The 446,487-nt window shown below is 62.5% G+C and carries 458 protein-coding genes, 6 tRNA genes and 4 pseudogenes (2 of these 468 cut by a window edge); 245 read left to right on the forward strand and 223 right to left on the reverse strand.

Annotated features, from left to right (window positions below; translation table 11 throughout):
* A protein-coding gene (locus U9970_RS06640) for a L,D-transpeptidase (protein ID WP_322765866.1) crosses the window boundary here: on the forward strand, positions 1-446 show its 3' portion. Its footprint begins 43 nt before the window's first position; only the last 446 of its 489 coding nucleotides appear in the window; its start codon lies beyond the left edge, outside the window; it ends in the stop codon at positions 444-446.
* A 279-nt stretch (positions 447-725) separates the two neighbouring features.
* Here the strand turns inward: U9970_RS06640 and U9970_RS06645 are convergent, their stop codons facing one another.
* Genes U9970_RS06645 through rpoD form a run of 4 tightly spaced genes read right to left on the reverse strand, consistent with a single transcriptional unit; the run spans position 726 to position 5,451 of the window.
* A complete protein-coding gene (locus U9970_RS06645) occupies positions 726-2,744 on the reverse strand; it encodes a chloride channel protein (protein ID WP_322765867.1) in 2,019 nt (672 codons plus the stop codon).
* On the reverse strand, positions 2,719-3,669 hold the full coding sequence (gene hemC, locus U9970_RS06650; RefSeq protein ID WP_254941667.1) for a hydroxymethylbilane synthase: 951 nt from the start codon (positions 3,667-3,669) through the stop codon (positions 2,719-2,721). Before hemC ends, U9970_RS06645 begins: the two co-directional genes overlap by 26 nt.
* A gap of 25 nt (positions 3,670-3,694) precedes the next feature.
* Positions 3,695-4,093 (reverse strand): DUF1824 family protein, encoded by a 399-nt coding sequence (locus U9970_RS06655; protein ID WP_322765868.1) that lies wholly within the window; start codon positions 4,091-4,093, stop codon positions 3,695-3,697.
* Positions 4,090-5,451 carry an RNA polymerase sigma factor RpoD gene (gene rpoD, locus U9970_RS06660; protein WP_322765869.1) on the reverse strand — a complete coding sequence of 454 codons (1,362 nt, stop codon included), beginning with the start codon at positions 5,449-5,451 and terminating at the stop codon, positions 4,090-4,092. The genes U9970_RS06655 and rpoD overlap by 4 nt, the downstream gene beginning before the upstream one ends.
* Positions 5,452-5,876: 425 nt before the next feature.
* Between rpoD and priA the strand changes: the two genes are divergently transcribed.
* Entirely contained in the window at positions 5,877-8,108 is a 2,232-nt protein-coding gene (priA, locus tag U9970_RS06665; protein ID WP_322765870.1) for a replication restart helicase PriA, read from the forward strand.
* Positions 8,109-8,117: 9 nt separating this feature from the next.
* On the opposite strand, the gene U9970_RS06670 is transcribed toward priA, so the two are convergent.
* From U9970_RS06670 to U9970_RS06680, 3 genes are read right to left on the reverse strand one after another with little or no spacing between them, the layout of a single operon-like run.
* Entirely contained in the window at positions 8,118-9,236 is a 1,119-nt protein-coding gene (locus tag U9970_RS06670) for a DUF3153 domain-containing protein (protein WP_322765871.1), read from the reverse strand.
* Complete coding sequence (argB, locus tag U9970_RS06675; protein WP_322766052.1) at positions 9,229-10,107, reverse strand: acetylglutamate kinase; 879 nt, start codon at positions 10,105-10,107, stop codon at positions 9,229-9,231. Before argB ends, U9970_RS06670 begins: the two co-directional genes overlap by 8 nt.
* A 41-nt stretch (positions 10,108-10,148) precedes the next feature.
* A complete protein-coding gene (locus tag U9970_RS06680) occupies positions 10,149-10,697 on the reverse strand; it encodes a DUF2854 domain-containing protein (RefSeq protein WP_322766053.1) in 549 nt (182 codons plus the stop codon).
* Positions 10,698-10,719: 22 nt separating this feature from the next.
* On the opposite strand from U9970_RS06680, the gene U9970_RS06685 reads away from it, so the two are divergent.
* On the forward strand, positions 10,720-10,923 hold the full coding sequence (locus U9970_RS06685; RefSeq protein ID WP_254937023.1) for a hypothetical protein: 204 nt from the start codon (positions 10,720-10,722) through the stop codon (positions 10,921-10,923).
* Positions 10,924-10,946: 23 nt separating this feature from the next.
* Here U9970_RS06685 and U9970_RS06690 read toward each other — a convergent pair whose 3' ends face one another.
* On the reverse strand, positions 10,947-11,435 hold the full coding sequence (locus U9970_RS06690) for a single-stranded DNA-binding protein (RefSeq protein WP_322765872.1): 489 nt from the start codon (positions 11,433-11,435) through the stop codon (positions 10,947-10,949).
* A gap of 31 nt (positions 11,436-11,466) precedes the next feature.
* Here U9970_RS06690 and U9970_RS06695 point away from each other — a divergent pair, with 31 nt between their 5' ends.
* Positions 11,467-12,258, forward strand: a complete 792-nt coding sequence (locus tag U9970_RS06695; RefSeq protein WP_322765873.1) for a precorrin-6A/cobalt-precorrin-6A reductase — start codon at positions 11,467-11,469, stop codon at positions 12,256-12,258.
* Positions 12,259-12,261: 3 nt separating this feature from the next.
* Here the strand turns inward: U9970_RS06695 and U9970_RS06700 are convergent, their stop codons facing one another.
* The 4 genes from U9970_RS06700 to U9970_RS06715 all read right to left on the reverse strand — a co-directional run bounded on the left by U9970_RS06700 (position 12,262) and on the right by U9970_RS06715 (position 16,976).
* Complete coding sequence (locus tag U9970_RS06700; protein WP_322765874.1) at positions 12,262-13,260, reverse strand: adenosine kinase; 999 nt, start codon at positions 13,258-13,260, stop codon at positions 12,262-12,264.
* Positions 13,260-14,579, reverse strand: coding sequence for an adenylosuccinate synthase (locus tag U9970_RS06705; RefSeq protein ID WP_254937027.1), 1,320 nt, complete (start codon positions 14,577-14,579; stop codon positions 13,260-13,262). Before U9970_RS06705 ends, U9970_RS06700 begins: the two co-directional genes overlap by 1 nt.
* Positions 14,580-14,667: 88 nt before the next feature.
* Positions 14,668-15,102 carry a photosystem II protein Psb27 gene (gene psb27, locus U9970_RS06710; protein ID WP_322765875.1) on the reverse strand — a complete coding sequence of 145 codons (435 nt, stop codon included), beginning with the start codon at positions 15,100-15,102 and terminating at the stop codon, positions 14,668-14,670.
* 47 nt (positions 15,103-15,149) lie between these two features.
* Positions 15,150-16,976: a proline--tRNA ligase gene (locus U9970_RS06715; RefSeq protein ID WP_322765876.1), complete on the reverse strand. Its 1,827-nt coding sequence runs from the start codon at positions 16,974-16,976 to the stop codon at positions 15,150-15,152.
* Between the two features lie 140 nt (positions 16,977-17,116).
* Between U9970_RS06715 and U9970_RS06720 the strand changes: the two genes are divergently transcribed.
* Positions 17,117-17,605 (forward strand): hypothetical protein, encoded by a 489-nt coding sequence (locus tag U9970_RS06720; RefSeq protein ID WP_322765877.1) that lies wholly within the window; start codon positions 17,117-17,119, stop codon positions 17,603-17,605.
* Positions 17,606-17,969: 364 nt separating this feature from the next.
* On the opposite strand, the gene U9970_RS06725 is transcribed toward U9970_RS06720, so the two are convergent.
* A complete protein-coding gene (locus U9970_RS06725; protein WP_322765878.1) occupies positions 17,970-18,704 on the reverse strand; it encodes a class I SAM-dependent methyltransferase in 735 nt (244 codons plus the stop codon).
* Between the two features lie 82 nt (positions 18,705-18,786).
* Between U9970_RS06725 and U9970_RS06730 the strand changes: the two genes are divergently transcribed.
* The gene (locus tag U9970_RS06730) at positions 18,787-19,149 is read left to right on the forward strand and encodes a 2Fe-2S iron-sulfur cluster-binding protein (protein WP_322765879.1); all 363 of its coding nucleotides are present in this window, start codon (positions 18,787-18,789) and stop codon (positions 19,147-19,149) included.
* A 29-nt stretch (positions 19,150-19,178) separates the two neighbouring features.
* Entirely contained in the window at positions 19,179-19,523 is a 345-nt protein-coding gene (locus U9970_RS06735; protein ID WP_322765880.1) for a Spx/MgsR family RNA polymerase-binding regulatory protein, read from the forward strand.
* Here the strand turns inward: U9970_RS06735 and U9970_RS06740 are convergent.
* On the reverse strand, positions 19,489-21,030 hold the full coding sequence (locus U9970_RS06740) for a hypothetical protein (protein ID WP_407653090.1): 1,542 nt from the start codon (positions 21,028-21,030) through the stop codon (positions 19,489-19,491). The two genes, U9970_RS06735 and U9970_RS06740, sit on opposite strands and share 35 nt — an antisense overlap.
* Positions 21,031-21,107: 77 nt before the next feature.
* Here U9970_RS06740 and lepB point away from each other — a divergent pair, with 77 nt between their 5' ends.
* The gene (lepB, locus tag U9970_RS06745) at positions 21,108-21,875 is read left to right on the forward strand and encodes a signal peptidase I (RefSeq protein ID WP_407653091.1); all 768 of its coding nucleotides are present in this window, start codon (positions 21,108-21,110) and stop codon (positions 21,873-21,875) included.
* On the opposite strand, the gene U9970_RS06750 is transcribed toward lepB, so the two are convergent.
* Both U9970_RS06750 and U9970_RS06755 read right to left on the reverse strand, forming a co-directional pair.
* Positions 21,838-23,118 (reverse strand): amidohydrolase family protein, encoded by a 1,281-nt coding sequence (locus U9970_RS06750; protein WP_322765881.1) that lies wholly within the window; start codon positions 23,116-23,118, stop codon positions 21,838-21,840. The two genes, lepB and U9970_RS06750, sit on opposite strands and share 38 nt — an antisense overlap.
* Positions 23,119-23,121: 3 nt before the next feature.
* Entirely contained in the window at positions 23,122-24,456 is a 1,335-nt protein-coding gene (locus U9970_RS06755) for a histidine phosphatase family protein (RefSeq protein WP_322765882.1), read from the reverse strand.
* 83 nt (positions 24,457-24,539) lie between these two features.
* Between U9970_RS06755 and U9970_RS06760 the strand changes: the two genes are divergently transcribed.
* From U9970_RS06760 to U9970_RS06780, 5 genes and pseudogenes are all read left to right on the forward strand, one after another.
* A complete protein-coding gene (locus U9970_RS06760; RefSeq protein ID WP_322765883.1) occupies positions 24,540-25,955 on the forward strand; it encodes a CPBP family intramembrane glutamic endopeptidase in 1,416 nt (471 codons plus the stop codon).
* A gap of 66 nt (positions 25,956-26,021) precedes the next feature.
* Entirely contained in the window at positions 26,022-26,495 is a 474-nt protein-coding gene (locus U9970_RS06765; RefSeq protein ID WP_322765884.1) for a hypothetical protein, read from the forward strand.
* A 13-nt stretch (positions 26,496-26,508) separates the two neighbouring features.
* Complete coding sequence (locus U9970_RS06770) at positions 26,509-28,326, forward strand: peptidoglycan D,D-transpeptidase FtsI family protein (RefSeq protein WP_322765885.1); 1,818 nt, start codon at positions 26,509-26,511, stop codon at positions 28,324-28,326.
* A gap of 116 nt (positions 28,327-28,442) precedes the next feature.
* A pseudogene (locus U9970_RS06775) lies at positions 28,443-29,420 on the forward strand (transaldolase); the annotation flags it as partial.
* Between the two features lie 83 nt (positions 29,421-29,503).
* Complete coding sequence (locus U9970_RS06780) at positions 29,504-29,881, forward strand: Crp/Fnr family transcriptional regulator (protein ID WP_322765886.1); 378 nt, start codon at positions 29,504-29,506, stop codon at positions 29,879-29,881.
* 8 nt (positions 29,882-29,889) lie between these two features.
* Here the strand turns inward: U9970_RS06780 and U9970_RS06785 are convergent, their stop codons facing one another.
* The 5 genes from U9970_RS06785 to U9970_RS06805 form a co-directional block, all read right to left on the reverse strand.
* Positions 29,890-31,056: an NAD(P)/FAD-dependent oxidoreductase gene (locus U9970_RS06785; RefSeq protein ID WP_322765887.1), complete on the reverse strand. Its 1,167-nt coding sequence runs from the start codon at positions 31,054-31,056 to the stop codon at positions 29,890-29,892.
* Entirely contained in the window at positions 31,053-31,592 is a 540-nt protein-coding gene (gene frr / locus U9970_RS06790; protein WP_322765888.1) for a ribosome recycling factor, read from the reverse strand. The genes U9970_RS06785 and frr overlap by 4 nt, the downstream gene beginning before the upstream one ends.
* Positions 31,593-31,600: 8 nt before the next feature.
* Positions 31,601-32,308 (reverse strand): UMP kinase, encoded by a 708-nt coding sequence (gene pyrH / locus U9970_RS06795; protein ID WP_106502448.1) that lies wholly within the window; start codon positions 32,306-32,308, stop codon positions 31,601-31,603.
* Positions 32,309-32,373: 65 nt separating this feature from the next.
* Positions 32,374-33,057 (reverse strand): cob(I)yrinic acid a,c-diamide adenosyltransferase, encoded by a 684-nt coding sequence (gene cobO, locus U9970_RS06800; RefSeq protein WP_322765889.1) that lies wholly within the window; start codon positions 33,055-33,057, stop codon positions 32,374-32,376.
* On the reverse strand, positions 33,054-34,346 hold the full coding sequence (locus tag U9970_RS06805) for a site-specific integrase (RefSeq protein ID WP_322765890.1): 1,293 nt from the start codon (positions 34,344-34,346) through the stop codon (positions 33,054-33,056). The genes cobO and U9970_RS06805 overlap by 4 nt, the downstream gene beginning before the upstream one ends.
* 122 nt (positions 34,347-34,468) lie before the next feature.
* Between U9970_RS06805 and hemH the strand changes: the two genes are divergently transcribed.
* The 5 genes from hemH to U9970_RS06830 all read left to right on the forward strand — a co-directional run bounded on the left by hemH (position 34,469) and on the right by U9970_RS06830 (position 38,806).
* The gene (gene hemH, locus U9970_RS06810) at positions 34,469-35,644 is read left to right on the forward strand and encodes a ferrochelatase (protein WP_322765891.1); all 1,176 of its coding nucleotides are present in this window, start codon (positions 34,469-34,471) and stop codon (positions 35,642-35,644) included.
* Positions 35,645-35,654: 10 nt separating this feature from the next.
* Positions 35,655-36,278, forward strand: coding sequence for a M23 family metallopeptidase (locus U9970_RS06815; protein ID WP_322765892.1), 624 nt, complete (start codon positions 35,655-35,657; stop codon positions 36,276-36,278).
* A 142-nt stretch (positions 36,279-36,420) separates the two neighbouring features.
* Positions 36,421-38,193: a biosynthetic-type acetolactate synthase large subunit gene (gene ilvB, locus U9970_RS06820; protein WP_407653107.1), complete on the forward strand. Its 1,773-nt coding sequence runs from the start codon at positions 36,421-36,423 to the stop codon at positions 38,191-38,193.
* 32 nt (positions 38,194-38,225) lie between these two features.
* The gene (locus U9970_RS06825; RefSeq protein WP_322765893.1) at positions 38,226-38,579 is read left to right on the forward strand and encodes a hypothetical protein; all 354 of its coding nucleotides are present in this window, start codon (positions 38,226-38,228) and stop codon (positions 38,577-38,579) included.
* 20 nt (positions 38,580-38,599) lie between these two features.
* Positions 38,600-38,806: a GIVxVP protein gene (locus U9970_RS06830; protein ID WP_322765894.1), complete on the forward strand. Its 207-nt coding sequence runs from the start codon at positions 38,600-38,602 to the stop codon at positions 38,804-38,806.
* A gap of 47 nt (positions 38,807-38,853) precedes the next feature.
* Here the strand turns inward: U9970_RS06830 and U9970_RS06835 are convergent, their stop codons facing one another.
* A complete protein-coding gene (locus U9970_RS06835) occupies positions 38,854-39,294 on the reverse strand; it encodes a hypothetical protein (protein ID WP_322765895.1) in 441 nt (146 codons plus the stop codon).
* A gap of 148 nt (positions 39,295-39,442) precedes the next feature.
* Here U9970_RS06835 and ppsA point away from each other — a divergent pair.
* Positions 39,443-41,864 (forward strand): annotated as a pseudogene (gene ppsA / locus U9970_RS06840) (phosphoenolpyruvate synthase).
* Positions 41,865-41,869: 5 nt separating this feature from the next.
* Here ppsA and U9970_RS06845 read toward each other — a convergent pair.
* On the reverse strand, positions 41,870-42,967 hold the full coding sequence (locus U9970_RS06845; protein ID WP_322765896.1) for a metallophosphoesterase family protein: 1,098 nt from the start codon (positions 42,965-42,967) through the stop codon (positions 41,870-41,872).
* Between the two features lie 244 nt (positions 42,968-43,211).
* Here U9970_RS06845 and U9970_RS06850 point away from each other — a divergent pair, with 244 nt between their 5' ends.
* Positions 43,212-44,915, forward strand: a complete 1,704-nt coding sequence (locus U9970_RS06850) for an NAD(P)/FAD-dependent oxidoreductase (protein WP_322765897.1) — start codon at positions 43,212-43,214, stop codon at positions 44,913-44,915.
* On the opposite strand, the gene U9970_RS06855 is transcribed toward U9970_RS06850, so the two are convergent.
* The 4 genes from U9970_RS06855 to U9970_RS06870 all read right to left on the reverse strand — a co-directional run bounded on the left by U9970_RS06855 (position 44,854) and on the right by U9970_RS06870 (position 48,286).
* On the reverse strand, positions 44,854-45,216 hold the full coding sequence (locus tag U9970_RS06855) for an AbrB family transcriptional regulator (protein WP_255023863.1): 363 nt from the start codon (positions 45,214-45,216) through the stop codon (positions 44,854-44,856). The genes U9970_RS06850 and U9970_RS06855 overlap by 62 nt on opposite strands.
* A gap of 104 nt (positions 45,217-45,320) precedes the next feature.
* On the reverse strand, positions 45,321-46,136 hold the full coding sequence (gene pgeF / locus U9970_RS06860; RefSeq protein WP_322765898.1) for a peptidoglycan editing factor PgeF: 816 nt from the start codon (positions 46,134-46,136) through the stop codon (positions 45,321-45,323).
* Between the two features lie 9 nt (positions 46,137-46,145).
* Positions 46,146-47,030: a Tab2/Atab2 family RNA-binding protein gene (locus tag U9970_RS06865; protein WP_322765899.1), complete on the reverse strand. Its 885-nt coding sequence runs from the start codon at positions 47,028-47,030 to the stop codon at positions 46,146-46,148.
* A complete protein-coding gene (locus U9970_RS06870; protein WP_407653108.1) occupies positions 47,027-48,286 on the reverse strand; it encodes a S1 RNA-binding domain-containing protein in 1,260 nt (419 codons plus the stop codon). The genes U9970_RS06865 and U9970_RS06870 overlap by 4 nt, the downstream gene beginning before the upstream one ends.
* Before the next feature lie 49 nt (positions 48,287-48,335).
* Between U9970_RS06870 and U9970_RS06875 the strand changes: the two genes are divergently transcribed.
* The 6 genes from U9970_RS06875 to folE all read left to right on the forward strand — a co-directional run bounded on the left by U9970_RS06875 (position 48,336) and on the right by folE (position 53,551).
* Positions 48,336-49,139, forward strand: a complete 804-nt coding sequence (locus tag U9970_RS06875; protein ID WP_322765901.1) for a creatininase family protein — start codon at positions 48,336-48,338, stop codon at positions 49,137-49,139.
* A 44-nt stretch (positions 49,140-49,183) separates the two neighbouring features.
* Positions 49,184-49,903: an aldehyde oxygenase (deformylating) gene (locus tag U9970_RS06880; RefSeq protein WP_322765902.1), complete on the forward strand. Its 720-nt coding sequence runs from the start codon at positions 49,184-49,186 to the stop codon at positions 49,901-49,903.
* A gap of 62 nt (positions 49,904-49,965) precedes the next feature.
* The gene (locus tag U9970_RS06885) at positions 49,966-51,018 is read left to right on the forward strand and encodes a long-chain acyl-[acyl-carrier-protein] reductase (protein ID WP_322765903.1); all 1,053 of its coding nucleotides are present in this window, start codon (positions 49,966-49,968) and stop codon (positions 51,016-51,018) included.
* A gap of 30 nt (positions 51,019-51,048) precedes the next feature.
* A complete protein-coding gene (locus U9970_RS06890) occupies positions 51,049-52,038 on the forward strand; it encodes an acetyl-CoA carboxylase carboxyltransferase subunit alpha (RefSeq protein ID WP_322766057.1) in 990 nt (329 codons plus the stop codon).
* Between the two features lie 38 nt (positions 52,039-52,076).
* Positions 52,077-52,799, forward strand: coding sequence for an SDR family oxidoreductase (locus U9970_RS06895; RefSeq protein WP_322765904.1), 723 nt, complete (start codon positions 52,077-52,079; stop codon positions 52,797-52,799).
* 8 nt (positions 52,800-52,807) lie between these two features.
* A complete protein-coding gene (gene folE, locus U9970_RS06900; protein WP_322765905.1) occupies positions 52,808-53,551 on the forward strand; it encodes a GTP cyclohydrolase I in 744 nt (247 codons plus the stop codon).
* Positions 53,552-53,609: 58 nt separating this feature from the next.
* Here folE and U9970_RS06905 read toward each other — a convergent pair whose 3' ends face one another.
* Positions 53,610-54,092 carry a hypothetical protein gene (locus U9970_RS06905; RefSeq protein WP_322765906.1) on the reverse strand — a complete coding sequence of 161 codons (483 nt, stop codon included), beginning with the start codon at positions 54,090-54,092 and terminating at the stop codon, positions 53,610-53,612.
* Positions 54,093-54,151: 59 nt separating this feature from the next.
* Positions 54,152-54,844 carry a phosphoribosylanthranilate isomerase gene (locus U9970_RS06910; protein WP_322766058.1) on the reverse strand — a complete coding sequence of 231 codons (693 nt, stop codon included), beginning with the start codon at positions 54,842-54,844 and terminating at the stop codon, positions 54,152-54,154.
* Between the two features lie 55 nt (positions 54,845-54,899).
* Between U9970_RS06910 and U9970_RS06915 the strand changes: the two genes are divergently transcribed.
* Entirely contained in the window at positions 54,900-56,162 is a 1,263-nt protein-coding gene (locus U9970_RS06915; protein WP_322765907.1) for a site-2 protease family protein, read from the forward strand.
* Here U9970_RS06915 and U9970_RS06920 read toward each other — a convergent pair.
* Positions 56,069-56,887 carry a lipoyl protein ligase domain-containing protein gene (locus tag U9970_RS06920; protein WP_322765908.1) on the reverse strand — a complete coding sequence of 273 codons (819 nt, stop codon included), beginning with the start codon at positions 56,885-56,887 and terminating at the stop codon, positions 56,069-56,071. The two genes, U9970_RS06915 and U9970_RS06920, sit on opposite strands and share 94 nt — an antisense overlap.
* Here U9970_RS06920 and U9970_RS06925 point away from each other — a divergent pair.
* Entirely contained in the window at positions 56,887-57,672 is a 786-nt protein-coding gene (locus U9970_RS06925; protein WP_322765909.1) for a sulfite exporter TauE/SafE family protein, read from the forward strand. The genes U9970_RS06920 and U9970_RS06925 overlap by 1 nt on opposite strands.
* Here U9970_RS06925 and U9970_RS06930 read toward each other — a convergent pair.
* A complete protein-coding gene (locus U9970_RS06930; RefSeq protein WP_322765910.1) occupies positions 57,652-58,134 on the reverse strand; it encodes a CRR6 family NdhI maturation factor in 483 nt (160 codons plus the stop codon). The two genes, U9970_RS06925 and U9970_RS06930, sit on opposite strands and share 21 nt — an antisense overlap.
* A gap of 89 nt (positions 58,135-58,223) precedes the next feature.
* Between U9970_RS06930 and psaM the strand changes: the two genes are divergently transcribed.
* The 3 genes from psaM (at position 58,224) to U9970_RS06945 (ending at position 59,904) form a co-directional block, all read left to right on the forward strand.
* On the forward strand, positions 58,224-58,328 hold the full coding sequence (gene psaM / locus U9970_RS06935) for a photosystem I reaction center subunit XII (RefSeq protein ID WP_106502470.1): 105 nt from the start codon (positions 58,224-58,226) through the stop codon (positions 58,326-58,328).
* 103 nt (positions 58,329-58,431) lie between these two features.
* A complete protein-coding gene (locus U9970_RS06940; RefSeq protein ID WP_322765911.1) occupies positions 58,432-58,896 on the forward strand; it encodes a hypothetical protein in 465 nt (154 codons plus the stop codon).
* A gap of 27 nt (positions 58,897-58,923) precedes the next feature.
* The gene (locus U9970_RS06945) at positions 58,924-59,904 is read left to right on the forward strand and encodes a protochlorophyllide reductase (RefSeq protein WP_322765912.1); all 981 of its coding nucleotides are present in this window, start codon (positions 58,924-58,926) and stop codon (positions 59,902-59,904) included.
* Here the strand turns inward: U9970_RS06945 and U9970_RS06950 are convergent.
* Positions 59,901-60,371 (reverse strand): hypothetical protein, encoded by a 471-nt coding sequence (locus U9970_RS06950; RefSeq protein ID WP_407653092.1) that lies wholly within the window; start codon positions 60,369-60,371, stop codon positions 59,901-59,903. The two genes, U9970_RS06945 and U9970_RS06950, sit on opposite strands and share 4 nt — an antisense overlap.
* Before the next feature lie 182 nt (positions 60,372-60,553).
* On the opposite strand from U9970_RS06950, the gene U9970_RS06955 reads away from it, so the two are divergent.
* Positions 60,554-61,312 carry a BMC domain-containing protein gene (locus tag U9970_RS06955; RefSeq protein WP_322766060.1) on the forward strand — a complete coding sequence of 253 codons (759 nt, stop codon included), beginning with the start codon at positions 60,554-60,556 and terminating at the stop codon, positions 61,310-61,312.
* A 28-nt stretch (positions 61,313-61,340) separates the two neighbouring features.
* Here U9970_RS06955 and U9970_RS06960 read toward each other — a convergent pair whose 3' ends face one another.
* The gene (locus U9970_RS06960; protein ID WP_322765913.1) at positions 61,341-61,922 is read right to left on the reverse strand and encodes a non-canonical purine NTP pyrophosphatase; all 582 of its coding nucleotides are present in this window, start codon (positions 61,920-61,922) and stop codon (positions 61,341-61,343) included.
* A 153-nt stretch (positions 61,923-62,075) separates the two neighbouring features.
* On the opposite strand from U9970_RS06960, the gene U9970_RS06965 reads away from it, so the two are divergent.
* From U9970_RS06965 to U9970_RS07045, 17 genes are all read left to right on the forward strand, one after another.
* On the forward strand, positions 62,076-63,071 hold the full coding sequence (locus U9970_RS06965; protein WP_322765914.1) for a sodium-dependent bicarbonate transport family permease: 996 nt from the start codon (positions 62,076-62,078) through the stop codon (positions 63,069-63,071).
* A gap of 4 nt (positions 63,072-63,075) precedes the next feature.
* Positions 63,076-63,357, forward strand: a complete 282-nt coding sequence (locus U9970_RS06970) for a P-II family nitrogen regulator (RefSeq protein ID WP_322765915.1) — start codon at positions 63,076-63,078, stop codon at positions 63,355-63,357.
* Between the two features lie 230 nt (positions 63,358-63,587).
* Positions 63,588-63,899: a BMC domain-containing protein gene (locus U9970_RS06975; RefSeq protein WP_106502566.1), complete on the forward strand. Its 312-nt coding sequence runs from the start codon at positions 63,588-63,590 to the stop codon at positions 63,897-63,899.
* 64 nt (positions 63,900-63,963) lie between these two features.
* Positions 63,964-65,373 carry a form I ribulose bisphosphate carboxylase large subunit gene (locus U9970_RS06980; protein WP_106502475.1) on the forward strand — a complete coding sequence of 470 codons (1,410 nt, stop codon included), beginning with the start codon at positions 63,964-63,966 and terminating at the stop codon, positions 65,371-65,373.
* A gap of 153 nt (positions 65,374-65,526) precedes the next feature.
* Positions 65,527-65,868: a ribulose bisphosphate carboxylase small subunit gene (locus U9970_RS06985; RefSeq protein ID WP_322765916.1), complete on the forward strand. Its 342-nt coding sequence runs from the start codon at positions 65,527-65,529 to the stop codon at positions 65,866-65,868.
* A 117-nt stretch (positions 65,869-65,985) separates the two neighbouring features.
* Positions 65,986-68,364 (forward strand): carboxysome assembly protein CsoS2, encoded by a 2,379-nt coding sequence (gene csoS2 / locus U9970_RS06990; protein ID WP_322765917.1) that lies wholly within the window; start codon positions 65,986-65,988, stop codon positions 68,362-68,364.
* A gap of 7 nt (positions 68,365-68,371) precedes the next feature.
* Entirely contained in the window at positions 68,372-69,877 is a 1,506-nt protein-coding gene (locus tag U9970_RS06995) for a carboxysome shell carbonic anhydrase (protein ID WP_322765918.1), read from the forward strand.
* Between the two features lies 1 nt (position 69,878).
* Positions 69,879-70,160, forward strand: coding sequence for a carboxysome peptide A (locus U9970_RS07000; RefSeq protein WP_254962088.1), 282 nt, complete (start codon positions 69,879-69,881; stop codon positions 70,158-70,160).
* Positions 70,160-70,411 (forward strand): carboxysome peptide B, encoded by a 252-nt coding sequence (locus U9970_RS07005; RefSeq protein ID WP_322765919.1) that lies wholly within the window; start codon positions 70,160-70,162, stop codon positions 70,409-70,411. The genes U9970_RS07000 and U9970_RS07005 overlap by 1 nt, the downstream gene beginning before the upstream one ends.
* A gap of 63 nt (positions 70,412-70,474) precedes the next feature.
* Positions 70,475-71,104 (forward strand): BMC domain-containing protein, encoded by a 630-nt coding sequence (locus U9970_RS07010; RefSeq protein WP_322765920.1) that lies wholly within the window; start codon positions 70,475-70,477, stop codon positions 71,102-71,104.
* Positions 71,105-71,109: 5 nt separating this feature from the next.
* Positions 71,110-71,577 (forward strand): ferritin-like domain-containing protein, encoded by a 468-nt coding sequence (locus tag U9970_RS07015; RefSeq protein ID WP_322765921.1) that lies wholly within the window; start codon positions 71,110-71,112, stop codon positions 71,575-71,577.
* Between the two features lie 22 nt (positions 71,578-71,599).
* Entirely contained in the window at positions 71,600-73,459 is a 1,860-nt protein-coding gene (locus tag U9970_RS07020) for an NAD(P)H-quinone oxidoreductase subunit F (RefSeq protein WP_322765922.1), read from the forward strand.
* Positions 73,460-73,466: 7 nt separating this feature from the next.
* Positions 73,467-75,011, forward strand: a complete 1,545-nt coding sequence (locus U9970_RS07025) for an NADH-quinone oxidoreductase subunit M (RefSeq protein WP_322766061.1) — start codon at positions 73,467-73,469, stop codon at positions 75,009-75,011.
* Positions 75,011-76,150: a CO2 hydration protein gene (locus U9970_RS07030; protein ID WP_322765923.1), complete on the forward strand. Its 1,140-nt coding sequence runs from the start codon at positions 75,011-75,013 to the stop codon at positions 76,148-76,150. The genes U9970_RS07025 and U9970_RS07030 overlap by 1 nt, the downstream gene beginning before the upstream one ends.
* A gap of 33 nt (positions 76,151-76,183) precedes the next feature.
* A complete protein-coding gene (locus U9970_RS07035; RefSeq protein ID WP_322765924.1) occupies positions 76,184-76,441 on the forward strand; it encodes a 4a-hydroxytetrahydrobiopterin dehydratase in 258 nt (85 codons plus the stop codon).
* Complete coding sequence (cbbX, locus tag U9970_RS07040) at positions 76,438-77,364, forward strand: CbbX protein (RefSeq protein WP_254937085.1); 927 nt, start codon at positions 76,438-76,440, stop codon at positions 77,362-77,364. The genes U9970_RS07035 and cbbX overlap by 4 nt, the downstream gene beginning before the upstream one ends.
* A gap of 25 nt (positions 77,365-77,389) precedes the next feature.
* On the forward strand, positions 77,390-77,860 hold the full coding sequence (locus U9970_RS07045; protein WP_322765925.1) for a hypothetical protein: 471 nt from the start codon (positions 77,390-77,392) through the stop codon (positions 77,858-77,860).
* Between the two features lie 23 nt (positions 77,861-77,883).
* On the opposite strand, the gene dnaA is transcribed toward U9970_RS07045, so the two are convergent.
* Positions 77,884-79,275, reverse strand: coding sequence for a chromosomal replication initiator protein DnaA (gene dnaA, locus U9970_RS07050; RefSeq protein WP_322765926.1), 1,392 nt, complete (start codon positions 79,273-79,275; stop codon positions 77,884-77,886).
* A 96-nt stretch (positions 79,276-79,371) separates the two neighbouring features.
* Between dnaA and U9970_RS07055 the strand changes: the two genes are divergently transcribed.
* The 4 genes from U9970_RS07055 to U9970_RS07070 are packed head-to-tail and all read left to right on the forward strand — an operon-like array spanning position 79,372 to position 82,718.
* Positions 79,372-80,496, forward strand: coding sequence for a trypsin-like peptidase domain-containing protein (locus U9970_RS07055; RefSeq protein ID WP_322765927.1), 1,125 nt, complete (start codon positions 79,372-79,374; stop codon positions 80,494-80,496).
* Positions 80,493-81,098: a TIGR04282 family arsenosugar biosynthesis glycosyltransferase gene (locus U9970_RS07060; RefSeq protein WP_322765928.1), complete on the forward strand. Its 606-nt coding sequence runs from the start codon at positions 80,493-80,495 to the stop codon at positions 81,096-81,098. The genes U9970_RS07055 and U9970_RS07060 overlap by 4 nt, the downstream gene beginning before the upstream one ends.
* On the forward strand, positions 81,089-81,925 hold the full coding sequence (locus U9970_RS07065; RefSeq protein ID WP_322765929.1) for a TIGR04283 family arsenosugar biosynthesis glycosyltransferase: 837 nt from the start codon (positions 81,089-81,091) through the stop codon (positions 81,923-81,925). Before U9970_RS07060 ends, U9970_RS07065 begins: the two co-directional genes overlap by 10 nt.
* Positions 81,810-82,718, forward strand: coding sequence for a bestrophin family protein (locus U9970_RS07070; protein WP_322765930.1), 909 nt, complete (start codon positions 81,810-81,812; stop codon positions 82,716-82,718). The genes U9970_RS07065 and U9970_RS07070 overlap by 116 nt, the downstream gene beginning before the upstream one ends.
* On the opposite strand, the gene U9970_RS07075 is transcribed toward U9970_RS07070, so the two are convergent.
* Entirely contained in the window at positions 82,715-83,203 is a 489-nt protein-coding gene (locus U9970_RS07075) for a GNAT family N-acetyltransferase (protein ID WP_254937091.1), read from the reverse strand. The two genes, U9970_RS07070 and U9970_RS07075, sit on opposite strands and share 4 nt — an antisense overlap.
* An 8-nt stretch (positions 83,204-83,211) precedes the next feature.
* Between U9970_RS07075 and U9970_RS07080 the strand changes: the two genes are divergently transcribed.
* Positions 83,212-84,033: an alpha/beta fold hydrolase gene (locus U9970_RS07080; protein WP_322765931.1), complete on the forward strand. Its 822-nt coding sequence runs from the start codon at positions 83,212-83,214 to the stop codon at positions 84,031-84,033.
* A 1-nt stretch (position 84,034) separates the two neighbouring features.
* On the opposite strand, the gene U9970_RS07085 is transcribed toward U9970_RS07080, so the two are convergent.
* The gene (locus U9970_RS07085; RefSeq protein WP_322765932.1) at positions 84,035-85,834 is read right to left on the reverse strand and encodes an ABC transporter ATP-binding protein; all 1,800 of its coding nucleotides are present in this window, start codon (positions 85,832-85,834) and stop codon (positions 84,035-84,037) included.
* Positions 85,834-86,481: an ATP phosphoribosyltransferase gene (gene hisG, locus U9970_RS07090; RefSeq protein WP_322766062.1), complete on the reverse strand. Its 648-nt coding sequence runs from the start codon at positions 86,479-86,481 to the stop codon at positions 85,834-85,836. The genes U9970_RS07085 and hisG overlap by 1 nt, the downstream gene beginning before the upstream one ends.
* Before the next feature lie 52 nt (positions 86,482-86,533).
* Between hisG and gloB the strand changes: the two genes are divergently transcribed.
* On the forward strand, positions 86,534-87,277 hold the full coding sequence (gloB, locus tag U9970_RS07095) for a hydroxyacylglutathione hydrolase (RefSeq protein ID WP_322765933.1): 744 nt from the start codon (positions 86,534-86,536) through the stop codon (positions 87,275-87,277).
* On the opposite strand, the gene U9970_RS07100 is transcribed toward gloB, so the two are convergent.
* Positions 87,274-88,380 carry an ABC transporter ATP-binding protein gene (locus U9970_RS07100; RefSeq protein ID WP_322766063.1) on the reverse strand — a complete coding sequence of 369 codons (1,107 nt, stop codon included), beginning with the start codon at positions 88,378-88,380 and terminating at the stop codon, positions 87,274-87,276. The genes gloB and U9970_RS07100 overlap by 4 nt on opposite strands.
* A 74-nt stretch (positions 88,381-88,454) precedes the next feature.
* Between U9970_RS07100 and U9970_RS07105 the strand changes: the two genes are divergently transcribed.
* Positions 88,455-88,856: a RidA family protein gene (locus tag U9970_RS07105; protein ID WP_322765934.1), complete on the forward strand. Its 402-nt coding sequence runs from the start codon at positions 88,455-88,457 to the stop codon at positions 88,854-88,856.
* An 18-nt stretch (positions 88,857-88,874) separates the two neighbouring features.
* On the opposite strand, the gene U9970_RS07110 is transcribed toward U9970_RS07105, so the two are convergent.
* Positions 88,875-89,042: a hypothetical protein gene (locus tag U9970_RS07110; RefSeq protein ID WP_322765935.1), complete on the reverse strand. Its 168-nt coding sequence runs from the start codon at positions 89,040-89,042 to the stop codon at positions 88,875-88,877.
* 343 nt (positions 89,043-89,385) lie between these two features.
* On the opposite strand from U9970_RS07110, the gene U9970_RS07115 reads away from it, so the two are divergent.
* From U9970_RS07115 to U9970_RS07125, 3 genes are all read left to right on the forward strand, one after another.
* Entirely contained in the window at positions 89,386-89,532 is a 147-nt protein-coding gene (locus U9970_RS07115; protein ID WP_322765936.1) for a hypothetical protein, read from the forward strand.
* A 324-nt stretch (positions 89,533-89,856) separates the two neighbouring features.
* Positions 89,857-90,105: a DUF1651 domain-containing protein gene (locus tag U9970_RS07120; protein WP_322765937.1), complete on the forward strand. Its 249-nt coding sequence runs from the start codon at positions 89,857-89,859 to the stop codon at positions 90,103-90,105.
* A gap of 21 nt (positions 90,106-90,126) precedes the next feature.
* Positions 90,127-90,327, forward strand: a complete 201-nt coding sequence (locus U9970_RS07125) for a hypothetical protein (RefSeq protein ID WP_322765938.1) — start codon at positions 90,127-90,129, stop codon at positions 90,325-90,327.
* Positions 90,328-90,984: 657 nt separating this feature from the next.
* Here U9970_RS07125 and U9970_RS07130 read toward each other — a convergent pair.
* Together U9970_RS07130 and U9970_RS07135 are read right to left on the reverse strand one after the other, a co-directional pair.
* Positions 90,985-91,851, reverse strand: coding sequence for an ABC transporter permease (locus U9970_RS07130; RefSeq protein WP_322765939.1), 867 nt, complete (start codon positions 91,849-91,851; stop codon positions 90,985-90,987).
* Complete coding sequence (locus U9970_RS07135; RefSeq protein WP_407653093.1) at positions 91,851-92,870, reverse strand: ABC transporter ATP-binding protein; 1,020 nt, start codon at positions 92,868-92,870, stop codon at positions 91,851-91,853. The genes U9970_RS07130 and U9970_RS07135 overlap by 1 nt, the downstream gene beginning before the upstream one ends.
* Positions 92,871-93,994: 1,124 nt before the next feature.
* Between U9970_RS07135 and U9970_RS07140 the strand changes: the two genes are divergently transcribed.
* Together U9970_RS07140 and U9970_RS07145 are read left to right on the forward strand one after the other, a co-directional pair.
* Positions 93,995-94,363, forward strand: coding sequence for a thermonuclease family protein (locus U9970_RS07140; protein ID WP_322766064.1), 369 nt, complete (start codon positions 93,995-93,997; stop codon positions 94,361-94,363).
* 144 nt (positions 94,364-94,507) lie between these two features.
* On the forward strand, positions 94,508-94,777 hold the full coding sequence (locus U9970_RS07145) for a hypothetical protein (RefSeq protein WP_322765941.1): 270 nt from the start codon (positions 94,508-94,510) through the stop codon (positions 94,775-94,777).
* Between the two features lie 15 nt (positions 94,778-94,792).
* On the opposite strand, the gene U9970_RS07150 is transcribed toward U9970_RS07145, so the two are convergent.
* Both U9970_RS07150 and U9970_RS07155 read right to left on the reverse strand, forming a co-directional pair.
* Positions 94,793-95,014 carry a CsbD family protein gene (locus tag U9970_RS07150; RefSeq protein ID WP_322765942.1) on the reverse strand — a complete coding sequence of 74 codons (222 nt, stop codon included), beginning with the start codon at positions 95,012-95,014 and terminating at the stop codon, positions 94,793-94,795.
* 68 nt (positions 95,015-95,082) lie between these two features.
* A complete protein-coding gene (locus U9970_RS07155) occupies positions 95,083-95,328 on the reverse strand; it encodes a GlsB/YeaQ/YmgE family stress response membrane protein (protein ID WP_197162514.1) in 246 nt (81 codons plus the stop codon).
* Between the two features lie 147 nt (positions 95,329-95,475).
* On the opposite strand from U9970_RS07155, the gene U9970_RS07160 reads away from it, so the two are divergent.
* A complete protein-coding gene (locus tag U9970_RS07160; RefSeq protein ID WP_322765943.1) occupies positions 95,476-96,135 on the forward strand; it encodes a tyrosine-type recombinase/integrase in 660 nt (219 codons plus the stop codon).
* Positions 96,122-96,403, forward strand: a complete 282-nt coding sequence (locus U9970_RS07165) for a hypothetical protein (protein WP_322765944.1) — start codon at positions 96,122-96,124, stop codon at positions 96,401-96,403. The genes U9970_RS07160 and U9970_RS07165 overlap by 14 nt, the downstream gene beginning before the upstream one ends.
* Positions 96,404-96,416: 13 nt before the next feature.
* Here the strand turns inward: U9970_RS07165 and U9970_RS07170 are convergent, their stop codons facing one another.
* From U9970_RS07170 to U9970_RS07200, 7 genes are all read right to left on the reverse strand, one after another.
* Entirely contained in the window at positions 96,417-96,731 is a 315-nt protein-coding gene (locus U9970_RS07170; protein ID WP_322765945.1) for an HTH domain-containing protein, read from the reverse strand.
* A 193-nt stretch (positions 96,732-96,924) separates the two neighbouring features.
* Complete coding sequence (locus tag U9970_RS07175) at positions 96,925-97,182, reverse strand: hypothetical protein (protein ID WP_322765946.1); 258 nt, start codon at positions 97,180-97,182, stop codon at positions 96,925-96,927.
* Positions 97,179-98,543 carry a DUF4041 domain-containing protein gene (locus U9970_RS07180; RefSeq protein ID WP_322765947.1) on the reverse strand — a complete coding sequence of 455 codons (1,365 nt, stop codon included), beginning with the start codon at positions 98,541-98,543 and terminating at the stop codon, positions 97,179-97,181. Before U9970_RS07180 ends, U9970_RS07175 begins: the two co-directional genes overlap by 4 nt.
* A 97-nt stretch (positions 98,544-98,640) precedes the next feature.
* Positions 98,641-98,862, reverse strand: coding sequence for a hypothetical protein (locus U9970_RS07185; RefSeq protein ID WP_322765948.1), 222 nt, complete (start codon positions 98,860-98,862; stop codon positions 98,641-98,643).
* A gap of 63 nt (positions 98,863-98,925) precedes the next feature.
* Positions 98,926-99,582: an SPFH domain-containing protein gene (locus U9970_RS07190; protein WP_322765949.1), complete on the reverse strand. Its 657-nt coding sequence runs from the start codon at positions 99,580-99,582 to the stop codon at positions 98,926-98,928.
* 28 nt (positions 99,583-99,610) lie between these two features.
* Positions 99,611-99,979, reverse strand: coding sequence for a hypothetical protein (locus tag U9970_RS07195; RefSeq protein ID WP_322765950.1), 369 nt, complete (start codon positions 99,977-99,979; stop codon positions 99,611-99,613).
* Between the two features lie 30 nt (positions 99,980-100,009).
* On the reverse strand, positions 100,010-100,270 hold the full coding sequence (locus U9970_RS07200) for a hypothetical protein (protein ID WP_322765951.1): 261 nt from the start codon (positions 100,268-100,270) through the stop codon (positions 100,010-100,012).
* Positions 100,271-100,473: 203 nt separating this feature from the next.
* On the opposite strand from U9970_RS07200, the gene U9970_RS14275 reads away from it, so the two are divergent.
* The 6 genes from U9970_RS14275 (at position 100,474) to U9970_RS07225 (ending at position 103,518) form a co-directional block, all read left to right on the forward strand.
* Complete coding sequence (locus U9970_RS14275; protein ID WP_407653094.1) at positions 100,474-100,683, forward strand: DUF3955 domain-containing protein; 210 nt, start codon at positions 100,474-100,476, stop codon at positions 100,681-100,683.
* Positions 100,662-100,856, forward strand: a complete 195-nt coding sequence (locus U9970_RS07205; protein WP_322765952.1) for a hypothetical protein — start codon at positions 100,662-100,664, stop codon at positions 100,854-100,856. Before U9970_RS14275 ends, U9970_RS07205 begins: the two co-directional genes overlap by 22 nt.
* Positions 100,857-100,872: 16 nt before the next feature.
* Positions 100,873-101,571, forward strand: a complete 699-nt coding sequence (locus U9970_RS07210) for a response regulator transcription factor (protein WP_322765953.1) — start codon at positions 100,873-100,875, stop codon at positions 101,569-101,571.
* 445 nt (positions 101,572-102,016) lie between these two features.
* On the forward strand, positions 102,017-102,397 hold the full coding sequence (locus U9970_RS07215; protein WP_322765954.1) for a hypothetical protein: 381 nt from the start codon (positions 102,017-102,019) through the stop codon (positions 102,395-102,397).
* A gap of 290 nt (positions 102,398-102,687) precedes the next feature.
* A complete protein-coding gene (locus U9970_RS07220; protein WP_322765955.1) occupies positions 102,688-103,134 on the forward strand; it encodes a cupin domain-containing protein in 447 nt (148 codons plus the stop codon).
* 39 nt (positions 103,135-103,173) lie between these two features.
* Complete coding sequence (locus U9970_RS07225) at positions 103,174-103,518, forward strand: hypothetical protein (protein WP_131594551.1); 345 nt, start codon at positions 103,174-103,176, stop codon at positions 103,516-103,518.
* A gap of 183 nt (positions 103,519-103,701) precedes the next feature.
* Here the strand turns inward: U9970_RS07225 and U9970_RS07230 are convergent, their stop codons facing one another.
* Positions 103,702-104,151: a VOC family protein gene (locus tag U9970_RS07230; RefSeq protein ID WP_322765956.1), complete on the reverse strand. Its 450-nt coding sequence runs from the start codon at positions 104,149-104,151 to the stop codon at positions 103,702-103,704.
* 81 nt (positions 104,152-104,232) lie between these two features.
* Between U9970_RS07230 and U9970_RS07235 the strand changes: the two genes are divergently transcribed.
* Complete coding sequence (locus tag U9970_RS07235; protein ID WP_322765957.1) at positions 104,233-104,448, forward strand: hypothetical protein; 216 nt, start codon at positions 104,233-104,235, stop codon at positions 104,446-104,448.
* Between the two features lie 8 nt (positions 104,449-104,456).
* Here U9970_RS07235 and U9970_RS07240 read toward each other — a convergent pair whose 3' ends face one another.
* A complete protein-coding gene (locus U9970_RS07240) occupies positions 104,457-104,807 on the reverse strand; it encodes a hypothetical protein (protein ID WP_322765958.1) in 351 nt (116 codons plus the stop codon).
* A gap of 85 nt (positions 104,808-104,892) precedes the next feature.
* Between U9970_RS07240 and U9970_RS07245 the strand changes: the two genes are divergently transcribed.
* Both U9970_RS07245 and U9970_RS07250 read left to right on the forward strand, forming a co-directional pair.
* Positions 104,893-105,309 (forward strand): lysozyme inhibitor LprI family protein, encoded by a 417-nt coding sequence (locus U9970_RS07245; RefSeq protein WP_322765959.1) that lies wholly within the window; start codon positions 104,893-104,895, stop codon positions 105,307-105,309.
* Positions 105,306-105,518: a DUF3955 domain-containing protein gene (locus tag U9970_RS07250; RefSeq protein WP_322765960.1), complete on the forward strand. Its 213-nt coding sequence runs from the start codon at positions 105,306-105,308 to the stop codon at positions 105,516-105,518. The genes U9970_RS07245 and U9970_RS07250 overlap by 4 nt, the downstream gene beginning before the upstream one ends.
* A gap of 664 nt (positions 105,519-106,182) precedes the next feature.
* Here U9970_RS07250 and U9970_RS07255 read toward each other — a convergent pair.
* Together U9970_RS07255 and U9970_RS07260 are read right to left on the reverse strand one after the other, a co-directional pair.
* Positions 106,183-107,883 carry an alpha-keto acid decarboxylase family protein gene (locus tag U9970_RS07255; protein ID WP_322765961.1) on the reverse strand — a complete coding sequence of 567 codons (1,701 nt, stop codon included), beginning with the start codon at positions 107,881-107,883 and terminating at the stop codon, positions 106,183-106,185.
* A gap of 146 nt (positions 107,884-108,029) precedes the next feature.
* Positions 108,030-108,317 (reverse strand): galactose oxidase, encoded by a 288-nt coding sequence (locus U9970_RS07260; RefSeq protein ID WP_322765962.1) that lies wholly within the window; start codon positions 108,315-108,317, stop codon positions 108,030-108,032.
* Between the two features lie 670 nt (positions 108,318-108,987).
* Between U9970_RS07260 and U9970_RS07265 the strand changes: the two genes are divergently transcribed.
* Complete coding sequence (locus tag U9970_RS07265; protein ID WP_322763657.1) at positions 108,988-109,764, forward strand: hypothetical protein; 777 nt, start codon at positions 108,988-108,990, stop codon at positions 109,762-109,764.
* A 517-nt stretch (positions 109,765-110,281) separates the two neighbouring features.
* On the opposite strand, the gene U9970_RS07270 is transcribed toward U9970_RS07265, so the two are convergent.
* Positions 110,282-112,612 carry a DUF3987 domain-containing protein gene (locus U9970_RS07270; protein ID WP_322763658.1) on the reverse strand — a complete coding sequence of 777 codons (2,331 nt, stop codon included), beginning with the start codon at positions 112,610-112,612 and terminating at the stop codon, positions 110,282-110,284.
* Positions 112,613-113,402: 790 nt separating this feature from the next.
* The gene (locus tag U9970_RS07275; RefSeq protein WP_322763659.1) at positions 113,403-114,533 is read right to left on the reverse strand and encodes a hypothetical protein; all 1,131 of its coding nucleotides are present in this window, start codon (positions 114,531-114,533) and stop codon (positions 113,403-113,405) included.
* Between the two features lie 231 nt (positions 114,534-114,764).
* Between U9970_RS07275 and U9970_RS07280 the strand changes: the two genes are divergently transcribed.
* Positions 114,765-114,838, forward strand: a tRNA-Pro gene (locus U9970_RS07280).
* A gap of 3 nt (positions 114,839-114,841) precedes the next feature.
* On the opposite strand, the gene U9970_RS07285 is transcribed toward U9970_RS07280, so the two are convergent.
* Positions 114,842-115,075, reverse strand: a complete 234-nt coding sequence (locus tag U9970_RS07285) for a hypothetical protein (protein WP_322763660.1) — start codon at positions 115,073-115,075, stop codon at positions 114,842-114,844.
* Positions 115,076-115,358: 283 nt separating this feature from the next.
* On the opposite strand from U9970_RS07285, the gene U9970_RS07290 reads away from it, so the two are divergent.
* The 5 genes from U9970_RS07290 (at position 115,359) to U9970_RS07310 (ending at position 117,482) form a co-directional block, all read left to right on the forward strand.
* Positions 115,359-115,727 carry a ubiquitin family protein gene (locus U9970_RS07290; protein WP_322763661.1) on the forward strand — a complete coding sequence of 123 codons (369 nt, stop codon included), beginning with the start codon at positions 115,359-115,361 and terminating at the stop codon, positions 115,725-115,727.
* 359 nt (positions 115,728-116,086) lie between these two features.
* Positions 116,087-116,320, forward strand: a complete 234-nt coding sequence (locus tag U9970_RS07295) for a hypothetical protein (RefSeq protein WP_322763662.1) — start codon at positions 116,087-116,089, stop codon at positions 116,318-116,320.
* Positions 116,321-116,560: 240 nt separating this feature from the next.
* A complete protein-coding gene (locus U9970_RS07300) occupies positions 116,561-116,977 on the forward strand; it encodes a hypothetical protein (protein ID WP_322763663.1) in 417 nt (138 codons plus the stop codon).
* Positions 116,977-117,282: a hypothetical protein gene (locus U9970_RS07305; RefSeq protein WP_322763664.1), complete on the forward strand. Its 306-nt coding sequence runs from the start codon at positions 116,977-116,979 to the stop codon at positions 117,280-117,282. The genes U9970_RS07300 and U9970_RS07305 overlap by 1 nt, the downstream gene beginning before the upstream one ends.
* Positions 117,279-117,482, forward strand: coding sequence for a hypothetical protein (locus U9970_RS07310; protein WP_322763665.1), 204 nt, complete (start codon positions 117,279-117,281; stop codon positions 117,480-117,482). Before U9970_RS07305 ends, U9970_RS07310 begins: the two co-directional genes overlap by 4 nt.
* Before the next feature lie 21 nt (positions 117,483-117,503).
* Here the strand turns inward: U9970_RS07310 and U9970_RS07315 are convergent, their stop codons facing one another.
* From U9970_RS07315 to U9970_RS07325, 3 genes are all read right to left on the reverse strand, one after another.
* Positions 117,504-117,983 (reverse strand): phosphoribosyl-AMP cyclohydrolase, encoded by a 480-nt coding sequence (locus U9970_RS07315; RefSeq protein ID WP_322766065.1) that lies wholly within the window; start codon positions 117,981-117,983, stop codon positions 117,504-117,506.
* A 952-nt stretch (positions 117,984-118,935) separates the two neighbouring features.
* Complete coding sequence (locus tag U9970_RS07320) at positions 118,936-121,851, reverse strand: AAA family ATPase (RefSeq protein WP_322763666.1); 2,916 nt, start codon at positions 121,849-121,851, stop codon at positions 118,936-118,938.
* A 485-nt stretch (positions 121,852-122,336) separates the two neighbouring features.
* Positions 122,337-123,611 carry a site-specific integrase gene (locus U9970_RS07325; RefSeq protein ID WP_322763667.1) on the reverse strand — a complete coding sequence of 425 codons (1,275 nt, stop codon included), beginning with the start codon at positions 123,609-123,611 and terminating at the stop codon, positions 122,337-122,339.
* A gap of 308 nt (positions 123,612-123,919) precedes the next feature.
* Between U9970_RS07325 and U9970_RS07330 the strand changes: the two genes are divergently transcribed.
* Both U9970_RS07330 and U9970_RS07335 read left to right on the forward strand, forming a co-directional pair.
* A complete protein-coding gene (locus U9970_RS07330) occupies positions 123,920-124,582 on the forward strand; it encodes an alpha/beta family hydrolase (RefSeq protein WP_322763668.1) in 663 nt (220 codons plus the stop codon).
* A 748-nt stretch (positions 124,583-125,330) separates the two neighbouring features.
* On the forward strand, positions 125,331-126,101 hold the full coding sequence (locus U9970_RS07335; RefSeq protein WP_322763669.1) for a hypothetical protein: 771 nt from the start codon (positions 125,331-125,333) through the stop codon (positions 126,099-126,101).
* Between the two features lie 260 nt (positions 126,102-126,361).
* Here the strand turns inward: U9970_RS07335 and U9970_RS07340 are convergent, their stop codons facing one another.
* The 3 genes from U9970_RS07340 to U9970_RS07350 form a co-directional block, all read right to left on the reverse strand.
* The gene (locus tag U9970_RS07340) at positions 126,362-126,709 is read right to left on the reverse strand and encodes a hypothetical protein (protein ID WP_322763670.1); all 348 of its coding nucleotides are present in this window, start codon (positions 126,707-126,709) and stop codon (positions 126,362-126,364) included.
* On the reverse strand, positions 126,678-126,848 hold the full coding sequence (locus U9970_RS07345; protein WP_322763671.1) for a hypothetical protein: 171 nt from the start codon (positions 126,846-126,848) through the stop codon (positions 126,678-126,680). The genes U9970_RS07340 and U9970_RS07345 overlap by 32 nt, the downstream gene beginning before the upstream one ends.
* A 389-nt stretch (positions 126,849-127,237) precedes the next feature.
* The gene (locus U9970_RS07350; RefSeq protein WP_322765564.1) at positions 127,238-128,494 is read right to left on the reverse strand and encodes an IS256 family transposase; all 1,257 of its coding nucleotides are present in this window, start codon (positions 128,492-128,494) and stop codon (positions 127,238-127,240) included.
* 467 nt (positions 128,495-128,961) lie between these two features.
* Between U9970_RS07350 and U9970_RS07355 the strand changes: the two genes are divergently transcribed.
* Positions 128,962-129,099, forward strand: a complete 138-nt coding sequence (locus U9970_RS07355) for a hypothetical protein (protein ID WP_322763672.1) — start codon at positions 128,962-128,964, stop codon at positions 129,097-129,099.
* 141 nt (positions 129,100-129,240) lie between these two features.
* On the opposite strand, the gene U9970_RS07360 is transcribed toward U9970_RS07355, so the two are convergent.
* The 8 genes and pseudogenes from U9970_RS07360 to U9970_RS07395 all read right to left on the reverse strand — a co-directional run bounded on the left by U9970_RS07360 (position 129,241) and on the right by U9970_RS07395 (position 135,086).
* Positions 129,241-130,008, reverse strand: coding sequence for a DUF3050 domain-containing protein (locus U9970_RS07360; RefSeq protein ID WP_322763673.1), 768 nt, complete (start codon positions 130,006-130,008; stop codon positions 129,241-129,243).
* 13 nt (positions 130,009-130,021) lie between these two features.
* Positions 130,022-130,490, reverse strand: a pseudogene (locus tag U9970_RS07365) (nuclear transport factor 2 family protein).
* A 32-nt stretch (positions 130,491-130,522) separates the two neighbouring features.
* Entirely contained in the window at positions 130,523-130,804 is a 282-nt protein-coding gene (locus U9970_RS07370) for an MSMEG_0570 family nitrogen starvation response protein (RefSeq protein ID WP_322763674.1), read from the reverse strand.
* Between the two features lie 68 nt (positions 130,805-130,872).
* Positions 130,873-131,865: a sll0787 family AIR synthase-like protein gene (locus U9970_RS07375; protein WP_322763675.1), complete on the reverse strand. Its 993-nt coding sequence runs from the start codon at positions 131,863-131,865 to the stop codon at positions 130,873-130,875.
* Positions 131,862-132,497 carry an MSMEG_0567/Sll0786 family nitrogen starvation N-acetyltransferase gene (locus tag U9970_RS07380; RefSeq protein ID WP_322766067.1) on the reverse strand — a complete coding sequence of 212 codons (636 nt, stop codon included), beginning with the start codon at positions 132,495-132,497 and terminating at the stop codon, positions 131,862-131,864. Before U9970_RS07380 ends, U9970_RS07375 begins: the two co-directional genes overlap by 4 nt.
* Before the next feature lie 5 nt (positions 132,498-132,502).
* A complete protein-coding gene (locus U9970_RS07385) occupies positions 132,503-133,597 on the reverse strand; it encodes an MSMEG_0568 family radical SAM protein (RefSeq protein ID WP_322763676.1) in 1,095 nt (364 codons plus the stop codon).
* Entirely contained in the window at positions 133,590-134,582 is a 993-nt protein-coding gene (locus tag U9970_RS07390; protein ID WP_322763677.1) for a Nit6803 family nitrilase, read from the reverse strand. Before U9970_RS07390 ends, U9970_RS07385 begins: the two co-directional genes overlap by 8 nt.
* 21 nt (positions 134,583-134,603) lie before the next feature.
* Entirely contained in the window at positions 134,604-135,086 is a 483-nt protein-coding gene (locus tag U9970_RS07395) for an MSMEG_0572/Sll0783 family nitrogen starvation response protein (RefSeq protein WP_322763678.1), read from the reverse strand.
* A gap of 181 nt (positions 135,087-135,267) precedes the next feature.
* Here U9970_RS07395 and U9970_RS07400 point away from each other — a divergent pair, with 181 nt between their 5' ends.
* Positions 135,268-136,563: an MSMEG_0569 family flavin-dependent oxidoreductase gene (locus tag U9970_RS07400; protein ID WP_322763679.1), complete on the forward strand. Its 1,296-nt coding sequence runs from the start codon at positions 135,268-135,270 to the stop codon at positions 136,561-136,563.
* 271 nt (positions 136,564-136,834) lie between these two features.
* On the opposite strand, the gene U9970_RS07405 is transcribed toward U9970_RS07400, so the two are convergent.
* From U9970_RS07405 to U9970_RS07415, 3 genes are all read right to left on the reverse strand, one after another.
* Entirely contained in the window at positions 136,835-137,233 is a 399-nt protein-coding gene (locus U9970_RS07405) for a LexA family protein (protein ID WP_322763680.1), read from the reverse strand.
* Positions 137,234-137,295: 62 nt separating this feature from the next.
* Positions 137,296-137,535, reverse strand: a complete 240-nt coding sequence (locus tag U9970_RS07410) for a hypothetical protein (protein WP_322763681.1) — start codon at positions 137,533-137,535, stop codon at positions 137,296-137,298.
* Positions 137,536-137,620: 85 nt separating this feature from the next.
* On the reverse strand, positions 137,621-138,229 hold the full coding sequence (locus tag U9970_RS07415) for a sigma-70 family RNA polymerase sigma factor (RefSeq protein ID WP_322763682.1): 609 nt from the start codon (positions 138,227-138,229) through the stop codon (positions 137,621-137,623).
* A gap of 72 nt (positions 138,230-138,301) precedes the next feature.
* Between U9970_RS07415 and U9970_RS07420 the strand changes: the two genes are divergently transcribed.
* The 6 genes from U9970_RS07420 (at position 138,302) to U9970_RS07445 (ending at position 145,122) form a co-directional block, all read left to right on the forward strand.
* Entirely contained in the window at positions 138,302-138,592 is a 291-nt protein-coding gene (locus U9970_RS07420) for an HIT family protein (protein ID WP_322763683.1), read from the forward strand.
* 62 nt (positions 138,593-138,654) lie between these two features.
* Positions 138,655-140,520, forward strand: a complete 1,866-nt coding sequence (locus U9970_RS07425; protein WP_322763684.1) for a DUF2075 domain-containing protein — start codon at positions 138,655-138,657, stop codon at positions 140,518-140,520.
* Entirely contained in the window at positions 140,520-143,654 is a 3,135-nt protein-coding gene (locus U9970_RS07430; protein WP_322763685.1) for a DUF3427 domain-containing protein, read from the forward strand. The genes U9970_RS07425 and U9970_RS07430 overlap by 1 nt, the downstream gene beginning before the upstream one ends.
* Positions 143,655-143,874: 220 nt before the next feature.
* Entirely contained in the window at positions 143,875-144,336 is a 462-nt protein-coding gene (locus U9970_RS07435; RefSeq protein WP_322763686.1) for a hypothetical protein, read from the forward strand.
* A gap of 139 nt (positions 144,337-144,475) precedes the next feature.
* A complete protein-coding gene (locus tag U9970_RS07440) occupies positions 144,476-144,733 on the forward strand; it encodes a hypothetical protein (RefSeq protein ID WP_322763687.1) in 258 nt (85 codons plus the stop codon).
* 8 nt (positions 144,734-144,741) lie between these two features.
* Positions 144,742-145,122: a type II toxin-antitoxin system PemK/MazF family toxin gene (locus U9970_RS07445; protein WP_322763688.1), complete on the forward strand. Its 381-nt coding sequence runs from the start codon at positions 144,742-144,744 to the stop codon at positions 145,120-145,122.
* 31 nt (positions 145,123-145,153) lie between these two features.
* Here U9970_RS07445 and U9970_RS07450 read toward each other — a convergent pair whose 3' ends face one another.
* The 3 genes from U9970_RS07450 to U9970_RS07460 form a co-directional block, all read right to left on the reverse strand.
* On the reverse strand, positions 145,154-145,522 hold the full coding sequence (locus U9970_RS07450) for an AbrB family transcriptional regulator (RefSeq protein WP_322763689.1): 369 nt from the start codon (positions 145,520-145,522) through the stop codon (positions 145,154-145,156).
* Between the two features lie 138 nt (positions 145,523-145,660).
* Complete coding sequence (locus U9970_RS07455) at positions 145,661-146,227, reverse strand: thermonuclease family protein (protein WP_322763690.1); 567 nt, start codon at positions 146,225-146,227, stop codon at positions 145,661-145,663.
* A gap of 231 nt (positions 146,228-146,458) precedes the next feature.
* The gene (locus U9970_RS07460) at positions 146,459-147,028 is read right to left on the reverse strand and encodes a helix-turn-helix domain-containing protein (protein ID WP_322763691.1); all 570 of its coding nucleotides are present in this window, start codon (positions 147,026-147,028) and stop codon (positions 146,459-146,461) included.
* Positions 147,029-147,192: 164 nt separating this feature from the next.
* Here U9970_RS07460 and U9970_RS07465 point away from each other — a divergent pair, with 164 nt between their 5' ends.
* Entirely contained in the window at positions 147,193-147,429 is a 237-nt protein-coding gene (locus U9970_RS07465) for an AAA family ATPase (protein ID WP_322763692.1), read from the forward strand.
* A gap of 290 nt (positions 147,430-147,719) precedes the next feature.
* Here U9970_RS07465 and istB (U9970_RS07470) read toward each other — a convergent pair whose 3' ends face one another.
* The 5 genes from istB (U9970_RS07470) to istA (U9970_RS07490) all read right to left on the reverse strand — a co-directional run bounded on the left by istB (U9970_RS07470) (position 147,720) and on the right by istA (U9970_RS07490) (position 158,303).
* A complete protein-coding gene (gene istB, locus U9970_RS07470) occupies positions 147,720-148,514 on the reverse strand; it encodes an IS21-like element helper ATPase IstB (protein ID WP_322763693.1) in 795 nt (264 codons plus the stop codon).
* Complete coding sequence (istA, locus tag U9970_RS07475; RefSeq protein ID WP_322763694.1) at positions 148,402-149,793, reverse strand: IS21 family transposase; 1,392 nt, start codon at positions 149,791-149,793, stop codon at positions 148,402-148,404. Before istA (U9970_RS07475) ends, istB (U9970_RS07470) begins: the two co-directional genes overlap by 113 nt.
* A 514-nt stretch (positions 149,794-150,307) precedes the next feature.
* A complete protein-coding gene (locus U9970_RS07480; RefSeq protein ID WP_322763695.1) occupies positions 150,308-155,413 on the reverse strand; it encodes a multicopper oxidase domain-containing protein in 5,106 nt (1,701 codons plus the stop codon).
* Between the two features lie 816 nt (positions 155,414-156,229).
* On the reverse strand, positions 156,230-157,024 hold the full coding sequence (gene istB / locus U9970_RS07485) for an IS21-like element helper ATPase IstB (RefSeq protein ID WP_322763696.1): 795 nt from the start codon (positions 157,022-157,024) through the stop codon (positions 156,230-156,232).
* Complete coding sequence (gene istA, locus U9970_RS07490) at positions 156,912-158,303, reverse strand: IS21 family transposase (RefSeq protein WP_322763694.1); 1,392 nt, start codon at positions 158,301-158,303, stop codon at positions 156,912-156,914. Before istA (U9970_RS07490) ends, istB (U9970_RS07485) begins: the two co-directional genes overlap by 113 nt.
* 266 nt (positions 158,304-158,569) lie before the next feature.
* Here istA (U9970_RS07490) and U9970_RS07495 point away from each other — a divergent pair, with 266 nt between their 5' ends.
* Positions 158,570-159,637 (forward strand): DUF389 domain-containing protein, encoded by a 1,068-nt coding sequence (locus U9970_RS07495; RefSeq protein WP_322763697.1) that lies wholly within the window; start codon positions 158,570-158,572, stop codon positions 159,635-159,637.
* Between the two features lie 218 nt (positions 159,638-159,855).
* On the opposite strand, the gene U9970_RS07500 is transcribed toward U9970_RS07495, so the two are convergent.
* Positions 159,856-160,389: a hypothetical protein gene (locus U9970_RS07500; RefSeq protein ID WP_322763698.1), complete on the reverse strand. Its 534-nt coding sequence runs from the start codon at positions 160,387-160,389 to the stop codon at positions 159,856-159,858.
* A gap of 188 nt (positions 160,390-160,577) precedes the next feature.
* Here U9970_RS07500 and U9970_RS07505 point away from each other — a divergent pair, with 188 nt between their 5' ends.
* From U9970_RS07505 to U9970_RS07535, 7 genes are all read left to right on the forward strand, one after another.
* Complete coding sequence (locus U9970_RS07505; protein WP_322763699.1) at positions 160,578-161,849, forward strand: ABC transporter substrate-binding protein; 1,272 nt, start codon at positions 160,578-160,580, stop codon at positions 161,847-161,849.
* A complete protein-coding gene (locus U9970_RS07510) occupies positions 161,846-162,703 on the forward strand; it encodes a carbohydrate ABC transporter permease (RefSeq protein ID WP_322763700.1) in 858 nt (285 codons plus the stop codon). Before U9970_RS07505 ends, U9970_RS07510 begins: the two co-directional genes overlap by 4 nt.
* Positions 162,700-163,545 (forward strand): carbohydrate ABC transporter permease, encoded by an 846-nt coding sequence (locus tag U9970_RS07515; protein WP_322763701.1) that lies wholly within the window; start codon positions 162,700-162,702, stop codon positions 163,543-163,545. The genes U9970_RS07510 and U9970_RS07515 overlap by 4 nt, the downstream gene beginning before the upstream one ends.
* A complete protein-coding gene (locus U9970_RS07520) occupies positions 163,542-164,549 on the forward strand; it encodes an ABC transporter ATP-binding protein (RefSeq protein ID WP_322763702.1) in 1,008 nt (335 codons plus the stop codon). Before U9970_RS07515 ends, U9970_RS07520 begins: the two co-directional genes overlap by 4 nt.
* Positions 164,550-164,840: 291 nt before the next feature.
* Positions 164,841-166,979: an HAD family hydrolase gene (locus U9970_RS07525; RefSeq protein WP_322763703.1), complete on the forward strand. Its 2,139-nt coding sequence runs from the start codon at positions 164,841-164,843 to the stop codon at positions 166,977-166,979.
* A 23-nt stretch (positions 166,980-167,002) separates the two neighbouring features.
* The gene (locus U9970_RS07530) at positions 167,003-167,878 is read left to right on the forward strand and encodes an HAD family hydrolase (RefSeq protein WP_322763704.1); all 876 of its coding nucleotides are present in this window, start codon (positions 167,003-167,005) and stop codon (positions 167,876-167,878) included.
* A 218-nt stretch (positions 167,879-168,096) separates the two neighbouring features.
* Complete coding sequence (locus U9970_RS07535) at positions 168,097-170,049, forward strand: alpha-amylase family glycosyl hydrolase (RefSeq protein WP_322763705.1); 1,953 nt, start codon at positions 168,097-168,099, stop codon at positions 170,047-170,049.
* Positions 170,050-170,355: 306 nt separating this feature from the next.
* Here the strand turns inward: U9970_RS07535 and U9970_RS07540 are convergent, their stop codons facing one another.
* From U9970_RS07540 to U9970_RS07550, 3 genes and pseudogenes are all read right to left on the reverse strand, one after another.
* Positions 170,356-171,369 (reverse strand): carbohydrate kinase family protein, encoded by a 1,014-nt coding sequence (locus tag U9970_RS07540; protein WP_322766068.1) that lies wholly within the window; start codon positions 171,367-171,369, stop codon positions 170,356-170,358.
* A gap of 39 nt (positions 171,370-171,408) precedes the next feature.
* Positions 171,409-171,590 (reverse strand): annotated as a pseudogene (locus tag U9970_RS07545) (A/G-specific adenine glycosylase); the annotation flags it as partial.
* A 327-nt stretch (positions 171,591-171,917) separates the two neighbouring features.
* A complete protein-coding gene (locus U9970_RS07550; RefSeq protein ID WP_322763706.1) occupies positions 171,918-172,190 on the reverse strand; it encodes a galactose oxidase in 273 nt (90 codons plus the stop codon).
* Positions 172,191-172,302: 112 nt separating this feature from the next.
* Here U9970_RS07550 and U9970_RS07555 point away from each other — a divergent pair, with 112 nt between their 5' ends.
* Positions 172,303-172,497, forward strand: coding sequence for a hypothetical protein (locus tag U9970_RS07555; protein WP_322763707.1), 195 nt, complete (start codon positions 172,303-172,305; stop codon positions 172,495-172,497).
* A gap of 3 nt (positions 172,498-172,500) precedes the next feature.
* Here U9970_RS07555 and U9970_RS07560 read toward each other — a convergent pair whose 3' ends face one another.
* The gene (locus U9970_RS07560; protein ID WP_322763708.1) at positions 172,501-174,201 is read right to left on the reverse strand and encodes a potassium/proton antiporter; all 1,701 of its coding nucleotides are present in this window, start codon (positions 174,199-174,201) and stop codon (positions 172,501-172,503) included.
* A 39-nt stretch (positions 174,202-174,240) separates the two neighbouring features.
* Between U9970_RS07560 and U9970_RS07565 the strand changes: the two genes are divergently transcribed.
* The gene (locus U9970_RS07565; RefSeq protein WP_322763709.1) at positions 174,241-174,594 is read left to right on the forward strand and encodes a tyrosine-type recombinase/integrase; all 354 of its coding nucleotides are present in this window, start codon (positions 174,241-174,243) and stop codon (positions 174,592-174,594) included.
* A complete protein-coding gene (locus U9970_RS07570; protein ID WP_322763710.1) occupies positions 174,594-174,833 on the forward strand; it encodes a hypothetical protein in 240 nt (79 codons plus the stop codon). The genes U9970_RS07565 and U9970_RS07570 overlap by 1 nt, the downstream gene beginning before the upstream one ends.
* Before the next feature lie 128 nt (positions 174,834-174,961).
* On the opposite strand, the gene U9970_RS07575 is transcribed toward U9970_RS07570, so the two are convergent.
* Positions 174,962-176,530: an IS5 family transposase gene (locus U9970_RS07575; RefSeq protein ID WP_322763711.1), complete on the reverse strand. Its 1,569-nt coding sequence runs from the start codon at positions 176,528-176,530 to the stop codon at positions 174,962-174,964.
* A gap of 169 nt (positions 176,531-176,699) precedes the next feature.
* Here U9970_RS07575 and U9970_RS07580 point away from each other — a divergent pair, with 169 nt between their 5' ends.
* Positions 176,700-176,912 carry a hypothetical protein gene (locus U9970_RS07580; RefSeq protein WP_322763712.1) on the forward strand — a complete coding sequence of 71 codons (213 nt, stop codon included), beginning with the start codon at positions 176,700-176,702 and terminating at the stop codon, positions 176,910-176,912.
* Here the strand turns inward: U9970_RS07580 and U9970_RS07585 are convergent.
* From U9970_RS07585 to U9970_RS14280, 8 genes are all read right to left on the reverse strand, one after another.
* Positions 176,909-177,118 (reverse strand): hypothetical protein, encoded by a 210-nt coding sequence (locus U9970_RS07585; protein WP_322763713.1) that lies wholly within the window; start codon positions 177,116-177,118, stop codon positions 176,909-176,911. The genes U9970_RS07580 and U9970_RS07585 overlap by 4 nt on opposite strands.
* 67 nt (positions 177,119-177,185) lie before the next feature.
* Positions 177,186-177,440 carry a type II toxin-antitoxin system BrnA family antitoxin gene (gene brnA / locus U9970_RS07590; RefSeq protein ID WP_255017176.1) on the reverse strand — a complete coding sequence of 85 codons (255 nt, stop codon included), beginning with the start codon at positions 177,438-177,440 and terminating at the stop codon, positions 177,186-177,188.
* Positions 177,427-177,690: a BrnT family toxin gene (locus U9970_RS07595; RefSeq protein ID WP_254961981.1), complete on the reverse strand. Its 264-nt coding sequence runs from the start codon at positions 177,688-177,690 to the stop codon at positions 177,427-177,429. The genes brnA and U9970_RS07595 overlap by 14 nt, the downstream gene beginning before the upstream one ends.
* A 792-nt stretch (positions 177,691-178,482) precedes the next feature.
* Positions 178,483-179,277 (reverse strand): IS21-like element helper ATPase IstB, encoded by a 795-nt coding sequence (gene istB, locus U9970_RS07600; RefSeq protein WP_322763696.1) that lies wholly within the window; start codon positions 179,275-179,277, stop codon positions 178,483-178,485.
* Complete coding sequence (istA, locus tag U9970_RS07605; protein ID WP_322763694.1) at positions 179,165-180,556, reverse strand: IS21 family transposase; 1,392 nt, start codon at positions 180,554-180,556, stop codon at positions 179,165-179,167. Before istA (U9970_RS07605) ends, istB (U9970_RS07600) begins: the two co-directional genes overlap by 113 nt.
* Before the next feature lie 476 nt (positions 180,557-181,032).
* Positions 181,033-181,332: an NUDIX domain-containing protein gene (locus U9970_RS07610; RefSeq protein ID WP_322763714.1), complete on the reverse strand. Its 300-nt coding sequence runs from the start codon at positions 181,330-181,332 to the stop codon at positions 181,033-181,035.
* Positions 181,333-181,378: 46 nt separating this feature from the next.
* Positions 181,379-181,603, reverse strand: coding sequence for a hypothetical protein (locus tag U9970_RS07615; protein ID WP_322763715.1), 225 nt, complete (start codon positions 181,601-181,603; stop codon positions 181,379-181,381).
* Between the two features lie 74 nt (positions 181,604-181,677).
* Positions 181,678-181,776, reverse strand: coding sequence for a hypothetical protein (locus U9970_RS14280; protein WP_407653025.1), 99 nt, complete (start codon positions 181,774-181,776; stop codon positions 181,678-181,680).
* 108 nt (positions 181,777-181,884) lie between these two features.
* On the opposite strand from U9970_RS14280, the gene U9970_RS07620 reads away from it, so the two are divergent.
* Positions 181,885-182,577: a thermonuclease family protein gene (locus tag U9970_RS07620; RefSeq protein WP_322763716.1), complete on the forward strand. Its 693-nt coding sequence runs from the start codon at positions 181,885-181,887 to the stop codon at positions 182,575-182,577.
* A gap of 45 nt (positions 182,578-182,622) precedes the next feature.
* Positions 182,623-182,991 (forward strand): AbrB family transcriptional regulator, encoded by a 369-nt coding sequence (locus tag U9970_RS07625; protein WP_322763717.1) that lies wholly within the window; start codon positions 182,623-182,625, stop codon positions 182,989-182,991.
* Positions 182,992-183,021: 30 nt separating this feature from the next.
* On the opposite strand, the gene U9970_RS07630 is transcribed toward U9970_RS07625, so the two are convergent.
* From U9970_RS07630 to U9970_RS07650, 5 genes are all read right to left on the reverse strand, one after another.
* On the reverse strand, positions 183,022-183,483 hold the full coding sequence (locus tag U9970_RS07630; RefSeq protein ID WP_322763718.1) for a hypothetical protein: 462 nt from the start codon (positions 183,481-183,483) through the stop codon (positions 183,022-183,024).
* A gap of 208 nt (positions 183,484-183,691) precedes the next feature.
* The gene (locus U9970_RS07635) at positions 183,692-184,309 is read right to left on the reverse strand and encodes a DUF4236 domain-containing protein (protein ID WP_322763719.1); all 618 of its coding nucleotides are present in this window, start codon (positions 184,307-184,309) and stop codon (positions 183,692-183,694) included.
* Complete coding sequence (locus U9970_RS07640) at positions 184,258-184,581, reverse strand: hypothetical protein (RefSeq protein ID WP_322763720.1); 324 nt, start codon at positions 184,579-184,581, stop codon at positions 184,258-184,260. The genes U9970_RS07635 and U9970_RS07640 overlap by 52 nt, the downstream gene beginning before the upstream one ends.
* Positions 184,574-184,744: a hypothetical protein gene (locus U9970_RS07645; protein WP_322763721.1), complete on the reverse strand. Its 171-nt coding sequence runs from the start codon at positions 184,742-184,744 to the stop codon at positions 184,574-184,576. Before U9970_RS07645 ends, U9970_RS07640 begins: the two co-directional genes overlap by 8 nt.
* Complete coding sequence (locus U9970_RS07650) at positions 184,722-185,264, reverse strand: EamA family transporter (protein WP_322763722.1); 543 nt, start codon at positions 185,262-185,264, stop codon at positions 184,722-184,724. The genes U9970_RS07645 and U9970_RS07650 overlap by 23 nt, the downstream gene beginning before the upstream one ends.
* 392 nt (positions 185,265-185,656) lie before the next feature.
* Between U9970_RS07650 and U9970_RS07655 the strand changes: the two genes are divergently transcribed.
* Positions 185,657-185,914 (forward strand): hypothetical protein, encoded by a 258-nt coding sequence (locus U9970_RS07655; protein WP_322763723.1) that lies wholly within the window; start codon positions 185,657-185,659, stop codon positions 185,912-185,914.
* Between the two features lie 26 nt (positions 185,915-185,940).
* Here the strand turns inward: U9970_RS07655 and U9970_RS07660 are convergent, their stop codons facing one another.
* Positions 185,941-186,174: a hypothetical protein gene (locus tag U9970_RS07660; RefSeq protein ID WP_322763724.1), complete on the reverse strand. Its 234-nt coding sequence runs from the start codon at positions 186,172-186,174 to the stop codon at positions 185,941-185,943.
* Positions 186,175-186,404: 230 nt separating this feature from the next.
* Between U9970_RS07660 and U9970_RS07665 the strand changes: the two genes are divergently transcribed.
* Both U9970_RS07665 and U9970_RS07670 read left to right on the forward strand, forming a co-directional pair.
* Positions 186,405-186,542, forward strand: a complete 138-nt coding sequence (locus U9970_RS07665; RefSeq protein WP_322763725.1) for a hypothetical protein — start codon at positions 186,405-186,407, stop codon at positions 186,540-186,542.
* Between the two features lie 80 nt (positions 186,543-186,622).
* On the forward strand, positions 186,623-186,745 hold the full coding sequence (locus U9970_RS07670; protein WP_322763726.1) for a hypothetical protein: 123 nt from the start codon (positions 186,623-186,625) through the stop codon (positions 186,743-186,745).
* 6 nt (positions 186,746-186,751) lie between these two features.
* On the opposite strand, the gene U9970_RS07675 is transcribed toward U9970_RS07670, so the two are convergent.
* From U9970_RS07675 to U9970_RS07690, 4 genes are all read right to left on the reverse strand, one after another.
* Positions 186,752-186,952 (reverse strand): hypothetical protein, encoded by a 201-nt coding sequence (locus U9970_RS07675; RefSeq protein WP_322763727.1) that lies wholly within the window; start codon positions 186,950-186,952, stop codon positions 186,752-186,754.
* A gap of 133 nt (positions 186,953-187,085) precedes the next feature.
* Positions 187,086-187,355: a hypothetical protein gene (locus tag U9970_RS07680; RefSeq protein ID WP_322763728.1), complete on the reverse strand. Its 270-nt coding sequence runs from the start codon at positions 187,353-187,355 to the stop codon at positions 187,086-187,088.
* A 632-nt stretch (positions 187,356-187,987) separates the two neighbouring features.
* On the reverse strand, positions 187,988-188,284 hold the full coding sequence (locus U9970_RS07685) for an MTH1187 family thiamine-binding protein (protein WP_322763729.1): 297 nt from the start codon (positions 188,282-188,284) through the stop codon (positions 187,988-187,990).
* Positions 188,285-188,370: 86 nt separating this feature from the next.
* The gene (locus U9970_RS07690; RefSeq protein ID WP_322763730.1) at positions 188,371-189,813 is read right to left on the reverse strand and encodes a mechanosensitive ion channel family protein; all 1,443 of its coding nucleotides are present in this window, start codon (positions 189,811-189,813) and stop codon (positions 188,371-188,373) included.
* Positions 189,814-190,330: 517 nt separating this feature from the next.
* Here U9970_RS07690 and U9970_RS07695 point away from each other — a divergent pair.
* From U9970_RS07695 to U9970_RS07710, 4 genes are all read left to right on the forward strand, one after another.
* Entirely contained in the window at positions 190,331-191,950 is a 1,620-nt protein-coding gene (locus tag U9970_RS07695) for an SGNH/GDSL hydrolase family protein (protein WP_322763731.1), read from the forward strand.
* Positions 191,951-192,068: 118 nt separating this feature from the next.
* Positions 192,069-193,871, forward strand: coding sequence for an NAD(P)/FAD-dependent oxidoreductase (locus U9970_RS07700; RefSeq protein WP_322763732.1), 1,803 nt, complete (start codon positions 192,069-192,071; stop codon positions 193,869-193,871).
* A gap of 60 nt (positions 193,872-193,931) precedes the next feature.
* Entirely contained in the window at positions 193,932-194,411 is a 480-nt protein-coding gene (locus U9970_RS07705; protein ID WP_322763733.1) for a cupin domain-containing protein, read from the forward strand.
* A 459-nt stretch (positions 194,412-194,870) separates the two neighbouring features.
* Positions 194,871-195,233: an AbrB family transcriptional regulator gene (locus U9970_RS07710; protein ID WP_322763734.1), complete on the forward strand. Its 363-nt coding sequence runs from the start codon at positions 194,871-194,873 to the stop codon at positions 195,231-195,233.
* 137 nt (positions 195,234-195,370) lie between these two features.
* On the opposite strand, the gene U9970_RS07715 is transcribed toward U9970_RS07710, so the two are convergent.
* Positions 195,371-195,781, reverse strand: coding sequence for a Fur family transcriptional regulator (locus U9970_RS07715; RefSeq protein WP_322763735.1), 411 nt, complete (start codon positions 195,779-195,781; stop codon positions 195,371-195,373).
* A 115-nt stretch (positions 195,782-195,896) separates the two neighbouring features.
* Here U9970_RS07715 and U9970_RS07720 point away from each other — a divergent pair, with 115 nt between their 5' ends.
* Positions 195,897-196,931 carry a GTP-binding protein gene (locus U9970_RS07720; protein WP_322763736.1) on the forward strand — a complete coding sequence of 345 codons (1,035 nt, stop codon included), beginning with the start codon at positions 195,897-195,899 and terminating at the stop codon, positions 196,929-196,931.
* Between the two features lie 37 nt (positions 196,932-196,968).
* On the opposite strand, the gene U9970_RS07725 is transcribed toward U9970_RS07720, so the two are convergent.
* The 5 genes from U9970_RS07725 to U9970_RS07745 form a co-directional block, all read right to left on the reverse strand.
* Entirely contained in the window at positions 196,969-197,220 is a 252-nt protein-coding gene (locus U9970_RS07725; protein WP_322763737.1) for a hypothetical protein, read from the reverse strand.
* A gap of 17 nt (positions 197,221-197,237) precedes the next feature.
* Entirely contained in the window at positions 197,238-197,453 is a 216-nt protein-coding gene (locus U9970_RS07730) for a hypothetical protein (protein WP_322763738.1), read from the reverse strand.
* A gap of 198 nt (positions 197,454-197,651) precedes the next feature.
* The gene (locus U9970_RS07735; RefSeq protein WP_322763739.1) at positions 197,652-198,431 is read right to left on the reverse strand and encodes a response regulator; all 780 of its coding nucleotides are present in this window, start codon (positions 198,429-198,431) and stop codon (positions 197,652-197,654) included.
* A 175-nt stretch (positions 198,432-198,606) separates the two neighbouring features.
* Positions 198,607-198,876, reverse strand: coding sequence for a hypothetical protein (locus U9970_RS07740; RefSeq protein ID WP_322763740.1), 270 nt, complete (start codon positions 198,874-198,876; stop codon positions 198,607-198,609).
* 219 nt (positions 198,877-199,095) lie between these two features.
* A complete protein-coding gene (locus U9970_RS07745) occupies positions 199,096-199,260 on the reverse strand; it encodes a hypothetical protein (protein WP_322763741.1) in 165 nt (54 codons plus the stop codon).
* Between the two features lie 129 nt (positions 199,261-199,389).
* Between U9970_RS07745 and U9970_RS07750 the strand changes: the two genes are divergently transcribed.
* Positions 199,390-200,064, forward strand: a complete 675-nt coding sequence (locus tag U9970_RS07750) for a cupin domain-containing protein (protein ID WP_322763742.1) — start codon at positions 199,390-199,392, stop codon at positions 200,062-200,064.
* Here U9970_RS07750 and U9970_RS07755 read toward each other — a convergent pair.
* The gene (locus U9970_RS07755) at positions 200,021-200,239 is read right to left on the reverse strand and encodes a hypothetical protein (RefSeq protein ID WP_322763743.1); all 219 of its coding nucleotides are present in this window, start codon (positions 200,237-200,239) and stop codon (positions 200,021-200,023) included. The genes U9970_RS07750 and U9970_RS07755 overlap by 44 nt on opposite strands.
* An 810-nt stretch (positions 200,240-201,049) precedes the next feature.
* Between U9970_RS07755 and U9970_RS07765 the strand changes: the two genes are divergently transcribed.
* Positions 201,050-201,493 (forward strand): EamA family transporter, encoded by a 444-nt coding sequence (locus U9970_RS07765; RefSeq protein ID WP_322763745.1) that lies wholly within the window; start codon positions 201,050-201,052, stop codon positions 201,491-201,493.
* 127 nt (positions 201,494-201,620) lie between these two features.
* On the opposite strand, the gene U9970_RS07770 is transcribed toward U9970_RS07765, so the two are convergent.
* From U9970_RS07770 to U9970_RS07780, 3 genes are all read right to left on the reverse strand, one after another.
* Positions 201,621-201,932, reverse strand: coding sequence for a hypothetical protein (locus U9970_RS07770; RefSeq protein ID WP_322763746.1), 312 nt, complete (start codon positions 201,930-201,932; stop codon positions 201,621-201,623).
* A 57-nt stretch (positions 201,933-201,989) separates the two neighbouring features.
* Positions 201,990-202,292, reverse strand: a complete 303-nt coding sequence (locus tag U9970_RS07775; protein WP_322763747.1) for a hypothetical protein — start codon at positions 202,290-202,292, stop codon at positions 201,990-201,992.
* Between the two features lie 148 nt (positions 202,293-202,440).
* Positions 202,441-203,121: a Coq4 family protein gene (locus tag U9970_RS07780; protein WP_322763748.1), complete on the reverse strand. Its 681-nt coding sequence runs from the start codon at positions 203,119-203,121 to the stop codon at positions 202,441-202,443.
* Between the two features lie 161 nt (positions 203,122-203,282).
* Between U9970_RS07780 and U9970_RS07785 the strand changes: the two genes are divergently transcribed.
* Positions 203,283-204,797: a SulP family inorganic anion transporter gene (locus tag U9970_RS07785; RefSeq protein WP_322763749.1), complete on the forward strand. Its 1,515-nt coding sequence runs from the start codon at positions 203,283-203,285 to the stop codon at positions 204,795-204,797.
* 206 nt (positions 204,798-205,003) lie between these two features.
* On the opposite strand, the gene U9970_RS07790 is transcribed toward U9970_RS07785, so the two are convergent.
* The 9 genes from U9970_RS07790 to U9970_RS07830 form a co-directional block, all read right to left on the reverse strand.
* Positions 205,004-206,146: a sensor histidine kinase gene (locus U9970_RS07790; RefSeq protein WP_322763750.1), complete on the reverse strand. Its 1,143-nt coding sequence runs from the start codon at positions 206,144-206,146 to the stop codon at positions 205,004-205,006.
* Positions 206,139-206,831 (reverse strand): response regulator transcription factor, encoded by a 693-nt coding sequence (locus U9970_RS07795; protein ID WP_322763751.1) that lies wholly within the window; start codon positions 206,829-206,831, stop codon positions 206,139-206,141. The genes U9970_RS07790 and U9970_RS07795 overlap by 8 nt, the downstream gene beginning before the upstream one ends.
* A gap of 43 nt (positions 206,832-206,874) precedes the next feature.
* A complete protein-coding gene (locus tag U9970_RS07800) occupies positions 206,875-207,546 on the reverse strand; it encodes a response regulator transcription factor (protein ID WP_322763752.1) in 672 nt (223 codons plus the stop codon).
* 20 nt (positions 207,547-207,566) lie between these two features.
* Entirely contained in the window at positions 207,567-208,214 is a 648-nt protein-coding gene (locus tag U9970_RS07805; RefSeq protein ID WP_254999584.1) for a Crp/Fnr family transcriptional regulator, read from the reverse strand.
* A gap of 30 nt (positions 208,215-208,244) precedes the next feature.
* On the reverse strand, positions 208,245-208,712 hold the full coding sequence (locus U9970_RS07810; protein ID WP_322763753.1) for a hypothetical protein: 468 nt from the start codon (positions 208,710-208,712) through the stop codon (positions 208,245-208,247).
* A gap of 187 nt (positions 208,713-208,899) precedes the next feature.
* Complete coding sequence (locus U9970_RS07815) at positions 208,900-210,540, reverse strand: peptide chain release factor 3 (RefSeq protein ID WP_322763754.1); 1,641 nt, start codon at positions 210,538-210,540, stop codon at positions 208,900-208,902.
* A 172-nt stretch (positions 210,541-210,712) separates the two neighbouring features.
* Positions 210,713-211,780: a hypothetical protein gene (locus U9970_RS07820; protein ID WP_322763755.1), complete on the reverse strand. Its 1,068-nt coding sequence runs from the start codon at positions 211,778-211,780 to the stop codon at positions 210,713-210,715.
* Positions 211,781-211,798: 18 nt separating this feature from the next.
* Positions 211,799-212,842 carry a ligand-gated ion channel gene (locus tag U9970_RS07825; protein ID WP_322763756.1) on the reverse strand — a complete coding sequence of 348 codons (1,044 nt, stop codon included), beginning with the start codon at positions 212,840-212,842 and terminating at the stop codon, positions 211,799-211,801.
* 145 nt (positions 212,843-212,987) lie between these two features.
* On the reverse strand, positions 212,988-213,665 hold the full coding sequence (locus U9970_RS07830; protein WP_322763757.1) for a class I SAM-dependent methyltransferase: 678 nt from the start codon (positions 213,663-213,665) through the stop codon (positions 212,988-212,990).
* 87 nt (positions 213,666-213,752) lie between these two features.
* Between U9970_RS07830 and nrdJ the strand changes: the two genes are divergently transcribed.
* The 3 genes from nrdJ (at position 213,753) to U9970_RS07845 (ending at position 217,565) form a co-directional block, all read left to right on the forward strand.
* Positions 213,753-216,182, forward strand: coding sequence for a ribonucleoside-triphosphate reductase, adenosylcobalamin-dependent (gene nrdJ / locus U9970_RS07835; protein WP_407653109.1), 2,430 nt, complete (start codon positions 213,753-213,755; stop codon positions 216,180-216,182).
* Between the two features lie 47 nt (positions 216,183-216,229).
* Positions 216,230-216,314: transfer RNA gene (locus tag U9970_RS07840), tRNA-Ser, on the forward strand.
* A gap of 138 nt (positions 216,315-216,452) precedes the next feature.
* Positions 216,453-217,565 (forward strand): site-specific integrase, encoded by a 1,113-nt coding sequence (locus U9970_RS07845; protein WP_322763759.1) that lies wholly within the window; start codon positions 216,453-216,455, stop codon positions 217,563-217,565.
* A gap of 143 nt (positions 217,566-217,708) precedes the next feature.
* Here the strand turns inward: U9970_RS07845 and rmuC are convergent, their stop codons facing one another.
* Positions 217,709-219,148, reverse strand: coding sequence for a DNA recombination protein RmuC (gene rmuC / locus U9970_RS07850; RefSeq protein ID WP_322763760.1), 1,440 nt, complete (start codon positions 219,146-219,148; stop codon positions 217,709-217,711).
* Positions 219,149-219,362: 214 nt separating this feature from the next.
* Between rmuC and U9970_RS07855 the strand changes: the two genes are divergently transcribed.
* From U9970_RS07855 to U9970_RS07885, 7 genes are all read left to right on the forward strand, one after another.
* Entirely contained in the window at positions 219,363-219,611 is a 249-nt protein-coding gene (locus U9970_RS07855) for a DUF1651 domain-containing protein (protein ID WP_322763761.1), read from the forward strand.
* A gap of 343 nt (positions 219,612-219,954) precedes the next feature.
* The gene (locus U9970_RS07860; RefSeq protein WP_322763762.1) at positions 219,955-220,362 is read left to right on the forward strand and encodes a hypothetical protein; all 408 of its coding nucleotides are present in this window, start codon (positions 219,955-219,957) and stop codon (positions 220,360-220,362) included.
* 224 nt (positions 220,363-220,586) lie between these two features.
* Positions 220,587-220,790: a hypothetical protein gene (locus U9970_RS07865; protein WP_322763763.1), complete on the forward strand. Its 204-nt coding sequence runs from the start codon at positions 220,587-220,589 to the stop codon at positions 220,788-220,790.
* A 43-nt stretch (positions 220,791-220,833) separates the two neighbouring features.
* Complete coding sequence (locus tag U9970_RS07870; protein WP_322763764.1) at positions 220,834-222,609, forward strand: type I restriction-modification system subunit M; 1,776 nt, start codon at positions 220,834-220,836, stop codon at positions 222,607-222,609.
* Entirely contained in the window at positions 222,606-223,769 is a 1,164-nt protein-coding gene (locus U9970_RS07875; RefSeq protein WP_322763765.1) for a restriction endonuclease subunit S, read from the forward strand. Before U9970_RS07870 ends, U9970_RS07875 begins: the two co-directional genes overlap by 4 nt.
* 9 nt (positions 223,770-223,778) lie before the next feature.
* The gene (hsdR, locus tag U9970_RS07880) at positions 223,779-226,118 is read left to right on the forward strand and encodes an EcoAI/FtnUII family type I restriction enzme subunit R (protein WP_322763766.1); all 2,340 of its coding nucleotides are present in this window, start codon (positions 223,779-223,781) and stop codon (positions 226,116-226,118) included.
* 193 nt (positions 226,119-226,311) lie between these two features.
* The gene (locus tag U9970_RS07885; protein WP_322763767.1) at positions 226,312-227,340 is read left to right on the forward strand and encodes a mechanosensitive ion channel family protein; all 1,029 of its coding nucleotides are present in this window, start codon (positions 226,312-226,314) and stop codon (positions 227,338-227,340) included.
* 121 nt (positions 227,341-227,461) lie between these two features.
* On the opposite strand, the gene U9970_RS07890 is transcribed toward U9970_RS07885, so the two are convergent.
* Both U9970_RS07890 and U9970_RS07895 read right to left on the reverse strand, forming a co-directional pair.
* On the reverse strand, positions 227,462-227,950 hold the full coding sequence (locus U9970_RS07890) for a hypothetical protein (protein WP_322763768.1): 489 nt from the start codon (positions 227,948-227,950) through the stop codon (positions 227,462-227,464).
* Between the two features lie 20 nt (positions 227,951-227,970).
* Positions 227,971-228,288 (reverse strand): hypothetical protein, encoded by a 318-nt coding sequence (locus U9970_RS07895; protein WP_322763769.1) that lies wholly within the window; start codon positions 228,286-228,288, stop codon positions 227,971-227,973.
* Between the two features lie 633 nt (positions 228,289-228,921).
* Here U9970_RS07895 and U9970_RS07900 point away from each other — a divergent pair.
* Together U9970_RS07900 and U9970_RS07905 are read left to right on the forward strand one after the other, a co-directional pair.
* Complete coding sequence (locus U9970_RS07900; RefSeq protein ID WP_322766069.1) at positions 228,922-229,497, forward strand: tyrosine-type recombinase/integrase; 576 nt, start codon at positions 228,922-228,924, stop codon at positions 229,495-229,497.
* A 36-nt stretch (positions 229,498-229,533) separates the two neighbouring features.
* A complete protein-coding gene (locus U9970_RS07905; RefSeq protein WP_322763770.1) occupies positions 229,534-229,866 on the forward strand; it encodes a hypothetical protein in 333 nt (110 codons plus the stop codon).
* A gap of 465 nt (positions 229,867-230,331) precedes the next feature.
* Here U9970_RS07905 and U9970_RS07910 read toward each other — a convergent pair whose 3' ends face one another.
* The 9 genes from U9970_RS07910 to U9970_RS07950 all read right to left on the reverse strand — a co-directional run bounded on the left by U9970_RS07910 (position 230,332) and on the right by U9970_RS07950 (position 238,015).
* Complete coding sequence (locus U9970_RS07910; RefSeq protein WP_322763771.1) at positions 230,332-232,878, reverse strand: AAA family ATPase; 2,547 nt, start codon at positions 232,876-232,878, stop codon at positions 230,332-230,334.
* The gene (locus tag U9970_RS07915; protein ID WP_322763772.1) at positions 232,879-233,397 is read right to left on the reverse strand and encodes a hypothetical protein; all 519 of its coding nucleotides are present in this window, start codon (positions 233,395-233,397) and stop codon (positions 232,879-232,881) included.
* Positions 233,398-233,468: 71 nt separating this feature from the next.
* On the reverse strand, positions 233,469-233,666 hold the full coding sequence (locus U9970_RS07920; RefSeq protein WP_322763773.1) for a hypothetical protein: 198 nt from the start codon (positions 233,664-233,666) through the stop codon (positions 233,469-233,471).
* Positions 233,667-233,816: 150 nt separating this feature from the next.
* Complete coding sequence (locus U9970_RS07925; RefSeq protein ID WP_322763774.1) at positions 233,817-234,020, reverse strand: hypothetical protein; 204 nt, start codon at positions 234,018-234,020, stop codon at positions 233,817-233,819.
* 1,238 nt (positions 234,021-235,258) lie between these two features.
* Complete coding sequence (ppk2, locus tag U9970_RS07930) at positions 235,259-236,161, reverse strand: polyphosphate kinase 2 (protein WP_322763775.1); 903 nt, start codon at positions 236,159-236,161, stop codon at positions 235,259-235,261.
* A gap of 18 nt (positions 236,162-236,179) precedes the next feature.
* Complete coding sequence (locus U9970_RS07935; RefSeq protein ID WP_322763776.1) at positions 236,180-236,545, reverse strand: hypothetical protein; 366 nt, start codon at positions 236,543-236,545, stop codon at positions 236,180-236,182.
* A complete protein-coding gene (locus U9970_RS07940; protein ID WP_322763777.1) occupies positions 236,542-236,790 on the reverse strand; it encodes a hypothetical protein in 249 nt (82 codons plus the stop codon). The genes U9970_RS07935 and U9970_RS07940 overlap by 4 nt, the downstream gene beginning before the upstream one ends.
* Before the next feature lie 66 nt (positions 236,791-236,856).
* Positions 236,857-237,453: a DUF4335 domain-containing protein gene (locus U9970_RS07945; RefSeq protein WP_322763778.1), complete on the reverse strand. Its 597-nt coding sequence runs from the start codon at positions 237,451-237,453 to the stop codon at positions 236,857-236,859.
* A gap of 19 nt (positions 237,454-237,472) precedes the next feature.
* Complete coding sequence (locus U9970_RS07950) at positions 237,473-238,015, reverse strand: DUF3038 domain-containing protein (protein WP_322763779.1); 543 nt, start codon at positions 238,013-238,015, stop codon at positions 237,473-237,475.
* A 41-nt stretch (positions 238,016-238,056) separates the two neighbouring features.
* On the opposite strand from U9970_RS07950, the gene U9970_RS07955 reads away from it, so the two are divergent.
* On the forward strand, positions 238,057-238,581 hold the full coding sequence (locus U9970_RS07955) for an adenine phosphoribosyltransferase (protein WP_322763780.1): 525 nt from the start codon (positions 238,057-238,059) through the stop codon (positions 238,579-238,581).
* On the opposite strand, the gene U9970_RS07960 is transcribed toward U9970_RS07955, so the two are convergent.
* From U9970_RS07960 to U9970_RS07985, 6 genes are all read right to left on the reverse strand, one after another.
* Positions 238,572-238,781, reverse strand: a complete 210-nt coding sequence (locus U9970_RS07960) for a DUF2949 domain-containing protein (RefSeq protein ID WP_254936162.1) — start codon at positions 238,779-238,781, stop codon at positions 238,572-238,574. The genes U9970_RS07955 and U9970_RS07960 overlap by 10 nt on opposite strands.
* Positions 238,782-238,809: 28 nt before the next feature.
* Positions 238,810-239,982, reverse strand: a complete 1,173-nt coding sequence (locus U9970_RS07965) for an FAD-dependent monooxygenase (RefSeq protein ID WP_322763781.1) — start codon at positions 239,980-239,982, stop codon at positions 238,810-238,812.
* A gap of 103 nt (positions 239,983-240,085) precedes the next feature.
* On the reverse strand, positions 240,086-240,343 hold the full coding sequence (locus U9970_RS07970; protein ID WP_094559328.1) for a high light inducible protein: 258 nt from the start codon (positions 240,341-240,343) through the stop codon (positions 240,086-240,088).
* A gap of 82 nt (positions 240,344-240,425) precedes the next feature.
* Positions 240,426-241,073, reverse strand: coding sequence for a hypothetical protein (locus tag U9970_RS07975; RefSeq protein WP_322763782.1), 648 nt, complete (start codon positions 241,071-241,073; stop codon positions 240,426-240,428).
* Positions 241,073-241,927, reverse strand: a complete 855-nt coding sequence (dapB, locus tag U9970_RS07980) for a 4-hydroxy-tetrahydrodipicolinate reductase (protein WP_322763783.1) — start codon at positions 241,925-241,927, stop codon at positions 241,073-241,075. The genes U9970_RS07975 and dapB overlap by 1 nt, the downstream gene beginning before the upstream one ends.
* A gap of 27 nt (positions 241,928-241,954) precedes the next feature.
* The gene (locus U9970_RS07985; RefSeq protein WP_322763784.1) at positions 241,955-244,735 is read right to left on the reverse strand and encodes an HD domain-containing phosphohydrolase; all 2,781 of its coding nucleotides are present in this window, start codon (positions 244,733-244,735) and stop codon (positions 241,955-241,957) included.
* 80 nt (positions 244,736-244,815) lie between these two features.
* Here U9970_RS07985 and U9970_RS07990 point away from each other — a divergent pair, with 80 nt between their 5' ends.
* The gene (locus U9970_RS07990) at positions 244,816-248,832 is read left to right on the forward strand and encodes a magnesium chelatase subunit H (protein WP_322763785.1); all 4,017 of its coding nucleotides are present in this window, start codon (positions 244,816-244,818) and stop codon (positions 248,830-248,832) included.
* Here the strand turns inward: U9970_RS07990 and U9970_RS07995 are convergent, their stop codons facing one another.
* Positions 248,833-249,171, reverse strand: coding sequence for a HEPN domain-containing protein (locus U9970_RS07995; protein ID WP_322763786.1), 339 nt, complete (start codon positions 249,169-249,171; stop codon positions 248,833-248,835). It lies immediately after the preceding gene.
* Positions 249,171-249,602, reverse strand: a complete 432-nt coding sequence (locus U9970_RS08000; RefSeq protein ID WP_322763787.1) for a nucleotidyltransferase family protein — start codon at positions 249,600-249,602, stop codon at positions 249,171-249,173. Before U9970_RS08000 ends, U9970_RS07995 begins: the two co-directional genes overlap by 1 nt.
* Positions 249,603-249,659: 57 nt before the next feature.
* Between U9970_RS08000 and U9970_RS08005 the strand changes: the two genes are divergently transcribed.
* Both U9970_RS08005 and vapC read left to right on the forward strand, forming a co-directional pair.
* Complete coding sequence (locus U9970_RS08005; RefSeq protein ID WP_322763788.1) at positions 249,660-249,917, forward strand: antitoxin; 258 nt, start codon at positions 249,660-249,662, stop codon at positions 249,915-249,917.
* Complete coding sequence (gene vapC / locus U9970_RS08010; protein ID WP_322763789.1) at positions 249,914-250,315, forward strand: type II toxin-antitoxin system tRNA(fMet)-specific endonuclease VapC; 402 nt, start codon at positions 249,914-249,916, stop codon at positions 250,313-250,315. Before U9970_RS08005 ends, vapC begins: the two co-directional genes overlap by 4 nt.
* Positions 250,316-250,320: 5 nt before the next feature.
* On the opposite strand, the gene U9970_RS08015 is transcribed toward vapC, so the two are convergent.
* On the reverse strand, positions 250,321-250,749 hold the full coding sequence (locus U9970_RS08015; protein ID WP_322763790.1) for a PIN domain-containing protein: 429 nt from the start codon (positions 250,747-250,749) through the stop codon (positions 250,321-250,323).
* Positions 250,746-251,003, reverse strand: a complete 258-nt coding sequence (locus tag U9970_RS08020; RefSeq protein ID WP_322763791.1) for a DUF6364 family protein — start codon at positions 251,001-251,003, stop codon at positions 250,746-250,748. Before U9970_RS08020 ends, U9970_RS08015 begins: the two co-directional genes overlap by 4 nt.
* 94 nt (positions 251,004-251,097) lie before the next feature.
* Here U9970_RS08020 and U9970_RS08025 point away from each other — a divergent pair, with 94 nt between their 5' ends.
* Entirely contained in the window at positions 251,098-251,277 is a 180-nt protein-coding gene (locus U9970_RS08025; RefSeq protein WP_322763792.1) for an AbrB/MazE/SpoVT family DNA-binding domain-containing protein, read from the forward strand.
* 92 nt (positions 251,278-251,369) lie between these two features.
* Here the strand turns inward: U9970_RS08025 and U9970_RS08030 are convergent, their stop codons facing one another.
* Genes U9970_RS08030 through U9970_RS08040 form a run of 3 tightly spaced genes read right to left on the reverse strand, consistent with a single transcriptional unit; the run spans position 251,370 to position 264,715 of the window.
* Positions 251,370-252,059 carry a response regulator transcription factor gene (locus tag U9970_RS08030; RefSeq protein ID WP_322763793.1) on the reverse strand — a complete coding sequence of 230 codons (690 nt, stop codon included), beginning with the start codon at positions 252,057-252,059 and terminating at the stop codon, positions 251,370-251,372.
* A gap of 17 nt (positions 252,060-252,076) precedes the next feature.
* Positions 252,077-252,466 (reverse strand): hypothetical protein, encoded by a 390-nt coding sequence (locus U9970_RS08035; protein WP_322763794.1) that lies wholly within the window; start codon positions 252,464-252,466, stop codon positions 252,077-252,079.
* Positions 252,467-252,469: 3 nt separating this feature from the next.
* Entirely contained in the window at positions 252,470-264,715 is a 12,246-nt protein-coding gene (locus U9970_RS08040; protein ID WP_322763795.1) for a beta strand repeat-containing protein, read from the reverse strand.
* Positions 264,716-264,958: 243 nt separating this feature from the next.
* Here U9970_RS08040 and U9970_RS08045 point away from each other — a divergent pair, with 243 nt between their 5' ends.
* Entirely contained in the window at positions 264,959-265,807 is an 849-nt protein-coding gene (locus U9970_RS08045) for a GlcNAc-transferase family protein (RefSeq protein ID WP_322763796.1), read from the forward strand.
* On the opposite strand, the gene U9970_RS08050 is transcribed toward U9970_RS08045, so the two are convergent.
* The 4 genes from U9970_RS08050 to U9970_RS08065 form a co-directional block, all read right to left on the reverse strand.
* The gene (locus U9970_RS08050; protein ID WP_322763797.1) at positions 265,804-267,330 is read right to left on the reverse strand and encodes a hypothetical protein; all 1,527 of its coding nucleotides are present in this window, start codon (positions 267,328-267,330) and stop codon (positions 265,804-265,806) included. The genes U9970_RS08045 and U9970_RS08050 overlap by 4 nt on opposite strands.
* A gap of 86 nt (positions 267,331-267,416) precedes the next feature.
* Positions 267,417-268,799, reverse strand: a complete 1,383-nt coding sequence (locus tag U9970_RS08055) for an HlyD family type I secretion periplasmic adaptor subunit (RefSeq protein ID WP_322763798.1) — start codon at positions 268,797-268,799, stop codon at positions 267,417-267,419.
* Positions 268,800-268,836: 37 nt separating this feature from the next.
* A complete protein-coding gene (locus tag U9970_RS08060) occupies positions 268,837-270,969 on the reverse strand; it encodes an ATP-binding cassette domain-containing protein (RefSeq protein WP_322763799.1) in 2,133 nt (710 codons plus the stop codon).
* The gene (locus U9970_RS08065) at positions 270,966-272,714 is read right to left on the reverse strand and encodes an ABC transporter transmembrane domain-containing protein (protein WP_322763800.1); all 1,749 of its coding nucleotides are present in this window, start codon (positions 272,712-272,714) and stop codon (positions 270,966-270,968) included. The genes U9970_RS08060 and U9970_RS08065 overlap by 4 nt, the downstream gene beginning before the upstream one ends.
* 161 nt (positions 272,715-272,875) lie before the next feature.
* Between U9970_RS08065 and U9970_RS08070 the strand changes: the two genes are divergently transcribed.
* Complete coding sequence (locus U9970_RS08070) at positions 272,876-273,547, forward strand: hypothetical protein (protein WP_322763801.1); 672 nt, start codon at positions 272,876-272,878, stop codon at positions 273,545-273,547.
* Here the strand turns inward: U9970_RS08070 and folP are convergent.
* The 3 genes from folP to U9970_RS08085 all read right to left on the reverse strand — a co-directional run bounded on the left by folP (position 273,544) and on the right by U9970_RS08085 (position 275,355).
* Positions 273,544-274,329 carry a dihydropteroate synthase gene (gene folP / locus U9970_RS08075; protein ID WP_322766070.1) on the reverse strand — a complete coding sequence of 262 codons (786 nt, stop codon included), beginning with the start codon at positions 274,327-274,329 and terminating at the stop codon, positions 273,544-273,546. The two genes, U9970_RS08070 and folP, sit on opposite strands and share 4 nt — an antisense overlap.
* Positions 274,330-274,400: 71 nt before the next feature.
* Positions 274,401-275,129, reverse strand: a complete 729-nt coding sequence (gene tpiA, locus U9970_RS08080; RefSeq protein WP_106632960.1) for a triose-phosphate isomerase — start codon at positions 275,127-275,129, stop codon at positions 274,401-274,403.
* Positions 275,130-275,157: 28 nt separating this feature from the next.
* Complete coding sequence (locus U9970_RS08085) at positions 275,158-275,355, reverse strand: RNA-binding S4 domain-containing protein (RefSeq protein ID WP_322763802.1); 198 nt, start codon at positions 275,353-275,355, stop codon at positions 275,158-275,160.
* 35 nt (positions 275,356-275,390) lie between these two features.
* Between U9970_RS08085 and U9970_RS08090 the strand changes: the two genes are divergently transcribed.
* Genes U9970_RS08090 through U9970_RS08100 form a run of 3 tightly spaced genes read left to right on the forward strand, consistent with a single transcriptional unit; the run spans position 275,391 to position 277,686 of the window.
* Positions 275,391-277,130, forward strand: coding sequence for an ABC transporter ATP-binding protein (locus U9970_RS08090; RefSeq protein ID WP_322763803.1), 1,740 nt, complete (start codon positions 275,391-275,393; stop codon positions 277,128-277,130).
* Positions 277,130-277,429, forward strand: a complete 300-nt coding sequence (locus U9970_RS08095; protein ID WP_106632963.1) for a hypothetical protein — start codon at positions 277,130-277,132, stop codon at positions 277,427-277,429. Before U9970_RS08090 ends, U9970_RS08095 begins: the two co-directional genes overlap by 1 nt.
* Before the next feature lie 14 nt (positions 277,430-277,443).
* Positions 277,444-277,686 (forward strand): DUF6447 family protein, encoded by a 243-nt coding sequence (locus U9970_RS08100; RefSeq protein WP_241518353.1) that lies wholly within the window; start codon positions 277,444-277,446, stop codon positions 277,684-277,686.
* 33 nt (positions 277,687-277,719) lie between these two features.
* On the opposite strand, the gene U9970_RS08105 is transcribed toward U9970_RS08100, so the two are convergent.
* Genes U9970_RS08105 through carB form a run of 5 tightly spaced genes read right to left on the reverse strand, consistent with a single transcriptional unit; the run spans position 277,720 to position 284,559 of the window.
* Positions 277,720-278,733: an ABC transporter substrate-binding protein gene (locus U9970_RS08105; RefSeq protein ID WP_322763804.1), complete on the reverse strand. Its 1,014-nt coding sequence runs from the start codon at positions 278,731-278,733 to the stop codon at positions 277,720-277,722.
* Positions 278,714-279,577: an ABC transporter ATP-binding protein gene (locus U9970_RS08110; RefSeq protein WP_322763805.1), complete on the reverse strand. Its 864-nt coding sequence runs from the start codon at positions 279,575-279,577 to the stop codon at positions 278,714-278,716. The genes U9970_RS08105 and U9970_RS08110 overlap by 20 nt, the downstream gene beginning before the upstream one ends.
* The gene (locus U9970_RS08115) at positions 279,574-280,464 is read right to left on the reverse strand and encodes an ABC transporter permease (protein WP_322763806.1); all 891 of its coding nucleotides are present in this window, start codon (positions 280,462-280,464) and stop codon (positions 279,574-279,576) included. The genes U9970_RS08110 and U9970_RS08115 overlap by 4 nt, the downstream gene beginning before the upstream one ends.
* Positions 280,465-280,496: 32 nt before the next feature.
* Positions 280,497-281,195 (reverse strand): DUF3386 domain-containing protein, encoded by a 699-nt coding sequence (locus U9970_RS08120; protein ID WP_322763807.1) that lies wholly within the window; start codon positions 281,193-281,195, stop codon positions 280,497-280,499.
* Positions 281,196-281,220: 25 nt separating this feature from the next.
* Positions 281,221-284,559, reverse strand: a complete 3,339-nt coding sequence (carB, locus tag U9970_RS08125; RefSeq protein ID WP_322763808.1) for a carbamoyl-phosphate synthase large subunit — start codon at positions 284,557-284,559, stop codon at positions 281,221-281,223.
* 97 nt (positions 284,560-284,656) lie between these two features.
* Here carB and U9970_RS08130 point away from each other — a divergent pair, with 97 nt between their 5' ends.
* From U9970_RS08130 to U9970_RS08155, 6 genes are all read left to right on the forward strand, one after another.
* A complete protein-coding gene (locus tag U9970_RS08130; protein ID WP_322763809.1) occupies positions 284,657-285,292 on the forward strand; it encodes a DUF3318 domain-containing protein in 636 nt (211 codons plus the stop codon).
* Entirely contained in the window at positions 285,285-285,695 is a 411-nt protein-coding gene (gene rsfS, locus U9970_RS08135) for a ribosome silencing factor (protein WP_322763810.1), read from the forward strand. Before U9970_RS08130 ends, rsfS begins: the two co-directional genes overlap by 8 nt.
* A 5-nt stretch (positions 285,696-285,700) precedes the next feature.
* A complete protein-coding gene (locus tag U9970_RS08140) occupies positions 285,701-286,183 on the forward strand; it encodes a CGLD27 family protein (RefSeq protein ID WP_273329807.1) in 483 nt (160 codons plus the stop codon).
* An 18-nt stretch (positions 286,184-286,201) separates the two neighbouring features.
* On the forward strand, positions 286,202-287,173 hold the full coding sequence (locus U9970_RS08145) for an asparaginase (protein ID WP_254930077.1): 972 nt from the start codon (positions 286,202-286,204) through the stop codon (positions 287,171-287,173).
* Positions 287,174-287,216: 43 nt separating this feature from the next.
* Positions 287,217-287,293: transfer RNA gene (locus U9970_RS08150), tRNA-Met, on the forward strand.
* 84 nt (positions 287,294-287,377) lie between these two features.
* The gene (locus U9970_RS08155; protein WP_322763811.1) at positions 287,378-289,024 is read left to right on the forward strand and encodes a GMC family oxidoreductase; all 1,647 of its coding nucleotides are present in this window, start codon (positions 287,378-287,380) and stop codon (positions 289,022-289,024) included.
* A 153-nt stretch (positions 289,025-289,177) separates the two neighbouring features.
* On the opposite strand, the gene U9970_RS08160 is transcribed toward U9970_RS08155, so the two are convergent.
* From U9970_RS08160 to U9970_RS08170, 3 genes are all read right to left on the reverse strand, one after another.
* On the reverse strand, positions 289,178-289,414 hold the full coding sequence (locus U9970_RS08160) for a DUF2811 domain-containing protein (RefSeq protein ID WP_322763812.1): 237 nt from the start codon (positions 289,412-289,414) through the stop codon (positions 289,178-289,180).
* A gap of 57 nt (positions 289,415-289,471) precedes the next feature.
* Positions 289,472-289,624, reverse strand: coding sequence for a hypothetical protein (locus U9970_RS08165; RefSeq protein ID WP_322763813.1), 153 nt, complete (start codon positions 289,622-289,624; stop codon positions 289,472-289,474).
* Positions 289,625-289,829: 205 nt separating this feature from the next.
* Positions 289,830-290,933 carry a sirohydrochlorin chelatase gene (locus U9970_RS08170; protein ID WP_322763814.1) on the reverse strand — a complete coding sequence of 368 codons (1,104 nt, stop codon included), beginning with the start codon at positions 290,931-290,933 and terminating at the stop codon, positions 289,830-289,832.
* 77 nt (positions 290,934-291,010) lie between these two features.
* Here U9970_RS08170 and U9970_RS08175 point away from each other — a divergent pair, with 77 nt between their 5' ends.
* From U9970_RS08175 to U9970_RS08185, 3 genes are read left to right on the forward strand one after another with little or no spacing between them, the layout of a single operon-like run.
* Positions 291,011-291,673, forward strand: a complete 663-nt coding sequence (locus tag U9970_RS08175; protein WP_322763815.1) for a ParB-like protein — start codon at positions 291,011-291,013, stop codon at positions 291,671-291,673.
* Positions 291,674-291,723: 50 nt separating this feature from the next.
* Positions 291,724-292,170, forward strand: coding sequence for a universal stress protein (locus tag U9970_RS08180; protein WP_322763816.1), 447 nt, complete (start codon positions 291,724-291,726; stop codon positions 292,168-292,170).
* A gap of 42 nt (positions 292,171-292,212) precedes the next feature.
* On the forward strand, positions 292,213-292,878 hold the full coding sequence (locus U9970_RS08185) for a hypothetical protein (protein ID WP_322763817.1): 666 nt from the start codon (positions 292,213-292,215) through the stop codon (positions 292,876-292,878).
* Here U9970_RS08185 and U9970_RS08190 read toward each other — a convergent pair.
* On the reverse strand, positions 292,875-295,274 hold the full coding sequence (locus U9970_RS08190) for a glycogen/starch/alpha-glucan phosphorylase (protein ID WP_322763818.1): 2,400 nt from the start codon (positions 295,272-295,274) through the stop codon (positions 292,875-292,877). The genes U9970_RS08185 and U9970_RS08190 overlap by 4 nt on opposite strands.
* Before the next feature lie 177 nt (positions 295,275-295,451).
* Between U9970_RS08190 and U9970_RS08195 the strand changes: the two genes are divergently transcribed.
* Complete coding sequence (locus tag U9970_RS08195; RefSeq protein ID WP_322763819.1) at positions 295,452-297,620, forward strand: glutamine synthetase III family protein; 2,169 nt, start codon at positions 295,452-295,454, stop codon at positions 297,618-297,620.
* Between the two features lie 16 nt (positions 297,621-297,636).
* Here the strand turns inward: U9970_RS08195 and U9970_RS08200 are convergent, their stop codons facing one another.
* Positions 297,637-298,350 carry a hypothetical protein gene (locus U9970_RS08200; RefSeq protein ID WP_322763820.1) on the reverse strand — a complete coding sequence of 238 codons (714 nt, stop codon included), beginning with the start codon at positions 298,348-298,350 and terminating at the stop codon, positions 297,637-297,639.
* A gap of 280 nt (positions 298,351-298,630) precedes the next feature.
* On the opposite strand from U9970_RS08200, the gene U9970_RS08205 reads away from it, so the two are divergent.
* Positions 298,631-298,834, forward strand: a complete 204-nt coding sequence (locus U9970_RS08205; protein ID WP_322763821.1) for a hypothetical protein — start codon at positions 298,631-298,633, stop codon at positions 298,832-298,834.
* A gap of 8 nt (positions 298,835-298,842) precedes the next feature.
* Here the strand turns inward: U9970_RS08205 and U9970_RS08210 are convergent, their stop codons facing one another.
* On the reverse strand, positions 298,843-299,082 hold the full coding sequence (locus tag U9970_RS08210; protein ID WP_322763822.1) for a hypothetical protein: 240 nt from the start codon (positions 299,080-299,082) through the stop codon (positions 298,843-298,845).
* Positions 299,083-299,681: 599 nt separating this feature from the next.
* Here U9970_RS08210 and U9970_RS08215 point away from each other — a divergent pair.
* The 4 genes from U9970_RS08215 to U9970_RS08230 all read left to right on the forward strand — a co-directional run bounded on the left by U9970_RS08215 (position 299,682) and on the right by U9970_RS08230 (position 301,384).
* Entirely contained in the window at positions 299,682-299,954 is a 273-nt protein-coding gene (locus U9970_RS08215; RefSeq protein WP_322763823.1) for a PilZ domain-containing protein, read from the forward strand.
* Positions 299,955-300,032: 78 nt separating this feature from the next.
* Positions 300,033-300,425 (forward strand): molecular chaperone DnaJ, encoded by a 393-nt coding sequence (locus tag U9970_RS08220; protein WP_322763824.1) that lies wholly within the window; start codon positions 300,033-300,035, stop codon positions 300,423-300,425.
* 43 nt (positions 300,426-300,468) lie between these two features.
* Positions 300,469-300,828, forward strand: a complete 360-nt coding sequence (locus U9970_RS08225; RefSeq protein ID WP_322763825.1) for an esterase/lipase family protein — start codon at positions 300,469-300,471, stop codon at positions 300,826-300,828.
* Between the two features lie 106 nt (positions 300,829-300,934).
* Positions 300,935-301,384 (forward strand): glycosyl-4,4'-diaponeurosporenoate acyltransferase CrtO family protein, encoded by a 450-nt coding sequence (locus U9970_RS08230; protein ID WP_322763826.1) that lies wholly within the window; start codon positions 300,935-300,937, stop codon positions 301,382-301,384.
* On the opposite strand, the gene U9970_RS08235 is transcribed toward U9970_RS08230, so the two are convergent.
* Positions 301,385-303,565: a beta-glucosidase family protein gene (locus tag U9970_RS08235; RefSeq protein ID WP_322763827.1), complete on the reverse strand. Its 2,181-nt coding sequence runs from the start codon at positions 303,563-303,565 to the stop codon at positions 301,385-301,387.
* Between the two features lie 687 nt (positions 303,566-304,252).
* On the opposite strand from U9970_RS08235, the gene U9970_RS08240 reads away from it, so the two are divergent.
* Positions 304,253-306,385, forward strand: coding sequence for a heavy metal translocating P-type ATPase (locus U9970_RS08240; protein ID WP_322763828.1), 2,133 nt, complete (start codon positions 304,253-304,255; stop codon positions 306,383-306,385).
* Positions 306,386-306,941: 556 nt separating this feature from the next.
* Here U9970_RS08240 and U9970_RS08245 read toward each other — a convergent pair.
* Positions 306,942-307,013, reverse strand: a tRNA-Lys gene (locus tag U9970_RS08245).
* Positions 307,014-307,110: 97 nt separating this feature from the next.
* Between U9970_RS08245 and U9970_RS08250 the strand changes: the two genes are divergently transcribed.
* From U9970_RS08250 to U9970_RS08280, 7 genes are all read left to right on the forward strand, one after another.
* Positions 307,111-307,626 carry a gamma carbonic anhydrase family protein gene (locus U9970_RS08250; protein ID WP_322763829.1) on the forward strand — a complete coding sequence of 172 codons (516 nt, stop codon included), beginning with the start codon at positions 307,111-307,113 and terminating at the stop codon, positions 307,624-307,626.
* 73 nt (positions 307,627-307,699) lie between these two features.
* Complete coding sequence (locus U9970_RS08255) at positions 307,700-307,822, forward strand: photosystem II protein Y (protein ID WP_106632785.1); 123 nt, start codon at positions 307,700-307,702, stop codon at positions 307,820-307,822.
* A 4-nt stretch (positions 307,823-307,826) separates the two neighbouring features.
* Entirely contained in the window at positions 307,827-309,200 is a 1,374-nt protein-coding gene (gene trmFO / locus U9970_RS08260; protein WP_322763830.1) for an FADH(2)-oxidizing methylenetetrahydrofolate--tRNA-(uracil(54)-C(5))-methyltransferase TrmFO, read from the forward strand.
* A gap of 27 nt (positions 309,201-309,227) precedes the next feature.
* Positions 309,228-310,757 carry a carotenoid isomerase gene (gene crtH / locus U9970_RS08265; RefSeq protein WP_322763831.1) on the forward strand — a complete coding sequence of 510 codons (1,530 nt, stop codon included), beginning with the start codon at positions 309,228-309,230 and terminating at the stop codon, positions 310,755-310,757.
* A 222-nt stretch (positions 310,758-310,979) separates the two neighbouring features.
* Positions 310,980-313,382, forward strand: coding sequence for a bifunctional diguanylate cyclase/phosphodiesterase (locus tag U9970_RS08270; RefSeq protein WP_322763832.1), 2,403 nt, complete (start codon positions 310,980-310,982; stop codon positions 313,380-313,382).
* A gap of 28 nt (positions 313,383-313,410) precedes the next feature.
* Positions 313,411-313,695: a hypothetical protein gene (locus U9970_RS08275; protein WP_322763833.1), complete on the forward strand. Its 285-nt coding sequence runs from the start codon at positions 313,411-313,413 to the stop codon at positions 313,693-313,695.
* The gene (locus tag U9970_RS08280; protein ID WP_322763834.1) at positions 313,692-314,228 is read left to right on the forward strand and encodes a hypothetical protein; all 537 of its coding nucleotides are present in this window, start codon (positions 313,692-313,694) and stop codon (positions 314,226-314,228) included. The genes U9970_RS08275 and U9970_RS08280 overlap by 4 nt, the downstream gene beginning before the upstream one ends.
* On the opposite strand, the gene U9970_RS08285 is transcribed toward U9970_RS08280, so the two are convergent.
* Positions 314,212-314,973 carry a response regulator transcription factor gene (locus U9970_RS08285; RefSeq protein WP_322766071.1) on the reverse strand — a complete coding sequence of 254 codons (762 nt, stop codon included), beginning with the start codon at positions 314,971-314,973 and terminating at the stop codon, positions 314,212-314,214. The two genes, U9970_RS08280 and U9970_RS08285, sit on opposite strands and share 17 nt — an antisense overlap.
* Before the next feature lie 177 nt (positions 314,974-315,150).
* Between U9970_RS08285 and U9970_RS08290 the strand changes: the two genes are divergently transcribed.
* Entirely contained in the window at positions 315,151-315,417 is a 267-nt protein-coding gene (locus U9970_RS08290) for a DUF6761 family protein (protein WP_322763835.1), read from the forward strand.
* Between the two features lie 25 nt (positions 315,418-315,442).
* Here U9970_RS08290 and grxD read toward each other — a convergent pair whose 3' ends face one another.
* From grxD to U9970_RS08310, 4 genes are read right to left on the reverse strand one after another with little or no spacing between them, the layout of a single operon-like run.
* On the reverse strand, positions 315,443-315,766 hold the full coding sequence (gene grxD, locus U9970_RS08295) for a Grx4 family monothiol glutaredoxin (RefSeq protein ID WP_106632779.1): 324 nt from the start codon (positions 315,764-315,766) through the stop codon (positions 315,443-315,445).
* Positions 315,767-315,770: 4 nt separating this feature from the next.
* Positions 315,771-316,004 (reverse strand): BolA family protein, encoded by a 234-nt coding sequence (locus U9970_RS08300; RefSeq protein ID WP_322763836.1) that lies wholly within the window; start codon positions 316,002-316,004, stop codon positions 315,771-315,773.
* A 37-nt stretch (positions 316,005-316,041) separates the two neighbouring features.
* The gene (locus U9970_RS08305) at positions 316,042-316,584 is read right to left on the reverse strand and encodes a hypothetical protein (RefSeq protein ID WP_322763837.1); all 543 of its coding nucleotides are present in this window, start codon (positions 316,582-316,584) and stop codon (positions 316,042-316,044) included.
* A gap of 26 nt (positions 316,585-316,610) precedes the next feature.
* Positions 316,611-317,330 carry a lysophospholipid acyltransferase family protein gene (locus U9970_RS08310; protein ID WP_322763838.1) on the reverse strand — a complete coding sequence of 240 codons (720 nt, stop codon included), beginning with the start codon at positions 317,328-317,330 and terminating at the stop codon, positions 316,611-316,613.
* A 152-nt stretch (positions 317,331-317,482) separates the two neighbouring features.
* Between U9970_RS08310 and U9970_RS08315 the strand changes: the two genes are divergently transcribed.
* Positions 317,483-318,232, forward strand: a complete 750-nt coding sequence (locus tag U9970_RS08315) for a pyridoxine 5'-phosphate synthase (RefSeq protein WP_322763839.1) — start codon at positions 317,483-317,485, stop codon at positions 318,230-318,232.
* The gene (locus tag U9970_RS08320; protein WP_322763840.1) at positions 318,229-318,549 is read left to right on the forward strand and encodes an MgPME-cyclase complex family protein; all 321 of its coding nucleotides are present in this window, start codon (positions 318,229-318,231) and stop codon (positions 318,547-318,549) included. The genes U9970_RS08315 and U9970_RS08320 overlap by 4 nt, the downstream gene beginning before the upstream one ends.
* Here U9970_RS08320 and U9970_RS08325 read toward each other — a convergent pair.
* Positions 318,546-318,869 (reverse strand): hypothetical protein, encoded by a 324-nt coding sequence (locus tag U9970_RS08325; RefSeq protein WP_322763841.1) that lies wholly within the window; start codon positions 318,867-318,869, stop codon positions 318,546-318,548. The genes U9970_RS08320 and U9970_RS08325 overlap by 4 nt on opposite strands.
* A gap of 115 nt (positions 318,870-318,984) precedes the next feature.
* Here U9970_RS08325 and U9970_RS08330 point away from each other — a divergent pair, with 115 nt between their 5' ends.
* From U9970_RS08330 to U9970_RS08360, 7 genes are all read left to right on the forward strand, one after another.
* A complete protein-coding gene (locus U9970_RS08330; RefSeq protein ID WP_322763842.1) occupies positions 318,985-319,644 on the forward strand; it encodes a metallophosphoesterase in 660 nt (219 codons plus the stop codon).
* A gap of 23 nt (positions 319,645-319,667) precedes the next feature.
* The gene (locus U9970_RS08335; protein ID WP_322763843.1) at positions 319,668-322,934 is read left to right on the forward strand and encodes an exodeoxyribonuclease V subunit gamma; all 3,267 of its coding nucleotides are present in this window, start codon (positions 319,668-319,670) and stop codon (positions 322,932-322,934) included.
* A complete protein-coding gene (locus U9970_RS08340) occupies positions 322,931-326,689 on the forward strand; it encodes a UvrD-helicase domain-containing protein (protein ID WP_322763844.1) in 3,759 nt (1,252 codons plus the stop codon). Before U9970_RS08335 ends, U9970_RS08340 begins: the two co-directional genes overlap by 4 nt.
* On the forward strand, positions 326,686-328,263 hold the full coding sequence (locus U9970_RS08345) for an ATP-dependent DNA helicase (RefSeq protein ID WP_322763845.1): 1,578 nt from the start codon (positions 326,686-326,688) through the stop codon (positions 328,261-328,263). The genes U9970_RS08340 and U9970_RS08345 overlap by 4 nt, the downstream gene beginning before the upstream one ends.
* Positions 328,260-328,625, forward strand: a complete 366-nt coding sequence (locus U9970_RS08350) for a phosphomannose isomerase type II C-terminal cupin domain (RefSeq protein WP_322763846.1) — start codon at positions 328,260-328,262, stop codon at positions 328,623-328,625. Before U9970_RS08345 ends, U9970_RS08350 begins: the two co-directional genes overlap by 4 nt.
* A gap of 218 nt (positions 328,626-328,843) precedes the next feature.
* Entirely contained in the window at positions 328,844-330,712 is a 1,869-nt protein-coding gene (locus U9970_RS08355) for a DEAD/DEAH box helicase (protein WP_322763847.1), read from the forward strand.
* 28 nt (positions 330,713-330,740) lie between these two features.
* A complete protein-coding gene (locus U9970_RS08360; protein WP_322763848.1) occupies positions 330,741-331,031 on the forward strand; it encodes a hypothetical protein in 291 nt (96 codons plus the stop codon).
* A 35-nt stretch (positions 331,032-331,066) separates the two neighbouring features.
* On the opposite strand, the gene U9970_RS08365 is transcribed toward U9970_RS08360, so the two are convergent.
* Positions 331,067-331,270, reverse strand: a complete 204-nt coding sequence (locus U9970_RS08365; protein ID WP_322763849.1) for a hypothetical protein — start codon at positions 331,268-331,270, stop codon at positions 331,067-331,069.
* 250 nt (positions 331,271-331,520) lie between these two features.
* Between U9970_RS08365 and U9970_RS08370 the strand changes: the two genes are divergently transcribed.
* Complete coding sequence (locus U9970_RS08370; protein ID WP_322763850.1) at positions 331,521-331,886, forward strand: RNA recognition motif domain-containing protein; 366 nt, start codon at positions 331,521-331,523, stop codon at positions 331,884-331,886.
* Positions 331,887-332,002: 116 nt separating this feature from the next.
* A complete protein-coding gene (locus tag U9970_RS08375; RefSeq protein WP_322763851.1) occupies positions 332,003-332,926 on the forward strand; it encodes an LCP family protein in 924 nt (307 codons plus the stop codon).
* Positions 332,927-333,246: 320 nt separating this feature from the next.
* On the opposite strand, the gene U9970_RS08380 is transcribed toward U9970_RS08375, so the two are convergent.
* Positions 333,247-334,332 carry an NAD(P)/FAD-dependent oxidoreductase gene (locus U9970_RS08380; RefSeq protein WP_322763852.1) on the reverse strand — a complete coding sequence of 362 codons (1,086 nt, stop codon included), beginning with the start codon at positions 334,330-334,332 and terminating at the stop codon, positions 333,247-333,249.
* Positions 334,329-334,916 carry a photosystem II reaction center PsbP gene (gene psbP, locus U9970_RS08385; protein WP_322763853.1) on the reverse strand — a complete coding sequence of 196 codons (588 nt, stop codon included), beginning with the start codon at positions 334,914-334,916 and terminating at the stop codon, positions 334,329-334,331. The genes U9970_RS08380 and psbP overlap by 4 nt, the downstream gene beginning before the upstream one ends.
* 85 nt (positions 334,917-335,001) lie before the next feature.
* On the opposite strand from psbP, the gene U9970_RS08390 reads away from it, so the two are divergent.
* The 4 genes from U9970_RS08390 (at position 335,002) to U9970_RS08405 (ending at position 337,648) form a co-directional block, all read left to right on the forward strand.
* The gene (locus tag U9970_RS08390) at positions 335,002-335,697 is read left to right on the forward strand and encodes a pentapeptide repeat-containing protein (protein ID WP_322763854.1); all 696 of its coding nucleotides are present in this window, start codon (positions 335,002-335,004) and stop codon (positions 335,695-335,697) included.
* Between the two features lie 71 nt (positions 335,698-335,768).
* On the forward strand, positions 335,769-336,338 hold the full coding sequence (gene recR, locus U9970_RS08395; protein WP_322766072.1) for a recombination mediator RecR: 570 nt from the start codon (positions 335,769-335,771) through the stop codon (positions 336,336-336,338).
* A 19-nt stretch (positions 336,339-336,357) separates the two neighbouring features.
* Positions 336,358-337,305, forward strand: coding sequence for a lipoyl synthase (lipA, locus tag U9970_RS08400; RefSeq protein ID WP_322763855.1), 948 nt, complete (start codon positions 336,358-336,360; stop codon positions 337,303-337,305).
* Entirely contained in the window at positions 337,295-337,648 is a 354-nt protein-coding gene (locus tag U9970_RS08405; protein ID WP_322763856.1) for a PAS domain-containing protein, read from the forward strand. Before lipA ends, U9970_RS08405 begins: the two co-directional genes overlap by 11 nt.
* A 763-nt stretch (positions 337,649-338,411) precedes the next feature.
* Here the strand turns inward: U9970_RS08405 and U9970_RS08410 are convergent.
* Both U9970_RS08410 and U9970_RS08415 read right to left on the reverse strand, forming a co-directional pair.
* Positions 338,412-339,185: a DnaJ domain-containing protein gene (locus U9970_RS08410; RefSeq protein ID WP_322763857.1), complete on the reverse strand. Its 774-nt coding sequence runs from the start codon at positions 339,183-339,185 to the stop codon at positions 338,412-338,414.
* Positions 339,175-339,720, reverse strand: coding sequence for a hypothetical protein (locus U9970_RS08415; protein ID WP_322763858.1), 546 nt, complete (start codon positions 339,718-339,720; stop codon positions 339,175-339,177). Before U9970_RS08415 ends, U9970_RS08410 begins: the two co-directional genes overlap by 11 nt.
* 94 nt (positions 339,721-339,814) lie before the next feature.
* Here U9970_RS08415 and U9970_RS08420 point away from each other — a divergent pair, with 94 nt between their 5' ends.
* Both U9970_RS08420 and U9970_RS08425 read left to right on the forward strand, forming a co-directional pair.
* Complete coding sequence (locus U9970_RS08420; protein WP_322763859.1) at positions 339,815-340,108, forward strand: type II toxin-antitoxin system Phd/YefM family antitoxin; 294 nt, start codon at positions 339,815-339,817, stop codon at positions 340,106-340,108.
* Positions 340,109-340,113: 5 nt separating this feature from the next.
* A complete protein-coding gene (locus U9970_RS08425; protein WP_322763860.1) occupies positions 340,114-340,539 on the forward strand; it encodes a type II toxin-antitoxin system VapC family toxin in 426 nt (141 codons plus the stop codon).
* Positions 340,540-340,658: 119 nt separating this feature from the next.
* Here the strand turns inward: U9970_RS08425 and glsA are convergent, their stop codons facing one another.
* The 7 genes from glsA to lysA form a co-directional block, all read right to left on the reverse strand.
* Complete coding sequence (gene glsA, locus U9970_RS08430; RefSeq protein ID WP_322763861.1) at positions 340,659-342,368, reverse strand: glutaminase A; 1,710 nt, start codon at positions 342,366-342,368, stop codon at positions 340,659-340,661.
* 87 nt (positions 342,369-342,455) lie between these two features.
* Positions 342,456-343,436: a DUF952 domain-containing protein gene (locus U9970_RS08435; RefSeq protein ID WP_322763862.1), complete on the reverse strand. Its 981-nt coding sequence runs from the start codon at positions 343,434-343,436 to the stop codon at positions 342,456-342,458.
* Positions 343,429-344,364 (reverse strand): oxygen-dependent tRNA uridine(34) hydroxylase TrhO, encoded by a 936-nt coding sequence (gene trhO, locus U9970_RS08440; RefSeq protein ID WP_322763863.1) that lies wholly within the window; start codon positions 344,362-344,364, stop codon positions 343,429-343,431. Before trhO ends, U9970_RS08435 begins: the two co-directional genes overlap by 8 nt.
* Positions 344,361-345,248 carry a biotin synthase BioB gene (bioB, locus tag U9970_RS08445; protein WP_322766073.1) on the reverse strand — a complete coding sequence of 296 codons (888 nt, stop codon included), beginning with the start codon at positions 345,246-345,248 and terminating at the stop codon, positions 344,361-344,363. Before bioB ends, trhO begins: the two co-directional genes overlap by 4 nt.
* Before the next feature lie 67 nt (positions 345,249-345,315).
* Positions 345,316-346,089 (reverse strand): isoprenyl transferase, encoded by a 774-nt coding sequence (locus U9970_RS08450; RefSeq protein ID WP_322763864.1) that lies wholly within the window; start codon positions 346,087-346,089, stop codon positions 345,316-345,318.
* Positions 346,086-346,916 (reverse strand): diadenylate cyclase CdaA, encoded by an 831-nt coding sequence (gene cdaA / locus U9970_RS08455; protein WP_322763865.1) that lies wholly within the window; start codon positions 346,914-346,916, stop codon positions 346,086-346,088. The genes U9970_RS08450 and cdaA overlap by 4 nt, the downstream gene beginning before the upstream one ends.
* A gap of 20 nt (positions 346,917-346,936) precedes the next feature.
* Positions 346,937-348,325: a diaminopimelate decarboxylase gene (gene lysA / locus U9970_RS08460; RefSeq protein ID WP_322763866.1), complete on the reverse strand. Its 1,389-nt coding sequence runs from the start codon at positions 348,323-348,325 to the stop codon at positions 346,937-346,939.
* 27 nt (positions 348,326-348,352) lie between these two features.
* Here lysA and rimI point away from each other — a divergent pair, with 27 nt between their 5' ends.
* The 5 genes from rimI to U9970_RS08485 all read left to right on the forward strand — a co-directional run bounded on the left by rimI (position 348,353) and on the right by U9970_RS08485 (position 354,232).
* Positions 348,353-348,829 carry a ribosomal protein S18-alanine N-acetyltransferase gene (gene rimI / locus U9970_RS08465; protein WP_322763867.1) on the forward strand — a complete coding sequence of 159 codons (477 nt, stop codon included), beginning with the start codon at positions 348,353-348,355 and terminating at the stop codon, positions 348,827-348,829.
* Positions 348,830-349,008: 179 nt separating this feature from the next.
* Positions 349,009-351,549, forward strand: a complete 2,541-nt coding sequence (locus U9970_RS08470; protein WP_322763868.1) for an ATP-dependent Clp protease ATP-binding subunit — start codon at positions 349,009-349,011, stop codon at positions 351,547-351,549.
* A gap of 51 nt (positions 351,550-351,600) precedes the next feature.
* The gene (locus U9970_RS08475) at positions 351,601-352,707 is read left to right on the forward strand and encodes an iron-containing alcohol dehydrogenase family protein (protein WP_322763869.1); all 1,107 of its coding nucleotides are present in this window, start codon (positions 351,601-351,603) and stop codon (positions 352,705-352,707) included.
* A complete protein-coding gene (locus tag U9970_RS08480) occupies positions 352,704-353,597 on the forward strand; it encodes an alpha/beta fold hydrolase (protein ID WP_322763870.1) in 894 nt (297 codons plus the stop codon). Before U9970_RS08475 ends, U9970_RS08480 begins: the two co-directional genes overlap by 4 nt.
* Positions 353,594-354,232 (forward strand): LmeA family phospholipid-binding protein, encoded by a 639-nt coding sequence (locus U9970_RS08485; RefSeq protein WP_322763871.1) that lies wholly within the window; start codon positions 353,594-353,596, stop codon positions 354,230-354,232. Before U9970_RS08480 ends, U9970_RS08485 begins: the two co-directional genes overlap by 4 nt.
* Positions 354,233-354,239: 7 nt before the next feature.
* Here U9970_RS08485 and U9970_RS08490 read toward each other — a convergent pair whose 3' ends face one another.
* From U9970_RS08490 to U9970_RS08500, 3 genes are read right to left on the reverse strand one after another with little or no spacing between them, the layout of a single operon-like run.
* Positions 354,240-355,160 (reverse strand): phosphatidate cytidylyltransferase, encoded by a 921-nt coding sequence (locus tag U9970_RS08490; RefSeq protein WP_407653110.1) that lies wholly within the window; start codon positions 355,158-355,160, stop codon positions 354,240-354,242.
* Between the two features lie 10 nt (positions 355,161-355,170).
* Entirely contained in the window at positions 355,171-355,812 is a 642-nt protein-coding gene (gene cbiT / locus U9970_RS08495) for a precorrin-6Y C5,15-methyltransferase subunit CbiT (RefSeq protein WP_322763872.1), read from the reverse strand.
* A gap of 7 nt (positions 355,813-355,819) precedes the next feature.
* Entirely contained in the window at positions 355,820-357,172 is a 1,353-nt protein-coding gene (locus U9970_RS08500; protein ID WP_322763873.1) for an Orn/Lys/Arg family decarboxylase, read from the reverse strand.
* A 57-nt stretch (positions 357,173-357,229) separates the two neighbouring features.
* Here U9970_RS08500 and U9970_RS08505 point away from each other — a divergent pair, with 57 nt between their 5' ends.
* Positions 357,230-358,870: an ABC1 kinase family protein gene (locus U9970_RS08505; RefSeq protein WP_322766075.1), complete on the forward strand. Its 1,641-nt coding sequence runs from the start codon at positions 357,230-357,232 to the stop codon at positions 358,868-358,870.
* 38 nt (positions 358,871-358,908) lie between these two features.
* Here U9970_RS08505 and U9970_RS08510 read toward each other — a convergent pair whose 3' ends face one another.
* Positions 358,909-360,204: a hypothetical protein gene (locus U9970_RS08510; protein WP_322763874.1), complete on the reverse strand. Its 1,296-nt coding sequence runs from the start codon at positions 360,202-360,204 to the stop codon at positions 358,909-358,911.
* A 4-nt stretch (positions 360,205-360,208) separates the two neighbouring features.
* On the opposite strand from U9970_RS08510, the gene U9970_RS08515 reads away from it, so the two are divergent.
* Together U9970_RS08515 and U9970_RS08520 are read left to right on the forward strand one after the other, a co-directional pair.
* Positions 360,209-361,303 (forward strand): ABC transporter substrate-binding protein, encoded by a 1,095-nt coding sequence (locus tag U9970_RS08515; protein ID WP_322763875.1) that lies wholly within the window; start codon positions 360,209-360,211, stop codon positions 361,301-361,303.
* Positions 361,304-361,341: 38 nt separating this feature from the next.
* Positions 361,342-361,809: a hypothetical protein gene (locus tag U9970_RS08520; protein ID WP_106632733.1), complete on the forward strand. Its 468-nt coding sequence runs from the start codon at positions 361,342-361,344 to the stop codon at positions 361,807-361,809.
* Positions 361,810-361,855: 46 nt separating this feature from the next.
* Here U9970_RS08520 and U9970_RS08525 read toward each other — a convergent pair whose 3' ends face one another.
* Positions 361,856-362,872 carry an RpoD/SigA family RNA polymerase sigma factor gene (locus U9970_RS08525; protein ID WP_322763876.1) on the reverse strand — a complete coding sequence of 339 codons (1,017 nt, stop codon included), beginning with the start codon at positions 362,870-362,872 and terminating at the stop codon, positions 361,856-361,858.
* A gap of 70 nt (positions 362,873-362,942) precedes the next feature.
* Between U9970_RS08525 and U9970_RS08530 the strand changes: the two genes are divergently transcribed.
* Positions 362,943-363,674, forward strand: coding sequence for a pseudouridine synthase (locus tag U9970_RS08530; RefSeq protein ID WP_322763877.1), 732 nt, complete (start codon positions 362,943-362,945; stop codon positions 363,672-363,674).
* A 125-nt stretch (positions 363,675-363,799) separates the two neighbouring features.
* Complete coding sequence (locus tag U9970_RS08535; RefSeq protein ID WP_322763878.1) at positions 363,800-364,609, forward strand: helix-turn-helix domain-containing protein; 810 nt, start codon at positions 363,800-363,802, stop codon at positions 364,607-364,609.
* Here U9970_RS08535 and malQ read toward each other — a convergent pair.
* Positions 364,573-366,099, reverse strand: a complete 1,527-nt coding sequence (malQ, locus tag U9970_RS08540; protein WP_322763879.1) for a 4-alpha-glucanotransferase — start codon at positions 366,097-366,099, stop codon at positions 364,573-364,575. The two genes, U9970_RS08535 and malQ, sit on opposite strands and share 37 nt — an antisense overlap.
* The gene (locus U9970_RS08545) at positions 366,096-367,292 is read right to left on the reverse strand and encodes a Coenzyme F420 hydrogenase/dehydrogenase, beta subunit C-terminal domain (RefSeq protein WP_254941200.1); all 1,197 of its coding nucleotides are present in this window, start codon (positions 367,290-367,292) and stop codon (positions 366,096-366,098) included. The genes malQ and U9970_RS08545 overlap by 4 nt, the downstream gene beginning before the upstream one ends.
* Before the next feature lie 91 nt (positions 367,293-367,383).
* Here U9970_RS08545 and U9970_RS08550 point away from each other — a divergent pair, with 91 nt between their 5' ends.
* Complete coding sequence (locus tag U9970_RS08550; RefSeq protein WP_322763880.1) at positions 367,384-368,349, forward strand: LCP family protein; 966 nt, start codon at positions 367,384-367,386, stop codon at positions 368,347-368,349.
* Here the strand turns inward: U9970_RS08550 and U9970_RS08555 are convergent.
* Positions 368,335-368,838 (reverse strand): hypothetical protein, encoded by a 504-nt coding sequence (locus tag U9970_RS08555; protein ID WP_322763881.1) that lies wholly within the window; start codon positions 368,836-368,838, stop codon positions 368,335-368,337. The genes U9970_RS08550 and U9970_RS08555 overlap by 15 nt on opposite strands.
* Before the next feature lie 68 nt (positions 368,839-368,906).
* Between U9970_RS08555 and U9970_RS08560 the strand changes: the two genes are divergently transcribed.
* Together U9970_RS08560 and U9970_RS08565 are read left to right on the forward strand one after the other, a co-directional pair.
* Positions 368,907-369,914: a ribose-phosphate pyrophosphokinase gene (locus U9970_RS08560; RefSeq protein WP_322763882.1), complete on the forward strand. Its 1,008-nt coding sequence runs from the start codon at positions 368,907-368,909 to the stop codon at positions 369,912-369,914.
* 26 nt (positions 369,915-369,940) lie between these two features.
* Entirely contained in the window at positions 369,941-371,140 is a 1,200-nt protein-coding gene (locus U9970_RS08565) for a glycoside hydrolase family 10 protein (RefSeq protein ID WP_407653111.1), read from the forward strand.
* A gap of 4 nt (positions 371,141-371,144) precedes the next feature.
* Here U9970_RS08565 and pepN read toward each other — a convergent pair whose 3' ends face one another.
* The 3 genes from pepN to U9970_RS08580 are packed head-to-tail and all read right to left on the reverse strand — an operon-like array spanning position 371,145 to position 374,837.
* Positions 371,145-373,802 carry an aminopeptidase N gene (gene pepN, locus U9970_RS08570; RefSeq protein WP_322763883.1) on the reverse strand — a complete coding sequence of 886 codons (2,658 nt, stop codon included), beginning with the start codon at positions 373,800-373,802 and terminating at the stop codon, positions 371,145-371,147.
* Positions 373,803-373,807: 5 nt separating this feature from the next.
* On the reverse strand, positions 373,808-374,233 hold the full coding sequence (locus U9970_RS08575; protein ID WP_322763884.1) for a cAMP phosphodiesterase: 426 nt from the start codon (positions 374,231-374,233) through the stop codon (positions 373,808-373,810).
* A 43-nt stretch (positions 374,234-374,276) separates the two neighbouring features.
* On the reverse strand, positions 374,277-374,837 hold the full coding sequence (locus U9970_RS08580; protein WP_407653027.1) for a hypothetical protein: 561 nt from the start codon (positions 374,835-374,837) through the stop codon (positions 374,277-374,279).
* 89 nt (positions 374,838-374,926) lie between these two features.
* Here U9970_RS08580 and U9970_RS08585 point away from each other — a divergent pair, with 89 nt between their 5' ends.
* Positions 374,927-376,126: a histidine kinase gene (locus U9970_RS08585; RefSeq protein WP_407653028.1), complete on the forward strand. Its 1,200-nt coding sequence runs from the start codon at positions 374,927-374,929 to the stop codon at positions 376,124-376,126.
* A gap of 77 nt (positions 376,127-376,203) precedes the next feature.
* Positions 376,204-376,276: transfer RNA gene (locus tag U9970_RS08590), tRNA-Glu, on the forward strand.
* Between the two features lie 25 nt (positions 376,277-376,301).
* On the opposite strand, the gene U9970_RS08595 is transcribed toward U9970_RS08590, so the two are convergent.
* The gene (locus tag U9970_RS08595; protein WP_322766079.1) at positions 376,302-376,772 is read right to left on the reverse strand and encodes an SRPBCC family protein; all 471 of its coding nucleotides are present in this window, start codon (positions 376,770-376,772) and stop codon (positions 376,302-376,304) included.
* A 240-nt stretch (positions 376,773-377,012) separates the two neighbouring features.
* Between U9970_RS08595 and U9970_RS08600 the strand changes: the two genes are divergently transcribed.
* The 6 genes from U9970_RS08600 to U9970_RS08625 all read left to right on the forward strand — a co-directional run bounded on the left by U9970_RS08600 (position 377,013) and on the right by U9970_RS08625 (position 383,581).
* Positions 377,013-378,155, forward strand: a complete 1,143-nt coding sequence (locus tag U9970_RS08600; RefSeq protein ID WP_322763885.1) for an FAD-binding oxidoreductase — start codon at positions 377,013-377,015, stop codon at positions 378,153-378,155.
* A 142-nt stretch (positions 378,156-378,297) separates the two neighbouring features.
* The gene (gene zwf, locus U9970_RS08605; RefSeq protein ID WP_322763886.1) at positions 378,298-379,821 is read left to right on the forward strand and encodes a glucose-6-phosphate dehydrogenase; all 1,524 of its coding nucleotides are present in this window, start codon (positions 378,298-378,300) and stop codon (positions 379,819-379,821) included.
* A gap of 36 nt (positions 379,822-379,857) precedes the next feature.
* Complete coding sequence (locus U9970_RS08610) at positions 379,858-381,153, forward strand: glucose-6-phosphate dehydrogenase assembly protein OpcA (protein ID WP_322763887.1); 1,296 nt, start codon at positions 379,858-379,860, stop codon at positions 381,151-381,153.
* Positions 381,154-382,620, forward strand: coding sequence for a cobyrinate a,c-diamide synthase (locus tag U9970_RS08615; protein WP_322763888.1), 1,467 nt, complete (start codon positions 381,154-381,156; stop codon positions 382,618-382,620).
* The gene (locus tag U9970_RS08620) at positions 382,617-382,871 is read left to right on the forward strand and encodes an acylphosphatase (RefSeq protein WP_322763889.1); all 255 of its coding nucleotides are present in this window, start codon (positions 382,617-382,619) and stop codon (positions 382,869-382,871) included. Before U9970_RS08615 ends, U9970_RS08620 begins: the two co-directional genes overlap by 4 nt.
* Positions 382,872-382,894: 23 nt before the next feature.
* Positions 382,895-383,581, forward strand: coding sequence for a GAP family protein (locus tag U9970_RS08625; protein ID WP_322763890.1), 687 nt, complete (start codon positions 382,895-382,897; stop codon positions 383,579-383,581).
* Positions 383,582-383,594: 13 nt separating this feature from the next.
* Here the strand turns inward: U9970_RS08625 and U9970_RS08630 are convergent, their stop codons facing one another.
* From U9970_RS08630 to folD, 4 genes are all read right to left on the reverse strand, one after another.
* Positions 383,595-385,019 (reverse strand): ATP-dependent DNA helicase, encoded by a 1,425-nt coding sequence (locus U9970_RS08630; RefSeq protein WP_322763891.1) that lies wholly within the window; start codon positions 385,017-385,019, stop codon positions 383,595-383,597.
* Positions 385,012-385,497: a divergent PAP2 family protein gene (locus tag U9970_RS08635; RefSeq protein ID WP_322763892.1), complete on the reverse strand. Its 486-nt coding sequence runs from the start codon at positions 385,495-385,497 to the stop codon at positions 385,012-385,014. Before U9970_RS08635 ends, U9970_RS08630 begins: the two co-directional genes overlap by 8 nt.
* The gene (gene crtE / locus U9970_RS08640) at positions 385,494-386,396 is read right to left on the reverse strand and encodes a geranylgeranyl diphosphate synthase CrtE (protein WP_322763893.1); all 903 of its coding nucleotides are present in this window, start codon (positions 386,394-386,396) and stop codon (positions 385,494-385,496) included. The genes U9970_RS08635 and crtE overlap by 4 nt, the downstream gene beginning before the upstream one ends.
* Before the next feature lie 231 nt (positions 386,397-386,627).
* Complete coding sequence (folD, locus tag U9970_RS08645; protein WP_322766080.1) at positions 386,628-387,506, reverse strand: bifunctional methylenetetrahydrofolate dehydrogenase/methenyltetrahydrofolate cyclohydrolase FolD; 879 nt, start codon at positions 387,504-387,506, stop codon at positions 386,628-386,630.
* Positions 387,507-387,575: 69 nt separating this feature from the next.
* Between folD and U9970_RS08650 the strand changes: the two genes are divergently transcribed.
* Entirely contained in the window at positions 387,576-389,645 is a 2,070-nt protein-coding gene (locus U9970_RS08650) for an HDIG domain-containing metalloprotein (RefSeq protein WP_322763894.1), read from the forward strand.
* Here the strand turns inward: U9970_RS08650 and U9970_RS08655 are convergent.
* Positions 389,642-390,151, reverse strand: coding sequence for a hypothetical protein (locus U9970_RS08655; protein WP_322763895.1), 510 nt, complete (start codon positions 390,149-390,151; stop codon positions 389,642-389,644). The two genes, U9970_RS08650 and U9970_RS08655, sit on opposite strands and share 4 nt — an antisense overlap.
* A 141-nt stretch (positions 390,152-390,292) precedes the next feature.
* Between U9970_RS08655 and U9970_RS08660 the strand changes: the two genes are divergently transcribed.
* The 4 genes from U9970_RS08660 to U9970_RS08675 all read left to right on the forward strand — a co-directional run bounded on the left by U9970_RS08660 (position 390,293) and on the right by U9970_RS08675 (position 393,347).
* Complete coding sequence (locus U9970_RS08660) at positions 390,293-391,804, forward strand: peptide ligase PGM1-related protein (protein WP_322763896.1); 1,512 nt, start codon at positions 390,293-390,295, stop codon at positions 391,802-391,804.
* 175 nt (positions 391,805-391,979) lie between these two features.
* Positions 391,980-392,168: a hypothetical protein gene (locus U9970_RS08665; protein WP_322763897.1), complete on the forward strand. Its 189-nt coding sequence runs from the start codon at positions 391,980-391,982 to the stop codon at positions 392,166-392,168.
* An 8-nt stretch (positions 392,169-392,176) separates the two neighbouring features.
* Positions 392,177-392,704, forward strand: a complete 528-nt coding sequence (locus U9970_RS08670; protein WP_322763898.1) for a hypothetical protein — start codon at positions 392,177-392,179, stop codon at positions 392,702-392,704.
* Positions 392,705-392,906: 202 nt separating this feature from the next.
* Positions 392,907-393,347, forward strand: a complete 441-nt coding sequence (locus tag U9970_RS08675; protein ID WP_322763899.1) for a hypothetical protein — start codon at positions 392,907-392,909, stop codon at positions 393,345-393,347.
* A gap of 6 nt (positions 393,348-393,353) precedes the next feature.
* Here U9970_RS08675 and U9970_RS08680 read toward each other — a convergent pair whose 3' ends face one another.
* Entirely contained in the window at positions 393,354-394,202 is an 849-nt protein-coding gene (locus U9970_RS08680) for a carbohydrate ABC transporter permease (protein ID WP_322763900.1), read from the reverse strand.
* 160 nt (positions 394,203-394,362) lie between these two features.
* Complete coding sequence (locus U9970_RS08685) at positions 394,363-396,006, reverse strand: 2-isopropylmalate synthase (RefSeq protein WP_322763901.1); 1,644 nt, start codon at positions 396,004-396,006, stop codon at positions 394,363-394,365.
* An 86-nt stretch (positions 396,007-396,092) separates the two neighbouring features.
* Here U9970_RS08685 and U9970_RS08690 point away from each other — a divergent pair, with 86 nt between their 5' ends.
* On the forward strand, positions 396,093-397,667 hold the full coding sequence (locus tag U9970_RS08690) for a glycoside hydrolase family 57 protein (RefSeq protein WP_322763902.1): 1,575 nt from the start codon (positions 396,093-396,095) through the stop codon (positions 397,665-397,667).
* Positions 397,668-397,675: 8 nt separating this feature from the next.
* On the opposite strand, the gene crtL is transcribed toward U9970_RS08690, so the two are convergent.
* From crtL to gyrA, 4 genes are read right to left on the reverse strand one after another with little or no spacing between them, the layout of a single operon-like run.
* On the reverse strand, positions 397,676-398,953 hold the full coding sequence (gene crtL, locus U9970_RS08695; RefSeq protein ID WP_322763903.1) for a lycopene beta cyclase: 1,278 nt from the start codon (positions 398,951-398,953) through the stop codon (positions 397,676-397,678).
* On the reverse strand, positions 398,950-399,297 hold the full coding sequence (locus U9970_RS08700) for a CARDB domain-containing protein (protein ID WP_322763904.1): 348 nt from the start codon (positions 399,295-399,297) through the stop codon (positions 398,950-398,952). The genes crtL and U9970_RS08700 overlap by 4 nt, the downstream gene beginning before the upstream one ends.
* Positions 399,288-400,070 (reverse strand): hypothetical protein, encoded by a 783-nt coding sequence (locus U9970_RS08705; protein WP_322763905.1) that lies wholly within the window; start codon positions 400,068-400,070, stop codon positions 399,288-399,290. Before U9970_RS08705 ends, U9970_RS08700 begins: the two co-directional genes overlap by 10 nt.
* Before the next feature lie 12 nt (positions 400,071-400,082).
* Complete coding sequence (gene gyrA, locus U9970_RS08710; protein WP_322763906.1) at positions 400,083-402,740, reverse strand: DNA gyrase subunit A; 2,658 nt, start codon at positions 402,738-402,740, stop codon at positions 400,083-400,085.
* A gap of 47 nt (positions 402,741-402,787) precedes the next feature.
* Between gyrA and U9970_RS08715 the strand changes: the two genes are divergently transcribed.
* The 7 genes from U9970_RS08715 (at position 402,788) to rsmD (ending at position 408,523) form a co-directional block, all read left to right on the forward strand.
* Entirely contained in the window at positions 402,788-403,948 is a 1,161-nt protein-coding gene (locus tag U9970_RS08715) for a homocysteine biosynthesis protein (protein WP_322763907.1), read from the forward strand.
* 78 nt (positions 403,949-404,026) lie between these two features.
* Entirely contained in the window at positions 404,027-404,488 is a 462-nt protein-coding gene (locus U9970_RS08720) for a CAAD domain-containing protein (RefSeq protein ID WP_322763908.1), read from the forward strand.
* Positions 404,489-404,553: 65 nt separating this feature from the next.
* Positions 404,554-405,717, forward strand: coding sequence for a GuaB3 family IMP dehydrogenase-related protein (locus U9970_RS08725; RefSeq protein ID WP_106501487.1), 1,164 nt, complete (start codon positions 404,554-404,556; stop codon positions 405,715-405,717).
* A 211-nt stretch (positions 405,718-405,928) separates the two neighbouring features.
* Positions 405,929-406,252, forward strand: a complete 324-nt coding sequence (gene trxA / locus U9970_RS08730; RefSeq protein ID WP_106501486.1) for a thioredoxin — start codon at positions 405,929-405,931, stop codon at positions 406,250-406,252.
* 53 nt (positions 406,253-406,305) lie between these two features.
* Positions 406,306-407,340: an LOG family protein gene (locus U9970_RS08735; RefSeq protein WP_322763909.1), complete on the forward strand. Its 1,035-nt coding sequence runs from the start codon at positions 406,306-406,308 to the stop codon at positions 407,338-407,340.
* A complete protein-coding gene (gene hisH, locus U9970_RS08740; RefSeq protein ID WP_322763910.1) occupies positions 407,337-407,960 on the forward strand; it encodes an imidazole glycerol phosphate synthase subunit HisH in 624 nt (207 codons plus the stop codon). Before U9970_RS08735 ends, hisH begins: the two co-directional genes overlap by 4 nt.
* Positions 407,957-408,523: a 16S rRNA (guanine(966)-N(2))-methyltransferase RsmD gene (gene rsmD, locus U9970_RS08745; RefSeq protein ID WP_322763911.1), complete on the forward strand. Its 567-nt coding sequence runs from the start codon at positions 407,957-407,959 to the stop codon at positions 408,521-408,523. The genes hisH and rsmD overlap by 4 nt, the downstream gene beginning before the upstream one ends.
* 3 nt (positions 408,524-408,526) lie before the next feature.
* On the opposite strand, the gene petG is transcribed toward rsmD, so the two are convergent.
* On the reverse strand, positions 408,527-408,637 hold the full coding sequence (gene petG, locus U9970_RS08750) for a cytochrome b6-f complex subunit V (RefSeq protein WP_094559756.1): 111 nt from the start codon (positions 408,635-408,637) through the stop codon (positions 408,527-408,529).
* Between the two features lie 144 nt (positions 408,638-408,781).
* Between petG and U9970_RS08755 the strand changes: the two genes are divergently transcribed.
* The 16 genes from U9970_RS08755 (at position 408,782) to U9970_RS08830 (ending at position 422,154) form a co-directional block, all read left to right on the forward strand.
* Positions 408,782-409,099, forward strand: coding sequence for a cytochrome c (locus tag U9970_RS08755; protein ID WP_322766081.1), 318 nt, complete (start codon positions 408,782-408,784; stop codon positions 409,097-409,099).
* Positions 409,096-409,833 carry an RNA methyltransferase gene (locus tag U9970_RS08760; RefSeq protein WP_322763912.1) on the forward strand — a complete coding sequence of 246 codons (738 nt, stop codon included), beginning with the start codon at positions 409,096-409,098 and terminating at the stop codon, positions 409,831-409,833. Before U9970_RS08755 ends, U9970_RS08760 begins: the two co-directional genes overlap by 4 nt.
* A 105-nt stretch (positions 409,834-409,938) precedes the next feature.
* Complete coding sequence (locus U9970_RS08765) at positions 409,939-410,919, forward strand: serine hydrolase (protein WP_322766082.1); 981 nt, start codon at positions 409,939-409,941, stop codon at positions 410,917-410,919.
* Positions 410,916-412,355 (forward strand): DUF3370 domain-containing protein, encoded by a 1,440-nt coding sequence (locus tag U9970_RS08770; protein WP_322763913.1) that lies wholly within the window; start codon positions 410,916-410,918, stop codon positions 412,353-412,355. The genes U9970_RS08765 and U9970_RS08770 overlap by 4 nt, the downstream gene beginning before the upstream one ends.
* Entirely contained in the window at positions 412,352-413,440 is a 1,089-nt protein-coding gene (bchI, locus tag U9970_RS08775) for a magnesium chelatase ATPase subunit I (RefSeq protein ID WP_322763914.1), read from the forward strand. Before U9970_RS08770 ends, bchI begins: the two co-directional genes overlap by 4 nt.
* A 77-nt stretch (positions 413,441-413,517) precedes the next feature.
* The gene (locus tag U9970_RS08780; RefSeq protein ID WP_255016389.1) at positions 413,518-413,736 is read left to right on the forward strand and encodes a ribbon-helix-helix domain-containing protein; all 219 of its coding nucleotides are present in this window, start codon (positions 413,518-413,520) and stop codon (positions 413,734-413,736) included.
* Between the two features lies 1 nt (position 413,737).
* Positions 413,738-414,136, forward strand: a complete 399-nt coding sequence (locus tag U9970_RS08785) for a type II toxin-antitoxin system VapC family toxin (protein ID WP_322763915.1) — start codon at positions 413,738-413,740, stop codon at positions 414,134-414,136.
* Positions 414,137-414,139: 3 nt separating this feature from the next.
* Complete coding sequence (gene ruvC / locus U9970_RS08790; protein ID WP_322763916.1) at positions 414,140-414,613, forward strand: crossover junction endodeoxyribonuclease RuvC; 474 nt, start codon at positions 414,140-414,142, stop codon at positions 414,611-414,613.
* Positions 414,610-415,185: a 5-formyltetrahydrofolate cyclo-ligase gene (locus U9970_RS08795; RefSeq protein ID WP_322763917.1), complete on the forward strand. Its 576-nt coding sequence runs from the start codon at positions 414,610-414,612 to the stop codon at positions 415,183-415,185. Before ruvC ends, U9970_RS08795 begins: the two co-directional genes overlap by 4 nt.
* 268 nt (positions 415,186-415,453) lie before the next feature.
* Positions 415,454-415,909 carry a hypothetical protein gene (locus tag U9970_RS08800; RefSeq protein WP_322763918.1) on the forward strand — a complete coding sequence of 152 codons (456 nt, stop codon included), beginning with the start codon at positions 415,454-415,456 and terminating at the stop codon, positions 415,907-415,909.
* Positions 415,909-416,340, forward strand: a complete 432-nt coding sequence (locus U9970_RS08805; RefSeq protein WP_322763919.1) for a SufE family protein — start codon at positions 415,909-415,911, stop codon at positions 416,338-416,340. The genes U9970_RS08800 and U9970_RS08805 overlap by 1 nt, the downstream gene beginning before the upstream one ends.
* Positions 416,341-416,389: 49 nt before the next feature.
* Positions 416,390-417,703: a homoserine dehydrogenase gene (locus U9970_RS08810; RefSeq protein ID WP_322763920.1), complete on the forward strand. Its 1,314-nt coding sequence runs from the start codon at positions 416,390-416,392 to the stop codon at positions 417,701-417,703.
* A 261-nt stretch (positions 417,704-417,964) separates the two neighbouring features.
* Complete coding sequence (locus U9970_RS08815) at positions 417,965-418,189, forward strand: hypothetical protein (protein WP_322763921.1); 225 nt, start codon at positions 417,965-417,967, stop codon at positions 418,187-418,189.
* Positions 418,190-418,397: 208 nt separating this feature from the next.
* Complete coding sequence (locus tag U9970_RS08820; protein ID WP_407653112.1) at positions 418,398-419,837, forward strand: ABC transporter substrate-binding protein; 1,440 nt, start codon at positions 418,398-418,400, stop codon at positions 419,835-419,837.
* Positions 419,834-420,865, forward strand: a complete 1,032-nt coding sequence (locus tag U9970_RS08825; RefSeq protein ID WP_322763923.1) for an ABC transporter permease — start codon at positions 419,834-419,836, stop codon at positions 420,863-420,865. The genes U9970_RS08820 and U9970_RS08825 overlap by 4 nt, the downstream gene beginning before the upstream one ends.
* Before the next feature lie 122 nt (positions 420,866-420,987).
* Complete coding sequence (locus tag U9970_RS08830; RefSeq protein ID WP_322763924.1) at positions 420,988-422,154, forward strand: ATP-binding protein; 1,167 nt, start codon at positions 420,988-420,990, stop codon at positions 422,152-422,154.
* Between the two features lie 3 nt (positions 422,155-422,157).
* Here the strand turns inward: U9970_RS08830 and U9970_RS08835 are convergent, their stop codons facing one another.
* Positions 422,158-423,756 (reverse strand): alpha/beta hydrolase, encoded by a 1,599-nt coding sequence (locus U9970_RS08835; RefSeq protein WP_322763925.1) that lies wholly within the window; start codon positions 423,754-423,756, stop codon positions 422,158-422,160.
* Between the two features lie 82 nt (positions 423,757-423,838).
* Between U9970_RS08835 and U9970_RS08840 the strand changes: the two genes are divergently transcribed.
* Positions 423,839-425,098 (forward strand): MFS transporter, encoded by a 1,260-nt coding sequence (locus U9970_RS08840; RefSeq protein WP_322763926.1) that lies wholly within the window; start codon positions 423,839-423,841, stop codon positions 425,096-425,098.
* Here U9970_RS08840 and U9970_RS08845 read toward each other — a convergent pair.
* Positions 425,055-425,264 (reverse strand): hypothetical protein, encoded by a 210-nt coding sequence (locus U9970_RS08845; protein ID WP_322763927.1) that lies wholly within the window; start codon positions 425,262-425,264, stop codon positions 425,055-425,057. The two genes, U9970_RS08840 and U9970_RS08845, sit on opposite strands and share 44 nt — an antisense overlap.
* Positions 425,265-425,324: 60 nt before the next feature.
* Positions 425,325-426,416, reverse strand: coding sequence for a redox-regulated ATPase YchF (gene ychF / locus U9970_RS08850; protein ID WP_322763928.1), 1,092 nt, complete (start codon positions 426,414-426,416; stop codon positions 425,325-425,327).
* 43 nt (positions 426,417-426,459) lie between these two features.
* Here ychF and U9970_RS08855 point away from each other — a divergent pair, with 43 nt between their 5' ends.
* Positions 426,460-427,626 carry an efflux RND transporter periplasmic adaptor subunit gene (locus U9970_RS08855; protein ID WP_322763929.1) on the forward strand — a complete coding sequence of 389 codons (1,167 nt, stop codon included), beginning with the start codon at positions 426,460-426,462 and terminating at the stop codon, positions 427,624-427,626.
* Here U9970_RS08855 and wecB read toward each other — a convergent pair.
* Complete coding sequence (wecB, locus tag U9970_RS08860; RefSeq protein WP_322763930.1) at positions 427,623-428,735, reverse strand: non-hydrolyzing UDP-N-acetylglucosamine 2-epimerase; 1,113 nt, start codon at positions 428,733-428,735, stop codon at positions 427,623-427,625. The genes U9970_RS08855 and wecB overlap by 4 nt on opposite strands.
* A gap of 103 nt (positions 428,736-428,838) precedes the next feature.
* Here wecB and U9970_RS08865 point away from each other — a divergent pair, with 103 nt between their 5' ends.
* Positions 428,839-430,020 carry a type IV pilus twitching motility protein PilT gene (locus U9970_RS08865; RefSeq protein WP_322763931.1) on the forward strand — a complete coding sequence of 394 codons (1,182 nt, stop codon included), beginning with the start codon at positions 428,839-428,841 and terminating at the stop codon, positions 430,018-430,020.
* Positions 430,021-430,047: 27 nt separating this feature from the next.
* On the opposite strand, the gene U9970_RS08870 is transcribed toward U9970_RS08865, so the two are convergent.
* Together U9970_RS08870 and tsaD are read right to left on the reverse strand one after the other, a co-directional pair.
* Positions 430,048-430,251 (reverse strand): chlorophyll a/b-binding protein, encoded by a 204-nt coding sequence (locus tag U9970_RS08870; protein WP_322763932.1) that lies wholly within the window; start codon positions 430,249-430,251, stop codon positions 430,048-430,050.
* 41 nt (positions 430,252-430,292) lie between these two features.
* On the reverse strand, positions 430,293-431,360 hold the full coding sequence (tsaD, locus tag U9970_RS08875; RefSeq protein WP_322763933.1) for a tRNA (adenosine(37)-N6)-threonylcarbamoyltransferase complex transferase subunit TsaD: 1,068 nt from the start codon (positions 431,358-431,360) through the stop codon (positions 430,293-430,295).
* A 61-nt stretch (positions 431,361-431,421) separates the two neighbouring features.
* Here tsaD and U9970_RS08880 point away from each other — a divergent pair, with 61 nt between their 5' ends.
* Both U9970_RS08880 and psaJ read left to right on the forward strand, forming a co-directional pair.
* Positions 431,422-431,916 carry a Photosystem I reaction center subunit III gene (locus U9970_RS08880; protein WP_254941330.1) on the forward strand — a complete coding sequence of 165 codons (495 nt, stop codon included), beginning with the start codon at positions 431,422-431,424 and terminating at the stop codon, positions 431,914-431,916.
* Positions 431,917-431,980: 64 nt separating this feature from the next.
* On the forward strand, positions 431,981-432,097 hold the full coding sequence (gene psaJ, locus U9970_RS08885) for a photosystem I reaction center subunit IX (protein WP_254941322.1): 117 nt from the start codon (positions 431,981-431,983) through the stop codon (positions 432,095-432,097).
* 78 nt (positions 432,098-432,175) lie between these two features.
* On the opposite strand, the gene gmk is transcribed toward psaJ, so the two are convergent.
* Positions 432,176-432,730 carry a guanylate kinase gene (gene gmk, locus U9970_RS08890; protein ID WP_322763934.1) on the reverse strand — a complete coding sequence of 185 codons (555 nt, stop codon included), beginning with the start codon at positions 432,728-432,730 and terminating at the stop codon, positions 432,176-432,178.
* Between the two features lie 54 nt (positions 432,731-432,784).
* Here gmk and U9970_RS08895 point away from each other — a divergent pair, with 54 nt between their 5' ends.
* Together U9970_RS08895 and tatC are read left to right on the forward strand one after the other, a co-directional pair.
* Positions 432,785-434,449 (forward strand): Rqc2 family fibronectin-binding protein, encoded by a 1,665-nt coding sequence (locus U9970_RS08895; protein WP_322763935.1) that lies wholly within the window; start codon positions 432,785-432,787, stop codon positions 434,447-434,449.
* Positions 434,446-435,225 (forward strand): twin-arginine translocase subunit TatC, encoded by a 780-nt coding sequence (tatC, locus tag U9970_RS08900; protein WP_322763936.1) that lies wholly within the window; start codon positions 434,446-434,448, stop codon positions 435,223-435,225. The genes U9970_RS08895 and tatC overlap by 4 nt, the downstream gene beginning before the upstream one ends.
* On the opposite strand, the gene U9970_RS08905 is transcribed toward tatC, so the two are convergent.
* On the reverse strand, positions 435,222-435,584 hold the full coding sequence (locus tag U9970_RS08905; RefSeq protein WP_322763937.1) for a DUF3067 family protein: 363 nt from the start codon (positions 435,582-435,584) through the stop codon (positions 435,222-435,224). The genes tatC and U9970_RS08905 overlap by 4 nt on opposite strands.
* A 124-nt stretch (positions 435,585-435,708) precedes the next feature.
* Between U9970_RS08905 and petC the strand changes: the two genes are divergently transcribed.
* Genes petC through cobM form a run of 4 tightly spaced genes read left to right on the forward strand, consistent with a single transcriptional unit; the run spans position 435,709 to position 438,874 of the window.
* Positions 435,709-436,269, forward strand: coding sequence for a cytochrome b6-f complex iron-sulfur subunit (petC, locus tag U9970_RS08910; RefSeq protein WP_106501698.1), 561 nt, complete (start codon positions 435,709-435,711; stop codon positions 436,267-436,269).
* Positions 436,270-436,317: 48 nt separating this feature from the next.
* Positions 436,318-437,253 carry a cytochrome f gene (gene petA / locus U9970_RS08915; protein ID WP_322763938.1) on the forward strand — a complete coding sequence of 312 codons (936 nt, stop codon included), beginning with the start codon at positions 436,318-436,320 and terminating at the stop codon, positions 437,251-437,253.
* Positions 437,250-438,110: a prolipoprotein diacylglyceryl transferase gene (gene lgt, locus U9970_RS08920; RefSeq protein WP_322766083.1), complete on the forward strand. Its 861-nt coding sequence runs from the start codon at positions 437,250-437,252 to the stop codon at positions 438,108-438,110. The genes petA and lgt overlap by 4 nt, the downstream gene beginning before the upstream one ends.
* Positions 438,107-438,874 (forward strand): precorrin-4 C(11)-methyltransferase, encoded by a 768-nt coding sequence (cobM, locus tag U9970_RS08925; protein WP_322763939.1) that lies wholly within the window; start codon positions 438,107-438,109, stop codon positions 438,872-438,874. Before lgt ends, cobM begins: the two co-directional genes overlap by 4 nt.
* 8 nt (positions 438,875-438,882) lie before the next feature.
* Here cobM and U9970_RS08930 read toward each other — a convergent pair whose 3' ends face one another.
* Positions 438,883-440,301, reverse strand: coding sequence for an FAD-dependent oxidoreductase (locus U9970_RS08930; RefSeq protein WP_322763940.1), 1,419 nt, complete (start codon positions 440,299-440,301; stop codon positions 438,883-438,885).
* 69 nt (positions 440,302-440,370) lie between these two features.
* On the opposite strand from U9970_RS08930, the gene U9970_RS08935 reads away from it, so the two are divergent.
* Positions 440,371-440,442, forward strand: a tRNA-Val gene (locus tag U9970_RS08935).
* Between the two features lie 66 nt (positions 440,443-440,508).
* On the forward strand, positions 440,509-441,261 hold the full coding sequence (locus U9970_RS08940) for a helix-turn-helix domain-containing protein (protein WP_322763941.1): 753 nt from the start codon (positions 440,509-440,511) through the stop codon (positions 441,259-441,261).
* Here U9970_RS08940 and U9970_RS08945 read toward each other — a convergent pair.
* Positions 441,242-442,852, reverse strand: coding sequence for a Ppx/GppA phosphatase family protein (locus U9970_RS08945; protein WP_322763942.1), 1,611 nt, complete (start codon positions 442,850-442,852; stop codon positions 441,242-441,244). The two genes, U9970_RS08940 and U9970_RS08945, sit on opposite strands and share 20 nt — an antisense overlap.
* 90 nt (positions 442,853-442,942) lie before the next feature.
* Between U9970_RS08945 and U9970_RS08950 the strand changes: the two genes are divergently transcribed.
* Positions 442,943-443,848 carry a 4-hydroxybenzoate polyprenyltransferase gene (locus tag U9970_RS08950; protein ID WP_322763943.1) on the forward strand — a complete coding sequence of 302 codons (906 nt, stop codon included), beginning with the start codon at positions 442,943-442,945 and terminating at the stop codon, positions 443,846-443,848.
* Positions 443,845-444,774, forward strand: a complete 930-nt coding sequence (locus U9970_RS08955) for a S66 peptidase family protein (protein ID WP_322763944.1) — start codon at positions 443,845-443,847, stop codon at positions 444,772-444,774. The genes U9970_RS08950 and U9970_RS08955 overlap by 4 nt, the downstream gene beginning before the upstream one ends.
* Here U9970_RS08955 and ispD read toward each other — a convergent pair.
* Positions 444,737-445,417, reverse strand: coding sequence for a 2-C-methyl-D-erythritol 4-phosphate cytidylyltransferase (gene ispD, locus U9970_RS08960; RefSeq protein WP_322763945.1), 681 nt, complete (start codon positions 445,415-445,417; stop codon positions 444,737-444,739). The genes U9970_RS08955 and ispD overlap by 38 nt on opposite strands.
* A gap of 73 nt (positions 445,418-445,490) precedes the next feature.
* On the opposite strand from ispD, the gene U9970_RS08965 reads away from it, so the two are divergent.
* The gene (locus U9970_RS08965) at positions 445,491-446,327 is read left to right on the forward strand and encodes a lipopolysaccharide heptosyltransferase family protein (protein WP_322763946.1); all 837 of its coding nucleotides are present in this window, start codon (positions 445,491-445,493) and stop codon (positions 446,325-446,327) included.
* 72 nt (positions 446,328-446,399) lie between these two features.
* Positions 446,400-446,487, forward strand: the 5' portion of a protein-coding gene (gene fabG / locus U9970_RS08970) for a 3-oxoacyl-[acyl-carrier-protein] reductase (RefSeq protein ID WP_322763947.1). The gene runs 665 nt beyond the window's last position; only the first 88 of its 753 coding nucleotides appear in the window; its start codon is at positions 446,400-446,402; its stop codon lies off the right edge, out of view.

The following is a 446,487-nucleotide window of genomic DNA, read 5'->3' on the forward strand; positions in this document are numbered from 1 at the left end:
TGGCGATGGCCCCGGCCTGGACCCCCGTCCAGGCCCAGAGCAACAGCCGGGAAATTGTGCTGCAGCTAGACAAGCGCACTATCAGCCTGCGTGAAGGCGGCAAGGTGCTGGACAGTTGGCCAGTGGCGATTGGCGATCCCAGCACCCCCACACCAGTAGGGCGCTTCTTGGTGCAAAACAAGGTTGTTAATCCCAAATACCAGAGCACCAAAAGCGGCAAGATCAACGCCACCGTTGGACCAAATGGCCCCTTAGGCGATCGCTGGCTTGGATTCCAAAAAAGCGGACTCAACCAGTACGGCATCCATGGCACGCCTGATGCTTGGTCCTGGACGGTGACATCACGCGCGGCCGTGACCAACGGCTGCGTGCGCATGCTCCACGAGCATGTGCACTCCTTATTTGATCAGGTGGAAGTCGGTACGCCAGTAATCGTGCAGCGCTGAAGCCAGCCAGTTGTCGGAAAATATTCTGGAGATCAGCCCAGCTTCGGCCGCAAGCTGGGGTTATCGGCGTATTTTATAAGGCCAAAACAAGGCATGAGGCCTTTCGACTGCGTCTATGTCTGCGGTTCCCCACTCCAACCAATCCTGCGAACCCCAAGTGAGCACCACCTTGAAGTGGGCCAGTGACGGCGAGCTTTCGGCCCTTGATTTGGAGCGGATATTGGCCAGGCTAAGTGCGGTTGATCCAGCAGCCCAGGCGCTCTCTAGCCAGCTCCAGACTCAAGCTTGATCCCAATCTTCAGCGGGTGTGAGCTGGCGCGCTAGGGCCCGGGCCATGCCATCGCGGCTGGCTAAGCCACGTAAAGAAGCAACCGGCAAACCCGGATTGGGAAGTCCATGGGGTAGGGCTGCAGCCGCCGCCGCCGGCACATCAAAAACCGGCAATTGACGCAAGCCATTTGGCCTGAGCTGGTCTTCCAGCTGAGCTAGCTGGGCAGACATCGGCAGCCATACCAAGTCACCGCGGCGACAAGAGAGCAAGGTGGGCACCGGCAAAGATCCGTCGTCACTGAACTCCCGCTCGGCACTTAGGGCCCGCTGCAGATCAGCCAGGGTGACCAGCCCCACCACCCAAGCCCCATCCGCCACCACCAGACATTGGCCGTGGGCCTCCACCAGCTGAACCAAGGCCTTTTGGGCTGGCAGCTCGGCTGGCAGCACTAGGGGGGCCTCGGGCTCGAAAGCCTCAGTCACCTGCAGGGCGGCCAACTGGCGGCGGCGATGCTCCTCTTGGGAGTCAGGCCCAAGTAAGCCCGGATCAGCCAGGCCCTGCCAGCGCTCCACCAAGGCAGCACTGAGGCCGGCGGCGGCCATCAGCGGCAGCACAATTCGAATGTCGCGGGTGAGCTCAAACAGCAGCAGCAGGGCCGTCAGGGGAGCCCGGGCACTACCGGCCAGCACAGCTGCCATGCCCACCATGGCGTAGGCGGGAGGCTCAGCCACCGGCAGGTGCAGGCCACTATCACCAAGCAGCTGGCCGTAGCAGTTGCCGAGCACCGCTCCCAGGAATAGGGATGGGGCGAAGCCACCGCCAACAAAGCCGGTGGCATTACTGATACCAGTGGCCAAAAGCTTGACGCCCAGCAATACCAGCAAGGTGAGCAGGGGCACGCCACCCTCGCTGCCAAGCAGGGCCTCAATCGTGTCGTAGCCGACACCCAGCACCTGGGGAAAACCGAGAGCCATCACACCCACACAGGCACCCCCCAGGGCCGTGGGCAGGCCTGGGGGCAGCTGGCCCAGCCAGGACTGCAGCCGCTCGCTACGGCCTGCGGCCAGCAGGCTCACCAGGGCCCAGGACATCAAGCTGGCCACCAGGCCTAACCCCAGATAAAGGGGCAACTCCAGCGGTGAACGCACCTCGTAAGCAGGCAGCCGCAAAATCGGTGTGTCGCCGAGCAGCAATTGGGTGACCAGCGAGGAAGCCACAGCCGCCACCAGCACCGCACGCAAGCTGGGCCGCCCCTGAACGGCACTGAAGCTTCCTTCAAAAGCAAAAAACACGCCAGCAATGGGTGCCTTGAAGCCCGCCGCCAGACCTGCGGCCACTCCCGCGGCCACCAGGGCTTTCTGGCTCTGGGGCGAGAGCCCGCCGCGCAGGGCCACCCACAGTCCAATATTGCCGCCACTCTCAACGCTGGGCCCCTCTGGGCCGAGGGAGGCACCACTGCCCAGGCTGATGGATGCGCCCAGCAGGCGCTGAAAGGGCAAGCGGGGCCGAGCGCTAACGGCGCCATCGGCCATCGCCATCAGGCTGGGTAGGCCAGGGCCCAGGTCACCGCCATAGCGGCGCAAAAGGCCAACAGCCCAGCCCCCCAGGGTGGGCACCACCACCACCGGCCAGAGACTGATCCAATCGGGCAGGGAGGAACCCGGCAGGGGCAACGGCTCAGGAATGGCTGGTGGCGGTGGCAGGAAGCCAAGCCCGCCGAGACCTACCTGAAGCAGGGCCCGCAGCGGTGTGCCCGCATCAGGAGCCACCACCAGCGGCAATTCGGGTGCCAACTCCGGCGGCTGGCTACGACCAACTGTTAGGAGCCCCTCCACAAAAGGTCCAAACAGGCCGTTATTAATAAAGCCCAGCAATTCGTGGAAGGCCACCACTGCCAGACCCGTGAGCACCCCAATCAGGGCAGCCCAGGCCAGCAGATTCCATTGATAGGGAAGGGCGCGTGCCTCGGCTTCAACGGGGCTGGCGGCGACTGACGCTGGTTCAGGCTTCGGGCCGGACAGTTGCAAAAATCTCCTCCAGGATCTCGCCTGCGCCCTGGGCCTTCAAAGCATGGGCAAGGGCGATACCAATGGCCTCAGGGTCAGCCTGGGGACCGCAAGCCTCATCGCGAATCAGGCGCAGGCCGTCGATGCTTGCCACCATGCCCGTTAATACAAGCGTATCGCCATCGAAACGGCTGTTAACGCCGATGGGCACCTGACAGCCCCCCTCCAACTCACGCAAAAAGGCTCGCTCAGCCAGGCAGCGACGGGCGGTGGGCTGGTGCTCCAACACCTTGATCTGCTCGAGCACGGCGGCATCTCCCTCGCGGCACTCAATACCCAAGGCACCCTGGCCAACGGCGTGAAGGGAGATGGAGGGGTCGATCAGCTCATGGATGCGATCCCCCAAACCCAGCCGTCCCAAACCAGCGGCCGCCAGGATCAGGCAGTCGTACTCACCGGCATCAAGTTTCTCCAGTCGGGTGATTACGTTGCCGCGCACATCCTTGAAGCTGAGGTGCGGGAAGTGGTGGCGCAGCTGGGCTAGACGGCGCAGGGAACTGGTGCCCACCACGGCACCAGCGGGCAGGGTTGCCAGGCTCTTATCGCGGTGCTGTTCATGCACCACCAAAGCGTCGGCGGGATCTTCCCGCTCAGTGATGCAGCCAAGCATCAGCCCCTCGGGCAGGTTGGTTGGCAGATCCTTGAGGCTATGGACGGCGATATCAGCCTGTCCAACAAGCATCTGAGCCTCTAACTCCTTGGTAAACAGGCCCTTGTCGCCGATCTTGGCGAGGGCCACATCGAGGATCTTGTCCCCCTGGGTGGCCATCGCTTCGATCGTGATCTCCAGGCCGTTGTGGGCCTGGATCAGTTCATCGCGCACCCAATTGGTTTGCACCATGGCCAGCTGGCTGCGGCGGGAGGCGATGCGCAGGGGGTTGGCCATCAGGGGCAGATCACAGCCACTCAGATTAAGGGCCGAAGAAATCAAGGGGCAATGGGCCCCAGGTGTCTTCTGCGGCCGTATCTGCTGAACAGTGGCCGCTGATCAAAAGGCCCTCACCTAAACCGGTTTCAGCGCGCACCTGGAAGCGACCGCTGTTCTGGTTGGCCTTAAGGAAGACCGGACCCTCGATCGAATCGAGGGCTACACCGGCTGGATCTAGCTCCAATTGCGACCAGCCCAGAGCCGTTTCAACTTGACGCAGGCAGGTCACCGCTGATGCTGCAGAAGCGGCCATCACCCCCGCCGTAAACCAGTCGCAGCGAGCAAGCAGCGGCTCAAGCTCTAGCCGTAACGCCGAGCAGGCTGCTGGGTCAAGCGAAGGAGCAGTGCGCAGCCCCCGCAGGGATGCCAGGCCCTGACTCACTTGATGTACTCCTTGAGCACGCCGTTGCGGTTGGGGTGGCGCAGCTTGCGCAGGGCCTTGGCTTCAATTTGACGAATGCGCTCCCTGGTGACATCAAAGATCTGGCCGATCTCTTCAAGGGTCTTCATGCGGCCGTCGTCCAGGCCGTAGCGCAGACGCAGTACGTCCCGCTCCCTGGGGCTGAGGGTGGCCAGCACGCCCTCAAGGTCCTCGCGCAGCAGGTTCTTGGCCACGTCCTGCTCAGGGTTTTCGATATCGGCCTCGATGAAGTCACCGAGGCGGGAATCCTCCTCTTTGCCGATCGGCGTTTCCAGGGAGATGGGCAGCTGGGCGCTCTTGGCGATGAAGCGCAGCTTCTCGATGGTCATTTCCATCGATTCGGCGATCTCCTCCTCGGTGGGCTTGCGGCCAAATTCCTGGGAGAGGGTTTTGGTGGTTTTCTTGATCCGCGAGATCGTTTCGTAGAGGTGCACCGGCAGGCGGATGGTGCGGCTCTGGTCGGCGATGGCCCGGGTGATGGCCTGGCGGATCCACCAGGTGGCATAGGTGGAAAATTTATATCCCTTTTCGTGGTCGAATTTCTCGGCAGCCCGGATCAAGCCGAGGGAACCCTCCTGAATCAAGTCCTGGAAGCTCAGGCCCCGATTCATATATTTCTTAGCGATCGATACCACCAGGCGCAGGTTTGACTGCACCATCTTTTCCTTGGCACGGCGGCCAAGCATCAGCCGGCGGCGGAACTTGATGGAGGGCATCTCCACCAATGCCGCCCATTCCTTGTTGTCGGGCTGGCGGCCGTGATCGGCCTCAAACTGAGCGGCGATCTCCTCGAGCTGGAGCAGATCGGCGATCTTGCGGGCTAGCTCGATCTCCTCATCGGGCCGGAGCAGGCGGATGCGGCCGATCTCCTGGAGATAAACCCGAATCGAGTCCTCGGTGTAGACACCTTTAGGCCCCACCTTGATGCTGGCGAGGGCCTTGGCTGCCTTCTCGTCCTTCTCGGCCGAGCTGCCAGATGGGCCTAGATCGTCGGCATCGCCTTGCGCGGCGGTATCGACAGGAGCCTCAATCTTGGCCTTGGCCGCAGGGGATTTAGGCGCTGAGGATTTGCTTGCGGCCGCCTTTGCTTTTGGCGCAGCCTTTGCCTTGGCAGCAGCTGTCGCTTTAGAAGCAGCCGGGGCTTTGGTGGCAGCCTTGGCTTTGGGAGCAGCAGTTCCCTTGGCAGCAGCCGGGGCCTTGGCAGCAGCTTTTGCTTTTGGCGCAGCCTTCTTCGGCTTAACTTGCACCTCTTCACCGGCCGCCGTGGCCACCATCAAGATTTCCGGGGTTGCTTTCGGCTGGGCAGCAGCGGGGCTCATAGGTAACGAAAACGAAACAACAAAACAAATGGGCGGAAACGCATCACCTCAAATCGCATCTAGCTATCTCCTGCCAGCAACCGGCAAAAAATCGTTCCAGCCATTTCGGGATTAGCCGTAGGAGCTGGTGCAAGACCACGAAAGCGGGAAGGAAACCTCTGAAACGGTGGTAGTCGGCAGGGAAATGTCGAGCGACCCGGCAAAAAGCAAGGGGTCGGTGGCCGAGGCCTGGGAGGGGTGGCCGAGGCCTAGACAGGGCGGCCGAGGCCTAGACAGGGCTGACAGGGGTGGTCGCAGACCGGGAGGCCGAATGGTGGGAGGCTGGCTCCCGGGGTCTCACTTCAGGTCTTCCCGCTGGACGGAACTCTGTTTGGTTCCGACGGCAGTCTTTGAACTGCCCAACATTCACATCCTAAGAATGGGTTGTGACCTTTGCAAGCTTGTCGATCCCCTGGTTGCAGATCTGGCTCGAAGCCGGGCGGGAAGGCCAGGTATTCACCTACGCCAACTGCCCCGAAACCCCAGCAGGGATTGGGGATTTGGTGCGGGTGAAGCTGCAGGGACGTCCGCACACTGGGCTGGTGGTGGGCTGGCTTGATCAATTACCCGCCAGTCTCAGCAGCAAGCGAATACAACCAATCCAGGAGGTTTGGCAGCGGGCTGCCGTAGATCCTGATTGGCAAAACTTAATGTCAAGCGTGGCGGCGGAGTGCCACACAAGTCTGTTCAAAACTCTAAAAAGCGCCCTGCCCCCTGGCTGGCTTGGCCAGCGCAACCAGGGGCCCAGCAAGCCAAGCCGCCCAATCTGGCTGGTGGAGCGCTCGCAGGCAGCACTCCCGGGCCAGCCCCTCACCGAGCGCCAGCAGCAACTGCTTGAGCACCTTGATCGCCATAGCGGGCCAGTGCCCCTGCGGGATCTTTGTGGTGAGGCTGGCTTCAGCCGCGCCGTGCTCAAGGGGCTAGAGGTTCGGGGTCTGGTGCAGCGCCTTCAGGCTCCCCCAGAGGGAAGGGGAGCTGGTCTCGCACCGGCCCACTGGCCTGCCCTGACAGAAGCCCAGGCCGCTGCAGTAGGGGCCCTGGCCGGTGCCCCAGCGGGCGCAGAATTTTTGCTCTGGGGTGTAACAGGCGCTGGCAAAACTGAGGTGTATCTGCGGGCGGCCGCTCAGGCCCTGGAGGCGGGGCAGGCCACCCTCCTACTCACCCCCGAGATTGGCCTAATTCCCCAGTTGCTCGACCGGGCACGGGAACGCTTCGGCTACCGGGTGGTGGAGTTCCACAGCGGCCTTTCCGACGGTGCCCGGGTGGCGGTCTGGCGCCGCTGCCTGGAGCGAGAAGCGGTGGTGGTGGTGGGTACCCGCTCAGCAATCTTTCTGCCCATGCCCAGGCTGGGCCTGATCGTGCTCGATGAGGAACACGACAGCTCCTACAAGCAGGACAGCCCGATGCCCTGCTATCACGCCCGCGACGTAGCTCGCCTACGGGCCAAGCAAAGCGGAGCGCGGCTGGTGCTCGGCAGTGCCACCCCCTCGCTCGAGAGTTGGCTGAGCTGTCAATCCCCCCAACCAGCCACTCGCCTCCTACGACTACCGGAGCGGATTGGTTCGCGGCCCCTGCCTGCCGTACGGGTGATCGACATGCGCCACGAGCTCGCGGACGGCCACCGCAGCCTGATCAGCCGGGCCCTGATGGGGCGCTTAGAGCAGCTGCAGGAGAAGGGCGAACAGGCTGTTGTGCTGGTGCCCCGCCGGGGCTACCGAGCCTTCCTGAGCTGTCGCAGCTGCGGTGAAGCGGTGCTCTGCCCCAACTGCGACGTGGCCCTCACCGTGCACCGCTCCAAAGGGGGCCAGGAATGGCTGCGCTGCCACTGGTGCGACCACCGCGCCGAGCTGGGCAATCGCTGCGGCCACTGCGGCTCCACGGCCTTCAAACCCTTCGGCGCGGGCACCCAGCGGGTGATGGAGCAGCTGGCAACCGAGCTTGAAGGGTTGCGCCTGCTGCGCTTTGACCGTGACACCACCCGGGGCCGCGACGGCCACCGCCGCCTGCTCGATCGCTTCGCCCAGGGGGAAGCCGACGTATTGGTAGGCACCCAGATGCTGGCCAAGGGCATGGACCTACCCCGGGTCACGCTCGCGGCGGTATTGGCGGCAGATGGGCTTTTGCATCGCCCCGATCTGCGCTCCTCCGAGCAGTGCCTGCAATTGCTGTTGCAATTAGCGGGCCGGGCGGGCCGCGGCGAAAAACCGGGCGAGGTGCTGGTGCAGACCTACAGCCCCGACCATCCGGTGATTCGCCACCTGGTGGATGGGCGCTACGAGCTGTTTTTGGCCGAGGAGATCCAGATGCGGCGCCAGGGTGGCCTGGTGCCCTTCAGCCGGGCCTGCCTGCTGCGACTGAGCGGACCAAGTGCCAGCGGCACGGCAACCGCCGCCGCCGCCTTAGCAGAGAGAATCCGTAGCCAGGTGGAGGCAGCCGGATGGCTGTTGATTGGTCCCGCCCCGGCCCCGGTAGCCCGGGTAGCGGGCAAGAGTCGCTGGCAGCTGTTGCTGCATGGTCCCGCCGGCCAGCCCCTGCCCTTGCCAACTGAAAGCCTGCTGCGGGAGGGGCTGCCAGCGGGGGTGGGTCTGGCGATCGACCCCGACCCCCTCAGCCTTTGAGCACCGCTCTCAAGCCGGTAGTTCCGGCAGGCCGAAGCCCAGCAGACGCCGCAGCCGCTCCAGGGCCAGCACCAGCACTAGGGCAAGGGCAATCAGGGCGCCGCCAATGCCAAGACCACTCCAGCGCCAGCAGCTGAGCTGCAGGGTATTGCTGGCGCCAAAGCGCAGGGGCCAGTGCAGGGCAGCTCGTCCTGAAATCGCCGCAGCGGGCTCGGGACTGGCCAGGCGGACAGCCGCAGGGGTCACAGGGGCCAGGTCGATGGCGGCGCTGAAGCCCGGCAGAGCACTGAGCCCCCGCAGGTCCACTGCCAGCTCAAGGCTTTGGCGCACCCCCAGCAGCCAATTGCGCTCCCGCAGCTGGAAGTGGGGCGGCGGCAGGACCACACCGGCCAGATCCGCTGCCGCGCCCAGGTTCGCTGCCAGCAGGGCAAGGGCCTCGGGCGCTGCTAGCACCGGGCTCTCCAGGCGCTGGTGAAAGCCGTCAGCGCCAGCAGATGGCTCGGGCTGCTTGGCCGGGTGAAATCCCTGGCTCAGCAAGCTGCGGCCAAACTGACGGGCCCAAGGCTCAGGTTGGCTACCGGGGCTCGATAGACCATGGGCGATCTGCAGCCTGCCCGGCCCCTTAAAGGTCAACTCGCTGCGCACCTCGGTGCAGCCGCCGAGCAGCAGCGTCAGCAGCAACAGCAAAACGGCCAGCACAGCGAAGCCCACTGGCGCCCTGGTTGGCCCCACCGGTGGAGCTGGCGGCGGTGGCGGTTTGTTGGAGCGGCGGCCGCGGGCAAGCTGCTGCATCTGGCCGCCCATGGCCTCGGCCGAGCCCAGATCGGGCAGGGTGATCGACCATTCGCGGGGGCGCTCGAGGGCCGGTGCCTCCAGCACGGTGAGTAGGTCTATGGCCTGAGCCCGCAGGCTGGCATCACGGCAGCGCTTGATCAGCCGGCAACACAGGATCGCCCGGCCGTTGTCGCCCCGCCCCATCCAGGCGGTGGCGAGCAGCAGCTGAATCTCAGCGCCGGTGGCGGTGGTAGCAGGATGTTCACTGGTGAGGGGTTCCAGCAGGCGTACAACCTGGCCGTAATCGCCCCGCTCGAGGGCTGCACGGGCTGCAGCCAACTGGTCTTCAGCCATGGCTGACGCGCTGGCTGCCCACCACCATGGTGCCGATCCCCGAATCGGTGAATACCTCCAGCAACAGGGCGTGGGGCACCCTGCCATCGACGATGTGGGCCGCCGCCACTCCCTGGGCCAGGGCCCGGATGCAGCACTCGGTCTTCGGGGTCATGCCGCCTGCCACCACACCGTCATGGATTAGTTGGCGTGCGTCCGCCAGGGTCAGCTGACGAATTAGGGAGTCAGGATCGTGGCGATCCTTCAAAATCCCTGCCGTGTCGGTGAGCAGGATCAGCTTCTCGGCCTGTAAAGCCGCGGCCAGTTCACCGGCCACCGTATCGGCATTGATGTTATGGGCCTGGCCCTCAGCATCGGCGGCCACACTCGAAATCACCGGGATGTAGCCGGCATCAAGCAGGGGAAAAAGCACTGCCGGATCTACTGCCGCCACCTCTCCCACCAGCCCATTTACTCCGCCGGCGTAGGTGCGGGCCCGCACCAAGGAGCCATCGCTGCCGCAAAGTCCCACGGCCCGGCCACCCACCTGATTGAGGCCGTTAACAATATTTTTGTTGACCCGGCCTACCAGCACCATCTCCACCACGTCCATGGTTTCCGGAGTGGTGACCCGCAAACCATTACGGAATTCGGGCTCTATTTGGAGGCGATTCAGCCAGTCATTGATCTCCGGGCCGCCGCCATGAACCACCACCGGCTGCACCCCCACCGAGGCCAGCAGCACCACGTCGCGGTAGACCGCTTCGCGAAGCTCCGCTTGCACCATTGCCGCGCCGCCGTACTTGACCACCACCCGGCGGCCCGCGAAGCGCTGGATGTAAGGAAGGGCCTCACTTAGGACCGACACCCTCAGGGTGTCCTGGCTGCTGATCAAGGTTTCGCTTCTCGATGGGGCAGATGGATTAAGCGGTCTTAGCTAGCGCTGGGCTCGGGCACCAGAGCCAGACTGAATTCATCGCGGCGCTCGGGCTTGATGTCGGCACTCAAACCGGGGCCAAAGAAGCGGCCCAGCCGATCAGCGCGGGCCTGCCAGCGATCCAGGGGCACCCCTTCGCAGCGAAAGCGCAGGCGCAAGCCATAGCGGCCATCGCAGTCGAGCTCCTCAACGCTCAGCAGCTGGGGCGGAGCGTCCTCGTCCCAGAGCTTGAGCACCTCCAGAGAGCTTTCCAGATGGGCTTTCTGGCCATAACGCCAGCGATCTACATCGGCCAGCAGCTTGCGCAGGGGCTCGCTCTCCGGCAGGTCCCGCAATTGCTTGAAACGGGGGGCCGGCGTGAGTCGCTTAGGTGGAGGCAGCTCAGAGGATTTCAAGGCCAACCCCCCCAACAGGATCGGAATGCCGTAGAAGATGGTGGGCAGGCTGAGATTGGGGATATCGGTGGCGTAGGCGATCGTGCCGATGACCGTGAGCACAGCCCCCGCGATGGTCACGAGGCTGCCTGGTGAGAGAAGTGCTTGCATACCTCCATCTTCCTTGATGCCCATGGCGGATGCGACCACCAGCCGACCCAGCGAAACCGGCACCGCCGAACTGATCAGCAACCTCAAGAGCGACCGGCTTTGGTTATTGCGCCAGATTGATGCGGGTCGTTGGCCCCAATGGCGCCTTGATCTAGCCGCCCTGGAGCGGGAGCTGGGCCAGCTGCTCGATCAATTGAGCGACGCTGATTCCAGCGCCGACGCCTAGCCCTGGAAAGGGCCAACCCAGGATTAAAAAGGAATGTCGTCGTCGTCAGGCAGATCAGGCACCAGCGGGGAGGTATTCCAGGTGGGGGGCTGGGCACCTGCCGGCGCCGCTGGAGCAGCTGGAGCCGGGGGTGCCGCCGCTGGGGCACGGCGCTGGGGCGCAGGCGCAGTTGCGGCAGCTGGATTGACAGCCGGACTGCTAGTGGCGCCAGGGCCCATGCCGTGCAGCCGGGCCAGGGTGAATTCAGCGCGCTTTTCCTTGACGCCGTCCTGACGGGTAACGGTATTCATGCGCAGCCGGCCCTCGAGCATCAGCCGCTGGCCAACCTGCACCCGGTTCTGGAGCTCTTGGGCCAAATTGCCCCAGCCGACCACCTTCAATTGACCCGGGGGATCATCGGGACGCAGGCCATCTATCTGGACAGCCATCTCCGCCACCGGCGTCTGATTGTCCTGGGTGTAACGCACCTGGGGCGCTTCCAGCACCTCAACCTCGAGCAGACAGTGATTCACTCCCAGGCAACCATTGGTGGATCCCATCCTGATGCACCGACCTGAGATTCACCAGACCTCGCCCCGTCTGTGGCTGATCGGCGGCACCGGCGAAGGCCCCGTAGTGGCGGAGCGGCTGCTGCAGCGCGGCTGGCACCTAACGGTGAGCGTGGTTGGTGCAACAGCGGCCCTGGCCTATCGCCCCCATCCGGGCCTAACCCTGCGCGTTGGCGCCATCGATGGTGAGCAGGGGGTTTGGGCAGAACTGGCGGCCGCCGAATCGCTGGGTTGGGCCTATGCGGTGGTGGTGGATGCCAGCCATCCTTTCGCTTGTGTGGTGAGTCGCCAGCTGGCCGCCGTTTGCAAGCAGCGCCGCCAACGGCTGATACGGCTGCTGCGCCCCACCCTGCCCGGAGCGGCAACGATCCTCTCAAGCTTGGAGGATTTGCGCAGCCTCTCGCTGCAGGGCCACCGCCTCCTGCTGGCAATCGGTGCCCGCCAACTAAAAACGGCGCTGGCCTGCAGCCCCGGCGCCCAGCACTTCGCCCGGCTGCTGCCCAGCCCAAGGGCCCTCCAGCTGGCCATGGCAGCTGGCTTGGCGGCCGATCAGGTCGCCTGCCTCCGCCCAGGCTCGCAGCTGGAGGTGGAGCGGTCCCTGATTCGGCGCTGGCGCATCACCACGGTGTTGGCACGCCAATCGGGCGGTGTTACTGAACAGCTCTGGCAGCAACTCTGTGCCGGCACAGGCCCCCAGCTATTGCTGCTCGGCAGGCCGGCAGAGCCGGTCGGGGTAGAAGCCCTTAGCCAAAAGGAGCTCTTGGGGGCTCTGGCGCTGCCGCAGTGAGGCTCAGCCCAGGTGCTGGGCTACGAGCTGCTTTAGGGAGCCCTGGGGCCGGGGACCTAGCTGGGTCACAACCTGACCAGCGCAGAGGGAGCCCAGCCGTCCACAGGCTTCGACTGCCTGGCCCTGGGTGTAGGCGTGCAGGAAGCCAGCGGCGTACAGATCACCCGCCCCCGTGGTGTCCAGTAAGGGACCGAGCTGGAAGGGGGCGACGCTGTGGGTGCCGGCGCCATTGAGGACTACCGATCCCTGCTCGCTGCGGGTGAGGGCTGCCAGCTTGCAGCGGCCCCGCACCTGGTCGGCAGCCTCTTCAAAACTATCTGCCTTGTAGAGGGCCGTGATCTCCATTTCGTTGGCAAACAGGATGTCGACGTGGCCGTCCACCAGCTCCTGAAAGCTTTCGCGGTGACGCTCGACGCAAAAAGCATCCGACAGGCTCAAAGCCACCTCGCCCCCATGGGCGCGGGCCACCTCGGCCGCAGCGATGAAGGCCGCCTTGGCCTCGTCGCTGTCCCAGAGGTAACCCTCTAGGTAAAGCACCTTGGCTTGGCCAACCATCTCAAGATCGAGGTCGGCTGGATCCAGCCCCACCGAAGCCCCCAGGTAGGTGCACATGGTGCGCTGGGCATCTGGAGTCACCAGGATCAGGCAACGGGCCGTGGAGGGCCCCTCCGTGGCCGCAGGGGTGTCAAAGCGAGCTCCAACCGAACGGATGTCGTGGCTAAAGATCCCCCCCAGCTGATCGTTGCGCACCCGACCGATAAAGCCCGCCCGGCCGCCCAGTTGGGCAACCCCGGCCAGGGTGTTGGCAGCGGAGCCACCAGAGGTTTCAAGGCCCGGTCCAACGCTGGCGTAGAGGCGCTCGGCTTGGGCTTCGTCCACCAGGGCCATGGTGCCCTTGGTGAGTTCGAAGTTGGCGATCAGGTCATCGTCGGCTTGCACCAGCACGTCAACGATGGCGTTGCCAATGCCGACGACGTCGTAGCTCTTTTCCATGGGATCCATCAGGTGCTCAGCAGGGCCCGCTTGGGACCATGAATGGGGTCTTCCACAACGATCGTCTGATCGCGGTTAGCGCCAAGGGAAACGATGGCGATCGGCACCTCCATCAGATCGGCAAGAAAGCGCAGATAGCTCATCGCCGTTGGAGGTAACTCCTCGAGGCTGCGGCAATCGGCTGTAGAGGTTTGCCAACCCGGCAAGGTTTCAAAGATCGGCTGGCAGCGGGCGAAATCCTCCGAACTGCTGGGGAAATATTCGATCCGTTCGCCGTCGAGTTCGTAGGCAACACACACCTGAATCTCGTCGAGCTCATCGAGCACATCGAGCTTGGTGATGGCCAGGCAATCGAGGCCGTTCACCTCCACCGCATAGCGACCGATCACCCCGTCAAACCAACCGCAACGGCGGCGGCGGCCCGTGGTGGTGCCAAATTCACCGCCCCGATCACAGAGGTGATCGTTGAGGCTGCCCTGGAGCTCGGTGGGGAAGGGGCCCTCTCCTACCCGAGTGGTGTACGCCTTGGCTACACCGATCACCCGATCGATCAAGGTGGGTCCCACCCCAGCTCCGATGCAGGCGCCGCCACTCACCGGATTAGAGGAGGTCACATAGGGATAGGTGCCGTGATCGAGATCCAGCAAGGTGCCCTGGGCACCCTCAAACAGTATGTTTTGGCGGGCCCGCGCAGCGCTGTGGATGGTGCGGGTGCAATCGACCACATGGGGGGCTAGCCGCTTGCCGTAGCCGACGTATTCGGCCACAACCGTCTCGAAATCCAACGGCTCAAGGCCGTAGAGCTTCACCAAAATCTCGTTCTTTTCGGCAAGGGGGCCGGCAAGGCGGTCCCGCAACCGATCCGCATCCAGAATGTCCAGGATGCGGATGCCATTGCGCTCCGATTTATCTGCGTAGGTGGGACCGATGCCTCGGCCAGTGGTGCCGATGCGGCGATCGCCGCGGCGCTGCTCCATCGCCTGATCCAGCAGGCGGTGATAGGGCATGGTCACGTGGGCCGTAGAAGCGAGCTTCAGGCCACTGATATCGATGCTGTAGGTGGCGAGCATGTCGAGCTCGCCCAGCATCACCTTGGGATCGACCACCGTGCCGGAGCCGATCAGGCAAATCGTGTCCGGGTAAAGGATCCCGGAGGGGATCAGGTGCAGTTTCAGCACCTTGTCGTCCACGACGATGGTGTGGCCGGCGTTCACTCCGCCCTGATACCGCACCACAACGTCGGCTGAGCGGCTGAGAAGATCCGTGATCTTGCCCTTCCCCTCGTCACCCCACTGAGCACCGATGACGACAACGTTGGCCAAGGACACAGCGGCCCGAAGCCGCTTCTGAGCACAATCCGAGAGCTTCTCAGATCGTGGGGTCCTTCGTCAAAGATGGACGGCTCGGATCAGGGCCTTAGGCGCCGCGAGTCGCGTTGGTTTCAGCCTTCTTGAGTTCCTTGGCGATCCGCTCCTTAAGCGCCTCCGGCAGCGGGCGATTGGGATAATTGGTGTAGTGGCCAGCCATGGAGTTGATGGCCGTCTGCATGGTGGTGAATGAGCCCAAGCCGTTCACCGAGCTGCGGGGGCGGTAGCGGGCCACGTAGCCATTGCTCAGGCTGCGAGCTTCGATCTCGGCCTCGGCGCGAGCAGGATCATCGGCCCCTAAGGCGATGGTGCTCAGCAGGCTGTCGGCCACCGCCACCGTGTCCTCGACGTAGTTACCTGAAAGACCAGTATTTGCAGAGCTACAGGCAGTGAGTGCCAGGCTGAGGCAGAGCACCAGCGCTAGGGCCAAGCGTGAAAAAAGCTGCTTCAGCCGCTGGCGGAAGGAAGGAAGCGCAGCGGCCATGGGTGAAATGCGAATCTCCCGATCCTAGAAGCCGCCTCAGGGGCCCTTCAGCCAGGCAGGCCCATGCGCTGGCTTGCCAAGCTGGGCAGCAGGGTCTCAAGCAGCTCAATGGCCGGTAGATCGCGCTTACTGCTGCTGGAGCGCTCCACCAACTCCACCAGACCATCCGCCGCGCCGCGACCCACCACTACCCGCCAGGGAATACCAATCAGATCGGCATCCTTAAACTTCACTCCAGCCCGCTCACTGCGGTCATCCAGCAATACATCTACACCTGCTTCCTGGAGACGCAGATAGAGCTGCTCAGCCAAGCTGCTCTGCTCGGCCTCGGCCCAATTGGCCGCCACCACGATCACTTCGAAGGGCGCAATTGATACGGGCCAGCAGATGCCATTGCCATCGTGATGTTGCTCAACAGCCGCCTGGGCCAACCGGGACACACCGATGCCGTAACAGCCCATCCACAGGGCTTCTTCCGAGCCAGCCTCATTGGTGAAACGGGCCTCAAGGGCCTCTGAATATTTGCGGCCCAGCTGAAAGATGTGTCCCACCTCGATGCCCCGACTGGCCTGGAGCTGCTGGGAGGGGTCGTGTTGGCAGCGATCACCTGGTTGGGCGGCCCGCAGATCAAGGCTCTCAGGGCAGGGGCAGAGGGATCCCCAGGCCGCGCCTAACAGGTGGATATCGGTGCTGTTGGCACCACAAACAAAGGAGCTGAGCTCAGCAGCGGTGCTGTCAGCTAGTCGCAAGAAATGCTTGCTCCAGTGACCGGAATCGCTCAGCAGCCCATCGGCTAGGTGGGGACCCATAAAGCCAAAAGGCAAGGGCAGCAGCCCTTCGCTGGCCGCGGCCTCCTTAGTAATTGGGGAAATGTCCAATAGCGCCCCGTGCTCCGCCGAGCAGCGGGCCGTGACTGCATTGGCCAGCTTGACTTCGTTGAGCTGTTGATCGCCCCGCAGGCTCACCAGCAGGGGCTGGGCGCTTTCATCTTCAAAACGGGCCAACAACATCAACACCTTTACGGTTTGACAGGGCTCAATGCCATGGCCGGCGCAGAGATCTTCAATGCTGCTTTGGCCAGGGGTGGCCCAAGGTTCACCCGTGCCGCCAGCCCGCGGTCCACCCGGTAGGGGAATTGGGTCAGCAGCTAACGAAACAGCCCGCTCCTGGTTGGCGGCGTAGGCCCCATCGGAACTAGCCAGAATCAAATCCTCACCGGCCTCAGCCGTAACCATGAATTCTTGGCTTGCCGATCCACCAATCGCACCGCTGTCGGCTTCCACCGCGACGGCTCGCAAACCACAACGGGCAAAGATTCGTCTGTAGGCACCATCCATAGCGGCGTAGGTTTGCCGCAAGGACTCCTCATTGGCATGGAAGGAGTAGGCATCTTTCATAATGAATTCGCGACCACGCATCAAGCCGAAGCGGGGACGAATCTCATCGCGGAATTTGCTCTGTATCTGATACAAATTGACGGGCAACTGCCTGTAAGAACGCAACAGATCGGCGGCCAGATATGTGATCACTTCCTCATGGGTAGGCCCCAGCCCCAACTCACGCCCCTGACGATCCTCCAGGTGAAACATGATGCCCTCCCCTGCGGTGTAGCCGGCCCAACGGCCGCTGCGCTGCCACAACTCCGCCGGCTGAAGTTGGGGCAACAGGGTTTCGAGGGCTCCGGTGCCGTCCATCTCCTCACGCACCACCCGGGAAACCTTCTGGAGCACCCGCCACATCAAGGGCAGATAGGCGTAGATGCCCGAGGCCACTCGGCGGATGTAGCCGGCGCGCAGCAGCAACTTGTGAGAGGGAATCTCAGCCTCCGACGGATCGTCGCGGAGCGTCACCAGCATCAGGCGGGAGACGCGCATGGCAGGAGCTTTCGATGAGGGCGGAACCTATCACCGACACCCAGCCAGAGGAGCCGGTAAGGGGGTGACCACCGCTGCTGTTTGCCTTCAAAACCCCTGCTATGTTCTCGGACTGATCCCGTTAGTCCAAAAGCCGTCTCATGCCACCCCAACCCAGTTCTGCAAATGGATTGGGGGCAATTGGGCTACCTGGTGGGCTTGTAGCCGAGGCCGAACCTGCAGATCCGGGATCCGCCGAGATCGCTGAAGGCCTAATCGGTATTGATGAGGTCCAAAGGGCTCTTAACCGTTCTCGGGCATCTGTATACCGTTATACAAATACAGATCCCCGCAATCTCAATCCGCCTTTCAACGCCCGCAAGTTGAATCCGGAATACCGCAGCGATCAAAAGGATCCGCTGATGTTCCACCCCAACGAGGTGGCCCGCTTTGCCCGCGACGTGCTGCGGATCAAGGAGGTAACGGTTGAGGTACTCAACTCACCCTCCACTGCCACCCAACAATTGTTGGGTTCAATCCTTGAAGAGCTGCGCTCGATCCGATTGCGCCTGGACCATCTCGATGGCCGCCCCACGGACCTGAGTGCCCGCCGTGATCAACACGATCAAGGCTCCCGCCCTGCCGCCTAAACATCGGCATTGATAGTTGAACGAGTAAGTAAATAGTTGTTTGACCCCCAATTTCTGAGCCACAGTGCCAGAATTAAAAAAGTTCCTTTGAATTTCTGAGTGGACTCGGTGCCCTTATGCGCCCTTTCCCATCGCTATGGATTCAGTTCCCCGAGATTCCAAACCCTCTTCCATCGCCCATCTTGCTGAAGCGAGCGCGCCAGAGCGCGACCTTGATGAGCAGGGCGAGGATCCATTCAGTACGGGCCCCCAAGCCCTTTCAGGCCTGCTGGGAAGCCTGATCGCCCTGGCCACGGCGGTGGTGCCGCTAGCCATGGTTGTCGCTGGACGACCCTTCAGCTATTCGGCCCCGAGCTTCGAGGGCTCAGGGGCGGCGTTGCAGCAGAAAGCCCTCATAGCCGAGAGCCTGAAAGATCCTGGCCGGATCTCCAAAGCCAGCCGCGTTGACCAGAGCCGTTAGCCGCGCTTCACCAATCGGATGGAGGCCTTGGGTAAGAGGCGCCAAATCGTGATGATCAGCGTTGAGGCCACTAGCCCGTTGGAAACCCATCCAGGCTGCCTCCACCTGGCTTTGCAGGGCTGATCGCTCCGGCGCCATCAAATCAACCAGCACGAGTTGGCCACCAGGCTCAAGGCTGCGGGCAAGGGCCGTAAGGAATGCAAGCTTGCTGCCATCGTCTGGCAAGGACTGCAAAACCAGCACGGACAGGGCGCCAGCAAAACAGCCGTCGGCGTTGAGGTCCTCGACCGTGGTTTGACGCCAGCTGATCGACTCGACACCCAGCCGCTCTTGAGAAGCCGCGAGCATCTCAGCGGAGGGATCGATTGCGGTGAGCTGCCAGTCCGGGCGCTGGGCCCTTGCCTCCACCAGCTCTGCTCCGGTGCCGCAGCCCGCCACCAGCACAGCTGCACCAGAGCTGCCGGCCCGGGGCGAAGCAGCCAGCAGGGCAACCGCCAGTCGAGCCAGGCTGGCGTATCCCGGAATCAGCTGCTGGACTATCAGGTCATAACCAAGAGGCAGGTCATAACCAAGAGGCAGGTCATAACCAAGAGGCAGGTCATAACCAAGAGGCAGGTCGGAACTGAGGGGCGTTGACACAGCTCGTTCGCGAAGGTTCCGATGCTAGGCATCGGGACGGGCGTGACCTAAGTTGGGCGGCGCCCATTCCCCCAGCTCGACCGTGCCCACCATCCGTTTTGAACAGGAAGGCCAGACGGTCGGTTGCATCGAAGGTGCCAATCTCCGCAAGGCCGCCCTGGATGCGGGCATCAACCCATACAAAGGGCTCAACAACGTCAACAACTGCGGTGGCATCGGCCAGTGCGGCACCTGCGTTATGGAGGTGATCGAGGGCATGCAAAACCTTTCCCCCCGCAGCGATGTCGAAGAGGTTTACCTCTCTGATCGTCCAGCCAATTTCCGCCTCAGCTGCCGCACCAGCGTCAACGGCGACGTCACCTTGCGCACCAAGCCGACCAACGCCGTTGGCCAGGGTTCAAACAGCCTGGTGGGTGCCCTGAAGTCCCTAATCGGCATCAAATAAGCGGCCGGCACCCCAATCCGTAGCTCCGGATGAAGCTCTACAGCTATCCCCGCTGCAGTACCTGTCGTAAGGCAATCGCCTGGCTGACAGCCCGGCACCTAGCTGCCGAAACGCTGGACATCACCGAGCAGCCGCCCAGCATCGCCGAACTTGAGCAGGCCTTGGCCCAGCTTGGCAGGCAGCGCCTGTTCAATACCAGTGGGCAGAGCTATCGGGCCTTGGGAGCTGCTGCGGTGCAGGCCATGGACGACCAGGCCGCCCTGGCAGCGCTTGCCGCTGACGGCAAATTGATCAAGCGGCCTTTTCTGGTTGCAAACGACGGGCGCATCCTCACCGGCTTCAAGGAGCCGGAGTGGCTGGATCTTCTGGGCTAGCGGGGCCAGGGGCGGTCATCAACTGGTCGAGCTCTTGAATCAGGGCTTCGATTCCGGCCCTGTTGATCTGGCTGAGATAGGTGCCCTTGGCGCCGTCTATCAAGGTGCAAAGCAGCTCCTGGGAGCGCTCTAGGGCCGAGCCGCTCTCGAGGGCCGCGGCCAGCTCCTCCCAGAACCGGTCGATGAACCGCTGCAGTAAATCGAGTTGCACGTCATCGCGGCGGGAAAGCTGGTTGCCAGTGCTGCGGGAAAGCTCAAGAAGGCTGTCGACCATGCCGCTCGCTAGTTGGCGACTGATGCCGGTCTCGACCTGGAGCAGCGGCTGCAACTGGCGCAGCGGTGCCGGCACCACGGTGCGCTCGAGACTTTGACGCAGGCTGTATCCCAGCAAACCCTGCAGCTCCGGCGCGAGCTTCGGTGCCACCCGGCTCAGCAGCAGCGGCGCCCAGATCCTCACCAGCTCCACCAGCGCCCGCTCGTCGCTGCTGCTGGCCACGCTCTGATGGCTGCGCAGGGCTCGCAGCCGCTGGGGCCAGCGCCGCGAGCGAATCAAACCCTGGGTGCCATCGAGGATCTGCAGCGACAGCACTTCAAACAGCTCCACCGCCAGCAGCGCCACCACCCCCCGGCTCACCACGGCCCGCAGCGGCTCAAAATTGACCAAGCCGGAGGTTTGCAGGCGCTCCAGAACCGGTACTAGCCGCAGCCAGCGCCAGAAGGGCAGCAGCAGGGGCAGGTCGCTCCAACGGCGCAACAGGGCATCACCCCAGCTGAGGCCCGGCAGCCGGCGCCGCAGCAGGATCAGCCGCAACAAAATATCCAGAACAAAGACGCTCTGAAACAGCAGCAGGTCGATGCGCCAGAAGTGGTCTGTGGGTCGGCCGTTTTCATCGATCGAGCGCCAGTAGTTGGTGGCCACCAGCGGCAGCACCTGGTCGTTCCAGAAGAGCCGCTCCTGGCTCCAGCCGCTGGTTTGTATCCGCTCTGGACTCAGCAACAGGCTGGAGGCTTGTCGAGCGGAATCCCGGTCGGCTCGCTGCCGCAAGCGATTTTTGATCTTCTCCAGGGTTCCCGAGGCCTCAGAAGCCAGAAATGGATTGCTATCGATCAGCTGGGCCGTGAGTTGGGCCTGACGATTCAGCAGCAGCACCTGGCGGGGCTGGGGTGCCTGGCCGGCAGGTAGGGATAGCAGGGCTGCATCGAGTTGGCGAAATTGCTCTAGGTAGGCCTGGGTCTCCCGGTGGGGCTCAATGCCCTTGATCGGATCTACCAGGGGGGTGAGATCCGGGATGAAGCGGAGGGGCACCACCAGGGGGACCGAGGGGATCGGGTAGAGGTTGCGCTGCAGCCAGAAGGTGCGCAGCGGCACGTAGGTGATATCGAAGGCCACCCACAGCAGGTTGACGCTGGCCCACACCGCCACAAAGCGGTCCCACCCCAGCATCCAGCGGCCCACTGGCTCAGCCGATGCCGACTTGGTGCGATCTTGCCAGCGAGGGGACGCCATGGGCTTTGGCGGGGTGGTGGTTGTGCCTAATCTGCCCTGTCTGGTTCGGTGAACCTGAACAAAGGAGATCTGCTGTCTTGAGCCCTTCCAAAAGTCCAGAGAGTGGTCAGGTTGTCAATCAGGATGGCGGCAGTCCCAACCCCTCCCTGATCCAGCCCGAACAGGCGCCCCAAGAGAGCCCTTGGGCCTTCTGGCGCAGCGTGCTGATCACCCTGGCAGTGGCACTAGGTATTCGCCAGTTTCTGGTGGAAGCTCGCTATATCCCCTCGGGTTCGATGCTGCCAGGGCTGCAGCTTCAGGACCGCCTTCTGGTGGAAAAGCTGAGCTATCGCCAGCGCTCGCCGCGCCGCGGCGAGATCGTCGTATTCCATTCGCCCCACCGCTTTGACCCGGTGCTGGCGGCTGGATCAAGCTCCAATCCCCTGCGTTGCCTGCTAGTGAACCTGCCGCTCCTGGGCAGCCTGCCCGGGGTTGCCAATCCTGCCTGCGACGCCTACATCAAGCGGGTTGTAGCCCTGCCCGGTGAGCGGGTGGTGGTGGATCCAAGGGGTCATGTGTTCATCGATGGCCAGCGGCTGGCCGAGCCGTATGTCCAGGGCGATTGCCCCGTAGATAGCCAGGGCATGGGTCCCTGCCGAACCTTGAATGCCGTCGTTCCAGCTGGTCACGTGCTCACCCTGGGCGACAACCGATCCAACAGCTGGGATGGCCGCTTCTGGCCCGGGGGAGCGTTCCTGCCCGAAAGCGAAATAATCGGTCGGGCCTTTTGGCGTTTTTACCCCTTCAACCAAACCGGTGCCCTTGGCGTCACAAGCTCCAGTGATCTGCCGGCTGCAGGCCGGTAGCCCGCACGGCCCCGCATACCGACTGGCCCAATCGAGGCTGGTTGGCTGCCATCGACAAGGACTCACCCCGCTGCCAGCTCCAGGGTTGCTGGGGGTCGAACAGCAGCCAGCGGCGAGTCCCCTGGCTTAATTGCTCGGGGGGCAGCCCAAGCAACTCGGAGCCTCCCCAGCTCAGGGCCTGCCAGAGCAGTTCCACGCTCCAGCCACGGCGCTGCACCAGCTCTTGCCACAACAGCGGCAGCACAAGCCCATGGCGGGCGCCATGGCCGGCCACTCCAGCCCGCCGCTGATCGAGGGGAAGCAGCTGCTCTTCCGCATCAAGGGGCAGATGGTGCACGGCCACGGCCGTAAGCAGCCGCTGCTCTAGGCCAGCGAGCAAGCCCAGGCGATCAGCGGGAGTTCCCAAGCTGGGCTGCAGGCGCCAGCCCTCCTCGGTGGGGTGGAGATTGCCGCTATCAGCTAGCAGGTGCCACCAGCTGACGCTGGCCAGGGGCCGCCCTGGGGCCTGGGCCAGTAGCTCCACCCCAGCGGCCGTGGATAGGTTCATCAGCCGCATAGCCACTGCCGAACGAGCCTGAGCCAGGCTGAGCAGGCTTTGCAGCGGCAGGGTTTCGCTGAGCTCCGGATCAAGGGGCCAGCCCGCCCTCAGAGCATCAACCCCCTCGCGCACGAAGCCACCGCAGCTAAGGCCGGCATCGCGGGGGGCCACAAGCACGGGCCGGCTGCCCATCTCCGCCAGCAGCAGGCCCCGCTCCAGCAAAGCCAACGGTGGCTGCTGCTCAGAGCAGGCCAATCCAATAGCACCGGCAGCGATTTGATCGGCATGGGGGGCCAGCTCCTGATCGGCACCCTCCAAGCTGAAACTGCCCCAAAGCAGTAATTGCATCGGCTCAGCCCACCCCAGGCCAAGCCGCTCCGGTCGATCGCGCCAGGGAGTAGCCCAGGGGAGTAGGGCCACGGTGCCGTAGCCGCCAGCAGCAGCGGCGGCCGCCAAGCTGGCCAGATCTTCCGCTCGCCCGCCGCAAGGTTGCTCCAGCACGCTGTGGGGGTCAACCAGCACTGGGGCTAGCAGCCAGGAGCGGGCGTCTGTGGGGCTGAGGCCAAGGGCCTGGGCCCGCTGGCTGGCCCCTTCGCCCCAGAGGAGCAGCTCGCCACCCCTATCGATCAGGGCATCTGCGCTAGTGAGCGGCTGGCCAGGACCGGTGAGCAGCTGAACCTGGTGAAGCCAGAGGGGAAGCGTCAAAATTCAAAGAGCACCGGCGGCGGTGCGATCCAACACGCCTCCAAGATGGGGGGTGAGGTTCATGGCGGCCACCACAGGACGGCCAGCCGGACCCTCGGGGTAATCAATCACCGTGACACCGCCATTGCCCTGCTTAATGGCCCAGATGTCAGCGGGTTGCAGGCCCAGCAGCCCGCACAGGATGGTCTTGTTGACCGCGTCGTGGGCCACCACCAGGGCCGTTTCATCGGCGCGGAGGCTGGTAGCGATGCGAGCCCAGGTGGTTAAAGAGCGGTCCCACACCTCCTGGAGGGTCTCCCCCTCAGGCATCTGCACGGTGTGGGGTGCCCGCTTCCAATCGGCCAGCAGCTGGGGCCACCCTGCGGCGATCTCCTGCTCCAAGCATCCTTCCCAGAGGCCGTGGCCGATCTCCACTAGGCCGGTGCTGCTGGTGAGGGGCACACCAGGATGGCTAGAGAGGATTGCCTCAGCCGTCTGGCGCGGCCTGGCCATGCAGCTGGTGTAAGCGCGATCGATGCTCACCGGGGCGAGAAAGCTGCCAGCGGCCTCGGCCTGGGAGCGTCCGTTGGCATTGAGGGGAATGTCGATCTGGCCCTGAAAGCGACCCTCTCGGTTCCAGTCGGTTTCGCCGTGACGCACCAACAGCAGTCGGGCGCCTGCAGCTTTAGGGGGCAGGGGCTCACCAAGGTGGGCCACCCCATTGAGCGACTCCACCTGGACGCCGCCCTTGCTGACATTGAGTACAGAGATGGAACAGTTGTCGACCCGCAGCCGGCGGAAGCCGCTGAGGGGCAGCTCCAACAGGGCAAGCAATAGGCAACGCAAGATGGCGTTGTGGGCCACCACGAGCACGGTCTGGGGAGGGGCCTGATCGTCGGCTAGCGCGGCGGCATGGCGATCAAACAGCAAATGGCGGAACTGCTGGGCCTGGGCCATCAGCTCTGGCAAAGGCAGGTAAGCGCTGCCGTCGGGGCGCTGCAGCTCAAGAAACTCCGGGGCCTGGCGCCACTGCTGCTCCTGCTCGGGATAGCGCTCCCGCAACTCCTCTCGCAGCAGACCGCTCCAGGGGGCCAGATCAATTTCCAGCAGCCCTTCCGCCTGTTCGGCAACCAGGTCCTGGCCCTGCTCGGCCAGGAGCAGTCGGGCGGTTTCAGCGGCCCGCCGCAAGGGGGAGCAGTAGGCAGCGGCCCAGGTCAGATCCCGCAGGGCCGCCCCTGTGGCACAGGCCTGGCTCTGGCCAGTTGGCGTGAGGCTCGACAGGTCGTCGCGGCCCTGGATTCGATGCTCCACATTGAAGCTGCTCAGCCCATGGCGCACCAACACAATCCGAAGGGGCACGGGCTCGTCGCTGCTCAGATCCCATCGTATGGGAGGGGTGCGGGCCAGAATCCCCACATCGGTGCGCCCTGGAGGGCCTGCGTTTGAACGCCAGTCCCCCCCCGCAACCCCGCCAGAGCTCTCGATGGACCACTGGACTTGCCCTGCTGAGCCTGGTGCTCAGTGGCCTGCTTTGGATCACTGGCCTGGTTGACAGCCTGCAAAGGCCATCTGTAGGCAATTCCCTGCAGCTGCGCCAACTGGAGCTGACCGCCCTGGCAGCACCAGGATTGCCGGCTGGCCTGCGCCAAGCCCTCACCGGCGCCCAGCCCCTCGAGGCCCTGCGCCTTGATCTGCAGAAACAGTTGGATGGCAATCCCGTGCCGCCCGCACCGCGGCAAGAGCTGCAACTGGCCCTACTTGAGCTTGAGGCTGGCCAGGAGAGTGCAGCACGAGAGCGGCTGCAAGAGCTAAACCAGCAGGTGCCACCTGAGCAGCGCCTGCTGCTCAAGGCCCTGCTCGAACCAGCATCCACAGCCGCCACCAGCGCCCCAGAGCAAGCGGCCCAGGAGCAACTACTTAAGGGCTGGGGCCTGTCTCCCCTGAGCAGTCAACTGGTCTGCCAAGCCCTAAGCGATCCCCAAGCTGCTTGTGGAGATCGCGCCGCCCAGCAGGTAGCAGTGCTGCGCCTATTCGGAACCGCCGTACTGCCGGTGCTACTGCTGCTACTGGGCTCGGCCCTGCTGCTGCGGGAACTTTGGCTGCGCTGGCGCGGCAAGGCAGCTCCGCCCGCCCCCCTGGTAGGGCCGCCCCTCACCCTGGCGGAGGTGACCCTGCTGATCGCTGGCGGATTCGTGGTGCTGGGCGAGCTGGTGATGCCCCTAGTGCTGGCGCCGCTGCTGCAGGGGCTGCTCAAGCCGTTGGCCAGTCAGCCGGCCCTGCAACAGGGATTGCTGGTGTTGGGGCTATACAGCGGCCTGATGGCAGCGCCACTTGTCTTGTTGTGGAGCCAGCTGCGATCGCTTGGCCCCAAGCCCCAGGGGGGCTGGTTGCAGTGGCACTGGCGGCCGCTGGCCAGTGCGCTGCGCCGAGCTTTGCTGCAGGTGTTGCTGGTATTACCGCTGGTAGCCCTGGTGGGATGGCTGCTGGAGCGTTTGGTTGGCGATCCCGGCGGCAGCAATCCCCTGCTTGAGCTCGTGCTCAACAGCGCCAATCCCCTTGCCCTGCTCTGTTTCGCCATCACGGCCATGGTGCTGGCACCTTTATTTGAGGAAACCCTGTTCCGGGGGGTGCTGCTGCCGGTGCTGGCCCAGCGCTGGGGCGGGCTGGCTGCCGTGGTGGTGAGCGCCCTGCTTTTCGGTATCGCCCACCTCAGCTTGGGAGAACTACCACCTTTATTTGTGTTGGGGCTAGGGCTGGGCTGGCTCCGGCTGCAGAGCGGACGGCTCGGGCCCAGCGTGCTGATGCACAGCCTCTGGAATGGCCTCACCTTTGCCAATTTGTTGTTACTTGCTGGCTAAGCGCCAGCCAGCTATTGCTGGCAGGCGCCAAGGATGGTTCAATCGCGCAGTGCATTGCCCGTTCCCTTGGTTGCCTCCCTTTCGCCCCGGCAGGCTCCAGAGCGCAGCGTGACTGCAGGGGCAAATCCAAGTCGCAAGCTGCAGCAACGCACGCTGAAGCTGATCCAAGGTTCGCTCTCGGGGCGCAAACTGGAACGGCGCGCACCCTGGATCTCCAACCTGCACAGGGCCACCGATGGCACCCTGGCTGGTCTGGGAATCTGCATGCTTGCCCTCAGTGCCCTAACCCTGCACTGGCAAAACCAATGGGGTGTGAGCTATCAGCAGATGGAGTCGTCCCAGGTGCTGGAGCACAAGCTGCAGGAATCAGCCGCCCTGCTCGAACAGCACCACCTTGGCGCCGTGAAGCGACCCGGCTGGCTGGTACCCACCAGTAGCGAAAAACTCATCTACCTGCCGGCCCCGAGCGTGCCCTCAGGCGCATCCGGCTTGCCCCTGCTGAGCAGCCTGCCCCTGCGCCAGATCCGGGCGGGCTACTGATGGCAATAATTCAATGAACAGCAGCCGTCAGCGCGGTCCGGTTCGGGCTCCTCGCAGCTCCCAGCAACGGGTGATACCTATCCAACCGGTACCCGCTGGACGCCTGCTCGCTGTCTACGGCTTGCTCTGTGCCGGTTTAGTTGGCCTGGCGGGTCGGCTGGCCTGGCTCCAGGTGGTGGATGCCACCAACCTGCAGACCCGGGCCCATGCCATCCAGACCCAAACCACCAAGCCCATCGGCAAGCGGCGCACGATCGTCGATCGCAATGGCCGTCTTGTAGCTCTCGATGAGCAGCGCTTCACGCTCTGGGCCCATCCCCGTTATTTCAACTTCCCAGGGGACGACCCCCAGAAGATCCGTACGGCAGATGAGGTAGCCGGCAGGCTGGCGGCCGTAATCGCCCAGCCCAAGCCAGCCCTGCTGCAAACCATGGCAGGTCGGCCCAGCGGCGTGAAGCTGCGCACCGACCTCGACCCCGAAACTGCTGAACGGGTTCGGCAACTGGGCATAAGTGGGCTCGATCTAGAGGCCTATCCACACCGGATCTATCCCCAGGGCTCCCTTTTCGCCAACGTGGTGGGTTTTCTCAACCTGGAACGCGTTCCTCAGGCTGGCCTGGAGCAAAGCCGCGACAGTGATCTCAAGCGCCAGGAGACAGCCCTGCAGATGCGCCGCGGCGCTGATGGCACCCCTCTTCCCGCCGGCCTAACGGCAGGTTCCCTCTACGGCGACGACCTGCGCCTGCAACTCACCCTTGACGCCCGTTTGCAACAGGTAGCCCTTCAGGCCCTAGCAAAGCAGGTGAAGAAGTGGAACGCCAAGCGCGGCGCGGCAATGGTTATGGACGTGCGCAATGGCGAAATGCTGGCGCTGGTTTCCACACCCACCTACGACCCCAATAAGTTCTGGACCTTCAATCCGGGGCTGTTCCGCGAATGGTCGGTGCAGGACCTCTACGAACCTGGCTCCACCTTCAAGCCGATCAACTTGGCGGTGGCCCTGCAGGAAAAAGCCATTAAGGCCAATGGCCGCGTTGCCGACACAGGCCAGCTCAGCATCGGCGGCTGGCCGATCTTCAACCACGACAAACGGGCTAACGGCTTAATCGATTTCCCCACCGTTTTGCAGGTGTCGAGCAACGTCGGCATGGTGAAGGCCATGGCCCAGGTGAAGCGCGATCGCTTCTGGCACTGGCTGCGCACGATGGGGATCGACGAAACCCCCGACACCGACCTGCCTGGGGCGGTGGCCGGTGAGCTCAAGTCGCGCAAGGACTTCACCGGCCAAGCGATCGAACCTGCTGTCGCCGCCTTTGGCCAGGGGTTTTCCCTCACCCCGCTGAAGTTGCTGCAACTGCACGCCATGCTTGCCAACGGCGGCCGGCTGGTGAGTCCCCACATCACCCGCGGCCTGCGCTCCGGCGATGCCCTAGCCAGCGCACCCGGAGGCAGTGGTCTTCAGTTGCTTGATCCCGATGTCACCCGCACGGTGATGGCCTGGATGGAATCGGTGGTGGACAACAGCAGCGACCTGGGTATGAAGATTCCCGGTTACCGCATCGGCGGCAAGACCGGCACCGCCCAGAAGGCTGAACGTGGTGTCTACATCCCAGGTGCCTTGATCACCAGCTTTGTGGGCCACCTGCCCATCGACGATCCCCGCTACGTGGTGCTGGTGGTGGTGGATGAGCCCAAGGGGGGCAACACCTTCGGTTCCACGGTGGCAGCTCCAGTAGCGCGCCAGATCATCGATGCCCTGCTGGTGCTGGAGCGGATCCCCCCTTCCCACCCCAAGGAGCTGCAGAAAACAGTCGCTAAGCACCGCGCCTGAGCGCCTGTGGCCGTTCCCTCAAGGAAGGGCATCGCCGCTGGGATATCCCGAAAACGCTGGCTAGCGTGGGTGCAATCCGGGTAGATGCTCCGCCATCAGCCCCCCTCCTCCAGCCAATGGCCAACCTGCTCGACCAACTCGCCGCCATGACCGTGGTGGTCGCCGACACCGGTGACATCGACGCGATCAAGCAATTCACGCCCCGCGACGCCACCACCAACCCATCGCTGATCCTGGCGGCCGCCCAGATCCCCACCTACCAGAATCTGATCGATCTCTCCTTGCAGGAGTCGCGCCAGGCGATGGGTGCCGACGCCGGCGCCGATGCGGTGGTGCGCGAAGCCCTCGATGAGATCTGCATCACCTTCGGCAAGGAGATTCTCAAGATCGTGCCGGGACGAGTCTCCACTGAAGTTGATGCCCGCCTCAGTTACGACACCGAGGCAACGATCACCAAGGCTCGCAAACTCATAGGCCTATACAACCAAGCCGGCATCAGCAACGACCGGGTATTAATCAAGGTGGCCTCCACCTGGGAAGGTATTTGCGCAGCTGAACAACTGGAACGGGAAGGTATCCACTGCAACCTCACCCTTCTGTTTGGCTTCGCCCAAGCCGTCGCCTGCGCGGAGGCCGGCGTCACCCTGATTTCTCCCTTTGTGGGGCGGATCCTCGATTGGTACAAAAAGAGCAGCGGCCGCGATGGCTATCCCGGTCCAGAAGATCCCGGTGTGATCTCCGTAACCCAAATCTTCAACTACTTCAAGACCTACGGCTACAAGACGGAGGTAATGGGGGCCAGCTTCCGCAACATTGAAGAGATCATCGAGCTGGCCGGTTGCGACCTGCTGACGATTTCGCCAGCCCTGCTTGATCAGCTGCGCCACACCGATGGCGAGCTAGAGCGCAAGCTCAACGCCTTCGACCCCGCCCCCACCGACGCCCAGATCCACCTCGACGAAGATCATTTCCGTCAGATGCTGGCCGCCGATCCAATGGCCACCGAGAAACTCGATGAGGGCATCCGTGGTTTCTGCAAGGCGATCGAAACCCTGGAGGCCCAGCTAGCCCAGCGCCTTGGAGAGCTGGAAGGCGCTGCTGTCCTGGTGGGAACCGGCTTGAACCAGGCTTAACCGAGCTGGGCCACACTGACAACTAAGTACTTGATAGCGGCCTCGTGAACGCCCTCGACACCATGCGCGCCTTGGCCAGCAATGGTGAGGTGGTCCAGCTTGAGCCTGGAGAGCTGATTTTCAGCTCTGGCGAGGCTGGTGACTGCATGTTTGGCCTACTTGAAGGATCGGTCGAACTGAGCTGGAACGGCGACCAAGGCCACGAACAGATCAACGCCGGCGATGTTTTCGGGGCAGGGGCCCTGGTGACCAGTGATCACCGCCGCTACGGCAATGCCAAGGCCCTAACCGCCTGCAAGGTGCTGGTGATGAACCGGGAAAAATTCCTGTTTGCCGTGCAGGAATCGCCGATGTTTGCGATTGAGCTGCTGGGATCAATCGACCAGCGGCTGCGCCAACTCAAGGACTGCACCAAGATCTGAGCCGAGCTTCAATTGCGCTGAAACAGCAGTCGCCGGATCACACGCTGGGCGATATCGCCATAGCCCATCTCGCCGGAAAGGATCTGGGCTATGCGCTGGGGAGCCGTTGGCCGCTTTATGCCGAGTTGGTAGCCAACCCGCGGCACCCGGTAGAACACCTGGGCGATGCGCTTGCCCCAGGCCATCGAGGCGCCCCATTCAGCCCGCATGCGATTGGTGTAGCCCACCAGGGCTTGACTATCACCGGCCAGCCAGGGAATCAGCGCTTCGGCGGCCCGGCAGCCGCTGATCAGGGCAGGCCGTAGCCCCTCGGCCAGGAAGGGGTCGCAGAGGGAGGCGGCATCGCCCACCACCACCAAGCCGGCATTGGCACCCTGGCCATGCAAGGGGTGGTGGCCATCCCAGATGCGCAGGCGGCCAGGCTGGCGAACGCCGGCCTGCGGCGTCAGGCCGAGGCTGGGCAGCAGCTGGCTGAGCACCGCCTCGGCATTGGCGGGGTCTCGGCCAATGAAGGTGCCCACGCCAATGCTGTAGCCGCCCTTGCGAGGGAAGGTCCAGCAAAAACCGTGGCGCACCAGACCAAATTCAAAGCGGGCCGTGCTCGGGTCGCTCACCTCGCAATCCACCTCCACCGACACCGTTTCGGCGTAGCGGGGCTGGCTTGGACCAAGGCCATGACGGGCCGCCAAAAGGGAGCCTGAGCCATCGGCGATGACCACGGCCCGGGCCTGTAGCTGCAGCGGTTTCCCCTCCGGAGCGCGGGCCTGAAGCTGCCAGCAATCGCCTGCGCGCTGCAGGCTCTCCACGGCCACCCCAGTCAGGAAAGTGGCTCCAGAGGCCTGGGCCTGCTCCACCAAATAGGCATCGAGCACGGAGCGGCGCACGATCCAGAAAGGGGAATCACCGGGCAGAACCGCCGTAACCGGGTCGCCCAGGCACCAGGTGAAGCGCACCTGGTCAATCACCGAATCAACGGCAGGGCTTAGATCGAAGGGAAACAGCCCCTGCATCGAGGCCGCCATGCCACCACCGCAAGGCTTGGATCGGGGGAAGCTGGCTCGCTCCAGCAGTAGCACCTCTAAACCGCCAGCGGCTAGGTGGAAGGCAGCAGCAGAGCCGGCTGCACCAGCGCCGACCACCACCACATCAGCCACGCCAGCCGGCGAGCTGGTCACACCTTGAGGATGTCAGCTTCCTTAGTAACCAGAAGCTTCTCAAGCTCAGCGATGAATTTATCGGTGAGCTTCTGCACCTTCTCCTGCTCGTCACGGCTCTGATCTTCGGAGAGATCGCCGTCTTTTTCCTGCTTTTTAACCCTGTCGATGGCGTCACGGCGCACGTTGCGCAGGGCAACCTTGCCCTCCTCGGCATATTTGGCAGCCAGCTTGCAGAAATCCTTACGCCGCTCTTCGGTGAGGGGTGGGATGTTGATCCTGATCACCTTGCCGTCGTTGTTGCAGGTGAGACCGAGGTCACTCATGGAGATGGCCTTTTCGATCAGGCCCATCGAACCGCCATCAAAGGGCTGGATCTGAATCGTCTGGGAATCGGGGGTGGAGATGGTGGCGAGGGATTTCAGTGGCGTTTCGGAGCCGTAGTACTCCACGGAAATCTTGTCGAGCAGGGAGGGGTTAGCTCGACCGGTACGGATGGTGTTGAAGGTGCGTTGGGTCGATTCCAACGACTTGCGCATGCTGGCTTCCAAATCCATGGCTGGCGTCAGGGGTGAATACGGGTACCAATCGGGTCTCCGGCCACGGCGCGGCCGATATTGCCGGGGCCGAACAGGTCAAAAACCACGATTGGAATGGAGTTGTCCTTGCAGAGGGCAATGGCGGTGCCGTCCATCACCTCCAGCTCGGAGCTGAGCACCTCCAGGAAGGAGAGACTCTCGAAGCGCACCGCATCGGCGTGCTTATTGGGATCCTTGTTGTAGACACCATCCACTTTGGTGGCCTTGAACACCACATCGGCGCCGATTTCAGCAGCCCGTAGGGCAGCGGTGGTGTCGGTGGTGAAAAAAGGATTGCCGGTGCCGGCAGCAAAGATCACCACCCGGCCCTTTTCCATGTGGCGGATCGCCTTACGGCGGATATAAGGCTCGGCCACCTCCTGCATCGAGATGGCGCTCTGCACCCGGGTGGGCACACCGGCCCGCTCCAGGCCGTCCTGAAGGGTGATGGCATTCATCACCGTGGCCAGCATGCCGACGTAGTCGGCGGTGGCCCGATCCATGCCAGCGGCCGATCCCTTCAGGCCGCGGAAGATGTTGCCGCCGCCCACCACGATCGCCAGTTGGGTGCCACCGGCAACGCAGGCAGCCACATCGGAAGCAATCGACTGCACGATTTCAGGATCGATGCCATAGCCCTGCTCACCCATCAGCGCTTCGCCGCTGAGCTTGAGGAGAACGCGCTTGAAGCCCATTGATACCCCTGATCTGCCGGAGCGTAGCAACGGGCTTGCGAATTAACCTGCCGCCGCGGCCAGGCTCAGAACTCAATCCCCCGTTGAGCCTTCACCCCCTGCTCCCTGAAGGGGTGGCGCACCAGCTTCATTTCGGTCACCAGGTCGGCCCGCTCCAGCAGCTGCGGAGGCGCGCCCCGGCCCGTTAGGGCCACGTGGGTGAGCTCCGGCCGCAGGTCCAGTCCGGCAAGCACCTGTTCAATCCCCAGGTAACCCAGCTTGAGGGCCACGTTTACCTCGTCGAGCACCACCAGCTTGCGACTGGCATCGGCGAGGTAGACCAACGACTGCTCCCAGGCCTGCTGCACCAGCTGACGATCGCGTTCGCGGTCTTGGGTTTCCCAGGTGAAGCCTTCGCCCAGGGCGTGCCAGTGCAGCGCCTCGCCAAACAGCTCCAGGGCTTTTGCCTCCCCGGGCTGCCAGCCCCCCTTGATGAACTGCACCACCGCCACCTGGTCGCCATGGCCCAGGGTGCGCAGCGCCAGGCCAAGGGCCGCCGTGGTTTTGCCCTTGCCATCGCCGGTGAATACCAGCACCAGGCCCTTTTCCAAGTTGCGCTCACCCACCCGCTGCTGCTGCACCTCCTTGCGACGGGCCATGCGGCGGCGATAGCCGTCCTGATCAGCTTCTGGCGCCAGATCACCGCCGGGACCCAGCTCCGCCGCGGCCGCATCAAGGCTTGAGGCTTGATCGCTGGGGTGCTGATTCACGGAGTTAGCAAAGCGGTGCCGCCACTCTGGCGGTGACGGGCCAGGGCCGCATCCACCGCCTGCTGCTGGTCGCGCCGGGTGATCCAGTGGTGATAAGTGCGGGTATGAATAGCCACCGAGTGGCCCATCATCCGGGCCGCAACCGTGTCTGGCAGGCCGATATGAATGGTTCGCACCGCCCAGGCATGGCGCAGGTCGTAGGGGGTGATCGGCAACTCGTAGCGGCGAAACTGCTCAGCCACCCGGCGGCCCACCTGCTGCAGGGTCGTGTGGCGCAGGTCGGTTGCCACCGCTGGCAGGGGCGGCTGGGAGCCCCCCAGCTGCTCCAAGCCGAAATGCTCCACCCAATCGGGCTGGAACGGCCACACCTGATGTTCACCGGTTTTGGAGGTGGGCAGCACCCGAATCACCCGGTCACCACCAGGGGCAAGGGCCGAAAGATCGCAGAAGAACACCTCGTGATTGCGCAAGCCGTAGGTGGCCATCAAGCCGTAGGCCAAGCGCCAGGCCGGATTGGGGATCTGCTCGGCCCACAACAAAATCTGAGGATCACCCGGAAGCCGTCGGAACTGGGCCGCATGTAGGCCATAACCAGCAGCCCTCTCACTCCAGTTATCGGGCAGGTCGAGCTCAAAGTGGCGAGCCAGGGCGGCCAGGGCCGTACCGCACTGCTGGCGGCTGCGACTGCTGGCGGCGTAGCTCTCTAGCGCCATCTCGAGTAGGGGCAGGCACAAGGGCAGGTCGCGCTCGGCCGCAACGGCCGCCAGGCGCCGCAGGTAGGGCAGGTAGGCGCTGCTCCAGGTGGTGCGAGAACCGGCAGGGTTGCGCCGGCGGCGGGGATCGGCAAAAAACGCTGCTTCAAAAGCTGCCAGCCCCAGCAAATCCCCCGCGGCGGGCTGATTAGCTGCCGGCAACCATGCAGGTGAATGTGAAGGTGAAGGTGGCTGAGCTTGTTGAACCCCCCAGGCACTCCAAGCGAAGCGCCCTTGCTGCAGCTGACGCAACACCTCTTTAAGCCGCTCCCTAGCCAGCTCAAGACCAGCAGAATCGGCAGGCAGCCCGAGACTGATGCGCTGCACCGGGTGGCGGCCCGAGCCCCGGCGACAGGGAAGGGGCCCGCGCAGGCCCAACCTTTGGCCGCGCAGCTCTATGCGCAAGGAGACACCGGCCTGGGCTAGGGCCTGGTTTGCCTGGGCGAGGCCGATCTGCAAGTTGGACAAGGCTTCAGTGGCATCTGCTGAGCTGGCACCTGCCCCAGCCAGATCCAGCTCCACCGCTGCTTTTGCCATGGGCCCAGCACAGAGGCTGACGTTCCAGCACAGAACTTGACCTTATCGATCCTGCGCCTTGGTCGCTAGGGGAGGAGTGGCAGCGTTACGCTCACAGCCACTGAGCCGCGTGGAAAGAGGGCATGGCCAAAGTTGGCGTGCTGCTGCTGAACCTCGGTGGACCCGAGCGTATCCAGGACGTTGGGCCGTTTCTTTACAACCTGTTTTCCGATCCGGAAATCATTCGGTTGCCCAATCCAGCCCTTCAAAAACCGTTGGCCTGGTTGATTAGTACCCTGCGAGCTGGCAAGTCCCAGGAGGCGTACCGCTCCATCGGTGGTGGTTCACCACTGCGGCGTATTACCGAGCAACAGGCCCGCGAACTCCAGAGCGAACTGCGCACTCGCGGCATCGAAGCCACCAGCTACGTGGCGATGCGCTACTGGCATCCCTTCACCGAGTCGGCTGTGGCCGACATCAAGGCCGACGGGGTTGAGGAGGTGGTGGTACTGCCCCTTTACCCCCACTTCTCGATCAGCACCAGCGGTTCGAGTTTCCGCGAGCTGCAGCGGTTGCGCCAGGCCGACAGTGGCTTTTCGCGGCTGCCGATCCGCTGCATTCGCAGCTACTACGACGACCCCGGCTACGTGGGTGCCATGGCCGGCCTGATTGCCCGCGAAATCCAGGCTTGCCCCGAGCCCTCAAAAGCCCATGTGTTTTTTAGTGCCCACGGGGTGCCTAAGAGCTACGTGGAGGAGGCGGGCGATCCCTACCAAAAAGAGATCCAAGCCTGCGCCCAGCTGATCATGGAGCGACTTGGTCATGATCTGGGCTTCGCCAATCCCTTCACGCTGGCCTACCAGAGCCGGGTAGGTCCGGTGGAGTGGCTTAGGCCTTACACAGACGATGCCCTGCAGGATCTCGGCGCCGCTGGCATCAAGGATTTGGTGGTGGTGCCGATCAGTTTCGTCAGCGAGCACATTGAGACCCTTGAAGAGATCGATATCGAATACCGGGAGATAGCGACCGAGGCAGGCATCATCAATTTCCGGCGCGTACCAGCCCTAGACACCACCCCGGCCTTCATCAAAGGCTTGGCCGATCTCGTGCAGCAGGCCATGGCCGGGCCCGAGGTGAACCTCGACCAGGCCGCCGAATTGCCCAGCAAGGTGAAGCTCTATCCCCAGGACAAATGGGCCTGGGGCTGGAACAACAGCTCTGAAGTTTGGAATGGGCGCTTGGCGATGGTGGGATTTTCCGCTTTCTTGGTGGAACTACTCAGTGGCAAGGGACCCCTGCATGCGCTGGGCCTGCTCTGAACGCCGTCTAATGCAGGCCCGTCTAATGCAGGGCCTACTAATGCAGAGCGGACTGATCTCAGCGGCGGTCGCATTCAGCGGCAGCGCCTGCCTATTGCTGTCCAGCTCGGCGGGGCTGGCCCAGAGTCGCTGGCAGATGGGGGTTTTTCCCGTCACCAGCTTCCTGACCTACACCAGCCATTTCGGTACCCGCACCGGCCCCTGGGGTCGGGTGGAGCCCCATTACGGCCTGGACATCGCAGCGCCCATGGGATCGCCGATCCGCAACTGGTGGGCTGGCTCAGTGCAGGACGTGATCAACGACGGAGGCTGCGGCTTGGGGCTGGTGATTCGGTCGGGCGATTACGAGCACATCTACTGCCATCTGTCCGGGCGAGTTTCAGGCGGCACCTACAGCAGTGGTCAGGTGCTGCTGCGCCAGGGCCAGGGCGTACGCACGGGCCAACTGATCGGCCATGTGGGCATGAGCGGCCGCACTACTGGTCCCCACCTGCATTGGGGCATGCGCCATGGCGGGCGCTGGCTAGACCCTGCCCAGATCCTGCGAGCTATGGCAGCCGGCAGGCGCCAGCAAACCGGGCGGGCAATTGCCCCGAAAGCGCCGCCGGCAACTAGGGTTGCCGTAATCCGTTAACCGCCAATTTGATTGGCCTGCAGCAGCCGTGACGCTGACGCCCCTCGCCTCTGCGGCCCAGTCCGCTACCGCCACAATCAGTGGTGATGACAACGCCGCCGAAGCTTTTGCTCCTCAGCGAGTAAACGGCGGCTATGCCCTGATGGATGCCCTGCATCGCCATGGAGTGCGCCACATCTTTGGCTATCCCGGAGGCGCGATCCTGCCGATCTACGACGAGCTGCACAAGGCCGAGGCCCGGGGCTGGTTGAAGCACATCCTGGTGCGCCATGAGCAGGGCGGCACCCATGCGGCTGATGCCTACGCCCGAGCCACAGGCAAAGTTGGCGTCTGCTTTGGAACTTCGGGGCCCGGAGCCACCAACCTGGTCACCGGCATCGCCACGGCTCAAATGGATTCGGTGCCGATGGTGGTGATCACCGGGCAGGTGCCGCGGGCCTCGATTGGCACCGATGCCTTCCAGGAAACAGACATCTTCGGCATAACCCTGCCGATCGTGAAGCACTCCTGGGTGGTGCGCGATCCCCGCGATATCGGCCGAATCGTGGCCGAAGCCTTTTTGATCGCAGCCAGTGGCAGGCCCGGCCCGGTGCTGATCGACGTACCCAAGGACGTCGGCCTCGAGGAATTTGACTACTCGCCAGTGGCTCCGGGCTCGGCGATTCCAGCGGGATTCAAGTTGCCACCCAGCCCCGACCCCGTGGCCGTTGCCGCGGCCCTGGCCTTGATCCGCCAAGCCCGTCGCCCCCTGCTCTACGTCGGTGGCGGCGCCATCAGCAGCGGTGCCCATGACGCCGTGAAACAGCTGGCCGAACGCTTCCGCCTGCCGGTCACCACCACCTTGATGGGCAAGGGAGCCTTCGACGAGAAGCACCCCCAATCGGTGGGCATGCTCGGCATGCACGGCACCGCCTACGCCAATTTCGCAGTCACCGAGTGCGATCTGCTGATTGCCACCGGTGCCCGTTTCGACGACCGGGTCACCGGCCGGCTGGATGGCTTTGCGCCCCGGGCCCAGGTGATCCACATCGATATCGACGCGGCGGAGATGGGCAAAACCCGCCTACCAGATGTGGCCTTGGTGGCCGATGTCCAAGCCGCTCTAGCCGCCCTGCTGGCCGCCTCAGCCCAGGACAGCTCGGAGGGCCGCACCGAGGCCTGGTTGCAGCGCATCGACAGCTGGAAGCAGAACTATCCGCTGGTGGTGCCCGATCCGGAGGGAGATATCGCCCCCCAGGAAGTGATTGTCGCCCTGAGGGAGCTGGCACCAGATGCCTTCTACACCACAGATGTGGGCCAACACCAAATGTGGGCCGCCCAGTTTCTACACAATGGCCCCCGGCGCTGGATCAGCTCGGCGGGACTTGGCACGATGGGGTTTGGCATGCCCGCAGCCATGGGCGTGCAGACCGCCTTTCCGGATGAGCAGGTGATCTGTGTCGCCGGCGACGCGAGCATCCTGATGAACATTCAGGAACTGGGCACGCTCAGCCAATACAACCTGCCGGTGAAGGTGGTGGTGATCAACAACGGCTGGCAGGGCATGGTGCGCCAGTGGCAGGAGAGCTTCTACGGAGAGCGCTATTCGGCCTCGGAAATGACCAATGGCATGCCGAATTTCGCGGCCTTAGCGGAATCCTTCGGCGTTCGAGGCGTACGCATCGACGAACGGGCCACCCTGCGCCAGCAACTGCAGGAGGCCCTTGACCATCCCGGGCCTGCCTTCATCGATGTCAAGGTGCGCCGCAACGAGAACTGCTATCCGATGGTGCCCCCCGGCGCCAGCAATGCCCAGATGGTGGGGTTGCCATCCCATCCGGAGCTGGCTATCGACACCAGCCGCCATTGCCACTCCTGCGGCAGCACCACCGAAAGTGCCCACCTGTTCTGCCCCAGCTGCGGCGCCAAGCTTTGAGATGGCTCGCCGCATTGCTGGCGGTTTTACTGGTGTGGCCTGGAGCCGCCTTGGCAGCCGAGGTGCTGCAGGTGCGGGGGGCAACCCTGCTGCAGCTGGGCGACCAAAACCGTAGCTACACGGTGCAGCTGGCCTGTGTGGAGGTAGCTGAAGCTCAGCAGGCTGAGGCAGTGGCCTGGCTTCGCCAAGCCGTTCCTCGCCACACCCGCGTCAATTTGCGGCCGATGGGCCAAAACCAGGGTGTGCTTTTGGCAAAGGTTCAGCCGCTTGCTCCCGTGCGTGGCAGCACAAACCAAGCAGCAGATCTGGGCAGCGGTTTAATCGCGGCTGGTCTTGCCCAAGCCGAATCCCAAAGCAACCCCGACTGTGCCAACGTCGCAGCCTGAATGCGGCCACCTATCTGCCCATGAGTCTGAATCGCACCGCCAAGGGCATCGTGCTGGTGCCCTCCCTGTTGCTGGGAGGTGCCTTCCTGGCCGCGGGGGTATGGAGTGAGGGCCCCGCGGCGAGCAATAAAACCCTGGCCCTTAGCTTGGGCGGGTTGCTGATGGCGGCTGGGCTACTGGCCCAACTCCTACCGGAGAGCAAACCAGAGTCTTCCGACGCCGACTGATCTCCAGTCAAATGGCAAGTTTGATCTCCAGCCAAAGGGCAAATTATTTACTTCTTGGGCTGGGCCTTGGTGGCCTGGGCTGTGTACTGGGCGATCACTTCGTCCACAAATTTTTTGTCGGCGGCTGTGATCTTGGCGTAACAGCCCTGCTTAACCCGGCCCACAATCTGCACAATGCTGCCATTGACAATCTGAGAGGCCTCAAGCTTGCCGCTGCCAGCTATCTGACCGCCATGGACAGTGGTCACCACGTAAGTGATCGCCTTGGCATTGGAGATCACGGCGTTCTGCACGGCTAATTTCTGCTCCACCGCCAGCTCACAGACGTTGACGGCGGCGGCGAGAGCCAGATCGTTCATGGTCTCAAGGCTGACTGGCTTGGCCGCAGCGGCGGCAGCCCCAGGTGTCTGGGCGAAGGCAGGAGCTCCCAGCAGAGCTGTGGCACTTAGGGCGGAGGCAGCGATCCAGGCAAGGGAAAAGCGAGTCACAGAAACTTGCGAGCAACGAAAAAGCTTCAGCCCACTGTGCCACCCATTTCGAACCAGCGGCAGGGGATGTGGGGCCGGCATCGCTGGCTTCACAGTTAAGCCAACGCCCCAAGAAGGCGCCAGAGTCAGGGGTGGCTGCCAACTACCCATGCCAACTACCCATGCCAACAGCCGCGAACTGCTCGTAGTGCCGTTCGCGGCTGTTGGCATCGGGGCGATCGCCGAGGTGGGCGGCAAAAATGCCTCCCTCGGCGAAATGATCCGCGAGCTCGCCGGCCAGGGTGTGCGGGTGCCTGGAGGCTTCGCCACCACAGCCGCCGCTTACCGCCACCTGCTGCGCAGCAATGGCCTGAGCGAACCGCTGGGGGAGCTGCTCACCGGGCTGGATGCGGATGATCTCGGCGCCCTACAGGCCGCCGGCAAAGCCGCCCGCGACCTGCTGCTGAACGCCAACCTGCCAGCCGACCTAAGCGAAGCGATCCTGGCCGCCTACCGGGAGCTGGCAACACCAGATGGCGTTTTGCCAGCGGTGGCAGTGCGCTCCAGCGCCACCGCTGAAGACCTGCCCGATGCCAGCTTCGCCGGCCAGCAGGAGACCTTCCTCAATATCCAGGGCGAGGCGGCCCTGCTGCAGGCCTGCCGGCGTTGCTACGCGTCGCTGTTCACCGACCGGGCGATCTCCTACCGCCAGCTCAATGGCTTTGACCACCTGGAGGTGGCCCTTTCGATCGGTGTGCAGCGCATGGTGCGCTCCGACCTGGCCTGCGCTGGGGTGATGTTCAGCATCGACACCGAAACCGGTTTTCGCCCTGCACCACGTTCTCACCGCCGCCTACGGCCTCGGTGAGAACGTGGTGCAGGGCGCCGTTAACCCCGATGAGGTGCTGATTTTTAAGCCAACGCTTGAGCAGGGCTTTGCGCCGATCCTCAGCAAGCGACTGGGCAGCAAGGCGATCCGGATGGTGTACGGGGAAGCGGGGATCACCGTGATAAACGAGCCCGTACCGGAAGCCGAATGCAACCGCTTCGCCCTCAGCGATGACGAGTGCCTCACCCTGGCCCGCTGGGCCTGCCAAATCGAGCGTCACTACAGCGCTAAACGTGGTGCCCCCACGCCGATGGACATCGAGTGGGCCAAAGATGGCCTCACGGGCGAGCTGTTCATCCTCCAAGCCCGTCCTGAAACCGTGCAGTCGCGGCAGCAGCAGGCGGTGCTGCGCAGCTGGCACCTGGAGCCCCACCAAGCGGAAACCCTGGTGAGCGGCCGCGCCATCGGCGCCTCGGTGAGCAGCGGCGTAGCCCGGGTGATTAAAGATCCCGGCGAAATCAGCCGTTTTGAGGCTGGCGACCTACTGATCACCGAACGCACCGACCCCGACTGGGAACCAATCCTCAAACGAGCCAGCGGCGTGGTCACCGACCAGGGCGGCCGCACCTGCCATGCGGCGATCATTGCCCGCGAGATGGGCATCACGGCCATCGTTGGCACCGGCGATGGCACCCAGCGCATCCAGGACGGCGACGCCATCACGATCAGCTGCTGCGAAGGTGATGTGGGCAGGGTGTACCGGGGCACCTTGCCGTTCAGCATCACGGAGCAGGCCATTGGCGATCTGCCCGTCACCCGCACCCAGATCCTGATCAATGTGGGCAACCCGGAGGAGGCCTTCAACCTCGCGGCCATTCCCTGCGACGGGGTGGGCCTGGCCAGGCTGGAGTTCATCATCGCTAATCACATCAAGGTGCACCCGCTGGCCCTGCTCCAGCCTGAGCGGGTTGCTGACGCCCAGCAGCGGCAGCAGATAGCCCGGTTAACGGCCGGCCACACCAGCCCCGCCGAGTACTACGTGGATCTGCTCGCCCAGGGGATGGCCCGCATTGCCGCGGCCTTCTATCCCAGGCCGGTGATCCTGCGCTTCTCCGATTTCAAGAGCAATGAATATGCCCGCCTGGTCGGCGGCGCCGCCTTTGAACCCAACGAGGAGAACCCGATGCTCGGCTGGCGGGGGGCTTCGCGCTACTACGCCCCCGCCTTCCGCGCTGCTTTTGCCCTCGAATGCCAGGCCCTAAAACGGGTACGCGAGGGCATGGGCCTCACCAATGTGATCCCGATGGTGCCCTTCTGCCGCACTCCCGAGGAAGGGGACCGGGTGTTGGCAGAAATGGCCCGCTCTGGCCTGGTGCGGGGTGAAAACGGTCTGGAGGTGTATGTGATGTGCGAGCTACCCAGCAACGTGATCGCCGCAGAGGCGTTTGCCGAGCGCTTCGATGGCTTCTCAATCGGCTCCAACGACCTCACCCAGCTCACCCTGGGGCTGGATCGCGATTCAGCCTTGGTGGCTGAGTTGTTTGACGAGCGCCATCCGGCCGTGAAGGCCATGATTCGCCTGGCAATCCAAAGCGCCAAACGCTGCTGCCGCAAGATCGGCATCTGCGGCCAAGCCCCCAGCGACTACCCCGATTTCGCTCGCTTCCTGGTGGAGGAGGGCATTGATTCGATCAGCCTCAACCCCGACGCCGTGATCGCCACCCGCCTGGAGGTGGCCAGGATCGAGGCCAGCTTGGCCTGAGCCTCTCAGCCGATTCGCCGCAGCGGCGGTCCCTGGCTGGGTTGAATCTGGGCCGGTAGCTGCTGGCTGCTGATCGGCTCCAGGGTGGTCATGTTGTAGCTGGTGTAGGTGGTGCGTCCCGCGCCCTCACCCTTGGGCCAGAAGGCATCAATCACTGTGAGGGTCTGCACCGGAGCCGTGCTGTCCTGCAGCCGGCGGCGCGGACCGCTGCCCAGGGCGCCGAGGTTGAGCAGGTCCAGTTGACCCACCCGACCTGGGAAGAAGGCGTGATGGTGGCCGCTGATGTAGGCATGGGCGCCGGTGCGCTCCAGCAGCTGGCGCAGGGCCTCGCTCTGCTGCAAAACCTCGCCAGGCCGGTCCCGGCCCTGGCCAACGGCCAGCAACGGCAGATGGCCAAGCACCAGCCGCAACCGGGCCGATTGGGCCTCGGGGCTGCGCAGCTGGCGCTCGGCCCAGGCCACCTGTTCGGCGGGCACGCTGGCTGAGGAGGCATCCCACACCAGTAGGAAAAGGTCGTGCTGACGCACGCTGTAAGCGAAGGGAAAGCGGCTGGCATCCACAAACTTGAGCCCCAGGGCGTTCTGCTGGCCGCGCCAATAACGCTCGGCCTCCTGGCGATCGAGCTCAAATATGTACTGGCCCGCAGAGCGGGCGGAAGAGGCATCGTGGTTGCCCATTGTGATCGCCACCGGCAGGCCCGCCCGCCGCAGTGGCGCCAGCAGCTGGCGGTGGAAGGAAGCCCACATGGCACTGAGGTGAACCCGGCTGAGGCCCTGCTTCTGCCCGGCCACCATGTCGCCGCCGCAGAGCACCAGATCGGGTTGCCAGCTGGGAATCAGTTCAACGGCCCGCAGCACCTCCGGCAGGTAGCTGGTGGAGCCGTAGCTGCTGTTGAGATCGCTGATCGCCACCAGGCGCAGGTCGCCCCGGGGCGGCAGCAGCGGTTTGGCACCTCCCCTAGGGGCGGCAGCGGCATCAGGGCGCAGGCCTGATACCGCCAAGGCGGTCACTCCCAAGCCAGCCAAGCTGAGGAAGCCACGTCGGGAGACGAAGGCACCAGGCCAGGTCACCATCTTCGGGGTGCTGCGCTGGAACATGCCCATGGTTTAGCGCCCCGCTCAGACCGACAAGCGCCAGAGCAAGGTGCCGTGGGCCGTGGCTCGAAGCACACAAAGGGCCGCCAGGGCCATGCAAAGGGGGCAGTGGGTAATCGACAAAGAATCGATGCCGCATCGGCCTCCAGCCTGGCAGCCCAATCCAATTTCAGGCGCAGTGGAGCCAAGACTGCTGAAATAACGCCATGAAATAGCGCCCGGCTCCCGTCCAGGCGCCCCCCTGGAGTCGGTAGTGCTGCGCCTGAGCGAATTGAAGCTGCCCCTCGACCACAGCGAGGCCGACCTGGCGGCGGCAGTGCTGAGGCGCCTACGGCTCGCCCCCGATCAACTACTTGGGTTGCGGCTGGTTAAACGCAGCGTTGATGCCCGCAAGAGCGCGGCGATCACCCTCGTTTACAGCCTGGATCTGGATTTGGACCTTGATGCCCGGGCCGAGGCCCGGCTCCTGAAGCGCTTTGCCGGCGACCCCCACCTGCGGCCCAGCCCCGACACGACTTATCACCCCGTCGTAAGCGGAGCCAACGCAGGCAAGATGCGACCAGTGGTTGTGGGAGCTGGTCCCTGCGGCTATTTCGCGGCCCTGCTGCTGGCCCAGATGGGGTTTCGTCCCCTATTGCTGGAGCGGGGCAAGGCGATCAAGCAGCGCAGCGCCGACACCTTCGGCTTTTGGAAGGGGAGCGCTGACTTCAATCCCGAATCCAATGCCCAATTTGGCGAGGGTGGGGCTGGCACCTTCTCCGACGGCAAGCTTTACAGCCAGGTGAGCGAAGCCAAGCCCTACGTGCGCAAAGTGCTTGAAGAGCTAGTTGCCGCAGGCGCTAACTCTGACATCCTCACCCTGCACCACCCCCACATCGGCACCTACAAGCTGGCCACGGTGGTGCGGGGGTTGCGGCAGCGAATCGAGGCCCTAGGGGGCGAGGTGCGCTTCGAGTGCCGGGTAGATGGCCTGGAGCTAAATCCCGAGGACCGCTCCATCGAGGGCCTGCAGCTCGATAGTGGCGAACGAATTGCCGCTACCCAGGTGGTGCTGGCCCTTGGTCACAGCGCCCGGGACAGCTTTGAGATGTTGAAAACCGCCGGCGTGGCGATGCAGCCCAAGCCTTTCGCCGTTGGTCTACGCATCGAACATCCCCAGAGCCTGATTGACAGGGCCCGCTGGGGGCAGGCCGCCGGCCACCCCCGCCTGGGCCCAGCTGAATACAAGCTGGTGCATCACTGCAGTGAGACGGCCAACTTGGGCCGCAGTGTCTACAGCTTTTGCATGTGCCCGGGGGGATTGGTCGTGGGGGCCACCTCGGAGCCAGGTCGAGTAGTCACCAACGGCATGAGCCAGCACACCCGCAACGAACGCAATGCCAACAGCGGCATCGTGGTGGGTATCGAGCTAGCCGATCTGAAGCCCTACGGGGAAAGCGCCGACGATCCCCTCGCCGGCGTCGCTTTTCAGCGCCATTGGGAAGGTCGCGCCTTCGTTACAGGCGGCTCTAACTACCAAGCACCTGCCCAGCGGGTTAGCGATTTCCTCGCCAACCGCCCCAGTCAGGGCAGCGGCGGAGTGATTCCTTCGTACCAACCAGGAGTTTGCTACGGGAATTTGGCTGGCTGCCTACCGGACTTTGTGCTGACAGCTATCCGAGAGGCCCTGCCCGCCTTCGAGCGCCGCATTCCCGGCTTCCTAATGGACGATGCCCTGCTCACCGGTGTAGAGACACGCACCTCGTCGCCCGTGCGGCTACCCAGAGACGAAATAACCCTGGAGTGTGGCAACACCCCAGGGTTATACCCAGCCGGCGAGGGGGCTGGTTATGCCGGCGGGATCCTCTCGGCAGCAATTGATGGCATCAAAGTGGCCGAACAGGTAGCCCTGTCGCTCACTCTTCCTCGTCCTCAGCACCCAGCGGTACCAAGCGAATCTGCTTGCGACCCAACTTGATTTCGAACTCATCGCCAGGCTTGAGGTCAAGCATGCCGGTATAAGCCTTGCCAACCATCAGGTTGCCGTTGAACTGCACTTTGGTGTTAAAGCTGAGCTTGCGGCCGCCCTTACCGGTTTTGGCTGCACCGCCAAAATCGACTCCCTTGGCATTCAAGAGAGCCTCGTAGAAGGCTGTGAAGTTCAGCCGTTCTGAACCGTCTTTTTTGTGGGAGACATAGCCGCAGGCGCGAACCAAGTCAGACTTGCTCACATCCCCGAGTTCTTTGACCTTGGTGAGAAGGTCGGCACCAGTGAGCATCGATGATAATTATGCGACTTCTGCATTATTGCGCAGCAACAGGCCCGATTGCAAGCGAAGCAACCTGAATTTGATGCAAATCCAGCTCGAAACAGCTCCAAGATTTAAGCCTGAGAAACAATCCCGCTCCACTGCACCGCCTTCACCTGATCGCGCCGCCAGGAGTGAAAAAGCAGTGGTTCGCTGGCTGTACAAAGAGGGCAGCTGCCAATTTGCGCCGTTGGCACCCCAAGTCGCTCCAGTTGGAGCTGGGCTGCAAGGCGAATATCAAGGCGGTCTTTCATAGGGTCTGGGTCAGCCTGCAGAGCGCCGCACTGACGCAACTGCTCAAGCAGAGCAGGCAGCGAAGAAGCATCAGGGGCGGCGGCTAGAGACGCCGCAACCTGTTCCGACACCAGCCGCTGCACCTGGTAAGAGCCACCGCTGATCGCTGGTCCTAGTGCAACCAGCAGCTCGGCCGGCCGACTGCCTCCATCCACCAGCTGCTGCACGGCGCGCTCGAGGATGCCACCTGCCACACCGCGCCAACCAGCGTGGCAAGCCGCCACCCGGCCAGTAGCGGGATCAGCAATCAGCACCGGGGTGCAGTCAGCGCCACAAGCCCAGAGGCTTTGGCCGCCGGCATCACTAACAAGACCATCGGCCTCGGGAAAGGGATCGGCGCTGGCCTGGCTGGCTGGCAAAACCACCGCGCTGTGCACCTGGCGTAGACGGTGCACACTCACCCCAGCACTCACATAAGCCGCCAGCACCTCCGGCCCCCGTCCCTGCCATTGGCGTGTAAAAAAACCGTGCTCAAACGGCTGGAGCAGGTCGCACTGGAGGTAGTAGCCGCCGTAGGTACCTACCCAGGTCCAACCGGGTAGGGAATTGAAGTCCCGGTCGGGACGATCAAAGGGGGGATCAACCGCTTCGGCCATCGTGGGGCATCAAGCGTCGGGAAGATCGCGCAGCAACCAGAAGCCCTCAAAGCGCTGGTCCTGCTCGCTGGCCTGAACGGCAAGAAACTGAAGGCCACCGGCCTGCTCTCGGGCGGCCGCAAAAGCGGCAGTGGCTACCTCTGCCTCCTCAGCCGGCAAGTTGGTGAGTAGCCAGCGATCCTCAAGGCCAGCCTCAAGCACCAGCTGCGGGCCACTGATCTCAAGCCGCACGGGTTCGAGCCCAGCCAGCCAGCCGGCCAGGGCCAGGGCCCTGGTGGAGCTGAATAGGCGAATTCCCGGCACCGGCAGCTCGGCAGACACCGCCTCTGGCAGGGGTACGAGGCCCGCAAAGCCAAGCTCCCACTCCGAAGCAGCGGCCAGGACACCCAAGGGCAAGGTGGCCCAGGCCCAGCTGTCGCCCCGCGCCGCTTCCGGCAAGGGCACCGCAATCGGTCGCAAGGCCTTGGGGGGCGGGGCTAAGGGGCCGGCCATGTAGCCGGGCTCTTGGGGGTACACCAGGCGCTCCCGTTCCTGTAGCCAGCTCACCAGGGCGTAGGTGCGGCGGCTGGCCACCAGCTCCAAGCCCAGCCCCTCCGCCGCCCGCTGCACCATGGTGCGCATCGAGGCACGCCAGCAGCGCAGCCGCCTCGGCGGCCCAAAACCCTGGGCGGCAGCAGCAGCCAACGCCGCCTCCAGCGCCTCCCTCAGCCAGATCGAATTAACGCTGGTGGCAGGGCAGGCCTGGACCCAGCGGAAGGATTCGCTCGCTAGCTCCCCTGGTCCTGGCACCTCAGGGGTGGAACAGATCAGCAGCTCCCAGCGCTTTTTGCCATCTTCATCAAGGATGGGACGTGAGTAGTAGTCGAGCTCCCAATCTGGAGCGGCCTGCTTCATCCGGCCCCTTGTTCTTGCTGGCGCAGCACGGAGCGGGCCCGGTTGGCCCGCTCTGGAGCCTCAGCCATCACCTTGTCGCGATCGATCAGCAGCTCACCGGGCTGTCCCTCGAGAAGGGCGGTATTGAGGGCGATGCGGCCTCGGCCCGGATCCAGCTCGGTGATCAGGGCCTTGACCCGGTCTCCCTGGCCAAAAACCTCACGCAGGTCCCGCAGCTGACCACCACTAATTGCTGATTGGTGCAACAAACCGCTCACACCGCCTAGATCGACAAACAAGCCATAGGGCTTAATTGCCACCACCTGGCCTTCGACCAGCTGACCCACCTCCAGGTTTTGGAACAGGGCTGCAGTGGCAGCCTTCTTCTCCGACAACACCAGCTTGCGGGTCTCTGGATTGACCTCTAAGAAAGCGGCCCCAAGGGTCTTACCCACCAAAGCCTCATGGTTTTCTCCCTCCTGGAGCTGGGAGCGGGGGATGAAACCACGCAATCCCTCAAGTTCACAGGTGATACCACCGCGATTGAAGCCGTTCACTTTGACCTGAACCACCTTGCCCTCCTTCTCCAGGAGCCTCACCTTCTCCCAGCTCTGGCGGAGGGCCAAGGCACGGGCGCTGATGGTCACCATGCCATCGGCGTTTTGCTCGCCGGTGACGAGCACATCCACCTCAAGCCCCTTGGGGAAGGTCTCCTTGAGGTTGGTGATCACCCCCAGGCCGCACTCTTTCTTTGGCATGAAACCCGGCGCCTTGCCGCCGATGTCCACGTAAACGCCATCGCTTTCGACACCGATCACGGTGCCGCGCACCACCTCTCCAGTGGTGCCATGGGGCTCGTGGTCGTCGAGAGCCGCCAGAAAGGCTTCTTCGTCAAAGTCGAAGTCGTCGACGCTCCGGGCCGCGGGCTTGGTGCTGGGCTCTCCGGCAACAGCAGCCTTCGCAGCACGCTTCTGACTCGGGTCAGGGCCCAAAAGATCGGCCATGGTGAGGCCCTCCATGGAGCCCAGGTCAAACAACTCGTCGTCGTTTCGGACGGGAGCGGCGGCAGGTGCAGCAACCCGGTTAAGGGGAGCAGAGGCAAGCGCAGGCTCAGTCGAAGACGGCGGCGGGGCGGGCTCGTCCTTGCGGATCATCAACACCTGGGGCGGCTTACGCAGGGGCGCCTGCGGCTGGGGGCGTGCAGGGACTGGGCGCGCAGGACCAGGGGGGACGGGCCGGGATGAGGATGAGGGCGGTTGACTGCCGGTACCGGCCATCTCCACTAAGGGCTGAGAGCCCCACACTGTAGTGATCAGTTCAAAAAAAATGCCCCAGCAGCGCCACCTTGAGCAGCTGGCCTGGCCGCAGGTTCAGGAGCTCGCAGCCCAGCCTGGAAGCACGGTTGTCTGGCCCTGGGGCTCGGTCGAGCAACACGGCCCCCAGCTACCGCTCGGAACGGATGGCCTGTTTGCCGAACGAGTGCTGGACACAGTTTTGGCAGAGCTGGAGCCAAGCCTGCCGATCGTGCGGCTGCCGCTGCAGAGCATCGGCTTCTCCCCCGAGCACCGTGGTTTCAGTGGCACCATCAGCCTCCCCGCCCAGGTCCTGATCGAGCAACTGGTGGCTGTGGGCAAGGAACTGGCCAGCACAGGTTTTCAGCGCCTGGTGTTGTTTAACGGACATGGAGGCCAAATATCCCTGCTCCAGACCGCCGCGCGCCAGCTGCGGGCGGAGCGGCCCGAGCTGGCCGTGCTGCCCTGCTTTTTATGGAGTGGTCCCGAGGGGATCGCCGAGCTGATCCCCGAGCCGGAGCGCTCCGACGGGCTGCACGCGGGCCTCGCAGAAACCAGCCTGATGCTGCACCTTGCCCCCCAGCTGGTGGGCGAGCAGCGCCCCTGCGATGGCAAGCGAGGCGAGGCCATCCCCGCGGGCTGGAGCCTGGAAGGGGCCGCCCCGCTTGCCTGGCTCAGCCAGGAACTCAGCCTCACCGGAGTGGTTGGCGACGCCAGCGGTGCTTCTGCAGCCCTGGGAGCCCAACTTTTTGACCGGTTGGTGGCAGGTTGGCAACACCGCTTCGAAACCCTGCTGGCCAGCCCCTGGCCAGGTCTAGGGACGGTCAGGGTTCGGTAGGGAGTGGTTACAGTCTCCAGATCAGATTCAACAGCGCGGCTGCCATGACAACCCTTGCTCCTGCAAATGTTTCCGAGGCGTTTCCCGCAGACCAACTGCCCGACTTCAGCACTGATACCTACAAGGACGCCTACAGCCGGATCAACGCGATCGTGATTGAAGGCGAGCAGGAGGCTCACGACAATTACATCTCTATCGGTGGGTTGCTCCCCGACCAAGCTGAGGAGCTAGCCAGGCTGGCCCGCATGGAGCTGAAGCACATGAAAGGCTTTACAGCTTGCGCCAACAACCTCGGCGTCACTGCTGACATGCCATTTGCTAAGGAGTTCTTCTCGCCTTTGCACAACAACTTTCAGAAGGCTTTAGCTGAAGGCAAGGTCACAACCTGTCTTTTGATTCAAGCCATTTTGATTGAAGCATTTGCGATTTCGGCGTATCACATCTATATCCCTGTAGCCGACCCCTTCGCACGCAAGATCACCGAAGGCGTAGTCAAAGATGAATACACCCATCTTAATTATGGTCAGGAATGGCTCAAAGCCAACCTTGAAACCGTACGAGAAGAGCTGGAGCAGGCAAACCGGGAAAACCTGCCCTTGGTGCGCAAGATGCTCGAGCAAGTAGCCGGAGACGCGGCTGTTCTGCAAATGGACCAGGAGGATTTGATGGCCGATTTCCTCACCTCCTATCAGGAGGCTCTGCTCGAAGTGGGCTTCACCTCCAGGGAGATCGCCAAAATGGCAGCTGCTGCATTGATCGGCTGAAGCCAGCGTGCCAGGCGTGTCGTGGCAAGATGTAGCGTCCGCGACATCCTCTGGGGTTGCCCATGTTCGGCCTGATCGGTCACTCCACAAGTTTCGAGGCTGCCCGTGAAAAGGCTCGCACTCTTGGCTTTGAGGAGTTTGCCGAAGGTGACCTCGACGTTTGGTGTAGTGCCCCTCCCCAATTGGTGGAGCATCTTCAGGTCACCAGCGCTACAGGCAAGACCATAGAAGGGGCCTACATCGACTCCTGTTTCGTGCCAGAAATGCTGAGCCGGTTTAAAACCGCTCGCCGCAAGGTGCTCAGCGCCATGGAGCTTGCCCAAAAAAATGGGATCGATATCACCGCTTTGGGCGGCTTTACCTCGATCATTTTTGAAAATTTCAACCTGCTCAAGGAGCAGCAAATCCGCTCCACCACCTTGGAATGGGAGCGATTCACTACCGGAAACACCCACACCGCCTGGGTGATTTGTCGCCAAGTGGAAACCAATGCCCCCAAGCTCGGTATCGATCTGAGCCAAGCACGGGTCGCAGTCATCGGGGCTACCGGGGATATCGGCAGCGCTGTATGCCGTTGGCTTAGCCTGCGCACTGGGGTCAAGGAGCTTTTATTGGTCGCCCGCCAGCCCCAACCCTTGCTTGACCTCCAGCAGGAGCTGGGCGGCGGCCGGATCCTCAAGCTAGAAGAGGCCCTACTGGAAGCAGATGTGGTGGTTTGGGTGGCCAGCTTGCCCCAAACGCTGAGCATCGATGCTGCCAGCCTTAAGTCGCCCTGCCTGATGATCGACGGCGGCTACCCGAAAAACCTCGACACCAAGGCCAGTGGCGACGGCATCCATGTATTGAAGGGCGGCATCGTTGAGTTTTTCAGCGATATCACCTGGCAAATGATGGAAATGGCTGAAATGGACAACCCCAAACGTCAGATGTTTGCCTGTTTCGCCGAAGCCATCCTGCTGGAGTTCGAAGGTATCCACACCAACTTCAGCTGGGGGCGCAACAACATCAGCCTCGACAAGATGGATCTGATCGGTGCCGCTTCCCTGCGCCATGGCTTCCAGGCCTTGGGGCTATCCACCCAGATCGATCCCACCCCAGCCCTGACTACCGCCTGAATACCTTTCGTCCCCTTGCCCATCCCCGCCATGGCCCGCCGCGCCTTGCTGGAGTTCGAAAAACCCCTCGTTGAGCTCGAAGAGCAGATCGAGCAAATCCGCCAGCTGGCTCGCGACTCGGAGGTGGATGTTAGTCAGCAGCTGCTGCAGCTCGAGACCCTGGCCACCAGACGTCGCAAAGACATCTTCGACGCCCTGACGCCCTCCCAGAAGATCCAGGTGGCCCGCCACCCCCAGCGGCCCAGCACCCTGGACTACATCCAGGTAATTACTGATGAGTGGCTGGAGCTGCATGGCGACCGCCGTGGCAGTGACGACCGGGCCCTAGTGGGTGGGGTTGGCAGGATCGGTGAGCAGGGGGTGGTGCTGCTCGGACATCAAAAAGGCCGCGACACCAAGGAAAACGTCGCCCGCAACTTCGGCATGGCATCCCCAGGCGGCTATCGCAAGGCGATGCGCCTGATGGAGCATGCCGATCGCTTTCGCCTGCCGATCTTGAGTTTCATCGATACGCCGGGTGCCTACGCGGGGGTACTGGCCGAGGAGCAGGGTCAGGGTGAAGCGATCGCCGTCAATCTGCGTGAGATGTTCCGGCTGCGGGTGCCGATTCTTGCCACGGTGATCGGCGAAGGCGGATCTGGTGGCGCCCTAGGCATCGGCGTAGCCGACAGGCTGCTGATGTTCGAGCACAGCGTTTACACGGTGGCTAGCCCAGAAGCCTGCGCCTCGATCCTGTGGCGGGACGCAGGCAAGGCCTCCACTGCAGCTGAGGCTCTCAAGATCACAGGCCCCGATCTGCTGAAGCTCGGCATTGTTGACCTGGTGTTGCCCGAGCCTTCCGGCGGCAACCACTCCGCTCCTCTGCAGGCAGCTGAAACCCTGAAATCTGCCCTACTCGAGCAACTCAGCGAACTGCAGGGCCTAAGTGAATCCCAATTGATCGAGCAGCGCTACGCCAAATTTCGCCGCATGGGAAGGGTGCTCGACAGCGAGTCCCCAGCTGCCTCCCCCAGCTCTTAAGATTTGCTTTATGTCCCATTGCCTCCCTGAAACTGTCTTTGCCTGATTCAGCACCTGTTGCTCTGATCACCGGCGCCTCCCGAGGCATAGGTGCCGCAGCAGCCCACAAGTTTGCCGCTGCCGGCTACGACTTACTCTTGCTGGCCAGGAGCTCTGCCGACCTCGCGTCGCTCACAACGGCCCTAAAGCCCACTGGCAGGAGAGTCGAATCCATTGGCCTCGATCTGGCAGAGCCAGCGTCTATTGCTCCCGGATTGGCAGACCTCTGCAACCGAGGCCTCACCCCTACGGTTGTGATTAACAATGCCGGCGTTGCTTATACGGGCTCCCTGGCAGAGATGCCCCTAGAGCAATGGCAACGGTTGATGCAGCTGAATCTCAGTGCTGTATTTCAGGTCTGCCAGTCGCTGCTACCGCGACTCAGGCAGGCTGGCGGCGGACAGATCATCAATGTCAACAGCCATGCAGCCCACCAAGCCTTCCCCGACTGGGGCGCTTACTGCGTCAGCAAGGCCGCTCTCCTCGCCCTCAGCCGATGCCTGGCAGTCGAAGAACGCCCCTTTGGCATACGGGTGAGCACCCTCACCCTAGGTGCGGTGAATACGCCTCTCTGGGAGAGCGAAAACGTCCACAGCACGTTCGATCGCCGTGCCATGCTTGACGTTGAAAGGGCATCTGAAGCCCTGCTGTACTTGGCCCAACAGCCAGCCACCTCAGTGGTGGAAGATCTCACCCTCATGCCGGCCACCGGCGCGCTTTGAGCCCTCCTATGACTTCCACCCTGCCCTCCAGCATTCCTTCGCGCACCATTACGCCCGATTCAGCTCCCCTGCCCATAAGTTTGCGCATCCGTGAGCGTCTTGACGCGGCAGGAGTTGCTTACCTTGCAAACGACAACATCGCTGACCACCTGCGCGATGGTGAGCTTGAGCAATTGGAGATTGAGGTAGCGGGCAAGGTTCGCGAATTGCTGCGTAGTCTCGTCATTGATATAGATAAAGATCACAACACCGAGGAGACAGCGGAGCGTGTCGCCCGGATGTACCTACACGAAGTCTTTAAGGGGCGCTATTACGAGCAGCCCAAGATCGCCAGCTTTCCAAATGTCAAAAAGCTGGATGAAATTTATACGGTTGGTCCCATTACCGTTCGTTCAGCCTGCTCTCACCACTTGGTGCCCATTCTGGGGAATTGTTGGATTGGCATCAAGCCTGGCGATCGGGTAATTGGTCTATCCAAGTTTTCCAGGGTTGCTGACTGGGTATTCTCAAGGCCCCATATTCAGGAAGAAGCTGTAATGATCTTGGCCGATGAGATCGAGCGTCTCTGCGAGCCCCAGGGTCTAGCGATTTTGGTTAAAGCCCAGCACTACTGCATGAAGTGGCGTGGTGTGAAGGAGCCCCAAACCAGCATGGTCAATTCTGTGGTGCGGGGAGATTTCCGCATAGATCCAAGCCTCAAGGCTGAATTCTTCGAGCTGGTTAAGCAGCAGGAGTGCATGCTTTCCACCTAAAGCGAAAGCCTTGGTCGAAAGCCTTAGGTAGAAAGCCATCTTCCCCCGCAAGCCAACCTCAGGGTTGACTTCCAATTGGTCCAATGGCCGGCGAAACCTGCCGGCTAGAGCCCCCGCCTTGGGCTGGCACCGCTACCACCACCATTACCTGGGCTGATACGTCTTGAAGCTGCAAGACGTAGCTGGGCCCTGCTGCACCTTCAATCAGCAGCCACTGGTTGGCACCCGGGCTACGCCGGTACCAGTGAAACGCCGAGGCTGGTAATGCGGCCAGTACGTCGGCGACGGCAGTGGCCTGCAGTACTGCCCCCTGAACGGCTTCACCCTGCAGCACCAGCTGCTGCAAACCATTGATCTGCTGCTGAACAGCACTCTCCTGTTGCAGATCCGTATTGATCTGCTGGCGCAGGGCACGGATCTGAGACTGGGGATCGGCACTCACCCCTGGTACGCAGGAAAGCTGGCCATCCACCAGCTGGCAACCCACCAGGTCCTGGGCCTGGACCGGTGTCAGCAGGGCTAGTCCTAAACCCGAGCCCATGGTCAACGCCAGGGCCCAGTGGGACGGACGAAGAAGGGCAGATCTACGAAACAAACCCATCAAGAAAGGGCAAGACCCACTGATCTTGACTGGGAAGGGCCAGCGAGACCAGCAACCCGTACCGCAGCCACTAGTGCTGCAACCTGATCGAGATCCTTATTCCCTGGGCTTCGCTCCACGCCGCTAGAGGCATCGAGGCCTGTGGGGCCCAGCTGGGTCAGCAGTTCCGGCACCCGCTCGGCCCGAATGCCCCCGGCCAGCCACCAGGGAAGAACTGGCGTAAAACCTTGCAGCCACTCAATCGGGATGCGGTGGCCGGTACCACCCAACTGATCGGGCACCCAGGCATCGAGAAGCAGGGCATCCACCACCGGGGCGTAGTCAACGGCCCGCTGCAGATCCTCCGGCCTGCGAATCCTCAGGGCTTTCCAAATCTCACAGCCCAGGCGGGAGCGCAGCTGGCCGCAGAGCTGGGGTGTTTCGGAGCCGTGCAATTGCACCACAGCATGGCCCTGTCCCAGCTCTAGTTGGGGCCACTGCTGCTCGAGCGGATCGGCCACCACCAGCACCCCGCGGCAGCCAGGCGCCGCGGCCCGCATCGCCGCAAAAAGCGCCGGCCGCTGTTCAGCTTCAAGGAAACGAGGCGAGCCCGGCACCCCGATCACGCCGATCGCATCCACCCCCAGTTGAGCCACCGCTGCGGCCTGGGCCGGATCCCGTAAGCCACAGATCTTCAGCAGGGGGGGCGCCATGGCGAGGGCAAAGGCTGTCACCCCTTTCTAGGATCAGATACCAAGACAGAGGGCAGTGGGAGAAGGCTGGCAAATTTTCAAAATTCGGGGCATCCCCCTACGGATCCACCCCAGTTGGTTTGTGATCTTGGTGCTTGCTACCGCGGCCTTCCAACAGCACTACAGCCTCACCCTCAAGGATCCGATGAGCAGCGCGGTGCTCTGGAGCCTGGGCTTGGTTACGGCAATGTTGCTGTTCGTTTCGGTGCTCCTGCACGAATTGGGCCACTCCCTGGTGGCCCTGGCCCAGGGGGTGGAGGTGCGCAGCATCACCTTGTTCCTGCTTGGCGGAGTGGCCAGCGTGGAGCGCGAGTGCAGCACCGCCCGCGGCGCCCTGCTGGTGGCAGCTGCTGGGCCGGCCGTAAGCCTGGTACTGGGCGTGGGCCTGCTGGCAGCGACCCATCCAGCCGCCCATCTCTCGCCCCTGCTGGGCGCCATGGTTTCAGAACTGGGCACGCTCAACATGGTGCTGGCCCTGTTCAACCTGCTGCCCGGCCTACCGCTGGATGGGGGCCTGATTGTGAAGGCCCTGGTGTGGCAGGCCAGCGGTAGCCAGCGGCGCGGCGTGGAAGTGGCCAACAGCTGCGGGCGCTTCCTTTCCCTGCTGGCCATTGGCATGGGCACCGTGCTGCTGCTGCGCGGAGGGGGGCTCAGCGGCGCCTGGTTGATGCTGCTGGGCTGGTTTGGACTTGGGGCCTCGCGCAATCAGCGCCAAATGCTCGCCCTGCAGCAAACCCTCAACGAACTAAAAGTACGGGATGCGGCTGGGCGGCGATTTCGGGTGCTGGAGGCGGCAGGTCGGTTGCGGGAACTAAGCCAGATGCGCGTCTCCCAAGCCAGCGAGGTCGACCAGGGCGACTGGCTGCTGGTGTGCGATCGCGGCCGCTGGCAGGGCTTCATCGACGACAAGCCGCTGCAGCAACTGCCAGTGCAGCGTTGGGATACGGACAGCATCGGCGACCACATCCAGCCCCTCTCGAGCCTGCCCTCCATCCGGGAGTCGGCACCGCTGTGGCAAGCGGTGCAGCAACTCGAGGACAGCGGCCGCAACCGCCTGCTGGTGCTAAGCCCCGCCGGACTCCCCTGCGGCACCATCGAACGCCCCGAGCTCGGCGAGGCGGTGCTTGCCAAGTTGGGGCTGCGCCTGCCCGCTCCCATGCTTGAGGCGGCCCGTCGCCAAGGCACCTATCCACTCGGCCTGGCCCTAGCCCAGGTGGTGCGCTCAATGGTGGCCTCTGGTGAAGCAAGCGAAGAGGGGCCGGCCAACGCCAGCAAGTAACTGGCCTCCGTCGCTGCAATCCGTTCCCATTCCTCGCTGCTGAGGGGGATGGTCCTGTTACCGGCAGCCGCCGCAGGCAGCTCAGCTTGGGCCGATTGGATCAAACGCAGCTCCAGCTCAGCGCGGTCTACGGGCAGAACTGGCAAGTCGGGTGGTGGCCCGCCGAACACCAGCTTCCATAAATCGGCGGGGGGCTCCAAAAGAATCGAGCCGTGCTGCAGCAGGCAGCCGCGGCGCCAGAGCTGGGCGCTGCCAACCCGCTTGACGCCGCTGGCATGGCCTAGATCGGCGGCCGTACTGGTAGCAAAGCAGCTGCTGGGTTGCTGGCTGGCAGCCTGGCGGCCTGGCTGCAATGGCAGGCCCAACGCAGCAAAGCTATTGACCAGCCAGCCGCAAGCGCGGCCGTACGTCTGCAAACGCGACAGGGGGGGATCAGGCCACACCAGGGCGTAGGTGAGCTCTCCGGCGTGGAGCACGGCACGGCCGCCACTGGGTCGCCGCACCAAATCGATCACCCCGGCTGCTGCCAGCTCCTGCCAATGGGGTTCTATGCAGCGCTGGTGAAATCCCAGCGACAGGGTCGGGCGCTGCCAGGAGTAGAGCCGAAAGGCCGGTTCCCGTTGGTCCAGCAGCAGGCTATCTATCGCCATCTGCCTGGTTCCCGGATGGCAGCTGCTGGGCAACAGCCGCATGGCTGGCATGGGAGATGCTGGAGAGTGATCCATTGCACCAGGTTGCCCGGATGTTGTGGAGCCTGCTGCCCTATCTGCCCCTGGGCCTGCTTGCTGGTCTGCTGTCAGGAGTGCTGGGCATCGGCGGTGGGCTGGTGTTTTCACCCCTATTGCTGCTAGCCGGACTTGATCCGCACCAGGCCCTGGCCACCAGCACCCTGGCGATCGTGCCCACCACCCTCGGTGGAACCTGGGCCCACCTGCGCAACCGCAGCCTTCCCTGGCGCGGGGGCCTGGCGATTGTGCTTGGGGCAGGCCTTGGTGCAGGCCTGTTCAGCCGGGTTGGGCTGGTGCTGAATGGCTGGATGTTGCTCGCATTGCAGGCGTTGATGTACGGAGGGCTGGCCTTGAGCTTTAGCCCCCCGTCGGCGCAGTCCGCCATCGATACCCCCAGCTTAAAGCTGGGGGGTTTGGCAGCCACGGGCATGGTCGCAGGCATGGCCACCGGCTTGCTCGGACTCGGGGGTGGACTGGTGATGGTTCCCCTGATGGTGCAGCTGATGCAGGTGCCAATTCACCTGGCAATCCGCTTCAGCACCCTGGCGGTGCTCATCTCGGCCACAGTCGCCTCAACCACCTTCCTGCTAGATGGCCGTGCGCTGCTGCCGATCGGCATGCTCTTAGGGGGCACAGCAGCTGTTGCCGCCCGCTGGTCGGCCGCCCGACTGGATCGGGTCAGCGACGGTCAGCTGACGGGGCTGCTGCGGGCTTTAACCCTCCTACTTGCGCTGGACAGCGGCCGCAGGGCCCTGACACTGCTACTGAGCCGCCCCGGCTGAAAGGGGCGCCCAGAAGCTTACGTCTAGCTCATAGCCAAGCACCGCTGCCATCTGACCTAACCCCTGGCGGCAACTCAAGCCGTGCAGGCGCGCCCAGGCGTCAAGGCTGAAAAGCCTGTGGGTGATCCAAAGCTCCAGGGACTCGGGGGCAAAACGGATCCCCTCCGTGCGGCTGAATTGGTGGGGCAGCACCATCGCCACGTGGCGGGTGAGTTGGCCGCCGCCGCGCTCCAGCAACAGGGGCAGCCAGGGAGCTTCCGCATCGGCCCGCAGGGACCAAAGCCGCAACTCGGCGATTTCCGACAGCTCCCGGGGGTCGTCGTCGGCACGGGGCCAATTGAAGTGAAGCTCCAGGGAACCAGCCTGCTGGACAAGGGCGTCAGGGCTAAGGCTTAACCAGGGCTGGAGAGCTGCAAGATCCAACTGGCGGATCTGGCTCTCGGAAATCTCCACAGGGGCCATCAAGAGCTGTGACAGCAGGGCGGGACAAGCTGGACCGTAGCCACCTAAGGGCAAAGAATGGGGCGAATCAAGTTGCTTGCTGCCCTCCCATGGTTTCCACTCTCAGCCAGGCCGAAGTGCTGATTGCCCTGGTGGTGGCCGCCCATGCGGGCGTGCTGGCCGTACGCCTCTGCTTCAGCCTTTACAAAGCCTGAGAAGGTGGCGAATACTTGCCGGCAAGTATTACCCCTTGGCAAGAGGGGTCTCGCCAGCTAGAAGCGTCTAGGCCCCAGCGGGGTTTGATCACTCGTTGCCCCCATGCCGCCTCTCGCTCCAACCAGCTCTAAGGCCAGGCAAAAACCGCCCTTGCGGCGAGAGAGGCAGCCGCGTTCTGGCGCCCAGTCCAAGCCTGCCTCGCTTTCCAAACCGGCCTCTCAGCCCAATCCCCAGATAATTTCTGGCGGCGAAGCCGCCGCACTGCAGGCCCTCTCAAGTGAGCGGCAGGAAATGCTCTGCAGTGTGATCGGCCTGGCTCTCAAGATTGGCCTAGTTGTGGTCGCTGGCGTCAGCCTGGTGCGCCTTGCCTCCGCTTATCAGGAGCGGATGGAGCGCCAGGGTGAGCTCTCGGCGGTGCTGGACCTTGAACGGGCCAAACTCTCCAAAGCACGCGAACGCTTTGACCATCTCTTCATGGTGGAAGGGGAGCAGCGGCTAATCCGCGAGCAAAATCAGTGGATTGCCCCCAATCGCCTGCGGGTGGTTTGGCAGCAGGCCACCCCGTAGGTTGGGACCCCTGTCTCAACTCACTTGATGGCCGCAACAGCAGCCGCCGGAACGGTTTTGATCACCGGCACCACCTCAGGGGTGGGCCTCAATGCCGCCAGTGCCCTTGCCAAACGCGGCTGGCATGTGGTGACGGCCAACCGTGATCCCGTTAAAGCCGCTGCTGCCGCAGCCAGCCTGGGGATTCCTCCAGATCAGCTCAGTCATTTGCGTTTTGACCTCGGCGATCTCGACAGCGTTCGGGTGGGAGTTGAAACTTTGGTGGCGTCCCTGGGTCGCCCCTTAGATGCCCTAGTGATCAATGCGGCTGTCTACAAACCACGCCTTAAGCAGCCCGAGCGCTCCCCGCAGGGCTACGAAATATCGATGGCCACCAATCACCTGGGGCACTTTTTACTGATTCAGTTACTGCTGGGCAACCTGCAGCGCTCCAGCCACCCCTCGCGGCGGGTGGTGATTCTCGGCACCGTGACGGCCAACTCCAAGGAATTGGGCGGCAAGATTCCGATCCCAGCTCCAGCGGATCTAGGCGACTGTGCTGGCTTCAAGGCCGGATTCCAGGCCCCTATCGCAATGGCCAACGGCAAGGCCTTCAAACCTGGCAAGGCCTACAAAGACAGCAAGCTCTGCAACATGATCACGACCCAGGAGCTGCATCGTCGTCTGCACGCAAGCACCGGCATCGTGTTCAGCTCGCTATACCCAGGTTGCGTTGCCGACTCGCCCCTTTTCCGTAGTACGCCGCGGGCGTTTCAGACAATTTTTCCTTGGTTCCAGAAAAATATCACCGGCGGATATGTAAGCCAGGCATTGGCAGGAGAGCGGGTGGGCCAGGTGGTGGCCGATCCAGATTTTTCCGCCTCAGGTGTGCACTGGAGCTGGGGCAATCGCCAAACCAAAGGGGGCTTGCAATTCAGCCAGGAGCTCTCCGACAAGGCCAGCAACCCCGAAACGGCGCAGACCTTGTGGGAGGAATCAATGAAGCTGGTGGGGCTGACGCCGGTCTAGAAGCGGCGGCGGAAGGCATCGTCGCTGCGGCTGGATGCATCCTCAGCGAGGCTCAATTTCCAGACGTTGCGGCTGAGGCGGCGGGCCTTGAGGCCACCTCGCTCGACCGTTTCACTGGTGGGGCGGGCCCCAAGCAGCTGACTCACCTCGGAAGTGCTGAGCGGTGCCCCGGTCTGGACGGCCAACTGGGTGAGCTCGAGCCGTTGGCGCAAAGCAGCCAGATCGGCCTGGCCACCGTCTTCTGCCTCAGACCAAAGCCAGGGCAGGTCGTGGGCCGAACCGGCCATCTTCTGCATCAAGCCCATACCGATGAAAGCCAGTGCTTGCTCCGGCTTGACTCCCTGGGCCGCGGCCTGGGCCATCCATTCAGGCATCGCAGCACTGTTGACAGTGTCCCCGGCAGGCATGGGTTCGGCCTGGGCAGCCTGGCTGCGAGTGGAGCTGGAAGCGGTGCGGCGGGTGGCCATGGACGTCCCCTGAACGTTGCGCGGACGGTACCGGCTCAGCCGAAATGGGCAAGGGGCAGGGGGCTTCAGGGTTAAGATCCAGCCGCAGCAAAGCCGATGTGAGGGCTAGCTGTTCGAAGGATTTTCCCTTGCCATCCCGCCTTCCCTCCCGAGACGAACTGGCGCTGCGCCGGCGTCGGGAGATGGCGCTTGGCTCGAGCTCCAGTAGCGGCACCCAGATCACTGGCACCCAGGTGGGTAGAGACAGCTCGGGCGCCAGTTGTGTGATTACCACCGACAGCGAGGGCTCCCGGCTGGCACGCCAATCCAGCCATGTGCAGTCGATTGAGCTGCGCACATACGTATTTCTTGATTCGCTGCAGCCCCAGCTAGCTGCCTATATGGGGACTGTTAGCCAGGGCTTCCTGCCCATACCTGGTGACGCCTGCTTGTGGCTGGAGGTATCGCCTGGCATGGCTGTGCACCGGGTGACCGACATAGCCCTCAAGGCCAGCACGGTGCGGCTTGGCCAGATGATCGTGGAGCGAGCCTTCGGCTCCTTGGCGCTCTACCACCGCGACCAGAGCAACGTGCTCCACTCCGGCGACGTGGTGCTCGAGGCCATCGGCAGCCGGGTGGAGCTCCGCAGCCGTTGCGAGGTCAGCTGGACTGAGATCATCCGGGCCATCACCCCTGACCACGCCGTGTTGATCAACCGGCAGAACAGGCGCGGATCGATGATTCAAGCTGGCATGAGCATGTTCATCCTGGAAACCGAGCCCGCCGGTTACGTGCTGATCGCAGCCAATGAGGCAGAAAAGGCTTCCAACATCACTGTTGTGGACGTAAAAGCTGTTGGCGCCTTTGGCCGTTTAACCCTGGCGGGGCGGGAGGGTGATGTGGAGGAGGCCGCCGCCGCTGCGATGCGGGCTATCAGTCACATCAACAACAAGGCCAGCTGAGCCAGGGCCTTGATCTGGCAGTTGAGCATTAGTTGCTCAACTCCAGCAGGCGGAGCAATTCTGGGGCGAGCGCCCGAGCTGCCTTGCCGCGGCTGCCGAGCTTGGCCTTGAGGTGGGGGCCCATCTGGGCGTAGGAGCAGCCTGCCTCGCGCACATAAAAAAGGCTGTCGTAACCAGGGCCATGACCCTGGGGAGCGCGCAATATCTGGCCGCGGCAGATCCCCTCAGACTCCGCCCTGGTGGTGCCGGATGGATCGGCCAGGGCCATGGCGCTGCGGAAGCTGGCTCCCCGATAAAGGCTGTCGCCCAGTTCGTTCAACAGACGGTGAATCCGCTCGTGGTCGCTGGGGGCGTAGCGGGCCGAAAAAATACCCGGAGCTCCATCCAGTGCATCCACCTCAATGCCTGAGTCGTCGGCGAGGGCCCAGTGGCCGGTGAGGCGGGCAACAGCCTCGGCTTTGAGACGGGCGTTAGCGAGGTAGGTCGCCCCGGTTTCCTCAATCTCCAGACCGGACGGCTGGGGAAGCACATCCAGCTCAACCAGCTCAAGCATCGCGCCGATTTCGGCCACCTTGTGGGGGTTGCCACTGGCGACGACCAGGATCGGCATTCAGCAGGAATCGGGGCAAGTCATTGTCCCCCAATGAGGTGTCGATTTCGGCTCCAGCTTGCCAAGACCGAATCCCTGGCTGTCATTTCCTGCAGCAGACCTACGGTTGGTAGACGCCTTGGCCCCCGCCTGATTGGGTTCCAGGGGTAACCGATGGACCCAAGCCTGATTCTGCAGAACCTGGTCAGCCCGCCGGTGCTGTTTTTTTTCCTTGGCGTGACCGCCGTACTGGTGGGATCGGATTTGGAAATCCCAGCCCCAATCCCAAAGCTGTTCTCCCTCTATTTGTTGCTCGCCATCGGTTTCAAAGGTGGCTTGGAGCTGCAGCACAGCGGGCTCGGTGGCCAGGTGCTGCCCACAATCGCCGCCGCCATGGCGATGTCGCTACTGGTGCCGCTCTACAGCTATCTGGTACTGAAAACCAGGCTGGATGGCTTTAACGCCGCCGCCATCGCCGCCACCTACGGATCGATCAGTGCGGTGACCTTCATCACGGCCGAGAGCTTTCTGGAAACCCAGAACCTGCCCTTCGATGGCTTCATGGTGGCTGCCCTGGCCCTGATGGAATCGCCGGCCATCATTGTGGGTCTGCTGCTGGTCAAATTGGCAGCCCCTAGCCAGCAAGCAGCTGGACCGAAGATGGGCTGGAGCTCGGTGCTGCGAGAGTCATTTTTAAATAGCTCGGTATTTCTGCTGGTCGGGAGTCTGGCGATTGGCTTATTGGTCGCAGCATTCAGCCCAGCCAGCATCGAGAAAATGCTGCCATTCACCGACAAACTTTTTTATGGAGCCCTCAGCTTCTTCCTGTTGGACATGGGGATCGTGGCGTCCCAACGGATCCGAGATTTACGACAAGCGGGAGCCTTTCTGATCGGCTTTTCGGTGCTGATGCCACTTTTCAATGCCCTAGTGGGCACCCTGCTCGCCCGAGGCTTGGGCCTCGGACCTGGTAATGCCCTGCTGTTTGTGGTGCTGTGCGCTAGCGCCTCCTACATCGCGGTACCAGCAGCGATGCGGATGACAGTGCCGCAGGCCAATCCCAGTTTGTATATATCGACAGCTCTGGGAGTCACCTTTCCCTTCAACATCATTGTTGGCATCCCCCTCTACATGGCCATGATTAACGCCCTGCTTCCCGCTGCCGGATAAATCAATGAAACGCCTCGAACTGATCCTCAGCGAGCGGGAGTTGGATGCGGTGATCCAGGCAATGGAAACAGCGGGTGTGCCCGGTTATTCCGTCGTCAGACACGTCACCGGCAAGGGTCCGCATGGCTCCGTGTCCGAGGGCATGGAATTCAGCGGTCTAGGCGCAAATGCCCATGTGATCGTGTTCTGCGAAGCGGATTTGCTGAATGGATTGCGCGCAGCCCTGCACCCCCTTTTGACCTACTACGGCGGAGTGGCGTACGTAACAGACGCAGAGACCCTCTAGATGCTGGGCAAGCAAATTTTGTTCAAAACGAGATAAGCGGGGCCGAAACCCCTTGCCAGCACTACAACGGCAAGCATTACCTAACGTTTTGTGATGCACTGATCAGCCTGCCTTATCTAAAGGCGACGCAACAGTGATGGTCGGTTCCGGCCAAATGGCTTGACGGGGGGTTTGGCTGCCGACCATGGTTGCGAGCGAACATTCAACCCCACCTCCACCAGGAGCAGGTAATGGCAACTGAATCCATGGGCATCGCCCTAGGCATGATCGAAACTCGGGGGCTGGTGCCCGCGATCGAGGCGGCTGACGCCATGACCAAGGCCGCCGAAGTGCGCCTTATCGGTCGTGAATTCGTCGGTGGCGGCTACGTCACCGTGATGGTGCGCGGAGAAACCGGCGCCGTCAACGCAGCTGTGCGCGCCGGGGCCGATGCCTGCGAGCGCGTTGGCGACGGTCTTGTGGCCGCGCACATCATTGCTCGCCCACACCGCGAAGTGGAGCCTGCCTTGGGCAACGGCAACTACGCCGGTCAGAAGGACTGAGTTGACCAACGTCTGAGGCGTTAACCAACCCATTTCCCTTACCGACCCAACCGGAGAATCATTCATGGCTAAGAAGTACGAATCCGGGGTCAAGGAGTACCGCGACACGTATTGGACTCCTGATTACATCCCCCTCGACACCGATCTGCTGGCGTGCTTCAAATGCACCGGCCAGGAAGGCGTCCCCCGCGAAGAAGTTGCCGCTGCTGTGGCCGCTGAATCCTCAACCGGCACCTGGTCCGCCGTGTGGTCCGAGCTCCTCACCGACCTCGACTTCTACAAAGGCCGCTGCTACCGCATCGAAGACGTTCCTGGCGACAAGGAAGCCTTCTATGCCTTCATTGCCTATCCCCTCGACCTGTTCGAAGAAGGCTCCATCACCAACGTGTTGACCTCCTTGGTCGGCAACGTGTTCGGCTTCAAGGCCCTGCGCCACCTGCGTCTGGAAGACATCCGCTTCCCGATGGCGTTCATCAAAACCTGCATGGGTCCCCCGAACGGCATCGTGGTTGAGCGCGACCGTATGAACAAGTACGGCCGTCCTCTCCTGGGCTGCACCATTAAGCCGAAGCTCGGCCTGAGCGGTAAGAACTACGGCCGGGTTGTCTATGAGTGCCTACGCGGCGGTCTGGACTTCACCAAAGACGACGAAAACATCAACTCCCAACCTTTCCAGCGTTGGCAGAACCGTTTCGAGTTCGTTGCTGAAGCAACCAACTTGGCGCAACAGGAAACAGGCGAGAAGAAGGGGCACTACCTCAACTGCACCGCTGCAACTCCTGAAGAGATGTATGAGCGCGCCGAGTTCGCTAAAGAACTGGGCCAGCCCATCATCATGCACGACTACATCACTGGTGGCTTCACCGCTAACACCGGTCTTGCCAAGTGGTGCCGTAAGAACGGCATGCTGCTGCACATTCACCGTGCAATGCACGCTGTGATTGACCGCCATCCCAAGCACGGTATCCACTTCCGAGTGCTGGCCAAGTGCCTGCGTCTCTCCGGTGGTGACCAGCTGCACACCGGCACGGTGGTCGGCAAGCTGGAGGGCGACCGCCAGTCGACCCTCGGCTATATCGACCAACTGCGCGAATCCTTCGTCCCCGAAGATCGCAGCCGCGGCAACTTCTTCGACCAAGACTGGGGCTCCATGGGCGGCGTGTTCGCCGTGGCCTCCGGCGGTATCCACTGCTGGCACATGCCCGCACTGGTTGCCATTTTTGGCGACGACTCCGTGTTGCAGTTCGGTGGTGGTACCCACGGTCACCCCTGGGGTTCGGCTGCTGGTGCTGCTGCTAACCGCGTGGCTCTCGAAGCCTGCGTAAAAGCCCGTAACGCCGGTCGTGAAATCGAGCGCGAAGGCCGCGACATCCTTCTGGAAGCAGCGAAGCACAGCCCTGAGCTAGCTATCGCCCTGGAGACCTGGAAGGAAATCAAGTTCGAGTTCGACACCGTCGACAAGCTCGACACCTGAAATCTCCAGTCTGAGTTGGTGAGTGGGGCAAGCAATTTGCCTACTCACCTGCCAGAACGGAATATTCAGAACTTGAGATTAAATTAATCTCTGCGAACGAGATTAAGAGCCTTTTGTACAAGGTTCAAACATTCCATCCACATAAGGATCCCCATGCCTTTCAAGAGCACCGTGGGTGACTATCAAACAGTCGCCACCCTGGAGACATTCGGCTTCCTACCGCCGATGACCCAGGACGAGATTTACGATCAAATCGCTTACATCATTGCCCAGGGTTGGAGCCCGCTCGTTGAGCATGTCCATCCCAGCAACTCCATGGCGACCTACTGGTCCTATTGGAAGCTTCCCTTCTTTGGCGAGAAGGATCTGGGTGTGATCGTGAACGAGCTTGAGTCTTGTCACCGCGCCTACCCCGACCACCACGTTCGCTTGGTGGGCTACGACGCTTATACCCAAAGCCAGGGTTCCTGCTTCGTGGTATTCGAAGGACGCTGATCCCAGCCCTTCCGGGGCTCGCGCCATTGACCTGGGCCCCAACCCCTTTCCTCTGCTGGCTAGTTCGCGCTGCGGACTGGTCGGCACCTTTTCAGATATTCCATTCGACGGGCGGACATGGCCAGCACATCCAGCCGGGAAGCAGCTCTGGAGCGCCGCAGGGCTCTCACCAACGGCGGCAAAAAAGCCGCCAGCCGGTTCACCTCCGGTGCGAGCCGTGTGCGCTCGGTTGAAGACGCTCGCCCCACCCGCACAGCCGCAGCGCAAGAGTCCTCAGCATCGGTGGCCAAGGCCGCTCCAGTTGCTGCCCCGCCTGTGAACGCCCGGGCGGCTGCCTCCCACCGCAGCCTTGCTGCACCCACCGGCTCCAGCCGGACCACCCAGGCCCGTCCAATCGCAAATCCCAGTAGAGATTTGGTGCTTGCCCGACGGGAAGCCCTTTCCAAACGTGGCAAACGTGCCGATACCTCAAGCGACCGCACACGCACGGACCTGGCAAAAATTGAATCAAAAGTCCAAGCGCCAGTAGCGGAAGCAAAGTGCAAGTGTCAAGGCGAGACCGCTGCTGCACCGGCCCAATTGAGCCTCAGTAACCGCTCTAGCAATACAAGTGGAAGTGGTGGAGATCGCCGTGCCACAGCCAAGCGCCTCTCCCAACTAGATCCCAGCCGGGCCCTTGTGCTCGCCCGGAGAGAAGCTCTCTCCAAGCGTGGCAAATCAGCTAATGCCCCTAAGAGCACTACAGCTGCTTCGATATCCCGCCAAGGCAATCCTGATATGAGCGCCCGCGAACTTTCCCAGAAGGTGCGTGAACTGCGGGCCAAGGTTGGTAGCGCTGGTTCCAGCAGAGTCGCTGGCACCCGCCCCTCCGGCCCAAACCGCCACGGAGCCAAACAAGCAGCCGCCGCAGAAGCCCACTGGAAAGTGGGAGTGAGCGAAACCAGCTCTGGTCAGGTGGTTACCGGAACCCAGGCCAATCGCTCAGAGAAAACCACTGGTAACGAAGCCGCTACCTGCCGCGCCATTACGGGCACCGAATATCTAGGCGCCGAGGTGTTCCAGGCCTTCTGTCAGAGCGGTCCAGTGGCAAGTCAACCTGCCAAGGTGCGCGTCAGCGCCACTACCCATGGCAACCGGGTCACTGGTAATGAGGTTGGTCGCTCTGAAAAGGTGACCGGCGATGAGCCCGGAACCTGCAAAAACGTCACCGGCACCGAATACGTTTCCGCCAATCAGTCAGCAGCCTTCTGCGGCACCTCCAGCCCCAGCCCTAGCCCACGCAAGGTTGGACGCAGCCAGACCGAGGGAGGTCAGGCAGTTTCAGGTGTGATGGTTGGTCGCTCAAGCCTTGTCACTGGTGACGAACCCGGCTCGGGTAAGCAGCTCACCGGCTCCCAGTACATATCCGATCAAGGCCAGGTGACTGGACGGGCCCCTACCAAGGTTGCAAGCTTGCATACCCTTCGTGGCACGGGCATCACTGGCACCCATGTGGGCCGCAGCGAGCATGTCACCGGTGATGAGCCCGGCAGCTGCCGCATGGTTACTGGTGATGAATACGTCGGCAGCCAGCAATACGCGGATTTCTGCGCCAGCAAGCCCGAGCCAGAGTCTGCCAAGGTGGGCTTCAGCGTCACCAATCGGGCCCAGGTCGTCAGCGGTACCCACACGGGCCGCTCCTCCAATGTCACCGGTGATGAGCCCGGCACCTGCAAGGTCGTAACCGGCACGCCCTACGCCGGCCTTGAGCAGGCAGGGGACTTCTGCAACAGCAAGTCTGTCGCCGAAATCCGTCAGCGCACTCCGGTGCGGGGCTCTAATCGCATGAGTGGCATACAGCCAGGCATTGGCGGTGTCCTCACTGGTGCGGGACGCGGGGCCTGTGAAGCTGTTACTGGCACTCCCTATATCGGTGGCGATCAACTCGCCAAGGTCTGCGGTGCCGCCGCAGCCCAAGACTCCGACTTCCCCCAACCCCTGGCGGGCAGCCAGCCCTGGCAGCAATTCAGCATCCAATCCCCGGCTCGCTCAGCCCAGGTGGGGCGAGAACCAGCCGGGGCGGTAACCGGCACCAGCTACGAGCAGGGCAGCAGGATTACCGGCCCTTTTGACTTGGCCGGTGACATGGTCACCGGCACCGAGCAATTCCGCTTCGACCGTCGCGGCAGCAGCCAAATCGCTCGGGGGCCCATTGAGGTTCCCGTAAGCGTTGACGCCGATGCCCGTCCAACCTCCAGGGTTACCGGCGAAGGCATCTCTGCTGGCTTGAAGATCACTGGTGATGACTGGGATCGGGGTGAACGAGTCACCGGCACCGAGGGGGTTTCAGCCCGGCGCCGCAACCCCACCCGGCCAGGCTCGAAGACCTCGATGCCAGCCGCCCTCCAGCCGAAGCGCAACGAGGAGCGTCCCGAGCCAGTCAGCCGAGTCACCGGTTCTAGCGGCAACACCACAGCCGGCTCCCTGATCACCGTGTCTGGCGGTGCCCGCGGCTGAACCCCTGATGCCCCGACGCCCGCTCGCCACTGCCTATCGCCCGCTGGCTCCGACGGCTCCCCGCCGTCGGCCCGGCGCCGCTGCCGCGAGCGAGCTAGTGGCGACTGGCTTGCATCCGCTTAGCGATGCTCGGCTCAATGGGGTCCTGAGGGCCTACGAAGACCAGGTCAAAGGCGCATTTGATCGCATTGTGCCCTTGCTCAAGCGCCTTTCAGCCCTGCAGCACGAGGCTGATTTCATCGAGCAGGCCCAGTTGCTAGCAAGGGCAGAACTGGGCTTTGAGTTGCCACTGCCCATTCTCGAGAAGGCCTGGGTCAGCCAGCTCGACATGCGCACCTTGTTCGCCTGGTGTGTATTTGAAACCTACGAACAAACCAGCGACTCCTTCTTTCAGCACGACCCCCTGGGAGGCAAGCCTGGCAGTCCCGCTGCCGAAGCCTTCAATGAGTTTCTACTGGCCTGTGGATTTCATCTACTCGACGCAACCCCGTGCGCTGACGGGCGCCTGGCCCATGCCATGGCCTATGCCCTGAGAATTCCATTCAGTTCGGTGCGGCGGCGTTCCCATGCCGGTGCCCTGTTTGACGTCGAAAACACGGTCAACCGCTGGGTCAAAACTGAGCATCGTCGCTACCGGGAAGGTCAGCCCAATTCGGCGCACGATGACACCCGTTACCTCAAGGTGGTGCTTTATCACTTCAGCTCAAAAGATCCACTGCATGAGGGCTGTGCTGCCCACGGCAGTGATGACGCCTTGGCGGCCTCCTGTGGCCTTGCCCGGCTCAAGGATTTCCAGCAGGCCGTCGAAAACAGCTTCTGCTGTGGTGCCTCGGTAGATCTGTTGCTACTAGGCATCGACACAGACACCGACACGATTCGTGTGCATGTGCCGGGCATTGATGGCAGCACCAATCTGGAGAGCTGGCTGGATGCCAAAGCGGCCTATGAGGCCACCCGCCATCTCAATGCGGTTGAGGGCCGGGCCCGCATTCAATCGCTGGTGGAGCAGGCAGCGGCCAGCAGTCCCGACCCGGGCATGGTGAAGCTGATAGCCCGCCTGATCGAGAACAACATCTCCCAGATCGACTATGTGCGCCAGTACCACCGAGGCAGCTACGGAGATGCGGGCCATGCCGAGCGCTTTATCGGTGTGGGCATAGGCTTCAAGGAGATCCACCTGCGCAACCTCACCTACTTCGCCTACATGGACACGGTGGAGGAGGGAGCGCCCGATCTAGATGTAGGCATAAAGATTTTCAAGGGCTTGAACGTTTCTCAGGGCCTGCCTGTGCCAGTGGTATTGCGCTTTGACTACAACGGTCAGGTGCCCGGGGCGAGGCAGCGAGCGATCCGCAATTGCCAGCGGGTGCAAGCCGCCATGGAAAACCGCTACCCCGAGTTGTTTGAGCAGGGCCTATTGCATGCCCTGCTTACCGTGCGGGATCAAGACCGTCACACCCCAGCTGAAGCTGTAGGTTCCACCATCACATTCGCGAGCGGAGGAGGGCACTGACATGTTGATCTGCAAGGTGGTTAAACCACTGGTGTCTACCAATCGCATTCCAGGTTTTGAGTACAAGCACCTGCAGGTGGTGCTCGATGGCAGCACTCAGAAAGTGGCAGTTGATGCCGTGGGTTGCGTACCAGGCGACTGGGTGATCTGCGTCGGCAGCTCGGCCGCGCGCGAGGCCGCTGGAAGCAAGTCGTACCCGAGCGATCTAACGATCGTGGGAATCATTGACCACTGGGATCCTGATGCTGGCAAGGCTCAAGTTCCGCCAGGAGGGGCCAGCTAATGGAAATCATGCAGGTCACCGGCTCTCTGGTTTGCAGCCAGCGGGTTGCCGGATTAGATCACTCCAATCTGCGCATCTTGCGCACCGCCAAGGGCAAGCTGAGCGTTGCTGTCGACCCAGTCGGTGCATCCCCAGGCAACTGGGTATTCACCGCCAGTGGCTCTGCGGCCCGCTTCGCCTGCGGTGATCCCGAGGTGCAGACCGATCTGACGATCGGTGGAATCATTGATTTCTGGGAGCCCGACGGCTAGGTGGCCCGGGTAGCTCGCTGCCCGATCGACCTGTCATCACTCCAGCCCCCATACTCCTGAGCCATGGCCACCCCCACCCCTAAATCCACCACCAGCGGAGCTGCTGCTGCCAAATCCGCCCCCGCGGCTGCGGCAACCAGCTCCACACCGGTGGCTGCAGCGGCGGCGGCCAGCTCAACCCCGCCTGCAGCGGCCCCCAAGGCCCTGCCGGTGGCGGCTGCCCAGCCCCCTGCGGCGAAAGCCGTAGCCAAGCCAGCTGCCTCGACAGCGCGCCGTGCTTCCAGCACGACACGCCGCTCTAGCGCCAGCTCAACCGGCGCCCGTACCGGTGCCGGCAAGGGCGCCGGCACCACCCCCCCCACCACACCTTCCCGCAGCAACGCCATGGCTCCTTCCATTCAGGGCATCGCCCTCGGCATGATCGAAACCCGTGGCCTGGTGCCAGCGATTGAAGCCGCAGACGCCATGACCAAGGCCGCTGAAGTGACCCTGATCGCCCGTGAGTTCGTTGGCGGTGGCTACGTCACCGTGATGGTTCGCGGCGAAACAGGTGCGGTGAATGCAGCAGTGCGTGCCGGCGCTGATGCCTGTGAGCGCGTCGGTGACGGTCTGGTTGCTGCCCACATCATCGCCCGTCCCCACAGCGAAGTGGAGCCTGCCCTGATCGCAACTGCTACCACCCGTCGCCTCTGATGGCCATGGGCGCCGTTCATCCGCGCGTCCTGGGTTACCTTGGCCGCGCCCTGAGCTTGGAATTTTCCGCCGTTCAGCAGTACATGACCCAGGCCTCCCTAGTGGAGCTCTGGGGAGATGGTGATTCGGCTGCCCGGTTTCGACGCGAAACCGTGGAAGAAATGCAGCATGCAGAACGCCTCGTGCAGCGCATGCTTGCTCTCGGGGTAGCTCCTGCAGCATCCCAGTTGAGGCCCGTTGTCCATGCCGCCGACCTGGTCGGACTGCTCCGGCTCAATCTCGCCCTCGAAAACGACCTGATCCACCACTACGCCGAGGCGGTTCGCTTTTGCGTTTTGGTTGGTGATGGCGCTAACGAAGCCCTGTTCAGGAGTCTTTGGAACGACGAACAGCAGCACGGCGAAGATCTGGGGGCCTGGCTGCGCAGCCTTGGCTTCAGCCCCAATCCTTCGATGGAACGGGCCACCTTCTGAGCCGACCGACGCCCATTCCCCCTTGTTCGCCCCACCCCTGCCACTTTCGATCCAGCTGGCCTGGTTGATCCCCCTATACGGGTTCAGCGGCATGGTTCTGTCCCTGCCCTGGGCTGCTGGCTGGATCAAGCGTCACGGTCCTCGCCCTGCGGCCTATCTCAACCTGATCGTCACGCTGCTGGCGGTGGTGCATGGCACCTTGATCCTGCAGCAGGTATGGCTACTGGGTCCCCAGCACATCGAGCTTCCCTGGTTTCAGGCTGCCGATCTCGACCTGCGCATTGGCTTAGACCTATCCCTGACCAATCTGGCCGCCCTTGAGCTGGTAACCGGACTGAGCTTGGTGGGTCAGGTATTTGCCCTGGGTTACCTGGATAAGGAGTGGGCCCTGGCCAGGTTTTATGCCCTGGTGGGCTTCTTTGAAGGCGCCCTTGCTGGAGTTGTACTAAGCAGCAATCTATTCATGAGCTATTTCCTGCTGGAAATGCTCACTCTCTCCACCTATCTGCTGGTGGGGTTCTGGTACGCCCAACCGCTGGTCGTTACGGCGGCCAGAGACGCCTTTTTGACCAAGCGGGTTGGCGATGTATTGCTGCTGATGGGCGTAGTCGCCCTCTCAGCCTGGGCTGGATCGATGGAATTCGATGACCTTTACGTGTGGGCAGCCGAAGCCCATGCCAATGGTTCCCTAACCCCGCTTGCGGGCACCTTGCTCGGGCTGGGCCTGATCGCCGGCCCCATGGGAAAGTGCGCCCAGTTCCCGATGCACCTCTGGCTTGACGAGGCCATGGAGGGTCCAAACCCAGCCTCGATTTTGCGCAACTCCGTAGTTGTGACCGCTGGAGCCCTTGTGCTACTCAAAGTAATGCCGCTGCTGCGGTTTTCAACGCTGGCTGTTGATGTGTTGCTGGTGGTAGGCACAATCAGCGCCCTGGCTGGTGCCCTGGTGGCGATCGCCCAGGTGGATATCAAGCGGGCATTCTCCTACTCCACAACCTCCTATCTGGGCCTGGTTTTCATTGCAATCGCCCTGCAACAGCCGGCTGTTGCCCTGTTGCTGTTGTTTGCCCATGGCCTCGCCAAGGCCCTGTTGTTCATGAGTGTGGGCAGCGTTATTGCCACTACCAACTGCCAGGACCTCACCGAGCTGGGTGGCCTGGGCTCCCGCATGCCTGCCACCACCACCGCCTACCTGGTGGGGGGAGCCGGCCTGGTGGGCTTGCTGCCCCTTGGCTGCTTCTGGTGCTTCGGACTGCTGGTGGATGCGCTGGGCCGCACTGCACCATTTTTTGCCGCAGTTGTGCTGATCACCAATGCACTGACAGCCTTTAACCTCACCCGGGTTTACCGGCAGGTGTTTATGGGAGCGCCTCTGCCAAAAACCAAGCGGGCCCCTGAGGTCAACTGGCTGATGGCCCTACCGATGGTGAGCCTGACCGTGCTGGTAGCTCTCCTGCCAGCCTTGATGGCCAGGATAGATTCGGTACCGGGCTTGGCCTCCTTCCCCCTGCCTCTCGCCATTGCAGTGGTGGCAAGCGGCGTGGCTGGAGTAATCGGCGGCTGCCTGGTGCCCCTGCACAAGTTCTGGTCCCGATCCATGTTCAAGCCTCTGCGGTTGCTCCAGGATCTACTTGCCTACGACTTCTACACCGAGCGCATCTACAGGGTGACGATTGTGGCGGCGGTGGCAGGTCTGGCACGATTTAGTAACTGGATCGACCGGGCCTTGGTTAGTGGCTTTGTTAATGGCATCGGCAGGCTTTCCCTGGCGAGCGCCGAAGGGCTGAAGCTCTCGGTGAGCGGCCAGCTGCAGACCTATGTCCTAACGGTCCTATTGGCGATTGTGCTGCTGCTCACCTCGCTGCAGTGGTTGCACGGATGAGGAGCGCCTGATGCTGAGCCTGCTTCTACTGATCCCTTTGCTGGGTGCCCTTGCCCTGGCCCTATGGCCCGGCAACCCCTCGCCCGGACGCATGCGCACCGTGGCCCTGGTGGTGTTGGGCCTGCAATTGATCTGGAGCCTGCTGGTGCTGCTCCGCTTCGACACCGGCCTCAGTGGCATGCAGCTGCAGGAGTCATTTGTCTGGGTCGGCAGCATCGGCCTCGACTACCGGCTAGGGGTCGATGGCTTATCAATGCCGCTGGTGCTGATCAATTGTGCCCTCACCTTGGTTTCAGCGATCTGCACCCGGGACATCAACCAGCGGCCCCGCATCTACTTCGCCCTGTTGCTGGTTATCAGCGGCGCGGTCAACGGTGCTTTCTTAGCCGAAAACCTGCTGCTGTTTTTCCTGTTCTATGAGCTGGAGCTGATCCCACTCTGGTTTCTGATCAGCATCTGGGGCGGCGCCAACCGGGCCTATGCGGCCACGAAATTCCTGATTTTTACAGCGGTGTCGGGGATGCTGATCCTCGGAGCCTTCCTGGGCCTGGCCCTACTAACCGGCAGTGTGGATTTCAGCCTCACCCCGGTCACCAGTGAAAGGCTGGCGATGGGAGGACAGCTGGTGCTGCTCGGGGCACTGCTGGTGGGATTCGGCATCAAGGTGCCCCTATTCCCTTTTCACAACTGGCTACCCGATGCCCACACCCAGGCCTCTACACCAGTGTCAGTGCTGCTGGCAGGGGTGCTGCTGAAGCTGGGCACCTACGGCTTGCTGCGCTTCTGCATGGGTCTTTTCCCGGAAGCCTGGGCCCTACTGGCACCGGGATTGGCCATCTGGGCAGCAGTATCTGTGCTGTTTGGCTCCCTGGCAGCGATCGCCCAGCAGGACATGAAGCGGATGGTGGCCTACAGCTCCGTGGGTCACATGGGCTACATACTGCTTGCCGCTGCCGCTGCCACACCGGTCGCCCTGCTCGGCGCAGTGTTCCAAATGGTCAGCCACGGCCTGATATCAGCCCTGCTATTTCTGCTGGTGGGCATTGTGTATCGCAAGACAGGCACCCGGGATCTCTCGGTGCTGCATGGTCTGCTCAACCCGGAACGGGGTCTGCCATTCACAGGCACGCTGATGATTTTGGGGGTGATGGCCAGTGCCGGTATGCCTGGCATGGCCGGCTTCATCTCGGAGTTCATGGTGTTCCGCGGCAGCATCACCGCCTTCCCCCTGGCCACCTTGCTTTCAATGGTTGGTTCGGGCCTTACGGCGGTTTATTTGCTGCTGCTAGTTAACCGCGCCTTCTTCGGCCGCCTGGCGGTGACACCGGCTACCGATGCGGTGGCCGATGGTCGCCTCGATGTGCGCTTAGCCGCCGTGGCTCCCCGCGAAACCATCCCTGCCATGGGCCTGGCCTTTGCTGTAGTGGCCATCGGCCTGCTGCCCGCGGGCCTCGGCAAGTTGAGTGAGGCTGCCTCCACCTCCATGGCCCAACTGCCAGCGCTGGTGGCAGCCATGCAACTAGCAGCCCTGCATCCGTGGGGAGTGGGCTGATGCCAATCATCTCTGCCGAACTGGTCCACGCTGGGGGTAGGCCTGCTGCCCTAGAACTCGAACAGCAGCTACTCAGCGGCCAGACCCTGCTCAGTGAATCCGCAGACCACCTAATCGAGGTGGTGGATGTGCTCAAGAGCTATGGAGAGGTGCTGGATGCCTACAGCATCAACCTGATCTTCCAAGCCGAGCAGCAGTTTCTGCTGCCCTTTCCACTGTTCAAATACCTTGATGGTGACAAAAACCCAGCCAAGATCTGGCGCCATCTGATCCACGACCGGATCAACTTCGAATACGCCGAATACTGCATGAAGGCCATGCTCTGGCATGGCACCGGCGGACTTGATGCCTATCTCGATTCCGATGCGTTTGCGGCCAACTGCGCCGCGATCATTCGCCGTAAGACCAGAATTGATCCCCTTCTTGCCCTGCTCAACCCCCTGTTCAGGGGCTTCCTGCCCGAGCTGATTCGTACAGCTGCCACCACCCACGCTCTCGGTCAGTTTTGGCGGGTCATGAGCGATCTTTTTATCGATCTGGCCGAGGCTGAGGCAGATGGCAGGGTGGGGTCTATCGATGCTGTAGTCGAATTCATCAAGGACGGACTTGTTGCCGCCGCTGCCAACCCGATCACCTACGGAGTGGAGGTTGACGGCGAACACTTCTGGGTGCTGCCACCGGAGGCCGGTCTCACCTTCCTGGTAGATGTGGCCGTGCCCTACGTGGAGGCGGTCTTTCTGCGGGGCATGCCGTTCCTGGGCACGGTGAGCTTCAACGCCCAAGCCCAGCAGATCTCACCAGACCAAGCGCAGTTTGCCTACGGCGCCTTATTTGCCGACCCCCTCCCGAGCATGGGCGCCGGCATTCCACCCAGCTTACTGATGCAAGACATGTTCCGGCACCTACCGGAGCGTCTGCACCAGTGGTATCGCGAGCGCACTCGGGGGGAGGGGGATGTGCGGGTGAAAATCTGCATGAGCTTCCAAAAGTCGATGTTTTGTGTCACCAATGCAGCTATCCGTGGCACCTTCCCTCAGCCGCTCAACAGCAGCGAACCAGCAGCCCAGGCAGCAAACCGGGCCTATGCCGCAGCCTGGGCCTCCCGCTTGGCCACTGCCCGCACAGATTGCCTTGACTGAGCTGCCCAAAATGACCTGTTCTAGCCTCAATTAATGGACCAACCCTGGACCCCACGCCCCAAACCCGAGCAGGCCGAAAGGCTGGAGCGGCGCGTTGAATTTGGTGACTACGCCACCACCAGAGACTTTCTGGAGCGGCTCAATGCCCTCTGCGAGAGCGAGCAACGCTTCCCCGATATCAGCTTCGGGCGCACCTACGTGAACCTGACGCTGCGCGCTGAAACCGAAGACACCCCAATCGAAGCAGCGGACTGGGCCTTCACCGCAGCAATTGATGCTCTGGTCTGTTGACACTCCCAGCCCCCGGCAACGACACGGTGATCGATCTACAGGCGGCCTATGAAGGAGCCGGTATTCAGGCGATGCTCGATCAGCTCGACCTGGAGTTGATCGGTTTACGGCCGGTGAAGGCCCGCATCCGAGAGATTGCGGCCTTACTGGTGGTCGATAGGGCCAGGCAGCAGGTGGGGCTCGAGACCAAGCCGCCCAGCTTGCACATGTCATTTACGGGGCGACCGGGAACGGGTAAAACCACAGTTGCCGCTCGGATGAGCAAAATCCTGCACGGCCTCGGCTATGTGCGCAAAGGCCATGTGGTGACCGCTACCCGCGACGATCTGGTGGGGCAATACATCGGCCATACCGCGCCAAAAACCCGGGAAATGCTCAAGAAAGCAATGGGAGGCGTGCTGTTCATCGATGAGGCTTACTACCTCTATCGACCAGAGAATGAAAGGGATTACGGCGCCGAAGCCATCGAAATCCTGCTGCAGGTGATGGAGAGCAACCGCGACGACTTAGTAGTGATTTTTGCGGGCTACAAGGAGCGAATGGATATTTTTTATCAATCTAATCCAGGACTCTCATCCCGGGTGGCAAACCATATCGATTTCCCGGACTACAGCGCCGAGGAACTGCTTGCCATTGCCCAACTGGTGCTAGCCGCTGAAAACTACCGCTTCAGCGAGGAGGCCACCGCAGCCTTCGCCGACTACATCCACCGGCGCATGCAGCTGCCCTTCTTCGCTAACGCCCGCTCCATCCGTAACGCCATCGACAGAGCCCGGATGCGCCAGGCCAACCGCCTATTTAGCCGCCTCGGCAGCCCCCTAACCAAACTCGACCTGATGACGATCGAGGCTGAAGACATCACGGCCAGCCGCGTATTTGACGGTGAAGTAGAGGGATTGGACCCATCTCGGCCCCTCACCTAAAGTCAGGACTGATTTTGATCGCCCCATGTCCCTGACACACCTTGCCGCAGCCGGTTTCGCCCTAGGAGCGGCCCTTTGGGGCGGCAACGCCGTAGCCGCCCCCACCTGCACCTTTCTGCAACCGGTTGGGGGGAATGGCAGCTCACCGATCGTGTCCAAGTCGGTAGGACGGGGCAAGTTGATCGGCAAGACCAACTGGAACACCGATTTCTTCATCACCCAGCCCTATACCAGCTTCAAGTTTTTCTTCACTGCTAACTCCTCAGATGCCCAAGCCCAGTACCCAGTGGAGGGAAATATGAAATTCAGCGATGGCTCAAGTTTGCAGATGTTCAATACTCTGATGAATCCGCCGATGGGCACAGGTAAAATGTTTGGACCCTTTGCAAGCGTGCCTGGCAAGCAGGCAACCCAGATGAATTTCAAGGTAGGGGCAAGCAATGATCCCGCTGCCCTGGGATTCAGCTACAGGATTTCAGTGCAGGGCTGCCGCTGAATTCAATATAATTAGCTAAGGGTTTAACGACGCTTGCGGGAGTCAATCTGCAGCAGGTCTCTCACCTGCTGCACCTGGCGCGAAAGGGCGGGATCGCTATTGAGTTTGCGGTCTATTTGCTCAACGGCATACATAACCGTGGAGTGGTCCTTGCCGCCAAAAGCCTCACCGATGCGCGGCAGGCTCAAGTTGGTGCTCTGGCGCATCAAATACATGCCCACCTGGCGAGCCTGGCTGACGGCTCGTTTGCGGCTGGCGCTGCGCATCTCTTCGACGCCCACACCGAACACCTCGGCCACCTTCTCAATTACCTGGCCTGGCTTCACCTCCACATCGCCACCACCGGGATCGAGCATGGGGGCCACCGATTCCACCGTCATCGGCAGGCCGGTGATCGAAGCGAAAGCCACCGCCCGGGTTAGGGCCCCTTCCAGCTCGCGGATGTTGGAGGTGAAGCGGCCAGCGATGAACTGGATCAGGTCGCGGGGTAGAACCATCTGCTCCTGCTCGGCCTTCTTGTGCAGGATCGCCATGCGTGTTTCCAGGTCCGGAACCTGGATATCGGCGATCAGGCCCATCGAGAAGCGGGAGATCAGCCGCTCCTGCAGCCGGGGGATCTGGGAGGGGGGCCGATCGGAGGCAATCACGATCTGGCGGCCCGCCTCATGCAGGGCGTTGAAGGTATGGAAAAACTCCTCCTGGGTGTATTCCTTGCCCTCAATGAATTGAATGTCGTCCACCAGGATCAAGTCGGCGGCGCGGTAGCGGTCGCGGAAGGCCTGCATGCCGTCCTTGCGGATCGCCTGGATCAGGTCGTTGGTGAAGGTTTCGGTGCTCACATAAAACACCCGCGCATCGGGGTTGATCTCCAGCCGGTAGTGGCCGATCGCCTGCATCAAGTGGGTTTTGCCCAGCCCCACGCCACCGCAGAGGAACAGGGGATTGAACTCCCTTCCTGGTGCCTCAGCTACGGCGAGGGCCGCAGCGTGGGCCATGCGGCTGTTGGGGCCCACCACGAAGCGGTTGAACACGTAGCGGGGGTTGAGGCCTGGAGCCAATTTCCGGGGCGTTTCGCCCGTTGCCCGCGGCGCCACATCACGACTGGCAAGGGCCACCGGAGCCATGGCCGTCTCCCCTCCACTGGCGGCGGCGGCAATCACGTCATCACCGCTGGCTGCGGAAACCCGAACCTGAACCGGGCGGCCGGCGATCTCACTGGCAACCGCCTCGATCGTGCCCAGGTAGTTCTTGCGCAGCCAGCCACAGGCAAAACTGTTGGGGGCCTCCAGCTGCAGTTGGCCGGCCTCAAATCCCTGACAGCGAGCCGGTCGTATCCAGGTCTCAAAGGTGGGCTTGCTGAGGTTGGCCTGCAGGGCCTGCTGAACCTGGTGCCACAGCTCCTCTCCCTGCTGCACCGAACCCCGCCTTCTAGAAGGAGCCGAATCTACGCATGGTTGCGCGGCAGGGCCGTCTTTAATGAAGCGGATTAAGACATGGCCCAGTCCATCCCCATGCTCCGCCTCTCCCCCCGCAATCGAGCTGCGCTAATTGCCCCTGCGGCGCTGCTGCTGGTGGGCTGCAGCCAAGGGCTACCTGGGCTACCAGGCCGTCAGAGCACCCAGACACCGATCAGTGATGCGGCCCCCACGCCGCCGCTGCAGCAGGGCAACACCCTGATCGTTGATGCGGTGGCCAAGGTGGGGCCAGCCGTAGTGCGAATCGACACCGTCAAGCGGGTGGTGAACCCCCTGGGCGGCCTGTTTGGCCGCGGGCCCACGATTCAGCAGCAGCAGGGCCAGGGCTCGGGCTTCATTACCCGTTCTGACGGGGTGTTGCTCACCAATGCCCACGTGGTGGAAGGAGCCAGTGAAGTGACCGTGACCCTGCCCGATGGCCGCAGCTTCACCGGCAAGGTGCTCGGTAGCGATCCGCTCACCGATGTGGCGGTGGTGAAGGTGGTGGCCTCCAAGCTGCCGGTGGCTCCGCTGGGCGATTCCGCCAAAGTGCGACCCGGCGAATGGGCCATCGCCATTGGCAATCCGCTGGGCCTCGATAACACCGTCACAGCTGGAATCATCAGCGCTATCCAGCGCACCAATGCGGTGGGTGAGGGCCAGCGCGTGCCCTACATCCAGACCGACGCCGCCGTGAATCCCGGCAACAGTGGCGGCCCCCTAATCAATGACCGGGGTCAGGTGATCGGCATCAATACAGCGATCCGTCAGGCCCCAGGCGCCGGCCTGAGTTTTGCGATCCCAATCAACGTTGCTCGCCAGATCGCCGCCCAGATCCTCGAGAAGGGCTCCGCCAGCCACCCCTACATCGGCGTGCGCCTGCAGGCCCTCACGCCCCAGTTGGCTAAAGAGATCAACGCCAGCACCGATGAATGCCGGCTACCCGAGGTGAATGGGGTGGTGGTGGTGGAGGTGATGCCAGGCAGCCCAGCCGCCGAGGGTGGCCTCAAGCCATGCGACCTGATCGACCAGGTGGGCGGCAAGGCCGTAAAGAACCCCTCTGAGGTGCAGCTGGCAGTGGACCAGGGCCGGGTGGGTCAGCCCCTGGCCGTATCCCTGCGTCGCGGCGACGGGCGGCTGACCCTGCAGCTCAAGCCAGCGGAACTGCCTCGCCAGGGGTGAGCGCTACCTGCAACCGCCAGCTGATCGTGATGGCCCGCTGGCCGGCCCCGGGCCGTTGCAAGCGACGCCTGGCCTCCAGCCTCGGGGCGGCGGCGGCGGCACGGATCCAGGCCCGGCTCACCGACCACACCCTCGCGGTGGGCCGCCAGCTGGGCATTGAGCTGGTGCTGGCGGTCGATGGGCTCGCCCCCCGGGCCGCCCGGCGCCTGGGCGACCAGCTTGGGGTGGGTCGCATCGTGCTGCAGGGGGGAGGGGGGCTCGGGGTGCGCATGCAGCGCCAGTTCCAGCGGGCGGCCACCGAACGGGCCCGGCGGGTGGTGTTGATCGGCAGTGACCTGCCCCAGCTGGAGCGGGCCGATCTGGCCTCGGCCTTTGCGGCGTTGGATCACCAGCAAGCGGTGCTCGGCCCCGCCTGCGACGGGGGCTACTGGCTGATCGGTTTGCGCAGGCCCGAACCGACCCTGATGGAAGGGATCGCCTGGGGCAGCGAGCAGGTGCTGGAACAAACCCTCGCCGCCCTGGCGCGCCGGGGTTTGGAGCCGGCCCTGCTGCCCTGGCGCAGGGACCTGGATAGGGGGGAGGACCTAGGGGCATGGCGCTGAGCTCGGCTGGGATTTCGGTGGTTATCGCGGCCCGCAATGAGGCGGCGCGACTGCCGCTGCTGCTGGCCGATCTGGCGACGGCGCCCCAGCTGGTGAGTGAGGTGCTGGTGGTGGATGGGGCCAGTGGCGACGGCACACCTCGGCTGGCGGCCCTGGCGGGAGCACGGGTTCTGGCCTGCAGCCCGGGCCGGGGTAGGCAGCTGGCCCTAGGGATATCCCGCAGCAGTGGGGCCTGGCTGCTGCTGCTCCACGCCGATGCCCGCCTGGGGGCCGGCTGGCAGGCGGCCTTGGCCACCGCCCTGGGGCGCCCGCCGGCGGCCTGGTATTTCAACCTGGCGATCGACGCCCCCAGCCCGGCCCTGCGGCTGGTGGAGCTGGGGGTGGCGCTGCGCAGCCGCTGGCGCCAGCTTCCCTATGGCGACCAGGGGTTGCTGCTGCCCCGCAGCCTGCTGGCCCGCGCCGGGGGTGTGGCGCCCATCCCCCTGATGGAAGACCTGGAACTGGTGCAGCGCCTGCGCCAGCACACCCGTTTGCGTTCGCTGGGGGCAACGCTGCGGGTGGATGGGCGCCGCTGGCGGGCCCTGGGTATTTGGCAGGCCACCTTGGCCAATGCCCGCCTGCGGCGTGCCTGGCGGCGGGGCTACAGCGCCGACCAGCTGGCTGCGGCCTACTACGGCATCGAGCAGACTCGCCGCCATGGCTCCTGCTTCCTTGCCCCCTCGCCTGGCCCGGCGTCAGATCCCTCGCGTTCTGAGCCAGCTGGTGCTGCGCATGAAGCTGGATCTGCTGCTTGTCGCCCTCATGTGCGGCATCACCCTTGCCCTTGAACCGAAGGGGTTGATCAAGCAGATCGACATCATCGATGTGGGAGGGCTGGCGATCATGGGCACGGCCGTTTCCATCCTGCTGGCCTTCCGCAGTACCCAGGCGATCAGCCGGTGGTGGGAGGCCCGCACCCTCTGGGGAGCAGTAACCAATGTGAGCCGTCACTGGCGCGATTGTCTCCACACCCTGCTCTGCAGTGACAGTGTCTGGCGGGAAGAGGAAAACCGCCTGGTGGCCCTGCAGGTGTTGCAGGTTTGGCTGCTGAATTTCGAGCTGCGTGGCTATTGGCGCCAGGATGCCCGCGAAGCGGTTAACCGCCTCTGCGCAAGCCTTGGTTTGCCAGCGGAGACCACCCTGAATCATTCCTACCGGGCTCGGGCTGCTGCCATCGGCCGCCTGCGCCAGCGCCGGGCCATCAGCCCCTGGGGCCGGGATGTGCTGCTGCGCTGCGTCGAGTCCTTCACCGATGCGGTTGGAGGTTTGGAGAAGGTTCGAAATACACCACTGCCTCCGGTTTATGATGTCTTCATCAGGCTGATTAGTTGGCTCTTTGGTTATGCCATCTTCCTGGATTTCAGCTCCAATCAATCGGCGATTACGGGAATTCTGCTGTTCCTGGCCTTCTTGATAGCTGAACGCGTCGGTGCCTATGTGGAGGGACCATTTGATCGTGACGGCAGCAGTTTCAGCTTGCCGTTGGACCTGATCTGCGCTCGTATCAGCTCCGATCTGCTGGGCCCTGACCATCCCTTGGCCCGCCTGCCGCTCTCTCAGGATCCCAGTCTCTGGACCTAGGGCGAATACCAGAAAGCGCAACGGCGCTGCAGCGGCTCAAGCTCCCAGCCCTGGGCCACATAAAAGGCCACCACCTCTGGGTCGGCAAACAGGCTGACCCGATCCACCTCCATCGAGCGCAGCTGATCGAGGACGTAAACCATCAACTGCTTTCCCAGCCCAGCGCCCTGATAGAGGGGATGTACTGCCACATCCCAGACGGTGGCCTCAACGACGCCATCGCCGGTGCAGCGGGCGAAGCCCACCAGCTTGGGCATCCGGGCATCGTGGCGCCACAGACCCACCCGCAGCAGGCTGTGCTGCAGGGCTTTGCGCACGCGGCGCAGGGGACGGCGGCTCCAGCCCACGGCATCGCAAAGTCGCTCAAGCTCGAATAAGTCGATTTCCCGCTCGCGGCTGAGCACCAGGCTGAGCTGGGAATTGGGAGTGGGGCAGAGCCGGTGCTGGTCCCCGTAGAGGCTGGTGAGGAGCTCGGCCGAAGCCACAGGGGCAGGTGCTACGCAATGGAACGATCCTGCCCGATGGTCGTTCGAGCTGCGATCGCTGCGCCAGCCTGGGGGGCCCGGATTGCCAAGCGCTGGTGCACCAAGCCCCCTCCCCCCTGCTGGTGGCACTGCATGGCTGGCTGCTGGCTGGCAGGCTGTGGACGCCCCTGGCCACCGCTCTGGCACCACGCTGGCAGCTGTGGGCGCCGGATCTACCCGGCTTCGGCCAGCGGCCTAGGCCCCGGGGGCTGCAGCCAAACCTGGCCAGCTACGGCCGCTGGCTTGCCGCAGCGGCCCAGGAGCAGGCGGAAGGTAGACCAATAGTGCTACTGGGCCATTCGCTCGGGGGCAGCGTCGCCCTGCATGCGGCGCCCCTACTGGGCGAGCAACTGGTGGGGTTGATCCAGATTGCTGCCGGTGGTGGCGTGTATCAGCCGCGAGCCTTTGCCCAGGTGCGCCGCGGCGGCGCCCTGTTTTTGCGCTGGCGGCCTGGCTGGCTGGCGGAGCTGCCGGGTAGCGATCCGGTGCGCAGCCCCCTGCTCGCCGAGCGCCGGGCTGCCCAGGGCCTGCTGGCCTGCAGCACTGGCCGAGGCGCGGTGCGCCAGCTGCCCCAGCTCACCGCCCGCCTGCAGGCGCCAAGCCTGTGGATTGCCGGCGAACGCGACCAGGTGATGGCATCTCGCTACGTGCGCCATTTGGCTGGGTACGCCCCCCAGCACGAGTTCATTGAGCTGGCTGGAGCTGGCCACCTGCCGATGGGCCAGATGCCGGAGCAACTAGCAGCGCCGATTCAGCAGTGGCTGAGCCAGTTGCCAGGGTCTGAAGATTGATTCAGAGCGCCGCCAGGCCCAGCTCCTGCAGGTCGGCCAACTGGGCATAGACGCCGCCGGCCAAGCGCAACTCGCTGTGGCTGCCCTGCTCAATCAAGTGCCCCTTGCGCAACACCAAGATGCGATCTGCGGCCTCCACCGTGGCAAGGCGGTGGGCAATCACGATGGCGGTGCGCTGCTGCAGCAGGCGCGAAAGATCCCGCTGCAGGGTGGCCTCGGTGGAGGGATCCATGAAGGCCGTGGCCTCATCCATCACCAGGACTGAGGGATCTCGGATCGCCACCCGGGCTACCGATAGAAGCTGGCGTTCACCGGAAGAGAGGTTGCCGCCGCGCTCCCGCAACTCGGTGGCCAGCCCATCAGGCAGGCGCTGCAGCAGGGGCTCTAGGCCCAGCTCAGCGCAGATCTGATGCAGGGCTTCGCTGCTGATCGGGGCGTCGAGGCGCAGGTTGTCAGCCACATTGCCGCTGAACAGAAAGGTGTCCTGCAGAACCACCCCAAGCCGCTGGCGCAGGGTGGTGATCGGCAATTGGCGGATGTCAATGCCATCGAGCAGGATCCGGCCGCGCTGGGGCTCATAGAGCCGGCATAACAGCCGGATCACGGTGGTTTTGCCTGAGCCGGTAGGGCCCACCAGGGCCACGTGTTCACCGGGAGCAATGCGGAAGGAAAGATCGGTGAGGATCGGGTCGTCTTCTCGGTAGGCAAACGACACGTTGTCGAAGATCACTTCACCAGCACTGGCACGCTTGCTGCCGCTCTGAATGGCTGCAGCTGAACGTTCAGTAGCGGGTAGATCAGCGATCTCGATCGGTTGCTCAAGCAGCTCGCCGATGCGTTCAACAGCGGTGAGGCCGCCCTGGATCTGGGTGAAGCGCTCCGCCAGCTGGCGCAGGGGATCAAACAACCGCTGGGAATAAAGGATGAAGGTGGTGAGGGTGCCTAGACCCATGGAGCTACCAAGCACCAGCCAACCGCCCAGGGCAAGCACCACGGCCACGGCGCTCAGGGCCACCCATTCGATTAAGGCCGAGATAGCGCTGTCAAAGAAAATTGTGCCTTTGACGGCCTCGCGATAGGCGGCATTGACCTGGGCGAAACGGGCGCTGTTCGCGGACTCTCGCCGAAACATCTGCACCACCTCCAAACCCTGGAGGTTTTCCTGCAGATCGGCATTGAGCTGGCTTAGCTCCTCACGCACCCGGTAGTTTGCTTTACGGAAACGACTCTGCAACCAAATAATGCCAAGCACCACCGGCACCTGACTGACCAACAGCAGCAGGCCGAGCCGCCATTCAATTGAGAGCATGGTGATCGCGATCACCAGCAGGGTGACCAAATCGGCCAGCACACCTACGGCGCCGCTGCCAAATACCTCAGCTAGGGCATCGACATCACTGGTGAGCCGGGTAAGCAGCTTGCCAACGGGGGTGCGGTCGTGGAAGCGCAACGACAGCGCCATGGCGTGGGCAAACAGCTCATCGCGGATGCGGGCGGTGAGCCGCTGGCCAACGAGCTGAACGTTGAAGGTTTGGATGCCCTGCAAACCCAAACGCACCAATACCGCGCCAACCAGCAACAGCACCAGCAGGCGCATTGCCTCCGACACCGCCATGCCATCAAGCCAGCCCAGGGTGGGCTCGCGCCGCAGCACGGCGATCGCCTGGCCCACCAGCAGCGGCTGCACTGCAGCGGCAAATGCCACCGGGATCAGCAGCAGCAGGGTGAGACCGAGGCGGCGGCGATCACGGCCGAGGTAGGGAAGTAGGCGGGCTAGGCGTTGCCGGTCGAGGCTTGCCATCAGCGCCCTCTGGGGGTGGCAACCAGAGCGATGCGGTCGACGATTCCCTGTAGGGGACCGTCGTCTAGTCGCAGGGCTAAGGGGTGGCCCACCAGCCTGGCGGTGGAGTGGAAAAGGTCTTCAATGGCGATCAGGCCGTTTTCCTCCAAGGTGCGTCCGGTGGCTACCAGATCGACGATCGCCTCACTCATGCCGGTAATCGGTCCCAACTCCACCGATCCAGCCAGATGGATCAACTCCACCGGTAGGTCCAGGGCATCAAAGAAGGCCTGGGCGCAGCCGGTGAATTTGCTAGCAACGCGGCAGTGGGCGGGCAGGTCGGCGGCGCGGCGATAGCCACTACTTGCCTTGACCGCCACGCTCATGCGGCAACCACCGAAACCCAGATCGAGCAGCTGGGCCACCGGCAGCTGGTGTTCGCGGATCACGTCGTAGCCCACCACGCCGAGCTGGGCCTGGCCGTAGGCCACATAAACGGGCACATCGGCATTGCGCACCAGCAGGGCCCGGGCATGACCGCAGGCGCTGGGCACCATCAACTGGCGGTTGCCGGGCTCAAGTAGGCCAGCGAAATCAAGGCCAGCGGCCGCAAAGCGCGCCACCGAATCCTTCAGCAGGGCTCCTTTAGCGAGGGCGACGGTGATCATGCCGGGGCTGCAGCGGTGATCATGGAAAGGCGCCACAAACTGGACTTTAACGATGCAGCAACTCAGCGTCGGGCTGATTCCGGTACTGCGCGACAACTACATATTTCTGCTGCAACGCCAGGGACAGGCGGTGGTGGTCGATCCTGCGGTGGCAGAGCCAGTGATCGCTGCCCTCGAGCAGCAGGGGCTGGAGCTGGTGGCGATCCTGCACACCCACCACCACAGCGACCACATCGGCGGCACCCCCGGCCTGCTGGCCCGCTGGCCCAAGGCGGCGGTGCTGGCCAGCCGCGACGACCTGCAGCGAATTCCGCTGCAAACCAAGGGGGTGGGCGATGGCGACAGCTTTGAGTTGCTGGGTGAGCGGGTGCAGGTGATCGCCGTGCCGGGTCATACCCGCGCCCACATCGCCTACTACCTGCCCGCTTGCGGGCACCTGTTCTGCGGCGACACCCTGTTTGCTGGCGGTTGCGGGCGCTTGTTTGAGGGCAGCGCAGCCGAAATGCATGCATCGCTGCAGCGGCTGACCCAGCTACCTGCAGCCACCAAGGTGTGGTGCGCCCACGAATACACGCAAGCCAATTTGGGCTGGGCTGCCGCGGTGGTGGCAGCCAGCGATCCCTGCGCAGGCGCTATCGAGGCGCGGCTGGCGGCGGTTGGGGCGACGCGGGCCCGGGGGGAAGCCACCATTCCCAGCAGCGTGGAGCTGGAGCGGGCCACCAATTTGTTTGTGCGAGCCAGCGGCCCGGAGCAGTTCGCCGAGCTGCGACTTAGCAAGGACCACTGGCCCAGCTAGGGAGGGGGGAGAACCTGCAGGGCCTGCTGGGATGGGAACAGCACACCAAGGGCTCCGGGGCGCAGGGCTAGCCGGCAGCGTTGGCCCCGGCTGTATTCGGCCTCCAAAGGCAAGCGCAGCCGCAGTTTCAGATCACCGAGCTGGACTCGATAGAGCCATTCCCGGCCCAGGAATTCACGCCCCTGCACCCAGGCCTCGCCATCCGTATCTGGATGGAGGCCAATCGCTTCCGGACTGACCAGCACCTCCTCGCGATCGCCTGCAACTCCCCCTTGGGGCTGCAGGGAGGAGCCGGTTGTGGCGTGCAGGCTGCCTAGGGCTGTGATCACCTGATCACCACGCCGCTGGGCCGGCAGCAGGTTGCCTTGGAGCACAAAACGCCCCACAAAGGAGGTAGCGGGGTGCTGTACAAGGTGCCTGGGGCTGGCGCATTGGTGCAGCACCCCATCGCGCAACACCGCCACCCGATCACAGATGGCAAGTGCTTCTTCCGGATCGTGGGTAACGATCAGGCCGCTAGCACCACAGCGCGAAAGCACGGCGGGTAGCTCGCTGCGCAGCCGCAGGCGCACCTCCACATCGAGGTTCGAGAAGGGTTCATCGAGGAGCACGACGGAGGGGCCCGGCGCGAGGGCCCGAGCCAATGCGAGCCGCTGGCGCTGGCCGCCCGAAAGCTCGTGGGGATAGCGGCCCTCCAAGCCATTGAGCCCGAGAAGCTCCAGCAACCAACTAGCCCGGCTGCTGTCCTGACCGCGCCGCAGGCCAAAACAGGCATTGCGCCAAGCGTCGAGGTGGGGGAATAGGGCGTAGTCCTGGAAAACCATGCCAACGCCGCGACGCTCCGGTGGTAGCCAGCGGCCGGGACCGGCCACGGCCCGGCCATCGATCAGTACCGAGCCTCGCTCTGGGCGCTCAAAGCCGGCGATCAAGCGCAGCAGGGTGGTTTTGCCGCAACCGGAGGGCCCAAGCAAGCCCACCAATTCGCCCTGATGGAGGGCTAGATCAATGCCCTGCAGCGTCCATTCGCCTGCGGTGGCATTGGCGTAGCGGTGCCATAGGCCTTGCAGTTGCACGTGTTCGCGCAACGGCAACTCGGCAGGCATCAGCTCAGTAAGGGGGCTGGCGATCGGCGCAGGACCGGCTAGGGCCATAGGCTCAGCCACCATCCTGACCTGGCATGAGTCACCCGATGCAGCCCGAAGCCGTAATCACCGCCAGCGCCCCTGCGCCAGTAGGCCCTTACAACCAGGCAGTGAAGGCGGGGGGAGTGCTGTATTGCTCTGGTCAGATCGCCCTTGATCCTGCCACTGGCTTGATGGTGGGGGCTGGCGATGTGGAGGCCGAGACCCGCCAGGTGCTCAGCAACTTGCAGGCCGTTTTGGAAGCTGGAGGCAGCAGCCCAGGGCAGGTGCTACGCACTACGGTCTTCCTGGCAGACCTAGGAGATTTCGCTCGGGTTAATGCGATTTATGCGGAGCTCTTTAGCGATGGGGTATCGCCGGCGCGGGCCTGCGTCGAAGTAGCGGCTCTTCCCAAGGGGGCTCGGGTGGAAATCGACTGCATTGCCCTAGCTGCTTAGCAACTGATTGCAAAGGAATTAGCTGGGTGGATTCAAGGGGCAATCCATCAGCCCGGCTGCTTGCTCGTCTACGGCGCTGAGTCGCTCCAGGATTGAACGCAGGTCGAGGACGGATAGCTCCCCATCCTGGCCCCACTTCATCACCGAGCGATCGATATCAGTGGAGTCGCCGTTGCCGGAGCTCATCTCCATGACCGGGTCCCCGAATGTTGATTTCAACACTAGCCAGGCGCGGGGAGCAGGAATTCAAACAAGTCGCCCTGCACCAGCGCTGAGCTCGGGCAAGGCCCAGAGGCTTGAGGTCTACCCCTGACCGGAGCTCCGCAAACGGGCAGCAAAAGCGATGGCCAGTCTTCGGCGCGGAAGACGGCGTACGGGGAGGAGACCGGGGTGGAGGTTGAAGTGGAAACCATGACCCTGAGCAATTAATACACCTGTACTGTAGGTGAAAAAATGCTTTGTCAAGTGCTCATTGCCTGGCCTGTCCAGGCCGGGACCAGGATGATGGACACGCCTGTCTGCGATTTAGATGAAACTGCCAGAGGGTTGGCGGGTCTGGCTGCTGGTAATTGGGCTGAATGCCCTAGCCGGCTATCTCTGGTTTATCGATCGAGGCGTCGAGCCGCCAGCTGCTGGTGGCAACCTCCTGGACCTGATCCGATCCATAGGCCGCTGAACCCTTGCTTAATGGCGCCGACGCACCCCTAAGCTCTTTCCAGCGGGGCGTGGCGCAGCTTGGTAGCGCGGGTGCTTTGGGAGTCCCGGTTGCAGCAAGCTAAACACCAGTCCTAGCCCTGATTTGACACCCGCGACGCCACCAAAAAAGTGACGGCGAGTGACAGAAGCCAAAGCTGATGGCTTGGACGCCCTACGCCGATTGGATTTTCACCGGAGTGAGCATCACCAGCTTGTTGGTGGTGGTGTGGCTGGTGCTGCGGCCAAGAGCTTGACCTCTGATGGCCTTGCGAGCTAGTACTGAAGTACTTGCCGCAGGGGTGGCGTGAGCAAGCAGGCGTGGATCCAGGACCCCAAGACCGCCAGCACAATGCGGTTCCAATTCGATCCCAAGAGCTGGAGCGCACATCCGATGTACTTTGTCGATTTAGGCCGGCCGCTGCCTGGTGCGCCACCGCTGCTCAAGACCCGCAGTCATATGCGCCGTAACGACGCCAGGCAGCTTTGGCTAAGGCTGAAGGCCGAGGGGTGGAAGCAGGTAGACCCCCAGTGGGGCGCTGGCGTAGATGTCTGAGCAAAGCGAGTGACAGATGCCATGAGCAGCTATCGGATCTGCCGCGACGACGGCATTAGCGACGGCATAGCCGGTCAGGTGTTCGACAGCTATGACGCGGCCTATGCAGTGGTTGAGCGCTACTACGCCGATGTGTGTTGCTCAGACGAGCGTGAGTACTACCGGATCGTGGACGACGGTGAGGAGCCGGGGATGGCATCGAGCGTGGAAAACAATGTGTAAGCGTTAAGGCACCCCAGGCCACCTAACACTGAGGAGTCTGGAGCCCATGTGGCCTTGCCCTGTCATCACTTTCATATACATAGTTACGCAGGGGTATCATCTATAGTGGTAGTGGGCCAAACCCACTAGACCAACTTCAGTGGTAATTTGGCCACAGCCTTACCTGCTTTGGCAACGATTCCCAGTTGGTTCTGCCCGCACACTGTTGCATGCCGTCGCGCACCTGCTTGATAGGCAGGGCAACTAGTCAGAGCTTAGTCTTGCGATTTCGCAGCTAGGCAACCCTATGGGGAGAACAAGTACCTCTTTGGTGACATAGGTCGAGCAGTTCCAGTTCAAGCAGCTACTCGCCTAGGTCACAAGAAAATCGCCTTCGACAAATGTTTGGTTATTGCTCCGACTATCGTCGGCACAGAAGTAGATGTGAGTGCCGATCTGCCTAGGGAGTTTCTGGACAACACCAGGGCTCTAGGCAGACAAACGTATGAGATTAATCTCCCTACTGCGAAGCCAATTTTTCTAGGCAGCTGTCCAGGCCTTCACTAGATTATTAGCGAGCAATCGTGATCATTAACTTCAAGGAAGTGACCAAGTTTCTGCGTGCTACTGGCCAGCATCTTCGGATGCGACCCAGGCTTATTGCCACTGGATTGGGCTTCAGGTGAGCTTGCGATCCAGCAATGGTCGAATTAGGAGAAATAACCCTACTGCCAAACAAGCCAACACCATCAAGCAGCTGCCAGCGGTGATGTCACCGTAGGGGGCCTCCAACACAACGGCAGTGAGAGAGAACTGGCCGGAATATGCAGCGCGAATCGGTTCAATCGCGAAGGTAAGGGGATTCAGGGATGCAAGCCAGCCCAACCAACTCGGCATGAACGACAGGGGTGCCAACGCCGTGCTTGCAAAAAGCAGCGGCAAGTTGGCCACAAAGATCACAGCGATCAACTCAATGTGACCCGGCAGGGCAAAGGCCAAGCCCAGGCTCAAGGCCGTGACCGCAAACACCAACAGCAACAGGGTGATGAGCACCAACAGCATGCCCACCCCCCCGGGCCAGCCGTAGCCCAACAGGGCAGCGGTAGCCATGATCGCCAAGCTCTGGACCAGACTCAAGCTGGTGATGTAAAGCACGGAAGCCAGCACGATCGAACTGCGGGAGCGCAGGGGTGCCACGAGCAGCCTGTTGAGAAAGCCAAATTCCCGATCAAACATCACCGGTAGGCCGGCGTTGAGTGCCGCACTAAAGGCGGTGAAGACAATCACCCCAGCCCCAAGGAACCGCCCGTAGCTGATACCACCTGGCAGCAGGCCTGCGGGAGCCTTGGCAAACAAAGCCCCAAACAATACCAACCAGATCAGCGGTTGCAACACTCCAGCCACCAGGGTGGAGGGGCGGCGCTGCAACTGCAGGAACAGTCGCCTGGTGAGCGCCAGGGTTTCCTGGCTGATCTCGGCCAGGGCGGAGGGCTGCTCTGCAGCTTCCTGCGAGCGATTGGAGATGGTGGGATTGGAGATGGTCATCACATGCTTGCTTTGCGTTCGGCTTTGAGATCGCGGCTACCGGCCACGGCCAGCTCCGAATCCATCAGGGTGCGGCCAGTGGCCTGGAGATACACATCGTCCAGGCTAGGGCGGCTCTGGGCTAAGGCAAACACGGGCAAGTCGGCGGTGGCCAATTGCTGGCGCAGCTGCTCCACCACCTCATCGTGCTCAATCACTAAGTTGAGCGAATAGCCCTGGGCCTGGTTGACCACCACCTGCCGCACCCCTGGGCAGTCTTGGAGCAGGGCTTGCACCGTGGCCGCTTCGTTGGCATCACTGAATTCCCGCACCCGCAAGGTGAGCCGATCACCGCCCAAGGCCGCCTTGAGGGAGGAGGGGGCCCCTTCGGCAATCACGGTGCCCGATTCTATAATCGCCAGGTGATCGGCCAGGGCATCCACCTCTTCGAGATAGTGGGTACTGAGCAGGACCGTGGTGCCGCCATCACGGAGTTGGCGCAACACCTGCCAAATTCTGGCCCGACTCTCAATATCCAGGCCCACGGTGGGCTCGTCCAAGACCAACACCTGGGGACTGTGCAGCAAACCAGCTGCCAAATCGAGCCGGCGGCGCATCCCGCCCGAATAGCTGCCGCAGCGGCGATCGATCCAATCGCCCATGCCCATCAGATCGATCAATTCAGCCATTCGGCGATTGCGTTGGCGCCGTGGCAGGTGATAGAGGTCGCCCTGGAGCTGCAGCAATTCACGCCCCGTGAGGATCTTGTCGATCGCCACGTCCTGGGCCACGTAGCCCAGCAACCGGCGCACCCCCCGGGGATCGGCCAGGGCGTCGAGGCCCGCTACCCGCACCGTGCCGCTGTCGGGTGCGAGCAGGGTACAAAGAATGCGCAGGGCGGTGCTTTTGCCGGCGCCATTGGGGCCAAGCAGGCCATAAAGGCTGCCCGCCGGCACCTGCAAGGAGAGATTATTAAGAGCGGAAATTGAGAGACCCTTGGGCGCATTGTAACGCTTGTTCAGACGATGCAGATCAATCACCAAATACCTATAAAGAAAAACTCCTTATCAAAATTTTACATGAGGGCACCCAAGAAAATCAATGACCGCGCTTGAGGAAATTCTCGAAACCAGACTGGCCAGCGGTCATTGCTGATTTTATTTTCTAGAAATGTCACAAAAAATCATGACCAGATCTGCGAATTTGCGTCCTTAATGCATGGCATGCCACCCATTGCACTGGAGACGCAAAGACGGCCCAAAGCTTGAGGTAGGAGATGGAGATAATCCAGCAAGCTATTGCGCCTTCAAGGACAGAGTTGAATAATTGGCTAGTTGTGTGATGAAACAGTCTTTTGATAAACATGGGGATTCGGGCGTAAGTAAATAGTGATTCAAGACAATCGAGAAGCGGTTTTCGTAGCGACAGGAGCTCAGGTCAGCGACTGAGGGAAATGTGTTGGAATGGTTGGGTTCTCGGGCATAAACTACATAGGCAAGTGCAGCACAAGTTGTAAGCTTTAAGTCAACCATAAATATCCTCCAGACCACCGACTCCCTTGCATTTGCCACGCAATTTACACCTTGCATTGCTGAAATTGCACAAATACTTCGCTATTGGTACTTGAGCTGCGTATTTTGCACGGTGATCTCGCGCCCACTTATTGCGGTGGTCTGGTTTTTCTTGACAGCTCCCACCCCCATTGACTCGGTTTGCCTCGATTCGGCAGAAAGTGATCAGAGCCATGCGGTAGTGAACCTGCGAGCGGCAATAGACTGCAGCTCGTAATTGATGTGGATGAGCTAACAGATCGTTAATTCACTACGCTCACGGTTACAGTAACCTTTAATCCAGAAATCAAGCTTTTTTTGCAGCTACTCGGCCGCTTGAAGCACTGGAGCCTCGTCATTGAGGTCTAGCTCCAACAGCTGAGCTAGCCCATGGTGGCGGGGTGGATGCCAGCGGCTGCCATACCAACAAGAAAACAGGCGACTACCACTGCCACGGCGGCGGGAGCCCAAGCCCCAGCCCCAGTCCGAGCCGATCTGTTTACAGCGCACCGGCACCAGCACCAGCGCCAAGACGTAGCCAACCGAAGCCTGTAGCAGCTGCCGTTGCTGGCCCTGCAACGCTGGTATCAGTGGGTGATGGCGACACCATTCGGGTGACCACCGCCAAGGGGCAGAAGGTGACGATCCGCATGGCTTGCATTGACGCACCAGAGACCGCCCAGGGGGAGAGCGGCACACAAGCAACCCTGGTTTTGAAGCAACTGCTGGGTGCTGGCCCAGTCGAGATCAAGCCGCAGACGGTTGACCGCTATGGCCGCACTGTTGCTGAGGTCTACGCGGGTGGCCGCAACATCAACCTGGAAATGGTGCGATTGGGCATGGCCTACGCCTACCGGGACTACCTGAGCGGCTGCGATGCGAACGCTTACCTAGGCGCTGAGGCACAGGCTGAGCGGGGCCGGCAGGGTGTCTGGCGCTGGGGCAATGAGGCCAAGCCCTGGGACTTCAGGAAGGGGCAGTAGACCACCACGCAACCGCCCCTAGGCAGCACCGTTCAGCTCGCCCCAATGCCGTCAAGGAAGACCCGTCCCTTCTGGCTGAGCAGTGCCAGGTTCCGCCTGCCTTCTCGGGGGTCCTGTTCAACTGCCACCAGACCGAAGCCCGGCTTGCCCTTGCGGTTGATGGCCGAGAGCCGCTGCACAGTCCGGCTGTTCGTCGCTGTGCTGGTGCTCTCCCTGGGAGGCACGCTCCTCCTGGGAATCGACAGCTACCGCTTCCACACCGTGCCCGAACATCGACTGGTGCAGCGGATGACGATCATCGTCGTGCCGATGCTGCAATCGACAGTCGTGATCGCGATCGCCCCGCTGCTTCAGGCGTATCGGATGCTGGCAGGCCGTGGCCGCGCAGGGGCTGGGCGGTCAAGGCGCCGCTGAGCAAACGGCAAAAGGTCAGGCCTTGTTGCCCAGACCCTTGAAGGCGTCGCCGACGGCATCGGCAGCATCCGCCACCTTGTCCTTGAGGCCACCGGCGGCATCGATCACCTTGGCCTGAAGCTGCTTGGCCTCGCCTGCGGCCTTGAGTTGATCATCACCGGTGAGCTCACCGGCCGCAGCCTGCAGCTTGCCCTCGGCATCCTTGGCGGAGGCCTTGATCTTGTCTTCCAGGCTCATGGCGATGAGGTGAAGGAACTGGTGAGAACGTTAGGCCCAGCGAAGTGATGGATCCATGGAAGGAGGGATCAGGCCCGTTTGAGCACCCTGAGCACCACCAGCAGGATCACCGCACCGAGGGTGGCCACCACAATGCTGCCCAGCAGGCCGCCGCCCACTGCCCCACCGAGACCGCTGAAGAGAAGACCACCGAGCAGGGCGCCGATGATGCCCACCACCAGATCCCCGACGAGCCCGAAGCCTCCCCCTTTGACGAGAACCCCGGCAAGCCAGCCGGCAATCACGCCGACGAGGAGGAACCAGAGAACGTTCATGGTGGAACCTGCTCGGGAGAGGAGCGCCATCGGATCGTAACCCTCGTGGTTGCGACCGCCATGGTCTCGTAGAACTTCGTAGTCCTTGCTACCGCCGTCGCCGCTCACAGCGATGGCCTGCCTGTCCCTCAGGCGGTGCTCGATCGCATGGCCGGTCGCAGCATCCGCAACAGCAGCGGCACCAGCAGGAAGCGCAGACCCTTCACCCTGGAGGAGGCTGCAACGCTGATCCGCATCAGCCGCCACCAACAGGGCAGACCCCTCGACCGCTGGGCATTACCGCTGGGGCTGGCATTGGGGTGCAGGCTCGAAGAATTGGCCGGCATTAGGAAAGAAGACATCGCCCTGGTGGATGGCATCCCTGTGGTGAACATTCACCCCAGCGAAGAACGGCGACTGAAGAATGATTCCAGCTGCCGGGTCATACCCATCCCTCAGGCGCTGCAACTGGAATCCTTCCTGGACTGGGTGGAGGGCCAATCAGATGGGTTGCTATTCCCAGAACCCACACCACCAGCGGCAGACCCCAGGCTCAGCCACTACGCCTCAGTCCGATTGGGGAAGTTGATTCGGAAGCAGGCACTCATTACTGACCCCACAGCGGTGTTCCATTCGGCCCGGCATTTCACCGCTCAACAACTCGTCGATGCTGGCTGCGAACAGCGCATGATCGAGCAAGTACTGGGGCATGGGTCAAAGTCCATGACCGCCAGATACAGCAGAGCAGGCATTCCTATCCCTCAGATGCTGACCGCAATGGAACAACGCGATTGGAGCTGGTGGCCAGATCTGCATGCAGGTTGCTGATGGCCCGGCCAACTGGCTGACCATTGCTCCCAACGCCCGCCAGATGGCCTTGAAGGAAGGGATGATCGACCCGCAGTATGTCGAGGAGGGCCCTGACGGCAGCGTTCATGTTGCTTTGGATGAGCCGGTGCTGGAGCAGGAGATCAACGGCTTTACCTACGCCTGGCTGAACGAAGAGTGGGTGGTCCTGATCCCTGACGACGCCATGCCGCTACCGCTCACGCCTGAGCAGGCCGAATTGCTGCGCAGCCTTGAGCCAGGGAGCTGATCAGCAGCACCGCTCAGCTCGCCTCAATGCCGTCGAGGAACACCCGTCCCCTCTGGCTGAGCAGTGCCAGATACCGCCGGCCCTCACGAGGATCACGCTCCACTGCGACCAGACCGAAGCCCGGCTTGCCCTTGCGGTTGATGGCCGAGAGCCGCTGCACAGTCCGGCTGACAGCTGAGTTACTCAGCGCCAGGTGGGAGCACAGCTGCTCATAGGTCTGGGGCCCGCGCTCCATGAGCAGGGCGATGATCTGGGCATCAGCAATGCGGGCATCGCCTCCCTGGGTCTCCAGCAGGCGCAGGGCTGAGCAGAGTTTGCGGAAGTCCATTGGATTGGTCGTTGCTTCCCCCGACTCTGCGGTGCCACCCACCCCTGCAAAACCGTTGCTGTGACAGGGATTTCTGCCAGCGGAACAAACGTCCGCTAACAAGCCAGCAGGGCTCCAGGGCGTGGTCTCAACTCTGCTGCGACTCTGCTGCTGGGTGCCGTCAACTGGCACACGAGTGGGTTGCAGGTGGGGGTCAGGGATCGCTGCCGCCGCCATCCCCGTAGCTGCGCTGCACTTCCCTCCATCGTTCCCAGCCTTCTTCAGTCCAGCAGCGGCGCCATGCCTCCAGTTCAGTGGCGTCATCAAGCGTGGCACCGGGCTCGTAACCAATGCACTCCCTCACTCCGAGGTAGGCGCGCTTCATGTTTTCGGTATTGCAGCTTTGAACGGTGAACAGGGCTCCGACCAAAGCTGCAGCGACTAGCCAGCCCCGTTTCCTATCGGGGTTCATTGATTCCAGCTGGTTTCCAGGTGCTTCCGCTTGGCCTCGCTCATTCGGTATTCCTTGGCCTCTGCCAGCAGGGTCAGCCGCAATTCTGAGTCAATCCCTAGGTTGTTCCTCAGCTGATCCAGCTCTTGCCTGATCTCGTCGATGGACACCCGAAAGAACTCCTTGCGCTCGTTCTCCAAGTTCAGCCGGCGTTGGTTGAAGTGTTTGTGCAGTGCGTTCTCAAGGCTGGGCGCATCGCTGGTGCGAATCATGGCGTGAACATCGAAGGGGAATGGCACGGAGGCATCGCCCAGTTCTTTAACCCGATCCATCGGCTCCAGTCTTCTGGTCATGCCGATCTTGTAGATGTTTTCCCCGAAGCTGCCAACGTTGCTGATGATGTAAACGTGGCCGGTTTTGGTGAGCATCGCCTGGCTGATCGCTCGCTTCTTCTCCTCGATCTCAGCGATGCGCTGCTGTAGCTCCTCGATCTTGGAGTTGAGCTTGGCCTTGTCCTTTTCGCTGGCAATCAAGACCTCCTGCTCGGCCTTCTGAAGCAGCTCCTGGTACTTGGACTCCTCTTTGTCGGCCTGCTGCTGTGCCTTCTCAGCTTCTCTTGCAGCCTTCTCCTCGTCCCTCATCTGCTCACGGACCTTCGCCTGCTCCTCCTTCTCCCGTTGCTTGGCCTCCTCCCATTCGTAGACCAGCTGCAGCTCCTGAACACGCAGGTCCAAGTAGCGAGGGTTTAGCTCGCAGAAATCGTATTTCTGGGTGATTGCGTTGATCGCATCAAACGCAGACCGGATGCGCTTCTCCATGGCTTCGGCGTTCCGGTAGCTGACACGGGCAATGAAGGAGTCACTCTCACCGTTAAAAGCTCGCAGGATCAGCTTGATGGTCTTCTTCTGGGCTGCTCGCCCTTGGGTTGCTGAGCCGTTAAAGGACAGGGATTGGGTAGCAAAAGCGGCGGCTCTCCTGTTGTCACCAGTTCCGTCCTCACGGAGCATGGCTTTCTGCTTCTCCCTGATCCGCTGTAGTTCAGCCTCGTAGCTGGGCAGGTCTTCAAAGTCGTAGCGCGGCTCGTAATAGCCGATCTCAACAAGGAAGGCTGCATCGTTTGCCAGCGCCAGCTCCTCATGGATACGGGTAAGGCCACGCTTGGCAGATTCGATCTCAGCCTCGATGCGACCGTGCTGGACCATCAATTCGCTGAGCCGCTCCTTTGCCCGGTCAACCTCCTGATCGACGTCAACGATGGGCTTGTAGCGCTGCTCTAATAGCTCAAGCTCACGCTGGAGCTTGGCCTGGGCACGTTTCGAGGAACGGAGCTGGCTAATGCTCCAGACGATGGCAGCTATAGCCAGCAGAAGCAGCAGGACCATGGTTGGTGGTGGTGTTGATCTACAAGTAGGCCAGCCCTTGCCTTAGAGATTTCTGGGGCCTGAAATCCTTTACGAGGCTTGGCTCAGTGGAGAGGGGTCAGGCCTCTGGCAGCCAGCCTTTCTGGCGGTGCTGGCGCCACAGCTCCCGGGCGCGCGCCTGGCTGACCAGGCCATTGCGCCCCCAGGCGCCATGTCGCTTGCGGGTGTGCACCTCAACCTCCTCCGGCAGGCCAGGCCATGGCGCCGGCTTCGCGGAAGGAGGTGCCCCAAGCGCGAAGCTCAGACTGGGTAAACGCTTGCGCAGGGGTAGCGAGGGCAAGTGCAGCAAAAGCTGTGGCGAGGAGGGTTTTCATGGGGTGACTCGGTAGGTGGGTGGTAGAGATCAGCCGCGAGCGTTGAACTCAACGATCCTGCCGCTGCCACGGGTATGGGAGCCAAAGGTAAGGACAACTTTTTGCCCATAGCCTCCATAAGCTGTTTCATTGGTCCAACCGACAACAGTGCCGTTCTGGCTGATGTTCAGCCTTGCGTAGATGTCACCACAGGCGCGTTCTTTGCACCAGACCATGGCTCTCCAGGAATAGTCCTGATAGCTTTCTTTGCCAGGGCAATAGCCATCATCACCGCCACACCAACGGACAAAGATTCCAGGCTCTTGCTCCCACCAACCCTCAGCTTTGAAGTCTGCTTCAGCTTTGGCCGCAGCTTGCTTGCGTTCGGCGTCTTGCTTGGCAAGAGCTGCGTCTGCTTTTTTGCGGGCTTCTACAAGGTCAGCTGCAATGCGGGCCTGCTGCTCTTTGGCAAGACGCTCTGTCTCAATGCGCTTTGCCAATGGCTTAGTAAAAGCAGGGTTGGTAACGCGGTCGCTAAAAGCAGTGGGAGCAGGAAGCGCTAGCAGTCTTGTGCAGGCGTGAGTATCGCGAGCGTTGCAGGATTTGATGTCGTCTTCAACCATCTGGGTGCCAAGGCTGGCTCCGATAAAGCCGAAGGCTGATAAGGCAGCCATGGCGGTGAGAGGGAAGAGGAAACGTTTTTTCATGGTGGTGACTCGGTGGTGGGTGGGGGGATCAAAGACCTAAGGCGCTTTTGGCCTCGGTCTGTGTCTTGTGGCAATAAGCGACCATCACATAGTCCGTCCCCCACTTGGCAAGGCAGGCTGTTTTGATTGGGTCAACGGTTTGGACGGTCACAGGTGAAGCGTCTGCAAGGTTGCAGGCTTTAACTGCCCTGTCGTTAATAAGGGCTTGGGTGGAGGCGCTCATGCCTTGCTTTACAGCTTCATTTTTTACAAAGGTCATGGTTTTGCAGGCTCTGGCAAATTCACGATTCCGCACTTGAAGGGTTGCAACTTCGACCAAGGCAGGGATGTCAAAGGCTTGGGCAGGGGTTGCAGCGAGGGTGAGGGCTGCAGCGGCGAAGAAAGGGAAGAGTTTCATGGGGTGACTCGTTAGGTGGGTAGGTGGTGATCAACGACAACCACCGTTCTGGACGTACATCAGACGGGAGACCTGTTGCGCCATTGGATCGGTGGCGTAGCTGGTGCTGATGCCTTTCAGGCGCAAAGTCATTGCAGTGACAAGGCCGGCTTGTGACTCGTTGATGCGGCCTTTCATCACTGCGCATGTCGCGCCATAGAGGGCTCCGCCTGCATAGGCTTGTTCACGACCGCCAGCTTGAGCAGGAGCTGCAATGAGGGTGATTGCTGCGAGTGCGGTGAAGAGTTTCATGGTGGTTGTCGGGTGACTCGGGGGTGCTCCCCCTCCGATGCATTCACCATCGCTCAATGCAATGCACCCCTACATCACCCATCCGGGGGAATGTTGCGTCCCATCAAATGTTGTTTCTCGAAACCAAGAGATCCCCCAGATGGGGGATCAATCTCAATCGGATGTGATGTCTACTGATCGCAGCGATCTAAATATTCGTGAGAATGCGAAGTGACACCTACCAATGGGCGTCGGTGCTCCTGCTGGGTGGCGCTCTGGCATGCGCCGTCTCTTTTCAAGCCATCGGCTCACGGGTGGGGCCTGATGGAATCCTTCGGGAGCCGTTTGGCCTGATCCCAATTGGTTACGGCCTTGCCGCAGGGAGCATCGCCTCCTTGACGCTCTCCCTCATTTGGCGGCCCCGCAAGCCATGAACAGGGATCTGGCCTTACGCCGATTTGAGGTGATCCTGCGATCAGCCATCCCCAGCTCTGAAGAGCTTGAGGTTGTGCAGCTTCTGGCGCCAACGCGGCAGAGCGCCTGGCAGCAGGCCGCTCTCCTATATCCAGGGCTAGTCGCCGGCGTGATTGCCATCGACAACGACTGAGCGCACAATCGATGCGATGGACATCACTCCCCGCATCCCCCAGCTAGCGGATAGCCGCGAGCAGATGTTCAACCTCATGGCAGGCAGCAGCACGGTGGCCTGCTTTGGCAGCAGGGCTTTGCTATCGCTCTTTGTCTGCGCAGCACCTGAGCCCGCTTCGTTGGTGGGTGCGGTAACCACTGAAGCTGAGGCTCTCGGGCTGATTGCACGCCATCAGCCGGGCTACCTGTTCGTGACTGAGCACCTGGAAGCCGGCAGCGGTCTCGGACTGGTGAAGCAAGCCCATGGGCTCTGCCCGGACCTGCGCACGCTGCTGATCCTCCAGAGTGAATCCCCTGCGCTGCTTCGTCAGGCGCTGGAGCTCGGCTGCAATGGCGTGGTGGTGGAGAGCCAGCTGGCCCAGGGCACGATGGTGGATGCCATCCGTGCAGTGGCAGGCGGCGGGATCTACGCCGACAAGCTAGGGGTCGATGCGTTGCGCTCCACCAACCGTGGTGATGGCCCAGATCCCTTAGACGCGTTGTCAGAGCGAGAGCAGGAGGTGCTGCAGCTGGTCACTCGTGGTTACACCAACAAGGAGATGGCGGAGGCCCTGATCGTCTCCGCCGAAACAATCAAAACCCACATCACCAACATCCTTTGCAAGCTCCAGGCCAAGGACCGTACCCACGCGGCTGTGATTGGCGTGCGGCGTGGGTTGGTCAGCGGTGAGTGACTGGGCTTCAGAGGGTTAAAGACCTGGAGGTCTGACTTTGGGAGTCCCGGCTGCAGCAAGCTAGATCCCAGTCATAGCCTTGATTTGACACCCGCGACGCCACCAAAAAAGTGACGGCGAGTGACAGAAGCCAAGGGTTGCCCAAGGTTGTCCGGCTCACCCCTGCCCCCTGAGCCACGCCCTCAGAAGCTTGTGGCGGTCTTGGCCATCGAGTGGCTCAGCCGTCACTATCGACAGCCGCCCCGTCGGGTGCTGGGCGTGGGCTGCGTCCAACGCCATCGCCACCTAGACGCCAAAGCCTGCGCCGTGGGAGAAAAACACCGCAAATTGGAGCATCAGCAGGGCACCGGCTCACCCTGGTGGTCGCCGCGGAGCAGGCTCGCCCGCCGCCGCGTACGCATTCCACGCCCTACGTCATTTAATATGGGTCGCTCTACCCAGCTGCATGACTCCCCACTGGCTGAAGCTGCGCTGGCCGGTCACAGCACTAGCGCTCGGCGGGATGGCACTCGCCGGCTTGGTGCGCCTCAGCAAACATCCAATCCAGGTGAAGCTGGAGCACAGCTTTACGGAGCCGCTGCAACTCAGCGGCAAGATCAAGGGGGAGCTGAACATGCCAAGGGCGGTTCAGATTGAACCCACCCGCAGCCTGGCGGTGAAAGTGGTTGAGACAATTCCGATCAATCTGAGCGTGAGTAACAGAACGCCGGTGGAGGTGCAGGTACGCAATGCCCAGCCGATCCAGGTCAAGGTGGATGAGAGCAAACCGATCCAGGTGGAAAGAATGAATCCCCAGGCACCAGTGAAGGTAAAAGTTGGGTTCTGAGATGTGACGAGGGCCATCACTGTCGACATCCTTCCCTGCGGGTGCTGGGCGCCGACGCCGTCAAAGAACATCGCTTAAGAGTTTGCAGAAAAACTGCCTTGCTGGCCGCGTTTTCCCTCCTGAACGCTGACCTCGCATCTCAGCTGGGCAGTTGGCCCATTTTCGCAGAGACGACGGGGTTTTTCAGCAAACTCTTAAGCTCGAGGCCCCCGAGGCAGGCATTGTGCTGGTGATGCCTTTGTTCGGTGCTTTGCTATACATCGCTGAACGAGCGAATTCTTTATAAAGGAGTGAGTTTCGACAAGATCAACGTGCCCGGCCCGCTGAACCAAGAACCAGAAGTGTGCAATGTGCTGGGGGACTCCATCACCCTGCGCCTCACCACCGAGCAGACCGACGGAAAATACAGCGTGGCCGAATTCGCAACACCCGGTGGGGTGGGCCAGCCCCCTCACACCCACGCCTGGGATGAAACCTATCTTGTGCTGGAAGGGGAGCTCAACCTCAACATCAATTGTGAAACCACCGTTGTGGGAACGGGTGGTTGCTATCAGGTCAAGGCTGGTGTCGTTCACGCTCCCACACCCAATGGCGACTTCTGCCGCTACGTGATGGTTGGTCAGCCTGGCGGTGTCGAATCCGTGTTCAAGAGCCTGAAGGCCAACGAAAAGGATCTTCACGACATGGCCAAGGTGGTCGAGATCGTGACCAAGGAAGGCGTCACCATCGCTGGTTGATTCACCGCTTTCCCATTCATCCCCATCCCGAATCAACCAATGTCATCCCGCTTTTTTCATGTTCAGCACGAATTCCGTGCCGGAACCTCACAGAAATGGTTTGAGACCGTTCAAAAGGCCCTGGCCCCTGGTGGTGGCTGGGACGAAGCCGTAACCCGCAATCTTGAAGCTGGCTACTACAACCATTGTTTCAACCCCACTGGTCTTGAAGGACCTGCCTTCTGCATCTGGGAAGTGCGTGATGGCATCAGCGACGTTGAATTCCAGGCCTTCATCGATGGCCCCAACGGTCCCGATATGGGGACCGGCGCTTTGCTGAACATTTGCCGTGAGATCAACCTTGAACTGGCCGGGAACACCCCTTATCCCCGCAAGTTCGCCTGACGATTCGCTTAAGAGTTTGCAGAAAAACTGCCTTGCTGGCCGCGTTTTCCCTCCTGAACGCTGACCTCGCATCTCAGCTGGGCAGTTGGCCCATTTTCGCAGAGACGACGGGGTTTTTCAGCAAACTCTTAATGGTGCATGGCGGTAAGAGCTGGCACCGTGATGCTGCCTCTCGGCCCGTAGCTAACCCTTGGGGTTGTAGAACTCCAAGCCCTCGATGCCCTTGGCGTCATTTTCGGTCATGCGTGCACGCAATTCCAGCGTGGTGCGGTCCGGGTCGCGCACAAACACCGAGACATGCCCGTCGCCGAACGTCACCGGCCCCTGCGTAATGGTGATGTTGTTTTCCCGCAGTGTGGCAATGGTCTCCCGAATGTCTTTGACGCGCAGCGCCACGTGTGTCAGGCCAGGATGTTTTTCAGGCACGTCCATCAGCACGTTCTTCCCGCCGGTGGTGTCGACACCGTTGATGATCAGGTTGAGCTCGACTCCAGCAGGGTTCTTGAGGATGGTCACAGGCTCAAAATCGGACTCGACCTCGACCTTGAAGCCAAGCAGTGCGTAAAAGCGCAGCGCACACGCCTTATCGGTAATGCGTATGCCGATATGGTCGACCTGTTCGATGCTGATCATGGTTTGGCCGCGATGCTGCTCATTCAACCTTGATTTCGCCCACTCCGCGACTACAGCGAGACGCCCCGGCGGGTGCTGTTTGTGCTGGGTTCCGGGAAGAGCCCAGCGGTGGAGGTGTTTGAGGCTGCAGCGCAGCAGCGCTCCACCAGCATCGATCCCCAGCACCTGGTGGAGATGGCCGCCGGCAGGCGCCGCTCGCTGACGCTCTGCACCCCGATGCAGATGGTGCCTGAGATCGTGCGCTCGCTTGCCCACAGCAATGTGGCCGTGTACCAGGTGCAGCTGCTGGAGGAGTGAGCCCAGACTCACTCCATCGTGCGCACGGGGGTGGTGCACCAGCGGCTGCGGCCGATGCCGGCAGCACTCTGGAAGCGATCGTCGCGGAAGGCCGCTCGGCCGGTTCTGGGCTCAATGCGGGCCACCCGCCAGAGCTCCTGCTCGCAGTTGATCGTGACGGTGATGCGGGTGCCGTCGGTGGCGTTGATCCGCACGAAGCGCACACCGTCGTAGAGGCCCAGGGGCTGGCCGCCCGCTGCCTGAAGCAGCACCGCCAGGTTGCTGCCTGCCGGGGCTGCCAATGCGGCAGCCGGGTGGCTGACAAGGCAGCCGGCGATGGCCGTGAGCACCAGTGGGAGCCGGGAGAACAGGCTGGTCATGGGGAAGAGGCGCGGCGACTCTGAAAACCAGCTCCCAGCATGACAATCTGTCTGGTGGCAAATCCGTCTGGAGAAAAGGCCCACGATGCGCACCTGTCTCCACCTGCTGCTGGCTGCCTCCCTGGTGCCGCTGCTGCTGCCGCTGCCGGCACAAGCAGCGGAGGTCTGCACCCCTTCAGAAAGCACCGTGGCCGAAACCCGCTGCGTGATGGAAGCCCTCCAAGCCAAGGATCGGGAGCTGGAGAAGGCCTTGGTGCGGGTGGCCAGCGAGGCCAGGCAAGTGCCGAGCGAAACCTTCCAGACGCTCTGGCGCGCCAACCTCACCGGCTTCTACAAAACGAGTGCCGACCCAAACGAGCAGGCGCGTGCTTTCCGAGCCGAACGCCGCAAGGTGTGCGCCTACGCCAAGTCGGTGAGCTTCCAGGGGACGGGCTACGGCATCTTCACGACGCGCTGTGAGCTGGCGCTCACCCAGACCCTGCTGGAGCAGCTGCGGCCATGAAACGCCCGCTCATCCGGCTATCGCTGTTGCTGCTCACCGGCGCGGTGGCCTGCGCCGTGGCCTACCGACTGATCGGGGCGCGGGTAGAGGCCGATGGCACGCTCAGGGAGGCTTTCGCCCTGATTCCAATCGGCTATCTCCTGGGCGGAGCCGGTATTGGGACCGGAATCGCCGGCCTGTTGTGGAGGAAGCCAGCCAAGCGCCGGTAAGGATCAGTACCGAGCCACTTCCGAACGCTATATGGGCGGATCCTAGTTAAAAAATAGCCAGGCCCCTGTTGGTCTGCATAAGAACCCGAAGTCATTACCACTTTGACCCTAAACCCACTGCGTGGCAATCACTCTCGGGCAGATGGACCCTCAGGCCTGGTTCATATGCGGACCCTCATAAGAAACCGTGCCCCTCGCTCTGGCCGACTCGCTTGCCCAAATGATCTGTCTGGAGCCATGCAGATCCTGCATGGACCTTCCCGCCGCTTATTGATCCCTCTGGCAATGGCTCTGACTCCACCAGCAGCCAGTGCCCACAACCCGCCGCCGCCGCTCAGCCTCCTCCAACAGCCCCACTTCCCCACCTGCGCTGCAAGCTGCCCAACCCCCCTGGTTGGAACACCCCACCCTCTCCGGCCTGAGGGATCGCCTGCAGCTGGTCTACGACTGCTGGACCCTGCTGGAGCTCCCCGACGGCACCAGCCTGTCCGCGTCTGGAATCCCGGCTGGAGGTGCGCTCATCACAGGCGGTCTCTGCGTGAGATGGAAGCGGGAATCCGACTGCCATACAGGCTTCAGCGGGAATAATATTCGGTGCAAGTCATTCAACATTTCGAGCGGCTACTTGTTTGTTGTCTATCTTTGCGGCGTAGAGCTTGCACCACTAACGGAGCGGTTTCGGCGTCCTCGTCTGGTGCATCGTTTCGATCACCTCCGCTGCCAACGGCTGGCTTTCCTCAGCTGGAATCAGCACTTCCAGATAGGCGGCGCCATCATAGACGTTGATCGCCGCCAGGGCCTGCTCCAGCTCCGCCACCGTTGAGGCCCGGCCGCACCACCAGCCTCTGCAGCCCAGCGCAGCGGGGATCTCGGCATAACGCCAGGGGGGCAGATTGTTGTAGGCATGCCCCGTTTCGCTGATCAGGGCCTCCACCCCGTAGAGGCCGTTGTTGAGAACAATCACCACCGGCCGCACCTCCGTGAAGCCCATCACCCCGATCTCCTGCACCGTGAGCTGATGGGCGCCATCGCCGCTTACCAGCACCACCCGGCGATCAGGATCCGCCAGCGCGCATCCCAGCGCGGCAGGCGTGCCCCAGCCGATCGAACTCCAGAGGGTCTGGCTCTCCATCGCCACACCGGCCGGCAGCCGCATCGCATTGAGCTGCAGCAGACAGGTGCCGGTATCGGACACCAGCAGATCCGTGGGCCGCAGAAACCGCTGCAGGCGTGGATAGAAGCTCGCTGAACCGGTGGGCTGATCACCGGCACCGCTGAGGGGAAGCAGAGGCTGGGGCTGCACCGGGCGCCGATCCCCCCAGGATGAAGTCCGCTGCGACCCGGCCTGGAACCGCCTGGTCAGCCCGACGAGCACATCGCTGATGCTCACGCTGGTGAATACCTGATCGCCTGCCTGCACCCAGTCGGCTGACAACGCCACCGTGCGGCTGGCATCAAGACGTCCGCTCCACAGGCCGGTGTTGAGGTCCTCCATCACCAGCCCGCCCACATCGAGCAGCAGGTCGGCACCTTCCACCACGGCTTGCAGAGCTGCCGGAGTGGAGCGTGCGCCGTTGTACATCCCCAGGAAGGCGGGATGGTCTTCAGCGATCACAGCCTTGTCCATCGGCGTGGTGGCATAGGCCAACCCTGAGGCCTTAAGAAACGCCTCAAACGCCTCCACCAGCCCGTAGCGCCGCAGGGTGATCGTGGGCAGCACCACCGGCCGCTCTGCCGCTGCAATCCGCCCCATCAACAGATCGAGCACAGCATCCAGTTCCACCGCCACGCTGTCGTGCTGATTGATGGTGCCGATCGGAGCCCCCTGGATCGGTGTGCCGGTGATCGGCATCAGGGCCAGATCCATGGGGAAGGTGAGATAGGCCGGCCTGGATTCCTCCAGCGCCTTGTCAATCACCCGCTCCAGTTCGATCACGGCGTTCTCCGGCGTAAGCCGGGCGCTCACGCAGCTGGCAGCAGCGGAAATCGCCTCGAAACGGTCGTAGACACGGTCGCCCAGCGTGTGATGACAGATCAGCCCCTGGCGCACGATGCGCAGGCTGGGGGTACCCACCAGATGGAACACCGGCAGGCGCTCGGCCATGGCGCCCATCAGACCGTTAAGGGCACTGAGTTCGCCCACGCCATAGGTGGTGCATACGATCCCGGCCCCACGCCGACGGGCATAGCCATCCGCCGCATAGGCCGCATTCAACTCATTGGCCGATGGCACCCACTGCAGGCGTGGGTGCACTTCCACCGCATCATTGAGGGGGAAGGCGTAATCACCCGGCACGCCGAACACATGGCCGATGCCGAGATCGGCGAGGCGATCCAATGCGTAGGTCACCACAGAAGGAGACATCAGGCCGGCACGCTCACCACCTTTTGATTGTGGCAGTGGCGCCCTTGAGTGCTTGTGGGAATCCAGCGGGAGTACCTGTGACGCCATGAGCCACCTGAGCACCGGTCCCATCGGCAACGAGCTGCCACTCAGGCCACCTCCGTCGCTCAGCCCTGCTGCCGGGTCATGTCATCTGTCCAGCCTTGGCAGCGGCTGGTGAGGTGCTCGCCGTGGGCGATCAACCCCTGGTGCAGCTGGCAGGTGAGCACCGGGATGCAGTTCACCCCGGCGTGGTGCCTAAACCAGTGGCAGGTCGTGCAGACCATGCGGCTGCGGCTGGAGCGGAGCACCGCATGATCCAACCAAGGCCAGTCCTCGATCTCCCCCTTGCGAGAGGGCCCTAGGCGGGAGAGGGGGCCGCCGCGATGGTGACTCCAGCATTCGTACGCCTGCACTAAGGGATGGGCTGCTGGGCGGCAGGGTGATTTGCTTTAGCTGCCGCTGGTGTCGCTAAGCACTGCATTGAAAAAGGCTGCAGTCGCAGCATTTGCTCTAGCTAAGTCAGCCCATAATTTTGCCGGCTAATTGTGACTTACTTGCAATATGGGTCCTTCTTGAGTGATTGTTGTGAGAGATAATTCGGGCCGCACCGGTGGACCAGGTACAGGGCTGATGTTTTAGGACAACCACCAAAATCGGCTAATGTGGCTATAGCGACCCCTGCCAGCCACCCCTGTGCCAGGAGCGCCCCTGTTGCTTGTCAGGAGTCCCCAGTGGAAGTGAGCATCACAGAAGCATCGATAGCGCTTGGATTTCGGAGCCGCAGCACGATCTACAGGCTGCTCAAGAATGGATCATTGAGTGATTTCGAGCGCACCAGCCCATCCGGTGCACGCTGCCTTGAACTCAATGGACTAGCGGACACAGTTAGGAGATTGATTAGGAGGCAGGCCAATAGCGCCATCTCGATGCCCAGCACTGCAACTGCTCAGGACTGGTGGGGTGACGTTGCCTCTATCTGTAACCGCTACCTAGAACTTGATTGCTGGGGACCACCGCCATGGAGCCCTCTGCAGTGGTCTGTGCTGGTGGGGATAGCTCAAATGGCTGCTGATGAGTTTGAGAATGCAGGCTGAAGTTCTTGTCCGCTCCAGGGGCCAGGGGCACCTCGGCCTCCGCAGTGCCATACGCACTGCTGATGCCGCCTACCGGGAGGGCCAGGCGTACCTCAGCGATGCCGAATTTGACGAGCTGGTGGCAGAGCTGCAGCAACTCGACCCCACTGCGCCTGAGTTGCTTACTCCCGGCGGGGGCAGCAAGCTGCTGAGCCTGGACAAACAGGACCTGAGCGATTGGCTCGCGGGTCTTGGTGCTGCCGCTGCTGGCCTCTTCTCGGTGACACCCAAGCTCGACGGCTGCGCCATAGCGCTGGAGTACCGCCAGGGCCAGCTCACGGCAGCGTGGACACGCAGCGGTGCTGATGCCATGCACCTGCTGCCCCTGGTGGGCACCGTGCCGCCCAGGCTCAGCGCACCGATAAGTGTGCAGATCCGTGGTGAGATCTACGGCCTTGACGGGCGGCAGAGCACACCCGCCGCCGCCCTGCGCCGCAAGGTGCCCAGCGGTAACGGACTGGTGTTCGCTGCATTTGAGGTGATGCAGAGTGCGGCCAATCACTCCAGCCAACTGCTTGCGCTAGAGCGCTGGGGTCTGCCCATCCCCCCATACCTGCTTTGTGGCGCTGCACAGCTGGCACGCCACCACCATTCATGGCTGCAGTGTCGGCTGTGGAGCGAGTTGCCCACCGATGGGTTGGTGGCGCAGCTGGATGACGGCCAGCAGCGCAGAAAGCTCGGTGTCAATAGCGTTGCGCCCCGCTACGCCCTGGCGCTGAAGCGGTGAGTCGGCCGCCTTTTGTAGGGGTAGGGGACCATCCAGGCGATCACGAGAATGCCTTTCCATGAGCCAGATCCCCACTGGCACATTGGCTTTGCCCCCATCACGTCTCGAAGTGGGATGAGGCTGGTGGGATCGCCAACGCTCCAGGTATGAGGCCGAGGATGTGCTGAGGTGCAGTCTTCTTGCTGTGTCCAATCCTCTCCAGTGCGTCGGCCTGGGACTAGCTGCCGGTTTCCACCCTTTGTCCACCCACATCTCCCGCTTGGTGACCACCCAACATCCTTGTCACTCCAATGCATCTCAGCGAAACAGGTGGACCAATCGGTGTACAGCAGTGTGGTGCGCGTGCCAGCCCGATTGCTTGATCGCTCCAGGTCGATGGAAGAAGGAGAGCAGAAGGGGGGGGGGGTGTCTCTTTGACCACCTCTTTACCTAAGAATCCAGTCCCTCACAGGCATGTAAGGGGGGATTATGAGGTGGACAACCGGGTGGTCCGAGAGTGGACAAAGGGGGGACAGCCTCACCGCACCACCCTGAGTTCCTTGCCGCCATCGAGCAGCTGAACCAACCCGCGGCTTTGCAGCATCGTTGCAATCTGCTTCAGCTCCTCCAATGTCGGACGGCTGCGGGATGGCCACCCCTTTCGGAGACTCGAGAGAGTAACCCCTTTCCCTCCAGCCTTCCCTTGAAGTTTTCTCGCGATCTCCATCATCCGATCTGCCCTGTCCAGCATTGGGTTGGCTGCCCGTTCATGTAGTTCAACCGCCCGTGTCTTACCAGCCATCACCAAATTGGCAGCCAGCTGGAGTGATCGGCTGCTGACCACCGTGGCCTTGTTCACGAATTCGCGTTCCACTAAATCTTCCTGGCCAGTCGTCACTCGAATGAAGTGCACAGCTGCTGCCACTCTGAGCACCTGACCTGGCGCCTTTGCCCACAACGCCTCCACCTCTTCGCTGTTCGCCTGGAGCGATAGCTCCTCCAACTGATTGAACAGAGCCAGGAAAGTCGCCTCAGCTTCGCCCGACAGGACATAGAGAGGATTGCTATCTTCTAATGCCGCCAGGTACAATTCACCAAGCTGATCAGTCAGTCTTTCACTCTGCTCATCCGGCTGTATCAATTCACGTTTATGGCGAGGCAAGTGAACAAACAGTGGCCTGCTGTTGAAGCCATTGGCATTCCCTGCTTCCAATTGGTCTAGGAATACCTTCGGCTGGATCCCACCAATCACTGCAAGTTTCCCGTTACGCACGTCGCGTGATTTCTTGGCATCGGCGAACACGTCGTTTGAATATGCGCCGTCATAGCTCGATAGCCAGAACTCGACGTCGCCAACACTGGCACCGTCTTCCTTAGCCATCTGCTTCAGCCATCCGCTCAGCTCATCTCGAACTAAAAGCCCTGGCACTTCTTCACCGTGCTCTGCAAGATCTGCCCGAATCCCCTGAGTAGTTGGAGAAGTATAAATTAGGTTCCTCTTGCGGTACTGAGGCAGTTCATCTCCAGCCTCACTAGCAGTTTTTCGGCGCTCCTTTTCTCGATCATTCCAGCTGTCTATCAAAGCCATTGGCTTGGCCATCGGCTTGTTGATCAGCATGCTTAACAGGACCGATTTGGCGGTTCCGCTGGTGCCGATATGAAATAACCACACGATTATAATTTCCACCATCGACCACCCTCTGATGCGGACACAAGGTGGGAACATTGCGGCCACCCCAGCCATCACTGTCATCACGATTGCTTCATCACTGAACTTTAGGCCTTTCCGGAGTATCCGAAACATTGGCAACCAATTTGCTGGTACGTAATCCGCAAGATTGATTGCAGGTGGTGCTCCACGAAGAAGAAGATCTTCAAGAGCATTGAGGAGGTCCTGGCGGCGCTCGAGCTCAAGACGGCACTGGTCTGCGAACTTCGCCAAGCCAGTTTGGTTATATCCACCAGCCTGCTGATTGATCAGCTCCTGGATTTCTGTCGCACTTGCGCCCACCTCAACCATTGAGCGAATCTTGGTGTGGGCATCGTTCTGGTGAGCATTTAGTGCCTCTGTCGCAGTCTTTTCGCGTCCGGGACACAACCCGAGGCGGGCAAGCTCAACCCTATCAAGAAACTCTTTTAAAGGCTCATCCCAGTTTCTACGGTTGTAGGGTTTTATTATGTTTGCCCAGTCCTCTTTGCTGCATTTATCGGGACGTTCCAACTGGTCCTTCGGTAGCAACCAGAGGTCTGCGTGGTAGTGGTCTCCCTTCTTGCGCAGCTCATTGGATTTCGCAATATCCCGTTCTTCGATTCTGGCTTTGTGGATGAGTCCATCAGGATCGATGTGTCTCTCCAGCTCAATCCAAAGGTTGCAGACCTCCCAATAACGATTTTGCTTAGTTAATGGATCGAGGTAATCATAATTTGCCCACAGTAAGTTGCCTTCTTCCGCCAGGTCGCCGTCAAGGCATATTTTATTGCCATCCGCGTAATACTCTGCAAGCTGGAAGCGCTCGAATTGCTGCCATCCTTTGATCAAGATATTGGTGGCTTTGTCAACCCACTCATTTACGTCAGCTACCAACGATTCTGGTACTGCATCCTCCTCGGCTGGTCGCCAGGTCTGCACTTCTTGCAGTGGTTCCAGCTGATCCCAAAGCCACTCCGCTAGATGATCGATTGGTGGAAGCTCTTGATCTTTAGGGGTAGCATCTGGCTGGTCAAACCACTCCTGCAGCAGCTGTTCAGCGTGAGCCCGCTGTTCGATCCAATTTTCAATGCCCCCAAGTTGCTGGAGCATCTCAATGGCAGCATAAATCTCTTCAAGTGATCGAGAATCCTCATTGGGGCCTAAAATGGCTTGAGTCATGTGCGGCTTCCTCCTGGAAAGTTGTGTGTGTTTGACGGAAGCAGGGCCTGGGCCTGAAGAACTTCAGCCCCACTTCCGTGTGAGCATTTGTTAGCAGACAGAATCAATATCTCCCTAGCCCAGTGCATCTGTACCGCTGAGATCAGCAAGCGAGCTAGTCCTGAGGAACTGGCTTCCAGTTGGATTGCCTTAGCCGCCAAATTGGTCGCTATGTGCTTGGACACACCAAGCGAATACGGCGGATTTACAGCCAAATACCGCTCACGATCTCGCCTTTCAATTAGTACCCGCATGAAATCACCTCCACGCTAAGTGGAGCAAAATATTCATGTGAAATAGATTCACCCGAGGCGGAACAGGCTTGATGCTTTTGTTAAACAGTGAACTAGTCATATTGATTTCAAGGTCACTTCAGCACACCTGTCCATCCAGCCATTGCGAGCCGCACTGCAGCTGTTGACCACATGCGTGGACTAGTGCGATGTGGCCCAGCAGCGATGAAGTGTTCTCCAGCGCGGAGATACCCATCACGGCTGCGACGTAACAGCGTGTCGCGGCTAATGCCAAGCTCGGTGACGGCATCAGATGTTCGGAGCCATGGCCCAGCAGCGATGAATTGCTGAGGTAGCTTTTTGAAATTAGACAGGGACACAGTTGCATTCCCAAAGAACGGGGGATCTGCTCGCTGCGTATGCCTATTTTGTGTGCACGCTTGATCAAAGGATCAGGCATGTGGCATTGGCCCCGGCCATTACGGGTTTGCTGACTGCTAAGTCCATCAGCCATCTCATTATACAGATTCTTGCGTTTGCGTCAACTTGCGATAGCGCATGGCTGCTTCCATCGCACTGTCGATTGTTGCCTCGTCGGTCCACCTGCCGTAATGCCGAGAGTGAGTCTCGACAGAGTGGCCCATCAGAGCTGCAGCCACTCGTGCACTCAGCCCATACGCCTGGTGCGCACGTAAGGCATACCCGTGTCGGAATCCGTAGCAGGTGGCTCCTAACGCTGTTAGCTCTTCCCAGCCTTGATGGCGGCTTAGGTAGCGACGGGCGGCATCAGCCACTCCACCACCAAACGGAGGCAACCCCTCACCTGCTTCGAGCCGCTCACGCAGCTGCCAATCTGCTTCCCACTCGGGATGCAGGGCCCGCAGCTGACGCGGCCTGGTCGATCCCCCACCACTTCGTTTTACGTAGTCACACCACAGAGAACCTGTTGGCTCAAGCCGCAGGTGCAGAACCTCGACGGGACGCAATCCGTAAGCAGCCATCAGCTGCAAGGCGTACCGCCACCTCTGACCTGCCGAGTCTTGCGGCAATCCTCCGATCAAGCTGAGAATTTGTTCGTCACTCAGGGGAACACCGTCCACCCGGCTGGCAACTTTTTCGCCGACAAAGCTTTTCAGGATTTGAGGTGGAGTCCAACGGTCGGGAGGCAAAAGGTCTGCTTCAACAGCCCAGCGACACATTGCAGAGAGGTGCTGCAAAACCACTTGGCGCCGTCGCGACCCAGGGGGCCAGGCTTCTCCCGCAAATGTCAGCAGTGACTTGGCATCGACTGCCTTGGCAGCCACTACCTGCAATCGCTTGGCCGTCTTGCCGTAATCGACAAGCCAGGTGCTGGCCTTGATCTGACCGGTTCGATGAACTTTGTGCTTTCCGAAAGCTTCCCAAGCGGCAAGCAACTCTTGCCCCGCTGGACCGGCGGCAGGTGCGGGTGCGGGGGAGGAAAGCCCCTCGATCAGTTCCAGTGATTGCCGCAGAGTGCGGCCCATGGAGAGTTGCTGAGCGACACGCTCCACAGTCTCTTGAATTTGCCGCGCCTGTGCAGGAACCCACTGAACAGGAAGGACCGCCGTTCCTCTGCTGCCATCGGCATAGCGGACATCCAGCTTGGCCTTGCCGCGTTGCTCAACCAACCGGTAGGCAGGTCCAACAGTGCTGCGCAGCTGAGCCCTTAAGCCCTGTACCCAAATTGGTGAGTCGGATCGACGGGGCATGGCCCAACGGGGCGAGTGACAGACGAGTGATAGACGAGTGACGCTCAGCCCCAACATGCTGACATTCGCGCCTAACCGCTACAACCCCCAAACCCGTTGGCACAGCAAGAATCCAGTACTGGCCTGCAGTCCCCTACTATTACAAAGGAACGGGGCGTGGCGCAGCTTGGTAGCGCGGGTGCTTTGGGAGCACTAGGTCGCAGGTTCGAATCCTGTCGCCCCGATTTTCAAAAGCCAGTAACAGCAGCGGTTTTGGCCGTTGATGACGGCAAGGCTGATTCTGCCGTCAAGATTCTGACGGCAATCTGACGGCAATAGCCGAAATCCATTGGTATGACAGAAGTGCCGCAAGCACTGGGTTTTGTGCTGTTTTTTCGTCCAAGCTGCGGTGAATCTGGCCCCTGATCCATGACACTTGGCCGCTTCGCAATCCTGTTTGCCTTGGGCTTGGTGGCTGCCATTGCGTTCAAGCTCACATGGCTTTACTGGCTGCTAGCTGCCGCTCTGGTGTTGGTTCTGGTCAGGCTGCGGCTCAGCTGAGCCGATGAACCCAGAACAGCTTCAGAGCCTTGCTGTGCTGGCTCTGGCGATGGTGCCGGTGGCGGTGCTCTGGTGGGTCTGGATTCAGATGCTGGATTGACCCTGCAGAGCGATAGGGGTGCATCCAGCTGACTTCGCTGTCTTGCGGCTAGCTCTTGCTGGCAATCTTTGCCCTATCGTTCTAACGACTATCTGCTGAGCATCGTGAAGAAGTCCTTACGTCTGATTGGCATTAAAACCATATCCGCGTTGGCTCTTGTGGGTATTTTGCTGCAAGCATGCGGACAGCCAGAGGTAAAGACTGTTCCTAAAGTTGACCTCAGTTCAGCATGTAAAAAATATATTGGAGAGCTTATGGGGCGCCCAGTGTCTTCAATGAATGTTGACCGTGTAGACGACGATGGATCCCTTGTCGCAATAAGCTATATCAGGTCGGATGACCAGAAGCTCTTCAAGTACGAATGCAAGCTAGATGGCGAAAATATTGTGTGGAGGGGAGTGGATATTTTTGCGCCAGGCGAAGGACCCGGTAGATGGCGCGACGAAGACGCTAAGCCTGTTTCGGCCCTTTGACGATGACACTTAAGTTAAGTATTTTGGTGGGTTTGTCTCTGCTGGCAGGGATGCAAATACTGCCTTCCGAGGCATATCCCCAGTCAGAAATGAACTCATGTGTTGCCAATGGTATGAAAGGCGTTATCGATAAGCAACTCAGGTCGACGCTTTCTGATGTCAACAAATACTGCAACTGTGCACTTTCGAAGATAATTGACCAAGGGAAGCCTATCGCCACATCCATCGACTATTGCAATAGAGTGTACATATTGAATAGATAACCGGATTCGTCCTGTCGCGGCTTTTCGGTAAAAAGCCTTCGGGCACAACTCCGAAGGCTTGCTGTTTGCCGGTGGGTACTTCCTCTAACACTTTAAATGAACACGACATTACGCGTCGCCTTAACCGCCATCATCTCCACTGCTGCTGTCATGGCAGCACCATTCCTATCCTTTGGTGGTTCTCAGTTTTTTAACACCCTGGCATGGCAGATGAGTACGGTGCTTCCTTATGGAATGGTCGGTCCGGTGGCGTGGTTGTTTCTCGTTGCTGCGGTATCTCTTGCCATCACTTTCCTTGTTCTGGCTATTGTTCGCATCTGGAAGAAGTAGGTCATTTGCTTAGCAAGATCTAGTTTGTCCAAAGCCTTTAGAATGTGATGGTTAAAAAGGTTTTGGAATCATGCCAACACCGCATCTAACATTTGTAGCCGGCTCTGCTGTATTAGCGGCGCTACAAGCTGAGGCAACACTTGCAAGGCTTGCTGATGATGATCTGCCTCGGGTGCCGGAAACGGATTGCCTTGCATCCCCACAATCACGCCGCCCCTTACCCGTAACGGTGCACAACTAATGACTGACATTGATGCACGGATTGATGCCGACCATCGCAAAGCGGCCGCAGCTGAAAATGATGCTCGCGCCATTGTTTCCAGGATGGCCAAGATCGAAGATATGGACAGGTTTCTGGCTTATGGACGCCGGGAACACGGCCAGGTGCCGAATCCATACCGCGTCGGGAATCTGACCGCAATCGGACTGCTTGAACTCAACGATCCGGCGTTGGCTAGCTATTTGGCCGCTGCGGCCGGTAAGGGAACATCAGCACCCGATTACGCCCGTCAGGAAGCCGAGGCAGAACGTCAACAGCAGATCGAACGGATGAAGGCTGCCACCTCTGAATTGCAAGCCACCAACACTGCCCACAGGCAGCACCTGGACCGCGCCTTTGTCGTTGGTGTTTCACCCACAACCGGGAGGCGTTGGTAATGGCACACATCGCCAAAATGCACCCAACAGCAAACTGGCTACGGGTGCCGGACCACATCTACCGACAGGCACTGGACCGCAACATCGAACTAGGCAAGCCTGATACCGATCACTTCTGGTCCACAGAACTGCCTCGCTTGGTGGCTGATCCTGGATACCAAAAGCAGATCGAAGATCGTCGCATTGAATTGCAGCAAAAGTTGCAACAACTAGGTGACGACCTTCGGCAAATTGCTGGTGGCCTTATCGACCAGCAAAGCGAGTGCGATCTGGAACTTGCCCTACTGAATCAGGTTTTGCCATGAACGTGATCGAATACGCCTGCCAGATGCAGGACGCCAGATTGGCGGCGCTTAAGGCACAAGCTCAGGTGCCCACCGTTGAAGCGTTCAAAGCGGCAACCCGTTCGGCTATTCAGGCACTTGAACTGTTCACCCATTCCGAAAAGGTTGGCCTGATCGGTGAAATTGAAGACGCCTGGAAACGGCTTGAGCAAAAAGACTAATTGATTTTAGACAGTTCGCGATTAATTGCTAAAAGGAAGAGAAGAGTGGTGCAAGACAATCCGCACAGAGGCATCTGGTTCTTTGATAAAGCTCCAGGTTTTATCAACTCTGGTGACTTTCCCGGTGCTATCGGTTAGATCTACATTGCCCATTGTGATTGCCTGTGCCCCATTGAGCTGAATCACCTCATTCACCACCTCGCACTTGCGCCATGGCCTCAGTGCAAATCCTGTGTCGCTTGGGTAGGCGGGATTGTTGCCAACAAAATAGGCCAAGGCGCCTTCGCGGGTGGCGCGAAATGTCTGCTTGCCCGAGGCAAGTGTTGGCGCAAAAGCAACCGGTCCGTACTGATATGCATAAGCCTTATCAATGACAGCCTCTGCTTTTTTTGTAGCAGCACCTATGCCAGAATTAGCGTAGGTGCTGCTAATGCTAAGCAACGCATCGCACCAGCCATTCTGTGCTGCTATTACCTCTGCCTGGGTGAAATTTAGGTTCATCACCTTCACTGTAGGGCGTGCTAGGCCAGCGGATGGGGACAATATTGATGCAGGGATTGCTAGGCAAATTGCCCCACCCAGCGTGATAGCCCTGTGAAATGTGGTTGGAGTCTTGACAAAGGTTTTCACGATAAAAAATCTGATTTGCCATATAAAAGCATGGATGGGTCCGCTGCGGCCGCGGGTGAGCAGATTATTTAAAAAAGGTTACCTCTTGTTGTTTGGATTAGTTGTGGTGAGCTAGTAATGCGCCAAAGCTCTCGGTTGCTGCTGCGATAATGGTGTCATAAGTAAAGGTTGGTATTGGGAGATGCGCACCAGTAAGGCTGAACGCAAACGACGTCGTGAGGCCGCCCTAGCGCGCGTTGCAGATGGCTACGGCTTCACTGATGTTGTGACTTTCATGATGGCGCAATGGGGATGCTCGCGCTCAACCGCACAACGGGACTGTGGCTGGGCACATGGCCAACTTGCTGCGAGCCTTCAGGGAGCCGACATTAAGCACTTAGTGGCTCACCTTTGCACTAGCGCTCAACGGGTAGCTCTGAAGGCTGAACAGGCTGGTCAGTACGCCGCAGCAATCGGTGCGTTGAAGCTTCTGCATGAAATGGTGGTGGTGCCGCACACCAACCCCAAGGAACGAACTTTTCGGCGTGGGTTGCGGTGAGGCTGGCTTGGTTGTGTGTGCCAGTTGGCGCGGTCCTGCTGAGACGCTGAAGACTGGACAAAGGCGGTTGAATTACGAAACACCGGCTGGCCACGATTGTTGTACTACAGCCCCGAGGTAGCGGCGAATAGGTGCCGAGAACCCAGTGCGGGTGGTGGATGAGACGCAGCCGTCGCAGTGAACTGTCCTGAGCATCTGTCAAGCCAGCAATGCCGCTGATGGGCGTGGGTAAAGAAGAAAGGGGGATTTTTGACAATCCCCCCTTTGTCAAAAGTCCTAGTCGTGTCACCAGTTTGCAAAAACTTCTTTTCTGTACTGCTCGGCCTCCTCTGGGGTCATCAGAGGCACGCCTGGTTCCAGCTCGCTTGGTGAGTGCCAGTGCGCAAAAGCTTCATTGCATTGACGCTCCGCCTCCTCAGGTGTGAGGCGTGGCGCACCCGGTTCGGGCGCCAACACCCGGGGTCCCCATGCTGGATCATCCTCGTCGTCAAACGCATCGGCGCCACTACCCACTGTTTTCGCCTCAATTACCTCAACTACCTCTGAGCTGTTCTGGCGCAGTTGTTTTCGGTGTTGAGGCCGAATCTCAACTACCTCAACTGGAGTTTGAGTAGCGGGTGGGGGGGTAGCTGTAGTTGAGGTAGTTGAGGTAGTTGAGATTTCGCACTGAAGCTGAGATCCATTGCCTTGCAGGGTCTCAGAGGTAGTTGAGGTAGTTGAAGCTGATTTTGAGTACTGGTGATTTTTGTTGTCTTCGCTTAAGGCTGAAAACGTGTATTCGTTCCCTGCCCTCACCCGCTGGATCTTGGAGTCATCCGCCAGCCGCTTGAGTGCAGTGCGCACCCTGACTGCATCAGCACCGCTTCCTAGACCCCACTTCAAATCCAACGCTTCAACTGTTTCTCGGCATGTCAGCCATGCCCCCACACGTTCCTCCATGAGATCAAGTATTTGATCTTGCGTTGTGGTGCGGCTTGTTTCACGCTTCTTTTCGTCCTTGGCATCTTTCAGCTGTTGCTGCCATGTGCTGAACTCACTCACCCGATAGAAACCACCAGTGCCGGGATTGGGACTTAGGACTAGGTCACATCCTTCACCGCTTCGTGCTTCACGCACCAGGCGGCGCTGGTTGTTTTGTTTATCCGGCTTCCCGCTGTCATCTGGGCAGTAGTGCAAGGTGATAACCGTGTTTGCTGCACCCGCAATGGCACTGTGGCCACTGAGTGCCTCTACGCCGATGAGGTCGTTGGTTTTGTTCGCGTGGTGGATAAGCACCAACGATCCACCCGCCTCGAGGACACTCTGCTTGAGGTCATAAAGGCAGGCCCCCATCTCAGGATCGTTTTCGCTGCAACCAAGTGACCGCGTGATGCTTCGGAGTGAATCCAGTACAACCAGTGCACCTGGGTTGGCTTTGATGTCGGCAAGGAGCTTGTCTAGATCGGTTTCGTTCACCCGGAAATGGGGAGACCATTTCAAGCGTGCGTGGCTCCAGATCTTGAGGCTATCGAGCATGTCGGCCGTATCACCATCGGCCTGGTCATCGGTCACCAGCAGCACCGAGCAGGTTTGCTCTGGTGACCCAAAACCGATGAACTCGTCGCCGGTCAAGATTGCGGCAACTAGGGCAACGGCAAGTCGTGTTTTACCGACCTTGGGTCTGCCGCCGATGATTGACATGTCCCCATAGGGGATCAGGTTTTTGATCAACCAATGCACCTCAGGCCGCTCCATAGCCAGGCGTGCCGCAGCGTCGAGGCTTTGGTACTGATGGCCCTGCTGGCGATCCTTTTCCGTCAAGACAAGCTGTGCAATGTCCTTGCGGTTTATGAACTGTTTAATACCTAGATCGTCGGCGATTTTCAGTAAACGTGATTGGCGGGTGAGTGTGTTGCGTTGTCTGCGTGATAACACAGCAACGCATTTGTAGAAACACTGCATTTTGCGATCAAGCGTGAGGTTGCGTGACTTGGCCTTGCGTTGCGCCGTCTCTTGCGCTGCTCTATTCGTGGGATTGGGTTGCCGCTTCAGCTGATACCCGTTCTGTCTGGCTATCGCCCAGAAACTTCCAGCATTGCGGGTAATAGTGGAGTCGAGCACTTGAGCCGCCTGCCGTTCCCCGTGTTCCCATAGGTGCGCCATGAGGTTGATGGCTTCACCGTCAGGGTTCGGGTGGTTGACCTCAGCCAGCGCGGCCGAGCACCCGCACAAGGCGTTGCGGTACTCCTCGTAGGTCTGGGGGGTACGTGACGGCAGTACAGCCACTGCATCACGGATCTCCTGCATGTCGCGGGGGGCGTAACCAACGCTTTGGCGATGCTTAATCAGGCCAGGCTTTGGCGTTGGCTTCACCACCTCGGGGATCGCGGGTGTGGGGAGGCAGGCTTCGATTTCCTCGGCGGTGTAGGACACGTCGGCCTGGTGGATCAACTCAGCACGGTTGCTGGTTACTTCCCCGTTTTCCTTGTTGACATAGAAAAACCCAGGCACCCGCATCAACCGGCTGGGGTTTTTGCATGTCTTGTCGCCTCCGGCGAAGTTGATCAGGCGTTCTTGCAGCGCCCGCCATCCATCAGGCTGCATGGGTTCGTTGAGCACCCAATAGCAATGCACGGACTTCCCGCCGGTGGTGATCATCGCGGTGGGTTCGGGTAGGTCTAGTTCACGCCATGCCGACATCTGCCACTCGATTGGCTTGTCGTCGTGTTCGACGAAAACAGCACGGCATGAGTGCACGTCTTCGTCTTCGACGCCGCCCCTTTTGCCACTGGCTTTTTTGGCTTCACCCGTTATGAAGTAAACGGATGCGCCGGCGTTGTTGTCTGCTTCTAGAACGGCAGCATCGAAGCCGAGCAGGTCTCTCCCGTAGCGGCTGCGGTTGGCACCTTTGCCGGGTGTGATGGTCCGAAACCAGGTTTTCGCTGGATCCTTGCCAAGAAGGCTCAGGAAGCGTTCCGCCTCGTGGCGTACCTGCATTGGGTGCAGTGACATTTCCGTGTTTGCTGTCTCACCACCCGCGTGGGGGTCGGATTCATGGGGATCTGCCGGTGTGTTTTGAGACTGCGCATCGTCAACGCAGTCGGTGTTGTGTCCAGATTTGTGGGTGTCGCATGGCCAGACGGCATGAGACAAAGGCTGACCTACAATGGCTTCAGGATTGTTTGCCATCACTAGGTCGCCCTGGCAGGCGGCCTTTTTCATGTTCATGCGAAGGCCACCTCCATCGCGCGGTGGCCAAGTTGGTCTTGTTCGAGGTACGCAGCTCTAGTTGCTACGCATAAGGCGTCTTCACATGCCGCCAAGTGGTAGAGCACATGGCTGTTGGCATTGGTTGGGATTTTTCGGTGCCAGCATTCACCAGCAGCCAATAGTCCGTCACGGCGCAAACGGATCAAGGTCCGTTCACTGAGGCGAAGGTGATCAGCAGCCTCGCGCTGAGTCACCCACTTAGTAGTGGTCATTGGGGATAAAGCGATTTATGGCTTAGATCCCCGTTCCGGTCTTTCCTACTGAATCAAAGCCAGATTCAGCGGTCCCGGATTATTGCTGAGGTTTCCTTCTCTGGTTAGAGGCTGGATCTAATGATCCAACCAGAAGGCGCCTTGGCGACGGAGTGGTGTTACCACCAAAGAAAATGTAGCACCAGTTTTCTGGTTTTTGTCAACCTTGCACTGACAGGCTACGAACTACCCCGCGATGAGTGGCTCGTGGGCTTTGGCAAATGCATCGGCAGTGCTTGATCTTTCTGCCCATGGATAGTGCTGGCAGTGGGTCTGAATCGAATGTCCCATGCTTGTAGCCATGGATCCTGAATCAATGCCACGCCTAGTACCTCTGACGCTATAGCTGTGTCTGAAGCTGTAGGCGGTCAACCGTTTGTCTTCCTGGCTGAGCATCAACTCCTTCAATGACACCCATGCTGGTCGGCGCACAAAATACGTTTTCCAGCATTCACCGGCACCGTTTCCTGACTCCAGGGGCGGAAGCTTAATTAGACCGGCACGCCACCTCGCCATCAGGTTCCACTGCTGCACCTCGCCATCAGCACCCACTAACGGGAGTGGGTAGATGCGTCGCGCCTTGGTAGCACCGTTGCCACCTTTCTTTTCGTAGGTACACCACCAATACGCTTCACCGCTGATTTCTTCTGTTTTCACCTTCAGGTGCAGCAGTTCAATGGGTCGCAATCCCAGCTCAGCCAGCAACCGGGTGGCATCTGCCCACTGCATTGCTGCTTCACGGTCACGCTGTGGGCCGACTTCAGTTGGCAGCGACTCGATCAGGTCGATGATTTGCTGGTCATGGGCAAAGGCATCAGCTTTCCGCCGTATCGCTTCGGCCGGCTTCTCTGTACCAATCAGTGGCTTGAGGTTCTTGGGTGGCGCCCAGGCATCTGGCAGGTGGTGCTGATCCACGCAGTAGCTAAGGAAGCTGACCAGGCTGCGGACACGGATTTTGCGCATACGGCAACCAGTCCGAAATTCACTGACGCAAGCCAGTACCAAAGCTTGAGCCGTGATTGGAGCCTTTTTGGCAGTGAGCAACCCGATAGCCATCGTGATGACTGGCTCGTAGTCGTGCTCCCAGGTGGTGAGTTTGATTCCGCTGTCGGCGGTCATTTTCCAATGCTTGAAATCCTTGGCGTAGGCGGCCCAGTTGCGGTTCTTGCTGGGAGCTTTTGCCTGGGCCAGTTCAGCGGCTTCAACCAGGGTGTGTCCCTTCGCTGCATAGGCGTAAACGTTTCGGATGCGGACGTAGCAATCGCCCCATTGGCGCTCACACCACTCAAAGGGCAGCGTGATGCGGTTGCCTGGCTGGCGTGGCCGCATGGACAGTTCGACCTTGTTTCGGACCGACTTGGCGATTGTCAGCAGTGGCTTTTTACCTTCCACCGCGCTGAGTTCTGAAATCTGCCGTCTTGCCGTCAAAACCCACTGATTTTCCGAAATCGGTTGTGGCATAACGGTTTAGGCGACGGCAAAACGACGGCAAAACCAGCATATTTGGTCATGACAGGACCTGCAAGACCCTGTCAGAAGCCATTCATAGTCTAAAATCCTAGTGTCAGAAAAGCTTCTTTCAGTGCTTTGGGAGCACTAGGTCGCAGGTTCGAATCCTGTCGCCCCGATTGACTTTTTACCGATAGGCCGCTGACCCTGCGGTCAAATTGCGGTCAAACTGGCACCGCGGTCAATGACCGCCACATGTCAGTCGCCATCAGGCAAGCAGCGATTGTTGAGGGCCGAGCGGCGTCCGCGAGGATCAACCCATGAACCCTGCTGATACGGCTGCTCCTCGGTTGCTCGATGGTCCAGTCGACGCTCTTGGCACCGTTGTGCTGGCCCATGGGGCCGGTGCACCGATGGATAGCCCCTTCATGGCTGCTATCGCCAGCGGTCTGGCACAACACGGCTGGCGGGTGCTGCGCTTTGAATTTGCCTACATGGCACGGCAGCGCATCCTTGAGCGCCGCCAAGGGCCCGATCGAATGCCTGTCTTGCAGCAGGCCCTCCGCCAGCAGGTGCAGCTGGAGAGGCAGCTCAATCCAAACCTGCCCCTTTTTATTGGCGGCAAGTCGATGGGCGGCCGGGTAGCGAGCCTTCTGCTGGATGAGCTTGCAGCCAGCTACGGGGTGAAGGGTTGCCTTTGCCTTGGCTATCCCTTCCATCCACCAGGCAAACCGCTGCAGCTACGCACTGAGCACCTGGCCACCCTGCAGACGCCAGCACTGATCTTGCAGGGCGAACGCGACAGCTTTGGGCGCCGTGACGAGGTTGACTCCTACAGCCTCTCGCAACAGATACAGCTGCGCTGGATACCTAGTGGTGACCACAGCTTTAAGCCCACCCGCAGCTCTGGTCTGAGCGAGGCGGAGAACTGGACAACAGCTGTGGAATTCAGTGATCAGTTCCTGCGGCTGCTGCTGGGTTGATGGGGTGAGACGCCGTGAACTTACTGCGCTGAATTGAGCAATGTCATGGGGTCAGCCGTAGACACGTTGGCCTGCGACTGATGCCTAAGGCGTACTGATGGATGGGTGCGTGAGGTCTGGGTCGATGGGTCGCACCTCAACCCGTAGCGACCTCACACCCCCTTGTCAGCTGAACAACCTGCTGAGACAGAACAGCTGGCCCCTGCTCCTGTAAGTCCTTCTCAGCGGATTCTGATGTCGGTGCGAACCTCCATCAGCACGGAGGTTCTCCCACTAGCCCTTGAACCTTTGCTCGGCTGCTCCTAATTGAGCCCGATAGACCAGAAAACCACCCTATCTACGAATTTGAGCAGGCTGTGGTCGACCGTCTGTTTGAGGTTGCTGAGCCGGCCGACGTCGATCTTGTGGATGATGTGCGTCTGCTGAATCGCGACTAGGATTTACTCGGCGCTGCCAACCTTCAGGAAGACGTGGCCAAGGCCAATCGCCTGTGGGGCCTCAACCGGTGGCCACTGCAGACTTGGACTTGCGCCATTTGGGCCGCCCGCTTCTGCCCCATGAAGGAGAGGCCGACTGAACAGGTCGGCTCCAGCTGCGGCAGGACTTAGCTGGACTAAGCGGCGTCAGCCCCCGCCATCTCTAGCTGGTGCTGGGCGGCGCTGATGGCCGTCGTTTGCGCTTGCCCCTCCCGGGTGTATGATTAAGAATAGACAAAAAATGACACGCGCTGCTCCCTACTCAATTGCCCATGGCTAAAACATTTTCTTTAAAATCCGACGACCCTCTGAAGTTCCTGTCTCAGGAAGAGTTCGGTAGTCGGGCCAGCATGGATGACAGTGACGACGATACTGGTGATGACAGCTCCTCAGGTTCCAGTCGCGATGATGACGACGACGACGAAGATGATGACGACAGCTCCTCGGGCTCTAGTCGCGACGACAATGACGATTTCGTGCTGATTGACGGTGTTTTCGTAAAGCTGCGAGGAGACGGCAGTGTTGACGACAGCCAGCCAGGTGGGCTGCGGGACGATTTCGTGCAGATTGACGGTGTCTTCGTAAAGCTGCGAGGAGACGGCAGTGTTGACGATTCTCAGCCAAACGGCTTGATCCCGGCAAACGGAGGCTTCAAGTTGCGTGGCGATGGCAGCATTGACGACAGCCAGCCAGGTGAGCTGTGGATCGTGGGTACTCGTAAGGACGATCAAATCATTGGAACTGGCGTCACGCGTGAGTACCTGTATGGCCGCAAAGGATCTGACGACTTCATCCTGGGGAACCGCAAGGATCCTTACTACCAGGATGGTCGCAAGGATCGCACCTACGCGATTATGAAGGATTTCTCAGGAAAGGATGAGGTGATTCTGCATGGTTCGCGCTCTGATTACAAGTTCACACCGACTAAGGTGTCGGGGGTTAAAGGAACGGGCATCTTCTACAAAGATGATGACGGAACTGATCTGATAGGGCTGATTGCTGGAAAGGGAAATCTGAGCAACGGCTCCCTGGGCTTCCTCTAGGGCACTCCCTGCCGATCAGCGGCCATGCAGTGAGGCGGCCATGGACGTGCATATGCGTCCATGGTCTTTTCGTTTCTCTCAGCAATTGGGCGAGCCTCAATCGCGTTATCTTCCATTTTTTTCAGAGCCAGGTCTCCGCCTTCTGCTGCGTCATGCGCCGGCGCCGGGTTCAAATTGTGTTGGTCGTCATTGGGCGCTGTGGTTGCCATGGTGTGACCCCTAACTAGTCATGCTGAGCGGCGGAAGAGAAAACCCATGGTTCAGCGGCTCTTGACGCAGTACCCACCTGATGAATACCAACCCAGGGGGCATCCCTTGCCGCTCTTTTGAATCGCCTCGCGCTCGTTACTGGGGCTGCTGAGGCAGTAATTGCCAGATGAGTAAAACCCCAGCGGACAGCCGGCACCACTTTTCTCAATGGCGCCGCGGGTGTTACCACCAGAGCTCGGCACGCAGTAGCCGCCAGAGCTGTAATAACCCAGCGGGCAACTGCCCACTTTGGGCAGGGGTTGCACCGGTTGCTGGGCAAGGACAGTGCTGGCACTCAGCAGCATCCCGGCGGCGACCAACAGGGCCTTACGCATCGCTGGTGGGCTTTGCCAGTTCATCGAGCAGGCGGCTCACCAGGTCCCCACGGCTGCGCACTCCCCACTCCTTGCGCAAGTCATCCAGCCACACCACGGTGGATTGGCGCAGCTCAACGCTCATCCGCACATAGGGATCGTCACTGGAATCGCCTGGGGACATTTGCAGGTGGCTGGGAGTTCCAACGATCGGTCTGCTGCTGCTCTTGTGCAAGAGCAATGGGGGCAGACTTGAGCAACCAATAGCCGAGGGGCGACCGCGCGATGCCCACCAACACCCAGATGGAGCGCTGCATCTCCAGCGAGCGTGGTGCGCTGGTCTTCAGGTCACCGGAGGTGCAGCACCGCAAGCCAGGAAGGGTAGCGCCCCTCCGAGTGGTGTAACTCAGGCGGTCCTGTGACCCTTTCCGGAGGGTGAACAGATGCAGTCAAGGGGTGACTGCTTGGAAGCTGATTACTCAGCTCCGTTTATCCACTATGAACCCTGATCGCTGAATTGGAAACTCAGCGATCGATCTGTTCTGTGTAGATCGAGGAAGGATGTGTTGCGCTTCAGCTGGTGATTGCTGACGGCTGGGCAGTCGGATCAGCATCAGTGAGCTCCAGCGGCTCTTCTGGTTCCGGGATCTTGGCCATGGTCGCCTCGGAGAAGAACCGGCGGCGCTCCAGCTGCCATTCCTCCTGCTGCTCCAGCAGCTGGCTGCCCACCAGCCGCACGATCGCAGCGTCGTTGGGGAAGATGCCGACCACGTTGGTGCGGCGTTTGATCTCCTTATTGAGCCGCTCGAGCGGGTTGGTGCTCCACACCTTGCGCCAGTGCTCCTGGGGAAAGTGGAGGAAGGCCAGCACGTCGTCTCGGGCGGCGTCCATCACGGGCACAGCTGTCGGGAACTGCTTGCGGAGCATCTCGGTGACTCGCTGCCAGTGGGAGCGCACCTGATCGGGGGCCTGGATGACGAACACCGCTTTCATGGCAGCGGCCACCATGTCCTGGCCGGCTTTGGGCACATGGCTGAGCAGGTTGCGCAGAAAGTGCACCCGGCACCGCTGCCAGCTGCTGCCCTGGAACATGCGCTTGATCGCCGCCGTCAGCCCCAGGTGAGCATCGGAGATCACCAGTCGTGTGCCAGTCAAACCACGCTCTTTGAGCGAGCCCAGGAACTGGCGCCAGAAGCCCTCGGCCTCACTGTCGCCAACGGCGATGCCGAGGACCTCGCGGTAACCGAGGCCGTTGATGCCGATGGCGACGACAACGGCCCTGGAACAGACCTGCATGTTGCAGCCCAGGCGGCCGTGGAGGTAGGTGGCGTCGAGGTAGAGGTAGGGGAAGCGGGCATGGTCCAAAGGCCGGCCCAGAAAGGCCTTCACCTGCTCGTCGAGTCCAGCGCAGATGCGGCTCACCTCCGATTTGGAGATGCCGCTCGCCCCTCCCAGCGCCTCCACCAGTGAATCGACCTTTCGTGTGGAGATGCCGCCGGTGTAGGCCTCCATCACCACGGCGTAAAGAGCTTTGTCGACCCTGCGGCGCGGCTCGAGCCAGTCGGGGAAGAAGCTGCCCTGACGCAGTTTGGGGATAGCCAGGCTGAGATCGCCCACCTGGGTGGTGAGCAGCCGCTGGCGGTAGCCGTTGCGGTGGGTGGAGCGCTCGTCAGGGCAGCGCTCATGGCGCGTGGCACCAATGGCCGCGGAGACCTCGGCTTCCAGCAGTTCCTGGAAGCCCCGGCGCACGATCTCAGGGATCAGGGCGCCAGCGGTGGTGCCCTCCATGAGCTGAGCCAGCTCGGAGGCGCCACTATGGGTAAGGGTCATGGTCTGTGTTCGGTTCGGTGGTAGTGCTCCGAACAGGGTCACAGACCGGCCCACCCATTGCCACAGCACAGACGTGAGGGAGGCGAGCCGTCAGCCCCGGCTACGCCGGGGCTGACCCCCCCGAGTTACACCACTTGCTGGGACGCCGCTGGCTGTTAATCCGCAGCCCGCTCCGGTGCCAGCGGAACAAGGACAACCCCAGGTGGATTGCTCGATAGATGGCCTGCTGGGTGGCTCAGTTTTCGATGTCGCCTGAAAGCCGCTAAGCGCACCTCACGGTCGGGCACCGGCATGGCGCTGATCTCGAGCTGCTAGGCAGCGGCGCGGACTGAAATGCATTCCCGGTGCCTGCGCCGGTGCTTTTGATCGCCGTGGTTGTGCCATTGGTTGCGCGGCCCTGTCGCCTTCTGCGCTCGCGGAGCGGGCCGGTCCGATCAGGCTGGAGGGCAGCACTTTCAGCCAACGCCATGCTCCGCATCCACGGCGATCGCAACAGCCTGCTGGCAGCCCTTGCTGCCCACTGGGTCGACCAGCAACTGCAGATCCCACCGCCGCTCAAGCCGCAGGTGCGGCCGATCCGCCGAGGTGTTCCCGCCAGGCATTGATTAAGTAGATGGGATTTGCTCTTGGTGTAGATGAAGTCGGTCGGAGTCCGAAGGTAGTCGTGTGTCAGAGCGAATCGTCAGGTCTAAGGCCAACAAGTCACCAGTGCAGCCGCTGACTGGGGAATGAATTAGCGACTATTTTCACGTCATGGACATGTAAATGTGCTCGTCGATGGTGAGCTGTGGCTCGCTGGTCGATGACCCTAGGGTCCAAGTAATGTCATCCCAGAATGTTGCTCGTTCCTGTTCAACACGGGTCCTTAAAGCGGCGACTTCGTCGAGCTTCAAGGGTTGGTGTTTGCAAAGCTCAATTACTATGTCTTCGGCTAAGGGGCCATGGCTGTCGCCATCCAAGGCAATGTGACGCTCGAGGTACCAGAGCAGAATTGGTGCATGCAGGGAGGCCCCCACCAATTGATCACGTAGTTCTCTAAACAGACCGGATACGAGTTGTTCCCGTCCGTAGCAGAAGGCTGCTGCAAGCAGGTGAGCCTTGGAGGACCTGATAACCAGCTGGGTGGCAGCCATGAAGCGTTGTGATGGCTGTGGGATCGCCGGGTGTTTCAGTGCGGCCTCCAACCCATTACTGGTGACAAGTTGGAGTAAGGCTTTGATCGGAGCCGTATCGGCGCCAACCTCCTCCATAGCCAGAAGATAAATTTCAAAGTGACTCAGATAACACGGGCCACCTAGTTGAACCGGCAGACAGTCGCATTCCTCTTCCGCAATGAGCTGATTGATCAAGCTGGCCGCACGCGGATGCGGCGAGGGCAGCCATGGAGACCCCGAGGGAGCCAGCTGCTGCTGGAGAGCTTTCAGCAGCAACATGAAATCCCAAACGGCAAACACATGGTGCTGCATGAACAGACGCAGCTGTCCCATGGTCTGAATTGGCAGGGAGGCAGCCATTACAGAGGAAGCATCAGAGCCCAAGCTCTGTCAGACCAGGGAAGTTCTCAGGTCGCGGCCCATCTCCCCATGTGAATAGCCTGTCGCTTTCTTGAATGGGCACATCGTTAATACTTGCTTCGCGGCGTTGCATCAGTCCAGTTTCCGAGAACTCCCAGTTTTCGTTGCCGTGGGAGCGAAAAAAATCACCGGATTCATCGTGCCATTCATACTGGAAGCGCACCGCAATACGATTGTCGGTGTACGCCCACACCTCTTTGATTAGCCTGTAATCAAGTTCCTTAGCCCATTTACGCTTTAGAAACTGGAGAATCTGGTCGCGGCCTTGGATGAATTCCGCTGCGGTTTCGCCAGCGGCTGTCTTCTGTATAGGCCATGGCAACGGCCTGTGGATCACGGCCATTCCAGGCATTTTCAGCCATCCGAGCTTTCTGGATGGCGGTTTCAAGAGTGAATGGCGGGAAAGGAGGCTTGCTGGTCATGGTTGTGTACTGAAGGGGTTGTTTCGCTGTAATCAGGTATTAAGGGCGCTGATGCGAACATTCTCGCTAGCGCTGTAGTTGGCGATCTTTTTCTTCAGCTTCACTGCCTCCTCATCGGTGCGGGTGCAGGCAAAGCCATAACGCGCTCGCACACGCTCAGAGGCCTCTTGCAAGGCGGCAAGAGCCTTCTGCTCCAGCTCGGCGATGCTGAGGGTGTCGCCGGGTTTGAAAAAGTCATAGATCACCGTGGATGGGGAATAGAAACTGCTGGCGTCGCCATCAGGCCAGCACAGCTGAAGAACAACTTCGGGCATGAGAATGGTTTGTTTTTATTGGCTTTTGTGGGAGTGAAGACTGCGTTCTGCAGTGCGGGCAACGGCGGCTACGTGCTCATGGCCGCACTGAAGCCTGTGAGTGGTGTTGCGGCATTCCAAACCTGTTCGTTTTGTCCTTGGCTGATTAGCCATACGCCGGTGATCTCTTGGCTGAATTGGCCGATCTGGCAGTTGATCAGATTGCTGTAGGGCTGCAACATCCTCTGGAGATCAGAGAGCCTGTCTGATGGAACTGCCAACAGGAAGCCAAAGCTGGGAAAGCAGCTGAGCCACGCCAGCTCATCGACACCCGTGGGACGCTCCACGGCATCCCGAGCGATCTCGATACCCAGTCCACTGGCCTCGCAGAACATGGCCGCAGTGCCCACAAGGCCGCCCATGCTGATGTCCTTTGCGGCTCGGGTGATCCCGGCCTGGCTTAGCTGGGGGAGCAGGCTCAGTTGGGTCTGCAGGCGCTTGGGATCAGCGCTGGTGGCTGCATCCCAGAAGGGGTAGTGGCGATAGAAGCTGCCGTCGCCATCGATCAGCAACACCAGGGCATCGCCCGCCTGCGCAGAGCGTGCCGAGAGAACCGGTCCCTCAGCAACACCCAACACAGCAACGGACAGCGCCGTGTAGGGGCTGTGGCTGTTGGTATGGCCACCCACCATCGGAATCGAAAACTTGTCACAGGCGAAACGCATCCCCTCCAGAAGCGGGGCGGCCGCCTCTTCCCCCACGCTCCAGATGCTGTTGACCAGCGCCAGTGGCCGGCCACCCATGGCGGCAATATCGCTGAGATTTACCAGCACAGCACTCCAGCCCGCGAACCAGGGGTCTTCATCCACCAGGTCCGGGTGCATTCCTTCACAGGCCAGCAGCAGCCCACCGCGCTGGGCCGGCAGGAGGGCTGCATCGTCGCCAAGCAGGGCAGCAACACCAAGATCAGGAAAGGGTTGGTGGGCGAAGACAGCTGCCGCTGCCTGGATGTCGCGTTTCGACTGCAGACCACTTAGCGCCCTGAGCTGGTCTGCCAGAACGGGGTGCTCGACCGTGTTCATACCACCTGCATGCTGCAGGGACGCCGCTCTCCGGAAGGCAGGTAGTAGGGCAGATCAGCCTCCATCAGGTGATGACGGATGCCTTGAATCTCCAATTCAGCGATGGATGACCAGTGCAGCCTTTGGAAGAACCGCACGTTCTGGATCTGCACGGTGGCCAGAAAACGATCGCAACCCCAGCCATTAGCCGTTGTGACCGCTTTCCAGATCAACCCTTTGCCGATCTGGTTGTGGCGGCGGAAGGCGTGATGAACGCCGAGGCGACCTCCGTACCAGAGACGGGGGCTCTGCTCCACGATCCGCACAACGCCGACCACTTGGCCGCCATGGTTTTCCCCGTGGTGCACAGCTGCGATCGGGTAAGCGCGCTCGTCAAGCTCATCGAGATCGCTGGTTTCAAAAAGGTGCTGCTCTTCGCAGAAGATCGCACTGCGCAGTTGCCAGTAACCATCTATCAAGGAGGATCTATTCCTCAGCAGGTGAAACGAGAAGCGATCAGAGCTTGCCGTTGGGGAGAGTCGGAAATCATCGGCGTCGATACCGATGCCCCAACGCACCGAGGGAGTAAACGAGGCCGGAGCTGAACTGGGGCTTCGGCCGATGTCATGGCTACTGGGATCGATGAAGAACATGGAGGTCAACAATCGGTTTCAAACAACGAAAGAGCTGAACAAGCGCCGCACTTCGCACATCCGGCGGCCATGGCTTCAGAGCTGATATCCGACTCCCTGAGCCGGGTCGCAACTGCGGAGTAGATCTCCACCATGAAGTCGGTGGATGGAGCGGGGTGGTCCTCGAGGGGAGTCCCCGAGATCGGTACGAAAGGAACCACAAAGGGGTAAACCCCCAGCTCAATCAGCTTTTTGCTGCAGGTGATCAGGGACTCGGCACTATCGCCGAGTCCGGCCAACAGGTAGGTGGAGACCTGGCCGCGACCAAAAACCAGCACAGCCTGCTCGAAGGCCCGGTAGTAGTCGTCGAGGGTGATCTCGGATTTGCCAGGCAGAATCCGGCGCCGTACCTCTGGCTCGACCACCTCCAAATGCATGCCAAGGCTGTCGACACCGGCCTGCTTCATGCGCGAGTACCAGATCGGATCTTCAGGTGGTTCGCACTGCGCCTGGATGGGAATATCCACCAGCTTTTTCACAGCCATGGCGGTTTCCGCCATCATTCGCGCCCCCCGGTCATCGCTGTTCGGGGTGCCGGTTGTCATCACGAGCTGCTTGATGCCATCCAACCGAACGGCGGCTTCTGCGACCTCCGCGATCTGCTCTGGTGTCTTGCGGACAATCGTGCGGGAATCCTCAAGGGATTGCTCGATGGCGCAGAACTGGCAGGAGTCGGTTCGATCGCGGAAGCGAATGCAGGTCTGAAGCAGGGTGGTGGCCAATACATCTCGCCCGTGCAGGAGCGCGATGGATCGATAGGGGGTGCCGTCGGCCGTGGAGAGGCTGTAGAAGGAGGGTTCGCTTGTGACAGCGACGGAACTCAGCGCCTCACTTGCACGGCTGGCGAGTGCGATGCCGCCCTGTGGATCGGCCTCCAAGCTGTATGGGGATGCCTTAGATGCCGCGTTGTAAACGGGCACCATCACGGTGGCGCCATCGATAGTGATAGCCCGGTGATCGGATGGACCGGCGCCTCCACGCCGGCCTTTGTTGCCAGGGAGTGAAGGGTCGGCAACGCCATGCACCTGCAGCTCCGTGATCAAGCGACCCAGTTCAGACATCACTCATCTCCTGGTTGAAGGTCATCAACTCCGTGGCATCTAGCGGCTCAACAGCCATTCCCATGGCAGAAACCTGTGCAGCGGCTGTGTGATTAATGCGAAGGCTCAGCAGATCAGGGCGGCTGTAATGCCCCACGCTGTCCATCATTCGCTTGCGTTTGGTGATCAAGGCACGATCCAGCTCGGCGATGGCGAGCCCTTCGCCATCTGGCAGTGGACCAGCCAGATAGCGCCCCTCGGGGCTGATCACAGCGGTGTGGCAACCACCCTGAAACGCCTTGTGCAGAGAGGTATCGGGCGTGATGGTGCTGTAGTCGTCGGGGTCGAGCCAGGCTGTGGAGCAGATCACAAAGCAGCCGGCCTCCAGCGCGTGATGCCGCATGGTGACGGCCGTCTGTTCGCTGAAGATCGGACCCACCAGAGAGCCTGGGAACTGAGCGCAATGAATCTCCTCGCCCTGGGCCATCAGGGAGAAGCGCGCCAGCGGGTTGTAGTGCTCCCAGCAGGCGAGAGCACCCACCTTGCCGAGGCTGGTGGAAACCACCTTCAGACCAGCTCCATCCCCTTGCCCCCACACCATGCGCTCGTGGTAGGTGGGTGTGATCTTGCGGCGTTTGAGCACGATTTCGCCGTTGGCATCAATTAAGAGCTGGGTGTTGTAGAGACTGCCGCCATCGCGTTCGTTGATTCCCAGTAAGACGTGCATGCCGTATTGACGTGCTGCAGCAGCAATGGCATCCGTTGCTGGACCAGGGACAGTGACAGCCTGCTCATAAAGCGCCAGATGGGAGCGTCCCATCAGCACGGCAGGCTCGACGAACGAGAAGTAGGGGTAATAGGGGAGGAACGTCTCGGGGAAAACGATCAGTTCCACCCCTTCGCCTGCCGCTTCTTCCATGGCCGACAGCACCCGCTGAACTGAGCCTTTAAGGCTGAACAAAACCGGGCGGATCTGAGCTGCAGCAACCTTGATCGTGTTGACCATTTCGGCAGAAGGCGCAGTGAATCAGAGGGTCCAGGTGTCGAGAATGAAGGCATTCTCCTTGCGGTGCATCAACACGATGTCGAGAACATCGAGTGGGTTGACGGGCCGGATTCCAGGCATCAGAGCTCCTTCGCCATGGCCGTAGAGAGCCTGCAATGCAAACCGGCAGGCATACACCTTGCCGCCCTGATCCATGAACTTCTGCAGACGTGCATTGAAGTTGAGATGGCCATCGAAGGCTGCATCACCAAGCTTCGGGAAACCGCGCTGAACGCCAAGCGTGACACCAGGGCCGTAAAGGAGAATCGATGTTTCAAATCCCTTGTTAATCAGGCGACTTCCCTGGAGCAGGTTCACCAGGCCGATCGAGCCCTCGAAGGCCACCGTGTGAAAAGTGATCAGTGCTTTTTCGCCCGGTTCGGCTTTGACGTCGGGAAAGACCTTCTCCTCGTAATCAACCAAAAAATCGCCCGGCTCGTTTGCAGGACGGCTGACAGCAGGCATGAGTGAATGTGAGGACTGGTGCGGCCTGAGCATTGCCTTGTGAGGTGGGGCACAAATGTCGCCGATGCCACCAAACGTGCTTATTCGCTGAGACTCATGTTGCATTGAGCGGTTTCGTGCGCATCGATACAGACATCAACAGTGAATACGTTGAAGATAAAAAGTTGATGTTGCTGCCGCTTTGAACGGATACTCTCAGGCTCGGCATCACAGTGTTGTGGTTGTAGGTGGTGGCCAGGCAGGACTTTCTGTTGCTCATGCACTTCAGAAGCGAGGCGTCACACCAGTGGTGCTCGAAAAGAACAGGGTGGGTTACGCCTGGGATCAACAGCGCTGGGATTCTTTCTGCTTGGTAACCCCCAATTGGCAGTGCCGTCTGCCGGATTTTCCTTATGACGGCCCCGACCCTGACGGGTTCATGGTGAAGTCCGAGATCGTTGCCTATCTGCAGAGCTTCGCAGCGTTTGTCGGCGCTGATGTGCGTGAGGGTGTGAGTGTCGAACGGCTCGTGCACAACGGCACTGGCTACCGCTTATTTACAACTGAGGGAGAGATTCTTGCCGACCATGTTGTGGTGGCCACGGGTGGCTATCACGCTCCTCGCCGGCATCTGGAATCACCGCGTATACCTTCATCAACGCTGCAGCTTGATGCCCGTGAGTACCGGTGTTCCGCGTCCCTGCCAGAAGGTCCGGTTCTGGTCGTAGGTAGTGGCCAATCTGGCGCCCAGATTGCGGAGGATCTGTTCCTCGAAGGCCGTGAAGTTCATCTGAGCGTAGGGTCCGCGCCACGCTCACCCCGGCGCTATCGCGGCAAGGACACGGTGGATTGGCTGGATCGCATGGGCTACTACTCCATGCCGATCGGTCAGCATCCGGATCCGCGAGCCGTGCGCACTAAAACCAACCACTACCTCACGGGACGTGATGGGGGCAGGGAGATTGACCTGCGGACTCGCGCCTTGGAGGGGATGCATCTGCATGGAAGACTCCGCTCGATCACGGCCGATCAGATCCGTTTTGGCGATGACCTGGCGACCAACCTCGACCAGGCCGATGCGGTGTACTGCCGAATCCGAACCAGCATCGACAACTGGATAGCTAAGGAGGGCATCGAGGCCCCGGAAGAAGCTGCCTATTCGCCTTGCTGGCAGCCCGGACCGGGCGAGGATCCGGGTCTCGATCTGCGGTCCCAACCGCTGGCGGCTGTGATCTGGTGCACCGGCTACAGCAGCGATTTCCACTGGATCGACGTGCCTGTGTTTGACGGCTCTGGTCATCCGGCCCATGACCGCGGCATGACCCAGAGCCCGGGTCTCTATTTCCTTGGCTTGCCCTGGCTGCACACCTGGGGCTCGGCCCGCTTCTGCGGCGTGGCTGATGACGCCGAACACCTTGCCAGCATGATCACGCTGCGTCTGCAGCGGCGCGATGCAAGCCAAGAACGGTTGGAATGCACGGCGTTATTGGGGTCTTGATGCTGTCCTGCTGATTCACCACAACCAGGCTCAACCTCTATCTGCCTGCCTGAGAGACCCTGAGGCCATCTGATGCGCTGGCAGAACCTGTGAGGTTCATTCCTCTTTGCAGGATCGGCTGTGCAACGCGCGATCGACCATTGCATTTCACACAAGGATCTGACCGTCTCTTCACGGCGGTTGGGTCACCGGCTCAGGCGAATAGACCTCCATTGCACCTAGAGGGAGGAGCAGCTCAAGGTCCTGATATTTCCCGCATGCCGTCCCCCGATCAGATCTTGCGCAAGCGCGGCTTATTGAGGTGATGCACCGCATGCACCACCACGCCAAACAGCCCTGAGCGATCAAAGACCTCCAGGTCCAAAAGAATTTCTGCCTCTCCTGGCCGCACCGGCTCAAGTAACCACTGCTCCCCCTGCCTCAAGAGCGGCCGCATCAAGAAGCTGCCCTGGTGGGCTACGACGACAACATGGCCGGAGCAGGGTTCCACACTGCGGTCGATCACCATCAGGTCGCCGTCGTTGATCCCGTGCTGGCGCATGCCATTGCCGCTGGCCCGCATGTAGAAGGTGCAGACCGGGTTGGGAATCAGGGCGGCCTGGAGATCCAAACCCTCACCCAACGAGCCCGGGCAGAAGGGCACAGGCTCGCCAATGGGCAGGTCGGCCAAGATCAAACCAGCAGCGGCAGCAGTACAGCTGTTCTACTCCTGGTGAGGCGGGTTGGGCCGGCTCAGCTGCCTGCTTCTGGCCAGGGAACCAGCGTCATATCCCCCACCCTGTTCCAGGTTTTGCATTTGGGATCAGCCAGCCGATAGAGGGCGTTGCCGTCTAGCCCGTTCTTAGTGACGACCAGTACCGGAGCACCAGGCCAGCCGATCCGCCAAAGCTGCTCACCATCGGCCAACACGATCAGATCGCCAGTGGCGGGGTGCTTGAGGTCTGGGGCCATCGCTGCACCGTAGAAAGCCATTGGCGATCGGCTGCCGAGCCGCAGAGCAATCGGTAGGGGCGCGCACGGATCAGTTGCACCTGGCTCCGCGCCAGGCGGGTGGGCACTAGGCCACCAGCTGCTGGCGCAGCGCTTCAAGCGCTTTCTTCTGGGCCCGCTGCGCCGCTAGGCGCACCTCACGGTGCGACACGAACATGGCGCTGATTTGCAGCTGCTCCGCTGCAGCCCTCAGAGAGAGGCCCTCAAGGACGGCGAGCCGCAGGGCCGTGGCTTGCGGCGCAGGCAGCTGATCTACCAGCTGCTCCAGCGCCAGATCATCAGCGGGGCTGGCTGCTTCTTGCTCTGGGCTGGCTAGCTGATCGAGCAGGCACGACTCGCCAGCGGCATGGACATCAAGGCTGATGTGACCCAGGGGGCACTGACCCTGCTCATGCAGCCGGCGCGGAATGCGCACCAGCCGCACCCGATCGCGCAGGTGATGCTGCAAGGCCCCTGAGATGCAGCGGCGCAGATAGGGCTCTGCCGGCTCACCTGCTTTGCAGCGCAGCACTGAACGGAGCAGGGCTTCTCTAGCCACCTGGATCAGATCCTCCCGCTCAACCAAAGGGAAGAAGCGGCGGGCTACAGCTGAGGCAACGGCATCAGCCAAAGGCAGGTGCTGGAGCACCAGGGCATCACGGGCACGGAAAGCAGAGCGGGAAAGCGGGGCAGCCATCTGGGGACGGCAGAGAACCCCACCCCCAACGGCCAGCCGCAGGGATGTGACAAGGAAGCCCCAACGGGGCGCATGGCCCGATCCTTGACGCAGCGCGAGGACAGGACGAGGGATTTAGACGACACCGACCGCACCGACTTCCGCGGTGTGCAGGGCAGCTACGGCCACCGCGTAGCGGGCTGTGTGTTCTGCGCGCTGGAGGGCAGCGGCCGGGTGCTGCTGGAGAACGAGCTGGCGCTCTGCATCGCCGATGCCTATCCCGTGAGCGAGGGGCACAGCCTGGTGATCCCTCGTAGTCATGGGGCCGTCGGCCTAGAGCTGCACCAGCCGGAGTGGAACGCCGTGGTGGAGCTGATGAACTAGAGCCTTCCCCTCCCAAGAACGCCAGAATCTGCCCAAACCCCACAGGAGCACCTTTTGACGCCTTGATCATCTACCTCGCCACCCGGGAGGTGTTCCTCCAGCACGTGCGCGAGCAGCGCATCGAGGAGGAGGTGCGTGAGCGCTACATCGCCATCACCGGACACAAGGTGGCTGCTAACGAATTCCGCGCCTGGCAGAACTCACTCCAGTGCGTGGGCAACGTGCTGCAGTTCAAGGAGATCCCGCGCGAGCTGGGCGTAGCCATCGAGTTCAAAATCCACAACACTGCCAAGCGGATCGATCTGCTGCTTTCCGGCCGCAACGCCAACGGCGCACCGGCGGCTGTGATCGTGGAACTGAAGCAGTGGGAAACGGTGGAGCCCACCGAGCTGGACGGGGTGGTACGCACGTTCTTAGGCAAAGGGCCGCGCGAGACCACGCACCCCTCATATCAGGCGATGAGCTATAGGGCGCTGCTTCGGGGCTTCAACACGGCGGTGGTAGAGCACGGGATCGAGCTGCAGCCCTGCGCCTACCTGCACAACTGCCTCGACGGCAGAGGCCTCACCGATTCCCGCTACCGGCCCTATCTGGAGCAGGCGCCGGTGTTCCTGCGCCACGACAACGCCGCCATGGCGGCCTTCCTGCGCCGCTGCCTTGAAGTGGGCGACCAAGGCCGCACGATTGAGCGGATCCGTGACGGCAAGGCCAAGCCCAGCCAGCAGCTGGCGGATTCCGTGGAGCGGATGCTCAAGGGCAACAGTGATTTTGTGCTGATCGATGAGCAGAAGGTGGTGTATGAGCAGGCCATAGCCCTGGCGAGGCAACTGCGCGAAGGTCGGCACACGGTGCTGCTGGTGCAGGGCGGGCCGGGTACGGGCAAATCAGTGGTGGCGGTGAACCTGCTGGCCAGGATGCTGGGGATGGGCCTGAACTCCCGCTACGTGAGCAAGAACGCGGCCCCGCGGGCGGTGTACCGGGCCAAGCTCACCGGTTCAATGCGCCGCAACGAATACGACAACCTCTTCTGCGGTTCGGCCTGTTTTGTGGGCTGCCCGGAGGGCTTCTACGACGTGCTGATCGTGGATGAGAGCCACCGATTGATGACCAAGACCATCTACGACAAGGCAGGCGAAAACCAGGTCAAGGAGATCATCCACGCCAGCAAATTGGCGGTGTTCTTCCTCGATGAAGACCAGCGCGTCACCTTCGATGACATCGGCAGCACGGCCGAGATCGAGAAATGGAGCCAGTACCACGAGGCGCAGCTGAAGCGTGAGGTGTTGCCGTCGCAGTTCCGCTGTGCGGGCTCCGATGGCTACCTGGCCTGGCTGGATTCCACCCTCGGCATTCGCGAGACGGCCAACGAACGGCTCGACCCCGAAGCGTTCGATTTTCGCGTGTTCGACGATCCAGTAGCCCTGCACCAGGCGATCCGCGACCGCAACGGAGGCAACGGGGCGCGCATGGTGGCCGGCTACTGCTGGAACTGGGCGTCGAAGTATCACCCCAACGCCTGGGACATCGAACTGGAGCCCTGGGGCTACCGGGCCCGCTGGAACCTGAGCAAAGACGGCAGCGTCTGGATCATGAAGCAGGGCACGGTGGAGGAGGTGGGCTGCATCCACACCTGCCAGGGTCTGGAGCTGGAGACGGTGGGCGTGATCATCGGGCCCGACCTCGCCTACAGCGAGGGTTCGGTGGCGACGGTGCCATCCAGGCGAGCGCGCACGGACCAATCACTGAAGGGATACAAGGTGGGGCTGAAGCGGGATCCGCAGGCGATTCGGCTCAAGGCCGATGCGATCATCCGCAACACCTACCGCACGTTGATGAGCCGGGGGATGCGGGCCTGTTATGTGTTCGCCTGTGATCCGGCGTTGAATGACTATCTCAAGCAGACGGCTGGGCAGGTCGGAAGCCACTGATGAGGACAGGCCATTCCCTGACACCCGGCTTCTACGACCAGCTCCTCACCGAGGCCCTCGGCCAGGACCTGGCGGAGCTCCAGCCTGAGCTGCAAACGCTCGATCGCCTCGACCCCGAAGAAGCACCCCAGCGGCTCTCGCGTCACCTCGCTGCGCTATTGCGCAGCGCCCTGGCCAGCCTTCCAGGTGGGCATCCCACTACTTCCCAGTTGGAACTTGTGAATCAGCTGGTGGCCTTGCTGATCGCCGAGGTGCCAAGGGCCGTCGGCCCCGGTGATGCTGTCCACACCAGCGGTCAGAGCCTCAGCCGTATTCGGGCCGCGCCGTTGCTTTCTGGCCAGGCCGAGGCGCTGCGGCCGCTAATCCCCCTGGCTGACAGCACCCTGCTGGTGAACGCCGGCGGCGAACCGTCGGTGGGACAGGCGCTGATCCATGAAATCCCCTCCGCCCAGCAGGTGGACCTGCTCTGCGCCTTCATCAAGTGGAGCGGCCTACGTCTGTTGCAGGAGCCCTTGGCCGAACTGCTGCGTTCCGGCCGATCGTTGCGCGTGCTCACCACCGTCTACATGGGCGCCACCGACCGCCGCGCCCTCGATTGGCTCGTGGCCCACGGCGCCGAGGTGCGCGTCAGCTACGACACCCGCCGCACCCGCCTGCACGCCAAAGCCTGGCTGTTCCATCGCGCCTCTGGCTCCTCCACCGCCTACATCGGCTCTTCCAACCTCTCCACCGCCGCATTGCACGACGGCCTGGAGTGGAACGTGCGCCTCTCCGCCCAAGACAATGAGGGCATCCTGTCCAAGTTCCAGGCCACCTTTGAGAGCTACTGGGAGGAGGGCGAATTTGAGCCCTACCGTGCCAGCGAGATCGAGCAGCGCCGCTTTGATCGGGCCTCAGAGAACGAAACCAGCAGCGACGCCACCCCGCTCAGCTTCTTCGACATCCGCCCCTACGCCTACCAGCAGGAGATCCTCGACAAGCTGTCGGCCGAGCGCAGTCTCCATGGCCGCTGGCGCAACCTGGTGGTGGCCGCCACCGGCACCGGCAAAACCGTGGTCGCTGCCCTCGATTACGCCCGCCAGGCCGGTCCTGATCACCCGACCCTGCTTTTCGTAGCCCACCGGCGCGAGATCCTGCAGCAGAGCCTCGCCACCTTCCGCCAGGTGCTGCGTGATGGATCCTTCGGCGAGCTGCTGGTGGATGGCCAGCGTCCCAGCCAGTGGCGCCATGTGTTCGCCTCGGTGCAGTCGCTCGCGGGGATCGATCCGGCGAACCTGGCGCCAGACACGTTCGACGTGGTGATCGTCGATGAGTTCCACCACGCCGCCTCCGCCAGCTACGAGCGTTGGCTTCACCACCTGGCGCCCGTCCTGCTACTGGGCCTCACCGCCACCCCCGAGCGCACCGGCGGCGAGGACATCCTCCATTGGTTTGACGGCCGCATTGCCGCCGAGCTGCGCCTCTGGAGCGCGTTGGAGCAGGGCCTTCTGACACCCTTCCACTACTTCGGCCTCCACGACGGCACCGATCTCTCGCTGATCGAATGGCGCCGCAACGGCTACGCCACCGAGGCCCTCTCCAACCTCTACACCGCCGACGACGCCCGCCTGCGCCTGATCCTGCGCGAACTCGAGGACAAGGTCACCAATCTGGAGGCGATGCGTGCCTTGGGCTTCTGCGTGAGCGTGGAGCACGCCCGTTGGATGGCCCGCAAGTTCGTGGCGGCCGGCCTTCGCGCCGCCGCGTTGGATGCCTCCAGCCCCCGCGATGAGCGCGCCGAGCAGATCCGGCGCCTGCGATCCGGTGAGCTGCAGATCCTCTTCGCGGTGGATCTCTTCAACGAAGGCCTCGACATCCCCGAGATCGACACGGTGCTGTTCCTGCGACCCACCGAAAGCGCGATCGTGTTCCTGCAGCAGCTCGGCCGCGGTCTGCGCCTGCACCCGTCCAAGAGTTGCCTCACGGTGCTGGATTTCATCGGCCAAGCCCACCGGAGCTTCCGCTACGACCTGCGCTACCGCGCCCTGCTCGGCGGCACGCGCGACCAACTGGAACAGCAGATCAAGGAGGGTTTTCCCTTCCTGCCGGCCGGCTGCAGCCTCCAGCTCGATCGGGTTTCCAGCGAGCGGGTGCTTTCCAATTTGCGCGAATCGCTGCCCACGCGCCGGCCCCAGCTGCTCGCCGAGGCCCGCCTCCTCGGGCGCTGTTCGCTGGAGGGTTTGCTGGAGGGGCTGGGGATGGAGCTGGGGGAATTTTACCGGGTGGCGGGCTCCTGGGCTTTGCTGCAACTGGAGCTGGGGTGGTTGGTGGCGGGGGCGGCCTCGGGTGAGCCCAGCGACGATGAAAAGCGGCTGGGTCGAGGCATCGCCGGCGGCTTGCTGCATCTGGACGACCCAGAGCGACTGCGCTGGCTGGTGGATCAGCTGCGCAGGCCCATCGCCCCCGATCCGGCGGGCTTCGATCCCACCACCGAGCGCAGCTGGCGCATGCTGATGGCCCAGCTCTGGGGCAGTGGCCGCCAACACTTGCCCCTGGCCGATGCCCTGGTGCGGCTTTGGGCTGCCGCCGATCTCAGCGCCGAGCTGGTCGAGCTGTTTGAGCTGCTGCTGGAGCGCACCGACCACCTGGTGACCGCGCTCGACTGGGGCCGCACCGATCCGCCCCCCATCCCCCTCAAACTCCACGGTCGCTATTCCCGCGCCGAGGTGTTCGCCGCGTTTGGGTTGCTAAACGAAGCCCGCCCGTTCCCCGGGCGGGAGGGAGTCTTCGTCGATGAAGCCACCCAGTGCGACGTCTTCTTCATCACCCTCAAGAAGTCTGAGCGCCTCTTCTCCCCCACCACCCGCTACAACGACTACGCCATCTCCCCGTGGGAGTTCCACTGGGAGAGCCAGAGCCTCACCCGCGAAGACTCCGCCACGGGGCAGCGCTACATCCACCACGCCGAGCGGGGCAGCCGGGTGCTGCTGTTTGTGCGGGAGGAGAACAAGCGCGGCGGGGTGACGCAGCCGTTCCTATGTCTGGGCTTTGCCGACTACGTGAGCCACGAAGGAGAACGGCCGATGGCGATTCGCTGGCGGCTGCACAGGGCAATTCCGGCAGCGTTCGTTCCGGAGCTGGCGTTGGCGGTGTGAGGGGGGGAGAGCCCCGCGGCTCAACGTGCCCTAGATCCCCCTGATTCCCGCAGGCTTTTCATCTCATCGTGGGCAACGCCAATCGCAATCCAGTTGTGGCTTCCCAAGACCAGCACTCTCATTGGTTCTCTGATTTCCCGGGCGCGAAATACCGCTAATGGCTTGGCCTTAGTTGCCCGCGTCAGCCACTTCGCCCCATAAACCAAAATTTTCTAGAGCTATGGCTGACCTCTCCCAGATTCACCAGGCCCTGGTTGAGGACTACCGCGAGTCCTTTGTGATTGCAGCCGGCCAGCTGCTCGCCCAGCCCAGCTGGAACCTGGAGGCCACTGTGGTGCTGATGCACCTAAACAGCGGCGGAGTCACGATCGGGCCGGTACGCAGCCTTCCCCTATGGCTGGAACACCTCCCGCCTGAGCTCGATGTCTTCGTGCGATTACAGGAGCAGGGGGTGAGCTTTGAGGCGGCCTATGCCCAGTGCCTGGCCGAGCAGGGGCAGGAGTTTGTCGATGCTTGCGAAACCGCCAAACAGAACAAACCGCTGGTCACCCACGACAACCTGGCCGAGCTCACGGCTCTCTCCCAGAAAGGCTTTGCCCGGGAGCCCCGCGAGCTGCTGGCAATAGCCCAATGGTCCGACCATGTCAGCGGCTTTTTGGTCTCCTGCGAGCCTTACCGCTGAGTAGAAAGAGAAGGCCTCCAGCTATCAGGCGCACTCCTCTTCTGGGCTGCCTAACGGAATCAGCTTGATCTCGAATTCATCGCCGGGCTTGAGTTTGAGCCGTTACAAGGGATGGCGTTTAACGTTGGCTAGTTGCTCCATGCAGTCAGCGCGGGGCGCTGCCGCCATGACCCCTGCCGATTACGCCACTGAACAGCCCGAGGCTCCCTTCTCCGTGCGCCGCAGGCAGCGCGGGGGACGTCGCATCGTGCAGGTGAGCAGCTCGCTCAGCGCTATGGATGCTCTGCGGGCACGGATCCGTTCCCAGAGCAAAGCGGTGGCAGAGCACATCGCCACCGATGCGGAGGCCAGTGCCTTCATTGCCGACTGGGCCACGCCTGAACCCCTCAACCGCTGAAGACAGGCGTGGACTTGCGGGCTGGGCAGATCATCACCGTTGATTGGCGCAAAGATCCAAACGACCCTGGGCTGGGCCCTCAGCCTCCGGAGCCCAACAAGCTCCGGCCAGCTGTCGTCGTGCAGGACTGCGAGCTGTTTGACCCTGCCTATCCAACAGTGCTGGTGGTGCCGATGACTGGCGACCCCTCGCTGGCTATAGCCGATCTGACTGTCGTGCTCCAACCCAACAGCACCAACGGCTGCAGGAAGGTGAGCTATCTGCTGCCACAGAACCTGACCTGTGTGGCCAAGACTCGCATCACAGATGCCACCGAATGCTGCGTGACTACCACCGAGCTGCAGCAACTCCGCCAGCTGGTTGTATTGGTGATCGGGGGCTTCTCTTGAAGAGCGGCAAGGAGTTCAACCGAGGAGCAGCTCACTCCTCTTCTGTGCTGCCCAGGGGGACGAGCTTGATCTGCTTTTTGCCCAGCTTGATCTCGAACTCATCGCCCGGCTTGAGGTCGAGCATGGCGGTGTAAGCCTTGCCCACCATGAGATTGCCGTTGAACTGGATCTTGGTGGTGTAGCTCAGCTTGCGGCCACCCTTGCCAGTGCTCCGGCCGTCGCTATCTGTTCCAAGGTTCACTCCCTTGGCATTTAGCAGTGCCTCGTAGAACGCAGTGAAGTTGAGGCGCTCGCTGCCATCTTTTTTAGTGCTCAAGTAGCCGCACTCGCGCACCAGCTCAGATTTAGAGACATCTCCGAGTTCCTTGACTTTGGAGAGCAGTTCGGGGCCGGTAAGCATGAAAACATTTGGATTGCCTTCTCAACATACCAAACCCACATGCTGTGTCAATCCGCTACTTCTGCAGGCAATATTTTGCTTCTGCTGTCTTCCATAGCAACCAGTAATGGAGCTACGCGATATGGAAAAAGACGACTGTCAGCGGAGTGCTTCACAGGCTTTTCCATTTCCATCTCCGTCTAGATAGCTGTGCCATTGACGCAGTAGCTCCTGGGCTTTGGCATAGGAGCTGATCTCGCTGCAGCGGTAACGGCGGCCGCCTGGTGTTGTGCCATCAGGAATAACGGCTGAGCGGCGACCTCGCCGGAAGTCCCACGGCCGGGTGATGCCGCCTTGCACCTGCCAGATCCCATAGCGGCGCCGGCTGGCACGGTATTCCGCGTCCAGATACTCCTTGGCATCGCAGCCGCTCAGGTACTGCCGATACGCGAATGCCTGACCGTCTTCCACCAGCGCCAGGTTGATGTTGATGTCAGAGATCACCTCGGCAACTGAGCGGCCGTAGCGATCGGTGGTTTTGATCTTGAGGCTTACATCCCTGCTGATCGGTAGGCGCTGCTGCAAATACGTGCGGGCCTGCTGGCCGTATGGGCTTTGGGCCGTCTCTGGGGCATCAATGCAGGCCAGGCGCACGGTGAGGGCCTTGCCCGCCTGACGCACGCGGATGGTGTCGCCGTCGCCGATGGAGAGCACGGTGGCAGCCATGTTCTGAGCGCCCACTTCAGGCGGCCAGCCAGCTGAGAGCATCAGAACGATTCCGACCAGTGCGCCTCCTGATCTCATTCGGCCCTTTGCCGCTCAAGAAAACTGGCTGCCCAGGCTGCAGCTGCAATGCCATCTGGAACAGCGGCCAGGTAAAAATCGCTGCCAAGGATCCGGCTAACGGTTCGTCTCAGCTGATCCACCGAGCGTCTACAGGGCAATGGAAGCCTCATCTCAAGAGACCTCCATCCAGTCGCAGAGACTTGCTGCAATGTCCATGACCAGCGGATCGCGCCGACAAGCCAGCAGCATTGGCCTGCCCAATGAGCGCTTCACCTCCACCAACACCAATTCAGCATTACCGGCTCGATCCTCGAAAGATTGAGCCTCCTCAAGAGCAACAGCATCGAGCAATTCCAGCTCCAGCAGCTGCGGCCAGTGCGCCAATGGCTTCCTAGCCAGCTTCACCCACTCTGCCCAATGGCAATCGCTAAGAACACACCCCAGAGCGGGGGGACCACCAATGCGGAGTACTCCGCAGGCCAGGCGGTGACGGTTGACACCACGACGCAAGAGCTCCATCCAGTCCGTGTCGCCGTAGCGGCAACCGATCGGCTTGTTGTTCTGCTTCTCCAGACCAAGGTCGTGGGCAAGAATTCGGTAACGCCTGCTCACGCTGGGCTGGGACATCTGCAGCAGTTGTGCCGCCGCAGTTGTGCTGCCAGTGAGTTCCAGCAGGTCAATCATCACCAGATCCCGAAGGCAGGCAGGAATCCGGTAGCTGTTTTGATCAGAGCGGAGCATCAGCCTGTGGCGTCGTGCCACCCACCCTTCAGCGTGCATGCCCCTAGAGGGCTGATCCCCGTGCGAAAGACGCATCAGCGATCTGGGATTGCCCTGGTTCTTCGCAGCAGGAGACGGCCTGTTGGTTGTGCCCCATCCATGATGCGTACACCTGACGGATTGCTATGGCCGCCCTGCGCTGCCACCTGCTGATCGGACCGCCTGCCAGTGGCAAGACCACCATCGCTGCGCTGCTGGCTCCCCTGCTGAACGCCGAACTGTTCTCCACCGACAGGATTCGAGAGGAGCTCTACGGGGACGCAATGATCCAGGGGCACTGGAGCGAGGTGGAGGAGCGGCTGTCCCGCGTCAAGCCCCTTGGCCGATTGGCGTCAATCAAGTTGGCCGGTGAGGGGAACTGATCGCCCCCCGGTTGTCGCCGGCGACAACCGGGGGGCGATGACGCTGGAGGCGACACGAAAACTGAGCCACCCATCAGTCCGAGCCATTGCCAGCACTGGGTTCCTCTGATCGGCACCAGGCGACAATTACGTTGGCCGGTTGGTCACCGTGATCTCCGCTCAACCTCGCCATGGAGAGCACGAGCCGGCGGACGCCGCCAGACCCCGGCGGTGAGCTCAGCGCCGGGGTCTGGCGGCATCGGCACCAGGTTGTCGCCGGACGACAGTCTCCCGGGCTGTTCTCCGCTTCTCTATGGCTGCTTTGGCTGTTGGCCGCCGCTGCGCCGGCTTGCCTGCGCGCGGCGGTGGCTGTCGCCGCTGATCTCGATGATGTGGCAGTGGTGCACCAGCCGGTCCACCGCCGCCACGGTCATCGAGCTGCTGGGGAAGATCTCATCCCAGTCGGTGAACGGCTGATTAGCGGTGATCAGCAGCGAACGACGCTCATAGCGGTGGCAGATCAGCTCAAACAGCACGCTGCTCTCCTGCTCGTCCCGCCGCACATAGCCGATGTCATCGATCAGCAGCAGCGGGTAGCGATCCAGCCGCTCCAGCGCTGCTGGGAGGTTGTACTCGGCGCGGGCTTTCTGCAGCTCCTGCACCAGGCTCGTGGCCGGGTAGAAGCGGCAGGCCTGATCCAGACCGATCTGCGCCAGGGCGATGCCGACCGCCAGGTGGGTTTTGCCTACACCGCTGGGGCCGAACAGCAGCACGTTCTCGCCCCGCTGCAGCCATTCGCTCTGGCGGCTCAGGGCTTCCAGCTCCTGCCATTGGTCGGCCTCGATCCGGCCGCCATGGTCGTAGTCCGCCAGGGCCTTGCTCCAGGGCAGATGGGCCGCTCGCAGCAGCCGGTGCTGGCGGGCCTGCTGGCGTTGCTCCACCTCCTGCTCGCACAGGGCATAGAGGAACTGGCTGTGGCTCCAGCCTTCCGCCTCAGCCTGCGAGGCGATGCTCTGCCAATGGGAGCGGATCCATGCCAACCGCAGCTGCCGCAGCAGGATTGGCAGGGCGGCTTCCGCCGCCTGGGGCCGCGGGATGGAGAACAAGGAGGTCGTCATAGCTCTGCAGCGAGTGTTGGCAAATGCGTTGCGGTGGGTGGGGGCGATGGGGCGGCAGCCGGAAGCGTTGCTGCAGCGCCGCCAGCGACAGCCCCTGTCGTTGGTGGGCCTTCTCGAGCCAGGCCAGCACCGGCTCGTAGCCGGCCACTCGGCAGCCGACATACAGCGCCTCGACCATCAGCCGAGCGGCAGCGTCGCGATCACCGCTATCGCGCAGCTGCTGCCACAGCTGCCACCAGCGCTCATCGGGGAACAGCTCCCGCTGGTAACGGCAGTGCAGCAACGCCCGGGGTTTGCGCCTGAGCGCATCGATCAGATGCTCCAGATCAATGCTCCAGGCCCGCCCATGGCGCTCGATGCCGCCATGGAGCCGAGCCAATTCGCAGGCGACCTGCCTGCCCAGAAGCAGCTGCAGCCGGTCGTGGAAAATCCGCACCGTCAGCCGCTGGTCGATCAGCCGCGGCGGCACCGAATACACCACCCTGCGCACCTCGATCGTGCTGGTCCGCCGCACCGTGAGCTGCTCGATGTCGTAATCGGCAAAGCGAAACGGCGGCAAGGGCCGCAGCGCCGGTTTCTCCTGCTCCAGCCGGACCAGCCGCGGTCGGTTGTATTGCTCGATCACCCCAGAGAGGAAGTCCTGATACGCCACCAGCGATTCAAAATCGCTGCTGCCACGAAGCAGCAGCGCCTGTTCGATCCGCCGTTTGAGATGGCCATGGGGACTCTCCACACGGCCGTTCTCATGCGCCACCCCCAGGTTGTTGCGGCTGTAGGCCAGGCCGTAGTGACTGCAGAGGGCGTGATAGCGGCGGGTGATATCGGCTGAAAAACTGCCGTTGCGGTTGCGGCACGCCGCCGACAACCGGTCGGTGCGCAGTTCATCTGGCACCCCACCGCAGGATGCCAGGGCGTTCTGCAAACCCTCGGAGAGGGCGACGAAACTCTCGCCGCCCTGCACCACCTGCGCATAGCTCCAGCCGCTCCAGGCCAGGCGGTAGTGGAACAGCAGATGGGGGAACGCCTCGCCAGCAATCGTCACCTCCACCCCCTTGAGTTGGGTGAAGTCACAGAAGGCGATCTCGCCGGGCTCGTAGCTCAAAGGGAAGATCACCTCTGGATCCGGGCCATGCAACGACTTCCATTCCCGCACCCGCCTTTGCAAGGTCCGTTGCAGAGGAATCCAGTCGACATCGGGCTTCTGCCGCTGCAGGTGCTCCAGCAGAGTGATCGGTGTCAACGCTGGCGCACGTTGCAACAGCGGCACTAGCTCCTCCTCCCAGACACCCTCCAGCGGATCGGGCCGAGTGCGGCCACGGAGCTGGTTCGCGCTGGGCTGCAGCGGTTCCTCTCAATCCGGCGGGCGCTGCGCACTGAGATGCCAGCCGCTGCGGCAGCAGCCTCCTGGCTGCTGCCACCTCGTCGTTTCGTCATGTACAGGTTGCGTTGGTGACTGGTCAGTGGTGCCGGCATCCCCTGGTCCCTGCGCATCGGCACCAGGATCTCCAGCACTCACCCCACCGGCCAACGAGCTTGTCGCCGACCGGCCAACTTCATTGTCGGCGGACACAGGCCGTTGCTGCGCAAACCAAACAGGCGGTGCGTGTCTGGTTATTCGTTTTCTGAATGGCAGTTGCGCTCAGCGCCCAGCGCCCAGTGTTCAGTGTTCTTGTTTCTGTTAATGCATGTATTCGATGGGTTTCTTCCATGAAAAAGCCCCTCCGGTTCGTTGGGAACCGGGGGGGAAGGAGTGCTGTTAGGCGATGGCTTAAGCGGCTTGATTAGTTGAGGCCATATTGCTGCTGCTGTTCTTGGATTAGGGCTTCGAGGTCTTTGAAACCTTGAACATCGACCAGGGTGCCGACTGAATCGGTGATGGGGTTGCTGTAGCTCGGCTTGGCCTCAATGGTGTTTTGGGCTTGGAAGGCACTGCTATCCCAGTTGAGTGGGCCCTGGTCTGAGAGGCTTGCCATCGACAGTTGATCGGAACCGAGGAACTTGTCGTCGCCTTGGTGGAGGCTGCGGCCCCAATCGGCATCAAGGATGGCGAGATCTTCGATGTCGAGCTCACCATCAAAGTTGGCATCCACATCGCGGCTGTAGCCGCGGGCACCACCGACACCCCTGGCAGCACCGGCGTTGAGGAAGGCCAAGTCCTTCATCGTGACGGCACCGTCGTAGTTGAGATCCCCCTGGAAGGTGACGAGATTTTTTTGCTGGAAGAGGTCCATTTTGGAGGTATCCCAGCGGTAACCGCCCAAGGCATCGAGCTGGAAGCCCAGCTCTTTGGTATCGAGAACCGAACCAGCTTCGCCGGTGACCATGAAGGTGGTGCGGATTTCAGCAACCTCTCCGGTGCCGGCCCCAGTGCCTGGCGTGAGGGTATTGAGGGTTATCGCGTCATCGCCTAGGAACACACTGACCGCCTCGGCCACACCGGCTTGATCCAGGTTGGTGATGGTGAGATCACGGAAGGAGAATTCACCATCGTTTTGCCACTGGGTGGTGCGCTCGAGGGTGTCGCCGCTGCGGATCAGGTTGGTGAATCCCGTTTCACCGGGCTTGAGCACGGAGCGCTCGGTGCCGAGTCCAAAGGAGCTGTCGGTGGAGAGCTCTGCTTGGGCGGCGCGGGCCATCACGTGGAGCTCGTCGCTCAACAGGGCATCGTCACCACCGAGATCGCGGAGGGAGACAAGGTCTGAGAAGACCACCTGATCGATGTTGGCCGAAACCTCAAAGTTGAGGGACTTCTGCCAGGCCTCGCTATTGAGGAAGCCATAGCGATCAGCGACGCGGGCCCCTTGGATTTGATCGTTGATGTCATCGCGGAGTGTGAGGGCGATGACAGCAATGGGAGCTTTGGAGTCCACGCCCTTGCCCAGTCCCTCACCGAGGGCATTGAGGCCAGCACCTTCAAAGCGGACCTTGGTGCCATCAATGCGGACCTGACGCTGCACAGCGAGGTCTTCTGAGAAGAAGATCTGCTGGCCACTGATTTGGAAGACTTCAAAGAAGTCAGCGCCGAGATCAAGGGTGACATCGAGGGTGTCGATGGAGGCATCCCGGAGGGATTCTGCCGTGAGGGCTAAATAGAACTTGCTGCCCTGCTCTAGGGAAGTGCCAAAGGGACGCAGAACGAGGTCGTTGGAGAGATCGCTGATGAAATTCGGAAGCTTGTTCAGACTCAGTCCGAGATGCAAGGCCTTGCCCACAACATCGGCCGGAGCGTCAGTAATGGACGATTCCTCACAGGCCTCTGTGCATGCATCCGTATGAACATGGGCATCAGCTTCATGTGTATGCATATGGGGATCAGCTGCGTCAGCGGAAGCTGTTTCTTCGCAGCCCTCTGTATACCCTTTGGCGTGTACGTGGGCATCACCATGACCGTCATCACAGCAGTAATCACTTTCGCAGGTTGGAGCTACGATCTTATCTTGCGGGCGAATTCCGACAATGGTATTTTCAGTAGGCTGGCTGGCTTTTAGCGTCACTGAATGCGCCGAAATCAAATTTGTGACATCAATCACAGTAGCCGTATCGCTTTCGATAACGAAACCCTTCGTGATTGAGAGAGAAGTTGAGTCGAAGTCGCCGAAGACTTGAACCTTCTGGGTTGTGTTCGGATTGCACGAGGAACTGAGCTTAATCAGATACTCTTGAACATTGGCAATCTCTGCAATAACCTGGAAACTAGTGTCATTGATCAATTCATCGACAGAGACTTCTGACGCAGACCTGAAAACTACTGCTTCGGTAGCAGCATTGAATTCACCGAAGATACTGGAAAGAACATCACGGTAAGAAGCATTAACATTGTGATGATCACTCGGCTTGACCGAATAAATACGGTAGGTCTCTGTGAGTGCATCACCTTGGATAATCGCTAGATCACCACTAGTTGCCCATCCGTTTCCATCGATGAAGTCGCGGCCATTTACGGCGTTGGACTCTTGGTCGCCTTCAGCGTTGATATAGAAGATATCGTCCCAGTTGCCACCCTTAAGTGTGTCACTACCTTTACCACCGAAAAGAACTACACGAGACTTGCCCTGATAACTAAGCTCGTCATCACCATCGGTGGCTCCGGGAGCAAAGTGGAACATCCCGTCTTGAGCAAGCAGCATTTCAACGCTCCTGAGGATGTCAGTGCCGTCAACCAAGGACGACACTTGCAATTCACCACCAACTAGATCGAACGCAAGATCACTTGCCTTTGTCCCATAGATTGCCATGTCCATCCCAGCCCCACCGTCAATATAGTCATCACCTGTGCCGCCTACGAGCACATCGTTTCCATAATATCCATTAATGACATCATTACCTGCCCCTCCATGAATATAGGTATCTGCCCAGAAATTATTGTCGCCACTAGGCGTTATCACATCATCATCATTACCACCCCAAAGCATAGTGCCAAATGCAGCCATTATGTCAACTGACAGATTTGTTGGGGCAGTGGGAATACTCACGTCATGACCCAAATGGCCTTCATGACCAGTGGCTGAACCCGCAGCAGGATCGTGCAAAGATACTCCGCCTGCATCAACATGCCCTGCTGCAGTTGTATGTGGAATTGTTCCCACAGCAATATCAGCTGAGGTACTATAATTAATGCCAGTTATTGGATCAATTGAGTTTGTCGGGCCATCATTAATGCCTGGCACATGCGCAGGGTCATGCATCAAGGGGAAATAGTCGGGAGTAGAGTCGTATTCGTCTTTGACGATCGCGCCTTCCTGGAAAAAACCATCGTATAGCTGGGTCCAGAAGTTATACATCATCATCGAATCTTCATGATTCAGATTATGACAGTGGAAAACAAAGCCACCTTCAAATGTCCTGAAATTCATGGCAATCTCTGCCGTGGTATTAGGACCAAGAATCGTAGTATCACTCTTCCATTGTTTTTCTGGCCAGTAATTCGGGCTTGGCGCTTTTCCTTCAATTGTTAATACTTGATGGGATTCAAGGTGAATATGAATTGGGTGCCACCAACCACCAGATCCGTTGATCAGATTCCACTGCTCTGCATTCCCGAGCGTGATTGCATTGTCGACCCTGTTATACTCCCATCCTTGTTGATTGACAACCCACATACCACCTCTGCGCCCAAACTCAAATTGCCTAGTTCTTGCAATTTGATCCTGTGTTATAACATTATGTGCCCTGAGTTCATCTCCAACTTGAATGCTGTAGGTTGGCGTCGCTGCAGACGATTCGCCAACCACAATCTTCATAATGCGCTCAGAAAATCCAGTAGTGCCTAATTCGTTTAGTTTACCTACCGGTCCCCGGCCAGAGCGCTGCTCGGCAGTATTAACGAGGAAGAGCTCAGTTCCTGGTGCATATTGACTAAAGTCCATAACAACATCAGCACGCTGGGCCATTGAAAGAGTGAACTCATCCATCTCAATGGCTTCACCCATTAGCCAGGTGTCATTGCCTATGCGTAAATGATCCTGCTTAACTCCGTTTTTGTCCTGAATGCTGAGCTGATAGAAACGTCCTGTAGCTGCTCCCAGCATCCGAAGACGCGTTTGGGTTGGTTCGACAACCAAGAAAGGATAGGCAACACCATTAACTAGTTGAACATCGCCAAGGTAGCCATCAATGTTGTTACCTACAGGGCTCCCATCGTAGAAAAAAGTGCCATCGGCGTTAAACGTTCTATCTGAGATAGCAAGGGCAATATCATACTTGGAATTAGTTTGCATAAACTGATCTGCATCCCATTCAACAAGATTTCCGTTTTCATCTTTATTGGACCAGCCAGGCAGTTTCATGTCCCGGACAAGGCCCAGCTCATACTCATCAAAGGAATACCAGAACCCTGACATTCCAAGAATAACGTGAAGATCCGTAAGGTCCTCACCATGATCGTGATACCACATGGTTGAGGGCGACTCTGAAAAGTCTGGCTGTCCATCCTCACCGTTAGGAACAGTATTAGTGTAATAATAATCCCGGTACATGTCAGGATTAACTACGTAAGAAGAATATCCATCGGAGCGAGATGGGTTGTGACCACCATGTAGGTGAATCGATTCTCGCTCAGGAAAATTAGCTGGATTAATCCCATCGTAGCCGGGCAATTGGTTGTGATGTCTTACAACAATGGGGGCGCCGACTTTCGTCTTAAAAGTTGTGCCTGGATACGTACCATCGTATCCATAGATCGGTGTTTTTTGCTCTACTCCGTCTGCACGCTGATAGAGAACTTGCTCTCCACCTAGTTCATACTGAGAATACCAAGCTACAGGGTCATCATTGTCGAAGTATGGTGTCGTGCGATTGCCGCTTGAAATATTGTAGTCGAAGAACTCATTCGCGATGCCACCATAGAATTTCTGTGCGGGATCAACATCTTGATAGAGCGCCGGTGCTGCTGAAGGAAACAACGAGGGATCTAAAGCCCAAGGGCCTGCTCCATTGCCGACGTATTCAGGAAGCTTAAGCGAGGGTACAGTTACTGGCGTCGCCCACTTAATGATAGAAAATGGTGTAGATGCAGGCTGATACACTTCGGTCGCGATAACGACTACTTTGCTAGTATCTTGAATGGTGATATATTGGCCTTCGTGAACAAGAGTTCCGTAGGGTTTGTCACTGTAGAGATTAATCTTGATATGCTCCATTTCACCCGGCACGTAGTCTTCGAAAAGCTGCTGTCGAATTTCTGCTGTGCCGTCCGACCGGACTGTTGTCTGGCCCATCAGGGAGCCAGTGGCTAGATCAGCTCCAGAAATAGATCCGGGCGCAGTGGTGTCAACCCCGTAGTAGATGATTGACCCAGGCAGAACATCTGTTGTGGTGACTGTTGTGACCAAAAGGCCACCCTCAGAGATGGAGATAGCTGATGGCTGACTGCTGTAGGTGGCGACCACGATATGAATCTTCGTGTAAATCCATGATATTTGTGCTTGAAGCCTCCAGCCTCTTGTTCGAGAGCGAGCTGCGGAATTGTGCTACTTGAATGCGCTTTGTGTACAATCTTCTGTGGCAAACCTGTCAGAATGTTTTGGCATAAAGCCAATAAATGGCACAGGTCATAGTGCCGACAGGAAGTAATAACCCTGACTGATGGACACATCTCAGTCGAGACCGTCATCCGACCGTCTTCAGCAATGTGGGGCGAGGTAGCGGTGGCAGCTCAATCAGTGAGAACCAGGTCACGTGGACCCCAGAAACTGAACCAGCCCTTATGAGAGCTTCCCAACCGGCCAAAATTGGCCGGGAGAAGCCCCATGAAAGTCAAACGCCCCAACCCCCTAGCCGAAGGCTTCTCCGTAGGCGTACAGGTCGTCCGCTAGTGCGGACTGCTGAGCAGCTCTTTAACCAGGACCAGGCCTGTCCCGCGTCAAGCCCCTTGGCCGATTGGCGTCAATCAAGTTGGCCGGTGAGGGGAACTGATCGCCCCCCGGTTGTCGCCGGCGACAACCGGGGGGCGATGACGCTGGAGGCGACACGAAAACTGAGCCACCCATCAGTCCGAGCCATTGCCAGCACTGGGTTCCTCTGATCGGCACCAGGCGACAATTACGTTGGCCGGTTGGTCACCGTGATCTCCGCTCAACCTCGCCATGGAGAGCACGAGCCGGCGGACGCCGCCAGACCCCGGCGGTGAGCTCAGCGCCGGGGTCTGGCGGCATCGGCACCAGGTTGTCGCCGGACGACAGTCTCCCGGGCTGTTCTCCGCTTCTCTATGGCTGCTTTGGCTGTTGGCCGCCGCTGCGCCGGCTTGCCTGCGCGCGGCCGTGGCTGTCGCCGCTGATCTCGATGATGTGGCAGTGGTGCACCAGCCGGTCCACCGCCGCCACGGTCATCGAGCTGCTGGGGAAGATCTCATCCCAGTCGGTGAACGGCTGATTAGCGGTGATCAGCAGCGAACGACGCTCATAGCGGTGGCAGATCAGCTCAAACAGCACGCTGCTCTCCTGCTCGTCCCGCCGCACATAGCCGATGTCATCGATCAGCAGCAGCGGGTAGCGATCCAGCCGCTCCAGCGCTGCTGGGAGGTTGTACTCGGCGCGGGCTTTCTGCAGCTCCTGCACCAGGCTCGTGGCCGGGTAGAAGCGGCAGGCCTGATCCAGACCGATCTGCGCCAGGGCGATGCCGACCGCCAGGTGGGTTTTGCCTACACCGCTGGGGCCGAACAGCAGCACGTTCTCGCCCCGCTGCAGCCATTCGCTCTGGCGGCTCAGGGCTTCCAGCTCCTGCCATTGGTCGGCCTCGATCCGGCCGCCATGGTCGTAGTCCGCCAGGGCCTTGCTCCAGGGCAGATGGGCCGCTCGCAGCAGCCGGTGCTGGCGGGCCTGCTGGCGTTGCTCCACCTCCTGCTCGCACAGGGCATAGAGGAACTGGCTGTGGCTCCAGCCTTCCGCCTCAGCCTGCGAGGCGATGCTCTGCCAATGGGAGCGGATCCATGCCAACCGCAGCTGCCGCAGCAGGATTGGCAGGGCGGCTTCCGCCGCCTGGGGCCGCGGGATGGAGAACAAGGAGGTCGTCATAGCTCTGCAGCGAGTGTTGGCAAATGCGTTGCGGTGGGTGGGGGCGATGGGGCGGCAGCCGGAAGCGTTGCTGCAGCGCCGCCAGCGACAGCCCCTGTCGTTGGTGGGCCTTCTCGAGCCAGGCCAGCACCGGCTCGTAGCCGGCCACTCGGCAGCCGACATACAGCGCCTCGACCATCAGCCGAGCGGCAGCGTCGCGATCACCGCTATCGCGCAGCTGCTGCCACAGCTGCCACCAGCGCTCATCGGGGAACAGCTCCCGCTGGTAACGGCAGTGCAGCAACGCCCGGGGTTTGCGCCTGAGCGCATCGATCAGATGCTCCAGATCAATGCTCCAGGCCCGCCCATGGCGCTCGATGCCGCCATGGAGCCGAGCCAATTCGCAGGCGACCTGCCTGCCCAGAAGCAGCTGCAGCCGGTCGTGGAAAATCCGCACCGTCAGCCGCTGGTCGATCAGCCGCGGCGGCACCGAATACACCACCCTGCGCACCTCGATCGTGCTGGTCCGCCGCACCGTGAGCTGCTCGATGTCGTAATCGGCAAAGCGAAACGGCGGCAAGGGCCGCAGCGCCGGTTTCTCCTGCTCCAGCCGGACCAGCCGCGGTCGGTTGTATTGCTCGATCACCCCAGAGAGGAAGTCCTGATACGCCACCAGCGATTCAAAATCGCTGCTGCCACGAAGCAGCAGCGCCTGTTCGATCCGCCGTTTGAGATGGCCATGGGGACTCTCCACACGGCCGTTCTCATGCGCCACCCCCAGGTTGTTGCGGCTGTAGGCCAGGCCGTAGTGACTGCAGAGGGCGTGATAGCGGCGGGTGATATCGGCTGAAAAACTGCCGTTGCGGTTGCGGCACGCCGCCGACAACCGGTCGGTGCGCAGTTCATCTGGCACCCCACCGCAGGATGCCAGGGCGTTCTGCAAACCCTCGGAGAGGGCGACGAAACTCTCGCCGCCCTGCACCACCTGCGCATAGCTCCAGCCGCTCCAGGCCAGGCGGTAGTGGAACAGCAGATGGGGGAACGCCTCGCCAGCAATCGTCACCTCCACCCCCTTGAGTTGGGTGAAGTCACAGAAGGCGATCTCGCCGGGCTCGTAGCTCAAAGGGAAGATCACCTCTGGATCCGGGCCATGCAACGACTTCCATTCCCGCACCCGCCTTTGCAAGGTCCGTTGCAGAGGAATCCAGTCGACATCGGGCTTCTGCCGCTGCAGGTGCTCCAGCAGAGTGATCGGTGTCAACGCTGGCGCACGTTGCAACAGCGGCACTAGCTCCTCCTCCCAGACACCCTCCAGCGGATCGGGCCGAGTGCGGCCACGGAGCTGGTTCGCGCTGGGCTGCAGCGGTTCCTCTCAATCCGGCGGGCGCTGCGCACTGAGATGCCAGCCGCTGCGGCAGCAGCCTCCTGGCTGCTGCCACCTCGTCGTTTCGTCATGTACAGGTTGCGTTGGTGACTGGTCAGTGGTGCCGGCATCCCCTGGTCCCTGCGCATCGGCACCAGGATCTCCAGCACTCACCCCACCGGCCAACGAGCTTGTCGCCGACCGGCCAACTTCATTGTCGGCGGACACTCGACGCTCGCTGCGATCAGCCCTTCGTTGTACTGACCCTGGCGGCCGGGGCCATCGCCACCCTGGGCCTGCTGGCCAACAGCAGCGCCGTGGTGATTGGGGCGATGCTGATCGCTCCATGGATGCTGCCGCTGCGGGCGGCAGCTTTTGCGATCCTGCAAGGGCGCTTGCTACTTGTGGGTCGGGCCCTACTGACCTTGGTGATCGGCATCAGCATCACGGTGGTGTTGTCGCTACTTCTAGGCGCATCGGTGGGCCTGCCCATCCTCGGAGCGGAAGTGGCGGCTCGCACCCAACCGAATCTTCTGGACCTCGGCGTGGCATTGGTCGCTGGGGCGATCGCCGCCTACGCCTCAGTGAGCACCAAAGCCATCAGCTCCCTCGCTGGCACAGCTATCGCGGTGGCTCTTGTGCCACCGGTGTGTGCCTTCGGGCTATTGCTGGCCAATGCGCAATGGAGTGAGGCGCTTGGGGCTGCACTCCTGTTCGCTGCAAACCTTCTCGGAATCCTCAGCGGAGGACTGCTCACCTTGGCTGTCTGTCAGCCAGAGCTGCGGCTGAATCTCTGGCGCAGCCGCCTGGGCCTTGTGAGCTTGCTCCTCACCACGATGCTGCTGATCCCACTATCAGGCAGCTTTTTATCGCTGATGTCCCAGGCCAGGGAAGCAGCAGCCCTCGAGCAAATTCAGCATGCGATCACGATATCTCTCAAGAACCGCACCCTCACGCTTGGCAAGGATTCCGAGCTGATCAATGTGCGGATTGACTGGAGCCAGAATCCACCCCTGATTCGCGCCGCTGTGCGTGTCACCAATCCGCGGTTGCCAACGGCTCGGCAGGTGGCTGATGTGCAGGCTTACATCAATCAGCAGCAACCGATTCGTTATCGTCTGATCGTCCAGCGTGTCTCTGTCGATGTGATTGGCCCTGAGACCGAACCTAACCCCCCCGAGCTGGTACCTCAGGATCCAGCCTCTCCAGAGGAGATCAACAAGATCCTAAGCGATCCAGATCGTCAAGCCCCCGACTAGTTGCCAGCAGAGATCGCACTTGGTTTTCTTGAAAACACAATTAGCTCATGCGCAATCAGAGTAGGCCGCCATACAGCAGCTGCTTCAAATGCCTCCTGGGGGTTTGCACATGTGAGAAGAATGCCGCCTGAGGGTTTCGTACTCCCATTGGTGAAACGCCCGTGACAGAAGATCGGAAAAACACAAGTAAGGAGCAGGCAGCTGCTGAACTCCTTCCTTCAGTCGGGCCGGAGGCGCATGGCCAGAGGATCCGGCTCCACCAGCTTCAGGGTGGCCATGTCAGTGCGCACCGCCTTGGCCTCTACTGAGAGGTCATCGAGCAGGCTGATCCCAGCGCTCTGCAGCCAGGTAGTAACACCACTGGCGGCCTGCAACCGGCTGCGCTCCACCGGCGGGCTGATGCTGGTGGAGATAACACTGGAATGGCGATAGTTGCTATCTGAGCCAACCGTGCGGCACACCACATTGATCCTGGGGCTGTAGAGATCACCGGCCACGTTGAGGGAGTCGATTGACCCAAACCGCTGTTGAACCATGCAGGGGTCATGGCGAAAACGTTGTTCCACCTGTTGCATGAGCAGATTGAGCTGTTGCTGGTTGTGGAGCAGAGCGGCATAGACCACCGCTGCGATGGCTGCCACCAGCACGGCCGCAATCAAAAAGAAATGCCAGAAGGCCAGCACAAAACCCAGGGCCAGCAAAGCCAGCAGGCCACCGCAACCGATACCGCATCCATTGTTCTGCTGGGCCATGGCTGCCTATAACCCACCACCAGCTTGACCTGCTGGGCAATCATCACCAGAGAGCTGTCGCAGCCAAGCCCAGCGGCAGGGGCAGCGGCAGCGGTATGGACACCAACGAGGGCATTACGGTGATCGTCTTGACACGCCTTTGAAGCATGCAGAGTGCCGCCCTAGGAGGGTCAGAACCTGGGCGCGATTTGAGGCCGGCAGCCCGCCAAGCCTGGTTTGCTGTCGGCCTGGGACTGGGCCTCGCCTTGGCGCTGCTCTGGGGTGGGCTTGCTTGGGCAAGCCGGCCCACCACCGTGCGGCTGCTGATGCCCGCACCCTTTGCCGACGCCACCGCCGAGTTGGTGGAGAGCTTCAACCGGGAGCACCGGGGCCTGCGCATCGCCGTAACCCGGGGACCCTTCGAGACGGAATCCGTTTCCGACCTGGCGATCAGCAGTCTGTTGCTGGGTGACAGCCCCTACGACCTGCTGCTGATGGATGTGACCTGGACGGCGAAATACGCCGCCGCCGGCTGGTTGCTACCCCTCGACGACTGGTTGGGCCCCGAGCCCCTGGCACCCCTGGTCGCCGGAGCATGGGCGGGCAACATCATCGACGGCAAGCTCTGGCGCGTGCCGATGGTGGCCGACATGGGCCTGTTGTACTGGCGCACCGACCTGATGGCCGCCCCACCCCGCACCCCCACCGAGCTCGTTGCGATCTCCGAGCGCCTGCAGCGGCAAGGGAAGGTGCGCTGGGGGTATGTGTGGCAGGGGCGCCAATACGAGGGTCTGAGCTGCGTGTTCCTTGAGATGCTGCGCGGTTTCGGCGGCAACTGGGAGAGCAGCGGCGAGGGCCTGGGCACCCCGGCTGCCACCAAGGCGGCCAGCTGGCTGCGGCAGCTGATCGTCAAAGGGATCAGCCCCGCTGCAGTTGCCAACTTCGCCGAACCCGAAGCCCTGCAGAGCTTTGAAGCAGGGGAGGCGGCTTTCATGCGCAACTGGCCCTACGCCTGGCAGGAGCTGCAGGGGCCATCTAGCCGGGTGGCCGGCAAGGTGGGGGTGACCATGATGGTGGCCGAGGTCGGCGAGCCCCCAGCTGCCACCCAGGGCAGCTGGGGGCTTTCGGTTTTGGCTGGCAGCCGCCATCCTGCAGAAGCCGTTCAGGTGCTCCAGGCCCTCACTGGGGAAGCGAGCCAGCGTCTGTTGGTGCAGCGTTGGGGCTACAGCCCCACCCTCACCGCCCTCTTCGACGACCCGGCCCTTGTGGCGGAGAGGCCCCTGTTGCCGATCCTGCAGAACGCCCTGGAATCGGTGGCCCTGCGCCCGCTCAACCCTGGCTATGCCCAGCTCAGCGACATCCTGCAGCGCCAGCTCAGCAGCGTGATCACCGGAGAGCTGGAGCCAGCCCTTGCCATGGAGCGCGCCGGACGGGGCAGCCAATTGCTACTGGAGGCCAGTGGCCGGGGGCCAGGGCAATGAGCCTGCTGCTGATGGCCCCGGCCCTGCTGTTGCTGCTGGCGGTGTTCTTCTGGCCAATGCTGGACTACGCCTGGCTCAGCCTGCAGGCCCAGACGGTGTTCACCGGGCTCAAACCGGTGCCGGTTGGTCTGGCCAACTGGGAGCGGCTGCTCGGAGATGGGCGCTTCTGGCAGGACGCTGCCCAGACCCTGCGCTTCGCGGTGGTGTCTGTGGGCCTTGAGCTGCTCCTGGGTCTGGCGATCGCCCTGCTGCTGCATCAGAGCTGGCGGGGCCGGGGCCTGGTGCGCAGCCTCAGCCTGCTCCCCTGGGCCCTGCCCACCACGGTGATGGCCCTCGGCTGGCGCTGGATCCTCAACGACCCCAACGGCCCGATCAATGGGGTTATGCAGTCCCTAGGACTGCCCAGCCTGCCCTTTCTGGCCTCTACCCAGCTGGCCTGGCTGGGGGTGGTGCTTGCCGACACCTGGAAGACCACCCCTTTTGTGGCCCTGCTGCTTCTGGCCGGTTTGCAGATGATTCCCACCGATCTCTATGAGGCCTTCGCCCTCGAGGGCGGCCGGCCCTGGCAGGGGCTGCGCCGCATCACCCTGCCCCTGCTGCGGCCCTACGTTTTTATTGCGCTGATCTTCCGCCTGGCCCAGGCCCTCGGAGTGTTCGACCTGGTGGCTGTGCTGACAGGCGGTGGTCCGGCCAGCAGCACCGAGACTCTGGCGCTCTACGCCTATCTCAATGCCATGCGCTTCCTCGATTTTGGCTACAGCGCCACGGTGATGCTGGGCATGTTCGTGCTGCTGCTGGCCTCTGCTTTGCTGCTGGTGCTGGCGCAGCAGCGCTGGCAGGGGGCCAGACCATGAGCAGCAGCCCCCTGCGCCAGCGCCCTGCCTTGCTGCGCATCTCCATGGTGGCCCTGTTGCTGCTCTGGAGCTTGGCACCGATGCTCTGGCAGCTTTACACCTCGCTACGTACCCCGGAATCCCTGCTGGCCGGGCTTGCCGGTCTCGGGGGCGGCTGGACCCTTGCCAACTACAGCGCGGTGCTGCAGGCCGATCCTCCCTTTGGGGTCTACCTGCTGAACAGCACCGTTGTGGGCGCTCTTAGCACCCTGCTCACCCTGGCTCTGGCCATCCCCTGCGCCTACGCCCTCAGCCGCCGTAGCGACCTGCTCAAGCTGGTAATTGGAGGCGGCCTGCTGGCGGCGGCGGTATTCCCTTACGTGCTGCTTTTCCTAGCGTTGTTGCAGGTGGCGCGGCAGCTGGGTCTGGCCAACAACCTGCTGGCCCTGTGCCTGCCCTATGCGGGTCTTTCCCTGCCCCTGGCGGTGCTGCTGCTGCAGGCGGCCTTTGCCGATTTGCCCGTGGAACTGGAGGAGAACGCCCTGCTGGAGGGCTTCAGCCTCGGACAGAGGCTGCGCTGGATTCTGTTGCCGCTGATTGGCCCTGCGGTTGTGAGTACGGGACTGCTGGTGTTCCTTTTCAGCTGGAACGAGTTCCCGATTGCCCTCACCTGGCTTAGCCGCAGCGAGCTGCTCACCCTGGCGCCTGCGATGGCGCGGATTGCCGGCTCCTCTGTGTTTACGGTGCCCCATGGCGCCTTTGCCGCCGCCACCGTGCTGGGCGGTGTGCCGCTGCTCGCCCTGCTGCTGATCTTTCAACGCCAGATCGTGGCTGGCCTTACCCAGGGAGCGATCAAAGGATGATCAACACCATCGCCTCAGGGGCTGGGCCAACCGGTGATTTGAGGCTGGAGGCTCTGAACCGACGCATCGCTGGACGGCAGATCCTCGCTGGCATCGACCTGGCCGTGGCGCCTGGTGAGTGTCTGGCGCTGCTGGGTCCAAGCGGCTGTGGCAAGAGCACCATCCTGCGCCTGATCGCCGGCCTCGACCGCCCAGACGGCGGGCGCATCCTGCTGGCGGGACGGGATATCACGGCCCTGCCCCCCGGCCGGCGGCAGGTGGCGATGGTGTTCCAGAGCTATGCCCTCTACCCCCATCTGAGCGTCGAACGCAACCTCTTGCTGGGTATGGAGCTGCGCGGCGTGCCCCGGCAACAACGGCAGCAGGAGGCAGATCGGGTCCTCAGCATGTTGCAGCTCGAGAGTTTCCGAAGCCGCAGGCCTTCCGAACTCTCCGGTGGCCAGCGTCAGCGGGTAGCCCTGGCCCGGGCCCTGCTGCGCCGCCCCCAGGTGTTTCTGCTGGATGAACCGATGAGCAACCTCGATGCCCAGCTGCGGGAGGAGCTGCGGCCCCAGCTGCGGGCCATCCTCTGCGGTGGGGAGGCGCCGGTTATTTATGTGACCCACGACCAGCAGGAGGCGATGGGCATCGCCGACCGCATCGCCGTGCTCCAAAACGGCCGGCTGCAGCAGTGCGGCACCCCCCAGGAGCTCTATACCAACCCGGCCAATGTAGTGGTAGCCAGCTTTATCGGCCGCCCCCAGATCAACCTGCTGGACCGGGGCGATGGCAGCTTGCTCGGTATCAGGCCTGAGCACCTCCAGGCGGTCGAGGATGGGGGCGTGGCGGTGAGGGTTCTCAGCCGCGAATGGCATGGGGCCAGCCAGCAGCTGACCGTGGCCAGCCCCCATGGGGATCTGCGCTGGACCACCAGCGGTGCTGAGCCGATCCACGATCAGCTGCGGCTCGGCTGGCAGCTGCAGCACGAACTTCGCTTTGACCTGGCCACAGGGCTGCGCTGCTGATCCTGCACTGTTTAGTTAGTGCTGGTTGCCTAATTCATGAAGAAAGTTCTGCAACAGGACAAAAGCTTGATAGAGTCTGAATATGTAACGCAAGCCGAATGATTAGAAGAAAGATTGCATCCCAGCGCTACTGCGCGTGCCCCTCCGGCGATGCACTGCATGCATGCCAAGGCATGCAGCGCCCCTGAGCTTTGGTCTTTGTATCAGCGTGTTGGCGGCTTTAGGGAGCAACCTCGACGTCCATGCCAGCTAATTGCCAAGCTTGCTTGAGTTATTCTTCTCCACCAAACTATGGTAGCGACGGTTAGCCCCAAAGGTCTCTATATTCTGCTTATTAGTGTGCATGGGTTAATCCGAGGCCATAATCTCGAGCTCGGGCGAGACGCCGATACTGGAGGGCAGACAAAATATGTTGTGGAGCTTGCCAAATCTTTGGCCAGGCAGGTGGCAGTTGAGCGCATTGATTTAGTGACCCGGCTGATTGTTGATGAGGCTGTCAGTATCGATTACAAAGCTCCGGTTGAGCAGCTATCCGCGAATTCTCGGATAGTTCGCATCAAGGCCGGTCCAGAAGAATACATCCCGAAGGAGCAGCTCTGGCCCCATATGGATAGCTTTGCCGACAATCTGTGTATCTGGCTTAGTGAGCAGCCACGCCTACCAGATATAATCCATACCCACTATGCCGATGCCGGCTACGTTGGCGTACGTCTTGCAAATCACACTGGTCTGCCATTGGTGCATACGGGTCATTCCCTAGGTCACGACAAGTACAGTCGCCTCCTTGCGGTGGGAATGGGAATAGAGCAGATTGAAGAGCGATATCACATGCAGGCTCGAATCAGCGCCGAAGAAGATATACTGAGTTGCGCCGAGCTGGTCATAACAAGCACGCGCAATGAAATTGAAAGCCAATATGAGCTATATGATTATTACACACCCGAGAAGATGGCGGTGATTCCGCCTGGAATCAATCTCGAGCAGTTCCATCCAGTAATCCAGGGCCAGCCAGCTATATCACAAGCTTTTCAAAGCAAGCTCAGTCTGTTTTTGCGTGATCCGGCCAAGCCGATGATTCTGGCTCTTTCACGGCCCGATGAACGCAAGAACATCGTTTCGCTGCTCGAGGCTTTTGGCCAGAACAAGAGCTTGCAGAAGCTAGCCAATCTTGTGATTGTTGCCGGCAATCGTGATGATATTCGTGAGCTCAACGATGGAGTCCAATCGGTGCTGACCGAATTGCTTTGGGTGATTGATGTTTATGAACTGTACGGACTAGTAGCACTCCCCAAGCATCACTCTGCTGAGGATGTTCCTGATATTTATCGCTACGCAGCGGCGTCCAAGGGTGTTTTCGTTAATCCAGCTCTAACCGAGCCTTTCGGACTCACCCTGCTTGAGGCCGCCGCCAGTGGCCTGCCCCTTGTGGCCACCGAGAATGGTGGACCTGTGGACATAATCGGCAACTGCGGGAACGGCCTGCTAGTGGATCCGCTCGGTCGTGAGGCCATCGCTGATGCCTTGCTTTCCATTCTTCAGAATCCGGCACGTTGGCAGGAGTTCTCCAGCAATGGCCTGCGCAACATTTCCCGCTTTTACTCCTGGGATGCCCATGCCCAGTCTTACCTGGCTTTGCTGCAAACGCTGGTATCCAAGCGAAAACCACTAACGCAGGTTACTTCGACCCATCAATTCAGCACCTACCGGAACCGTGCTCTCTTCACCGCTATCGACAATACGCTTCTTGGTGATCCCGAAGCGCTCGAGCAGTTCGCTAATGTAGTTAGAAGCAATCGCCGCCAATTTCTCTTCGGTATCGCCACTGGTCGGAGATTGGATTCGGTGCTGACCATTCTCAAACGTAATAGCATTCCCACTCCCGATGTGCTGATCACCAGCCTGGGCACGGAAATTTATTACACCTCAGAATTAGTTGCAGATATCGCCTGGAGTCATCATATTGATCATTCCTGGACCCCCCTGGTCCTGCGTAGAGTGCTGGAATCGTTACCAGGGCTGTCGCCCCAACCGAAGAGCGGTCAGAGCCGCTTCAAGGTGTCTTATTTTTATGATGCCCAGATCGCTCCTCCTATGGACGAGATTCTCGGCTTGCTCAGGCAACAGGAACTCTCGGTTAATGCGACTTTGTCATTTGGCCAGTACCTCGACATTGTTCCGGCGCGAGCATCTAAAGGCCAGGCTCTGCGTTATGTCACCAACCAATACAATATCCCCCTTGATCGCACCCTGGTTACGGGAGGTTCCGGGGGAGATGCCGATATGCTACGTGGCAACACCCTTGGCGTAGTGGTATCCAACCGTCACCAGGAAGAGCTGTCCAATTTGAGTGAAAATGAGCAGGTTTACTTTGCCAATGGCGCTCATGCCTGGGGAATCCTTGAGGCAATCAACCACTACGGGTTCTTCTGAGTAGTAGTTAATCCTGTTTATTTATGACCCAACTCCTTATATGTACAGACCTTGATCGCACGCTTTTACCCAACGGTGATCTAAATGAGTCACCCCTCGCCCGCGAACGTTTTGCGGCGGTGGCATCCCATCCGAATGTCACGTTGGTCTATGTGTCGGGTCGAGATCTAGGCCTGGTTGAGCAGGCCATAAAGCACTTTTCCATTCCCATTCCCGATTGGGTAATCGGCGATGTGGGCAGCAGTCTTTATAGCTTCAATGATCTGGCAGAGAGAAGTGGTCAGGGAGATGTCATGAATCCAATTGGCTGGATCCATTCCAGCGCTTGGCAGGAAAAAATCGCCTTTGACTGGCCTGGTCTTGGTAGTAGTCAGATCGCTCAAGCCCTAAGCTCCCTCGATGGTCTTGTGATTCAGGAGCCTGCTCGCCAGAGTCGCTATAAGTTGAGTTACTACCTGCCATTGGGTTTTGATCTGATAGCGCTTCGGCTGGAGATCGAAGCCAGGCTCAAGGATTTGGGGGCTTGTTCAAGTTTGATCTATAGCGTTGATGAGGAGGCGCAGCTGGGCCTCCTCGATGTATTGCCCAAGCGGGCCACTAAGTTACATGCTGTGAAATTCCTAATGCAAAAACTGGGTGTTCCTGCAGCCAACACAGTGTTTGCGGGTGATAGTGGCAATGATCTTCCAGTTCTTGTCAGCTCAGTCCCCTCGGTGCTAGTCGCCAACGCCCATCCAGAGGTGATCAGAGAGGCCGAAACTAGTTCGCGGCTTCACAATACGGCAGAATACTTATATATTGCCAAGGGAGATTTTCTGGGCATGAATGGTAATTATAGCGCTGGGATTCTAGAAGGATTAGCTCATTATCATCCCGAAACAATAGATTGGATTGTCTGACCCTTGATTGGGATTCGTCTTTGATGGATGTTGTGGTTCTTGTGATATTTCCTTGCATGCCTTCAGCTGGTATTCTTTCCTATAGGCTCTCATTGGCTGGTGATTCTGTTTACAGTTCGGGGCATGCTTCTCGCTACTGAGCTTGGAGGCTATCATGCCAGCCGGGTTGGCTGCCAGTCTTTTCTATAAATACTCTTTGTCAAGCTTTCGATTTCCTGATGTACGAACAGATTTCTCATTCACTTTTGAACTCGATCCTGGATGATCTTAGGCCGGAAATCAGGCGCCAGAATCTCCGCCACTTCTATACCAGGCTTGGGGCTAATTTTTATGCCATTCACTCTTTGTTCAGCACGCTTTATGGCATGCGTGAAGATTTCCAGGCACAGATGGTCCGACTGGTTGAAACTATGGCCGAAGGCTATATCTACCGCTCAGAGGAGTCCGAGCGGTTGGATATGAAGCGTGAGCAGGATCATAATTGGTTTCTTTCGCAGAAGTGGGTAGGAATGGCGCTTTATACTAATGGTTTTGCTGACAACTTGGCAGACCTTGCCAATAAAATTGGTTATTTTCAGGAGCTAGGCATAAACATGGTACATATTATGCCGATTCTAAGTTGCCCAGTTGGCAAGAGTGACGGCGGTTACGCAATCAGCAATTTTCGAGAGATTGATAGTAGGGTCGGTGATTTAGCTGATTTTCAAAAAATATCGGAACAATTCAGGAAAAACGATATCCTATTGGTTCTTGATATCGTTCTCAACCATACGTCGGATGAGCATGAGTGGGCACTTAAGGCCAAGGCAGGTGATCCTCATTATCAAGGCTATTATCTCACCTTTGAAGACCGTTCGGTACCCGATGTATTCGAGCAGGGGATGCCGGAGGTATTTCCAGAAACCGATCCGGGAAATTTTACCTGGAATCAGGAGATGGGGCGCTGGGTGATGACGGTTTTCCATGACTATCAGTGGGATCTTGATTATAGCAACCCGGAAGTCTTCATTGAAATTCTGGCGATCGTGCTGTTCTGGGCCAATCAGGGTGTTGATATTATGCGCCTCGATGCCGTTGCATTCCTCTGGAAAAAGATGGGATCAACCTGTCAGAATGAGAGAAAAGCGCATCTCATCCTGCAGTTACTTAAGGACTGTTGCCAAGTAACAGCTCCCGGGGTTCTGTTTATTGCTGAGGCTATTGTTGCACCCAGTGAACTCGCTAAGTATTTTGGAGAAGATGCGATTGTTGCTAAGGAATGCGAAATTGCTTATAATTCAACGCTTATGGCCTTGCTTTGGGATGGAATTGCAACCAAGAATTCGAAATTGTTGCGGGAGGGTATTAAGAGCCTCCCATCCAAGCTGGAGCGTGCCACCTGGCTAACCTACGTGCGTTGCCATGATGATATTGGCTTTGGCTTTGATGATCGTGATATTGCGGCTGTAGGTTATGTGCCGAATCTGCATAGAAGGTTCCTTGTTGACTACTTTAGTGGCAAGTATGACCAGGGTCCGAGGGGGATGGTTTTCATGCGTAATGATTACACCGGAGATGCACGAATCTGCGGTTCTCTAGCTTCCTTGGCTGGACTTGAGTCTGCCTTGGAGAATTCTGATCAAGCCGCAATAGATGTCGCCATTGGCAGAATTCTGCTTCTTAACGGCGTGATTATGTCGTTTGGGGGGATACCTCTTCTCTACAACGGCGACGCTCTAGGCGTTCTCAATGACTATAGCTACAGCAGTGACCCTAGTAAGGCCAATGATAACCGCTGGGTGCATCGTTCAAAGATTGACTGGGAGAAGGCGACGCTCCGGCATCAGCGTAACACTGTGGAATACACCATTTTTACAGCAATGAAGAGGATGATCTCTATACGCAAAGAAATCTCGGCTTTTGCCGATTTTAATAACCGTGAGCTCTTGCACTCAGACAATGAGCATCTGCTCTGCTATCTGCGCTTCAACCCCATGAGGAGCTCTGAAAAGATCTTCGTGGTGGCAAATTTCGATGATCATCCCCAGCATCTGGATCTTGAGAATTATTGCCGATATGGCATCAATCCACGTGCTAAGTTTGTTGATCTCTATAGCGGCATGAAGCCGTCCCAGCACGAAGGTTCCATTGCCCTACAGGGTGGGCAATTTTATTGGCTGAGCGAGAACTGATGCATTCATCAACATCTAATCTGTACTCCAATTTTTAATTTTGTGCCTAGCTTGTCAAGCTTTGCTTGATCCTTAAAATGAATATCTGTCCTGGAAAGTTTTCCTTAAATGGCTGACCCAGCTTCTACCAGTTATCGCTCGTTGTCGTAAAAGTGCACTGCCTAAGGGAAGTCTCAGCAGGCATGATCCAACCGAACCTTTCCACCAACAAGCTGCGCCTGCCTGGTTCCCACAACCCCGAGGCGGGGCGCCAGCTCTCGCTGAGTGCACCAACCTGGGCAGTCATTTCTGAGCAACCCAAGCGCCTCAGGCTTGGCTAGCGAGGAAGTCCTCAACCGCATCGGCGCTGGATTGGGGATCAATGGCGCCTGCCCCCTGGCACACCAGGGCGCCGCAGGCACTGGCAAAGCGCAGCATCGGCTCCGGCTGGATCGCCGACGCGCCTTGAACTTGGTACTGCAACAACTTGTGCAACAGCCCCGCCATGAAGGCATCGCCAGCACCGGTGGTGTCGACCACCGGTACCCGGAAGGCCTGCAATTCGCCGTTACGGCCGGCGAAGCACCAGCGCAGCAGCGCCCCGCCGTCTGTGACCACGACATCCGGATGCTGCGCCAGGGCAGCGCACACCACCGCCGGGTCGTCACTGCCAAACAGCCAGCGAGCCTCCTCAGCAGCGCATTTGATCAGTGCGGCCTGCTGCAGCAGGGGGGCGATGGCGGCGATCTGGGCCGGCGTGGGTCCGCTGGCGGGATCAGCAGCCGGATCCCAAAAGGTGGGGCGCCAATTGACATCAAGTGCCAGGCCTATCCCGGCCGCCGCGGACTGATGGCAGGCGAACTGCAGGGCTGCTGCCGCGGCGGGCGACGCGAGCGGGATGGTGCCTACCAGCAACCAGCGCGCCTTCGCCAGCAGGGGCCCGAGTGCGGCAGGCAACGCGCTGGGATCGAGCGCCTGATCCGCAAAGCCGTAGCCCCGATCCCCCGCAAAGCCCCCGAACTGGCGATCGCCGGCAGCATCGCGGCGCACCAGCACGATCCGGCTGGGACGGGTCCTATCCCATTGGAGGGAACTGGTGTCGACCCCTCGCTCTGCAAACAACTTGGCAAACGCCTGGCCGATACCATCGCGGCCCAGTCGGCCCACAAAAGCGCTGGGGGTGCCCAGACGGGCCAGGGCACAGGCCACGTTGGCGGGGGCTCCACCGAGGTGGTCATCCCGGGGCGAATCGGTGGCCGGATCACCACCAAGGGGGCCGAGGCGATCCACCAGGGCCTCCCCAAGACACAGGACCTGGGGTGGCAAGGTGGAAGAGGGCAAGGGCCTGCTCGCTAGGCTCGTATCAAGATGAAGCAGTTTCAGCAGCGTCGCAATGATCCGGGCGTTGGCTGCGTGAAACTCACCCCAAGCTGCTCAGGCCGCACCCAACCGTCCTGCTGGGACTCCAGCGGCTGGGGCTCACCGCTCAGCTAGGTGCACAGGTGCACCACGAAGCGCAGGCCCTTGTGGCTGTAGGCGTCTTCGAGCATGTTTAACTCCTCGCTCTCCCGTATCAATCAGGATGCTTGGCTCCACCAGGGCTTCCCCATGGGGCGATCAACCGCGAGCCTGCGCCTGTCATCGTGGTGAATGCGTTGCTGCGGCACTGGCCAAGTGATGGACGCGACTACAAAGCAAGGCCCGTTCCAGTCGCCCTGACGGCAGCCTGGGCCCATCTCCATGGAGATCGATCCCGTCGTGGTGACACTTCAGGTTGATCCGATCAGCGCTGGTTTCGGTTGCCTAGAGAATACGGGAGCCCCAGTCTCTTGTCAGCATCGGAGGACCACTCACCGATACCCATCAGCCCACCAGCTCCCAGCATGTGCTCAGGCCATCTCCGGCGCCCAGCCCTGCTGCCGGGTCATGCCGTCGGTCCAGCCCTGGCAGCGGCTGGTGAGGTGCTCGCCATGGGCGATCAGCCCCTGGTGCAGCTGACAGGTGAGCACCGGGATGCAGTTCACCCCGGCGTGATGCCTAAACCAGTGGCAGGTCATGCAGACCTTGCGGCTGCGGGTCTTGAGCAGCACAGCCTCATCGAGGTAGGGCCACTCCTCGATCGGGATTTCAAGCTTGGCGGCCAGAGCCGCTGGCCGGGGCAACGGGACACCCATGAGTCATGGCTAATGCATACGCATGTACTAGCACGATTGAAGGCGCTTGGCTGTCGCGGCGCTTGGAGCTGGATACGGTTCAGTCAGAGGAGAGGTGCCGATGCTTCGCGAACTCGTTTTGGCAATCGGCATCCCCTTGATCCTGCTGCTGCTGGCGGTGCTGGCGATGGAGCAGTGGCGTGAGCAGCTGCCGCCCTGGCTTCAACGGTTGGCCGAGCGTCCGTCCTGGCTCTGGAACACCGGCATCGGGCTGATCATCGGCCTGTCGCTGCTGCGCTGGTTGCTGCAGCGCTGAGGCTCAGGCGGGCAGACCGGTGCAGCTCACCGTGATGTGCTCAGAATCAGCTCCAGCTTTGATGTGGAGGGGGCCGATGCTGCGTCCGCCACGCGACGTGCTCTGAGCCAACAGGGAGCTCAAGCTCTCGGCTGCCGCAGGACCCGCCAGTTCCAGCGGCAGGGGCAATCCATAAAAGCCGTAGAGCTGCTCGACTGTGGTGTCTGAATTGAAACTGAGCGGCAGATCGAGTGGAAGCTCAGGCGGCTCTGGGTCGGGCTCAAACAGCCTGTTGAGCAGTGGCTCCAGCTTGATCTGCATCGCCACGAAAACATGGTCACCCGGCATGAGCAGCGTTGTGCCGCGAGGCATGACCACCTCGCGGCCACGGAGGATCAGCGAGACGACGACGCCATCGGGCAGGGCCAGATCACGCAGCCTCTGACCGGCCACGTGGGTTCGCGCCTTGACGGTGTAATCGAGGATCTCGCCATCGACCTGGCGCAAGGCGTTGATCTCCACCGACAGGGCGGGGGTGGGATCAGCCGGCCGGCCGATCTGCAGCCAGCGGGCCACCAGCGGCAGCGACCAGCCCTGGGTGAGGGCTGAGAGCAGCACCACGAAGAACACCGCGTTGAAGATCTGACCGCTCTTGGGCACGCCGGCCAGCAGCGGGAAAGTGGCCAGGGTGATCGGCACCGCACCTTTGAGCCCCACCCAGGAAAGGAAGGTGATCTCACGGCGCCGGAACTGGAACGGCAGTGCGGAAGCCCACACGGCCAGGGGGCGGGCCACCAGGATCAGCACCAGGGCGATCAGCAGCCCTTCCCAGGCCACCGCTAGCAGGCGACTTGGAAAACTGAGCAGCCCCAGCATCACAAACAGCACAATCTGAGCCAACCAGGCGGTGGCGTCGTGGAAGGAAAAGATCCCGCGCCGGAACACGATCGAGCTGCTACCCAGCACGATCCCGGCGATGTAGACGGCCAGGAAGCCGCTGCCGCCCAGTACCGCCGCCAGCCCAAATGCCACCAGGCCAAAGGCGAGGGCCAGCAGGGGATAGAGACCCGGGTAGTCAAGGTTGATGCGGTTGATGGACCAGGTGGCCAGGCGCCCCGTCAGCAGCCCGGCGAGGGTGCCCACGCCGAACTGGCCCACAAACAGCAACAGCAGCGCCTGGGGCGAATCGGCGGTGCCGGTGATCACGCCGATCAGGCCGAGCGTGAGGAAGATCGCCATCGGATCGTTCGAGCCGCTCTCCACTTCGAGGGTGGAGGTCAGCCGCTCGGGCAGCTTGAGGCCGCTGCTGCGCAGCACCGAGAACACCGCTGCCGCATCGGTGGAGCCGACGATGCTGCCCACCAGCAGCCCCTGCAGCAGAGGCAGCTTGAGCACCCAGGCGGCCGCTAGGCCTGTGATCACCGAGGTGAGCAGAACACCGAAGGTAGAGAGGACCAGGGCTGGCTTCCACACCTTCTGCACCGAGGTGATCGACGTACGCAGGCCGCCGTCAAACAGGATCAGGGTGAGGGCAACGCTGCCGATGCTGTTGGCCAGGCTGTAGTTCTCAAAAGGAATCCGGCCCAGGCCTTCCGAGCCCGCCAGCATCCCCACTGAGAGGAACAGCACCAGCACGGGCACGCCAATCCGGGCTGAGAACTTGCTGGAGGCGATGCCCAGCAGCAGGAGCACGCCTGCCAGCAGCATCGCCAGATTGATCCACATGCGCTCCGCGCCGGCTCAGGCCGTCTGAGGTTGGCTCAGATGAGCGTCAACTGCACTCAGTCAGGCGCATCACTTCCTTGCGTGAACCCCCAACTGGTGTTGGGCGGCTCTCAGCATGACCGCAGCGCAGCCGATGCTTGGTTGTTTCCATCGCCGCTCACTGACGGCCACATGACGCGGCAAGCTATCTCCGACCGGATGCGTCGCTGGGGCCAGCAAGCCGGCGTGCACCTTTGCCCGCACAAGCTGCGCCACACGCACGCAACGCAAGCGATCCGGCGCGGCGTCGATTTGTTCACGCTGCAGTCGACGCTTGTTCACAGCAGCAGCGCAACCACCGGTGCCCATGTGGCCGCCAATCCAGCAGACTCAAGCTCTCTGAGACTTGGCTGATGGACAAGCCGAACCAAACATTTGTCATTGCTGCCCGCACAATTACTGTTGTTGGAGGTTGTGTTGCGATTGCTATTGGCGGCGCATGGCTTTATGAAAAGTATCAGGCCTACCAAATAGATAGGTGCGTCCAGAACAACATGGCAGCCGTCAATAAAAGATTTAAGTCGGATCCTCTGTTGCTTGAAAGTTTCAAGGCTGAGTGCAGGCGCGGCGATCCCCCACCTCAGGGCTTTTAATTAACCACCAAGCCGTCGAAACGCTTGTTACAGTAAGCGCCTATGCAATTAGGGACTCCTGAAAAAGAAAACTGCGCCTCCTCGAGTGCGGCCAAAGACCAAGGAGGACAGGCAGCTCGAAAACTCGGTCATGCAGTGACAGGAGATTTGACTGTCTCAAGCAGGCAAATGTTCCTGAGGACCACCCAGGAGGAGCCTGGCCATTGCCAGGAGTAAAACCAAGCAAAGATAGTGACAAAAAAGAGGCGGAGGAGCCTCAGGATCTTCTCAGCGCACATCACCAGAAACCCCATAGAGATCGAGGTTTCTGCACCCTTAGTCAGCCGAGCCATGATCAGCCGTAGTGAATACTTCCGCTTCCCTGATCCAAAGACGCCCTCCACCTCGTTTCTCCTCCGTTGGTCTGCACTGAGCTGTTGCTTATGAGCCGCATTGATCTCGGGATCCTTCGGCGGCCTGCCCAATCGCTTACCAGATAGGCGTATGTTGTTCCTGGTGCAGAAGTTTCGATTCTTGGTAGTGATATAGATGCGATCGGCCCAGATCCGCTCGGGATAGCAGCCATGTTCGTGCTTATATTTCTTGGCTTGTGGAATCAGGTCTTCACCTTCACTGTATGGATCCCAGCTGATCCTGTGCAGGAAGGCAAAGCCATTGCGCACGGAAACACTAATCTTGGCGCCAAACTCAACAGCAGCTCTTGCCTTGCCGCGAACAATGGGACGAACCTGTCGCTGAACTAGGTTGACGATGCGGTCGGGGATGCTGCGCGTCTTGGCGTACAGCAGGATGCTTTGTTGGCGGTGCAGCTCGCTGATCACGAGAAGCTTCTGCCACCAATGTGTCTTTAGGCCCGAAAGCCCTGCCCCAGCAACGATCAAGGCATCAATGGTATCAAGATTTCGCTGCAAATAGTCGAGCTGGCGGCGTATCGCAGCTTTAATCTTGCGACGGCGTGGCTTCTTCTGTTTGGCGACATTAAGGAAAACAGCACGTGCCTTACCGCGGTCGTATCGTGGCCGGTGTTTGCGAAAGTCCATGTGCTGGTCGCACAGATCATCAATAATTCGTTCAGTCGACTCCCTTGCTTCGTTCAGCAACTTCAGATCAGTCGGATAGGTGATGTCGGCTGGCGTGCAAGAGGCATCGATGGTGAGTGTTCCCCAGTTCTTGTCCTCTGGCCAATCTGCAGGCTTCACGAAGTCGTCCAGTGATTTCTGGTTGACAGCATCAGCGCCTGGGTCGTCAGAATCGTTGTCATCTGGGAGTGAGGACATAGCCTCGATCACCATGGCCTTACCTCGTTCGGCAATGAGTTCGTTGATCCGTTTGAGATCCTCCTCCGAGAATCGCTTTCGGAAATGAACCATCATCGATGGATCAAATGGCGACTTGCTGGAATAGCCCGCAAAGCCAAGAAAAAACTGCATGTAAGCATTTTCTCGGATCTGCTCGACGGTTTCCTCATCGCTCAGGCCAAGCCGCTGTTTGATGAATAGCGCGCCAAACGCCAATCTGACAGGCTTGGCAGGGGCGCCAGTTGTGGGATTGAACTGAGGGGCATATGTTTCTTCCAGCTCTTCCCATAGCACCAGCCTGGAGAAGAGCACCCAGCGATTGTCCGGGTCCAACGTGCCGCCAAAAGGCACATGGAATTCTTCGATTGAGAGCTGGCCGTTATGGTGTTTTCGGTACATCTGCAGCGTTCAGCAGTTGTAGCAATCGTCAATTGCTCTGTACGCGGCGAGTTTAACGGGTTTCGATCGCTGAAACAAGTTGCGCTGCAGTCGATCTGGCTTTTTCAGGAGTCCCCAATTAGGCGAATAGTCGGCTTGGCGAACTGGTGTCGACTACTAGGCTTGCCAAATGGACAACATCACCAAGGGATTTGTTATCGCGGCGTGTAGCGACGTGATCGCTGTCGGCGGCGTCTGGCTTGATGGCAGACACAGATACAGCAAAGCACTGCAGACCTGCATGGCGCTTACCTATCCCAGCAGCGAGCCACTTGTCCTCCCCGCAGACAAGCAAGCGCTATTCACTTACTGCTCGGAGAAGGTTCAGTTCGTGGGCAACTAGCCGCCTTGCTGGTCAAGCCATGCGGCGATCGCCTGGTCGACCACTTCGCTGGCGTCGAGGCTGGTGCCGCTTTCCTGCTGCCTATTTACATAGGCGCGTAGGCGGCTAGCCGTTTCTGGCTGCACATACCAGGCGCGCATCTTCCAACTGCTGCGCTGGTTGCTGCAGCGCTGAGGCTCAGGCCACCAGCTGCTGGTGCTGCACAAGAAACGCCTCAATCCATTCGTGATGGCGCCGCTGGCTGATCCGATCGGCCATAGGTGATGAGGCCCTTCAGTGGACGGCGGCTGTGCCCAGATTTGATTCAGTGCGGTGCTCCAGTCGCTCAGCGAGCCAGACTTTGATGATCGACTGTCGTGTCACACCAAGGCGAGTGGCCTCACGATCGAGCTGCTCGACCATCCAGAGGGGGAAATCAACATTGACGCGCTTCTGCTGCAGGCGGGGCCGAGTAGCGGCGTCGAGATCGAGTGCGCCGAGTACGGCGTCACCAGCATCGAAGCGACGATCGAATTCAGAACTGTTCATAGAGCTGGACCTCTTCCAGGCGGGAGCGACGGACAGAAATGAGACGGATGGCCTGGCTGCGATGGGTGATCACAGCTGACCAGTGCTTGCCATGGATCTGAGCAATGACGAGAAACCGCGGCTCATCTGTGGTGCGGGCTGGGATTTCCAGCAGGTCGGGATCGTTCCACAGAGCCTGGGCATCGACGAAGTCGATGCCGTGCTTCGCCTGGTTGGCCTTGCTCTTGAGCGGGTCGAACTCAAAGTCCATAGAGTTCAAAATCTATACCTTTTTGGCGCAGAAGACGTGCGTCGCTTCTGCTGCTTCCAATTCAGGTGGCCAGCTGCTGGTGCTGCTCTGCTGAGCGCACCTATCGGTGCTGCTCTGCTGAGCGCACCTATCGGTGCTGATTTGCCAAGCGCACCTATTGGTGCGACACCAAAAAAGTCTCGATCCAGTCATGGTGCCGCCGCTGGCAGATCCGATCGGCGATAGAAGCAGCCTCCTCCGGCACCTGGAACCGCTTGCGGAAGGCCTTGGTGAACCCCTCCAGAGCAGGGCGTGGAAGGCCCCGAACGGTGTCGAGGATCTGCTGGATTGTGCCTGGATCAAGCGGGTCAAGGCTTGGATCTTTCTCTTGCTGCGCAGGTGATTGGGGCTGCTGCCAGGGAGCCGCTTCTGCGGGCCTGGTTCTGGGGGAGGCGTTGGGGTGTCCCGCGTCAAGCCCCTTGGCCGATTGGCGTCAATCAAGTTGGCCGGTGAGGGGAACTGATCGCCCCCCGGTTGTCGCCGGCGACAACCGGGGGGCGATGACGCTGGAGGCGACACGAAAACTGAGCCACCCATCAGTCCGAGCCATTGCCAGCACTGGGTTCCTCTGATCGGCACCAGGCGACAATTACGTTGGCCGGTTGGTCACCGTGATCTCCGCTCAACCTCGCCATGGAGAGCACGAGCCGGCGGACGCCGCCAGACCCCGGCGGTGAGCTCAGCGCCGGGGTCTGGCGGCATCGGCACCAGGTTGTCGCCGGACGACAGTCTCCCGGGCTGTTCTCCGCTTCTCTATGGCTGCTTTGGCTGTTGGCCGCCGCTGCGCCGGCTTGCCTGCGCGCGGCCGTGGCTGTCGCCGCTGATCTCGATGATGTGGCAGTGGTGCACCAGCCGGTCCACCGCCGCCACGGTCATCGAGCTGCTGGGGAAGATCTCATCCCAGTCGGTGAACGGCTGATTAGCGGTGATCAGCAGCGAACGACGCTCATAGCGGTGGCAGATCAGCTCAAACAGCACGCTGCTCTCCTGCTCGTCCCGCCGCACATAGCCGATGTCATCGATCAGCAGCAGCGGGTAGCGATCCAGCCGCTCCAGCGCTGCTGGGAGGTTGTACTCGGCGCGGGCTTTCTGCAGCTCCTGCACCAGGCTCGTGGCCGGGTAGAAGCGGCAGGCCTGATCCAGACCGATCTGCGCCAGGGCGATGCCGACCGCCAGGTGGGTTTTGCCTACACCGCTGGGGCCGAACAGCAGCACGTTCTCGCCCCGCTGCAGCCATTCGCTCTGGCGGCTCAGGGCTTCCAGCTCCTGCCATTGGTCGGCCTCGATCCGGCCGCCATGGTCGTAGTCCGCCAGGGCCTTGCTCCAGGGCAGATGGGCCGCTCGCAGCAGCCGGTGCTGGCGGGCCTGCTGGCGTTGCTCCACCTCCTGCTCGCACAGGGCATAGAGGAACTGGCTGTGGCTCCAGCCTTCCGCCTCAGCCTGCGAGGCGATGCTCTGCCAATGGGAGCGGATCCATGCCAACCGCAGCTGCCGCAGCAGGATTGGCAGGGCGGCTTCCGCCGCCTGGGGCCGCGGGATGGAGAACAAGGAGGTCGTCATAGCTCTGCAGCGAGTGTTGGCAAATGCGTTGCGGTGGGTGGGGGCGATGGGGCGGCAGCCGGAAGCGTTGCTGCAGCGCCGCCAGCGACAGCCCCTGTCGTTGGTGGGCCTTCTCGAGCCAGGCCAGCACCGGCTCGTAGCCGGCCACTCGGCAGCCGACATACAGCGCCTCGACCATCAGCCGAGCGGCAGCGTCGCGATCACCGCTATCGCGCAGCTGCTGCCACAGCTGCCACCAGCGCTCATCGGGGAACAGCTCCCGCTGGTAACGGCAGTGCAGCAACGCCCGGGGTTTGCGCCTGAGCGCATCGATCAGATGCTCCAGATCAATGCTCCAGGCCCGCCCATGGCGCTCGATGCCGCCATGGAGCCGAGCCAATTCGCAGGCGACCTGCCTGCCCAGAAGCAGCTGCAGCCGGTCGTGGAAAATCCGCACCGTCAGCCGCTGGTCGATCAGCCGCGGCGGCACCGAATACACCACCCTGCGCACCTCGATCGTGCTGGTCCGCCGCACCGTGAGCTGCTCGATGTCGTAATCGGCAAAGCGAAACGGCGGCAAGGGCCGCAGCGCCGGTTTCTCCTGCTCCAGCCGGACCAGCCGCGGTCGGTTGTATTGCTCGATCACCCCAGAGAGGAAGTCCTGATACGCCACCAGCGATTCAAAATCGCTGCTGCCACGAAGCAGCAGCGCCTGTTCGATCCGCCGTTTGAGATGGCCATGGGGACTCTCCACACGGCCGTTCTCATGCGCCACCCCCAGGTTGTTGCGGCTGTAGGCCAGGCCGTAGTGACTGCAGAGGGCGTGATAGCGGCGGGTGATATCGGCTGAAAAACTGCCGTTGCGGTTGCGGCACGCCGCCGACAACCGGTCGGTGCGCAGTTCATCTGGCACCCCACCGCAGGATGCCAGGGCGTTCTGCAAACCCTCGGAGAGGGCGACGAAACTCTCGCCGCCCTGCACCACCTGCGCATAGCTCCAGCCGCTCCAGGCCAGGCGGTAGTGGAACAGCAGATGGGGGAACGCCTCGCCAGCAATCGTCACCTCCACCCCCTTGAGTTGGGTGAAGTCACAGAAGGCGATCTCGCCGGGCTCGTAGCTCAAAGGGAAGATCACCTCTGGATCCGGGCCATGCAACGACTTCCATTCCCGCACCCGCCTTTGCAAGGTCCGTTGCAGAGGAATCCAGTCGACATCGGGCTTCTGCCGCTGCAGGTGCTCCAGCAGAGTGATCGGTGTCAACGCTGGCGCACGTTGCAACAGCGGCACTAGCTCCTCCTCCCAGACACCCTCCAGCGGATCGGGCCGAGTGCGGCCACGGAGCTGGTTCGCGCTGGGCTGCAGCGGTTCCTCTCAATCCGGCGGGCGCTGCGCACTGAGATGCCAGCCGCTGCGGCAGCAGCCTCCTGGCTGCTGCCACCTCGTCGTTTCGTCATGTACAGGTTGCGTTGGTGACTGGTCAGTGGTGCCGGCATCCCCTGGTCCCTGCGCATCGGCACCAGGATCTCCAGCACTCACCCCACCGGCCAACGAGCTTGTCGCCGACCGGCCAACTTCATTGTCGGCGGACAGCCGGAGAAGACAGGTGTCGATCGCCTGATTTGCAACGAGCAAACGACCGCGCAGCTGCGCCCGACCCCTGGGACTAAACCACGGCTAAGCAGGCAAAAGCCCGGGGCAAAAGCTCCGGGCTTTGTTGTGTTTCAAGTCTGCTGGGTGAGCACGTGTTGCATTACCTCCAGCAATCAATCGGCCAGGGGACGATGGCTGCCGAGCTTGGTGCTCCAGATCGAGCCTGCCAGCATCTCCTCTGGGCTTACCAGGGCCATGTCCTGTCCCTCCAGCAGCTGCAATTGCTCCAGCGGCACCGATAGCTCTGCCTGAAACACATGAGCCGTGCGGCGGTGGATGTGATGCACCATCACCAGCTCCACCACCATGGGCTGCCAGCTGATCTCCTCCAGCAGCTCCCGCCGCAGCGCCTGCTCCGGCGTTTCGCCCGGATCGAGGTGCCCGCCAAACAGTCCCCAGCAGCCAGCGGCCATCCCGATGCAGCATCGCCAGGGCCACTTCAACGGCCATGGCGCGGCCTCAGTCCGCAGCAGTCCGGCGCCGCTGCTTGGCGTAGATCGCAGCACCGCCGGCCGCTAACACCAGGCCACCGCTGATGGCGAGAAACACCAGCGTCTGCAGAAGCAACAGAAAGATTCCGATGGCCGAACCGGCCACGATCTGCACCCTTGCCTTGATCAGCAGGGTGAGCAGCAGCAGGACGGTGGCCTTGAGGCTCAGCACCTTGGCCGTGCTGAACGGCAAGAAGGGGTTTAGGAGCACAGCTTGATCACGGGTCTACCCATGTTGGCGGGCGGAACCGGCAGCGGTGGCGCCATTTAGGCCCGCAGCGGCTTCTGCGGGATCCACTGCGGCGGACACGCCCGCCAACCCTCCTGTCGCTTCTGGGCCCAGAGCTTGATCGCCTCATCTCGCATCAGCTCCCTGCGGTGCTCGGCCTCGGTGAGGATCGCTGGATCAGCGCTGATGACGGCGAACAGATTGGCGCGAATCAGCTAGCTGCATCCAGGTCATGCAGGAACAGCATGAAAAGGCTGCCGGTGCAAACTCCGGCAATGGCTAGAAAGTTTCTGCTGGGCGTGGTGGCATTGGCGGCCATGGCCTGGCCAGCGGAGGTAGTCGCTCAGGGCGTCAAGACCACTGTGCTCTCCATCGGAGATGGCGACACGATCCGGGTACGCCAGGCCGGCAAGGCTCTCACCGTGCGGCTTGCCTGCATCGATGCACCTGAGACCGTCCAGACCCCCCACGGCCAGCAGGGTCGCAGCTACCTGCAGCAGCGCCTGCCCATCGGCCGCGAGGTCATCCTCAACATCAAAACCACCGATCGCTACGGCCGCTCAGTTGCCGAGGCTTTCAGCGGCGTGAATATAAACCTGGCGCTAGTGGAAGACGGCCAAGCCTTTGCCTACCGCCAGTACCTGCGCGGCTGTGATGCCAAGGCTTACCTAGCAGCAGAAGATCGCGCCAGTCGCGCCCGACTAGGGGTGTGGCAGGTGCCGGGCGGCATAACCAGGCCATGGGACTTCCGGCGAGGTCGCCGCTCAGCGGTCATCCCAGATGGCACCACCCCGGGGGGCCGCCGTTACCGGTGCAGTGAGATCAGCTCCTTTGCCAAAGCCCAGGAGCTGCTGCGCCAGGGGCACAGCTATCTCGATGGAAACGGGGACGGAGAAGCCTGCGGAAGCAAAGGTTTGCCTGCTGAACTAGTGGATTGACACAGCATCTGAGTTCGGTATTTTTGAACATCAGACAAAGATCAGATGCTTACCGGCCCCGAACTACTCGCCAAGGTCAAGGAACTAGGCGATGTCTCCAAGTCCGAGCTCGTTCGTGAGTGCGGCTATGTGAGCACCAAAAAAGATGGCACGGAGCGCCTCAACTTCACATCCTTCTATGAGGCCCTGCTCGGTGCCAAGGGTGTAAGCCTCGGCACCGATAGCGCCGGCCGGGGCACGGGCAAAGGTGGCCGCAAGCTGAGCTACACCACCAAGATCCAGTTCAACGGCAACCTGCTGGTGGGCAAGGCCTACACAGCCGTGCTCGACCTCAAGCCAGGCGATGAGTTCGAGATCAAGCTGGGCAAAAAGCAGATCAAGCTGATTCCTTTGGGCAGCACAGAAGAGGAGTGAGCCTGATAGCTGGAAGCCTTCTCCTTCTACTCAGCGGTAAGGCTCGCAGGACACCAAAAAGCCGCTGACATGGTCGGACCATTGGGCTAGTGCCAGCAGCTCGCGGGGCTCCCGGGCAAAGCCTTTCTGGGAGAGAGCCGTGAGCTCGGCCAGGTTGTCGTGGGTGACCAGGGGCTTGTTTTGTTTGGCAGTTTCGCAAGCATCGACAAACTCTTGCCCCTGCTCGGCCAGGCACTGGGCATAGGCATCCTCAAAGTTCACCCCTTGCTCCTGTAGCCGCACGAAGACATCGAGCTCAGGCGAGAGGTGTTCCAGCCATAGGGGAAGGCTGCGTACCGGCCCGATCGTGACCCCGCCGCTGTTTAGGTGCATCAGCACCACGGTGGCCTCCAGGTTCCAGCTGGGCTGGGCGAGCAGCTGGCCGGCTGCAATCACAAAGGACTCGCGGTAGTCCTCAACCAGGGCCTGGTGAATCTGGGAGAGGTCAGCCATAGCTCTGGGTTGCACGAAAAAGCTCGGTGACGAAGCCCGAGCTCTGAAGGATTTTGGTTGAGGGACGAGGTGGCTGACGCTGGCAACTAAGGCCAGATCATCAACGATCATCTGGCAGACGGTCTGGTGGGTTGTCATCCGTGATCTGGAGCCTGCCTGTGAGCGCCGAAACCGCAATCAGCCGACCAGGTGGCAAGGCAATAGGGCTTTATGTCTGCTTCAGCCAACCCCGGGCAGAAGCCAGACGGACCGCCTCTGCTGTGGCTTCCACGCAGCGATGGGCCCGGCGCTTTACGTCGTCCTGGCTCTGGGCGCGCAGCAGGTAGCCCTCCATCGCTTCCGGGGTTTCGATCACGGCCAGCAGCCCCGCGGTGCGCGCCCCGAGGGAGTCATCGGCCAGCAGTCGGCTCAGGCTGCCGTGCTCCCACAGCAGGGAGCCAGCGGATCCAGGTGCAAACAGCTCCTGCCGCAACACCTCCAACAACTGCTGCTTCAGGGCATCAAGCTGGCCGGACCGCAGCCGGCGGCTGTTGGGTAGCCCTTTCGCTCTCCCTGCAGGGATCACGGCTGGATGATCCGGCGCGTGCTCCACGCTCCAGCTAAGGCCCGTGCCCGGCACTCCCACAGTGGTGCGCGCACCACCACTTCTGGCCACGGGGATGTTGAACGAAGCGCCCCTCCCACCAACGGAGATGGAGCTCAATCCACCCTTGCTGAAATTGAAACGCAGTGGGCCCAAGCGGGCGGAGCGTCGAAAGCGGAAGCCCATGGCGATCACCGGCTCTTGACGCAATAGCCGCCTGATGAATACCAACCCAGCGGGCATCCCTTGCCGCTCTTCTGGATCGCTTCCCGCTCGTTACTGGGGCTGCTGAGGCAGTAGTTGCCTGAGGAATAAAAGCCCAGCGGACAGCCAGTACCACTTTTCTCAATGGCGCCGCGGCTGTTGCCCCCGGAGCTGGGCACGCAGTAGCCGCCAGAGCTGTAGTAGCCAAGCGGGCAGCCTCCAACCTTGGGCAGCGGTTGCACTGGCTGCTGGGCCAGCGCCGCGCTGGTATTCAGCAGGATCCCGACGGCAATCAACAGGGGCTTACGCATCGCTGGTGGGCTTTGCCAGTTCATCGAGCAGGCGGCTCACCACGTCACCACGGCTGCGGATTCCCCACTCCTTGCGCAAGTCATCCAGCCACACCACGGTGGATTGGCGCAGCTCAACGCCCATCCGTACATAGGGATCGTCACTGGAATCGCCTGGGGACATTTGCAGGTGGCTGGGAGTTCCAACGATCGGTCTGCTGCTGCTTTTGTGCAAGAGCAATGGGGGCAGACTTGAGCAACCAATAGCCGAGGGGCGAGCGCGCGATGCCCACCAACACCCAGATGGAGCGCTGCATCTCCAGCGAGCGTGGTGCGCTGGTCTTCTGCTCACCCAGCAGCAGTACCGCCAGCAGGGCAATCAGCACAACACTGAGCTTGTCGAGCGCCGCCACCCCAGCGACGGGCCCCAGCTGCAGGGCTCGGCTGTAGCAGAACCACGACACCCCTGTTGCCAGAGCGGAGAGGGCAAGAGCGCCCAGGCTGAGAGCGGGCAGCTGGCGCAGCTCCTGCCAATCGAGCCGGCCGCTTACCAGCAGCACCAAAGTCAGCACAATCGCCACGGCCAGGGTGCGGAACAGGGTGGCCATCCCCGCATCCACCCCCTGCACGCCCACCTTGACCAATAGAGCGGTTATGGCTGCGGAGAGCGCCGCCGCTACAGCCCACAGCTGCCAGTTCTGCACGGGGCTTCTTGCATTGGGAAGCTATGAGTGGAGGCTATTCGCGCTGGCATGCCTTCTGCTCACAAGCCCACTGAAAAGTGTTGGGGGCTAGGGGCGCCTTGCGCTTGCGGGGGGGGGCAGCGGCGCCAAGCACCCGGCCCTGTTGCAACCCCAGCGGTTCGACATCCGCTGGTCGTCGCGGTCGTTGGAGGTCGCTTTGCAGAGCTCTTCTAGACAAAGCCACTGCACAGCATGATGTCCGTTTGTTCACATACCAAGTCAGACCATGTAGCTGAGAGTTGCCGCTATCTACTAATGGCAAACAACGACATGCGTTACACCTTCCAGGGTTAGGGGAGTCCCCTTAGGGTTGAAGGATGAAGCAATTGCCTGGTAGGGCGAGACCAAAGTGGTTGGCAGTCGCCGGCCAGGTGCTGGCAGCGGCTTTGTTCGTAGCAGTGACAGTCAGCGTCCTGCCGGTGCTGTTAATGACAAGTCTGGTCACTGCCCTGATCTTGATTCCGGTGTTGCGTCAACTAAGGAAGGAGGCGGAACGAACCGGGTCTGTCGTGAATGTGCCGGCACGGGAGCAGATGGTCGACATCACACCCCTGCACGAGCGACTCCGGCAAGAGTTTCTGGCATTTCGCCAGCGTGGTTGGCGCCGATAGGGGTGAGCCGGGCGCAGTGGTGGCAATCAGTTCAGCATCCGTATCCAGACCCACCACAGCACTGCCACCGGCACCATCGCCAGAGCCAGCACAGCGAGGCCCTGAAGCTGTTCTGAGTTCATTTGCCCCACTTTGTCCGTCCGGGCAGCATTGGACAGCCACAAGCTGCTGGCGGCGTGGCTCAGGGGGTAGGGGTGATCCAGCGCCGCCAGCCACTCTGGCGATCCAACAGGCGGTGGGTTGTGCAAGCTGCGATCCATGGACGGCTTGAACCTTGCAGTCAGGTTGGCATCAGAAGCAAGGCAACGAAACCGCTTCAACAGTCAGGCAAGCGCCGAAGCCAAAAACACGGCCACCAGCAACGCCTGCGATGGTCCTGATTGATGTAGTGGATCAATCGCAATGGCTGGGGCGGCGAACAGGTGCTTCTACCTGTTGCTAATTACCAGGGCCCCTTCAAGCTGGAAGGGTCCTCCATCAGGTCTCCACCATGGCTGCACTCCGCGCCTTTGCCCGCTGGATCGGCGACAGTATTGGCCACGCCTTCGGCGACCCCCGCGAGGAACACGCGACCCTGCCCCCCAACGTGAGTGTTCAGCCCTACCGCGACCAGCCACACCACCGCTGATCGGCCCCGGCGCTGATACTTTCTGATGCCCTAGCTGGCTGCGTCAGAAGTAGCGCCGATAGGGGCGCCCGTCATTGGTTGTGCCCACTAGCGCTCTGCCCCAGCAGGAGAGCATCAGCCTGGAGTCGCTGAAGGCATTGGCCGGCGAGTCAATCGGCTACGAAGAGTTGGCTGCCACGGTCCTGGGGGAGCGCTTCCCCTGAGCGCCCTCATTGACTTCTCCTGCCGTCGCTTGGGCCAGGGAGCTGCTCACCATCTTCCACGATTCGGTAGTACTCACGGTCGTCTGAGCAGCACACATCGGCGTAGTAGCGCTCAAGCACCTCATAGGCCGCGTCATAGCTGTCGAACACCTGACCGGCTATGCCGTCGCTAATGCCATCGTCGCGGCAGATCCGGTAGCTGCTCATGGCATCTGTCACTCGTAGTGCTTAAACATCTACGCAAGAGCCCCACTTGGGGGCCACCGGCTTCCAGCCCTGGCGTCGTTACGGCCCATATGACTATGAGTTTTGAGCAGTGGTGGTGCGCCAGGCAGCGGCTCTACGGAGCAGGTTTGTTGGGTAGCCCGCCATTGCAGAAGTTGGCCGCAATGGCCGTGCGGTCGCCGCCCTTGATGCTGGGACTACTGCGCTCCAGCCACGCCAGCCCAGCATCGAAGCACTTGTTCCAGCGATAGGACTGACCGGCAATAGGGCCAAGCGATAGGGCGATCGAGACTGAGCTGGCCGTGGCGACCAATGCCAGGAACGGGAACAGGTGAGCATTGATCATTTCGCGCACGCTGAGCTTGCGTCCATCGTGATCAACCATGAGTGACCTTAAGCAGAGGTTATTCATTGTGCAGTCCCCAACCCGTCATTCGCCGTCATCCGAGTGGATGCGTTACAACTATCAAGTCAAGGCCATCAGCAAGGCTTGCATTGCTCCTACCAGGAACAGCAAGATCTACAGTTAGTTCTAAACATGATGATGCATAACGAAGAAAGAATTAGATCAATTTATCCCGTTTTTTAAGAATAAACAAGCCCAGCCTGCTGTCAATTGTTGACATACTGCTTTATAGCTTTTGCATTGGCGCATTTGCCAGCCCCGCCAATGCAGAAGATTCCCCAGTCGAAGAAATACCACCTCTTCAAAGGGCAAATTGGGAGAGCCAGGAAGGGCGACCCAGGATCATTCACAGAGTTTTCCAACCCCGAATTCTCTACAGAAGTGAGTATTCGCTATAGCTTTAAACTATGTCAACTGTGGCTTGTTAACGCCCTCTACGAAAGCCGCTATTGCTCTGATGATGGATATGACAAATGGGACAACTCCTCTTTCTCGAGTTGGGGGCACAGAGTGGGCTGAGGCTTGGTTTGTAATGCCCTATTTACTCTCACCGCTGATATAGGCGCCTTAGTAGTAGCGGCCGGGATATTCGCCAGGCTTGTCGCCTGGCATCAGAGCAGGGCCTGCACGCTGGCCACCTTGTCCTCCAGGGTCTGCTCCTTATCGGTGCGGGTATTGATCTTGACGGTGGTGTATATGCGAGGGCAGCCCATGGCGTGCACCGCCTGGTGGCAGGCCTCAATTGCCTGGAACACCGGCTGCCACTCCCCCTCGATCGCCGTGCCGTTGGGATGCAGCTGGATTTTGAGGCCGGCTTCTGTGAGCACCTTCTCGCAGGCGGCGATGTAGGGGGCTAGGTGCACGCCAACCCCGATCGGCACCACACACAAATCAACGATCACCTTCATGGTCACTCCCGGCAGATTGCACCCATCGTGGAGCCACTGGCCATTTAGGTGCTCACCGGCCTGGGGATGGGCTGCTCAGCCTTGGTTTATTCCCAGGGGGTAGGGCCCAAGGGGGCCGGGGTGCCAAAGGGCTCGGCAGGCCAGGGGGGCACCGTGCTGCTCCCATTGCCATTGCGCATGGCGTGATAGCATGGAGAGAGGATCTCGACGCCAGCGCCGGCGAATTGATCCTGGATGGCCCCCAGCAGATCTGAGAGGGTGCTGCGGTAGGTCTCCACATCGCGGACATAGGCGCTGAGCTCGTAGCTGATGTGGAAGTCGTTCAGTGAGGTTTGGAGCACGAACGGGGGGAGCTCTTGGCTGATGCCTGCGGTGGCGCTGGCGGCATCCAGCATTAGGCGGTGAACCTGGCGCCAGGGCACGTCGTAGCCAATGGTGACGGTGGTGGCGATGATCACCGGCTCCGCGATCTCCCGGCGGGCCAGGCTGTAGTTAATGATCGAGGACACCAAAACGGTGGCGTTGGGGATGCTGACCACCTCATTGCGGGGGGTGCGCAGGCGGGTCACCAGCAGGGCGGAGTCGTGGACGATGCCAACGGTGCCGTTGATGCTGACCCGGTCGCCCTCCTGATAGGCCCGGGTGTAGGTGAGCATCAGCCCGCCGATCAGGTTGGCTGCCACCGCACTCGAGCCCAGGGCCGCCAGCAGCCCCACGAATAGGCCCGCGCCCTGGAAGGCCTTGCTATCGGCCCCTGGGATGTAGGGGTAGGCCAGCACGACGCCGAGCAGCAGAATGCCGATCCCCACCAACCGGGCGGTGGGCCGGGCCCATTCCGGATAAAACCAGCTCAGGCGTAAGTCGCCCCGCTCCACAGCCCGGAACCAGGCTTTGCTGGCCCGCATTAGCAGTAAGGCGAGGCCCAGAATCACTGCCACCGAGAGCAGGTCGGGGATGGCCTTGGTAACGGCATATCCACCGCCCACCACCATGGTTTTGATCTGGTCCCGCAGGGTTTCCGAGAGGGCCTGGGTGGGAGGAAACAGCCCCAGGAAAAGCGGGATCGATAGGTAACTGACCAGCAGCAGCAAGGCTCCGTGCACGATCCGGCGAGCCGGATCGAGGAGGCTGCGCTCCTGATCGGCGGTGATCCACTGGTTACCCCCCACCTGCAGCCCCCGGATTCGGCCATTGGTGGGATCGTTGATCCAGCGCTCCAGGCGCCGGTTAAGGGCTATCTGGCCTCGCAGCCACAGGATGTAGAAACCCAGGGCGAGCAGGGCCAGCGCGCCCCCCCGCAACCAGTCGGAACGCCGGTGGGTTTGGCGGTAGCGCACGATCGCCACGCGGATCTGCTCCAGGTAGCGCTGGGCCAGCTGCTGGCGGCTGAGCTGAAAGCGGGCCGCGTTGCGGTCGTCCACTGAGAGGCGGGGCTCAAACTTGCCGTCCCGCATCACGCCGATGGTGGTGTATGGCGGGTCCTCTTGCAGGACGATCTGCTCGGGCTGGATCGAATAGTTGGCGGCCATCTAGTTCGATGTAAGCCGGTGGCGGGGCGTCAGCAGCTCGGCTCAGGGGGGCCGCTACCAGCGACTGCGTCGCCAGCAGAGCGACCAGCAGGGGCAAGAGGAAGCGCGCCCATCTGGGGCGTGGGCGAAGGCCGCAGGGCTCTAAATGACCCACGATGCCTCTACTAGAACGTCAACGGACCCTATCTTCCCCTTTCTGATTAAGTTCTGATTATTTGGGGACCCTCGCTAGCGAAGTTGCGCCATCGTCCTGGTTTCGCACCTGCCACCGGTTCAGTAAGAACGAATTGACGTGATAGCCTGCAAGAGGAGCGTAAGGCTCAATACAAATTCATTTCAGAAACCGCTGCGAATGAAGAAACGGCTATGAAAAGGGGGGATTTAACAGTACAGTCCCTAGATTGCATCGTAAAACTTATATTGATGTTATCCTGGAATAAGGCTGCTCAGTATTGACGGGCTCGTAGCACATATCGGTCCAAAACTCCCACCATCGAACCAAGCAGCTCAACCCTCCATGGCTACTCCTTCAAGCCAAAAAATTAAGGGCCTGTTTCAACAGCTCTATGACTTCGGCGACAGCCTGACGTCCTACGGCGATTTCGCCGCCTATCTCCAGAAGACGGTGTTGGCGGCCAGCGCACAACCGGCTTGGAGTGGCGTCAGTTGGAGCAATGCCAACTTCGGCAACCAGCTCGGCCTGAGGACAAAACTGGGCATCCCGACGCCTTCAACAACGCCTCCAGCTGGGCTTGATATCCCTTCGCCCTTCTACCAGGTCGTCAATCCCTTTGTCGCCACTCCTGGCCTTGGGACACTAGGGGCGCCATCTTTTGCCATCGGTGGGGCCACCAGCGGCACCACCAGCCTCTACGACATCCTCACCATCACAGGCCTAGATGGGAAGACAGTGGCTCTGTCCAGCCTGTTCCCCAAACTGGCGCAGACGGGCGTTCAAAATCAGATCAATGCCGCCCTTAAACAACGGATTCGGCCCGCCTCCAACGAACTGGCCCTGTTCCAGGGTGGCGCAAACGATCTGCTGATCGCCTACATCCAGGAAGACCCGGACATTGAAGGCGTCTTGGACCAGGTGATGCAGAACATGCGCCAGAATCTCAGTGTGCAGCTGAGGGCTGCCGGCAGTCGCCAGTTGATGAGTTTTGGCCTGGCGGACTTCCAAGGCGTAGTGGATGGCGTGCCCTACCAGATGCCATTCCTGAGCAACCTGCTCAAGCAGGCCAGTCAACCGGATGCACCCGCCTGGCTCCAACCCTGGAAGAGTTTTGTGGAGACGGGTGGACTGGAAGAGTTCCAGACCGAATACGCCACCATGCTGCAGGAACTTGGCAGAGAGTTCCCCTACTCCACAGTCATTTATTACACACCCGAGTTTGGGACGAACTGGGACACCTACGGCAAGCGCTTGGGCAACTTCGACAGCTATGGGATCAATAACACCGTGGACTATGCCCAGGCCACGAACCAAGATCTGCCGGCAGAAGCTACCAACGCCTATCTCTACTTCGACGACATTCACAACACCGAAAGCGGCCAGGAGATGACAGCCCAGGCAATGGCCCTCACGCTCGAGAGCAACCGCGAGGCCATTGCCGCTGCCACCCTCACCAACAAGCAACTGGGCACCTCAAGGCCAAACGTCCTGCTGGCAAAACGGGAGAACAGCGAGCTCATCGGCCGGGCCGGCAACGACCTCCTGCGTGGCAACACGGGCAACGATGCTCTCTGGGGCGACCGGGGCCAGGACCGCCTCAGCGGCGCCCAAGGCAACGACTGGCTGCAGGGCGGCCAGGGCTCAGATCGGCTCAGCGGTGGAAGGGGAGCAGACTTTTTCTCTTATCAGAACAACGATGCTTCCAGCCGCTGGCGAGACACGATCACCGATTTCAACGGCCGGCAGGGCGATCGGCTGGGGATCACCGCAGTGCTGGACGGCAAAGATCCCTTCGCCAATCCAGGCTGGGAGTACATCGGCTCCAGTCCCTTCAGCGATGCACCGGCTGAACTGCGCTTTGCCAATGGGCGTTTGCAGGGCGATGTGGATGGCGATGGCAAGGCCGACCTACGCATTCAGCTGCTGGGGGTAACCACCTTTAACCCCGACTGGATCAGCTGAGCCGGAAGCGGAGGGTATTCCTCGCAGCTGCGCAGCCTGAACTGTGAGGAACGGTTGCAACTAGGGAGTGATCCAGGCCGCCGGTTCAGGCTTGGCAGGCACTTGATCGCTGCTCACGATGGCGCCGGCCTCCTCTCCCACCGTCGCCGCCGAAGCGTGGCTGGGCTCGTTCGCTGAGGCCCTGGCCTCCGGCGACTCCCAGGCCGTGCTGGCCCTGTTCGGCCCGGAGTGCTTCTGGCGCGATCTGGTGGCCTTCACCTGGAACCTAAGCACCGAGGAGGGACCCGAGGCGATCGCGGCGATGCTGGCGGCCCGCCTGGAGGATGTGGCACCCCATGCTTTCCAGCTCAGGAGCGAAGCCAGCGAGACCGACGGGCGTATCGAGGCCTGGTTCGGCTTCCAGACGCGGGTGGGTCGCTGTAGCGGCCATGTGCGTCTGCAGGACGGTCGCGCCTGGACCCTGCTCACCGCCCTTGATGAACTGAAGGGCCACGAGGAGCGGCTGCGTGAGCGGCGACCGGTCGGCGCCGAGCATGGCGTCCATCCCGGGCGGCAGTCGTGGGCGGAGTTGCGCGAAGCGGAGCGGCAGGTCCTGGGCGTGACGGAGCAGCCGGATGTGGTGATCGTGGGCGGCGGCCAGGCGGGCCTCACCCTGGCGGCCCGCCTGCGCTATCTGGGGGTGCCCACCCTGGTGCTCGAGAAGCTGCCCCGGCCGGGCGACCACTGGCGCCGCCGCTACAAGAGCCTCTGCCTGCACGATCCGGTTCACTATTGCCATTTCCCCTACCTGCCCTTCCCCGAGGGCTGGCCCCTCTACACGCCCAAGGATCAGCTGGCTGACTGGATGGAGGCCTACACGAGCGTGATGGGCCTGAACGTTTGGGGTGGTTCGCCGGCCCGCAGCGCCCGCTTCGATCCGCAGCAGGGCCGCTGGCAGGTGTTCACCGAGCGCGATGGCCGGCCGGTGGAGCTGCGGCCCCGCCATCTGGTGATGGCCCTGGGGGTGTCGGGCTACCCAAGTGTTCCGCAGATTCCCGGTGCCGAGGCCTTCGCCGGCGATCAGCACCACTCCAGCGCCCATCCGGGTCCCGACGCCTACCGCGGCAAGCGTTGCGTGGTGGTGGGCTCCAACAACTCCGCCCACGACATCGCCGCCGGTCTTTGGGAGGCCGGAGCCGCCGAGGTGACGATGCTGCAGCGCAGCTCCACGCTGATCGCGCCGGTGCCGGCACTTGAGAAGCTCGCTTTCGCGGGCTCATATTCGGAGCAGGCGCTGCAGCGGGGCATCACCCCCGAGCAGTCGGACATGACGGTCGCTTCGATTCCCTACAAGCTGCTGCCCCAGTGGCAGAAGCCGATCTACGACGCGATGCGCGTCGAGTACGCCGACCTCTATGGGCGCCTGGAGAAAGCCGGTTTCCTGCTCGATTTCGGCGCCGACGACTCGGGCGTGTTCATGAAGTTCCTGCGGCGGGGCTCGGGCTACTACCTCGATGTAGGCGCCTCCGAGCTGGTAGCCGATGGCCGCATCCGCCTGCGCAGCGGTGTGCGGATTGAGCGGCTCACGCCCCATTCGGTGGTGCTCAGCGACGGCGGCGAGCTGGCGGCCGATCTGGTGGTGTATGCCACGGGCTACGGCTCAATGAACCGTTTCCTGGCGGATCTGATCTCCCCCGAAGTGGCCGACAAGCTGGGCAAGGTGTGGGGGATGGGCTCCGACACTCCCAAGGATCCCGGCCCGTGGGAGGGGGAGCTGCGCAACATGTGGAAACCGACCCAGGTGGAGAACCTCTGGATCCACGGCGGCAACCTGCACCAGTGCCGCCACTACTCCCTCTATCTGGCGCTGCAGCTCAAAGCGCGCCTCGCCGGCCTTGACACGCCGGTGTACGGCCTGGCTCCCAGCTTGCATCAGAGCTGAAGCGAGCCTGCCGGGTCCGGGCACAATGCGCCTGCCGGTCGTCGTCTGGAGCCAGGTTCGATGATTCACCCTGCCCGCCCGCTTGGCGTCCTCGCGGCGCTCCTGCCTGCTGTAGCAACGGTCGCCAGCGGCGCTCCGGCCCTTAGCCAGCAGGTTCCCGTTGTGGCTCCCCGTCACGAACAGCTAGCCCCGGTGCCGGGAGCTCCGACCGCCCAGGTAGGGGTGGCGGTGAGGCGCCTCGGCGGCCAGCCGCTCGATCACGACTTCCACGCCCTGCAGGGGCGGGAGCTGCGCCTGCGGGAACTAACCATTGCCCCAGGAGGCAGCATCACCTTGCACCGCCATGACCAGCGCCCCGGGGTTGCCTACATCCTCGAGGGCCAGATGACGGAATGGCGCGGTCCCGGGTTCACCCCCAGGGTGATCGGCCCCGGAGAGGCGGTCTTCGAAGCCACCGGCGTCAGTCACTGGTGGCGCAATGAGGGCACCAGCCCAGCCCGGGCTTTGGTGGTCGATATCGTTCCGGTCTCCGCACCCTGAGGCGGCAGGGCAGCCTTCACGGTCAAGCTGGTGCGGCTGGTGCCCCGGTTCAGAGCGGATCTCGCCATGCGGATGGCACCGGAACTCCGCTGATCATTGCCCAGCAGAACAATGAATGCGGTATCGGTTGCGGTGGCCTACTGGCATACCCAGGATCAATGGGGTGTGCGCGGCCGATTCAGAGGCCTCCTGCACCGCCTCCGGCGTTTCGATCACGGCCAACAGCGCCTATTTCAACCCACCATTGGCGAAATCGAAGCGAAAACCCATGTCTTAGTGGCTCTTGACGCAATAGCTGCCTGAGGGATAAAAACCCAGCGGACAACCGCCTTTTGCCATATCGCTTACCTTTATTTTTGGTTGCCACTGAAGCCATTGGAAGCAAGAGCATGGCTATTGATTTAGTGGATTGACACCGCATGTAGGTTTGGTATGTTCTGAACATCACGCAAATATCAGATGATTACCGGATCCGAACTGCTCGCCAAAGTCAAGGAAATGGGCGATGTCTCCAAGTCAGAGCTCGTGCGTGAGTGCGGCTATGTGAGCACCAAAAAAGACGGCGGCGAACGCCTCAACTTCACCGCGTTCTATGAGGCCCTGCTCGGTGCCAAGGGGGTAAGCCTCGGCAGCGATAGCGGCGGCCGGGGCAAAGGGGGGCGCAGCCTTAGCTATGTCGCAACTGTTCAGGGCAACGGCAATCTGCTGGTGGGCAAGGCCTACACCGCCGTGCTCGACCTAATTCCCGGCGATGAGTTCGAGATCAAGCTGGGCCGTAAGCAAATCAAACTTATTCCTTTGGGCAGCGCAGAGGAGGAGTGAGCAGATCGAGTTCCACCCAGACTCCACATCACTGGTAGCGGTGGCCTGATTGCGAACCGCTGAGCCAAACAGGTTGTTGAAGTGGGCGAGGTGGAGAGGAAATTCGTGGGCTCCCATTGTCTACGGCGACCACCCGATCACTCATTCCCTGCGATTTCATGTTGCTGGCAGCGCCTGCAGAGCCCATGGATTTCAAAGGTGTGGAACAGCGGCCTGAAACCCTGCAGCAAAACCGCACCCAGCCCCAGGCTGCCACTGCTAATCCGACAAAGGGGGAGAGCCTGGATAAGACCGCACTGCACACAGGTGAGATGGTGTTCATCTCGATCCACCGGCGCATAGACGGCCTCACCGCTGGGGAGCTTGCGGCAGCGCACTAATCCGGCTTGCTGCAGTTGTTTGAGAACCCTGTAAACAGTTGCCAGGCCGGTGCTGTGCCGCGTTGCTCTCAAGCGTTGGTGCAGTTCCTGGGCGCTGAGCTCGCCGTCCGCCTGCTGGAGCAGCTGGAGCAGGGGCTGCTGCCTGGGAAAAGAAGTCGCGGAAGCCATTGGGGTCGATCCGGGCGGCTGCCTTTGCTAGAACGACAACCATTCTCACTCTTGGACCCGACCCAGCTTGGCCATGGCCTTCTCCAGCCCCGTTCCCGCCGCCTAGCGTTTGCCAGTGACCGTGCTCACCGGTTACCTCGGGGCCGGCAAGACGACCCTGCTCAACCGGATCCTCACCCACGAGCACGGCCTCAAGGTGGCGGTGATCGTCAACGAGTTCGGCGAGGTGGGCATCGACAACCAGCTGGTGGTTGATACCGATGAGGAGATCTTCGAGATGAACAACGGCTGCATCTGCTGCACCGTGCGCGGCGATCTGATTCGGATCATCGGCAACCTGATGAAGCGGCGTGATCGCTTCGACCACCTAGTAATTGAAACCACCGGCCTGGCCGATCCGGCCCCGGTGATTCAAACGTTCATTGTCGATGAAGACCTGCGCGATGAACTGCGGCTGGATGCGGTGGTCACCCTGGTGGATCTCAAGCACGTTGAGCTGCATAGGGATACGGAGGAGGTGCAGGAGCAGCTGGCCTTCGTCGATGTGCTGGTGCTCAACAAGGCCGATCTGGTGAGCGACATCAACCCCGTGGCTCGCCTGCTCACCAGCCACAACGCCGATGTACCGATGCAGGAGCTGTTAGGCGTTCAGGCCTTCGAGCTGGAGCGTGCCCTAAGCCTCGATCCAGGCTTTTTGGTGGACGAGCACGCCCATGAGCATGACGATGCCGTGGGTTCTGTGGCGCTGGTGGAGGAGCGGCCCATGGACATGGAAAAGTTGGGCAGCTGGATCTCAGAGCTGGTGAGCAGCCGCGGTCCGGATCTGTTCCGCATGTCCCGTGTCAATCAGGTTGATGGTGAGTTTCTAGCCATCACCAGCACCGGTGGTGACTTGCTGCTGCTCGATTTCCGCGCCGGCTGTGAGGAGCTGCTGCGGGGCAACCATGACAGCAGCCTTGACGTGGTGGGTTTCAGCGGCAATGGCCAGTTCCTGATGGCCGCAGGTCAGGTCGGCGAGCTGCTGCTCTGGGAGCTGGGTGGCACCGGGGTGCGGCCGCTGGCCATGGATCCCATCCCCCTGGGCAGCGGCTGGATCGATGCAGCGGCCTGGCAGCCGGGTGGCTTACTGCGGGTCAGCTCATCAAGCTGAACTTTGACCAATACTGTCAGGCGCCGCCACTCGAGCCTTACTTACGATCAAGCTGGTCGAATCGCCGCTCGCTAATGATCTTGGCCAATTCCAGGAAATAGCCGGCGGTGCACCACTTGCCATGGTTGCGGTCGCGATTCACTACATCAGTCCTGACCTCAGCAGCCTCCGCCATTACTAGATCTAGCTCCCCTTGAGGCAACTCATAAAGCTCTTGTAGCTCAACCGAGCGGTCAAGCAGGTGACTTTTAAACCACTTTGGATTAAGTTCTTGAGGGGGGATGTCCAAATGAAATTAGTTCTTGCTTAGAATTCGCATTCTACAGCATTGTCCTCTTCCTGCCATTCATTCATAAAGTCCTCGAAGCTTGAGTGGAAGCCAGGGTTGTTTAGATAAATATCCACAAGATCATCCAAGGCGATGAATTCAGGAATAAACGCATCAGGCTTTTGCTTGTAGCCATGCAAGATTTCTTCCTTATTCACTTTACAAGAGTCCCAATTGTCCACCATAGGCGCCACTGGCAGGCCTTAGGTGGCGAAGCAAGCTCCATCGACCTTATCAATGACCTGCTGGACAAACCCGGAAATCGGCACCCTATACGGGCCTCGCTGATCACGTTAGTTCCAATCAAAAATATTCCCTTGCGTTGCCTGACCGGAGTGCTGCGCAGCATGGGCCAGTCCTGACTGGTTAATGAGGAGATCAGCAACACTCGCTCATACTATGAGAGCCATTTCTTCCTGGCTGGTGCGACGAAACATGTAACCTTTGCCTCGCGTTGTAAGAATAAGTTCTGGAATCTCTACATCCTCTTCCACTTTTGCGCGCAGTCGTGATATGTGAACGTCTACCACTCTACTGTCATTAGATTTCGTGGGTCTGTAGCCCCAAACCTGCTCAAGGATGTCCAACCGACTCACTGGCTCACCTGCACGGTTGATCAATAGCTCTAGCAGACTGAATTCCATTCCCGTAAGACGGATGCGCTCATCACCGCGATAGGCCTTACGGCGCGTTAGATCAACTCTGAAATTGCCTACAATGAGCCAATGACTGCTTGCAGGCTTGCGGTCAGCACCATTATTTGTTTGCTTGCCGCTGAGAAGGGATGGAGAGCTTCTTCTCAGCACACAGCGAATACGTAGCTCAAGCTCTTTAGGGCTAAATGGCTTGAGTATGTAGTCATCGGCGCCAAGCTTTAGTCCAGTGAGGCGGTCGCCTACATCACCCAAAGAAGTGAGCAAAATAATCGGCACTTCTGTTTGAGCCCGGATCCGCTCGGTCACAGCGAAGCCATCAAGCTCTGGCATCATCACATCAAGAACAAGTGCATCCGGCTCAAAGCTGCGGAAGAGTTCAAGAGCCTGCATGCCATTGACTGCCGCAGCCACCTCAAAGCCAGCTAGACGCAGCCGCGTTTCCAATATGCGCCGGATGTTCGCCTCGTCATCGGCAATCAGTATTCGGATGGGATTGGTACGACGTTCTGGGGTCAAAACACTCCGAGCGCCGCAAGATCGGCCAATACATAGGAGGAATCACCGTTGATCGCGGATTGCGAACAAGAATCGTCATAGAAGCAACTCTCCTATCCGCCGCCCCTTGCCCTTGCTCCTAACCGCGCAAAGCCTCAGCATTTAGTTGCTGCATCAGCCACAGGAGCAGACCTACTCAGACCACCAGCTGGAGGTGCCGGCTGCTGAACAGCTCTCCGGTGCAGTTCACCGGCAATAACGCAGAGCGGCCAGCCAGGTACCAAGCATCTACCAAGGCAGCGCTGGAGCGGGGGTAGAGCTCTCCAGCCAAGATCCAGAGCTCGTCATGCAGCACCTGCGTCTGGTCCGGTGTGCCTACGTACCAAGGCGACTCAGGGTCCTGCGACAGCTCCTCATGGAGCAGCAGGAGTCCCTCAAGTACGCAGTTAGCGAGCTCAGGCGTCATCGGCTTTGCTAGCCCCACCTTGCGGTGCGGCTACCCAAGAACGTCCATCCACGCACACCAAGGTGCGCCAGATCAAGTACTGACCCCAACGGGTTGCGCTCATTGCTCACGATCACAGCTGTAGTGCTCAGCAGTACCGGGCAACTGGGCTAATTCCTGGTATTTGGATCGAGTGCCTGCCACCACCAGCGCCCATCGGAACAACTGGGAACCCCGGCGTTATTGGTACGTGGTAATTGTGTCGGCGTTGCTGTTGGGGATATCTGCTCCATCCACAGCGCCTTTGAAAGCCAATGCTTCCAGAGCGGCGCCCTCACAGAAAAAATGCTGCGCGGCCCAACTGCTGGATTGGGCACCGGTCGCCATAAGCAGCAGCAGGCCCATGGCAATGGCAACAGGCTATCTAAGCAATTTCCTCTCTCTTACGGCACGCAGGCACGATCCACATTGGCAGTGACTTAGCTGCGTCGTCATCAGCCAACTGCACCGAAACCATGGGCCAGAATCAAGCCTATGGAGCTCCATGCAGACCTCAGTCAGCGGGCAGTGCTCGACACCAACGCTCTCGAATGGAACCACTCCCCGATGGCGGGGGTGGAGCGGCACCTGCTTGATCGCAATGGCGGCGAAATAGCCCGGGCAACCTCGATCGTGCGCTATGCCCCAGGCAGCCGCTTTGAGCGCCATTTTCATGGCGGCGGCGAGGAGATCCTGGTGCTGGAGGGCACCTTCTCAGATGAGCAGGGCGACTACCCAGCCGGCAGCTACCTGCGCAACCCCGCTGGCTCTAGCCATGCTCCATTCAGCGAGACGGGCTGCACCATTCTGGTGAAGCTGCACCAGATGCACCCTGCAGATCAGCAGCAGCTGGCAATCAATACCAATAAAGAAGCCTGGCTTCCTGGTTTAGTCAAAGGGTTGGAGGTGATGCCGCTACACGCCTTTGGCTCTGAACATCTAGCTCTGGTGCGTTGGGCGCCGGGCACGGTGTTTCACCCCCACAGCCATCCAGGTGGGGAGGAGATTCTGGTGCTCTCTGGCGTATTCCAGGACGAACATGGCACCTATCCGGCTGGCAGCTGGCTGCGCAATCCAACCGGCAGCGTGCACAGGCCATGGAGCGAAGCCGGTTGCACGATCTGGGTTAAGACCGGCCATCTGCCGGAGACGATGGCTCAGCAGTGCTAGGTGGTGGCAATCGACGCTCCACCTGTAAAAAAACAAACCAGGCAATCCCTGCGGTGATGCCACCAGTCCAGTCGTTGCGAAGCAGCTCAATGATCGACACCGTGCTTGAGCCGATACGCAGGCCCCGCAGCAGGAAACGGCCTAGCTGCTCAAGGCGGGAAGGACTGCTTGACATCATCTACGCAAGAGGATCATGACAATATTTACAGAATCATATTCAACGGCCTGACCTGGTTGGACCAGAAACGCTGCCATCAGCAAAGGCTGCCCGAACGAATTGGTTACAATCGTAGCTATTTGTTGAAGCAGCCCAACCGACCCGGACCTTCACATTCAGCCGCCTGGGCAGGCTTAATAAAACTGCCATCCAAGCGATCCAATCCAGTCATTTATATTCTACCTATAAAGGATCGACCGGCAAGAGATGCGGACCCCTAGATTATTTAAGAGCTTCGTGAGATGCCATCCAGGCCAGCACCCGTTCGGTGATGACACAGCTTGTCATTGATTCACAAAACATTCCGCCGAGGCTCACGGGTGCCATGCAACGAACCCGATTATCCCGCCAGGACTCCGCGCTCTCGCCACAACACATATCCTAAGCTTGCAGTGCTGCTGGGATTCGCTTGAAAAAAATCACTGGTCCACTGCGCAGAGCAATGATCTATGGAGCGGTCAGCTACGGAGGACTTGTTCTGATCAACAATTCAGAACTGCACCTACCAAACATGTGGATAGCCTATCTGCCAATGTTTGTCGGAGTCTATGTGTTGACCCAGTGGCTAGATCGAAAAATTAGTGGGTAAAAAAGCTAAGCAACTTGGCGAAGGGCTTATTTAGAAACAGAAAGGGTCTCTAATCTGCTGGAGCCACCATGGGTCGTAGCGGGTACGCTGAGGAATATTGCGGGCCTGGGTGCTCACAGTTTAATAGAGATACTTAGCTAGAATGAAAACTTAATGACCGATACGGACAGTAGATTCAAATGAGCCCGTTTTCAGCCATACCCCTTTGGTTTACATGGGCTTTATTTTCAGCAATTTTCGCTAGTGCGTCTGCAGTACTCGGAAAAATAGGACTTGAAAATGTTGAAGCCGACTTAGGCACCCTTATCCGCACAGGAGTCATATCAATATTCCTACCATTGCTAATAATTGCAACCGGAAAATGGAGCAATCCATTTGAACTATCTCAACAGACTTGGGTATTCATAACCCTTTCAGGCATAGCTAGTGGCCTGTCTTCATTCTGCTTTTTTAGAGCCTTGAAACAGGGAGATGCATCATTAGTAGTACCCGTTGATCGCCTGAGCCTGTTGCTAGTCGCTCTTATTGGCTTCGCCTTTCTTGGCGAACGCCCCTCGGCCATTGGCTGGACAGGACTATTACTCATCGGCGGAGGCGGATTGCTGTTATCGCTAGCCGAATAGGTTTTAAACTAGACAATACTTCCAGGCGTTGGGAATCATATTATTCGCGAACCTGCAACACCCCAATTTATCGCTACCCGATCCGCAAACTATACTGAAAATATCAAGCTCTATCGAAAATGCAATATTACTCCTGCGCGCTTCCCTCAACTTTCCCAAGGACGTTACCCCATACATCGCCCTTAACATCTCCCCAAACGCTTCCCTCTACATTGCCATTTACATTGCCTAATACGTGGCGACCAACATTTGCGCCAACATCGCGGCCAACATATCCTTCTACACTTCCTTCAACGTCTCCATATATATCGCCGCGGACACTGCCTTGAATGTTTCCCGCAACATCGCCCCAGACATTTGCATTGACTTGGAGAATCCGAAGCTTGCCGTCTACCAGCCCAAAGGTGACAAGCTTATTGATTTCCTCGATCTCAGACATTCTCTTAGATATTAAGTGAACAATGCAGCTTAGCCCATGCGGAGCATTGGCAAAACATTATTCACCGTGACTGCGATCCCATTGCAGCGTCAGCCCAGGTTGCTCTATGCAGGCTATTGCTAGCGGATGACCAACCAGTTCAGAAGAAATGCAGGCTGTTATCAAGCTGCGCAGTAGGGGATAGCGCTCCACCATCGCTGCGTATTCGGGTGAATTGCGATAGGAGTGCTCCAAAAGCCGGTAGTCCTGATCTGGCTGCATCGCACCTGCGGGAGCGCCGTACAAAATCGAAGCGGGCTCTGCCTGGTCCAAGTCCGTTTCAGGCTCGATGGGCCTCAGACCAAATTTTTCGGTTGTCATGGAAATACTGAGTAGGGGCGCTCGGGGTTGCTGCATAGCGCTCCGCTACAAACCTGGCGCAACGGCAAGCCAATGGAGCCTGCTGTCAGCGGGATCAAACAGAAGCAGCTGCCTCAGTGGTTTTGCTGGAGGGCCCTAAGCCCCATTTCTAGACAGCCAATCCATAGGCCTCGCCAGCAGCCGGATCGCTGATTCCCAGCTCCAGGCGCCAATCGCTGATGGGGCGCTCCCAGCCCTCCTCCCAGCGGGCCGCCGCCAGGCAGTGGGCCTGATGGCCGATCGCCATGCCGTGGGCCACCGCCTGGGCTAGCTCCTCATAGCGATGCAGCTGAAAGCGGAAGCTGGCTAGTTGGCCGGCGGTGGTGAGCAGCACGTAGGCGGGAAAGCCGATTTGGGCGGCGGTGATCGCCAGTACCCCACTCTCTCCGGCGGGCATGGTGCCAAAACCAGCCACCACATGGTGGATGTCGTGGGTGGTGGCCACCCGTTGGGTGAGCCATTGGGCCTCGCTAGCGATTGGGCGCGGCCGGAAAAATTCGGGGTCGTAGTTGAGCCTGCGAATCAGTTCGGCGTAGCTGCGGCCCAAGCTCCCCTCTGGTAGCTGGATCAGCCGCTCGATGTCGGGCTGCAGCGGCGGATAGCGCTGCTCGAGCATTTCTGCTCCACCAGCCACCTCCTTAAAGCGCCGTATCGAATCGACCATCTGGGGGCTGTCGATCATGTTGTCGACCAGATCCGCCACGGAGCTCAGATCACCACCGCTGCGGCCAATAGCCGCCAGCAGTTTGAGGTTGTTGGCTGCCCGCAGCAGCTCCCCGAACCGTGACATTAATCATTCTCCGCTGCCACCAGGATGGCCCAGCCCGCTGACGCTGATAGGTTTCTGCCATGGGCAATCCGCCATAGCTCCTTTTTGCAGCACATCCGATCCGGTTGTTGTGTCAGCGCCGGTCTTTTGCGCCGGCAATCCAACTATTGATTTGCAACTCCATGTTCAGACCCCACCGCGATGTCCTGGCTGGTCTTGTGGTGGCCTTCGCCATGATTCCAGAGGCCATTGCTTTCTCCGGCATCGCCGGCGTTGATCCACGCGTTGGCCTTTTTGGAGCCTTCATCCTGGCCGTCACTCTGGCAGTAGTGGGCGGGCGCAGCGCCATGATTACCTCCGCCACCGGCTCCACTGCCCTGTTGATGACGGGCCTGGTGCAGCAGGGCGAGGGGCTTGGCGCGGGCTTGGGCCTGCAATACCTGCTGGCCGCCGGGATCCTCACCGGCATCCTGCAGATCGCCTGGGGCTACCTGCGCCTGGCCCACCAGATGCGCTTTGTGCCCCAGCCCGTAATGGCCGGCTTTGTTAACGCCCTGGCAATCCTGATCTTCCTGGCCCAGTTGCCCCAACTTGGCTTGGATTTCTTCCACCCAGACAAGCAAGCGATCAGCGCCGCCCAGCTGCCGGCGGTGTACGGCCTGCTTGCCCTCACCCTGGCGATCATCTACTTGCTGCCACGGCTCAGCACCGTTGTGCCCTCAGCGCTGGTGGCAATCCTGCTCAGCACAGGGCTTTCGATTCACCTAGGGCTGGATGTGCCCACGGTGGCATCCCTGGGCATCCTGCCCAGCGGCCTGCCCCAGTTTGGCCTGCCCCAGGTGCCCTTCAACCTCAGCACCCTGGGGCTGATCCTGCCCACCGCCTTGGCGATCTCCTTGGTGGGTCTGATGGAAACCTTCCTCACCCAGGACATCCTTGATGACCTCACCGACAGCAGTAGCTCCAAAAACATTGAGGCCCGCGGTCAGGGCATCGGCAACATTGTTAGCTCCCTGTTTGGTGGCATGGCTGGTTGCGCCCTTGTGGGCCAGTCGGTGATGAACGTGGGCTATGGCGGCCGCAGCCGCCTATCGACCTTGACCTCAGGCGTGAGCCTGCTGGCGATGATTTTGCTGGCAAGCAATTGGGTGAATCAGATCCCGATGGCCACCCTGGTGGGGGTGATGGTGATGATCGCCATCAATACCGCCAACTGGGATTCGATCCGCGCCATTCGCCGCATCCCCAAAAGCGATTCCGCTGTGATGCTGCTCACGGTGGTTGTCACCGTGCTCACCCACAACCTGGCGGTTGGTCTGCTGGCGGGCGTGGCCCTAGCCGGCATCTTATTTAGCCGCAAGGTGGCCAAGGTGATTGAGGTGAGCAGCGAGCTTTTAGCTCCAGATCATCGGCTTTACAGGGTGCGGGGTCAGTTGTTCTTCGTGAGCACGATCTATTTCCGCCAAGGCTTCGATCTTCACGACCATCCAGACCGCATCAGCATCGATATGGCAGAAGCCCACATCTGGGACCAGAGCGGTGTAACAGCCCTTGATCAGGTGATCCGCAAAATGAAGCTGAAGGGCAGCTCAGTGGAGGTGCTTGGTCTTAATCCAGAGAGCACCAACCTGTTTGCCCGCATCGGTATCGCCCCTGAGGCGGGCGGGCGAGGGGGCACCCCGATCCAGGTTTCCTAACTCCAAATCCGCTCAGGCTGGCTCCCACTCGATCTTCACCACATCCACCAAGCGATGGCCCTCTCCGTCAATGGCCAGAAAGGTGTCATCGCTTAGCCGCTTTAGGAATTAGCGCTCAGCCTGAGTGCAGTCTGTCGGATGGGATGGATCAATCTCGGGAGCCCAAAAATGCATGGCCTCAAGCCCTTCGCCTATACCTAATCAAGCTAGCCAGGGCAGGCGGTGTCGACTACGCCCGGCAGGATCATCTCAAGCACGGCGCCTCCTTCAGCCTGGTTGCTGGCCTGGATCCGGCCGCCGTGGGTAACGGCGATCTGCTGCACGATCGACAAGCCCAGGCCACTGCCGATCCGTTTACTGCGGGCCCGAGATGGATCACCTCGGTAAAAGCGCTCAAACAGATGGGCGAGGTCGTCTTCGCTAAGCCCGGGGCCCTGATCCGCCACGCTCAGCTGGCACCACTCACCGCGGCGATCGAGGCTGACCCGCACCACCCCCCCATCGGGGCTGTAGCGCAGGGCGTTATCAAAAAGGTTGAGCAGGGCCCGGTGCAGGCGGGAATTGTCGCCGCTCAACCGCAACTGCGCTGGTGCAACTAGCTCAAGAGCTATCTGGCGTTGATCTGCCAGCGGCCGCACGCTGGCCCATACCTGCTCCACCAGCTGGGGCAGATCCACCACCATGGCCCGTGGGCCCGTACCCGGCAGGGTGTTTTCCAGGCGGGAGAGCTCCAGTAGGTCGCCCACCAGCTCCTGCAGCCGCAGCAATTCCCGCTGCAACCGCTCCACCAGCCGCGCATTCTGGCTATTCACCTGGGCAGCGAGGCTGTCGCCCACCAGCAGCAGGGCGGTGAGGGGGGTTTTCAATTCATGGGCCACATCACTAACCCAGCGCTCCTGCTGCTCGAGCTGGGCATCAAGGGAGCGGCGGCTCTGCAGTTGCACCACCAACCAGCCATCTCGTCCCGGCACCACCATGGCGTCTAGGTCATGGCCGCCGGAGTGCAATTCCAGCCGCTGGGGGCGATCCTGGCGTCGGGCGATGCGGATGCTGCTGGCTAGGTCTGGATCTGGGCAGACATCACCAAATGGCTGGCTGAGCAACAGGCGGCCGGCATCAAGTTGCAGGATCCGCTCCGCCCTTGGGTTGATATGGCCGATCAGGCCCTGACGATCCAGCAGGATCCAGCCGATGGCGGCGGAATCCATCCAGCTCAGCAGCTGCCGGGGTGGGGGCAGGGCCCGGTTTAGGCCAGAGCGGCGCCGCCAGGAGACAATTACCAAGCTGCCAAGCAGGCCGAGCCCGATGCCCAGGCTCAACGCGAGCAGCAGCTCAAGGGCTCTAGCCAAAGCGATAACCAAAGCCCCGCACCGTGATCAGATGCACCGGGGCTGATGGACTCTCCTCCAACTTCTCCCGCAACCAGCGAATGTGCACATCAACGGTTTTGCTGTCGCCGATATAGTCGATACCCCAAAGTTGCTCCAGCAGCTGATCGCGGCTCCAAACGCGCCGCGGATTTTGCATAAACAACTCCAGCAATCGATATTCCTTCGGCGATAGGTTTACCTCCACCCCGTCCCGGGTTACCCGGCATTCGTCCTGGTAGATGCAGAGATTGGCGTGCTCCAGCACCTTGGCCCGGCTGGTCTGGCTAGAAGAGCGCCGCAGCAGGGCCCGGCACCTAGCCACCAGCTCCCGCATGCCAAAGGGTTTCACCAGGTAGTCGTCGGCACCCACCTCCAGCCCCAGCACCCGGTCGGTTTCGGTGTCGCGGGCACTCACCACCAGAATCGGCGTTTGGTTGCTGTGTTGACGCAGCTGCCGGCAGACATCCAGCCCGCCCAGCCCCGGCAGCATCAAATCCAGCACCACCAGGGAAAATTGTTGGCCATCGGGCGCCCGCTGCAGCATTTGCAGGGCGTCGCGGCCATTGCCACAGGCCTGGACGCTGAAGCCCTCCAGCTCCAGGGCTTCGCGGATCGTTTCGCGAATCGTTTCGTCGTCTTCGACTACGAGCAAGGAAGGCTGCATGTCTCCATTCTCGCCGGCCAGCTCAACCCCCCAGAAAGTTGCTTCAACCACAGCGGTAACCCTGGCCGCGAACCGTGGTGATCAAGCTGGGTTGGGCGGGATTTTCCTCCAACTTGAGGCGCAGCCAGCGGATGTGCACATCAACGGTCTTGGGATCGAGCTCCACGGCCTCGCTTTCTCCCCACACCCGAGCCAGCAGCTCATCGCGACTCCAGATCCGGCGTGGATGCTTCAAAAAGAAGTGAAGCAGTCGAAATTCCCGGGGCGACAGGCTCACTTCGGCACCATCGCGGCAGACCCGGTGTTCCGCCACAAGCATCGAAACCCGGCCGCAGCGCAGGGCAGGCATGCTTTCCGAGCCGAGTTGGTGGCGGCGCACCAGGGCCCGGCAGCGGGCTAAGCATTCCGCCAGGCCAAAAGGGCTGGTCAGCACGTCATCGGCACCGTCTTCCAGGCCCCGCACCCGGTCGGTCTCGGAGACTCCAGGGCAGAGCAGCAGCACCGGAATCGGCCTGCGGGCTGAGCGCACCTGGCGGCACAACTGGCGGGCTGGTTCGCCCAGGCTGCCATCCAGCACAACCAGATCCCAGTTGAGGTTTGGCACCAGCTTGGAGCTCGCCTGCTCTGCATCAGGGCAAACGGTCACTTCGTAGCCCTCCTCGCCGAGCTGTTGACGCAGGCAGGTGGCTGCGGTGCAGTCGGAGTAAACGAGCAACAGCCGTATGAACGGCTGCTTCATCGATGCTGGTTGCGCTGCTGAGGGAGATGGCTCACCACCAGCCGCCGCTGGCTGTCGATGTGGAGCCAGCCCTCTTCGCGCAAGGCGCCGAGAATCCGGGTCACGGTGACCCGGGTGGTGCTGAGGGTGCTGGCTAGCTCCTGGTGGGTGAGCTTCACCTGAAGGCGCAGGCCCTGTTCGCAGGGCTGGCCGTAGTCGTTGGCGAGCAGCTCTAGGAAGCCGCGCACCCGATCTTCGATGCGGCGCAGGCCGAGCAGGGCCAGTAGGGCCTCACTCTGGCGGTAGCGCGAGGCCATGCCCTGCAGCAGGCCCATGGCCAGATTGGGCGAGCGCTGAATTTCGTCGCAGCTGACGCAGAGCAGGTCGCTGTCCACCAAGGTGTTGGCCGAGTAGGCCTCAACATTGGTGAGGGGATCGCCGAAGGGCTCGTTAGGGCCGGCTAACCCCAGCAGCAACTCATCACCATGGATCGAAATCGCGGTGAGTTTCACCATGCCTCGCACCACCAGCCAAACGCTGCGCTTGAGCAGGGGCACCTGGCTTCCCGCCGCAAGGTGCACCAGGCTGCGCTTCTCGTAACTGGTCTCAAGCAGGTCGCGGAAGCTATCGCTGCGACCCGGCTGAAGAGAGGGCGTGAACACCATCGAGGAGCAAGCCAGTGGGCTGGCACAACGCTATGGAGCCAGCTGCGCCGCCAAGCAAAGGCTCGGTAGTCCCCGGTTTAAGACCCGGTTAGGGCTGGTGGAGGTGATGTTGGTGGTAGTGGCGCCCCTAGAAGTCGCCAGCGAAAGCACCAGCGGGCAGGCTGGATGGAGGCGGCGGCGGCAGGTCTGCCAGGCCTTGTCGCGGAATCGTGGCCATCGCTGCCAGGCTGGGGCAGGGCAGCAACCGCCAGCAACACGGTGATGGTGGTTGCCACCAGGGGCACCAAGGCGGTTAAGAGCCTTGGTTGTGCAGCGCTTGGCTGCTGCATCAGGGGTTGGCGCAATGACGCAGCTACCGCCAGGAACGGCGACCAGGGGCAAACCAGCGCCACCAAAAGGCACTCCTACAAATCCCACGGTGAATACCGCCACCGATAAAACCAGCAGGGGCACCACTACCGGACCGCAGGCCTTCCACAGGGACAGGAAGGAGGCCATGGCTAGTTGGCAACTGGGGAGAGGATATGGAGCGCTATGGGCCGCCGCCGGTATCGCCCCTGCTGGACATGGGCTCGTGCGCCTGAACGGCTTAAAGGTTGATCGGCTTAAAGGTTGATCGGCTTAAAGGTTGATCGGCTTAAAGGTTGATCGGTTTATAGGTTGATCGGTTTATAGGTTGATCGGTTTATAGGTTGATCGGCTCCACTCCGCTCACCACCGGCGCCACGGCGCTCAGCTCCAGTTCCGGGTGCTCCTCCGCCAGCTGACCCAGATTCCAGCTGTTCTTGAACAGCAGCACCGGCCGGTTCCAGGCATCTCGCACCGTCTTGCAATTAAAGATCCGCCCCACCTGCTCCAGCGCTGGCCAGCCGCCCGCCACCCAGCGAGCTACCGCAAAACCAAGCGGTTCAAGCCGCGTCTGCACGCCGTATTCGTGCTCAAGCCGGTATTGCACCACCTCCAGTTGCAGTTGGCCCACCGCCGCCAGAATTGGATCGCGCTTGCTTTCATCTGTGTCGTAGAGGATTTGCACCGCCCCCTCCTCGCGCAGCTCATTGACGCCCTTGCGGAAACTCTTGAACGCCGATGGGTTGGGGTTGCGCAACCAGGCAAAGATCTCCGGCGAGAAGCAAGGAATCCCTTCGTATTCCACCTTCTGGCCTAGATAAAGGGTGTCGCCAATGGCGAACATGCCCGGATTATTGAGGCCGATCACATCGCCGGGGTAGGCGTCCTCCACCACCTCCCGGTCCTGGCCAAACAGCTTCTGGGGCCGCGATAGGCGAATGGCCTTGCCGGTGCGGGCGTGCTGCACTGTCATGTCCTTTTCAAACTTGCCGCTGCACACCCGCACAAAGGCCACCCGGTCGCGGTGGCGCGGATCCATGTTGGCCTGCAGCTTGAACACAAAGCCGCTGAAACCGGGGCCGATCGGATCGATCTCACCGGCATTGCTGGCGCGGCCCACCGGCCTCTGGGCTAGCTCCAAAAAGGCATCAAGAAACGGCCTCACGCCGAAGTTGGTCATCGCCGAACCAAAGAAAACAGGGGAGAGCTCACCGGCATGCACCAGCTCCATGTCGAGGTCGGCGCCAGCCCCCTCCAGTAACTCCAGTTCCTCCAGGGCCTGAGCCAGGAGCTCCGGCTCCACGGCCCCCGTATCGCGAGCCTCCTGCACCGTGAGCAGCTTTTCCTCGCTCTGGCGGCCGCGCTCGGCGCGCTGAAACAGGATCACGTCGTGGCTGCGGCGATCGATCACGCCGCGAAAGCGGTCGCCGCTGCCGATCGGCCAGTTCACCGGCCAGCAGGCCAGGCCCAGCTCCTGCTCGATCTCATCGAGCAGCTCCAGGGGCTCGCGCCCCGGCCGATCCATCTTGTTGATGAAGGTGAAAATCGGGATGCGCCGCATGCGGCACACCTCAAACAATTTGCGCGTCTGGGGCTCCAGGCCCTTGGCCGCGTCCTCCAGCATCACCGCGTTGTCGGCGGCGGCCAAGGTGCGATAGGTGTCTTCTGAGAAGTCCTGGTGGCCGGGGGTATCCAGCAGGTTGATCGTGCTGCCCGCATAGTCGAACTGCAGCACCGTTGAAGTGATCGAGATGCCGCGCTGCTTCTCCAGCTCCATCCAGTCGGAGGTCACCTTGCGCTGCTCCCCCTTGGCCTTAACGGCGCCGGCCTGTTGAATCGCGCCCCCGTAGAGCAGCAGCTTCTCGGTGAGGGTGGTCTTGCCCGCGTCTGGGTGGGAAATGATCGCGAAGTTGCGCCGCCGGGCCACGGCCTCGGCCAGGGCCTGCAGTTCGGGAGGGTTGTTGCTGCTGGTGGTCATCGGCCCAGCCTGCCAGGCAGGGTCAGCTCAGCACAGCGGGGCAAAAAAAGATCCCTCACACAGCACTGCCGCAGAGACCGGGGGATCCGTGGAGCGGGGCAGCCGATCCGCGGCGAAGGGGTCACCAGGACGATCCCAGCAGGGCCTGTACCGGTCCAATGCGCCGGAGACCTCAGCACAGGGGAGCAAAAAAGGATTCGTTGCAGAGAATTTCTGCAGACATGGCGGCAGCATTGGCGTTGGCCCTGGGAATCCGGTTCCAGGGGACCAACCAGGCTGAGGAGGGAATCTCAGCTCGAACAGCCTCGGTCGCCGGAGTGGACAGCACCAACATGCGCCGCTCACGCAGGCGCAGGTGGCGTTTCAACCAGGGGGTAAAAAATCGCTGTTGCAGCAAACGCTGCAAGCTGCCATCGGCCATGGCACGCTCAAAACCAAGCTCGAGAGCCTTCAGTAGACGGCGATTATGCTTATTTACCACAAATACAAAGGCATTGGGGTAAGCAATCAAGAGCGTGGAGTCAATCGAGACATTCGAAAAACCTCCCTCTTTGGCACCCTTGCCACACTCCTCTTCCACACTCACTATTCCACGCGGCAGGTAGTCAACGCGACCCTGGTCTAGCAAATTTAGATAGGAACCAGCCGCAACTTCATATACAGGCAAACCGTTGTCAGCCAGCACGTCAGCATCCATCCAACCCAACCCCTGCACCGCCAAGTAGGGCCGCAGACCATCGATAGTGTTTACCGATCCAAAACGGCTCTGATCTAGTTGATTGACGCAGAGAAGGCGGAGCCCCAGCAGACCGCCATCAGCAGGAAATGGAATGCTAATTACTCCGTTACCCTGGGCATCCATGGCGCCAAACATAGCGACGGTAAGACCTTGGGGATTGGTTCGCGTTGGTCCGGTTGAAGCGGCGAGATGCTGCTCAGCTTTCAACTCATCCAGGGCTTCCGCTGAATAGCCCATGGCATAGCGCTCACCACTGCGAGAAAGCACCAACTTCAATACAATATAAGGCAACGACTGTTCGTCATACCAGGGGGTGCGCATAACCACCACAGGCATAACTCCCTCCGGCAGGGCACGCTGCTCATCCACCGTGAGTATCCAGTCATTCTCGATAGTGGAACGGTCGGCAAGTTTGGCGCGGATCAGCATGCCTGCACCCAGTAACACCAACAGAGACAAGAGCGCCGAGATCAGATCATTCCAGCGAAGAATAGATTTCACTACAGAAAAGCCATCGGGTCAAGAAAAGACATTTGCTGGGGTGATCCAGTAAATCGCCAGCACGGTAGCCAACACGTAGCTGGGCAGCAACAGTGGTCGCAATGCCTTCACTATGTTCTCAGTAGAGCCTGAAAATATTCGATCCAGAAGTTCATCGGCAATTACAACGTAAACAATTCCAAGGTAAATAATGATCTGAATCTGACCTGCAAAGCCGGAAAGCGCAGAAACAGGAAGCAGCTGCGCCAGAAAAACAGAATTACCGGCTGCAGAGAAAATTGCGCCCAGAATCAGATCGTCACGACTGTGGCGAATTATCAATGCCAGAATGCAAAGAACAACGGCCAAAAAGTCGCCGAGAAAGCTGGACACAAGTGCCAACTCACTGCGGCGATTAATCGCCACAGACAGGTCGACCACCGGCTGAATGGCGATTCCATCGGTGTCCTGTAGCTGCAGACCAAATTGACTGCGCAAGCTCCATGCACTGGAATCTATCTGAAGCGCCGATACCTTCCAGTCATAAAGCAGAAATTCAGGGTCAATCGAGCTGCCCGCCTTGTCCACAGAAAAAACAACATCCTGCTGGAAAGGATTGGCAAAACCGATCCGAATAGGCAAGTTGTGGCGATCAAAGGGGTAGTTATGTAGCCGCCACGGCATGGCAACACGACAGCGCACTTTGTAGAGACTCCAGCTCACCTCGCCCATCTGACTCCTCTCCAGCAGCTCAAAGCGATCAATATCGTTGTCACTGGGAGCATTGAGCACTGCAAGACGATCACTGGGATTCCCGTCTGCAGGACCAGACCAGCGGGTCCAGAGGAAAAACTCAGCCCCGAACTGATTGGCCAGTAGATTGATGTCATCTATGACAGTGAGATAAACTCCTAGTTGCAATACCCCAGGCTGTGGAAGCTCAATCTGGGAAGAAGCCACCTGCTGGGGAATTGCCACAGCAGCAACTGAGGTGGATGAAACATCGGAGGGCATTAACCGGGGAGCCAACCCATCTGGCCTAAAACCGGCCCAACCGGCGCTTGCCAGAACGAGAGCAAGCACGAGCGCCCCCAAGGGCAGCAGCTGGGGCCTACGGCGTCGACGGGGGCGTCGAACTGGCAACAATGGAATGCCCAGGTAGCCATCACTAAGCTACGTCAATGCTGACATTTACATCCACTCCTGTCATCCCAGTCTGCAAGTCCGCTTAGTTGAGCCGGCCCCATACCTCCAGGTAGCGCTCCTGACGCGGCGCCACCTGGAGCTGGGCGGCCAGCCCGGCCTGCTCCAGCTGCTGCTGCACCTCCTCTGGGGTGAAGGCCGCGTAAAGAGAGGCTCGGTAGTCGCGCCGCAACAACTCTGTGGCGCTCGCAATCTTGGCGGCCACCAGAGCCTCAACTGCCTCGGGGCTGGTGGGGCGCCGCAGGTCTTGGACATAAACGAACGCCCCAGGGGCGCCCAGCTGGGCCACCGTTTGCCAGAGGGCAGCCGGATCGTGCAGGTGGTGCAAAAGGCTGTTGCACACCACTGCCGAAAAGTGTGCTTCAAGCTCGCCAGGGGCAGCAAGTGGCAGCAGCGCCAGCTCAAAGCGCAGCCGATCCGCCAGTTCTGGCGGGGCTCCAGCTAAGCGTTCCTGAGCCACCGCCAGCATCCGCGGCGCCCCGTCGAGCCCTAAAACCTTTGCAGCAGGCCAGCGAGCGGCCAGAAGCAAGCTGATGTTGCCCGGGCCGCAGCCAAGATCCAGCAGGGCCGGGCCGGGATCATCACCGCAGAGCTGGGCCAGCCGCTCCACCATCGCCGCATCGGAGGCGGCGAAATCGGCCTGGGCGTAGGCCAGCACCTGGCCTGCCTCGTCCATCAGCTCCGGCTCCGGAACGCGCTGCATCGAAATCAAGATTTCCAGATCCATTGTGGCGCAGTCTTACTGGGCAGCGCACTGTCGCTGGTGTCTACCAGATGTTGCACACCCCACCTGTGGCGTTATGGTTCGGCTCAACTTCGGGCCGTACTGCCTGTGACGCTCTCAGCCACGCCCCCTACAGCCGCCAGTCAGAACGCCGAAGCTGCAGCGGCTGAAAAGGCGTTTGCCGCCGCCAGCGGCAAACCGGCGGGCGAGGCTCTCGATTTCCCAGCCACCGCCCCTGCTGCCAACCCGGTGTTCTACCGGACCTACAGCCGCAAAACCGAGACCGGCCGGGAAAGCTGGCACCAGGTGGCTGAGCGCAACCTCGGCGGCCTGAGCAAGCTGGGCAACCTCAGCGAGGCGGAGGTGGAGCTGATGCGCCGCATGCAGCAGCAGCAGAAAGCTCTGCCTTCAGGGCGCTGGCTGTGGATCGGCGGCACCGAATGGATCGAGCAGCAGCACAACTTCTCCGGCGCCTACAACTGCACCTCCACCAACCTGGTGGACTGGGAAGCCTTCGGTCTGATGATGGACCTGGCCATGATGGGCTGCGGCACCGGCGCCATCATTGAGCCCCACCTGATCGGGCGCTTGCCGGCTGTACGCAACCGGCTCAGCATCGCCGCTGTGACCGATATCGGTGCCACGCCAGCTGGCCAACGCCAGGAGCACACCAGCCACAGCATCGAGGCCAACCGGGTTGCCATCAAGGTGGGTGACACCCGCCGCGGCTGGGTGGACAGCTACCAGCTGCTGCTCAATCTCTGCAGCGACGAGCGCTTTGACCCCGCCAGCCCGATCGAGATCAGCGTCGATCTCTCCGACGTGCGGCCCGTAGGCGAAACCCTCAAGGGCTTCGGTGGCATGGCCAACCCGGTGAAACTCAAAGACCTCTACGGCCGCGTAGCCCAGATCCTCAATAAGGCCCAAGGCCGCCAGCTCACCTCGGTGGAGTGCTGCCTGCTGATCGATGAGGCTGCCGTCACAATCGTGGCCGGCAACATCCGCCGCAGCGCCGGCATGCGCCAGTTCTGCGCCAACGACAACTCCGCCGCCGGAGCTAAGGAGAACCTCTGGCAGCAGGACAGCGAGGGCAACTGGAGCATCGATCCGGAAAGGGATTCGCTGCGCATGGCCAACCACACCCGGGTCTTCCACAACCGGCCCGACCGGGCCACGGTGCTGGAGGCGGTTGTTAAGCAGTTCCAGAGTGGTGAAGGCGCGATCCAGTTCGCCCCAGAAGCCATCGCCCGCTCCAACGCCGACCTGCTGACCACCCCAGAGCTGCGCAAAGAGTTCATCGGCATCTACTGCGACCAAGGGCGAGAGCAAGCCGGCCTCTGGCTCACCACCCACCACCCCGAGATCAGCGCCGCCGAGCTGGAGCACCGCCTGGGCCGCTACGGCCTTAACCCCTGCGGCGAGATCCTCGGCGCCGACTTCCACTGCAACCTGGCTGAAATCCACCTCAACCAGATCGACCCCGCCGATCTAGTCGCCCAGGAGGAGTCCTTCCGTGCCGCCGGCCTAGCCGTGGCCTGCCTGCTCAACCATCGCTTCGAGGTGGAGCGCTACCGCCAAAGCCGCACCTGGGATCCAATCGTGGGCGTGAGTTTCACCGGCCTATTTGACTTCTTTGTGCACGCCTTTGGCACACCCTGGCTCACCTGGTGGGAAGCGGGCCGGCCCAACACGGCCGAAGGCCTGGGCTTCAAGGCAAAGGAGGCCGAATTCCTAGGCCGCTGGAAGCAGATCGTCAATACGGCGGTTTGGGACTACTGCGATCGCCACGGCCTGCGCCGCCCCAACCGCTGCACCACCGTGCAGCCCGCCGGCACCAAAAGCCTGCTCACCGGAGCATCCCCTGGTTGGCACCCCCCCAAGGCCCAGCGCTTCATCCGCCGCATCACCTTCCGCAAGAACGATCCGGTGGCCCTTGCCTGCATGGACTACGGCTACACGATCGTGCCCTCCCAAAGCGATAAGGACGAACATGGTCGCCTGCTGGATGATCCATTTGATCCCCGCTGCACCGAGTGGCTGGTAGAAATTCCCACCGAAGTGAGCTGGGCCAATATCCCCGGTGCCGACGCGGTGGAGATCAACAACTTCTCAGCGTTAGCTCAATTTGACTTCTACATGCAGGTGCAAAAGCACTACACAGCCCACAACACCTCAGCCACGGTGGAGTTCCGAGAAAATGAAATAGAACCACTAGCCGATGCCATTTACCAGGCAATCGATCAAGGCGAGGGCTACATCTCCGCCGCCCTATTGGCCCGCTTTGATGCCAATGCCACCTTCCCGCGGCTGCCATTTGAACCAATCGACCACGCCACCTACCTGCGTCTCAACGCTGAGGTGGCATCCCGTCGCAGCACCACCTGCTTCTTCGAAGCTCTACAGCGCTACGACCGCGGTGAGCTGGTGGAGGCAGGCCCAGCTGGCTGTGATTCAGACAAGTGCCTGCTGCCACTTGCGAAGCCGGGCAACAACTGATCAATTAAGATGAGCTGCTTGGTGTGGCATTGCCGCACCGAGCCTCTGGAGAGGTGGTCGAGTGGTTGATGGCTCTGGTCTTGAAAACCAGCGAAGTGAAAGCTTCCGCGGGTTCGAATCCCGCCCTCTCCGTTTCAATAATAGCCGCAATGCCCAGTCTTAGACTGGGTTTTTTAGTGCTTAGCCGCAAGCCAGCCTGAGGTGTCGACTTGCTGGCTTCCGGACGTTGCGGGATGATTCCGGCAGGTTTACAGGCTCAAAATAGGCTCAGTGGAAGATCTAGTCTCTAAAACCAGCGAGGCGCTGAACGCTCGGGGAATACGCGGCAGCATGGCGGTCTACCGAGGAGGCTTTTACTGGCGCGGCGTTTACACAGACGCGAACGGCAAGAGGGCTCAGCGCAGAGTGAAGCTCGATGTCGCCGCCAATCCGGGCCAGCTGGTTACTGCCGAGAGCAGAGTAATTGAGCTTGCCAGCGCTATATCCAAGACGGGCATCCTGCCAAGCCCACTGCCATGGGTGGCGCCAACGGTGATTCCGACAAACAACAACTACAGAAATCCAGTGACTGTGGCTGCGGCTGTAGCCATGCTCGAAGTCGATTTCTGGAAGGGGAAAGATCGCAGCAACAGCGCAGCGCTTCGTACCTGGCAGCGACTGGAGGCGGAAACCAGGCGACTGCCCCAAGCAGCAACCATCAATACAGATCTGCTAATCGCGGTGGCAGAAACCACGAAATCCAACAGCAGGACAAGGTTGGAAGCCTGCAAGGTGTTCAAGCGTCTGGGCGTCCTCGTCGCCTTGGCAGGGCTGGAGCGTCTCGATGAAATTCGAACTCCGTATGAGCCGAAGGAGCGTGATCTGCCCAGCGAGCCTGATCTGATCGAACTAATGAACGAACTGCCGACAGGGCACAAGTGGTCGTGGCCTACGTGGGCCCTCATTACCTACGGCTGCCGCCCAGCGGAAGTTTTCTCCCTGAAGCCAAAGGCTGATGGCACAGCCGAAGTGCTGACCATAAAGCGGAAAGGGATGCTGCCAAAACGGCGGACGGCCTTAGCCCTGCCGCTGGACGAGAGGACTGAGCCAGAGGACAAAAGGATCTGCCTCATCGGCAGGCCGGAGGAGTACGACAGCCTTGAGGCCAAACGACTCACAGGGGCCTGGGGGAAATGGCTGGTGGCGCGCAGCGATGGAATCCAGCTCTATGACTTGCGGCATTGCTGGGCAATACGCAGCATTCGCCGCAACTTGAACGCCTCTCTTGCAGCCAAGACAATGGGCCACTCCCTGGACGTCCATCACCGCACGTATCACCGCTGGCTCGAACAGCAGGATGTAGCCACCGTCGCCGCCACGCTTAAGCAAGACCCCAAGAAGTAGAGGACGGGGAACAACCAGCCCAGTTCACTCGTCGCCCTTGAGCCACGCGGCCAGCAGCTTGTGGCGGTCCTGGCCGTCGAGCAGCTCTGGCAGCACTGCATCGGGCCCGGCCCAGCCATGGCATCTTGAGCAGTGGTCGGGTTTTAGCTCCCTGCCTGAATCTCCCGCACTGCCTCGTCGATTGTCTCGCCCAGGTTCAGTTCTCCGCCCTGGCCAGCCAACTCGGCGAAGCGGCGACCCTGCGGGAGAAGCCGACCTTGTGCTGATCCCACTGCGTCGTTGAAGCTTTTGTTCAGGCGCGTCAGGTTGACACCTATCGCATTGAACTTATCAATAAAGAGTAGAAAGCGTTTGTGAAGCTCAACAGCCTGCCCCTGAATCTCATCGATGTTCCTTGCGATCTCCGCCTGCTGAATCGTCATCGACAGGCCCTTGAGAATCGCCAACAAGCTAGTTGGAAAAGTGAGGATAATATTTTTGCTAAAGGCATATTCCAGAAGCTGCGGATCACGCTCTAGAGCCATCGAAAGGGCGCCTTCCACCGGGATAAAAAGCACCACGGCATCTACAACCTGGCCGAGGGTGTTGAGCTTATTGGCGTAGTCCTTCTTACTCAGGAGATCGATATGGCTACGCACCTTCCTCAGGTGCTCCTTCAGTGCCGCCTCCCGCTGGCTTTGGTCGTTGGCTTGTAAGGCATCGAGGTAACTCTCAATCGGCGCCTTGGCATCCACGATCAGTCGGCGTGAGCCTGGGATTGTGATCACACAGTCAGGTCGATAAGCGCCCTCGTCAGTGCCCACATGCACCTGCTCATCGAAGTCGCAGTAACTGATCAGTCCCACAAACTCAAGGATGCGGCGCAGGTTCACCTCTCCCCACTGGCCTTTCACATTCGGGGACCGCAGGGCAGAGGTGAGCTGCTGGGCTGCGCTCTGAACGTCTTCACTGCGCTGTCGGAGATCTCTGGTGGTTTCCGCCAGCACTGACAGCTTGGCGTTGGAGTCCTTCTGCAAGTTCTCGACCTGCTGCCGCAGCTGCTGCACCTCCTTTGCGAACGGTTCACTCACCGTTTCCTTGGTACTTTTCAGCAGCGCTTCGCGAGAGCCATCCAGCATCTGGCCACTGAGTGAGCGGAACTGGGTTAACAGATCGGTGCGAGCCTGCTCCAGGAACTGGGTCTGGCTCTCTTGGGAGCGAAGCTTTTCACTGGTTTCGGCCAGGCAGGTGGAAAGCGCCTCGCGTTCCGCTCGGGTCTGCTCCACTAGCTCGTGGTTGGCCAGGTGGGTTCGATGTAGAGCATCGCGCTCTCGTGTCACTGCCTCTAGCTCTGTCCGGCTGATGGCAGCCGCTTCGCGAGCCTGCAGTGCATCCTGCTGGATTCCTTTGAGTTCTGCGCTCTGAATCTCAAGCTGGCGTGAGAAATGCTCCAGTCCCTGATCGGCTTTAAGCAAACGCTCCTCCAGAAGTCGACGCTCCCCGGCGCCATCTCCAGTACTCCCCCGCTGAAACAAGCGGCTGAGGATGAATCCGGCAATCAAGCCAGCCAGCACGCCAGTGATGAAAAGCAAAAAAGGCGCCATCGGGATAAACCGTCTGCTTGAGATTCTCCTTGGTCTCTACCTTGCCCCCCACCATCGCCCTCAACCGCCAGCGGCGGCCTCCAGCGCCATCACCACAGTGCGGCCTGGTCGGCATCCAAGCGTGGCCCCAGGCTGGCCTGACTCCACCTATGGAGACAGCTCCTTGACAGAGCAAGGCGCCCAGGATTAGTACTGGCGTACTAAGGGCAAGGCTATGAAGAAGCAGGCGTGGATACAGGACCCCAGGACCGCCAACACGATGCGGTTCCACTTCGATCCCAAGAGCTGGAGCGCGCACCCGATGTACTTCGTCGATTCAGGCCGCCCACTAACTGGTGAGCCACCGTTGCTCAAGGCCCGGAGCCACATGCGCCGCGATGACGCCAGGAAGCTCTGGCGCGAACTGCAGGGCCAAGGCTGGAAGCAGGTGGAACCCCAGTGGGGCGCTTACGCAGATGTTTGAAGGTGGCATGCGCGGCGTAAATTCGAGGTGCGGGCAGCGGTCACTCGGTTCGTCACTCCGTAGTCCCAGGTCCATAGATCCCCGCGTGCGTGTGGAGATCACGGGGACGCACCCCTGAAGAGGATCACAGGCACGAAGACAACCACTAAAGCGGGGCCGCATAAGACCCGCTCCCTCAAGCTCTGGTCTGGGGCTAGAGCTATTCCCTAGGCTCCAATGACCAGGTAGTCAGACCATGGCAAGTACCCCTGCAACGACTGACAAGCCTGGGACTGGCTCAAAGCGGTTTCCTCTGGTCCACAAGCTTGTCCAGTTCGCTGATCTAAGGCGCTACTACGGGGAGATGCGCGAGGCCCTGAAGGCTTCCAATCGCCAGGCAGGCGCCTACAAGGGGTGGGTCACGCGTTGGAAGAACACGGCCGAAGGACTCGAACTTGAGCGCAAACGGCTTGAAGTGGAAGTCGAGACGCACCTTCACGATAAGAAGGTGCTGTCGGAGCAGCTACGTGCTATCAGCGAGGACTACCAATCGATGGGCACAGTCCTGGCCAAGCTCGAGCACTTCGAGAACGCAGTGGATGAGCTCCGCCGCTTGAAGTTGGTGGTCGACGAGCAGAGCCTGTCTGTCGGTTACTGGTCAGCTAAGGCTCAGAACGACCTTCGCTCAGGCGTGGACGACTTCCTCGAGGCCGTCGACCAGCTCATGGACGACGAATGGGTGGCACCTTCGGAACCCTCCACAGCCAGCTAGTGGCAAAGAAGCTCCTATCCGATCAGTTCCGAGAACAGCTCCAGTCACTGGGCTCAACTCTTGGTGCTCACACGAGGTCGCTTGAGCAGCACTTCGAGAACCAGGAAGCCTTCTTGGCTTTGCGCCACCGTGACCTTGAAGAGACTGCAACGGCAAGCCTTCCCGCGGCCCAGGGCGCTGCAGAAACGTTGGAAGTGGCTCTGGCGCCCCTAGTAAAGGGTGACTTGGCCCTGCTGGCGGTAACCGACCTCAAGCGCCTTTGTTCCCGCGCAGGGCTGAAGGGCTACTCCAAATACAAGAAGGCAGAGCTGGTCTCGCTTCTCAAAGCCAGTGGTGTCACAGCGCCCCCGCTACAGGTGAAGAAGCTGTCCCGTGCCCAACTCGAAGCCATCGCTTCGGCAGTATTGGCTTCAAGGGCTTTGGCGTAGCTCAAAGGTCTGGCACCCTTACCCAATGAACCCACAGGAGCTTTTGACCTACAGCGCTGAAGCCACTGCCCCATCAGAAGAGCTAGATCTGGAGCTCGACGAGTTCCTCGGCGCTCTCACAGCCCTTGGTGGATCTGCTGGCAATGGGCGTCTTCGCGAGTTCCTCGAGTGGGAAGACCCTGTCTACGAGGCGGTCAAGGCACAACTTCTGAGCCGCGGGCTCATCGTTTCAGGCAGAGGGCGTGGTGGTTCTGTTGCCCTTGCCGAAGAGGGCGCTAGTTCGCCCGCAGGGCCATCTGATCCTGCCAAGCGATCCAGGACCCCCCGTGCCAGCAATGGAAAATCCGGCAGCTCCTTTGAACAGGCGTTCCGGGCAATCGACGACTGCCTTCGTAAGGAGTCCGGTTGTGGCACCGAGCTCGACTACACCGAGCAGACCTCTTGGCTTCTGTTCCTCAAATACCTCGATGGTCTTGAGGAGGATCGCGCCGCAATGGCCCTGCTCGAGGGGCGCAGCCACCAACCGATCCTTGAGGATCAATACCGCTGGAACAGCTGGGCTGCACCAAAGGACGCCAGTGGTCAGCTCGATCACAACGCCGCTGTCACGGGCGATGACCTTCGTGATTTTGTGAACCAGCGCCTGTTCCCCTACCTGGAGCAGTTCAAGCAACGGGCCATCGGGCCAGACACCATCGAATACAAGATCGGTGAGATTTTCGGGGAGATCCGCAACAAGATCTCCAGCGGCTACAACCTGCGCGAAATCATCGACGTGATCGATTGCCTGCGCTTCCGCTCCCAAGCCGAGAAGCACGAGCTCTCGATGCTGTACGAGGAAAAGATCAAGCGGATGGGTAACGCTGGCCGAAATGGCGGTGAGTACTACACCCCCCGGCCACTGATTCGCTCGATCATCAAGGTCGTCAACCCACAAATTGGCGAGACCGTCTACGACCCTGCGGTTGGCTCTGCGGGCTTCTTGTGCGAAGCCTTTGAGTTCATGAGTAAGGGCGGCTCAACAGGCCGAGAGCTCACCACCGAAGACCTCAACACCCTTCAAACAAAGACCTTCACTGGCAAGGAGAAGAAGAGCCTCGCCTATGTGATCGCCATCATGAACATGATCCTGCATGGGATTGAGGCACCCAAGATCATCCGCTCAAACACTCTCACCGAGAACTTGAGCGATGTGCAGGAGCGTGATCGCTATGACGTCATCCTTGCCAACCCACCCTTTGGTGGAAGTGAACGCAGTGAGGTTCAACAGAACTTCCCGATTCGTTCTGGCGAAACTGCCTACCTGTTTTTGCAGCATTTCATTCGGATGCTTCGCGCAGGTGGCAGGGCAGGTGTAGTGATCAAAAACACCTTCCTCTCCAATAGCGACAACGCTTCTGTGGCCTTGCGCCAGAAGCTCGTTGAAGAGTGCAACCTCCACACCGTGCTCGATTGCCCTGGTGGGACGTTCCAGGGAGCAGGAGTCAAAACGGTCGTCCTGTTTTTTGAGAAGGGCACACCAACCCAGAAGGTGTGGTTCTACCAGTTGGATCCAGGTCGCAACATGGGTAAAACCAATCCACTCAATGACCGTGACTTGAGTGAGTTTATTGAGCTACAACAGAACTTTGCAGACTCGCCCAAAAGCTGGAGCTTGGACGTCGCGGCCATCGACCCGGATTCGCTTGACTTGTCCGTGAAGAACCCAAATGGCGGCGAGGAAATCGTGCACCGTAGCCCGCGAGAAATCATGGAAGAAATCACCGCACTGGACGCCGAGAGTGCGCAAGTGCTTGGCAACATCAAGGCGCTGCTATGAAGAAGGGGTGGAAAACAGAGCTCCTAGGCGAGCTTTGCGACGTGCTCGACCACAAGCGCAAGCCAATCACAAAGCGAGACCGCGAGGCCGGAGAGTATCCCTACTACGGTGCAACCGGTGTGCTCGACAACGTCGCCGGATATTTGTTCGACGAACCGCTGGTTCTCGTCGGCGAAGATGGCGCGAAGTGGGCATCAGGCGAGAACACCGCCTTCGCAGTCGAGGGAAAGATATGGGTCAACAATCACGCTCATGTCTTGAGGCCGCATCGAACCGTGCTTGTCGACAACTGGCTCATCTACCACCTAAACCACACCGACCTGATCGAGTTTGTTTCAGGCCTGACCGTTCCGAAGCTCAACCAAGGCCGCCTGCGTGAGATTCCGATTCCCGTCCCCCCGCTAGCCGAACAGCAGCGGATTGTTGGGCTGCTGGACGAAGCGTTTGAGGGCATCGCCACCGCCAAAGCCAAGGCCGAAAAGAACCTCCAAAATGCCCGCGCCCTCTTCGAAAGCCACCTCCAATCTGTCTTCACCCAGAATGGAGAAGCGTGGGTGAAGACGACATTAGAGGAAATGATTGAAAGCAACATCATTGGCCTCACCAAGAACAGCAGTGAGCAAGGGAACGACAAAGCTTGGCCCTACGTGAAGATGAACAACATTACACGGAACAGTGGTTTTGATTTCTCAAATTATACCTGCGTTGATGCTATTGCCGAAGAGGTTAGCAAATTCTCGCTCAAGGATGGCGACTTCTTGTTCAACACGCGGAATAGTCACGAGTTGGTCGGAAAGTCCTGCATCTATGAATCCGACTCGAATGATATCGTCCTGTATAACAACAATATTATGCGAATCCGCTTTCACAGAGGGATTGATCCCGGATTCGTTCTGCTTGCGTTCTCGTCCAAAAGCGTTGCGGATGAGCTCAATGCATTGAAGAGCGGCTCGACCAACGTTTCGGCCATCTACTTTAAAGACCTTAAATCGCTAGTTATCCCGATTCCCCCAATTGAGGAGCAAAAGAAGATCGCTGCCAAACTTAAAACCATCGACGCCGAAACCCAACGCCTCGCCCGCCTCTATGAGCGGAAGCTAGCCGCACTAGAGGTGTTGAAGAAGTCGCTACTACATCAAGCTTTCAGTGGGGAGCTTTAATTACCGCTAATGAACGAAGCGGAAACTCGCGCTGAACTTATTGATCCGCTTCTAGCCACAGCCGGTTGGGGAGTGGTTGATGGCAGCAGGATTCGCCGTGAGTTCTCCATCACTCCTGGCCGTATTGAAGGCGCGGGTAAGCGTGGGAAGTCTTTGACTGCCGATTACGTACTCACTTATCGAAATTGTCAATTGGCGGTGGTGGAGGCAAAGCCCGACACCGCAGCGCTAACTGAGGGTGTCGCTCAAGCCAAGGACTACGCCGACAAACTGCAAATCCGTTTCACCTACTCCAGTAATGGAAAGGGGATCTATGCCATTGATATGGACAGTGGCGAGGAAGGTGAGGTTGAGACCTTCCCCACACCAGAGGAGCTATGGAACCGCACCTTCGCAGTTGAGAACGAGTGGCGTGATCGCTTTTCTGCCATCCCCTACCAAGACAAGGGAGGTAGTTGGCAGATTCGCTTCTACCAAGACATTGCCGTCAGACGGGTATTGGAAGCGCTCGCCGCCCGCAAAGACCGCATCCTGTTGACCCTTGCCACGGGGACAGGCAAGACCTCAATTGCCTTCCAGATCATCTGGAAGCTGTTCCAAGCCAGATGGAACCTCTCCTCCCAACCCACCAGACGCCCTCGGATTCTTTTCCTGGCCGACCGAAACACCCTCGCAAAGCAGGCTTTCAACGACTTCACCAGCTTCGCGGCCTTTGAGGAGAACGCCCTGGCCCGCCTTCGGCCAGATGAGTTGCGCAGGAGGGGTCGGGTACCGACCAACGCCAGCGTTTTCCTGACGATCTTTCAGACGTTCATGTCAGGCCCTGCGGAAGATGGGAAGCCTTCCCCATGGTTTGGGCAGTACCCGCCTGACTTCTTTGATTTCATCGTGATTGATGAGTGCCACAGAGGAGGCGCAAACAGCGAATCAACTTGGCGGGACATCCTCGAATACTTCAAGCCAGCGGTTCAGCTGGGTTTGACGGCTACCCCTCGTCGCACGGAAAACACCGACACCTACGCCTACTTCGGCGAGCCGGTCTACACCTATTCACTCAAGGAGGGGATCAACGACGGATACCTCACGCCTTTCCGCGTCAAGCAGATCAGCACATCGCTGGATGAATACGTCTACACACCTGATGACATGGTGCTGGAAGGTGATGTGGAAGCCGGCCGCCGCTACACCGAAGCCGAGTTCAACCGCATCATCGAGATAAAGCAGCGCGAGAAGCAACGGGTAGAAATTCTGCTAAACCAGATCGACCAACGCCAGAAAACCATTGTTTTCTGCGCCACCCAGGAGCACGCACTGGCGATCCGCGACCTAATCAACCAACTCAAGAGCAGCTCCAATCCCAACTACTGCCAGCGAGTCACGGCTGACGATGGCGAGCTTGGCGAGACGCACCTAAGCGACTTCCAGGACAACGAAAAGTCGATCCCAACAATCCTGACGACTTCGCAGAAGCTCTCAACAGGGGTGGATGCCAGAAACATTCGCAATATCGCCCTGCTGCGACCCGTCAACTCAATGATCGAGTTCAAGCAGATCGTCGGTCGGGGCACGCGCCTCTATGACGGCAAGGATTACTTCACGATCCTCGACTTCGTCAAGGCATACCAGCTGTTTAGTGATCCCGAATGGGATGGCCCCCCTGAAGCCGTCGACCCCCCTGACAAGCCCCCAAAGCCCAAACCCGACGTCGACGAACCTGAAGAGCCTGATGATGAAGGCCTCGAGGAATCACCTCGCCGTAGCAAGGTCAGCATCAAGCTCGGTGATGGGAAGGAACGGTCCCTGCAGCACATGATGGTGACGAGCTTTTGGCACCCTGATGGCAAGCCGATGAGCTCGACCCAGTTCATCGAGCTCCTCTACGGCCAGTTGCCTGAATTCGCTAAGGATGAGGCCGAACTCCGTGAGATATGGAGTTCACCAGCCACTCGTAGCAAGCTCTTGCAGGGCTTGGCTGAAAAAGGTTTTGGTGGCGAGCAGCTTGCTGAAATCCAATCGATCATTTCAGCTGAAAACAGCGACCTGTTCGACGTGCTGGCCTACGTCGCCTATGCCCTTGGTCCAATCCCGCGAGAAGAGCGTGCCCAACAAGCCCGCTTGTATGTCGACTCTCGCTTCAGCTCTAAGCAGCAGGTCTTTATCAACTTCGTGCTGCAGCACTACGTGACGATGGGCGTTCAGGAGTTGGCGCAGGAGAAGCTTGCGCCACTTCTGAGGCTTCGTTACCAGAATTCGATTGCTGATGCACTGAACGACCTAGGTGGACCAAAAGAGGTTGGTGATATGTTCGCCCGCTTCCAGCGGTATCTGTATGAACCCATCAACGGGTAGCCAACTGCCTATGAAGATGTGACGGGTGAAGGTCTTGCTCCTGTCCAGGCGAGCTTCTTTATGACTCCACATCTGTGCTGGAGAGAACTAGGCCTCATCCAGAGACAGATCACTTTGACGCCTGAGCACGCTTGCAGCCATTGCCGACTGTCGGCAAGAAGGCGACAGTGGCCAAGAACAGATCCCGAACGTGATGCCCCTGGCCCCGGGAACCATCCTGCCTGCACTGCTGGCCCTGGTGGGCGGCGGACTTCTTTCGACCCTGTTGGCGCGGGTGCTCACACTGGCCCTGAGCCGGGTGGTGCGGCGCACAAGGAACCAGACTGACGACTTCGTGGTGCAGGCGCTGGGAGAAACGATTCCCCCGGCCGGCTGGGTAGTGAGTGCCGCCGTGGCGTGGCAGATCATTTCCACCAGCGCAGCCGGCGATCAGGTGGCCTTCGGGCTGGCGAAACTGATCCTGGTGATCCTGCTGGTGCGGCTGGTGAACCGCATCAGTATTCGGCTGTTGCAGAGCTGGGCCCGCCGCCAGAACAACGATGCCGTCGCCACGATGATCAGTTCGCTGGCGCCCTTGGTGCGGGCACTGGTGTGGACCGTGGGAGCGGTGTTCTATCTGCAGAACATCGGTGTGCAGATGGCAGCGATCTGGGCCCTGCTGAGTGCCGGCGGCATCGGGGTCGGACTGGCCCTGCGAGAGCCGGTGGCGGAGTTTTTTGAATACATCACAATCCTGCTCGACAAACCCTTTGTGAGTGGTCAGTTCATCAACGTGGGCGATGTGTGGGGCACGGTGGAGCGCGTGGGTGTGCGCAGCACTCGCCTGCGCAGCATCAACGGTGAAGCAATCGTGATGAGCAACAGCGCGCTCACCGAGTCAGTGGTGGCCAACTACGGCGCCATGCAGCGCCGGCGCCTGATCTACCGCCTTGGGGTGACCTACGACACCAGCCACGCCACGTTGGAGCGCATTCCAGAGCTGCTCAAGGGGATTGTGGAAGGGGGAGGCGATGCCGAATTTGATCGCTGTCACTTTGTGGCCTTCAACGACAGCAGTCTTGATTTCGAACTCGTGTATTTCGTTCCCACCAATGATTTCGACCGAGCGATGACCGTGCAGCAGCGCATCAACCTGGAGATCGTGAAGCGCTTCGCTGAACAAGGCATCGCATTCGCTTTCCCCACACGAACGGTGGAGCTCAACTACACAACGGCCGACTGATGCGATCATCACTCGGCTCCGAACGGGGTCACGCTGGCGTCTTAGCTGTTCTGGTGAAGTAGTCATAAGGCACCGGCTCGAGCGTTTTCAGCGTCTTGTTTCCCTTCAGAGAATGTTCGTCTCACGAACCGATGACGCCAATCAGACCGTTCTGCTCGCGTAGCTGTGCGGCGGCGGCGTTGCGGGATGCTGCTTGCTGTTGTCGGAGTTGCTCGGGCGTGGGGGTGCGTTCGGCCCTGCGAGCCCGTTCGGTTGCCAGGGACTCCTCAATCCCCGCCAAGGCGTCCTGTAACGCCGCTTCGCGCATTTCGGCATGACGGTGGGGGCGCTTCAGCTCAAGTTCGTGCACCAGGTCGGGGGTCATTGCCTCCAAACCGTCCAATGCCGCCTGTAGGGCCAAGCTCAGGGGGCGGCCGTAGGCGATCTCGGCATCTTGGGCACCGACCGGGTTGAGGCTTCGGTAGGCGATTTGCCAGGAAGTGGCTCGGTCATCAGACCAACTCCACGGATGAGCGTTGCTCGGGATGTCTTTGGGGTCGATCCCGGCGATAGCCGCTGCTCGCAGCAGTTGCCCGATCTCGAATGTCGGGTCTTTGACTTGGCGTTCCATAGGTCTTTAGGTGTGCAGGGCTACACGTCGATCACCTGCGAGTGATCCACGCCGTCTTCTATGGCTTGGAGTTGGCTTCGAATCGCCTGGAGCTGCTTGCGCTGCTCGGCCTCCAGGACGTTTTGGCTCAAGATCTTGAACGCTTCGGAAATGGCGCTGATTCGCGCGTATGCCTTCACCGCAGGGTCTAGCGCGATGGTCACCAGCTCCTCTGCAAGACGGGGAGAGGCATTAGCAATAAGGGAATTTGCCTGGTTCAGATTTTCGCGAACAACTCGTTCGACGAACTCGTTAGCCCTGGGGTCCTTGGCGTACTTGCGCAAGGTGGGGGCCTTCATACCAACTGCACCTGCGGCTTCACTCCAAGAACTACCGCTAGCCGCAAGCGTCAGAGCCGTGAGGATTCTTGGTGATAGCGGCTTTTCCATCATCAGCATTGCGGCTACAGAAACGGGGTACGTGTGATTCGGGTGAACCGTGGCTTCACCGCACGGCCAAGACGTTTTGCTAGTCCTGGTGCCCTGCGGCAAGCAAGATCTTCGGGCTCTATTCCCTCGTATTGCCACTTCAACCAAGCCATGCGCGCCCATTCATCTGAAACACGCTGGTTATTGCCAAATAAGGTGGTTGCAACCCGATTTACCCTGCTGAGTTGGGCCCACTCGCTCACGGATAGGTTCGCGTAATCCAAGGCCCTACTACCGTTGCCGAAATCATAACTCTAATTGACGATATTGGTGGTGCTTGCATAGGTTCCCTGGTCCCTGCAACGGATAAGCCAAAAACCGAACCCTGCCCCCCTTGGGGCTAACCTATGACAGTAAAGCTTATGAAAAGCAGTCAAATTATCAGCGATAGTGTTGATACAGCTAATGGCTCACGGTTGTACTGTTACACGATGACCGCGTAAAATGGCAATAAGACGCGGTGGCTTGCTGCTACTGGGTTCTCAATTGTCTTGGTTATCGCCAATGAAGACAAATCGGTACGGTCAGTCTGCGGTTCTCGACTCGAATCAACTAGACACGCTGATTTCAGCCCTGCAGGGCAAGCACCATCAAGTTCTGGCGGAAGTGTGTCGCCGGACAGCATGTCGAATCAGTGAAGGTCGACAGCTCACTTGGGCTTCGATCACCAGTGCTGGAATCACCTTCCCCAAGACCATCTGCAAAGGCAAGCTTGCCTCGCGATCCGTGCCGACGACGGTCAGGCTCCAGGAGGTTTTGACTTCCTGGCGGCGTGAATGGGCCGCTTTGTATGGCCGTGAGCAGAAGCCGAGTGACTTTGTGTTTCCAGGCCGTTTTGCCGGAGAGCCAATGAGTTCGCGAGCCTTTATGGACGCACTTGAAAGAGCCGCCCTTGAATCGGGCCTGGATGGCGTCTCAAGTCACAGTTTTAGGCGATCTGCACTGTCAAGCGCTAGTGAGGCCGGAGTGCCGTTGGCGGCGCTTAGGGCGCTGTCTGGACACCAGTCGCTATCGACCCTTCAACGATATTTAGAAATATCGCAATCTGCTCGTGAAGCAGCAGCAGAGGCATTTGCCTAATTGATCCTAGTAATAGGGCCCTCCGCTTCCCTGCAGATGCCGGTTTCTATTTTTCGAGCAGAAGATGGAAGCGAATGGAACTCCTGGGAGGAGGCTGAAAAGCACGAGACACGTTGTCGACTCCTATCCGAAAAGATCCAAGCGCTTGGCGGGTCTAGTCAGCTAGTTCAACTAATTCAAAAGGTGCCTCTCGATAATGCGAGGAGAACTCGCTCTTCTTTTATAGAAGACTATCTGGATGGCTGTGATGATTACAGGCTCTCTTTTATTGCTGATAATCTTGAGGAGATTGTTCTTTTTGGCAAGTGGCTTGAGCCAGTTCTAGAAGAATGCGGACCTAATCCGCCACCTCTAAAGCAGAGCTGGTGATCACCCTTCTTGGTTCGACCGCCAACGTCAGGCACCATGGGGATGGCGGTGGCAGTTCGTCGCCGGGTTGCAGCATCACCATCGACAGCGCCGGCGGCGCCTGAAGGATCGCGACGCGATTAGCCCTGCGGAGCAAGCTGGCTAGTTCTCGGGAGTTGTCCATTGGAAGCTGGGAGGGATTTCCCCTCAGGATGACAGATTTTTGAAGAGTAGATTTTTTAGAGCTGTTAGGCCCTGCTGGGTTTTTATAGGAGAGTAAAAAGGTCTTTTCTTTACTATCTTTGCTTTCTATCAGTCATGCCAGCGGATCTCATCGCCTCGAAAAGGATTGTCTTTGCCTTTCTAAGGCTTCTAAGCCTCGCAGGGCCGAAAGCATCCAGTCATTGATGGCCAAAGGCAAAGCGTTCGATTGTCATGAGACCCCCTGCGCTGCAGTGAAGTTCGAAAGAAATCAAAGATGCCGGGTTACGACACCCCGCAGTTGATTGTGTGCGCGTAATCCCGCCCCTTCTGGTTCAGTTTGTAGAGCCGTCTTCTTGCCGCTCCCGGCAAGCCGGATTCGTCAGGCCGTAGTTCGAGCATCTCAAACTTGATCAACTTGTTGATCCACTCATTGCAGGTCGTGTAGGCGGCTTGTTCGCCTCTGTTGAGATCAGCCTTCAAGTTAACGGCCTGACGAACCAGCCCTGCGTGCCTCATGACCTCAAGTGTCGGCAGATGCGGCTTGTCCTCTTCAAATAACTGGACAAGCGCCAGCACCAATGCCACTACCGGCTTCGGCGGCTTCCGCAGGGCCGCTAGCTCCTGTTCTTGAAGATCAGCAGCGAGCTTCCCCCTGGCGAATCCATCAAAGCTGTCGATGCGTTCAAAACTGCCGTCAGTCTTGATTTCGACCACCAGATCAGCTCCTTGACCTGAGCGTGCTTCACGAACAACTCGTCTCAGTGGTGAGTCCTTGCACGCAAACCCCCGTTCATCTTCCAGGTAATGGCTGGACAAGATCGTGTTGCAGGCGCCAGCGATCGAGTTGTGCCCGCTCATGGCCTCCATCCCCACTGCCTTGTCCTCTTTATTGCCGTGATGAACAAGCAGCAAGCTGCCTCCGGCATCAATCACGCTTTGTTTTAGGTCGTAAACCAGCATTCCCATCTCGGCATCGTTCTCTTTGGCGCCTGAGCTGCGCGTAATTGATCGCAGCGAGTCAACGACAACCAACGCCCCGGGGTTGTTCTTGATGTCGCTCAGAAGCTGATCTAGTTGCTCTTCGGTCAACCGGAACCGCTGCGACCACAACAACCGGGGGTGTTCATACAGCCCTGCGGCTTCAAGCATGTCCGCAGTGTCACCAGCCGATTGGTCGTCAGTGATGAGGATGACCACTGTCTCCGCCGTATCGACAGGCTTGAAGCCCATGAAGTCGCATCCCGTGAGCACCGACTTCGCTGCCGCAATGGCCTTGCGCGTCTTCCCTACCTTTGGTCGACCAACAGCTGCGGTCAGATCGCGCTTGGGTATGGCACCTGCAATGACCCACTCCACCTTCGGTTTTGCCATCGCCTTGCGCTCGATATCCGACAACGCCCGATAGCTGTTTCCGGCGCGGACGTCTTGGGCCTCCATCACCAGCGAGGCAACTTCCGCTGGCTGGATCAGCCCCCTCAGGTCAATCCTTTTAAGAGCATCCCTCAGGAATATGTTCCGGCGAAGTGTGTTCCGCTCACAGCGCACAACCAAACGGACGTAGCGCTTGAACGTCTCATACCGCCAGCTAGGCGATGAGGGTCGTTGCCAACAAAAGTCGTTTTGGGCAATACCGGAGGAGTCGTCTCCTGCCCTTCTCCGACCACCCCAATTCGGTCGCCAGCGCCAGTGTCCCTCGTCTTCAGCCCACTTTGCGATTGCTCGCCGCAGGGCCGACTGACTGAGTTGTCCGATACCTACCTGATCCGGCCCTGCGAAGTGGCGCTCTAGACAGACGTCGAACCCTTCGTAGCCACACCAGTCGCTGTTGCGGCAATAGACCTCGAACAGTTCGATTGGGTCTTGGTCTACCCGGTATCCAAGCGACTCGATCATCCCCTTGGATTCCTGAAGGGACCGCGCGATGTCATAGGCCGATTTTGCGCGTACCCCCTCTTTATCTCCGCGATGGATTTGGTCGTACGTCGCACGGCTGAGCCCAAGGCGTAGAGGTACCGGCAGCGTCAGTTCGTCCGGCCCTGGGTACTCACCGGGTTTCGCTGGCTCCCCTTCTTCTGCCCTAAACAGGCCACCATCGTCTTTGGCGGCCTTAGCTTTGACCGTAATTTCGGGGCACAGGCTCAGGATCTCTGACGCTTCGTACCAACGACCATCGGCGGCGTAGATGGTGCTCCTCAGCCGTGTACCGGGATGGATACCACCCGCTAACCGCATCGGCTGCGCAGGGCTCTCCATCTTTGAATCGAGCTTGACGCCCGGCGTGGCCTGCCGAATTGCCTCCTGTAACCGCTTCAACGCCACGATCCCTTCATCCAATGGCAGCGGTGTCTTCAGCCGCCACCAAAAGTGCAGCGACTTACCGCCGGTGAACAGAACCAACGTCGGTGGTGGCAGCCCTGCTCGACGCCACGTCTCGAACTGCGCCTCAAGGCTCATCCCCGCATCGTCGATCTCGTATTTCAGAAATCGGACTTCGGTGATCTCTTTGCGTTTGTCGTAGGCAGTTCCTCCTCGCTCAGGCACAAAGCCAAAGCTGTCGACTCCAGCCCGAAATTCAGCGGCAACAGCCTCATAGAACCGGTCGACCTGCAGGGTCGCCCAGTCGTACCCGTCCCCTGCGTTCTTCCGCGGGTAGTGGCGCATGTTGAGCCTGTCGCCGTCCTTCCACCACCGGCACAGAATTACCGGTTCATCACGCGGCAATCCCAGGATGTCGAGCATGCGCTCGGCCTGCTCCACGTCGATCACTTCCCGCTCCTGGCGCTTCGTTGCAACGCGCGCCAAGAGCATTTCTTCGATTGTTTGTGGCACTCAAACCTCCAGCGCAGCGAGGAGGTGGTCGACGTCTGCCTGCAGCTTCAACCGGCGCTCATGATCAGCCTGCGCTGTTGCATAGAGACCACATAGCCAAGTGCGACCGCGTCCCCAGTAGTCAGGACCATCGAAGAGCGCCGTCGCCATGACATCAATGGCAAAGAAGGTGGGTTTATCGGTGATAACTCCAAAGATCAGCTTGTGGGCACCCTTCCGGATATCCAGCGGCAGGGCCATCAGGCTTAATTTACGAGCCCTGAAATCAGCCGCCTCCCACTCTCTCTTGGTCTCATCTGGGTCCTCTTCCCACGACTCACAGACATGTGCCTCGATGAGATGTCGCCAATCGTCCCAAGTCCTTGTGCAGTCATCTCCTTCTTCCATGAACTGGTCCTGAACGCTCTGGAGATCGACCTCGGGAAGGATCGGGTCGAGCTTGTCGATCCCATGTAGCGAAAGTGCGCGCGCCAGGATCTGTTCCCTGGCTTCTGAAGCTGTTGACAGGTTAAAATTCATGGGTCTAAGGATCGTTGGGTTGGTCCCGCCGCCTTTGGAAAGCCGCCTTTGCACAGGCGGCTTTCCTGTTTTCAGATTCCTGAACGCGAATAACCCTGCGCGCTTGCCCACTCCTCGCAGGCGAACCGAATCAATGTCGACTCGGTAACGCCTTCGACCATGGCCGCAGACTTCAAGAAGACAGCAAGTGTCTTCGGAAATCTGGCGTGAAGCATCGTGTTTAACGGCGCTCCTCGGTATTCCATCTGGGCAAATTCACGCAGGGTCATCGCAACAGCAAAACTGGCAGCGTCGCACATAGTCTAAACGTAAAAATTGAATTTGCAGGCAAAAACCAATATTGAGTCCTTACTATTTCTCTACTGTGTAACAGTAATTGAGGCAGGCTGAATCCATTTTATGTACCAATTTGCTGGCCATCAGCACAACTCCGTGGCATCGAAGTCGAAGATCTCCGGGAAGGTCTGCTGCATTGCCGTGAGGATCGACCGTTGGATTTGGGCAAACTCGTACGGGTCTTCTGCGCACTCGAGTGCTGCGATAGCGGCGGCTGCCTTCGCAATCTCCAAGATGCGGTCATGCTCGGTGGTTGCTTCTAAGCCCTGATTGCTTGGGAACACCATCAGCCCACCTCATGCCGCAGAGCTTGTGCATCCTGCAGGGCAAATTCGCTGTGGTATTGCCAGCCCTTTGCACCCTTGCGGATGCTTTGGCTTCGAAAACGGCCGCCGGTGCGCCATGCACCCAGCGTCCTGGTACTAACGCCAAGCATCGGGGCGAGTTCCCTGGGCTGAAGCCAAGTCTTAGTCCGACAGGGCGTCAATGCGATCAGCTGGCGTACATCAGCGGCAAGCTGCTGAACTTCAGCGATTAGAAGGGGAAGATCCTTCTGAGGGTGGGAGTCAAAGTCGGTAGGGGTCACTCATCAAAAAGGGGGATCGGTGTTCTCCGATGACACGGTTGGAACCGCTACATCGCCCTTTTTGGTGAGGTTGGACCTCTTGTAAAAAACTTAAAGGCCTCTTCCGGTGTTGTCAAGCAAATTCCAGCAGCCCAGGAAAAGCAGGCTCAGCCTAGGCTCAGAGTTTCCAACTAGGCTCAAAAATCCTTGCAGTAACAGACTTAGCCTGTGGTCTTGAAAACCAGCGAAGTGAAAGCTTCCGCGGGTTCGAATCCCGCCCTCTCCGTTCCAATGACATCAGTCCTGAAGGTGGCTGTATGGGCGAATGACTACAGCAGGCTCCGCGCTGGCGCGGTTCAGCTCCCTTTCGAGGTTTGCTATTCGCTTCTCCCTTAGACAGTATTTGCAGCCGCCGGTGGTTTGGAGGTGCTTCTCAGGGGTTATTAAAATCTCTTTGACTGGATGGCAATTGCAGCGAATCTTGATTGGACTTTTGTAGCTCCTGTAAAGGATGGCTGCGTAGTCGTATTGATCGCCAAAACGGGATCGGGCCCTAGCCAAAAACAGTTCACGACTGATTGGGTTCCCCATCTCCAGGCCAGATCTGATCAGTGAAGTTGCGGCATATTACGTAGGCTGATGCTCCAGGCTGATTCGCCGGCCCAGAACGTCACGTTGCGTGATGCGGTTCAAAAGATATGGGTTTAGCCCCCTTGATCCCATCTTTTCTAGGCTGCCCCTGAGCGCCACGAAGGGAGTGGTGATCAGGCAGGGAGCAATCCCTGCTTTTTTATGGCTTACAAATACCTGTGGTGCGAATCTGGGAGCTACCAACCCAGCCCGGCTGTTCATGGCCCCAGAGAGTCCCCAGCGTCCCCCCTGGCTGAACTGGTTGTTTCTATTGGCGTTCCTGTGGAGCTCCTACCAGCTGGCTGGCCTCTGGTTTGCGCGCCTACACGGCTAGGGATATTGGTTGGGCACGAAGAACTGCTCATTGCGGGGCGGACGAGCGGTGCCCTTGGGTGGCTTGCGGGGCGGCAGCTTGATCGCTGGTGGTGTCATGTCTTCGTAGGGGATCTTGCTGAGCAGGTGGTGAATGCAATTGAGGCGGGCGCGGCGTTTGTCGTCTGCCTCAACGGTGAACCAGGGCGCTTCGGGGATGTTGGTGTGGGCAAACATCAGATCTTTAGCGGCTGAAAAGCTCTCCCACTTGTTGCGGGCCTCCAGGTCCATCGGACTGAGCTTCCAGCGGCGGGTGGGATCGTCGATACGGGCCTGGAAGCGGCTTTCCTGCTCCGCATCGCTCACTGAAAACCAGTACTTGAGCAGCACGATTCCAGAGCGCACCACCATTCGCTCAAACTCCGGGCAGCTCTGCAGAAACTCCTCCACCTGATCTGCACTGCAGAAGCCCATTACCGATTCCACCCCAGCCCTGTTGTACCAGCTGCGATCAAATACGACGATCTCCCCTGCTGAAGGGAAGTGTTCTACGTAGCGCTGGAAATACCACTGGGTTTTCTGTTGATCAGAGGGGGTGCCCAAGGCCACCACCCGGCAGCCGCGGGGGTTGAGCGGTTCGGTAATTCGTTTAATCGTGCCGCCCTTACCGGCCGCATCCCTGCCCTCAAACAGCACGATCAGCCGAAAGCCCGAGGCCTTCAGCCAGTACTGCATTTTTACCAGCTCCACCTGCAGCCGGGTGAGCTCCTTCTCGTAAACCTTGCGATCTAGCCGGCCCCCATTGCTGGCCAGATCCTCCAGCAACGGCGATGGGTAGTAGCGATCGCTGAGGGGCCCAAAATTGGGTGGCTGGGGCTGGCTCGAGTTGCTGGCTTTATCGGTTTTTTTGTGTTTTCCCATTGCTGAGAGTCTCCAGAACTAGTTGCGGCGGCTGGGCTGGGGCCATAGAGCTCGCACCAGGCGGATGATCCCCGCAACCACTAAGCCAATGGCCGCAATGGCAGCCAGCACCAGCAGCACCACCGCCAGCAATTGCACCAGTCCCCAAAGCGCCTGCTGCACCCCGCCGATCAGATTTGCTAAGGCGGTGCTCAGCACCAAAAAGGTGTCAAAGCGCTCCGGCAACTGCAGCAAGGCCAGCATCAGCCCAACGCCAGCACCGCCGAGCAGCAGGGCGATAGCGGCCTGACGCCAGCGGGCCGGGCGGTGGCGGCGGCGAAATACCCGTCGTGTCGATGCGCCGGTGGCGGGCAATTGCAGGGCGCGGCGACGGGGGGAGGTCATACCTCGAGGACGTAACCAGCACCGCGCATCCAGCGCTCGAATTCCATCAGCACCAACTCGTTGGGGCAGTCGATCAAGGAGAGATCTGCCACGGTGCAATCCCCCTGGCCGCCGTGATGGAGGGAGAGGCGGAAGTCGTCACCGCTGAGCCCGCAAACCTCCGGATCACTGCGCACAACCACATCGAGGCAGGCTCCAAGCCGAGCTACCCGTATTCGCAATTCCGACCAGGTCAGCGCCGCCATGGACCCAATTCATACTCGCTCAGCGATACCCAAGTGTGGCCAGCTAGCGGGCTACGTCAATAGCTGCTATTTGGGCTGGGCGGCAGCTGGACGCTGGACAGGCTCAGGCCCGGGCTTGGGTTCTGGTAGCAGCAGCCCTAGCCCAGAGGCCACGGCCACAGCTAGCAGCCCTGCCACTGGCGCTGCAAGGCGCTGGGCAAGGGGGCGGCGCTCCAGCAGCTCCCGGCCCTTGAGGGGCATGGGCTCCGGTAGCTCCAAGGGCAACTGCAGCCGAGAATCGAGGCGCAATTGATCCAGCACCCGCACCAGATCGGCCAGCTCGGCATCGTCGAGATTGAGCTGCAGGGGGGGCGTATCCGGCTGGCTACTGCGCAGCAGCAGGCCATGGCCGCCCTCGGGCCCCGGACCTATCTCCACGGGCTCGGGGTCGGCGCCAAAGCGACGCGGCACACCACTGATCAGGTAGCGGGCGTAGGGCAGCACCACCTGGATCAGGGCTAGCAGGTGCTCCTTGCGGCCCTCAAGCTCGGGGCGACCGGCCCAGGCCAAACTCCAGCCCGTGATGATGCCGAGGTTCTGGCCGCTCTGGCCGACCGACACATCCGGAAGACCCTCCACCTTGAGGCGGCAGCTGAGTTGATCGAACTGCAGTACTTGCTTCATGGCAGGTTCAGGGGCTGGGTCATGGCTGGGCATCCAGCAGGCTGGCGCGCAGCCGTTCAAAACCGCCCACACCAGCGCCCAGGGCCAGGGCCTGGATCAGCAGCCGCGACTGGCGGGCACCCGCCTCGGGATCGAGCAACAGTTGCACGCCACCCCGGCGGAGGTTCATGCGCTGGCGCACCAGATCGGCTAAGCGAGTGCGGAATAGGTTCCAGCGCTCGCTGAGCACTTCCGGTGGCTCGGCGCTGGAGAGCAGGCCGCGCACCAGGGGATAGAGGCGGTCTGCCAAGGCGCAAAGAATGCGGATCAGGGCGTCGGTTTCAGCTGGCTCAAGACCCTCGCGGCGAGTGTTGCGGCGCAGGGGGTTGGTGCAGCGGCGTTTCCACAGTTCCACCCGGTTGGGGAAGAGGGTGGTGAAGCCCATCTGCTCGCTCATCCACACCATTGCCTCACCGCCGTTGAGGTCGAGGGCCTCGGCGCTGAGCAACAGCAGGTCGAGGCGTTCGAGGCCGCGGCGGGGAAGCCGGGGGGCCGATTCAGGAGCGAATGAATCCAGGGGCATGGCTGCGATGATGCCAGTAAGTGCACCCAACCGTCACGTTCATGGCCCCAGACCTGCGGGAATTCGTGCGCGATGTGCCTGATTTTCCCAAGCCCGGCATCCTGTTTCGCGACCTGACGCCGCTGATGCGCGACCCGGACGGCTGGCAGGAGGTGATCCGTCAGCTGAGCGCAGTGTGCGAGCGGCTGCAGCCAGACCTGATCGTGGGCATTGAGGCGCGGGGCTTCATCGTGGGCACAGCCCTTGCCACCGCCGTGCGATTGGGTTTTGTGCCAGTGCGCAAGCCCGGCAAGCTGCCCGGGGAAGTGACGGGAGTGGATTACGCCCTCGAATACGGCAGCGACCGGCTGGAAATCCACAGCGATGCCCTGGCCGATGGCTCCAAGGTGCTGATCATTGACGATCTGCTGGCCACCGGCGGCACCGCGGCGGCCTGCGCCGAGCTGGTGGCTGCAGCCGGTGGTGAGCTGTGCGGCTTCGGCTTCGTGGCCGAACTGGCGGCCCTAGAAGGTCGCCGCAAGCTGCCTGAAGATCAGCCCGTGGAATCGCTGATCATCTACTCCTGAGCCTGCCAACTCAGCAGGGCATCGAACTGCTCCAGGCTGATCAGCCCGAAGCGCCAGAGCACCACCGGCAGGGGGGCCTGCTCCTGCTGGGCCTGGCGCAATCCCAGGGCCAGGGCGCTCTCACTGAGGCCAAATTGATGGCGCAGCAGACGCAGCAGCGCCGCGGAAGGTGGCGGCTGGGAACTGGTGCTGATCACCATGCTGGCGGCCCCGGATAGCCCATGCTGATCAGCGCCTAAGCAGCTGGCAAGGGCCATCGGTCATGGCGGACAGGCTGAGTTTGCGCAGGGGAGCAAGCTTGGCCAGCAGCAGCAGGGTCAGGTGGCGCAGGGGCAGCAGCAGGGGCGAGCGATTCGAGAAAAACCGCACCAGCAGATCGGTAGCCAGCAGGGTGAGCAGCAAATCCGGCCACCGGCGCCTTGCATAGGCCGCCGGTAAGCGGTTCACAGCCAGCCGCCCGGTCGCTACCCGCCGGGCCAGGCGATGCAGGGTGGCCACATCGCGCCAGCAGAGGTTTAGCCCCTGGCCGCCCACTGGATGGCAGCGGTGACCGCTCTCCCCCACCAGCACCGTTTGGCCGCGGTGCAGGCGCCGGGCCAGCAGCAGGGCCACCGGGAAGGCGCGCGGATCGTCGAGCAGGGCATCGGGCTGCAACTGGTCTGGCAGGGCACCGGCCAGGGCATCAAGGAAGGCTGAATCGCCGAGGCTTTCAAGCTGGCGGCAGCGCTGGGCTGGGGCACTCCAAACCAGCTGGAATAAGCCATCGCCTAGGGGCAACACCGCAAAGGGTCCCTCGGGCCGCAGCAGCTCCCAGGCCTGGTCGTCGGCGCTGCCGCGAAGTTGCACCAAGGTGGTGAGGCAGTTTTGGCGGTACGCAAACTGGAAAACGCCGATGCCGAGGGCCTCGCGACTGGGGGAGTGGGGCCCGTCGGCCGCCACGATCAGGTCGTGCGGCGGCCGATCACCTGGAGTCAAAGGCGGCGGAGTGCCCAACTCCAAGGTGATGGCGGGATGGGCGCTCAGGCGCTCCAGCAGCAGGGTCATCAGCGGCCGGTGCTGGCCCACCCAGCCCACAGCCGCCCCTGATGCCGCCGCCCGCCGCGAGCCCAGATCCGCCAAGCAGAAAGGCACCTGGCGCTGGGTGGCCAGATCAAGTAGCTGCAGGGAGCGGAAGGGCACCAGCACCGCCTGCACAGCTGGCCACAGCCCCAACTGCTCCAGCAGGCGCTGGCTGGAATGGGTGAAGGCGTAGGCGCGGCTGCGCTCGAGCAGCACGGCAGCGGGCAGGGGATCGCTGATCTGCACTTGCCAGCCAGCGTCCGCCAGGGCAAGGGCCGTTAGGGCACCGGTGGGGCCCGCCCCATTCACCAAGGCCCTCAGAACCGGTTTGGACTCGACCATGGCGATGGCGGATCAGCCCGGGGATCGGGCACAAAAAAGCCGCAGCCATAGAGCTGCGGCAATTGGTGTAGCAAAGGCTCAGGCCGGGGCGAGAGCCGGAAGATCAGCCGATGCCAAGCAGGCCGCGGGTGAAGGACTCACCACCCAGGGCGAATTCAGTCGCAAGCAGGGCGATGAAGCCGAGCATGGCCATACGACCATTGAGTTTTTCGGCGCGCTCGTGGAAGCCCCAGCCGCTTTCAGTTGACACAACTTCCATGCGGGGCTCGGTGGCGAAGGCATTGAGACGGCCGCCGTCTTCGGTGGTAACGGTGGCGCCGCGAATAGTGGCAGCTTCGATCGAAGGGGTGGTCTGAGTCATGGATGCCTGACGTGAACTTGCGAGAAGTGTAACGCAATATTGCAGCTTGTTACTGCAGCTCCAGGTAAATGCTCTGCCTGGCTCAGCGGAACCGCTTCAGGCAGAGCTCCTCAAAGGCCGGTCGCAGCAGGAAGGGGTATTCGCCAACCCAAAGCTTGAGCTGGGGCAGCCAGGCGTCGCTGATCGCGCCTACCTGAGAAAAATCCTTGCGCTCGCTCAGCACCAACACCCGCACAACCATGCCGGCACGAATCTGCTGGTGCTTTTTTTCAAAGGGGAAGCGCACCTTGCCGAGATAGCCCTCCTCGTCCTCAAGCTCGAGGGTGAGCCAGGTGCGGCGGTTTTCCACCAGCTCCAGGCGGCCGTCGTTGTTGGCCTGTTCGCGGCGCTCCTCCACGATTTCGCGGGTGTAGAGATCGGCGATCTGGCCTTCAAACATGGCTGCAGCCGGATAGCGGCGCAGGGTGGAATTTTTCTGGCCCGCCTCGAGGATCGGTCCCCAGAGCAGGTAGAGGGCAAACACAAAGCCCACCACCAGGAATACCGGGCCGAACTGGCTGGAGAACAGCAGGGTTTGGCTGATTAACAGGGCAATCACCGCGCCGATCACCGAGATCAGCACCCGCTGCAGCACCTTGCGGGGATTGCCGGTGCAGGCGTTGAACTGGGGGCCGGTGGCCACCGCTGGGATCAGGCGCAGCAGCTCGCCGGGGCGCAGGGGAAGCAGCATCAGATCAGCCGCTCCAAGCCGTACACCAGGCCAGCCAGCTGGCGCACCTTGCGCACGGTGAGCAGCACGCCGGGCATGTAGGCGGAGCGCTCGATCGTGTCGTGGCGCAGGGTGTAGGTCTCGCCGGGAGCACCAAACATCACCTCTTGGTGGGCCACCAGCCCCGGCAAGCGAATCGAGTGCAGGCGCAGCCCGCTGTCGCGCTGGCCGCCGCGGCAGCCCGCCAGGGTTTCGTGCTCTTGCACCTGCTGGGGGTTGAAGGATTTACCCAGCTCCTCGATCAACTCGGCGGTTTTGATGCAGGTGCCGCTGGGGGCATCGGCCTTGCGGTTGTGGTGCAATTCGGTGAGCTCGGCGAAGTCGTAGAAGCGGGCGGCGGCGGCGGCGGCCTGCTGCAGCAGCACCATGCCAACTGAAAAATTGGGGATCACGGCACCGCCCACACCCGCCTTCTCGGCGAAGCCGGCCAGATCAGCCAACTGCCCGGGTGAGAGGCCCGTGGTGCCGATCACCGGGTGCACGCCGTAGGCGATCGCGGCGCGGGTGTGCTCGTAGACCACCGAGGGGTGGGTGAAATCCACCAGCACCGCTGCCCCGCCCTGCCGTGCCGCCTGGCTGGCTTGGCATAGGGCCCCTTCGAAGTCGCTGGTGATCGCCAGCTCCAATTCGCCTAGGCCGAGCTCCAAGCCCAGATCAGCACCCTCTTTGTCGGGGGTGGTGTCGATGGCGGCCACCAGGGTGCAATCAGGAGCCGCAAGCACGGCCCGCACCACCTCGGCGCCCATGCGGCCCAGGGCACCGGCCACCACCACGGGGATGGGTGCCCCAGAGGCCGGATCGGGTGCAGGAGCCATGGTGATCGTGAAGCGCTGGCAGCGAGCCTATGCGGCGCGCGCAGGGGCGCGCAGCCTGGCGAGCAGGGACTCGAGATCCACCGCATCACACTGCTCGGCTGCCAGGAAGCGCTCGGCGTAGCTGCGCCAAACACCAGCTTCAAGAAACAGCTCCAGCAGCTCGATATCGAGGTGGCGCTCGCCGGCCATGGTCACCAGGATCGCCAGGGCCACCGACAAGGACTTGCCGCTCTTGTAGGGCCGGTCGGCTGCGGTGAGGGCTTCGAACACATCGGCGATCGCCATCATCCGGGCCAGGGGACTCATCTGATCAGCGGTAAGTCCGCGGGGGTAGCCCCGGCCGTCGGTGGTTTCGTGGTGGCCGCCAGCGATTTCTGGCACTGCCGCCAGGTGGGCAGGAAAGGGCAGGGAGGCCAGCATCCGAATCGTCTGGATGATGTGCTCGTTGATCTTGTAGCGCTCCTCGCCACTGAGGGTGCCGCGACTGATCGCCAGGTTGTGCAGCTCGCCACGGTTGTAGAGCAACTCGGGCTCGGCCATGGTGATGCCCCAGGGGTTATCTGCCGGCAGCTGCTGCTGGGGCAGGCGCTCGATGCGGTGGTGGAGCCGGTCAGCCAGCAGGGGCTCGCCCACCGGCAGGGGCTGCTGGGGCTCCCGCTGGCGGCGGCGCAACTCTTCGGCGCTAACGCCAGCGCGGTCGTCGAGGGTGCGGCGCCACTGGCGGCTGGCGATGGCTTGGAGACGCTCGATCCGCTCGGGAGCCATGAATTCGCCGCCCAGGTTGCACTCCGCCACAAAGGCAAATTCGGCATCGAGCTCGGCCCAGATGCGCTCCAGCTCAGCCTGCAGGGCCTGCCGATCAGCACCGGCAGCGATGGCTCGCCAGGCGTCGGTTTCAGCGGCGCTCTTAAGCAGCTCGAAGCGCATCCGCACCTCGTGGATGCGGTCGTAGATGGTTTCCAGCTTGGTGGCCTTGTCGACCACGTATTCGGGGGTGGTCACTTTGCCGCAGTCGTGCAGCCAGGAGGCCAGGTGCAGGGCCTCCCAGTCGGTTTCCGAGAGCTGGAAGCTGGCGTAGGGGCCGCTGCGGGCTTCACAAGCAGCGGTGGCCAGCAGCTGGGCCAGCTCAGGCACCCGGGCGCAGTGGCCGCCGGTGTAATGGCTCTTTGCGTCAATCGCATCAGCGAGCAGCTGAATAAAGGCCTCAAACAGGGCCTTCTGGGCGGCGATCAGGCTGCGGGTCTCCAGGGCCACCGCCGCATTGCCAGATAGGGCCTGGCAGAAGGCCACCCGGGCTGGTTCTGGGGGGGTCTCAAAGTGCAGCACCAGCTCGCCCAAGGGCTCGCCGCGCCTGCTGAGCAGGGGCAGGTGCAACTGCTCCCCAGCACCCGCCGCCGTGGCGCCAACCAGCTCGCCGCGCTCAAGGCGCCGATCAGGAGGCATCACCAAGCTGGCGCCGCGGGCATCGCTGGCCTGCAGCGATTCCTCTAGAAGCCTTTCCAGCAGCCGATCTACGTCATCTTCTGCCGCCAGCAGGGAGGAGATATCGAGGAAGCGGCGGATCGTGCCACGCATGGCATCGAAGGTGAGGGCCAGCTCATCCACCTCGACGATGCGGGAGCGGCCACCCGGCTCGCCTTCGAGCTGGAAAGCCCGGATCGCCTGGGCCTGGCGGGCCAGGCGCCGCAGGCTGGTTGAGAGGCGGCGCGAGAGCAGCAGCACCGCCGGCACGGTGAGCAGCAGCACCAGCATGGTCGCCACACCGCCCTCCTTAGCCAAGCGCCGCGCATCGGCAAGCAGCTCCCTTTCGGGCATAGCCATCAGTAAAAAGGTGTTGCCGCCCTTTAGTGGCGAGGGCAGGGCAACCACCGCACCACGCCAGCCCTGTCCAGCCGCATCGAAGTGGCTGAATCCGAGGGAACGGTCCATGGGCTTTGGTTTGAGCAGCGCCTGCTTCAGCTGGGGCGCGAGGGCAGCCAGGGCTGGTATGCCCAACTGGGTCAGGGTTGGGATCGCTGCAGTCCCCCCCGCGGCTTCTTGGTAGAAATTGCCCATGCCCTCCATGGCTGGGGTGGCCACCACCAAGCCCTGAGGGGTAACGATCGCCAGCTGGGTGCCAGGAGTGATGCGGTAGTTGCTCAACAACTCGCCAATGTTGGTAAGCGGAAAGGCAACCCCAACGGCGCCACCGTCAGCCGTTGCCAGGGACAAGGTGACACCAACCTCCCCCCCGAAGACAAATCGGTGCAGCGGGGCCATGACGGGTCCCTTGCTGGCCAGGGCAAGACGCACCCAGGGGCGTTCCTTGAGGTCGAAGCCCGGTGGCGGGGAGAAGGGCTCGGAGCTCAGCTGCCGCAGGGTTGCGTCAAAGACGATTCGGCGCCCCATTCGCTTGCCCGGATCAATGCCCTGCACCACCAGACCCCCTTTGGGCTCTTTAGCCCGGGCCACCAGAAATAGATGCCCACCCCGATCCGCCACCATGTAGGCGGAATTGGCGGGAGTTTCGGCCAGGGCCTTGGCAAAGCTGGGCAGCAGGTCCAACCGTTGTTCGAAGTTGAGCCCGTCGGCCAGATCTTCGATTCGCTCTAGCTCGAGCACGGCCTTGGACGGGTCGATGGCCCCTCTGATCTGGGCCCGAAGCTGCCCCACCATCGCCCGCAGCGTCTGTTCGCTGGCGCTGGAGAGAACCTGCTCGGTGCGGCGCACCCCAAGAGCACTCACCAGCAAACCAGTAGCGCAAACCAAGGGCAGAAACAGGGCCACCAAAGCGGTGGTGAGGCTCAGCCGGGGTAGAAGCTTTGACATGGCCCTTCGTAGCAGGGCGCCAGACCTCGCATGAAGGCTGATACGTCCGTAGATTCGCCCATAACCCTTCATCCGCGCGCATGTTCACGCAGGTTCGCTCCACCAACCGCCGCGTTACGCCCGGCGACGTGAACGGCCGTGCCGTGATGAAGGCCGTTTATGTGGTGCTCGAACCCCAGTACCAAAACGCCCTTACCCAGGCCGCCAACTCGCTCAATGCCCAGAACGGCCCCCTGGCGATCGAGCTGAGCGGCTACCTGATTGAGGAATTGCGCGACCCCCAGAACTACGCCGATTTCCAGGCTGATGTGGCCGCGGCGGATGTTTTTATCGCCTCACTGATCTTCATTGAAGATCTGGCCCAGAAGGTGGTGGAAGCAGTGGCGCCTCACCGCGACCGGCTCAAGGCAGCAGTGGTGTTTCCCTCCATGCCGGAGGTGATGCGGCTCAACAAGCTCGGCACCTTCTCGATGGCCCAGCTGGGCCAGAGCAAGAGCGCCATTGCCAGCTTCATGAAAAAGCGCAAGGAGGCGGGCGGCGCCGGCTTCCAAGACGCGATGTTGAAGTTGCTCAATACCTTGCCCACGGTTCTGAAATACCTGCCGGTGGAAAAGGCGCAGGACGCCCGCTCCTTCATGCTGAGCTTCCAGTATTGGCTGGGTGGCACCCCAGACAATCTCAGAAATTTTCTGTTGATGCTGGCCGACAAGTACGTCTTCCCCCGGGGCGGCTCCGGAGACGGGGTAGACCGCGCTGCGGTGGTTGTGGCCGAGCCCGAGGTGTTCCCAGACCTGGGCATTTGGCACCCGCTGGCACCGGGGATGTTTGAAGATCTCAAGGAATATTTGAATTGGAATTCAAGCCGCGGCGATCTCAGTGAGCAGGCCCGCAATGGCCCGGTGATTGGTCTAGTGCTGCAGCGCAGCCACATCGTCACCGGCGATGAAGCTCACTATGTGGCGATCATCCAGGAACTGGAATATCGCGGCGCCACCGTGATTCCGGTGTTCTGCGGCGGGCTCGATTTCACCAAACCGGTGAATGCCTTCTTCTACGACCCACTCAACCCCGACTTCCCATTGGTGGATGGGGTGGTGTCACTGACGGGCTTTGCCCTGGTGGGTGGTCCGGCCCGGCAGGACCACCCCAAGGCGATTGAGGTGCTCAAAAAGCTGAATCGCCCCTACATGGTGGCGTTGCCATTGGTGTTTCAAACCACCCAGGAGTGGGAGGAGAGCGATCTAGGTCTGCACCCGGTGCAGGTGGCCCTGCAGATCGCCATCCCCGAACTAGACGGTGCCATTGAGCCAATCGTGCTTAGCGGCCGCGACGACGCCACCGGCAAAGCCCACACCCTGCAAGACCGGGTTGAGGCGATCGCCGAGCGCGCAATCCGCTGGGCCTCCTTGCGGATCAAGCCCCGGGCTGAAAAGAAGCTGGCGATCACCGTGTTCAGCTTCCCCCCTGATAAGGGCAACGTCGGCACGGCGGCCTACCTGGATGTATTTGGCTCGATCTTCCGGGTGCTGGAGGAGATGAAGGCCAAGGGCTACGACGTGCAGAACATGCCGCGCGATTCCAAGGCGCTGATGGAGGCGGTGATCAACGACCCTGAAGCTCTTCAGGGTGCACCGGAGCTGGCGATCGCCCACCGCATGAGCGTGGAGGAATACGAGCGCCTCACCCCCTATTCCGAGCGGCTGGAAGAAAACTGGGGCAAGCCCCCCGGCAACCTGAACAGCGACGGCACCAACCTGCTGATCTACGGCCGCCACTTCGGCAACTTGTTTGTGGGGGTGCAGCCCACCTTCGGCTACGAGGGCGATCCGATGCGGCTGCTCTATTCCCGCAGCGCCAGCCCCCACCACGGCTTTGCCGCCTACTACACCTATTTAGAGAAGGTGTGGCAGGCCGATGCGGTGCTGCACTTCGGCACCCACGGCTCGCTCGAATTCATGCCTGGCAAGCAGATGGGCATGAGCGAAACCTGCTACCCCGATTCCCTGATCGGCGCCCTACCGAATCTTTATTACTACGCCGCCAACAACCCTTCAGAAGCCACCATCGCCAAGCGGCGCGGCTACGCCTCCACGATCAGCTACCTCACCCCGCCGGCTGAAAATGCCGGCCTCTATCGGGGCCTCAAGGAGCTGGGCGAGCTGGTGGGCAGCTACCAGCAGCTGCGCGAGGGCAGCCGGGGCGTGCAGATCGTCAACGCGATCGTGGAAACGGCGCGTCAGTGCAACCTCGATAAAGACGTGGTGCTGCCTGATGCCGATGCCTCGGAGATCGGCCTCGACGGCCGCGATGGCGTGGTGGGAGCGGTGTACCGCCAACTGATGGAGATCGAAAGCCGGCTGCTGCCCTGCGGCCTGCACACGATCGGCAAGCCACCTACAGCCGAGGAGGCAATTGCCACCCTGGTGAATATCGCGGCGCTCGAGCGCGAGGAAGATGGCCTGCGCTCCCTGCCGGGCCTGCTGGCCGAGAGCCGGGGCCGCACGATTGCCGACATCTACAAGGGCAACGACGACGGTGTGCTCGTCGATGTGGAGCTCAACCGCACGATTACGGAGGTGTGTCGCGCGGCGGTGGGCGCCATGGTCAAGGCCGTAACCGGCGCCGATGGCCGGGTCACCCTGCGCCAAAACTTCGCCTGGTTGTTTGCCCTGCTGGAGAAATTCGGCTTCCAACTGCCCAGCCCCTGGCTGAGTGCCTGCCGCTCGGCTGGCTTCCCAGGGGTGGATCAGGCCGAACTCGACAAGTTGTTTGGCTACCTGCGCTTCTGCCTTGAGCAGATCTGCGCCGATATGGAAATGCAGAGCCTGCTCAAGGCCCTCGATGGCGAATACGTGCTGCCCGGCCCCGGCGGCGACCCGATCCGCAACCCGGGCGTGCTGCCCAGCGGTAAGAACATCCACGCCCTTGACCCCCAGTCGATCCCTACCCGCGCCGCAATTGCTGCCGCCAAGGTGGTGGTAGATCGGCTAATCGAGCGCCAGAAGGCCGAGCAGGGCGCCTGGCCCGAAACCATCGCCTGCGTGCTCTGGGGCACCGACAACATCAAGACCTACGGCGAGTCGCTGGCCCAGATCCTCTGGTTTATCGGCGTGCGGCCGGTGGCCGATTCCCTGGGTCGGGTGAACAAGCTCGAGCTCATTTCCCTTGAGGAGCTGGGCCGGCCCCGCATCGATGTGGTGGTGAATTGCAGCGGCGTATTCCGCGACCTATTTATCAACCAGATGGGCTTGATTGATCAGGGCGTCAAGATGGCAGCGGAGGCCGATGAGCCGCTGGATATGAACTTCGTGCGTCGCCACGCCCTTGAGCAGGCGGGAGCCCAGGGCGTGTCCCTGCGCGATGCGGCGACGCGGGTGTTTTCCAATGCCAGCGGCAGCTACAGCTCAAACGTAAACCTGGCGGTGGAAAACAGCACCTGGGAGGAGGAGAATGAACTGCAGGAGATGTATCTCTCACGCAAGACATTTGCCTTCAATGCCGACAACCCAGGTGAGATGAATCAAAACCGCGAAGTGTTCGAATCAGCGATGAAAACCGCTGATGTCACCTTCCAGAACTTGGATTCGGCCGAGATCTCGCTCACCGATGTGAGCCACTACTTCGATTCAGACCCCACCAAGCTGATCGCCGGCCTGCGCGACGATGGCAAGGCACCTGCAAGTTATATCGCCGATACCACCACGGCCAACGCCCAAGTGCGCTCCTTGAGCGAAACCATTCGCCTCGATTCGCGCACCAAACTGCTCAACCCCAAGTGGTATGAGGGCATGCTGAATTCCGGCTACGAGGGCGTGAGAGAGGTGGCCAAACGGCTCAACTTCACCCTGGGCTGGAGCGCCACCAGTGGCTCAGTAGATAACTTCGTGTATGAGGAGGCAAACGACACCTTCATCAATGATCCAGAGATGCGCAAGCGGCTGATGGAGCTCAACCCCCACAGTTTCCGCCGCATCGTGGGCACCCTGCTGGAAGTAAACGGCCGCGGCTACTGGGAAACGAGCGATGAAAACATCGCCCAGCTGCAGGAGATCTACCAGGAGATTGAAGATCGGATTGAGGGCGTTACGGAGGGGTGATCACTCCTCTCCCATCTCCTGCTCCAGTTGGCTGCGCAAGGCCCCAATTTGATCCAGGATGACTGTGCGATCAGCCGTGAGTGGAAACGGACCCACTTCATAGCGGGCTTCCACCGCATAGGGCTGGAGGCTGAGCAGGGCGGGATCCAGTTCCATTCCCGCCAACAGGGACAGCTCCTGAAGCATGTGGGAGAACGGAGGGCGCTGATCATCGAGGACGATGCGAGCCTTGAGCAGCTTCTCCACGGCCTGCTGGGCGGTGAAACTCCACTCCTCATCCGGGTAGGCCGCATCGAGGTTCAGCCTCAGGGCCCGCAGGTGACGATCCACCAAGGCCATCAACACCCGAGCATCCTCCTGGGGTGTTGTGGCTGCACCACCAACATCCGGCCGTGGCGAGCCGCCTCACTGATCACATGCCAGCGGGACCCCGCCAGCCGGGAGGCATCGGCCGAACCGCTCACCACTAGATCCACCGACAGGGGCAGGTGCTGGAGGGGCCGAAAATGGCGCCACCAGCTCGCCACCTTGGCCTCCCCCTTGAGATGGGGCATTCGCTCCACCACCAGCAGATCTAGATCCGACTCTGGCCTGGCCTGGCCCGTGGCGCGGGAGCCGAACACCACCAGCGCCTGCACGGAGGGATCTGCGCCAATCTCTCGCAGGGCTGCCTCCAACCGCTCCGCCACGTCGCCCTCGAGCCCTGGGCCGAGATCGGGCAGAGTGAAAGGCTGGGGAGTGGTCCAGTCGGCGAGAGCGAGGCTGGTCATGGGGCCATTCTGACGGCAGTCAGCCGCTGCGGATCAACACAATGGTTACTACCATTGATGGATACCACCAGGAAGCAGGACATGGATACAGCACGACTATTTCAATCAGGCCGCAGCCAGGCGGTGCGGCTGCCCAAGGCCTACCGCTTCGGCGGCAGCGAAGTGGTGGTGAAGCATTTCGGCAACGGGGTGTTGCTGCTGCCGATGGACGACCCCTGGCAGACCCTGGAAGCCGGACTGGACGCCTTTGAGCCTGGTTTTGAACTCAGCCGAGAGCAACCCGCGCAGCAGGAACGCTTAGCCATCCAGCCATGATTCTGCTGGACACCAACATCTGCATCTACATCATCAATGCCAAGCCGCCGGCTGTGCTGCAGCGGTTCAGGAATTACCGCATGGGCGAAGTCGGTGTCTGCACAGTTGTGGCCGCCGAACTCGCCTTTGGGGTGGCCAAGAGTGGCTCACCCCGAAACCGACACGCCCTGGAACTTTTTCTGGCACCACTGACAGTGCTGCCCTTCGATGAAGCAGCCGTGTGGGCCTATGGAACCTTGAGAGCGGAGCTCGAACACCAAGGAAAGCAAATCGGCGCCCTCGACACCATGATCGCGGCCCATGCCCTCAGCCAGCAGGCGACGCTGGTTACCAACAACACCTCCGAATTTGCGCGGGTTCCGGGCCTCCGGCTCGACAACTGGGTGGATGCGCCTTAAGAGTTTCAAAGGCGGATCACCGCAAACGGATTGCGCACGGTCACGGTGCCGTAGGTGTGGCCATCGGTCATGTCTTCCGACAGAACGAGATCGCAACCGGATTGCTGGGCAGCGGCCAGGATCGCGGCATCCCAGTAGGACAGCGGATAGGCCTGATGCAAGGCGAGGGCGCCATCCAATACGGCAGCATCAATGGGCTGGACGGTGAAGCGCTGCCAACTCTTGATCAGAGCCGCTGCATCTGTGAGCGAGAGACGATCAGGCCGCGTGGCCCGGGTGGCCTGCACGTAGAACTCCTGCAGCACCTGCACGGAGAGTGTCCAATCGTCTTCCGCGAGTAGGTAGCGAGCCAGCTCGCGTTTCGGCGCCTCCGCGGGGGTGGCGCTCACGGCATAGAGCAACACATTGGTGTCGAGAAAACAGCCGGCTGTCATGCAAGCCGGTCGTGCAGGCGGCTGCGCGGCTGGCGATCCGCGGCGGAAAGGCCTTGGCCCTGCTGGTCGAGACGGCGAAACAGCTCGTCCTGGGCCAGGCGGCGGGGATCCACGTCCGAAACACTGGCAGGCTCCGCCGCGAGAGACACGAGATAGTCGCGCACCAGCGCCGAAACCGAGGTGCCATGACGCGCGGCATGGATGCGGGCCTGCCGGTGAACCTCCTCTGCCACAGAGACTGTGATATTTTTCATCGTTCCACAGTATCGCAGCACCCAGGGCCCATACGCCTGATGGACGCACGGAAGTAAGGCGGTAAAAATACAAAGTCCATCGAGCGCCCAGGCCATGGCCTCCGAACTGGCAACGCTGACCTCAAAAGGACAGGTGACGGTGCCCAAAACGGTGCGTGATGCGCTTGGGCTACGGCAGGGTGACACCTTGCAGTGGGATCTGGAGGAAGGCGTGGAGGCGAACCTGCAGGAATGGAACAGCCATGCGGATGAGGAGGCCTTTGCCGATCTCTGAGATGCAGTCCTTGGGGGCATTCCGTGTGGTGCGGGTGCCGTTTCCGTTCAGTGAGCGGCTGGCGATGAAACGACGACCGGCCGCACCTGGAGCTACTTCAACATGAAGCCCACACCACGCACAGTCTGAATCAAAGGAGCAAGATCAGGCCGCTCTAGCTTCTTGCGCAGGTAGCGGATGTAGACATCGAGCAGGTTGTCATCGCCCACCCAGGAGTCGCCCCAGACGGCCAAAAGGATGTCCTGGCGGGAGAGCACCTGCTCGCGATGCTGGAGCAGATGGAGAAGCAGGTCGTATTCCTTGACGGTGAGCTTGATCGGGGTGGCGGCGCGCGATACCTGGCGGGTGTCGGTGTTGACCGTGAGGTCGCGATAGTGCAACTCGGTGCCATCTACATGGTTGAGCCCCATGCGGCTGCGGCGTATTAAGGCACGCAGCCGAGCTACCAGCTCCTCAATTGCAAAGGGGCGCGATAAGACATCATCAGCGCCGGCCTCAAGAGCAGCTACGCGGGAGCTGTAGTGATCAAGAGATAGGAGCAACAGCAGGGGAATGGCATTAGCTGCGGCGCGCAGTTGGCGGGTAAAGACGAGCGCGGCGCTATCAGGCAGAGCATCGCTGATCAAAAGCATCTGCGGCGCGGCGACCTCGAGCTGCTGCTGGGCGGCATCAGTGCTGGCTACGGCGCTGATGGCAAAGCCATGGACCTGGAGATGCTTGGTGAGCAGATCAGAGGAGCGGGTATCCGGATCAACCAGCAGCAGACGGGCAGTGGGAGGCACAAACAACCGTTGGGAGGTCAGCCTAAGGCGGCCGACCCATCATCACTAAAGGACTCCGAACTGAACAGGGTCTCGAAGTGATAGTCCATGGCGGCCATCACCTCAGCGGGGTCGGCATTACCAGCCGCATCAAAACTGACGTCGAAATCGGCAAGGTCTTCGTGCTGTTCAGCAAGGTCGTGGGCAATGTTGTTGAGCACATCCTGCTGAATGAGCTGGTAGGCATCAGCTGAGAGCTGCTGCTCTTCGAGGTAAGAACTAACAACCTGATCGAGCTCATAAACAAGCTCAGCCGGGCGAGCCTCTTGAGCCGCAAGATCTGGCGAGGATCGCACGGCTTCGAAGAAGGTTTCGATCAAGCCGGCGATTACATCACCGGCTACAAATGAGGCATCCGTATCAGCCATGGCTCAAACGGCGTAGGAGAAGTCGTCTACCACGTCGGTGGCCATACCAATGCCGTCGCTGGCATCATCGGGCAGGAGCGCATCAACCTCGTCGAGCGCGGCTAAGGCATCGGCGGTGGGCTCAATCGCTGCCGGATCAGCAGCCATGTCTGCCGCAGCCGGCACCTCGGTGAGTGCTAGCTCCTGCTGGTACTCGGCGATCGCCTGATCGGTGACTGCGTTCTCACCGACGTACTGCTCCACTAGGTCGGCCACGCTGGCAACTTCGGCCTCAACCAGTTGCTCGTCTGGGACGGCGACATCCTGGATGAAGGTGTCCACGGGTTGCCCGGTAGCTGCGGGGCCTGAAACCTGGGCTTGAGCGGAACTCACGGCGAAGGCCACATCTTCGGCAAGACCGGTGCTTCCATCCTCGTAGGTGACTTCCATTTGGCCATAGACCAGCACATCACCATCAGCGGCCGCGTAGGTGGTGCTGTCAGCGTTGTAAGAGAGGCCGATGCTGGTGATGCCCCAATCCGCCATGTAGGCGAATTCACCCTCATCCTGAACACCATCGACATTCAGATCCTGCCAGACGCCGAAGTACGACCAGGCTGTGTCGCTGGCATCAAGGACGCCATCCTTCACGCCATTGGCATCGGCGTCAAAGTAGGCGGCGAGGGCCTCCATATCAGTTGCCACATCGGAGCGATCCCCCCAAAGGGCGAAGACATACTCCTTCGCCTCTGTGATTAGCCCATCACCATTATAGTCATAGGCGAGAAGACCATCCTCGGGCCCAACCCAAGAAACGTTAAACAAGCCAAGGGCAGACTGATTAAAAACAGCTTGCTCCAAAGATAAATAGCTGACACCATCCCCGCCGAGATCAATGGCAATGGGAGTAACAGAAGGGAGCGCCACTGAAAGGGAGAGCGTACTAGAAGCGGTGTCGCCATCACCGTCCTTAACGGTGTAACTTAGGACTTGATTCAGATCAGCCGTGAGCGGCACAGGTGGCGTGTATAGATAAGATCCTGTATCCATGTCCACCTTGAAAACAGCACCTTGAGGAGTTGCGATCGTCCACTCATTGGTAACCGTATTAAAAGTGCCTGAAGTGCCTGAAGTGCCAGAACTGGATCCAGAAACAGCAGAGACATCAGTTGACTGATCCCAGCTGAAGGTGACGCCATTGACGACAACAGACTGAACCCACCCACCATCAGCACCAGTGGCTGCCGTAACGCCATCAAGGAGTGTGCCTACTAGCGGAGGAGCAGCAATTGTATTAGAGAGAGTGGCATCAAGCTGACTCAGGTTGGTAACAACAATTGCAGGGGTATTGGTGCCAGCGCCAGTACCATCGTAAGCAATAGGATCTAGCTTCGAGGCACTCACTCCAGAGCCAAGGCCAATGGAATAAGCCTTGATATCAAAGTTCTCAAGGAAGCCAATCCAATCATCCTCTTCAGAGTAACTGATGCCATCTCCACCACCAAGATTATTATCACTAGTCCCGTATGTCGGCAAGCTAGAATTCGAAAGATCATTTTCGTTCGGCTCACCATCGGACAGGAAGTAAAGAATATTCTGCCCATCAGCAAAACGACCTGTGTCAGATATAAAGGCTCTCCAGGCCTCATTGAGAGCGTCATCATAGTTAGTACTTCCTCTGGCACTTAGGCCGCCAACAAATGTCTTTGCAGCACTGGGGTCTTGCCAAATAGCCTGAGGATTAGAAGCGGTAGAGCTAAAAGTAATGACGTTAACCTTTACATCCCCAAAAGCATCATAACCATCGATAAGCTTGCCAACCGCTTGCTTCATCAAGGCGAGGCGAGAAAGACCCGATACACCAGACGGGTCATTCATGCTCCCCGAAATGTCAAGAATAAGCGTTAGGTTTGTTGGCTGGGCTGACGACTGTCCACTGTTTGTTGCAGGATTGGCGACAGGCGTATCATCATCAACCGTGATCAGCAACTGGTTAGCCGCAGCAGAAATACTGTCGCCATCAGAGTCAGTAGCCCTGAGGATCCCTCCAAGCGCTATTGGCAGGTCATTTTCATTTTGCCCAACCGGATGGTCTAAGGACTTAAGCAGAGAAAATGTATAATCGCCATCAGCCTCAACCTTCAAGGTAAAAACATTAGGTCCGCTAATGCCAGCTCTGGCAGAAAGAGTGTCCCCAGCAATGCTGTAGACGAGTGAAACGCCACCGGATGTCAATGCTGGCAGCACAGTGGTATCGGTATTGAAGCCATAGGTCAAGGGTCCATCGGCCCCACTCTTGAAGAGTGTAGAAACATTCCCATTAACAGTAGTTACTTGACCAGATACATCCCCAGTCCCCCCAGGCAATCCACCACTCAGTCCATCCTCATCGACCGTGGCAGTGACAGAACCAACTGCCAGTGACGGAACGTCATCGATGACTTGAATGTCAAGAGATGCAGTATCCGAGTCGCCATCGGTGTCTGTCACCGTAACCGTCAAGCTCTCCGTAAGACCATTCTCACCCGCTCCTGCACTATGAGTCGCATTATCATTCAAAACATAGCTGTAAGTGAATGTGCCCCCAGTGATTTGACCACTACCGGAAGTTGTTGGCGTAAATCCAGTAATTAAAAGAGTTCCATACGCAGCCGTGGAAACCAACGGCGAGCCACCCACAAATGACCCACCTGCGATCAACGAGGTGCTCCCGATAGAAACTGATCCAACACCATCTAGCGCCGTGAATGAAAAGGATCCAGTTTTCGTCAATGCCGCATCACTTGGAGAAGATCCGCTAGGAAGATCATCTTCATCAATCAGAATCTCTGGAGCGGCGCCATCAAGGCCAGTCAGAGTGACGTCGTCGTCAGCATTGATCGTCAGGCTGAGCGTGCTGGAAGCAGAATCACCGTCATTGTCGGTGATTGTATAAGTAACAACTTCAGTAATATCGCCAGAAAGGGAAGCTGGAGGGGTATAGACGTAAGCACCGGTATCCATGTCCACTTTGAGAGTGGCTCCCTCAGGCGTAGTCACCGTCCATTCATAGGTATCGGTATTAAAGGATCCAGAACTGACGCCAGACACGGAGGGCGCGTCTGTCGGCTGATCCCAAGTATAGGTTACTCCTCCGACAACAATTGATTGAATCCAGCCTTCGTCAGCACCCGTTGAGGCAGTTGAACCATCAATCAACGTACCAACAAGTGCGGGAGCCTCAATAGTTGAAGACAACGTAGCGTCGAGCTGATTTAGATCAGTAACAATAATGGCATCAGTATTTGAACCACTACCATTCCCGTCATAGGCAATAGGATTGAGCTGTGTGGCACTCACCCCAGTCCCAAGGCCTATGGCAAAGGCCTTGATATCAAAGTTGCGAAGAAAACCAGCCCAATCCGCTTCTTCAGAAGCATCAATGCCATTGCCACCGCCGAGATCATTATCGTCAGTGCCGTATGTCGGGGAAGCAGGTGAAGATGACAGAGTGCTGACATTGGGAACACCATCAGACAGGAAGTAAAGTATGTTTTGGCCATCATCAAAACGGCCACTGTCGCCTACAAATGCCTTCCAAGCCGTATTCAGCGCATCATCGTAGTTCGTAAACCCTCCATCCCTTAGGGTGGCTATATAGCTCTTGGCATCAGAAGGATCCTGCCAGGCAGCCTGGGGGTTCAAAGCTGTAGTGCTAAAGGTAATGACGTTAACCTTTACATCCCCAAATGCAGCATAATCATCAATCAGCTGATTAACGGTCTGCTTCATCAAGGCGAGGCGGGTCAGCCCGGAGACACCCGAAGCACTCCCCATGCTGCCAGAGATATCGAGGATCAGCGTTAAGTTGGTTGGAAGTGATTGAGCATTGCCGATTTTAATTGCTGGATTTGCTATTGGAGTATCATCATCAACCGTGATTTGGAACGATGTTGCGTTGCCACTTACGTTATCTCCATCGGCATCCGTGGCCTGCACGAGGTTCCCCAAGTTAAGCACCATGTCAGCCAAGTTCTCCGTATTGTCTCCGGCAAGCCCATCTTCAGTGAGATGATCAAGCTGATCCTTAAGAGTGAAGGTATACGCGCCAGTATTCTCATTAAGGGTGATTACAAATACTTGATTAGCCCCACCATCAGTTGTGGCTGTGAGTGTCTGAATTCCAGTGCCGACTCCTGATACGGAATAGGCCAGAGACTGACCGTTCGACTTCAATGTTCCATCTTCAGTACCCGTCGCCGTAACAGTTCCGGACGCATTGAGGCTATAGGTCAATGGTTGGTCAGCTCCGCTTTGGAACAAAGCTGCTATCGATCCAATCGCTGTGACAACTTCGCCAGATACATCATTAATGCCGCCAGCTATGCCATCACCGAAGCCAACAGGCGCTGCGAGTTCAACGACACCATCTTCATCGACAATCCCCGATACGACAGCATCAGTGATGCTCGGACCGTCGTCCGCAAAAGCAAACTGACCGCTGATTGTCCCTGACGTCACCGTCTGCTCGACAAAATCTCCGTCCGCATCCGTCGTCTTAACAGTCCCGCTGATCGCAAGATTGATCGCGCTCAGATCAACCACCTGATCGCTATAAACACCGTCATAGTCCGGGCCGGATCCTCCATCTTCCCCAGGGGCCGCATGATCCAAATTCAGAAGCTGCGTCTGTGTCACCGCTCCCGTTGGTCCATCAATCGTCACCGTGAACACCGTGGGACCTACATCGCCAGCCTTGCCCGTCAGGCTCAGGCCATCCGCTGACAGAAACAGCAGCACTGGTGTTCCGTTCGACGTCAGACCAGAAGACACTCCCGTGATATTCCCGGCTGTCAGTCCACTTGTCGTCGATACAAACTTGAACCCCGATGCAGCAACAGTTCCGGCACCATCCGCACCATAATCTGCCGTGATCGATGCCTCGAATGCTGCCTTCACATCGAAGTCAGCTACTCCAACACCATCTACATTATCTGTCCCTGGAATTACATCATCATTGCCACCTTCTGCTCCGCCATCAGAGGTCAGCAGCGACAAACCGCTCAGATCCACTGCAGCTGGAATTACCTCTGCAGGACCATCATCAGCAAAAACAAACTGGCCGCTGATTGTCCCTGACGTCACCGTCTGCTCGACAAAATCTCCGTCCGCATCCGTCGTCTTAACAGTCCCGCTGATCGCAAGATTGATCGCGCTCAGATCAACCACCTGATCGCTATAAACACCGTCATAGTCCGGGCCGGATCCTCCATCTTCCCCAGGGGCCGCATGATCCAAATTCAGAAGCTGCGTCTGTGTCACCGCTCCCGTTGGTCCATCAATCGTCACCGTGAACACCGTGGGACCTACATCGCCAGCCTTGCCCGTCAGGCTCAGGCCATCCGCTGACAGAAACAGCAGCACTGGTGTTCCGTTCGACGTCAGACCAGAAGACACTCCCGTGATATTCCCGGCTGTCAGTCCACTTGTCGTCGATACAAACTTGAACCCCGATGCAGCAACAGTTCCGGCACCATCCGCACCATAATCTGCCGTGATCGATGCCTCGAATGCTGCCTTCACATCGAAGTCAGCTACTCCAGCACCATCTACATTATCTGTCCCTGGAATTACATCATCATTGCCACCTTCTGCTCCGCCATCAGAGGTCAGCAGCGACAAACCGCTCAGATCCACTGCAGCTGGAATTACCTCTGCAGGACCATCATCAGCAAAAACAAACTGGCCGCTGATTGTCCCTGACGTCACCGTCTGCTCGACAAAATCTCCGTCCGCATCCGTCGTCTTAACAGTCCCGCTGATCGCAAGATTGATCGCGCTCAGATCAACCACCTGATCGCTATAAACACCGTCATAGTCCGGGCCGGATCCTCCATCTTCCCCAGGGGCCGCATGATCCAAATTCAGAAGCTGCGTCTGTGTCACCGCTCCCGTTGGTCCATCAATCGTCACCGTGAACACCGTGGGACCTACATCGCCAGCCTTGCCCGTCAGGCTCAGGCCATCCGCTGACAGAAACAGCAGCACTGGTGTTCCGTTCGACGTCAGACCAGAAGACACTCCCGTGATATTCCCGGCTGTCAGTCCACTTGTCGTCGATACAAACTTGAACCCCGATGCAGCAACAGTTCCGGCACCATCCGCACCATAATCTGCCGTGATCGATGCCTCGAATGCTGCCTTCACATCGAAGTCAGCTACTCCAGCACCATCTACATTATCTGTCCCTGGAATTACATCATCATTGCCACCTTCTGCTCCGCCATCAGAGGTCAGCAGCGACAAACCGCTCAGATCCACTGCAGCTGGAATTACCTCTGCAGGACCATCATCAGCAAAAACAAACTGGCCGCTGATTGTCCCTGACGTCACCGTCTGCTCGACAAAATCTCCGTCCGCATCCGTCGTCTTAACAGTCCCGCTGATCGCAAGATTGATCGCGCTCAGATCAACCACCTGATCGCTATAAACACCGTCATAGTCCGGGCCGGATCCTCCATCTTCCCCAGGGGCCGCATGATCCAAATTCAGAAGCTGCGTCTGTGTCACCGCTCCCGTTGGTCCATCAATCGTCACCGTGAACACCGTGGGACCTACATCGCCAGCCTTGCCCGTCAGGCTCAGGCCATCCGCTGACAGAAACAGCAGCACTGGTGTTCCGTTCGACGTCAGACCAGAAGACACTCCCGTGATATTCCCGGCTGTCAGTCCACTTGTCGTCGATACAAACTTGAACCCCGATGCAGCAACAGTTCCGGCACCATCCGCACCATAATCTGCCGTGATCGATGCCTCGAATGCTGCCTTCACATCGAAGTCAGCTACTCCAACACCATCTACATTATCTGTCCCTGGAATTACATCATCATTGCCACCTTCTGCTCCGCCATCAGAGGTCAGCAGCGACAAACCGCTCAGATCCACTGCAGCTGGAATTACCTCTGCAGGACCATCATCAGCAAAAACAAACTGGCCGCTGATTGTCCCTGACGTCACCGTCTGCTCGACAAAATCTCCGTCCGCATCCGTCGTCTTAACAGTCCCGCTGATCGCAAGATTGATCGCGCTCAGATCAACCACCTGATCGCTATAAACACCGTCATAGTCCGGGCCGGATCCTCCATCTTCCCCAGGGGCCGCATGATCCAAATTCAGAAGCTGCGTCTGTGTCACCGCTCCCGTTGGTCCATCAATCGTCACCGTGAACACCGTGGGACCTACATCGCCAGCCTTGCCCGTCAGGCTCAGGCCATCCGCTGACAGAAACAGCAGCACTGGTGTTCCGTTCGACGTCAGACCAGAAGACACTCCCGTGATATTCCCGGCTGTCAGTCCACTTGTCGTCGATACAAACTTGAACCCCGATGCAGCAACAGTTCCGGCACCATCCGCACCATAATCTGCCGTGATCGATGCCTCGAATGCTGCCTTCACATCGAAGTCAGCTACTCCAACACCATCTACATTATCTGTCCCTGGAATTACATCATCATTGCCACCTTCTGCTCCGCCATCAGAGGTCAGCAGCGACAAACCGCTCAGATCCACTGCAGCTGGAATTACCTCTGCAGGACCATCATCAGCAAAAACAAACTGGCCGCTGATTGTCCCTGACGTCACCGTCTGCTCGACAAAATCTCCGTCCGCATCCGTCGTCTTAACAGTCCCGCTGATCGCAAGATTGATCGCGCTCAGATCAACCACCTGATCGCTATAAACACCGTCATAGTCCGGGCCGGATCCTCCATCTTCCCCAGGGGCCGCATGATCCAAATTCAGAAGCTGCGTCTGTGTCACCGCTCCCGTTGGTCCATCAATCGTCACCGTGAACACCGTGGGACCTACATCGCCAGCCTTGCCCGTCAGGCTCAGGCCATCCGCTGACAGAAACAGCAGCACTGGTGTTCCGTTCGACGTCAGACCAGAAGACACTCCCGTGATATTCCCGGCTGTCAGTCCACTTGTCGTCGATACAAACTTGAACCCCGATGCAGCAACAGTTCCGGCACCATCCGCACCATAATCTGCCGTGATCGATGCCTCGAATGCTGCCTTCACATCGAAGTCAGCTACTCCAGCACCATCTACATTATCTGTCCCTGGAATTACATCATCATTGCCACCTTCTGCTCCGCCATCAGAGGTCAGCAGCGACAAACCGCTCAGATCCACTGCAGCTGGAATTACCTCTGCAGGACCATCATCAGCAAAAACAAACTGACCGCTGATTGTCCCTGACGTCACCGTCTGCTCGACAAAATCTCCGTCCGCATCCGTCGTCTTAACAGTCCCGCTGATCGCAAGATTGATCGCGCTCAGATCAACCACCTGATCGCTATAAACACCGTCATAGTCCGGGCCGGATCCTCCATCTTCCCCAGGGGCCGCATGATCCAAATTCAGAAGCTGCGTCTGTGTCACCGCTCCCGTTGGTCCATCAATCGTCACCGTGAACACCGTGGGACCTACATCGCCAGCCTTGCCCGTCAGGCTCAGGCCATCCGCTGACAGAAACAGCAGCACTGGTGTTCCGTTCGACGTCAGACCAGAAGACACTCCCGTGATATTCCCGGCTGTCAGTCCACTTGTCGTCGATACAAACTTGAACCCCGATGCAGCAACAGTTCCGGCACCATCCGCACCATAATCTGCCGTGATCGATGCCTCGAATGCTGCCTTCACATCGAAGTCAGCTACTCCAACACCATCTACATTATCTGTCCCTGGAATTACATCATCATTGCCACCTTCTGCTCCGCCATCAGAGGTCAGCAGCGACAAACCGCTCAGATCCACTGCAGCTGGAATTACCTCTGCAGGACCATCATCAGCAAAAACAAACTGGCCGCTGATTGTCCCTGACGTCACCGTCTGCTCGACAAAATCTCCGTCCGCATCCGTCGTCTTAACAGTCCCGCTGATCGCAAGATTGATCGCGCTCAGATCAACCACCTGATCGCTATAAACACCGTCATAGTCCGGGCCGGATCCTCCATCTTCCCCAGGGGCCGCATGATCCAAATTCAGAAGCTGCGTCTGTGTCACCGCTCCCGTTGGTCCATCAATCGTCACCGTGAACACCGTGGGACCTACATCGCCAGCCTTGCCCGTCAGGCTCAGGCCATCCGCTGACAGAAACAGCAGCACTGGTGTTCCGTTCGACGTCAGACCAGAAGACACTCCCGTGATATTCCCGGCTGTCAGTCCACTTGTCGTCGATACAAACTTGAACCCCGATGCAGCAACAGTTCCGGCACCATCCGCACCATAATCTGCCGTGATCGATGCCTCGAATGCTGCCTTCACATCGAAGTCAGCTACTCCAACACCATCTACATTATCTGTCCCTGGAATTACATCATCATTGCCACCTTCTGCTCCGCCATCAGAGGTCAGCAGCGACAAACCGCTCAGATCCACTGCAGCTGGAATTACCTCTGCAGGACCATCATCAGCAAAAACAAACTGGCCGCTGATTGTCCCTGACGTCACCGTCTGCTCGACAAAATCTCCGTCCGCATCCGTCGTCTTAACAGTCCCGCTGATCGCAAGATTGATCGCGCTCAGATCAACCACCTGATCGCTATAAACACCGTCATAGTCCGGGCCGGATCCTCCATCTTCCCCAGGGGCCGCATGATCCAAATTCAGAAGCTGCGTCTGTGTCACCGCTCCCGTTGGTCCATCAATCGTCACCGTGAACACCGTGGGACCTACATCGCCAGCCTTGCCCGTCAGGCTCAGGCCATCCGCTGACAGAAACAGCAGCACTGGTGTTCCGTTCGACGTCAGACCAGAAGACACTCCCGTGATATTCCCGGCTGTCAGTCCACTTGTCGTCGATACAAACTTGAACCCCGATGCAGCAACAGTTCCGGCACCATCCGCACCATAATCTGCCGTGATCGATGCCTCGAATGCTGCCTTCACATCGAAGTCAGCTACTCCAACACCATCTACATTATCTGTCCCTGGAATTACATCATCATTGCCACCTTCTGCTCCGCCATCAGAGGTCAGCAGCGACAAACCGCTCAGATCCACTGCAGCTGGAATTACCTCTGCAGGACCATCATCAGCAAAAACAAACTGGCCGCTGATTGTCCCTGACGTCACCGTCTGCTCGACAAAATCTCCGTCCGCATCCGTCGTCTTAACAGTCCCGCTGATCGCAAGATTGATCGCGCTCAGATCAACCACCTGATCGCTATAAACACCGTCATAGTCCGGGCCGGATCCTCCATCTTCCCCAGGGGCCGCATGATCCAAATTCAGAAGCTGCGTCTGTGTCACCGCTCCCGTTGGTCCATCAATCGTCACCGTGAACACCGTGGGACCTACATCGCCAGCCTTGCCCGTCAGGCTCAGGCCATCCGCTGACAGAAACAGCAGCACTGGTGTTCCGTTCGACGTCAGACCAGAAGACACTCCCGTGATATTCCCGGCTGTCAGTCCACTTGTCGTCGATACAAACTTGAACCCCGATGCAGCAACAGTTCCGGCACCATCCGCACCATAATCTGCCGTGATCGATGCCTCGAATGCTGCCTTCACATCGAAGTCAGCTACTCCAACACCATCTACATTATCTGTCCCTGGAATTACATCATCATTGCCACCTTCTGCTCCGCCATCAGAGGTCAGCAGCGACAAACCGCTCAGATCCACTGCAGCTGGAATTACCTCTGCAGGACCATCATCAGCAAAAACAAACACCCCCTGTCCAATATTCAACGTGCCAGAAGCCTGGTCATCGTCAAAGTCAGTGACCGTCTGCTGAACCTGCAGCAGATCTGCAACTGTGGTTGTGAGGGTGACAGATTCATCGTTGCTCGTCGGATCTGGATGCCAGATCGCTGATAGCTGGGTGAGCGAGAGATCCCCATCCAAATTGATGGTGATCTGGAAATAATCAACGCCACCAACTGAGCCGATCACCGGCGAGGTTGGAGAAGCCTGGGAAAGCAGAATTTCACCACCTTGAGCACCGTTGATGCCGAGGGCAAACAGGCCCGAGGGGATACCGGTGCCATTCAATACCAAAGCATAAGAAACTGATCCAGGGCCATCAGCCCCGAAACCGAACTGGGTACCAGGATCAGCGCTGCTGTCGAAGAACTGGCTGACGTCAACAGACACCGTGTCGAAGCCACCGGCATTCTCGGTTCCACCAGCAGTGCCGATCTCACCGACACTCTCATCCACGATCAGCTGCGGAAGCGCTTCAGTGGAAGCCAACACAAACGGCGTGGCATCCACAATTCGAATGCCGCCAGTAGCGGTGGCAGTAGCACCACCCAGGTCTGCAACGGTCACCGAAATCGGCACAAATGCCGAGTTTTGATCAATATTTGGATTGCCCAGGGGATTGGCGTTGTCCACCGGGCTGGTGAGCGTGAAGCTGAAGCTGATAACCCCGGTGGCTGGATCAAAGCTCTGCAGGGTGACCACACCTTCCGTTTCCGTGTCACCATCTCCCGCTTCCAGAGGGATCTGGAAGGTGGGGCTAAGTGGATCGATTGAGAGCAGCTGGCTGAGCGTGAACAGCTGACCCGCAATCAGCACGGTGGCGATATCGGCGATGCCATCGGGATCGCCAATCACGATCGTGCCCTGAGTGGTAGCGAACTGCGACAGGCCAGCCTCCAGGCCCACTTCCGACACCAAGCCGGGGGGCAGCTGGATCAAAGGATCGCTGCGCAGCTCCTCGTTGAAGTTGTCGTCGTTATTACCTAGATCGCTATCACTATCCGTGGGTGCAGCCGGATTCGACGGCAGAACGAACACGGTGGGAGGGCCGTTGGGTTCTTCAGGGGGAGGCTCAGGTGCAGGAGGTACAGGTGCAGGAGGTACAGGTGCAGGAGGCTCGGGTGCAGGAGGCTCAGGAGCTGGCTCCTCTGCAGCTACGGGGTCTGCAATCTCCTGCAGGGTCGGGGCAAATTGAGCCACGCCCCTTTGGGCGATTACGGGCTCTTCATTCGCCAAGGTGGTTGGCGGTGGCACCAAGGGCACTCCGCCGCTGCCGCCGCCGACGTCGGTTTGAGGCTCGGGAATGTCCTGGCTGACGGCAACCGCTGGAGGCTGACTCTCAGGAGCCATCTCAGTGATGGTGTTATCGGTGCCATCACCGAAGCCAGTGTTGCCACCAGGGTTTTCAGAGCTACCAGCTGGGTTAACGATGCTGGCGTCCTGAACGTTGCCCGCCAGCCGATCCCTGTCCTCATCAAAGGCAGCGCCGTCGGTGAGAATCGTGTTTAGGTCGTCAGCCATGGAACTTGCAGCAATCTCTTGATTCACCCTATGCAGTGCATCCGACTACACCAATGGGAAATCACGGTGTTGTCACCCTGGAGGCGGCCCTGGAGCGGGTACAGGAGGCTAAAAAGCCTCAAATTCGCTGCGGTGCATGGGATTTAAGGTGTCTGAGAACTGGCTGAGAAATTACCCTGAAGACCATTCGGATCCGTCTACTCCAAAGCCAATAGCATTGAGAAGAAGTCGATAACTTGCGACGTGGCGGCACCAACGGCACCGCTGCTATTTGTCTCCGTGGCCTCTTACAACGACCCGGAGCTGCTGCCCACCCTTCACGACGCCTACGCCAAAGCGGCCCACCCCGAGCTGCTGCGCTTCGGGGTGGTCGACCAATGCGTGGAGGATCGATATAAAGCACTGCCCTCATGGAAGGAGCAAATTCGCTACCTCTGGATGCAAGCGCGCGATGCCCGGGGTGTTTGCTTTGCCCGCTCGATCATCCAGGGAATGATGGATGGGGAAGCGTATGTGCTGCAGATTGATTCCCACATGCGATTTGATCCCGAGTGGGATCGCATCCTGATCGATCAGCTCCGCAGAATCGGCGATGGCCGCGCGCTGCTCACCGCCTCGCCCATGCCTTGGACTCCAGAAGCTGGCAACACCCCTATGCCCGCAGGCAAGGTGATCAAGCTTGAACAGCATCCTGATTACCCATTGCGCAACCGGGCATCCCTCCTGCCCAACCCCAGTGGTGAACCCATCCCGGGCCAGCGGCTAGCCGCCGGGTGTTTGTTTGCCGCTGGCCACCTCTACGACGAGGTGCCCTACGACCCCCACCTCTATTTCAACGGGGAAGAGCTGGTGTACGCCCAACGCTTAATGGCCCGGGGCTGGACGATTTATCACCCCGCCGTGCTGCCCGTTTATCACCTCTACAAACAAGCTGACGGGGATCCCAGCCTGGTGCACTGGGGCAAAACCGTGGAGCGCTACTGGGATCACCAGGCGCTGCGCAGCAAGGGCGAGCGACGCATAGCCGAAGCCCAGGCGAATCGCCTGGGCCCGGTGTATTCCCTCCAGCCCGAGGAACGCCCCAGCACCTAGCCACCGCCGTCGTCGGCACCATCCCCTGCGTGGAACACCGCATCCAGGGGCAGATCCATCAGCAGCGAACTGTCGACCTCCTCCTGCTGTTCAAAGGCTGCATCGGCAAGAGCGCTGTCGTCGCCGCCCCCATCCGCGAGGTCATCGAGAGCCTGGTCTTCGGGCAGGTTCACCTCCTGGCTGAGCATCAGCGCCAAGCCCAGATCAGCATCGGCCAAGGCCTCCGGCGGATGGGCCTCGATCTCAGCCTCGAAGGCCTCCACCACAGCTCCCAGATCGGCACGAGCAGCTGAATCCGCAACAGGGTTCTCGGCGATGGTGATCACCACGTCGTCATGGTCGTCCCAGTCGGAACCGATCACCCTCTGGGTGTCCAAATCCAGGGCGGGCACATCGTCATTGATGTCAAACACCAACAACTCCGGCGTGTCTTCTGTGATGGCATCGGCAATGGCCGTGACCTCCACCCGAAACACATCGCCCGTGAGATTCACGCCATCGCGCACGGCCTCCAGCGTCACCACCAGTTGGCCATCCACGAGCTCGCTGGCCACCACATCCAAACCGGGATCCTTGCTGGTCACTGAGAAGGCCCAGTCCTCCGGCTCGGCGGTGGTCACGACCGCGTCGTCGTGCTGGTCGTGCACATCCAGGAACACCTGAATGCGCTGGCCCTCATCGAGCTTGAAGCTGCCCTGGTTGAAGGAGACATCAAACAGGGTGCCTGCCTTCTGGCCCCGCTCAGGGTTTTCCCAAATCTCATCGCCACCGGTCTTATCGCCAGCCTGGGGGGTCTGGTCGATCTTCCAGCGGCCTTCTATGGGTGGATCGGTCGGAGGATCCGTGGGTGGATCGGTAGGCGGATCGGTTGGTGGATCCGTTGGAGGATCGGTAGGCGGATCGGTCGGAGGATCAGTAGGCGGATCCGTTGGGGGATCTGTAGGCGGATCGGTTGGTGGATCCGTTGGAGAATCGGTGGGCGGCTCTGTTGGAGATTCAGTTGGGGGTTCGGTTGGGGGTTCGGTTGGGGGTTCGGTTGGGGGATCCGTGGGCGCCTCAGTTGGAGCTTCTGTCGGCGCCTCAGTGGGGGCCTCGGTGGGAGGTTCCGTTGGGAACTCCGTCGGGGTTAGGGCGTCGGGGAGGGGAAGACCAGTGGCCCCGGCCCCAGCGGAGCCCACAAACGATTCCGTGGCACCAAGGGGTTGAGCCAGGCCGGCGGCGGTGGCCAGCAGGGCATCCGCGCCGCCACCCCCCAGCACCTCAAGACCTCCAACTTCATCCACCGTGGGCAAGGACGTGGTGACCTCCAGCGCAGGAACGTGGCCAACCGGGGCCTCCTCGATCGAGGTGGCCATCACTCCCTCTCCCACCGGGGTATAGCCCTCGGGGTTGGGCACCTGGCCGGCGGGATCCACCTCCAACTCATTGGGAGGGTTGCCCGCCAGGCGGTTTTCATCTTCCTGGGCCTGGGCGGAGGCGTTGGCCTCGTTGATCGGGCCTTGGAACAGAACGGAAACGGTCATCACTCCCCCCATACGTCTCTTAACTGCACACTAAAAAGGCCGCCCGAAGGCGGCCATGGGAAGAACCGAACCCAGCTAGCCGGGTCTCAGCGCGACTCGCGCAAGGCCGAATCGAGGGTGCGGGTGAAAGGCTGGAAGATGTAGCGCAGCACGCTGCGCTGGGGGCCCTTGATATCAGCCACCAGGGGCATACCCACGGCGATCGGATATTTGCGGTTGGCCACATCCACAAACTGACGATCTAGTTGGATGCGGGCCTTAAAGTAGTACTGGCGATCGTCGGGATCTTGCACTGAATTACCGCCGATGCTCAAAACCCGGCCGGGCACCGAGCCATAGATGGTGGAATCGAAGGGTTGCAATTTCACATCTACCTTTTGCCCAGGCCTAACGAAACCGATATCACCCGAGGGCACCCGCACCTCTACATACCTCTGCGTGGTGTTTGGCACCACCGAAAGCACCACTGCACCAGGACCCACGACCGCACCAGGGGCCTTAAAGCGCAAGTCGCTCACTACACCATCCACAGGGGAAATGATCTTGGTGCGCTCCAGCTGGTTGCGCACTTTCTTGATGTTCTCGGCCACCACTGCCTCCTCATTCACCAGTTGGGCAATCTGGGAGTTCTGCTCAAACACCAGGCCCGACTTAACACCGCTGAAATTCGCTTCCGCCTGGCTCAGAGCCTTCAGCGACTCATTACGAGCACCACGCATCTCGGCAAGCTTGGTATCAATGTCGAGCAGGTTGAGGCGCGACGCAGCACCGGAGGCCACCAGGCTCGCCCACATCGCCCGCTGCTCTAAGTAGAGAGCGATCTGATTATTAAGGCCCGTCACCTCGGCGCGCTTCTCAGCCACTATTTCCTTAGAGGCCTTGATCTGGTCACCGGTGTTGTCCAGGCGACTATTGAGCAGGTTTATCTGAGCCTTGCTCACCTTATTGCCGTCCTTGATGCCATCGGTGGGCGGAAGCACCCGCTCGCCACGGATCGCCGCCTGCAGTTGCTGTTGCTGCAGCAGGAGGTTCTTGAGCTGCTGCTCAGTGGCCTCGTACTCACTTCCCACCAATTTCGGATTTAGCTCAAGCATCACCTCGCCCTTACGCACCTCCTCGCCTTCGCTCACATCCACCCGAGACACAATGCCGCCCTCGAGGTGCTGAATCACATTCACCTCGCCCTCGGGAATCACCTCGCCGGAGGCATTCACCACCTGGGTGATGGGGGTGAGCGCAGCCCAGGGGAAGAAAATCAAGGCCGCCGCGCCGAGCACATAGAGGCTGAGCCGCAGGTAGCGGTTGTCGGGTTTTTCCTCCAGCTCCAGGGCCTGGCTAAGCCGGCTGCGGCCCACCAGGGTGATCGCATCAGGGCTATCCATGCCGGGCAGCCGCGATAGCAGGCCGCCAGCGGGCGGCAGGGCCAGGGAGGAGGAATCGGCAGGGTCGGTAGCTGGGGTGGAAGTCATGGCGATGAAGGGGGCGTTGGATCAAAAAAGGGGGAAATCAGGCTGGTGTCTGTTGCATACGCGCTCGCAGCTCCTCAGCCGTGCCCTGGAACGAGGTGACGCCTTTATCAAGTATGCAGAGGCGATCTGCCTTCTCCAGCAGCAACTTGTTGTCGGTGGCCAGGATGATGCTGCGGTCCTGACCGCTGAAGGTGCAACGGCGCAGCGAGGGCAGGGCCTCCAGCACCGCCTGGAACTGATCCGGGGCCAGGCCCTGGCTGATGTCATCGATCAACAGGATCGGCGTGTCCTTGATCAGGGCCTGGGCCAGGGCCATCAACCGGCGCACCCCATTGGGCAGCTGATAGGCAACCTCATCGGTGAGCGGCGTTTCGAAGCCATCCGGCAAGCCATCGAGGAAAGCAAGCAGGCCCAGGCTGGCGCAAATCTGGCGCACCCCAGCCACGGTGGCGTCTGGGTTCATGGCCGTGAGGTTGCTCCAGATCGTGCCGGGCAGCAGCTCGCTCTGGGGCATCAGGTAGGCGATGTTGCGCTGGATCGCCTCGGCGCTGAACTGGCGGTAGTCCTTGCCGTCAAACAGCAGGGTGCCGCTCACCAGCGGATAGAGCTGGTCGACAACCCGCAGCACCGTGCTCTTGCCGCAGCCGGCATTGCCCGTGATTGCCAGCAGTTCGCCCGGCGCCACCGAAAGCGACACCCGGGTGATCACCAGGGCACCCTCGCTGCCCAAACGGCAGGCAGCTGAATCGAGCAGGATCGAGCCGCGCATCCGCGGCGCACCAACTAACGCACCGGCAGAACGATTGCTGCTACGCAGCTTGAAGAATTGATCCAGCTGCCCGTATTGCTTGCGCATCGAATCGAAGCGCAGCAAAGCGTTCATCAGCTGCTGAAACGGCGTAAACACCCTGAACACAAAGAACATGGCGGCAATCAAGTTGCCCATGGCCGCCGGGCCCTGATCGCTCGAATAGGCCATCCAGACGCCAATGGCCAAGGTGAGCACACTCGCGAGCTGGGAGGTGGTGCTAACGAGCACCTGCAGCCGGCCCACCTGGCGGTTGATCGTGAGGCCACTGCTGGTGCTCTGGGCCGACAGGCCCCTAAGCCGCTGCAGCCACACCCACTCCACGTTCGCCAGCTTCACTTCCAGGAAGCGATTCACCAGCTCCTGCTGGGCTTGGGTGATGCCAATGCCCGTGGCCAAATTGAGCTCGGAGGCACCGGTGTAGTAGCGCGAAAGCAGCCACACCAGCAGGCCGCTCAGCACCATCAGCACCAGCGGCACAAACACCAGCGGGCCAGCGATCACGGCGATGGCGCCCAGGTAGATCACCACAAAGGGGAAATCCAGGCAGGCCAGGGCCAGGGGACCCTGCAGGTAGGCCAGCAGGCCGTCAAGATTGCGCAGCCGGTTGGTGAGGCCGTGCTGGCCCAGGGTCTCGATCTGGCGGAAGTCGAGGCCAAATAGCTTCTCCACCAAATTCACTCCCAGCAGGGCATCGAGCCGACCCGATAGTTGGGAGAGCAAGGTGGTGCGCCACTGGCGCAGGATCCAATCCAGCACAAACAGCAGCACCACCCCCAGGAAGATCCAGAAGGTGGAGAGCACGCTGGTGCTCGGGATTGAAACGTTGTAGATCGCCCGGATGTAGAAGGGCAGGGTCATGGCCAGCAGGGCCAGGACAAAGCTGATGCCGTAAAGCACCGAGATCCGGTTGGTGAAGCGGTAGAGGATTTGCTGCAGCAGGGTCACCCGCTCGGTGCTGCCCTTGTCCTGCAGAAACACCAGCTTGCCGCCGGTCGGCAGGCTGTATAGCTCAACGCGGCCATTGACATTGCCGGCCACAAGGTCGCCCTTGCTGGTGCGCGACAGCACGAAGGGCACGTTGTCGGGCCCCACATACAGGGCAGGCAGCCGCTGGGGATTGAGCTGGTTCCAGCTCTCCAGCCCCTCAATGCGGCTGCCGTAGCCAAGCCGCAGCAGCAGGTTGCGGGCATCCACCAGATCCATCTGGCGCGGATCGCTGCCGATCAGCTCAAACAGCTCATCGGGGCGGCCAGTCCACAGCATCTGCTGCAGCAGCAGCCGCACGCAGAAGGCCATCGGCGCTTCGGCGCTGAGGGTTAGATCGCGCAGCAACATGGCGCGGGAAGCAGAAATAGTCATGCGAGCACCTCCCGTCCCAGGGCCGGCATATCGATTTGCTGGTCACTAACCGAACCGAGCACCCGCCCGGCGCCACTGATCAGCACGGTCGTGCGTCCCTTGGTGCGGCCCAGGATGCGTTGCAGGCCGTCGATGAATTCCTTGCCATAGGAGCAATCGCTCAGATCCAGCAGCAGCAGCTGGGGTGAGCTAGCTAAGGCGGTTACCACCTGGAACAGCTGCTGGGCATCGCGGGACAGCCCCGAGGGCACGGAAGTGCCCATCGCCGTGTTGTAGCCCTGGGGCAACCCCCGCACCTTGGTGTCCAAGCCGGTGAGGAAAGCCCAGAACAGGGCTCGGCGCTGGTAGCGGCGCGGCTGATAGCTGGTGATGTTTTGCAGCAGGGTGCCCTCAAAAAACTGGCGCGAGGGATCCACGTAGCTGATGCAGTCGCGCAGGGCATCGCGGTGGTAGCTGGCAACCGGCAGGCCGTTGAGCTGCAAACGAGGATCGGGCTCGATCTGGATCAGGGCCATAAATAGGTGGCGGGCGCTGGCGCCAAATTGCTGGTCGCGCAGCAGGGCCACCGAACCATTGGGAACCACCGCCAAGGGCTGGCCATCGATCGCCAGGCTGAGGGCACCATCGGCGCTCAGGGCCAGTTTTTTGTCGCCCCCTTCAGCTTCCACCGGTGTGGCCATCAGGGCGTCGTATTCATCGCGGGAGTGGGCCAGGCGGCGGTAGCTGTTCCACAGGCCCATGGCCTGCTGCCAGGGGTTGAGAATCTTGCCCGCCAGCAGCAGGGCTGCGGCTAGGGCACCCACCAGCAGCCTTCCCTGGATCACCAGCAGGGCACCCCAGGTGACGATGCCCGCAAAGGTGAGCTGGCTCATGAGTGAACCGAAGGCTTGATATTTGCCGCTGAAGTTGTTGTTCACCATGCGCTGCCAGGCCAGCTCCTCCTGGCGCTGCTCGTTGCCCACCAAAAACTGCCGGCCCAGGCCATTCGACTTAATCAGGTCGATCGAGCCCATCAGCTTGGTTTGGTAGCTGAGCCGCTCCAGCTCCAGCCGGTCGCGCTGCTTGCTGATCCCCTCGTAGTCGCGAGCGAAGGCCAGGGCCCGCAGCAGGTAGATCACGATGGCGATCACGGCCACGATGCCCACGCTGCCCGCAATCAGGAACAGCACCAGCACAAACAGCAGCGAGAACACCAGGTCGATCGCCGTGGTGAGCGACTGCAGGGCACTCTCATCGCGCAGCAGGTTGATGCTGTTAAGCCGCTCCAGGTGGGTGGCGGGCGGAACCCTCAGGTAATCGCTCAGGCGCATCTGGGAGAAGTGCGCCAGCCCCTCAAGGCGCCGCTGGTGCTCTAGCCGGGCGCCGTCACCACCGGTGAAACCGAGCCGGACCGTTTTGAGCCAGCCGCCCAGCACCATCAAAAGCACCACGGCCACCGTCATAACCACCAGGCTCGACATCGAGCCACTCGGTAAAACCGACGTGTAAACGATATTTATGTAGAGAGGGGATGCCAGTTCCAGCAGGTTGATCAGCACCGAGGCGATCAAAATGGGACCAAGCTGATACTTACTCCAATCAACCTCGCCAAGGGACTGGAAAAAGCGGTGGTTCACCAGCTCTTCGATCAGCTCCCTACTGGTGCGCCAGCCATCCTGGATCCAGTTGATCAGCAGGCTTGGGGCCTGCGCCAGGGCATGCCAGAAGGATCGGTGCGGCTCTCTGGCCTCTACGGTATGAGTCAAATCGACGCTGCAATCAGGCCAAAACTAAGTTCACTACGCTCGTTTTGGTCTAATCGTCAGGAAAATCCAGACAATTTCCTAAATTTATTCTGGCAGTAGCCGGCTAGATTGATTTTGAAAGAACTACGCCTCCCCGCGCAGTACCCGTTCAGAGCTGAGCTATGTACCGGTTCCGTCTGAGTTCGGAGCAAGTCCAATTGGAGCTTGTTGCCAATGGCAATAGTGCCCGCCTGCCGTTTCAGGTGATTGGTCCCACTACCGAGGTGGCCTTTCTTGAAGAGCTGATCGAAGAAAGTCTCGGCAGCCTCACCCTCAACCCACGCGAGCTATTTGGCTTCCTGGGCAGCGACCCTTGGGTTATTGAGGCTTTCCAGGCGCCTCTGGTGGTGGAAGGCGATCTCAATGCTGCCGCCAGCACCGACACCAGCTTCAAGCGCCAAACCCTCGGCAACAAGCTGGTACAGGCCGGCGTGCTCGACATCGAAGAGCTGGAGCAGCTGCTAGAGGAGTATCGCCCCTTCGCTGAAACCCAGCGCTTCGGCGAATTCCTACGGCTCAACTTGCAGGTGCCGCCCCAGATGCTGGATCTGCTACTCAACCCCGCCCTGTTCGATGAGCAGGGCTTCAATGAGAAGCGGCTGGGTGAGCGCCTGGTGGAAACGGGTTGCATCACAAGCGAGCAACTTGATCAAGCCCTCGACTTGCAACGCAGCAAGGGCGGCCGGGTCGGTGAATTGCTGGCTGAGCTCGGCTTTATCTCCCCCACCACCGCCCGCTTCTTCTCGCTGGCCAAAGTCAACGAGAAGGGCCAGATCGATTACCAGGCCGGCTAAGCGGGCAAAAGCGCATCGGCCATCCGGGCTACCTGCACGATGGGTCCAACGTCGTGCACTCGCAAGATGCGGGCCCCCTGGGCAATCGCCTTGCTGCACACCGCCGCCGTGCCCCATAGCCGGGCACGGGGCCTGGGCTCGTTCAGCACCGCGCCGATGAAGCGCTTGCGTGAAGGCCCCACCAGTAGGGGAAAGCCTTCCGTCGCCAGGGTGCCTAGGCCCCGGAGCAGATCCAGGTTGTGGTCGGTGTCCTTGGCGAAGCCCAACCCCGGATCCCAGATCAGCTGCAGCGGGCGCACCCCCGCCGCCAGAGCCATTTCAGTGGCAGCCAGCAGGCCAGCCCGCACCTCCGCCACCACATCGCCGTAGTGGGCAAGGGAGTTCATGCTGCGGCTATCGCCGCGGCTGTGCATCAACACCAGGGGGCAGCCGGCAGACGCCACCAAACGCAGCAGGGCCGGATCCCGCCGGCCGCCGCTGACGTCGTTGATCCAGTCGGCGCCCACCGCTAAGGCCGCCTCTGCCACCGCCCCATGGAAGGTGTCGATCGAAAGCAGGGCGCCTGGATGGGCCGCACGAATGGCAGTAAGAGCGGGCAGCAGCCGCTCCAGCTCCCGCTCCGGGCCCACCTCCTCGGCGCCAGGCCTGGTGCTCTGGGCGCCAAGATCCAACACATCGGCTCCCTGGGCCAGCATCCGCCCAGCGGCGCGGACCGCCTGCGCCACGCTGGCGAGGCGGCCGCCGTCGCTGAAGGAGTCGGGGGTGAGGTTCAGCACCCCCATCACTGCGGTGCGCTCGCCCCAGGCAAAACGGGGTTGATCGATCACGGGGGGCCAGTCTCAGGGAGCCAGTCTCAGCGGCCGTAGTTGACGATGCGGGCAAAGCTCACCGGATCGAGGGAAGCCCCACCCACCAAGACGCCGTCGATGTCGCTCTGGGCCATCAGATCGTCGATGGTGGCAGGGTTCACCGAGCCGCCGTATTGAACCGTGACGCCGGGGTTACCCACCCAGCCCCGGATCAGGCCGCAGATGCGGTTGGCCTCCTCAGCGGCGCAGGTCTTGCCGGTGCCAATCGCCCAGATCGGCTCGTAGGCCACCACCACCTGGGTGGGATCCACATCCTCAAGGCCCTGTTCGATCTGGCGGTGGATCACCCGCTCGGTTTCATTGGATTCCCGCTGGTCGAGGCTTTCGCCCACGCACAGGATCGGGATCAAGCCATGGCGTTGGGCATTGCGGGCGCGCAGGTTGATCTGCTCATCGCTTTCGCTGTAGTACTTGCGCGGCTCACTGTGGCCAACGATGGCGTAGCTCACCCCGTGCTCCAGCAGCATCGGCGCCGAGATCATGCCCGTGTAGGCCCCCTGGTCTTCCCAGTGCACGTTTTGCCCAGCAAACTTCACACCAGCACCCTCCAGGTGGCGGCAGAGCGTGGGAATCGAGGTGAAAGGCGGAGCGATCACCACCTCCCGATCGTCTGGGGAGTCGGCAATCAGCGGCCGAAACGTGGCCGCAAAAACCCGCGTCTCAGCGCAGGTCATGTGCATCTTCCAATTACCCGCGATCACGGCCTTACGCATCGGCCCTCTCCAGCACTGTCAGGAAAACCTAATGGGCCGGCGGCCTGGTCCCCATAAACAGCAGCTCACGGCCGTCGATCTCGACCGCATCACCGGGGGCCAACTGACGACCGCGGCGAGTTTCGATGGCGCCATTCACCCGCACATCACCGCGTTGAATGCGCAGCTTGGCTTCACCGCCGGTGCCCGCCAGGCCTTGATATTTGAGGAATTGATCGAGTTTCAAGGGGCGGCTTGGGGGAGCAGCGATAGCGTTAGCGCATGCTTGCACCCGCGCCGGCCGGCTTTCGACAACTCTGGCCGCTGCTGAGACCCCACCGCCGGCGCCTGCTGGCAGGTGGGCTGTGCATGCTGCTCTATGTGGCCTGCTGGCCGCTGCTGGCCTGGCTGGCGGGCCAGCTGATTCCGGCCATCGGCGCTGGCAACTTCCCGGTGGTGCTGCGCACGATCGCCGCGGCCCTGGGGCTGTTTTTGGTGCAGAAGGCGGCCCAGTTCGGCCAGGACACCTTGCTGGCAGGGCCCGCCCTGCGGGTGAGCCAGGAGTTGAGGCGAGGCCTGTTTGCCCGACTGCAACGGCTGGAATTCGGCGCCCTCGAGAAGCTCTCCGCCGGCGACCTCACCTATCGCCTCACTGAAGACGCCGACCGGGTGGGCGAAGTGATCTACAAAACCATCCAAGACACCACCCCCAGCGCCCTGCAGCTGGGGGTGGTGCTCGGCTACATGGTGTGGCTCGATTGGCCCCTAGCCCTGGCCACCCTGCTGCTGGCGCCGGTGGTGGTGCTGCTTGTGAGCAGCTTTGGCGCCCGGGTAATGGCCGCCGCCGAACGCAGCCAGAAGCAGGTGAGCGAGCTGGCGGGCCTGCTGGGCGAAGCGATCGGCGGCCTGCCCCTGGTGCGCGCCTTCGCGGCCGAGCCCTGGCTGCAGCAGCGCTTCGACACCGAAATCGACCTGCACCGCCGGGCCCGCTACCGCACCCTCAAGCTGCTGGCCCTGCAGCACCCGGTGGTGGGCTTTCTGGAAGCTGCCGGCATCCTCACCGTGCTGCTGCTCGGCGCCGCCCGGATTCAGGCCGGCGGCCTCAACAGCCAGGGCTTCAGCAGCTACGTGGCGGCCTTGCTGATGTTGATCGACCCGATCTCCCACCTCACCACCAACTTCAACGAGTTTCAGCAGGGCCAGGCCTCGCTGCGGCGACTGCGGGCGATCGAGGCCGAACCGGTGGAGGCTCCAGACCGGGCCACAGCCCAGCCCCTCGGCAGCGTGCGCGGCGAGCTGGTGCTCGAGCAGGTGCGCTTCGGCTACAACCCCACCCAAGCGGTGCTGCACGACCTGGATCTGCAGGTGCGGCCAGGCCAGGTGGTGGCCTTAGTGGGTCCCTCCGGCGCCGGCAAAAGCACCCTGTTTTCCCTGCTACTGCGCTTCAACACCGCCCAGCAGGGCCGGGTGCTGCTTGATGGCCACGACCTAGCCGACCTGCGGGCGCGGGAGCTGCGCCGCGCCATAGCCCTGGTGCCCCAACAAAGCAGTGTGTTTTCTGGCACGGTGGCTGAAGCGATTGCCTTCGGCCGCCCCGCCAGCGAAGCCGCCATCCGCCAGGCCGCCAGCCTCGCCAACGCCGCCGGCTTCATCGAGGCCCTGCCCCAGGGCTACGCCAGCCGCATCGAAGAGAGGGGCAGCAACTTCTCTGGCGGCCAGCTGCAACGGCTGGCCATTGCCCGCGCCGTGCTGGGCAACCCGGCGGTGCTGCTGCTGGATGAAGCCACCAGCGCCCTCGATGCCGAAGCGGAGGAGGCGGTGCAGCGGGGCCTGGAGCAGGCGATGGCGGGCCGCACCGTGCTGGTGATTGCCCACCGGCTAGCCACCGTGCAGGGTGCAGACAGAATCCTGGTACTCGATGGCGGTCGCATCGTCGAACAGGGCAGTCACAATGAGCTGATGGCGCAGGCGGGTCGCTACCGCGAGCTCTGCGAGCGCCAATTCATTCATCTGCAAGCCTGATGTCTTGGGAATACCGGGTGATCCACATCAACGTGGAGAGCGGCAATCCGCCGGGTCCTCCCTCACCCAAGGCAGATAGTGAGCGGCTCGGCGGCGCCCTGAGCCCGGAGTTTCTTAAGAAGGAATTCCCGCAGCAATACGACGCCGCAGCTACCAAACCACGCCACCCAGCTGAACAGCTGCAGTTTTTTCTCAATGCCCTCGGCAAAGAAAACTGGGAGATGGTGGAAGCAGCCCAGGTGGGCCCGCTGCTGATGTTTTTCTTCAAGCGACCGGGTGGCCTGCCACCCGTATCCTGAGGGCTGAAGATTTTTTGCCACTCGTGGACAACGTCGCCCAGCAATCCGACAACCAGCCGCCCGTGCTCACCTTCGAGGGCAAGCGCTACGACCTCAACGGCTTGCCTGATGAGATGAAGGAGCTGGTGCGTGGCATGCAAGTAGCTGATGCCCAGCTACGCATGCATGAAGACACCCTGAAAGTGCTTGCCGTTGGCCGCCAAGCTATGGCAAGCCAGCTCAACGACAAGCTGCAAAACATCACCCCCCTTCCCTGAAAAGAGGGGTGATCTGATGGTGGTGGGTAGGCGTTAGCTCACCACCTTCTGAGCTTCCTTAATCAGCTCCTCTGGCAGGGTTACCCCGATCGCTGCGGCGGTGGCTTTGTTCACCATCAACTCCGTTTTGGTGAGGGGCTCGAAGGCCATCTTGACCGGCGATTCTCCCTTCAATACCCGCACCGCCAGCTTGCCTGCGGCGTAGCCGTCATCGAAGTAGGCCCAGCCGATCGTGGCCAGGCAGCCGGGCAGCTTGATGTCGTCGGCATCCACCGAATACACCGGGATCTTCTTCTCGAGGCCCACCTTGGCAATCGAGCCGAAGCCCTGAATCGTGGCGTAATCGCCGATCTTCACGAAGGCCTCCACCTTCTTGTCGGCCAGCACTTGGGCGGCCTGCAGCACTTCGCCGGAGTTGGCCACCGACTGCTCCACCACGGTGATGTTGCGTTTGGCCGCCTCCTCCTTGAGCACCTTGGCCTCGTATTCGGAGTTGGGCTCGCCGGGGTTGAAGATCAGGCCCACGGTTTTGAGCTCAGGGTTGATTTGGCGTGCCAAATCAAGCTCCTTGCCCACCGGATTGGTGCCGATCGTGCCAACCACATTTGGCTTGTGCTGACCCACGCCACCAGGGGGGGTGCCGGCACCGGCTCCCCAGGGGTTGGAGCAGTAGCAGAAGATCACTGGGGTTGTCTCAGGCACCGCCTTCATGGCGGCCTGCAGGGGCGGCGTGCCCACAGCCAAAACCATATCCACTTGATCCCCCACAAACTGCTTCATCACCAAGGTGGTGTTGGGCATCTCGCCGGCGGCATCCTTCTGGATGAAATTGACGGTTTTGCCGGGGATGTAGCCAGCTTCTGCCAGGGCCGCTTCAAAGCCCTTGCGGGTATTGGTCGGAGGCGGGGCTTCCACCAGCTGCAGCATGCCGATGGTGGGTCCTTTCACCTTGGCGCCACCGCCGAGCTTGCCGCAGGCGGAGAGCACCACCGTGCTCACAGCGCCGGCCCCTACCAGGCTCAGAAATTCACGACGCTGAAGACCCATCTGTGGCACTGGAAGACTGCGGCGCAACTATGGCGGCGCCATACATCGCCCGCAATGCGGCCGGGTCGAGATGTTCACGCTCGGCAGCATTCCAGTCGCCGATCAAGCCGCCTTCATGGAGCATCACCAGCCTGTCGCCGTGGCTCAGGGCCTGCTCGAGGCTGTGGGTCACCATCAAGGCGGTAGTGCCCAGCTGACGAACCAACCTGTCGGTGAGCGCCAGCACCGTTGCTTCGGCCCGGGGGTCAAGGGCAGCGGTGTGCTCATCGAGCAGCAGCAGATCTGGTGAGCCCAGGGTTGCCATCACCAGGCTGAGGGTCTGGCGCTGGCCTCCGGAAAGCTGACCCACCGGTTCATCGAGCCGGTCGGCCAGGGGCAAGCCCAGCTCGCCCAGCAGCTCTCGGTAGCGCCTGCGGTCGCCCCCATTGGGATGGATGCCACCAAAGGCACCAATCAGGAAGCCTCCATTAATCAGGACGGGCCTGTTGCGCCGCTCCGCCAGCCGCAGGTTTTCAGCCACGGTCAGCCCCGGACATGTGCCCTCCAGAGGGTTTTGCATCACCCGGCCGATCCAGCGGGCCCGCTGGTGATCTCGCAGGCGGTGCAGGGGACGGCCGCCCAGGTGGATACGGCCAGCGCTGTGGCGCTGGGTGCCAGCCACCATATTGAGCAGGGTGCTTTTGCCGGAGCCGTTGCTGCCTATCACCACCAGAAACTGGCCGGGGGGGCAGCTCAGCGAGAAACCGCTGAATAATTGCCGCCAGCCCGATCCCGGCAGGGGATGGCCCCAGCTGAGCTGTTCAACACTGAGACCCGGGGCGCTCAGACCAGGAGCCGAACTCATTGCTCCTGCCTCCCCTGGTCTGCCGAAAGACCCGGTATGCGCAGCCGTCCAAAGGCCAGGGCAAGCAGCAGCAGCAGGGCCGTTGCCAGCTTGAGATCTACCGGTTCGAGGCCCAACTGCAGGGCGATGGCGATCATGGTGCGGAACAAAATCGCCCCCACCGACACCGCCAGCAGGGCCCAGGGCAGGGAGCGGGGCCGCAGCACCGCTTCGCCAATGATCACCATGCCTAGTCCCAGGATCAGCGAGCCGATGCCCATGGTCACGTCGGCAAAGCCCTGATAGATAGCAACCAGCGCCCCGGCCAGGGCCACCAGACCATTGGCAGCAGCAATGCCCACCGTGAGCCCTCGGCGCTGGTTGATGCCGTTGGCGCGGGCCATGGTGGGGTTGTTGCCCAGGGCGCGCAAAGACAGGCCGAAATCGGTGGCCAGCAAGAAGGAGATCAGCAGGATCATCCCAAGCGTCGCCAGGGTTAATCCCACAGCCCACTGACCATCCAGGCCCAGGCCCAGGTCGGGCAGGGCCAAGATTCCAGCTGGGGTTTCAGACAGGGGGATGTTGGAGCGCCCCATCAGCCGCAGGGTGATCGAATAAAGGCCCGTGGTAGTGAGGATGCCGGCAAACAGATCATTCACACCCAAGCGGGTGTGGATCAGGCCGGTCACGGTGCCCGCCAGGCAGCCAAATAAGATCGCCAGCCCCAAGGCCACCGGCACCGGGGCGCCCTGGCTGATCAGCACGGCAGCGGTGCCACCTCCCAAGGCAAAAGAGCCGTCCACCGTGAGGTCTGGGAAATTGAGGACGCGCAGCGTCATGTAGGTGCCTAGGGCCAGGCCGGCATAGGCCAAGCCCTGGTCGTAGGCACCAATCCAAAGAGAAAACATGGCTGCATCTTGCCTAGCAGCGGCCTCTTGGTCTAAGCCAAGGGCGCAAGATCCTCGAAACGAAACACCTGGCGGCCAGCCGGCGTGTCGCCATGGGCAGCGGTCTCAACCACTCGCTCGCTCAGCACCCAGGGGCCCACCCGAGCCAGGGGTACAAAGGTGTCGGTGAAACGGCTGATGCCGCCCTTGGCTGCGCCGGTTGCCGGATCGGCGTACTGGCTGGTGTAACTGCGGCTCAGGTAGCCGCTGCCGGTATCTGTTGTGCTCTCGGTGAAGATCGTCACCACGGTGCCGTGGATGTGGCGATGCACCATCGTCACCACATTTGCCTTGATGCGATAGCGATCGCCTTGGTTTTTGCCGCCCACGATCACCTCAGTGCCCACCGCGTCGGTGTCGCCGGCGCTGAAGGTGTTGGCGCCGTGGGTTTGCTCAAAGCTGCGCCGCACCCGGTGAATCGCCACCTCCCACAGTTGGGAGGCTAGGGCCTTGTGAATCTCCTCATCGGCGACGCCATCAACCGTGGCCTTGAGGTCGGCGCCCACCACGAAAGTTCCCTCGACCCGCTTACCGTCCTCGCCCGCATCACCGGCTTGCTCCCAGATACAGCGGCCCTGATAGCCACCGAAATCCGGCTCCCAGGTGTAGCGATTTTCATAGGCGGCCCGGAAAACCGCCGTGCAGTCGCTGCCTGAGGTGATCTGGTTGCTGACTTGGGTGCTGGCTGTCAAGGCGGGATCTAGCGGGCCCCCAACCCTAACGAGTGGGTCCGGGGTGGATGTCCTGCAGGGCATGCACCTCAACGGTCTGCTGCTGCAGCGCTGTGATCGCCTCGACAGCGGCCCGGGCCCCGGCCAGGGTTGTCACCGTCGGCACTGCGTAGTCGAGGGCGGCCCGGCGCAGGTATTTGTCGTCGTGGGCAGCCTGGCGGCCGATCGGCGTGTTGATGATCAGCTGAATGCGGGCCGAGCGGATCGCATCTTCAATATTGGGCCGGCCCTCATGCACCTTGAGGATGGATTCCACCTGCAGGCCAGCGGCCCTAAGGGCCTCGGCGGTGCCACCGGTGGCGATCAGGGCAAAGCCCAGCCCCACCAGCCGCTCAGCCACGGGCAGCAGGGCCGGTTTATCGCGGTCGTGGGTGGAGAGAAATACCGTACCGTTGGTGGGCAGGGCCTCGCCGGCGGCTAGCTCGGCCTTGGCATAGGCCATGCCGGCGCTGCTGGCGATGCCCATCACCTCGCCGGTGCTGCGCATTTCAGGGCCAAGCAAGGTGTCGGAACCTGGGAAGCGCTTGAAGGGCAGCACCGCCTCCTTCACCGTTTGCAGAGGCGGGATCGGTTCGGCCGTGAGCCCCAGCTCCGCCAGGGTGCGGCCGGCCATCAGCTGACTGGCCACCTTGGCCAGGGGCACGCCGGTGGCCTTAGCCACAAAGGGCACGGTGCGGGAGGCCCGGGGATTTGCCTCGATGATGAATACCCGCTCGCCCAGCTCAGGGTCGATTTGCACCGCAAACTGCAGGTTGATCAGGCCACGCACCCCGAGGGCCAGGGCCAGGGCCCGGCTCCAAGCGCGGATCGTGGCCAGGGCTGCCTCGCTCAGGCTCACGGAAGGCAGCCAGCAGGCCGAATCACCCGAATGGATCCCGGCCGGTTCGATGTGCTCCATCACACCGCCGATCAGCACCACCCCCTCCCGATCGCAAAGGGCATCCACATCCACCTCTATGGCGTTATCGAGGTATTGGTCGATCAGCACCGGGTGGTCGGGCTCCACCTGCACCGCTTCCACCATGTAGCGGTTGAGCTCGGCTTCGTCGTAGACGACCTCCATGGCGCGCCCACCCAGCACGTAGCTGGGGCGCACAACCACTGGATAGCCCACGCGCGCGGCGATGGCCCGGGCCTCGGCCTCACTGCGGGCCAGGCCATTGCGGGGCTGGCGGATCTCCAGCCGGCGCAGGATCGCTTCAAATTGCTCCCGGTCTTCGGCCGCATCAATCGATTCAGGCGAAGTGCCCCAGATGCGGCTGCCGGTGGCCAGGCCCTCGGGGGAGGCCAGCCAGTGCAGCAGCGGAATCGCCAGCTTCAGCGGCGTCTGGCCACCAAACTGCACGATCACCCCCTCGGGATGCTCCACCTCAATCACGTTGAGCACGTCTTCGAGGGTGAGCGGCTCGAAGTAGAGCCGGTCGGAGGTGTCGTAATCGGTTGACACCGTCTCCGGATTGCTGTTCACCATCACGGTGGCGAAGCCTTCCGCCTGCAGGGCAAAGGAGGCGTGCACGCAGCAGTAGTCGAATTCAATCCCCTGGCCGATGCGGTTTGGCCCACCGCCCAGGATCATCACCTTGCGGCGGCTCTCGGGCTGCACCTCATTTTCAGGCGGCACGATCTCGAGCTCACCAGCGGCGTTGAGCCGCTCCAGCGGCCGCTCATAGGTGGAGTAGTGATACGGGGTGCTGGAGGCAAACTCCGCCGCGCAGGTGTCGACGGTTTTAAACACGGCATTAATGCCCAACCCCTGACGGTGGCGCCGCACCGTGAGTTCATCGCTGCCGGTGGCCCAGGCGATCTGGCGATCGGAGAAGCCCAGCTGCTTGAGCTCCAGCAGGGCGGCGGCATCGAGTTGCTCGAGCTGGCGGCCCCGCAGCAGCCGCTGCTCAGCCTTGAGGATGCAGCGCAGCTTGGCCAAAAACCAGGGATCGATGGCGCTGAGCTGGTGGATCTCGTCGTCGCTGCGGCCGGCGAGCATCGCCTCGCGCACGGCGAAAATGCGCTCCGGGGTGGCGGTGCGCAGGGCCCGCTCCAAGGCGGTGGGATCGGGGGCAAGCGTGGGGTCACTTGCGGCATCGGGGCGGTCGCAACCCCAGCCGGCGTGGCCCGTTTCCAAGGAGCGCAACGCCTTTTGGAACGACTCCTCAAAGCAGCGGCCGATAGCCATCGCCTCGCCCACCGACTTCATCGAAGTTGTGAGCAAAGCGGGGCTGCCGCGAAACTTCTCAAAGGCGAAGCGGGGAATCTTCGTGACCACGTAATCGATCGTGGGTTCGAAGCAAGCCGGCGTGGCACCGGTGATGTCGTTGAGGATTTCATCGAGGGTGTAACCCACCGCCAGGCGGGCGGCGATCTTGGCGATCGGAAAGCCGGTGGCCTTCGATGCCAGCGCCGAGCTGCGCGATACGCGCGGATTCATCTCGATCACCACCACGTCGCCATTGACGGGGTTGATCGCAAATTGAATATTGCTGCCGCCCGTATCCACGCCGATCTCGCGGATGATCGCGATCGACTGGTCGCGCAGCCGCTGGTATTCGCGGTCGGTGAGGGTTTGGGCCGGCGCCACGGTGATCGAATCACCGGTATGCACCCCCATCGGATCGAGGTTTTCAATGCTGCAAACGATCACCACGTTGTCGGCGCTGTCGCGCATCACCTCCAGCTCGAATTCCTTCCAGCCCAGCAGCGACTGCTCCACCAGGATCTGGGAGACGGGGCTGGCCTCCAGGCCGCTTTTGCAGAAGGCGCGGAACTCCTCGGGGTTGTAGGCGATGCCCCCGCCGCTGCCGCCCAGGGTGAAGGCCGGCCGGATGATGCGGGGGTAGCTGCCGATGACCTCGCCCACCCGCTCCGCCTCCTCCAGGGTGTTGGCGATGCCGGAGGGACACACCGCCACGCCGATCCGCTCCATCGCCTCCTTAAAAAGCAGCCGATCTTCCGCCTTGCGAATCGCCTGCAGGTTGGCGCCGATCAGCTCCACCCCGTGCTTATCCAGGGTGCCGTTTTCAGCCAGGGCTACCGCCAGGTTGAGGGCGGTCTGACCGCCCATCGTGGGCAGCAGGGCATCGGGCTGCTCGATCTCAATCACCCGAGCCACCACCTCGGGGGTGAGCGGCTCGATGTAGGTGCGATCCGCCATGTCCGGATCGGTCATGATCGAAGCCGGGTTGGAATTCACCAACACCACCTCAAAACCTTCGGCCCGCAAGGCTTTACAGGCCTGGGTGCCGGAATAATCGAATTCACAGGCCTGGCCGATCACAATCGGCCCCGAGCCCAGCAGCAGGATGCGCCTGAGGTCCGTGCGGCGGGGCATAGGGCGTGGGCAAGCCAAACCTGCCTAGCCTCTCACGCCCCCCTGGCAGCAGCTGCGGCTGGAATCGCTAACGTGATTGATAACGCGGAAGCCCCAGATGAGTGAGCTCCAGCGCCTGAAAGGGCTGCTGCCACCTGAATTGCAGAGCTGGGTGTTTGTGGAAGCGGCCGCCTCGGTGGAGCCGCCCCTGATCACCATCGAAGAGATCGGCCGCGATGAAGTCGAAATTCAGGTCGACCTGGAAACCTGGGACGGGCTGGCGATAGACCATCGCAACCTGCTGTTTTGGCACGAGGTGGGCCGCGTTCAGAACGATGCGGTGCCCCGCGACGGTTGGGAGATGGCGGCCCTGGCGATCGGCCTGGGTGGCGCCATCGGTGAGCTGTGGGTGCAGGACGGCCTGCTGCTGGTGATGGCCCTGGGCCTGTCCGGCTTTGCCGGCTACCGCCTCTACCTCAAAAACAACACCGAAAAGCGGCTGCAGGATGCCATCGCCGCCGATGAGCGGGCCATCGACCTGGCCACCCGCTTCGGTTACACCCTGCCCAATGCCTACAAGAGCTTGGGCGGCGCCCTCAAGGAGCTGGTGGAGCAGACCCGCAAGAAAAAGAAGCGCGCCTTCTACGAAGACCGGCTCGAGGCACTGCGCAAGAGTGCCGGCAAGGCCCGGGCCGAAATGGCCCAGCAACAGGGCTCGCGTCAATCCGTCACCAGTGAGAACGTCTATGGCTGATTCCCCCGCTGGCAGGTCCACGACCCACCAGGAGCTCGACAGCGAGCAGCTGGCCAAGCTGGCGGCAGAAGCCTGTGACGACCGCAAGGCCGTGGACATTCGTCTGATTCGCGTTGACGAGGTGTCTTCGTTGGCCGATTGGTTTGTGATCTGCAGCGGCCTCTCCGACGTGCAGGTGCGCGCCATCGCCCGCTCGGCTGAGGATCAGATCGAGGAGATCACCGGCCGGCTGCCCCTAAGGCGCGAAGGCCAGAAGGAGGGCCGCTGGATGCTGCTCGACTACGGCGAAGTGATCGTGCATGTGCTCACCCCCAGTGAGCGCACCTACTACGACCTCGAATCCTTCTGGGGCCACGGCGAACAGGTGCGCTTCGTAAGCTCAACCCCAGCAGTTTCTCCCTGAACGCCATGCCGTGCCCGGTGCCGCCCGAGCAACGGCCCCTGCAGGAGTACGAGCAGTTGCTGGCCTCCTGGTTCTTTGTTTGGCCGTCCCACGACCTGCCAGGTCTGTTGCGTCCCTTAGCCACCAGCTGGCTATTGCTGCTGCCCGTTTCCATACTGGTGGCCAGTGGCAGCTGGGTATTGCGCCACCACCCGGCCCAGCTGGTGCTGGCGGGCATGGTGGCTGCAGTGGCGCTGCCGATGCTGCTGCTCGTGCGCCAGTGGCTTGGCTGGAATTACGTGCACCGCCGCCTGGTCTCCGAGCGAGTCGAATACGAGGAATCGGGGTGGTACGACGGCCAGGTGTGGGAGAAGCCCCTGGCCTGGCGCCAGCAAGACCTACTGGTGGCCCAGCACCAGGTGCAGCCGGTGCTGCGGCGGCTGCAGCAGGGCGCAGCCCTGGCGGTAATCCTGGCCCTGGTGGGGGCCAGCCTCTGTCAGGCTCTTTAGATCAGCTCCTGGGCTCTAGTGACCCTGTCCTCCAGTTTCGGTGGCACCGCCCGCGGGGGCGTCCCTCCCCTGGAGGTGCGGCTGCTGCGCAACGGCATCGTCGAATCGCGCCACCGGGTGCACGCGGTGGTTTGCGACGGGCGCGGCCGGGTATTGATGCGGGCGGGCGATCCCCAGCAGCTGAGCTTTGTGCGCTCTGCCCTAAAGCCCTTTCAGGCCACGGTGTTTGTGAGCAGTGGCGCCGCCGACCACTGCAACTGCGGCGAGCGGGGCCTGGCGATCGCCTGCGCCAGCCACACCGGCACGGCCATGCACGCCCGCGAGGCCTTCAAGCTGCTATGGGGCGCTGAAATCGAGGCCGAGCAGCTGCAATGCCCCGTGCCGGACTGCGGCAAAAGCCCCCTGGAGCACAACTGTTCCGGCAAGCACGCCGCCTTCCTGGCCACTTGCCGGCAGCTGAACTGGAGCACCGAGAGCTACCTACAAAAAGAGCATCCTCTGCAGCAGGAGGTGCTTAAGCGCGTGGGCGATCTGCTCGCCCTGCCCGCCGCCGAGCTGCTCACCGCCCGCGACGACTGCGGCGCCCCCACCCTGCAGCTGCAACTGGCCCAGATGGCCCTGCTCTACGCCCATCTGGGCGCCGGCAGCCAGGCCGATCTGGAGCGCCTCAGCCGGGCGATGTTGGCCCACCCCGAACTAGTGGCCGGCGAGGGGCGCTTTGACACCGAACTGATGCGCGGCGGCCACGGCCAGGTGGTGAGCAAGGGCGGAGCTGAAGGCATCCAGTGCCTCAGCCGCGTCGGCGAAGGCATGGGGGTGGCGATCAAGGTGGAAGACGGCTCCGCCCGAGCCAAGCAAGCCGTAGCCCTGCACCTGCTCGAGCAGCTCGACTGGCTAACACCGATAGCTCTTGAAGAGCTGCGCACTCGTTTCTTGATCCCAGCCCCCCATCTGCGCCTGGAAGTGATCGGCGAGCTGCGCTTCGACTGAGCGGCATTACTAGGCACATCGACTGGTATGGTTAAGAGGTCGACGCGGGGTAGAGCAGTCTGGTAGCTCGTCGGGCTCATAACCCGAAGGTCGCGAGTTCAAATCTCGCCCCCGCCACCACTTCCCAAAGCCCCGGCAGCCATCTGTCGGGGCTTTGTTGTTTGAACGCTCACCTGCGCTGCCCCAGCGATCACCGCCCAGAAGATGGCCATCTCCGCCAGCGTGACCCAGCCCGACGCCATCGTGGTGGGCTCCGGCGCTACCGGCGGTGTGGCCGCCATGGTGCTGGCCGAGGCGGGGCTGCGGGTGCTGGTGCTGGAGGCCGGTCCCGAGCTCTCATCCCGCCAGGCCTTCGGCAGCGAACCGCTGAATACGGCCCGGCGTGTGGCCCGCATCGCCAGCGGCCAGCAACGGCTGCAGCGCCACCATCCGGGCTTCTGGAAACACAATCCCCAGCTGTTCGTTGATGAGCGGCTCAATCCCTACTCCACCCCAGACGACGCTCCGTTTTTGTGGAGCCGGGGCCGGCAGGTGGGGGGCAAAAGCCTCACCTGGGGAGGCATCACCCTGCGCCTTTCCGACTACGAATTTGGTGCCGCTGAGCGCGATGGTCAGGGGGCGGGCTGGCCGATCGGCAGCGCCGAGCTAGCGCCCTATTACACCCGCCTTGAGCAGTTGCTGGAGGTGCATGGAGCCTGCGACGGCCTGCCCCAGCTGCCCGATGGCCACTTCCAGGCGCCCTTGCCCTTCACCCCGGGCGAACGCCACCTACAGCGCCGCATCGGCGACGAGCTCGGCCTGCCCCTGATCCATTCCCGCGGCTTCAACCTGCACCGAGGTGCGGGCTGGCCCCGCTCAGCTAGCCAGGGGCGCACGTTGGCACGGGCCCTGGCAACAGGGCGCACCCAGGTGCGCAGCAACGCCGTGGTGAGCCATCTACTGCTCGACGGCGACCGGGCCCGGGGCGTGCTGCTAGTGGATGGCAAAACGGCTGCCCGCGAGCGCATTGAGGCGCCCTTGGTGGTGCTCTGCGCCTCAACGATCGAGACCCTGCGGATCCTGCTGCACTCGAGCGAAGCCCACCAGCGCGGCGGCCTAATCGATCCCTCCGGCAGCCTCGGGCGCTATCTGATGGACCACATCTCCAGCAGTCGCTTCTTTTCGATTCCCGGGGTTCCAGCCCTCGATGGGCCCAGCGAACTTTCAGGGGCCGGTAGCTGCTTCATCCCCAACACGGTCAACCTTGACGCTGGCAGCGAAGCTGATTTCTGTGGCGGCTACGGCCTCTGGACAGCCCTGCAGCGCTTTGATCCACCCGCCCTGTTGCAGCGCCGCCGGGGCGAGGCGGTGGGTTTCCTAATCGGTCACGGCGACGTGCAGCCCAACGCCGACAACCAGGTGACGTTGAACGTCGAAAATCTCGATGCCTGGGGGCTACCCACCGCCCACATCAACTGCCGCTGGGGCGCAAACGAGCAGCGCCTGGTGGCCCACATGCACCGGCGCATGGAGGCAGTGGTGGCAGCTGGTGGCGGGCAGATCCGGCCCATCGAAGATCTATTTGTGCTGCCGCTGCTGGAGCCCTGGATCCGCACCAGCCTAGCGGTGAGCCCCGAGGCGCCACCACCTGGCTACTACATCCACGAACTCGGCGGCGCCCGCATGGCCAGCCAGCCCGAGGCAGGGGTGGTGAATCACCTCAACCAATGCTGGGGCGCCCCCAATGTGCTGGTAGTAGATGGGGCCTGCTGGCCCCGGTCCGGCTGGCAGAGCCCAACCCTCACAGAAATGGCCATCACCTGGCGCGCCTGCGAAGCCGCTGCAGCCAGGTTGCGCCAAGGAGACCCCTAACCCAGTTGCGATCCGGTGTCTATCGCCACAACCGGCTTGAGCAACCCTGCTCACAATGGCAAGGTCGACCTCCAAAAGGTCGGGCAAGGGAGACTCAGGCGGAGGTTGGCCCCTCCGCCTTTTTTTTGTAAACCGCCACCAGGTTTGAAAAATTCAGCGGCGCAGGAATAGGCCGTTGAGGTAGTGCTGGCTCACCCCCTGATCGGCGCAGCCGTGCTGAAACAGGAAGCTGGAAAGCGCCGAGGAGATCAAGCGGTATTGATCCCACTGGGGGTGGCTGCGCAGGAACTCGCGCATGCCATCGAACAACACCTCTGGCACCTCCGCCTCCAGGCTGATGCTGCCGGCTTCTGCCTCCCCTAAACCTTCTGCGCAGCTGGGCTGCTCCATACATCGTTGGAGGTGATTGCGCTCGGCTGCCATCAGGAAACAAGAGGTGGGTGTGCCTCAGTAGGCCACATCGCTGCCAGGTCCGTCAAAGCCCGAAAGCCAGGCCGAAACCACACCGTTCTCAGCTGAGATTGCCAGTGCCAGCTGCTCCACTAGGGCGCAGCGAAGATTTTTAAAGCCTGCGAGGGCGACCGCTGGAGGTGCTGTCAAGGCCAGGCTGAACAAAAGCAGCTATTCCCCAACTGCCAGGCCTGAACTGGCTCAAGGCCTCATTTCTGGGGAAAACCCCTAATAAACCGGGGAAAAGACGGCAAAAATGGGGAATAGGGATAACCAATCAGCAGAACTGATGAGCTGGAGTCTCGCGAGACTTCCGGCGAGCTGAGAAGCCTGAACCAGGTCAAAACCAGAGGACTCAGCTGCTGCCGCCCTGGCGCAGGGTTGTGGGACCGAGGGGATGGTCCGCGTGGGGGTAGGGGGGATGGTGATGGCTGTGCCCATGGTCGTGGCTGTGCGCATGGGAGTCATCGTGGCTGTGGCCGCCCACTGGAATCGGCACGCCATCGGGCTGGCAGGCACCGGTGCACTCACGCTCACAGAGGTCACAGCCGTCGGTGAGCCCTTCAACGTGGTGGTGGTGGCTGTGCTGGGGCGCCCCAACCTCAGTTTCAAAGCCCAGTACCTGGGCCCGGTATTTGCACAGCGAGCAGTTCATGTTGGCGTCACCGCGCACCACCTCCGCCACCCGCTCCACAAAGGTGTCCAGCACTAGGGGGTGATCAGCCAGATAGGAGGCCTTCAGAAACTCCACCTCGGGATGGTCCTGGGCCACCCGCTCGGTGTGCTGCTGGATCCGGCTCACCAGCACCCCGGAAAACAGGAAATAGGGGAAAACGACAACCCGGCGATAGCCAAGTCTCACCACCTGGCGAAGTCCCGGCTCCACCAACGGGAAGGTGACCCCGGAATAAACCGTTTCACCCCAGCCAAAACCAAAACCCTCCACCAACATCCGCGTCACCTTGGCGACATTGGAATTGGCATCGGGATCGGACGAGCCCCGGCCCACCACTACCAGCATTGTTTCGTGCAGGGGCACCTCTGTGGCAGCCCCATCGAGAACTTCGCGAATCCGGGCCGCGGCGGCCTGGATCATCTTCAGGTCAACCCCCAGTTCGCGGCCGTAGTCGATACGCATGCCCGTCTCGGCCGCGTAGGTATTAAGCACCGAGGGAATGTCGTTTTTGGCGTGGCCCGCTGCAAACAACATGGCCGGCACGGCGAGCACGTGGCTTACGCCCCGAGCTCGCAGCGCCTCCAAGCCATCACGCAGTATCGGCCTGGCAAATTCCAGGTAGCCGTATTCCACGGGCACCTCGGGCAGCAGCGCTTGGAGGCCCTTAGCGAGCTCGGCAAATTCGGCCACTGCCAGCCGATTGCGGCTGCCGTGGCCGCAAACCAGCACCCCGATCGGGCCGTGGGGGCCAGCACTCAGGTCGGGATGGGAGGGGGAAGCCATGGCCACTCGCACTTGATGGCGACCCTATTCGGGGAAGCAGCGGGTCAGGATGGGGCTATCCGGGCTGCCTTGACGTCATGGCCCTGCGCCTTCCCCCGTACCAGCCGTTGCCGGCCCCGCTCCCGGGGGGGGAGCTGCTTGAGGTGCCCATCGCCCAGCTGCGCCCCACCCAGCTCTGCGTGGGACTAGCTGAAGTGCGCAGCAGGCTGCGCGATTTCGGGGCCGAAAATACCCGCGAACGCCGCACCTACCTGGGCAGTAAGCCCGTGCCGCTGGTGCGCAGCGCCGATGGCAGCGTGTGGATGGTCGACCGCCACCACCGCCTACGGGCCCTGATCGAGATCGAACCCGACGCCACCGCCTTCGGCTACGTGGTGCTCGAGCTCGACAGCCCCGACCCCGAGCAGGTGCTTGCGGCCCTGCATCAACGGGGCTGGCTCTACCTCTATGACGGCCGGGGCTTGGGGCCCCTGCCCCCCAGCGCCCTGCCCGAGCAGCTCACAGGCCTGCAGGACGACCCCTACCGCAGCTTGGTGTGGAAGTTGAAGCAGGAGGGGGTGCTAGCTGCCGCACCGCTGATTCCCTTCCATGAATTCCGCTGGGGGGCCTGGCTGCGCAGCCGCCCCCTGCCGCCCTTCAGCTCCGAGCAACTCGAGCCGGCCCTGCCCGGCGCCCGCGCCCTGGCCCGCTCCGGCGCCGCCGCCCACCTGGCTGGCTGGAAGGGCTCAGGCTGTTGCTAGGCAGCGCCAGCTGCCCCAGGCTGGAGCTCCACCGCCCGCCTGCGCCATAAATGCCATACAGCCACCTGCTGGTGCCCACCGATGGCTCCGAGCTTTCAGACAAGGCCGTGCAGCAGGCGGTGGCGCTGGCCCACAGCCTGGGAGCTCGCATCACCTTTTTCCACGCCCAGTCCAACTTCCCCATCTCCCTGGTGGGCGTGGGAGAGCTGGTGGACCCCAATACGGTGACCGCCCTAGTGCAAGCCGCTCGCCACGGCGCCGAGAAAATCCTGGCGGCAGCAGCAGCAGCGGCCCAGGCCGCCGGGGTGGTCAGCGACCAGGACACCATGGTTAGCTCCATGCCCTACTCGGCAATCGTGGAGGCGGCAGGCCGCCATGGGGCAGATTTGATTGTGATGGCCTCCCATGGCCGCCGCGGCCTGGAGGGGGTGCTGCTGGGCAGCGAAACCCACCGGGTGCTTACCCACAGCAGCTGCCCGGTGCTGGTTGTGCGTTGAGCTCCGGCCACTACGCTGCCTGCGACAGCAACAGGCGTGCCGGTGGCTAAGGACGAAACGAGCAGGGGCGAAGAACTGCAGGGCCTGGGCTGGACGCCTGAGGAGGTGCGCCAATACGAGGAGCTGTGGGAATACCGGCAGCGCTGGGGCGCCATCAACCTGGAGCCAGAAGATCGGGTGTTGCTGCGGCGAGCTGAAGCGGCCCTGCCGAAGCGGGTTGCCCATGGCAAGAGCTCGCTCAAAAAAACACTGCAGCAGAAATCTCACTACCGCTGGCTGTGTCTATATCGAGACGCCATGCTCGCCGCCGCCGAAGGCCTTGGCCTCCAGCCCGGCGAAGAAGCCGCCTGGGTGATTCTGCTCGAGGCCGAGTTACGAGCCCTGGATCACTACGAGCCGGTGCTGGGCTTGCCTGACACCCTCAAGGCCAAGGCCCTGCTGCCGGCCCGGGAGGCCTGGATCGCTGCCATCGCCGCCCAGGGACGGGAGCTCAGCTTCGACTTCGACGCACCGCTGGAAGCCCTCAAGCAGCAGGAAGCCACCAGCTGGAAGCCCCTGCGCAGCGTTGGTGCCCGCTCCTATCCGGTGCTCGAAGCTGGCGCCGCTGCCAACTTCCGCACCCAGATGAACCAGGAGGTAGCCCAGCTGATCCGCTCCAGCTTCCCCTCGCTCAAGGACAGCGACAAGCCGGAGCCCCCGAGCGCCTAGGGCGCCGGGGCGCCGGCGCTGGCCTGCACCGGCACCCGGCCAACCTTCCAGATGCGCTCGGCGTAGTCAGCGATCGAGCGGTCGCTGCTGAAGAAGCCACAGCGCATCGTGTTGTGCAGCGACATCCGCGCCCAACGGCCCCGGTCGAGCCAGGCTTCATCCACGGAGTTTTGAGCGCGGCGGTAGTCGGCCACATCCGCCATCACCCGGAAGGGATCGTGGCTGGTGAGGCTGGCCAGCAAGGGGTGGAAGAGCTCCCCATCACCCTCGCTGAAGTAGCCCGAGCCGATCAACTCCAGGGCCTGGCGCACGGCCGGGTCCTGCTCTATCCAGGGCATCGGGTGATAACCGCTATGACCCAGCTGCTCGATCTGCTCTGCGGTGTGGCCAAAGAGGAAGAAATTCTCCGCCCCAACGCAATCGCGGATTTCGATGTTGGCCCCATCGAGGGTGCCAATCGTGACCGCACCATTGAGAGCCATCTTCATGTTGCCAGTGCCGGAGGCCTCCTTACCAGCGGTTGAGATCTGCTCGGAGAGATCCACCGCCGGATACACCAGCTGGCCCAAGCTGACGCTGAAGTTGGGCAGGAACACCACCTTGAGGCGGCCATCCATGGCCGGATCCATGTTGACCACGTCGGCGATACCGACCAGCAGGCGGATGATCAACTTGGCCAGGGCATAGCCCGGAGCCGCCTTGCCACCAAACACAAAGGTGCGCGGCGGCAGGTCTTCGCCGGCGCGGATGCGCAGATAGCGCTCCACGATCTGCAGGGCCGCCAGGTGCTGGCGCTTGTATTCGTGGATGCGCTTCACCTGCACATCGAAGAGGGAGGTGTGGTCCACCAGCAACCCCAGCTCGCGGCGCATGTACTGGGCGAGGCGCTGCTTACCGAGATCCCGCACCGCCTGCCAGCGCTCCAGGAACGCAGGGTCGTCGGCAAAGGCGGCAAGCCCCTGCAGCTCCTCGAGGTGGGTGCGCCAGCGATCGCCGATCGCCTCATCGAGCAGGGCCGCCAGGGGTGGGTTGGCCACCGCCAGCCAGCGCCGCGGCGTGACGCCGTTGGTGACATTGGTGAAGCGCTCCGGCCAGATCCGGGCCAGATCAGCAAACAGGTGCTGCTTCAGCAGGGTGCTGTGCAGCTCGGCCACGCCATTGACGTGGTGGCTGCCCACCACCGCCAGGTGGGCCATGCGCACCCGCCGCTGGGGGCCCTCCTCAATTAGGGAAATGCGCTGCAGGATCTGGGAATCGCCGGGATAGCGAATCCGGGCCATGCGCAGGAAGCGGGTGTTGATCTCGTAGATGATCTCCAGCTGGCGGGGCAGCAACTGCTCAAACAGCTCCACTCCCCAGGTTTCCAGGGCCTCAGGCAGCAGGGTGTGGTTGGTGTAGCTGATGCTGGCGGTGGTGATCGACCAAGCGGTATCCCAATCGATGCCGTACTCATCCATCAGCAGCCGCATCAACTCAGCCACGGCGATGGCTGGATGGGTGTCGTTTAGCTGCAGCGCAAACTTGCGGTGGAAGTCGGTCACCTCCAGCCCCTGGCCCCGCAGGATGCGGAACATGTCCTGCAGGGAGCAGCTGACGAAGAAGATCTGCTGGGAGAGGCGCAGGCGCTTGCCCTGGTCCAGCTCGTCGTTGGGGTAGAGGACCTTTGAGAGGGTTTCCGCCTGCATCTTGCGCAGCACGGCCCTGGTGTAATCGCCGGCGTTGAAGGAGGCGAAGTCGAAGGCCTCAGGAGCCACCGCCGACCAGAGCCGCAGGGTGTTGGCTGTGTTTACGCCGTAGCCCAAGATCGGGGTGTCGTAGGCGACGCCGATCACGGTGTGTTCACCGATCTGCACCGGATAGCTCCACTCCGGCCGGATCACCTCCCAGGGATTGCCATGGGCCAGCCAGGGATCGGTGCTCTCCACCTGGCCGTGGGGGGTGATCTGCTGGCGGAAGATGCCGAACTCGTAGCGGATGCCGTAGCCGATCGCTGGCAGCTCCAGCGTCGCCATCGACTCCTGGAAGCAGGCGGCCAGTCGCCCTAAGCCACCATTGCCAAGACCGGGTTCGGGCTCCTCGGCGATCAGCTCATCGAGGCTCAAGCCCAAGCTGGTGCAGGCCTCCCGAGCTGCCTCTACCAAGCCCAGATTCACCAGGTTGTTTTCCAGGTGCGGGCCTAGTAGATATTCCGCCGACAGGTAGGTGGCCGTGCGGACATGCTCACGGGTATAGGTGTCGGCGGTGTCGACCCAGTTTTTGAGCAAGCGATCACGCACCGCCAAAGCCAGGCAGCGGTAATGGTCGTGGCTGGTGGCCAGGGAGCTGGACTTGGCCTGACTGAAGAAGAGATGCCTTTGCATCGACTCCTTGAGAGCCTGACTATCGGCTGAGGCCATCCCTGACTCCCTGCAAAGTGAAAGTCTGGGGCTGGCTCCTCAAATTCGCAGGAGCGTGGTCACGGTTACCGCACACGCCAAGCCAGGGCCAATCGCGCCGCTGGTATCAACCGCAGCAAAGCTTGGAGGGGGGAACAGCTTTGGGTAGGAAGAGTGATGTTCAGTGGCGAACTCCCCATGCCCTCCCAACCACGCCTGCAAGCCCTCGAAAAGATTCTCAGCCGCCCCGCCGCCCCTACAGCTCCGATTCAGCCCCTCGATGAGCTCTGGGCTAGCGACGTATTCACCCTCGACAAGATGAAGGCGGCGCTGCCGAAGGAGATCTTCAAATCGGTGCAGCGCACCATCAAGGAGGGCAGCAAGCTCGATATGTCGGTCGCCAACGTGGTAGCCCAGGCGATGAAGGAATGGGCTACCGCCCGAGGTGCCCTGTATTACTCCCACGTTTTTTATCCGCTCACCAACTCCACTGCCGAAAAGCACGACGGCTTCATCTCCCCCCAGGGCGACGGCTCGGTCTTCACCGAATTCACCGGCAAGGTGCTGGTGCAGGGCGAGCCCGACGGCTCCTCCTTTCCCAATGGCGGTATCCGCTCCACCTTCGAGGCCCGCGGCTATACCGCCTGGGACATCACCAGCCCCGCCTGGCTAATGGAGACGCCCAACGGTGTCACCCTCTGCATCCCCACCGTCTTCGTCTCCTGGACAGGTGAGGCCCTCGACAAAAAAACCCCCCTGCTGCGCTCGATTGCAGCGGTAAATAAGCAGGCCCACAAGCTGCTCAGCCTGCTGGGGGAAACCACCATCGCCCCGGTCAACTCCAGCTGCGGCGCCGAGCAGGAGTACTTCCTGATCGACAGCGCCTACGTGCCCCTGCGGCCAGACCTGCTGCTGGCTGGCCGCACCCTGTTTGGTCGGCCCTCGGCAAAAGGCCAACAGTTCGACGACCACTACTTCGGCGCCATCCCGGAGCGGGTGCAGGTGTTTATGCAGGAGGTGGAGCGGCAGATGTACCGCCTGGGGATTCCGGCCAAAACCCGCCACAACGAGGTGGCTCCATCCCAGTTTGAGATTGCGCCTTTCTTCGAGGCCGCCAACGTGGCCACCGACCACCAGCAGCTCACCATGACCCTTCTGCGCAGCACGGCGAAGAAGCATGGTCTGGCCTGCCTGCTGCACGAGAAGCCCTTCGCCGGCATCAACGGCTCTGGTAAGCACGTCAACTGGTCGATCGGCAACGCCACCCAGGGCAACCTGCTCGATCCGGGCAAGACGCCCCATGAAAACCTGCAGTTCCTGATGTTCTGCGGAGCGGTGATCCGCGGCGTGCACATGTATGGCCCCCTGCTGCGGGCCGTGATCGCCACCGCCAGCAACGACCACCGCCTCGGCGCCAACGAAGCGCCCCCGGCAATCATCTCGGTGTATCTGGGCAGCCAGCTGGAGGATGTGTTCAACCAGATCCGCGAGGGCCGCCTCTCCGGCTCATCCCTCGGCGGCGTGATGGACTTCGGCGTGGATACCCTGCCGGAATTCGACAAGGACGCCGGCGATCGCAACCGCACCTCGCCCTTCGCCTTCACGGGCAACCGCTTCGAGTTTCGCGCCGTCGGCTCCAACCAATCGGTGGCTGGCCCGCTTGTGGCCCTGAACACGATCCTGGCCGATTCCCTCGCCTGGATCTCCAGCGAGCTGGAGGCCAAGCTGGCCAGTGGCTACGGCCTGGAGGAAGGGGCTCTGGCCGTGCTCAAGACCCTGATCGAACAGCATGGCGCCGTCGTGTTTGGCGGCAACGGCTATTCCGATGAGTGGCACCGCATGGCCGTGGAGGAGCGGGGCCTGGAAAACCTGCGCACCACCGCCGATGCCCTGCCGGTGTTGGAGCGCCAATCCATCCGCGAACTGTTCGAGCGCACCGGCGTGCTCTCGGCCGTGGAGCTGCAGAGCCGCTTCGAGGTTTACGCCGAGCAATACATCCTGGCGATCGATGTGGAAGCCAAGCTGGCCGTCCAGATCGCCCGCACCCAGGTGTATCCAGCGGCGATTCGCTACCTCGGCGAACTAGCCGAATCCCTGCAACTGCAGAGCTCCCTCGGCATCCAGGTATCGCCGGAAACCTCCAAGGAGGTGGCTGGACTGTGCCAGTCGTTGATGGACATCAGCGGCCAGCTGCAAGGCGCCATCGACCATCCCCCCCACGGCACCGAAGCCCATATGCGCTACTGCGCCGACACCCTGGTGCCCTTGATGGGCGACCTGCGCGTGGTGGTTGACGGCCTGGAGGCCCTGGTCGACGACAACCTCTGGCCCCTACCCACCTACCAGGAGATGCTGTTCGTGCGTTGAGCCAGGCTGCGCCCGCTCACTGGGGAAAAACGCTGATGCGGGCGCGTTCTAGATAGCTGGGGTCGGCCATGGTGTCGACCTCAAAGCTGGTCCAGGTGGCGCTGGGTTCTGGAGTGCGCTGGGTAAGGGGCCACTCGATACGCCGGCGCTGATAGGTGAGGCCCACACAGGTGAGGGCGGCATCGTCAGCCATCAGCGACCAGAGCACATGCACCTCGCCGCGGTCATAGGCGATCGGAAGCTCCTGCCCCCCCTGCTCTGGCAACCATCCCGGAGCCAGGGTCAGGCCAGTCTGATTTTCCCAACACAAGTAGGAGCCGTTATCAGTGGGATAGAACCAGCAGGTTTCATTGGCTGCCTCAGCCAGGGGGAAGCGATCCAGCAGCTCCACCTGCTGTACCTGCAGCCAGGAGCCTTCGGCGGGGCCCCTAACGGCGTAGACGCCGATCCATAGGGAGGGCACGTCAAACTGCGTCACCACGGCATCGCAAATCAGGGAGCGCCGCTCTGGCGCTGAGCCGAGGGGATCTTCACCGGCGATGGTGGCGCAGCCGCCAGCTACCAGCTCGTCGAGGCTGCCCTGCCATTGATCTGGCATCCGAAACAGCCTCAGACCCCGGCCGCGATCGGGACCCTGGTGGGCTTGGGCCGCAACCAGAGATTGCCAATCAACGCCCCCTTCGGGCAACTCCTGGCCCCTGGACAGCAGAAAGGCTAGGGAGTGGAGCATGGGTGCCTGCACAGGTCAGGGGCGCAGTAAAAGCCGACCCTAGAAGCCCTGACTGTTTAAAGAGGTGTTCATGGCTGCCGCTCAGAGCACCAATTCCACGATCACAAAGCCCACAAGGGCCGCCAGGGCCAGCAGAGATGGCACACGCATCGACTTCTTTGCCGTTCAATTCTTAAGCAAATCCTAGGAGCGCTGGCTGGCCCTGGTTTGGGATCGGGGAGGTCTTCACATCTCTTGCCCCTGAGAGAGTGGGAGCATCAGCAATCCCGCACCCCAGCCGATGCCGAGCCGCGACGGCAGCCACCGCACAGCTTTCAGCCTGGTGCTGCTGCTTGGGGTGGCCATCGGCCTACACGTTTACGCCGTTCGGGTGAAAGAGGTAAAGCCGAGCCGCCAGTTGCCCACAACCAGCCTTAGCCCCGATGGCCAAAGGCAAGTTGCTGGTTCCCAATCCAGTCGAATTAAGCGTCTTCTTAAAGACTGAAGCCCTTCTCAGCGCTCAAAGGCAAGGCCCACCAAAGAACGCTTGGCACCCTTGACCTGCCAGCAGCCCTTGACCGGCCGGTAGCCACAGCCACGGCCATGGGCCTGGGTTATTAAGACGCCATGGCCGCCGGGGCAGATATCGAGCTTTGGATCAACCCATATCGCCACGCCACCGGCACTGAAATTGGCGATGTCCACAGGAATGGCGGGCAGCACCCTGCCCTCCCACTGCAACCAACCCTCCATGGGTTGCTCCACAGGCCAACGCTGACCCTCGCGGAGGTTGAAAAACCGGGGCCGAGGCCTGTTTCGCAGGCGGATTCTGGTCACCGAACTCATAAAACCCCCACAACGCAGGCCAGAGCAGACCGATCGCGCCAAGCGCGCCTCACCTCTTCTTAACGTTAGACCCATCTGACATTGGGTGGGCCGCAGTGCCCGCAGCCTTGTCATAAGCCGCTCCAGAAGCGCAAGGCATCCAGGCCTGAGTAGGGGCTGGTGACGCAACGATCTATCTGGATGCGGTCAGCCGCTTACTTGTATTTCCCCGCTGAACGCCTGGCATCGCGCATGTCGTTGAGTCAGCTGGCTGGAGCCACACCCCATTCAACAACACCACTTGCGAGGATAAACGTGGCTATTTCTGAAAAGCCAGGTGGCGAAGACCGATGGCCAATGACAGCTAATCCCCCTTTAGAGCTCCGGGCCGGGACCGCCGCGGTGAAAGCGATCGCCGGGCAGCACGCCGGGAGGCCACCAAGGCTTCTGACCGTCGTGGCACTCCCCGCCGGGCCTATGTTCGCCGCCCCGCCCCCCTAGGAAGTGGCGCTCTGCAAGGCGAGCTGGTGAGCAGCGACGGGGCGCGCTGCACCATCAAGGTTTGGGATTTGGGAGAAGGCGGCGTGTGCGTTTTCACCCAAAGCGACATCGAAAGCCTCACGGGCGACGACTTCACCCTGACAATTTTTGATTGCTACGAGCGGCTCGATCACCGTATGAAAGTTCGGCTGGCTTGGCGCACCCAGGAGGGCATCACCTTTTTTCTTGGGCTTGCTTTTGAAACGCCGATCGAATCTGGCCTCTTTTACGAGCGCTATCTCGCCGCTAGCCAACGATGAGCGTCGCCTAGGCCACCAAGGGGCTAGCCGGCAATGGAGGACAGTGGATAAATAGCGGCAGAGCTAATGCCCCAGACCATGCAAGCCAATTTGACCGGTCTGGTGGCGACCAGAGCGCCCAGGGCAGCCCATGGGGCGGCGGCAGAAACGAGCCAGTCCCAGCGGGGATTCGGTGGATCGGGTCAGAGCAAGGCGCGACGCAAAGGGGGCAAAAAGCGCAGCCCGGCGCTGAGCAAGGCCGACTGGGGCCCTCTGGGTAAGCATCCCGATCTTGATGCGATCGTGGCGCGTCAGCGATTGCACCTGCCCCTGGCTGGGCGGATCGGTGCCGATGACGTCAATCGAGCCTGGAAGAGCGCCGCCGCCGAACACCACCCAGACCGCGGCGGTAGTCACGACACGATGCAACGGGTAAATGGGGCGCGGGATCTGCTGCTGGGCCGCAGCACCGTGGTGGAAAGGTCAGATTGAATAAGTAATCGGATGCGGTCCCATCGCCGATGCAACTCCCCTGGTGCTGGTGCACGGGCTGCTCGACAACCCCGCCGTTTTCAATGCGCTTAAGCGCTGCCTGGGCGACCAGCGCCAACCGCTGTTAATCCCCGAGCTGCCGCTGCGGTTTGGCCTCACCCCCGTCCCCGAGGCGGCCGAACTACTCGGCGGTCATATCGAAGCGGCCTTTGGGCTGGAGCAACCCGTTGATCTGCTGGGCTTCTCGATCGGCGGCGTAATCGCCCGCACCTGGATCCAGCTGCTGGGCGGCCACCGCCGCACCAGGCGCTTCATCAGCGTGGGCAGTCCTCAGCAAGGCACCCTCACCGCCCAGCCCTGGCCGGGGTCGACTGCTGCAGCTTTTATTCGGCCATCGACCTAGCCGTGCTGCCGGTGTGGGCCCATCCCCAGCTGCTGCGCGCCCCCCAATCCGTGCAGCTACTGGCCCAGGAGCTGCTGCGGCCCTGATGACAAATCTTTCTGCGCTGATGGCTGCCACCTCCAGCGCCCTGGGCTGGCTGCTCTGGAGCCTGCTGGTGGGCTCCCTGGCCAACCGGCTGCCAGCAGCCTGGTTGGAGCGGCAGCACTGGTTCTGGCGGCGGCCCTGGCGCGAACAGCCACAGGGCTTTGAAAAGCGGCTGGTGATCCGCCGCTGGAAGCCCTGGCTGCCCGATGCCGGCCACGCCCTGCCCAATGGGATCGCCAAGGCAAGCCTGGTAGGCCGCGAGCGCCGCAAGCTGGAGCGGCTGGTGCTGGAAACTCGCCGGGCCGAGCTGGTCCATCTGGCCCTGTGGCTGTTCTGGACCATCACGCCCCTGTGGCTACCGCCGGCGGGGGTGCTGATCAACCTGGCCTTTGCCACCGCCTTCAACCTGCCCTGCCTGTGGGTGCAGCGCTACAACCGCCTGCGGCTGCAGCGCCTGCTGGGCAAAGGCTGATCAGGGGCCCAGATCCATTGCCTCGCAATTGATCTCCAGCAGCAAGCCCCCATCTTCACTGTGTTGGCCAACCCGCAGGCGATGGCAGCCCGCCTCCAGCCAAAAGTGGCTGGAGACTTCATCGAAATAGGCCAGTTGCCGCAGCGGAATCAGCAGCTGAAGCCGCCGGCAGTCGCCTGGCTCCAGCGCCGCCCGAGCGAAGCCCACCAGGCTGCGCCGGGGCCGCTCCAGCACCAACCCGGGCGGTTCGGCGTACACCTGCACCACAACCTCACTGGCCAGCAGGCCGGCATTTTGGGCGGTTACGGCCAGCCGAATTTGATCTGGCTGCAGCTCGGCCTCCGCCTGGCTGAGGCGCAGCTCTGCGTAGGAGAGCCCAAAGCCGAAGGGGAAGGCGGCCGGATTGCCATCTCGCTGCAGGCGGCGGTAGCCGTGCCAGAGGTCGTAGCGCACCTGGGGGGCCCGGGGCTCGAAATCAGGCAGGTGCTCGGCGCTGGTGGGAATGGCGAAGGGCAGGCGCCCACTGGGCGACACCTGGCCGAACACCACGTCGGCAAGGGCCTCACCGCCCCGCTCGCCCGGATACCAGAGCAGCAGGATCGCCGGCACAGCTCGGCGCCAGGCCTCCATCAAGATTGCCCCACCTCCCATCAACACCACCACCGTGCGGGGGTTGGCCGCCAGCACGGCCTCGATCAAGGCCACCTGCTCAGCGGGCAGCTCCAGGTTGGTGCGGTCGCCGGCGGCGAAATCGCCCCCCTGACGCGCCGAGCCATAGCTAGTGATGGCGGCAATCGCCCGGGCCACCGGCGGCCACCAGCGCCGCAGCAGGGGATGGGGGGGCGGTATCTGGCGCAGGATCGGCGCGATGTCGCCGGGATGGATGTGCTCCCCCTCCAGGCGCCAGTCGAGGCCCAGCACCAGCAGGGCCGCCTCACAGCTGGCCGCCAGGCCAGTGGCTTCAGCCAGCCGCTCACCGCTGGCGTAACGCACAGCCCCCGGCGCAGCCGCTGCCTGCAGCCCCTGCAAGGGGGTGACCACCACGCCGGGTTCTGGCCGGGTGTCGGAGGAGCCGCGATCACCCAGGTTGGCGATGGCGGCCAGGCTGCCGATCACCGCCAGCGAGCGGGCCGGATCCAGGGGCAGCAGGGCGGGGCCAGGGGGAAAGGCCTCGTTTTGGAGCAGCACGATCGACTTGGTGGCCGCCTCCCGGGCCAGGGCCCGGTGCTCGGCGCAGCCGCGCAGGCTGGTGGGATAGGAACCCGGGGGCACGGCGAGCTGCACCCGCAGCTGGCGCAGCACGGCGTCATCCAAGCGCTGCTGCGCCAGCCGACCATCAGCAACGGCAGCAGCCAGGCAACCGGCAAAGATCATGCGGAAGGGCATTTCCAGGTCCTGACCGGCCCGCAGCGCCGCCACGCCATCGCGCACCCCGAAGATGAAATCGGTCACCACGAAGCCCTGGAATCCCCAGCGCTGCTTGAGGATTTCGTTGAGCAGCGCGGGGTGCTGGCCGCACCACTCGCCATTCACCTGGTTGTAGGCGCTCATAACCGAGCCCGCCCCGGCCTCCACGCAGGCGCGGAAGTGGGGCAGGTAGAGCTCGTGCAGCACCCGCTCACTCACCTGCACGTCCACCAGGAAGCGGGAGCTGTCGATCGAGTTGAGGGCGAAATGCTTGACGCAGGCCACGGCGTGGCGCTGAATGCCGCGGGTCATCGCCGCCCCCAGGGCCCCGAGCAGCACTGGATCTTCGCCATAGGTCTCCTGGGCCCGGCCCCAGCCGGGGTGGCGCAGCAGGTTGACGCACACCGCCGCCAGCCAGTTGGCGCCGAAGCTGCGGGCCTCGCGGGCCATAACCTCACCGATCCGCTCCTCCAGTTCCACGTCCCAGCAGGCACCGCGGGCAATCGGCGGCGGGAAGGTGGTGGCCCCACCCTTGAGCACCACCCCCCGCGGGCCATCAACAAACTGCAACCCGGCTAGCCCCAAGCGCGGCAACACCCCCGCTGGCCAGGGGTGCAGGTGGGAGGCATCGCGGCAGGCGATATCAACCATGCCTGGCCAAAAGTCGGTATCTCCCTCCAGCAGGGCCAGCTTCTCGGCGACGCTGAGCTGGGCCAGCAGCTCTTGGGCCCGGCGCTCAATCGACTGCTGGTGAGTCTCTGGTGGCGCCGGCATGGCCTCTTCCCCAGCTGCATAAAAACTAGGAAGCCCGGAGCGCGAGCCCCGGGCTTCTGTTGACCCAGCTGTGGTGCCTGCCCAGAGGGGTGGGGCGCGGCTGGGCGCAAGTTAGTTAGCAATCAGATCGTGAGATCTGGGTGTCTTCAGTTGTACTGCGGAGCTGCTGACGCAAGCACCTGGGGCCAGGTGACTAGTGGGACGTCTCGATTAATCCGGGGCACCTAAGGCGGCGCAGTGGAGGCTTTTAAGCCAAGAGACGTCAGAGATCCGTCGAGAGTGTTGGAGCAGGGGCCGGATCGTCAGCGCGCTCCTGGCAAATGCTCAGGGGGGGTGTCTTCCATCAGTGGAGCCTCCGAATCCCGATGTCCACACGATCTCTCCGCCAAGCCAAAAGGGCAACCATCCACACCCCCGCCGCAATGGCTCTTCACCCGCGGAAATCAGACTTCATGAAGGCCGCTTCACATCTGAGGCTGGATAGGGCCCAGGATTTCGATCAACTACTTCGGTACCCATGCAGAGGAAATCCAGGCTGGGGCTGCTGGCCCTGGCGTTCTTGGCGGCTTGGGCTACTGGCACGGGAATGGAGCTGCACGCCCCTCAGGCCAAGGCAGGGAGCGCACTAGGTGCACCAACCTGTACAGCAACGCCGCAGCAAAGCGACCTGAGGAAGCCGAAGCCTTGATGAAATCAACCAACCCCCTAGCCAAAGATCCGATCTGCGGCATGGTCGTGCCCACGGCCACAGCGATCTCGGCCCAGCGGGCCGGCCGCTCCTACTACTTCTGCAGTCAGGGCTGCCGCCAAACCTTTCTGGCGCCGGAGCAGGAGCTGGGGCGCATGCGGCGGCGCATTGGCATAGCCCTGAGCGGGGTATTGGCTCTGGCGGTATTGCGAGCGGCTGGCTTCCTAGCCCTTGCTACTGGCGTCAGCCTGCTCAGCTGGGCGCCGATAGCCCAACTGCCCTGGCTCACCTGGGGGGTTTGGTTATTTCTGCTGGCAACCCCCGTGCAGGTAATTGGCGGCTGGGGCTTCTACACAGGCGCCTGGGCCGCCCTGCAGCGGCGGGCCCTGAACATGGATGTGCTGATCGCCCTGGGCACCTCAGTGGCCTACCTCTACAGCGTGGTGGTGGTATTCGCGCCCCAGCTACTACCTGTGGGTGTAGACGAGCGTGGCGTCTACTTCGAGGTGTCGGCGGTGGTGATCGCCTTCGTCTTGATGGGCAAATACATGGAGGAGATCATTAAGCAGCGCTCCTCAGCGGCGGTGCGGCGGCTGCTGGATCTGCAGCCAGCCACGGCCACGGTGATCCGCTCCGGCCAGGAGATGACCGTGCCCGCCGAAGCCGTTCAACGCGGCGATCTAGTGCTGGTGCGGCCGGGAGAAAAGGTGCCTGCCGATGGCGTGGTTATTGATGGTCAGTCTTCGGTGGAAGAAGCACTGATCACCGGTGAATCCCTACCGGTGATCAAGCAGGCCGGCTCAGAGCTGATCGGAGGCACGATCAACGGTCGCGGGCTACTGCGCTTTGAGGCCACCCGGGTGGGCGCAGACACTTCCCTGGCCCAGATCATCCGCATCGTGGAGGAGGCCCAGGCCAGTTCGGCGCCGGTACAGCGCCTGGCAGATCAAGTCACGGCCTGGTTTGTGCCAGCTGTGGTGGCAGTGGCATTGCTGGCCTTTGCCGTTTGGACCCTGGCTGGCAGCTTCAGCAGCGGGCTGCTGGCCTTCATCGCCGTGCTGGTGATCTCCTGCCCCTGCGCCCTCGGCATCGCCACACCAGCGGCGTTGATGGTGGGGGTGGGCAAGGGTGCCGAGCTGGGCATCCTGATCCGCAGCGGCGAAGTGCTGGAGCGGGTAGAGCGGCTCACCACCGTGGTGTTCGACAAGACCGGCACCCTCACCCTGGGCAAGCCTGTGCTCACGGAGGTGGTCGCCAGCGGCCGCAACACAAAGGCATGGGTATTGCAGCTAGCCGCCTCGATGGAATACGGCTCTGAACATCCACTGGCGGCGGCCCTGCTGGAGGCGGCCGCTGATCAGGGCTTGGAGTTGCTTGCCACGGCCCAGTTTCGGGCCCAGGTGGGCGAAGGGGTGCAGGCGGTGGTGGCGGGGCAGGAGATGTGGCTAGGCAACCGCAGCCTGGCGCTGCGCTTTGCGCCCCAGCTGGCGGAGTCGCTGCAACGATCCATACAACAGCTGGAAACAGCAGGCAACACCGTGATGTTGCTCGGCCAGGGTGAGACGGTGCATGGCCTGATAGCGGTGGCCGACAGCTTGCGTCCAGAAGCCCGACAGGCGGTGCAGCTTTTGCAGCGGCGGCGCATTCGGGTGGTGATGCTCAGCGGCGACAACCGCGCCACGGCCGAGGCCATTGCCGCCCAGGTGGGCATCACCGAGGTGATCGCCGAGGTGCGCCCGGCGGACAAGGCCGCCACAATTCGGGCCTTGCAGCAGGCGGGCCAGGTGGTGGCCATGGTGGGCGATGGGGTAAACGATGCACCGGCCCTGGCGACTGCCGACATCGGCATCGCTATCGGCTCTGGTGCGGATGTGGCGAAGGAAGCGGGAGATTTGCTGCTATTAGGCAACGATCTGCGCGACGTAGTGACGGCCATCGGCCTATCTCAAGCCACGATGACCAAAATCCGCCAAAACCTCTTCTGGGCTTTCATCTACAACAGCTTGGGGGTGCCGATCGCTGCCCTTGGCTGGCTAAATCCCATGCTGGCCGGGGCAGCGATGGCGCTTAGCTCCCTTTCAGTGATCGTGAATTCATCGCTACTGCGCAATTACCGCCGGGCCAAGGTGTGAACTAAACGCGGATGCTGCGTGCCATATAGCGGGATGGAATTGCTGATGCAGCTACGCGGCGACGCTATACAGATCGGCTCGACCAAATACCTAGCGAATTAGCAGAACAATAAATAGACAAGAGCGGCAGCTTAAACGGCAAAACTAGACAGGCGGAGCTATACCCTTGGTGAGCAGGTAAACACCTATGTACATAATTAAAAAAGTCAAAAGCAAGCCGCCCACAAATAATTTTCCGTCCATTGATTTTAAGCTGATTTTCAACTCAACACTTTAGCGAGGGAAAGCCCCATGCACCACTTGCTCCGGCGGCAGGAGGGGCGCATGCCGCCGCGGTTAACTGGGCCGCCCAATTGAATTACAGAACCCTCTCAACAAAACTGCCTTACCGATAAAATCAGATGAATTCATCTGATGACTAAATTTAGAAATGAGCCCTAAATAAAACCGAAATACAGCTTGCAATTAATTTTTATCGCCAACCATTGCAATAAATCAAAAGCTATCTACAAACAGAAGGCTTATTCGCAGGCCTAATACTTGATTTTCTTGTAAATGGGTCGCCTGAGATTCGAACTCAGGACCAATCGGTTAAAAGCCGAGTGCTCTACCGCTGAGCTAGCGACCCGCGCCCTTCGGCACTTATGGAACGTATCACCCAGGGGCGACCTCCACCAAGGGTGCCTAGGCAGCCGTGAGAATGGCCTAACAACGGGCCCCAGCGGATGAGCGTCTTTCCCTGGCCAAAACCCCAGATCCACGCTGAGGCCTGGGTGGCTGAAACGGCCGTGGTGATTGGCGATGTGCAGCTAGCGGCAGGAGCCAGTCTCTGGCCCACTGCCGTCGCCCGCGGCGACGTCAGTTCGATCGTGGTGGGTGAAGGCAGCAACGTGCAAGACGGAGCCGTGCTGCATGGCGACCCCGACCAGCCTGTGACAATCGGCGCCGATGTGACCATCGGCCATCGGGCTGTGGTGCATGGCGCCACCCTGAAAGACGGCTGCCTGATCGGCATCGGCGCCATCGTGCTCAATGGCGTCACCGTGGGAGAGGAGGCCCTAGTGGCCGCCGGATCGGTGGTGACACGCGACGTACCAGCAGGAACTTTGGTTATGGGAGCCCCGGCCCAGGTGAAGCGAGAGCTCACGGCTGAGGCCCGGGCCGAGCAGCGCCAGCACGCCCGCCGCTACCGCCAGCTCGCCAATGCCCATGCGAAGTCCAATGCCCCAGCAAACGGATGACGACAGATCCCGCGCTGGATGGGCGAATCACGAGGTTCATTCCTTAAGATCACTAGATCTTGTGTGGCTTCCCATGGACGGTCGGCTGATTTTGGTGGTTGCTCCGATCCTGCTCGCCGCGAGCTGGGCCGTCTTCCATATCGGCCGTGCCGCCGTGGGACAGCTGCAATTGCTGCTCAAGCGCGCCCGCGCCTGAGCATTTGAGCTCTGAGCTGCTCGTTATCGGTGCTGGCCTGGCGGGTACGGAAGCCGCCTGGCAGATCGCTCAAGCTGGTCTGGCGGTTCGCTTGGTGGAAATGCGGCCAGTGCGCCGCAGCCCAGCCCACCACAGCTCGGAGTTTGGCGAGCTTGTCTGCAGCAACAGCTTCGGCGCCCTAAGTAGCGATCGGGCCGCAGGCCTACTTCAAGAGGAATTGCGGCGCTTGGGTTCGATGGTGATTCGCACCGCTGACGCCCACGCCGTGCCTGCAGGAGGCGCCCTAGCCGTTGATCGCGGCCGCTACAGCGCCGCCCTCACCGCCGCCTTGGAGCAGCACCCGTTGGTGACGGTGGAGCGGCGCGAGCACACCGAGCTGCCCGGCCCCGGAGAGATCGCCGTGCTGGCCACTGGCCCGCTCACAAGCGAGCCCCTGGCGGAGCAGCTGCGGGAATTCACGGGCCGGGCCGACTGCCACTTCTTCGATGCGGCCAGCCCGATCGTCGAAGGCGAGAGCATCGACCTGGGCGTGGCCTTTCGCGCTTCCCGCTACGACAAGGGCGACGCCGACTACATCAACTGCCCCATGGACCGGGAGCAATTTCTGGCTTTTCGGCAGGAGCTGCTAGCCGCCGAGCAGGCCGAGCTCAAGGATTTCGAGCAGGAGAGCGCCCACTTCTTCGAGGGCTGCCTGCCGATCGAGGAGCTGGCCCGCCGCGGCGAAGACACCATGCGCTACGGCCCGCTCAAGCCGATTGGGCTCTGGGATCCCCGCTGGGGCGACCTCAATGATCGCGATGTGCGCCGCGCCAAGCGGGCCTACGCGGTGGTGCAGCTGCGCCAGGAAGACAAGGACGGCCGCCTCTGGAACCTGGTGGGCTTCCAGACCAACCTGAAATGGGGCGAGCAGAAGCGGGTGCTGCGGCTGATCCCTGGCCTGGAGAACGCGGAATTCGTGCGCTTCGGCGTGATGCACCGCAACACCTTCCTGGAATCGCCCCAGCTGCTCGATGCCACCCTGCAGTTCCGCAGCCGCCCCAGCCTGCTGGCCGCGGGCCAGATCACGGGCACCGAGGGCTACGCAGCCGCTGTAGCCGGCGGCTGGCTGGCTGGCACCAACGCCGCCAGGCTGGCCCTGGGCCTGGAACCCCTGAGCCTGCCGCCCACCACGATGCTGGGCGCCCTCACCCACTTCATCGCCGAAGCTCCCAGCAAGAAGTTCCAGCCCATGCCGCCCAACTTCGGCTTACTGCCCGAGCTAGCCGAACGCGTCCGCGAGAAACGGGCCCGCTACGGCGCCTACCGCGACCGGGCCCTAGTGGATCTTGAGCCCTTCACTCGGCCCCTACAACTGCACGGCGCCAGCGTCGCTGCCTAGGGTCGCAGTAGCTTCTCCAGCCCAACGGTGACCAGCAACCCTGCCCCCATCTGGGATGTGATCGTGATCGGCGCCGGCGTTGGTGGCCTGGTCACAGCTTCCCAGCTGGCCGCCAAGGGGGCGAAAGTGCTGGTGCTGGAGCGCTACTTAATTCCGGGGGGCTCCGGCGGCAGCTTCAAGCGCGAGGGCTACACATTTGATGTGGGCGCCTCGATGATCTTTGGCTTCGGCGAGAAGGGGCACACCAACCTGCTCACCCGGGCCTTGGCCGATGTGGGCCAGCACTGCGACACCATCCCCGATCCAGCCCAGCTGGAATACCACCTGCCCGGCGGGCTGAATGTGGCAGTGGACAGGGATTACGAGCAGTTTCTGGCTGATCTCAGCGCCCTGTTTCCCCATGAGGCCAAGGGAATCCGCGCCTTCTACGACACCTGCTGGCAGGTGTTCCGCTGCCTCGATGCGATGCCCCTGCTGTCGCTCGAGGATCCGGCCTACCTGGCCAAGGTGTTCTTCAAAGCCCCCCTGGCCTGCCTGGGCCTGGCCCGCTGGCTGCCGGTGAACGTGGGCGATGTGGCGCGGCAGCACTTCAGCGATCCGGCCCTGCTCAAGTTCATCGACATGGAGTGCTTCTGCTGGAGCGTGATGCCGGCCGATCTCACGCCGATGATCAATGCGGGCATGGTGTTCTCCGATCGTCATGCCGGCGGTATCAACTACCCCAAAGGGGGCGTTGGTGTGATCGCGGCAAAGTTGGTGGCGGGATTGGAGAGCCAGGGCGGCGCGATTCGCTACAAGGCGCGTGTGACCCAGGTGCTGCTGGAGAACAACACCGCGGTGGGGGTGAAGCTGGCCAGTGGTGAGGAGCTGCGGGCCCGCCGCGTGGTGAGCAACGCCACCCGCTGGGACACCTTTGGCGCTCTCGTGGATGCAGCCCACACCCCCAAGGCCGAAACCACCTGGCGGCGCCGCTACAAGCCCTCCCCCTCGTTTCTGTCCCTGCACCTGGGCATCGATGCCCAGATCGTGCCCCAGGCTTACCACTGCCACCACCTGCTGCTGGAGCGCTGGGAGGAGATGGAGGCCGAGCAGGGGGTGGTGTTCGTGTCGATGCCGACCCTGCTGGATCCGGAGCTGGCCCCGGCAGGGCGCCACATCGTGCATGCCTTCACCCCCAGCTCCATGGAGCACTGGCAGGGGCTGACGCCAGCGGCCTATCGCGCCAAAAAACAGGCGGATGCCGACCGGCTGATCGGCCGGCTCGAAGCGATCCTGCCCGGCCTCAGCGGCGCTATTCGTCACCGCGAGGTGGGCACGCCGCGCAGCCACCGGCGCTTCCTGGGCCGCATGGGCGGCAGCTACGGCCCAATTCCCGCCCTGCGCCTGCCGGGGCTGCTGCCGATGCCCTTCAACCGCACCGGCATTTCGGGGCTCTACGCCGTGGGCGACTCCTGCTTTCCGGGCCAGGGCCTCAATGCGGTGGCCTTCAGTGGCTTTGCCTGCGCCCACCGCATCGGCGCCGACCTGGGGCTCAATCCTTGGAACCTGCCTGCCTAAGTTCATATGAGTCGGCAAAACGGCGGCCCAGTGACAGTCGGCACGACCAACGAGATCTCCCCGCCTTCTGCGCGGACAAGCCGACAGACTCCTCGAAGACTGTGGCGTTCGTGGCTCAAGGAAGAGCGCATCAGCTGGCTTAGGCGTGGGCCTTCGCGGACGGTCGTGATCCTCTTGGTGATGGTCACCCTGGTTGGGATTGAAGCGCTCCGGAGGAGTCAGTTGGCCAAGGAGCGAAGCGTCACCAACCAGACCATCGCCCTGCAAAAACTCGAAGCCGAATTCCGGGACGCCCAGCGAACGGCGAGGGACTGGGGCTGGTGGGATGACAGCTATGCCTTCATCAAGGGAAATAACCCCTCCTTTCCCTCCCAAGACCTGGCAACCAGCAGCCTCTTTGAGGACGGGGCTGCCATGGGGCTCTACGACGCCCAAGCCCAACGCCGCGCCCTTCAGGTGGGCCTGAGCAGCCCAAACCTGCCCCCTGATCAACGGTTGGTGCGCTGCATGGACTCCACCGCCCGCACCCGTCGCCTCCTGGGCCTCGCCGGCATCCGGGTGATCTGCTCAGACGAAACCAACAACCTCTACGTCGGCTTCGCCACCACGATCAGCACCAGCGACAACAGCCGTTCGACAACAGCGACCCTCATTTATCTCAACCCGCTGATTGAACCCCAGTTCGGCAGCCACCTGAAGAAGGAGCTCAACCGGATCCAGGCTCAGCTGCAGCCAATCCCCCCAGCGGTCGCCATCACCACGGGGGAGGCCTTGGCACCACTCCAACCCAAAACCTTCAGCGACAACGGGCGCCTGATGGGTGTCAGACCCGCCGATAGCCAGGCGGAGCAGCGCCGGGAACTGACCGATCTGCTGCTGCTGCTGAGCGGCGGGGGACTGATCGTCCTGGCCCTGCGCCTTCGCTGGAAATTGGCCGAGCGAAAGCAGAGATTGCTGCTGCGCCAGAAGGAACGCTGGGCCACCCAACGCATCCGAAGGAGTCACCGTGCCCTGGTTGAAATCCTTGATTTCAAGCCCCCCCAGCCAGTCTCTTCAGCAGATCAAAGCCCGGCTAGGCCACTCCCGGACAGCACCTTGATCTTCAGGGGAATGCTGCAGGAGGAACGGCGCCACCCTGCCTCGCCACGAGCCAGCCAACCGATCGATGGGTCAACCACAACCGGCACCAAACCCGCTGGTCGCCAACGCGTAGACATCCAGTTGATTGCCAATCGATTTGAACAGATTCTTGGCTCCGCCCGAGATCTGGCCATGCACGATCCACTCACCGGCCTGGCCAACCGCCGCTACTGCATCGAACACCTTGAAAGAGAAATCGTTCGCCTTAAGGGAAAACAAGCCCTGCTTAGCCTCCTCTTTATCGATGTCGACAAATTCAAAAGCATCAACGACACCTATGGCCACCGCATCGGCGATCAAGCCCTATGCAAGGTGGCCAACCAACTCCAGTCCCTCTGCCGCCAGGGTGATTTCCTAGCGCGCTACGGCGGCGACGAATTCATTCTGATTCTGGGAGACTCTCAAAACGCCAGCAATGAAGACGATCTAGCCCTCCATGCCAAACAGGTAGCCCACCGGATCCTTGAGTCCTTTGAGAAAAGTCAAGTTGACTCCGCCTCGCCCTACCGACTCAGCCTGAGCATTGGGATCACGATCAGCGATCCACACCACTTCAGTAGTGAAGACATCATTCGAAAAGCAGACCTGGCAATGTACAAGGCAAAGTCATCCCAGGGGGAACACATTCACCTGTTCACAGCGGAAAATGAGTCCAATCCGCTCAGTGACTATCGCCTATTTACTGCGCTCCAACAGGCTTGCGAAGCATCACTTGAGCCATCGCAGCCCGACTCCTTCCGGATTTTATTTCAACCGATCGTCAACGCCGCAGGCGAAGTCCTAGCCGTTGAGGCTCTCGCCCGCTGGGATCACCCAGACCTGGGAGAAGTTCCCCCAACTCTGTTCATTCCGGTAGCGGAACACTATCGAATCATGGGTCGCGTTGGTTGGCAGCTCATCGAAGCCAATTTGCAGGCCTTCAAGCAACTGATCAAGGCCCTAAAGATCACCCCCAACCAGCTCGACCTGGCGATCAACATCAGCCCATCCCAACTCACCGATGCATCTTTTTCAGACCAATTAATCGATGCCATTGCAGCCCAAGGACTCTCTTGCAACAGCATTAATCTTGAACTGACTGAAACTGCCATCTTCAATTCCACCGCAGCGGTTGAAACCAATCTGCGCCAGTGTCGAGAAGCGGGAATGCGGATTTCCCTAGATGACTTTGGAACGGGCTTCTCCTCCATGGGGCTGCTGCTATCGCTGAAGCCTGACGAACTGAAGATCGATCGCAGTTTTGTGGTCGGAGTTCTCGACGATGCCTATGCGGAACAAATCGTGAAACTGCTGCCCATGCTCACTAATTCCGTGTCGATGACCCTGATCGCTGAAGGAGTAGATACCGAGGAGAGCTTTCAGCGGCTGCAACAAATGGGTGTGTCACGATTCCAGGGATATCTATTCTCTGAGCCCCTAAATATCGCCGACCTGGTTGAGCTTGTGGGTGGAAACCGACTCACAAGCTCCCTTCCCGCTGCATAACCTTGTCTAACTAATGCGTTAGTAAGGAATGGCCGGCTCCCCCACCCCCAGCTCCGCCGAGCTGGCCGCTTACCTCGAGCAACGCGGCGAGCTGAGCAAGCCCTGGATGCTGCAGCTACTGCGGCTCACCAAGCTCAAGGAAGCCAAAGCCAGCATGGACCCGGATGCCTACATGGCCAGCCTGCAGGAGGCCCACGCCGATCTGATGCGACTTGGCGAATTCTGGAAAGGCCGCGAACAGGAAGTTTTCAGCGGTCGCTACCAGCCGGCGACCCTGATCGAACCCCTACCCGGCTCCCCCGAAGATCGATGACCGGCGCCTTGGCCGTGAGCAGCGAGCGCTACCCGATGGCGGCGCTGATCCGCTTCACCCTGATCGCTCTTTACTTGGCCATGGTGGCGCCCCTGCCCCTACTGGCTCCAGCCGAGCTCAAATTGCTGCTGTGGCTGGCCCTACCCCTGGGGCTGAGCTTGGTGGTGGCAGCCACCAGTGAAGCCGTTGAGCTAAACGCCGATGGCATTCGGGTTGGCCATCCCAGCTGGTGTGCCTGGCTGCTGCGCCGCGGCTGGAGCCTGCCTTGGAAAGCCATCAGCGGGCTCACACCAGTAGCCACAAGCCAAGGGGGCCGGGTCTTTTACGTGAGGGGAGAAGACGGATCGGCCTACCTACTGCCGCAACGGGTTGCAGCCTTCGAGCAGTTTCTGAGCCGCTTCAGCCAGGAAACGGGCATTAACACCAGCTCAATCGGCCGGATCAGCCCACCTTGGACCTACCAACTCCTAGCCGGACTGAGTGCCGCCATGTTGCTTGGAGAGCTGGTTTGGGCTCTTAAACCAGTGAGTTGAGCTGCTGACGGGCCGGCTCTTCCTCGGCAGAAGCTTCCGGAAGCGTTTCCAGACTGAAGCGATAACCCTGCTGGCGCATGGTTTCGATGCCGCCGCCTTCACCCAAGCCAGCCTGCTCTAACTTGCGGCGCAGGGTGAGCACCTGGGTATCCACCGAGCGGGGACCGCCGCTGAAGGGAGGCCAGGCCATCCGCAGTAGCTCCTGGCGGCTGCGCACCACCCCAGGGGGCATGAGCAGGGCACAAAGCAGGGCAAATTCCCTTGGACTCAGCTCGACTGGCTGGTCCCGCAGGGTTACCTGGCGGAGCAGGACGTGAACTTCAAGCGGACCAACGCAGACCCGCTCCTGCAGACCGGTGCCGCCGCGGCGCAGCAGGGTGCGGCAGCGGGCGGCGAGTTCTTCCAGGCCAAAAGGTTTGCGCAGCACATCATCGGCGCCCGCATCAAGCAGGCTCACCACCGGCTCGGAACCGGTACGGGCCGTGAGCACCATCACCGAGCAGCGCAGCTGGGCCGCCAGGCGCAGGGCGGAACTCTCATCGAGTAGTTCGGCGCTGATCAGCAGATCGGGAGATTGGTCTTGGCACACCTCCAGAGCTTCACGAGCCGTAGCAACCGCCGCCGCGAGATGGCCGTCCTGCCGCAGGCGCTGGGCCAGCACCGTGCGCAGGGTCGCGTGGGGATCAACCACCAAAACCCGCTGGGGCTGGCTTCCGGCCTGATTGGCGGCCCCAGAGGCCGGCAGTGGCGGGTGAGAGGAGGTAATGGAGACCACAACTGTGTTGAATTCACCTTAACGGCAGCCGCCAGGAAATCCGCGTATCTGTAGCTGGGTTTGTGTGGACACCACCAACTAGGCGGAGATCACCCAATCGCGGCTTCTGGCTCCAAGGGCCAAAATAAGTAAAGGTCCAACGACCCCATGACTTCGCTTCAACACCCAGACGCCATCCGCCACTTCCAGTCGCTGTGCGATGCCTGCCAGGAACTGGCCCATCGCTTCCACAGTCCTGGGGAATTGCGGATCTACGCCGATGGCTACATCCACGCCTTGCGCCGCACCGCGGTGCTTGATCCGATTTCCCAGCGGCGCTTAGAGGAGCTCACCGACCGCTGGATTCGAGATCCTTCCAGCTTTGTGGGTCCCGATGGTGACCCGCGCAGCCTTTACGAAAGCGAGCGCTACTGACTCGCTAACTGCATTGCTGCCATTTTCAGCTAGCCAGAGCCACTTCCAGCTTCTCGCGCAACTCACCGGAGTTGTACATCTCGATCAGGATGTCGGAGCCACCGATGAATTCCCCTTTCACGTACACCTGGGGAATCGTGGGCCAGTCGGAAAATGACTTGATGCCATTACGGATCTCGGCATCCGAGAGCACGTCGAAGGTTTCAAATGGCACCCCAACCGAGTGCAGTATCTGAACGACGTTGTTGGAGAAACCGCACTGAGGCATCAGCTTGTTGCCCTTCATAAAAACGAAGACCGGGCTGGTGGCCAGGAGTTCTTCGATGCGTTGGCGGGTAGTGGCGTCCATGGACTCAGGCGGGTGTGGATGTTTGCAGGGCTAGGGCGTGAATTGCCTCACTGGCCAATTCCTGGCGTAGGGCGCCATACACGAGCTGGTGCTGTCTGACCCTGGTGAGGCCGTCGAACGCTGTGGAGATCACCGTCACCTGCAGGTGGTCGCCACCGCCGGTGAGGTCTTCAACCTCCACCTGGGCATCGGGCATGGCCAAGGTGATTGCGGCCTTCACCTGGTCTGGATGCACCATCGAAGCGAAGAGGCAGCGAACAGCGGAAATCTAGTGGTCAGCTGCCAGGGGTTGCCGCGGCCCCTGCGGTGTAAGGAGTGGCGGCGAAGCCAATCTCGACCAGGCTCTGGAAAGCCTTGCGGCCCTCCGGGCTGGCCGGGGTCATCACCTTGACCACCTCAACGAGTAGGGGAACCGCCACCTCAGGCTGGTTCTGGCGACGGAACAGGGCCGCCAAGCGCAGGTTCGCCTGGGCCATGGTTTCCAGAGCTTCCCGGCCCTTCTGGTCCATTTCCCGGGGGATGCGGGCATCGAGTCCACGGAAGGAGCCGCTCAGGTCGCGATAAAAGCCGAGCAGGCGGCGACAGGCATCGCGGGCCTGGTCGTAGAGCTTGCGGGCTTCGGCCAGGTTGCCCTTGGCAACGGCGGCGTCACCGCGCAGCAACAGGGCGCGCACCCCATCAAGGTTGAAGGGGCTGCCGGTGGACTCCAGGGCCTTCTGGGGCTCCTGCTGGGCCTGCACCTTGGCCGGAACTAGGGGCGCAGCGAGGGCCAGCAAGGCCAGAGCGGAGCCGCAAATCAAGCGGGATGGCCTACGCACAACCAGCAAACAAATATGAACCAACTTTAGGGGGCCAGACCCAGGGCTCCCTGGGCCTGGCCTTCGACCACGGCCATGGCGGTGGCGAGGTGGTCGGTGAAAGCACTCGCCGCCTGCCTTCCCTGGCCCTCCAAGCTGAGAGGTGGGCCGAAACAGAGCACGGCCCTATCCCCACGGCGGGGGGGGCGATGGCCGTAGGCGATGCCCACCGGCACCACCGGCACTGTCACGCCCTGGCCGGCGGCCAGCATGGCCAGGCGGGCGAGGCCCTGGTGCAGTCGCAGGGTGGTCTCTTCGCGCACGATGCGCCCCTCCGGGAAAACCACTAGCTGCTCACCGGCAGCAAGTAGGTCAACGGCGTAGCGCATGCTGGCCAGGGAGGGTCGCCCCTGACTCACGGGGAAGCAGCCCAAGCGGTGCAAAAACCAGCCCTGCAGCCCGCGCATCTCGTCAACCGTGACCATGAAGCGGCAATCCCGGCCGGTGATGCGGCGGCCTGCGGCGTGGGGCAAAAGCAGGGCATCCCAGCGGGCCCGATGGGTCGGAGCTAGCAACAGCGGCCCGCTGAGAGGCAGATTTTCGCGGCCAAGCACCTGAACGCTGCGGAAAAAAAAGCGCAGGCCAATGTCCTGGCTAGCCACCATGGCCAGCGGTGCCAGCCAGGGGCTGATGCCGTTGCAGAGCCCCTTTTCCCGGGAGGAGGGGGCCTGGGTGGACAACGCCGATGGGCCGGTTTGAACCGCCAACAACCCGTTATGTGCGACCAAGCTCAAAGTTAGGGGCTTGGCAATGGAGCTCGGCTCGAGCGCGGGCAGTTGGACTGGCGTCCCGAGCCGGCGCAGGTTGCACTATCCATAGGATTTAGGCGGGTTCACCGCCTGCCCACCACTCCCCAGCCATGGCCAGCCTCGGCGTCAACATCGACCACATCGCCAATGTGCGCCAGGCCCGCCGCACGGTGGAGCCCGATCCGGTGAGCTATGCCCTGCTGGCCGAGCTGGGGGGGGCTGATGGCATCACCGTGCACCTGCGGGAAGACCGGCGCCACATTCAGGACCGCGATGTGGAGCTGCTGCGTCAAACCGTGCGCAGCCGGCTCAACCTGGAGATGGCCGCCACCGCTGAGATGGAGGCGATCGCCCTACGGCTCAAGCCCGACATGGTGACCCTGGTGCCGGAGAAGCGTCAGGAGGTCACCACCGAGGGCGGCCTGGACGTGGCGGGCCAGCAGGAGGCCCTCACCGCCCTGGTCGGCAAGCTGCAGGGAGCCGGCATAGGCGTGAGCCTGTTTGTGGACGCCGAGTCGAGCCAGCTGGAGGCCTGCCGCGCCACCGGCGCCCGCTGGGTGGAGCTACACACCGGCGCCTACGCCGAAGCCAGCTGGAGTTTGCAGCCAGCCGAGCTGGCCCGGCTCACGGAGGGGAGCTTCATCGCCCGCAGCCTCGGGCTGCGGGTAAATGCCGGCCACGGCCTCACCTACCAAAACGTGGAGCCCATCGCCGCCATCGAGGGCATGGAGGAGCTCAACATCGGCCACACAATCGTGGCCCGGGCCCTGGCGGTGGGCCTGGAAGAAGCTGTCCGGCAGATGAAGGCGCTGATACAGAATCCGCGCCGCGACCCCCTGTTCGGCAGCCGCCAGCTATGAGCACCTATCACTTCATCGCCGCCAGCGAAGCGTTCCTCACCGTCGAGGAGCCCCTTGAGGAGGTGTTGCGCGAAAGGGTGCGCCACTACGGAGAACAGGGCAAGGAAATCGACTTCTGGCTGGTGAAACGGCCAGCCTTTCTCGATGCACCCCAACTCGAACCGATCGGCAGCGCCGTGCCGCGGCCAGCGGCGGCGGTGCTGTCCACCGATGAGAAATTCATCACCTTTTTGAAGCTGCGCCTGGAATTCGTGGCCGTGGGCCGCTTTGAGGCTCCCAGTGCCTCCATCCCCGACGCCCTCGCCAGCGCGCCCTAAAACAGCCCCAGGAAGCGTTTGCGCGGCCCTTCATCGGAAGCTCCTTGGCCGCCATCCTGTTGGTAGCGAGGCTTGTTGTCGCCAATGGTGAGCAGGGCTTCCTTGTTTTTCCACCAGACCCAATCGCGGATTGGGGGCGTATTGGCAAGTTGCTGGCGGCTGAGCCCTAGGCCGAGCTTGGCGGAGGCAGCGAGCAGAACGTCGAGCATCTCCTCACCGTTGCCGCAGCGGGCCAAGGCCTCATTGGTGCGCTTGGCGCCATTGAGGGCCTTTACCAGGGCGTTTACCCGCTGGACCACCGACAACGACGCTGGATTCATCGGGGCTGGCACTGGCTTTGGGCGACCGTACCAGCGCTAGCCGGTCGACGGCGGTACCTGGGGGGCTGACAAGGAGCCGCTGGGCAGGCAAGACTGGAACTAACGCGATGGACTGATGACGTCCCCTTCACGTTCCTGCCACCACTGGGTGATCGGGGACGTCCACGGCTGTGCCGACGCGCTGGAGCGGCTGGTAGCCCGTCTGCCAGCCGGCGACAAAATTGTGCTTTGCGGTGATGTGATCAACCGCGGTCCCCAGATTCTCCGGACCATGGAGCTGGCCTGGGGCCTGGTGAGCTCCGGCCGGGCCATCTGGCTGCTGGGAAATCACGAAGCCGACCTGGTGGCCGCCCTGCGGCAGGGCGACTGGACCGCTCAACGGGCCTTGGCCGGCTGCGACACCTATCGCCAGCTCGGCGACCACCACTGCCGCATCTGGCAGGAGCGGCTGGAGCAGCTGCCCCGCACCTACGCCGGCGAAGGCTGGCTAGCCACCCACGCTGGCTTCAATCCCGACACCTGGGAACCCGACCTCAGCATTCGCATGCCCTTCTGGCAGGCCTACGACGGTCGCTTCGGTGAGGTGGTGATCGGCCACACCCCCGGGCCCCAGGTGCGTCGCCTCGGCCAGATCGTGATGGTGGATACCGGCGCCTGCTACGGCGGCCAGCTTTCGGCCTACTGCCCCGAAACCGGAGCCATTCAGGCCGTTTACGGCTTGCAAGAGCGCCGGCTCTCCTCCTTGCGCCAGGAGCTGGCAGGCTGCCTGCCTTGATGATCCACCGCTGAGCATCTGTTTTGCTCACAGTTTTCCGGGGCAACCGGGCCGAACACCTAGCCGAACTCCTGGCCGCCCAGTTGCTGCTCACACCTCCCGGGCCGCTCGAGACGGTGCAGGTGGTGGTGAATACCTGGCCCACCAGCCGCTGGCTTGGGGAACAGCTGGCCGTGGGACTCGGTGGCATCGCCGCCAACATCCGCTACCCATTTCCTGGCAGCCAGCTGCGCCAGATCGTTACTGGAGTGCTGGGCGAAACTGGCGCAGACCAGGATCCCTGGCGTGCCAGCCAGCTGGTGTGGCCCGTGCTGGAGCTGCTGCCCCAGCTGGTGGAGCAGCCAGAAGCTGCCTCGCTTAAGCACTGGCTAGGCCGCTACCCCCAGCACGGCAGCAAGCTTGAGCTGGCCCACTGGCAGCTGGGCCGCAGCATCGCCGATGCCCTAGACGACCTCGCCCTGTATCGCCCTGAGCTGCTGGCAGCCTGGTGGTGTGGGGAGGACGGCCCACCCCTGCCGCCGGAGCAGGAGTGGCAGCGGCTGCTGGTGGGGCGGCTACGGGAGCGCCTGGGGGTGAAGCCCTTCGGCCTGCAGGTGCTGGAGGCCATCGCCCAGTTGCAGATCAAGGCGCCGCCGGCCGGCAGCCTGCCCGATCCCCTGCGCCTGTTTGGGCTCAGCAGCCTGGCGCCGATCCAGGTGCAGCTGCTGCAGGCTCTGAGCGTGCACACGAATGTGGACCTCTACCTGCTCACCCCCTGCCGCGACCTGTGGCAGCGCTGCACCAGCCGCCGCCAACTGCTCAGCGATGCGATCGCGCTGCAGCAGCCCCTTGATGGCGACTGGCTGCTGCAGGCCCCGGGCCTGGAGGCCCGTTTCGGCCGACTCGGCGGCGAGTTTCAGCAGTTGCTCGAAGGCAGCGGCGAGAGCCTCCAGGGCCAGTGGCAGGAAAAGGATTTGTTTGTGGCCCCGGCCAGCAGCCATCGGGGCCAGGGGCCAGCGCCCCTGCTGCATCAGCTGCAGCAACAACTGGCGGATCCGGCTGCCCAACCCCTGCTGCAGCGGGCACCGGCAGACAGCTCCCTGGAGTTCCACCGCTGTCCCGGCCCCCTGCGCCAAGTGCAGGTCGTGCGGGACCGCATCCTGCAGCTGCTGGCCGCCGATCCCACGCTCCAGCCCCGCGATGTGCTGGTGATGACGCCTCAGGTGGATGGCCTAGCGCCTTTGGTGGCGGCCGTATTTGGCGATCAGGAGGCCACTGGGGTGCCCCTCAATTGGCGCCTCACCGACCGCAGCCAGCAGAGCGAAGCCAGCCTCAGCCGCAGCTTGCTGGAGCTGCTGCGGCTGGCGGGGGAGCGGCTGACCGCCTCCGCCCTGGAAACCCTGCTGGAGAGTCCGGCGCTGCAGGGGCATTTCCAGCTCAGCGGTGCCGAGATGGCGGCCCTGCATCCCCTGCTGCAGCGCGGCGGCTTTCATTGGGGCCTCGATGCAGAGGAGCGCGGCGGCCTGGGCAGCGGCAGCCTCAGCTGGGTGATCGATCGGCTGCTACTGGGGCTGGTGCTGCCCTGCGACCCCGGCCTGGCCCCGGCCGCTACCGCCCCCCTGGCCAGTGGCGAGAGCATCGAGCTGCTGGGACGCTGGATGCACCTGCTCACCCGGCTGCGCCACTGGCTGGTGGAGCTGCGGCGACCCCGCTGTTGCCTGGCCTGGAACACCTGCCTGAGGGCCCTGCTGAGCGACCTATTCGGCGACGGCGACCAGGCTGGTCAGGTTGGCAACAATGGCCAGGACTGGGAGCTACCCCTGGTGCTAGCCGCCATTGACGACTGGCAGCAGGCCGCCGCCGGCTGCGACCTGGAGCTGGCCGCACCGGTGGTAGCAGCCGTGCTCGATGAGCGCCTGGCTGCGGATTCGGGCCGGTTTGGCCACCGCAGCGGCGCCCTCACCATCAGCGCCCTCGAGCCGATGCGGGCGATTCCCCATCGGGTGATCGTGCTGATGGGGCTAGATGCAAACGCCTATCCCCGTCAGAGCAAGCGGCCCGGCTTCCACCTGCTGGAGCAGCAGCGCCGCCTCGGCGATCCCAACCCGGCCGACCAGGACCGCTACGTGCTGCTGGAGGCCCTGCTCTCAGCCCGCGACCATCTGCTGGTGACCTGGAGCAGCCGCGACCCCCGCAGCGGCGAAGAGCTGCCCCCGGCCACACCGGTACGCCAGTGGCTCGAGTGGCTGCAGGGGCAGCTGCCTTGTCGCGGTAGCGACCTGGTGATCAGTCACCCCGCCAACCCCCTCGACCGGGCCAATTTCCAAGCCAGCGGCGAGCGGCCGCCCGCCAGCTGCGACGAGCGCCTGCTGAAGGCCCGCCTGCTGCTCGACCAACCCCGCCAGCAGAGTGGCGCACCGCAACCGCCCCGGCCCCTGGCGGCCAGCGAGCCCCCTAGCGCCCCCCCGGCCCAGCCCAGCGATGCCTACGGGGATCTGCGCGACTGGCTGCTTGCCCCCCAGGCCAGCTGGCTGGCTGAATTGGGGCTAAAGCCGCGGGAATGGGCCGACAGCCTCGACGACCTCGAGCCCCTCAGCCTCGATGAGCGCGGGCGGGCGCTGCTGCTGCGCCAGGCCCTCGAAAGCCCCAGCGACCCAGGCCTAGATGGGCCCGCTGGCTGGCTGGCTCGCCACCGCGGCCAGGGCTTGCTGCCTCCTCAGGCGGCAGGCGAACTGGAGGCCGGCGGGCTCAGCCAGCGCTGGCGCAGCCTGCACGCCAGCCTCGAGGCCCTGGGCCCTGAACGCCGCCAGCTGGCACTCTGGCAAAACTGGCAGCAGGAGCTGCAGTGGCGGGGGAGCTCGGTGCTGGTGCTGCACACCGCCAAACCGCGCAGCCGCCACCGGCTGGAGCTGTGGCTGGCGCTGCTGCTGGCCGCCGCCGCCGACCAAGGGCCGCTGGATGGGGTGCTGGTGGCCCGGGGTGCCAAGGACTTCGGCGTGCAGTTGCGGCTGCAGGCGCCCCAGGTGGATAGCGCCCGGGCCGAACTACTGCGGCTGCTGGAGTTGCGCCAGCAGTGGCGCCAGAGCTGCTGGCCGGTGCCACCGGAAACCGGCTGGGCCCTGCTCGATAAGGGTGAAGCGCGGGCCATCGAAACCTGGGAGGGCGGTTTTCAGGGGCGCGGCGAGCGGCTTGATCCGGAGCAGGCCCTCTGTTTCGGATCCGAGCTCAGTGGCGCCGCCCTGTTGGCCAGCGGTGAGCTAGCCGCCCGGGCTGGGGAGCTGCTTGGTCCGATGCGGGAGCGGTTGATATGAGCCCAGCTGCCGGCAGCGATCAGGCCTTAACGCCAGAACAACCATTTGATGCCAATGCCTTTCCCCTGGATCCCGGGCTGCGGCTGCTAGAGGCCAGCGCCGGCACCGGCAAAACCTTCGCCCTGGCCCAGTTGGTGTTGCGCTATGTGGCCGAGGCCGAGCTAGGGCTGCGCCAGCTGCTGGTGGTGACCTTCACCGAGGCCGCCGCCGCCGAACTGCGCGATCGCATCGGCCAGCGCCTGCAGCGGGCCCTGGCCGGCCTGGAGAATCCAGATCTGGAGCCGCCCGATCCCACCCTGGCCGCCTGGCTGGAGCAGCAACGACCGCGGGCCGAAAAGTTGCGGGCCCGGCTGCTGCTGGCCCTAGAGGAACTAGACGCCGCCGACATCACAACCATCCACGGTTTCTGCCGCCGCACCCTGCAGCGCCACGCCCTGGAAGCGGGCCTGCCACCGGAGCTGCAGCTCGAAACCGACAAGGGCACCCTGGTGCGCCAGGTGGCACACGACTACTGGCAACAGCAGGTGCTGCCCCTGCCAAGCCACCTGCTAGCCGGGCTGCAGCAACAGGTTGGCGGCCCCGAAAGCCTCGAGGGCCTGCTGCGCCAGCTCGATGGCGATCCAGCCCTAGGCCTGGATTCCCTGCCGGCAACCCTGCGGGCCGACGCCCCCTTGGCACCCCAGCTCGAGGCCCTGTGGAGCGAGGCGTGGCACAACTTCCAGCAGCTCTGGGCCAGCCACGGCCAAGCCCTGGAGGCCGGCTTTTGCGCCGCCGCCAGCCAGTGGCGCGGCCAGGGCTTCAAAACCACCAGCCCCTACGTTCCCAAACCCACCAAGGACCGCTGCGGCCTGGTGCGGGGCTGGATCGCTGCCCAAGCCCCCGGCGGCGACTACGGCGCCACGGCAGGCAGCCAGGGCGGAGCCCAAGGCTTGCTGCGTGATTACTTCCACCCCGGCGCCTTTCTCAAAGTTGCCCGCAGCCTCGAGCCGGGCGCTGGGGAAGGCCCCGGCCCCTCCCTGCCTGAACGCCCCCTGCAGGAGGCGATCGCCCAGGTTTTGGATGGTCCGGCCGAAGCCCTGCTGCTGCATGCCTGCCACTGGGGCCGAGCCGAGCTGGGCCGGCGGCGGCGCCAGAGCGGAAGGCTGGGTTTCGCCCAACTGCTGGAGGGTCTTGATCCGGGCGAGCAGGCCAGTACCCCCCTGCTAGAGGCGGTGGGAGCCCGCTATGCGGTTGCCCTGATCGATGAATTCCAGGACACCGATCCGATCCAGTGGCGCATCCTGGCGCGGGCCTTCCAGCCTGAGCGGCACCGACTGGTGATGGTGGGAGATCCCAAGCAGGCGATCTATCGATTCCGCGGCGGCGACCTGCGCACCTACCTGCGGGCCCGGCAGGCCGCCGCCAGCTGCGGCGGCATCAGCAGCCTCCGCGACAACTACCGCTCCAGCGAGGCCCTGGTCGCCGGCCTCAACGGCCTGATGGGGCCGGGGCTGCGCCGCAGCGACCTGGCCGTACCAGCGGTGCGGCCCCAGGCGACCGACAACAAACTGCTCCTACCGGCTGGCCAGCACCCCCTGCAGCTGCTCTGGCTCGGCGGCAGCCGCCTGGCTGGTGAGAAACCACCCAGCCGCAGCACCCTGGAGCGGCAACTGCCCGACCAGATCGCCTGCTTCAGCGCCCAATTGCTCAACCAGGGGCTGATGCAACAGCGGGGCGAGCAGCGCCAACCCCTTAGCCCCAACGACCTATGCGTGCTGGTGGGCACCCACCGTCAGGCTGAAGCGCTGCGCGCCGCCCTTGATCGCTGCGGCATAGCCAGCAAGCTGGTGAGCCAGGGGGATGTGTTTGAAAGCGCCGGCGCCTCTGCATTGCAACGGCTACTCGATGCCCTGGCCGAACCAGGCCGGACCCAGCGCCTACGGCTGCTGGCCGCCTCTCCCCTGCTGGGCTGGAGCGCGGAGCAAATCGCCTCCGCCAGCCCCGAAGCCTGGAGCAACCTGGCTGCGCGCCTAGCCCAGCTGGCCCTTGAACTACCCCGCCGCGGCCTGCTTGGGGTGCTGGCGAGCCTGCTGGAGCAAAAGGGGCTGGCCCAGCTATCCCTTAGCGGCCGGCTGCTGGCGGATTTGCAGCAGTGCGGTGAATTGGTGGCCGTGCGGCTCCATGCCGACCAACTGGGTCCCGCAGCGGCAGCCGACTGGCTGCGGCGCCTGCGGCTCGATCCCGACCGGGACATCCCCGACGCCCACCAGCCCCACAGCGACGTGGTCGATGAGGCCGTATCGGTGCTGACGGTGCACCGCAGCAAGGGTCTGGAATATCCAGTGGTGATCTGTCCCTACCTTTGGCAGGCAGGCGCTGAGAGCCGCAGCGGCCAGTCCATCGGCGTGCGCTGGCACCCGGGCGGCCCTGAAGGCGGGCAGCCCGAAGCCGTGCTCGACCTACACCTGAAAAACAACTGGGGCCCGGGCCAGGGCGCCAGCCAGCAGCAGCTTGGGGCCGAGCTGCAGGAGCGGGAGCGGCTTGCCTACGTCGCCGCCACCCGGGCCAAGCTGCTGCTGGTGCTGGCCTGGGGCCCGGTCTTGGGTCAGCAGGGCAATCCGCTGCACCCCTGGCTGTTCGACCAGGAGCAGCCCCCCGCCAGCGACCACGACCCCTACAGCGGCCGCAGTGATGCGGAGTGGCGCGAGCGGCTGGAGCAGGCAATCGCCCGCCGCCAGCTGCCCCTCACCCTGGTGCAGCCCCCCGCCAGCGGCCAGCGCAGCCAGCTAAGACCAGGCCCGGCCGCAGCTGGCCTACCCCTGCAGCGGGGCCCCGTACCCAGCCATGGCTTCGACAGCAGCTGGGGCCGCAGCAGCTACACCAGCTGGACCCAGGGCAGCCACAGCGCCGCCCCCGCAGCCGTGGAGGAGGGCCGCGAAACCGATGCCATCGTCACCGAACTCGAGGCATTGGCATCACCCGGCGCCTGGCCCCAGGACAGCCCTCTGGCCCCCTTCCCCCGGGGCGCCCAGGCCGGCGACTGCCTGCACCGCATCCTTGAGCAGCTCGACTACTGCCAACCCTTGGCAGCCCAGGCCGAGCTGGTGGGCCGCGAGCTGCAGCGGGCCGGTATCGCTGCCCAGCACAGCGAAGCGGTGCTAATTGGGCTGGAGCAGCTGCGGCACACGCCCCTGGGCGGCCCCTGCAACGACTTCAGCCTGGCCCAGCTTGAGCGCGGCGGCCGCCTCAATGAGATGAACTTCGATCTGCCCCTCGGCCTGGTGCGCAGCCCAGACCTGGCGCGTGCATTTGCCGACCATCCCGAAGGCTGGTTTGGCAGCGCCTACGCCGAGCAGCTTGCCCAGCTGAAAGTGGAAAGCCGGGGCTTTCTCACCGGCTCGATCGACCTGGTATTTCGACAGGGCGAGCGCTGGTGGGTGGCCGACTGGAAGAGCAACTGGCTGGGCGAGCGCGACGACCAGGGGCAGCCGCTGCACTGCGGTCCACGCCACTACGGAGCAGCAGCCATGGCAGAGCTGATGGCCGCCAACCACTACCCTCTGCAGGCTCACCTGTACCTGGTAGCCCTACACCGCTACCTGCGCTGGCGCCTGCCCGGCTACCGACCCGAGCAGCACCTGGGCGGCTACGTCTACGTGTTCCTGCGCGGGGTGCCAGGACCCACCACGGCCAGAGCGGTGCCCGGCATGTTTGTGGAGCAGCCGCCCCTGGCCCGCCTGCTCCAACTGGACCAGGCCCTGGGGGGCACACCATGAGCAGCCCCACACCCCTAGAGCAACCCCGCTGGCTCCAGACCCTGGCCGCGGCACTGGCTGAAGCCCTGCCGCGGCTGCATGGCAGCAGCCCCGATCCCCTGCTGTCGGAACTGATCACTGACCTGGCTTCCGCCCTGGCGGAGGGTCGCCTGGAAATCAGCCTGCCCAGCGCCGAGCATCGCCGCGCCCTGGAGGCTTCACCCCTGGGCGCCGAGCCGGATGGTCCCCTGGTGCTGGAGGGCGACCGGCTGCTGTGGCGCCGCTGGCAGCGCCAGCGCCAGCAGGTGCTGCAGGCTCTGATCGAGCGGGCCCAGTTGCAGCTCCCAGAGGCGAGCCCCGGCGCGAGCTGCAGCGAAGGCCTGGATCCTGACCAGCAGCAGGCCGTCACGGCGGTGCTGCAATACGGCCTGGTGCTGCTTGAGGGCGGTCCGGGCACCGGCAAAACCAGCACCGTGGCTCGCATGTTGGCGGCGGTGCTCGCCCAGCAACCAGGCAGCCGCATTCAGCTAGCAGCCCCCACGGGCAAGGCGGCGAGTCGGCTGCGGGCAGCCCTAGCCAGCAGCAGCCTGCAACTTCCCTGCAGCACCCTGCACCGGCTACTGGAGAGCCGCGGCGAGCGCTTCGGCCGCAACCGCCAGCACCCCCTCGCCCTCGACCTGCTGGTGGTGGATGAGGTGTCGATGGTGGACCTCCCCCTGATGCAGGCCCTGCTGGAGGCCCTGCCCCCCAGCTGCCGGCTGGTGCTGGTGGGGGACGCGGCCCAGCTGCCACCGGTAGGCCCCGGGCCCGTGCTGCTGGAGCTGCAGGCACCCGAACGCCGCCAGGCCCTGGGCGGCGCCGCCATCGAGCTGCGCACCACCTACCGCAACAACGGGGCCATCGCTGCGGTAGCAGCGGCCCTACGGGAGGCTGAGCAGCCCCTCGAGGCCCTGCTCACACCCCTAGCCGCCGATGCCAATCTGCGCTGGCTGCCGGCCAACCCGCGCCAGCTGCCAGCAGAGCTGCTGGCGCGACTGCGGCAGCACCAGCACCAGCTGCAGGAGTGCTGCCTGGCGGACGGTCTGGACGATCCCGCCGTCACCGCCAGCCTGCTGGCGGGCCTGGACAACTTCCTAGTGCTGACACCGCTGCGGCGGGGCCGCTGGGGGGTGGAGGCCATCCACCAAGCCCTGCTGGGGGAGGCGGCGGCCCGCTCGCCCCAATTCTGGCCAGTGGGCACGCCCGTGCAATGCCGCCACAACCTCAGCGAACTGGGGCTCGCCAATGGCGACGTGGGGCTGGTGGTGGAAAGGGACGCCAAGCGGGGGCGGGAACGCCGCCTGCTGTTTGCAAACCAGGGCGGTAGCGAGCCGCTCTGGATTCACCCTGCCCAGCTACCCGAAGCCGAGCCAGCCTTGGCCCTCACGGTGCACAAGGCCCAAGGCAGTGAGGCCGAAGAGGTGTGGGTGCTGATGCCCGACACCGGCAGACCCCAGCAGCGCCTGCTCTACACAGCCCTAACCAGGGCCAGACAGCGGGCCTGCCTGATCACCCCCTTGCACGGTTCCGCAGCTGCTGCCAGCCTGAAATCGTGAGCAGTCCTGAGCCCCACAGTCCCGCCGGCCGGGTGCTACGCCCCTGGGGCTGGTTTGAACAGCTAGCCAGCGGTGATCAATACCTGGTCAAACGCCTACTTATCCACCGCGGCCAACGGCTGAGCCTGCAGCGCCACCACCACCGCTGTGAGCACTGGGTTGTGGTGGCCGGCGACGGTGAACTGCAGGTGGGGGAGGAGGCCATCACCGCAACGGCAGGAACCAGCGTCTTCATCCCCCAGGGGGCAATTCACCGGGCCCAAGGAGGGCTGGCGGATCTGGAGATCGTGGAGGTGCAGCGTGGTAGCTGGCTGAGCGAAGCCGACATCGAGCGCCTGGCGGATGACTTCGGCCGGAAGTGAAGCGGAGGGGTAGGTGATAATATTTGTGTTCAGCCTTTTTCAAGGGCAGGGCAGTTTTGTTGATTGCGGGTCTGAACAACTGAACATCGGGTAAAGCAGTGCAGCTTCAGTTGCCCCGCAACGGCCCATCCGTTCAGTATTTCTAGCCCCATTGTGTTTCTGCCGGCCTGCGTTCAAGGACTTCACCAAGCCCTGATCAACCAGGCCATTTGCATCCCGTGACAGAACACGCCAACGGCGGCAGCTTTGCTTGCTCCGTCGACATCGACGCGCCCCTCGAAACAGCTGAAATCAACTCAGTTGAAGACAGCTCAGCTGAAATCAAGACAGAGCCAGCCATTGCCTCGGGCTTTGCCCGCTTTGGCTTTGGCCCAGAACTGCTGAAGGCCCTTGAAGCCGTCGGCTATCAGGAGCCCTCTCCAATTCAGAAGGCCGCCATCCCTGAGCTGATGCTCGGCCGCGACCTGGTGGGTCAGGCCCAGACCGGCACCGGCAAAACCGCTGCCTTCGCCCTGCCAATGCTGGCGGCCCTCGATCCCGACCAGCGCAAGCCTCAGGTGCTGGTGCTCGCCCCAACCCGGGAATTGGCCCTGCAGGTTGCCGAGGCCTTCAACGGCTATGCCAGCCACCTACCCGGCGTGCGCACCCTGGCGATCTACGGCGGCGCTGATTTCCGCGACCAGATCCATCAGCTCAAACGCGGCGTTCAAATCGTGGTGGGCACCCCCGGCCGCGTGATGGACCACATGCGTCAAGGCACCCTGGATCTCTCCAGTCTTCGCGCCCTGGTGCTAGACGAGGCCGATGAAATGCTGCGCATGGGCTTCATCGATGATGTCGAATGGGTGCTCGAACAACTACCTGAGCAGCGCCAAGTAGTGCTGTTTTCTGCCACCATGCCGCCCGAAATCCGGCGCATATCGCAGAAATATCTCAACGCTCCCGCCGAGATCACGATCAAGCAAAAGGCCGCCGATGCCACCCGCATTCGTCAGCGTTTCTTGATGGTGCATGCGCCCCACAAGCAAGCAGCTCTGGAGCGGGTACTGGAGGCGGAGACCAGTGAGGGGGTCATCATTTTTGCCCGTACCAAGGCGATCACGCTCACAGTGGCCGAATCGCTTGAACAGCACGGTTACGACGTTGCCGTGCTCAACGGCGACGTGCCCCAAGCCCAGCGAGAACGCACCATCGAGCGGCTTAAGAGCGGCCAGGTGGACGTACTGGTAGCCACCGATGTGGCTGCCCGCGGGCTCGATGTAGAGCGGATCAGCCTGGTGATCAACTACGACATCCCCTTCGATTCGGAGGCCTATGTCCACCGCATTGGACGCACCGGTCGAGCTGGCCGCAGCGGCGACGCCATCCTGTTCCTGACTCCGAGGGAGCGCCGTTTCCTGGGCGGCATGGAGCGGGCCGTGGGCAAGCCGATCGAAGAGATGGAGGTGCCAAGCAATGCCACCATCAATCAAAACCGGCTCGACCGGATGCGCACCAAGCTCACCAACTGCCTACAAACCCCAGCCAGCAGCGAGCAGGAGCGGGCCCTACTCAGCGAAATCCTGCAACGGGTTGCCCAGGAGCAGGGCTCCAGTCCTGAGCAGCTAGCCCTGGCGGCCCTCGAACTGAGCCTGGTGGGCAAGCCCCTGCTTTTGCAGGGCGAAGAGAACTTCCAGCAAGTGCGGCAGAACGGTCCTGGCCGCGATGGAGGCCGCGATAGCGGTAGGGATGGTGGCCGCGACTTCGGCCGGGACCGGGGACGGGGCCGGGAAATGGGTCGCGAGGTTGGCCGGGATCTGGGCAGGGGAGCTGCTCCCAGGGGCGAACGCCCCGTGGGTCCGCCAGAAGATCACATGGAGCGCTTCCGGGTGGAACTGGGCTGGCGCGACCGCATCAAGCCCGGCAACATCGTGGGTGCCATTGCCAATGAGGCCGGTCTGAACGGGCGATCCATCGGCCGTATCCAGATTTTCGACACCCACAGCACCGTGGACCTACCCAAGGGCATGCCCGAGGATGTTTTTCAGGGTCTCCGCCAACTTCGGGTGATGAACAAACCCCTGCAGCTTTCCAGGTTCCAGGGATAAACGCCTCGGGCTTCCGCCCTTCTGCTCCATGAACCCCAGCCCCCCGCGCCCAGTCCTAATCGGACTGCTTTGCCTGGGGCTGGCGTCCTTCATTCCAGCCAGCCGCTCTATCAGCGTTGCCGAAGTAGTCAAAGCCTTCTGCTTGTCGGCTTACCAAGCCGACCTGCAAAGGGAGGGCAAAGTTGCCCCCGCTGCCCATCTCGACCGCACCTGCGCCTGCGTTGGTGAGCGAGTTGCCAAGGGCAGCGACGTGGAGGACGCCCATGACGCCTGCGGGCGGAACCCGGACCAGCGTTCCGTGAGCAAGCCCAGCAGCTAGCTCCGATCGATGATCCGAAAGCCCAAAGCGCTGCTTCAAGCGCAAAGGCTGGTCACGCCTCCCACACTCAGGCTGGTCAAATCAGCAATCGAGAGCCGTTCCACTGCGGCTATCAATGTCGATTGAACCTCTGCACTCTCGCAAGCAACCAGACTCTGCAGCAGGTCGAAACGATCCTGGGCGGCCAGTTCGCCATCCTCACGCCAGGCGAGGCTCCAGGGCACAGGTGCTGTGATCATGGGACTGCTTTGATCAGAGTTTGCTGACATTGGGACGACATCCGGGATCAGCGGTCGAACCTCAGAGTCTCTTCAGAACCGCTTTACGGTTCTCCACGAAACGCCAGCGAGTGCTAATTGGTGGCCAAACCACCCAGTATTATTTCCCGTGATTCCAAGGGTACGGCGTCTCTTTTGGCACCCCTAGTTCCCACTAGGTCCATTAAGAACCGCAGCCACGTCCGAATCAGTTCCAGGATTTGCTTCATTAATGACTATCTACGTTGGCAATCTTTCGTTCCAAGCCGAACGCGAGGACTTGCTTGATCTCTTCGGCCAATACGGAGAGGTGCGCCAGTGCAGCCTGCCCCTCGACCGGGAAACCGGTCGCAAGCGCGGCTTCGCCTTTGTCGAGCTAGCCGACGATGCGGCCGAACAAAAGGCCATTGACGACCTTCAGGACGTGGAGTGGATGGGCCGCATGATTCGCGTCAACAAAGCAACTCCCCGTGAGGGTGGCGGTGGTGGCGGTGGCGGTGGCGGTGGCCGTGGGGGCTACGGCGGTGGCGGTGGCAATCGTGGTGGCGGTGGTGGTGGTGGATATGGCGGTGGCGGTGGCGGTGGCAACCGCTGGTAAAACCAACCAACAGCCGTTACTGCAAGGGAGCTCCATAGCGGGGTTTTTTGCGCCGCTCTGGGCAGGGGCAAGCCCCTATTGATGAGAGGGTCGCTTAGTGCAATAGCTTTTAGGGGATGAGAACCCCTCCGGCCAATCGGCCCCGCAAGCGCAGTAAACGCGGTGCCGTTCTCCTGGCAATCGGGGTAGGCCTCGGCGGAGGCCTTCTGCTGGCTGGGCCCCTCTCCGAACTGCTCAGCGATAACGCCTCAGGAGCAAGTAACGCCATCACCAATCCGTTCGCGGCCTGGAGCGGCATCACCAATCAGGACATCCTGCTGCTCGGCACCGATGTGGGCGGTGGCAACACCGATGTAATCGCCAGCCTGCGGGTGGATGGCGGCATCACCCGGATAACCCAGATACCTCGGGACACCTACATCGAGGCCGAGGGCTACGGTCCCCACAAAATCAACGCCCTCTACAGCCTCGGGGGAACCGATCTGATCAAACGGGAGCTGGCCCGCAAGTTGGGCCGGCCGATTACTCACCACGTGGTGGTGAACCTATCGGCAATCAGGCGCATGGCCGATGCCCTCGGTGGCATCGAGGTGAATGTGCCGAAACGCATGGCCTACACCGACAACACCCAGGGCCTATACATCGACCTGCAACCCGGCCTTCAAAATCTCAAAGGCCAAGACCTAGAAGGTTTTCTGCGCTTTCGCTACGATGAGATGGGCGACATCGGCCGGCTGGAGCGCCAGCAACTTGCCCTACAGGCCCTGTTTCGCAAGCTCACCAGGCCAGAGCATCTGGTGCGTCTGCCAATCCTGTTGGCCGCAGCCAGTAAGAATCTGAAAACCGATCTAGGCCCCATGGAGCTTGGTGGGCTGATCACCGCCATGGGTTCGACCCAGCTGGAGACAAAGCGCCTGGGCGGGCGGCCCTTCTACCAAAACGACATCAGCTACTGGGATGCGGAATGGCCCCAGCCGGTGCTGGAGAGCTCGGCCAGTGATGGCTCCGGGGAAGACGGCCGCTATCGCTTCCTCTTCTGATCTGCTGGAGCTTACGGCGATGACGGAGGAGCGCCATTGCTCCCCTGAGACAGGGTGACCAAAGCGAGCAGCAGGGGGTTGAAGCAGCCACTGTGAGCCCGAGCGCTGCTGTAAACGAAATTGAGGCGGCACCAAGCAAGCCCACGCTTGTGGCCACCCCCGGCCTGACGTGACTGCGGGCCTCAGGGTCGGGGCCGGCAGCTAGATCATCAGACACGCACTAAGGTCCACCCACACCCCTGCAAGCGCTGAAACGGGCCGCGATGGCTGGGCTCCGCGGTGGTGGGGCTGACCTGGGTCATGGGTCCCAGCTTGCAGGATTAAAAGGCACCTGTCAGGCCCAGCTGCTGCAGGCGCCGCACCGCGGCTTCCGCCGGCGCGCCCTCCAAGGCCAGGGCCTGGGCCAGCAGGGGCGCCAGCACCGGCACCTGGCTAAAGCCCGCACTAAAGCCGGTGAACAGCCACAACCCAGGCGCCCCTGCCAGCGGACCTACCAAAGGCAAGCCCTCACTGCAGAAGGCCACGGCCGCCTGGCGCAGATGGCCGGGCTGGGCCGCCAGCGGCGCCCCCCAGGCTTGGGCCGCTAGCTCTTGGCGCAGTTGCCCTTCCACCTCCAAAGGCGGCGGCGCTGGGCCCAGCTCCAGGCCCGGTCGCACCAGGGTGTGCTGGCCTAGCAGGGCCCCTTCTGCCCGGGGCACCAACCCGCCATCCACCAGCCACTCCGGCTGGCTCAGGCCAGCGGCGCGCCGCTCCAGAGCTACCCGCCCAAAGCTGGGCGGGAGCCAGGCGGCGGTGCGGCCCAGCGACGCCGGAAAGGAGGCCAGCTCCAGCGCCGCCGCCCAGCTGCTGCGCAAGCGCTGGGGCAGGAGCGGCCAGAGCTGGCGGCAGTAGGCGCCCGCCGCCAGCACCAGCTGGGGGGCCTGCAGGTCGCTGCCATCACTGAGGGAAAGCCGCCAACCAGTGGCTGGCTGCCGATCCAGGCGCTCCACCCGGCACGTTTTGCACGTCACCCCCGCCGCCGCCAGCACAAGCGGCAAGCGCGCCGCCAACACTGCGGAATCCACCTGGGCGAAGGGCAGCGGCCACCAGGCACTAAGGGGCCGCCAACCGGCGGCAGCCCCGTGCAAACGCAAGCGGCAGGGCCGCCAGCCCAAATCACCATGGCGTTCTTGCAGGAGCCGCCAACGCTTAGAGGCTCCGGCCGCCAAGCGAGCTAAGGGGGTTGGGGCCAGGGGCCATCCCGGCAGAGCGCCATAGCTGAGCTCGGTAGCGGAGCAAAGCCCATGGCTGGCGGGGGCAGCGACGACCGTCACAGACGCTCCCAGCTCCCGCAACGCCAAGGCCAACACCCCCCCAGCCACCCCAGCGCCAACGATCACCACATCGGCGGGGGCAGGAACCGTCACACCAGCAGGGTGAAGGAGGTGACGACCTGATGGAACATGTCCTTGACCTTGGCCCAACGAATCTCGTTGGTGCTGGCCGCAAACGTGTATAGCCGGCCGCGATCGAGCACCACGGTGGCCAACTCGTGGCGGTCGCGGTCTTCAAGGTGCACGGCGTATTCAAGGTCGTAGAAGGTGCGGGGGCCTTCCTGCCGCTCCGACGCTTCAACCAGCTCAGCCTGGCGGCCACTGCCATCAGGGGCAATCACGGTGCGGCGCAGCTGCTCGCCGACCGCCACGGCGCTGCCGAGCTTTTCCAAGTCATTGGTGGGGTTCACCTCCGAGATCACCAGGCTGAGGGTTTCATCGCTGTTGATGAGGTCGTGGAACACCACCTGGGGGCCGCCACTCACCTGCACCCGCGTCCAGCCGGTGGGATAGAGGAAGGCATAGCGCCCATCGGGGCTCTGGAAACCATTGAGCCCGGCTGCCGCAGCGCTGCAAGCAACCAGCAGCCCCGCCAGCACCAAGGCAACCAAACGCGGCAAATAGGCGCGTAGGACAGCCCGATTGCGAAAACCTGCCTGATTGCAAAAAACAGCCATGGCTCAAGGCGCGTTGCGTGGCGCCATTCTGCTGGGCAGCCGTGCCCCCAGGCGTCAGCATGGGCTCCTGATCTCCAGTCTCCCCATGCCACGCCAATCCACCTGGGTGGACCGGCAGCAGCGTCGTCACGACTCTCGCTTCTTCCGCCTGCTGGACGGCTCCTTTCTGTTTCGCTTAGCCCTATCGGGTGCAGCGGCCATGGCGCTGCTGATGGTGGTGAACAGCTACGCCACCTGCCGCAACAACCGCTGGGCCCAGGGTTGCCTTTGGCGGGAGACGGAGGCCCTGATCAGCGTCGGCAATGTGGAATCGCTGAGCATCGTGACGGCCGCCTTCCTCTACGTCCTGGAGGCTCAAAAACGGCGCCAGCGCGACAACATCGAGGCCTACGAGCTGCTGATGAACTGCAATGCCTCCGGCGTCAAATGGCTGGTGGGGCGCATTACCGCTCTAGAGATCCTCAACAGTGCCGGGCTACCAATCGACGGCCAGCAGCTAGCGGGCTTTGACCTACGCAATCTGCAGGCTGCCAACGGCCACTGGCACAACGTCAACCTGGAAGGGAGCGTGCTGCGTGGAGCCAACCTGGCCGGCACCGATCTGAGCGGAGCCAACCTGCGCGGTGCTGATCTGCGAGATGCCGACTTGCGTGGCGCGATCCTTGTAGGTGCCGATCTTGAGGGTGCCCAACTGGAAGGGGCCCTAATGGAAGGCGCACAACTTGATGATGCACAAGTTGATAGGGCCAGCCTCGATAGCGGTGCCCCCAATCCCAGCTGATCGAGCTGGCTGCCTAAGTTCTGAGCAATTGCGGCGGACTGCTGAGCGGCTTTACCCGCCCCCTGGCCAGGCTGATCGACCAGTTCGAGCGCTTACCTGGCATTGGCCCGCGCACGGCCCAGCGGCTGGCTCTACACCTGTTGCGCCAGCCTGAGGAGCAGGTCCGCAACTTCGCCGACGCCCTGCTGGCGGCCCGCAGCCAGGTGGGCCAGTGCAAGTGCTGCTTCCACCTCTCGGCCGAGCCGATCTGTGAGATCTGCCGCAACGAGGAGCGGGGCAACGGCCAGCTTTGTGTTGTGGCCGATTCCCGCGACCTGCTGGCGATGGAGCGCACCCGGGAGTTCAAGGGGCACTACCACGTGCTCTGCGGCTTGATCTCACCCATGGATGGCATCGGCCCCGAGCTGCTGCAGATCCAGCCCCTGGTGAACCGGGTCGACAAGGAGTCCATAACTGAGGTGATCCTGGCGCTGACTCCGAGTGTGGAAGGGGATACCACCAGCCTTTATTTGGCCCGGCTACTCAAACCATTCACCACCGTGAGTCGCATCGCCTACGGCTTGCCCGTCGGCAGCGAGCTGGAATACGCCGACGAGGTAACCCTGGCCCGGGCCTTTGAAGGCAGACGCCAGATGGAGTAAGCGCAAAGGTGGCCCTGCCATGACCAGTAAGTCCCGCTACAGCAGCATCGCCCCGGCCGAACGGCTGCCCGAGTGGCTGCGGCGTCCGGTGGGCAATGCCTCAGCCCTGGAAAACGTGCAGGGGCTGGTGAAGCAGCAACGGCTGCACACGATCTGCGAGGAGGGCCGCTGCCCCAACCGAGCCGAGTGCTACGCAGCTGGCACCGCCACCTTTTTGCTGGGAGGCCCGATCTGCACCCGCAGCTGCGCCTTCTGCCAGGTGGAGAAGGGCCAGGCACCCCAGCCCCTAGATGCGGGCGAGGCCGAGCGGGTAGCCGAGGCAGTTGCCGCGCTCCAGCTCTCCTATGTGGTGCTCACGGCCGTCGCCCGCGACGACTTAGCCGACCACGGCGCCCACCTATTCACCACCGCCATGGCCGCGATCCGCCAGCGCACACCAGGCGTCGGCATTGAAGTGCTAACCCCCGACTTCTGGGGCGGCCAGCGCGACGAAGAGGAGGGGTTGGCGGCCCAACGGCAACGGTTGGCCGCAGTGCTGGCGGCGCTGCCCGCCTGCTTCAACCACAACCTCGAAACCGTGGAGCGCCTTCAGGGGGAGGTGCGCCGGGGCGCCACCTACCGCCGCTCCCTGGCCCTGCTGGCCGCTGCCCGCGAACTGGCGCCCACCATCCCCACCAAGAGTGGGCTGATGCTTGGGCTGGGCGAAACCGAAGCCGAGGTGCTGCAGACGATGGGCGACCTGCGATCAGTCGATTGCCAGCGCCTGACCCTGGGCCAATACCTGCGCCCATCCCTCGCCCACATTCCGGTGGCTCGCTACTGGACTCCAGAAGAATTTGAGCAGCTGGGAGCCAAAGCCAGGGAGCTGGGATTCCAGCAGGTGCGCAGCGGTCCGCTGGTGCGCAGCAGCTATCACGCAGCCGGCAGCATGATGGCTGCCCCTGTGGCGACCCGACATGAGCCTTGAAGCCCACCTGATCGAGTCCATGACCGACATCGTGTTCGCCAAGGACCTCAACGGTCGCTACATCGCTGGCAACAGCGCTTGGGCCCATCTACTGGGGAAAACGGTCGACGAACTCACCGGGCTGACGGATCTGGATCTATTCCCCGCCGATCTGGCCGGCAGCTTTCGCGCCAATGATCAGGCCATGCTCGCCAGTGGCCAGGCCCAGAGCAATGAGGAGTGGGTGACCTACCCCGATGGCCGCAGCGCCCTGCTGGAAACGGTCAAGACACCCCTGCGGGACGCCAGTGGCACCGTGATTGGCCTGGTTGGGGTCTGCCGGGAGATCGCCTGTCCTCGCTGACCAGACCTGCTTGCCTGACCAGCCGTCCCTGCGATTGTCTTCGCCGCTGCAGCCAGCAATACTTGCCGCGAGTGCTGGCTCCCCACGCCAGGGATCCTGTTCTGCAAGGCTCAAACGGTTGCCGAATGTTCCTGGGTGGATCGACCTCGACCTCAACCTGCAGGCCCAGCCGCTGGGAAACCCGAGCGGCGATCCCCAGCTCAACGCCGCGATCGGAGCCGCTTACCCCCTGCAAAACGCGGCCCATCCCACTGGCCTATGGCTTACGGAGGCGACCATTGAGCGCCGGGCCGGCACGGGGGAACTGGCGCTGAAAGCTGGGGTGTTCTCCCTCAATCCAGGCTTCGTGTCGACGCCGGTGCTCGATCAATACGTGCACTCAGCCCTCAGGAACACGCTCAACTTCAACATCGACGGCCCGCCGATCAACCCCTACGTGGCACCAGGGCTCCTTCTGGCTCGATTCCCAAGTTGCCTTGGCAGGCCTGTTCGGGGTCAGCCCCGACCTGAGCACAAGCGAGGGCAGCCTGCACACCCTGCAGTGGACCTTCACCCAGCTGCCCGGAGCCAGCGCCCTGGTGGCACCGATCTGGCGCCAGGGTCAGACCATCTCCCGCAGGATTCCTCCCCCCAGGTTCAGCTGGGCGGGGGCTATCTGGCCAGCGGCAGCTCGGGCGAGTCCAATGGGTCCCACTACGGCACGGTCACCCTGGCGTGTCCCTGTTCCTGGCCGCCGACCTGCAACTGCAGCTGCAGTTTTGAATCATTCCATCAGCAACCGATAGGCCGCCTCCAGCCGGTGAAAGGCCTGGGGATCGCCACCCAGATCGGGGTGGTGGGCCTTGGCCAAGCGCCGATAGGCCCGCTTGACCATCTGCGGGCTCGCCCCGGCCTCTAGCCCCAGCTCCCGCAGGGCCTCGCCGCGGGGGTCTGGGGCCGAGTTCTGGGCCCAGCTCTGGGAGGAGTTCTGGGAGGTGGTCGGGCCCCGGGAGTGGTTTTCGGTGCGGGTGCCGCGGCGGCGCTGGCCCAGTTGGGCTTGGCGGCGCCCCAACTCCACCACCACCTGGAGCGGCGCTTCAGTGAGCCACTCCGGCGCCCGGGGGCCATAGAGGGCAAAGGCCGCCCGCACGGCCCAGCGGGCCCGACTGTGGGGGCCCCGGAGCGCTTCGGCCAGGGCGGTGCCCAGGCCAGGGGAGCGGCGGTCGAGCTCCTGCTCCAGGCTGAGCGCCGGATTCGTCCAGTGGCGACGCAGCTCCTCGATCACCCCCCGCAATCCGCCCGGTGGACCGATCCGCAGCGCCTGCCACTGGGGGTGGGCGGCCATCGCCTGACCCCAGCGCTGCAGCTGATCCGGGCTGAGGCCATGGCCATAGGTCGGGCCAGGCTGGGGGTCCTGCGCCGAAAGTTGCTCCAGCCGGCGGCGCAGGGCCTGCACTTCGCGGCGCAGGGCATCGTTTTCAGCCAGGAGGGCATCGACGTTGCTGGTGACTGGAGGGCTGCCGGGAGCTGGACGCCAGCGGCGGGGATCAAAGCCCATCCAGCCCACCCAGGCGGCGGACGCTGCGCCGCAGCACCTCGGCGCAGTCCGCCCGCATCAACAGGCCCGAGCCACCCCAGAGCAAGCGGGGAGCCAGATCGGCGGGGCCCGCAGCGAGCTCCCGCAGGGGCGCAAAGCCCAGGCCGCGGAAATAGCGCACTAGGCGGCGGTGCTGGGCGTCGCTGTCGCGGATCGCCAGGATCGTGGCCTGGAGGCAGGGGGTGGCTTCCAGGGCCCAGGCAAAGGTGGCCGCCCAGATCAGCGGACCCAAAGCTGCCGTGTCATCCCCAGCCTGCACCCGCATCGTGTCCAGCCGCAGGCCCCTGGCGCTCGGCAGGGCCCAGCCCTTGAGCTCGCCCAGCAGCAGCAGCCTCTCCCCATCCCGCCGCGCCACTCCCACCCGCAGCCCCCAGGCCAGCCCCGCCGGCCGGCTCACCTGCAGGCGCAGCAACAGGCCCCGCGTACGGGCCTCCTGCTCCAGCTGCTCCAAGCTGGGGTTGGGGCAAGTAGGTGCCTCGGGGGAAGAGCTGGACATCCACAACCGCCAGGGCCAGGGCCAGTCTCAGCCGTTGGCCAGAGTTCCATCATGGCGGGTAGCGACTAATATGGTCGCACATATGGTGCCAAGCGTGTCTGAAGTAGTCGCAAGCCAGGTTTCGGTTCGGGATCTCAAGACCCATCTCTCCGAATGGCTAGCCCGTGCTCAGTCTGGCGAGGTGGTGGAAGTCACCTCCCATCGCAAGCCCATCGCTCGCATCACGGCGCTGAAGCCAGCTGCTTCAGCCTCAACCAATCCGCTGCAGAAGGCGATTGATGCCGGCGTGATCAGCTGGAATGGCGAGAATCCTGTTATTTCACCACCCGTAAAGCTGAATGATGGTGGCCCACTGATGAGTGACATCGTGATCGAGGATCGTGGTTAGACACTGTGATCCTTTTTTGTGATACCTCTGCCATTCTCAAGCTCTTCATCGACGAGCAGGGCAGCGAGAGCATGATCAAGGCAAGCTCTTCATCGGAAGGAATCGCGGTCTGCAGGATCACCTGGGCTGAGTCGATGGCTGCCTTTGCCCAGCGCACTCGTTTCAAGGGTGCTAGTCAGTCTGGAATAGCCCAGGCTCGATCCATGTTTGAGCAGGCTTGGCCTGGCTTTGCGATCGCGGATATCACCCAGCCGCTGGTCGAAAAAGCTGGTGTATTTGCCGAGGCTTTTGGCCTGCGCGGCTACGACAGCGTTCAGCTGGCAGCTGCCCATCAGTTGCATGGGCATTTTGCCCTTCCGCTGACCTTTGCCTGTTTCGACCGACGCCTCAACCAGGCCGCCAAGGTGCTTCAGCTGGAGGTGCTTCCGTGAAACAAGCAGCCACGATCGCCAGTGAGATGGACCATCTCGACCAACTCGGGGCCAAGGCCTTCGATGGCTTCCTGGTCCACAAGTACCTGATGTCCACCTAGGTGGTGGGGTTCCCCTGATCAGTTAGGACGCGTCAGCCGCCTCTGGAAGCGGGCGATCTCCAGCTCCAGCACCCCCTCATTGATGGCCAGCGCATGGGCAATCGCCCGCAGTTGCAGGTCTTCCTCCGGCTCGATCTCGCCGTCGGCGCAGGCCACCCGGAAGGCGGATTCCAGGATCAGCTCGCGGCCGTTGTCATCGAGCAGGGGCAGCTCCTGGCGCAGCCGCTCCAGCAGGGCAGCGAAGGGGGCTTCGGCTCCCAGGGTCAGGGTCTGGGTGGCTGCGACCAGGGTCTGCAGGGATTGGGGATCTGGCTGCTCACCCATGATCTCGGCATAGGCCTCGGCAATGCTGGAGATTTCCGGCGCCTCGATTTCGCCGTCGGCCAGGGTTATGGACACCATGCAGTCGAGCATCAGATCGCGCACCTTGGTGGCGTAGCGGTCGCCATGGGATACGGCCCAGCGCAGATCGCTGAGATCCCGCTGCTTGCGGCTGTGCTGGGAGGCGCGGGGGTCACGCTTGCAGCCGCTGCGGCCTCCCGAGAGGCTGTCATAGATATGGAAGGTGAAGCGATCCACCAGCTGCTGGCAGAAGCTCACCCCGCGCACCGAGTTGCCGTAGGCATCGAGGCGCGGCGAGAAGGTGGCAAAACCCATCAGGTTGGGGATCACCACCATCACTGCACCTGCAACCCCCGATTTGGCCGGCAGGCCCACCTCCAGGGTGAAAGTGCCGGCGTTGTCGTAGAGCCCCGAGGCCTGCATCACCGAGAGGGTTTTCTTGACCACATCTGTGCTGAGCACCTGCTGGCCGGTGATCGGGCAGACGCCGCCATTGGCCAGGGTGGCCGCCGCTATCGAGAGCATCGTGGCGTTCATCTCGATGCTGCAGCACGAGAGGTAAACGTCCATCATCTTGTGGAGATCAACGCCGCGGGGTAGGCCCCGGCCGCCGCGCAGCAGGTAGGCAATCGCAAAATTGTTGTCTGCGGTTTCCCGCTCCGAGAGCATGGTCTCTTCGCTGAAGCGCACCGGGGCGATCCCGCCGCTGAGATTTGCCCACAGATCCATGATCGTCTGGGTGATCTGGCGGGCGTCCAGCTCGGGGGTTCCCGAGGCGACCAGGCCGGCCATCATGATCGCCCCAGCATTCACGCAGGGGTTGAAAGGCCGTTGGTCGGGTAGCAGCTCAAGGGAATTGAAGGGGCGGCCGGAGGGCTCCACCCCCACAAACTGGTTGATGAACTCCACGCCTTCCCTTGCGAGGCCAAAGGCATAGGTGAGCGGCTTGGAAACTGACTGAATGGAGTGGTAAACATCCACATCACCGAAGCCCATGCGCTGGCCATCGACGCTGCAGATTGCCACCCCCCATTTCTCGGGATCGGCATCCCGCAGGATCGGGATGTAGTCGGCATTGCTGCCGCTGCGCTCCGGGGCCACATGTTTAAACACCGTCCCAATGTCGGTGCAGAACTCCTGCCAGTCGGGGATAATGAGCTCGCGCTTAAAGGCGCGGCTCAGCATCAAAAGCTCCTCTCCCACCAGGGCTGAGAAGCCAGCGAAATCGATCTGTTGTTTGTCCAGCTCCTTCAACTTGGCCATGGTGGAGGCCAGGCGAAAGTCGTCTAGGCAGATGCCGCTGCTTGCAATGCGAGCCTGGATGGCTTTGGCAGTGGTGGTGCCGTTGACTTCCACCAGGGCAAAAAGTTCGCGAAGGCGATCCATACACAGCCCTTATTAGAAAACTTTAGGCGCGTCATTTTGCATCAAAATATACAAATTGCCCTCCAGCGCCCCTGGCGTCGCCCACGGTCACCGCAGCCAGGGCTCGGCGCGAAGCACGGCCCCCAGGAGCAAGGGCCCATAGAGATGGGGAAAGAGCTCCCCGCCGTAAGCAGGTTCGAGGCGCACCTCCAAACCGGCAGCCGCCAGGCGCTGGGGATCGATCGTAAGCAACAACACCTCAGCGGCGGGCAGATCGGCGTAGAAGCGGTTAGCAGTTGCCGGCACTTGGTGCGCTGAGCTGAGGTGGATGAAGCCCACCGACTCCAGAGCCAAGCCTCTAGTGGAGCGGCGATACACGCCATCGACCCGGGCCGCCTGCCACTCCGGCCGCAACGCCAGGTGATAAAGCAAGCCAGGTGAGCGCCAAGGGGCCCGCGCAGCCCAGGGAAACTCCTGAACCGCCGCCAGCTCCGGAGATGCCAAAAACCGACCCAGCCAGGCCTGGAGCGCAGCCAACTGCGGCTCGGCATCAAAGCCCGCCGGATCTACCAGGCGAAACTGGCGCACGAAGGGCAGCAGGGCCCAGTCGGCCAGGGAAGGGCGATCGCCGAGCAGCCAGCCGCCGGCCCCCAGTAGCTCGTTCCAGCGACGCAGGATCGTGAGGCCAGCAAGCCGGTTGGTGCTGGCTGACTCCCCTGGGTAGCGATTGGGGTATTTGAAACGATCGAGGTGCTGCTTAAAGGGGCCGTCGTTGGCGGCGATCAGTGCGTCCATATCGGCCAGCTGGGCTGGGCTCCAGCCTGCCAACCAGCCGTGAGGATCGCGGCGCTCCAGGGCCCAGCGCATGATCGCCAGGCTTTCATCCAGCACCTGAGCCCCCAACACCAACACTGGCACCGTGCCCTTGGCGGAGGCCTCCAGCAGCTCGGGGGGCTTGGCCTTGAGACTCACCTCGCGCAGCTCCAGGTTTTGGCCAGGCTGCAGGCCAGCGGCAGCTAAGGCCAGCCGCGCCCGGATTGCGTAGGGGCAACGGCGAAAGCTATACAAAATTGGCTGGTGATCAGCCAACGGGGCGCCCGCCGAGGTGGCACTCACCCCGCTGGCGAGCCCGCTCCATCTGGCGCTGACGCTCAGCGAAACGCTGCCGATCAGCGTCGCTGAAGCGCTCGAGGCAGTGGCGGCAGCTCACCCCGGCCACGTAGCTGGCCAGCTTGCGATCGGCAGGCGAAAGCGGCAGGCCGCAGGCATGGCAAACGCTGTGCTCACCGGGCTCGAGCTGGTGGTTGACGGCTACTCGCTTATCAAACACGAAGCACTCGCCGCGCCAGCTGCTTAGCTGCTCGGGGATCTCCTCGAGGTAGCGCAAAATGCCGCCCTCCAGGTGGTGCACCCCGGCAAAACCCTGCTGCTGCAGGTAGGCCGTGGCCTTCTCGCAGCGGATGCCGCCGGTGCAGAACATCGCAATCGCCCGGGGCTGGCGCTGCTCCACCAGCGGCCTGAGCTCCCGCTCCACCCACTCGGGAAACTCGCGAAAAGTTGCGGTGCCCGGATCAATCGCACCTTCAAAGCTGCCGATCTCCACCTCGTAGGCGTTGCGGGTATCGATCACCAGGGTTTCAGGGTCGGCGATCAAGGCATCCCACCGCTCAGGGGGCACGTGGGTACCCACCTCCGAAGCCAGATAGGGACTCACCTGGGGCTCGCCCATGGTGACGATCTCTCGCTTGAGCCGCACTTTGAGCCGGTGGAAAGCCTGAATCTCCGAGCGGCTGAACTTGGCTTCCAACCGCTCCAGGCCTGCCACCTGCCGCAGCCGAGCCAGCAGCGCCTGCACGCCAACATCTGCTCCGGCAATCGTGCCGTTTACCCCCTCAGCCGCCAGCAGGATCGTGCCGCTTACCCCCTCGGCTGCTGCCAGATCTCCCAATTCGCGCTGCAGCTCTGGCAGGCCCTCCAGGGCGGCGAAGCGATAAAACGCCGCCACCAGCACACTCATCCGCCCACCTGCACGCCGGCGGCGGCCAGAAGCTCCCGGTCGGCCTCCACCGCTGGATTGGAGGTGGTGAGAAGGGTGTCGCCGTAAAAAATCGAATCGGCCCCTGCCAGCAGGCAAAGGATCTGGGCTTCCCGACCCAGCTTCTCGCGGCCGGCACTGAGCCGAACCCGCGCCTGGGGCATCAGGATCCGGGCCGTGGCCACCATCCGCACCAGTTCTAGGGGGTCGACTGACGGCAGATCTTCTAGGGGGGTGCCCTCCACCGCCACCAGGGCATTGATGGGCACGCTCTCCGGGTGGGGATCCAGATTGGCCAGCACCTGCAGCAGACCGGCCCGGTCAGCAGCGGTTTCGCCCATGCCGATGATGCCGCCACAACAGAGGGTGATGCCGGAGCGCCGCACCCGGGCCAGGGTCTCAAGCCGCTCCTGGTAAGTGCGGGTGGTGATGATCCGGTCGTAGTGCTCGGGGCTGGTGTCGAGGTTGTGGTTGTAGGCGGTGAGGCCGGCTGCAGCTAGGCGCTCGGCCTGGGAGTAGCTCAGCATGCCGGCGGTTACACAGGCCTCCAGGCCCAGCTCGCGCACGCCGCGCACCATCTGCAGCATTGCCTCAAAGGGAGCGCCGTCGCGGATCTCACGCCAGGCCCAGCCCATGCAGAAGCGATGGGCCCCGGCTTGCTTGGCGGCCCGGGCCCGCTCCAGCACCTGCTCCACCTCCAGCTCAGGCCGGCCCGCCACATCGCTGCTGTTGTGCAGCGACTGGGGGCAGTAGGCACAGTCCTCTTCGCAGCCGCCGGTCTTGACGCTGAGCAGTGAGGCCAGCTGCACGTGGTAGCCGGGGTTGGCGGCGCGGTGCACCTGCTGGGCCTGCCAAAGCAACTCCATCAGCGGCTGCTCCAGCAGCGCTTGAATTTCGGAACGGGACCAGTCGTGACGCGTGATCAAGGCGAGTTCAGCAGGGTTCGACACCACCAAAGCGGCGCTGGCGGCCCTGATAGTCGAGCAGGGCATTGAGCAGGGCCGCCTGATTGAAATCAGGCCACAGCACATCGGTGATGTGGATTTCGGCGTAAGCGAGCTGCCACAGCAGGAAATTGCTGATGCGCCTCTCGCCACTAGTGCGGATCAGCAGATCCGGATCGCACTCACCAACGGTGTGCAGCTCGGCGGCAAGCTGCTGCTCATCGATTGCGGCAGGATCTAGTTCCCCAGCCACGCAGCGCAGGGCCAGTCGCTGGGCAGCCCGCACCAGCTCGGCTCGGCCGCCGTAGTTGGTGCAAACGTTGAAGTGAATGCCCGTATTGGCTGCCGTGCGCTCGGTGGCATCGGCAATCAGGCGCTGCAGACCCTCCGGCAGGGGCTCAAGATCGCCAAGAAAGCGAATCCGCACCTGCTCCTGCTCCAGGGCCTGAAGCTCGCGGGCCAGCACCCGCTCAAACAAGGCCATCAGAAAGCTCACCTCCTCGCCAGGGCGGTTCCAGTTTTCGGTGGAAAAGGCGTAGGCGGTGAGGGCGCCGATGCCCCAGTCGCTGCAGAGCCGCAAGGTGCGCTTAAGGGCCTCAACCCCCTCGCGGTGGCCCATCACCCGGGGCAGGTTGCGCTGCTTTGCCCAGCGGCCATTGCCGTCCATGATCACGGCCACATGGACCGGCAGGCGCGCGGGATCGAGGCCAGCCGGAATGGGCAGGGAGGCGTTCGCAGTGGTGGTCGCCAGGGCGCGACTCATCCGCGTGATTCCGGCGTGTCCTTCGCCACGCTACGCCCAACTGGCAAGGCCAGGGCCTGGCTGAGCAGGTCGTGCAAACGGCTGCTGGTAATCGGCCGCTCCAGGCGCCCCTGACTCGCCAGCGACAGGGTGCCGGTTTCCTCCGACACAACAATCGCCAGGCACTGATCGAAGCGCTCGGTCAGCCCCAGAGCCGCCAGATGGCGGGTGCCATAGCGGTTGATGCCCTGGCGCGATAGGGGCAGGATCACCCCGGCGGCGACGATGCGGTTGGCCTTCACCAGCACGGCACCGTCGTGCAGCGGCGTGTCAGCGGCAAACAGGTTGAGCAGCAAATCCACCGACAGCTTGGCGTCGAGGCCAATGCCGGGATTCAAGAAGTCTTCTGGGCGCAGGTCGCTGCCCAGATCCACCACGATCAAGCCGCCGCGGCGGGCCTGGGAAAGGCGGCCGGCAGCCTCACTCAAAACCGCCACCGATCCCGATCCCAGTTGGTCTTGACTGCGGCTGCCAAACAAAACCCCGAGGCGGCCGGTGCCAAGCAGCTCCATCAGCCGGCGCAGCTCCCCCTGCCAGAGAATCGCCAGGGCGAGGCTGCAGGCCAGCACCAGGGCATCAACAAGCTTGCTGGTGAGCGGCAGGTTGGCGTAGCGCTGCACCACCCAGGCCAGGGCCACCAGCAGCAAATAGCCCCGTAGCAGCCAGAGGGTGCGGGCCTCGGTGACCCGGCCGAGCACAAGCACGCCCAGGCCGAAGGCAAACAGCAGATCAAGGAGCAGGCGCAAATCGATCAGCCGGAGCAACTCACCCAGTTGCGGCCCGATCACGTGTACTCCAGTCGATTAACTCACCCTACCGATCGCAACCGAGTTGGCAAAACGTCGTAGCGCAGTAGGTCTTCCGGCTGCTCGCGGCGCTGCACCAAATCAGCGACCCCATCGTGGACTAGCACCGCCGCTGGCCGAGGGATGCGGTTGTAGTTGGAGCTCATCGAGGCGTTGTAAGCGCCGGTGGCAAAAACCACCAACACATCGCCGCTACCAGCGGGCGGCAGGGCCAAATCCTTGAGCAGCACGTCGCCAGATTCGCAGTGCTTACCAGCCACGGTGACGGTTTCGCTGGCCTCGGCCGTGGGGCGATCAGCCAACACCGCCGTGTATTGGGACTGGTAGGTGATCGGCCGGGGATTGTCGCTCATGCCGCCGTCCACCGAGAGGTAGGTGCGGAGGCCGGGGATGTCCTTGCGGCTGCCCAGCTCGTAGAGGGTGACCCCGGCGCTGGCCACCAGGGAACGCCCCGGTTCACAGAGCAGGCGGGGCAGCTCCAGCCCCCGCTCCTGACAGGCCGCCACCACCGCCTCAGCCACGCTGCGCACCCACTCACTGATGCTCGGCGGATCGTCGCTGGTGGTGTATCGAATACCCAGGCCACCGCCCACGTTGAGATCAACCACCGGGTGCCCCAGGGAGCGGGCCAAGGCCAGGGCATCGGCCATCACGCCAGCCAGGTCGCGGTGGGGCTGGAGCTCGAAAATCTGGGAGCCGATATGGGCGTGCAGCCCGGTGAGCTGGGCCCAAGAGCAGGTCGCCAGGTGCTGCAGCACCGCCTCGAGCTGGTCGGGATCAAAGCCAAACTTGCTATCGAGGTGGCCGGTGCGGATGTACTCATGGGTGTGGCACTCAATGCCCGGCGTAAAACGCAGCATCAGCTGCACGGGTCGCCGCAAGTCAGGGGCTAGGGCAGCCAGCAGCTCAAGATCGCGCCAGTTGTCAGCCACCACCGTGACGCCCTGCTCGGCTGCCAGGGCCAGCTCTTCGCGGCTCTTGTTGTTGCCGTGCAGAACGATGCGCTCAGCCGGCATGCCGCCCTGCAGGGCGGTGAGCAGCTCGCCAGCAGAAACCGCATCAAGGCCCAGGCCTTCCGATGCCACCAGGGCAGTTATGGCCAAGGAGCTATTGGCCTTGGAGGCGTAGATGGCTAGGGACGGCCCTGGGTAGTGCTGGGCGAGGGCTTCCCGATAGGCCCGGCAGGTGCCCCGCAGGGTGGCTTCATCGAGCACAAATAAAGGTGTGCCGTAATCGCGGGCCAGGTTGCTCAGCAGGCAGCCACCCACCACTAGGCGCCCCTCCCTGTCGAGGGCAGTGGTGAGGGGGGTGAGATTGCGATTAGGACTATGGGGATCCCTATCGCTTTCAAAGGGATTCAGCAGCGCAGCGGGCTCATGGGGGGTCAGCATGGCTTTGGCTGCGCGGGTCAAGTGAGCATGAATGTAAGGACCTCCCTGGCGGCGCTGCACCAGGCGGCCCTGGCACCTGAGCACCTGGAGGCCTGCTTAGGCCTCGACCAGGCCAGCCTCGGCGGCCTATGGAACCGCGCCCAGTGGCAGAGCGAGCTGGCGGAGCAGCGGCGCCCGGGGGTGGGGCTTTGGCAAGGGCAGCAGCTGCTGGCCATGGCTAGCGGTTGGCTGGTGGTGGATGAACTGCACATCACCGTGGTGGCGGTGGATCCACAGCAGCGGCGCCGGGGCTTGGGCCAGCAGGTGCTGAAGGCCCTGGTGCTGGAAGCAAGGCAGCAGGGGGCCCTGCACGCCACCCTGGAAGTTGCGCCGGCGAACACTGCGGCAGTGGCCCTATACCGCCGCTTGGGCTTCCGTGATGCGGGTGTGCGTCGCGGTTACTACCGCAATGGTGAAGACGCCCTGATCCAATGGCTTCGGTTATCTGAGCTCAATGATGCGTAGCGATGGTGTGGATAACCGGCTTTTCTTATTGCTAATGACCGGCAATTCAGTGATTTGCGTTGTTGCCTTCGAACGCCTTAGAGCCAGCTACCGCAGGGGATCTGCCTTTGATGCGGCGTAAACCACACCACACCTGTTAACCCTGGTAGCTTGGATGCACTTGTACCAGGCCTAGGCCAATGTTCGAGCGGTTTACCGAGAAAGCCATCAAGGTGATCATGCTGGCCCAAGAGGAGGCCCGCCGCCTTGGCCACAACTTTGTGGGCACCGAACAGATCTTGCTTGGCCTGATCGGTGAGGGCACTGGCGTTGCCGCCAAGGTGCTCAAATCGATGGGGGTGAACCTCAAAGATGCCCGCGTTGAGGTTGAAAAAATCATCGGCAGAGGTTCCGGCTTCGTTGCCGTGGAGATCCCCTTCACCCCTCGCGCCAAGCGAGTTTTGGAACTCTCCCTAGAAGAAGCTCGCCAGCTTGGTCACAACTACATCGGCACCGAGCACCTGCTGCTTGGCTTGATCCGCGAGGGCGAGGGTGTAGCTGCTCGGGTCCTGGAAAACCTTGGCGTTGATCTGGCCAAGGTGCGCACCCAGGTGATCCGCATGCTGGGCGAAACAGCCGAGGTAGCCGCCGGTGGCGGCAGCGGCAAGGGTTCCACCAAAACCCCCACCCTCGACGAGTTCGGCAGCAACCTCACCCAGCAGGCCGCCGATGGCAAGCTCGATCCGGTGGTGGGCCGTCAGAACGAGATTGAGCGGGTAATTCAAATACTGGGTCGTCGCACTAAGAATAATCCGGTGCTAATTGGCGAGCCTGGTGTAGGCAAAACAGCCATCGCCGAAGGCTTGGCTCAGCGAATCAATTCTGGTGATATTCCAGACATCCTCGAAGACAAACGAGTCCTCACCTTGGACATTGGCCTGCTGGTGGCAGGCACCAAATACCGAGGTGAATTTGAGGAGCGCCTCAAAAAAATCATGGAGGAGATCCGCAGCGCCGGCAATGTAATCCTCGTGATCGATGAGGTGCATACCTTGATTGGCGCAGGTGCGGCAGAAGGTGCTATCGATGCCGCCAACATTCTCAAGCCTGCCCTAGCCCGGGGCGAACTTCAGTGCATTGGTGCCACCACCCTTGATGAGTACCGCAAACACATCGAGCGCGACGCGGCCCTAGAGCGCCGCTTCCAGCCGGTGATGGTGGGCGAGCCTTCCGTTATCGATACGATCGAAATTCTGCGGGGCCTGAAGGATCGCTATGAAGCTCACCACCGCCTCATAATCGCCGATGAGGCCCTGATTGCGGCAGCCACCCTGGGCGACCGCTATATCTCTGATCGCTTCCTGCCAGATAAGGCCATCGACCTGGTAGATGAAGCCGGCAGCCGGGTGCGGCTGATGAATTCCAAGTTGCCTCCTGCCGCTAAGGAAGTCGATAAGCAGCTGCGCGCTGTCCAAAAAGACAAGGAGCAGGCCGTACGCGAGCAAGATTTCACCAAGGCCGGTGAGTTGCGCGATAAGGAAGTAGAGCTGCGCGAGCAGATTCGCTCAATCCTGCAGACCCGTAAGGATGAGGAGCCAGGAGCCGAGAGCGTGGCCGCTGGTGCACCCGTAGCAGTGTTTGAGGGCGCCGCCGATGGCGATCGCACCCCCATGGTCACTGAGGAGGACATCGCCCACATCGTTGCCTCCTGGACCGGCGTGCCTGTGCAGAAGCTCACCGAAACCGAGACAGCCAAGCTGCTGAACATGGAGGAGACCCTCCACCAGCGCTTGATTGGCCAAGACGAAGCCGTTAAGGCCGTGTCCCGTGCCATCCGCCGGGCCAGGGTGGGGCTGAAAAATCCCAACCGTCCGATTGCCAGCTTTATCTTCTCCGGCCCCACCGGCGTTGGTAAAACTGAGCTCACCAAGTCACTTGCGGCTTACTTCTTCGGCAGCGAAGAAGCCATGATCCGGCTTGACATGTCGGAATTCATGGAGCGCCACACGGTCAGCAAGCTGATCGGCTCGCCTCCCGGCTATGTGGGCTTCAATGAAGGTGGCCAGCTCACCGAGGCTGTACGCCGCCGCCCCTACACCGTGGTGCTATTCGACGAGATCGAAAAAGCACACCCCGATGTGTTCAACCTGCTGCTGCAACTGCTCGAAGACGGTCGCCTGACCGATTCCAAGGGCCGCACGGTGGACTTCAAGAACACCCTCATAATCATGACCTCGAACATTGGTTCGAAGGTGATTGAAAAGGGCGGCGGCGGCCTCGGCTTCGAGTTCGGCGGTGGTGACGCGGATGAGACCAACTACAACCGCATTCGCTCGCTAGTTAACGAGGAGCTGAAGCAATACTTCCGCCCCGAATTCCTCAACCGCCTCGACGAAATCATTGTCTTCCGTCAGCTCAACCGCGACGAGGTCAAGGATATTGCCGAGATCATGCTCAAAGAGGTGTTCGGCCGGATGCTGGAGAAGGGCATTGCCCTATCCGTTACGGAAGCCTTTAAGGAACGGCTGGTGGAAGAGGGCTACAACCCCTCCTACGGCGCCCGTCCCCTACGCCGAGCCGTGATGCGGCTGCTTGAAGATTCGCTGGCTGAGGAATTCCTCACCGGACGGATCGGCGATGGCGACTCCGCCCTGGTGGATGTCAATGAGGACAAGCAGGTAGTGATCCGCAAGCAGGCAGCCCTGCCGGCCGAGCCGGAATTGGCTGCAGCTGGGGTTTGAGGGGATCGGGTCTAGCCCGTACCATCAATTGGGGATGAAAGCAGCAGCGGGATGAGCAACTCCCTGAGCCAACACGCCATCGCACCTGCAGAGGTGTTGAGGGGCCCTGGAGCTTGGCTCCAGGGCATCCCGCGGCTAGCGGCCCTGGGCCAGCGCCCCCTAGTGCTAGGTCGCAGCGCCGTAACAGCCCAGCTGAGGCAGCAACTAGTTGCCGACCTACACCAGGCTGGGCTGCAGCCCCACTGGGCCGAGTTGCAGTACGACTGCTGCGAAGAAGACCTGCAACAGGTCGCTGCGATTTGTCAAAAGCAAGGCTGCGATGCAGTTGTGGCCATTGGTGGCGGCAAGGTGCTCGATGCCGGCAAGCTGCTGGCCCACCGGCTGAGCCTGCCTTGCATCACCGTGCCCACCAGTGCGGCCACCTGCGCGGGCTGGACTGCCCTGGCAAACATCTATTCAGCTGAAGGTGCCTTTCTGGGCGATGTGGCCCTGGCCCGCTGCCCAGATCTGCTCATCTTTGACCACGACCTGGTCCGCCAAGCCCCAGCCCGCACCTTGGCAAGCGGCATCGCCGACGCCATGGCCAAGTGGTACGAGTCGTCGGTGAGCAGTGGCGCCAGCGGCGATGGCCTGGTGCAGCAAGCGGTTCAGATGGCCCGGGTGCTGCGCGACCAACTCATGCTGGAAGCCGAATTTGCCCTCCAGGATCCCCACGGCCCCGCCTGGGAGCGGGTGGCTGAAGCCTGCGGGCTCAGCGCTGGCTTGATCGGCGGAATTGGGGGAGCCCGCTGCCGCACCGTGGCCGCCCATGCCGTTCACAACGGCCTCACCCAACTGGAGGCCAGCCATGGCCGCCTACATGGCGAGAAGGTGGGCTTCGGGATCCTGGTGCAGCTGCGGCTGGAGGAGGTGCTCGGCGGCAACCAGCTTGCCGGCCAATCCCGGCGCCAGCTGCTGCCCCTGTTCCGCAAGCTCGGCCTGCCGGTGAGCCTGGAGGAGCTGGGCCTGGCTGAGGCAGGCCTGCACCAGCTGCAGCAAGCCTGCGCCTTTGCCTGCCGCGATGATTCCGATCTGCACCACCTGCCCTTTGCCGTAGGGCCCAACGACCTACTGGCCGCCCTGGTGAGCACCTGCAGCAGCGAGCGCCAGCCCGCGTGAACAGCGAGCCCACAGCCCAGCAAGCCCTGGTGGCGGCAGCGGCCAGCAGCCTGCTCGATCCCCAGGGCAGGGCCCTGGCAGCCCAGGTGCAGTGGTGGCCCCTGCCTGAACTGGGCGAGGAGGGTCCCTGGCCTGTGGCCGTGCTGGGCGAGGGGCCACCCGCTTTGCTGCTGCATGGCTTTGATAGTTCCTTCCTGGAATTCCGGCGTCTGGCCCCCCTGCTGGCCAGCGGCGTGCAGCTATTCATTCCCGACCTTTACGGCTTTGGCTTCTGCCCAAGGCCCACCGGCGGCGATTACAGCCCCAGCGGCGTGCTGCGCCACCTGGAGGTTTTGGCGCGGGAAATTGGCGGCCGCAATCCCGCCCCCCTCGGCCTGATCGGTGCCTCGATGGGTGGCTCGGTGGCGGTGGAGCTGGCCCGGCGCCTGCCCGAGCAGGTGAATCGGCTACTGCTGCTGGCTCCAGCCGGCCTAACTGGCCGTCCCATGCCCCTGCCGCCCCTCCTCGACGGCCTGGGCGTGCGCTTTCTGGCCCTGCCAGGGGTGCGCCGGGGCCTTTGCCGCACCGCCTTCGCCGATCCAGACGCCGCCGTGGGAGCTGCCGAACTGGAGATCGCCTCGCTGCACCTGCAAAGCCCTGGCTGGGCTGATGCCCTGCGGCGCTTTGCCCGCTCCGGTGGCTTCGCCGGCGGCGGCTCCCCCCTGCCCCACCAACCAATCACGGTGCTGTGGGGCGCCAATGACCGCATCCTGCGGGCACCCCAGAAGCGGGCGGCCCTGGCCCTGCTAGGAGAGCGGGTGCTTGAGCTGGATGCCTGCGGCCACCTACCGCACCTCGACCAGACCGCCACCGTCGCCGCCACCTGGCTCGACGCCCCTTCCCATCGATGAGCAGCAGCGACGACAAAGCAGGCGGGCCGGTGATGCAGCTGCTGGCCAGCGGCCTGCAGCTCTGGGTGCGCCAGCAGTGCCAGGCCATTGGCAGTCTCGATATCCAGCTGCAAGGAACTGGCCTGCAACTACTGCGCGGTCGCCTGGCCGGCGTGCAACTGCTGGCCCGCCGGGTGGTCTACAAAGACCTCCACTTCGAGCTGGTGGAGCTAAGTAGCGGCCCCATCCAGGTCCACAGCGGCAACCTGCTCAAGGGCCAACCCCTGCAGCTTGAGCGGGCCTTCGAGATCCAGGGCCAGGTGAGCTTCACCGCCGACGGCCTCACCCGCTCCCTCAGCGCCCCCCAGTGGCGCGCCTTAGGCGATGGCCTCGGCGAAGCCCTGCTTGGCATCGTGCCCCTGGTGGAGCTGCGCATGTGCCGCGATAAGCTGGTGTTTGCCGCCCGGGCCCTCGGCGCTCCCGACCTGGTCGAGCTGGCCACCACCGTGCTGGCAGCTAGGGGCAGCATCGAAATTCGCTCCGTTGACGGCAACGTCAGCAGCAGGCTGCCGATGGATCCTGGCATCCACATCAGTGATGCCCGCATAGAAGCAGGCATGGTTCAGCTGATTGGCACGGCCCAGGTGAGCCCTTAGCTCTGCGCTAGCCCTGTAAAAGGGGCAACACCAGGGTTACCAGCGAGTAAACCACCGCCGGCACAAACAAATAGCTGTCGATTCGATCCAGGATCCCGCCATGGCCAGGGATGGCATCACCGGAATCCTTCAGGCCTGCATCGCGCTTCATCATCGATTCGGTGAGATCACCCACCAGGGCAAACAGGGCCACCACCGCCCCGAGCACCGCGCCGATCAGCCAGCCCCAGCTCCAGCCAATCAAGGTGCCGCCGAAAGCACCCACCGCCACCGCACAGGCCACCCCGCCCAGGGCCCCCTCCACCGTTTTGCCAGGGGAGATTGGCGAAAGCGGATGGCGCCCCAACCGGCGGCCGATCACGTAGGAGCCGATGTCGGTGGCAACGATCAAGAAGCAGGCCAGCAGGGTGAGGGCGAGCCCGGCGCTGGCGGGCCAGGGCTGGCCGGCCAGGTTGGGCGCCAGAGCGTCGCCGGCCAGGTCGCGCAGACGGATCCAGTAGCTGGGTAGAAAACCCAGGTAAAACAGCCCGAAAATTGAAGCCGCGATATCGGCGATGGTGCCGGTGACCGGCTGCAGCAGCAGCCAGCCGCAGATCACCGCCCCAGAGGCTGGCAGCACCGCTGCAGCCACATCGCCGGCAAACCAGCCCCCACCCCATAAGCCACTGCCACTGGCCAGCTGGGTGGTGACCAGCAGCAGCTGCACAGCCACCAAGGTGGTTTTGGTGGCGGGCCGAATCCCCTTGAACTGGGCCATCCGGAAAAACTCCAGCAGCCCCAAGTGCACGATCACTCCCACGGCCACCGTGAACCACCAGCCGCCAAGCATCACCACCACGAAGCCAAAGCCCCCAGCCAGCCAGCCGCTCAGAAGCCGGGGCAGGGAGGTGGCGGTGCGGGGTTTCGCTGGCTGGGGAGGGGGTATCAACACGCGGCGATCAGGAGGGCTCGGAGCTGGGTGAGCGCTCGGCAGCAATCAAAAACAGTGGTTCGGCCGCAGCCAATTTGGCCTGGCTGCCGCGCCGTTGCATGCGGTGCACGGTGGCCTGCACCACCTGGACATCGCGGGCCGCCAGCTGGCCCAAGATATCGGTGGCATCCACCAAACCCTCCAGGCTGGCGGTGCTGATCACCAAGCGCCCGCGGGGCACCAGCGCTTCCCATACCGCCAGCAGCACATCACCCAAGGGCCGTCCCACCTCCAGCAGCACCCGATCTGGGCGCGCGGGCAGCTGGCCTAGATCATCGGGCGCAGCGCCAGCGTGAATGTGCAGGTTGGTGATCCCAAAGCGGCGTCGGTTTTGCTCCAGCAACTCGATGGCATCGGGGTCGCGCTCGAGGGTATGTACCGCACCCCTGGGCATCAGCCGGGCGATTTCCAGGGCAAGGGCACCGGTGCCACCGCCCACATCCCACACCAGGGAATCGGCGCGGGGGCGCAGATGGGCCAGCAGCATCACCCTCAGCTCCATGGGGGTGGGGCTGAAGCCCGGAGCATCTTCAAAGGCACTATCCGGCAGCCCAGGGGTGACGAAATCCCACTGGTAGGTCGGCTGCTGGGAAGCTTGCCTGGAATCCATCGGCCCCCTATCCGGCCACAACCCTCACCGTATCAGCGATCTGGCCCGGCCAAAGCTGCTGCTGCTGCCGCAGCCAGGTGGCCCTAGCCAGATCGATCCGCTCGCCGGGCACCAGCAGGGGTATGCCCGGCGGGTAAGGACAAAGGGGTTCGGCGGCGATTCGTCCAGCTGCCGCCGCCAAAGCAACCACTTCCACCGCAGCGCGCCAGGCCTCAGCCAGGGGCAGCTCCGGCTCCGCTACCAGCGGCAGCGGTGGCGCGCTGAAGGGTGGCAGGGGTGCTCCCCCCAGGGCCCGCCGCAGGCGCAGCAGCTGCTGGGGCAGGCGCCACACCAGCCCAGGGGGCGGCGCCATACCCAAGCAAAAAGTGAGCGTCCCCGGTTCCGGCAACTCGGCGATCACACCCCGCTGCAGCAACCAGGCATCGGCCTCCAGCCCATTGATTCCCATGGCAGCGGTGTGCAGCACCAACCGCAGCGGATCGTCGTTGGCAACTAGGGGCAAGCCCAGTGCACGGCAGCGGCGCTGCAGGCGCTCGCCGCAACGCCATGCCGCTTGCCAGCGGCGCCGGCCCGCCGAGCTGGTGAGGTCGTCGAGGGCAGCTGCTGCGGAGGCCAGCAGCAGGGCGCTGGGGCTGGAGGTCTGCAGCCACAGCAGGGCCCGGGCCACGGCATCGCGATCAGCCCTGCCGCCCTGCAGCAGCAGGGCTGCGCTCTGGGCCAGTCCGCCGCCAGCTTTCTGGGCTGAGAGCACCACCAGATCAGCCCCAGCAGCCAAGGCCTCACCGCGGCCGTGGGCTTGGTCGACAAGCACGGGCAGCCCACGGCCGTGGGCCAATGCCACCAGGGCCGGCAGTTCGGCGCGCTGGCCCTGGTAGCTGGGCGATACCAGCACTAGGGCCGCCAGGGGACCGTCCTGCTCTGCTGCTGCAAGCACCACCTCGAGATGGGCTGGACTAGGTGGCAGCCACAGGCCGCTGGCCGGATCGAAGGGCAGGTCAAACAGCACGGGCCGCAGCTGGCCCAGCACGCAGCCGTGCAGCAGGGAGCGGTGCAGGTTGCGGGGCAGCAGCACCCTGCTGCCAGGGGGAGCCAGGGCCAGCAGGGCCGCCTGCAGCAGGCCACTGGCGCCATTAACACCAAACCAAACCGCCTCCGCTCCAAGCTGGGAGGCACAACGCCGCTGAGCCTCAGCGACGGCACCGGTATCAATCAGGGGGCCACCCTGCTCCGGCAACTCCGGCAGATCCCAGCTGCCCGGCCGCTGGCGCAGCAGGCGCCTCAGGGCAGGGGACAAACCCCGACCGCGGCCGTGGGCCGGCAGATGCAGCGGCAGGCCCATGGCAAGAGGTGTGACGTTCATAGAGTCTGCCCAGCTAGCCACTGCTGTGCCTTGACCAACGCCGAAGCTGCCAAGGAGCTGGGTTACGACCCAGGCCGGGACCTGCGCTGGTTGCTGTTGCGCCCCTGGGTGCTGATAGCCCGGCTGTTCGTGGTGATCTGGCAGCTGTCAAGCCTGGCCCTGGTGTTGGTGGTGCAGGGCAACAGCAGCAATGCCCAAGTGCAGCAACGGCTGGGAAGGCGCATTCTCACCACGCTCACGGACCTGGGCCCCTGCTTCATCAAGGTGGGCCAAGCCCTTTCCACCAGGCCCGATCTGGTGCGGCGCGACTGGCTCGAACAGCTCACCCAGCTGCAGGACAACCTGCCCGCCTATCCCCATGAAATTGCCCTGGCAACCATTGAGCAGGAATTGGGCGCCCCGGCCGACCAGTTGTTTGAGATATTCCCCGACTACCCCGTAGCAGCCGCCAGCTTGGGCCAGGTCTACAAAGCGCAGCTCGCTGATGGCCACTGGGTGGCCGTCAAGGTGCAACGCCCCAATCTGCCCACCATTTTGCGGCGGGATCTAGTGATCATCCGCCTGTTGGCTGTGCTGAGTGCGCCGCTGCTGCCGCTCAACCTGGGCTTTGGCCTCGGCGACATCATCGATGAATTCGGCTCAACTTTGTTCGAGGAGATTGATTACCGGCTCGAGGCAAACAACGCCGAACGATTTGCCGATCTGTTCGCTAGCCAGCCCGAGGTGACCGTGCCGCGGGTGGAGCGACTGCTATCCAGCCAGCGGGTGCTCACCACCCAGTGGATCAATGGCACCAAGTTGCAGGAACGCCAGGCGCTGGAGGCTCGCAACCTGGATCCCTCAGCCCTGATCCGCACTGGCGTAATCGCCGGGCTGCAGCAACTACTCGAATTTGGCTATTTCCATGCCGATCCCCATCCCGGCAACCTATTCGCCCTCTCCGGCAAAACCGGCCCCCTAGGCCATGTGGCCTACGTAGATTTCGGCATGATGGACTCAATCAGCGACAGCGATCGCCTCACCCTCACCGGGGCCGTAGTGCACCTGATCAATCGGGATTTCAGCGCCCTAGCCGCTGATTTTGTCAGTCTTGGCTTCCTCAACCCCAAGGCCGACCTCGAGCCAATCATTCCTGCCCTTGAGGAGGTGCTTGGTGGCGCATTGGGCGACAACGTGGGCTCCTTCAACTTCAAAGCCATCACCGATCGTTTTTCGGAGCTGATGTATGCCTATCCCTTCCGGGTGCCAGCTCGCTTCGCCTTGATCATTCGGGCGGTGGTGAGCCAGGAGGGCCTGGCCCTGCGGCTTGAGCCCAGCTTCAAGATAATCCGTGTTGCCTATCCCTACGTGGCCCGACGCCTACTGGCAGGCGACACCAGTGAGATGCGTGAAAAACTACTTGAGGTGCTCTTTGATCGCCATGGTCGTCTGCAGCTTGAACGGCTGGAAAATCTATTGGCAGTCGTGGAAAACGATTCCACCAATCCAGATTTGCTTCCAGTTGCAGGAGCTGGCCTAAAGCTGCTGCTGGGTCGAGAAGGCGGCAGCCTGCGGCAACGACTGCTGCTTACCCTGGTTCAGGGCGATCGACTTCACACAGATGATTTGCGCGCTTTGATGGGCTTGATGGGGCGTACTTTTTCACCACGCAAGTTGGTTAGTGGCATGCTGGCAAGGCTTACCCTGCAACCCGCTTAAACGATAGGTTTAAACGATAAGCTTAACCAACAGATAGCTCAGCCAACTTGGGGGATTGTCATCCAGCAGAAGGTGATAGCAGCACCACCTACCAGCACCACAACTAGTGGCCAGGTGTCATCGAGGCGATTCAGCTGCTGCAGCAATGCTTGTTTCTCAGCGATATCTTCAATCGATTCCATCACAGCATAACGACGCCCAATCCATAGGACCAATACAAAAGCCGCCAAGGTCACTACGTAGGCAACAACGTACACCTGATCAAGGAAGGTAAGAAAGGGTAAATCAGGCAGCTTATCGCGATAGGTTTGCTGCAGAAAAACCAAAGTAAGTAGCACCGTGACCGGAATACTGGCGCGGGCATCCTGCTCATCGGGCCGCACCTTAAATACCAATAACACCATGACCATCAACACGGAGAGTGGTAATAACAACCTCCAGAAAGACGCCCATGAAGAGGTGCCATAGGAAATCTCAAAGAGGATCTGGCTATAGTCATTTTCTTCGCCACCAAGCCCAAAATTTGTAGCGTAATGGTGCCGGTATTCAGAAATCGACCAGCCGGTATTTAGCCAGCCGATGATGCGAGCGTAGAGCCCCATGCCGCTATTGCGAATCTCCGGTATTAAGCGGAGATCTCGGTAGCCGAGCTCCCCATCTACGTCATTAGGCTCAATAACGACTGGCAGGCTGACATTCATGAAAGGATAGTGCCGAAAACTAGCCTTGTCCACATAATATCTGCCAATATAAGTGAATAATTGATAGTAGCTGCCATCGGCGAGCCGCACCGGGGTTTCGCCGACCGGCCCAAGGCTAGAATCCTTATCAGAAAGCAAGGTATTTAGCACAATAAACAAGCTGGAAATATCCCCGCCGTGAGTTTCCACATAGCGCTGCATAGGCTCCTCCCAGCGCAGCCAAACATAGCCACTGCTGGAATAGCTCGGCACCGTTAAATCAAGCTCATAATTACTAGTTGAATACACTCCCACTTCCACCTTATATTTGGCTCGCTCCAACTCAGCTCGATCCACCCTTTCCTCGCCGGTGCTGAGCTGGTCTCCCCGCATGGCGCTCCATTCCCCCAGGGCCGGCTTCTTACCGAGGGGCAGGGTGGTGAGGGCGCGGGATGCGGAGGAGAGACGCAGAGAGTCGCGGCTAAGCACTGGGCTCACATCAATGCGCCCGATGCCAACCATGGCCAGGATGGCTGCCAGAACAACGGCAACCATCGCCAGCACATTCCAAGGCCTTTGCCTGCGCTTCCCCATGCCCATCCCCTGCAGTTTGCTGAAGTTAAAGCTGAAAGCCGCTTGTGGGCCAGTAGGCACCGGAATGGCGCTGGCCCTGACGCTGACCCTGCCTGCCCTGGCATCAACAGAACTGGTGCTGGGGCAGTCGGCTCCCCTCAGTGGCCCTTCCGGCATGCTCGGCAGCGAATACCGAGAAGGGGCTCTGGCCTATTTCGCCGAAGTGAATCGCCAAGGTGGCGTGCATGGCAGGCGCCTCAAGCTGCTGAGCCTCGACGACCGCTACGACCCACCTCTGACCCTGCGCAACACCAAGCAGCTGATTGAGCGCGACAAGGTGTTTGCCTTGTTTGGTTATGTGGGCACCCCAACCGTCAAGGTTGTGTTGCCCTTGGTTGAGAAACAGAAAATTCCACTGATAGCACCACTCACCGGCGCCCAACTGCTACGACAGCCCCATCGCCCCATGGTGTTCAACCTGCGTACCAGTTACCACATGGAAATCGACCGGATGGTCGACTACCTAGTGCGCAGCGGCCGCCATCGGGTTGCGGTTGTCTATCAAAACGATGCCTTTGGCCAAGACGGCCTCAAGGGCTCTCTAAAGGCCTTAAGACGCCATGGCCTCAAACCAGTGGCCACTGCCAGCGTTGAGCGCAACTCAAACCAAACCGTTGGGGCTGCGAGCATGGTGCAAAACGCCAATGCCAACGCGGTTTTGGTGGTAGCGGCCTACCCGAGCTCGGCCTCCTTAAGCCGCGAGATGCGGCGGCGCGGCAGCACAGCCCAGCTGATGAACGTGTCGTTTGTAGGCACCAGCGGCCTGAGGTCCTCCCTGCAAAGCCATGAGGCCAGTGGCATTGGCGTGGCCCAGGTAGTGCCTTTCCCGTGGAACGAAAGGGTGCCAGTGGTGAAGGAATACCAGGAATTGATGCGCCGCCAGCAGACCAAACCGCACTTCGGCTTTATCAGCCTGGAGGGCTTCCTTGCCGCAAAAATGACAGTGGAAGGCCTGCGTCGGGCCGGGCCGGCACCCAGCCGCCAACGCTTTGTGACCGCCCTTGAGACCATGCGCAACGTAGACCTTGGCGGCTACCGGGTGCAACTGGGCCCCCAGGACCACAACGGCAGCAGCTTCGTCGAACTCACCTTCCTGGGTTCCCAGCGCTGGGAACCCTGAGGGCCTAGGGTCTCGGCCACCCAGACCAGTCCCAGCCGATGGCCAGCCTGCCCCTCGACGCCATGGACAGCAGCGCCCTGCCGGACGGCTGGATGTATGCCGACCTCGATGCCAGCGACATCCTGCTGGAGTATGCCCAGATCATCCAGCCCCCCTACCTAGTGGCGGGTGTGGGCCTGGCCATCGGCGTGCTCTGCGGGCTCACCTTCGCCAAATTGGTAGAAAACAAGCTGGAGGGCTGGAAACAAGATCGGCTGCCCCTGCTACCGCTTGGCAGTTTTGCAGTAACTCTGCCCTACTTCGGCGTGGTGATCGGCATCACCCTGTTTATTGGCGGCAGCCTGCAGGTATTCGGTTTCTCAGCGGGGGTTGCCCTGCTGGTTTCATTTGTGTTGTCGATTGCCACCGCCGGCGCCCTTTGGGTGCAGCTGGAACGGCTGATGGCTCAGGTAGAAGCTGGCACCTTCAGCGCAGTCGACTTTGACAACTTTGATCAGTTTTTCTAAGTTTAGTTTTTCTAAGTTTATTACCGACAATTATCGCTGGGCCAGCTCAGGCCACTAAATAACCCTCAAGCATGCGTGACTGGGCTCTTACACCTTCGAGGGCTTTGCGCTCCAGGTTGCGAGTTTTGTCGCGGCTCATGCCCAATTGCTTGGCAATGGCGCTGAGGCTCATCGGCTCCAAGCTCTTATATGGCTCCCCAACCTCAATGCCGTAGCGCATCTTCAGCACCCGCCCCTGCAGCTCCGGCAGTTGCTCCAGCAGCGCTCGCAGGTCGCCCTTCAGGCACTCGCCATCCACCCGGTCTTCAGGCAGCTCCGCGTCTCCTGCCAGCAGGTCCAGCAGTTCGGTGTCATCGCCGTCGCCCACCTTCGTCTCCAGGCTCACCGGTTGGCGCGCACGGCACAGCAGATCCTTCACCTCTTCTTCCGGCAGTTCCACCGCTTCTGCCAGCTCCGTCACCGTCGGCGTGCGCCCCAGCAGCTGGCTCAGTTCACGCTGGCCCTTCTTGAGCTTGTTCAGCGTTTCGGTGATGTGGATTGGCAGACGGATCGTCCGGCTCTTCTCAGCGATTGCCCGCGTAATCCCCTGGCGAATCCACCAATAGGCATAGGTTGAAAATTTGTAGCCACGGGTTGGGTCGAACTTCTCCACGCCGCGCACCAAGCCAATCGTGCCCTCCTGGATCAGGTCCAGCAGCTCCATATTCCGCCGCGTGTACTTCTTAGCCACGCTCACCACCAGCCGCAGATTCGCAGCCACCATCCGCTCCTTGGCCCGACGGCCCGCCTGCAAGCGCTTCTTAAGCAGGGGCGCACTAAGCCCAGCAGCCTGGGCCAATTCCGCCTGGCTTGGCTTGTTGCCCAGCTGCACCTCCAACTCCTGCTCTAGCTCCTCCAAGCCCACCAGCTCCTGCACCTGGCGGCCCAGCGTGATCTCCTGCTCATGGGACAGCAGCGGCACTCGGCCGATGTCCCGCAGGTAGCTGCGCACTAGGTCGCCGCCTGATTGGGCCGAGGCAGCCCCGGCACTGGGGCTAGAGCCAAGAACGGACAGGGCGGGCATGGCGTGCCGGTTTACGAAACTCTTTGGTTTCGTAAACCTACCATTCTTTTCAAGGGCGAACATGGATGACATGGCCTCTGAACGGCTGCAAAAACTGATGGCCAACGTCGGGCTCTGCTCCCGGCGCCAGGCTGAACAACTGCTGGCTCAAGGCCTGGTGCAGGTGAATGGTGCCGTGGCCCAGCTGGGCGATCGGGCCGACCCCGAGCGCGATCGCATCAGCGTGCGGGGAGAGCCCCTGGCGGCCAGGCCCCAGCCCCTGCTGCTGTTGCTCAACAAACCGGTGGGGGTGGTTTGCAGCTGCCACGATCCCGAGGGGAGGACCACCGTGCTGGACCTGCTGCCAGCCGAACTGCGCCACGGCAGCGGGCTCCACCCGGTGGGGCGGCTTGATGCCAACAGCCGCGGCGCCCTGCTGCTCAGCAACCAGGGGGAGGTAACCCTGCGGCTCACCCACCCCCGCTACGGCCACCGCAAGACTTACCGGGTGTGGGTGAAGGGCGAACCGACGGACTCGGTGCTGCAGCGCTGGGCCGCCGGAGTGCCCCTTGATGGCCAGGCCAGCCAACCGGTGGGGCTGGTGCTGCTTCAAAGGCGCCCCCAGGCAACCGAAATCGAACTGCGGATGGGGGAGGGACGCAACCGTCAGATCAGGCGCACCGCCGAGGCCCTTGGCCACCCCGTGCTCGACCTGCAGCGGCTAGCAATCGGCCCCCTGCAGCTGGGCGAATTACCCGAAGGTCGCTGGCGGCGCCTTGATCGCCAAGAATGGCAGCTGCTTAATCCCGCGCCCCCACCCTGAGCCCCTCCACCCCGCTGCCACCAAAGCGCCCGCAAGGCCGCCCCGGCCGCTGGTGGCGCACTGGCTTCTGGTGGCGCCCTGGTTCAGCGGCCCCAAGTGGCCCTGCCGAGGCTCCGGCTGATCCGTTGCTGGCAGCAGGCCAGCGGCTGCGGCTGCGACGCGAAGAACGGGGCCTGAGCCTGCGAGACCTCGCCCTGCAAACACGCATCAGCGCGGCAGTGCTGGAGGCCATCGAGCGAGGCTGGCGCGACCGCCTGCCAGAAGCCACCTACCTGCGCACCATGGTGCCGCTGATCGAGCGGCACCTAGAGCTGCCGCCGGGCAGCCTGGAAACGGTGCTGCCAAGCAGCGAGAAAAACCGTTTTCAGGGCCAAAGGCGAGAGCCCCTGCTGCTGCGTTTTACGCCGGGCTCAATCGATGTATTCACCACCTGGCAGGGCACGCTGCTCTACGGCCTGCTGACCCTGGGCTTGATCTACGCGGTGAACCTGCAGCAGCAGCAACTGGCAGCCCGGGGGCTGCTGGCGCTGCGGCCAATTGCGCCGCTGCCTGCCGGAGACCAGGCCAAAGCGCCACGGCCTGAGCAAGCCCTGCTGCAGCTTTATCCCGAGCTGCGCCCCCTGGAGCTGGCCGCCAAGGGCCAGGGGGTAGGGCAACTGCGGCGGGCAAAGCCAAGCCAAACACCAGCTGCCGGAGTGCTGGAGCTGCAACTAAGCCAGCCCAGCCAGCTGACGCTGGAGAGCGCCAGCGGAGTTCGCACAAACCTGCGCAGCAGCAGCGGCAGCCTCAGCCTGCCCCTAAATGGCAGCTTCCGCCTCAGCCTCAACCCTGCACCCAGCGCCGGCGATCTAGTGAACTGGAACGGCTCACCCCTGCAGCCGGTGAAGGGCCAGCCGGGTCAGTTCAGTTCACCAGCAGAAGCAGCCCGGCCGTAGCGCCCCGCCATGGCGCCGTAGCCCTGCAGGGCCCCATCCAGGCTGGCCACCGGCTGCTGCAGGCGCCAAGTCCAGTTGCCCGAGCTGGTGCCTGGGGTATTGAAGCGGGCCCGGTCGTCGAGCTCGAGCAGATCCTGCAGGGGCACCACCGCTAGGTCGGCAGAACTGGCCAGGGCCAGCTCCAGCAGCTGCCAGGCCGGCGCCGTGATCGGCGCACCCACCGCCTCGGCCACCCGCTGGCGGGCGTCGTCACCAAGGCTCTGCCACCAGCCAACGCTGGTGGCGTTGTCGTGGGTGCCGGTGTACACCACCCAGCGGCGGCCGCGGATGTTGGCGGGTAGGTAGGGATTGGTGGAGTCGCCATCAAAGGCGAACTGCAGGATCTTCATGCCTGGCAGGTCAAAACCATCCCGCAGGGCCTCCACCGCCGGGGTGATCACACCAAGATCCTCAGCAATTAGGGGCAGGTGCCTGCCGCGGCGCAGCCAGAGCAAGGCCAGTAGCGGCCAGCCTGGAAACCAGCGCCAGCTTCCGTTTTCGGCGGTGAGTGCATCACCCGGCACGCTCCAGAAAGACTGCAGAGCGCGGAAGTGATCGAGCCGCAGCTGGTCAAACAGTTCGAATTGGCGCTGCAGGCGAGCCAGCCACCAGCTGAAGCCGCTGAGCAGGTGTCTGGGCCAGCGATAAACAGGGGTGCCCCAGAGCTGGCCGGTGGCCGAGAAGTAGTCGGGCGGCACGCCGCTCTGGGCCGTGAGCGAGCCATCGGGGCGCAGGGAGAACAAGGAGCGGTGGGCCCAAACGTCGGCGCTGTCGTGGGCCACATAAAACGGCAGATCGCCCAGCAGCTGCACGCCGGCCTGGCTGGCCTGGCGGCGCAGCTGCTGCCACTGGCGCTGCAGCTGCCACTGAAGCAGCTGCTCCTGCAGCAGCCAGTCGGCATGATCGGTGGCAATTCGCGCCAGGGCGCGGCGCTGACGCTGGGCCAGGGGCGCCGGCCACTGCCACCAGGGCTGGCCGCCCTGGAGCCGGCGGATCACCATGAAGAGGGCATGGTCTGGCAACCAGCGCCGTTGGCTGCGCCGCCAGCGGGCAAAAGCCCGTTGCTGCTCTGCGGGCTGGGCGCCCCAGCGGCGGGCCAGGGCCTCCCCCAAAGCCTTACTGCGGGCCGCAACCAGCGACAAATCCATCGGCCCTTCAGCCGCAGTCGCACCGGGCAGGGCCTCGAGGTCCTCTGGCTGCAGAAAGCCCTCCTGCCTCAGCCGCTCGCCATCGAGCAGCCAGGGGTTGAGGGCCGAGCCGCTAGGGGAGCTGTAGGGCGAGCCGGTGCCGTCGGTGGGGGCGAGGGGCAGCAATTGCCAAATGCCAATGCGATGGCGACCGAGGAGGTCAAGCCAATCATGGGCAGCTTGTCCAAAGCTGCCGCAGCCACCCTTACCGGGCAAGGCGGTGGGGTGCAGCAGCACCCCGGCATGGCGGTGGGCCTGATTCACGAGGCCGGCAGCCGATATCTACTAATAATGGCCTTAGCAAACGCCGGAATGTGGGCTTCGAGCTTTTCCGGATGGTTACGCCGCAACCAAAGGGCGTTGCGGGTGAAGTGGGAGTCGATCGAAAAGCGGCCATATTCCAGGCCCTTCGGCCCGAGCCGCTGCACCACTAAGCCGATCAGGTTGGCCAGCCACATGGGCAGCTTCAGGGCCTTGTCGTAGGCCTCGATGCCCTGCTGCACCGCCGCAAAACGCTCACCACTGGAGGTGACAGGGGCCACGTCAAGCTCCTCCTCCACCAAATCCAGCAGCAACTGGCCCCTGGGGTTGCGCACCGTGAGCCATTGGCGGCCGAAGGTCGCGCCCATGTAGCCCACCACCAGGTCGGCGCCGGCGTTGGTGTAGTCGAAACAGCTCAAACAACTCGGAGCAAATACATCCTTGAGCTTGGGTGTGTCCAGCCCAAAGAAGGGCACCGTTTCCTCGCGGCCGTCGCTGTGGCGGAAGTGGATGCGGAAGTCCTGCATGAACTCGTAGTGCACCACCGTCTCTGGCGAGCTGACGGTGCTATCGAGGAAGGTCTGCAGGCCGGCTCGGCTGACGTTGTCTACGCAAGGCAAGCCCAGCACGTAGAGCTCGTCGAGGGGCAGGGTGGGCTGCACCGCCCGCAGGGCCTGGATCTGGCAGCCAACGCCGATCGCCAGCAGCTTGCGGATGCCGCTGCCGGGCAGCTGCTCCAGCACCTCCAGATTTGGGGACAGGGTGGGCTTATTCACCCGGGCGCTGAGCACCTCCTCCGGGGTGCGGGCGAGGCGGGGCACGGGCGTAAAGCGATCCTCCTCGCTTTGGCCAACGCACAGCACCGCGTCGACCAGGCCAGTTTCCAGGGCCCGCACACCGATGCGGCTGACGATCCCGGTCCACTGGGCCCCCTCGATCGGTTGCTGCAGCCGGGCGGTGAGCATGCGCTGCTGCACGCCGAAATAAAGCTCCTCCTCGTTGTCGAGGTCGCGGCTACGGCCATGGGCCGCAGCCTCCATCGCCTCAAAGCGCTGCTCCAGAAAGGCGCAGCTGTTTTTGACGTAAGCAACCCAGCGGCTGTCACACAGACCGCACTGGCTGCATAAATCTTTGGCTGGATAGACGCTGCCCTTGGCCAGGGGCCGGGCGCGCTCATGGGGAGCACTTGCAGCCATCAGCGGATTTCCCCATCGCATCTGCGCCGCCACAACCTATCGGGTGCAAGGCGTAGGGGCTTGGGCCAAAGTGGTTTGCCGACAAGCCCCCATGGCCCGACGTTCCACCGCAAGCCAACCCCGCCGGGGACCCACCCTGCTGCGGCTGGGTGCGCTAGCCGTGGGCATGGCCATGGGCGCTGGTCTGATCGGTGTGCTCTGGCCCATAAGCGACCGTGCCACCGAACCGCTGCAGCAGCTGACGCCAGCCGACCTGGCCAAGCCCCCCAACCGCAGCATCACCCTGCTGGTGATCGGCCTGGACAGCGAGCGTCCCGGGGATCCGCTCAACAGGGCCGCTCCCCGGGGGGCAGCCAACGCCGATGCCCTGCTGCTGGTGCGGGTTAATCCCCAGGGGCCCCTGCAGGTGCTCAGCCTGCCGCCCAACCTGGCCGTGCAACTCCCAGGCCAGAAACGCCCCCAGAGTCTCGGCAGCCTCTATCGCATCGGCGGCGTAGCCCTCACCGCCGATGCGGCGCGCAACCTGGTGGGCCTCGACTCGGGCCAGCCAGCGCGCTTTTTGGTGCTGGGCCGCTCCAACCTGCGCAGCCTGGTTGATGGCCTGGGCAGCATCGCCGCCAATCCCACCCTGGCTCTTCGCTACAACGACAAGAGCCAGGGCTTAAGCATCAACATTCAGGGCGGGCTGCAACGGCTCAAGGGCAACCAGGTGGAGCAACTGGTGCGCTACCGCGATCCAGACCGGCCCGAGGAGAGTCGCCAGGAAAAACAGCAGCTGGTGGTGCGCAGCCTGCTGCGGGAGTTGGCCCTGCCGGAGCAACTGGGCCAGCTTGCCTATTTGCTCAAATCACTCAACAACCAGGGGGTTGTTACCAATTTGAGCCAGCCAGAAACCCTGAGCCTGCTGGCGGCTGGCCTAGATCAGGCCGAGAGCGTGCAATTCACCAGCCTGCCCCTTGCCCCGGCACCGGAACCGGCCACTGCCGGGTTGCGCGAGATCAGCAGCAGCGCCCCTGAGCCCCTCTGGCCAGCACCGACCAACTCAACGGCTCAGTAACAGCTCCAATCGCAGCGCCAAAGCGGGGGCCAGGCCAAAAGGCTCCTCCAGGGTTCCCAGCCAGGGCAGGCCATCGCCGCGGCGCAGGTCTGGCTGCCAGGGGCCACCGGCCTGCACCAGCCCGGCCAGGGGCACTTGCCATTGATCCAGCAGGGCAGCCATCGCCGCCGGCAGGCCCGTCTGCAGCTGCTCGGCCGCCAGCAGCAGCAGCACCGGCTGGCGCCAGGCCCCCAGGGCCTCGGCCCAGTGGCCGAATCCCTGCAACACCAGGCCGGGATCTAGCGGCAAGGGCACCAGGCCTGGTCCCTGCTCAGCCAGGGAAGCCAGGGATTGGGGCGGTTGCTCAATTGCGAGAGGGTTACCCCAGGGCAGGCCCAGGGCCAAGGCCAGCGTTGGCCCCGCTTCTGCCTGCAGCGTCGCCACCGCAGCCGCCGTACCAGCTCCCACCAGCACCAACGGGCGTTGCCGACCAGGCAGGGAAAGAGTCATGGATTTTTGTACTAGGTGGGCGGGCTCGCTTCTACCATCGGGTTTCAGCCGACGCGTTAGCGCCCGCCGTGACCAGTTTTCTGACCGCTGATCGCGTGGCGCCCCAGGGCAGCGCGAGCCAGTCGAATCACGACACCCGGCGATTGCGGCTGTTCAGTGGCACCGCCAACCAAGCACTGGCCAAGGAAATTGGCACCTATCTGGGCGTGCCAGATGGGCCGCGGGTGATCAAACGCTTCGCAGACGGCGAGCTTTACATCCAGATTCAGGAGTCGATCCGCGGCTGCGATGTCTTTCTTATCCAGCCCACCTGCGCCCCGGTGAACGATCACCTGATGGAGCTGCTGATCATGGTGGATGCCTGCAAGCGGGCCTCGGCCCGGCAGATCACCGCAGTGGTGCCGTATTACGGCTACGCCCGCGCCGACCGCAAGACCGCCGGACGGGAGTCGATCACCGCCAAACTTGTTGCCAACCTGCTGGCTAAATCTGGGGTGGATCGGGTGCTGGCCATGGACCTGCACTCCGCCCAGATCCAGGGCTATTTCGACATCCCCTGCGACCACATCTATGGCTCGCCGGTGCTGGTCGACTACCTGCGCACCCGCGACCTAGGCGAAGTGGTGGTGGTGTCCCCGGACGTGGGCGGTGTAGCCCGGGCCCGGGCCTTCGCCAAGCAGATGAATGACGCCCCCCTAGCAATCATCGACAAGCGTCGCTCCGGTCACAACGTGGCCGAAAGCCTCACCGTGATTGGCGATGTGGTGGGCAAGACCGCAATCCTGATCGACGACATGATCGACACCGGCGGCACAATCTCTGCCGGTGCCCGGCTGCTGCGGCAGCGGGGGGCAACCCGGGTGCTGGCCTGCGCTAGCCACGCGGTGTTTTCGCCACCGGCAATTGAGCGGATGTCGGAGCCGGGGTTGTTCGAGGAGGTGCTTGTCACCAACAGCATTCCCCGCCGCGATGAAGACCGCTTCCCCCAGCTGCAGGTGCTCTCGGTGGCCAAGATGCTCGGCGAAGCGATCTGGCGCATCCACGAGGAGAGCTCGGTGAGCTCAATGTTCCGCTGACACCAGATCCGCTGAAACCAGGTCCGCTGAAGTTGCGTCGTTTCGCCCGCTTGAAGGCCTTTTTGCCAGCAGTGGCGAGCATTTTGCTCAGCCTGCCTTGGGCTGGCAACGCTCCGCTGCTGGCCAAAGGCCAGCCAGCTCCGCCCCGGCGCATCGGCGTGTGGCTCACCAATAGCCCCAGCCCGCTCTACTACGACCCCGCCCGCATCGATCGGGCGGTGCAGGAGCTGGCCGAAGCGGGCTTCAACACCCTCTATCCCAACGTGTGGAGCCGGGGCACCACCTTCCACCGCTCCCGCCATGCGCCGATGGAGCCGGCCCTGGAGAAGGCCAACCCCAACCTCGATCCGATCTGCCGCTTCACCAAGGCCGCCCATCGCCGCGGCCTGCAGGTGATCCCCTGGTTTGAGTACGGCCTAATGGAGCCGGCCGACGCAGCCGTGGTGCGCCAAAACCCCGAGTGGGTGCTGCAGCGCCGGGATGGCAGAACTGAGATGGTCATGCACGGCAAGCCAATGGTGTGGCTTAACCCAGCCCACCCGGGGGTGCGGCAGCGCTTTCTTGGCCTGATCGGCGAAATCGTGCAGCGCTGCAGCGTCGATGGCATCCAGCTCGACGACCACTTCGCCTGGCCGGTGGAGCTGGGCTACGACCCCTACAGCCGCGAACTATTCCGGGTGGCCACGGGCCGGGAGCCGCCAGACGACCACACGGATCGGGCCTGGATGCGCTGGCGTCGTCAGCAGCTCACCGCCCTGCTGCGGGAGCTGCGGGGCCAGCTCAAGCCCTCTGGAACGGTGATCAGCCTCTCGCCGGGCCCCTTCCGCTTTGCCTACAACCACTGGCTGCAGGACTGGGAGCTCTGGGCCCTGGGGGAGCTGATCGACGACCTGGTGGTGCAGAACTATGCCTACTCGCTCAAGGGGTTCGAGAAGGACCTCAACCAACCGGCCCTGGTGAAGGCGCGCAGCTGGGGCATGCCGGTGGAGATCGGCATCCTGGCGGGCTTCGGCGGCCGCACCCCGGCCATGGCCACCCTGGCCCAGAAAGCCCAGCTGGCCACCAGCCGCGGCCACGGGGTGATCTATTTCTACTGGGAGGGCCTGTGGGGCCTCCATGCCGGCGAGGAGGGGGCCCCCTATCGCCAGGCTGCCTTCAGCCAGCTGCACCAGAGCCTCAGCGGTCCGCTGCGGCCGCCACCACCTTTGCCGCTGCCCCGGCGCTGAGGGCCTAACTCGCCCCCAGGCACTGGCCCACTACCTCAGCGGTGTTGGTTGAGAGCGATGCGGCAGCCAGTTGCTCGAGGGCCCCGTGCATGGCCGCGGCGCGGGCCGGTCCATAGCTCTGCCAGCGGCTAAACACCTTGGCCATGCGCGAGGCCGTGATCGGGTTGCGCTGGTCGAGATCGGCGATGCGAGCTGCCATGAAGCGGTAGCCGGAGCCGTCGGCGGCATGGAACACCGCCGCGTTACCGGCAAGCCCCCCGAGCACGGCCCGCACCGAATTGGGCGCGGCGGGATCAAAGCGGGGATGCGCCAGCAGCCGCGCCACCCGCTCCAGGCCATCGGCAAAGGGCGCAGAAGCTTCCAGGGCAAACCAGGCGTCGAGGATCACCGGCTTGTGCTGCCAGCGCTGGTAAAAAGCCTCCACCGCCTGCTGGCGCTCAGCGATCGGATGGCACTGCAGGGCCCTGAGGCCAGCGCGAGCCAGGGTCATCGAGGGGCCTTGCACCGCCGCCGCTGCGGCCGCCGCCACCTGCGAATCAGCGGCGGCCACCCGCCAGCTCCACACGGTGCCCGTAAGCAGGCGATCGCCATTACCAGCGGGCCAGGCCAGGCTCCACTGGGGCGTGCAGCGCTCCAGGGCCGCGGCCAGGGGCACGGCCAGGGTCGCACCAAAACGCTGCTGCAGGGCAAGCAGCGCCGCAAAAAGGGCCGGTGGATCGGGCTCCGCGCCAACGGCAACGGCGGCATCTTCGAGCTCGGGCAAACCTGGCAAGGCCAGCAACACACTGCGGCTGGCCTCAGATAGGGAGGGATCGGCCAGGATCCGGCCGAAGGCATCGATCAGCTCCTCTTCCAGCAGGCCATCGGCCCTGCCTGTGGCGCGGGCCAGCACGGCTTGGCGCAGCAGCACCTGGCCCGCATCCCAGCGGGCAAAAGGATCGCTGTCAGCAGCCAGCAGGTGCACCAGCTCGGCGGTGGGCCGGCCCATTTCCAGGATCACTGGCGCCGAAAAATGGCGCAGCAGGGAGAGGGCCGGTGGATGGCCCTGGCGGGGGAGTCCCACCAAACGCAGGTTCTGCTGGGGCCGGTCGATCACCAGCAGGCGGGTGCCATCACCAGCCAGCCCGGCTGGGGCTGGTTCCCCCTCGAGCCGCACGGGCAGGGATTCGCCGCCCTGACCCAGCAGGCCCAGGGCCAGGGGAATCACCAGCGGCTGCTTGTCGCTCTGACCGGGGGTCGCCGGGGTGTGTTGCTGCACCTGCAGCTCCAGCACGCCGGTTTCGCCATCCCAGTGGCGCTGGATATGCAGCCGCGGCGTGCCGGCCTGGTGATACCAGCGGCGAAATTGGGCGAAATCGAAGGGCGGCGGCACGGGCGCGGCATCCTGCATCGCCTGCACGAAGTCTTCGCAGGTAGCGGCGGTGCCGTCGTGACGACTCACATAGAGCGCCATCCCCCGCATGAACGCCTCCTCCCCCAGCAGGGTATGCATCATACGAATAAGTTCCGATCCCTTTTCGTAGATCGTGGTGGTGTAGAAGTTGTCGATCGCCTGATAGGCATCGGGCTGCACGGGATGGGAAGTGGGGCCGGCATCTTCACGAAACTGGCTATTGCGCAACATCGAAACATTTTCGATGCGATTCAATGGCGCACCATGCATATCTTCCGTGAAGCTCTGGTCGCGAAACACGGTTAGGCCTTCTTTGAGCGACAGCTGGAACCAGTCGCGGCAGGTGATGCGATTGCCTGTCCAGTTGTGGAAATACTCGTGGGCAATCACGCTCTCGATCCGCTCAAGCTCACCATCGGTGGCTGTTTCGGCGTCGGCCAGCACCAGCTTGGAATTAAAGATATTGAGGCTTTTATTCTCCATCGCGCCCATATTGAAGTGACGCACCGCCACGATGTTGAACTCATCGAGGTCGTATTCGAGGCCGTAGCGCTGCTCATCCCAGGCCATCGAGCGTTTAAGGGACGCCATGGCGTGGGCGGTGTAAGGCGCATCGCCGGGTTCCACGTGGATGCGCAGGGCCACTGCGCGGCCGCTGGCGGTGGTGAAGCTGTCTTTCACCTCCTCAAGCTGGCCCGCCACCAGGGCAAACAAATAGGAGGGTTTGGGGAAGGGGTCGTCCCAAACCGCGAAGTGGCGCCCGGCGTCGAGGTCGCCGGTTTCGATGCAGTTGCCGTTGGAGAGCAGCACCGGACAGCTAGCCCGATCGGCCTCGATCCGCACCTGAAAGCGACTGAGCAGATCGGGGCGGTCGGGGTGAAAGGTGATGCGCCGAAATCCCTCGGCTTCGCACTGGGTGGTGAATAGCCCGCCACTGGCGTAGAGCCCTTCCAGGGTGCTGTTGGTTTCCGGATGGATGCGCACCCGGCTCTGCAGCTGAAAAACCCCAGCGGGAGGCTGGGTGATCACCAGCTGGTCTTCGCTGAGCTCAAAGGCCTCAGCCGGCAGCAGCTCGCCATCGAGCCGCAATTCCAGCAGCTCCAAGTCGACGCCCTGGAGCACCAACGGCCCCGGCTGGGCCAGCGGATTGGGCAAGAAGGCCAGCTGGGCCACCACCTCGGTGTGGCCGGAGTGGAGCTGCACCGTTAGATCGGTGCGCTCAAGCAGATAGGGCGCCGGACGGTAATCGGCGAGGCGCACGAGGGGCATGGGAATTACTTAGTAGTGGCTGGCTTAGGGGTGGCTGGCTTCACTGCTGGCTTGGTATCGGGCGACTGCTTGATGGCGTCCTGCACCTTGGCCATCACATCTGCGGGCACCTCCTTGGGGCAGATCTCGGCGGCACCGAGGACAGCCGAGTTGATCGATCCCTTGCGCAGGTCGTCGATGCTGAGCGGCTTAGCTCCCACCTGGCTGATCACACCATCGTGCTGGCCCTGAATCAGCTGGGCGACGGTTTCGCCAGCAATACCCACCGCCTTATCGAAGGGAACCCCTGCCCCCCGGGCAATGCATACGTTTACAGCTGCAATCCGGGTGTACAGGTTCATTTCCGCCTCAGTGGCTGGAGCGGCCAGGGCCGCTGCCGGCACCAATAGCAGGGGAAGCACCAGCAGGGGAGCCAGAAAACTACGGGGCATCAGGAACACCGGAAAGAAAATTTAGTGACTGCATGCTGCTGCATCAGGACGGAGGGTCGTGCGGGATGGGCGCCCCCGCTTCTTCAACCCGGATCTCATGGTGGGTTTCGGCCACTTCCAGGGCGCCGTTCTTCCAGGAGTAGATCGAACGGGAGCGGTAGCGGTCCTGGTCAACCAGGCGAGTGTGCTCAAGGATGTGCCACTCCTGGTAGCTGGATTCAAAAATCAGCTCGTGCTCATCCACCTGGCGGATCTGACTTGTGGTGGGATCGCCGCTCAAGTAGCCGGAGCTGCGGCTGAGCTGGTGGCCGCACAGATAGGCCTCCATGGTGCCCCTGGGTGCGTAGCGGGGCTTTTTGTCGAAGAAGCCAAACTCCTGCTCGGGCCACCAAGTGAAGCGATAGGCAGCATCACCCTCCACTGGCTCACTAAATATCTCCACCCGCAGCATCATGTCGACCCGCAGCGCCTCCCCATCCTCAAATAAATAGAGCCGGCGCGAGCGCCACAGGCCAAGGTTGCGGGCAAACCAGCGCCGCATGTTGCTGTCGAGCTGAATCCTGGGGCGCGGCACCACTGGACTGGAGTTTGAAGACATGCTCATGACATCCCGGCCCTAGGGCGCACGGCATTGGTTGCTTCAGTCATAGCGAAATCGAGCTGCTGTGCCCAAATCCCCATAGGGTTAGCCACGTGAGCTCCGATCACCCCATCACGACCGACCAGGTCGCCAGCGACGGAGCGACCGAACGCCCCGAACTGAAGCTGCTGCTGGTAGCCACCAGCTACCACCTGGCCAGCCAGGACCTGCGCAACCTGATCCAATTCCTCAAAAGTGAGGAGTGCGCCTTCAAGGTGAGCCTGGAGATCGCCGATCCGGCCCGCCAACCCCAACTGCTGGAGCTGCATCGGTTGGTGGCCACCCCGGCCCTGGTGAAATTGGCCCCCCTGCCCAAGCAGGTGATTGCCGGCAATGCCATCACCCAGAAGCTGCGCAGCTGGCTGCCGCGCTGGCAGCAGATGGAGGTGGTTACGAGCCTGGGCATGAGCCTGCGGCCCGCTGAGATCGATGGCAGCCGCACCAAGCGCGAGCTGCAGCTGGAAGATCAGCTGCTGGTGCTGCGCCAGGAAAACGAAACCCTGATCGAGCGCCTTGGGGTGCAGGAGCGCCTGCTGCGGATGGTGGCCCATGAGCTGCGCACGCCGCTGACCGCCGCCAAGCTCGCCCTCCAAAGCCACACCCTCGGCCAGATCGACGAGACCCGCTTCCGCGACGTGCTCACCCGCCGCCTCGACGACATCCAGGAACTCTCCAAGGACCTGCTGGAGGTGGGTACAACCCGCTGGGAAGCCTTGTTTAACCCCCAGCGCCTGGCGCTGGGCAAGGTGGCCGCCGAGGCGATCCTGGAGCTGGAAAAACTCTGGATCGGCCGCGACCTGGAGCTGATCACCGACATCCCCGCCGACCTGCCCGATGTGTTCGCCGACCAGCGCCGCATGCGCCAGGTATTGCTGAACCTGCTGGAAAACGCCCTCAAGTTCACCCCGGACCGGGGCCGGGTGCACCTGACCCTGCTGCACCGCACCGACCAGTGGGTGCAGGTGAGCATCTGCGACACCGGGCCGGGCATCCCCAAAGCGGAGCAGCAACGGATTTTTCTGGATCGGGTGCGCCTGCCCCAAACCTCCGGCACCACCTCTGGCTACGGCGTTGGCCTATCGGTGTGCCGCCGCATCGCCGAGGTGCACGGCGGGCGCATCTGGGTGGTGTCGGAGCCCGGCGAGGGGGCTTGCTTCCACGTCAGCGTGCCGGTCTGGAGCGGCCAAGCCCAACCCGCACTGACCCCAAGGGGCCCTGATCGTCGCGGCGCCCCCACTGAGAACAGTCCCTGAAGCGCTGCTCGCCTTGACGAAGGGTCCCCCTGCCCCGTAGCTTCCAATACATCAACGCCCTACAGCGTTGTGGCCTCGCCCCCATCGTCTAGAGGCCTAGGACACCTCCCTTTCACGGAGGCGACAGGGGTTCGAATCCCCTTGGGGGTATACACAATTCCAACTCCTGCTCAGATCAGGATTGGGCAGCGCGGCGTTCGGCCTCTCGCTGCACTCCCCGCAGGTTGCTGGCTAGGTCTTCGCGCAGACGTTGCTCGATCAAGCCAATCGGCATGCCGGGCCGGCCCTGCACGGTGAGCTCGTAGAGCAGATGGGTGACCTCGCCCGTGCGGCCGATCTGCCAACAGCCTTCAAAGCGGCGGAAATCACCGCGGCACATGCAAAAGCGCAGCTCACCTGCCTCGAAATCTTCCTCCAGCTCGAGCTCCACCTTGGCGCTGAAATTCAGCCCACAAAACTGCTGGGTGCCCACCTGCTCCAAACCCACCCGGTTGCCGCGGCGCCACAGCTGGCGGGAGGAGGCCAGGTTGGGAATAAACCTGTTGAGATTGGCGTAATCGGTGAGCACGGACCAGATCCAGCGGGGATCAAGCGGTAGGCGCAACTGCACCGCCAGGCGCCTGGTGCCCTGGGGCAGCCGCTCCATCTCCTGCTGGATGGTGTCGAGGCTGCAAACGGAGGTTTGGGCGGAATTGATCACATTCGCAGGCCCCTTCGACAGCAAACCTGGCTCAGCCAGCTGGCCGGGCAGACCTGATTGGGCAAGAAGTTGCGCCAAGGACGCACGGCGTAAGTGTGCTGGGGCACAAACCTAGCGGTGTCTGCCGGGATTTCGCTGCAGCCGTGTTCCCTATGATCAGCGCGCTTTTGAGGGGACTGAGTCTGCATGCGTGTTTCCACTGGTCGCGCCACCCAGTCCGACAGCCGAATGTTCACCGTTGTGGTGGAAGCCTTTGGGGTGGGACGCCAGCGTCAGGCTGAACGCCGCCTCACCGTGCCATACGGCCAACTCCAGGCTCTGATGCAATCAATCGCACAGAAAGGTGGTCGCATCAGCGCCGTTCTCGCAGACGATGACGCCAGCCCAACACCTGCCCCTAAAGCAAACGCCACTCCTTCGAAACCCGCTGCCGTGTCCCACGCCGACGTTCCCGTCAACCTCTACAAGCCGAAGGCTCCGTTCGTCGGCACGGTGACCGACAACTACAGCCTGCTGGCGGAAGGGGCGATCGGCCGGGTGAACCACATCACCTTCGACCTCTCCGGTGGTGACCCCCAGCTGCACTATGTCGAAGGCCAGAGCATCGGCATCATTCCCGACGGCACCGACGCCAATGGCAAGCCCAACAAGCTGCGCCTCTACTCAATCGCCAGCACCCGCCACGGCGACAACCTGGAGGGCAACACGGTGTCGCTGTGCGTGCGCCAGCTGCAATACGAGAAGGACGGCGAGACGATCAACGGCGTCTGCTCCACCTTCCTTTGCGACATCGAACCCGGCGCCAAGGTGAAGATCACCGGCCCGGTAGGCAAGGAGATGCTGCTTCCTGAAGACGAGGAAGCCAACGTGATCATGCTGGCCACCGGCACCGGCATCGCGCCGATGCGCACCTACCTGCGCCGCATGTTTGAGCCCACCGAGCGGGAGAAGAACGGCTGGCATTTCCGCGGTAAGGCCTGGCTGTTGATGGGCGTGCCCACCACCCCCAACCTCCTTTACGACGACGACTTCAACCGCTACGCCAGCGAGTTTCCCGAAAACTTCCGCTACACCAAGGCGATCAGCCGCGAGCAGCAAAACGCCAACGGCGGCCGGATGTACATCCAAGACCGCGTCAGCGAGAACGCCGAGGAGATCTTCTCCTGGATTGAAAACCCCAAGACCCACGTTTATATGTGCGGCCTGCGGGGCATGGAGCCCGGCATCGATGAGGCGATGACCGTTGCCGCCACCGCCAAGGGTTTGAACTGGGCCGAGTTGCGTCCCCAGCTCAAAAAGGCCGACCGCTGGCACGTCGAAACCTATTGAGTTCGAGCCCAAGCCGCTTCCCCTGCCCGCCCCCAAGGCGGGCTTTTTTTTGGCGAATCCCACACAGAAACCATCACAAAGTGGGCCAAGCGGTGGGCGACGGCGCCAGGCCCGTTAAACCATGGGCACCAGACAGGCATTCATGGGCGCTGTGCTCACCAATCCACTGCGGGTAGGACTCCGCCAGGAGCGGGTTATCCCGCCCCAATGCCTGGTGATTTTTGGGGCCAGTGGCGACCTCACCCACCGCAAGCTGGTGCCGGCGCTGTTTGAGCTGTTTCGCCAGCGCCGCCTGCCCAGTGAATTTGCGGTGCTGGGCTGCGCCCGCCGCCCCTGGAGCGATGAGGAATTCCGCGGCAAGATGGCGGAGGCCATGGCCTCAGAGGTGGCTGAGCACCGGGTGGCCTGGGAGCAATTTGCCGCCGGCCTTTTCTACGAGCCGGTGGATCTGGAGGATCCCGCCTCGGTGGTGCGGCTGGGTCAGCGGCTAGAAGGCATCGACCGGCTGCGGGCCACCCGCGGCAACCGCACCTTCTACCTTTCGGTATCACCCAACTTCTACGGCAGTGGCTGCCGCTCCCTGGCCGCCGCCGGCCTGCTCAGCGATCCGGCCCGCAGCCGGGTGGTGATCGAGAAGCCCTTCGGCCGCGACTACGGCAGCGCCCAGGAACTCAACCGGGTGGTGCAGACCTGCGCCCAGGAAAACCAGATATTCCGGATCGACCACTACCTGGGCAAGGAGACGGTTCAGAACATCCTGGTGATGCGCTTCGCCAACACGATCTTCGAGCCGATCTGGAACCGCAACTACATCTCCAGCGTGCAGATCACGGCGGCCGAAACCGTGGGCGTGGAGGAGCGAGCCGGCTACTACGAAAGCTCGGGCGCCCTGCGCGACATGGTGCAGAACCACCTCACCCAGATGCTGGCCCTCACCACCATGGAGGCGCCGGGACGCTTCGACCCCGAGTCGATGCGCAACGAGAAGGCCAAGGTGCTGCAGGCGGCGCGCCTAGCCAATGAAGACGAGCCCTGGAAGTGCTGTGTGCGGGGCCAGTACGCCCCCGGCGGCTCCCTCAGCAGGCCGATCGCCGGCTACCGCCATGAGCCGGGGGTGAACCCGGAAAGCACCACGGAGACCTACGTGGCGATGAAGCTATTCATCAACAACTGGCGCTGGCAGGGCGTGCCCTTCTACCTGCGCACCGGCAAGCGCCTACCCAAACGGCTCTCCGAGGTGGTGCTCACCTTCCGCGAGGCACCGGTGCACCTGTTTGATGCCGCTGGCGGCGCCCCCACCCCCAACCAGCTGATCCTGCGCATCCAGCCGGATGAGGGCGCTGAATTTAAATTTGAGGTGAAGGCCCCCGGCTCCGGCATGCGCAGCCGGCCGGTGGACATGGCCTTCTCCTACGACGACAGCTTCGGCGAACCCAGCGACGAGGGCTACGTGCGCCTGCTGGCCGACGCCATGCTGGGCGACCCCACCCTCTACACCCGCAGTGACGAGGTGGAGGCCGCCTGGCGTCTCTACACACCGCTGCTGGAACTGATCGAGGACGCCCCCTCCCAGCTGCCCGTGTACCCCTACGAGGCCCGCACCTGGGGTCCTGCCGCCGCCGACAACCTGCTGGCCGAAGACGGCCTGGCCTGGCGTCGCCCCTGATTTCCGTTGACCTGACCCCATCCCGAGTCTGACCCCATGTCGACCCAGCTCACCCTCCAGGCTCCCCTCGCCCTACCCCCCGACCAGGTGCCCGGCTACCTGGAGCGCCTCTGGGATCGAGAGTTGGGCAGCTCCCCCGGCGCCGCCACCTTCACCCTGGTGGTGTGGGAGGGCTCCTGGCTGGAGCAGCAGCTGGTGCGCTGCGGCCGGCTGGATGGACCAATCACGGGTCTGCTCAATGAAACGGTGCTGGAGGCGGCCCGCGCCGCAGCGGTGAGCTGTGGCTTGCCCCTGAGCACGGCACCGATGGATCCCAAGCTGGCCTGGGCGCTCGGCCAGTTGGGCGGCAATCACCACGCCGAAGACCAGCGCGGCCAGTTTGTGGAAGGGGCGATCAGCGCCCACATGCCCCGGCGGCTGATCACCCTGGCCCCCACCCTCGACGGCGGCCAGCCGCTGGAAACCCTGGTGGCCGCGTACTGCCCCCTGCCGGAGGAGGGCGCTGGCGGCTCCGCCTGCGGCGACGTGGTGGTGCTCAGGGGCGGCACCGGTGCCCTGCGCCAGAACCTCGACCTGGTCCAACCCCTGATAGCCCCCGACCTGCCCTGCTGGGTGTGGTGGAATAGCAGCCTCGATGAGGCCCCTGAGGTGATGGCGGCTCTAGCCACCGGCGCCCGGCGCCTGGTGGTGGATTCGTCGCTGGGGGATCCACGCCGCTGCCTCGACCTACTGGTGGACCGGATCACGGCGGGCCAGCCGATCAACGACCTCAACTGGCTGCGGCTGCGCAGCTGGCGCGAATCGCTGGCGATGGTGTTTGATCCGCCCTCGCGGCGCGATGCACTCAATCACGTGGTGCAGCTCGACCTCGACGTGGAGGGCTCCAACCCTGTGAAGGGTTTGCTGTTGGCGGCCTGGCTGGCCGATCGGCTGGGCTGGCACCTGATCTCCACCTATGCGGTGGATGGCGATGGGGTGGGCGATGGCATCGGCGCCGAATTCGAGCGCACCGACGGCCAGACCGTGCGCTTCCGCCAGATGCCAGTGCCAGTGGGCGTACCCAAAACCCACCCCGGCGCCATGGTGGGGCTGCGGCTGATCTGCCAAAGCAGCCAGGGCTCACCGCTATGCGTGATCCTCTGCTCCGAATCGGGCGGCTGCATGCGGCTCGAATCGGGCGGCATGGCCAGCATGGAACTGGCTGAGGAGGTAGTGCCCCTGCCCAATGAGAGCGAGGAGATGGAGATGGCCCGCCTGCTCTCCGGCGGCCACGACTCCACCAACCCCCTGCTGGCAGCCGCCGCCCCCCTCGCCGCCAAACTGCTGCCCTGAATGGCCTGTCTGATCGCCGCGCCCAGCAGCGGCAGCGGCAAGACCCTGCTGTCGCTGTGCCTGGCGGCCTGGGCCCGGGCGCAAGGCCTGGGTTTGCAGCCCTTCAAGGTGGGGCCCGACTACCTCGATCCCCAGCTGCTCAGCCGGGTGAGCGGCCACACCTGCCGCAACCTCGATCCGCTGCTGTGCGGGCCCGAGTGGTTGGAGCGCTGCTTTAGCTGGCACGGCAGTCGGGCCGACCTGGCGCTGGTGGAGGGGGTGATGGGCCTGTTCGATGGCCGCGGCCCCAGCAGTGAGGGCAGCTCGGCAGCGGTGGCGGCCCAGCTCGGCCTGCCGGTGGTGTTTGTGGTGGAAGCGTCGCGGCAGGCGGGCTCCCTGGCGGCGCTGGTGCGGGGCTTCCGCGACCATGGCCCACCAGCGGTGCGGCTGGCCGGGGTGGTGCTCAACCGGGTGGGCAGCGAGCGCCACCACGCCCTGCTGGCAGAAGCGCTGGCCAGCATCGAGGTGCCGCTGCTGGGGGTACTGCCGCACCACCCCAGCCTGGAGCTGCCCTCCCGTCACTTGGGCCTGCTGCCGCCCGGCGAGCTGCACGACCTCGAGCAGCGCCAGGAGCAGTGGGCCGAGTTGGCCGCCCGCCACCTGGATCTGGAGCAGCTAGTGCCCCTGCTGGCCCCAGCAACAGCCGAGCCAGGGGCCGACAATCCGATCAGCTGGTGCCTGGGCCAGAGCCCCCAGCAGCCGAGCTCCCAGCCCCTGCCGGTGGCGATCGCCAGCGATGCGGCCTTCCATTTCCGCTATCCGGAGGCCGGCGAGCTGCTGGAAGCGGTAGGGCTTGAACCGCTGGCCTGGAGCCCCCTGGCCGATGAGCCGCTGCCGGCAGGCTGCCGGGCGGTGCTGCTGCCGGGGGGCTACCCGGAGCTGCACGCAGCCCAGCTGGCGGCGAGCCGGCGCAGCCTGGGCGACCTGGCCCGGGCTGCGGCGGCGGGGCTGCCGCTGGTGGCCGAATGTGGCGGCCTGCTGCTGCTGGGCGAGCATCTGGCCGATGGCGAGGGGCAGCTGCAGCCGATGGCGGGCGTGCTGCCCTTCCAGGCCCGCAAAGGCGCCCTGAGCCTGGGCTATCGCACGGCTACCGCCACGGCCAATGGCTTGCTGGTGCGACCGGGCGAGAGCTTTTGCGGCCATGAATTTCACCGCTGGCAACTGGAGCCCCTATCCAACTGCGACAGCTCTGTGGCAGCCGGCGACGGGCTGTGGCAGCTTGACGGCTGGGGGACCGCAACCCGGAGCGAAGGATGGACAGCGCCGAACGTGCACGCCAGCTGGCTGCACCTCCACTGGGCTGGATGCCCGGTGATTCCCTCACGACTGGCAGCCGCAGCCGCGCGCGCCGCGCCGCTGCCGACGAGCGCCGCTTCGTGCAGCCCCACGAACCCCGGCCCCAGATCCAGCAAGAGCGCTGGCGTTTGATCGTGCGCGGCCAGGTGCAGGGGGTGGGCTACCGGGCTGCCTGCAGCCTGCGGGCCCAGGATCTCGGCCTGAGCGGCTGGGTGCGCAACTGCTCCGATGGTTCGGTGGAGATAGAAGCTGAAGGCTGTCCGCAGGAACTCACCGAGCTGCGGCTGTGGTGCGAGAAGGGCCCGGCTGAAGCGGTGGTGAACAGCGTGGCCAATAGTCAGATAGCAGCCACCGGAACCGACTGGTTTGAAGTGCGTCGCTGAAATGCCCAAATAACGACCGCACCATGAGTTCCAACCTGCTCGGCGAGCTAGCAGCTTTTGGTTTGGCGATCGGCTTTTCGCCGCTGCACATCGGCCTGCTGCTGCTGCTCCTGCTCGGCCCCAAGCCGCTGCAGCGGGGCGGGCTGTTTGTGGCTGGCTGGCTGGTCACCGCCGCCCTGGCCGTAACCCTGCTGCTCACGGTGGGCCACGGCCTGCTGCTGAGCATGGACAAGGGCAGCGACCACCTCACCGGCCTCGACCTACTGGCCGCCGGCGCCCTGCTGGGGCTGGGGGCGAAGGAGCTGCTGAATAAGAATGAAGAGGGTGCGGGGCCGCCGGGCTGGACGCGCCGCCTCGATCAGTTCTGTGCCCTGCCCCTGCCGCTGCTGCTGGCCATCAGCACCGGCCTGCAGGTGGCCAGCCCCGACGATCTGTTTCTGTTTGCCAAGTCCGCCAGCAGCCTGCTTTCAGCGGGGCTTGGCCGCGGCCAGGAGCTGCTGGCTACTGGGGTATTCAGCTTGGTGAGCGCCAGCCTGCTGCTGCTGCCGCTGCTGGCCCTGCTGCTGGCCGGCCCAGAGCGCGTGCTGCCCCTGCTGGAGCGGGGCAAGCAGTGGCTGTTCGCCAAGGGCGACCTGCTGGTGGGCCTGGTGAGCGTGGCCCTGGCGGTGTATCTGGGCTGGCAGGGCATCGAGGGCCTGCGGCTGGCCTAGGCGGCCAGAGCTATCAGGAATCAGCCTGCAGCCAGTCGCTCCAAAGCTGCTGCTCGGCGAGGGGGCCTGGGCTCGCCACCAGCGACACCGCCTGGCTGGCACGGCTCACGGCCACATAGACCAGCTGGCGGCGCAGCACGGTGTCGCTGGGCCAGAACACATCGCCATCCACAAACACCTCGGCAAAAGTGCTGCCCTGGCTGCGATGCACGGTGAGAACGGCGGCCGGACCGAGGGAGGCAAAGGCATCTCGCACCAGGAAAAAACGGCGCCACAGGCCCTTGCCGTCCTGCTTGCCGGCGTCCTTGGCCTGCTGGCGTAGGCGGGCCAACACAGCCTCGAGGGCGATCCGGGCCGCCGAACCCAGGGGCGGCAGTAGCCGCAGGCTCAGCTGGCTATCGCCGGCCTCCACCCGGGCGGTGAGGGTATCGATCACCGGCGCATCAGGCACGCCGAAGTCGGCCAGATCGCAGCGCTCGGGCATGACATCGCGCACCACCAGCTCCCGGTTGGAGCCCAGCAGCATGTCGGGCTCCTCGGCGGCATCTTCACCCTCGCGGCAGGCGGGGGCCATCACGGCAGCGCGGGTGATCAGCACCTCGCCGGGCAGCACCGGCAGCTGGTCGGCCATTTCGCCGTGCAGGGCGCGGCGGGCGATCGGCACCAGCTGCTCGAGGGAGCGGTTCGTGTAGCAGAGGATGCGGGCTAGGTCGGGGTTGTCGGTTTCGGCGCTGCGGCGCAGGGCGGCCTGGGCGGCTTGCAGCCAGGCGCCGCGCTCCAGCAGGGCCACCTGACCGCTGGCATTGCGGATCGGCGGCAGCGGCGGCGGGCGGCGGCAGGGCAGGTCGCCCTGGCGCAACCCCGAGGCCAGGCGCAGCACCGGCCCCTGGTGGCGCACCACCTGGCGCAGCTCGGCCCGGCTGGCCCGGCCCAGGCTGAACACCGGGCTCACGGGTTCACCAACCGGCGGCAACTGGGCCGGATCGCCCACAAACACCAGCCGGGTGCGAAAAGGGTGGGCGCAGCGCAAGCTGATCTCCAGCAGGGTGGAGTCCACCATTGAGGCCTCATCGATCAGCACCAGGCCCAGGTGCTCGAGGGCGACGGCGGTTTGCTCGGTTTCCTCGCAGCGCTCGATATCACGCTGGCGCTTGAGTTTCAGCCGCAGCAGGCGGTGAATGGTGGAAGGAAACCAGGTGGGCGAAAGGCCAGCCCCAGCCAGGTAGGAGCGCAGCACACCCACGGCCTTATGGGTGGGGGCGACCACGGTCCAGCAGAGCCCGGTGGCCTCCACCTGGGCCAGAAAGCGCATCGAGAGGAAGGTTTTGCCGGTGCCGGCGTAGCCGCTGAGCACAAAGGGCGTGCCATCCGCCGGAGCGGCGAGCCAAGCGGCAAAAGCCGCTACTGCGACCTGTTGGTCGGCAGTGAGGTCAACCAACCGCGGTGAACCAGCCCAGGCCCTGGGCCAGATGCAGCGGCGAACCAGCCAGCACCAAGCCGGGCAAGGCAACCAGGGGCCCGATCAGGGCACCGATCAGCACCTCCAGGCGGGTGTGGCCGAGATTTTCCTTGAGGGGCTTCGGGGCGGGTCCCATCTCATTAACGCGGGCGGCGGTGAGGCCGGCGGCGCGGCGCACGCCAGAGGCGTCGTAGAGCACCACAAAACAGAGCACGGCCGCCAGGGCAAACAGGGGCCCCTCAAAGCCCTGCACCCAACCAAGGGCTGCGGTGGTGCCGGTGAGCAGGGCCGAGTGGCTCGAGGGCATGCCACCGGTTTCCACCAGCACCCGCGGATTCCAGCGGCGATGCACCACCAGCTCAATCACCAGCTTGGAGAGCTGGGCAACGCCACAGGCCGCCAGGCCCCACCAGAGCACGCCGTTGTCGAAGACGCCTATCAGCACGGGGTTACTCATCGGTCGCGGCTCGTGATGTAGTCGGCCAGGGCCAGCAGGGGCGCGGCACTGGCCTGCCAGGGAGCCAGGGCGGCCTTGGCCTCGGCCACTAGGGCATCAGCCCGCTGGCGCGATTCCTCTAAGCCCAGCAGCTTGGGGTAGGTGGTTTTGTCGGCGGTGAGATCCTTGCCGGCGGTTTTGCCAAGAACCTCACTGCTGGCGGTGACATCAAGGATGTCGTCGATGATCTGAAAGGCCAAACCAATGCCGCGGGCGTAGGTGCGCAGGGCGGCCAGCAGCTCCGCGGAGGCAGCAGCGATCAGGGCGCCGGTGAGCACGCAGGCCCGCAGCAGGGCGCCGGTTTTGTGCAGGTGGATGTATTCGAGGGTGTCGAGATCGACGGATTTGGCCTCGCACTCCAGATCCACCACCTGACCGCCCACCAGGCCGGGGGCGCCAGAAGCCAGGGATAGCTCTCCCACCACCGCCAGCAAGCGCTCGGCCGGCACGCCCGGGCTGCGCATCGCCACCATCTCAAAGGCGCGGGTGAGCAGGGCATCACCGGCCAGGATGGCGTTGGCTTCGCCATACACCTTGTGATTAGTGGGGCGGCCGCGGCGCAGATCGTCGTTGTCCATCGCCGGCAGGTCGTCATGGATCAGCGACATGGTGTGCACCATCTCCAGGGCCACCGCCGTGGGCATGGCCAAATCGCTGTCGCCACCAGCCAGCTCACAGGCCGCCAGGCAGAGGATCGGCCGCAGCCGCTTGCCACCGGCCAGCAGCGAATAACGCATCGCCTCGCGCAGGGATTCGGGCCGCTCCGGCCCCAGGGAGCCATCAAGGGCCGCCTCCACCCGCAGGCGGGTCGCCTCCAGATAGGCGGCGAAGTCAAAGGGGCTGGAGTCCGCCGCGGTCATGGAGCTTCGGCCAGGGGCCTCCGTGCTAGCGGGATTCTCTCAGGCGGGGTGGCGCAGGGTGCTCAAGAGCGCGGAACGTTGCGGCCTAGAGCTCTGGCTTCCATTTTCATGGTCTCCTTGATTCCGTACAACCTGTTCAGAATCAAGGACAGCAGCAGAACATCTCCCCCCCCCCCCCGGTCCTGTTCACCCCCTCGACCCTCTTCAGCCCAGGGACCATCCAATCCCCGCTCAGGGCACCAGATCGCCCAGGTCGTGGGCGACGCCGGCGCGGCGGCACCAGGCCACCACGGTGTTTACCAGCAGCATGGTGACGGTCATCGGGCCGACGCCACCAGGCACGGGGCTGATGGCGCTGGCGAGGGGCTCCACCTCCTCAAAGCGCACGTCGCCGCATAGACCGCTCTCGGTACGGTGAATGCCCACATCAATCACCACGGCACCGGGTTTGACATGCTCGGCGCCGATCATGCAGGGCCGGCCGGCGGCCACCACCAGCACGTCGGCCTGGCGGGTGAGGGCGGCGAGATCCGTGGTGCGGGAGTGGGCCACGCTCACGGTGGCATCGGCGGCTTGGAGCATCAGCGCCATCGGCTGGCCCACCAGGATGCTGCGGCCCACCACGACGGCCCGCTGGCCGCAAAGGGCCACACCGTGGCGGGCCAGCAGGGCCATCACACCAGCGGGGGTGCAGCTACGCGGCCCCGGCTCACCCTTGAGCAGCCGGCCCAGGTTGAGGGTGTGCAGGCCATCGGCATCCTTCTCCGGGTCGATCGCCAGCAGCAGGGGGCCTTCATCGAGGCAGGCAGGCAGGGGCAGCTGCAGCAAGATGCCGTCGCAGGCGGGATCGGCGTTGAGCTGCTGCACCGCGGCCAGCACTTCGGCAGCGCTGGCCGTGGCGCTGAGGTGGGCGCCCAGGCTGGTGATGCCCACCCGGGCGCAGGCCTTCTCCTTATTAGCTACGTAAACGCCGCTGGCCGGGTCGTCGCCCACCCGCAGCACCGCCAAACCAGGCGGGCGCCCCACGGCTGCCAGTCGCTCAGCGATCGTCGCCTGCAACCGGAGTTCGATCTCACCGGCCAGCTGGCGGCCGTCCATACGGGTGGCCATGGTGCAGAAAGCAAGCACGCCTTCCCAGCTTGCAATCCCGCCCGGCCTGGGGCCCGCTAGCGTTTTGGAATGGTGTTAAGGCGGCTGCGAACCCTGTGGCGGCAGTTATTGCGGCTGGAGCGCCCGCGGCATTCGCCGGGACTTTGGCGCAATCGCGATACAGCCTCAGTGCTACTGGTGTGCGCCCTGGTGGCCCTGGTATCGAGTTGGCCCTGGCTGGTGGAGCCAAACCTGCGACCCGGCATGGAGGCGCCCTTCACCGCTAGGGCGCCGCAGGCGGCAATGGTGGTGGATAGCAACGCCCTGGAGGAGCGGCGCCAGGAGTTGGTGCCTCGCAGCACGGTGCAGGTGGTGGATGAGCAGGCCAGCGGGCAACTGCGTCAAAAATTGGAGCAGGTTCTGCAGGCGGTGGAAAAGCAGGCCAAATCAGACCAGCAGCGCATCGAACCGGTGGCAATCACCAGCGAGGAGCGCAAGTGGCTGCGGGGGGCCGGGGGCACCCAGCTCACGGCCTGGGGCCGGGAGGTGCGTCAAGCCCAGCTGCGCATGCTCAGCCAGGGGCTGGCAGCTGGCGTGGCAGAAGGCCAGCTGCTGCAGGCGGCCACCCTGCAGCTCGAGCCCTTGGCACCGCTACCGCGGGGGCTGGGGGCACGGCTTTTGGCTAGCTCCCTACAGGGCCACTCCAACCTGCGCAGTGATCCAGGCCTGAGCCAGCGACGCATCGAGGCGTTGATCACCCAGCAGGGGATCCCCACGATCAAGGTGCAGCAGGGAGATCTGATCACCCGTCAGGGCGACACGATCAGCCCCCAGGCCTTTGACGTGCTCGATTACTTCGGCCTGGTGAACCGGCGGCCGCGGCCCCTGGCCTGGCTAGGTCATTTTCTTGAAGCGCTGGCCATGGCTGGCGTGCTGGTGCTGGTGCTGCGCCGCTGGCGGGCCTGCCTGGAGCCGCGGCAAGCGCTGCTGGCCCTGGGGGGCCTGCTGGTGGTGCAGGGTTTTGCGCTGTGGCTGGGACCGCTGGCGAGTCCGCTGGTGCTGCTGGTGCCCCCGGCGCTGCTGCTGGCCCAAGGCCTGGGCACCCCCTGCGGCTTGGCCTGGCTGGCGGCAGCCAGCTTCCTGTGGCCGATGCCGATCACGGCCCTGATGGGAGTGCGGCTGCTGGTGGCGGCAGCGGTGGGCAGCCTGGCGGCCCTGGCGGCCGGACGACAGCGCAGCCGGGCTGAACTACTGCAACTGGCGGTGCTGCTGCCCGGCGCCGGGCTGCTGCTGCAGTGGCTACTACTGCAATGGGGGCTGCAGGGGCCGGGAGCGGTGGCCCAGGTGGACCTCATTAGCGAAGCCCTGCTACTGGGCGGGCTGCTGATGGCGGGCCTGCTGCTTGCGCCGCTGGTGGAAACCTTCTTTGGCCTGGTGACGCGGGCGCGGTTGATGGAGCTGGCCGACCTACAAAGGCCCCTGCTGCGGCGGCTCTCGGTGGAAGCACCCGGCACCTTCGAGCACACCTTGATGATCGCGGGCCTAGCTGAGGAGGGGGCGCGGGCCATCCAGGCCGACATCGATCTGGTGCGCACCGGGGCGATGTATCACGACGTGGGCAAACTGCACGGCCCCCAGTGGTTTATCGAGAATCAGGGCGAGGGCGCCAACCCGCACGACAGCCTTGACGACCCCTTCGCCAGCGCCGCCATCCTGCAGGCCCATGTGGATGAGGGATTGAAGCTGGCCCGCCGCTATCGGTTGCCGCGGCCCCTGGCCGACTTCATCCCAGAGCACCAGGGCACCTTGAAGATGGGCTATTTCCTGCACCATGCCCGCGAACGGGATCCTGGCGTTGCCGAGGAGCGCTTCCGCTATCGGGGGCCAACCCCCCGCAGCCGGGAGACGGCGATCTTGATGCTGGCCGATGGCTGCGAAGCCGCCCTGCGCTCCCTGCCGCCAGGCACTTGCGAAAGCGAGGCTCGCCAGATGGTGCGCCGCATCATCGAAGCCCGCCAGGACGACAACCAGCTAGCCGAAAGTGGCATCAGTCGGGCCGAACTGGAACTACTGATCCGGGCCTTCGTGCGGGTGTGGCGGCGGATGCGCCACCGCCGGATCGCCTACCCGATCCCAGCCAGAAAGGGCTACAGCGCCTAGGGCGGCGCCTCAAAATGCTGCCAGGCCTCGAGCAGGGTGTAGGCGGCCAGTTTGCGCTGCCAGACATCTACCGCGCCGCCCTGATCGGGGTGCCATTGGGGCAGGTTGCGGCGCCAGGCTGAGCGCACCAGGGCCCAGTCGCTGCCGGGTTCCAAACCGAGCTCAGCGCAGGCCCGCCGGTAGGCATCAGGAGGCGGTGGTGCTATCGCGGCGGGGCGCCCAGAAGAACTCCGCACCAGCACGGGCCGAATGGTCACCCGCCTCGGCCTGCTCAGCAGCAGCCACAGGCCGCGCAGCAGCCCATTGGCAATCAGCAGGACACCCACCCCGGCGAAGATCGCCGGCGACCAGAGCATGCGCAGGCTGTCGGCAGCGAGCTGGGAGTTGCCCTGCCCCCCCTGCTGGCTGGCACCCACCAGGATGAAGGCGGCCAGCAGCGCACCGAGGCCCAGACTGATCAGGCCGTGCAGCAGCGAGTCCAGGGCTGGGCGGATCCGGGCGCTCATCGGCGCGGAGCGCGCAGGGTCTTGAGGGCCTGGGGAAAGAAGCTCAAGGTGGTGAGCAACGCCGCTAGGTAACCAAAGGCGCGCACAGCAGAACTAACCAAGGGAGCATGGGAGTCGGCACTCGATCCTGCCCCTACTCACATGACATTGCTCAACTTCCGCGAGCTCCAGACCCAGCTGAAGCCGCAGTGGGGCCGGAGCACCGCAGTCCAGGGGCCGGATGTGGACGTGCTGATGGTGCCGTCGCTGTCGATGGACCAGAACCAGATCGACTTGGTGACCGGCGCCCACCACTACGAGGAGCGCCAGCTGTTTTCGCTGATCCGGCTGCGGGACCCGGGGGTGCGCATGGTGTACGCCACCAGCAAACCGCTGGGGGAGCTGGTGGTGGATGCGGTGCTGGAGCTGCTGCCGGGGGTGCCCACCTCCCACGCGCGGCGGCGGTTGCACCTGGTCGACACCGACGACGCCTCAAGCCGGCCCCTCACCGCCAAGCTGCTGGAGCGGCCGGCCCTGCTGGGGCGCATCGCCGAGCTGCTGCGGCCGGGGCGCAGCTTCATCAACTGCTTTGTGGTGAGCGACCTGGAACGCCAGCTCTCGGAGCGGCTGCAGGTGCCGCTGCTGGGCACCGATCCGGCCCTGGGCTATTGGGGCAGCAAGGCCGGCAGCCGCGAGCTGTTCGCCCGCTGCGGCGTGCCCCACCCGCCCGGCTCGGCCCTCACCCACAACCTCGACGACCTGTGCGAAGCCACCGCCGAGCTCTGGGAAGCCCACCCCGAGCTGCGCCACTGCGTGGTGAAGCTCAATGAGGGCTTCAGCGGCGAGGGCAATGCCCCCCTGCCACTGGCGCCGCTACAGCTGGCCGGGCTCAGTGGCGCTGAGCGACGGCGGCGGTTGCGGCAGGCTCTGGAGGCGCTGCCGATGCCAGCAGCCAGCTGGAAGGAGCAGCTGGCGGTGCAGGGGGCGCTAGTGGAGGCTTGGCTGGAAGGAGGGGAGGAGCTCTGCTCACCGAGCGTGCAGGGCACGATTCATCCCGGCACAGCGGGCCAGCCAGGGCTGGTAGAAGTGCTCTCGAGCCATGAACAGGTGCTGGGCGGCGCCAGCGGCCAGACCTACCTCGGCTGCAGCTTCCCGGCGGCCGAGCCCTACCGGGCCGAGCTGATGCGCCACGGCCAGGCGGTGGGCGAGGCGCTGGCGGCGGAGGGGGCCCTGGAGCGCTACGCGGTGGATTTCATCGCCCGGCGCTTTAGCGATCGCTGGGACCTACAGGCGATCGAGGTGAACCTGCGCCAGGGGGGCACCACCCACCCCTACATGGCGCTAAGCGCCATCACCAGCGGCAGCCTCGATCCAGCCAGCGGTTTGTATCACGCCCCCAGCGGCCCGGCCCTGCACTACAAGGCCACCGACAACCTCACGGCGCCGCACCTGCGCGGGCTGCTGCCGGTGGATCTGATCGACATCGTGGCGGAGGCGGGCCTGCACTTCGACCCAGCCAAGTTGCGCGGCAGCGTGTTTCACCTGTTGGGCTGCCTGTCGGAATACGGCAAGCTCGGCATGACCTGCATCGGCCGCAGCGCCGCGGAAGCAGAAGCGGTGTACGCCGCCACCGAGGCCGAGCTGCTTCGGGGTGCCCGGCGGCTGGGGCACTAGAGCAGCTGCTGGCGTTGCAGATCCTCGGGAGCGACGGCTTGAAGTGACTGTGCAGAGCTGCCCAGGATTATGTACAAGTTGTGCGGAATCCTGGACAGCACGCCTGACGCCACAGGCTGAGTGGCTTGACAGGGGCAGCGAGATCCGGTTGGTTGGACGAAGTTTTCAAGCATCCATGCAGCGGACGGAGGCCCTCTCCATCCTTCGCCTGAAAGCCCTGCCGGGTAGCCGGCAGGAGCTCTACCAGGCGATCCAGAGCAGCAACCCCGAGCTAGCGGGCTGGGGTGACCTGGAGTTGGAGGCCTACCGGCGCCTGTGGCAGTTTTTGCCGCCCGCTGGCGAGTTAAGCCGTAGGGCTGCCTAAGGGCACCAATGCAGCAACGGCGCACCACAGCAAGCCTTTTTTTTGCCACCTTGATGGCGCTAACGCTGCTGGGCTGCAATGGCGAGGAGCGGCAAAAGCGCGAGCAGGCCGCTGCAACACAGCGGCAGCTGAGTGCACTGGTGAGACGCTGCCGCAGCCAGCAGCCAGCGGTGCAGCGTCAATTGCAGGAGCTGCGGCGCAGCAGCAGCGAGCTGGCCAACCTCAAGCAACAGGCCTACTCCCCCCTACGGAAGCCAACGGCACCAGATCCGGAGCTGCTGGCACGCTTCACCCGCGAAGACCAGGAGCTGGAGCAGGAGCGCTATGAGCAGGCCCTGGCCACCTGGCGCAGCAGCGATCGCGCCGAACGCCGCTACTGGCAGGGCGAGCAGGAGGTCAAGCGGCAACGCAGCACGGCCCGCCAGCTGCAGGCCGAAAAAGCCCTGCTGTCCTTAGGAGTTGGCAGCTCAGCGGCGGATCGCACCGCTTGGAGCAACTGCGATGCGAAGCAACTTGCTGCAGTGGCGCTACGTTGAAATGGGAAGCCTTAGCTGCGAAAATTAATAACGAAACCAAGTTCTTGTTCCAGGCTGAAACGTGACGGGCGCCCATCAAGAGATGGCTACATGAGCTGTTTTGCATGACCTCCTGCCCGCAAACCACTTCACAATCCCCAGCCACCCCTGACAAAAGCCCTTCTGCCCGCCAGCATCTAGGCAGAACTGGCTGCTTGCCTTGATGACCCCAGCCCCTGACCAAGCCGCGATCAGCACCGAAGCCAGCCCCAACGGCGCTGCCCTCGCCTGGGTGCCCTGGCTGCAGGCCGGTGTCACGGCAATGCTGGTGGTGCTTTTTTTGGTGATCGTGGGTAAATCCCGCCAGCAGAACGCCACCATCCGCCAGCTGCAGGAGCGGGTGCAGGGGTTGGAGAACAGCCGGGCCCTTGATCGCACCACTGGCCTGGAAGAGCAGTTGCGCACCACCGTGGAGCGGCTGCAGGCGGTGGAGCGCAACGGCACCCGCATCGATGGGCTGAGCCGCGAAACCGCCAACCTGCGGGCCGAGCTCAGCAAGTTGCGCGCAGCTGGCCCCAATGAAGCGGCTGCCCCGAAAACCGATGAGCTGCCTTTGGGAGTGCCGCGCCTGCCGCCCCTGCGCTCCCCATCAACTGCAAACTGATCGGTTTCAGCCTTTAACCGCATCGCCGGCGGCGCTGGGCAGGATGTAGCGCTGCAGGCCGATAAACACCGCCAGCACAGGCAGGATCGAAATCACCGCTCCTGCCGCCACCAGGCGCCAGTCGAGTGAGAAGCTGCTGGCCAGCTGCTGCAGCCCAAGCGGCAGGGTGTAGAGCTCGGGTTCATCGAGGATCACCAAGGGCCAGAGAAAATCGCTCCAGGTGCCGATGAACACAAACATCGCCAGGGTTATCAGGTCGGCCCGGGCCGCTGGAATCATCACGTTCCACCACTCCCCCACCGGCGTGCAGCCATCGCAACGGGCCGCCTCCTCCAGCTCCACCGGCACGCCCAGGAAGCTCTGGCGCAGCAGGAAGATGCCAAAGGCGGTGGCTGCCTGGGGAATGATCAGGGCCCAGAGGGTGTTGCGCAGGCCGATCTGCACCATCAGCAGGTAGAGCGGAATCATCACCACCTGAAAGGGGATCAAAATCGTTGCTACCACCAGGGCCAGCACCAGGCCGCGGCCGCGAAAATTCATGCGGGCCAGGGGATAGGCCGCCAGCGAGCAGAAGAGCACATTGGCCAGCACCGCCAGAGCACTCACAATCGTGCTGTTGAGCAGGTAGGTGCCGATTGGGTTGTCGCTAAAAAGGCGCCTGTAGGCCTCAAAGCTGGGCTGGCTTGGCCAGAGGGCTGGCGGGCTGGTGAAAATGTCCTCCGCCGGACCCTTGAGCGAGGTGCTCACCAGCCACAGCAGCGGCACCAGCATCGCCAGGGCCACCAGCAACAACAAAATCAGCTGGGCGGCGGCACTGAGCCGTGAGCGGCGCGGTCCTGAGAGGGGCAGGCTCATGGCGGTGGGCTGAGGGGAAGAAATTGACTCAGGCGGGGGGACTGGCTAGGGGGGATATCGTGATTTGGCATTTAGCTTAGTCTTGACTTAGCTAATCAATAAAAACAACACACAGCCCATTGCGCGATCCCAAGCTGAAGCGCCATAGCGACCCAGCGGCCTAAACCCGCGGGCGACCCACCAGGGGCAGGTCGCCCACTACGGGCAGCGGCGCCTTCTGGGGGTGCAGCGGCTGGTGACGCCCACCGGCCACCAGCCTATTGAGGGCGTTCACGAAGGCCTGGGCGGCGGCCACCACGATGTCCGTGTCGGCTGAGTGGCCCGAATAAAGCACACCCTCGTGGCGCAACCGGATCGTCACATCGCCCATGGCATCGATGCCTTCGGTCACCGATTTCACCGAAAACTCCACCAGCTCATTGGGCACTTGGGCCAGCCGATTGAGCGCCTGACACACCGCATCCACCGGCCCGGTGCCGATCGCCGCCTCGCTGAGCTCGGCGCCATCCGCCGTTACCAGGGTGACGGTGGCGGTGGGCTGCAAGCCCGTGCCACAGCTCACTTGCACACTCTTGAGGGTGAAGCTGCCGCCATCCTGCTGCTGCACCTGCTCGCTCACGATCGCCTCTAGATCGCGGTCGCTGATCTCCCGCTTGCGATCAGCCAGCTCCTTGAAGCGGGCGAAGGCATCGTCGAGATCCTCACGCTCGAGCGTGTAGCCCAGCTCTTCTAGCCGGGCGCGGAAGGCGCTGCGGCCGCTCAGCTTGCCCAGGGAGATGCGGTTGTCAGCCAGGCCCACGGTGCGGGCATCAATGATTTCGTAGGTGAGGCGATTTTTGAGCACGCCGTCTTGGTGGATGCCGCTCTCATGCGCGAAGGCATTGGCACCCACGATCGCCTTATTGGGCTGCACCGCCATGCCGGTGAGGTTGCTCACCAGCCGCGAGGTCTTGGTGATCTCCTCGGTGCGCACACCCGTGAGCGGCTCGGTGCTCTCCGCTGGCCGCCCCAGGAAGGGGTTGAAGTAGCTGCGCCGCACGTGCAGAGCCATCACCAGCTCCTCGAGCGAGGCATTGCCGGCCCGTTCACCGATGCCGTTGATCGTGCACTCCAGCTGGCGAGCGCCGTTTTTTACCGCCTCGAGGAAGTTGGCCACCGCCAGACCCAGGTCGTTGTGGCCGTGCACCGAGATCACCGCCTGATCGATATTGGGCACCTGGGCATTGATGCCGGCGATCAGGGTGCCGAATTCCGCCGGGGTGGCGTAGCCCACGGTGTCGGGAATGTTGATCGTGGTTGCACCGGCCTTGATCGCCGCCTCGATCACCTGATGCATGAACTCCGGATCGCTGCGGCCGGCGTCTTCGCAGGAAAACTCCACGTCTTCGACCAGCGAGCGGGCGTAGGCCACCATCTCGGCGGTGATCGCCAGCACCTCAGCGCGGCTCTTGCGCAGCTTGTGCTCGAGATGGATGTCACTGGTGGCGATAAAGGTGTGAATGCGCCGCTTAGCAGCGGGCGCCACCGCATCAGCGCAGGCCTTGATGTCGCCGGCAGCGGCCCGAGCCAGGCCGCAGATCACCGGCCCTTCGGGCGTACCAACGGTTTCGGCAATGCGCTGCACGGCATTGAAATCGCCGGGGCTGGCAAAGGGGAAGCCGGCCTCGATGATGTCGACGCCAAGGCGGGCCAGCTGCTGGGCGATCGCCAGCTTCTCCTCGAGGTTCAGGCTGGCGCCAGGCGACTGCTCGCCATCGCGCAAGGTGGTGTCGAAGATCAAGACGCGGCCGGGATCGCGGGCCATAGGGGAGCCCCTCTAGGCGGAATGACTATGAGATAGCCCATTGTATGCGGGCACTACGCCTACAGTGCCGTTATCTCAGGATGGTCATGGCCGCAGGCGATCTGGCCCTAGTCCTCCACGCGCATCTGCCCTACGTGCGCTCCAGCGAACCGGGTTCGCTGGAAGAAGACTGGTATTTCCAGGCGCTTCAGGAGTGCTACCTGCCGCTGCTTGCCGTGCTCGAGGCCGCCGCCGCTGACCGGCGCCAGCGCCCCCGGCTCACCCTCGGCCTCTCGCCCACCCTGCTTTCCCTGCTGGCCGACCCCCAGCTCAATGGCCGCTTCCTGGCCTGGATCGCCGTCCGTCAGGAGCTGCTGCTGCAAGCCCCGGAAGACCAAAGAGCAGCCGCCAGCCACCTAGCTGCCCAACTCGAAGCGGTGGTGAACCAGTGGCGCCAGGCCAAGGGAAAACTGATCCCCCGCTTCCGCAAACTGCACCAACAGGGGGTGCTCGACCTGATCACCTGCGGTGCCACCCACGGCTACCTGCCCCTGCTGCGCCAGGTGCCGGAGGCGGTGCGGGCCCAGCTGGTCACGGCCGTGCGCGAGCACGAACGCCTGCTGGGGGAGCGGCCCCTGGGCATCTGGCTGCCGGAATGCGCCTACTACGAAGGCCTCGATCAGCAGCTGGTGAGCTGCGGTCTGCGCTACTCGGTGCTCGATGCCCACGGCCTGCTGCACGCCCTGCCCCGCCCCCGCTATGGCGTGTTCGCACCGATCTGCTCGCCGGCTGGGGCGGCCTTCTTCGGCCGCGACAGCAGCGCCACCCTGCCGGTGTGGAGCGCCCGCGAGGGCTACCCCGGCGATGGCGCCTACCGGGAATTCCACCGCGACCTGGGCTGGGATCTACCCGACAGCGAACTAGCCAGCCATGCCATCACCAGCCGCCGGCCCCTCGGCCTGAAGCTGCACCGGGTCACGGCCCAGGGCTGCCCCCTCGACCAGAAACAGCCCTATGAACCCGCAGTTGCCGCCGAGCGAATCGAGGAGCATGCCGCCGCTTACCTGAAGGGGCGAGCCACAGAACTCGGGAGCCTGGCCAACTCGATGGAGCGCCGGCCCCTGCTGGTGGCCCCCTTCGACGCCGAGCTTTTTGGTCACTGGTGGTTTGAGGGACCCCAGTTTCTAGCGGCCCTATTCCGCCAGGCCCAAGAGACCGGCGTGCGCCTTGTGACCCTGCGGGAGTCCCTTAGCGGCAGCGACCCCCTACAGGTGTGCCGCCCCTCCCCCAGCAGCTGGGGCCAGGGGGGCTACCACGACTACTGGCTCAACGAAACCAACGCTTGGGTGGTGGCCGAGTGGCAACGGGCCTCCCAGGCCATGGTTGCTCGCGTGGGTCGCGGCGTTGGCAGCCCAGCCCAGCGAGAACTGCTCACCCAGGCGGGCCGGGAGCTGCTGCTGGCCCAAAGCTCTGATTGGAGCTTCATCCTGCGGGCCGGCACCACCACCGGACTGGCCAAAGAAAGGATTGAGCGCCACCTGGATCGCTTCTGGCGCCTGCTGGATGCGATCGAAAACGGCACCGAGCTACCCGCCAAATGGCTCAAGGCAATAGCCATCGAAGATGGCCTATTCCCCCTGCTCAATGCGGCTGATTGGCTGCCGGCGCCGGTCCAGGCCTAGGCACAAATCTAGGGATCCAGCATGCGCAGACCCAGCTGCACCTCCCGGCCCCGCATGCCCATCAGGCCCCAGCGCACGCTCCAAGGTGCCGTGGCAAACAGGGCAAGCATCGCCGCCAGCAGCTCGCCCAGGCTGAGCGTATTGGTCAAAAAGCCATACCACTGGGCGCTGGGCAGGGAGAAAAAGCTGGCGAAGTGACCGCGCAGCTGGGGCTCGGAGAAGCGCATCAATTTCTCCAGGCCAAATTGATAAAGGGCATGTTTACGGCGTAGCTCCGGGGGCCAGAGCGCCTGCCAGCCCGCCTGGGCCAGCTGCAGCGAATCCGCGGCCGGTTCAGCCCGCAGCCGCGCCGCCACCGCCGCCGCCAGCACCGGCGCCCGGCGCAGCAGCGCCCCCACCAGGTAGCCGGAGGCCGGATGCACCATCGCCGCAGCCCCACCAAAGGCCAGCACGGGCTGATCCAGATCCGGTAAGGGCAGGTTCATCGGAAACAGGCAAAACTCCTCGTGCTCCACTTGCTCGATCGCCACACCGCGATGGGCCAGCCGCCGCTCGAGGCGCTGCTTGAGCGTGGCGTAGGGCACCGGTGCCGCCAGGGCCAGGGAGGTCTCCTCCACAAAAAACCGTCCCTGGCCCAGATCCATCGCATAGAGAAAAGTGGGGGGCTCGCTGCGCTCCTCGGGGCTGAGATGGTCGCAGCGGTAATCCATCAGCACGAACTGCCCCGGCTCCACCGGAGGCGCCGAGAAGCGTCCCACCACGCCATAGGCCGCCTGGCCAGCTACGGGCCCGCGATCAGGCCGCTGCACAAACACCGCCTTGTGGCCGCTTGCATCTAGCACCAGCCTTGCTTCCAGCACTTCCCCTGCGGCGGTGGCCACCTGGCTGCGGCCGCTCCCATGGCTCAGCTCCAGTGCCCGCCCGCGCAGCCACTGCACGCCGGCGGCCTCACAACGCTCCAACCAGAACTGCTGCAGCCTGTTTTTGTCGAACAGGCCGTAATCGCGGCGATGACAGGTGGGGCTGTTGGCTGGATCGGCAGAGTCGCTGCTGCCGGAGCCGAAGTAACTGCAGGTGTAGCTCCAGCGGTGCTCCAGCAGGTGGCCCAGGCCTAGGGCATCCACCTCGTCTCCCCAGATCCCGTAGGTGTTGGGCCAGGGGTCGCGGCAATCCTCCGGAGAGAGCACCACCACCTTCAGCCCCTCGGCCCCAAGGGCGGCCGCTATGGCCAGGCCCGCGGGCCCGGCTCCGATCACCAGCGCATCCAGTGGCTGCGCTGGGCTCACACCACCACCTCAAGCGCCACCCTGTTGCTGGACTGGAGAGATCGGTCCTCAAGAATTTGCTGCTGAGGATCGGCGAGCACCTCTAGGTGATGGCGACCCGGTTCAAGCTCAAGCGGCACAGCAAAGGTCTCCTCAGCTCCTGCCTCCAGCCAGGGCAGGCTCAGATAGTGGTGGCCGCTATATCGGTCGTTCACCACCACAGCCACCCCCACATCGCTCACATCAAGGTCGCCCCGGTTGTATACCCGAAAGTGGGCGGCGCCATTTTCGTAGCGCAACTGGTCAACGCCGAGATCGCTCTCCAGATTGTTAATGCGTTGCAGGGGGTAGAGCACTAGACGCATGAGGCTGCCCAGCGTGGTGTCCGGATGCTCGTGATGCAGATGCCCCCCATAGCGCAGGTCGGTACTACATCCATGCAGGTGTAGGTGGGCCCCAGCCTGAGGCACGGTGACACGGCCGGACTCAGGGTCTCTGTCAAAAAAACCACAGCACTCCCATTCGAGCGAGCGCCCAAGAAAACGGATTGGGTCGAGAGGATCGCCAGGATCTGCAGCGCCCAGCCGGTAATGCTGCAGCAGCTGGTAAAGCTCTGCCCAGCGGTGGCATCGCTAGTTTCGCTGCGGGCGATGGCCGTATTGCGGCGTTGCTGACCCATACAAAGTTTGGAAGCCACCGTGATCACCAGCGACCGCCACTCGGCGGTGAGCCGCAGGCCGTAAATGGGGGCATCGAGCAGCTTTCCCTCCCGAACCAGCATCGCGATCGCCTCCCCCACTAGCTCCTGAAGGGGCCGGCCCTCGCTGGACCCAAGCAGCTCCAGCGGCACGGGCGTGCGCACCCCGCTGACATCGTCGCTGAAGCACACGTAGGGGAAGTGGCTGCTGCCATCTCCAGGTTTCAGAGCGCGAATGCCCCCATCACTGGCCTGACACTTCCAGATGGTGGTGTCACCCCCCTGCTCATGCAGAAAGGTGAGCTCTCCGTTGTCGAGGCTGGTTGTGGTTCCCAAGCCGAGTACGTCGCCCTTGAGGGGAATGCGCTCTAGCGGCAAGTGCTCGCGCACATCACCCTGGATCAGATCTCGAACCGTATTAGCAATCCACAACTTGGCCATGGCTGCGGAGGCTTAGGCGTCCTCCGCGGCTGGGAGCTGAACACCTTCTTCTGCTGGGTTAGTAGGAGCAGAAGCCTCTTCCTCCAGGGCTGGTACTTCCTCCTCTTCAGCAGCAGGTGGCACCAGCACCACTTCGCTGAGGCGATCGCGGGCATCGAGCTTCTGCAAGCGCACGCCCGTAGCCGCCCGCGACTGCTGCGGCACCGCATCGGCCTGGGTGCGCACGATCACCCCCTTCTCGCTCACCAGCAGCAACTCCTCGCCGGCCCCGAGCACCTTGAGGCCCACCAGCACATCACTCTTATTGCGGAACTTGATCGCCCGTAGGCCCATGCCGGCGCGCTTCTGCAGGCGGAACTGATCCACCGGCACCCGCTTACCCAGGCCGCTGGCACTGGCCACCAGCACCCAAGGACCCTCGCTCGGTGCCACCTCCTCACTGTCATCGTCTTCGGCGCCCGCCGAACTGGCCACCCGATCGGCGAGCTCGGCGGGCAGCACATCCATGCTCACCAACTGGTCGCCGGGGCGCAGGTTCATGGCCCGCACGCCGCGGGCGGTGCGGCCCAGGGGCCGCAACTCCTCGTCGTTGAGACGGAAGTGAATGGTCATGCCGTTGCGCGAGCCGATCAGGATGCTGTCGCCGGGCAGGGCCAAGCGCACCCAGGTGAGGGCATCCCCCTCCACCAGATCGATGGCGATCAAGCCATTGGAGCGGATGTTGGCAAAGGCCGATAGACGGGTGCGCTTAATCGTGCCGCCACTGGTGAGCATCACCAGCACACCGTCATCGGTGAATTCACTCACCGCCAGCAGCGAGGTGATCTGCTCCTCGCGGGGAATCGGCAACATCTGCACAATCGGCGTGCCCTTAGCCGCGCGGCTTGAGATCGGCACCCGATAGGCCGGCACGGTGTAAACAACGCCGCGATCGGAGAACAGCAGCAGGTTGTCGTGGTCGTTGCAGCTGATGAATAGCCGCACCGCCTCCTCACCCTGGGTCTTGGTGCCGGCCTTGCCGCGGGTACCGCGGCTGGTGGCCTCGAATTCGCTCACCGGCATCCGCTTCAGGTAGCCGTTCTCGGTGAGCAACACCACCGAGCGCTCATTAGCGATCAGGTCGATATCTTCGAGGCCGCCCTCGAGATCCAGAATCTCCGTGCGGCGGGGCGAGTTGTAGCGAGTTCGGATCGCACCGAGCTCTTCGGTGATGATCGTGAGTACACGCTCGCGATTGGCCAGGATGTCTTTGTAGTCGGCAATCTTGGCGACTAAATCCTCATGCTCAAGGCGGATCTTGTCGGCCTCGAGGGCCGTCAGTCGCCGCAGCTGCATCTGCAGGATGGCGTCGGCCTGGATCTCACTGAGGCCGTGGCGCTCCTGCAGCTGCACCCGGGCCGTGGCCGCATCGGAAGCAGCCCGGATCAGGGCAATGATCGGATCGAGTTGGTCTAGGGCCAGCAGCAGGCCCAACAAAATGTGGTCGCGCTCCTCGGCTTTGCGCAGGAAGTAGCGGGTGCGGCGCTCGATCGTCTCGATGCGAAAGTCGAGAAACACCTGCAGCATCTTGCGCAGGGTGAGCAGCACCGGCTCCGACCTCACCAACGCCAGCATGTAGGCGCTGAAGTTGTTTTGCAGCGGCGTGAGTTTGAACAGGTTGTTCAGCACCACCTGGGGGTAGGCGTCACGGCGCAATTCGATCACGATCCGCATGCCATCGCGGTCGGATTCATCGCGGATATCAGAGATCCCCTCCAGCTTCTTGTCGTTAACCAGCTCAGCGATCCGCTCAATCAGCGAGGCCTTGTTGGTTTGGAAGGGCAATTCGGTGATGATCACCGCATCCCGGTCGGGGCGGCCCTTCACCTCCAGCGTTTCAACTGAGGCGACGCCCCGCATGGTCACTGAACCACGACCGGTGGTGTAGGTGTCACGGATACCGCGGCGACCCAAGATCTGGCCTCCCGTGGGGAAGTCGGGCCCCGGGATGATCGCCATCAACTGCAGATCGTCGATGTCGGGGTTGGCGATCAGCGCCAGCGTGCCGTCGATCAGCTCGGTGAGGTTGTGGGGTGGGATGTTGGTCGCCATGCCCACGGCGATGCCGGTGGAGCCGTTGAGCAGCAGCTGCGGAATCCGCGCCGGCATCACGGTGGGCTCCTGCTGGGAGCCGTCAAAGTTGTCGGCGAAGTCGACCGTCTCGGCCTCGATGTCGTCGAGCAGGCTGTCGGTCGTCAGCGCCTGCAGCCGCGATTCGGTGTAGCGCATGGCGGCCGGGGGGTCGCCGTCGACCGAGCCAAAATTGCCGTGCCCATTCACCAGGGGCATGCGCATGTTGAAGTCCTGGGCCATCCGCACCAGGGCGTCGTACACCGCCGTATCGCCGTGGGGGTGGTACTTACCAAGCACCTCACCCACCACACGGGCGCACTTCCTGTAGGGCCGGTCGCTGGTCAGGCCCAGCTCATACATGGCGTAAAGGATGCGCCGGTGCACCGGCTTGAGGCCATCGCGGGCATCGGGCAGGGCCCGACCCACGATCACGCTCATCGCATACTCCAAATAGGAGCGCGACATCTCGTTGCGCAGATCGGTCAGGATGATCCGCGAATCACCGTTGCCGCCGGACTCCCCCGGTATGTCAGCACCGGGTCCGCTGGGGTCCGCCATGAATGACCGTCTTTAGCAATGGTCAGTTTATCTAAAGCCCCGGGGGAATGCCCAAATCCGATCCATTCCCGCCACGCCAGGAGGCGGAGCTAAGGCTCAAGCAGCAACGGGGCCAGCTGCAGGTGCGCGCCGCCGCTGATTACCGCAGCCTGGTGCAGCAAGCCGGGCTGGCCGAGGCCTACGCCAGCACTGATGTGGTGGTGGCAGCCGATGCGGGCTTCAGCGACCAGGCCAGCCTGCTCCTAAGCCTCGGCCCCACGGATCCACCGATCCGCCTGCGCGACGGCCAGCTGGCCGGAGTGGCGGGGTTGGCGGGCTGCGGCAGCGGCGAGCTGGTGCTGCCAATCGGCGGCGGCCTAGGCGATGCGATGGGCGGCGCCCAGCTGCTCGGCGCCCTGCTGCAGGGCCGAGCCCTGCCCTTCAACGCCAGCGGTGAGGCCACCGCCCTGCACCCGCGCCGGGAGCTGCACACGGAGCTGGGGCTGGAGCAGATCGGCGCTGGCAGGCTGCTGCTGCAGCGGGCCATTAGTGAAAACGGCGTGGTCGCCCTCAGCCAGGCGGAGGGGCCCTGCCCCAGCCCCTACGGCACCCTGCTGGGGCCAGCCGCCAACGCCCTTTATTCCTGCGGCGGCGCCGGCAGCATCGGCCTCACCATGCCGGGGTTGTCGCTGCTGGGGCCTGGCTCACCGGTGCTGGTGGGCGGCAACATCGGCTGGGTGATCGGCGCTGGCAGCGGCCACCAGCCCGGTTGCCGGCGCCAGGCCAGCGGCCATGCCCGCAGCCCCGGCGCGGCCGCCGCCGTGAGCGTGGATTTGCACGGCCTGCGGCCCGAGTGGGTGCGCCCCTGTTTTTTTGAGGGCCATGGCAGCGCCCTATTGATTGCAATTGCGGCGCCGGTGCCCCTGATCAATGCCGAGGTAGCGCGCCAGGCCGCCGCTGGCCCCCAGGAGCTCGAGGCGCCCGTGCTCGACCTGTCGGTGCCGCGGCGCATCAAACCCAGCCTGGGCTCAGTGAGCTACGCGGAGCTGCTCAGCGGCACGATCCAGGTGGCAGGCCGCTCAGTCGCCTGTGCGCCCTCCCACAGCCCGCGACTGGCCGCCGCCGCCTGCGAGGCCTTGATAGCAGCCCTGATCGACGGCAGCTTCCCCCTGCGCCTGCCGGTGGTGCCGCTGAGCAGCCGCCCCAGCCTGCTGCCGATTGAGGCCTAGGACTTGGAGGCAGAGGACTTGGAGTCTTAGCCAACCGCACCTAAGCTCCCGCCACGTTCCTATCTCCGCCGCGCCGCCATGGCCGACGACACCACCACCAACCCCGAAACCGATCCCGCTCCACAGGCGGCGCCCCCCGAGCCCAGCATTGCCGCCACCCTGGTGATTGAAGCCATTCCCAGCGCCAGCTCGCCAAATAACGAGGCCGAACCCCAAAGCGGCGAAGGTGGTGAGTGGGAGCTGCTACTTGGCAAGCTGCGCCAGTGGCTCGATCAAAACGAGCTCAACAAGCTGTGGGCCCAGGCCCGCAAACCGGTGACCATCCTGGCTGCCCTGGTGGGCCTGCTACTGGTGCTGCGGGTTTACAGCGCCGTGCTCACCGCCCTCGACAGCCTGCCCCTGGTGCCCGGCCTGCTCGAGCTGGTTGGGGTGGTGTGGGCGGTGCGCTACGGCATTCCCAAACTGTTGCGCAGCAGCGAGCGCGAACGGCTGCTGGGCGGTCTGAACCAAAGCTGGAAAGCCTTCCGCGGCAAGGACTGATCCCGCCTTGCCCCGCGGCCTCCGGGCGGCTGGTTGATAGCTTGGCCCGAATTAGTTGACTCCAGGTGGACATTCAGCTCGGTCGCTTCCGCACTGTGCGTCGTGCCTATGGCATTGACGAGATCGCCCTGGTGCCCGGTGGCCGCACGGTTGATCCAGCTATCACCGATAGCAGTTGGAGCCTCGGCGGCATCAGCCGCGAGATTCCGATCATCGCCAGTGCCATGGACGGGGTGGTCGATGTGGCCATGGCGGTGGAACTGAGCAAGCAGGGAGCCCTGGGCGTTTTGAACCTGGAGGGCGTCCAGTGCCGCTACGACGACCCCAATCCCATCCTCGACCGCATCGCCGCGGTGGGTAAGGAGGACTTCGTGCCCCTAATGCAGGAGCTCTACAGCCAGCCGGTGCGGGAAGACCTGATCCGTCAGCGAATTGCCGAGATCAAGCAGCAGGGAGGCATAGCGGCGGTGAGCGCCACGCCAGTGGCCGCTCTGCGATTCGGCAAGGCCATCGCCGAAGCCGGCGCCGATCTCTTCTTTGTGCAGGCAACGGTGGTCAGCACCGAGCACATCGGCCCTGAGGGCCAGGAGAGCCTCGATCTCGAACACCTTTGCCGCACCTTCGGGGTGCCCGTAATCATTGGCAATTGCGTCACCTATGAGGTGGCACTGAAGTTGATGCGGGCCGGCGCCGCCGGCGTGATGGTGGGCATCGGCCCCGGTGCTGCCTGCACCAGCCGCGGCGTGCTGGGCATTGGCATTCCCCAAGCCACCTCAGTTTCCGACTGTGCCGCCGCCCGCGACGAATATTTCACCGAGAGCGGCCGCTACGTGCCGATCGTGGCCGATGGCGGCATCGTCAACGGCGGTGACATCTGCAAGTGCCTGGCCTGCGGCGCCGACGCCGTGATGATCGGCTCCCCCATTGCCCGCGCCAGCGAGGCCCCCGGCCGGGGCTTCCACTGGGGTATGGCCACCCCTAGCCCGGTGCTGCCCCGCGGTACCCGCATCAAAGTTGGCACCACCGGCAGCCTCGAAAAGATCCTGCGTGGTCCGGCCGGTCTCGATGACGGCACCCAGAACCTGCTGGGCTGCATTCGCACCTCGATGGGCACCCTCGGCGCCCGCACCATCAAAGACATGCAGAAAGTTGAGGTGGTGGTTGCCCCATCCCTGCTCACCGAGGGCAAGGTTTACCAAAAAGCCCAGCAGCTCGGCATGGGCAAATAGGCCCGGGCGGTTGTTTCTACAGCCAGGACAGACGGCAGCGTTAGCCTCAACAGGTGCGAGCTTCGGCTCTCACACTCCTCACACCCTCCAGCCCGGCGCGTCCGGGCCTTTTGTCTTCCCGCTGCCCAGGCTCACCGGATCACGAGCTGCAACGGTCCTGGGTAGGCCTTAAACAACCTTGCTAGATTCGCCAAACCCTGATCCTGCAAGGATGTCCAGCGCCGCCGCTGTCACTGATGCCTCCTTTGAGCAAGACGTGCTCAAAAGTGATTTGCCCGTGCTGATCGACTTCTGGGCACCCTGGTGCGGCCCCTGCCGCATGGTGGCGCCAATCGTCGACGAAATCGCCACCGAATTCGAAGGCAAAATCAAGGTGTTCAAGCTAAATACCGACGAAAATCCCAACGTCGCCAGCCAGTACGGCATCCGCAGCATCCCCACCCTGATGATCTTCAAGGGGGGCCAGAAGGTCGACACCGTGGTTGGTGCCGTGCCTAAAACCACCCTGTCGTCCACAATTTCCAAGTACCTCTGAGCGCAGTTGAGCACCTAGTTCTGAGCGACCCATCCCATTTCGGCCAGAGCCCATTGCAGGTTCTGGCCCATGAGCTCAAAGACCACCCCCAGCGGCATCTGATCGAGCGCTCCCTGGTTTCCCTGCTGCAGGTGGGTCGCCACGAGCGTGGCCGCGATGAATGGCGGCTGATCAGTGGCGCCCTGGCCGATATCAGTGAGGCCCTGGAGGTCTTTCGCCCCCGCCGCAACACCCGCAAGATCACCGTCTTCGGTTCAGCTCGCACGGTGCAAAGCGACCCCAGCTACGCGTTGGCCGAAGAGCTGGCCAGCTATGCTGTGGCCGCTGGATTTGACGTGATGACCGGTGCCGGCGGCGGCATCATGGAGGCCGCCAACAGCGGTGCCGGCTGCGAGGCCAGCATTGGCCTCAATGTTGACCTGCCGTTTGAGCAGCACGCCAACCGCTTTGTGAGCAGCTGCGATGGCCGGCTGCTCCACTTCCGCTATTTCTTTACCCGCAAGCTTTTCTTTTTGCGCGAGAGCGATGCCCTGGTGGTGATGCCAGGCGGCTTCGGCACCCTCGACGAGCTGTTCGAATCGCTCACCTTGATCCAAACCGGCCGCACCCCACCGATCCCCCTGGTGCTGCTTGCTCCCCCCGGCAACCCCTTCTGGAGCGGCTGGCAGCGGGATGTCAACCAGGGCCTGGCCGCCAGCGGCCTGATCTCCCCAGAAGACGGCGACATCTTGATGGAGGCCCACAGTGCCGAGGAGGCAGTGGCCCACATCAGCCGCTTCTATCGCCTTTTTCACTCCGCCAGGCTGGGCGACAACCGCATCGAGCTGCTGCTCAACTGCGCCCTGCAGCCAGATCAGCTAGCTGCCCTCAACCTGCAGTTCGATGATTTGGTGGATGAGGGTGTTATCCAGGCGAGCGAGACCGTGGACGATGCCGGCCTGCTGCGCCCCTGCCTGAATTTCCACTTCAATCGCCGCCGCATCGGCCGGCTCTACCAGCTGCTCGACACACTCAACGGGCTCGAGGTACCGCCAGAGCAGCTGCTGACGGAGCCCGGTCGCCGCCAACCCAGTTCTTCGGCCCCATGAGTCGCCTCGGCTTAATCGATTACGGCATGGGCAATCTGCACTCAGTGCAGCGGGCTTTTGAACGGCTAGGCGCAACGGTGCAGCCCGTACAAAGCGGCGCCGAAATGGAGGGCTGCACGGCCCTGGTGCTGCCAGGGGTGGGAGCCTTTGATCCGGCGATGGAGCGCCTGCGCCAGGGTGGTCTGGCCGAGGCGATCACGGCCTGGTGCACCGCCGGCCGGCCCCTGCTGGGCATTTGCCTGGGGCTGCAGCTGCTGTTTGAGGCCAGTGACGAGGGCGAAGCCGCCGGCCTGGGCCTGCTCAAGGGGCGGGTGCGGGCCCTACCCCGCCGGCCTGGCCACCCGATTCCGCACATGGGCTGGGAGCCCCTGGTGCCTGCAAACCCCAGCCCCCTGCTGCCGGCCGGCAGCCCGGAGAGTTGGGTGTATTTCGTGCACTCCTACGCCGCCGAGCCCAGTGATCCGGCCTGCAACACCGCAATGGTGCGCTTCGCCGACACCGCTGTCAGCGCCGCTGTTTGGCAGGGAGCCATTGGTGCCTGCCAATTTCACCCGGAAAAATCAGGCCCCCACGGCGAGGCGATCCTGCGCCGCTGGCTGGCCTGGCTCGCGGCCTTATGAGCCTGCGGCTTAGCGGGGGCCGGCGGCTGCAGAGTCCGCCGGGCAGCATCGCCCGCCCCACCAGCTCCCGGGTGCGGCTGGCGGTAATGAACCTGCTGGCGTCCGAGCTGCCTGGCTGCGCCTGGCTGGACCTATGCAGCGGCAGCGGCGCTATGGCCTGCGAAGCCCTGCATCGGGGGGCTAGCCGTGTTGTGGCGATCGAGCAGGACCGCCGCATCGCCGCCGTGGCCCGCACCAATCTCGAAGCGGTGCACCAGGGGCTGGGCGACGCCGGCCGCCAAGCAAGCGCCTGGGCGGTGCACTGCCGCGAGGTGGTGCGTTGGCTGGCCGAGCCAAATCAGCAGGCGGCCTTTGATTTGATCTATGCCGACCCCCCCTACGCCGCGGACCTTTATGCCCAGCTAGCCAGTGCTGTGCTGGCAGGGGGCTGGCTCAAGCCAAGCGGCACCCTGATCTGGGAATGCGCTAGCTCCCAGCTGCCAGCTATTCCAGCCGGATGGGGCAAGCGCGATCAGCGCCGTTACGGCAGCACCAGCTTGCTGCTGCTGGATCAAGTCAACTGAAGCTCAGTCGAGCAGGGTGCCACGGCGATACTGGTTCCAGGCTGCTACAAACAAGCCAGCCAGGGTCACGGGGATCAGACCGAGCACGATGCCGCAGAGCAGGGGTTCGATCATGGGAGCACTGACAATGCGTTCAGGGCACAATTGTTTCACGCCCATCCCCCACACCGCGAGCGCCCTGCACCAACTGTGACCGGCCAACCCCTAAACCCTGATGCCGCTAAAGGCCGCCGCGGCCTGGTCGCTGCCCTGGTGGGCATGGCGGCCGCGGCCTGCATCGTGGCGGTGTTGCTGGTGCTGCCTGCAGCCCAGGCCGATCCCTACAGCCGTCAGACCCTTGAGCTCAGCGGTTCCAGCGAGAACGGCGGCCTGCTGTTTCGGCTCAATTGCGCCGGCTGCCATGGCATCGCCGCCCAAGGGCTGGTGGGCCCCAATCTGCATGGCGTCGCCGCCCGCAAGAACTCCCGCCAGCTGATCCAGCAGGTGGTGAGTGGCCGCACGCCACCGATGCCCAGCTTTCAACCGGAACCCCAGGCCATGGCCGACCTGCTGGCCTACATGAACGGTCTTGTGTGAGCAGCGCCGCCCAGCTGGCCGTGGTGCTGGTGGAACCCTCCGGGCCGCTCAACGTCGGCAGCGTCGCTCGCCTCTGCGCCAACTTCGACGTAGGTGAGCTGCGCCTGGTGGCACCCCGCTGCGACCACCTCGGCGAGGAGGCCCGGCGCATGGCCGTGCACGGCGGCTGGCTGCTGGAGCAGGCCCGCCTGTTCCCCAGCCTCAGCGCCGCCCTGGCCGACTGCTGCCGGGTGGTGGCCACCAGCGGCCGGCGGGCCGGCGAGCCCCTGCCCCTGCAAGCACCGGAGCCGGCCCTGCGCTGGCTGGCCCAGGCCAGGGGCCCCTGCGCCCTGGTCTTCGGTCGGGAGGATCGGGGCCTCAGCAACGACGAGCTGCTCCAGGCAGGCCAGCTGCTCACCCTGGGCAGCGGCGACGCCTACGCCTCCCTCAACCTCTCCCACGCTGCAGCCCTGGTGCTGCATAGCTGGCATTGCTTGGGAAGCAGCTTGGAGGTTGGCGGCCTGCCGGAGCCAAGCGACCGCCAGGGCCTCGAAGCGATGCTCGGCGATGCCGAGGCCCTGCTGCTCGAGGTGGGCTTCCTCCATCCCCACACGGCCCACGCCCGCATGGCCAAGCTGCGGGGGCTGCTGCAGCGGGCCCAAATCTCCACTGAAGAGGTAGCCCTGGTGCGCGGCATGGTGCGCCAGCTGCGCTGGGCCAGTGAGCGCGGGACCAACCCTGGTCAGACCCCTTAACTTCAGGTCACCTCGTTGGAGTGGCCCGTGACCGCTGGCCGTCAGCCCCGTAGCCCAAAAAACCGCTGGGGAGGCCCCTTTCGGTTGGTGTTGCGCCTGGTGGTGATGGGAATCGGCCTGGGCGTGGTCACCGGCACCAGCCTCAAGCTGCTGGCCCCCCGCCTGGCCCAAGGCGCCAGCAAGGCCCCCAGCCTCGACCTCGGCGCCGCCCGCAACAGCAAGGGCCTTGATCCGGGCCAGTTCGAGGCCCGCACGGAGCTGGCAGCCATGAGCAAGCGCTGGGGCGAGCTGGCGGCAGCCCAAAAAGACCTCAGCGCCAGCGCCTTCCTGCTGGTGCTCGACGACGGCCGCTTTGCCCAGCTGCAGCCCGACCTACCCCTGCCGGCCGCCAGCTCAATCAAAACGCCGATCCTGCTGGTAGGCCTGGAAGACCTCGACAACGGCAAGTTGCGCTGGAACGAGCCCCTGCCCCTCACAAAAGAGCTGGTGGGCGGCGGAGCCGGCTGGATGGCCAACAAACCGGTGGGCACCCGCTTCCCGTTTTTTGAAGCGGCCACCGAAATGATCCGGGTGAGCGACAACAGCGCCACCAACCTGCTGATCAAGCGTCTAGGCGGCAAAACGACCCTCAATGAGCGTTTCAGCGCCATGGGCCTCCCTGCGACGGCAGTCAACAACTGGCTGCCCGATCTCGACGGCACCAACACCACCAGCAGCCGCGACCTGGCCAGGTCGATCGCCATGGTGGATATCGGCGAAAGTCTTAGTCCCCGGGCTCGCGACCTATTTAGAGAAATCATGGGCAGCTCCCGCACCAACACCCTGATTCCCTTGGGCCTGCTCCAGGGGCTCGGCAAAGACTCCGCCGATCCCGACAGCGAGCTGCTCAGTTTTGGCATCACCGTCTACAACAAAACCGGAGATATCGGCATTGCCTACGCCGACGCGGCCCTGATCCAGCTCCCCAACGGCCAGCGCGCCGTGGCGGCCTTCATGGTGAAAGGTCCGTTCAACGACCCCCGCTCCACCGATCTGATCCGCGCCATGGCCGCTGAAGTTTCAAAAACCCTGGTAGGCCGCAAATGAACCGTCCTCGCCTGCTCCAGGCCAGCTGGCTGCCCCTGCTGCTGCTAACCAGCCTGGCTGCCCCCGCCGCCCTGAGCCAGACCTCACCCGTGCTGCGCCCCCAAACCGTGGCGCCCTTGAGCGGCGGGCTGGACCAGCTGCTGTTGATAAACGACAACAATCCCGAGCTGATTCGCGAGCCCGGGATCCTGCTTTCCACTTTCCCCGGCGCCGGTCGCGGCGTGCCTGCAGCCCACCTGGATGTGGCGCTAAGCGGCCGCTTCGACCTGTTCAGCCACCACGTCTATGCAGGCAAGCCGGAGAGCCTCGACTCCACCCTGTGGCTGGCGGTGCTGGCCGCTCCCCGCGGCCCCGGACCCGTAACCCTGAAGCTGCTGGCTGGCTCGACGGCCCTCTCCCAAGCGGTGGATCCCGGCCAGGCCGGCGCCCCCTTCCTGCCCCTGCCGGCCCTGATGGTGCAGGGCACCACCCCGGTGTGGGCCGGCCCCGGCAGCCGGGTGGCCACCGAATTGCTGGCCCGCCAGCGCAGCCCCGAGCTGCCCGCCAGCTGGACCTTGAGCCCTGGCGCTCCCACCACCCTGCTGGTGCTGCCCCTGCCGGTGCGGGGACTCGATCCCCTGCTCAACGGCCGCAACCTGCAGCTGCGACTGGAGAGCTCGGGCCCCGTGAGCCTGGCCACCCTGGCGGCCTTCGGCCGGGGCAAGGAGCCGCCGGCCCCCTCCAGCTGGGCCGCCCTGCTGGAGGGGGGTCTCAGCCCCCGGGAGCACAGCCCCACCCCGCGGGGCAGCAAGGGGGGGATGGTGTATTCGCGGGTGAGTGGGGTGCAGGTGGGCAGCGTCTGGCGCAGCCGCCTTAGCGATCCGGGCAAAAACTGGTTGAGCGTGAGCCGGGCGCCGATCTCCTGGCCGATCAGCAACCTGGAGCGGGGCACCCTCGGCAGCGGCCAGGTGCAGACCGCCGAGCTTCAGGCCTTCTACCCAGGCACCGCCTGGGCCGCCCACGGCAACTACGGCGTCGAATACGACCTCAGCATCCCCCTGCGCAACGACACGACCAAACCGGTGTCCCTGCAGCTGGCCCTGGAATCGCCACTCAAAGGCGATGCCGCCATTGGTGGCCTGCGCTTCAAAAGTATTGGCGCCATGACTAGTGGAAGCCGGCCTGTGATGTTCCGCGGCACGGTGGAGGTGACGGGCCTTGATGGCGCCAGCCCGGGCAGCCGGCCTCTTGGCCGGCGCAGCTTCCATCTGGTGCAGCGGGCTGGTGAACCCAGCCCCGCCTTCGGCACCATCAGCCTGGCGCCAGGAGCCAGCCGCCAGCTGCAGGTGCGGCTGATCTATCCGGCCGATGCCACCCCGCCCCAGGTGCTCAGCCTGTTGCCCCTCCCAGAGCAGCCTGTGAAACAATCCGAATCAACTCCAGCCAGCCGTCCGTGACGCCAGTTCGCAAGCGCAGGGTCTTCCCCTTCACCGCGATCGTCGGGCAGGAGGAGATGAAGCTGGCCCTGCTGCTCAACGTGATCGATCCGCGCATTGGCGGCGTGATGATCATGGGCGACCGGGGCACCGGCAAATCGACCACGATCCGGGCCCTGGCCGACCTGCTGCCCGAAATCGATGTGGTGGCGGGCGACCCCTACAACAGCTCCCCGGTTGACCCCGACCTGCAGAGCGCCGAGGTGCGCGCCCGCGCCGAGCAGGGAGAGGAGCTGCCGGTGGAGCCCCGCCAGGTGCCCATGGTCGACCTGCCCCTGGGCGCCACGGAAGATCGCCTCTGCGGCACGATCGACATCGAAAAAGCCCTGAGTGAGGGCGTGCGCGCCTTTGAGCCCGGCCTGCTGGCCAAGGCCAACCGCGGCCTGCTCTACGTGGATGAGGTAAACCTGCTGGACGACCACCTGGTGGACGTGCTGCTGGATTCAGCTGCCTCCGGCTGGAACACGGTTGAGCGCGAAGGCGTGAGCGTGCGCCACCCGGCCCGCTTCGTGCTGATCGGCTCCGGCAACCCGGAGGAGGGGGAGCTACGGCCCCAGCTGCTCGATCGCTTCGGCATGAGCGTGGAGGTGCGCACCGTGCGCGATCCAGAGCTGCGGGTGCAGGTGGTGGATCAGCGCACCGCCTTCGACAGCGATCCAGACGGCTTCAACAACGCCGTGCAAACCACCCAGGACGCCCTGCAAGACCGGGTGATTGCGGCCCAGAAGCTACTCAATCAAGTAGCGATCGACGCCGACCTACGCATTCGCATCTCGGCGGTTTGCGGTGAGCTGGATGTGGATGGCCTGCGCGGCGACATCGTCACCAACCGGGCCGCCCGGGCCCTGGCGGCCTTCGAGGGTCGCACCGAGGTGGACGAAAACGACGTAGCCCGGGTGGTGGCCTGCTGCCTGCGCCACCGCCTGCGCAAGGACCCTCTCGAAACGATCGACACCGGCGACCGGGTGGTGAAGGTGTTCTGCAAGGTGTTCGAGCGCGCCGACAGCAGCGACCGCAGCGCCTTCGAACTGGCCCTGGCGGCCTAAGGGCGCGCCAAACCAGCTCAGCATTGATAACGGCATATGATGCCAATATCAATATTAACCGTTGGGGTGCGGGTCCAATGCGCACGATCATCGATCTGCCCGATACCGATCGGGAACGGCTCGACAGCCTCTGCCGCCAGCGCGGCCTATCCCGGGCCGAAGGCCTGCGCCAGGCCCTGCGCAGCTGGCTAGACCACCAGGGCGTTCAGCACCAGAGCGTCTTCGGGCTATGGCGCAACCGCCCAGAAGACTCCCTGAGCCTGGAACGGACCCTGCGCAGCGAATGGGAGCGCTGAGGTGGCCGCTGGGATTGCGGCTGCAGGGCTGCTGCTCGACTCCAACATCCTGATCGACCTCTTACGCGGGGAAGCCCAGGCCCTCGCCTGGATCGAGGCCCACGGCGGGGCAACCTCGATCAGCGTGATCAGCTGGATGGAAATCCTGGTGGGCTGCCACGACGACGAAATGGGCGCCGTGGAACCCTGGCTGAGCAGCTTTCCCCGCCTGGAGCTGACCCAGTCCATCGCCCGGGAGGCGGTGGCCTGCCGCCGCAGCCTGGGCCTGAAAATCCCAGACGCCATCATCCTCGCCACGGCGCGCTGCCATCGTCTGCAGCTGGTGACCCGCAACACCCGCGACTTCCCGGAATCCCTCGGCGGTGTGCAGGTTCCTTACCGACTCAGCCCCGAGGCCTGATCAATGCGCATCCTCGGCATCGATCCCGGTCTTGCTCGCGTGGGCTATGGGGTGATCGAGGTGGAGGAGCGCCGCGGCGGCGCCCAGCAGCTGCTCGACTGCGGCATCATCCGCACCGAACCCGGCCGCAGTGAGGGGGAACGGATGGTGGAGATCGCCCGCGACCTGCGGGTACTGATCCGCACCTGGAAGCCCCAGCTGGCGGTGGTGGAGAAGTTTTTCTTCTACCGCTCCAGCACCACCATCGCCGTGGTGCAAGCCAGGGGCGTGCTGATGATGACCCTGGCCCGCTTTGGCGTGGCGGTGGTGGAGTATCCGCCGATGCAAATCAAGCAAGCCCTCACCGGCCATGGCCACGCCCAGAAAGATGAGGTGCTTGAAGCGGTGATGCGCGAGCTCAACCTCGACACCCCGCCCCGCCCCGATGACGCCGCCGATGCCCTAGCCGCCGCCCTCACCGGCTGGTTCCAGCGGTGAGCGCCAAAGCCAGCCTGCGGCGCCACTTCCGCCCCCTGCGCCAGAGCCTGCTCGCGGGTGTGGAGGCCGCGATCGTGGCCCAGGCCCGCCGGCACATTCCCGCCCTACTGCCCGCCGGCCGTGTCCTGGGCCTCTACTGGCCCCTGCCCGGCGAGGTTGACCTGCGGGAGCTGGAAATGCTGCTGCCGGGTCGGCTGGCCCTGCCCGCCATCGTGCCCGCCAGGGCTGGGGGTGATCTAGGGCCCAGGCTTGTATTTCGTCCCTGGCGTGGCGGCGACCCCCTCGAGCCAGATAGCTGCCGCATCCCTGCACCGCTGGCCGGCGCCGGGGAGCTGCCAGCCCAGGCACTGGGGCTGCTGCTGGTTCCGGCGCTGGCCTGCGATGGGGCGGGCATCCGCCTGGGCTACGGCGGCGGCTGGTACGACCGGCTGCGGGCCGACCCCGCCTGGGCCCAAGTGCCGGCGCTGGCGGTGCTGCCGCGGGGCTGCCGGGTTGAGCGCCTGCCGCGCGACCCCTGGGATGTGCCCCTGCAGGGCTGGCTAGATGAAGAAGGCCTGGGGAACCCTTCTTGAAGGAACCGTTCTTGACAATGCCTTTACACGGGGCGCAGTGCGAGCAGCTATTTGCCAGGATCAGTTTATAGAACAGGCCACGCCTTGGATCTCAAAGCTTTTACTGCTCCCTGCAGCTACGCCTCGGTCCCAGAAAGGGTCTTGGCTGCCGAACTTCAGGACCGCGGCCAGAGCCACGACGCCCTCTCGATGATGGTGAGTTCGATGGTGCGGATGGTGCAGGCCGGCAAAAGTAGCGATAGTCGTTGGCAAGCTTCCTGATTCAGCCATGAATCTGCGTGTAATTCCGGCCCTGCTGCTGCTTGCCAGCGCCGCCCCGGCCCATAGCCACGCGATTGAAAGCAGCCTGGAGCGCCTGAGCAGCCTCACCGAACATCTGGTGCTCGACAGCCGTTTCGGCAATGGGGAACCCGCCGATGATGCGGTGGTGAGACTGGTGCCACCCAACGGTGAACCGATCGAAGTAGGTCGCACCGATGCCAGCGGCCAACTCCGCTTCCAGCTGCCCAGCAACGCAACCTCCGCCTGGGAACTGCAGGTAGACCGCGGCCCAGGCCACCGCGACTATCTCGAGCTACCGGGGGCAGCTCCGGCCCTTTCAACGCGTTTCAACAGCACCCGACCAGGGCAAGGAACCCAAACAGGGCTGGCACTGCTCGGCCTCAGCGCCGCAGCCGGCGCCCTGGGAGGAGCCCTGAGCTGGCGCCGCGGCGGCCGGCGCTGATGAGCATTGCCCCCAGCGGCAGTCCGGCCCTCGACCGCATGGTGGAGCGGCTGGCCAGCACCAGCGATCCCCGCCGCCGCTACGAATACGTGCTTTGGCTGGCCAAAAAGCTCGAGCCCCTGCCCGAGGAATTTCGCAATGACGCCTTCAAGGTGAAGGGCTGCGTTTCGCAGGTATTTGTGGTGGCGGAGTTGGTCGATGGAGCCCTGCACTGGCGCGGTGACTCCGACGCCGCCATCACCAAGGGACTGCTGGCCCTGCTGATCGAGGGGCTCGAAGGGCTGACGCCGCAGCAGGCCACCGCCATCGATCCGGCCTTCATCGCCGCCACCGGCCTGCAGGCCAGCCTGACTCCCTCAAGGGCCAACGGCTTTCTAAACATTCTGCGGCTGATGCAGGCCCAGGCCCAGTCCCTGGCGGCCACCCCCTAGGCCAAGCCAATTGATTTATAGGATCGGCGCACCGCTACCCCCCCAACGAATGACCATCGGCATCGGCTTGCTCGGGCTCGGCACGGTGGGGGCTGGTGTGGCAGCCATCCTGGCGACCCCGGCCGGCCGCCATCCGCTGGTGGGCGAACTCGAATTGCGGCGGGTGGCCGTGCGCGACCTAAAACGGCCGCGCACGGTTGAATTGGCAGCCGAACTGCTCAGCACCGACCCAGAAGCCGTGGTCGACGACCCGGCGGTCGACATCGTGGTGGAGGTGATGGGTGGCCTGGAGCCGGCCCGCTCCCTGATCCTGCGGGCTATTGCGGCCGGCAAACCGGTAGTAACCGCCAACAAGGCCGTAATTGCCCGCTACGGCGAGGAGATCGCCGCCGCCGCCGCCCGTAGCGGGGTGTACGTGCTGATCGAAGCCGCCGTAGGTGGCGGCATCCCGATCATCGAGCCCCTGAAGCAGTCCCTGGGAGCTAACCGGATCCAGCGGGTGAGCGGCATCATCAACGGCACCACCAACTACATCCTCAGCCGCATGGCGGCAGAGGGCGCCGCCTACGCCGACGTGCTGGCCGACGCCCAGCGGCTGGGCTACGCCGAAGCCGACCCCGCCGCTGATGTGCAGGGGGGAGATGCGGCCGACAAGATCGCAATTTTGGCGGGCCTGGCCTACGGCGGTCCGGTGCCCCGCGAGGCCATCCCAACCGAGGGGATCGACCAGCTCGATGCCAGCGACATCGCCTACGCCGAGCAGCTTGGCTACGTGGTGAAGCTGCTGGCCGTGGCCCAGGCGATGCCAAGTGAGCAAGCCGAGCAGCTGCTCGATGTGCGCGTCCACCCCACCCTGCTGCCCAAGGCCCATCCGCTGGCCGGGGTGAACGGGGTCAACAACGCGATCCTGGTGGAGGGCGACCCCGTGGGCCAGGTGATGTTCTATGGGCCCGGGGCTGGAGCGGGGCCCACCGCATCGGCGGTGGTGGCCGACATTCTCAACATCGCCGGCATCCGCCAGGCCACTGGCGGTAGGGGCCCTCAGGCGCCCCTCGATCCCCTGCTGGCCGCCGGCAGCTGGCGCGACTGCCGCCTGGTGGAGAGCGCCGTGACCAGCCACCGCAACTACTTGCGGCTGCGCACCAGCGACCGGGCCGGCGTGATCGGTGCTATCGGCACCTGCTTTGGCGAAGCGGGGGTGTCGATTCAATCGATAGTGCAGTTCGAAACCCAGAGCGCCGGCGGCGCCGAAATCGTGGTGATCACCCACGAGGTTTGCGAAGCCAACTTCCGCCAAGCCCTGGCCGCAATCGAGGCCCTGTCTGACGTTCAGGCCGTGGCCGCCTGCCTGCGCACCCTGTAACAGCGGGCCTGATTGGCTCCATCAGGTCTCCAAATCGCCATCAGCTGGCCAATGGGGCCAGCGGCAGGCCACAGTGGGTGCACAAATCGAAAGCAATTATTAAGACCCCAGCGGGGTCTGATCTGGAGGGGCCAGCTGCTACTGCAAGCCCTGTCGAGATCCCCACACCCAGGTCGATGTTTGTAGCGAGGCGAACAGTGTTAATCCCCTGTCCCCCGCAGCATCTTCCCAGCAAGCACCAATCAGTTAACCCCTAATCCCATGAACGGCCCCACCTGCTCTAGTGCCCAGGCCTCGAGCACAGTCAACCTGCACCAAGGTGCCTGCGTGCAGCTGGAAAGCGATGAGCAGCTCTACCAAGTGATTGGCGTCGACGACCACCACGACCGCTGCTGGCTGCGCCGCTGGCCCCTGGCGCGTCAGGGATCGGAAGTGTTTGAAATATCCCTGCAACAGGTGCGCCCTGCCTGGCCGCGTCGGTCTTGAATGGCGTTGATTTGACGGCCGCCCCTTGCCCCGCGCTCCGCGGCTAACCCAAACCCTGGCAGCAGCCCTGCTGACCAGCGGCCTGGCCGCTGGCCTAGCTCTCTCCGGCTGCCGGCCCAAGCAGGAGGCGTCGGCCAACCGGCTGGTAGTTGCAAGCAAGAACCGCATCGACACGGTTGATCCCGGCGGCGCCTACACCTTCGGCGCCATGCAGCTGCTGAGCGCGATCGGCGATACGCTCTATGCGATCAATACCGCTGGCCAGCTGGAGCCGCGCCTGGCAGTGGGGCCGCCCAAGCTAAGTGCCGATGGCCTCAAGGCCCAGGTGCAGCTGCGCCAGGACGTGCGCTTCCACGACGGCACGCCGTTCAATGCCGCGGCCATGGTGTTCAGCCTGAAGCGCTTCCTAGCTATCGGCAAGCTCAGCTACCTGCTGGGCGATCGGGTAAGCGCCGCGCGGGCGGTGGGTCCCTACACAATCGAGCTGACGCTCAAGCGCCCCTTCAGCCCCCTGGCCGAGCTGCTCAGCGCCGTCAACCTGACGCCCCTCTCCCCCAGCGCCTACAAAAACCACCGCAATCGCTTCCTCAACGACCGCTTCGTGGGCACCGGGCCCTACCGGCTCAGCTTCTTCACAGGTCAGCAGCAACGCCTAGAGCCCTTTGCGGAGTACTGGGGGGCCAAACCCGCCAATGGCGGCATCGACCTGGTGTCACTCAGTAATTCCACAGCCCTCTACGGCGCCCTGCAGAGCGGCGAGGTGGATGTACTGCTCTCGACCAGCCTCGAAATCGACCAGCAGGCCGCCTTGAAAAGCCAGGCTGCGGCTGGAAGCTTGCGGGAGGGCAGCGGTCCGGCACTGGAGATCGGCTACCTCACCGTGCTCACCGACCAGCCGCCCCTCAACGATCCCCGGCTGCGCCAAGCGGTGGCCTACAGCCTCGATCGCAACACCATCAGCCGCCGGGTAACCCTGGGCCTGCGGCCGCCCCTGCGCGACCTGGTGCCCCCCAGCCTCAAGGGCTCCGACCCCCAGGCCTGGCCCAGCTACAACCCAGCCAAGGCCCGCCAGCTCTATCGCCAGGCCGGTTACTGCCAGGGCAAGCGCCTGGCCCTACCGCTCACCTTCCGCTCCAACATCCCCGCCGACCGGATGTTTGCCCTCACCTGGCAGGCCCAGCTGCAGCAGGATCTGGGCGATTGCGTTGAGCTCGAGGTGACCGGCATGGAGGCCACCACCGCCTACCGCCAGCTGGGGGAAGGGGCCTTCCCGCTCATCCTGCTGGAGTGGATGGGCGACTTTCCCGATGCCGACAACTACTTGGTGCCCTTGCTGGGCTGTGAGAAGGCCCAAGGGGAGCGCTGTCTCAAGGGGGCCAGCGCCGCCAGTGGCAGTTTCTGGGCCAAACCCGGCCTGCAAGAAGACCTTGAGCGCAGCGCTTCTGTAGCCGGCCCCGCCCGCGCCGCCCTGCTGCGCCGCATCCAGCGCCAAACCGCCGCCGCCAACCCCTACCTACCGGTGTGGCTGGTGGCACCGCGGGCCTGGGCCCAGCCCAGCATCAGCCAGCCCCGTTTCGATGGCTCCGGCCGCCTACTGCTACGGGAACTGACCCGTAAGCAGGCTCAGCAAGGGAGCAGCAAACCATGAGTCGCCGCCGGTCCCTATTGCGCTATCTGGCCGCCCGGCTGGCCCTGGCGCCATTGATGTTGTGGCTGATCGCCAGCCTGGTTTTTCTGCTGCTACGGCTGGCGCCAGGGGATCCGATCGACGCCCTGCTCGGCACCCGCGCTCCCGAAAGCGCCCGCGCTGCGCTGCGGGCCCAGCTGGGCCTGGATCAACCATTGCTGCACCAATACGGCAGCTTCCTGGGCAAATTGCTGCATGGCGACCTGGGCGCCTCGCTCACCAACCAGGAACCGGTGACGGAAGTAATTCGCCAAAGCCTGCCGGCCTCCCTGGAGCTGGGGGTGGTGGCCCTGCTGCTGGCTGCAGTTGTGGGTCTAGCGGTGGGCTTTTCCGGCATTGCCCGCCCGGAAGGCAAGCTCGATCTGGCCGGCCGGCTCTACGGCATCGGCACCTATGCCCTACCGCCCTTCTGGGCAGCGATGGTGGTGCAGCTGGTGTTTGCGGTGTGGCTGGGCTGGCTGCCGGTGGGGGGTCGCTTCCCGCCCACCCTGCTGCCGCCGGAGGGCAGCGGTTTCTACCTATTTGACAGCCTGCGCAGTGGCCTGGCCACGGGCGAATGGCAGCTGCTGCTGGGGAGTATGCGCCATCTGGTGCTGCCAGCGGCCACCCTGGGCCTATTGCTCAGCGGCATCTTCGCCAACTCGCTGCGGCTCAATCTGCGCCGCACCCTCGGCTCCGATTACGTGGAAGCAGCCCGCAGCCGCGGCCTGGGCGAGGCCCGGGTGGTGCTGCGCCACGCCCTGCCTAATGCCCTGCTGCCGGTGCTCACGATCACGGGCATCACCGTGGCGTCACTGATCGGCGGAGCGCTGCTGATCGAGATCACCTACTCCTGGCCCGGCATCGCCTTCCGGCTGCAGGAAGCGATCGGCCAGCGCGACTACCCGCTGGTGCAGGGCATAGTGGTGGTGGTGGCCGGCCTGGTGGTGCTGGTGACGGTGCTGGTGGACTTGCTGGTGGCCGTGCTCGATCCGCGCATCAAGTTCTGAGCCTTAACTCTGAGCTTTAAGCCCAGACTTAAAGCCCAGCCTTAAACCTGCAAAAAGATCCTTGCAAATCGGGAGCCACGCTCCTGAAATGCAAGGATAAATAGTGCGAAAGGGGGAAGACCGTGCTGCAGCGGCAGAAGCTCGCCTTGGTGCGAGAGCGGCTGAATCAGTTTCCCGCCGTAGCTCTGCTGGGCCCCAGGCAGGTGGGCAAAACGACCCTCGCGGAACAGATCGCCGCTGATCAACTGAGTCTCTATCTCGATCTGGAATCGCCAGGCGACCGAGCCAGGCTGAGCGACCCCGAGCTGTATCTCAGCAGCCATGCCGACAAGCTGGTGATCCTCGATGAGGTGCAACGGCTGCCCGAGCTGTTTGCCGTGCTGCGGGGCCTGATCGACCAGGGGCGCCGCAGCGGCCGGCGGAGCCATCGCTTTCTGCTGCTGGGTTCCGCCTCCCTCGATCTGCTGCGCCAATCGAGCGAATCACTGGCGGGAAGGATCGCCTATCTGCAACTGGATGGTTTCAACCTGCTGGAGGTGGGAGCGCCGCAGCTGGAGCAGCTTTGGATTCGCGGCGGCTTTCCGGAGAGCTTTCTGGCCAGCGATGAACCTGGCAGCGTGATCTGGCGCAGCAACTTCATTCGCACCTACCTGGAGCGGGACATTCCCCAGCTCGGTGCTCGGATCCCAGCGGAAACTCTGCGGCGCTTCTGGACCATGCTTGCCCACGACCAGGGAGGCCTCTTAAACACCGCCCAGCTGGGCCGGGGGCTGGGAGTGGATGGCAAAACGGCCGCTCGCTACCTAGATCTGCTGGTTGACCTGCTGCTGGTGCGACGGCTGCCACCATTCCACAGCAACACCGGCAAGCGGCTGGTGAAATCACCCAAGGTGTACGTGCGGGACAGTGGCGTGCTGCACACCCTGCTGGGACTGGACAACCGGGAAGCGGTCCTGGGCCACCCGGTGGCCGGCGGCAGCTGGGAGGGCTTCGTGATCGAACAGCTCCTCAGCGTCGCTCCCGAGCGCACACAGGCTTGCTTTTACCGCAGCGCTGCCGGAGCTGAAATGGATCTGGTGCTGGATCTGCCTGGGCCCGAGCGCTGGGCGATCGAGGTGAAACGCGGCCTGGCCGCAAAACCAGGCAAGGGGTTCCATCAGGCCCGGGCCGACCTGCAGCCGCAGCGGAGCTTCCTGGTTTACGCCGGTGACGAGCATTACGAATTCGGCGATGGAATCGAGCGGATCAACCCCAGCCAGCTCTGTACCTTGCTGCAGGCCAGCCGCTGACGCTCACTCCGGCGGCAGCAACCCCTGCCAGCGGCGAGCCTGGTTGCGATCGAGCACGTAAGCCCGGACGCCGTCCTGGTCGCGGCGCTGGGGGGAAAGTAGCAAGGGGTGCTCAAAGCCTTGCAGAAATTCGCTGGTGAGGCTTAGCAGCAGCGCCTGGACCTTTAGGGGCTCGATGCCCACCAGCTCCTCACCGAGTCGAAACAAGGCTTCGCCCCGGTTGTCGATACGCACCGGTGAGAAATGGCTAGCACCCTCCACCAACACCAGCCGGCTGCGGGGATGGGTGGCACCAGCAAAAACGGCCAGCTGCTCCTGCACCGGGGGGGTCACCAGATCGAGACTGCCGCCCACCAGCAGCACCGGCACGTTGAGATCTTGCAGGCCGCGGTGGGGCCAAAGCAGGCTGCCGAAACCATTGAAGGCAAGCACTCCCAGCAAGGGCGTGGCCTGGGGCCGCAAGGGACCTGCGCTGGCGGCGCCATCACCGGTGATCCGAGGCAGCTGGCACTGCAGCAGCCGCGAAAGGTTGGTGAGCGGCAGGGTCGCCAGGGCCAGCTCACAGCGGCGACCCAGGCCCCGCTCCGGCACCAAGCCAGCCCCCATCAGCGCAGCCAGGCCACCAAGCGAGTGCCCCCCCAGCACCACCCCCTGCTCCCCCGCCGGCGCCGGGCCTAAACCCGGCAGCTGGCCCTCCCGCTGGGCCTCGAGCACGGCCTGCAGATCTGCCAGGCGCTGGGGCAGGGCTTCGGCCCCGGGGGGCGGGGCATCACCAAGCAGCGACGCCTGCAGTGCCTGCTGGTCGCTGCCGGGGTGGACCACTACCAACACGGGCCAACCCCGATCGGCCAGAGCCGCAGCCAACCAGCTGAGCTGGTCGGCGCTGCCGCCCAGGCCCGGCATCAGCAGCAGCCAAGGACCACGGCGGGCCTGCTGAGCAGGCCACAGCTCCAGCGGCAGGGGCGCCACCCGATGGGGCACCGGCAGCTGCAGGCGCTGGGGCTGGCGCCGCACGGCGCTCGTAAACCCCAAAGGACTGGAACTTCGCTGGGGCAGGGGCAGCTGGCGCAACCGCTCCAGGGCAGTGTTTTGCCGCTGCAGCTGGCTGCGCCACTGGCCAGCCAGCTGCAGCGCCCCATCGAGGCGCAGGGTGACGCTGGCCACAGGCAGGGCGCGCAGCAGCTCAAGTGCGGAGACGCTGCTCTGCCGCTCCAACAACTGACGCAGGCTGCTGAGCAGCAGCGGAGCCGTACTGCGGCCAGCAGGGCCGGTGGTGAGCAGGCTGCCGGCCTCCTTAAGCATCTGCTCACCGGTCCAGCTGTTGAGCAGTTGCAGCCCAAAGCTGCGATCTCGCAGCAGCGGCGCCTGCAGCAAGCGCACTAGGTCGCGGCGACTCTGGGGCTCCAGCAGATTGAGCCACGCTTTCAGGTCGTTAGCTGCCTGCTCGGGCTGGCGAGTCCAGGACTCCAGGGCGACCAGGTCGATGGGCAGCGCCAGGCCATCGAGTTGCAGCACCAACTCCTCGGCAGCCCGAGCCGGCATGCAGCCCATGGCCAGAGCTCCGGTGAAGCAACACCAGCAACGCAACGAGCTACGAGCCAAGGCCATGGGCGGGGGGTGCTTATTCTCTCGCCCCAGGGCCGCTAAGGGGCGCCAGACTCCCCTCACCTAGTTAACGGCCCGTTTGCGCCCCTTCCGTTCCGCCAGTCCGCCGCAGTCCGGCTGGCTGGCCCAGTTTCCGGCGGCGCTGCGCCAGGTGGCCCTAGTGCGACTAGTGGCTTCGTTTGGAGCCGGTGGGGTGCTTTACCTAACGCCGATCGTGTTCCACCAGGCGGCCTTCAGCGCCCAGGCGGTGACCCAGGGCTTAGCGCTGGCGGCGCTGGCGGGCACGGCTGGTCGTTTTTTGAGCGGCATGCTGCTGGATCGGGGCCTGGCCTGCTCGATACCGGTGCTACTAGCTGCCCTGGCAGCCCTGCTGGGGGATCTGCGGCTGCTCGGCACGGCCAGCTTCCCGGGCTACGTGCAGGGGCAATTGCTGATCGGCATCGCTGCCGGCCTCTACTGGCCGGCGGTTGAGCTGGCGGTGCCCCTGGGCTGCCGCATGGGGCCTGCCCCGATTCCCACCGCCCGCGGCTATGCATTGGTGCGCAGCGCCGATGCGGCTGGGATTGCGGCTGGAGCCCTGCTAGGGGCGCTGCTGGCCGCAGCCGGCCGGCTGCGGGGCATCTACCTGATCGACATCATCTGTCTGCTGGTGGTGGTAGTGCTGCTGCTCAGGCAGCCCCTGCAGCGGACTAGCCCTGCCAGCTTCGATCCAGCCGACCACACCCCCTGGCGCCAATGGTTGCCGCCACTGCTGCCGCTACTAGCGATCAGCCTGCTGGCCACCTCGCTGCCGGCACTGATGCAGAGCGCCCTGCCCCTGGATCTGGTGCGCGGCGGCCTGGCGCGGGCGGCCATGCCGGAAAGCTTGGGGGCGCTGCTGGTTGGTCTGCAGCTGGGCGTGCTGGTGCTGATCCAGTGGCCGGTGGGTCAGGCCCTGGCTAAGCGTCCAATAGCGCACGGGCTGGGGCTGAGCCTGGCCTGCTTTGCCATGGGCACGGTGCTGCTGGCCTTTTCTGCCCTCAGCAGCCAGGGGCTTTGGCTGGTGCTGCTGGCCCAGCTGCCCCTGGCCCTGGGGGCAGCTGCCTTTCTGCCGATTGCCACCGCAGCGGTGATCGAGCTCAGCCCCAGGGAGCACCAGGGCTTGGCCATGGCCCTGTTTTCCCAATGTTTTGCCCTGAGCGCCCTAGGGGCGCCGCTGCTGGCCGGCGTGGCCCTCGATGCCCAGAGCCACGCCGGTGGCTTCTGGATCGGCATGACCCTGCTGTGCCTGGCAGGCCTCAACCTGGTGAAGCGGCTCAGGCCGAGGCCGGCGGTTGTTCGCGAGCGGAGGCCTGCTTAGCCACCCAGGCCTCGTGGGGCAGGGGCTCGGTGCCGTATTCCCAGTCGTCGTAGTCGGGATCGTTGCGGATCTTTTGGTGCAGCTCCTTCTGCGCGTCGAAATCGTGGGGATGGCCAACGTCCACGGCTTCTTCGGGCTGAGGGTTGGTTGGTTGGGGGGTAGTCATGGCTTGTCTCTCAGCAAATCCATTCTGAAGCAGGTTCAGACTTGGTGAACGGCCCCGGGCTCACACGTTGAACAGAAACTCCATCACGTCACCCTCAGCCACCACGTACTCCTTGCCTTCAGCCCGCAGCCAGCCCTTGGTGCGAGCTTCCACCAGCGAGCCCGCCTCGAGCAGCTGCTTATAGCCGATGGTCTGGGCGCGGATGAAGCCGCGCTCGAAGTCGGTGTGAATCACGCCAGCGGCCTGGGGGGCGGTCATGCCGGCCTGGATGGTCCAGGCGCGGGTTTCCTTCTCACCGGTAGTGAAATAGGTGCGCAGCCCCAGCAGGTCGTAGGTGGCGCGGATCAGGCTCTGCAGGCCGCCCTCCCCTACCCCGAGACCCGCCAGGAATTCGGTGCGATCCTCCTCGGGCAGCTCAATCAATTCGGCCTCCACCTGGGCTGAGATGCGCACCGTGCCCGCCCCCTCCTTCACGGCTAGCGCGGCCACCTCCTCGCAGTAGGCGTTGCCAGAGGCCAGATCGTCTTCGCTGACATTGGTGGCATAGATGATCGGCTTGGCGGTGAGCAGCCCCAGAGGCTTGAGCAGCGGCGCCTCCTCCTCGCTTATATCCACATTGCGGGCGGCACCGCCGGCCTCCAGCTCCACCTGGATGCGCTCGAGGACGGCATCTTCAAGCTGGGCCTCCTTGCTGGTGCGCACCTGCTTCTTGAGCCGCTCGCGGCGCTTCTCCACCTGGGAGAGATCGGCCAGGCCCAGCTCCAGGTTGATCACCTCGGCATCGCGGGCCGGCCCCACCGAGCCACTCACATGGATCACGTCATCGTTTTCGAAGCAGCGCACCACGTGCACGATTGCGTCCACCTCGCGGATGTTGGCCAGAAACTTGTTGCCAAGACCCTCTCCCTGGCTGGCCCCCTTCACCAGCCCGGCGATATCAACAAATTCCACCCGGGTGGCAATGATCTCCTTGCTGGAGCTGAGTGCAGCCAGCTGGTCAAGCCGGGGGTCTGGCACGGAAACCACACCAGAATTCGGCTCGATCGTGCAGAAGGGGTAGTTGGCGGCTTCGGCCTGGGCGTTGGCGACCAGGGCATTGAACAGGGTCGATTTGCCGACGTTGGGCAGACCGACGATTCCGGCTTTAAGCATCACCGAAATCTACGGGCCGCAGGTCGAGGCGCCAGCAGCGAAAATGGACCTATCTGCCCCCAGCCCAATTTCCACCCCCACTTCAGTGCCGGCGATTTCCAGCTCGCCGCGCCGGCCCTGGCAGCGTCGGCGGCTTTGGGCCGCGGCCGCCGCAGGGCTTGTGCTCGTAGCTGGCATCGGCCTGGTGCAGCGACAGCGCGGCACCAGCCAGGCCAATCTCGAGCCGTACACCGTTGTTGCAGCTGGCGGCGACCTGCCTGGGGTAGTGAGTGCCAGCGGCGAACTTGAAGCCGAAAAGCGCGTGAACGTCAGCCCCAAACGGCAGGGGGTGATCCAGGAGCTCTACGTGGAGGAGGGGGACCCGGTGGACCGCGGCCAGGCCCTAGCTCGGATGGATCGAGGCGACCTAGACGAGCGGCTCGCCGAGCTGCGGGCCCAGTTGCGCTCAGCCCAGGCCCAGCTGGCCCGCAGCCGCAGCGAGCTGGAGCGCAACGAGCGGCTCTACCGCCAGAACGCCATCAGCCTTAGCGACTTCAACAGCGTGCGCAGCACCTTCCTGGTGGACCAGGCGGCCGAACAGGCCGCCCGCCAGCGCTTGACCGCCCGTGAAGTGGAGCAAGCCGACCTAGTGGTGCGGGCACCGTTCGCTGGGGTGGTGACCCAGCGCTTCGCCGATCCAGGTGCCTTTGTGACCCCTACCACCACCGCTTCTGCCACCGCCGGCGCCACCAGCTCCTCGATTGTGGAACTGGCCCAGGGCCTGGAGGTGGTGGCCAAGGTGCCGGAAAGCGACATTGGCCGCGTGCAGCTGGGCCAGAGCGCCACGGTGCGAGTGGATGCCTTTCCCGATAAAAGCTTTGCAGCACGGGTCAAGCGCGTCACCCCCCGGGCCGTGAAGATCAACAACGTCACCTCCTTCGATGTGGTGCTGCGCCTGGTTGGCGAGCCCCCCCAGCTGCGCATCGGCATGACTGCCGACGTCGGCTTCCAGACAGGCCAGGTGCAGGCCGACACCCTGGTACCCACCGTGGCGATCGTCACAGAGGCGGGGCGGCCGGGCGTGCTGCTGGTGGGCAAGAAAAACCAGCCCACCTTCCAGCCGGTGGAGCTCGGCATCAGCAGCGGCAAGGAGACCCAAATTCTCTCCGGGCTCAAAAGCGGCACCCGGGTGTTCATCGACCTGCCGCCCTGGGCCAAGAAGCGCCCCTAGCCGGCCAGGAACGTGCGGGCAGCCTCCACTATCCGCCCCGAAGCCTGGCCGTCGCCAAATGGGTTGTGGGCCCGGGCCATGGCCTCATAAGCCGCCGGATCATCCAGCAGGCGGCTGGCCTCGGCCACGATGTCGGCGCTGTCGGTGCCAATCAGCTTGGCCGTGCCCGCCTCCACAGCCTCGGGGCGCTCAGTGGTTCGGCGCAGCACCAGCACCGGTTTTCCCAGCGATGGTGCCTCCTCCTGCAGGCCCCCCGAATCGCTCAGCACCAAGGTGGAGCCGCGCATCGCCGCCACCAGCTGGTCGTAATCGAGGGGTTCCACCAGGAAGGCCCGCGGATGGTCGCCGAGCAGGGCTTGCAGCGGTTCGCGCACGGTGGGATTGCGATGCAAGGGCAGCAGCAGGGCCGTATCGGGATAGAGCTCGAGCAGCTCAAGGAAGCCGCGGCCGATGTCCTGGAGGCGCTCACCCCAGTTTTCACGCCGGTGCACCGTGGCCAGAATCACCCGCTGCTTCTCAAAATCGAGGCTGGGCAGGGTGTAGGGGGGCGCCTGCTCGGCCATCAACAGCAGGGCATCGATCACCGTATTGCCGGTGGTCAGCACCGTGCCCACCACCCCTGATGCCCGGCAATTAGCGGCCGAGAGGGCCGTGGGGGCGAAGTGCAGCTGGGCCAGCTGGGAGATCAGGCGCCGGTTGGCTTCTTCCGGGAAAGGGTCGAGCAGGTTGTCGGTGCGCAGACCGGCCTCCACGTGCCCCACCGGAATCTGCTCGTAGAAGGCCGCCAGGGCCGAAGCGAAGGCGGTGGTGGTGTCGCCCTGCACCAGCACCAGATCGGGTCGATGCTCGCCAAATTCCTGTTGCAGCCCCTGCAGCGCGCCGCAGGTGATGTGGGTGAGGGTCTGCTTGGGAGCCATCAAGGCCAGGTCGTGGTCGGCCGTCAGGCCAAACAGGGCCATCACCTGGCTCACCATTTCGCGGTGCTGGCCGGTGAGCACCACCCGAGTGCGGAAATCGTCGGCCTGCTGAAAGGCCCGAATCACCGGTGCCAGCTTGATGGCCTCCGGACGGGTGCCCAGCACGATCGTGACAAGGGGCTTGGACACCAAAGCGCTGCAGACCGTTTGATCCTACGAAGGTCGTCAGCAAAGGGTCTGGGGCTGACAGAAGCCGCCGCAGCAGCGAAGCTGGGCAGATATCCGGTGACCGCAGATGACGACTTCACCCTTTCCTCCCTCTCCCTTTCCCCCGTCACCTTTCCCGCCCGCCGCAGCACCCCCTGCCCCCACCGCAGACAGTGGAACTGCCCCCACCCGGGTAGATAACGGCAGCCAGCCCGACAACCTCGAAGGCATCGTGCGCATCGCCAACGAGAGGGGCTACTCCGACGTGCACCTAGGAGTTGGAGAGGAACCCCGCTTCCGGGTCCGGGGGGAGATGGCTGGCACCGGTTGGCCCGTGACTGATGCGGCCACCTTCAGCGGCTGGATGAAAGAGATGCTCAGCCCCGTCGAGATCGACGGCTTCCAACGCGACAAAGAATTCGACGGCTCCCACGCCTTTCCCTTTGTGCGAGTGCGCATCAACCTGTTGGATTCGTTGCGGGGGCCGGCGATGGTGCTGCGGCTGATCCCCCAAAAGATCGCCACCATGGAAGATCTCAACCTGCCATCAGTGCTCAAGGAGCTGGCGGCCCGGCCCAAGGGAATGATCCTGGTTACGGGCCCCACCGGCTCCGGCAAGAGCACCACCCTGGCCGCGATGATCGACTGGATCAATCGCAACATGTGCCGCCATATTCTCACCATTGAAGATCCGGTCGAATTCGTACACGAAAGCCGCCAGTCTTTGATTAGGCACCGGGAGGTGGGTCAGCACACCAAGGTGTTCCACAACGCCCTGCGGGCAGCCCTTCGGGAGGATCCAGATGTAATCCTGATTGGGGAAATACGCGATCAAGAGACCCTGGCCACAGCGATCGAGGCCTCCCAGACAGGTCACTTGGTGTTTGGCACCTTGCACACAAACTCAGCCGTCAAAACTGTGGAACGGGTGCTGGGGATGTACCCCCCCAGCGAACAGGACAGCGTCCGGCGTGCAGTTTCAGAATCACTGCTCGGCGTGATAGCCCAGGGACTGCTTAAAACAACCGACGGTAAACGTGCCGCTTATCACGACATCTTGATCAACACCGACGCCTGCAAGGACTATATCCAGCGAGGCGAACTCGATGAGATCGAGGAGATCATGAAGCGCAGCGCTTTGGATGGCATGCAAACCGCCAATCAGGCCTTGCAGCAATTGGTGGAAGCCAACCGGGTTACGCCAGAGGACGCCTTAGCCCAAAGCCTCAAGCCCAACGAACTGGCTCAAGCGTTTCGCGGTCGCACCTAGGCAGCGCAGAGGTGCGGCAAAGATTTGCTAGTGGCTCGCCAGGCGGGCCACTAGCAACACCGATAAGCCCACCGACAGGCCCACCATTGCCAGCCGGCCGTTCCAGATCTCGGCTTGCGGGGTAATTCCCCGGCGCCAGGCGTTGAGCTCAGTGGCACTCACTGGCTCAAACCCGTCGGGCACCTGATCGATATCGACGGTTTCTTGAAGCTCGCGGTTGAGGGTGGTCATTGAGCCGCACCAAATACCGGAAGGAATTCACTTTACGCCGATTAAAAGCACGGTTGTGATTCGTAAAGCAAGCCGGCCTGCTCTAGGGGTAGCCGAGCAGCCACGCTCAGGTCAAGGCAGCTGCTCTGGCCGCCGGCCAGGCGCTGGGCCCCAGCCACCCCGATCATGGCGGCGTTATCGGTGCAGTAGGCCAGCGGAGCAACCCGCCAGGCCAGGCCATCGAGCCCGCAGCGCTGCTCCAACAGTTGCCGCAGCCGCCGATTGGCGGCCACGCCACCCACCAGCACCAGCGTGCCCAGGCCCTGCTCGCGAGCGCAGCGGCAACTGCGCTCCACCAACACTTGGGCCACCACCTGCTCAAAGCTGGCCGCTAGATCAGCCAGCGGCAACGGCTCGTTGCCTGCCTGGTGCTCAGCCTCCAAAGCGCGCACCAGGCGCAGCATCGCCGTTTTGAGGCCGCTGAAACTGAAGTCGTAGGGATAGAAGCCGCCCTCCGGCCGCGACACCCGGCCCTTGGGCAAGGCAAAGCGAAGGGGGTCGCCGTTTTGCCCAGCCGCCTCAATCGCCGGACCACCCGGGTATCCGAGCCCGAGCAGGCGGGCCACCTTGTCGAAAGCTTCGCCGGCGGCATCGTCGTGGCTGCGGCCCAAGCGGACATAGCGACCAGGCCCATCCACCCGCAGCAACTCGGTGTGGCCGCCGCTCACCAGCAGCACCAGGTAGGGACCGGGGGGCAGCGGCTCGCCCAGCTGCACCGAGCAGAGATGACCTTCCAGGTGGTGAACGGCCACAAAGGGCTTGCCATGCAGCCTCGCCAGGGTGCGGCCCGTGACCGAGGCCACCAGCAGGGCCCCCACCAGGCCCGGGGCGGCGGTGGCGGCGATGCCATCGAGCTCGGCCATGGTCACACCGCTGTCGCGGCACACCTGCTCAATCAGCTGGGGCAGGGCCTCGACGTGGCGCCGCGAGGCGATTTCCGGCACCACGCCCCCCCAGCGGGCGTGCTCTTCAACCTGGGAGGCGACGGCACTGGCCAGCACCGTCTGATCGCGCACAATCGCTGCCGCTGACTCGTCACAACTTGTTTCGAGGGCCAGAACCAATGGCATTGGACTTCAACAGCTCCCGTACTGTCCAGAAGTGTCATCCTGCCCCGCGGCCTTGCGTCCGATGCGCCGTCTTTTCTCCCGCCGACTCTTCGCGGTTCTGCTCTCCGCCTTCCTGTTGCTCGGCTTCGCCCCTGCGGCCAAGGCTGACGTGGCAGGGCTGACCCCCTGCTCCGAGAGCGCCCGCTTCCAGCAGCGCGCTGCTACCGCCAAAACCGATCAGGCCAAGGCGCGCTTCGCGATGTACAGCCAGGCCGTATGCGGTGCCGATGGCCTGCCCCACCTGATCGTTGATGGTCGCTGGAACCATGCCGGTGATTTCATGATCCCTGGCATTGCCTTCCTCTATATCGCTGGCTGCATTGGCTGGGCTGGTCGCAACTACCTGCGCGCCATCCGCGGCGACAAGGATGCCGCCATGAAGGAGATCCAGATCGATCTGCCCTTGGCATTCAAGAGCACCCTGGCAGCCGCCACCTGGCCCCTAGCAGCCTTCGGCGAACTCACCAGCGGCAAGCTGCTCGAATCCGACGACAAGGTCACTGTTTCTCCTCGCTGAGCAGTTTCCCCCCGCTAAGGGTTCTTAGCCCTGCCAGTCCTAGACGCCTCTCTAATTTTTCATCATGAAAAAGTTCCTCACCACCGCTCCGGTCTTTGCTGCCATCTGGTTCACGGCCACGGCAGGAATTCTGATCGAATTCAACCGCTTCTTCCCCGACTTGCTATTCCATCCCCTCTAAGCAGCCCCTTCTGATCAGCCATTTCTGATCAGCGGCGGCCCCCTCGGGGCCGCTTTTTTTTGTCCGAGACCAGCTGCCTTAGCCCAGCAGCTGCTCAAGCTCAGCTAACGCCTGCTCCAGTTCGCCGTTAACAAGCACCGCGTCAAATTCTGGCGCCGCAGCCAGCTCGACCTTGGCCCGCTGCAGCCGCCGGCCAATCGCCTCCTCGCTGTCAGTGCCGCGGCCGCGGATACGCCGCTCCAGCTCCTCAAAACTGGGGGGTTCGACAAAAATCTGGAAAGCCTCGGCAAAGCTTTGGCGCACCTGGCGTGCCCCCTCCAGCTCGATCTCAAGCAGCACGGGCCTTCCTGCAGCGAGCTGGGCCTGCACCGGTTGGCGGGGGGTGCCGTAGAGGTTGCCGGCAAATTCGGCCCACTCCAGAAACCCGCCCTCAGCCACCTGGCCTTCAAAGGCGTCGCGCGACAAAAAGAAGTAGTGCTGGCCATCCAGCTCACCGGCGCGGGGGGCGCGGGTGGTAGCTGAGATCGATAGCCAGATCTCCGGATGAAGTAGCAGCAGCCTCTGCACCAAGGTGCCCTTGCCGACTCCACTTGGGCCGGTGATCAAGGTGAGACGGCCGGGCAAGGCGCTCATGGCGGGCGACAGCTCTGGCCTGCAGAGTAGAAGCCACCCTCCCGCCTGCAGGCATTGGACGTCACGACCCTGCGGGCGGTGCTGGCCGAATGGCGGCCGCTACTGCTGCCAAGTCGCTTCGAGAAGGCCCAACAGGCCAGCCCCCAGGCCCTGCAGATCGGCCTGCGCAGCCTTAGCGGTAACCACTGGCTCGAGCTCAGCTGGCAGGCGGAAGCGGCTCGGCTGCACACAATCCCGCCGCCACCACGCCAAGGGGATGGCAGCACCCTGGCCCAGCAGCTGCAGCACGGCCTCAAGGGTCTGGCCCTCATAGAAATCCAGCAGCAGGGCTGGGAGCGGGTGGTGGAGCTCGGCTTCGCCAGGCGTCCCGGTGAGCCCGTGCTGCGCTGGCTGGTGGTGGAGCTGATGGGCCGCCACAGCAACCTGCTGCTGCTCGACGCCGACCGCCAGGTAGTGGCCCTGGCCCGCCAGGTGAAACCCCAGCAATCACGCCTGCGGCCAATCGGCACCGGCGACCCATACCAACCGCCCCCGCCCCTGGCGGGCGAGCCGCCACGGCTGGAAGAGAGCTTTGCAAGCTGGCAGCGCCGACTGCGCCTAGTGCCCCTGCCCCTGCAGCAGGCCCTGCGCGATGCCTACCAGGGCATTAGTCCGGCCTTAGTGCGCCAGCTACTGCCATGCGGCTGGGGCGAACTGGCCGTGGACAGCATCAGTCCGGAGCAATGGCAGCAGTTGTGGCAGGGCTGGCGGCAGTGGCTTGAAGCCGTGCAGCTGGGTCGATTCAGCTGGCAGCTCGAACCGGCCGGCTACCGCTGCTGGGGTGGATCCAGCGGCCATACCCCGGCCGCAAATCCCACCCTGGCAATCAATCAAGGCCTAGCCGCCTATTTCAGCGAGCAACTCGGCGCCCAGGTGCTTGCTCAGCAGCGCCAGCAGCTGCAGCACCGCTTGCAGGCCACAGTCGAGCGCGAAAGCCGCCAGGCCAGCGAGCAGCAAGCCCTGCTGGATGCGGTGCCTGAAGGGGAAGCTCTGCAGCGCCGCGCCGATGCCCTGCTCAGCCAGCTCCAGCCGAGCCGCCAGTGCATCGAAGAGGCCCAGAAGCTCTACAAAACCGCCCGCAAGCGGCGGCGCTCGGTGGCGGCGATCACCCCCAGGCTGGAGCTGCACAGGCAGCGGTTAGCAAGCCTCGAAGCCAGCCTCACCTACCTCGAGCAGGCCGACAGCCTCGAGCAGGTGAGCAGCCTGGCTGCCGAGCTCGAAGCCCTGCTGGCTGAGCGCGGCCAGCGCAAGAGCGCGGGGGGTCGCCAGAGCCGGCGGGCTGGGGCGATCGAGGGGGTGCCCCAGCCCCTGGAGCTGCACACACCTTCCGGCTTGCCCATCCAAATTGGCCGCAACCATCGCCAAAACGAATGGATCGCCTTTCGCCAAGCGCGCCGCGGCGATCTCTGGTTCCACGCCCAGGAGCTGGCCGGCAGCCATGTGGTGCTGAAAAGCTCGGAGCGACTGGCCAGCGATGCGGATCTGCAGGCCGCAGCCGATCTGGCCGCCCACTACAGCAGGGGCCGGGGCAACCGGCGGGTGCCGGTGGTGATGGTGCCCACCGAGGAGTTGCAACGCATTCCTGGTGCAGCGCCCGGTACCGTGCGCCATCGTGGCGGCTCCGTGCTGTGGGGAGAACCTCAGCGGGCTCTTAGCTTGCTGACGGAGCAGAAACGATGAGCGCCGAACCCGAAATCTCAGCCAACCGCCTCGCCGCGCCCGAAACGGGGCCTGGAGAATTTCCAGCCGAAGTGGAGATGAGCCTGGTGGACCATCTCGAGGAGCTACGCCGCCGCGTGCTGCGCAGCCTGCTGGCGGTGGTGGTGGCGGCAGCAGCCTGCCTCGTCGCCGTTAAACCATTGGTGCGGCTGCTGGAAGTGCCAGCGGAGGGCATCCGCTTTCTGCAGCTGGCCCCGGGCGAATTTTTGTTTGTGTCGTTCAAAGTGGCGGGCTACGCCGGGCTCACCTTGGCCCTGCCCTACGTGCTCTACGAGGGTCTGGGATTCGTGCTGCCCGGTCTTACCCGGCGGGAGCGGCGGCTGGTGGCCCCTGCGGTAGCTGGCTCGGCGGTGCTGTTTGCGGCGGGACTGGCCTTCGCCTGGTGGGCGCTGGTGCCCGCAGCCCTGCGCTTCCTGGTGAGCTACGGCGCCGATGTGGTCGAACCGAGCTGGTCGATCGAGCGCTACCTCGACTTCGTGCTGCTGCTGATGGTGGCCACCGCGCTGGCATTTCAACTGCCGGTTCTGCAGTTGTTGCTCGGCGCCCTTGGCCTGGTTAAGGCCAAGCCCATGCTGGCGAGTTGGCGCTGGGTGGTGTTGGCAAGTGCCCTGGCGGGGGCCGTGTTGACCCCCTCCACCGACCCCGTAACGATGCTGCTGCTCTCCGGGGCGATCACGGCCCTCTACCTAATCGGCGTTGGCTTGGTGGCCTGCACCGAACGGCTGCGGCCCGCCTAGAGCAAAAATTCGCTGGCCCGGCCGGCCGGGATCTCCAAGGCCAGACCCATCGCCTTTCCCTGCCTCGGCTTATCGGAGGTGGTGCCCAGCCAGCTGCGCACCTGCTCGGCCACGCCTAGGCCGTTCAGCAAACCCACCAGTTCCTCGAGCTTGCTGCGGTAGCCCTCCTCCGTGAGCGGAAAGGATTGCTGCTCTAAGTAGGCCCACATCACCTGTAGATAGAGCCGGCCGCGACGCTGCACCAGCTGCAGGTCGTAGGAAACCTGCCAACGGGTTTGCAGCAGATCCCAAACCTCTTGCGCAGACAGGGGCGCACCTGGCTCAGGGGCTGGGGGGAGGGCACTGGAGGGCAGGGACACGCCCGAGCTCACGCGACGGATTGCACAACAGCATGTTGCAGGCCCAGCGGCAGGCCGGCTGCACCGCCCCGGAGCCGCACATGCAAGGTTCATAATGGGCGCCTCATTGTCCAGGCGCGTCTTCATGACCCAGATGCCAGCGAGCGCTTCAAATAGCGCCTCCAACGGTGATGTGCCCGGCATGGGCCGCCGGCAGTTCATGAACCTGCTGACCTTCGGGTCTGTGACCGGTGTGGCCCTGGGAGCCCTCTATCCAGTGGCTCGTTATTTCATCCCCCCCAAGGCGGCGGGCGGCGGCGGCGGCACCACCGCCAAAGATGAGCTTGGCAATAGCGTCACCGCCAGCGGCTGGCTCAGCAGCCACAAGGAGGGCGATCGCAGCCTGGTGCAGGGCCTCAAGGGAGATCCCACCTACTTGCTCGTTGAGGGCAATGACGCCATCGGCAGCTACGGCATCAACGCCATCTGCACCCACCTGGGCTGCGTAGTGCCCTGGAACAGCGGCGCCAATAAGTTCATGTGCCCCTGCCACGGCTCCCAGTACGACGCCACCGGCAAAGTGGTGCGCGGTCCAGCGCCCCTCTCCTTGGCCCTGGCTCACGTCTCTGTAGACAACGACAACGTCTTTCTTAGCCAGTGGAGCGAAACCGACTTCCGCACCGGCGACAAGCCCTGGTGGGCCTGATTACCCCGATCCAGCTTTTCTTCTCCCTGTCTGTCGCCTGATCTCGTGATGCGTCGTTCCCTTTCCCTGCTGCTCGGCTCCCTAATCGCCTTCGCCGTGCTTTTGACCGGCGCCAGCCCCAGCTGGGCCTATCCCTTCTGGGCCCAGCAGAACTACGCCAGCCCCCGGGAGGCCACCGGCAAAATCGTTTGCGCCAACTGCCACCTGGCCAAAAAGGCCACCCGGGTGGAAGTGCCCCAGGCCATTTTCCCTGACACGGTGTTTAAGGCCGTGGTGGAAATCCCCTACGACGCCAGCGTTCAGCAGGTGGCTGGTGATGGCAGCCGCGCCGGTCTCAACGTCGGCGCCGTGGTGATGCTTCCAGATGGCTTCACCCTTGCCCCGCAAGACCGTCTCAGCGAGGAGCTGAAGGAGGAAACTGCCGGCATCTACTACACCCAGTATTCCGACGACCAACCCAACATTCTGTTGGTGGGCCCGATCTCCGGTGATGAGCACCAAGAGATCGTTTTCCCGATTCTCTCTCCTGATCCCGCCACCGACAGCAGCATCCACTTCGGCAAATACCAGCTGCATGTGGGCGGCAACCGTGGCCGCGGCCAGGTGTATCCCACCGGCGAGAAGAGCAACAACGGCGTGTTCAACGCCCCCGTAACTGGGACGGTGTCAGCAATCACTGCCGGTGATAACGGCGCTTCCCTGGTGGAGATCACCGCCGCAGATGGCACTACAGCCACCGAAACCGTGCCGGCTGGCCCCACTGTCTTGGCGGCTGTTGGTGATGCAGTAGTTGCCGGTTCACCGATCACCAACGACCCCAACGTGGGTGGCTTCGGCCAGATTGATGCCGAGGTGGTGCTGCAAAACCCTGTGCGCATCTACGGTTTGCTGGCTTTCTTTGCCGCAATCGCCCTGGCCCAGATCCTGCTGGTGCTCAAGAAGCGCCAGGTTGAAAAGGTTCAGGCTGCTGAAGGCTTGATCTGAGCAGCGTGCTTGCCACCTTCACCTCCCCGGGGCCCCTGGTTTTCCAGCTGGGCCCCTTTGCCTTGCGCTGGTACGGCCTGCTCATCGCCGTGGCCGTCTTGCTGGGTCTCAGCCTGGCCACCCGGCTCGGCCGGGCTCGAGGCATTGAGCCCTCCCTGATTGCCGATCTCCTGCCCCTGATGGTGCTTGGGGCCGTGATCGGGGCCCGCATCTACTACGTCGCCCTCGAGTGGCGCCAGTATTCCGGCAACTGGCTAGAAGCGATCGCGATTTGGCGTGGAGGCATCGCCATCCACGGCGCCCTGCTGGGCGGCGCCCTGGCCACGATGCTGTTCTGCCGCTGGCGCCGGCAGCCCTTCTGGCAGCTGCTCGATGTGCTGATGCCCGCCGTGGCCCTTGGCCAGGCGATTGGCCGCTGGGGAAATTTCTTTAATTCCGAGGCCTTCGGCTTGCCTACGGATCTCCCTTGGAAACTGCAGATCCCCGCCGCCAGCCGCCCAGCCGAATTTCTTGAGCAGCTCTACTTTCATCCCACCTTCCTCTACGAATCCCTTTGGAATCTGGGGGTGTGTGCCCTACTGCTGGGGCTATTTCGGGCCGCCAGTCGCGGCCGTATTCAGCTGCTGCCTGGAGCACTCAGCTGCGTATATCTGATGGCCTACAGCAGCGGGCGGGTGTGGATTGAAGGGCTACGCCTCGACCCCCTCTGCCTGCTCTCCGAGCCGCCCTTCTGTGATGGCGGTCTGCGCATGGCCCAACTGGTCAGCCTGCTGTTGATTGCCCTTGGCGGCCTGGGCCTCTGGTGGCTCTACCGCCGCCACCGCCCCCTGCCCGACCCCAGTGGAGTAGCCACTTGAATAACAAGCCTGTCTGGATAGTTGGTGCCGGGCCCGGCGCACCCGACCTGCTCACCCTGCGCGCCGCCCGCCTGCTGGAGCAGGCGGAGGTTTTGGTGTGGACCGACTCCCTAATCAATCCCCAGATCGCAGCCCTGGCACCCGAGTGCTGTGAGCAGGTGCGCACCAGCACCCTCACGCTGGAGCAGGTGATGGAGGTGGTGCTGGATCGGGCCCGGGCCGGCAAAACCGTGGTGCGGCTCCACGATGGGGATCCCTGCCTCTATGGCGCCATCGCCGAGCAAATTTGCCGACTGGCCGATGCAGGTATCGGCGTGGAGGTGGTGCCCGGCTTGAGTGCTTACCAGGCCACCGCATCGGCCCTGCAGAGCGAGCTCACCATCCCTGGCCTGGTGCAGACGATCGTGCTGAGCCGCGCTGGCGGACGCACCGGCGTGCCGGAGCGGGAGGCCCTGGAGCGGCTTGCAGCCCTGCGCGCTTCCCTTTGCCTCTACCTCAGTGCTCGCCATGTGGAAGAGGTGCAAACCGAGCTGCTGCGCCACTACCCCGCCGACACTCCCGTAGCCATTGGCTACCGGGTGAGCTGGCCTGATGAGTGGATCAAGGTGGTTCCCCTGGCCGAGATGGCCCGGGTGAGCCAGGAACGGCAGTTGATCCGCACCACCCTCTACGTGGTGAGCCCGGCGCTGGCGGCGCCGGCGGAGGCCCGTTCTCGCCTCTACTCAGCAAGCCACAATCACCTATTCCGCGGCGGCGCTAGCTGAAAAAGGCATCAGCCCGTCTCGCCATAAAGCTCCCGGGCCAAGCGCTGCCGATCGAAGCCACAGCCCAGGCGCTCGACGATCGCCTCCAGGTCCCGGGCGGCATTACCCAAGCAGCAGGTGCCCCCAGGGGAAGGGGTGACGTTGAAGACAAGGCCGGGCCGGGCCGCGATGCTGGCCTCACCGAGCATCAGCTTGCGGTTGGCCTTATCGATCAGCTGGGGGCGCACGCCGCCATAGCCCTCAGCGAAGCTGAGATCCTCGAGGCGCATGTCGGGCACGATCTTGCGAGCATCTGCCAAAAACAAGCGCCGCCGCAGCCAGGGCACCTCGAATAGCAAGTTTTTGAAGATGTAATTGCGGATATCGGCGATGCGAAAGAGCTGCCAGAACACGGCCAGCACGGCCCAATCGAGCCGGAGCACCTTCAGAAACTCCCAGAACGAAGCGGGCTTGTAGCGCTCCAGCAGCGGCAGCAGCAGGGCGGTGGGGCCAAAGCGGGTTTTGCCAGGGGCGCGCACGTCCGGGTCGCCGTGGATGGCGGCAAAGGGCAGCTTGTCGTTCTGCACGGTGTAAACCTTGCCCCGGAGCAAATCCGGCGTGAAGTAGAAGCTGCCGGCCACCGGCAGGCAGGAATACTCCAGTCCGTAGCCCATGCGCTGGGCCATCAGCAGGCTGTGGGCTCCGGCATTCACCACCACGTGCCGAGCCCACACCGAGCGGGGATCCTCCCCGGCGGCGCTGGAGCAGCCTGGGGTGGGGGCCAGTTCCACCCGGTAGCCATCGCCCTCCGGCGTAATCGCGACCACGCTGGTGCCTAGCTGCACCGTGAGCTGGCGCTCACTGCCGGCCACGCCCTTCTTGGCCTGGGCCACGAACGAGGCGGAGAGCTCCTCGTAATCCACGGCGGTGTATGTGCGGCGGATGCCGATCGCCACCAGCTCCTCCGGGCGCAACTCCCCCTGCACCAGTCCCACCTGGGGCTCCCACTCGGCGATCTGCGGCTTCTCGAGCAGCTCCATCGCCGGAAAGTGGGGTGAAAAGCGCTCAAAGCGCTCCCGCAGGAAGGTGCACTCTCGCTCGCCCACACCCAGCACCATTTTGGGAGTGCGAAAAACGCAGCGCTCGCGGCTGGCTGGATCAAGCAGCTCGGCGTAGTTCACGATCATCTCGGCGGTGCGCTTCACCCGCACCGCCTTCTCGAGCGTGTAGTTGGTCTCAATGTCGCCGCAGTGGATCGTCTGGCTGTTGTTGGTGGCCTTGGAGTTCACCCGAGCTAGGGCGTCGTAGCGCTCCACCAGCAGGATGCGGCCCAAATCGGTGTAGCGGGCCAGCTCAAACAGCAGGGCCGTGCCGCACACCCCGCCTCCAACGATCAACACATCTAAAGATGCTGGCTTGGGATCCGCTGCTTCGGGGTTGGCGCTCACGCAATGCGACTGGCTCTTAGCCCATGGTGACCGATCGACTGCCTGTGGTGTTTTAAGCTCTGGGGGTGCGGGCGATTAGCACAGCGGTAGCGCACTTCCTTCACACGGAAGGGGTCACTGGTTCGAATCCAGTATCGCCCATTTCAATGGCTGGACTGCATCAAATTTGCCTGCAGAATGTCTATATCTGCTGAGCTTGCTGTTCTGGTGTCGGATTCCCCCAACCCCGAGGCCTTATCCGCCCTGCGCTGCATCGGTCAGACGCTGCGCCAGGGCCGGGAGGGCCAAGGCCTCGAACTGGCCGTGCTGGCAGCCCGCCTAAACATGGGAACCGAACAACTTCAGGCCCTGGAGGAAGCAGACGCCAGTCGCTTGCCGGAACCGGTGTTTGTGATCGCCCAGGCCCGCAGAATCGCCAGCAGCCTGGCCATCAATATCGATGGCCCCCTGCAAACCCTGCGCGATAGCGGCCAGTTTCAGACCAAGCCGATCAAGGTGGCCGAACTGACCCAGCGCGCCCCAACCAAACCGGCACAAACCAGCGGCCGACTGGCCATCACAGCAGCAATCCTGGTCGCCCTCAGCGCCGCCGGCGCCGCGGGCTGGCAGCAGTGGCAGCGTCACCAGGCCCGCCCAACCGAGCCGCAAGCCCAGCCCCAGCTGCTGACTGAGATTCCCCCAGTAGTTAGAGACAGAGAAAGCGGCAGCGACAGCCTCGAGCCCGATCAGCTGCAACTGACGAGCAGCCAGCCCAGCTGGCTCGAAATAAAAACAAAAACCGGCACCACTCTGTTCCGTGGCACCTTCACAGGTGAGCGGCGCTTCCCCCTTGGCCAAGGGCTAGAGGTGCTGGCCGGGCGTCCCGATCTAGTGCGCACTCAAATAGGTGGCGGTGCTGCCCAACCAATGGGAGCCATTGATCAGGTGCGTTGGCGCAGCTTCAAGGCTCCGGCACCCTGAGACCAAGGCCGCAGGATTCCTGCACCACTTCGGCGCAAGAGCGCAGGCTCCAGCGCTCCAGGCTGAGATCCGGAGCTTGCTCGCCGGGGGCGGCCGCGAGGGGCTCCAGGTCAACACAAACCGCGTTTTGCCTTGATGTCACCTGCAGGGTCGCAATCACCGCAGCGGGCCGGCGATCTAGGGCCGCCGCCAGGCGCAACAGCAAGGCCATCGACGTAACGATGCTGCGCTGGTCGCGGTCTTCGATCAGCTGCCACGACTCATGGCGCTTCTTCGGCAGGCTGCGGCGGTGATAGCGGCCAATGGCCGCCACCATCAGGTGCTCGGATTCGGAGTAGCCCAGCAGCTCGCCGTGGCGGATCAAATACCAGCTGTGCTTGTGATAAGCGGAGATATTGATGCTCTTGCCACAGGTGTGCAACTGGGCGGCGGCCCAGAGCAGCTCCCGGCCCGGGCCCTCGTCATGGTGCAGCAGCCCCCGCGACTGGTCGTAGAGGCTGAGGGCATGGGCGGCCACCCGATCGGCCCGGGCCCGATCGACACCAAAGCACTGGGCCAGGTGCAGCACGGTGCGCTGGCGAATAGTGCTCTGGAAGGCGAAGCGATCTCCCAGCAGGCCGTTGCGCAGCATCCAGTCCACGATCAGGCCCTCCCGCAGGGCCCGATCGCAAACCACCAGCTCCCGCACGCCCAGCATCGCCATCGCCGTCTGCAAAATCAGGGCGCCGGGCACGATAATTTCGGCCCGGCGATCATTGATGGCGGGCAAGGCGCGGCGCTGCTCCGGCGTCATCGCCAGGAGCCGGGCAGTGAGCTGGTCGATGCGCTCGCGGCTGAGCCGATAGCCCTGCAGCTTCAGCGGCGGCTTGGGATCTTCAGCAGCCGCCAGGGCAGCTAGGGCCATGGCCGTGCCGCTAGTGCCCACCATCAGCGGCTGTTCGTCCCGCCGCAGCGCCGCCTTCACCTCAGCTACCGCAGGGTCGAGGGCACCCTGGATGTATGCCTGCAGGAAGGTGCGACGTTCAACCGGGAGGGGGTCCTGCTGACAAAACTCCCGCTGCAGGCGCACCGCGCCGATGCGGGTGCTGCTGAAGGAGCGGCCGTCGCGGCCATCGGCCAGCACCAATTCGGTGGAACCGCCACCGATATCAATGATCAAGTGGGGCTGGTCGCCGAAAGCCATGCCCGAAAGCACACCCAGATAGATCAGCCGGGCCTCCTCGGGCCCGCTTACCAGATCCACCTCCAGGCCCAGTTGCTCCTGCAGCGCCACCAAAAAATCCCGGCCGTTGGGGGCCTCTCGCACGGCGCTGGTGGCCGCCGTGACGATCTGCTCCACCCCATGGCTAAGGGCCAGATCGCGATCGTGGCGCAGGGTGCGGAAAGCTCGCTCGATCGCCTCGGCACTGAGGTCACCGCTATGGGGATCCCTTTCGCCGAGCCGGGTGGTGGCCTTCTCAGCCAGCACCACGCTGAAGCTGCTCAGCTCCGGATCCACCTCTGCCACCAGCAGGTGAATCGAGTTGGTGCCGATGTCGATCGCCGCCACCCGACGGCGACCGGCCTGCTGAAGGTTGGGGGCCTGAACCATCGAGCTCGGCAACTGCCGCAGGGGCGTTACTTTGCCACCCACTGCCCATCCCACCGGCACACCTAGGGTGCGGCACGACGAAAAGGGGGCATGGCCAACTCGACGCGCGGCACCCGTCTAGGCGCCTGGCTGGAGCTCGTGCGCTGGCACAAGCCAAGTGGCCGCCTGATCCTGCTGATTCCAGCTGGCTGGAGCCTCTGGCTCACCCCAAACGCCCCGCCGGCGCCGCTGTTGGTGGGATTGATCGTGCTGGGAGGACTGGCGGTGAGCGCGGCCGGCTGCATCGCCAACGACCTCTGGGACCGCCGCATCGACCCCTTAGTGGAGCGCACCCGCAGCCGTCCCCTAGCCGATGGCCGCGTTGGCGTTGGCGAGGCGATAGGCCTGCTGCTGCTCAGCCTGCTAGTCGCCTTGGCGGTGCTGCTGGTGCTGATGTGGGGGTTCCCCGCCGCCAGCCGCAACCTCTGCCTGCTGCTAGCAATCGCGGCCCTGCCGCCAGTACTGCTTTACCCCTCGGCTAAACGCTGGTTTGGTTACCCCCAACTGGTGCTAGCCCTCTGCTGGGGCTTTGCGGTGCTGATCCCCTGGGCCGCTGCCACCGGCTCCCTGGCCGGCGGCTGGCCCCTGGCCCTGGTGTGGCTGGCCACCTTGCTTTGGACCTTCGGCTTCGACACGGTGTACGCCATGGCCGACCGGGATGACGACCGGGCCATCGGCGTGCGCAGCAGTGCCCTCAGCCTGGGCAGCCGGGCCCCCCTGGCGGTGGCGATCAGCTACGCCCTCGCCGCCCTGGCCCTGGGCCTAGCCGCCGGCCTGCAGGGCTGCGGCTGGATCAGCTGGCCCTTGGGTCTGCTGGCAGCAGCCGGCATGCAGCGCGAAGCCGCCCTGCTGCGCCGCCCCAACCTGCCCCGCTCCGCCTACGGCCGCCACTTCAGCCGCCAGGTACAGCTGGGAGGGCTGCTGCTGCTTGCCCTGGTGCTGGGGCAGCTGCCATGAGCCAGGTCACACGTCAGCCCTCACCGCTGCGGCCCGGGGATCGGGTGCAGCTAGTGGCGGCAAGCTCGGCCCTGCTGGGCGAAGACGCCTTGGCGCGTCTGGAGGAGGGCATCGCCGTGCTCGAGAGCTGGGGGCTGGAGGTGGAGCGCACGCCGCTGCACGGGCGCCAGTGGGGCTATCTGGCCGGTCAAGACCAGCAGCGCCGCGGCGACCTGGAAGCGGCTGCCAGGCGGGGTGCCGAACTGCTGGCCTGTGTGCGGGGTGGCTGGGGTGCGGCCCGGTTGCTGGAAGCCCCCCTGGCCCTGCCAGCTCGCTGGCTGCTTGGTTTCTCCGACGTCACCTCCCTGCTCTGGGCCCAAGTAGCCCAGGGGCAGGGAGGAGCCATCCACGGGCCGCTGCTCACCACCCTGGCCGCCGAACCCGCCTGGAGCCAGGAGCGGCTGCGGTGCCTGTTGTTTGGTGAACCCCTGGGCGACCTTCAGGGCGAGGGCTGGTGTGGCGGCAGCGCCGCAGGCCCCCTGCTGGCCGCCAACCTCACCGTGGCCACCCACCTGCTGGGTACCCCCTATCTGCCGGATTTGCGCGGCGCCATCTTGGTGCTCGAAGACGTGGGCGAAGCGCCTTACCGAATCGAGCGCATGCTCACCCACTGGCGGCTGAGCGGTGGGCTGCAGCAGCTGGCCGGCATCGGCCTGGGGCAGTTCACTGACTGCGATGACAGCACGGACGAGGCAGATCGGTTCAGCCTCGAGCAGGTGCTACGCGAGCGCACAAGCGATCTCGGCATCCCGGTGGTGAGCAACTTGCCCGTGGGTCATGGGGCCGGCAATGCGGCCCTACCCCTAGGTGCCTGGGCCGAGCTCGCTGGCAGCAGCGGCCAGCTGCGGATCAGCAGCGCGAAGCAAGCACCGCCGCTGCCACGGTGAGATCGAAGGGGGTGGTGAGCTTGATGTTGGAGGCAGGCGCCTCCAACACCTGCACCGCCAAACCCAGCCGCTCAAACAGGGCCGCATCGTCGGTGACGCTCCAGCCCTGCTCCGTGGCGGTTGCATGGGCAGCCCGCAGCTGCTGCACGGGAAAGCCCTGGGGAGTTTGGGCGGCCCACAACCAGCTGCGATCTGGGGTGGCCGTGATGGTGCCAGCTCCATCCACCTGCTTGATCGTGTCGGTTACGGGGGTGGCGGCGATCACGGCTGCGCCTTGCTGGACCGCAGCGGCACAGCGGGCCAGCAGCTCCGGCTCGACAAGACAGCGAGCCCCGTCGTGGATCAGCACCCCAGCAGCAGCTGCCGGCAGGGCCGCCAGCCCCCGGCTCACCGACTCCTGACGAGTGTCACCACCCTCAATCCACTGCACCGGCCGGTCTGGCTGAGCTTCAGCCACAAGCGCCGCGATCGCGCCGGCATCAACGGGCTGACCCACGATGCCGATCCAGCTGATGGCGGGGCAGGCGAGGGCCGCATCGAGGGTCCAGGCCAGCACCGACCGCCCCGCCACTGGCAACAGCAGCTTGTTGCCAGTGGCCCCCATGCGGCGGCCGCTGCCGGCTGCGGCGATCAGCAAATGCACAAGCGACTCCCGCGAGACGGGTCAATCCGAATCTGATCCATACAATCAGGCCGCCGAACCTGTGTCGTCTGCGATGCGCGCCCTGTTTCTGATTCCGGGCGGCAGCAGCCAGCAGCTGCAGAGTTTTGCCGCCGTTGCCGCCGTTGCCGACCAACTCCATGCCGACGTCCAGGTGGTCTGTCCGTTAGCGGCGGTGCCCCTTTGGTCCCTGCATCCCGCCGTGGAAAGGGCCATGCCCTTCAGCTACGAGCAGGCAACCCTGGCCGATTGGGCCAACTTGATGGGTTCGGTGCGGGAGCCTGATTTTCAGGTGAGCCTCAACCTGGCGCCCAGCCGCCAGATGGATCTAATGCTGTCGATGAGCCACATCCCCACCCGGGTGGCCAGCGGTGGCTTCTCCGCCACCGAGCGGATCACCCCCATCGAGGGCGGCTGGGCCAACCAGGCCTTTGAGGCCTTCCTGAAGCCCATAGGGGTGCGGCTCGATGCTGAGTCATTCCGGTTGGCGATCGCCCCTGCCGACCTGGAGGCCGCCAGCGCGGCCCTACCCAGTGGCGATGGCCCGGCCCTGCTGCTGGCCCCCTCCGCTGCTGGCGGCGACTGGCCAGCCCAGCAATGGCAAGACCTACCCGCCAAGATCCGCAGCAAGCTGCCCAACCTGCGGACCTTGGCGAGCACTCGGGCTGGAGATATGCGTAAGCGCGCCGCCCAGATCGCCAGTGCCGATGTGGTGCTAGCCAGCGACCCCGTAAGCATCGAATTGGCCCTACTGCTCGGCCTACCGCTGGTGGCCCTGGGCCGGAATGCCGCCAGTCTGCCCAGCCGTGCTGGGGTGCAGGGCCTCGGCAGCGCCGCCAACCTCAGCCAACTGGGCGACGCCGAGGTGCTCGCCGCCCTGGGACTGGGATAATTGGAGTTCGGGGGATAGTCAGGCCATACGATCAGCGCCACAAACCCCAGTGCCGCGATGTCCAGTGCCGTGATGTCCAGCCCAGCCCCCCTGGCCGGCCAAGTGGCCCTGGTTACCGGTGCCAGCAGGGGTATCGGTCGCGCCATCGCCCTTGAACTGG

Origin of the sequence: Cyanobium usitatum str. Tous (assembly GCF_963920485.1) — a bacterium.
Classification (GTDB): Bacteria; Cyanobacteriota; Cyanobacteriia; order PCC-6307; family Cyanobiaceae; genus Cyanobium_A; species Cyanobium_A usitatum_A.

Bases quoted from the DNA above. Each gene is read 5' to 3' on its own strand.
- hemC (WP_254941667.1), bottom strand. From the start codon at position 3,669: ATGGCCAACCCCCTGCGCATCGCCTCCCGCCGCAGCCAGCTGGCCATG.
- rpoD (WP_322765869.1), bottom strand. From the start codon at position 5,451: ATGAGCCCCGCTGCTGCCCAGCCGAAAGCAACCCCGGAAATCTTGATG.
- U9970_RS06670 (WP_322765871.1), bottom strand. From the start codon at position 9,236: ATGGCTGAAGACCAGTTGGCTGCAGCCCGTGCAGCCCTCGAGCGGGGC.
- U9970_RS06680 (WP_322766053.1), bottom strand. From the start codon at position 10,697: ATGCAAGCACTTCTCTCACCAGGCAGCCTCGTGACCATCGCGGGGGCT.
- U9970_RS06685 (WP_254937023.1), top strand. From the start codon at position 10,720: ATGGCGGATGCGACCACCAGCCGACCCAGCGAAACCGGCACCGCCGAA.
- U9970_RS06695 (WP_322765873.1), top strand. From the start codon at position 11,467: ATGCACCGACCTGAGATTCACCAGACCTCGCCCCGTCTGTGGCTGATC.
- U9970_RS06700 (WP_322765874.1), bottom strand. From the start codon at position 13,260: ATGGATCCCATGGAAAAGAGCTACGACGTCGTCGGCATTGGCAACGCC.
- psb27 (WP_322765875.1), bottom strand. From the start codon at position 15,102: ATGGCCGCTGCGCTTCCTTCCTTCCGCCAGCGGCTGAAGCAGCTTTTT.
- U9970_RS06715 (WP_322765876.1), bottom strand. From the start codon at position 16,976: ATGCGCGTCTCCCGCCTGATGCTGGTGACGCTCCGCGACGATCCGTCG.
- U9970_RS06720 (WP_322765877.1), top strand. From the start codon at position 17,117: ATGCCACCCCAACCCAGTTCTGCAAATGGATTGGGGGCAATTGGGCTA.
- U9970_RS06735 (WP_322765880.1), top strand. From the start codon at position 19,179: ATGAAGCTCTACAGCTATCCCCGCTGCAGTACCTGTCGTAAGGCAATC.
- U9970_RS06740 (WP_407653090.1), bottom strand. From the start codon at position 21,030: ATGGCGTCCCCTCGCTGGCAAGATCGCACCAAGTCGGCATCGGCTGAG.
- U9970_RS06770 (WP_322765885.1), top strand. From the start codon at position 26,509: ATGAACAGCAGCCGTCAGCGCGGTCCGGTTCGGGCTCCTCGCAGCTCC.
- frr (WP_322765888.1), bottom strand. From the start codon at position 31,592: ATGGATTTGGAAGCCAGCATGCGCAAGTCGTTGGAATCGACCCAACGC.
- pyrH (WP_106502448.1), bottom strand. From the start codon at position 32,308: ATGGGCTTCAAGCGCGTTCTCCTCAAGCTCAGCGGCGAAGCGCTGATG.
- U9970_RS06805 (WP_322765890.1), bottom strand. From the start codon at position 34,346: ATGGCAAAAGCAGCGGTGGAGCTGGATCTGGCTGGGGCAGGTGCCAGC.
- hemH (WP_322765891.1), top strand. From the start codon at position 34,469: ATGGCCAAAGTTGGCGTGCTGCTGCTGAACCTCGGTGGACCCGAGCGT.
- U9970_RS06815 (WP_322765892.1), top strand. From the start codon at position 35,655: ATGCAGGCCCGTCTAATGCAGGGCCTACTAATGCAGAGCGGACTGATC.
- ilvB (WP_407653107.1), top strand. From the start codon at position 36,421: ATGGATGCCCTGCATCGCCATGGAGTGCGCCACATCTTTGGCTATCCC.
- U9970_RS06830 (WP_322765894.1), top strand. From the start codon at position 38,600: ATGAGTCTGAATCGCACCGCCAAGGGCATCGTGCTGGTGCCCTCCCTG.
- U9970_RS06845 (WP_322765896.1), bottom strand. From the start codon at position 42,967: ATGGGCATGTTCCAGCGCAGCACCCCGAAGATGGTGACCTGGCCTGGT.
- U9970_RS06855 (WP_255023863.1), bottom strand. From the start codon at position 45,216: ATGCTCACTGGTGCCGACCTTCTCACCAAGGTCAAAGAACTCGGGGAT.
- pgeF (WP_322765898.1), bottom strand. From the start codon at position 46,136: ATGGCCGAAGCGGTTGATCCCCCCTTTGATCGTCCCGACCGGGACTTC.
- U9970_RS06865 (WP_322765899.1), bottom strand. From the start codon at position 47,030: ATGAAGCAGGCCGCTCCAGATTGGGAGCTCGACTACTACTCACGTCCC.
- U9970_RS06870 (WP_407653108.1), bottom strand. From the start codon at position 48,286: ATGGCCGGTACCGGCAGTCAACCGCCCTCATCCTCATCCCGGCCCGTC.
- U9970_RS06875 (WP_322765901.1), top strand. From the start codon at position 48,336: ATGCCCCAGCAGCGCCACCTTGAGCAGCTGGCCTGGCCGCAGGTTCAG.
- U9970_RS06880 (WP_322765902.1), top strand. From the start codon at position 49,184: ATGACAACCCTTGCTCCTGCAAATGTTTCCGAGGCGTTTCCCGCAGAC.
- U9970_RS06885 (WP_322765903.1), top strand. From the start codon at position 49,966: ATGTTCGGCCTGATCGGTCACTCCACAAGTTTCGAGGCTGCCCGTGAA.
- U9970_RS06890 (WP_322766057.1), top strand. From the start codon at position 51,049: ATGGCCCGCCGCGCCTTGCTGGAGTTCGAAAAACCCCTCGTTGAGCTC.
- folE (WP_322765905.1), top strand. From the start codon at position 52,808: ATGACTTCCACCCTGCCCTCCAGCATTCCTTCGCGCACCATTACGCCC.
- U9970_RS06905 (WP_322765906.1), bottom strand. From the start codon at position 54,092: ATGGGCTCGGGTTTAGGACTAGCCCTGCTGACACCGGTCCAGGCCCAG.
- U9970_RS06910 (WP_322766058.1), bottom strand. From the start codon at position 54,844: ATGGCGCCCCCCCTGCTGAAGATCTGTGGCTTACGGGATCCGGCCCAG.
- U9970_RS06920 (WP_322765908.1), bottom strand. From the start codon at position 56,887: ATGGATCACTCTCCAGCATCTCCCATGCCAGCCATGCGGCTGTTGCCC.
- U9970_RS06930 (WP_322765910.1), bottom strand. From the start codon at position 58,134: ATGGCCCCTGTGGAGATTTCCGAGAGCCAGATCCGCCAGTTGGATCTT.
- psaM (WP_106502470.1), top strand. From the start codon at position 58,224: ATGGTTTCCACTCTCAGCCAGGCCGAAGTGCTGATTGCCCTGGTGGTG.
- U9970_RS06940 (WP_322765911.1), top strand. From the start codon at position 58,432: ATGCCGCCTCTCGCTCCAACCAGCTCTAAGGCCAGGCAAAAACCGCCC.
- U9970_RS06945 (WP_322765912.1), top strand. From the start codon at position 58,924: ATGGCCGCAACAGCAGCCGCCGGAACGGTTTTGATCACCGGCACCACC.
- U9970_RS06950 (WP_407653092.1), bottom strand. From the start codon at position 60,371: ATGGCCACCCGCCGCACCGCTTCCAGCTCCACTCGCAGCCAGGCTGCC.
- U9970_RS06955 (WP_322766060.1), top strand. From the start codon at position 60,554: ATGGCGCTTGGCTCGAGCTCCAGTAGCGGCACCCAGATCACTGGCACC.
- U9970_RS06960 (WP_322765913.1), bottom strand. From the start codon at position 61,922: ATGCCGATCCTGGTCGTCGCCAGTGGCAACCCCCACAAGGTGGCCGAA.
- U9970_RS06965 (WP_322765914.1), top strand. From the start codon at position 62,076: ATGGACCCAAGCCTGATTCTGCAGAACCTGGTCAGCCCGCCGGTGCTG.
- U9970_RS06970 (WP_322765915.1), top strand. From the start codon at position 63,076: ATGAAACGCCTCGAACTGATCCTCAGCGAGCGGGAGTTGGATGCGGTG.
- U9970_RS06975 (WP_106502566.1), top strand. From the start codon at position 63,588: ATGGCAACTGAATCCATGGGCATCGCCCTAGGCATGATCGAAACTCGG.
- U9970_RS06980 (WP_106502475.1), top strand. From the start codon at position 63,964: ATGGCTAAGAAGTACGAATCCGGGGTCAAGGAGTACCGCGACACGTAT.
- U9970_RS06985 (WP_322765916.1), top strand. From the start codon at position 65,527: ATGCCTTTCAAGAGCACCGTGGGTGACTATCAAACAGTCGCCACCCTG.
- csoS2 (WP_322765917.1), top strand. From the start codon at position 65,986: ATGGCCAGCACATCCAGCCGGGAAGCAGCTCTGGAGCGCCGCAGGGCT.
- U9970_RS06995 (WP_322765918.1), top strand. From the start codon at position 68,372: ATGCCCCGACGCCCGCTCGCCACTGCCTATCGCCCGCTGGCTCCGACG.
- U9970_RS07000 (WP_254962088.1), top strand. From the start codon at position 69,879: ATGTTGATCTGCAAGGTGGTTAAACCACTGGTGTCTACCAATCGCATT.
- U9970_RS07005 (WP_322765919.1), top strand. From the start codon at position 70,160: ATGGAAATCATGCAGGTCACCGGCTCTCTGGTTTGCAGCCAGCGGGTT.
- U9970_RS07010 (WP_322765920.1), top strand. From the start codon at position 70,475: ATGGCCACCCCCACCCCTAAATCCACCACCAGCGGAGCTGCTGCTGCC.
- U9970_RS07015 (WP_322765921.1), top strand. From the start codon at position 71,110: ATGGGCGCCGTTCATCCGCGCGTCCTGGGTTACCTTGGCCGCGCCCTG.
- U9970_RS07030 (WP_322765923.1), top strand. From the start codon at position 75,011: ATGCCAATCATCTCTGCCGAACTGGTCCACGCTGGGGGTAGGCCTGCT.
- U9970_RS07035 (WP_322765924.1), top strand. From the start codon at position 76,184: ATGGACCAACCCTGGACCCCACGCCCCAAACCCGAGCAGGCCGAAAGG.
- U9970_RS07045 (WP_322765925.1), top strand. From the start codon at position 77,390: ATGTCCCTGACACACCTTGCCGCAGCCGGTTTCGCCCTAGGAGCGGCC.
- U9970_RS07055 (WP_322765927.1), top strand. From the start codon at position 79,372: ATGCTCCGCCTCTCCCCCCGCAATCGAGCTGCGCTAATTGCCCCTGCG.
- U9970_RS07065 (WP_322765929.1), top strand. From the start codon at position 81,089: ATGGCGCTGAGCTCGGCTGGGATTTCGGTGGTTATCGCGGCCCGCAAT.
- U9970_RS07085 (WP_322765932.1), bottom strand. From the start codon at position 85,834: ATGGCAAGCCTCGACCGGCAACGCCTAGCCCGCCTACTTCCCTACCTC.
- hisG (WP_322766062.1), bottom strand. From the start codon at position 86,481: ATGATCACCGTCGCCCTCGCTAAAGGAGCCCTGCTGAAGGATTCGGTG.
- gloB (WP_322765933.1), top strand. From the start codon at position 86,534: ATGCAGCAACTCAGCGTCGGGCTGATTCCGGTACTGCGCGACAACTAC.
- U9970_RS07100 (WP_322766063.1), bottom strand. From the start codon at position 88,380: ATGCCTGCCGAGTTGCCGTTGCGCGAACACGTGCAACTGCAAGGCCTA.
- U9970_RS07105 (WP_322765934.1), top strand. From the start codon at position 88,455: ATGAGTCACCCGATGCAGCCCGAAGCCGTAATCACCGCCAGCGCCCCT.
- U9970_RS07110 (WP_322765935.1), bottom strand. From the start codon at position 89,042: ATGAGCTCCGGCAACGGCGACTCCACTGATATCGATCGCTCGGTGATG.
- U9970_RS07115 (WP_322765936.1), top strand. From the start codon at position 89,386: ATGAAACTGCCAGAGGGTTGGCGGGTCTGGCTGCTGGTAATTGGGCTG.
- U9970_RS07125 (WP_322765938.1), top strand. From the start codon at position 90,127: ATGAGCAGCTATCGGATCTGCCGCGACGACGGCATTAGCGACGGCATA.
- U9970_RS07130 (WP_322765939.1), bottom strand. From the start codon at position 91,851: ATGACCATCTCCAATCCCACCATCTCCAATCGCTCGCAGGAAGCTGCA.
- U9970_RS07150 (WP_322765942.1), bottom strand. From the start codon at position 95,014: ATGAGCCTGGAAGACAAGATCAAGGCCTCCGCCAAGGATGCCGAGGGC.
- U9970_RS07155 (WP_197162514.1), bottom strand. From the start codon at position 95,328: ATGAACGTTCTCTGGTTCCTCCTCGTCGGCGTGATTGCCGGCTGGCTT.
- U9970_RS07160 (WP_322765943.1), top strand. From the start codon at position 95,476: ATGGCCGGTCGCAGCATCCGCAACAGCAGCGGCACCAGCAGGAAGCGC.
- U9970_RS07165 (WP_322765944.1), top strand. From the start codon at position 96,122: ATGCAGGTTGCTGATGGCCCGGCCAACTGGCTGACCATTGCTCCCAAC.
- U9970_RS07170 (WP_322765945.1), bottom strand. From the start codon at position 96,731: ATGGACTTCCGCAAACTCTGCTCAGCCCTGCGCCTGCTGGAGACCCAG.
- U9970_RS07175 (WP_322765946.1), bottom strand. From the start codon at position 97,182: ATGAACCCCGATAGGAAACGGGGCTGGCTAGTCGCTGCAGCTTTGGTC.
- U9970_RS07180 (WP_322765947.1), bottom strand. From the start codon at position 98,543: ATGGTCCTGCTGCTTCTGCTGGCTATAGCTGCCATCGTCTGGAGCATT.
- U9970_RS07190 (WP_322765949.1), bottom strand. From the start codon at position 99,582: ATGAAAAAACGTTTCCTCTTCCCTCTCACCGCCATGGCTGCCTTATCA.
- U9970_RS07195 (WP_322765950.1), bottom strand. From the start codon at position 99,979: ATGAAACTCTTCCCTTTCTTCGCCGCTGCAGCCCTCACCCTCGCTGCA.
- U9970_RS07200 (WP_322765951.1), bottom strand. From the start codon at position 100,270: ATGAAACTCTTCACCGCACTCGCAGCAATCACCCTCATTGCAGCTCCT.
- U9970_RS14275 (WP_407653094.1), top strand. From the start codon at position 100,474: ATGCGAAGTGACACCTACCAATGGGCGTCGGTGCTCCTGCTGGGTGGC.
- U9970_RS07210 (WP_322765953.1), top strand. From the start codon at position 100,873: ATGGACATCACTCCCCGCATCCCCCAGCTAGCGGATAGCCGCGAGCAG.
- U9970_RS07215 (WP_322765954.1), top strand. From the start codon at position 102,017: ATGACTCCCCACTGGCTGAAGCTGCGCTGGCCGGTCACAGCACTAGCG.
- U9970_RS07225 (WP_131594551.1), top strand. From the start codon at position 103,174: ATGTCATCCCGCTTTTTTCATGTTCAGCACGAATTCCGTGCCGGAACC.
- U9970_RS07230 (WP_322765956.1), bottom strand. From the start codon at position 104,151: ATGATCAGCATCGAACAGGTCGACCATATCGGCATACGCATTACCGAT.
- U9970_RS07240 (WP_322765958.1), bottom strand. From the start codon at position 104,807: ATGACCAGCCTGTTCTCCCGGCTCCCACTGGTGCTCACGGCCATCGCC.
- U9970_RS07245 (WP_322765959.1), top strand. From the start codon at position 104,893: ATGCGCACCTGTCTCCACCTGCTGCTGGCTGCCTCCCTGGTGCCGCTG.
- U9970_RS07250 (WP_322765960.1), top strand. From the start codon at position 105,306: ATGAAACGCCCGCTCATCCGGCTATCGCTGTTGCTGCTCACCGGCGCG.
- U9970_RS07255 (WP_322765961.1), bottom strand. From the start codon at position 107,883: ATGTCTCCTTCTGTGGTGACCTACGCATTGGATCGCCTCGCCGATCTC.
- U9970_RS07265 (WP_322763657.1), top strand. From the start codon at position 108,988: ATGCAGGCTGAAGTTCTTGTCCGCTCCAGGGGCCAGGGGCACCTCGGC.
- U9970_RS07270 (WP_322763658.1), bottom strand. From the start codon at position 112,612: ATGACTCAAGCCATTTTAGGCCCCAATGAGGATTCTCGATCACTTGAA.
- U9970_RS07285 (WP_322763660.1), bottom strand. From the start codon at position 115,075: ATGGCAGCCACCAAGCCCAAGGCAAACAGGATTGCGAAGCGGCCAAGT.
- U9970_RS07295 (WP_322763662.1), top strand. From the start codon at position 116,087: ATGAACACGACATTACGCGTCGCCTTAACCGCCATCATCTCCACTGCT.
- U9970_RS07300 (WP_322763663.1), top strand. From the start codon at position 116,561: ATGACTGACATTGATGCACGGATTGATGCCGACCATCGCAAAGCGGCC.
- U9970_RS07305 (WP_322763664.1), top strand. From the start codon at position 116,977: ATGGCACACATCGCCAAAATGCACCCAACAGCAAACTGGCTACGGGTG.
- U9970_RS07310 (WP_322763665.1), top strand. From the start codon at position 117,279: ATGAACGTGATCGAATACGCCTGCCAGATGCAGGACGCCAGATTGGCG.
- U9970_RS07315 (WP_322766065.1), bottom strand. From the start codon at position 117,983: ATGAACCTAAATTTCACCCAGGCAGAGGTAATAGCAGCACAGAATGGC.
- U9970_RS07320 (WP_322763666.1), bottom strand. From the start codon at position 121,851: ATGAAAAAGGCCGCCTGCCAGGGCGACCTAGTGATGGCAAACAATCCT.
- U9970_RS07325 (WP_322763667.1), bottom strand. From the start codon at position 123,611: ATGCCACAACCGATTTCGGAAAATCAGTGGGTTTTGACGGCAAGACGG.
- U9970_RS07330 (WP_322763668.1), top strand. From the start codon at position 123,920: ATGAACCCTGCTGATACGGCTGCTCCTCGGTTGCTCGATGGTCCAGTC.
- U9970_RS07335 (WP_322763669.1), top strand. From the start codon at position 125,331: ATGGCTAAAACATTTTCTTTAAAATCCGACGACCCTCTGAAGTTCCTG.
- U9970_RS07340 (WP_322763670.1), bottom strand. From the start codon at position 126,709: ATGAACTGGCAAAGCCCACCAGCGATGCGTAAGGCCCTGTTGGTCGCC.
- U9970_RS07345 (WP_322763671.1), bottom strand. From the start codon at position 126,848: ATGTCCCCAGGCGATTCCAGTGACGATCCCTATGTGCGGATGAGCGTT.
- U9970_RS07350 (WP_322765564.1), bottom strand. From the start codon at position 128,494: ATGACCCTTACCCATAGTGGCGCCTCCGAGCTGGCTCAGCTCATGGAG.
- U9970_RS07355 (WP_322763672.1), top strand. From the start codon at position 128,962: ATGCTCCGCATCCACGGCGATCGCAACAGCCTGCTGGCAGCCCTTGCT.
- U9970_RS07360 (WP_322763673.1), bottom strand. From the start codon at position 130,008: ATGGCTGCCTCCCTGCCAATTCAGACCATGGGACAGCTGCGTCTGTTC.
- U9970_RS07370 (WP_322763674.1), bottom strand. From the start codon at position 130,804: ATGCCCGAAGTTGTTCTTCAGCTGTGCTGGCCTGATGGCGACGCCAGC.
- U9970_RS07375 (WP_322763675.1), bottom strand. From the start codon at position 131,865: ATGAACACGGTCGAGCACCCCGTTCTGGCAGACCAGCTCAGGGCGCTA.
- U9970_RS07380 (WP_322766067.1), bottom strand. From the start codon at position 132,497: ATGTTCTTCATCGATCCCAGTAGCCATGACATCGGCCGAAGCCCCAGT.
- U9970_RS07385 (WP_322763676.1), bottom strand. From the start codon at position 133,597: ATGTCTGAACTGGGTCGCTTGATCACGGAGCTGCAGGTGCATGGCGTT.
- U9970_RS07390 (WP_322763677.1), bottom strand. From the start codon at position 134,582: ATGGTCAACACGATCAAGGTTGCTGCAGCTCAGATCCGCCCGGTTTTG.
- U9970_RS07395 (WP_322763678.1), bottom strand. From the start codon at position 135,086: ATGCCTGCTGTCAGCCGTCCTGCAAACGAGCCGGGCGATTTTTTGGTT.
- U9970_RS07410 (WP_322763681.1), bottom strand. From the start codon at position 137,535: ATGGCTTTCTACGGTGCAGCGATGGCCCCAGACCTCAAGCACCCCGCC.
- U9970_RS07415 (WP_322763682.1), bottom strand. From the start codon at position 138,229: ATGGCTGCCCCGCTTTCCCGCTCTGCTTTCCGTGCCCGTGATGCCCTG.
- U9970_RS07420 (WP_322763683.1), top strand. From the start codon at position 138,302: ATGGCCCGATCCTTGACGCAGCGCGAGGACAGGACGAGGGATTTAGAC.
- U9970_RS07430 (WP_322763685.1), top strand. From the start codon at position 140,520: ATGAGGACAGGCCATTCCCTGACACCCGGCTTCTACGACCAGCTCCTC.
- U9970_RS07435 (WP_322763686.1), top strand. From the start codon at position 143,875: ATGGCTGACCTCTCCCAGATTCACCAGGCCCTGGTTGAGGACTACCGC.
- U9970_RS07440 (WP_322763687.1), top strand. From the start codon at position 144,476: ATGCAGTCAGCGCGGGGCGCTGCCGCCATGACCCCTGCCGATTACGCC.
- U9970_RS07450 (WP_322763689.1), bottom strand. From the start codon at position 145,522: ATGCTTACCGGCCCCGAACTGCTCTCCAAAGTCAAGGAACTCGGAGAT.
- U9970_RS07455 (WP_322763690.1), bottom strand. From the start codon at position 146,227: ATGGCTGCCACCGTGCTCTCCATCGGCGACGGCGACACCATCCGCGTG.
- U9970_RS07460 (WP_322763691.1), bottom strand. From the start codon at position 147,028: ATGCTCCGCTCTGATCAAAACAGCTACCGGATTCCTGCCTGCCTTCGG.
- U9970_RS07465 (WP_322763692.1), top strand. From the start codon at position 147,193: ATGGCCGCCCTGCGCTGCCACCTGCTGATCGGACCGCCTGCCAGTGGC.
- U9970_RS07500 (WP_322763698.1), bottom strand. From the start codon at position 160,389: ATGGCCCAGCAGAACAATGGATGCGGTATCGGTTGCGGTGGCCTGCTG.
- U9970_RS07510 (WP_322763700.1), top strand. From the start codon at position 161,846: ATGAGCCTGCTGCTGATGGCCCCGGCCCTGCTGTTGCTGCTGGCGGTG.
- U9970_RS07515 (WP_322763701.1), top strand. From the start codon at position 162,700: ATGAGCAGCAGCCCCCTGCGCCAGCGCCCTGCCTTGCTGCGCATCTCC.
- U9970_RS07520 (WP_322763702.1), top strand. From the start codon at position 163,542: ATGATCAACACCATCGCCTCAGGGGCTGGGCCAACCGGTGATTTGAGG.
- U9970_RS07525 (WP_322763703.1), top strand. From the start codon at position 164,841: ATGGTAGCGACGGTTAGCCCCAAAGGTCTCTATATTCTGCTTATTAGT.
- U9970_RS07530 (WP_322763704.1), top strand. From the start codon at position 167,003: ATGACCCAACTCCTTATATGTACAGACCTTGATCGCACGCTTTTACCC.
- U9970_RS07535 (WP_322763705.1), top strand. From the start codon at position 168,097: ATGTACGAACAGATTTCTCATTCACTTTTGAACTCGATCCTGGATGAT.
- U9970_RS07555 (WP_322763707.1), top strand. From the start codon at position 172,303: ATGCTTCGCGAACTCGTTTTGGCAATCGGCATCCCCTTGATCCTGCTG.
- U9970_RS07560 (WP_322763708.1), bottom strand. From the start codon at position 174,201: ATGTGGATCAATCTGGCGATGCTGCTGGCAGGCGTGCTCCTGCTGCTG.
- U9970_RS07565 (WP_322763709.1), top strand. From the start codon at position 174,241: ATGAGCGTCAACTGCACTCAGTCAGGCGCATCACTTCCTTGCGTGAAC.
- U9970_RS07570 (WP_322763710.1), top strand. From the start codon at position 174,594: ATGGACAAGCCGAACCAAACATTTGTCATTGCTGCCCGCACAATTACT.
- U9970_RS07575 (WP_322763711.1), bottom strand. From the start codon at position 176,530: ATGTACCGAAAACACCATAACGGCCAGCTCTCAATCGAAGAATTCCAT.
- U9970_RS07580 (WP_322763712.1), top strand. From the start codon at position 176,700: ATGGACAACATCACCAAGGGATTTGTTATCGCGGCGTGTAGCGACGTG.
- brnA (WP_255017176.1), bottom strand. From the start codon at position 177,440: ATGAACAGTTCTGAATTCGATCGTCGCTTCGATGCTGGTGACGCCGTA.
- U9970_RS07595 (WP_254961981.1), bottom strand. From the start codon at position 177,690: ATGGACTTTGAGTTCGACCCGCTCAAGAGCAAGGCCAACCAGGCGAAG.
- U9970_RS07610 (WP_322763714.1), bottom strand. From the start codon at position 181,332: ATGGCCGCTGGCTGCTGGGGACTGTTTGGCGGGCACCTCGATCCGGGC.
- U9970_RS14280 (WP_407653025.1), bottom strand. From the start codon at position 181,776: ATGCGAGATGAGGCGATCAAGCTCTGGGCCCAGAAGCGACAGGAGGGT.
- U9970_RS07620 (WP_322763716.1), top strand. From the start codon at position 181,885: ATGAAAAGGCTGCCGGTGCAAACTCCGGCAATGGCTAGAAAGTTTCTG.
- U9970_RS07625 (WP_322763717.1), top strand. From the start codon at position 182,623: ATGCTTACCGGCCCCGAACTACTCGCCAAGGTCAAGGAACTAGGCGAT.
- U9970_RS07630 (WP_322763718.1), bottom strand. From the start codon at position 183,483: ATGGCTGACCTCTCCCAGATTCACCAGGCCCTGGTTGAGGACTACCGC.
- U9970_RS07635 (WP_322763719.1), bottom strand. From the start codon at position 184,309: ATGCCCGCTGGGTTGGTATTCATCAGGCGGCTATTGCGTCAAGAGCCG.
- U9970_RS07640 (WP_322763720.1), bottom strand. From the start codon at position 184,581: ATGCGTAAGCCCCTGTTGATTGCCGTCGGGATCCTGCTGAATACCAGC.
- U9970_RS07645 (WP_322763721.1), bottom strand. From the start codon at position 184,744: ATGTCCCCAGGCGATTCCAGTGACGATCCCTATGTACGGATGGGCGTT.
- U9970_RS07660 (WP_322763724.1), bottom strand. From the start codon at position 186,174: ATGGATCGCAGCTTGCACAACCCACCGCCTGTTGGATCGCCAGAGTGG.
- U9970_RS07665 (WP_322763725.1), top strand. From the start codon at position 186,405: ATGGCTGCACTCCGCGCCTTTGCCCGCTGGATCGGCGACAGTATTGGC.
- U9970_RS07675 (WP_322763727.1), bottom strand. From the start codon at position 186,952: ATGAGCAGCTACCGGATCTGCCGCGACGATGGCATTAGCGACGGCATA.
- U9970_RS07680 (WP_322763728.1), bottom strand. From the start codon at position 187,355: ATGGTTGATCACGATGGACGCAAGCTCAGCGTGCGCGAAATGATCAAT.
- U9970_RS07685 (WP_322763729.1), bottom strand. From the start codon at position 188,284: ATGAAGGTGATCGTTGATTTGTGTGTGGTGCCGATCGGGGTTGGCGTG.
- U9970_RS07690 (WP_322763730.1), bottom strand. From the start codon at position 189,813: ATGGCCGCCAACTATTCGATCCAGCCCGAGCAGATCGTCCTGCAAGAG.
- U9970_RS07695 (WP_322763731.1), top strand. From the start codon at position 190,331: ATGGCTACTCCTTCAAGCCAAAAAATTAAGGGCCTGTTTCAACAGCTC.
- U9970_RS07700 (WP_322763732.1), top strand. From the start codon at position 192,069: ATGGCGCCGGCCTCCTCTCCCACCGTCGCCGCCGAAGCGTGGCTGGGC.
- U9970_RS07705 (WP_322763733.1), top strand. From the start codon at position 193,932: ATGATTCACCCTGCCCGCCCGCTTGGCGTCCTCGCGGCGCTCCTGCCT.
- U9970_RS07710 (WP_322763734.1), top strand. From the start codon at position 194,871: ATGATTACCGGATCCGAACTGCTCGCCAAAGTCAAGGAAATGGGCGAT.
- U9970_RS07715 (WP_322763735.1), bottom strand. From the start codon at position 195,781: ATGGCTTCCGCGACTTCTTTTCCCAGGCAGCAGCCCCTGCTCCAGCTG.
- U9970_RS07740 (WP_322763740.1), bottom strand. From the start codon at position 198,876: ATGACGCCTGAGCTCGCTAACTGCGTACTTGAGGGACTCCTGCTGCTC.
- U9970_RS07745 (WP_322763741.1), bottom strand. From the start codon at position 199,260: ATGGGCCTGCTGCTGCTTATGGCGACCGGTGCCCAATCCAGCAGTTGG.
- U9970_RS07750 (WP_322763742.1), top strand. From the start codon at position 199,390: ATGGAGCTCCATGCAGACCTCAGTCAGCGGGCAGTGCTCGACACCAAC.
- U9970_RS07755 (WP_322763743.1), bottom strand. From the start codon at position 200,239: ATGTCAAGCAGTCCTTCCCGCCTTGAGCAGCTAGGCCGTTTCCTGCTG.
- U9970_RS07765 (WP_322763745.1), top strand. From the start codon at position 201,050: ATGAGCCCGTTTTCAGCCATACCCCTTTGGTTTACATGGGCTTTATTT.
- U9970_RS07770 (WP_322763746.1), bottom strand. From the start codon at position 201,932: ATGTCTGAGATCGAGGAAATCAATAAGCTTGTCACCTTTGGGCTGGTA.
- U9970_RS07775 (WP_322763747.1), bottom strand. From the start codon at position 202,292: ATGACAACCGAAAAATTTGGTCTGAGGCCCATCGAGCCTGAAACGGAC.
- U9970_RS07780 (WP_322763748.1), bottom strand. From the start codon at position 203,121: ATGTCACGGTTCGGGGAGCTGCTGCGGGCAGCCAACAACCTCAAACTG.
- U9970_RS07785 (WP_322763749.1), top strand. From the start codon at position 203,283: ATGTTCAGACCCCACCGCGATGTCCTGGCTGGTCTTGTGGTGGCCTTC.
- U9970_RS07795 (WP_322763751.1), bottom strand. From the start codon at position 206,831: ATGCAGCCTTCCTTGCTCGTAGTCGAAGACGACGAAACGATTCGCGAA.
- U9970_RS07805 (WP_254999584.1), bottom strand. From the start codon at position 208,214: ATGGTGTTCACGCCCTCTCTTCAGCCGGGTCGCAGCGATAGCTTCCGC.
- U9970_RS07810 (WP_322763753.1), bottom strand. From the start codon at position 208,712: ATGGCCTCCTTCCTGTCCCTGTGGAAGGCCTGCGGTCCGGTAGTGGTG.
- U9970_RS07815 (WP_322763754.1), bottom strand. From the start codon at position 210,540: ATGACCACCAGCAGCAACAACCCTCCCGAACTGCAGGCCCTGGCCGAG.
- U9970_RS07830 (WP_322763757.1), bottom strand. From the start codon at position 213,665: ATGCAGCGCGTTCCGGAGCCGGAGCTGATGGACGAGGCAGGCCAGGTG.
- rmuC (WP_322763760.1), bottom strand. From the start codon at position 219,148: ATGGCGCCTTTTTTGCTTTTCATCACTGGCGTGCTGGCTGGCTTGATT.
- U9970_RS07855 (WP_322763761.1), top strand. From the start codon at position 219,363: ATGAAGAAGCAGGCGTGGATACAGGACCCCAGGACCGCCAACACGATG.
- U9970_RS07860 (WP_322763762.1), top strand. From the start codon at position 219,955: ATGCGCGAGGCCCTGAAGGCTTCCAATCGCCAGGCAGGCGCCTACAAG.
- U9970_RS07875 (WP_322763765.1), top strand. From the start codon at position 222,606: ATGAAGAAGGGGTGGAAAACAGAGCTCCTAGGCGAGCTTTGCGACGTG.
- hsdR (WP_322763766.1), top strand. From the start codon at position 223,779: ATGAACGAAGCGGAAACTCGCGCTGAACTTATTGATCCGCTTCTAGCC.
- U9970_RS07885 (WP_322763767.1), top strand. From the start codon at position 226,312: ATGCCCCTGGCCCCGGGAACCATCCTGCCTGCACTGCTGGCCCTGGTG.
- U9970_RS07890 (WP_322763768.1), bottom strand. From the start codon at position 227,950: ATGGAACGCCAAGTCAAAGACCCGACATTCGAGATCGGGCAACTGCTG.
- U9970_RS07895 (WP_322763769.1), bottom strand. From the start codon at position 228,288: ATGAAGGCCCCCACCTTGCGCAAGTACGCCAAGGACCCCAGGGCTAAC.
- U9970_RS07900 (WP_322766069.1), top strand. From the start codon at position 228,922: ATGAAGACAAATCGGTACGGTCAGTCTGCGGTTCTCGACTCGAATCAA.
- U9970_RS07905 (WP_322763770.1), top strand. From the start codon at position 229,534: ATGCCGGTTTCTATTTTTCGAGCAGAAGATGGAAGCGAATGGAACTCC.
- U9970_RS07915 (WP_322763772.1), bottom strand. From the start codon at position 233,397: ATGAATTTTAACCTGTCAACAGCTTCAGAAGCCAGGGAACAGATCCTG.
- U9970_RS07920 (WP_322763773.1), bottom strand. From the start codon at position 233,666: ATGACCCTGCGTGAATTTGCCCAGATGGAATACCGAGGAGCGCCGTTA.
- U9970_RS07925 (WP_322763774.1), bottom strand. From the start codon at position 234,020: ATGGTGTTCCCAAGCAATCAGGGCTTAGAAGCAACCACCGAGCATGAC.
- ppk2 (WP_322763775.1), bottom strand. From the start codon at position 236,161: ATGGGAAAACACAAAAAAACCGATAAAGCCAGCAACTCGAGCCAGCCC.
- U9970_RS07935 (WP_322763776.1), bottom strand. From the start codon at position 236,545: ATGACCTCCCCCCGTCGCCGCGCCCTGCAATTGCCCGCCACCGGCGCA.
- U9970_RS07940 (WP_322763777.1), bottom strand. From the start codon at position 236,790: ATGGCGGCGCTGACCTGGTCGGAATTGCGAATACGGGTAGCTCGGCTT.
- U9970_RS07945 (WP_322763778.1), bottom strand. From the start codon at position 237,453: ATGAAGCAAGTACTGCAGTTCGATCAACTCAGCTGCCGCCTCAAGGTG.
- U9970_RS07950 (WP_322763779.1), bottom strand. From the start codon at position 238,015: ATGCCCCTGGATTCATTCGCTCCTGAATCGGCCCCCCGGCTTCCCCGC.
- U9970_RS07955 (WP_322763780.1), top strand. From the start codon at position 238,057: ATGGCCCCAGACCTGCGGGAATTCGTGCGCGATGTGCCTGATTTTCCC.
- U9970_RS07960 (WP_254936162.1), bottom strand. From the start codon at position 238,781: ATGGTGATCAGCACCAGTTCCCAGCCGCCACCTTCCGCGGCGCTGCTG.
- U9970_RS07965 (WP_322763781.1), bottom strand. From the start codon at position 239,982: ATGGTCGAGTCCAAACCGGTTCTGAGGGCCTTGGTGAATGGGGCGGGC.
- U9970_RS07970 (WP_094559328.1), bottom strand. From the start codon at position 240,343: ATGACTCAGACCACCCCTTCGATCGAAGCTGCCACTATTCGCGGCGCC.
- U9970_RS07975 (WP_322763782.1), bottom strand. From the start codon at position 241,073: ATGCTGCTTCCCCTGCGCCCCGGCGAGCTGCTGCGCCTGATCCCAGCG.
- dapB (WP_322763783.1), bottom strand. From the start codon at position 241,927: ATGGCTCCTGCACCCGATCCGGCCTCTGGGGCACCCATCCCCGTGGTG.
- U9970_RS07985 (WP_322763784.1), bottom strand. From the start codon at position 244,735: ATGTCAAAGCTTCTACCCCGGCTGAGCCTCACCACCGCTTTGGTGGCC.
- U9970_RS07990 (WP_322763785.1), top strand. From the start codon at position 244,816: ATGTTCACGCAGGTTCGCTCCACCAACCGCCGCGTTACGCCCGGCGAC.
- U9970_RS07995 (WP_322763786.1), bottom strand. From the start codon at position 249,171: ATGGCCTTGGTGGATCGTCACCTGCGGGCCCTGAGGCTGAACCTCGAT.
- U9970_RS08000 (WP_322763787.1), bottom strand. From the start codon at position 249,602: ATGACCAGCCTCGCTCTCGCCGACTGGACCACTCCCCAGCCTTTCACT.
- U9970_RS08005 (WP_322763788.1), top strand. From the start codon at position 249,660: ATGGATACCACCAGGAAGCAGGACATGGATACAGCACGACTATTTCAA.
- vapC (WP_322763789.1), top strand. From the start codon at position 249,914: ATGATTCTGCTGGACACCAACATCTGCATCTACATCATCAATGCCAAG.
- U9970_RS08015 (WP_322763790.1), bottom strand. From the start codon at position 250,749: ATGACAGCCGGCTGTTTTCTCGACACCAATGTGTTGCTCTATGCCGTG.
- U9970_RS08020 (WP_322763791.1), bottom strand. From the start codon at position 251,003: ATGAAAAATATCACAGTCTCTGTGGCAGAGGAGGTTCACCGGCAGGCC.
- U9970_RS08025 (WP_322763792.1), top strand. From the start codon at position 251,098: ATGGCCTCCGAACTGGCAACGCTGACCTCAAAAGGACAGGTGACGGTG.
- U9970_RS08035 (WP_322763794.1), bottom strand. From the start codon at position 252,466: ATGGCTGATACGGATGCCTCATTTGTAGCCGGTGATGTAATCGCCGGC.
- U9970_RS08040 (WP_322763795.1), bottom strand. From the start codon at position 264,715: ATGGCTGACGACCTAAACACGATTCTCACCGACGGCGCTGCCTTTGAT.
- U9970_RS08050 (WP_322763797.1), bottom strand. From the start codon at position 267,330: ATGACCGTTTCCGTTCTGTTCCAAGGCCCGATCAACGAGGCCAACGCC.
- U9970_RS08055 (WP_322763798.1), bottom strand. From the start codon at position 268,799: ATGACTTCCACCCCAGCTACCGACCCTGCCGATTCCTCCTCCCTGGCC.
- U9970_RS08060 (WP_322763799.1), bottom strand. From the start codon at position 270,969: ATGACTATTTCTGCTTCCCGCGCCATGTTGCTGCGCGATCTAACCCTC.
- U9970_RS08070 (WP_322763801.1), top strand. From the start codon at position 272,876: ATGTACCGGTTCCGTCTGAGTTCGGAGCAAGTCCAATTGGAGCTTGTT.
- folP (WP_322766070.1), bottom strand. From the start codon at position 274,329: ATGGGGGTGCTGAACCTCACCCCCGACTCCTTCAGCGACGGCGGCCGC.
- tpiA (WP_106632960.1), bottom strand. From the start codon at position 275,129: ATGCGTAAGGCCGTGATCGCGGGTAATTGGAAGATGCACATGACCTGC.
- U9970_RS08090 (WP_322763803.1), top strand. From the start codon at position 275,391: ATGCTTGCACCCGCGCCGGCCGGCTTTCGACAACTCTGGCCGCTGCTG.
- U9970_RS08095 (WP_106632963.1), top strand. From the start codon at position 277,130: ATGTCTTGGGAATACCGGGTGATCCACATCAACGTGGAGAGCGGCAAT.
- U9970_RS08105 (WP_322763804.1), bottom strand. From the start codon at position 278,733: ATGGGTCTTCAGCGTCGTGAATTTCTGAGCCTGGTAGGGGCCGGCGCT.
- U9970_RS08110 (WP_322763805.1), bottom strand. From the start codon at position 279,577: ATGAGTTCGGCTCCTGGTCTGAGCGCCCCGGGTCTCAGTGTTGAACAG.
- U9970_RS08115 (WP_322763806.1), bottom strand. From the start codon at position 280,464: ATGTTTTCTCTTTGGATTGGTGCCTACGACCAGGGCTTGGCCTATGCC.
- carB (WP_322763808.1), bottom strand. From the start codon at position 284,559: ATGCCCCGCCGCACGGACCTCAGGCGCATCCTGCTGCTGGGCTCGGGG.
- U9970_RS08130 (WP_322763809.1), top strand. From the start codon at position 284,657: ATGAGTGAGCTCCAGCGCCTGAAAGGGCTGCTGCCACCTGAATTGCAG.
- rsfS (WP_322763810.1), top strand. From the start codon at position 285,285: ATGGCTGATTCCCCCGCTGGCAGGTCCACGACCCACCAGGAGCTCGAC.
- U9970_RS08140 (WP_273329807.1), top strand. From the start codon at position 285,701: ATGCCGTGCCCGGTGCCGCCCGAGCAACGGCCCCTGCAGGAGTACGAG.
- U9970_RS08155 (WP_322763811.1), top strand. From the start codon at position 287,378: ATGGCCATCTCCGCCAGCGTGACCCAGCCCGACGCCATCGTGGTGGGC.
- U9970_RS08160 (WP_322763812.1), bottom strand. From the start codon at position 289,414: ATGGAGCAGCCCAGCTGCGCAGAAGGTTTAGGGGAGGCAGAAGCCGGC.
- U9970_RS08170 (WP_322763814.1), bottom strand. From the start codon at position 290,933: ATGGCTTCCCCCTCCCATCCCGACCTGAGTGCTGGCCCCCACGGCCCG.
- U9970_RS08175 (WP_322763815.1), top strand. From the start codon at position 291,011: ATGGCCCTGCGCCTTCCCCCGTACCAGCCGTTGCCGGCCCCGCTCCCG.
- U9970_RS08180 (WP_322763816.1), top strand. From the start codon at position 291,724: ATGCCATACAGCCACCTGCTGGTGCCCACCGATGGCTCCGAGCTTTCA.
- U9970_RS08190 (WP_322763818.1), bottom strand. From the start codon at position 295,274: ATGGCCTCAGCCGATAGTCAGGCTCTCAAGGAGTCGATGCAAAGGCAT.
- U9970_RS08195 (WP_322763819.1), top strand. From the start codon at position 295,452: ATGCCCTCCCAACCACGCCTGCAAGCCCTCGAAAAGATTCTCAGCCGC.
- U9970_RS08200 (WP_322763820.1), bottom strand. From the start codon at position 298,350: ATGCTCCACTCCCTAGCCTTTCTGCTGTCCAGGGGCCAGGAGTTGCCC.
- U9970_RS08205 (WP_322763821.1), top strand. From the start codon at position 298,631: ATGCCGAGCCGCGACGGCAGCCACCGCACAGCTTTCAGCCTGGTGCTG.
- U9970_RS08210 (WP_322763822.1), bottom strand. From the start codon at position 299,082: ATGGAGGGTTGGTTGCAGTGGGAGGGCAGGGTGCTGCCCGCCATTCCT.
- U9970_RS08220 (WP_322763824.1), top strand. From the start codon at position 300,033: ATGCAAGCCAATTTGACCGGTCTGGTGGCGACCAGAGCGCCCAGGGCA.
- U9970_RS08230 (WP_322763826.1), top strand. From the start codon at position 300,935: ATGGCTGCCACCTCCAGCGCCCTGGGCTGGCTGCTCTGGAGCCTGCTG.
- U9970_RS08235 (WP_322763827.1), bottom strand. From the start codon at position 303,565: ATGCCGGCGCCACCAGAGACTCACCAGCAGTCGATTGAGCGCCGGGCC.
- U9970_RS08240 (WP_322763828.1), top strand. From the start codon at position 304,253: ATGAAATCAACCAACCCCCTAGCCAAAGATCCGATCTGCGGCATGGTC.
- U9970_RS08250 (WP_322763829.1), top strand. From the start codon at position 307,111: ATGAGCGTCTTTCCCTGGCCAAAACCCCAGATCCACGCTGAGGCCTGG.
- U9970_RS08255 (WP_106632785.1), top strand. From the start codon at position 307,700: ATGGACGGTCGGCTGATTTTGGTGGTTGCTCCGATCCTGCTCGCCGCG.
- U9970_RS08275 (WP_322763833.1), top strand. From the start codon at position 313,411: ATGGCCGGCTCCCCCACCCCCAGCTCCGCCGAGCTGGCCGCTTACCTC.
- U9970_RS08280 (WP_322763834.1), top strand. From the start codon at position 313,692: ATGACCGGCGCCTTGGCCGTGAGCAGCGAGCGCTACCCGATGGCGGCG.
- U9970_RS08290 (WP_322763835.1), top strand. From the start codon at position 315,151: ATGACTTCGCTTCAACACCCAGACGCCATCCGCCACTTCCAGTCGCTG.
- grxD (WP_106632779.1), bottom strand. From the start codon at position 315,766: ATGGACGCCACTACCCGCCAACGCATCGAAGAACTCCTGGCCACCAGC.
- U9970_RS08300 (WP_322763836.1), bottom strand. From the start codon at position 316,004: ATGGTGCATCCAGACCAGGTGAAGGCCGCAATCACCTTGGCCATGCCC.
- U9970_RS08315 (WP_322763839.1), top strand. From the start codon at position 317,483: ATGGCCAGCCTCGGCGTCAACATCGACCACATCGCCAATGTGCGCCAG.
- U9970_RS08320 (WP_322763840.1), top strand. From the start codon at position 318,229: ATGAGCACCTATCACTTCATCGCCGCCAGCGAAGCGTTCCTCACCGTC.
- U9970_RS08325 (WP_322763841.1), bottom strand. From the start codon at position 318,869: ATGAATCCAGCGTCGTTGTCGGTGGTCCAGCGGGTAAACGCCCTGGTA.
- U9970_RS08330 (WP_322763842.1), top strand. From the start codon at position 318,985: ATGACGTCCCCTTCACGTTCCTGCCACCACTGGGTGATCGGGGACGTC.
- U9970_RS08340 (WP_322763844.1), top strand. From the start codon at position 322,931: ATGAGCCCAGCTGCCGGCAGCGATCAGGCCTTAACGCCAGAACAACCA.
- U9970_RS08345 (WP_322763845.1), top strand. From the start codon at position 326,686: ATGAGCAGCCCCACACCCCTAGAGCAACCCCGCTGGCTCCAGACCCTG.
- U9970_RS08360 (WP_322763848.1), top strand. From the start codon at position 330,741: ATGAACCCCAGCCCCCCGCGCCCAGTCCTAATCGGACTGCTTTGCCTG.
- U9970_RS08365 (WP_322763849.1), bottom strand. From the start codon at position 331,270: ATGATCACAGCACCTGTGCCCTGGAGCCTCGCCTGGCGTGAGGATGGC.
- U9970_RS08370 (WP_322763850.1), top strand. From the start codon at position 331,521: ATGACTATCTACGTTGGCAATCTTTCGTTCCAAGCCGAACGCGAGGAC.
- U9970_RS08375 (WP_322763851.1), top strand. From the start codon at position 332,003: ATGAGAACCCCTCCGGCCAATCGGCCCCGCAAGCGCAGTAAACGCGGT.
- psbP (WP_322763853.1), bottom strand. From the start codon at position 334,916: ATGGCTGTTTTTTGCAATCAGGCAGGTTTTCGCAATCGGGCTGTCCTA.
- U9970_RS08390 (WP_322763854.1), top strand. From the start codon at position 335,002: ATGCCACGCCAATCCACCTGGGTGGACCGGCAGCAGCGTCGTCACGAC.
- lipA (WP_322763855.1), top strand. From the start codon at position 336,358: ATGACCAGTAAGTCCCGCTACAGCAGCATCGCCCCGGCCGAACGGCTG.
- U9970_RS08405 (WP_322763856.1), top strand. From the start codon at position 337,295: ATGAGCCTTGAAGCCCACCTGATCGAGTCCATGACCGACATCGTGTTC.
- U9970_RS08410 (WP_322763857.1), bottom strand. From the start codon at position 339,185: ATGGGCTTTGATCCCCGCCGCTGGCGTCCAGCTCCCGGCAGCCCTCCA.
- U9970_RS08415 (WP_322763858.1), bottom strand. From the start codon at position 339,720: ATGTCCAGCTCTTCCCCCGAGGCACCTACTTGCCCCAACCCCAGCTTG.
- glsA (WP_322763861.1), bottom strand. From the start codon at position 342,368: ATGGATCGCCTTCGCGAACTTTTTGCCCTGGTGGAAGTCAACGGCACC.
- trhO (WP_322763863.1), bottom strand. From the start codon at position 344,364: ATGAGTGTGCTGGTGGCGGCGTTTTATCGCTTCGCCGCCCTGGAGGGC.
- bioB (WP_322766073.1), bottom strand. From the start codon at position 345,248: ATGGAGTTGCTTTGGCAGGCCCAGCAGGTGCACCGCGCCGCCAACCCC.
- U9970_RS08450 (WP_322763864.1), bottom strand. From the start codon at position 346,089: ATGAGTCGCGCCCTGGCGACCACCACTGCGAACGCCTCCCTGCCCATT.
- lysA (WP_322763866.1), bottom strand. From the start codon at position 348,325: ATGCTGACCCCCCATGAGCCCGCTGCGCTGCTGAATCCCTTTGAAAGC.
- rimI (WP_322763867.1), top strand. From the start codon at position 348,353: ATGAATGTAAGGACCTCCCTGGCGGCGCTGCACCAGGCGGCCCTGGCA.
- U9970_RS08470 (WP_322763868.1), top strand. From the start codon at position 349,009: ATGTTCGAGCGGTTTACCGAGAAAGCCATCAAGGTGATCATGCTGGCC.
- U9970_RS08475 (WP_322763869.1), top strand. From the start codon at position 351,601: ATGAGCAACTCCCTGAGCCAACACGCCATCGCACCTGCAGAGGTGTTG.
- U9970_RS08485 (WP_322763871.1), top strand. From the start codon at position 353,594: ATGAGCAGCAGCGACGACAAAGCAGGCGGGCCGGTGATGCAGCTGCTG.
- cbiT (WP_322763872.1), bottom strand. From the start codon at position 355,812: ATGGATTCCAGGCAAGCTTCCCAGCAGCCGACCTACCAGTGGGATTTC.
- U9970_RS08500 (WP_322763873.1), bottom strand. From the start codon at position 357,172: ATGAACGTCACACCTCTTGCCATGGGCCTGCCGCTGCATCTGCCGGCC.
- U9970_RS08515 (WP_322763875.1), top strand. From the start codon at position 360,209: ATGGCGCTGGCCCTGACGCTGACCCTGCCTGCCCTGGCATCAACAGAA.
- U9970_RS08520 (WP_106632733.1), top strand. From the start codon at position 361,342: ATGGCCAGCCTGCCCCTCGACGCCATGGACAGCAGCGCCCTGCCGGAC.
- U9970_RS08525 (WP_322763876.1), bottom strand. From the start codon at position 362,872: ATGCCCGCCCTGTCCGTTCTTGGCTCTAGCCCCAGTGCCGGGGCTGCC.
- U9970_RS08530 (WP_322763877.1), top strand. From the start codon at position 362,943: ATGGCCTCTGAACGGCTGCAAAAACTGATGGCCAACGTCGGGCTCTGC.
- U9970_RS08545 (WP_254941200.1), bottom strand. From the start codon at position 367,292: ATGGCTGCAAGTGCTCCCCATGAGCGCGCCCGGCCCCTGGCCAAGGGC.
- U9970_RS08550 (WP_322763880.1), top strand. From the start codon at position 367,384: ATGGCCCGACGTTCCACCGCAAGCCAACCCCGCCGGGGACCCACCCTG.
- U9970_RS08555 (WP_322763881.1), bottom strand. From the start codon at position 368,838: ATGACTCTTTCCCTGCCTGGTCGGCAACGCCCGTTGGTGCTGGTGGGA.
- pepN (WP_322763883.1), bottom strand. From the start codon at position 373,802: ATGCCCCTCGTGCGCCTCGCCGATTACCGTCCGGCGCCCTATCTGCTT.
- U9970_RS08575 (WP_322763884.1), bottom strand. From the start codon at position 374,233: ATGCCCCGTAGTTTTCTGGCTCCCCTGCTGGTGCTTCCCCTGCTATTG.
- U9970_RS08580 (WP_407653027.1), bottom strand. From the start codon at position 374,837: ATGAGCATGTCTTCAAACTCCAGTCCAGTGGTGCCGCGCCCCAGGATT.
- U9970_RS08595 (WP_322766079.1), bottom strand. From the start codon at position 376,772: ATGGAGCGGCTGCCCCAGGGCACCAGGCGCCTGGCGGTGCAGTTGCGC.
- U9970_RS08600 (WP_322763885.1), top strand. From the start codon at position 377,013: ATGCGTGTTTCCACTGGTCGCGCCACCCAGTCCGACAGCCGAATGTTC.
- zwf (WP_322763886.1), top strand. From the start codon at position 378,298: ATGGGCGCTGTGCTCACCAATCCACTGCGGGTAGGACTCCGCCAGGAG.
- U9970_RS08610 (WP_322763887.1), top strand. From the start codon at position 379,858: ATGTCGACCCAGCTCACCCTCCAGGCTCCCCTCGCCCTACCCCCCGAC.
- U9970_RS08615 (WP_322763888.1), top strand. From the start codon at position 381,154: ATGGCCTGTCTGATCGCCGCGCCCAGCAGCGGCAGCGGCAAGACCCTG.
- U9970_RS08625 (WP_322763890.1), top strand. From the start codon at position 382,895: ATGAGTTCCAACCTGCTCGGCGAGCTAGCAGCTTTTGGTTTGGCGATC.
- U9970_RS08635 (WP_322763892.1), bottom strand. From the start codon at position 385,497: ATGAGTAACCCCGTGCTGATAGGCGTCTTCGACAACGGCGTGCTCTGG.
- crtE (WP_322763893.1), bottom strand. From the start codon at position 386,396: ATGACCGCGGCGGACTCCAGCCCCTTTGACTTCGCCGCCTATCTGGAG.
- folD (WP_322766080.1), bottom strand. From the start codon at position 387,506: ATGGCCACCCGTATGGACGGCCGCCAGCTGGCCGGTGAGATCGAACTC.
- U9970_RS08650 (WP_322763894.1), top strand. From the start codon at position 387,576: ATGGTGTTAAGGCGGCTGCGAACCCTGTGGCGGCAGTTATTGCGGCTG.
- U9970_RS08655 (WP_322763895.1), bottom strand. From the start codon at position 390,151: ATGAGCGCCCGGATCCGCCCAGCCCTGGACTCGCTGCTGCACGGCCTG.
- U9970_RS08660 (WP_322763896.1), top strand. From the start codon at position 390,293: ATGACATTGCTCAACTTCCGCGAGCTCCAGACCCAGCTGAAGCCGCAG.
- U9970_RS08665 (WP_322763897.1), top strand. From the start codon at position 391,980: ATGCAGCGGACGGAGGCCCTCTCCATCCTTCGCCTGAAAGCCCTGCCG.
- U9970_RS08670 (WP_322763898.1), top strand. From the start codon at position 392,177: ATGCAGCAACGGCGCACCACAGCAAGCCTTTTTTTTGCCACCTTGATG.
- U9970_RS08675 (WP_322763899.1), top strand. From the start codon at position 392,907: ATGACCCCAGCCCCTGACCAAGCCGCGATCAGCACCGAAGCCAGCCCC.
- U9970_RS08680 (WP_322763900.1), bottom strand. From the start codon at position 394,202: ATGAGCCTGCCCCTCTCAGGACCGCGCCGCTCACGGCTCAGTGCCGCC.
- U9970_RS08685 (WP_322763901.1), bottom strand. From the start codon at position 396,006: ATGGCCCGCGATCCCGGCCGCGTCTTGATCTTCGACACCACCTTGCGC.
- U9970_RS08690 (WP_322763902.1), top strand. From the start codon at position 396,093: ATGGCCGCAGGCGATCTGGCCCTAGTCCTCCACGCGCATCTGCCCTAC.
- U9970_RS08700 (WP_322763904.1), bottom strand. From the start codon at position 399,297: ATGCGTCTAGTGCTCTACCCCCTGCAACGCATTAACAATCTGGAGAGC.
- U9970_RS08705 (WP_322763905.1), bottom strand. From the start codon at position 400,070: ATGGCCAAGTTGTGGATTGCTAATACGGTTCGAGATCTGATCCAGGGT.
- gyrA (WP_322763906.1), bottom strand. From the start codon at position 402,740: ATGGCGGACCCCAGCGGACCCGGTGCTGACATACCGGGGGAGTCCGGC.
- U9970_RS08715 (WP_322763907.1), top strand. From the start codon at position 402,788: ATGCCCAAATCCGATCCATTCCCGCCACGCCAGGAGGCGGAGCTAAGG.
- U9970_RS08720 (WP_322763908.1), top strand. From the start codon at position 404,027: ATGGCCGACGACACCACCACCAACCCCGAAACCGATCCCGCTCCACAG.
- trxA (WP_106501486.1), top strand. From the start codon at position 405,929: ATGTCCAGCGCCGCCGCTGTCACTGATGCCTCCTTTGAGCAAGACGTG.
- hisH (WP_322763910.1), top strand. From the start codon at position 407,337: ATGAGTCGCCTCGGCTTAATCGATTACGGCATGGGCAATCTGCACTCA.
- rsmD (WP_322763911.1), top strand. From the start codon at position 407,957: ATGAGCCTGCGGCTTAGCGGGGGCCGGCGGCTGCAGAGTCCGCCGGGC.
- petG (WP_094559756.1), bottom strand. From the start codon at position 408,637: ATGATCGAACCCCTGCTCTGCGGCATCGTGCTCGGTCTGATCCCCGTG.
- U9970_RS08755 (WP_322766081.1), top strand. From the start codon at position 408,782: ATGGCGGCCGCGGCCTGCATCGTGGCGGTGTTGCTGGTGCTGCCTGCA.
- U9970_RS08765 (WP_322766082.1), top strand. From the start codon at position 409,939: ATGGGAATCGGCCTGGGCGTGGTCACCGGCACCAGCCTCAAGCTGCTG.
- U9970_RS08770 (WP_322763913.1), top strand. From the start codon at position 410,916: ATGAACCGTCCTCGCCTGCTCCAGGCCAGCTGGCTGCCCCTGCTGCTG.
- U9970_RS08780 (WP_255016389.1), top strand. From the start codon at position 413,518: ATGCGCACGATCATCGATCTGCCCGATACCGATCGGGAACGGCTCGAC.
- ruvC (WP_322763916.1), top strand. From the start codon at position 414,140: ATGCGCATCCTCGGCATCGATCCCGGTCTTGCTCGCGTGGGCTATGGG.
- U9970_RS08800 (WP_322763918.1), top strand. From the start codon at position 415,454: ATGAATCTGCGTGTAATTCCGGCCCTGCTGCTGCTTGCCAGCGCCGCC.
- U9970_RS08805 (WP_322763919.1), top strand. From the start codon at position 415,909: ATGAGCATTGCCCCCAGCGGCAGTCCGGCCCTCGACCGCATGGTGGAG.
- U9970_RS08810 (WP_322763920.1), top strand. From the start codon at position 416,390: ATGACCATCGGCATCGGCTTGCTCGGGCTCGGCACGGTGGGGGCTGGT.
- U9970_RS08815 (WP_322763921.1), top strand. From the start codon at position 417,965: ATGAACGGCCCCACCTGCTCTAGTGCCCAGGCCTCGAGCACAGTCAAC.
- U9970_RS08820 (WP_407653112.1), top strand. From the start codon at position 418,398: ATGCAGCTGCTGAGCGCGATCGGCGATACGCTCTATGCGATCAATACC.
- U9970_RS08825 (WP_322763923.1), top strand. From the start codon at position 419,834: ATGAGTCGCCGCCGGTCCCTATTGCGCTATCTGGCCGCCCGGCTGGCC.
- U9970_RS08845 (WP_322763927.1), bottom strand. From the start codon at position 425,264: ATGACTACCCCCCAACCAACCAACCCTCAGCCCGAAGAAGCCGTGGAC.
- ychF (WP_322763928.1), bottom strand. From the start codon at position 426,416: ATGCTTAAAGCCGGAATCGTCGGTCTGCCCAACGTCGGCAAATCGACC.
- U9970_RS08855 (WP_322763929.1), top strand. From the start codon at position 426,460: ATGGACCTATCTGCCCCCAGCCCAATTTCCACCCCCACTTCAGTGCCG.
- U9970_RS08865 (WP_322763931.1), top strand. From the start codon at position 428,839: ATGACGACTTCACCCTTTCCTCCCTCTCCCTTTCCCCCGTCACCTTTC.
- U9970_RS08870 (WP_322763932.1), bottom strand. From the start codon at position 430,251: ATGACCACCCTCAACCGCGAGCTTCAAGAAACCGTCGATATCGATCAG.
- tsaD (WP_322763933.1), bottom strand. From the start codon at position 431,360: ATGCCATTGGTTCTGGCCCTCGAAACAAGTTGTGACGAGTCAGCGGCA.
- U9970_RS08880 (WP_254941330.1), top strand. From the start codon at position 431,422: ATGCGCCGTCTTTTCTCCCGCCGACTCTTCGCGGTTCTGCTCTCCGCC.
- psaJ (WP_254941322.1), top strand. From the start codon at position 431,981: ATGAAAAAGTTCCTCACCACCGCTCCGGTCTTTGCTGCCATCTGGTTC.
- gmk (WP_322763934.1), bottom strand. From the start codon at position 432,730: ATGAGCGCCTTGCCCGGCCGTCTCACCTTGATCACCGGCCCAAGTGGA.
- tatC (WP_322763936.1), top strand. From the start codon at position 434,446: ATGAGCGCCGAACCCGAAATCTCAGCCAACCGCCTCGCCGCGCCCGAA.
- petC (WP_106501698.1), top strand. From the start codon at position 435,709: ATGACCCAGATGCCAGCGAGCGCTTCAAATAGCGCCTCCAACGGTGAT.
- petA (WP_322763938.1), top strand. From the start codon at position 436,318: ATGCGTCGTTCCCTTTCCCTGCTGCTCGGCTCCCTAATCGCCTTCGCC.
- U9970_RS08945 (WP_322763942.1), bottom strand. From the start codon at position 442,852: ATGGTTCAGGCCCCCAACCTTCAGCAGGCCGGTCGCCGTCGGGTGGCG.
- U9970_RS08950 (WP_322763943.1), top strand. From the start codon at position 442,943: ATGGCCAACTCGACGCGCGGCACCCGTCTAGGCGCCTGGCTGGAGCTC.
- U9970_RS08955 (WP_322763944.1), top strand. From the start codon at position 443,845: ATGAGCCAGGTCACACGTCAGCCCTCACCGCTGCGGCCCGGGGATCGG.
- U9970_RS08965 (WP_322763946.1), top strand. From the start codon at position 445,491: ATGCGCGCCCTGTTTCTGATTCCGGGCGGCAGCAGCCAGCAGCTGCAG.